This window comes from Acidovorax sp. 1608163, assembly GCF_003669015.1.
In the GTDB taxonomy this organism is placed as follows: Bacteria; Pseudomonadota; Gammaproteobacteria; order Burkholderiales; family Burkholderiaceae_C; genus Acidovorax.
Genome location: NZ_CP033069.1, coordinates 4,103,964 through 4,556,956, shown reverse-complemented (window position 1 = coordinate 4,556,956; position 452,993 = coordinate 4,103,964). Strand labels below are relative to the sequence as shown.

The 452,993-nt window shown below is 64.2% G+C and carries 413 protein-coding genes, 7 tRNA genes, 1 other RNA gene and 8 pseudogenes (2 of these 429 cut by a window edge); 262 read left to right on the top strand and 167 right to left on the bottom strand.

Annotated features, from left to right (window positions below):
* A protein-coding gene (locus tag EAG14_RS20330; protein WP_121729952.1) for a LysR family transcriptional regulator crosses the window boundary here: on the bottom strand, nt 1–80 show its 5' portion. Its footprint begins 826 nt before the window's first position; 80 of the gene's 906 nt are visible here — the first part of the coding sequence; the start codon lies at nt 78–80; the stop codon falls past the left edge of the window.
* A gap of 335 nt (nt 81–415) precedes the next feature.
* Here EAG14_RS20330 and EAG14_RS20325 point away from each other — a divergent pair, with 335 nt between their 5' ends.
* Nucleotides 416–1,426 carry a zinc-binding alcohol dehydrogenase family protein gene (locus EAG14_RS20325; protein WP_121729951.1) on the top strand — a complete coding sequence of 337 codons (1,011 nt, stop codon included), beginning with the start codon at nt 416–418 and terminating at the stop codon, nt 1,424–1,426.
* A gap of 166 nt (nt 1,427–1,592) precedes the next feature.
* Here EAG14_RS20325 and EAG14_RS20320 read toward each other — a convergent pair whose 3' ends face one another.
* Nucleotides 1,593–2,549: an IS110 family transposase gene (locus EAG14_RS20320; RefSeq protein WP_121729950.1), complete on the bottom strand. Its 957-nt coding sequence runs from the start codon at nt 2,547–2,549 to the stop codon at nt 1,593–1,595.
* 345 nt (nt 2,550–2,894) lie between these two features.
* Between EAG14_RS20320 and EAG14_RS20315 the strand changes: the two genes are divergently transcribed.
* On the top strand, nt 2,895–3,671 hold the full coding sequence (locus tag EAG14_RS20315) for a hypothetical protein (protein ID WP_099742801.1): 777 nt from the start codon (nt 2,895–2,897) through the stop codon (nt 3,669–3,671).
* 278 nt (nt 3,672–3,949) lie between these two features.
* On the opposite strand, the gene EAG14_RS20310 is transcribed toward EAG14_RS20315, so the two are convergent.
* Both EAG14_RS20310 and EAG14_RS20305 read right to left on the bottom strand, forming a co-directional pair.
* A complete protein-coding gene (locus tag EAG14_RS20310; RefSeq protein ID WP_121729949.1) occupies nt 3,950–5,398 on the bottom strand; it encodes a DUF1501 domain-containing protein in 1,449 nt (482 codons plus the stop codon).
* A gap of 31 nt (nt 5,399–5,429) precedes the next feature.
* Nucleotides 5,430–7,481, bottom strand: coding sequence for a DUF1800 family protein (locus EAG14_RS20305; protein WP_121729948.1), 2,052 nt, complete (start codon nt 7,479–7,481; stop codon nt 5,430–5,432).
* 390 nt (nt 7,482–7,871) lie between these two features.
* Between EAG14_RS20305 and EAG14_RS20300 the strand changes: the two genes are divergently transcribed.
* The 3 genes from EAG14_RS20300 (at nt 7,872) to EAG14_RS20290 (ending at nt 9,544) form a co-directional block, all read left to right on the top strand.
* Nucleotides 7,872–8,090, top strand: coding sequence for a CsbD family protein (locus EAG14_RS20300; protein WP_099657560.1), 219 nt, complete (start codon nt 7,872–7,874; stop codon nt 8,088–8,090).
* A 136-nt stretch (nt 8,091–8,226) separates the two neighbouring features.
* Nucleotides 8,227–8,823 carry a hypothetical protein gene (locus EAG14_RS20295; RefSeq protein ID WP_121729947.1) on the top strand — a complete coding sequence of 199 codons (597 nt, stop codon included), beginning with the start codon at nt 8,227–8,229 and terminating at the stop codon, nt 8,821–8,823.
* A gap of 214 nt (nt 8,824–9,037) precedes the next feature.
* On the top strand, nt 9,038–9,544 hold the full coding sequence (locus EAG14_RS20290) for a hemerythrin domain-containing protein (protein WP_121729946.1): 507 nt from the start codon (nt 9,038–9,040) through the stop codon (nt 9,542–9,544).
* A gap of 248 nt (nt 9,545–9,792) precedes the next feature.
* On the opposite strand, the gene EAG14_RS23485 is transcribed toward EAG14_RS20290, so the two are convergent.
* Nucleotides 9,793–10,155, bottom strand: coding sequence for a hypothetical protein (locus tag EAG14_RS23485; protein WP_240456855.1), 363 nt, complete (start codon nt 10,153–10,155; stop codon nt 9,793–9,795).
* Nucleotides 10,152–11,600, bottom strand: coding sequence for a cell envelope integrity protein CreD (gene creD / locus EAG14_RS20280; protein ID WP_121729945.1), 1,449 nt, complete (start codon nt 11,598–11,600; stop codon nt 10,152–10,154). Before creD ends, EAG14_RS23485 begins: the two co-directional genes overlap by 4 nt.
* Before the next feature lie 290 nt (nt 11,601–11,890).
* Between creD and EAG14_RS22970 the strand changes: the two genes are divergently transcribed.
* On the top strand, nt 11,891–12,040 hold the full coding sequence (locus tag EAG14_RS22970; RefSeq protein ID WP_162996044.1) for a hypothetical protein: 150 nt from the start codon (nt 11,891–11,893) through the stop codon (nt 12,038–12,040).
* 169 nt (nt 12,041–12,209) lie between these two features.
* Here the strand turns inward: EAG14_RS22970 and creC are convergent, their stop codons facing one another.
* The 4 genes from creC to EAG14_RS20260 form a co-directional block, all read right to left on the bottom strand.
* Complete coding sequence (gene creC / locus EAG14_RS20275; RefSeq protein ID WP_121729944.1) at nt 12,210–13,655, bottom strand: two-component system sensor histidine kinase CreC; 1,446 nt, start codon at nt 13,653–13,655, stop codon at nt 12,210–12,212.
* A 173-nt stretch (nt 13,656–13,828) separates the two neighbouring features.
* Nucleotides 13,829–14,536, bottom strand: coding sequence for a winged helix-turn-helix domain-containing protein (locus EAG14_RS20270; protein ID WP_121729943.1), 708 nt, complete (start codon nt 14,534–14,536; stop codon nt 13,829–13,831).
* Nucleotides 14,537–14,684: 148 nt separating this feature from the next.
* Nucleotides 14,685–15,320 (bottom strand): MarC family protein, encoded by a 636-nt coding sequence (locus EAG14_RS20265; protein ID WP_121729942.1) that lies wholly within the window; start codon nt 15,318–15,320, stop codon nt 14,685–14,687.
* A gap of 128 nt (nt 15,321–15,448) precedes the next feature.
* Nucleotides 15,449–16,195: an SDR family oxidoreductase gene (locus EAG14_RS20260; protein WP_121729941.1), complete on the bottom strand. Its 747-nt coding sequence runs from the start codon at nt 16,193–16,195 to the stop codon at nt 15,449–15,451.
* Between the two features lie 54 nt (nt 16,196–16,249).
* Between EAG14_RS20260 and EAG14_RS20255 the strand changes: the two genes are divergently transcribed.
* The 3 genes from EAG14_RS20255 (at nt 16,250) to EAG14_RS20245 (ending at nt 18,723) form a co-directional block, all read left to right on the top strand.
* On the top strand, nt 16,250–16,939 hold the full coding sequence (locus EAG14_RS20255) for a dienelactone hydrolase family protein (RefSeq protein ID WP_121729940.1): 690 nt from the start codon (nt 16,250–16,252) through the stop codon (nt 16,937–16,939).
* Nucleotides 16,940–17,072: 133 nt separating this feature from the next.
* Nucleotides 17,073–17,954 carry an amidohydrolase family protein gene (locus tag EAG14_RS20250; protein WP_371414431.1) on the top strand — a complete coding sequence of 294 codons (882 nt, stop codon included), beginning with the start codon at nt 17,073–17,075 and terminating at the stop codon, nt 17,952–17,954.
* Between the two features lie 172 nt (nt 17,955–18,126).
* A complete protein-coding gene (locus EAG14_RS20245) occupies nt 18,127–18,723 on the top strand; it encodes a chalcone isomerase family protein (protein WP_121729938.1) in 597 nt (198 codons plus the stop codon).
* A gap of 34 nt (nt 18,724–18,757) precedes the next feature.
* Here the strand turns inward: EAG14_RS20245 and EAG14_RS20240 are convergent, their stop codons facing one another.
* The 4 genes from EAG14_RS20240 to hemB all read right to left on the bottom strand — a co-directional run bounded on the left by EAG14_RS20240 (nt 18,758) and on the right by hemB (nt 23,607).
* Nucleotides 18,758–20,353 carry a methyl-accepting chemotaxis protein gene (locus EAG14_RS20240; RefSeq protein WP_121729937.1) on the bottom strand — a complete coding sequence of 532 codons (1,596 nt, stop codon included), beginning with the start codon at nt 20,351–20,353 and terminating at the stop codon, nt 18,758–18,760.
* Nucleotides 20,354–20,523: 170 nt separating this feature from the next.
* Nucleotides 20,524–21,294: a glutamine amidotransferase gene (locus tag EAG14_RS20235; RefSeq protein ID WP_121729936.1), complete on the bottom strand. Its 771-nt coding sequence runs from the start codon at nt 21,292–21,294 to the stop codon at nt 20,524–20,526.
* 108 nt (nt 21,295–21,402) lie between these two features.
* Entirely contained in the window at nt 21,403–22,539 is a 1,137-nt protein-coding gene (locus EAG14_RS20230; protein ID WP_121729935.1) for a magnesium transporter CorA family protein, read from the bottom strand.
* Between the two features lie 57 nt (nt 22,540–22,596).
* A complete protein-coding gene (gene hemB, locus EAG14_RS20225; RefSeq protein ID WP_121729934.1) occupies nt 22,597–23,607 on the bottom strand; it encodes a porphobilinogen synthase in 1,011 nt (336 codons plus the stop codon).
* A gap of 401 nt (nt 23,608–24,008) precedes the next feature.
* Here hemB and EAG14_RS20220 point away from each other — a divergent pair, with 401 nt between their 5' ends.
* The 21 genes from EAG14_RS20220 (at nt 24,009) to EAG14_RS20120 (ending at nt 38,783) form a co-directional block, all read left to right on the top strand.
* Nucleotides 24,009–24,437, top strand: coding sequence for a CopD family protein (locus EAG14_RS20220; RefSeq protein ID WP_121729933.1), 429 nt, complete (start codon nt 24,009–24,011; stop codon nt 24,435–24,437).
* Between the two features lie 18 nt (nt 24,438–24,455).
* On the top strand, nt 24,456–25,553 hold the full coding sequence (locus EAG14_RS20215; RefSeq protein ID WP_099742817.1) for a VanZ family protein: 1,098 nt from the start codon (nt 24,456–24,458) through the stop codon (nt 25,551–25,553).
* 9 nt (nt 25,554–25,562) lie between these two features.
* Nucleotides 25,563–25,925 (top strand): ferredoxin, encoded by a 363-nt coding sequence (locus tag EAG14_RS20210; protein ID WP_099657579.1) that lies wholly within the window; start codon nt 25,563–25,565, stop codon nt 25,923–25,925.
* A gap of 76 nt (nt 25,926–26,001) precedes the next feature.
* A complete protein-coding gene (locus tag EAG14_RS20205) occupies nt 26,002–26,655 on the top strand; it encodes an alpha/beta hydrolase (protein ID WP_121729932.1) in 654 nt (217 codons plus the stop codon).
* Nucleotides 26,656–26,817: 162 nt separating this feature from the next.
* Nucleotides 26,818–27,990, top strand: coding sequence for a D-alanyl-D-alanine carboxypeptidase family protein (locus EAG14_RS20200; protein ID WP_099657581.1), 1,173 nt, complete (start codon nt 26,818–26,820; stop codon nt 27,988–27,990).
* A gap of 164 nt (nt 27,991–28,154) precedes the next feature.
* Nucleotides 28,155–28,532, top strand: a complete 378-nt coding sequence (gene rpsL / locus EAG14_RS20195; protein WP_008905797.1) for a 30S ribosomal protein S12 — start codon at nt 28,155–28,157, stop codon at nt 28,530–28,532.
* A 173-nt stretch (nt 28,533–28,705) separates the two neighbouring features.
* The gene (gene rpsG / locus EAG14_RS20190) at nt 28,706–29,179 is read left to right on the top strand and encodes a 30S ribosomal protein S7 (RefSeq protein WP_005798541.1); all 474 of its coding nucleotides are present in this window, start codon (nt 28,706–28,708) and stop codon (nt 29,177–29,179) included.
* Nucleotides 29,180–29,329: 150 nt separating this feature from the next.
* A complete protein-coding gene (fusA, locus tag EAG14_RS20185) occupies nt 29,330–31,432 on the top strand; it encodes an elongation factor G (RefSeq protein ID WP_099657582.1) in 2,103 nt (700 codons plus the stop codon).
* A 136-nt stretch (nt 31,433–31,568) separates the two neighbouring features.
* A complete protein-coding gene (gene tuf, locus EAG14_RS20180) occupies nt 31,569–32,759 on the top strand; it encodes an elongation factor Tu (RefSeq protein ID WP_099657583.1) in 1,191 nt (396 codons plus the stop codon).
* A 23-nt stretch (nt 32,760–32,782) separates the two neighbouring features.
* Nucleotides 32,783–33,094 carry a 30S ribosomal protein S10 gene (gene rpsJ / locus EAG14_RS20175; RefSeq protein ID WP_005796953.1) on the top strand — a complete coding sequence of 104 codons (312 nt, stop codon included), beginning with the start codon at nt 32,783–32,785 and terminating at the stop codon, nt 33,092–33,094.
* A gap of 201 nt (nt 33,095–33,295) precedes the next feature.
* Nucleotides 33,296–33,970, top strand: a complete 675-nt coding sequence (gene rplC, locus EAG14_RS20170; protein ID WP_099657584.1) for a 50S ribosomal protein L3 — start codon at nt 33,296–33,298, stop codon at nt 33,968–33,970.
* Nucleotides 33,970–34,590: a 50S ribosomal protein L4 gene (rplD, locus tag EAG14_RS20165; protein ID WP_008906425.1), complete on the top strand. Its 621-nt coding sequence runs from the start codon at nt 33,970–33,972 to the stop codon at nt 34,588–34,590. Before rplC ends, rplD begins: the two co-directional genes overlap by 1 nt.
* A complete protein-coding gene (gene rplW, locus EAG14_RS20160) occupies nt 34,587–34,901 on the top strand; it encodes a 50S ribosomal protein L23 (RefSeq protein ID WP_099657585.1) in 315 nt (104 codons plus the stop codon). The genes rplD and rplW overlap by 4 nt, the downstream gene beginning before the upstream one ends.
* A gap of 2 nt (nt 34,902–34,903) precedes the next feature.
* The gene (rplB, locus tag EAG14_RS20155) at nt 34,904–35,728 is read left to right on the top strand and encodes a 50S ribosomal protein L2 (RefSeq protein ID WP_044397443.1); all 825 of its coding nucleotides are present in this window, start codon (nt 34,904–34,906) and stop codon (nt 35,726–35,728) included.
* Between the two features lie 10 nt (nt 35,729–35,738).
* The gene (gene rpsS, locus EAG14_RS20150) at nt 35,739–36,017 is read left to right on the top strand and encodes a 30S ribosomal protein S19 (RefSeq protein ID WP_005796963.1); all 279 of its coding nucleotides are present in this window, start codon (nt 35,739–35,741) and stop codon (nt 36,015–36,017) included.
* Nucleotides 36,018–36,026: 9 nt separating this feature from the next.
* Nucleotides 36,027–36,359, top strand: coding sequence for a 50S ribosomal protein L22 (rplV, locus tag EAG14_RS20145; protein ID WP_005796970.1), 333 nt, complete (start codon nt 36,027–36,029; stop codon nt 36,357–36,359).
* Nucleotides 36,360–36,373: 14 nt separating this feature from the next.
* Nucleotides 36,374–37,255: a 30S ribosomal protein S3 gene (gene rpsC, locus EAG14_RS20140; RefSeq protein WP_099657586.1), complete on the top strand. Its 882-nt coding sequence runs from the start codon at nt 36,374–36,376 to the stop codon at nt 37,253–37,255.
* A 2-nt stretch (nt 37,256–37,257) separates the two neighbouring features.
* Complete coding sequence (gene rplP, locus EAG14_RS20135; RefSeq protein ID WP_007847799.1) at nt 37,258–37,674, top strand: 50S ribosomal protein L16; 417 nt, start codon at nt 37,258–37,260, stop codon at nt 37,672–37,674.
* Nucleotides 37,675–37,690: 16 nt separating this feature from the next.
* The gene (gene rpmC / locus EAG14_RS20130) at nt 37,691–37,885 is read left to right on the top strand and encodes a 50S ribosomal protein L29 (RefSeq protein ID WP_099657587.1); all 195 of its coding nucleotides are present in this window, start codon (nt 37,691–37,693) and stop codon (nt 37,883–37,885) included.
* Nucleotides 37,886–37,894: 9 nt separating this feature from the next.
* Nucleotides 37,895–38,164, top strand: coding sequence for a 30S ribosomal protein S17 (gene rpsQ / locus EAG14_RS20125; RefSeq protein ID WP_015012192.1), 270 nt, complete (start codon nt 37,895–37,897; stop codon nt 38,162–38,164).
* A gap of 112 nt (nt 38,165–38,276) precedes the next feature.
* A complete protein-coding gene (locus EAG14_RS20120) occupies nt 38,277–38,783 on the top strand; it encodes a peroxiredoxin (protein ID WP_099742820.1) in 507 nt (168 codons plus the stop codon).
* 215 nt (nt 38,784–38,998) lie between these two features.
* Here EAG14_RS20120 and EAG14_RS20115 read toward each other — a convergent pair whose 3' ends face one another.
* Together EAG14_RS20115 and EAG14_RS20110 are read right to left on the bottom strand one after the other, a co-directional pair.
* On the bottom strand, nt 38,999–39,490 hold the full coding sequence (locus EAG14_RS20115; RefSeq protein WP_121730572.1) for a GNAT family N-acetyltransferase: 492 nt from the start codon (nt 39,488–39,490) through the stop codon (nt 38,999–39,001).
* A 114-nt stretch (nt 39,491–39,604) separates the two neighbouring features.
* Nucleotides 39,605–40,273, bottom strand: a complete 669-nt coding sequence (locus EAG14_RS20110; RefSeq protein WP_121729931.1) for a cytochrome b/b6 domain-containing protein — start codon at nt 40,271–40,273, stop codon at nt 39,605–39,607.
* Nucleotides 40,274–40,478: 205 nt separating this feature from the next.
* On the opposite strand from EAG14_RS20110, the gene EAG14_RS20105 reads away from it, so the two are divergent.
* Entirely contained in the window at nt 40,479–40,934 is a 456-nt protein-coding gene (locus EAG14_RS20105; protein WP_099657590.1) for a cytochrome c, read from the top strand.
* A 233-nt stretch (nt 40,935–41,167) separates the two neighbouring features.
* On the opposite strand, the gene EAG14_RS20100 is transcribed toward EAG14_RS20105, so the two are convergent.
* Complete coding sequence (locus EAG14_RS20100; protein WP_099742822.1) at nt 41,168–41,671, bottom strand: TlpA disulfide reductase family protein; 504 nt, start codon at nt 41,669–41,671, stop codon at nt 41,168–41,170.
* A 261-nt stretch (nt 41,672–41,932) separates the two neighbouring features.
* Here EAG14_RS20100 and EAG14_RS20095 point away from each other — a divergent pair, with 261 nt between their 5' ends.
* The 5 genes from EAG14_RS20095 (at nt 41,933) to ptsP (ending at nt 46,354) form a co-directional block, all read left to right on the top strand.
* Complete coding sequence (locus EAG14_RS20095) at nt 41,933–42,484, top strand: hypothetical protein (RefSeq protein WP_121729930.1); 552 nt, start codon at nt 41,933–41,935, stop codon at nt 42,482–42,484.
* A 68-nt stretch (nt 42,485–42,552) separates the two neighbouring features.
* Nucleotides 42,553–43,857 carry a nitrate/nitrite transporter gene (locus EAG14_RS20090; protein ID WP_371414430.1) on the top strand — a complete coding sequence of 435 codons (1,305 nt, stop codon included), beginning with the start codon at nt 42,553–42,555 and terminating at the stop codon, nt 43,855–43,857.
* Entirely contained in the window at nt 43,854–44,303 is a 450-nt protein-coding gene (locus EAG14_RS20085; protein ID WP_099657594.1) for a PTS sugar transporter subunit IIA, read from the top strand. Before EAG14_RS20090 ends, EAG14_RS20085 begins: the two co-directional genes overlap by 4 nt.
* Nucleotides 44,272–44,541, top strand: a complete 270-nt coding sequence (locus EAG14_RS20080) for an HPr family phosphocarrier protein (RefSeq protein WP_099657595.1) — start codon at nt 44,272–44,274, stop codon at nt 44,539–44,541. Before EAG14_RS20085 ends, EAG14_RS20080 begins: the two co-directional genes overlap by 32 nt.
* A 64-nt stretch (nt 44,542–44,605) precedes the next feature.
* The gene (gene ptsP, locus EAG14_RS20075) at nt 44,606–46,354 is read left to right on the top strand and encodes a phosphoenolpyruvate--protein phosphotransferase (protein ID WP_121729928.1); all 1,749 of its coding nucleotides are present in this window, start codon (nt 44,606–44,608) and stop codon (nt 46,352–46,354) included.
* Nucleotides 46,355–46,431: 77 nt separating this feature from the next.
* On the opposite strand, the gene EAG14_RS20070 is transcribed toward ptsP, so the two are convergent.
* From EAG14_RS20070 to EAG14_RS20045, 6 genes are all read right to left on the bottom strand, one after another.
* A complete protein-coding gene (locus tag EAG14_RS20070; protein ID WP_121729927.1) occupies nt 46,432–47,340 on the bottom strand; it encodes a DMT family transporter in 909 nt (302 codons plus the stop codon).
* Nucleotides 47,341–47,364: 24 nt separating this feature from the next.
* Entirely contained in the window at nt 47,365–48,237 is an 873-nt protein-coding gene (locus tag EAG14_RS20065) for a DMT family transporter (RefSeq protein ID WP_121729926.1), read from the bottom strand.
* Between the two features lie 149 nt (nt 48,238–48,386).
* Nucleotides 48,387–49,106 carry an AraC family transcriptional regulator gene (locus EAG14_RS20060; RefSeq protein ID WP_121729925.1) on the bottom strand — a complete coding sequence of 240 codons (720 nt, stop codon included), beginning with the start codon at nt 49,104–49,106 and terminating at the stop codon, nt 48,387–48,389.
* 24 nt (nt 49,107–49,130) lie between these two features.
* Nucleotides 49,131–50,111, bottom strand: coding sequence for a lipoyl synthase (gene lipA / locus EAG14_RS20055; RefSeq protein ID WP_099657600.1), 981 nt, complete (start codon nt 50,109–50,111; stop codon nt 49,131–49,133).
* A 15-nt stretch (nt 50,112–50,126) separates the two neighbouring features.
* Nucleotides 50,127–50,816 (bottom strand): lipoyl(octanoyl) transferase LipB, encoded by a 690-nt coding sequence (lipB, locus tag EAG14_RS20050; protein WP_121729924.1) that lies wholly within the window; start codon nt 50,814–50,816, stop codon nt 50,127–50,129.
* Nucleotides 50,817–50,825: 9 nt separating this feature from the next.
* Nucleotides 50,826–51,143 carry a YbeD family protein gene (locus EAG14_RS20045; protein ID WP_121729923.1) on the bottom strand — a complete coding sequence of 106 codons (318 nt, stop codon included), beginning with the start codon at nt 51,141–51,143 and terminating at the stop codon, nt 50,826–50,828.
* A 275-nt stretch (nt 51,144–51,418) separates the two neighbouring features.
* On the opposite strand from EAG14_RS20045, the gene EAG14_RS20040 reads away from it, so the two are divergent.
* From EAG14_RS20040 to EAG14_RS19985, 12 genes are all read left to right on the top strand, one after another.
* Nucleotides 51,419–51,892: an ATP synthase subunit I gene (locus tag EAG14_RS20040; protein ID WP_121729922.1), complete on the top strand. Its 474-nt coding sequence runs from the start codon at nt 51,419–51,421 to the stop codon at nt 51,890–51,892.
* A gap of 19 nt (nt 51,893–51,911) precedes the next feature.
* On the top strand, nt 51,912–52,790 hold the full coding sequence (gene atpB / locus EAG14_RS20035) for a F0F1 ATP synthase subunit A (RefSeq protein WP_121729921.1): 879 nt from the start codon (nt 51,912–51,914) through the stop codon (nt 52,788–52,790).
* Nucleotides 52,791–52,849: 59 nt separating this feature from the next.
* Nucleotides 52,850–53,119 (top strand): F0F1 ATP synthase subunit C, encoded by a 270-nt coding sequence (gene atpE, locus EAG14_RS20030; RefSeq protein ID WP_099657604.1) that lies wholly within the window; start codon nt 52,850–52,852, stop codon nt 53,117–53,119.
* Nucleotides 53,120–53,153: 34 nt separating this feature from the next.
* On the top strand, nt 53,154–53,624 hold the full coding sequence (locus tag EAG14_RS20025; RefSeq protein ID WP_099657605.1) for a F0F1 ATP synthase subunit B: 471 nt from the start codon (nt 53,154–53,156) through the stop codon (nt 53,622–53,624).
* 10 nt (nt 53,625–53,634) lie between these two features.
* A complete protein-coding gene (locus tag EAG14_RS20020; RefSeq protein ID WP_099657606.1) occupies nt 53,635–54,177 on the top strand; it encodes a F0F1 ATP synthase subunit delta in 543 nt (180 codons plus the stop codon).
* A 42-nt stretch (nt 54,178–54,219) separates the two neighbouring features.
* Complete coding sequence (gene atpA / locus EAG14_RS20015; RefSeq protein ID WP_099742831.1) at nt 54,220–55,773, top strand: F0F1 ATP synthase subunit alpha; 1,554 nt, start codon at nt 54,220–54,222, stop codon at nt 55,771–55,773.
* An 18-nt stretch (nt 55,774–55,791) separates the two neighbouring features.
* Nucleotides 55,792–56,658, top strand: coding sequence for a F0F1 ATP synthase subunit gamma (gene atpG / locus EAG14_RS20010; protein WP_099657608.1), 867 nt, complete (start codon nt 55,792–55,794; stop codon nt 56,656–56,658).
* A gap of 33 nt (nt 56,659–56,691) precedes the next feature.
* Entirely contained in the window at nt 56,692–58,098 is a 1,407-nt protein-coding gene (gene atpD / locus EAG14_RS20005; protein WP_099657609.1) for a F0F1 ATP synthase subunit beta, read from the top strand.
* 75 nt (nt 58,099–58,173) lie between these two features.
* Nucleotides 58,174–58,590, top strand: a complete 417-nt coding sequence (locus tag EAG14_RS20000) for a F0F1 ATP synthase subunit epsilon (RefSeq protein ID WP_099658963.1) — start codon at nt 58,174–58,176, stop codon at nt 58,588–58,590.
* A 269-nt stretch (nt 58,591–58,859) separates the two neighbouring features.
* Nucleotides 58,860–59,309 (top strand): nuclear transport factor 2 family protein, encoded by a 450-nt coding sequence (locus EAG14_RS19995; protein ID WP_099657610.1) that lies wholly within the window; start codon nt 58,860–58,862, stop codon nt 59,307–59,309.
* Nucleotides 59,310–59,398: 89 nt separating this feature from the next.
* A complete protein-coding gene (locus tag EAG14_RS19990; RefSeq protein ID WP_121729920.1) occupies nt 59,399–60,406 on the top strand; it encodes a YheT family hydrolase in 1,008 nt (335 codons plus the stop codon).
* Nucleotides 60,399–60,923, top strand: a complete 525-nt coding sequence (locus tag EAG14_RS19985; RefSeq protein ID WP_121729919.1) for a DUF2946 family protein — start codon at nt 60,399–60,401, stop codon at nt 60,921–60,923. The genes EAG14_RS19990 and EAG14_RS19985 overlap by 8 nt, the downstream gene beginning before the upstream one ends.
* A gap of 93 nt (nt 60,924–61,016) precedes the next feature.
* On the opposite strand, the gene EAG14_RS19980 is transcribed toward EAG14_RS19985, so the two are convergent.
* The 4 genes from EAG14_RS19980 to EAG14_RS19965 form a co-directional block, all read right to left on the bottom strand.
* The gene (locus EAG14_RS19980; RefSeq protein ID WP_099657613.1) at nt 61,017–61,553 is read right to left on the bottom strand and encodes a cytochrome c5 family protein; all 537 of its coding nucleotides are present in this window, start codon (nt 61,551–61,553) and stop codon (nt 61,017–61,019) included.
* A gap of 127 nt (nt 61,554–61,680) precedes the next feature.
* Entirely contained in the window at nt 61,681–63,090 is a 1,410-nt protein-coding gene (locus EAG14_RS19975; RefSeq protein WP_121729918.1) for an efflux transporter outer membrane subunit, read from the bottom strand.
* Nucleotides 63,083–66,238 carry an efflux RND transporter permease subunit gene (locus EAG14_RS19970; protein WP_121729917.1) on the bottom strand — a complete coding sequence of 1,052 codons (3,156 nt, stop codon included), beginning with the start codon at nt 66,236–66,238 and terminating at the stop codon, nt 63,083–63,085. Before EAG14_RS19970 ends, EAG14_RS19975 begins: the two co-directional genes overlap by 8 nt.
* An 11-nt stretch (nt 66,239–66,249) precedes the next feature.
* Nucleotides 66,250–67,506 (bottom strand): efflux RND transporter periplasmic adaptor subunit, encoded by a 1,257-nt coding sequence (locus EAG14_RS19965; RefSeq protein WP_099657616.1) that lies wholly within the window; start codon nt 67,504–67,506, stop codon nt 66,250–66,252.
* Between the two features lie 189 nt (nt 67,507–67,695).
* Between EAG14_RS19965 and EAG14_RS19960 the strand changes: the two genes are divergently transcribed.
* From EAG14_RS19960 to EAG14_RS19855, 22 genes and pseudogenes are all read left to right on the top strand, one after another.
* Entirely contained in the window at nt 67,696–68,331 is a 636-nt protein-coding gene (locus EAG14_RS19960) for a TetR family transcriptional regulator (RefSeq protein ID WP_121730571.1), read from the top strand.
* Between the two features lie 62 nt (nt 68,332–68,393).
* A tRNA-Arg gene (locus EAG14_RS19955) sits at nt 68,394–68,469 on the top strand.
* A 71-nt stretch (nt 68,470–68,540) separates the two neighbouring features.
* Nucleotides 68,541–68,626, top strand: a tRNA-Tyr gene (locus EAG14_RS19950).
* A gap of 59 nt (nt 68,627–68,685) precedes the next feature.
* Nucleotides 68,686–68,759: transfer RNA gene (locus EAG14_RS19945), tRNA-Gly, on the top strand.
* A 53-nt stretch (nt 68,760–68,812) separates the two neighbouring features.
* Nucleotides 68,813–68,887, top strand: a tRNA-Thr gene (locus EAG14_RS19940).
* A 73-nt stretch (nt 68,888–68,960) separates the two neighbouring features.
* Nucleotides 68,961–70,151, top strand: a complete 1,191-nt coding sequence (gene tuf, locus EAG14_RS19935; RefSeq protein WP_099657583.1) for an elongation factor Tu — start codon at nt 68,961–68,963, stop codon at nt 70,149–70,151.
* 13 nt (nt 70,152–70,164) lie between these two features.
* Nucleotides 70,165–70,240 (top strand) — tRNA-Trp (locus tag EAG14_RS19930).
* 89 nt (nt 70,241–70,329) lie between these two features.
* Entirely contained in the window at nt 70,330–70,716 is a 387-nt protein-coding gene (gene secE / locus EAG14_RS19925) for a preprotein translocase subunit SecE (protein ID WP_121729916.1), read from the top strand.
* A complete protein-coding gene (gene nusG / locus EAG14_RS19920) occupies nt 70,713–71,306 on the top strand; it encodes a transcription termination/antitermination protein NusG (RefSeq protein WP_099657618.1) in 594 nt (197 codons plus the stop codon). The genes secE and nusG overlap by 4 nt, the downstream gene beginning before the upstream one ends.
* A gap of 125 nt (nt 71,307–71,431) precedes the next feature.
* Nucleotides 71,432–71,863 (top strand): 50S ribosomal protein L11, encoded by a 432-nt coding sequence (rplK, locus tag EAG14_RS19915; protein ID WP_099657619.1) that lies wholly within the window; start codon nt 71,432–71,434, stop codon nt 71,861–71,863.
* A 1-nt stretch (nt 71,864) separates the two neighbouring features.
* The gene (gene rplA, locus EAG14_RS19910; RefSeq protein ID WP_099657620.1) at nt 71,865–72,560 is read left to right on the top strand and encodes a 50S ribosomal protein L1; all 696 of its coding nucleotides are present in this window, start codon (nt 71,865–71,867) and stop codon (nt 72,558–72,560) included.
* A gap of 236 nt (nt 72,561–72,796) precedes the next feature.
* Entirely contained in the window at nt 72,797–73,321 is a 525-nt protein-coding gene (rplJ, locus tag EAG14_RS19905) for a 50S ribosomal protein L10 (RefSeq protein WP_056165010.1), read from the top strand.
* 39 nt (nt 73,322–73,360) lie between these two features.
* Nucleotides 73,361–73,738 (top strand): 50S ribosomal protein L7/L12, encoded by a 378-nt coding sequence (gene rplL, locus EAG14_RS19900; RefSeq protein WP_099657622.1) that lies wholly within the window; start codon nt 73,361–73,363, stop codon nt 73,736–73,738.
* 287 nt (nt 73,739–74,025) lie between these two features.
* On the top strand, nt 74,026–78,138 hold the full coding sequence (rpoB, locus tag EAG14_RS19895; RefSeq protein ID WP_099657623.1) for a DNA-directed RNA polymerase subunit beta: 4,113 nt from the start codon (nt 74,026–74,028) through the stop codon (nt 78,136–78,138).
* A 21-nt stretch (nt 78,139–78,159) separates the two neighbouring features.
* Nucleotides 78,160–82,392 (top strand): DNA-directed RNA polymerase subunit beta', encoded by a 4,233-nt coding sequence (gene rpoC / locus EAG14_RS19890; protein WP_099657624.1) that lies wholly within the window; start codon nt 78,160–78,162, stop codon nt 82,390–82,392.
* A 419-nt stretch (nt 82,393–82,811) separates the two neighbouring features.
* Nucleotides 82,812–83,087, top strand: coding sequence for a hypothetical protein (locus tag EAG14_RS22965; protein ID WP_162996043.1), 276 nt, complete (start codon nt 82,812–82,814; stop codon nt 83,085–83,087).
* Nucleotides 83,088–83,302: 215 nt separating this feature from the next.
* Nucleotides 83,303–84,688, top strand: a complete 1,386-nt coding sequence (rsmB, locus tag EAG14_RS19880; RefSeq protein ID WP_371414429.1) for a 16S rRNA (cytosine(967)-C(5))-methyltransferase RsmB — start codon at nt 83,303–83,305, stop codon at nt 84,686–84,688.
* A 73-nt stretch (nt 84,689–84,761) separates the two neighbouring features.
* Nucleotides 84,762–85,298, top strand: coding sequence for a DUF4390 domain-containing protein (locus tag EAG14_RS19875; protein WP_099657626.1), 537 nt, complete (start codon nt 84,762–84,764; stop codon nt 85,296–85,298).
* Nucleotides 85,295–87,599, top strand: a pseudogene (locus tag EAG14_RS19870) (ATP-binding protein). Before EAG14_RS19875 ends, EAG14_RS19870 begins: the two are co-directional and overlap by 4 nt.
* A 208-nt stretch (nt 87,600–87,807) precedes the next feature.
* Nucleotides 87,808–88,488 carry a response regulator gene (locus EAG14_RS19865; protein ID WP_099657628.1) on the top strand — a complete coding sequence of 227 codons (681 nt, stop codon included), beginning with the start codon at nt 87,808–87,810 and terminating at the stop codon, nt 88,486–88,488.
* Between the two features lie 52 nt (nt 88,489–88,540).
* Nucleotides 88,541–88,616: transfer RNA gene (locus tag EAG14_RS19860), tRNA-Phe, on the top strand.
* 184 nt (nt 88,617–88,800) lie between these two features.
* Nucleotides 88,801–90,057 carry an integrase arm-type DNA-binding domain-containing protein gene (locus tag EAG14_RS19855; RefSeq protein WP_121729914.1) on the top strand — a complete coding sequence of 419 codons (1,257 nt, stop codon included), beginning with the start codon at nt 88,801–88,803 and terminating at the stop codon, nt 90,055–90,057.
* A 290-nt stretch (nt 90,058–90,347) separates the two neighbouring features.
* Here the strand turns inward: EAG14_RS19855 and EAG14_RS22960 are convergent, their stop codons facing one another.
* Nucleotides 90,348–90,680, bottom strand: coding sequence for a hypothetical protein (locus EAG14_RS22960; protein ID WP_162996042.1), 333 nt, complete (start codon nt 90,678–90,680; stop codon nt 90,348–90,350).
* A 213-nt stretch (nt 90,681–90,893) separates the two neighbouring features.
* Here EAG14_RS22960 and EAG14_RS19850 point away from each other — a divergent pair, with 213 nt between their 5' ends.
* The 8 genes from EAG14_RS19850 to EAG14_RS22955 all read left to right on the top strand — a co-directional run bounded on the left by EAG14_RS19850 (nt 90,894) and on the right by EAG14_RS22955 (nt 96,916).
* Entirely contained in the window at nt 90,894–91,235 is a 342-nt protein-coding gene (locus tag EAG14_RS19850; protein ID WP_121729913.1) for an AlpA family transcriptional regulator, read from the top strand.
* Complete coding sequence (locus tag EAG14_RS19845; RefSeq protein ID WP_121729912.1) at nt 91,235–91,522, top strand: ogr/Delta-like zinc finger family protein; 288 nt, start codon at nt 91,235–91,237, stop codon at nt 91,520–91,522. The genes EAG14_RS19850 and EAG14_RS19845 overlap by 1 nt, the downstream gene beginning before the upstream one ends.
* A 308-nt stretch (nt 91,523–91,830) precedes the next feature.
* A complete protein-coding gene (locus EAG14_RS19840) occupies nt 91,831–92,055 on the top strand; it encodes a hypothetical protein (protein ID WP_121729911.1) in 225 nt (74 codons plus the stop codon).
* A 2-nt stretch (nt 92,056–92,057) separates the two neighbouring features.
* A complete protein-coding gene (locus tag EAG14_RS19835) occupies nt 92,058–92,762 on the top strand; it encodes a hypothetical protein (RefSeq protein ID WP_121729910.1) in 705 nt (234 codons plus the stop codon).
* Nucleotides 92,759–93,478 carry a toprim domain-containing protein gene (locus EAG14_RS19830; RefSeq protein WP_121729909.1) on the top strand — a complete coding sequence of 240 codons (720 nt, stop codon included), beginning with the start codon at nt 92,759–92,761 and terminating at the stop codon, nt 93,476–93,478. Before EAG14_RS19835 ends, EAG14_RS19830 begins: the two co-directional genes overlap by 4 nt.
* 13 nt (nt 93,479–93,491) lie before the next feature.
* Nucleotides 93,492–96,317, top strand: coding sequence for a hypothetical protein (locus EAG14_RS19825; protein ID WP_121729908.1), 2,826 nt, complete (start codon nt 93,492–93,494; stop codon nt 96,315–96,317).
* A gap of 9 nt (nt 96,318–96,326) precedes the next feature.
* Entirely contained in the window at nt 96,327–96,677 is a 351-nt protein-coding gene (locus EAG14_RS19820) for a hypothetical protein (protein ID WP_121729907.1), read from the top strand.
* 26 nt (nt 96,678–96,703) lie between these two features.
* Entirely contained in the window at nt 96,704–96,916 is a 213-nt protein-coding gene (locus EAG14_RS22955; protein ID WP_162996041.1) for a hypothetical protein, read from the top strand.
* On the opposite strand, the gene EAG14_RS19815 is transcribed toward EAG14_RS22955, so the two are convergent.
* From EAG14_RS19815 to EAG14_RS19795, 4 genes are all read right to left on the bottom strand, one after another.
* On the bottom strand, nt 96,881–97,426 hold the full coding sequence (locus tag EAG14_RS19815) for an SMI1/KNR4 family protein (protein ID WP_162996040.1): 546 nt from the start codon (nt 97,424–97,426) through the stop codon (nt 96,881–96,883). The genes EAG14_RS22955 and EAG14_RS19815 overlap by 36 nt on opposite strands.
* 116 nt (nt 97,427–97,542) lie before the next feature.
* A complete protein-coding gene (locus tag EAG14_RS22950) occupies nt 97,543–97,878 on the bottom strand; it encodes a hypothetical protein (protein WP_162996039.1) in 336 nt (111 codons plus the stop codon).
* 1,488 nt (nt 97,879–99,366) lie between these two features.
* On the bottom strand, nt 99,367–99,921 hold the full coding sequence (locus tag EAG14_RS19800; protein ID WP_121729903.1) for an exonuclease: 555 nt from the start codon (nt 99,919–99,921) through the stop codon (nt 99,367–99,369).
* A gap of 47 nt (nt 99,922–99,968) precedes the next feature.
* Nucleotides 99,969–100,397: a hypothetical protein gene (locus EAG14_RS19795; RefSeq protein ID WP_162996038.1), complete on the bottom strand. Its 429-nt coding sequence runs from the start codon at nt 100,395–100,397 to the stop codon at nt 99,969–99,971.
* Between the two features lie 710 nt (nt 100,398–101,107).
* Here EAG14_RS19795 and EAG14_RS19790 point away from each other — a divergent pair.
* Nucleotides 101,108–102,361, top strand: coding sequence for an Hsp70 family protein (locus EAG14_RS19790; protein ID WP_121729901.1), 1,254 nt, complete (start codon nt 101,108–101,110; stop codon nt 102,359–102,361).
* A gap of 104 nt (nt 102,362–102,465) precedes the next feature.
* Here EAG14_RS19790 and rsmI read toward each other — a convergent pair whose 3' ends face one another.
* The gene (gene rsmI / locus EAG14_RS19785) at nt 102,466–103,398 is read right to left on the bottom strand and encodes a 16S rRNA (cytidine(1402)-2'-O)-methyltransferase (protein ID WP_121729900.1); all 933 of its coding nucleotides are present in this window, start codon (nt 103,396–103,398) and stop codon (nt 102,466–102,468) included.
* Here rsmI and EAG14_RS19780 point away from each other — a divergent pair.
* The 3 genes from EAG14_RS19780 (at nt 103,398) to EAG14_RS19770 (ending at nt 105,208) form a co-directional block, all read left to right on the top strand.
* Complete coding sequence (locus EAG14_RS19780) at nt 103,398–103,826, top strand: YraN family protein (RefSeq protein WP_121729899.1); 429 nt, start codon at nt 103,398–103,400, stop codon at nt 103,824–103,826. The genes rsmI and EAG14_RS19780 overlap by 1 nt on opposite strands.
* Nucleotides 103,827–103,952: 126 nt before the next feature.
* Nucleotides 103,953–104,555: an SIS domain-containing protein gene (locus EAG14_RS19775; protein ID WP_121729898.1), complete on the top strand. Its 603-nt coding sequence runs from the start codon at nt 103,953–103,955 to the stop codon at nt 104,553–104,555.
* Nucleotides 104,552–105,208 (top strand): BON domain-containing protein, encoded by a 657-nt coding sequence (locus EAG14_RS19770; protein WP_099657633.1) that lies wholly within the window; start codon nt 104,552–104,554, stop codon nt 105,206–105,208. The genes EAG14_RS19775 and EAG14_RS19770 overlap by 4 nt, the downstream gene beginning before the upstream one ends.
* Nucleotides 105,209–105,342: 134 nt before the next feature.
* Here the strand turns inward: EAG14_RS19770 and EAG14_RS19765 are convergent, their stop codons facing one another.
* From EAG14_RS19765 to EAG14_RS19750, 4 genes are all read right to left on the bottom strand, one after another.
* Nucleotides 105,343–106,257: an NAD(P)-dependent oxidoreductase gene (locus tag EAG14_RS19765; protein WP_121729897.1), complete on the bottom strand. Its 915-nt coding sequence runs from the start codon at nt 106,255–106,257 to the stop codon at nt 105,343–105,345.
* Nucleotides 106,258–106,394: 137 nt separating this feature from the next.
* Nucleotides 106,395–107,531, bottom strand: a complete 1,137-nt coding sequence (locus EAG14_RS19760) for a PilT/PilU family type 4a pilus ATPase (protein WP_099657635.1) — start codon at nt 107,529–107,531, stop codon at nt 106,395–106,397.
* 66 nt (nt 107,532–107,597) lie between these two features.
* Complete coding sequence (locus EAG14_RS19755; protein WP_099657636.1) at nt 107,598–108,233, bottom strand: cyclic nucleotide-binding domain-containing protein; 636 nt, start codon at nt 108,231–108,233, stop codon at nt 107,598–107,600.
* 66 nt (nt 108,234–108,299) lie between these two features.
* On the bottom strand, nt 108,300–109,343 hold the full coding sequence (locus EAG14_RS19750) for a type IV pilus twitching motility protein PilT (RefSeq protein WP_099657637.1): 1,044 nt from the start codon (nt 109,341–109,343) through the stop codon (nt 108,300–108,302).
* A 38-nt stretch (nt 109,344–109,381) separates the two neighbouring features.
* Here EAG14_RS19750 and EAG14_RS19745 point away from each other — a divergent pair, with 38 nt between their 5' ends.
* Nucleotides 109,382–110,110, top strand: a complete 729-nt coding sequence (locus EAG14_RS19745; protein WP_121729896.1) for a YggS family pyridoxal phosphate-dependent enzyme — start codon at nt 109,382–109,384, stop codon at nt 110,108–110,110.
* Nucleotides 110,111–110,131: 21 nt separating this feature from the next.
* On the opposite strand, the gene ltaE is transcribed toward EAG14_RS19745, so the two are convergent.
* On the bottom strand, nt 110,132–111,202 hold the full coding sequence (gene ltaE, locus EAG14_RS19740) for a low-specificity L-threonine aldolase (protein ID WP_121729895.1): 1,071 nt from the start codon (nt 111,200–111,202) through the stop codon (nt 110,132–110,134).
* Nucleotides 111,203–111,345: 143 nt separating this feature from the next.
* Between ltaE and EAG14_RS19735 the strand changes: the two genes are divergently transcribed.
* Entirely contained in the window at nt 111,346–112,485 is a 1,140-nt protein-coding gene (locus EAG14_RS19735) for an aminotransferase class V-fold PLP-dependent enzyme (protein ID WP_121729894.1), read from the top strand.
* 19 nt (nt 112,486–112,504) lie between these two features.
* Complete coding sequence (locus tag EAG14_RS19730; protein WP_121729893.1) at nt 112,505–113,806, top strand: DUF445 domain-containing protein; 1,302 nt, start codon at nt 112,505–112,507, stop codon at nt 113,804–113,806.
* Between the two features lie 84 nt (nt 113,807–113,890).
* Here the strand turns inward: EAG14_RS19730 and EAG14_RS19725 are convergent, their stop codons facing one another.
* The 8 genes from EAG14_RS19725 to EAG14_RS19690 all read right to left on the bottom strand — a co-directional run bounded on the left by EAG14_RS19725 (nt 113,891) and on the right by EAG14_RS19690 (nt 122,443).
* Nucleotides 113,891–114,616 (bottom strand): LrgB family protein, encoded by a 726-nt coding sequence (locus EAG14_RS19725; protein WP_099742849.1) that lies wholly within the window; start codon nt 114,614–114,616, stop codon nt 113,891–113,893.
* Nucleotides 114,600–114,959 (bottom strand): CidA/LrgA family protein, encoded by a 360-nt coding sequence (locus EAG14_RS19720; RefSeq protein ID WP_121729892.1) that lies wholly within the window; start codon nt 114,957–114,959, stop codon nt 114,600–114,602. Before EAG14_RS19720 ends, EAG14_RS19725 begins: the two co-directional genes overlap by 17 nt.
* A 5-nt stretch (nt 114,960–114,964) precedes the next feature.
* Nucleotides 114,965–116,461 carry an FAD-linked oxidase C-terminal domain-containing protein gene (locus EAG14_RS19715; protein WP_240456854.1) on the bottom strand — a complete coding sequence of 499 codons (1,497 nt, stop codon included), beginning with the start codon at nt 116,459–116,461 and terminating at the stop codon, nt 114,965–114,967.
* Nucleotides 116,462–116,518: 57 nt separating this feature from the next.
* Nucleotides 116,519–117,067, bottom strand: a complete 549-nt coding sequence (locus EAG14_RS19710; protein ID WP_121729891.1) for a type II CAAX prenyl endopeptidase Rce1 family protein — start codon at nt 117,065–117,067, stop codon at nt 116,519–116,521.
* Nucleotides 117,068–117,114: 47 nt separating this feature from the next.
* On the bottom strand, nt 117,115–119,526 hold the full coding sequence (locus EAG14_RS19705; RefSeq protein WP_121729890.1) for a choice-of-anchor X domain-containing protein: 2,412 nt from the start codon (nt 119,524–119,526) through the stop codon (nt 117,115–117,117).
* A gap of 249 nt (nt 119,527–119,775) precedes the next feature.
* Complete coding sequence (locus tag EAG14_RS19700) at nt 119,776–120,678, bottom strand: LysR substrate-binding domain-containing protein (protein WP_121729889.1); 903 nt, start codon at nt 120,676–120,678, stop codon at nt 119,776–119,778.
* Between the two features lie 30 nt (nt 120,679–120,708).
* Nucleotides 120,709–121,557, bottom strand: a complete 849-nt coding sequence (purU, locus tag EAG14_RS19695) for a formyltetrahydrofolate deformylase (RefSeq protein ID WP_099657646.1) — start codon at nt 121,555–121,557, stop codon at nt 120,709–120,711.
* 91 nt (nt 121,558–121,648) lie between these two features.
* Entirely contained in the window at nt 121,649–122,443 is a 795-nt protein-coding gene (locus tag EAG14_RS19690) for a ChaN family lipoprotein (RefSeq protein WP_240456853.1), read from the bottom strand.
* 217 nt (nt 122,444–122,660) lie between these two features.
* On the opposite strand from EAG14_RS19690, the gene EAG14_RS19685 reads away from it, so the two are divergent.
* The 17 genes and pseudogenes from EAG14_RS19685 (at nt 122,661) to EAG14_RS19610 (ending at nt 143,919) form a co-directional block, all read left to right on the top strand.
* Nucleotides 122,661–124,601 carry a type IV pili methyl-accepting chemotaxis transducer N-terminal domain-containing protein gene (locus EAG14_RS19685; RefSeq protein WP_121729887.1) on the top strand — a complete coding sequence of 647 codons (1,941 nt, stop codon included), beginning with the start codon at nt 122,661–122,663 and terminating at the stop codon, nt 124,599–124,601.
* A complete protein-coding gene (locus EAG14_RS19680) occupies nt 124,598–125,299 on the top strand; it encodes a response regulator (RefSeq protein ID WP_099742855.1) in 702 nt (233 codons plus the stop codon). Before EAG14_RS19685 ends, EAG14_RS19680 begins: the two co-directional genes overlap by 4 nt.
* Nucleotides 125,300–125,714: 415 nt before the next feature.
* On the top strand, nt 125,715–127,004 hold the full coding sequence (locus EAG14_RS19675) for a nitrate/nitrite transporter (protein ID WP_099742856.1): 1,290 nt from the start codon (nt 125,715–125,717) through the stop codon (nt 127,002–127,004).
* A 19-nt stretch (nt 127,005–127,023) separates the two neighbouring features.
* Nucleotides 127,024–128,433: a NarK family nitrate/nitrite MFS transporter gene (locus EAG14_RS19670; RefSeq protein ID WP_099742857.1), complete on the top strand. Its 1,410-nt coding sequence runs from the start codon at nt 127,024–127,026 to the stop codon at nt 128,431–128,433.
* Between the two features lie 48 nt (nt 128,434–128,481).
* Nucleotides 128,482–132,281, top strand: a pseudogene (locus EAG14_RS19665) (nitrate reductase subunit alpha).
* A 23-nt stretch (nt 132,282–132,304) separates the two neighbouring features.
* The gene (gene narH / locus EAG14_RS19660; protein WP_099742859.1) at nt 132,305–133,828 is read left to right on the top strand and encodes a nitrate reductase subunit beta; all 1,524 of its coding nucleotides are present in this window, start codon (nt 132,305–132,307) and stop codon (nt 133,826–133,828) included.
* Nucleotides 133,829–133,850: 22 nt separating this feature from the next.
* On the top strand, nt 133,851–134,552 hold the full coding sequence (gene narJ, locus EAG14_RS19655) for a nitrate reductase molybdenum cofactor assembly chaperone (RefSeq protein WP_121729886.1): 702 nt from the start codon (nt 133,851–133,853) through the stop codon (nt 134,550–134,552).
* Nucleotides 134,549–135,280 carry a respiratory nitrate reductase subunit gamma gene (narI, locus tag EAG14_RS19650; protein ID WP_121454120.1) on the top strand — a complete coding sequence of 244 codons (732 nt, stop codon included), beginning with the start codon at nt 134,549–134,551 and terminating at the stop codon, nt 135,278–135,280. The genes narJ and narI overlap by 4 nt, the downstream gene beginning before the upstream one ends.
* Before the next feature lie 25 nt (nt 135,281–135,305).
* A complete protein-coding gene (locus EAG14_RS19645) occupies nt 135,306–136,256 on the top strand; it encodes a peptidylprolyl isomerase (protein ID WP_371414376.1) in 951 nt (316 codons plus the stop codon).
* A 29-nt stretch (nt 136,257–136,285) separates the two neighbouring features.
* On the top strand, nt 136,286–136,960 hold the full coding sequence (locus EAG14_RS19640; RefSeq protein WP_099657656.1) for a carbonic anhydrase: 675 nt from the start codon (nt 136,286–136,288) through the stop codon (nt 136,958–136,960).
* 105 nt (nt 136,961–137,065) lie between these two features.
* On the top strand, nt 137,066–139,513 hold the full coding sequence (locus EAG14_RS19635; protein WP_121729884.1) for an adenosylcobalamin-dependent ribonucleoside-diphosphate reductase: 2,448 nt from the start codon (nt 137,066–137,068) through the stop codon (nt 139,511–139,513).
* Nucleotides 139,510–140,709: an NnrS family protein gene (locus tag EAG14_RS23480; RefSeq protein WP_371414375.1), complete on the top strand. Its 1,200-nt coding sequence runs from the start codon at nt 139,510–139,512 to the stop codon at nt 140,707–140,709. Before EAG14_RS19635 ends, EAG14_RS23480 begins: the two co-directional genes overlap by 4 nt.
* Nucleotides 140,595–140,855, top strand: coding sequence for an NnrS family protein (locus tag EAG14_RS23475; protein ID WP_371414374.1), 261 nt, complete (start codon nt 140,595–140,597; stop codon nt 140,853–140,855). Before EAG14_RS23480 ends, EAG14_RS23475 begins: the two co-directional genes overlap by 115 nt.
* 23 nt (nt 140,856–140,878) lie before the next feature.
* Nucleotides 140,879–141,643: a nitroreductase family protein gene (locus EAG14_RS19625; protein WP_369827663.1), complete on the top strand. Its 765-nt coding sequence runs from the start codon at nt 140,879–140,881 to the stop codon at nt 141,641–141,643.
* Nucleotides 141,644–141,672: 29 nt separating this feature from the next.
* Nucleotides 141,673–142,086 (top strand): ribonucleotide reductase subunit alpha, encoded by a 414-nt coding sequence (locus EAG14_RS19620; protein ID WP_099657660.1) that lies wholly within the window; start codon nt 141,673–141,675, stop codon nt 142,084–142,086.
* A gap of 8 nt (nt 142,087–142,094) precedes the next feature.
* A complete protein-coding gene (locus tag EAG14_RS19615) occupies nt 142,095–142,640 on the top strand; it encodes a hemerythrin domain-containing protein (RefSeq protein WP_121729883.1) in 546 nt (181 codons plus the stop codon).
* 196 nt (nt 142,641–142,836) lie between these two features.
* A complete protein-coding gene (locus EAG14_RS19610; protein WP_121729882.1) occupies nt 142,837–143,919 on the top strand; it encodes an AbrB family transcriptional regulator in 1,083 nt (360 codons plus the stop codon).
* Between the two features lie 36 nt (nt 143,920–143,955).
* Here EAG14_RS19610 and EAG14_RS19605 read toward each other — a convergent pair whose 3' ends face one another.
* From EAG14_RS19605 to EAG14_RS19595, 3 genes are all read right to left on the bottom strand, one after another.
* Nucleotides 143,956–144,252 (bottom strand): DUF3567 domain-containing protein, encoded by a 297-nt coding sequence (locus EAG14_RS19605; protein ID WP_099657663.1) that lies wholly within the window; start codon nt 144,250–144,252, stop codon nt 143,956–143,958.
* Between the two features lie 186 nt (nt 144,253–144,438).
* Nucleotides 144,439–145,635 carry a DUF3108 domain-containing protein gene (locus tag EAG14_RS19600; RefSeq protein ID WP_121729881.1) on the bottom strand — a complete coding sequence of 399 codons (1,197 nt, stop codon included), beginning with the start codon at nt 145,633–145,635 and terminating at the stop codon, nt 144,439–144,441.
* Nucleotides 145,636–145,672: 37 nt separating this feature from the next.
* Nucleotides 145,673–146,455, bottom strand: coding sequence for an IclR family transcriptional regulator (locus tag EAG14_RS19595; protein WP_121729880.1), 783 nt, complete (start codon nt 146,453–146,455; stop codon nt 145,673–145,675).
* Between the two features lie 102 nt (nt 146,456–146,557).
* Between EAG14_RS19595 and EAG14_RS19590 the strand changes: the two genes are divergently transcribed.
* Together EAG14_RS19590 and EAG14_RS19585 are read left to right on the top strand one after the other, a co-directional pair.
* Complete coding sequence (locus EAG14_RS19590; protein WP_099657666.1) at nt 146,558–147,571, top strand: fumarylacetoacetate hydrolase family protein; 1,014 nt, start codon at nt 146,558–146,560, stop codon at nt 147,569–147,571.
* 113 nt (nt 147,572–147,684) lie between these two features.
* Nucleotides 147,685–148,680: a tripartite tricarboxylate transporter substrate binding protein gene (locus EAG14_RS19585; RefSeq protein ID WP_121729879.1), complete on the top strand. Its 996-nt coding sequence runs from the start codon at nt 147,685–147,687 to the stop codon at nt 148,678–148,680.
* Between the two features lie 619 nt (nt 148,681–149,299).
* Here the strand turns inward: EAG14_RS19585 and EAG14_RS23060 are convergent.
* Nucleotides 149,300–149,509, bottom strand: coding sequence for a hypothetical protein (locus EAG14_RS23060; RefSeq protein ID WP_205603435.1), 210 nt, complete (start codon nt 149,507–149,509; stop codon nt 149,300–149,302).
* 134 nt (nt 149,510–149,643) lie between these two features.
* Between EAG14_RS23060 and EAG14_RS19580 the strand changes: the two genes are divergently transcribed.
* The 3 genes and pseudogenes from EAG14_RS19580 to EAG14_RS19570 all read left to right on the top strand — a co-directional run bounded on the left by EAG14_RS19580 (nt 149,644) and on the right by EAG14_RS19570 (nt 153,870).
* Nucleotides 149,644–151,170, top strand: a complete 1,527-nt coding sequence (locus EAG14_RS19580; protein WP_205603434.1) for a M66 family metalloprotease — start codon at nt 149,644–149,646, stop codon at nt 151,168–151,170.
* Between the two features lie 231 nt (nt 151,171–151,401).
* Nucleotides 151,402–152,564 (top strand): annotated as a pseudogene (locus EAG14_RS19575) (iron-containing alcohol dehydrogenase).
* 202 nt (nt 152,565–152,766) lie between these two features.
* Nucleotides 152,767–153,870, top strand: a complete 1,104-nt coding sequence (locus EAG14_RS19570; protein WP_240456851.1) for a hypothetical protein — start codon at nt 152,767–152,769, stop codon at nt 153,868–153,870.
* Nucleotides 153,871–153,981: 111 nt separating this feature from the next.
* On the opposite strand, the pseudogene EAG14_RS19565 reads toward EAG14_RS19570, so the two are convergent.
* Nucleotides 153,982–156,053: pseudogene (locus EAG14_RS19565) on the bottom strand (molybdopterin-dependent oxidoreductase).
* Between the two features lie 134 nt (nt 156,054–156,187).
* Here EAG14_RS19565 and EAG14_RS19560 point away from each other — a divergent pair.
* Both EAG14_RS19560 and EAG14_RS23470 read left to right on the top strand, forming a co-directional pair.
* Entirely contained in the window at nt 156,188–157,336 is a 1,149-nt protein-coding gene (locus EAG14_RS19560; protein ID WP_099742874.1) for an ABC transporter substrate-binding protein, read from the top strand.
* Between the two features lie 145 nt (nt 157,337–157,481).
* Nucleotides 157,482–163,796, top strand: a pseudogene (locus EAG14_RS23470) (beta strand repeat-containing protein); the annotation flags it as partial.
* Nucleotides 163,797–164,369: 573 nt separating this feature from the next.
* Here EAG14_RS23470 and argE read toward each other — a convergent pair.
* A complete protein-coding gene (gene argE, locus EAG14_RS23465) occupies nt 164,370–165,527 on the bottom strand; it encodes an acetylornithine deacetylase (RefSeq protein ID WP_240457077.1) in 1,158 nt (385 codons plus the stop codon).
* 140 nt (nt 165,528–165,667) lie between these two features.
* Here argE and EAG14_RS19545 point away from each other — a divergent pair, with 140 nt between their 5' ends.
* The 3 genes from EAG14_RS19545 (at nt 165,668) to EAG14_RS19535 (ending at nt 168,630) form a co-directional block, all read left to right on the top strand.
* On the top strand, nt 165,668–166,876 hold the full coding sequence (locus EAG14_RS19545) for a M20 aminoacylase family protein (protein WP_121729875.1): 1,209 nt from the start codon (nt 165,668–165,670) through the stop codon (nt 166,874–166,876).
* A gap of 134 nt (nt 166,877–167,010) precedes the next feature.
* A complete protein-coding gene (locus EAG14_RS19540) occupies nt 167,011–168,111 on the top strand; it encodes a M14 family metallopeptidase (protein WP_121729874.1) in 1,101 nt (366 codons plus the stop codon).
* 264 nt (nt 168,112–168,375) lie between these two features.
* Complete coding sequence (locus EAG14_RS19535; RefSeq protein ID WP_121729873.1) at nt 168,376–168,630, top strand: acyl-CoA-binding protein; 255 nt, start codon at nt 168,376–168,378, stop codon at nt 168,628–168,630.
* 142 nt (nt 168,631–168,772) lie between these two features.
* Here EAG14_RS19535 and EAG14_RS19530 read toward each other — a convergent pair whose 3' ends face one another.
* From EAG14_RS19530 to EAG14_RS19510, 5 genes are read right to left on the bottom strand one after another with little or no spacing between them, the layout of a single operon-like run.
* On the bottom strand, nt 168,773–171,193 hold the full coding sequence (locus EAG14_RS19530; RefSeq protein WP_121729872.1) for an ATP-dependent DNA helicase: 2,421 nt from the start codon (nt 171,191–171,193) through the stop codon (nt 168,773–168,775).
* Nucleotides 171,190–172,944, bottom strand: coding sequence for a VRR-NUC domain-containing protein (locus EAG14_RS19525; RefSeq protein ID WP_240456850.1), 1,755 nt, complete (start codon nt 172,942–172,944; stop codon nt 171,190–171,192). Before EAG14_RS19525 ends, EAG14_RS19530 begins: the two co-directional genes overlap by 4 nt.
* 17 nt (nt 172,945–172,961) lie before the next feature.
* Nucleotides 172,962–173,867: a hydroxymethylglutaryl-CoA lyase gene (locus tag EAG14_RS19520; protein ID WP_121729871.1), complete on the bottom strand. Its 906-nt coding sequence runs from the start codon at nt 173,865–173,867 to the stop codon at nt 172,962–172,964.
* Nucleotides 173,868–173,900: 33 nt separating this feature from the next.
* Nucleotides 173,901–174,212 (bottom strand): polyhydroxyalkanoic acid system family protein, encoded by a 312-nt coding sequence (locus EAG14_RS19515; RefSeq protein ID WP_099657678.1) that lies wholly within the window; start codon nt 174,210–174,212, stop codon nt 173,901–173,903.
* A complete protein-coding gene (locus EAG14_RS19510; RefSeq protein WP_121730566.1) occupies nt 174,205–175,389 on the bottom strand; it encodes an aminopeptidase in 1,185 nt (394 codons plus the stop codon). Before EAG14_RS19510 ends, EAG14_RS19515 begins: the two co-directional genes overlap by 8 nt.
* Before the next feature lie 103 nt (nt 175,390–175,492).
* On the opposite strand from EAG14_RS19510, the gene EAG14_RS19505 reads away from it, so the two are divergent.
* Complete coding sequence (locus tag EAG14_RS19505; RefSeq protein WP_121729870.1) at nt 175,493–176,188, top strand: DNA-3-methyladenine glycosylase I; 696 nt, start codon at nt 175,493–175,495, stop codon at nt 176,186–176,188.
* Between the two features lie 7 nt (nt 176,189–176,195).
* Here the strand turns inward: EAG14_RS19505 and EAG14_RS19500 are convergent, their stop codons facing one another.
* Complete coding sequence (locus tag EAG14_RS19500; protein ID WP_121729869.1) at nt 176,196–177,125, bottom strand: LysR family transcriptional regulator; 930 nt, start codon at nt 177,123–177,125, stop codon at nt 176,196–176,198.
* Between the two features lie 312 nt (nt 177,126–177,437).
* Here EAG14_RS19500 and EAG14_RS19495 point away from each other — a divergent pair, with 312 nt between their 5' ends.
* The 11 genes from EAG14_RS19495 to EAG14_RS19445 all read left to right on the top strand — a co-directional run bounded on the left by EAG14_RS19495 (nt 177,438) and on the right by EAG14_RS19445 (nt 187,206).
* Nucleotides 177,438–178,349 (top strand): transporter, encoded by a 912-nt coding sequence (locus EAG14_RS19495; RefSeq protein ID WP_233205517.1) that lies wholly within the window; start codon nt 177,438–177,440, stop codon nt 178,347–178,349.
* 28 nt (nt 178,350–178,377) lie between these two features.
* Nucleotides 178,378–178,866 carry a nuclear transport factor 2 family protein gene (locus tag EAG14_RS19490; protein ID WP_121729868.1) on the top strand — a complete coding sequence of 163 codons (489 nt, stop codon included), beginning with the start codon at nt 178,378–178,380 and terminating at the stop codon, nt 178,864–178,866.
* 9 nt (nt 178,867–178,875) lie between these two features.
* Nucleotides 178,876–180,039, top strand: a complete 1,164-nt coding sequence (locus tag EAG14_RS19485; protein WP_121729867.1) for a S9 family peptidase — start codon at nt 178,876–178,878, stop codon at nt 180,037–180,039.
* Between the two features lie 47 nt (nt 180,040–180,086).
* Nucleotides 180,087–181,028, top strand: a complete 942-nt coding sequence (locus tag EAG14_RS19480) for a VOC family protein (RefSeq protein ID WP_121729866.1) — start codon at nt 180,087–180,089, stop codon at nt 181,026–181,028.
* A 10-nt stretch (nt 181,029–181,038) separates the two neighbouring features.
* Nucleotides 181,039–181,389 carry a Rieske (2Fe-2S) protein gene (locus EAG14_RS19475; RefSeq protein WP_121729865.1) on the top strand — a complete coding sequence of 117 codons (351 nt, stop codon included), beginning with the start codon at nt 181,039–181,041 and terminating at the stop codon, nt 181,387–181,389.
* Nucleotides 181,329–182,516, top strand: coding sequence for an FAD-dependent oxidoreductase (locus tag EAG14_RS19470; RefSeq protein ID WP_371414428.1), 1,188 nt, complete (start codon nt 181,329–181,331; stop codon nt 182,514–182,516). Before EAG14_RS19475 ends, EAG14_RS19470 begins: the two co-directional genes overlap by 61 nt.
* 12 nt (nt 182,517–182,528) lie before the next feature.
* Nucleotides 182,529–183,689: an MFS transporter gene (locus EAG14_RS19465; RefSeq protein WP_121729863.1), complete on the top strand. Its 1,161-nt coding sequence runs from the start codon at nt 182,529–182,531 to the stop codon at nt 183,687–183,689.
* Between the two features lie 84 nt (nt 183,690–183,773).
* Nucleotides 183,774–184,571 (top strand): cyclase family protein, encoded by a 798-nt coding sequence (locus EAG14_RS19460; RefSeq protein ID WP_121729862.1) that lies wholly within the window; start codon nt 183,774–183,776, stop codon nt 184,569–184,571.
* Between the two features lie 11 nt (nt 184,572–184,582).
* A complete protein-coding gene (locus tag EAG14_RS19455) occupies nt 184,583–185,161 on the top strand; it encodes a cupin domain-containing protein (RefSeq protein WP_121729861.1) in 579 nt (192 codons plus the stop codon).
* 21 nt (nt 185,162–185,182) lie between these two features.
* A complete protein-coding gene (locus EAG14_RS19450; RefSeq protein ID WP_121729860.1) occupies nt 185,183–186,187 on the top strand; it encodes a fumarylacetoacetate hydrolase family protein in 1,005 nt (334 codons plus the stop codon).
* Nucleotides 186,187–187,206: an NAD-dependent epimerase/dehydratase family protein gene (locus EAG14_RS19445; protein ID WP_121729859.1), complete on the top strand. Its 1,020-nt coding sequence runs from the start codon at nt 186,187–186,189 to the stop codon at nt 187,204–187,206. The genes EAG14_RS19450 and EAG14_RS19445 overlap by 1 nt, the downstream gene beginning before the upstream one ends.
* Before the next feature lie 26 nt (nt 187,207–187,232).
* Here EAG14_RS19445 and arsC read toward each other — a convergent pair whose 3' ends face one another.
* From arsC to EAG14_RS19430, 3 genes are read right to left on the bottom strand one after another with little or no spacing between them, the layout of a single operon-like run.
* Nucleotides 187,233–187,580: an arsenate reductase (glutaredoxin) gene (gene arsC, locus EAG14_RS19440; protein WP_121729858.1), complete on the bottom strand. Its 348-nt coding sequence runs from the start codon at nt 187,578–187,580 to the stop codon at nt 187,233–187,235.
* Nucleotides 187,577–188,245, bottom strand: coding sequence for a DUF1045 domain-containing protein (locus EAG14_RS19435; RefSeq protein WP_121729857.1), 669 nt, complete (start codon nt 188,243–188,245; stop codon nt 187,577–187,579). The genes arsC and EAG14_RS19435 overlap by 4 nt, the downstream gene beginning before the upstream one ends.
* Nucleotides 188,242–188,718, bottom strand: coding sequence for an Lrp/AsnC family transcriptional regulator (locus EAG14_RS19430; RefSeq protein ID WP_099658974.1), 477 nt, complete (start codon nt 188,716–188,718; stop codon nt 188,242–188,244). The genes EAG14_RS19435 and EAG14_RS19430 overlap by 4 nt, the downstream gene beginning before the upstream one ends.
* A 97-nt stretch (nt 188,719–188,815) precedes the next feature.
* Here EAG14_RS19430 and EAG14_RS19425 point away from each other — a divergent pair, with 97 nt between their 5' ends.
* Together EAG14_RS19425 and EAG14_RS19420 are read left to right on the top strand one after the other, a co-directional pair.
* The gene (locus tag EAG14_RS19425; RefSeq protein WP_121729856.1) at nt 188,816–189,796 is read left to right on the top strand and encodes an EamA family transporter; all 981 of its coding nucleotides are present in this window, start codon (nt 188,816–188,818) and stop codon (nt 189,794–189,796) included.
* A 194-nt stretch (nt 189,797–189,990) separates the two neighbouring features.
* Nucleotides 189,991–190,323 carry a DUF1840 domain-containing protein gene (locus EAG14_RS19420; protein WP_121729855.1) on the top strand — a complete coding sequence of 111 codons (333 nt, stop codon included), beginning with the start codon at nt 189,991–189,993 and terminating at the stop codon, nt 190,321–190,323.
* A gap of 75 nt (nt 190,324–190,398) precedes the next feature.
* On the opposite strand, the gene EAG14_RS19415 is transcribed toward EAG14_RS19420, so the two are convergent.
* From EAG14_RS19415 to EAG14_RS19375, 9 genes are all read right to left on the bottom strand, one after another.
* Nucleotides 190,399–191,400, bottom strand: a complete 1,002-nt coding sequence (locus tag EAG14_RS19415; protein ID WP_371414427.1) for a Bug family tripartite tricarboxylate transporter substrate binding protein — start codon at nt 191,398–191,400, stop codon at nt 190,399–190,401.
* A gap of 301 nt (nt 191,401–191,701) precedes the next feature.
* Nucleotides 191,702–192,688, bottom strand: a complete 987-nt coding sequence (locus EAG14_RS19410; RefSeq protein ID WP_099657694.1) for a tripartite tricarboxylate transporter substrate-binding protein — start codon at nt 192,686–192,688, stop codon at nt 191,702–191,704.
* Nucleotides 192,689–192,997: 309 nt separating this feature from the next.
* Nucleotides 192,998–194,245, bottom strand: coding sequence for a phenylacetate--CoA ligase family protein (locus tag EAG14_RS19405; RefSeq protein WP_121729854.1), 1,248 nt, complete (start codon nt 194,243–194,245; stop codon nt 192,998–193,000).
* Between the two features lie 227 nt (nt 194,246–194,472).
* Nucleotides 194,473–195,282 carry an ABC transporter ATP-binding protein gene (locus EAG14_RS19400; protein WP_099743737.1) on the bottom strand — a complete coding sequence of 270 codons (810 nt, stop codon included), beginning with the start codon at nt 195,280–195,282 and terminating at the stop codon, nt 194,473–194,475.
* A gap of 247 nt (nt 195,283–195,529) precedes the next feature.
* Complete coding sequence (locus EAG14_RS19395; RefSeq protein WP_099657696.1) at nt 195,530–196,858, bottom strand: ABC transporter substrate-binding protein; 1,329 nt, start codon at nt 196,856–196,858, stop codon at nt 195,530–195,532.
* A gap of 52 nt (nt 196,859–196,910) precedes the next feature.
* Nucleotides 196,911–197,987, bottom strand: a complete 1,077-nt coding sequence (locus tag EAG14_RS19390; protein WP_121729853.1) for a branched-chain amino acid ABC transporter permease — start codon at nt 197,985–197,987, stop codon at nt 196,911–196,913.
* 31 nt (nt 197,988–198,018) lie between these two features.
* Entirely contained in the window at nt 198,019–198,948 is a 930-nt protein-coding gene (locus EAG14_RS19385; RefSeq protein WP_099742888.1) for a branched-chain amino acid ABC transporter permease, read from the bottom strand.
* 15 nt (nt 198,949–198,963) lie between these two features.
* Nucleotides 198,964–199,749: an ABC transporter ATP-binding protein gene (locus EAG14_RS19380; protein ID WP_056060064.1), complete on the bottom strand. Its 786-nt coding sequence runs from the start codon at nt 199,747–199,749 to the stop codon at nt 198,964–198,966.
* Nucleotides 199,750–199,784: 35 nt separating this feature from the next.
* Nucleotides 199,785–201,731, bottom strand: coding sequence for a long-chain fatty acid--CoA ligase (locus EAG14_RS19375; RefSeq protein WP_121729852.1), 1,947 nt, complete (start codon nt 201,729–201,731; stop codon nt 199,785–199,787).
* 242 nt (nt 201,732–201,973) lie between these two features.
* Here EAG14_RS19375 and EAG14_RS19370 point away from each other — a divergent pair, with 242 nt between their 5' ends.
* The 3 genes from EAG14_RS19370 to EAG14_RS19360 all read left to right on the top strand — a co-directional run bounded on the left by EAG14_RS19370 (nt 201,974) and on the right by EAG14_RS19360 (nt 205,427).
* Nucleotides 201,974–203,761 (top strand): ExeA family protein, encoded by a 1,788-nt coding sequence (locus EAG14_RS19370; protein WP_099657699.1) that lies wholly within the window; start codon nt 201,974–201,976, stop codon nt 203,759–203,761.
* A gap of 5 nt (nt 203,762–203,766) precedes the next feature.
* Nucleotides 203,767–204,573 carry a general secretion pathway protein GspB gene (locus tag EAG14_RS19365; protein WP_121729851.1) on the top strand — a complete coding sequence of 269 codons (807 nt, stop codon included), beginning with the start codon at nt 203,767–203,769 and terminating at the stop codon, nt 204,571–204,573.
* A gap of 110 nt (nt 204,574–204,683) precedes the next feature.
* Nucleotides 204,684–205,427: a Crp/Fnr family transcriptional regulator gene (locus EAG14_RS19360; protein ID WP_121729850.1), complete on the top strand. Its 744-nt coding sequence runs from the start codon at nt 204,684–204,686 to the stop codon at nt 205,425–205,427.
* Nucleotides 205,428–205,475: 48 nt separating this feature from the next.
* Here EAG14_RS19360 and EAG14_RS19355 read toward each other — a convergent pair whose 3' ends face one another.
* Entirely contained in the window at nt 205,476–207,152 is a 1,677-nt protein-coding gene (locus EAG14_RS19355; RefSeq protein WP_121729849.1) for a methyl-accepting chemotaxis protein, read from the bottom strand.
* A gap of 405 nt (nt 207,153–207,557) precedes the next feature.
* On the opposite strand from EAG14_RS19355, the gene EAG14_RS19350 reads away from it, so the two are divergent.
* The 7 genes from EAG14_RS19350 to htpG all read left to right on the top strand — a co-directional run bounded on the left by EAG14_RS19350 (nt 207,558) and on the right by htpG (nt 215,872).
* Nucleotides 207,558–208,463 carry a DUF4394 domain-containing protein gene (locus tag EAG14_RS19350; protein WP_121729848.1) on the top strand — a complete coding sequence of 302 codons (906 nt, stop codon included), beginning with the start codon at nt 207,558–207,560 and terminating at the stop codon, nt 208,461–208,463.
* The gene (locus tag EAG14_RS19345) at nt 208,460–209,119 is read left to right on the top strand and encodes a methylamine utilization protein (protein ID WP_233205518.1); all 660 of its coding nucleotides are present in this window, start codon (nt 208,460–208,462) and stop codon (nt 209,117–209,119) included. Before EAG14_RS19350 ends, EAG14_RS19345 begins: the two co-directional genes overlap by 4 nt.
* The gene (locus tag EAG14_RS19340; protein WP_121729847.1) at nt 209,119–211,449 is read left to right on the top strand and encodes a bifunctional diguanylate cyclase/phosphodiesterase; all 2,331 of its coding nucleotides are present in this window, start codon (nt 209,119–209,121) and stop codon (nt 211,447–211,449) included. Before EAG14_RS19345 ends, EAG14_RS19340 begins: the two co-directional genes overlap by 1 nt.
* A 108-nt stretch (nt 211,450–211,557) precedes the next feature.
* Nucleotides 211,558–211,917, top strand: coding sequence for a hypothetical protein (locus EAG14_RS19335; RefSeq protein ID WP_162996037.1), 360 nt, complete (start codon nt 211,558–211,560; stop codon nt 211,915–211,917).
* Nucleotides 211,918–211,925: 8 nt separating this feature from the next.
* On the top strand, nt 211,926–212,726 hold the full coding sequence (locus EAG14_RS19330) for a pseudouridine synthase (protein ID WP_121730564.1): 801 nt from the start codon (nt 211,926–211,928) through the stop codon (nt 212,724–212,726).
* Between the two features lie 85 nt (nt 212,727–212,811).
* The gene (locus EAG14_RS19325; RefSeq protein WP_121730563.1) at nt 212,812–213,747 is read left to right on the top strand and encodes an exopolyphosphatase; all 936 of its coding nucleotides are present in this window, start codon (nt 212,812–212,814) and stop codon (nt 213,745–213,747) included.
* Nucleotides 213,748–213,898: 151 nt separating this feature from the next.
* The gene (gene htpG / locus EAG14_RS19320) at nt 213,899–215,872 is read left to right on the top strand and encodes a molecular chaperone HtpG (RefSeq protein ID WP_121730562.1); all 1,974 of its coding nucleotides are present in this window, start codon (nt 213,899–213,901) and stop codon (nt 215,870–215,872) included.
* A 141-nt stretch (nt 215,873–216,013) separates the two neighbouring features.
* Here htpG and EAG14_RS19315 read toward each other — a convergent pair whose 3' ends face one another.
* The 3 genes from EAG14_RS19315 to EAG14_RS19300 form a co-directional block, all read right to left on the bottom strand.
* The gene (locus EAG14_RS19315; protein WP_121729845.1) at nt 216,014–216,322 is read right to left on the bottom strand and encodes a hypothetical protein; all 309 of its coding nucleotides are present in this window, start codon (nt 216,320–216,322) and stop codon (nt 216,014–216,016) included.
* Between the two features lie 292 nt (nt 216,323–216,614).
* A complete protein-coding gene (locus EAG14_RS19310) occupies nt 216,615–216,977 on the bottom strand; it encodes a hypothetical protein (RefSeq protein ID WP_121729844.1) in 363 nt (120 codons plus the stop codon).
* Between the two features lie 350 nt (nt 216,978–217,327).
* Entirely contained in the window at nt 217,328–220,273 is a 2,946-nt protein-coding gene (locus EAG14_RS19300; RefSeq protein WP_121729842.1) for an ATP-binding protein, read from the bottom strand.
* Nucleotides 220,274–220,712: 439 nt separating this feature from the next.
* Between EAG14_RS19300 and xrtH the strand changes: the two genes are divergently transcribed.
* Both xrtH and EAG14_RS19290 read left to right on the top strand, forming a co-directional pair.
* A complete protein-coding gene (gene xrtH / locus EAG14_RS19295; RefSeq protein ID WP_121454183.1) occupies nt 220,713–221,222 on the top strand; it encodes an exosortase H in 510 nt (169 codons plus the stop codon).
* 20 nt (nt 221,223–221,242) lie between these two features.
* The gene (locus tag EAG14_RS19290; protein ID WP_205603432.1) at nt 221,243–221,902 is read left to right on the top strand and encodes an exosortase H-associated membrane protein; all 660 of its coding nucleotides are present in this window, start codon (nt 221,243–221,245) and stop codon (nt 221,900–221,902) included.
* On the opposite strand, the gene EAG14_RS19285 is transcribed toward EAG14_RS19290, so the two are convergent.
* The 9 genes from EAG14_RS19285 to EAG14_RS19245 form a co-directional block, all read right to left on the bottom strand.
* Nucleotides 221,791–222,606: a response regulator transcription factor gene (locus tag EAG14_RS19285; protein WP_121729841.1), complete on the bottom strand. Its 816-nt coding sequence runs from the start codon at nt 222,604–222,606 to the stop codon at nt 221,791–221,793. The two genes, EAG14_RS19290 and EAG14_RS19285, sit on opposite strands and share 112 nt — an antisense overlap.
* Before the next feature lie 321 nt (nt 222,607–222,927).
* Complete coding sequence (locus tag EAG14_RS19280; RefSeq protein ID WP_121729840.1) at nt 222,928–223,983, bottom strand: serine/threonine protein kinase; 1,056 nt, start codon at nt 223,981–223,983, stop codon at nt 222,928–222,930.
* 77 nt (nt 223,984–224,060) lie between these two features.
* Entirely contained in the window at nt 224,061–225,152 is a 1,092-nt protein-coding gene (locus EAG14_RS19275) for a DUF2855 family protein (RefSeq protein WP_121729839.1), read from the bottom strand.
* 78 nt (nt 225,153–225,230) lie between these two features.
* The gene (locus tag EAG14_RS19270; RefSeq protein WP_121729838.1) at nt 225,231–226,661 is read right to left on the bottom strand and encodes a bifunctional serine/threonine-protein kinase/universal stress protein; all 1,431 of its coding nucleotides are present in this window, start codon (nt 226,659–226,661) and stop codon (nt 225,231–225,233) included.
* Complete coding sequence (locus EAG14_RS19265; protein WP_121729837.1) at nt 226,658–227,428, bottom strand: metallophosphoesterase; 771 nt, start codon at nt 227,426–227,428, stop codon at nt 226,658–226,660. Before EAG14_RS19265 ends, EAG14_RS19270 begins: the two co-directional genes overlap by 4 nt.
* Before the next feature lie 155 nt (nt 227,429–227,583).
* Nucleotides 227,584–228,000: an organic hydroperoxide resistance protein gene (locus tag EAG14_RS19260; RefSeq protein ID WP_099658980.1), complete on the bottom strand. Its 417-nt coding sequence runs from the start codon at nt 227,998–228,000 to the stop codon at nt 227,584–227,586.
* Between the two features lie 50 nt (nt 228,001–228,050).
* Nucleotides 228,051–228,515 (bottom strand): MarR family winged helix-turn-helix transcriptional regulator, encoded by a 465-nt coding sequence (locus EAG14_RS19255; protein ID WP_121729836.1) that lies wholly within the window; start codon nt 228,513–228,515, stop codon nt 228,051–228,053.
* Between the two features lie 271 nt (nt 228,516–228,786).
* On the bottom strand, nt 228,787–230,346 hold the full coding sequence (locus EAG14_RS19250; RefSeq protein ID WP_233195133.1) for a tripartite tricarboxylate transporter permease: 1,560 nt from the start codon (nt 230,344–230,346) through the stop codon (nt 228,787–228,789).
* A 1-nt stretch (nt 230,347) separates the two neighbouring features.
* Nucleotides 230,348–230,767, bottom strand: a complete 420-nt coding sequence (locus EAG14_RS19245) for a tripartite tricarboxylate transporter TctB family protein (protein WP_233195135.1) — start codon at nt 230,765–230,767, stop codon at nt 230,348–230,350.
* Between the two features lie 147 nt (nt 230,768–230,914).
* On the opposite strand from EAG14_RS19245, the gene EAG14_RS19240 reads away from it, so the two are divergent.
* On the top strand, nt 230,915–231,613 hold the full coding sequence (locus tag EAG14_RS19240; RefSeq protein WP_121729835.1) for a response regulator transcription factor: 699 nt from the start codon (nt 230,915–230,917) through the stop codon (nt 231,611–231,613).
* A complete protein-coding gene (locus EAG14_RS19235; protein ID WP_121729834.1) occupies nt 231,597–233,036 on the top strand; it encodes a sensor histidine kinase in 1,440 nt (479 codons plus the stop codon). The genes EAG14_RS19240 and EAG14_RS19235 overlap by 17 nt, the downstream gene beginning before the upstream one ends.
* Nucleotides 233,037–233,063: 27 nt before the next feature.
* Here EAG14_RS19235 and EAG14_RS19230 read toward each other — a convergent pair whose 3' ends face one another.
* A complete protein-coding gene (locus EAG14_RS19230) occupies nt 233,064–233,912 on the bottom strand; it encodes a 3-hydroxybutyryl-CoA dehydrogenase (RefSeq protein ID WP_121729833.1) in 849 nt (282 codons plus the stop codon).
* A 157-nt stretch (nt 233,913–234,069) separates the two neighbouring features.
* On the opposite strand from EAG14_RS19230, the gene EAG14_RS19225 reads away from it, so the two are divergent.
* The gene (locus tag EAG14_RS19225; protein WP_121729832.1) at nt 234,070–235,662 is read left to right on the top strand and encodes a GMC family oxidoreductase; all 1,593 of its coding nucleotides are present in this window, start codon (nt 234,070–234,072) and stop codon (nt 235,660–235,662) included.
* 148 nt (nt 235,663–235,810) lie between these two features.
* The gene (locus EAG14_RS19220; RefSeq protein ID WP_121729831.1) at nt 235,811–236,206 is read left to right on the top strand and encodes a hypothetical protein; all 396 of its coding nucleotides are present in this window, start codon (nt 235,811–235,813) and stop codon (nt 236,204–236,206) included.
* Between the two features lie 21 nt (nt 236,207–236,227).
* Here EAG14_RS19220 and EAG14_RS19215 read toward each other — a convergent pair whose 3' ends face one another.
* On the bottom strand, nt 236,228–237,112 hold the full coding sequence (locus EAG14_RS19215) for an ABC transporter permease (protein ID WP_240456848.1): 885 nt from the start codon (nt 237,110–237,112) through the stop codon (nt 236,228–236,230).
* Nucleotides 237,113–237,252: 140 nt separating this feature from the next.
* Here EAG14_RS19215 and purT point away from each other — a divergent pair, with 140 nt between their 5' ends.
* Nucleotides 237,253–238,455, top strand: a complete 1,203-nt coding sequence (gene purT, locus EAG14_RS19210) for a formate-dependent phosphoribosylglycinamide formyltransferase (RefSeq protein ID WP_121730560.1) — start codon at nt 237,253–237,255, stop codon at nt 238,453–238,455.
* A 110-nt stretch (nt 238,456–238,565) separates the two neighbouring features.
* Here the strand turns inward: purT and EAG14_RS19205 are convergent, their stop codons facing one another.
* The 3 genes from EAG14_RS19205 to EAG14_RS19195 all read right to left on the bottom strand — a co-directional run bounded on the left by EAG14_RS19205 (nt 238,566) and on the right by EAG14_RS19195 (nt 242,557).
* Nucleotides 238,566–239,501 carry an ATP-binding cassette domain-containing protein gene (locus tag EAG14_RS19205; protein WP_121729830.1) on the bottom strand — a complete coding sequence of 312 codons (936 nt, stop codon included), beginning with the start codon at nt 239,499–239,501 and terminating at the stop codon, nt 238,566–238,568.
* 123 nt (nt 239,502–239,624) lie between these two features.
* Nucleotides 239,625–240,770 carry a GGDEF domain-containing protein gene (locus tag EAG14_RS19200; protein ID WP_121729829.1) on the bottom strand — a complete coding sequence of 382 codons (1,146 nt, stop codon included), beginning with the start codon at nt 240,768–240,770 and terminating at the stop codon, nt 239,625–239,627.
* A 287-nt stretch (nt 240,771–241,057) separates the two neighbouring features.
* The gene (locus tag EAG14_RS19195; protein WP_099742916.1) at nt 241,058–242,557 is read right to left on the bottom strand and encodes an AMP nucleosidase; all 1,500 of its coding nucleotides are present in this window, start codon (nt 242,555–242,557) and stop codon (nt 241,058–241,060) included.
* Between the two features lie 90 nt (nt 242,558–242,647).
* Here EAG14_RS19195 and EAG14_RS19190 point away from each other — a divergent pair, with 90 nt between their 5' ends.
* The 3 genes from EAG14_RS19190 (at nt 242,648) to EAG14_RS19180 (ending at nt 246,555) form a co-directional block, all read left to right on the top strand.
* The gene (locus tag EAG14_RS19190) at nt 242,648–243,901 is read left to right on the top strand and encodes a DUF4010 domain-containing protein (protein WP_121729828.1); all 1,254 of its coding nucleotides are present in this window, start codon (nt 242,648–242,650) and stop codon (nt 243,899–243,901) included.
* 46 nt (nt 243,902–243,947) lie between these two features.
* Nucleotides 243,948–245,354 carry an ATP-dependent RNA helicase DbpA gene (gene dbpA, locus EAG14_RS19185; RefSeq protein WP_099742918.1) on the top strand — a complete coding sequence of 469 codons (1,407 nt, stop codon included), beginning with the start codon at nt 243,948–243,950 and terminating at the stop codon, nt 245,352–245,354.
* Between the two features lie 187 nt (nt 245,355–245,541).
* Complete coding sequence (locus EAG14_RS19180) at nt 245,542–246,555, top strand: tripartite tricarboxylate transporter substrate-binding protein (protein ID WP_121729827.1); 1,014 nt, start codon at nt 245,542–245,544, stop codon at nt 246,553–246,555.
* A 219-nt stretch (nt 246,556–246,774) separates the two neighbouring features.
* Here EAG14_RS19180 and EAG14_RS19175 read toward each other — a convergent pair whose 3' ends face one another.
* Nucleotides 246,775–248,319, bottom strand: a complete 1,545-nt coding sequence (locus tag EAG14_RS19175; protein ID WP_121730559.1) for a methyl-accepting chemotaxis protein — start codon at nt 248,317–248,319, stop codon at nt 246,775–246,777.
* A gap of 325 nt (nt 248,320–248,644) precedes the next feature.
* Here EAG14_RS19175 and EAG14_RS19170 point away from each other — a divergent pair, with 325 nt between their 5' ends.
* The 4 genes from EAG14_RS19170 (at nt 248,645) to dtd (ending at nt 251,946) form a co-directional block, all read left to right on the top strand.
* Entirely contained in the window at nt 248,645–249,409 is a 765-nt protein-coding gene (locus EAG14_RS19170) for a GntR family transcriptional regulator (RefSeq protein ID WP_121729826.1), read from the top strand.
* A gap of 114 nt (nt 249,410–249,523) precedes the next feature.
* On the top strand, nt 249,524–250,537 hold the full coding sequence (locus EAG14_RS19165; protein ID WP_099742922.1) for a tripartite tricarboxylate transporter substrate binding protein: 1,014 nt from the start codon (nt 249,524–249,526) through the stop codon (nt 250,535–250,537).
* Between the two features lie 3 nt (nt 250,538–250,540).
* Nucleotides 250,541–251,368 carry an amidohydrolase gene (locus tag EAG14_RS19160; RefSeq protein ID WP_121729825.1) on the top strand — a complete coding sequence of 276 codons (828 nt, stop codon included), beginning with the start codon at nt 250,541–250,543 and terminating at the stop codon, nt 251,366–251,368.
* 122 nt (nt 251,369–251,490) lie between these two features.
* A complete protein-coding gene (dtd, locus tag EAG14_RS19155) occupies nt 251,491–251,946 on the top strand; it encodes a D-aminoacyl-tRNA deacylase (RefSeq protein ID WP_121729824.1) in 456 nt (151 codons plus the stop codon).
* A gap of 77 nt (nt 251,947–252,023) precedes the next feature.
* On the opposite strand, the gene EAG14_RS19150 is transcribed toward dtd, so the two are convergent.
* The 8 genes from EAG14_RS19150 to cyoA all read right to left on the bottom strand — a co-directional run bounded on the left by EAG14_RS19150 (nt 252,024) and on the right by cyoA (nt 259,811).
* Nucleotides 252,024–252,764, bottom strand: coding sequence for a sulfite exporter TauE/SafE family protein (locus tag EAG14_RS19150; protein ID WP_121729823.1), 741 nt, complete (start codon nt 252,762–252,764; stop codon nt 252,024–252,026).
* Nucleotides 252,765–252,954: 190 nt separating this feature from the next.
* Nucleotides 252,955–253,488, bottom strand: a complete 534-nt coding sequence (locus EAG14_RS19145; protein WP_099742926.1) for a response regulator transcription factor — start codon at nt 253,486–253,488, stop codon at nt 252,955–252,957.
* Nucleotides 253,478–254,830, bottom strand: coding sequence for an ATP-binding protein (locus tag EAG14_RS19140; protein WP_121729822.1), 1,353 nt, complete (start codon nt 254,828–254,830; stop codon nt 253,478–253,480). Before EAG14_RS19140 ends, EAG14_RS19145 begins: the two co-directional genes overlap by 11 nt.
* On the bottom strand, nt 254,814–255,596 hold the full coding sequence (locus EAG14_RS19135) for an SURF1 family protein (protein WP_121729821.1): 783 nt from the start codon (nt 255,594–255,596) through the stop codon (nt 254,814–254,816). Before EAG14_RS19135 ends, EAG14_RS19140 begins: the two co-directional genes overlap by 17 nt.
* Before the next feature lie 66 nt (nt 255,597–255,662).
* On the bottom strand, nt 255,663–256,106 hold the full coding sequence (gene cyoD / locus EAG14_RS19130) for a cytochrome o ubiquinol oxidase subunit IV (protein WP_099657739.1): 444 nt from the start codon (nt 256,104–256,106) through the stop codon (nt 255,663–255,665).
* Entirely contained in the window at nt 256,107–256,739 is a 633-nt protein-coding gene (gene cyoC, locus EAG14_RS19125) for a cytochrome o ubiquinol oxidase subunit III (RefSeq protein WP_099657740.1), read from the bottom strand.
* The gene (cyoB, locus tag EAG14_RS19120) at nt 256,732–258,735 is read right to left on the bottom strand and encodes a cytochrome o ubiquinol oxidase subunit I (protein WP_099742929.1); all 2,004 of its coding nucleotides are present in this window, start codon (nt 258,733–258,735) and stop codon (nt 256,732–256,734) included. Before cyoB ends, cyoC begins: the two co-directional genes overlap by 8 nt.
* Nucleotides 258,736–258,743: 8 nt before the next feature.
* Nucleotides 258,744–259,811, bottom strand: a complete 1,068-nt coding sequence (gene cyoA / locus EAG14_RS19115; RefSeq protein WP_099742930.1) for a ubiquinol oxidase subunit II — start codon at nt 259,809–259,811, stop codon at nt 258,744–258,746.
* Between the two features lie 277 nt (nt 259,812–260,088).
* Between cyoA and EAG14_RS19110 the strand changes: the two genes are divergently transcribed.
* Complete coding sequence (locus tag EAG14_RS19110; protein ID WP_099742931.1) at nt 260,089–261,426, top strand: MFS transporter; 1,338 nt, start codon at nt 260,089–260,091, stop codon at nt 261,424–261,426.
* Nucleotides 261,427–261,527: 101 nt separating this feature from the next.
* On the opposite strand, the gene ybeY is transcribed toward EAG14_RS19110, so the two are convergent.
* Together ybeY and EAG14_RS19100 are read right to left on the bottom strand one after the other, a co-directional pair.
* On the bottom strand, nt 261,528–261,986 hold the full coding sequence (ybeY, locus tag EAG14_RS19105; RefSeq protein WP_121729820.1) for an rRNA maturation RNase YbeY: 459 nt from the start codon (nt 261,984–261,986) through the stop codon (nt 261,528–261,530).
* Nucleotides 261,987–262,046: 60 nt separating this feature from the next.
* Nucleotides 262,047–262,997, bottom strand: a complete 951-nt coding sequence (locus tag EAG14_RS19100) for a PhoH family protein (RefSeq protein WP_121729819.1) — start codon at nt 262,995–262,997, stop codon at nt 262,047–262,049.
* An 86-nt stretch (nt 262,998–263,083) separates the two neighbouring features.
* Between EAG14_RS19100 and ruvA the strand changes: the two genes are divergently transcribed.
* From ruvA to ruvB, 3 genes and pseudogenes are all read left to right on the top strand, one after another.
* Nucleotides 263,084–263,656: a Holliday junction branch migration protein RuvA gene (gene ruvA / locus EAG14_RS19095; RefSeq protein WP_121729818.1), complete on the top strand. Its 573-nt coding sequence runs from the start codon at nt 263,084–263,086 to the stop codon at nt 263,654–263,656.
* A 128-nt stretch (nt 263,657–263,784) separates the two neighbouring features.
* Nucleotides 263,785–265,698 carry a trypsin-like peptidase domain-containing protein gene (locus EAG14_RS19090; RefSeq protein WP_121729817.1) on the top strand — a complete coding sequence of 638 codons (1,914 nt, stop codon included), beginning with the start codon at nt 263,785–263,787 and terminating at the stop codon, nt 265,696–265,698.
* A 21-nt stretch (nt 265,699–265,719) separates the two neighbouring features.
* A pseudogene (ruvB, locus tag EAG14_RS19085) lies at nt 265,720–266,795 on the top strand (Holliday junction branch migration DNA helicase RuvB).
* A gap of 76 nt (nt 266,796–266,871) precedes the next feature.
* On the opposite strand, the gene EAG14_RS19080 reads toward ruvB, so the two are convergent.
* The 6 genes from EAG14_RS19080 to EAG14_RS19055 all read right to left on the bottom strand — a co-directional run bounded on the left by EAG14_RS19080 (nt 266,872) and on the right by EAG14_RS19055 (nt 271,612).
* Nucleotides 266,872–268,041: a DSD1 family PLP-dependent enzyme gene (locus tag EAG14_RS19080; protein ID WP_099742936.1), complete on the bottom strand. Its 1,170-nt coding sequence runs from the start codon at nt 268,039–268,041 to the stop codon at nt 266,872–266,874.
* Nucleotides 268,025–268,663, bottom strand: coding sequence for a histidine phosphatase family protein (locus tag EAG14_RS19075; protein ID WP_099657750.1), 639 nt, complete (start codon nt 268,661–268,663; stop codon nt 268,025–268,027). Before EAG14_RS19075 ends, EAG14_RS19080 begins: the two co-directional genes overlap by 17 nt.
* 7 nt (nt 268,664–268,670) lie before the next feature.
* Nucleotides 268,671–269,285: a DUF4136 domain-containing protein gene (locus EAG14_RS19070; RefSeq protein ID WP_121729816.1), complete on the bottom strand. Its 615-nt coding sequence runs from the start codon at nt 269,283–269,285 to the stop codon at nt 268,671–268,673.
* 142 nt (nt 269,286–269,427) lie between these two features.
* Nucleotides 269,428–270,402, bottom strand: a complete 975-nt coding sequence (ttcA, locus tag EAG14_RS19065; RefSeq protein ID WP_240456847.1) for a tRNA 2-thiocytidine(32) synthetase TtcA — start codon at nt 270,400–270,402, stop codon at nt 269,428–269,430.
* A 4-nt stretch (nt 270,403–270,406) separates the two neighbouring features.
* Complete coding sequence (locus EAG14_RS19060; RefSeq protein ID WP_199173473.1) at nt 270,407–270,790, bottom strand: dihydroneopterin aldolase; 384 nt, start codon at nt 270,788–270,790, stop codon at nt 270,407–270,409.
* 36 nt (nt 270,791–270,826) lie between these two features.
* The gene (locus EAG14_RS19055) at nt 270,827–271,612 is read right to left on the bottom strand and encodes an SDR family oxidoreductase (RefSeq protein ID WP_121729815.1); all 786 of its coding nucleotides are present in this window, start codon (nt 271,610–271,612) and stop codon (nt 270,827–270,829) included.
* Nucleotides 271,613–271,622: 10 nt separating this feature from the next.
* Here EAG14_RS19055 and EAG14_RS19050 point away from each other — a divergent pair, with 10 nt between their 5' ends.
* The 11 genes from EAG14_RS19050 (at nt 271,623) to EAG14_RS19000 (ending at nt 282,785) form a co-directional block, all read left to right on the top strand.
* Complete coding sequence (locus EAG14_RS19050) at nt 271,623–272,741, top strand: class I SAM-dependent methyltransferase (protein WP_121729814.1); 1,119 nt, start codon at nt 271,623–271,625, stop codon at nt 272,739–272,741.
* A 153-nt stretch (nt 272,742–272,894) separates the two neighbouring features.
* Complete coding sequence (locus EAG14_RS19045; protein WP_121729813.1) at nt 272,895–273,869, top strand: tripartite tricarboxylate transporter substrate binding protein; 975 nt, start codon at nt 272,895–272,897, stop codon at nt 273,867–273,869.
* Between the two features lie 13 nt (nt 273,870–273,882).
* Nucleotides 273,883–276,291, top strand: coding sequence for a hypothetical protein (locus EAG14_RS19040; protein WP_121729812.1), 2,409 nt, complete (start codon nt 273,883–273,885; stop codon nt 276,289–276,291).
* A 272-nt stretch (nt 276,292–276,563) separates the two neighbouring features.
* Entirely contained in the window at nt 276,564–277,460 is an 897-nt protein-coding gene (locus tag EAG14_RS19035) for a TauD/TfdA family dioxygenase (RefSeq protein ID WP_099657757.1), read from the top strand.
* Between the two features lie 118 nt (nt 277,461–277,578).
* Complete coding sequence (locus tag EAG14_RS19030; protein WP_099742945.1) at nt 277,579–278,625, top strand: ABC transporter substrate-binding protein; 1,047 nt, start codon at nt 277,579–277,581, stop codon at nt 278,623–278,625.
* A gap of 3 nt (nt 278,626–278,628) precedes the next feature.
* Nucleotides 278,629–279,645, top strand: a complete 1,017-nt coding sequence (locus EAG14_RS19025; protein ID WP_121729811.1) for an ABC transporter substrate-binding protein — start codon at nt 278,629–278,631, stop codon at nt 279,643–279,645.
* 1 nt (nt 279,646) lies between these two features.
* Nucleotides 279,647–280,519 carry an ABC transporter ATP-binding protein gene (locus EAG14_RS19020; protein ID WP_121729810.1) on the top strand — a complete coding sequence of 291 codons (873 nt, stop codon included), beginning with the start codon at nt 279,647–279,649 and terminating at the stop codon, nt 280,517–280,519.
* The gene (locus tag EAG14_RS19015; RefSeq protein ID WP_121729809.1) at nt 280,516–281,415 is read left to right on the top strand and encodes an ABC transporter permease; all 900 of its coding nucleotides are present in this window, start codon (nt 280,516–280,518) and stop codon (nt 281,413–281,415) included. The genes EAG14_RS19020 and EAG14_RS19015 overlap by 4 nt, the downstream gene beginning before the upstream one ends.
* Before the next feature lie 50 nt (nt 281,416–281,465).
* On the top strand, nt 281,466–281,660 hold the full coding sequence (locus EAG14_RS19010; protein ID WP_099657761.1) for a DUF2905 domain-containing protein: 195 nt from the start codon (nt 281,466–281,468) through the stop codon (nt 281,658–281,660).
* A 79-nt stretch (nt 281,661–281,739) separates the two neighbouring features.
* Nucleotides 281,740–282,174, top strand: a complete 435-nt coding sequence (gene trxC / locus EAG14_RS19005; RefSeq protein WP_099742948.1) for a thioredoxin TrxC — start codon at nt 281,740–281,742, stop codon at nt 282,172–282,174.
* 152 nt (nt 282,175–282,326) lie between these two features.
* A complete protein-coding gene (locus EAG14_RS19000; RefSeq protein WP_099742949.1) occupies nt 282,327–282,785 on the top strand; it encodes a hypothetical protein in 459 nt (152 codons plus the stop codon).
* A gap of 150 nt (nt 282,786–282,935) precedes the next feature.
* Here the strand turns inward: EAG14_RS19000 and EAG14_RS18995 are convergent, their stop codons facing one another.
* Genes EAG14_RS18995 through EAG14_RS18980 form a run of 4 tightly spaced genes read right to left on the bottom strand, consistent with a single transcriptional unit; the run spans nt 282,936 to nt 285,379 of the window.
* Complete coding sequence (locus EAG14_RS18995) at nt 282,936–283,412, bottom strand: DoxX family protein (protein WP_121729807.1); 477 nt, start codon at nt 283,410–283,412, stop codon at nt 282,936–282,938.
* An 11-nt stretch (nt 283,413–283,423) separates the two neighbouring features.
* Nucleotides 283,424–284,188 carry a DNA-binding domain-containing protein gene (locus tag EAG14_RS18990; RefSeq protein WP_121729806.1) on the bottom strand — a complete coding sequence of 255 codons (765 nt, stop codon included), beginning with the start codon at nt 284,186–284,188 and terminating at the stop codon, nt 283,424–283,426.
* Nucleotides 284,179–285,051 (bottom strand): DUF692 domain-containing protein, encoded by an 873-nt coding sequence (locus EAG14_RS18985; RefSeq protein WP_121729805.1) that lies wholly within the window; start codon nt 285,049–285,051, stop codon nt 284,179–284,181. Before EAG14_RS18985 ends, EAG14_RS18990 begins: the two co-directional genes overlap by 10 nt.
* 34 nt (nt 285,052–285,085) lie before the next feature.
* Nucleotides 285,086–285,379 carry a DUF2282 domain-containing protein gene (locus EAG14_RS18980; protein ID WP_099742953.1) on the bottom strand — a complete coding sequence of 98 codons (294 nt, stop codon included), beginning with the start codon at nt 285,377–285,379 and terminating at the stop codon, nt 285,086–285,088.
* 201 nt (nt 285,380–285,580) lie between these two features.
* On the opposite strand from EAG14_RS18980, the gene EAG14_RS18975 reads away from it, so the two are divergent.
* Together EAG14_RS18975 and EAG14_RS18970 are read left to right on the top strand one after the other, a co-directional pair.
* The gene (locus tag EAG14_RS18975) at nt 285,581–286,165 is read left to right on the top strand and encodes a sigma-70 family RNA polymerase sigma factor (RefSeq protein WP_099657768.1); all 585 of its coding nucleotides are present in this window, start codon (nt 285,581–285,583) and stop codon (nt 286,163–286,165) included.
* 60 nt (nt 286,166–286,225) lie between these two features.
* Entirely contained in the window at nt 286,226–286,867 is a 642-nt protein-coding gene (locus EAG14_RS18970) for an NrsF family protein (protein WP_121729804.1), read from the top strand.
* Nucleotides 286,868–287,009: 142 nt separating this feature from the next.
* Here EAG14_RS18970 and EAG14_RS18965 read toward each other — a convergent pair whose 3' ends face one another.
* Both EAG14_RS18965 and EAG14_RS18960 read right to left on the bottom strand, forming a co-directional pair.
* Nucleotides 287,010–287,462: a GNAT family N-acetyltransferase gene (locus tag EAG14_RS18965; protein WP_121729803.1), complete on the bottom strand. Its 453-nt coding sequence runs from the start codon at nt 287,460–287,462 to the stop codon at nt 287,010–287,012.
* Nucleotides 287,459–288,757 (bottom strand): multifunctional CCA addition/repair protein, encoded by a 1,299-nt coding sequence (locus EAG14_RS18960; protein WP_121730557.1) that lies wholly within the window; start codon nt 288,755–288,757, stop codon nt 287,459–287,461. The genes EAG14_RS18965 and EAG14_RS18960 overlap by 4 nt, the downstream gene beginning before the upstream one ends.
* A gap of 45 nt (nt 288,758–288,802) precedes the next feature.
* Here EAG14_RS18960 and EAG14_RS18955 point away from each other — a divergent pair, with 45 nt between their 5' ends.
* Complete coding sequence (locus tag EAG14_RS18955) at nt 288,803–289,264, top strand: hypothetical protein (protein ID WP_121729802.1); 462 nt, start codon at nt 288,803–288,805, stop codon at nt 289,262–289,264.
* A gap of 14 nt (nt 289,265–289,278) precedes the next feature.
* Here the strand turns inward: EAG14_RS18955 and EAG14_RS18950 are convergent, their stop codons facing one another.
* From EAG14_RS18950 to EAG14_RS18940, 3 genes are all read right to left on the bottom strand, one after another.
* The gene (locus EAG14_RS18950) at nt 289,279–289,587 is read right to left on the bottom strand and encodes an NIPSNAP family protein (RefSeq protein WP_121729801.1); all 309 of its coding nucleotides are present in this window, start codon (nt 289,585–289,587) and stop codon (nt 289,279–289,281) included.
* Nucleotides 289,588–289,591: 4 nt separating this feature from the next.
* Entirely contained in the window at nt 289,592–290,284 is a 693-nt protein-coding gene (locus tag EAG14_RS18945) for a glutathione S-transferase family protein (protein ID WP_121729800.1), read from the bottom strand.
* 152 nt (nt 290,285–290,436) lie between these two features.
* Complete coding sequence (locus EAG14_RS18940; protein ID WP_099742959.1) at nt 290,437–291,009, bottom strand: 5-formyltetrahydrofolate cyclo-ligase; 573 nt, start codon at nt 291,007–291,009, stop codon at nt 290,437–290,439.
* A 14-nt stretch (nt 291,010–291,023) separates the two neighbouring features.
* Between EAG14_RS18940 and EAG14_RS18935 the strand changes: the two genes are divergently transcribed.
* Together EAG14_RS18935 and EAG14_RS18930 are read left to right on the top strand one after the other, a co-directional pair.
* Nucleotides 291,024–293,009 carry a lytic transglycosylase domain-containing protein gene (locus EAG14_RS18935; RefSeq protein ID WP_121729799.1) on the top strand — a complete coding sequence of 662 codons (1,986 nt, stop codon included), beginning with the start codon at nt 291,024–291,026 and terminating at the stop codon, nt 293,007–293,009.
* A gap of 86 nt (nt 293,010–293,095) precedes the next feature.
* Nucleotides 293,096–293,695: a DUF4124 domain-containing protein gene (locus EAG14_RS18930; protein WP_121729798.1), complete on the top strand. Its 600-nt coding sequence runs from the start codon at nt 293,096–293,098 to the stop codon at nt 293,693–293,695.
* Between the two features lie 214 nt (nt 293,696–293,909).
* Here the strand turns inward: EAG14_RS18930 and EAG14_RS18925 are convergent.
* The 8 genes and pseudogenes from EAG14_RS18925 to EAG14_RS18890 form a co-directional block, all read right to left on the bottom strand.
* Nucleotides 293,910–294,850: pseudogene (locus EAG14_RS18925) on the bottom strand (MBL fold metallo-hydrolase).
* Nucleotides 294,851–295,160: 310 nt separating this feature from the next.
* On the bottom strand, nt 295,161–295,550 hold the full coding sequence (rbsD, locus tag EAG14_RS18920; protein ID WP_121729797.1) for a D-ribose pyranase: 390 nt from the start codon (nt 295,548–295,550) through the stop codon (nt 295,161–295,163).
* Nucleotides 295,547–296,533 (bottom strand): ribokinase, encoded by a 987-nt coding sequence (gene rbsK / locus EAG14_RS18915; RefSeq protein ID WP_121729796.1) that lies wholly within the window; start codon nt 296,531–296,533, stop codon nt 295,547–295,549. Before rbsK ends, rbsD begins: the two co-directional genes overlap by 4 nt.
* Before the next feature lie 20 nt (nt 296,534–296,553).
* Complete coding sequence (locus tag EAG14_RS18910; protein WP_099742964.1) at nt 296,554–297,564, bottom strand: LacI family DNA-binding transcriptional regulator; 1,011 nt, start codon at nt 297,562–297,564, stop codon at nt 296,554–296,556.
* 19 nt (nt 297,565–297,583) lie between these two features.
* Nucleotides 297,584–298,582, bottom strand: a complete 999-nt coding sequence (locus EAG14_RS18905) for an ABC transporter permease (protein ID WP_099657782.1) — start codon at nt 298,580–298,582, stop codon at nt 297,584–297,586.
* A gap of 73 nt (nt 298,583–298,655) precedes the next feature.
* Entirely contained in the window at nt 298,656–300,314 is a 1,659-nt protein-coding gene (locus EAG14_RS18900; protein WP_205603428.1) for a sugar ABC transporter ATP-binding protein, read from the bottom strand.
* A 70-nt stretch (nt 300,315–300,384) separates the two neighbouring features.
* Nucleotides 300,385–301,338, bottom strand: a complete 954-nt coding sequence (locus tag EAG14_RS18895; RefSeq protein WP_099742967.1) for a sugar ABC transporter substrate-binding protein — start codon at nt 301,336–301,338, stop codon at nt 300,385–300,387.
* A 451-nt stretch (nt 301,339–301,789) separates the two neighbouring features.
* Nucleotides 301,790–303,475, bottom strand: a complete 1,686-nt coding sequence (locus tag EAG14_RS18890; protein WP_121729794.1) for an AMP-binding protein — start codon at nt 303,473–303,475, stop codon at nt 301,790–301,792.
* Nucleotides 303,476–303,774: 299 nt separating this feature from the next.
* Here EAG14_RS18890 and EAG14_RS18885 point away from each other — a divergent pair, with 299 nt between their 5' ends.
* On the top strand, nt 303,775–304,671 hold the full coding sequence (locus EAG14_RS18885; protein WP_121729793.1) for a triacylglycerol lipase: 897 nt from the start codon (nt 303,775–303,777) through the stop codon (nt 304,669–304,671).
* Between the two features lie 19 nt (nt 304,672–304,690).
* On the opposite strand, the gene phhA is transcribed toward EAG14_RS18885, so the two are convergent.
* The 3 genes from phhA to hppD form a co-directional block, all read right to left on the bottom strand.
* Nucleotides 304,691–305,533, bottom strand: coding sequence for a phenylalanine 4-monooxygenase (gene phhA / locus EAG14_RS18880; protein ID WP_121730556.1), 843 nt, complete (start codon nt 305,531–305,533; stop codon nt 304,691–304,693).
* 65 nt (nt 305,534–305,598) lie between these two features.
* A complete protein-coding gene (locus EAG14_RS18875; protein WP_121729792.1) occupies nt 305,599–306,567 on the bottom strand; it encodes a tripartite tricarboxylate transporter substrate binding protein in 969 nt (322 codons plus the stop codon).
* A 61-nt stretch (nt 306,568–306,628) separates the two neighbouring features.
* A complete protein-coding gene (gene hppD, locus EAG14_RS18870; protein ID WP_121729791.1) occupies nt 306,629–307,762 on the bottom strand; it encodes a 4-hydroxyphenylpyruvate dioxygenase in 1,134 nt (377 codons plus the stop codon).
* A gap of 229 nt (nt 307,763–307,991) precedes the next feature.
* On the opposite strand from hppD, the gene EAG14_RS18865 reads away from it, so the two are divergent.
* The 9 genes from EAG14_RS18865 to fabB all read left to right on the top strand — a co-directional run bounded on the left by EAG14_RS18865 (nt 307,992) and on the right by fabB (nt 316,894).
* Nucleotides 307,992–308,474, top strand: coding sequence for an Lrp/AsnC family transcriptional regulator (locus EAG14_RS18865; RefSeq protein ID WP_099657788.1), 483 nt, complete (start codon nt 307,992–307,994; stop codon nt 308,472–308,474).
* Between the two features lie 138 nt (nt 308,475–308,612).
* Nucleotides 308,613–309,494, top strand: a complete 882-nt coding sequence (locus tag EAG14_RS18860; RefSeq protein WP_121729790.1) for an ABC transporter ATP-binding protein — start codon at nt 308,613–308,615, stop codon at nt 309,492–309,494.
* On the top strand, nt 309,491–310,321 hold the full coding sequence (locus tag EAG14_RS18855; protein ID WP_121729789.1) for a hypothetical protein: 831 nt from the start codon (nt 309,491–309,493) through the stop codon (nt 310,319–310,321). Before EAG14_RS18860 ends, EAG14_RS18855 begins: the two co-directional genes overlap by 4 nt.
* Complete coding sequence (locus EAG14_RS18850) at nt 310,321–311,262, top strand: hypothetical protein (protein WP_121729788.1); 942 nt, start codon at nt 310,321–310,323, stop codon at nt 311,260–311,262. Before EAG14_RS18855 ends, EAG14_RS18850 begins: the two co-directional genes overlap by 1 nt.
* Before the next feature lie 165 nt (nt 311,263–311,427).
* Complete coding sequence (locus tag EAG14_RS18845; protein WP_099657792.1) at nt 311,428–312,159, top strand: GNAT family N-acetyltransferase; 732 nt, start codon at nt 311,428–311,430, stop codon at nt 312,157–312,159.
* A 209-nt stretch (nt 312,160–312,368) separates the two neighbouring features.
* The gene (locus EAG14_RS18840; RefSeq protein ID WP_099742973.1) at nt 312,369–313,247 is read left to right on the top strand and encodes an HlyC/CorC family transporter; all 879 of its coding nucleotides are present in this window, start codon (nt 312,369–312,371) and stop codon (nt 313,245–313,247) included.
* The gene (gene lnt, locus EAG14_RS18835) at nt 313,247–314,917 is read left to right on the top strand and encodes an apolipoprotein N-acyltransferase (protein ID WP_121729787.1); all 1,671 of its coding nucleotides are present in this window, start codon (nt 313,247–313,249) and stop codon (nt 314,915–314,917) included. Before EAG14_RS18840 ends, lnt begins: the two co-directional genes overlap by 1 nt.
* A 238-nt stretch (nt 314,918–315,155) precedes the next feature.
* The gene (fabA, locus tag EAG14_RS18830) at nt 315,156–315,677 is read left to right on the top strand and encodes a 3-hydroxyacyl-[acyl-carrier-protein] dehydratase FabA (RefSeq protein WP_099657795.1); all 522 of its coding nucleotides are present in this window, start codon (nt 315,156–315,158) and stop codon (nt 315,675–315,677) included.
* On the top strand, nt 315,674–316,894 hold the full coding sequence (fabB, locus tag EAG14_RS18825; protein ID WP_099657796.1) for a beta-ketoacyl-ACP synthase I: 1,221 nt from the start codon (nt 315,674–315,676) through the stop codon (nt 316,892–316,894). Before fabA ends, fabB begins: the two co-directional genes overlap by 4 nt.
* Nucleotides 316,895–317,104: 210 nt before the next feature.
* On the opposite strand, the gene EAG14_RS18815 is transcribed toward fabB, so the two are convergent.
* On the bottom strand, nt 317,105–318,019 hold the full coding sequence (locus EAG14_RS18815) for a LysR family transcriptional regulator (protein WP_099657797.1): 915 nt from the start codon (nt 318,017–318,019) through the stop codon (nt 317,105–317,107).
* 208 nt (nt 318,020–318,227) lie between these two features.
* Here EAG14_RS18815 and EAG14_RS18810 point away from each other — a divergent pair, with 208 nt between their 5' ends.
* From EAG14_RS18810 to EAG14_RS18775, 8 genes are all read left to right on the top strand, one after another.
* On the top strand, nt 318,228–319,310 hold the full coding sequence (locus tag EAG14_RS18810; protein WP_099657798.1) for a type II asparaginase: 1,083 nt from the start codon (nt 318,228–318,230) through the stop codon (nt 319,308–319,310).
* A gap of 423 nt (nt 319,311–319,733) precedes the next feature.
* Nucleotides 319,734–320,648: a glycine--tRNA ligase subunit alpha gene (glyQ, locus tag EAG14_RS18805; RefSeq protein WP_099657799.1), complete on the top strand. Its 915-nt coding sequence runs from the start codon at nt 319,734–319,736 to the stop codon at nt 320,646–320,648.
* Nucleotides 320,648–320,950: an antibiotic biosynthesis monooxygenase gene (locus tag EAG14_RS18800; RefSeq protein ID WP_099658988.1), complete on the top strand. Its 303-nt coding sequence runs from the start codon at nt 320,648–320,650 to the stop codon at nt 320,948–320,950. Before glyQ ends, EAG14_RS18800 begins: the two co-directional genes overlap by 1 nt.
* Nucleotides 320,951–320,958: 8 nt before the next feature.
* A complete protein-coding gene (gene glyS / locus EAG14_RS18795; protein WP_121729786.1) occupies nt 320,959–323,112 on the top strand; it encodes a glycine--tRNA ligase subunit beta in 2,154 nt (717 codons plus the stop codon).
* A 74-nt stretch (nt 323,113–323,186) separates the two neighbouring features.
* On the top strand, nt 323,187–323,801 hold the full coding sequence (gmhB, locus tag EAG14_RS18790; protein ID WP_121729785.1) for a D-glycero-beta-D-manno-heptose 1,7-bisphosphate 7-phosphatase: 615 nt from the start codon (nt 323,187–323,189) through the stop codon (nt 323,799–323,801).
* 66 nt (nt 323,802–323,867) lie between these two features.
* Nucleotides 323,868–324,680, top strand: a complete 813-nt coding sequence (locus EAG14_RS18785) for a 1-acyl-sn-glycerol-3-phosphate acyltransferase (RefSeq protein WP_121729784.1) — start codon at nt 323,868–323,870, stop codon at nt 324,678–324,680.
* Nucleotides 324,680–325,759, top strand: a complete 1,080-nt coding sequence (locus EAG14_RS18780; protein ID WP_121729783.1) for a M48 family metallopeptidase — start codon at nt 324,680–324,682, stop codon at nt 325,757–325,759. Before EAG14_RS18785 ends, EAG14_RS18780 begins: the two co-directional genes overlap by 1 nt.
* A gap of 60 nt (nt 325,760–325,819) precedes the next feature.
* Entirely contained in the window at nt 325,820–326,239 is a 420-nt protein-coding gene (locus EAG14_RS18775) for a rhodanese-like domain-containing protein (RefSeq protein WP_121729782.1), read from the top strand.
* 137 nt (nt 326,240–326,376) lie between these two features.
* On the opposite strand, the gene lysM is transcribed toward EAG14_RS18775, so the two are convergent.
* On the bottom strand, nt 326,377–326,877 hold the full coding sequence (lysM, locus tag EAG14_RS18770) for a peptidoglycan-binding protein LysM (RefSeq protein WP_099657805.1): 501 nt from the start codon (nt 326,875–326,877) through the stop codon (nt 326,377–326,379).
* A gap of 226 nt (nt 326,878–327,103) precedes the next feature.
* On the opposite strand from lysM, the gene EAG14_RS18765 reads away from it, so the two are divergent.
* On the top strand, nt 327,104–327,880 hold the full coding sequence (locus EAG14_RS18765) for a type III pantothenate kinase (protein ID WP_121729781.1): 777 nt from the start codon (nt 327,104–327,106) through the stop codon (nt 327,878–327,880).
* A gap of 350 nt (nt 327,881–328,230) precedes the next feature.
* On the opposite strand, the gene EAG14_RS18760 is transcribed toward EAG14_RS18765, so the two are convergent.
* The 3 genes from EAG14_RS18760 to EAG14_RS18750 form a co-directional block, all read right to left on the bottom strand.
* Nucleotides 328,231–329,010: a hypothetical protein gene (locus EAG14_RS18760; RefSeq protein WP_121729780.1), complete on the bottom strand. Its 780-nt coding sequence runs from the start codon at nt 329,008–329,010 to the stop codon at nt 328,231–328,233.
* Nucleotides 329,011–329,085: 75 nt separating this feature from the next.
* Entirely contained in the window at nt 329,086–329,763 is a 678-nt protein-coding gene (locus tag EAG14_RS18755; protein ID WP_099657811.1) for a TetR/AcrR family transcriptional regulator, read from the bottom strand.
* A gap of 285 nt (nt 329,764–330,048) precedes the next feature.
* Nucleotides 330,049–330,627 (bottom strand): phasin family protein, encoded by a 579-nt coding sequence (locus EAG14_RS18750; protein ID WP_121729779.1) that lies wholly within the window; start codon nt 330,625–330,627, stop codon nt 330,049–330,051.
* A 183-nt stretch (nt 330,628–330,810) separates the two neighbouring features.
* Here EAG14_RS18750 and rfbB point away from each other — a divergent pair, with 183 nt between their 5' ends.
* The 4 genes from rfbB to rfbC all read left to right on the top strand — a co-directional run bounded on the left by rfbB (nt 330,811) and on the right by rfbC (nt 334,348).
* On the top strand, nt 330,811–331,902 hold the full coding sequence (gene rfbB, locus EAG14_RS18745; RefSeq protein ID WP_121729778.1) for a dTDP-glucose 4,6-dehydratase: 1,092 nt from the start codon (nt 330,811–330,813) through the stop codon (nt 331,900–331,902).
* Nucleotides 331,899–332,789, top strand: coding sequence for a dTDP-4-dehydrorhamnose reductase (gene rfbD, locus EAG14_RS18740; RefSeq protein ID WP_121729777.1), 891 nt, complete (start codon nt 331,899–331,901; stop codon nt 332,787–332,789). The genes rfbB and rfbD overlap by 4 nt, the downstream gene beginning before the upstream one ends.
* A 65-nt stretch (nt 332,790–332,854) precedes the next feature.
* Nucleotides 332,855–333,751, top strand: a complete 897-nt coding sequence (rfbA, locus tag EAG14_RS18735; RefSeq protein ID WP_121729776.1) for a glucose-1-phosphate thymidylyltransferase RfbA — start codon at nt 332,855–332,857, stop codon at nt 333,749–333,751.
* 48 nt (nt 333,752–333,799) lie between these two features.
* The gene (gene rfbC / locus EAG14_RS18730) at nt 333,800–334,348 is read left to right on the top strand and encodes a dTDP-4-dehydrorhamnose 3,5-epimerase (RefSeq protein ID WP_121729775.1); all 549 of its coding nucleotides are present in this window, start codon (nt 333,800–333,802) and stop codon (nt 334,346–334,348) included.
* A 40-nt stretch (nt 334,349–334,388) separates the two neighbouring features.
* On the opposite strand, the gene EAG14_RS18725 is transcribed toward rfbC, so the two are convergent.
* Nucleotides 334,389–336,359 carry a beta-galactosidase gene (locus EAG14_RS18725; protein WP_240456846.1) on the bottom strand — a complete coding sequence of 657 codons (1,971 nt, stop codon included), beginning with the start codon at nt 336,357–336,359 and terminating at the stop codon, nt 334,389–334,391.
* Nucleotides 336,360–336,646: 287 nt separating this feature from the next.
* On the opposite strand from EAG14_RS18725, the gene gspE reads away from it, so the two are divergent.
* The 18 genes and pseudogenes from gspE to EAG14_RS18640 all read left to right on the top strand — a co-directional run bounded on the left by gspE (nt 336,647) and on the right by EAG14_RS18640 (nt 355,238).
* Nucleotides 336,647–338,374 (top strand): type II secretion system ATPase GspE, encoded by a 1,728-nt coding sequence (gene gspE / locus EAG14_RS18720; RefSeq protein ID WP_121729774.1) that lies wholly within the window; start codon nt 336,647–336,649, stop codon nt 338,372–338,374.
* The gene (locus tag EAG14_RS18715; protein WP_099742999.1) at nt 338,367–339,638 is read left to right on the top strand and encodes a type II secretion system F family protein; all 1,272 of its coding nucleotides are present in this window, start codon (nt 338,367–338,369) and stop codon (nt 339,636–339,638) included. Before gspE ends, EAG14_RS18715 begins: the two co-directional genes overlap by 8 nt.
* Nucleotides 339,639–339,716: 78 nt before the next feature.
* Nucleotides 339,717–340,175: a type II secretion system major pseudopilin GspG gene (gspG, locus tag EAG14_RS18710; protein ID WP_121729773.1), complete on the top strand. Its 459-nt coding sequence runs from the start codon at nt 339,717–339,719 to the stop codon at nt 340,173–340,175.
* A 55-nt stretch (nt 340,176–340,230) separates the two neighbouring features.
* Entirely contained in the window at nt 340,231–340,716 is a 486-nt protein-coding gene (locus EAG14_RS18705; protein WP_240456845.1) for a GspH/FimT family pseudopilin, read from the top strand.
* The gene (locus EAG14_RS18700; RefSeq protein ID WP_121729771.1) at nt 340,713–341,120 is read left to right on the top strand and encodes a prepilin-type N-terminal cleavage/methylation domain-containing protein; all 408 of its coding nucleotides are present in this window, start codon (nt 340,713–340,715) and stop codon (nt 341,118–341,120) included. Before EAG14_RS18705 ends, EAG14_RS18700 begins: the two co-directional genes overlap by 4 nt.
* Before the next feature lie 29 nt (nt 341,121–341,149).
* Complete coding sequence (locus EAG14_RS18695) at nt 341,150–341,812, top strand: prepilin-type N-terminal cleavage/methylation domain-containing protein (RefSeq protein WP_240456844.1); 663 nt, start codon at nt 341,150–341,152, stop codon at nt 341,810–341,812.
* A gap of 65 nt (nt 341,813–341,877) precedes the next feature.
* Nucleotides 341,878–342,717, top strand: coding sequence for a general secretion pathway protein GspK (locus EAG14_RS18690; RefSeq protein ID WP_240456843.1), 840 nt, complete (start codon nt 341,878–341,880; stop codon nt 342,715–342,717).
* Between the two features lie 11 nt (nt 342,718–342,728).
* Nucleotides 342,729–344,084, top strand: coding sequence for a PilN domain-containing protein (locus EAG14_RS18685; protein ID WP_121729768.1), 1,356 nt, complete (start codon nt 342,729–342,731; stop codon nt 344,082–344,084).
* Nucleotides 344,081–344,641: a type II secretion system protein GspM gene (gene gspM / locus EAG14_RS18680; protein WP_099657824.1), complete on the top strand. Its 561-nt coding sequence runs from the start codon at nt 344,081–344,083 to the stop codon at nt 344,639–344,641. The genes EAG14_RS18685 and gspM overlap by 4 nt, the downstream gene beginning before the upstream one ends.
* A 23-nt stretch (nt 344,642–344,664) precedes the next feature.
* On the top strand, nt 344,665–345,288 hold the full coding sequence (locus EAG14_RS22945) for a hypothetical protein (protein ID WP_162995856.1): 624 nt from the start codon (nt 344,665–344,667) through the stop codon (nt 345,286–345,288).
* Between the two features lie 408 nt (nt 345,289–345,696).
* Complete coding sequence (gene gspD / locus EAG14_RS18675) at nt 345,697–347,697, top strand: type II secretion system secretin GspD (RefSeq protein ID WP_240456842.1); 2,001 nt, start codon at nt 345,697–345,699, stop codon at nt 347,695–347,697.
* Nucleotides 347,698–347,855: 158 nt separating this feature from the next.
* Entirely contained in the window at nt 347,856–348,278 is a 423-nt protein-coding gene (locus EAG14_RS18670; RefSeq protein ID WP_099657826.1) for a hypothetical protein, read from the top strand.
* Between the two features lie 187 nt (nt 348,279–348,465).
* Nucleotides 348,466–350,076 (top strand): cell surface protein, encoded by a 1,611-nt coding sequence (locus tag EAG14_RS18665; protein WP_121729767.1) that lies wholly within the window; start codon nt 348,466–348,468, stop codon nt 350,074–350,076.
* Between the two features lie 88 nt (nt 350,077–350,164).
* Nucleotides 350,165–351,079: a peptidylprolyl isomerase gene (locus EAG14_RS18660; RefSeq protein ID WP_121729766.1), complete on the top strand. Its 915-nt coding sequence runs from the start codon at nt 350,165–350,167 to the stop codon at nt 351,077–351,079.
* 134 nt (nt 351,080–351,213) lie between these two features.
* A pseudogene (locus EAG14_RS18655) lies at nt 351,214–352,013 on the top strand (ABC transporter permease).
* Nucleotides 352,010–353,326 (top strand): ABC transporter ATP-binding protein, encoded by a 1,317-nt coding sequence (locus EAG14_RS18650; protein ID WP_121729765.1) that lies wholly within the window; start codon nt 352,010–352,012, stop codon nt 353,324–353,326. Before EAG14_RS18655 ends, EAG14_RS18650 begins: the two are co-directional and overlap by 4 nt.
* 53 nt (nt 353,327–353,379) lie before the next feature.
* Nucleotides 353,380–354,321 carry a class I SAM-dependent methyltransferase gene (locus tag EAG14_RS18645; RefSeq protein WP_240456841.1) on the top strand — a complete coding sequence of 314 codons (942 nt, stop codon included), beginning with the start codon at nt 353,380–353,382 and terminating at the stop codon, nt 354,319–354,321.
* 56 nt (nt 354,322–354,377) lie between these two features.
* Nucleotides 354,378–355,238 (top strand): cyclopropane-fatty-acyl-phospholipid synthase family protein, encoded by an 861-nt coding sequence (locus EAG14_RS18640; protein ID WP_121729764.1) that lies wholly within the window; start codon nt 354,378–354,380, stop codon nt 355,236–355,238.
* 310 nt (nt 355,239–355,548) lie between these two features.
* On the opposite strand, the gene EAG14_RS18635 is transcribed toward EAG14_RS18640, so the two are convergent.
* On the bottom strand, nt 355,549–359,370 hold the full coding sequence (locus EAG14_RS18635) for a methyltransferase domain-containing protein (RefSeq protein ID WP_121729763.1): 3,822 nt from the start codon (nt 359,368–359,370) through the stop codon (nt 355,549–355,551).
* 875 nt (nt 359,371–360,245) lie between these two features.
* Between EAG14_RS18635 and EAG14_RS18625 the strand changes: the two genes are divergently transcribed.
* A complete protein-coding gene (locus EAG14_RS18625) occupies nt 360,246–361,349 on the top strand; it encodes a glycosyltransferase (protein WP_099657832.1) in 1,104 nt (367 codons plus the stop codon).
* Nucleotides 361,350–361,394: 45 nt separating this feature from the next.
* On the opposite strand, the gene EAG14_RS23460 is transcribed toward EAG14_RS18625, so the two are convergent.
* From EAG14_RS23460 to EAG14_RS18600, 6 genes are read right to left on the bottom strand one after another with little or no spacing between them, the layout of a single operon-like run.
* On the bottom strand, nt 361,395–362,210 hold the full coding sequence (locus tag EAG14_RS23460; protein ID WP_240456840.1) for a nitric oxide reductase activation protein NorD: 816 nt from the start codon (nt 362,208–362,210) through the stop codon (nt 361,395–361,397).
* Nucleotides 362,162–363,223, bottom strand: coding sequence for a hypothetical protein (locus EAG14_RS23455; protein ID WP_240456839.1), 1,062 nt, complete (start codon nt 363,221–363,223; stop codon nt 362,162–362,164). The genes EAG14_RS23460 and EAG14_RS23455 overlap by 49 nt, the downstream gene beginning before the upstream one ends.
* The gene (locus EAG14_RS18615) at nt 363,223–364,278 is read right to left on the bottom strand and encodes a 4Fe-4S binding protein (protein WP_240456838.1); all 1,056 of its coding nucleotides are present in this window, start codon (nt 364,276–364,278) and stop codon (nt 363,223–363,225) included. Before EAG14_RS18615 ends, EAG14_RS23455 begins: the two co-directional genes overlap by 1 nt.
* Entirely contained in the window at nt 364,220–365,071 is an 852-nt protein-coding gene (locus EAG14_RS18610) for a CbbQ/NirQ/NorQ/GpvN family protein (protein WP_099657835.1), read from the bottom strand. The genes EAG14_RS18615 and EAG14_RS18610 overlap by 59 nt, the downstream gene beginning before the upstream one ends.
* Nucleotides 365,072–365,073: 2 nt before the next feature.
* A complete protein-coding gene (locus tag EAG14_RS18605; RefSeq protein ID WP_099657836.1) occupies nt 365,074–366,504 on the bottom strand; it encodes a cbb3-type cytochrome c oxidase subunit I in 1,431 nt (476 codons plus the stop codon).
* Between the two features lie 48 nt (nt 366,505–366,552).
* Nucleotides 366,553–366,978: a cytochrome c gene (locus tag EAG14_RS18600; RefSeq protein WP_099657837.1), complete on the bottom strand. Its 426-nt coding sequence runs from the start codon at nt 366,976–366,978 to the stop codon at nt 366,553–366,555.
* Nucleotides 366,979–367,238: 260 nt separating this feature from the next.
* Here EAG14_RS18600 and EAG14_RS18595 point away from each other — a divergent pair, with 260 nt between their 5' ends.
* The 17 genes from EAG14_RS18595 (at nt 367,239) to EAG14_RS18515 (ending at nt 384,566) form a co-directional block, all read left to right on the top strand.
* Nucleotides 367,239–367,862: a cytochrome c oxidase subunit 3 gene (locus EAG14_RS18595; protein ID WP_205603426.1), complete on the top strand. Its 624-nt coding sequence runs from the start codon at nt 367,239–367,241 to the stop codon at nt 367,860–367,862.
* The gene (locus tag EAG14_RS18590; RefSeq protein WP_099657838.1) at nt 367,859–368,131 is read left to right on the top strand and encodes a cytochrome C oxidase subunit IV family protein; all 273 of its coding nucleotides are present in this window, start codon (nt 367,859–367,861) and stop codon (nt 368,129–368,131) included. The genes EAG14_RS18595 and EAG14_RS18590 overlap by 4 nt, the downstream gene beginning before the upstream one ends.
* Nucleotides 368,132–368,247: 116 nt before the next feature.
* Complete coding sequence (gene argB / locus EAG14_RS18585; RefSeq protein ID WP_121729761.1) at nt 368,248–369,138, top strand: acetylglutamate kinase; 891 nt, start codon at nt 368,248–368,250, stop codon at nt 369,136–369,138.
* 178 nt (nt 369,139–369,316) lie between these two features.
* Nucleotides 369,317–370,009 carry a response regulator transcription factor gene (locus EAG14_RS18580; RefSeq protein WP_099657840.1) on the top strand — a complete coding sequence of 231 codons (693 nt, stop codon included), beginning with the start codon at nt 369,317–369,319 and terminating at the stop codon, nt 370,007–370,009.
* 90 nt (nt 370,010–370,099) lie between these two features.
* The gene (locus tag EAG14_RS18575; RefSeq protein ID WP_121730552.1) at nt 370,100–371,563 is read left to right on the top strand and encodes a sensor histidine kinase; all 1,464 of its coding nucleotides are present in this window, start codon (nt 370,100–370,102) and stop codon (nt 371,561–371,563) included.
* A gap of 385 nt (nt 371,564–371,948) precedes the next feature.
* Nucleotides 371,949–372,614, top strand: coding sequence for a nucleoid occlusion factor SlmA (gene slmA, locus EAG14_RS18570; protein WP_099657841.1), 666 nt, complete (start codon nt 371,949–371,951; stop codon nt 372,612–372,614).
* Between the two features lie 277 nt (nt 372,615–372,891).
* Nucleotides 372,892–373,656: a TetR/AcrR family transcriptional regulator gene (locus tag EAG14_RS18565; RefSeq protein ID WP_121729760.1), complete on the top strand. Its 765-nt coding sequence runs from the start codon at nt 372,892–372,894 to the stop codon at nt 373,654–373,656.
* Between the two features lie 4 nt (nt 373,657–373,660).
* The gene (locus EAG14_RS18560; protein WP_099657843.1) at nt 373,661–375,457 is read left to right on the top strand and encodes an acyl-CoA dehydrogenase C-terminal domain-containing protein; all 1,797 of its coding nucleotides are present in this window, start codon (nt 373,661–373,663) and stop codon (nt 375,455–375,457) included.
* 53 nt (nt 375,458–375,510) lie between these two features.
* Nucleotides 375,511–375,948 (top strand): DUF2147 domain-containing protein, encoded by a 438-nt coding sequence (locus EAG14_RS18555; protein ID WP_121729759.1) that lies wholly within the window; start codon nt 375,511–375,513, stop codon nt 375,946–375,948.
* A 127-nt stretch (nt 375,949–376,075) separates the two neighbouring features.
* Nucleotides 376,076–378,499, top strand: coding sequence for a 3-hydroxyacyl-CoA dehydrogenase/enoyl-CoA hydratase family protein (locus tag EAG14_RS18550; protein WP_121729758.1), 2,424 nt, complete (start codon nt 376,076–376,078; stop codon nt 378,497–378,499).
* A gap of 11 nt (nt 378,500–378,510) precedes the next feature.
* Complete coding sequence (locus tag EAG14_RS18545) at nt 378,511–379,020, top strand: DUF4442 domain-containing protein (protein WP_099743751.1); 510 nt, start codon at nt 378,511–378,513, stop codon at nt 379,018–379,020.
* A gap of 12 nt (nt 379,021–379,032) precedes the next feature.
* Nucleotides 379,033–380,232, top strand: coding sequence for an acetyl-CoA C-acyltransferase (locus EAG14_RS18540; protein WP_121729757.1), 1,200 nt, complete (start codon nt 379,033–379,035; stop codon nt 380,230–380,232).
* 270 nt (nt 380,233–380,502) lie between these two features.
* On the top strand, nt 380,503–381,384 hold the full coding sequence (locus EAG14_RS18535) for an alpha/beta fold hydrolase (RefSeq protein WP_121729756.1): 882 nt from the start codon (nt 380,503–380,505) through the stop codon (nt 381,382–381,384).
* A 35-nt stretch (nt 381,385–381,419) separates the two neighbouring features.
* Nucleotides 381,420–382,253: an acyl-CoA thioesterase II gene (locus tag EAG14_RS18530; protein WP_121729755.1), complete on the top strand. Its 834-nt coding sequence runs from the start codon at nt 381,420–381,422 to the stop codon at nt 382,251–382,253.
* A gap of 99 nt (nt 382,254–382,352) precedes the next feature.
* A complete protein-coding gene (locus EAG14_RS18525) occupies nt 382,353–383,129 on the top strand; it encodes an enoyl-CoA hydratase (RefSeq protein WP_121729754.1) in 777 nt (258 codons plus the stop codon).
* Nucleotides 383,130–383,346: 217 nt separating this feature from the next.
* Nucleotides 383,347–383,841: a thioesterase family protein gene (locus EAG14_RS18520; protein WP_371414373.1), complete on the top strand. Its 495-nt coding sequence runs from the start codon at nt 383,347–383,349 to the stop codon at nt 383,839–383,841.
* A gap of 149 nt (nt 383,842–383,990) precedes the next feature.
* A complete protein-coding gene (locus EAG14_RS18515) occupies nt 383,991–384,566 on the top strand; it encodes a polymer-forming cytoskeletal protein (protein WP_099657851.1) in 576 nt (191 codons plus the stop codon).
* Nucleotides 384,567–384,626: 60 nt separating this feature from the next.
* Here EAG14_RS18515 and EAG14_RS18510 read toward each other — a convergent pair whose 3' ends face one another.
* Complete coding sequence (locus EAG14_RS18510) at nt 384,627–385,055, bottom strand: acyl-CoA thioesterase (protein ID WP_099658997.1); 429 nt, start codon at nt 385,053–385,055, stop codon at nt 384,627–384,629.
* A gap of 40 nt (nt 385,056–385,095) precedes the next feature.
* Here EAG14_RS18510 and EAG14_RS18505 point away from each other — a divergent pair, with 40 nt between their 5' ends.
* From EAG14_RS18505 to EAG14_RS18495, 3 genes are all read left to right on the top strand, one after another.
* Nucleotides 385,096–386,943, top strand: a complete 1,848-nt coding sequence (locus EAG14_RS18505; RefSeq protein ID WP_121729753.1) for an ABC transporter ATP-binding protein/permease — start codon at nt 385,096–385,098, stop codon at nt 386,941–386,943.
* Nucleotides 386,944–386,997: 54 nt separating this feature from the next.
* Entirely contained in the window at nt 386,998–387,930 is a 933-nt protein-coding gene (locus tag EAG14_RS18500) for a 2-hydroxyacid dehydrogenase (protein WP_121729752.1), read from the top strand.
* A gap of 106 nt (nt 387,931–388,036) precedes the next feature.
* Nucleotides 388,037–388,375 carry a nucleotide pyrophosphohydrolase gene (locus EAG14_RS18495; protein WP_121730550.1) on the top strand — a complete coding sequence of 113 codons (339 nt, stop codon included), beginning with the start codon at nt 388,037–388,039 and terminating at the stop codon, nt 388,373–388,375.
* Between the two features lie 115 nt (nt 388,376–388,490).
* Here the strand turns inward: EAG14_RS18495 and dld are convergent, their stop codons facing one another.
* From dld to EAG14_RS18460, 7 genes are all read right to left on the bottom strand, one after another.
* On the bottom strand, nt 388,491–390,266 hold the full coding sequence (gene dld / locus EAG14_RS18490) for a D-lactate dehydrogenase (protein WP_121729751.1): 1,776 nt from the start codon (nt 390,264–390,266) through the stop codon (nt 388,491–388,493).
* A complete protein-coding gene (gene lldD, locus EAG14_RS18485) occupies nt 390,263–391,402 on the bottom strand; it encodes an FMN-dependent L-lactate dehydrogenase LldD (protein ID WP_121729750.1) in 1,140 nt (379 codons plus the stop codon). The genes dld and lldD overlap by 4 nt, the downstream gene beginning before the upstream one ends.
* Before the next feature lie 13 nt (nt 391,403–391,415).
* Nucleotides 391,416–392,183 carry a transcriptional regulator LldR gene (lldR, locus tag EAG14_RS18480; RefSeq protein ID WP_121729749.1) on the bottom strand — a complete coding sequence of 256 codons (768 nt, stop codon included), beginning with the start codon at nt 392,181–392,183 and terminating at the stop codon, nt 391,416–391,418.
* A 22-nt stretch (nt 392,184–392,205) separates the two neighbouring features.
* Nucleotides 392,206–393,882: an L-lactate permease gene (lldP, locus tag EAG14_RS18475; RefSeq protein WP_099743025.1), complete on the bottom strand. Its 1,677-nt coding sequence runs from the start codon at nt 393,880–393,882 to the stop codon at nt 392,206–392,208.
* 506 nt (nt 393,883–394,388) lie between these two features.
* On the bottom strand, nt 394,389–395,423 hold the full coding sequence (locus EAG14_RS18470) for a DctP family TRAP transporter solute-binding subunit (protein ID WP_121729748.1): 1,035 nt from the start codon (nt 395,421–395,423) through the stop codon (nt 394,389–394,391).
* Nucleotides 395,424–395,496: 73 nt separating this feature from the next.
* A complete protein-coding gene (locus EAG14_RS18465) occupies nt 395,497–396,795 on the bottom strand; it encodes a TRAP transporter large permease (RefSeq protein WP_099743027.1) in 1,299 nt (432 codons plus the stop codon).
* The gene (locus tag EAG14_RS18460; protein ID WP_121729747.1) at nt 396,792–397,331 is read right to left on the bottom strand and encodes a TRAP transporter small permease; all 540 of its coding nucleotides are present in this window, start codon (nt 397,329–397,331) and stop codon (nt 396,792–396,794) included. Before EAG14_RS18460 ends, EAG14_RS18465 begins: the two co-directional genes overlap by 4 nt.
* A gap of 294 nt (nt 397,332–397,625) precedes the next feature.
* On the opposite strand from EAG14_RS18460, the gene EAG14_RS18455 reads away from it, so the two are divergent.
* The 7 genes from EAG14_RS18455 (at nt 397,626) to EAG14_RS18425 (ending at nt 404,031) form a co-directional block, all read left to right on the top strand.
* Nucleotides 397,626–398,558, top strand: a complete 933-nt coding sequence (locus EAG14_RS18455; RefSeq protein ID WP_121454330.1) for a LysR family transcriptional regulator — start codon at nt 397,626–397,628, stop codon at nt 398,556–398,558.
* A 179-nt stretch (nt 398,559–398,737) separates the two neighbouring features.
* Nucleotides 398,738–399,631 carry an amino acid ABC transporter substrate-binding protein gene (locus EAG14_RS18450; protein ID WP_121729746.1) on the top strand — a complete coding sequence of 298 codons (894 nt, stop codon included), beginning with the start codon at nt 398,738–398,740 and terminating at the stop codon, nt 399,629–399,631.
* 111 nt (nt 399,632–399,742) lie between these two features.
* Entirely contained in the window at nt 399,743–400,642 is a 900-nt protein-coding gene (locus EAG14_RS18445) for an amino acid ABC transporter substrate-binding protein (protein WP_121729745.1), read from the top strand.
* A gap of 109 nt (nt 400,643–400,751) precedes the next feature.
* Nucleotides 400,752–401,510, top strand: coding sequence for an amino acid ABC transporter permease (locus tag EAG14_RS18440; protein WP_099657865.1), 759 nt, complete (start codon nt 400,752–400,754; stop codon nt 401,508–401,510).
* 1 nt (nt 401,511) lies between these two features.
* Entirely contained in the window at nt 401,512–402,177 is a 666-nt protein-coding gene (locus EAG14_RS18435; RefSeq protein ID WP_099657866.1) for an amino acid ABC transporter permease, read from the top strand.
* 23 nt (nt 402,178–402,200) lie between these two features.
* A complete protein-coding gene (locus EAG14_RS18430; protein ID WP_099657867.1) occupies nt 402,201–402,938 on the top strand; it encodes an amino acid ABC transporter ATP-binding protein in 738 nt (245 codons plus the stop codon).
* A gap of 130 nt (nt 402,939–403,068) precedes the next feature.
* Nucleotides 403,069–404,031 carry a hypothetical protein gene (locus EAG14_RS18425; protein WP_121729744.1) on the top strand — a complete coding sequence of 321 codons (963 nt, stop codon included), beginning with the start codon at nt 403,069–403,071 and terminating at the stop codon, nt 404,029–404,031.
* A gap of 197 nt (nt 404,032–404,228) precedes the next feature.
* Here the strand turns inward: EAG14_RS18425 and EAG14_RS18420 are convergent, their stop codons facing one another.
* Nucleotides 404,229–405,149: a MurR/RpiR family transcriptional regulator gene (locus EAG14_RS18420; RefSeq protein WP_121729743.1), complete on the bottom strand. Its 921-nt coding sequence runs from the start codon at nt 405,147–405,149 to the stop codon at nt 404,229–404,231.
* 109 nt (nt 405,150–405,258) lie between these two features.
* Between EAG14_RS18420 and EAG14_RS18415 the strand changes: the two genes are divergently transcribed.
* The 5 genes from EAG14_RS18415 (at nt 405,259) to htpX (ending at nt 410,573) form a co-directional block, all read left to right on the top strand.
* Nucleotides 405,259–406,446 carry a M20 family metallopeptidase gene (locus EAG14_RS18415; RefSeq protein ID WP_121729742.1) on the top strand — a complete coding sequence of 396 codons (1,188 nt, stop codon included), beginning with the start codon at nt 405,259–405,261 and terminating at the stop codon, nt 406,444–406,446.
* Between the two features lie 42 nt (nt 406,447–406,488).
* Nucleotides 406,489–407,481 (top strand): tripartite tricarboxylate transporter substrate binding protein, encoded by a 993-nt coding sequence (locus tag EAG14_RS18410; protein WP_121729741.1) that lies wholly within the window; start codon nt 406,489–406,491, stop codon nt 407,479–407,481.
* A 158-nt stretch (nt 407,482–407,639) separates the two neighbouring features.
* Nucleotides 407,640–408,680, top strand: coding sequence for a dihydroorotase (gene pyrC / locus EAG14_RS18405; RefSeq protein ID WP_121729740.1), 1,041 nt, complete (start codon nt 407,640–407,642; stop codon nt 408,678–408,680).
* Between the two features lie 13 nt (nt 408,681–408,693).
* Nucleotides 408,694–409,515, top strand: a complete 822-nt coding sequence (locus tag EAG14_RS18400) for a DUF3025 domain-containing protein (protein WP_240456837.1) — start codon at nt 408,694–408,696, stop codon at nt 409,513–409,515.
* A gap of 170 nt (nt 409,516–409,685) precedes the next feature.
* On the top strand, nt 409,686–410,573 hold the full coding sequence (htpX, locus tag EAG14_RS18395; RefSeq protein WP_121729739.1) for a protease HtpX: 888 nt from the start codon (nt 409,686–409,688) through the stop codon (nt 410,571–410,573).
* A gap of 55 nt (nt 410,574–410,628) precedes the next feature.
* Here htpX and EAG14_RS18390 read toward each other — a convergent pair whose 3' ends face one another.
* Nucleotides 410,629–411,591 carry a LysR family transcriptional regulator gene (locus tag EAG14_RS18390; RefSeq protein WP_121729738.1) on the bottom strand — a complete coding sequence of 321 codons (963 nt, stop codon included), beginning with the start codon at nt 411,589–411,591 and terminating at the stop codon, nt 410,629–410,631.
* 181 nt (nt 411,592–411,772) lie between these two features.
* Here EAG14_RS18390 and EAG14_RS18385 point away from each other — a divergent pair, with 181 nt between their 5' ends.
* The 10 genes from EAG14_RS18385 to EAG14_RS18340 all read left to right on the top strand — a co-directional run bounded on the left by EAG14_RS18385 (nt 411,773) and on the right by EAG14_RS18340 (nt 424,586).
* A complete protein-coding gene (locus tag EAG14_RS18385; protein ID WP_121729737.1) occupies nt 411,773–413,890 on the top strand; it encodes a 3-hydroxyacyl-CoA dehydrogenase NAD-binding domain-containing protein in 2,118 nt (705 codons plus the stop codon).
* 124 nt (nt 413,891–414,014) lie between these two features.
* Nucleotides 414,015–415,190: an acetyl-CoA C-acyltransferase gene (locus EAG14_RS18380; RefSeq protein WP_121730548.1), complete on the top strand. Its 1,176-nt coding sequence runs from the start codon at nt 414,015–414,017 to the stop codon at nt 415,188–415,190.
* Nucleotides 415,191–415,233: 43 nt separating this feature from the next.
* Entirely contained in the window at nt 415,234–416,430 is a 1,197-nt protein-coding gene (locus tag EAG14_RS18375; RefSeq protein WP_121729736.1) for an acyl-CoA dehydrogenase family protein, read from the top strand.
* 10 nt (nt 416,431–416,440) lie between these two features.
* Nucleotides 416,441–417,577: an acyl-CoA dehydrogenase family protein gene (locus EAG14_RS18370; protein WP_121729735.1), complete on the top strand. Its 1,137-nt coding sequence runs from the start codon at nt 416,441–416,443 to the stop codon at nt 417,575–417,577.
* 65 nt (nt 417,578–417,642) lie between these two features.
* Nucleotides 417,643–418,878: a CaiB/BaiF CoA-transferase family protein gene (locus tag EAG14_RS18365; RefSeq protein ID WP_121729734.1), complete on the top strand. Its 1,236-nt coding sequence runs from the start codon at nt 417,643–417,645 to the stop codon at nt 418,876–418,878.
* Nucleotides 418,879–418,975: 97 nt separating this feature from the next.
* Nucleotides 418,976–419,725, top strand: a complete 750-nt coding sequence (locus EAG14_RS18360; RefSeq protein ID WP_121729049.1) for an electron transfer flavoprotein subunit beta/FixA family protein — start codon at nt 418,976–418,978, stop codon at nt 419,723–419,725.
* Entirely contained in the window at nt 419,726–420,658 is a 933-nt protein-coding gene (locus EAG14_RS18355; RefSeq protein WP_121729048.1) for an electron transfer flavoprotein subunit alpha/FixB family protein, read from the top strand.
* 79 nt (nt 420,659–420,737) lie between these two features.
* Nucleotides 420,738–421,679 (top strand): tripartite tricarboxylate transporter substrate binding protein, encoded by a 942-nt coding sequence (locus EAG14_RS18350; RefSeq protein ID WP_240457075.1) that lies wholly within the window; start codon nt 420,738–420,740, stop codon nt 421,677–421,679.
* A gap of 113 nt (nt 421,680–421,792) precedes the next feature.
* On the top strand, nt 421,793–422,782 hold the full coding sequence (locus EAG14_RS18345; protein WP_121729732.1) for a tripartite tricarboxylate transporter substrate binding protein: 990 nt from the start codon (nt 421,793–421,795) through the stop codon (nt 422,780–422,782).
* Between the two features lie 223 nt (nt 422,783–423,005).
* Nucleotides 423,006–424,586, top strand: a complete 1,581-nt coding sequence (locus tag EAG14_RS18340; protein ID WP_121729731.1) for a methyl-accepting chemotaxis protein — start codon at nt 423,006–423,008, stop codon at nt 424,584–424,586.
* A gap of 34 nt (nt 424,587–424,620) precedes the next feature.
* On the opposite strand, the gene EAG14_RS18335 is transcribed toward EAG14_RS18340, so the two are convergent.
* The 9 genes from EAG14_RS18335 to EAG14_RS18300 all read right to left on the bottom strand — a co-directional run bounded on the left by EAG14_RS18335 (nt 424,621) and on the right by EAG14_RS18300 (nt 434,156).
* Entirely contained in the window at nt 424,621–426,339 is a 1,719-nt protein-coding gene (locus EAG14_RS18335; protein WP_121729730.1) for an NAD(P)/FAD-dependent oxidoreductase, read from the bottom strand.
* Nucleotides 426,340–426,551: 212 nt separating this feature from the next.
* Nucleotides 426,552–427,469 (bottom strand): cysteine synthase A, encoded by a 918-nt coding sequence (gene cysK / locus EAG14_RS18330; RefSeq protein ID WP_099743051.1) that lies wholly within the window; start codon nt 427,467–427,469, stop codon nt 426,552–426,554.
* A gap of 119 nt (nt 427,470–427,588) precedes the next feature.
* Nucleotides 427,589–428,662 (bottom strand): RNA 3'-terminal phosphate cyclase, encoded by a 1,074-nt coding sequence (rtcA, locus tag EAG14_RS18325; protein ID WP_121729729.1) that lies wholly within the window; start codon nt 428,660–428,662, stop codon nt 427,589–427,591.
* Nucleotides 428,659–429,519: a nucleotidyltransferase domain-containing protein gene (locus EAG14_RS18320; protein WP_121729728.1), complete on the bottom strand. Its 861-nt coding sequence runs from the start codon at nt 429,517–429,519 to the stop codon at nt 428,659–428,661. The genes rtcA and EAG14_RS18320 overlap by 4 nt, the downstream gene beginning before the upstream one ends.
* Nucleotides 429,520–429,645: 126 nt before the next feature.
* On the bottom strand, nt 429,646–430,266 hold the full coding sequence (locus EAG14_RS22940) for a hypothetical protein (protein WP_162996036.1): 621 nt from the start codon (nt 430,264–430,266) through the stop codon (nt 429,646–429,648).
* A 4-nt stretch (nt 430,267–430,270) separates the two neighbouring features.
* Entirely contained in the window at nt 430,271–431,494 is a 1,224-nt protein-coding gene (locus tag EAG14_RS18315) for an RtcB family protein (protein WP_121729727.1), read from the bottom strand.
* A 54-nt stretch (nt 431,495–431,548) separates the two neighbouring features.
* A complete protein-coding gene (locus EAG14_RS18310) occupies nt 431,549–432,382 on the bottom strand; it encodes a hypothetical protein (protein ID WP_121729726.1) in 834 nt (277 codons plus the stop codon).
* A gap of 267 nt (nt 432,383–432,649) precedes the next feature.
* Complete coding sequence (locus EAG14_RS18305) at nt 432,650–433,789, bottom strand: slipin family protein (RefSeq protein WP_121729725.1); 1,140 nt, start codon at nt 433,787–433,789, stop codon at nt 432,650–432,652.
* Between the two features lie 303 nt (nt 433,790–434,092).
* Nucleotides 434,093–434,156 (bottom strand) — tRNA-OTHER (locus EAG14_RS18300).
* Between the two features lie 350 nt (nt 434,157–434,506).
* Here EAG14_RS18300 and rtcR point away from each other — a divergent pair.
* Together rtcR and rnpB are read left to right on the top strand one after the other, a co-directional pair.
* Nucleotides 434,507–436,141 (top strand): RNA repair transcriptional activator RtcR, encoded by a 1,635-nt coding sequence (gene rtcR, locus EAG14_RS18295; RefSeq protein ID WP_121729724.1) that lies wholly within the window; start codon nt 434,507–434,509, stop codon nt 436,139–436,141.
* Nucleotides 436,142–436,151: 10 nt separating this feature from the next.
* An RNA gene (gene rnpB / locus EAG14_RS18290) (RNase P RNA component class A) lies at nt 436,152–436,491 on the top strand.
* 494 nt (nt 436,492–436,985) lie between these two features.
* On the opposite strand, the gene EAG14_RS18285 is transcribed toward rnpB, so the two are convergent.
* The 5 genes from EAG14_RS18285 to EAG14_RS18265 all read right to left on the bottom strand — a co-directional run bounded on the left by EAG14_RS18285 (nt 436,986) and on the right by EAG14_RS18265 (nt 443,233).
* Complete coding sequence (locus EAG14_RS18285) at nt 436,986–437,651, bottom strand: peptidoglycan recognition family protein (protein WP_099657893.1); 666 nt, start codon at nt 437,649–437,651, stop codon at nt 436,986–436,988.
* A 333-nt stretch (nt 437,652–437,984) separates the two neighbouring features.
* Entirely contained in the window at nt 437,985–439,235 is a 1,251-nt protein-coding gene (locus EAG14_RS18280; RefSeq protein WP_121729723.1) for a M48 family metallopeptidase, read from the bottom strand.
* A 1-nt stretch (nt 439,236) separates the two neighbouring features.
* Entirely contained in the window at nt 439,237–440,505 is a 1,269-nt protein-coding gene (locus EAG14_RS18275; protein WP_099657895.1) for a YjgN family protein, read from the bottom strand.
* 193 nt (nt 440,506–440,698) lie between these two features.
* Complete coding sequence (locus EAG14_RS18270) at nt 440,699–441,511, bottom strand: rRNA pseudouridine synthase (RefSeq protein WP_121729722.1); 813 nt, start codon at nt 441,509–441,511, stop codon at nt 440,699–440,701.
* Nucleotides 441,512–441,553: 42 nt separating this feature from the next.
* Nucleotides 441,554–443,233, bottom strand: coding sequence for an MBL fold metallo-hydrolase (locus tag EAG14_RS18265; protein ID WP_121730547.1), 1,680 nt, complete (start codon nt 443,231–443,233; stop codon nt 441,554–441,556).
* 194 nt (nt 443,234–443,427) lie between these two features.
* Between EAG14_RS18265 and EAG14_RS18260 the strand changes: the two genes are divergently transcribed.
* Nucleotides 443,428–444,444 carry a Bug family tripartite tricarboxylate transporter substrate binding protein gene (locus tag EAG14_RS18260; protein WP_371414372.1) on the top strand — a complete coding sequence of 339 codons (1,017 nt, stop codon included), beginning with the start codon at nt 443,428–443,430 and terminating at the stop codon, nt 444,442–444,444.
* Nucleotides 444,445–444,599: 155 nt separating this feature from the next.
* On the opposite strand, the gene EAG14_RS18255 is transcribed toward EAG14_RS18260, so the two are convergent.
* A complete protein-coding gene (locus EAG14_RS18255; RefSeq protein ID WP_121729720.1) occupies nt 444,600–445,802 on the bottom strand; it encodes an MFS transporter in 1,203 nt (400 codons plus the stop codon).
* A 137-nt stretch (nt 445,803–445,939) separates the two neighbouring features.
* Between EAG14_RS18255 and EAG14_RS18250 the strand changes: the two genes are divergently transcribed.
* Complete coding sequence (locus tag EAG14_RS18250; RefSeq protein WP_121729719.1) at nt 445,940–446,824, top strand: LysR family transcriptional regulator; 885 nt, start codon at nt 445,940–445,942, stop codon at nt 446,822–446,824.
* Between the two features lie 16 nt (nt 446,825–446,840).
* Here EAG14_RS18250 and EAG14_RS22935 read toward each other — a convergent pair whose 3' ends face one another.
* On the bottom strand, nt 446,841–447,038 hold the full coding sequence (locus tag EAG14_RS22935) for a hypothetical protein (RefSeq protein ID WP_143226048.1): 198 nt from the start codon (nt 447,036–447,038) through the stop codon (nt 446,841–446,843).
* A gap of 126 nt (nt 447,039–447,164) precedes the next feature.
* On the bottom strand, nt 447,165–447,881 hold the full coding sequence (locus tag EAG14_RS18245; RefSeq protein WP_121729718.1) for a glutathione S-transferase N-terminal domain-containing protein: 717 nt from the start codon (nt 447,879–447,881) through the stop codon (nt 447,165–447,167).
* A 131-nt stretch (nt 447,882–448,012) separates the two neighbouring features.
* Here EAG14_RS18245 and dapF point away from each other — a divergent pair, with 131 nt between their 5' ends.
* From dapF to lepB, 4 genes are all read left to right on the top strand, one after another.
* The gene (dapF, locus tag EAG14_RS18240) at nt 448,013–448,891 is read left to right on the top strand and encodes a diaminopimelate epimerase (protein WP_099743762.1); all 879 of its coding nucleotides are present in this window, start codon (nt 448,013–448,015) and stop codon (nt 448,889–448,891) included.
* The gene (locus tag EAG14_RS18235) at nt 448,888–449,583 is read left to right on the top strand and encodes a DUF484 family protein (RefSeq protein ID WP_099657902.1); all 696 of its coding nucleotides are present in this window, start codon (nt 448,888–448,890) and stop codon (nt 449,581–449,583) included. The genes dapF and EAG14_RS18235 overlap by 4 nt, the downstream gene beginning before the upstream one ends.
* 172 nt (nt 449,584–449,755) lie before the next feature.
* Nucleotides 449,756–450,730, top strand: coding sequence for a tyrosine recombinase XerC (locus EAG14_RS18230; protein WP_121729717.1), 975 nt, complete (start codon nt 449,756–449,758; stop codon nt 450,728–450,730).
* 245 nt (nt 450,731–450,975) lie between these two features.
* A complete protein-coding gene (gene lepB / locus EAG14_RS18225; protein ID WP_199173476.1) occupies nt 450,976–451,644 on the top strand; it encodes a signal peptidase I in 669 nt (222 codons plus the stop codon).
* A gap of 18 nt (nt 451,645–451,662) precedes the next feature.
* Here the strand turns inward: lepB and EAG14_RS18220 are convergent, their stop codons facing one another.
* Both EAG14_RS18220 and EAG14_RS18215 read right to left on the bottom strand, forming a co-directional pair.
* On the bottom strand, nt 451,663–452,211 hold the full coding sequence (locus EAG14_RS18220) for a DUF2799 domain-containing protein (RefSeq protein WP_121729716.1): 549 nt from the start codon (nt 452,209–452,211) through the stop codon (nt 451,663–451,665).
* 76 nt (nt 452,212–452,287) lie between these two features.
* A protein-coding gene (locus tag EAG14_RS18215) for a methyl-accepting chemotaxis protein (protein WP_121730546.1) crosses the window boundary here: on the bottom strand, nt 452,288–452,993 show its 3' portion. The gene runs 866 nt beyond the window's last position; 706 of the gene's 1,572 nt are visible here — the last part of the coding sequence; its start codon lies beyond the right edge, outside the window — the gene reads right to left on this strand; its stop codon occupies nt 452,288–452,290.

The window sequence follows — 452,993 nt, the reverse complement described above, 5'->3', positions numbered from 1 at the left end:
GCGCGGGCGGCGGCGCTGAGGGTGCCGGTGCGTGCGGTGTGGGTGAGTACGTGCAGGTCGGCCAGGTTTTCGATTTTCATGGGCGGGCTGTGGGTCAGAGCAGGGTTTGGGCTGGGTGGATGGGGCCCTCACCCCATGCAGCCGTTCACGCAGAGCGCAGTCGACGCGCCGCGCAGGGCTTCGACGGGCTCAGCCCGAACGGATATTTCTAGTTCCGAGGTCCCGGATCGCTATTTTCAATTTTCATTTGAAATTGAATGCATTCAAAGCCGTCTTATCAATTGTGGTTTGCTTATCTACAGTGCCTGCATGGCTTGGGATGGGCCCGGCCAGTGATGAAGCGATGCAATGCCGTGTGCTCTGGGCGCCGTGTTGGCGCAGTGCGTGCCCGCAGCAATGCAATGAAAGGACTGTGATGAAAGCCGTTGGATACCGTGCAAATTGGCCTGTGGACCATGCCGAGGCGCTGTTGGATTTGGAGCTGCCTGCGCCAGTGCCGGGCGCACGCGATGTGTTGGTGCGGGTGAAGGCGGTGTCGGTGAACCCGGTGGACACCAAGGTGCGCAAGGGCTCGTTGCCGCCCGAGGGGCAGGCCAAGGTGCTGGGCTGGGACGCCGTGGGCACGGTGGAGGCGGTGGGCGCGCAGGTGTCGCGCTTCAAGGTGGGTGACCGGGTGTATTACGCGGGCTCTATCGCCCGCCCCGGGGCCAACAGCGAGCTGCATGCGGTGGACGAGCGCATTGTGGCGCTGGCCCCCCAGTCGCTGAGCGACGAGCAGGCGGCGGCTTTGCCGCTGACCAGCATCACGGCGTATGAGTTGCTGTTTGACCGCCTGGGCGTGACCAAGGGCGGCGGCGCGGGGCAGACGCTGCTGGTGGTGGGCGGTGCGGGCGGGGTGGGCTCCATCCTGATCCAGCTGGCGCGGCAGCTGACGCAGCTGCGGGTGGTGGCGACGGCCTCGCGTCCCGAAACGCGCCAGTGGTGCCTGGACCTGGGCGCGCATGTGGTGGTCGACCACTCGCGCCCGCTGGCGGCCGAGCTGAGGGCCGCTGGGGTGGAGGGCGTGGAGCTGGTGGCCAGCCTGACGCAGACGCAGCAGCACTACACGCAGCTGATCGAGGCCCTCAAGCCCCAGGGGCGTCTGGGCGTGATCGACGATATGCAGGGGCTGGATGCGATGCCGCTCAAGGGCAAGGCGCTGTCGCTGCACTGGGAGATGATGTTCACCCGCCCCATGTATGAAACGCCCGACATGGGCGAGCAGGGTGCGCTGCTGGCCGAGGTGGCTGCGCTGGTGGATGCGGGGCGCGTGCGCTCCACCGTGAGCACCAGCTTTGGCCGCATCAACGCGCACAACCTGCGCAAGGCCCATGCGCTGATCGAGACGGGCAAGGCGCACGGCAAGGTGGTGCTGGCGGGGTTCTGATCGCGCTGCCCCCCAAGGCTCCGTTGGGTGGTCTGCCTGTGCCGTGGGGCGCGGGCAGGCCGTGATGGAGCCGACCTCTTTGAACTTGAAATATCCGTTCGGGTTGCGCTTGTCGAAACCTTGTGCGGCGCTTCGACAAGCCTGTCCTGAGGTTCTATGGTTCCCGTCAAGTTCTGCCGGCGACCAGCGCGGGATCGAACAGAGCTTGCTGCTTGAACAGTGAGAAAGCCACACGCAAGAGCTTACGGGCAAGCACGACAAGCGCAGCAGTCGTGCTCAAGCCTTTGTCACGCTGAGCACAGTAATAGCCGTTCCAGGTCTTTGTGCGCGCCGCCGACATGGCCGCTGCGTACATCAAACGCCTTGTCTCCGGCCAGCCCCTCTTGGACAAGCGCCTTTGCCCCGTCTTCTTGCCAGAGTCATTGGGGCGCGGGTCAAGCCCGGTGAATGCGATCACAGCATCCGCACTGCGTGTTTGCAAACGCCCAAACAGCATTACCAGCAGCGACCCACAGATCAGGCCTAGGCCGGGCACAGACGTGATGCATTTGAACGTTTCTTGGCTTGCGGGATCGGCCTGAACGGTGCTGGCGAGTTGCTCGTCGATATGTTCGATGGCTTGCTGCAGAGCTGCCAGCACCGGCTCGTCCAGGCGCGCCAGGTCTTTGCTGTGGTTGCCCGCCTGCGCCAATGCACTGCGCTGGCGCACCAGAGTTGCCCGGTGGGCCAGGAGCTCGCGCAACACGGCTTGGCAAGCGGTGGGTGGCTGCCATTGGCGCAGTTGCGCGTGTTCACGGCAAATATAGCGTGCCAGCACGAGCGCATCCATCCGATCGGTCTTACCGCGCTGGCCAACGGACTGGGCGTAGCGGCGTGCATCCAGCGGATTGAGGACATAGACATGCAGGCCTGCGGCGTGCGCTGCCAGCGCAAGCGGCACGTGGTAGCGGCCGGTGGACTCCAGCGCCAGTACGCTTGCAGGGCGCAACGTGCGCAGCAGCAGGGCAATGCCCTGGGGTGTATTAGCAAACCGGCGCACGCTGGCCTGGCCCTGCACGGCCACGTCCAGATGGGCGCTGGCGACATCCACGCCGACAAACTCAGTAGCTTGTTGAGGGTTCATCGCTCAAAATACGAGCGCCGGGATGTGTCCTGCTGTCGGCGTGAGCTTGCAAGAATTGACGATCGGTGCTGCCAAGCGCAGCTTGCCCTCGTCAGGTTCCTTATCGACGCTCGGCGCAGGGATGGGGTAATGACTCAGTGTGTCGGTCGGTTGGGTCTGAAGCAACTGCCGATGCCTGTCGATGTCCCTGCATCCCGGCTCCTCGCCCTTTCTTACAGGTTGGTTGATGGGAGCTAAACCATACAAGCCTGTCGAAGGGCTCTGCGTGAACGGTTCTGCTCGGTTCGTGCCGGATCAATAGAATGGCCGCTCTCTAAAACCAAGATTACATGAGAGAGGGAACCGATGTTCATCGTCTGGGGGCGCAAGCTCGTCTATCGCAAGCTGGGCCATGTGGCCGATTTTTGTCCCATTTGCCGCAAGCCGCGGCCTTTTGCGTTGCAGCGCATTGGGTCTGCGGGGCATGTGTATTACGTCTCTGTGAGCCAGGGCGAGCTGGTGGGGTTTGAGCGCACCTGCCTGAAGTGCCACACCGTTTACAACGCCGAGCCCACCCATTACGCCAAGGTCGTGCCCAAGCTGCTGCCCTGGAACGACATGGTGCGCCAGACGTTTCCGAACCTGCACGAGGCCTGGGCCGATCGGCTGGCGCTGGAGCAGCAGGTGCGCGACAACCCGCACACCTTGTCGGCCCAAGACCGGCATGCGCTGATCCGCAATCCGTTTTTGCTGCTGTCGCCCAAGGTAGAGAAGCAGTTCGCCTCCACCCACATGGACAAGGAGGTGGGGTTTGCGCTGCTGGGGGCGGTGGCGTTGCTTGTCACGGTGCCTGCCATTGCGCACGTGATAGCGCCGGATGAGGGGGGCTTGGGCGTGCTGGTGGCCTTGGGCCTGGGCATTGCGCTGGTGGTGTGGCAGATGGCGATGACGGGAGGGCGCTTTATGCGCCGCCAGGTGGTGCCTGTGCTGGCCCAGTGCCTGCAGCCCTTGCAACCCACGCCCGGCGAGTTGCAGGCGGTGATGGCGGAGCTGAAAACCCTCAAGCACAAGATGGGCACCAAGTTGAAGCTGCCTGAGCTGTATGCGCAGTTGAAGATGAAGGCGCGGGGCTCTGCGGGCTGATGCCTTTGAATAGGTTCTTATTGAGTAGGCTTGAATCACCTTGAACCGTTCACGCTGAGCCTGTCGAAGCGCCGCGCAGGGCTTCGACAGGCTCAGCCCGAACGGATTTTTCAAGTTCAAAGATGCCGACCCCATAGCTCGCGCTGAGGCTGCACAGTCGCCACGCCCCAGGCACAAAAAAAGCCCGGAGCACTGGCGTGGTCCGGGCGTGGCGTCGCGGCCTTGGTGGTGTGTTGTGGTGGCAGTGAAGCCCGGCGCTTGCGCTGGGCGCTGAACCTTCAGGCCGTCATGAAGCCCAGGTCGGTGGGGTAGTCGGCCCCGCCAAAGTGGCTGAGGTTGGGCAGCACACCGGCCAGTTCGGTGTTGGCCACGCCAAACCATTTGGCCAGGGTGCCTGCGTACTGGTCGACCGAGGTGCTGGGCAGCAGGCGCCCTTGGCCCACGTGCCATTGGTCTGCGGCGTCGGTGGTGCTGTTGGTGTTGCTCACGGGCGGTGCCTTGCCATAAAGCGCCTTGCCCTTGACGGCGCCGCCCACCATGAAGTGGTGGCTGCCCCAGCCGTGGTCCGAGCCGTCGCCGTTGGAGTTCAAGGTGCGGCCAAAGTCCGAGGCGGTGAAGGCGGTGACCTTGTCGGCCACGCCCAGTTCGACGGTGGCGTCGTAGAAGGCGGTCATGGCTTCGCTCACGCGCTTCATCAGGGTGGGCTGCTGCGAGATGAGGTTGTCGTGCAGGTCAAAGCCGCCCAGCGACACCATGAACACCTGCCGCTTGCTGCCCAGGGTGCTGCGCGCACCGATGAGGCGCGCCACCATCTTGAGCTGATCGGCCAGCGAGTTGTTGGCAGGGAAGGCGGTGGCCAGTGTCACGCCCGCCAGGCCGCTGGTGATTTGCGATTCAGCGGTGACGGCGCGGGTGGTGATGCGGTTGTACTCGTTCTCCAGCACCTGGGGGCTGGTCTGCTGGATGAGCGAGGTGAGCGCCGAGCGCACGGCGGTGGAGCCGTAGACGTTGCTTTTGACCCCATTGATGGCAATGGCCCCGCCAGTGCTGACCTGGTAAGACAGGGCCGAATCGCCGGACAGAAACACCGCGTTGCCGGTGACCGAAATGCAGGTGAACAGCGAGTTGGTGTTGGACGACAGGGCCAGATCGCCCAGGTTGCCGCCCCAGCCTACGGTGGAGCCCTCGGGCGACGAGGACTGCCACACCGACTGTTGGTCGTTGTGCGAGAACAGCTTGGGCGGAATGGGGTAGAGCGCGCGGTTGCTGCTGTTGTATTGCGTGCGGGTGAGCGGCACGATGAGCGGGCCCACGTTGAGCTGTACGGCGGCCTTGCCGGTGTTGAACAGGTTGGCCATGCCCGTCATGGCGGGGTGCATGGCGTATTGGCGGCCAGCAGCCAGGGGCACGGTGGGGTTGAGCAAGGTAGCGGCAAGGTCTGCCTTGGGGATGGCTATGCCGCCGCCTGCCTGGCCGCTGCCGCCACGGATGGTGGCGTACTTGTTGTAGCTGTCGTCGTCGTAGGTGACCACGGTGTTGGCGTAGTCGTTGCCGCCGTACAGAAACACGCACACCAGGGCCTTGTAGTCGGTGGCGGTGAAGGCGGCCGCCTCGCCCATGGCGGCGAGGTTCAGGGCAAAGGGCAGGGCCGTGCCTGCCAGCCCCAGTTGGGTGGAGCGGCGCAAAAACGCCCGGCGTGTGTGGAGTTCGGGTTGGATCAGGTGCATGGGGGCCTTCTCTCTGTTCTCTTTTTTGCCGTTATTTTTGGACGAGGTACTCGGCCGAGGCCATGACCAGGAGGATGGCCGCTGCAATGCGGTTGAGCTTCACGGCCTCGGTGCTGGCCGCTGTGACGGGGGTGGCCTTGAGCGCATCGGCAATGAGCTTGATGTTGGCGGCCGAAAGCTGGCCTGCGCACATCAGCAGGTTGATGCGCGCCACCAGTGCGTCGGCGTCGGCCACGAGGGCCATCTCGTTGGGGTAGGTGGTCTTGATGTCGTAGCCGTTGTTGCCGTTGCTGGCGCTCTCGGGCACGTCGGGCGCATTGGCATAGATGCCGTTGCGAATGGCGTTTTGCATGTAGTTCAAGTAGCTGCCCACGCTGCTTTCGTTGACCAGCTGAAACTCGGGCGCCACCTGCCCGGCCGTGGCCAGGGCTGTAGAGGGCGGCACATACCCGGGGCGAAAGAAGTTGAACACCGAGGGCGAACGCAGCGGGCTTTGCGACAGGCGCGAGCCCGCGCTGCTGGTGTCGCCAATTTTCCAGTACCCGTATTGCGAGTTGACGCCAAAGGTGCGCGCCCATTGCACCAGGCGCAGCATGGGTTCGCGCAGCTTGCCAAAGCTGGGCTTGGTCAGGCCTGCGGGTTCGCGGGCTTCGTCGTCCATGAGGATGGCCATGACCACGGCCTGCAGGTCGCCGCGCACGCCTGCCCCGTTGTTGTTGAACTTGGCGGCCACGCGGCCCACATAGGCAGGCGAGGGATTGCTGGTGACCAGCCGCTGGATGAGCTGCTTGCCAATGAATGGCCCGACGTTGGCGTGGTTGAAGATGGTGTCCAGCGCCGTCTTGAGCGCGGCCGCGCCCGGTGTGCTGGCCGCAATGGTGGTGCCCAGGAACGTGGCGGCCAGGCTGGAGTGCAGCGACTCCTTGAGTGCCATGGGCAGCCGCGTGAAGTGGGTGCTGGGCACCACGCGCGAGCCACCGGGCACGGTGGCAGGCACGTTCTGCGTCTGGTCGTAGTCGTAGCCGGTAAAGACGCGGGCCAGGTTGGTGATGTCGGACTGGCTGTAGCTGTCGATGGGCTTGCCCGCGCCATCGGTTTTGGGCGTGCCGTCCTGGTTGAGTTCGGCCAGGCCGACGGACATGAGCTGCAGGATTTCTCGGGCGTAGTTCTCGTCAGGCTGGCGGCCGCTGGCGGCGTTTTCCTTCTGGTTGCCGCGCGTGTTCAGGTAGTACCCCATGGCGGGGTTCAGCGTCACGTCTTGCAGCACCTGGCGGTAGTTGCCAAAGGCGTTGGCCACCAGTTGGTCCCAATAGTGGGCCATGGCGTGGCTGCGCCAGTTGAAGTCCAGCCCGCTGAGCGAGACCACGCAGATCTCCGACAGCGCCAGGGCCACGCGCTTGCGCAGGCCGTCTGATGCCGTCATGAGCTGGCTCCAGATCATGTTGTCGGCGGGGTAGGTCTGGTCGTAGTAGTTGGTGGTGTCAGACACGGTGGCGTAGCCGCGCTGGGTGAGCCAGTCCCAGCCTTTGGTGCCCATGGGGGCTGCAAACTGCGAGTTGATCCAGGCCTCGTATCCCACGCTGCGCACGGCGGCGATTTCGGCGGGGGACGCACTGAACTGCGCTTGCAGCAAAAAGCGCGCGGCCTCCTGGTCGGTGGCGGCGGTCTTGTAGGTGTAAGGGCTGGGGGCAGGGGCCGGGCTGGGCGATGGAGACGGCGCAGGCGATGGGCTGGGGGCTGGTGTTGGCGATGGGGTGGGCGACGGAGCAGGAGTGGGCGCTGGTGTTGGCGTGGGTGTTGTGGGGCTCGGCGCTGGGGTTGGGGAGGGTGTGGGAACCGGTGACGGGGTGGGGGTGGTACTGACAGGCGGTGTCGCCGTGGTCGTACCCTCGCTACCGCCTCCGCAGGCTGCCAGCGCCACGCTGGCCATCAGTGCAGCCAGTGGTGCGCGGGGCACGGCGCTTACTTCCGGCGTTGGTGTCCCTTGCACTGCATGCGCCGCGTGTGCTGTGGCTTGGGGACGGCCCTCTGCTTCCTCTGCCGCCGTGGCGTGCAAAGGCTCCTCGTACGTTGTTGTTGTCATGGTGTGAGCAATCGTGGAAATGCTGAACAAAGTGTAAGAAGGCGGGCGGTTTTTGTGCTCGGTGAATGTGTGAGCAATGGATACGGCCGTTACGCTGGGACACATTCGAGGCGCCCTTCAGACACATCGGTGATACGTCTTTGCCCCTTGGGTGGGGGCTGGGCTGCAAAAAGCATTCCACCTGTCTGAGGCCGGCAGAGATCCCGGCGCTGTGGCCTACAGACACGCTGTGTTGTCCGGCAGCCCCGTAGGCCTGGGCCCACGCGGCCTGCGTGGCAGGGACTACGCGGGGCTGCTGCATCTGTTCGTACAGTGAATCCATCGCATCACGCAGATGTTCCGCGCATTTCGGGCGGATGGCGGAGGCGAGTTGTACGAAGGACGCAAGCCATGAACGAAGACACCATCAAGGGCAACTGGAAGCAATTCAAGGGCAAGATGGTCGAGCAGTGGGGCAAGCTCACTGACGACGATTTCGATGTGATTGCCGGCCGCCGCGAGCAACTGCTGGGCAAGCTGCAAGAGCGCCAGGGCCTGGCCCGCGAGGCGGCAGAAAAGCAGCTCAAGGACTGGCAAGCCCGCCACCCCACATTCCACTTCAACGACTGACCTGTGCCAGTCAACCCGTGCACAGCGCCCTGAGCGTGTGCACTGAGCGTATTGACAGGGCACGCAACCCCAGGGCTGCGTGCCCGCTCAGCGGCCCGGCCGCACCCCCATCCGTTGAATATTGAGGAGAAGCACCATGCAATTCAAAACCCATCTTTTGTCCCGCAACCTGATCGCCCTGTCTGCCGCCACCTTGCTGGCCACCTCTGCCATGGCCATGGGCCAGCCCGAATACAAGGCGGCCAAAGACCAGATTTCCGCCGACTACAAAGTGAACAAGCAAAAGTGCGATGCCCTCAGCGGCAACGCCAAGGACATTTGCCAAAAGGAAGCCAAGGGCATTGAAAGCGTAGCCAAGGCCGACCTGGAGGCGCAGTACAAGCCCAGCGACAAAACCGCCTACAAGGCCCGCGAGGCCCGCGCCGATGCCGACTACGCCATTGCCAAGGAAAAGTGCGATGACCTGAGCGGTAACGCCAAGGACGTGTGTGTGAAGGATGCCAAAGCCGCCCACGTGACGGCCAAGGAAAACGCCAAGGTGGCCAAGGCCGCCGCCAAGCCCGGTGAAACTGCCACCGAAAAGGCCGCCGGTGTGGCCGAGGCGCGCAAGGACGCCGCTGCCGAGAAGAACGAAGCCAACTACAAGGCCGCCAAGGAGCGCTGCGATGCCCTGGCGGGCGACCTCAAGTCCAAGTGCGTGGACGACGCCAAGCGCCAGTTTGGGCAGAGTTGATGGAAGGGCTGAGCTTGGTGCCCTCGCCCTGAGTTCGCCACGGGGCGCTTGACGTTGCAGGCCTTTGGGCTAGTGTGAACGCACCCCCCAACGGTCTGCAGCGATGGAATTTGTTACGGAATGCAAGCCTGCGTGGCCGTCCCCTGATTTGGGTCAAAACACGCCACGCCGTTGTACCTAAGCTGCCGTTTTTGTCACACACCGAGGAACAAAAATGGCTGCACTGGAATGGTCTGACGCACTGGCGCTGGATTTGCCGCTCATGGACGACACCCACCGCGAGTTCGTAGACCTGCTGGCGCAAGTCGAGCAAGCCGACGACGCCACCGTGGCGCAGCAATGGCAGGCGCTGGTGGACCACACCGAGCACCACTTTGGCCAGGAAGACGCCTGGATGGCAGCCACGCGCTTTGCCTCGGGCAACTGCCACACCACGCAGCACAAGGTGGTGCTGCAGGTGATGCGCGAGGGCATCGTGCGCGCCGAGCAGGGCGATCTTCAGCCCATCCGCATCATGACGGGCGAGCTGGCCCAGTGGTTTCCCCAGCATGCCCAGATGATGGACGCCTCGCTGGCCCTGCACCTGCGCCGCGTGGGCTTTGACCCCGTGACAGGGGTGGTGCATGCCCCCGATGCCCTGCCCGGCGAACTGATCCAGGGCTGTGGCAGCACCCACAGTTGTGCCGACCAACCTGCGGCGGCTGCAGCAGAAGCCGCCTGACGGGCGTTACCCCGTCTGCAAGAACCGCTCAAAGAGGCGGGTGCTATTGAATGCATAGCTGCTAGCGCTTTATCAAAAAGCCCTAGAGGCCAAAATGGCTTGAAGTCCTGCGGCCTTCGCATTTTCTCCACCTCCCATTCAGGCCCAGACTCTCCGTACCAGGAAGCGGACGGCCTCGGCGAGGCGGCTTGTCCGCCACCCTTACATCGCCCATCGCCCCATCGGTGCGCCAGCACCGGAGCCAATGCCTATCGCGGCAGCAGCATGCCCGCCATGCACCACGACAAATCGCGCAGCGCGCGCCGCAATGCGGCGGTGGCTGGCTCGCGGTAGGCGCTGCGCAGTACAGCCTGCTTGGCGGTTTGCAACGCCCGGCGGTCCTGCGCGCGCAGGGCCGACAGCAGTCGCTCGCGGTAACGCTCTACCCGCTGCGCCTCGGCGGCCGACAGGCCCGGGGCCGATGGCCTTGGGGGCTGCGCACTCGCTGCGCTGGCTCCCACCAAGTGCTGGCCCCAGGGGCCGTGCAAGGGGGCGGCTGCGGGTGTCTGGATGGCTGCAGCCGCTGCGCTCCGGGTTGCGCCCTTTTGGCAACCTGGGGTGGTGGGGGTCATGGGGCCTCCTTGTCGTTAGGAGCTGTTGGGCCCTTGGTGGCCTGCGCGTTTGCTTGGCGTGGCGCAGGCGTCAGGCCATACCAATTCACCTTGCGGGTCAGCACCATCACCGCCGTCAGTACCAGGAACAGCGCAATTGAGCCCACCGCCAGCGCCGTTTGCTCCAGCTGCAGCAGCACATACAGCAGGCCATACAGCAGCGCAATGCCTGCCCCCAGTGGAATGCCCCGCGCCAGGCTGCCCAGCATGTGGCTGGCGTAGTAGCCCAGCAGCAGCACGCAGGCCGTGGCGGCCGCCAGGTACGACCAGCCAAACGCCAAATGCTCCGACAAGCTCACCAGCAGCAAGAAAAAGCTGCAAATGGCCGAGCCCACCAGCAGGTACTGCACTGGGTGCACGCGCAGGCGCTTCATCAGCTCAAACAAACCCACGGCCACAAAGGTGAGGGCGATGAACAGCAGGCCGTACTTGGTGGCGCGGTCTGCCAGGGTGTAGGGGTTCACCGGGTCCACAAAGGCCACGCTGAAGCTGTCTGCGCAGTCGCGTGGCGTGGTGCTGGGCGAGCTGCCGTCGGTGGGGTACTGCACCGGGCTGTCGTCATAGCCACCCACGCAAATGCGCCGGCCATTCAAGATGTCTTGCTGCGCCGTGGTGGCCAGCGACGACAGGCGCCACTGCGCCGTGAAGCCCTCGGGGCCCCAGTCGCGCTCGGACGGCAGAAAGCGCCCGGTGAACGAGGGGTGGGGCCAGCCGCCCGTCATCTTCACTTCGGTATTGCCACCCAGCGGCACGATGGCCAGGCGCTCGGTGCCCACCAGCTCCAGGTCCAGCGCCAGCGTCATCGGCTCGGCCTGGCCGCGCACCGACTCGGGCAGCACCGCGTGCAGCCCCCGGCTGTAGGTGGGGTGGAAGGTGCCAGGCTTGAGGGCCAGCGCCTGCTCGCCGTGCAGCACCTGCGCCGTGCGGATGCCGCGCGCATCCCCCACCGCCACCATCACGATGGGCGCGCCGCACTGCAGGCGCGAGCCCTTGACGGTGCTGTGCGCCTGCAAGCTGGCCAGCGCGCCCCACTGCGCAGTGATGTGCGCCTTGAGGTTGAAGGTGTTGACCTTGTGCAGGCCCCGGGCGCGCTCTTCCATGCCCACGCTGGAGCGCACCTGCAACTGCTCGGGCATGGCGGTGAGCAGAAATTCGCGCCGCTGCTCGGTGGTGCGGCGCTCGTCGCCCTTGCCCGTTTCTACGTCCCAGCTTTCCACGCAGGCGCTGTGGATCATGGGGCCCATCAGGGTTTGCGGCCCGGCCAGGCTGTCGGCCACGCTCTGGGCTGTGAGGCTGCGGTAGCGCTGGCGGTCGCGCACCACGTCCTCAATCTGGCCCAGGCCAATGAGCAGCAAGATGGCCACGGCGCCCAGCGCCACGAGTTTGGTGATCAACGGGTGTTTCAAAAGACTCCTCCTTGTGTGTCGGTGGAGCCAGTGTTGGGCGCAGGGGTGAGGTGGCGATGAAGTTTGTGAAGCGAGCGTGAAGTGGGCCGTGTGTTCGTGGCGCGTCGGCTGAGTTGGCGCATGGCCATGCCCGGCCTTCGACAAGCTCAGCGCGAACGGGCTGCTACGCACCCACGCGCAGGGCATCGGATGGGCGTTGGCCTACAAGCAAGGGTGGCGCTGGCTGACGCCAAACCGTCACACACCCAAGTTAGCCTTTGGCTGCAACCAACCACCGCCAAAGGTGCCCCATGTTTTCCAAACTGTTCGGCTGGACCCATCTGCTTGACGCGCTGCTGGATGACCTGTTTGACGAGCGCCGCCTGGGGCTCGACCTGCCTGGGCAGGAATGCCTGGGCACCGACGAGTGGCTGGCCCTGGCCGCGCAAGACGGCGCCTGAGCCCAACGCTCCATCGCCTGAGCCTGCGGACCGCTTGGGCCTTGGAGCGGTTCACAAAATTCAGCGAAGCTAGCTCTGGCTGGGCGTTGCGCCGCAGGCAGTACCAACCGCAAGACAAGGCGGGGCAACGACGACGGGGGAGTTTGGTGAGCCGCTCTTTGAACCGATCTCAGCGCCCCAGGTCCAGCGTCACGCGCAAACCCGGGGCCGTGTTGTGCACCTGCATGTGCCCGCCGTGCAGCACCATCACCCGCTGCACAATCGCCAGCCCCAGCCCTGATCCACTGCGCTCGCCGCCCGGCCGGGCGGTGGTGAAGAACCGCTCGCCCAGGCGCGGCAGCGCGTAGTCGGGCACGCCGGGGCCTTCGTCCTGCACGGCCACGGTGGTGCCGTCCAGCTCCACCCGCACTGTGCTGCCGGGGGGCGCAAAGTCGATGGCGTTGTCCAGCAGGTTGCCAATGGCCAGGGTGATGAGTTCTGCCTCCCACGGCCCGCTGTGGCCCCTGCCGCTCAGCACCAGTGCCATGCCGCGTTGCGCCGCGCGGCCCTGGGTGTGGACGATGGCGGCGGCGGCGCAGTCGTGCAGCGCCACGGGGGCGCGGCCCTCGGCGTGCTGGCGTTGCTCCAGCTTGCTCAGCTCCAGCAGTCGGTCAATCAGCCGCTGCAGGCGTTCGCTTTGCTGCACCACCTGCGTGGCAAACGCGGCGCGGTCTGCGGCGGGTAGCTCGTCTTGCAGCAACTCGCCCGCGCCGCGGATGGCGGCCACAGGGCTCTTGAGTTCGTGCGTGAGGGCGCGCACATAGCCCTCGATGTAGTCACGCCCCTGCAGCCGCGCGCGCATGCGGTCCATGGCGCGGGCCAAGTCGCCCAGCTCGCCTGGCACCTCGGGCACCGCCAGGGGCTGGGCGGGCAGGGTGCCTTGTTCGCTGTCGGCCGGGCCTTGCACGCTCAGGGCGTAGTCGCGCAGGCGGCGCACGTTCCACACCATCCACAGCGTCACGCCCACCCCCACGGCGGCCGACAGGGCCAGCAGCAGCAGCCCGCCCATGAAGACCTTGCGCTCAGCCCGGTCGATAAAGCGCTGCACCGTGCGCGTGGGCTTGGCCACCGTCAGCACTCCGGCAATGCGCTCGTCCACGTAGATGGGCGCGGCCACATGCATCACGCCGCTGGTGTCGTCGCTCTCCACGTCGCGCGTGGAGCGGGCACCATACTCCCCGCGCAGCGTGCGCGCCACATCGCGCCACTGCGAGTAGTCGGCGCCCACAGCGTGGTTTTCAGAGTCGAACAGCACGCGGCCCGAGTGGTCCGTCACGTACACGCGAAAGTCCAGCGACTGTTTGGAAAACCCCCAAATGCCCGCATCGATGGGCCGCGTGGCGTAGTGCCGCACACGCTGGGCAAAGCGACTTTGGCTGGCATCGCGCGCCAGTTGCCCGCTGGCCAGGTCGTCGCTGGCCACCTCGGCCAACAGGTTGGCCGTGTCCACCATCATGTCCTCCATCACCTCGCGCACGCTGGGCTTGATCTCGGCCATGAACACGCGCAGCACAAAGAACGCGGCAATGCCGTTGATGAGGAAGAAGGCGAACAGCAGGCGGATGCCTAGGCGCATGGGTGACGCGGCCTTTCTGTAAAAATGATAGCTGTCAGCGCTTATTTAGTAAGCGTTAGAGGCCAATTTGATTTGAATGGCCGACATGCCCAGATGCTTCCCCCATCCGTTCGGGCTGAGCCTGTCGAAGCCAGGGCGTGGTGTGCGATTCGCTTGGGCAAGGGGTGTGGCACTCACAAGTCAAAACAGTACCCCATGCCCCGGTGCGTGCTGATGTACTCGCGGCTGGCGTCCAGCTCGCGCAGCTTGGCGCGCAGGGTTTTGATGTGGGTGTCCACCGTGCGGTCGATGCTTTCACTGTCGTCGCCCCAGGCGGCGGCCAGCAGGGCGTCGCGCGAGTGGATGCGGCCCGCACCGCGCAGCAGGTGCGACAGCAGCCGGTATTCGCGCCGCGTGAGTGGCAGGGCCAGGCCGTGAAGGGTGATGCGCTGGCCTGCCTCGTCGTCCACAAACGGGGTGGCTGCCACGGGTGCCGGTGCGGGCGCAGGCATGGCGGCGCGGCGCAGCAGGGCCTTGATGCGGGCGGCCAGCTCGCGCGGGCTGAAGGGCTTGGCCAGGTAGTCGTCGGCGCCCAGCTCCAGGCCCAGCACGCGGTCCAGCTCCTCGCCCCGGGCGCTGAGCATCAGCACGGGCGTGGCCTGGCGCAGGCGCAGCGCGGCAGCCGCTTGGCCGTGGCGCACGTCGCGCAGCAGGTCCAGCCCGCTGCCGTCGGGCAGGCCCACGTCCAGCACCAGCACATCAAACGGGTGGCGCTGCATTTGCTGGCGCGCGTCCTGCACCAGCAGGCAGTGCGTCACCTGCAGGCCATCACGCTCCAGCGCATAGGCCACGGTGCGGGCGATGGCGGGGTCGTCTTCGAGCAGGAGAAGCTTGGCGGTCATGCCTCGATCATCCGTTGCGTTGAGCGAGATCCGTGGCGCATGACACTGGCGCGAGCCCAGCCGGAAACGCCGAGCAAGGGCAGCCCCGCAGCGAGGGCGTTGTCCCCTTGGGGGAAGGCGCCGAAGGCGACTCAGGGGGGCAACCATCTCAACGCGCAACGAGTATGGGAAAGAGTTTGCCCAGGCCGTCGGCCATCACTTCCACCGCCAGGGCCGCCAGGATCAACCCCATCAGCCGCGTCATCACGTTGATGCCGGTTTTACCCAGCACGCGGGCAATCGGGTCCGCCAGCGAGAAGCACAGGGCCGTGGCCAGCGCAATCACCACGCCGTAGCCCACCAGCGAGGCGTGTTGCCAGAAGGTCTGCGCCCGGTCGGCGTAAATCACCACGGTGGACATGCTGGCCGGGCCGGTGAGCAGCGGAATGGTGAGCGGCACCACGGCGATGCTGCTACCGGCGGCGGCTTTTTCAGCGCCTTGCTCCAGCTCGTGGGTCAGGGGCTTGGCCTCGGCGGGCTGGGCGTTGAGCATGTTCATCGCGCTGATCAGCAGCAGCATGCCCCCGCCCACCTGAAAGCTCTGCAGCGAGATGTTGAAGAACTCCAGAATCTGCAGCCCCAGCAGCGCGCAGGCGGCAATCACGCAGAACGACGCAAACGCTGCCGTGCGGATGGTGCTGCGCCGCTGCGCCGCAGAAAAGCCCTGCGTGTAGTGGATGAAGAAGGGGACGATGGCCAGCGGGTTCACGATGGCCAGCAAGGTAATGAGGGGTTTCAGGTCCATATCAGTTCTCCGTTGTGCTGGGCACTATTCACTGCATTCATCACTGGCACGATCCCAGCCAGCGCCCCCGCGCAAGGGCCGCCCCGCCGCGCTGGGGGAAGGCGCGAAGCGACTCAGGGGGTGTTTCACTACCGCCCTCCCGACACGTCGATCAGCGACATGGTGGTGTAGTGTGACGCGTCGGACATCAGCCACACAATGGCCTGCGCCACCTCCTGGGCGGTGCCGCCGCGCTGCATGGGCACCTGGTGCGAGAGGTTGCGCACCCGGTCGGGCAGGCCGCCGCTGGCGTGGATGTCGGTCTCGATCAGCCCGGGGCGCACGGCGTTCACGCGGATGCCCTCGGCCGCCACCTCGCGGGCCAGGCCGATGGTGAAGCTGTCGATGGCGCCCTTGCTGGCCGCGTAGTCCACATACTGGTGGGCCGAGCCCAGGCGCGATGCGGCGCTGGAGACGTTGACGATGGAGCCGCCCGCGCCGCCGTGGCGGGTGCTCATGCGGCGCACCGCCTCGCGCGCGCAGACGATGCTGCCGATCACGTTGGTGTCGAACATGCGGCGCAGTCGCGCAACGCCCATCTCGTCCACCCGGGCCGTCACATCCACCACGCCTGCGTTGTTCACCAGCGCAGTGATGCGGCCCAGTTGCGCGTCCACAGTGGCATACATGGCCAGCACCTGGTCTTCGTGGGCCACGTCGGCCTGCACGGCCAGGGCGCGCCCGCCCTGGGCCTCGATGCTGTCCACCACCGCCTGCGCGGCGGCGGCATTGGCGTGGTAGTTCACCGCCACGGCCCAGCCCTGCTGCGCGGCGAGCAAGGCGGTGGCGGCGCCAATACCGCGGCTGGCGCCTGTGATTAAAACGATCTTGTCCATGGAACGCTGTCTCCTGCAAGAATGGCGCATTGGAACAGTTTTCAGGAGCGAAACATGGGTCAATTCGTCGATTTGAAGTCTGCCGACGGTTTTGTGCTGCCCGCCTGGGTGGCCGAGCCCGACGCGCCGCCCCGGGGCGCCGTCGTGGTGTTGCAAGAGATTTTTGGGGTCAACCACCACATCCGTGCCGTGGCCGACCGCTTTGCCGCGCGGGGCTACCTGGCCGTGGCGCCTTCGACCTTTCACCGTGTGCAGCCCGGTGTGGACCTGGGCTACACCAGCGACGACATGCAAGCGGGCATCGCCCTGAAGGCCGCTGTGGAAGGCCTGCCCGCCCCCGGTGTGATGCCCGATATCCAGGCCGCCATCGACTACGCCGCCGAGCGCAGCGGCCGCAAGGTGGGCATCGTGGGCTTTTGCTGGGGTGGGCTGCTGACCTGGCGCGCCGCGTGCACGCTCACCGGCCTGTCTGCCGCCGTGCCTTACTACGGCGGCGGCATGACCACCCCCGAAGAAGCCGCCCGCCAGCCGCAGGTGCCTGTGCTGGCCCACTTTGGCGAGCGCGACCACTGGATTCCGTTGGACAGCGTGCAGGCCTTTGACCGCGCCCAGCCCGGCGTGGAAGTGCATGTGTACCAGGCCGACCACGGCTTCAACTGCGACCAGCGCGGCAGCTACGACGAAGCCGCCGCCCTGGCCGCCCGCGACCGCACGCTGGCGTTCTTCGACAAGCATTTGGGCTGACCGCCCTGGCACGGCCCGCAGCCCCCGCGCTGCGTGGCTCTGCCGAGTGGCGCAGTGTGGGCATTGCATTCAACCTGGGGGCGCCATGGCCAACTGCATTCGAAAGTTCAAGCCTTTTAGGCCCCTAGCGCTTTTGAATAAAGCGCTGGCAGCTATATATTTGATAGCAATTGCCAGCCTGGCCCACGCTGCCGACTACACCGGCCCCCTGTTCGACGCCCACCTGCACTACAACGAAGAAGCCTGGAACGGCACCACCGGCCCCCATCCGCCCGCCGACGTGCTGGCGCGCATGCAGGCCAGCGGGGTGCGGGCCATCGTCGCCAATTCGCGGCCCAATGCGGGCTCGCTGGCGCTGGCGGCCCTGCCGCAGATGCGCGAGGCGGGCATTGCCGTGGTGCCCTTTGTGCGCCTGTACCGTACCCGTGCTGACTACACCGGCTGGCCCCGCGACGAATCCATCTACGACATGGTGCTGGCCGAGCTGGCGCGCGGCACCGCAGCGGGCCCGTACCGGGGCCTGGGCGAATTCCACCTGTACGACAGTGCCGACGCCAACGGCCCCGTGGCCCGCAAGCTGATGCAACTGGCCGAGCAGCGCCGCCTGGTGGTGCTGGCGCATGTGGACGATGTGGCGATTGACCTGCTGATGGCGCACACCCCCAGCCAGGGCCAGGCGCTGCGCCTCATCTGGGCCCACACGGGCATTGGCGGCGCCCCGGTAGCGCGGGTCGATGCGCTGCTGGCCCGCTACCCCGGCTTGGTGGGCGAGCTGTCGTACCGCCCCGGGCTGGTGTGTGCTGGTGGCCAGCTGTGCCCCGAGTGGAGCGCCCTGCTGCTCAAGTACCCCACTCGCTTTGTGATCGGCTCAGACACCTGGGTCAACCAGCGCTGGCAGCACTACGAAGCGCAGATGCAGGACTACCGCACCTGGCTGGGCGGCCTGCCTGCCGACGTGGCCCAGCGTGTGGCCTGGGGCAACGCGGCGGCGTTGTGGGGGGTGGGTGGGCGCTGAGCTGTTGGCTGCGCCCGCTGTCCGCTGCGCCGTATTAGGGTGAATCTGTAGGGGTGGCGCAAGCCCGGTGCCCTACTATTTTCAGGCTGGCCCACTCCGTTTCTGGGCGCGGAGATTTTGTTTGAGCACTTCTCTTTTTTCAACGCGTTCCCGCCTTGGCTGCGCATCGCACATGCCGAGCCTTCCCCGCCGCGATGCTCCGCTGCTGCACGCCTTTGCCGGGCTGGCGCTGGCGGCTGCGCTGGGCCTGGCGCCGCCAACCACCGCACACGCGGCCACAGCGTTTGAGCCCGCGCAGACGGTGCAGGGCACGCCGCTGGTGCTCAACGGCTCGGGCACGCGCTACCGCACGGTGTTCAAGGTGTACGACATGGCCCTGTACACCCCCCGCAAGGTCAAGACGCTGGAGGAGTTGCTGGCGCTGCCAGGACCGGTGCGGCTGAACTTTGTGGCCCAGCGCGACATCCCCGGCACGGACCTGGGGGTGTCCTTCATCAAGGGCTTGTCCAACAACTCACCGGCCGAGCAGATTCGCCGCTACACGCCTGCCAGCAACCGGCTGATCGAAATCTTCTCGGGCCGCCCCAAGCTGGCCCCCGGCGAGACCTTTGCCATGGAATATGTGCCGGGCAAGGGCACCACCTTCTACATCCAGGGCCAGCCCCAGGGCGCCCCCGTGGGCGATGCCGAGTACTTTGGCATGGTGCTGCGCATCTGGCTGGGCCCGGTGCCGGTGGACCACCAGCTCAAGGAAGCGCTGCTGCCTTGATGCAGCGGCAGCCAGCCCAGACGGCGCCGCCTTGTCAGGCTGCCGTGAGCTGGGGCTGCTGGCGCCCGGGGCGCCGCAGGGGCGCGGCGCTGTCGGCCACCTTGAAGGTGGAGGCGGCCTGGGCCAGGCGGTAGGCTTGCTCGCGCAGGCTTTGGGCGGCGGCGGCAGATTCTTCCACCAGCGCGGCGTTTTGCTGGGTGGCCTGGTCGAGCTGGGCGATGGCGTCGTTCACCAGGGCAATGCCGTCAGACTGCTCGCGGGCGCTGGAGGCAATGTGGGCGATTACCTCCGTCACCTTTTGGACCGAGCTGACGATGTTCTGCATGGCAGCCCCGGCGTTGTGCACGAGCTGGGTGCCTTCGCCCACCTTGTCCACGCTGGTGGAGATCAGGCCCTTGATTTCCTTGGCCGCTTCGGCGCTGCGCTGGGCCAGGCTGCGCACTTCGCCCGCCACCACGGCAAAGCCCCGGCCTTGCTCGCCTGCACGGGCGGCTTCTACGGCCGCGTTCAGCGCCAGGATGTTGGTCTGGAAGGCGATGCCGTCGATCACGCCAATGATGTCGGCAATGCGGCGCGAGCTGGTGTGGATGTCTTCCATGGTGTCCACCACCTGGGCCACGATGCTGCCACCTTGCGAGGCCACCTCGGCCGCCGACGAGGCCAGGCCGCTGGCCGTGCGGGCGGCTTCGGCCGACTGTTGCACGGTGGCCGTGAACTGCTCCATGGACGAGGCTGTCTGTTGAAGGTTGGCTGCGGTGTGCTCTGTGCGGGAAGAGAGGTCTTGCGTGCCGCCTGCAATCTGGTCGCTGGCGCTGGCGATCTGGTTGCCCGCATCGCGGATCTGGCCAATCATCGACGCCAGCGAGTGCTGCATGTCGCCCAGGGCGCGCAGCAGGTGCCCGGTTTCATCCTTGCGGGTGCTCATGATGCTGCTGGTCAGGTCGCCACGCGCAATGGTGTCTGCCACGGCCACGGAGTCGCTGAGCGGCAGGGTGATGCTGCGGGTGATGGTGACGGCCAGCGCCATGCCCAGGCCGCAGGTAATGGCGCCTAGCGCAATCAGCCAGTAGCGGGCCTGGTCGTTGGCGGCCTTGATGGGGGCGGCAGATTCGTCCAGTGCTTTGCGCTGCAGCTCCATCAGCGCTTCCACGCGGGCCATGTATTGCTTGGCGGCGGGCACGAAGCGGGTTTCCAGCTGCGCGTCGGCCTGCTCGTGTTGGCCGCTGCGGCGCAAATCAATCACAGCGTCGCGCGCTTCGGTGTAGTTGCGGCGCAGGTTGCTGATGTCTTTGAACAATGCACGCTCCGCATCGGTCTGCATCAGTCCTTCCACCTTGGTCTGGATGTCGGTGGTGGTGCTGGCCGACAGCTTTTGTTCGTCGGCAAAGTAGGTGGCCAGCGATACGTCGCTGCTTTTGGCTACGGCGGTGGTGCGTCGCACGGCGGTGTGGATCAGTCGGTACCAGTCGCTGATGAGCCGCTCTTTGGCCAGGGGTTGTTCAATCACGGCCTGGGTGGAGGTGGAGGCCGTTTGCAGTTGCCACACGCCCAGCAGGGTGCCCAACAGAGACAAGGCAAGCAATAACCCAAAGCCCAGGGAGAGGCGTTTTCCAATGGCGATTTGATTCATAAGACAGGTTCTTTTAAGTGCGCCATCGAGGGTATCGAGCACACCGGAAGAGGGCTTGAGGAAGGTCAAGCGCCGTTACCTTTGTTACGAATATCGCCGCGCGCCGTCGGCCGTGGGCAAATGCGCAGGGTGGGCTGCTGCTTGCTATTTGCTGTGCGCGTGCAGGTGCTTCAGTGGCGTGCGGGCCCGCACAGCTGCGCAAACCGGCCCAGCAGGCTGCAGGCTTGGGGTGTCTCTTGCACCATGGGTAGGGTGTGCCCGGCGGGCAGGGTGGCGGCCAGGTGCTGCACATAGCCCTGCATGGCCGCCAGGCTGAATTCGGGGTGGAACTGCACGCCCCAGGCGTTGGCCCCGATGCGGTAGGCCTGGTGGGGCTCGTGGGCGTTGCCAGCCAGCCGCACGGCCCCAGGGGGCAGGGCGCGCACGGACTGGGCGTGCACCACCTGGGCGTTCCACTGGCTGGGCAGGTGGGCAAAGAGGGGGTCGGCCTGGGCCTTGGGCGTGAGGGTGATGGGCACGGTGCCCAGCTCCAGCCCACCAGGGTGGTAGCCCACCTCGCCCCCCAGCGCGTGGGCCAGCAACTGGTGGCCGTAGCAAATGCCCAGCACCGGCGTGCCTTGGGCCACGAGGCGGGCAAGCCAGGGCACCAGGGCCTCGCTCCAGGCTTCGCGGTCGGACACCATGGCATGGCTGCCGGTGATGACGACCCCGGCCAGCGTTTCAGGCCCGGGCAGGGGGTTGGCGTGGCGGGCGTCCAGCACCTGTATGGACGGGGGCTGGTGTGCGTTCGCTGGGTCGGCCTTGTCGCCGGAACCCTCGCCAGCGCCTGCGATCAGTCCGGTTTCGATCCAATGCTCAAAGTCGCCAATGTTGGGGCGCAGTGTGTCGAGGGTGTCGCCGGTCTTGATGATCAGGATCGGGCGAGGGGCGGATGTGGGCATGGATGCGGTGGGCGTTGAACAGTGGGGCGGGGCCGCGCAGCCAGGTGGCCGTGCTGCTCGCGTGGGGGCGCTGGCAGGGGTGGCCCGCACCCTTTCGTTGCATGGGGCTCAGGCGTGGCCGGTGCGCGCCAGGTAGCGCTTGCGCCAGAACAGCAAGACCAGTGCCAGCGCAATGGACGCCATGGCGCCCATGGCCCACCAGAAGCCATCGGCTTTGTGGATGAGGGGGATGAACTCGAAGTTCATGCCAAAGATGCCCGCGATCAGGTTCAGCGGCAGGAACACGGCTGTGAGCGCCGTGAGGGTGCGCATGATGTCGTTGGTGCGGTTGCCTTGCACCGAAAAGTGCATCTGCACGGCGGTTTCGGTGCTTTGTTCCAGCCGGCGCACGTGGTGCACCACGCGCTCGATGTGCTCCAGCACGTCGCGGCTGCGCACCTTGAGCAGGTCCAGCTCGCGCTGCCCTGTGGGCGTGTCAGGCTGGGCCCAGGTCTCCAGCGCATCGATCCAGTCTTGCACGGCGCTGCGCTGGTCTTCGCAGATTTCATCGAGCTGGTGCAGCGACAGGCGCGCATCCAGCAGCGAGCTCCAGTTGACATGCCGGGCCCGGGGCCTGAGCAGCTCGGTCTGCCAGTGGTCGAGCTGGCGCGTCAGCTCACGGCGCAGGTCCAGGTAGCCGTCCACCATCAGGTTGACCACGCGCAGCATCAGGTCGGCAGGGCTGGCGGGCAGGCGCGAGCCGGGGATGGGGTTGGCGCGGCCTTCGCGCTGCTCTGCGGGGGCACCGGGCGCGGTGGCCAGCAGCTTGCTCGCATAGGCCTCGCGCACGGTGCAGTCGCTGGGGTGCACCGTGAGCAGCACGTGGTCAAACACCGCAAAGCCCACGGGGCTGGTGTCCAGGCGCCGCAGCACCAGCGGGCCGGTGGGCTTGCGGGGCGGTGTGGCTTGGCTGGCGTCTTCGGCATCGATGCCGGCGCTGGCCGTGGCCAGGCGGCGGAACACCAGCAGGTCGTACTGCGAGGTGTAGTCGTAGTGCGAGGGCAGTTGCGCGTTCAGCAGGTCCGACACGTGCAAGTCCACCAGCTGCAGCCCCACCAGGTTTTGCAGGGCGCTCTGGATCTCCAGCAGGCGCGCCTGAAAGGCCGGGCGGGCCACGGCAATCCACAGAAAGCCCTGGGCAGGGGCCTGGGCGGGCAGCTCGGGCAGCTCGGTCACGCCGCTGCTGTGGATGTGGAAGATGCGCATGCGGGAGTGGGTGAAGATGAAAATGGCACGCAGCGCCTATTCAATAGGCGCTGGCAGCTATTGTTTCGATAGCAATCGTGCCGCATCGCGGGCAAAGTAGGTCAGCACGCCATCGGCGCCCGCGCGCTTGAAGGCCAGCAGGCTTTCCATCATCACCGCGTCGTGGTCGAGCCAGCCGTTTTGCGCGGCGGCCTTGATCATGGCGTATTCGCCGCTGACCTGGTAGGCGAAGGTGGGCACGCGGAACTCGTCCTTCACCCGGCGCACGATGTCCAGGTACGGCATGCCGGGTTTCACCATCACCATGTCGGCGCCTTCGGCAATGTCCAGCGCCACTTCGCGCAGGGCTTCGTCGCTGTTGCCGGGGTCCATCTGGTAGACGTTCTTGTCGGCCTTGCCCAGGGCGCCGCGGGTGCCTACCGCGTCGCGGAAGGGGCCGTAGAAGGCGCTGGCGTACTTGGCGCTGTAGGCCATGATGCGGGTGTGGATGTGACCCTGCACCTCCAGCGCCTCGCGGATGGCGCCAATGCGGCCGTCCATCATGTCGCTGGGGGCGACGATGTCCACGCCCGCTTCGGCATGTGTGATGGCCTGGGCGGTGAGGATTTCGACTGTCTGGTCATTGATGATGTAGCCGGTGTCGTCCAGCACGCCGTCCTGGCCGTGGCTGGTGTAGGGGTCCAGCGCCACGTCGGTCATCACGCCCAGGTCAGGAAATTCTTTCTTCAGCGCCCGCACCACGCGCGGGATCAGGCCGTCGGGGTTGCGCGCTTCTTGCCCGTCGGGGGTCTTGAGCGACGGGTCAATGGCTGGGAAGAGTGCCATCACCGGGATGCCTAGCTTCACGCAGTCTTCGGCCACGGGCAGCAGCAGGTCCAGGCTCAGCCGGTCCACGCCGGGCATGGACGCCACGGCCTCGCGCTGCTGCGTGCCTTCGTGCACGAACACGGGGTAGATCAGGTCGTTGACCGACACCGTGTTTTCGCGCACCAGGCGGCGCGTGAAAGCGTCGCGGCGCAGGCGGCGGGGGCGGTTTTGCGGGAATGGGGCGGGGGTCTGGAGGTGCATGGGGAAAATTGTGCCCTATCTCGGCAACGCCCTGGGGGCCCTGGCCTGTCACCACGCGGCCCTGAGGGCGGGGGTGGGAGCCACAAATAACCCTACTGATTTATGCAACTAATTGCATACGCTTGTAACGGTTTGTCATTAATGATAAATTTGATCCCGGGCAGCCCTCTGCCTCCCGCTTTTTCCTCCCTGAGCGGGGCCTTCGATTGCTACGCGCAGTCAAGGCTTCTCAGCCCGGCCATGTGCCGGGCTTTTTTTTGCCCGTTGCGGTTGGCGGGTTAGTGGGGTTTCAGGGCGGGCCACTCTGCAGCGCACAGGCACCGTATCCGCTGTGGGGGCCTTTCAGGGGCTTTACCTCTGCTTTGGCGCAGGACGCTCGGTGGCGCGCTTAAACTGCGCCCATGCTCTGGGTAAAAGCCTTTCACATCGTGTTCGTGGCCAGCTGGTTTGCGGGCTTGTTCTATCTGCCGCGCATTTTTGTCAATTTGGCAATGGTGGCGCCCGGCTCGGCCGCCGAGCGTGATCGCCTCTTGTTGATGGCGCGCAAGCTTTTGCGCTTTACCACCCTGCTGGCGGTGCCCGCGTTGGCCCTGGGGCTGTGGCTGTGGCTGGGTTACGGCATCGGGCGGGGTCCTGGCAACGGCTGGATGCACGCCAAGTTGACCGTGGTGGCCTTGGTGATCGGTTACCACCACAGCTGCGCTGTGTTGCTGCGCAAGCTGGCGGATGGCAGCAGCCGCCGCAGCCATCGGTGGTTTCGCTGGTTCAACGAGGCGCCGGTGCTGCTGCTGCTGATCGCCGTGGTGTTGGTGGTGGTCAAGCCTTTCTGACGGGACGGGGCCGCCCACGTGCACAAGACCTCTGCCTGGCCTTTGGCGACCAGTTATGTCGCCTTGATCGTTTTTGCCAGCCTGTTCCCCTTCTCCGGCTGGCGTGCCCAGGGGCTGGAGCCTTGGGTGTTCCTCATGGCGCCCTTGCCGCCGCCGTACTGGACGGGGTTTGACGTCACCTCCAACCTGATCGGTTACGCCCCGCTGGGCTTTTTGCTGGCACTGGCGCTGTTGCGCACCGGCTGGGCCTGGGGTGCGGTGTGGCTGGCCTTTTTGGCGGGCACGCTGCTGTCGCTGTCCATGGAGTTTTTGCAGATTTACCTGCCTCGGCGCGTTCCCTCCAATCTGGACTTGGTGCTCAACGCTGCGGGGTCGTTGGTCGGTGCTTTGGTGGCGGCGGTGCTGGAGCGCCTGGGCGCCATTGACCGCTGGAGCCACTTTCGCGACCGATGGTTTGTGTCCGATGCGCGTGGCGCGCTGGTGCTGCTGGCCCTGTGGCCTGCGGCGCTGCTGTTCCCAGCGGGCGTGCCTTTTGGCCTGGGGCAGGTGCTGGAGCGGCTGGAGGCTGCCGTGGAGTTGGCGCTGGAGGACACCCCTTTCCTCGAATGGCTGCCCGCCCGCGAAGCCGTGCTGGAACCCCTGTCGCCCGGCGGCGAGGTGCTGTGCGTGATGCTGGGCCTGCTGGTGCCTTGCCTGCTGGGGTACTGCGTCATCCGCCATGTGGGGCGCCGGGCCGTGTTTGCCTTTGCCGCCCTGGGTGTGGGGGTGGTGGCGACGGCGCTGTCGGCCGCGCTGAGCTGGGGGCCGGTGCATGCCTGGGGCTGGCTGGACGAGCCGGTGCGCGTAGGCGTGTGGGCGGCGGCCGGGGTGGCGGTGCTGTTGCTGATGCTGCCGCGCCGCGCCAGTGCTGCCGTGTTGCTGGTGGCGCTGGTGTGGCACCTGGGGGTGCTCAACCAGGCGCCGACCAGCGTGTACTTTGCGCAAACCCTGCAGCAGTGGGAGCAGGGGCGCTTCATACGCTTTTATGGCCTGGGCCAATGGCTGGGCTGGCTCTGGCCTTACGTCACGCTGCTGTATGTGCTGGTGCGCGTCTCGCGCCGTGACACCCAAACCTAAAATACCGCCATGAGCGAACCCACCCCAACCCCTACCTCGGCTGCGCCTGGTTACTACCAGCGCCACATCTTCTTTTGCCTGAACGAGCGCACCAACGGCGAAGACAGCTGCGCGCACCACAATGCCCAGGCAGGGTTTGACCGCTGCAAGGCCCAGGTCAAGGCTGCAGGCCTGGCGGGCGCGGGCAAGGTGCGGGTGAACAAGGCGGGTTGCCTGGACCGCTGCGCCGCAGGCCCCGTGGCCGTGGTCTACCCCGAGGGAACCTGGTACACCTTTGTGGATACCAGCGACATCGATGAGATCGTGGAATCGCACCTCAAAAACGGCCAGGTGGTCGAGCGCTTGCTGGTGCCGCCCGAGCTGGGGCGTTGAGCCCTGGTCTTTGCATGAAATTGCTGCCTGGCGCTTATTAAATAAGCGCTAGAAGCTATCAAATAAATAGCACAAAGTGAACTCTCAAACCGAACGCCTGCTGCTGCAAGGCGCTGCGGGAGCCATCGAGGTGGCCCGCGACGCAGCCAGCCTGCCCGACGGCGCCGCCCCGCGCGGCGTGGCCGTCATCGCCCACCCCCATCCGCTGTTTGGCGGCACCATGGACAACAAGGTGGTGCAGACCCTGGCGCGTGCCTTTGTCCAGTGCGGCTGGACGGCGGTGCGCTTCAACTTTCGCGGCGTGGGCTCCACCGAGGGGGCGCACGACGAAGGGCGCGGCGAGCTGCAAGACCTGCTATCGGTGATTGAGCAAGTGGCGCCCGCAGGCGAGGGCGCGCAGCCCCTGGCGCTGGCAGGCTTCTCGTTTGGCGCATTTGTCACCAGCCACGCCCTGGCCACGCTGTGGCCGCAGCGCACCATCGACCGTGCCGTGCTGGTGGGCACGGCGGCCAGCCGCTTCACGGTGGCGCCGGTGCCGCCCGATGCCCACCTGCGGACGCTGGTGGTGCACGGCGAGCACGACGACACCGTGGCCCTGTCGGCCGTGATGGACTGGGCCCGCCCGCAAATACTGCCCGTCACCGTGGTGCCCGGAGGCGGTCATTTCTTTCACGGACAATTGCCGCTGCTCAAAAACCTGGTGGTTCGGCACCTGCAGTCGGCGGTGTAACAGAGGGTTCGCCTGCACGCCGCAGGTGGAACCTCTCACCCCCACACGACTCAGCCTCCCATCACTCGTCACCTTCTGCAGCGTGTGGCCCACAGCGCCGCCGCTGGGTTGGTGGTTCTGCCTTTCTTTCCATCGGCCGCTGGCCGCATCCCTGACCTTCCCATGAAACGAATCTTGCCCGCCCTGCGATCCCTGGCCTTGTTTGCCGCCGTTGCGCCCGCCGCATTTGGCGCCCTGGCGCAGCAGGCTCCCCAGCCCCCTGAAATCGCCGCGCGCACCTACTTGCTGGTGGACGTGACGGCCAACCAGGTGCTGGCCGCCAAGGACATCGACGCGCCGGTGGAGCAGGCATCGCTGACCAAGCTGATGACGGGTTACCTGGTGTTTGACGCCCTGCGCGCCAAGAAGATCACGCTCGACCAGAAGCTGCCCGTGAGCGTGCGCGCCTGGAAGATGCCCGGCTCGCGCATGTTCATCGACCCCAAGATGCAGGTTCCGGTGGAAGACCTCATCAAGGGCATGATCGTGCAGTCCGGCAACGACGCCACCATGGCCCTGGCCGAAGGCGTGGGCGGCACGGCCGAGAACTTCGTCAAGCTCATGAACGACCAGGCCCAGGCGCTGGGCATGAAGGGCACGAGCTACAAGAACCCCGAAGGCCTGACGGAGCCCGGCCACACCACCACGGCGCGCGACCTGAGCGTGCTGGCCATGCGCCTGATGAAGGACTTCCCGGAGTACATGCATTACTACTCCACCAAGCAGTACAGCTACCCCGGCACGCCTGCATCCAACGGCAGCAACCGCAACACCCTGCTGTTCCGCGACCCGACCGTGGACGGTCTGAAGACCGGTCACACCGCCGCCGCAGGCTACTGCCTGGTGGCCACGGCCAAGCGTGACTTCCCGAACGTGGGCCAGCGCCGCCTGCTGTCGATCGTGCTGGGCACCGCCAGCGAAAACGCCCGTGCCAACGAAAGCCAAAAGCTGCTGAACTGGGGCTACACCGCGTTTGACGCCGTCAAGCTCTTTGAAGCCAACGCCGCCGTGGCCACGCCCGAGGTCTGGAAGGGCAAGGAAAACCTGCTCAAAATCGGCCGCCCAGACGCCATCGTGGTCACCGTGCCTGCAGGCAGCGCCGGCAAGATCAAGACGGCCGTCTCTCGCCCAGACCCTCTGGTCGCGCCCTTTACCAAGGGGCAAGCCGTGGGCTCCCTCAAGGTGATGCTGGGTGAGCAAACCCTGGCCGAAGTGCCTCTGGTGGCGCTGGAAGGTGTTGAGCAAGCGGGCATTTTGGGTCGCGCCTGGGACGCCATCCGGCTCTGGATCAAGTGATCTTGGGTATTTGCCTTGGCGATGCAGTGTGTGAGGTTGCTGTAAATTTAAGCAATGCTTGCCTCTCGCGCTGCAGTCTGATACATTAGAAGGCTTTTCGGAATTTCCGAAGGGATTCACGTTTTCGCTTTCACGAAGCAAATTCACGTTTAGGGACGTATTTCATGCCAACCATTAATCAACTGGTCCGTCAGGGGCGCGAGGTCGAAAAGACCAAGTCCAAGAGCCCCGCGATGGAAAACTCTCCACAGCGCCGTGGCGTGTGCACCCGTGTGTACACCACGACGCCTAAGAAGCCTAACTCCGCTCTGCGTAAGGTCGCCAAGGTGCGCCTGACCAACGGTTTTGAGGTCATCTCCTACATCGGCGGTGAAGGCCACAACCTGCAAGAACACAGCGTTGTGCTGGTTCGCGGCGGTCGTGTCAAGGACTTGCCTGGTGTGCGTTACCACATCGTGCGCGGTTCGCTCGACTTGCAAGGCGTGAAAGACCGCAAGCAGTCGCGCTCCAAGTACGGCGCGAAGAAGCCAAAGGCCAAGTAAGCCCTGGCCCTTCTGGTCTGAAGAATTTTCGGTGCTGTTTTTCCGCGTGGCGCGGAAGGTGCAGCGTAGTGACCCCAAACGCAGGTGTTCTGCGCGGGTCGAGTAAGTGGGAGTTTCAATGACTCTCGCGGTGTCTGAAAAGACGCCAACTGAAGCAAAGATAGAGGTGAAAAATGCCACGTCGTCGCGAAGTCCCCAAACGTGAAATCCTGCCGGATCCTAAGTTCGGCAATGTAGAGCTGTCCAAATTCATGAACGTGATCATGGAAGGCGGCAAAAAGGCGGTTGCAGAGCGCATCATTTACGGTGCTCTGGAACTGATCGAGAAGAAGCACCCCGATAAGGACCCTCTGGAAGCTTTCACTGTTGCCATCAACAACGTGAAGCCCATGGTGGAAGTGAAGTCCCGCCGCGTGGGCGGTGCCAACTACCAAGTGCCTGTGGAAGTGCGCCCTGTCCGTCGCCTGGCTCTGTCCATGCGCTGGATCAAGGAAGCCGCCCGCAAGCGCGGTGAAAAGTCGATGGCCCAACGCCTGGCCAATGAGCTGCTCGAGGCCACCGAAGGCCGTGGCGGCGCCATGAAGAAGCGTGATGAAGTGCACCGCATGGCCGAAGCCAACAAGGCATTCAGCCACTTCCGCTTCTAAATCGACGAGTCGCTTCGTCGTCAAGCGCAAGGCTGCCGGCATTTTTGCCTGCAGCCTTGTGGCGATTGAGGCGGTCACAAAATTGACGGGATGCAGCGCCACAATGGCTGCCCTGTCCCCCGAATAACACGACCCATCCAAGGATCCACCATGGCTCGCAAGACTCCCATCGAGCGCTACCGCAATATCGGTATCTCGGCCCACATTGACGCTGGCAAGACCACGACCACCGAACGTATCCTGTTCTACACAGGCGTGAGCCACAAGATTGGTGAAGTGCACGATGGCGCTGCCACCATGGACTGGATGGAGCAGGAACAAGAGCGCGGCATCACGATCACGTCCGCTGCCACGACCTGCTTCTGGAAGGGCATGGACAACTCTTACGAAGAGCACCGCTTCAACATCATCGACACCCCCGGCCACGTGGACTTCACGATCGAAGTGGAACGTTCCATGCGCGTGCTGGACGGCGCTTGCATGGTGTACTGCGCTGTGGGTGGCGTGCAGCCCCAGTCGGAAACCGTTTGGCGCCAAGCCAACAAGTACAAGGTGCCTCGTTTGGCCTTTGTGAACAAGATGGACCGTACCGGTGCCAACTTCTTCAAGGTCTACGAGCAAATGAAGTTGCGCCTGAAGGCCAACCCTGTGCCCGTGGTGATCCCAATTGGCGCTGAAGACAAGTTCACTGGCGTGGTCGATCTGCTGAAGATGAAGGCCATCCTGTGGGACGAAGCGTCGCAAGGCATGAAGTTCAGCTACGAAGAAATCCCGGCTGACCTGCTCGAATCCGCCAAGGAATGGCGTGAAAAGATGGTGGAAGCTGCTGCTGAAGCCTCTGAAGAGCTGATGAACAAGTACCTCGAAGAGGGTGACTTGAGCGAAGCGGAAATCAAGCAAGGTCTGCGCACCCGCACGATCGCGACTGAAATCCACCCCATGCTCTGCGGCACCGCCTTCAAGAACAAGGGTGTGCAGCGCATGCTGGACGCCGTGATCGACTACCTGCCAGCACCGACGGACATTCCTGACGTGACGGGTACCGATGAAGACGAAAAGCCAGTGACCCGTAAGGCGGACGATAACGAGAAGTTCTCTGCACTGGCGTTCAAGCTGATGACCGACCCGTTTGTGGGTCAGTTGACGTTCGTGCGTGTGTATTCGGGCGTGCTCTCCAAGGGCGACACCGTCTACAACCCGATCAAGGGCAAGAAAGAGCGTATCGGCCGTATCGTGCAAATGCATGCAAACGAACGCCAGGAAGTCGAAGAAATTCGCGCCGGTGACATCGCTGCTTGCGTGGGTTTGAAGGACGTTACCACCGGTGAAACACTGAGCGACATCGATTCGCCGCTGATTCTGGAGCGCATGGTGTTCCCTGAGCCTGTGATCACACAGGCCGTGGAACCCAAGACCAAGGCTGACCAGGAAAAGATGGGTATCGCTTTGCAGCGTCTGGCTGCTGAAGATCCATCCTTCCGTGTGAAGACCGACGAAGAATCCGGTCAGACCCTGATTGCCGGGATGGGCGAGCTCCATCTGGAAATTATCGTGGACCGCATGAAGCGTGAATTCGGCGTGGAAGCCAACGTGGGCAAGCCCCAAGTGGCCTACCGCGAAACCATTCGCAAGACGGTGGAAGAAGCCGAAGGCAAGTTCGTGCGCCAGTCCGGCGGTAAGGGTCAGTACGGCCACGTCGTGCTCAAGATCGAGCCGAACGAAGCCGGCAAGGGCAACGAATTCGTGGACGCCATCAAGGGCGGTGTGGTTCCTCGAGAATTCATCCCTGCGGTGGAAAAGGGCTTCAACGAAGCCGTCACGCAAGGTGTGTTGGCTGGCTACCCCGTGGTGGACGTCAAGGTCACGCTGCACTTCGGTTCGTACCACGATGTGGACTCGAACGAATTGGCGTTCAAGATGGCTGCCATCTTTGGTTTCAAGGAAGGTTGCCGCAAGGCCAACCCCGTGATCCTGGAGCCCATGATGGCCGTGGAAGTGGAAACACCTGAAGACTACGCCGGTACCGTGATGGGTGACTTGTCCAGCCGCCGCGGCATGGTGCAGGGCATGGACGACATCCCAGGCGGTGGCAAGGCCATCCGTGCTGAAGTGCCGCTGTCCGAAATGTTCGGCTACTCGACTTCGCTGCGTTCCGCAACCCAAGGTCGCGCCACGTACTCGATGGAATTCAAGCACTACAGCGAAGCCCCTCGCAATGTGTCTGAAGCCATCATGGCTTCGCGCGCCAAGTAAGTTCTGGGCCCGGGTTCCGACCCGGGCTTTGCTTTGTCTGCGATCCGGTGCCGCCCTGTTCCCTGTGCGGGGCGAATCAGCAACCGAATGCAGACGTTAAACCACTACACAGGTATTGCTCTTTGGAGATTGCAAAATGGCAAAAGGTAAGTTTGAACGCACCAAGCCCCACGTCAACGTGGGCACCATCGGTCACGTGGACCATGGCAAGACAACCCTGACGGCTGCTATCGCTACCGTGCTGTCTGCCAAGTTTGGCGGCGAAGCCAAGAAGTACGATGAAATCGACGCAGCGCCCGAAGAAAAGGCACGCGGCATTACCATCAACACTGCCCACGTTGAATACGAAACCGCCAACCGCCACTACGCTCACGTGGACTGCCCTGGCCACGCTGACTATGTGAAGAACATGATCACCGGCGCTGCCCAAATGGATGGCGCTATCTTGGTGTGCTCCGCTGCTGACGGCCCAATGCCCCAGACCCGCGAACACATCCTGCTGGCCCGCCAAGTGGGCGTGCCTTACATCATCGTGTTCCTGAACAAGTGCGACATGGTGGACGACGAAGAACTGCTGGAACTCGTCGAAATGGAAGTTCGCGAACTCCTGGACAAATACAGCTTCCCTGGCGACGACACCCCCATCGTGCGTGGTTCCGCCAAGCTGGCTCTGGAAGGCGACAAGGGCCCTCTGGGCGAACAAGCCATCGACAAGCTGGCCGAAGCCCTGGACACCTACATCCCTACGCCTGAGCGCGCTGTGGACGGTGCCTTCCTGATGCCTGTGGAAGACGTGTTCTCGATCTCCGGTCGTGGCACCGTGGTGACGGGCCGTATCGAGCGCGGCATCATCAAGGTCGGCGAAGAAATCGAAATCGTCGGTATCCGCGACACACAAAAGACCACCTGCACCGGCGTGGAAATGTTCCGCAAGCTGCTGGACCAAGGTCAAGCTGGCGACAACGTTGGCCTGCTGCTGCGCGGCACCAAGCGCGAAGACGTCGAGCGCGGCCAAGTGCTGTGCAAGCCCAACTCGATCAAGCCACACACCCACTTCACTGCCGAAGTGTATGTGCTGAGCAAGGACGAAGGCGGCCGTCACACGCCTTTCTTCAACAACTACCGTCCTCAGTTCTACTTCCGTACGACTGACGTGACTGGCGCCATCGAGCTGCCAGCCGACAAGGAAATGGTCATGCCTGGCGACAACGTGTCGATCACTGTGAAGCTGATCAACCCCATCGCTATGGAAGAAGGCCTGCGCTTTGCTATCCGCGAAGGCGGCCGCACTGTGGGCGCCGGCGTGGTTGCCAAGATCATTGCTTAATTTTTAAGCAAAAGGAACTTGCCATGTCCAAGCAAAAAATCCGCATCCGCCTGAAGGCGTTCGATTACAAGTTGATCGATCAGTCTGCTGCTGAGATCGTTGACACAGCCAAGCGCACCGGTGCGATTGTCAAGGGCCCTGTGCCACTGCCAACCCGCATGAAGCGTTTTGACATTCTGCGTTCGCCGCACGTCAACAAGACCAGCCGTGACCAGCTTGAAATCCGTACGCACCAACGCCTGATGGACATCGTTGATCCAACAGACAAGACGGTGGACGCACTGATGAAGCTCGACCTGCCTGCTGGCGTGGACGTCGAAATCAAGCTGCAGTAATCCCCTGAAGGCGGGCTCGCCAGGGCCCGTCCGATGGTCAATAACGCGGACTTGCTTGAAAAAGCAGTCCGCGTTATACTTTAGGGCTTCGCTTTCTTTGCGTATGCAGAGGAGTGAAGTTTTATTAACCTTCTTTCACGCGCTGGCGCGCAAACGCTGAGGCCAATTGAAGTCACAGCGGTGAGAGTTTTGGAGAAACAAATGAGTCTGAGCAACTCCCTGGGGTTGCTGGGTCGCAAGGTGGGCATGATGCGTCTGTTCACTGATGATGGGGACGCAGTGCCTGTCACAGTGGTTGATGTTTCTAACAACCGTGTTACCCAGATCAAAACCCAAGAGAACGATGGCTACGTGGCCCTGCAGGTCACGTTCGGTTCGCGCAAAGCATCGCGTGTTACCAAGCCAGAAGCCGGTCACCTTGCTAAGGCAGGTGTGGAAGCCGGTGAAATCATCCAAGAATTCCGCGTGACGGCTGACACCGCTGCCCAGTACCAAGCTGGCGCATCTGTGGCTGTAACGTCCGTGTTTTCCGTGGGTCAAAAGGTCGACGTGCAAGGTACTTCGATTGGTAAGGGCTACGCCGGTACCATCAAGCGCCACAACATGGCTTCGCAACGTGCTTCGCACGGTAACAGCCGTTCGCACAACGTGCCCGGCTCGATCGGTATGGCACAAGACCCAGGTCGTGTGTTCCCCGGCAAGCGCATGACTGGCCACCTGGGCGACGTCACCAAGACCACGCAAAACCTCGATGTCATTCGCATCGATGAAGCGCGTCAACTGCTCTTGATCAAGGGCGCTATTCCGGGCTCCAAGGGTGGGTTCGTGACAGTGCGTCCCGCCGTCAAGGCCAAAGCCTCTAAAGGAGCGAACTAATGCAGCTCGAACTCCTGAATGACCAAGGCCAAGGCGCATCCAAGCTGGATGTTCCCGAAACCGTGTTCGGTCGTGAATACAACGAAGATCTGGTTCACCAGATCGTGGTGGCCTACCAGGCCAACGCCCGTCAAGGCACTCGCGCCCAGAAGGACCGCGAACAAGTTCGTCACTCGACCAAGAAGCCTTTCAAGCAAAAGGGTACGGGTAACGCACGTGCTGGTATGACTTCCTCGCCTCTGTGGCGTGGGGGTGGTCGGATTTTCCCGAACATGCCGGACGAAAACTTCACACAGAAGATCAACAAGAAGATGTACCGCGCTGGCATGTCTGCGATTTTGTCGCAGCTGGCCCGCGAAGGCCGTCTGGCTGTGGTCGACTCGCTGAAGCTGGACTCGCCCAAGACCAAGGTTTTGGCTGACAAGTTCAAGGCGATGAACCTGCAATCGGTGATGGTGATTGCCGATGAAGTGGACGAAAACCTGTACCTGGCCTCGCGCAATCTGGTGAACGTGCTCGTTGTTGAGCCACGTTACGCCGATCCCGTGTCGCTGGTGCGTTTCAAGAAAGTGCTCGTCACCAAGGGCGCTATCGACAAACTCAAGGAGATGTTCGCATGAGCACACTCAAGTTTGACGAAGGTCGTCTGATGCAAGTGCTGGTCGCTCCCATCGTGTCCGAAAAGGCCACTATGGTTGCTGAAAAGTCCAATGCTGTGACGTTCAAGGTGCTGCAAAACGCTTCCAAGCCAGAAATCAAGGCCGCTGTGGAATTGATGTTCAAGGTTGAGGTCAAGGGCGTTTCCGTGGTGAACACCAAAGGGAAGACCAAGCGTTTTGGCAAGACTGTGGGCCGCCGCGACAACGTTCGCAAGGCATACGTCACGCTGCAACCAGGTCAAGAGCTGAACCTCTCTGGGGAGGCTGCGTAATCATGGCCGTCATTAAAATGAAACCCACTTCGCCCGGCCAACGTGCTGTGGTGAAGGTTACCCGTGACCACCTGTACAAGGGTGAAGCTTACGCCCCCCTGCTGGAGCCACAATTCCAGAAGGCTGGCCGTAACAACAACGGTCACATCACGACCCGCCACAAGGGCGGTGGTCACAAGCACCACTACCGTGTCGTGGACTTCAAGCGCAACAAGGACGGCATTGCCGCCAAGGTTGAGCGCATTGAATACGATCCCAACCGTACGGCCCACATCGCTCTGGTGTGCTATGCCGACGGCGAGCGTCGTTACATCATCGCTCCCCGTGGTCTGGAAGTTGGCGCAACCCTGCACTCCGGTTCGGAAGCCCCGATCCGCGCAGGCAACACGCTGCCTATCCGCAACATCCCCGTGGGTTCGACCATCCACTGCATCGAGCTCAAGCCCGGTGCCGGTGCTCAAATCGCTCGCTCGGCAGGTGCTTCGGCAACGCTGCTGGCCCGTGAAGGCATCTACGCCCAAGTGCGTATGCGTTCCGGCGAAGTGCGCAAGATCCACATCGAATGCCGCGCCACCATTGGTGAAGTGGCTAACGAAGAACACAGCCTGCGCCAATTGGGCAAGGCCGGTGTGAAGCGTTGGATGGGTATTCGTCCTACGGTTCGTGGCGTAGCCATGAACCCTGTGGATCACCCTCACGGTGGTGGCGAAGGCCGCACCGGCGAAGGCCGTCATGCAGTCGATCCTTGGGGCAATCTGACCAAGGGTTATCGCACCCGTAACAACAAGCGCACACAAGTCATGATTGTGTCGCGTCGCAAGAAGTAAGGGGTAACAGATGACTCGCTCTCTCAAAAAGGGTCCATTTGTTGACCATCACTTGCTGGCCAAGGTTGAAAAAGCCGTTGCCACCAAGGATAAGAAGCCAGTGAAGACTTGGTCGCGTCGCTCCATGGTTCTGCCCGAGTTCATCGGTCTGACCATTGCCGTGCACAACGGTAAGCAGCACGTGCCTGTCTACGTCACCGACCAGATGGTGGGCCACAAGCTGGGCGAATTCGCCCTGACGCGCACCTTCAAGGGTCACCCCGCGGACAAAAAAGTCCAGAAGAAGTAAGGAACGACCATGTCTGAAACACGTGCAGTCCTCCGGGGCGTCCGTCTGTCGGTCGACAAAGGCCGTCTGGTTGCGGACCTGATCCGCGGCAAGAAGGTGGACCAGGCTCTGAACATCCTGACATTCACGCAGAAAAAAGCTGCTGGCATCGTCAAGAAGGTTCTGGAATCGGCAATTGCCAATGCAGAACACAACGATGGCGCTGACATCGACGAACTGAAGGTCAAGACCATCTACGTCGAACAAGGCACCACGCTCAAGCGCTTCACCGCGCGCGCCAAAGGCCGCGGCAACCGCATCAGCAAGCCCACGTGCCATGTGTACGTGACGGTTGGTAACTGAGGCCAAGGAAGACTATGGGACAAAAAATCCATCCTACTGGCTTCCGCCTTGCGGTTAGCCGCAACTGGTCCAGCCGCTGGTACGCGAGCAACCGTGACTTCGCCGGCATGCTGGCCGAAGACATCAAGGTTCGCGAATACCTGAAGGCCAAGCTGAAGAACGCCGCCGTTTCGCGCATCCTGATCGAGCGTCCTGCCAAGAACGCACGCATCACCATTTACTCGGCTCGTCCTGGTGTGGTGATCGGCAAGAAGGGCGAAGACATCGAGAACCTGAAGAAGGAACTCGCGACCCGTCTGGGCGTGCCTGTCGCAGTGAACATCGAAGAAGTGCGCAAGCCTGAAATCGATGCCAAGCTGATCGCTGACAGCATCACGCAGCAGCTCGAAAAGCGGATCATGTTCCGTCGTGCCATGAAGCGCGCCATGCAAAACGCCATGCGTCTGGGTGCCCAAGGCATCAAGATCATGTCGTCTGGTCGTCTGAACGGTATCGAAATCGCCCGTACCGAGTGGTACCGCGAAGGCCGTGTGCCACTGCACACCCTGCGCGCTGATATCGACTACGGCACCTCTGAAGCCAAGACCACCTACGGTGTGATCGGCGTCAAGGTCTGGGTCTACAAGGGTGACACACTGGGTCGCAACGATCTGCCAGCCGTGGAAACTCCACGTCCGGAAGAAGAGCGTCGCCCACGTGGCCCACGCCGTGATGGCCGCCCAGGTGGCGACCGTGCCGGTGCAGGTCGCGGTCCTCGCCGTCCCGTAGGTGCCAATGTGGCCCCTGCTGATGGCAGCGACAAGCCCGCCGGTGCCGGTGGCGCTGATGCAACCGCCGTTAAGCGCGTTCGTAAAGCTGACGCGCCCGCTACAGCAGCGGACGGCAAAGGAGAATAAAGATGCTGCAACCTGCTCGCCGCAAATACCGCAAGGAGCAAAAAGGCCGTAACACTGGCGTCGCAACTCGGGGTGCCTCCGTTGCGTTCGGTGATTTCGGTCTGAAGTGCACCGATCGTGGCCGTCTGACGGCCCGCCAGATCGAAGCTGCACGCCGTGCGATTTCCCGTCACGTCAAGCGTGGCGGCCGTATCTGGATCCGCGTGTTCCCGGACAAGCCAATCTCTACCAAGCCCGCAGAAGTGCGTATGGGTAACGGTAAGGGCAACCCCGAGTACTACGTGGCCGAAATCCAGCCCGGCAAGATCGTGTTCGAAATCGTCGGTGTGCCTGAAGAACTGGCCCGCGAAGCGTTCCGCCTGGCTGCCGCCAAGCTGCCGCTGCGCACCACGTTCGTCAGCCGTCACATTGGTTCGTAATTCAGGAGAACAAGCAATGAAGACTACTGAACTGCGCCAAAAAGACGTCGCCGGTATCGAAGCCGAAATCAAGTCCTTGCAAAAGGCCCATTTCGGTCTGCGTATGCAGAAGGCTACACAGCAGTTGGCTAACACCAACACGCTGCGTACCACCCGCCGCGACATCGCCCGTGCCAAGACCATTCTTGCTGAAAAGCAAGCCGCCAAGTAAGGAGCCCACATGACGGAACCTAAAAAATCCCTCAAGCGCACCTTGATTGGCAAGGTGGTCAGCGACAAGCGTCAAAAGACTGTGACCGTGCTGGTGGAGCGTCGTGTGAAGCACGAGCTCTACGGCAAGATCGTTGCAAAGTCGAGCAAGTACCACGCCCACGACGAAAAGGGTGAGTACAAGCTGGGCGATGTGATCGAAATCACCGAAAGCCGTCCGCTGTCCAAGACCAAGAACTGGGTTGCTACCCGCTTGGTTCAAAAGGCTGGTCTGCTGTAAGCCCTAAAGGCTCAAGGCTCCAAAGCCCTTTCAAAACGGCCCACAATGTGGGCCGTTTTGCTTTTTGGGGCCGCTTTCGAGGCCCCGGCGATTCGCTCAAGGAGAAGATGCAATGATCAAAATTGGTGACACCCTGCCTGCAACAACGCTGATGGAATACTCGGAAGTGGAAGGCGAAGGCTGCAGCATCGGCCCGAACCCCGTGCCGGTGGATAAGGCCACTGCGGGCAAGACCATTGCCTTGTTTGCCTTGCCAGGGGCATTCACCCCCACCTGCTCTGCCAAGCACGTGCCTGGTTACCTGGAAAAAGCAGAAGAGTTCAAGGCGGCTGGCGTGGATGAAATCTGGTGCCTGAGCGTGAACGACGCCTTTGTGATGGGTGCCTGGGCGCGTGACCAGAAAACCGAAGGCAAGGTGCGCATGCTGGCCGATGGCGACGCTGCCTTTGCCAAGGCCACGGGCCTCACACTGGATCTGACGGGCAAGGGCCTGGGCCTGCGCAGCAACCGCTATTCGATGCTGGTGCGCGACGGCAAGGTGGTGACCTTGAACGTGGAAGGCCCCGGCAAATTTGAGGTCAGCGACGCTGGCACTTTGCTGGCGCAGGCCAAGGCCTAAGCATGCACTCACCTCTCATGCGTCACGCTGAGAGGTCGGGTCGCCCTGCTGCAAGGTCGGGGTGGGTGCAATGCCTGCCTTGTTGACCAGGCTCTTCGGCAAAGGCCCAAGCATCAGTCTCTCGGCTGTTTGCTATCGAATATATAGCTGCTAGCGCTTGTCTATCAAGCGCTAGTGCCCATTTTCTTTCAAACCTGCCATTCCATTCCCCACCATTAGTCAATATTGACCTTGAGGTAGTGCGCCCCTGCAATGGGGTTGTGATAGTAGGGTGGGATCTCTTGAAAGCCCAGGTCTGTGTACAGCGCCCGTGCGGATTCCATCTCGTCCAGCGTGTCGAGCAGCACGCAGGCATAACCGGCACGGCGGGCGGCATCCAGGCTGGCTTCGGCCAGTTCGCGGCCCAGGCCAAAGCCCCGAAAGGCTTTGCGCACGTACAGTCGCTTCATCTCGCTGGCGTTGGGATAGTCGGTGCCGTCCACGGGGCGCAGTGCGCAGCAGCCCGCCACAGCACCGTCGACCATGGCCAACAAGAGTTGGCCCCGGGGTGGGGCATAGTCTCCAGGCAACTGGGCCAGCTCGTCTTCGAAGTTCTGGAAGCACAGATCGATGCCCAGGCTCTGGGCGTACTCTCGAAATATCTCCCGAACGGCCTCCATCTCTTGCGCGCAAGAGGGTGTGACCAGGGTCACGGTGGGCTTTTCCACAATGCTCGGCAACGGTTGTATCGGAAGGCGCAGTGTAGCGGCTCCTTCTCTGGCCGCCCTGAAGACGCGTCAAGGCTGCACTGTGCTGTGCCCAAGGTGCTTTCTGTGCCGCAGTTAGCCCCCCAGGCTGGACACCCACCATGCCAGTGCGGCACAAGCCCCCGCCAGGGCGATGGCCAGTGCGCGGGTGCCCAAGCTGTCAAGGCTCGGCGGGACGGCGTCTGGCAGTTGCTTGTCGCCCTGCACCATGGGTCGGACGATGCGCTCCTTGCGGACCAGCGCGTAAAACACAATCGCCAGCAAGTGCAGCGCCACCAGACCCAGCAGCAGGCACTGCCCTACCTCTTTGTGGTACGTGGTGAACTGCGAGACGACTTCGCCCGAGACAAAGCGCGTCAGTGGGCCTGAGAAGGCGATTTCGTCGTCGGTGAACAAGCCGCTGCTGACCTGGGCTGCGGTCACGCCCAGCAGCGCCAGCACCGACAACGCGCCGAGCGGGTTGTGTCCGGCCTTGTCTTGGGGGCGGGGGTTGCCTCGCAGGTAGTTCAGCAGCCGTGCGGGCGTGGGCACAAATGACGCAAAGCGCGACCAGCGCCCACCCACCAGGCCCCACACCAGCCGGAAGGCGACCAGCGCCAGCACCACATAGCCCAGCCGGAAATGCCAGACCATGGCGTTGCCACCGACTTTGGCGGTGATGACCAGACCCACGATGCTGCTGGCCAGCAGCCAGTGGAACAGGCGGGTGGGCAAATCCCAGATGCGGACGGTGTGCTGCGGCATGAAAACTCCGTGGGCGTTTTGGTGAGATTGGCATTGTGCGACAGGTGGGCCGCTCCGATGGGCGCTCCGGTTCTGCCAGTGTTCGGCAAAAAAAGATGGCTCAGGGCATACTGCGCCTGGGCTCCAGGGCCTGTGGGCACGCACCTCTGCCAACCCCATGGGCCGCTTCGCGGCGCCCAGCCACCCCATTACAAAGGAAGTCCCCATGAAGAAACTTGCTGCATTTGCCCTGGCCGCCGCTGCGGTCACTTTGTCGGCCCCGGCCTCGGCCGAGTTTGCCAAGGCCGAAGACGCCATCAAATACCGCCAAAGTGCTTTTGTCGTGATGGCCCAGCATTTCTCCCGCATTGGCGCCATGGCCAATGGCAAGGCGCCGTTTGACGCCAAGGCTGCGCAAGAGAGTGCAGACATCGTGGCCGTGATGTCCAAGCTGCCATGGGAAGCCTTTGGCGCAGGCACCGACAAGGGCGCTCCCACCAAGGCGCTGCCTGCCGTATGGGCGGAGCAGGCCAAGTTCAAGGATCATTCGGACAAGCTGCAGGCTGAGGCCACCAAGCTGGCGGCAGCCGCCAAAACCGGCAACCTCGACAACGTGAAGACCGCCTTTGGCGCGACGGCAGGCACCTGCAAGGCCTGCCATGACAATTTCCGCTCGAAGTAAAGACAACCCCCTGAGCGGCTTCGCCGCATCCCCTTTCTCTCGAATCGCTGAGCGATTCGGGAAGGAGGACGACGTCAGCGCGGCGGGGCGGCCCTTGCGCGGCGTCCCCCGGCTTGCGGCGTGCCTGGGCATGGATTGGTGAAGCCGTATTGCAGCCAGCCAATACCGCGGGCGGAAACGCAAAAGGCCGATTTCATTGAAATCGGCCTTTTGCGTTTCAGGGGCTGGGCTGCTCAGGTCTCTGCCAGCAATTTCTCAATCAGCTGATGCAGCGCGGGGAAGTCGGGCGCCCCCACATAGCTTTTCACGATCTCGCCGCGCTTGTTGACCAAGTAGGTGGTGGGGGTCAGGCGCACATCGCCCCAGGCTTTGGCCACCGCGCCGGTGTTGTCGATGGCAACCTTGAAGGGCAGCTTGCGCGTTTCGGCAAAGTTGACCACGTAGCTGGGCGGGTCGTAGCTCATGGCCACGGCCATGGTTTCAAAACCCTGGGTGGCGTATTTCTTGTGGGTGGCAATGATCTCGGGCATTTCGGCCACGCAGGTCGTGCAGCTGGTGGCCCAGAAGTTGACCAGCGTGACTTTGCCGCGCAGATCGGCGGTGGACTGGCGTGAGCCGTCGAGCAGCACAAACGTGCTCTCGGGGGCGGCCGAGCGGCCCGTGTCCAGGTACACATAGGCGCCGATGCCTGCAAACGCCACCACGGCCAATCCGCCCAACCAATGTTTGATACCCATGATGTCCTCGTATGCGCAAGCCCGCAGACGCTCAACGGCGGCTTCGGGCTACGGCGTGCTGCGCCGCAGCGTGCAGTTGATTGTCCTTGATTCACCCCACGGGCGTTGTTGGTGGCACCTTGAAACTTGACCCAAGGCAAGGTCGTTCCACCCACTGCTGCAGTCTGCAGCCGAAGTGGGAGTCAGCGGTTGCATAAAAGTTCTGCCGTGCGCAATGCTGGTGCTGCTGATAATGGCCCTATGAAACGACCATGGACCGCAATGAGGAATCGCGCGCGCTGGTTGGCGCTGGGGGCCGCCCTGGGGCTGCAAGCCTGCAGCCCGGCCTTGAACTGGCGCAGCGTGCCGGTGCCCGAAGCGGCGTTGCAGGCCATGCTCCCTTGTAAGCCCGAGCAGGCGACGCGCACGGTGGAGCTGGCCGGCACGCCTTTGGCGATGTCCATGCTGGGGTGTGATGCCGACGGCGCCACGTTTGCTGTGTCGTATACCCGTCTGGCCGACCCTTCGCAGGTGGGGCGGGCACTGGAGCATTGGCAGGCGGCCGCCCTGGCTCGCATGGGGGTTCCCGCTTCGGTGCCAGGTGCTGCGCCTGCCCCTCAGCCCTTTGTGCCTCCCGGTGCTCTGGCCGTGCCGCAAGCGGTGCGCACCACCGTGCTGGGGCGCAGGCCCGATGGCGCCGCCGTCGCGGCCCAGGCGGTATGGTTTGCGCGGGCGGTGGGCGGCGAGGTGCTGGTCTACCACGCCGTGGTGTTGTCGCCCAAGCCGCAGCCGGCGGTGGCCGACACCTTTTTTGCTGGCCTGGAGCTGAAGTGAGACACCCTGCAGATTCCTCCGATGCCGCGCCTGCAAGCGAGCCCAAGGCGGGCACGGCGCTGCCTTCTATCCATGTTGCCAATGTCGCCAGCGCATCCAGCAGCACGCTGGAGTGGCGCTCTGCCGTCGCCGTTTTTCTGACCTTTGCGTTTGCGTACTTTCTATCGGCCCTGGTGCGGGCCGTCACTGCCACGCTGGCCCCCACGCTGGCGCAGGAATTTGCACTGCAGGCCCGCGACCTGGGGCTGTTGGCGGGCGGCTACTTTTTGGGCTTTGCCGCCATGCAGCTGCCGCTGGGCCGGTGGCTGGACCGGCATGGTCCGCGCAAGGTGTCGCTGGGTTTTTTGGGAGTGGCGGTGCTGGGCTGCCTGGTGTTTTCGCAGGCCATGGGGTTTGCCGGGCTGCTGGCCGGGCGCGTGCTGTGCGGGGCGGGCGTCAGCGCCTGCCTGATGGCGCCCCTGACGGGCTACCGGCGCTGGCTGGAGCCCACGGCTCAGATGCGGGCCAATTCGTGGATGCTGATGACGGGCTCGCTCGGCATGGTGGCCTCGACCCTGCCCGTGCAGTGGGCGCTGCCCCTGGTGGGCTGGCGGCCCTTGTTCTGGGCCCTGGCGGGCCTGATTGCGCTGGCCATGCTGCTGATTGCACTGCGCGTGCCAGCCTGGCGCGCCGCATTGCCTGCGCAGCGCGCGGTGGGGGGCGATGCCGTTGGCGATATGGTGGGCGATGTGGCTCCCCCAGCGGGCTACCGCATGGTGTGGCGGCACCCGTACTTTCAGCGCCTGGCGCCGCTGGCGTTTTGTGTGTACGGCGGCATGGTGGCCGTGCAGACGCTGTGGGCCGGGCCCTGGATGCAGCAGGTGGCAGGCTACACGCCGCTGCAGGCGGCCACGGGGCTGTTCTGGATCAATGTCTCCATGCTCTGCACCTTTTGGTCCTGGGGCATGCTCAGTCCCTGGCTGCTGCGGCGTGGCTGGGACGCCAACCGGCTCATGCTCTGGGGGCTGCCGCTGAGCTTGCTGGTGCTGCTGTGCACGGTGCTGGCGGGCCCGCGTGCGGGCGGCGCAGCGTGGGCGCTGTTTTGCATGGCCAGCAGTTTTGTCTCGCTCTCGCAGCCTGCTCTGGCCCTGGCGTTTGTGCCCGCGCTGGCGGGGCGCGCGTTGTCGGCCTTCAACCTGGTGATTTTTGCCGGGGTGTTTGTGGTGCAGTGGGGCATTGGCCTGGCCGTGGATGCGTTTGCCGCGCTGGGCTGGGGCACGGTGGCATCGTTTCGGGCGGCCATGGCGGTGTACCTGGCTTGCAACGTGGTTGCGTACGCGTGGTTTGTGCTGCAGCCACGGCGCCATAATGCAAAGCAAACCGCCCACCCATGAGCACCAGCATCCTCATCATTGCCCACGCCCCCTTGGCCCATGCACTGCGCGAATGTGCGCTGCATGTGTTTGCCGACTGCGGCGCCGCCGTCACCGCACTGGATGTGCAGCCCCACGAGCCACCGGAGGAAACCCTGGCCCAGGCGCGCATCCTGCTTGCCAACATGGCCACCGATACGACGCTGGTGCTGACCGATGTGTTTGGCGCCACGCCTTGCAACGTGGCCCAGCGCTTGGTGGACGGCGTGCGCTCCCGCCTTGTCACGGGGGTCAACCTTCCCATGCTGCTGCGCGCTGTCAGCTACCGTGCCGAACCCTTGGATTCCGTCGTCTCCCGCGCAGTGGTGGGCGGCACGCAGGGGGTGATGCAGGTGGCCATTGCCGCACCGCAAAACCAGTCCCGACGCAATATCCATGATCAAGACCCGTACGACCATCAGCAATAAGCTGGGCCTGCACGCCCGCGCCTCTGCCAAGCTCACCAAGCTGGCGGGCAGTTTTCCGTGTGACGTTTTCATGAGCCGTGGCGACCGCCGCGTGAATGCCAAAAGCATCATGGGCGTGATGATGCTGGCCGCAGGCATTGGCTCGGAAGTGGAACTGGAAACCCATGGCGACCGCGAACAGGAAGCGATGGACGCGCTGCTGGCGCTGATTGCCGACAAGTTTGGCGAAGGGGAGTGACCGCAAGGTCTGACAACGCTTGCCGCCGCCCGTACACAGCACACAGCCCACAGGAGACTGCTGAATGACCTTTTCCGTCCATGGCCTGGCCGTTGCGCGAGGTATCGCCATTGGCCGCGCCGTGCTGGTGGCGTCCAGCCGGGTGGATGTGGCGCATTACTTTGTCCAGCCCGAGCAGGTGGCTGCTGAAATTGAACGGGTGCGCCAGGGGCGCAATGCCGTGGTGGAAGAGCTGCAGCGCCTGCAGGCCGACATGCCCACCGACGCACCGCCCGAGTTGACGGCGCTGCTGGATGTGCACCTGATGCTGCTGCAGGACGAGGCCCTGACAGGTGGCGTCAAGCACTGGATTACCGAGCGCCTGTACAACGCCGAATGGGCGCTGACCACGCAGCTTGAAGTCATCGCGCGCCAGTTTGACGAGATGGAAGACGAGTACTTGCGTGAGCGCAAGGCCGATCTGGAGCAGGTGGTCGAGCGCATCCTGCGCTACATGAAAGGCGTGGACAGCCCTGTGGCGCCGCCCATCAGCCAGCGCCGCAAAACGCAACAAGACCTGCTGCTGGACGACACCGTGGACGTGCCCCTGGTGCTGGTGGCACACGACCTGTCTCCCGCCGACATGCTGCAGTTCAAGCAAAGCGTGTTTGCCGGTTTTGTGACGGACGTGGGTGGTAAGACATCGCACACCGCCATCGTGGCGCGCAGCATGGACATTCCGGCCGTGGTGGGCGCGCGTGCCGCCAGCCAACTGGTGCGCCAGGACGACTGGGTCATCATCGACGGCGATGCGGGCGTGATGATCGTGGACCCCTCGCCCATCATCCTGGCCGAGTACGGCTTTCGCCAGCGCCAGGGCGAGCTGGAACGCGAGCGCCTGTCTCGCCTGCGGCACACGCCTGCCGTCACCATCGATGGGCAAAAGATCGAGCTGCTGGCCAACATCGAGCAGCCCGACGACGCCCCCACTGCCGTGCTGGCCGGGGCCGTGGGGGTCGGGCTGTTTCGCAGCGAATTCCTCTTCATGGGCAAAACCGGCAAATTGCCGGGCGAGGAAGCGCAGTACCTGGCTTACCGGCAGGCGCTGGACGGTATGCAGGGCTTGCCTGTCACCATCCGCACCATCGACGTGGGGGCCGATAAGCCGCTGGACAAGGGCCACAAAGACACGCACCTGAACCCCGCCCTGGGCCTGCGCGCCATCCGCTGGAGTCTGGCCGACCCGGCCATGTTCCGCACCCAGCTGCGCGCCGTGCTGCGCGCAGCGGCGCATGGCAAGGTCAAGCTGCTGTTCCCCATGCTGGCGCATGTCTCTGAGATCACCCAGACCCTGGCCCAGGTGGAGCTGGCCCGGGCCGAGCTGGACGCGCGTGGCGTGGCCTATGGCGATGTGCAACTGGGCGCAATGATCGAGATTCCAGCGGCTGCGCTGATGGTGCGCACCTTCTTCAAATACTTCGATTTCCTGTCCATCGGCACCAACGATTTGATCCAGTACACGCTGGCCATTGACCGTGCCGACGAGGCCGTGGCGCACTTGTACGACCCGTTGCACCCCGCCGTGCTGCGGCTGGTGGCCGATGTGATTGCCGAAGGGCACGCCCAGGGTAAGGTGGTGTCGGTGTGCGGAGAGACTGCGGGCGATGTGACCATGACGCGCCTGCTGCTGGGCCTGGGTTTGCGCAGCTTCTCCATGCACCCGGCGCAGATCCTGGCGGTGAAGCAGGAAGTGCTGCGCGCCGATACCCGCAAGCTCACGCCTTGGGCGCAGCAGGTGATGCTGGGCGAGATGTCGCTCACGCCTGGCAGTTGATTGGATTGTTTGCTATATATTTGATAGCTGCTAGCGCTTGTAAATAAAGCGCTAGAGGCATTTTTGCCTTTAATGCCTCAGCGCCTGGCCAGCGCCACGCCAGCCATGGCCAGCACAAAGCCCAGCAGTTGCAAGGGGGCCAGCGTTTCGCCAAAGAGGGCCCAGGCCTCCAGCGCGGCCAGCGGCGGCACGGCCAGCAGCAGCGCGGCGGTGCGGGTGGCCTCGCCCCGGCGCATCAGCCAGATCAGCAGCGTGGCACCGCCAATCGACAGCACCACCACCGCAAACGCCAACGAACCCCACAGCGCGGCCGAGCCGTCCCAGTGGGGCGTGCCCAGGGTCAGGGCCATGGCAAGCAGCACGCCCACCGCGCCCAGGTTTTGCACCGCACTGGCACTGCGCAGGTCGTCTTGCGCTAGCCAGCGCGACTTTTGCACCATGGCCCCCAGGGTGAGCGACACAATGCTCCCCGCTGCGGCCAGCACCACGGGCCATGGCAGCGCACCGGCATCGGTGGCAGCCAGGCGCGGGGCCAGCACCAGGGCCACGCCACCAAAGCCCAGCGCCAACCCGCCCCAGGTGCGCGCAGGCAGGTGTTGCCGCAGCCACAGCACGGCCACCAGGGCGGTGAACAGCGGCTGCAGCGCTCCGATCAATGCCATCACCCCGGCGGGCATGCCACGCGCCATGGCCCACCAGCTCGGCCCCAGGTAAATGCCGCTCATCAAGGCACCGGCCAGCAAGTGCAGTGCAATGCGCCGCCCCCCGCTGGGCCAGGTGGCGCGCACCCACAGTGCAGCAGCGCTGAAGGCGAGCGCTACGCAGGCAAATCGCGCAGACAGAAACCAGAAAGGGTCGGCATGGGGCGCCACGCCGCGCCCCACCAAAAATCCGGTGGACCAGATCAGCACGAATGCGCCGGGCGCCATCAGCGCAAGGGGCTTGGTCGTGGCGTGCGGGCCGGTGGAAGGGGGCGGATGGGCCATGGGCTGAGGGCGCGGGTGTGCGCTTTAGCGGGCGCGCATGCCCAGCACAGCTGCGGCCAAGATCATCCCGGTGGCCACCACGATGCTGCAGCTGAAGGGGCGCCCGCTCACCAGCACCAGCAGGGTGGTGGAGGCCAGCGGGGTGATGTAGCTCAGGATGCCAATCTGCCGTGCATCGCCCAGCTTCAGCGCCTTGTCCCACATGAAAAACGACGCGCCCAGAGGCCCCAGCCCCAGCAAGGCCAGCAGGCCCCAGTCGCGCCACTGCAGCGTGGTGCTGGGCTCCAGCAGCACATGGCACAGCAGCGACAGTGCGCCAGACACCAGGCCGAACAGGCCAATCGCCGTGGTGGGGAATGCCGCTACACGCTTGGTCAGCAGCGAGTAGCTGGCCCAGATGAACGCCGCCGCCAGCGCGGGCAGGTAGCCCCAGGCCAGGTCCCCGCTCAGCTCACGCCCACCGACGATGGCGATGGCCGCGCCACCAAAGCCCAGCAAGGCGGCCAGCACATGCGCAGTGCGCAAGCGCACCCCCGGCAAGATCACGGGCGACAGCACGACGATGAACAGCGGCCACAGGTAGTTGACGAGGTTGGCCTCTACCGCAGGCGCATGCCGCAGCGCGATGAACAGCAGGAAGTGGTAAGCAAACAAGCCATAAATGCCCAGTGCCAACGTGCGCAGGGGGATGCGCCACTGGGCGGGATCTCGCAGCACAAACGGCCACGCCGGCACGCTGCCCAGGATGAGCGCGATGCCCGTGAGCAAGAAGGGCGGCACATGCGTGAGCGATACGCCCAGCGAGGCCAGGGAGGCCCACAGGGCAATGGCGCCCAGGGCATAAGCATTGGCTTTGAGGTTGGACGCGTGAGGGTGGGGTGGCGGCGCAGAGGACATGGGCCGACTGTAGGGGGTTTGCCGCCCCGGCGGTCGTCGCGCAACGATGGAATATCGTCGCGTGCGGCGGGTGTACACGAGGGTGTGTGCACCGGTCGCGCTGGCGCAGGGCGATGGCCCGGTCTGCCAGCGCTTGCTTTGGGGGGCGGTCAGCGTGCGGCGGGCAGTGTTTTGCCTGGCGCATCGCGCCGCAGTGCGGCCGTCAGCGCCGAGGGCGAGCGGTAGCCCGTTTGGTGCGCCACCTCGGCCACCGACAGGCCGCTGTCCCGCAGCAAGCGGGCCTGGGCCAGGCGTTGGCTGCGCAGCCACTCGATGGCGCCCAGGCCCAGCTCCTCGCGGCAACGGGCGCCGAACTGGCTGGGGCTCAGGTGCACGCGCTGGGCGAGCTCGGCCACGGTGAGGGCCCTGTGCCACTCGCGGGCTGCCCACTGTGAGAGTTGCAGCCAATCGATGGACCGGCGCCGCGATGCCGCGCTGGTGGCCGATGGGGTTGCGCCCCAAGCCTCCAGCAGCAGGGCCGGGCCATGGGCCTGGGCCAGCGGGCGGCCTTGCAGCAGGGCGCTGGCCAGGTATTGCGCCAACGGGCGAGCCTGTGCGGGCAAGGGTTCGTTGCGCTGGGCATAGGCCGTCCAGCCCGCGTGGGCGCTGTCAAGCACAAGGCACAGGCTGCCCCGGCGGGACTCAAAATCGTGCCGAGCGCCGGGCTCAATCACGCAGCCGTTGCCATGGGCCACGCGCAGGCCGCGGCCTTCAATCTCCAGCTCCAGCGTCCCCTCCAGGCCCAGCAGCACCTGGAAATGGTCATGGCTGTGGCTGCCTGGCGAGGGGCCGTAGCGCCGCAGCGTGAGGGCATCGGCGGCGTTGGCCATGGCTGGGCTGTGGAGGTGCCTGGCTTACACGCCGGCGGCGTGGGCCTGCTGGTCGGCGTGGTAGCTCGACCGAACCATGGCGCCCACGGCTGCGTGGCTGAAGCCCATCTTGTATGCCTCTTCCTCGAACATCTTGAAGGTGTCGGGGTGCACGTAGCGGCGCACGGGCAGGTGGCTGTTGCTCGGGGCCAAGTATTGGCCGATGGTCAGCATGTCGATGTTGTGCGCGCGCATGTCGCGCATGACCTGCAGGATCTCTTCGTCCGTTTCGCCCAGGCCGACCATGATGCCGCTCTTGGTGGGCACATTGGGGTGCAGAGCCTTGAACTTTTTCAGCAGGTTCAGGCTGAACTGGTAGTCAGAGCCTGGGCGCGCTTCCTTGTACAGGCGGGGCGCAGTTTCCAGGTTGTGGTTCATCACGTCGGGTGGCGCGGCTTTCAGGATTTCGAGGGCGCGGTCATCGCGGCCACGGAAGTCCGGCACCAGGATTTCGATTTGCGTTTGGGGCGACAGCTCGCGGATGTTCTGGATGCATTCCACAAAGTGGCCGCTGCCGCCGTCGCGCAGGTCGTCGCGGTCCACGCTGGTGATCACCACGTACTTGAGTTTGAGCGCGGCAATGGTCTTGGCCAAGTTCAGGGGCTCGTCCTTGTCCAGCGGGTCGGGGCGGCCATGGCCTACGTCGCAGAACGGGCAACGGCGCGTGCACTTGTCGCCCATGATCATGAAGGTGGCCGTGCCCTTGCCAAAGCACTCGCCGATGTTGGGGCAGGAGGCTTCTTCACACACGGTGTGCAGCTTGTGCTCGCGCAGGATCTCCTTGATCTCGTAAAAGCGCGTGGTAGGGCTGCCCGCCTTCACCCGAATCCAGTCAGGCTTCTTGAGCACTTCGCCATGCTCCACCTTGATCGGAATGCGCGACAGCTTGGCTGCCGCTTTTTGCTTGGCCAGCGGGTTATAGGCTTCGGTGGATTGCGCTTCGCGGACGACTTCAGGGGTGCTCATGGCTGTAGGCGGAGTTCAGGGCGCCAACCGGATGCTGAGCTGCTGGCCCAGCACCTGCGCGGCTTCTTCCCAGGTGGTGTGGACCCCGATTGTAGAAAGGTCCACGGTTTGCAAACCTGCGTAACCGCAAGGGTTGATGCGCGCAAAGGGCTCCAGGTCCATTGCCACGTTCAGCGCCACGCCGTGGTAGGTGCAGTGGCGGCTGACCTTGATGCCCAGCGCAGCTATCTTGCCCAGGCCTTCAAAATCCGGCACCGGCGCAGCCGCCCCCTCGCGCTTTTGCGGGCGCTGCGGCAGCAGGGCGTGGCTGTGCGGGTCGTCCAGCCGCACGTAGATGCCCGGCGCACCTGCCACGCGGTGCCCGGTCACGCCAAAGTGGTCCAGTGTGCGGATCACCGCCTCTTCGACGCGGTACACGTACTCCTTGACGTAGTAACCGGCACGGTGCAAATCAATGAGTGGGTAGGCCACCACCTGCCCCGGGCCGTGGAAGGTGACCTGCCCGCCCCGGTTGGTCGCCACCACAGGGATGTCGCCGGGGTTTAGGAGGTGATCTATTTTGCCTGCAAGGCCTTGTGTATAAAGCGGTAGATGCTCACAAATCAGGAGCATGTCGGGACTGTCTGGCGTGCGCGCAGCGGTGTAGTCTTGCATCGACTGCACCGTGTGTGCGTAGTCCACGCGGCCCAGCTGGCGCAGTTCCATGGACATCGTTCAGAGCGCGTATTTCACCAGCGGATGGGCGGTAAGTGCCCTGTAAAAATTGTCCAGCTGATCGCGGCTGGTGGCCGTGATGGTGATGGTGAGGCTGATGTACTTGCCCCCTGCGCTGTCACGCTGGGCGATGGTGGCGGCGTCCAGAAACGGGTCATGCTGCTTGGCCAGGGCGGTCATTTGCAGCACAAAATCGTCTGTCTTGGCGCCCATCACTTTGACCGGGAACAGGCAGGGGTATTCGATCAGCGAGTCTTTGCTCGGGTCCGGCGTGGCTGCGTCGGTGCCGTGGGGGGAGGGGGGCGCAGAGGATGTCATGGTCAAGGGTGCTTCTCTTTTGGTAGCTTTCAGCGCTTTGCTGGTAAGCCTTCTGGGCCTGTGCAATCGCTGGCATTGTGCTGCAAATACCCGTTATCAGTCCGCAACTTTGTGCCGGCCTTCGGTGTGTACGGCGTTGGCGTGTCACCACAAAGGGGCACGCGCGCGCACCGCATTTGTGCCCGCCATGTGGAATTTTCCTGGCGTCACGGGTTTTTACTTATAATTAGAGGCTTTGTAAAAGTTGCGGTCTGTAACGCGGACGTCATTCAATAATGAAAACAATCGCGCCAGAGACTGAAACTGAGGCTGAAGATTCTGACTTCAAGCCCCTGACCGCCCAAGAGGCGCAGCAGTGGCGCAGTCGCAATCCTCCCATTTCGGTGTGGAAGGTGGTGGCGGGTCAGGCACTGGTTGGAATGCTGGTGGCCCTGGTGGCCTGGGTTCTGACGGGCAGGGCATCGGTGGGCTGGTCTGCAGCCTATGGTGCCCTGGCGGTAGTGGTCCCGGCAGCTTTGTTTGCCCGGGGGGTGTTGCGTCACAAGGCGTCATCCAATCCGCGTGCCGCCATGCTGGGGTTCTTTGGTTGGGAAATCGCCAAAATCGTGTTGACGGTGGCGCTGCTGGCAGCGGCACCCCGGCTGGTGGTGGGCTTGAGCTGGATCGCCCTGCTGGTTGGCATGGTGGTCACAATGAAAACGTACTGGGTTGCGCTGTGGGTGCGGCCTGGTGTCCGAAAAACCGATTGATAGAGAGAAGAGTTGTCCGATGGCCGCAGAAGCGCACGCTCCGACTGCAAGTGAATACATCGTTCACCACCTGCAGCATCTTCAAAACATCAACCAGACCAAGATTGTTGACTTCACTGTCATCAACTATGACTCCATCATCGTGGGTTTGGTTCTGGGTGTCCTCACGCTTTTGATTCTCTGGTCGGCTGCCCGCAAGGCGACCTCCGGCGTGCCCGGTCGCTTCCAGGCGGCCGTGGAAATGCTGGTCGAGATGGTGGACAACCAGGCCAAGGCCAACATCCACAACGCCGAAAGCCGCAAGTTCATTGCCCCCCTGGGTCTCACGGTGTTTGTCTGGATCTTCCTGATGAACTTCATGGACATGTTGCCCGTGGACCTGCTGCCCGCCATCTGGGCGCAGATTTATGGCGCTGCCGGCCACGATCCGCACCACGCCTACCTGCGCGTTGTGCCTACAGCCGATCTCTCGACCACCCTGGGCTTGGCATTCGCCATCCTGATCCTGCGTTTCTGGTACAGCGTCAAGATCAAGGGCGCTGGCGGCTGGGCGCATGAGCTTGTGTCGGCCCCGTTCGGCACCAGCAAGAATCCCATCTTCGCCCTGATTTTGGGCGTAGTGAACCTGTTGATGCAGGTGATCGAATATGTCGCCAACACCGTGTCCCATGGCATGCGGTTGTTTGGCAACATGTACGCTGGCGAACTGGTGTTCATGCTGATTGCCCTGATGGGTGGTGCGGCTGCACTGTCGCTGTCGGGTGTGCTGCTGCCTGTGGGCCACGTCATCGCTGGCACCATCTGGACGCTGTTCCACATTTTGGTGATCTCGCTGCAAGCCTTCATTTTCATGATGCTTGCGCTGATTTACCTCGGTCAGGCGCACAACGCGCACTAAACGGTTCCCTTTCGTTTCTCTTTCCTTTTCAACTTTTCTTTTTTAACTCAGGAGTCATCATGGAAAACATTCTCGGTCTCGTCGCTCTGGCTTGTGGTCTGATCGTTGGTCTGGGCGCTATCGGCGCTTCCATCGGTATCGCACTGATGGGTGGCAAGTTCCTCGAATCGTCGGCACGTCAGCCTGAACTGATCAACGAACTGCAAACCAAGATGTTCATCTTGGCCGGTCTGATCGACGCTGCCTTCCTGATCGGCGTGGCTATCGCTCTGTTGTTCGCTTTCGCCAACCCCTTCGTCTCCACGTTCTTGGTCAACCTGCCCAAGTAATTCCCGTTCAACGCCACTCTAGAAAGGTGTTGCCGTGAGTATCAACGCGACCCTGTTCATTCAGGCCATCGTCTTCTTGATCCTGGTATGGTTCACGATGAAATTCGTGTGGCCTCCGATCGCGAAGGCGTTGGATGAACGAGCCCAGAAAATCGCCGAAGGCCTCGCTGCTGCCGATCGTGCCAAGTCCGAACTGACCGCTGCCAACCAGCGCGTCGAAAAGGAACTGTCACAGGCACGCAACGAAACGGCCTCGCGTCTTGCGGACGCCGACCGCCGTGCCCAGGCCATCGTCGAAGAAGCCAAGGCACGCGCTACGGAGGAAGGCAACAAGATCGTTGCATCCGCACGTGCAGAAGCCGAACAGCAAACGGTGCAAGCCCGCGAAGCCCTGCGTGAGCAGGTGGCCGCGCTGGCCGTCAAAGGTGCAGAGCAGATTCTCCGCAAGGAAGTCAATGCCGGCGTTCACGCCGACCTGCTCAACCGCCTGAAGACCGAGCTGTAAGGGGACACACATGGCTGAACTCGCCACCATTGCCCGCCCTTACGCCGAAGCCCTGTTCAAGGCCGCTACTGCGGGTGCGGGCATGGACCTGGCCAGCACTGCTGACTGGGTCGATGAACTGGCGGCCATTGCCGCCAACCCCCAGTTGCGCCAGCTGGCCGACAACCCCAAGGTGACGGCAGACCAGGTGTTTGCTGTCGTCACGGGTGTTGCGCGTTCGGCGCTGTCCGATGCGGCCAAGAACTTCCTGCGCACGGTCATCGACAACGGGCGCCTTGAAGCGCTGCCTGAAGTCGCCGTGCAATTCCGTGCCCTCGTGAATGGCCGCACAGGCTCTTCGGATGCTGTGGTACACAGCGCTTTCCCAATGGATGCTGCAGCCCTGGCCGATGTCAGCGCAGCCCTGGAAAAGCGCTTTGGCCGCAAGCTCAACCTCACCGCTCAGCTGGATGCGTCCCTGATCGGTGGCATTCGCGTAGTGGTGGGTGACGAGGTGCTGGACACTTCGGTCAAGGCCCGTCTTGAACAAATGAAAGCGGCCCTCACCGCGTAACGCGCGGCGAGGACAGCGAACCAAAGAAAGAAGGAAAGAGTCATGCAACTCAATCCCGCAGAAATTTCTGAACTCATCAAGAGCCGCATCGAAGGTCTGGCCGCCAGCAGCGATATCCGCAACCAGGGTACCGTGGTGTCCGTGTCCGACGGTATCGTGCGCGTGCACGGCCTGTCGGACGTGATGGCCGGTGAAATGCTTGAGTTCCCCGCCACCAAGGACGGCCAGCCCTCCTTCGGCCTGGCCCTGAACCTCGAGCGCGACTCCGTCGGCGCCGTGATTTTGGGTGAGTACGAGCACATCTCCGAAGGCGACACCGTCAAGTGCACGGGCCGCATTCTGGAAGTGCCCGTCGGCCCCGAGCTGATTGGCCGCGTGGTGAACGCCCTGGGCCAGCCTATCGACGGCAAGGGTCCCATCAACGCCAAGCTCACCGACGTGATCGAAAAGGTCGCTCCGGGCGTGATCGCCCGTAAATCGGTGGACCAACCCCTGCAGACGGGTCTGAAGTCCATCGACTCGATGGTGCCCGTGGGCCGTGGTCAGCGCGAGCTGATCATCGGTGACCGCCAGACCGGCAAGACCGCTGTGGCTATCGACGCCATCATTGCCCAGAAGGGCCAAGGCGTGTCCTGCATCTACGTCGCCATCGGTCAGAAGGCTTCGTCGATCAAGAACGTGGTGCGCGCGCTGGAACAAGCTGGTGCCATGGAGTACACGATTGTGGTGGCCGCATCGGCTTCCGAATCGGCCGCCATGCAGTACGTGTCGGCCTACTCGGGTTGCACGATGGGCGAATACTTCCGCGATCGTGGCCAAGACGCCCTGATCGTGTATGACGATCTGTCCAAGCAAGCGGTTGCTTACCGTCAAGTGTCGCTGCTGTTGCGCCGCCCACCAGGCCGCGAAGCCTACCCTGGCGACGTGTTCTATCTCCACAGCCGTCTGCTCGAACGCGCAGCCCGCGTGAACGCCGACTACGTCGAAGCCTTCACCAAGGGTGAAGTCAAGGGCAAGACCGGTTCGCTGACTGCACTGCCGATCATCGAAACGCAAGCTGGCGACGTGTCCGCTTTCGTGCCAACCAACGTGATCTCGATCACGGACGGCCAGATCTTCCTGGAAACCAGCCTGTTCAACGCCGGTATTCGCCCCGCCATCAACGCCGGTATCTCGGTGTCGCGCGTCGGTGGTGCTGCCCAGACCAAGCTGGTGAAGAACCTGTCCGGCGGTATCCGTACCGACTTGGCCCAGTACCGTGAACTGGCTGCGTTTGCGCAGTTCGCTTCCGACCTGGACGAAGCCACCCGCAAGCAGCTGGACCGCGGTGCCCGCGTGACCGAACTGCTCAAGCAGGCACAGTACAGCCCCCTGTCCATCTCGCTGATGGGCGCGACGCTGTTCGCTGTGAACAAGGGCTTCATGGACGACATCGATGTCAAGAAGGTTCTTGATTTCGAACACGGCCTGCACCAGTTCCTGAAGACCAGCCACGCCGCACTGCTGGCCAAGCTGGAACAGGCCAAGGCCATGGACAAGGAAGCTGAAGCCGAATTGACCGCTGCTGTCGCCGCGTTCAAGAAGTCGTTCGCTTAAACCGGACGAGGAGCCATCATGGCAGCAGGCAAGGAAATACGGGGCAAGATCAAATCGGTGGAAAACACCAAGAAGATCACCAAAGCCATGGAGATGGTGGCTGCATCCAAAATGCGCAAGGCGCAGGAGCGGATGCGGGCAGCCCGTCCCTATAGCGAGAAGATCCGCAATATTGCAGCCAACCTCGGCCACGCCAATCCAGAGTACGTGCATCCGTTCATGAAAGTGAACGATGCAAAGACCGCTGGTGTCATTGTCATCACCACAGACAAGGGTCTGTGCGGTGGCATGAACACCAACGTGTTGCGTGCCGTGACAACCAAGCTGCGTGAGCTGCAAGGTGCCGGTGTCTCGACTGAAGCGGTGGCGATTGGTAACAAGGGTCTGGGTTTCTTGAACCGTGTGGGTGCCAAGGTGGTTTCACACGTGACAGGCCTGGGCGATACGCCCCATCTGGACAAGCTGATTGGCCCGGTGAAGGTGCTGCTTGACGCATATGCCGAAGGCAAGATCAATGCGGTGTACCTGAGCTACACCAAGTTCATCAACACCATGAAGCAGGAGTCAGTGGTGGAGCAATTGCTTCCTCTGTCCTCCGAACAAATGCAGGCTGAGAAGACGGAACACGGCTGGGACTACATCTACGAGCCCGATGCGCAAAGCGTCATCGACGAGTTGCTGGTCCGCTATGTCGAGTCCCTGATCTACCAAGCCGTTGCAGAAAACATGGCGTCAGAGCAATCGGCGCGGATGGTGGCCATGAAGGCCGCAACAGACAACGCCGGCAGCGTCATTGGTGAGTTGAAGCTGGTCTACAACAAGACGCGTCAGGCAGCGATCACGAAAGAACTTTCGGAAATCGTGGCCGGCGCCGCCGCTGTGTAAGCAGCTCAACATACAACATTATTGGAGCGAAAAATGGCTCAAGTGCAAGGCAAGATTGTTCAATGTATCGGCGCTGTGGTGGACGTTGAGTTCCCACGCGACCAGATGCCCAAGATTTACGACGCTCTGAAGCTCGAAGGTTCCAACCTGACGCTGGAAGTGCAGCAGCAGTTGGGCGACGGCGTGGTGCGTACCATTGCGCTGGGTTCGTCCGACGGCCTGCGCCGCGGCCTCATGGTGACCAACACCGGCAACGCTATCACCGTGCCCGTGGGCAAGGCAACGCTGGGCCGCATCATGGACGTGCTGGGCGCGCCCATCGACGAACGTGGTCCCGTCAGCCAAGACCTGACTGCCTCTATCCACCGCAAGGCCCCTGCGTACGACGAACTGTCGCCTTCGCAAGAGCTGCTGGAAACGGGTATCAAGGTGATCGACTTGGTCTGCCCGTTCGCCAAGGGCGGCAAGGTGGGCCTGTTCGGTGGCGCCGGCGTGGGCAAGACCGTGAACATGATGGAACTCATCAACAACATTGCCAAGGCCCACTCGGGTCTGTCGGTGTTCGCTGGTGTGGGCGAGCGTACCCGCGAAGGGAACGACTTCTACCATGAAATGGCCGATTCCGGCGTGGTGAACCTGGAGAAGCTCGAAGAGTCCAAGGTTGCCATGGTTTACGGCCAGATGAACGAGCCCCCAGGCAACCGTCTGCGCGTGGCGCTGACTGGCCTGACCATTGCCGAGTCGTTCCGCGATGAAGGCCGTGACGTGCTGTTCTTCGTGGACAACATCTACCGCTACACACTGGCCGGTACCGAAGTGTCCGCTCTGCTGGGCCGTATGCCTTCCGCCGTGGGCTACCAGCCTACGCTGGCCGAGGAAATGGGCCGCCTGCAAGAGCGTATTACCTCCACCAAGGTTGGTTCGATCACCTCCATCCAGGCCGTTTACGTGCCAGCGGATGACTTGACCGACCCATCGCCTGCCACAACGTTCGCTCACTTGGATTCCACCGTGGTGCTGTCCCGTGACATCGCTTCGCTGGGTATCTACCCTGCTGTGGATCCTCTGGACTCCACCAGCCGCCAGCTGGACCCGAACGTCGTGGGCGAAGACCACTACGCCACGGCCCGCGCGGTGCAAGGTACGCTGCAACGCTACAAGGAACTGCGCGACATCATCGCCATTCTGGGCATGGACGAACTGGCTCCTGACGACAAGCTGGCCGTGGCCCGCGCTCGCAAGATCCAGCGTTTCCTGTCGCAGCCGTTCCACGTGGCCGAAGTGTTCACGGGCTCTCCAGGCAAGTACGTTCCGCTGTCGGAAACCATCCGTGGTTTCAAGATGATCGTGAACGGCGAGTGTGACCACCTGCCAGAACAAGCGTTCTACATGGTCGGTACCATCGACGAAGCCTTCGAGAAGGCCAAGAAGGTGGCCTGATCTCAGATGGGCTGAACACCGTCCGGTGGTTCAGCCCTCTGTAGTCAAGTCCCCCTCTTTTTCTTAGGAGCCATGATGAACACTATCCACGTTGATGTGGTCAGCGCCGAAGAGTCCATCTTCTCTGGCGAGGCGCGTTTTGTCGCTCTGCCTGGCGAATCCGGCGAGTTGGGCATTTACCCTCGCCACACCCCGCTGATCACCCGTATCAAGCCCGGTTCGGTGCGCATCGAAACGGCAGACGGTGGCGAAGAGTTTGTCTTCGTTGCGGGCGGTATTCTGGAAGTCCAGCCCAACTGCGTCACGGTTCTGTCTGATACCGCCATCCGTGGCAAGGACCTGGACGACGAGAAGGCCAATGCTGCCAAGGCGGCAGCCCAGGAAGCGCTCAAGAACGCCAAGAGCGATCTCGATCTGGCCAAGGCACAGTCTGAATTGGCTGTGATGGCTGCGCAGATTGCGGCTTTGCGCAAGTACCGCCAAAAGAAGTGAGCTGCACGCAGCGTCCACCTCTTCCAAGAAAACCCGGCATGTCCGGGTTTTTTATGGCTGTTCACCGGTCGCTGGCGCCATCAAGAGATTGGAGAGGCATTGAGCGTGTGCCCGACTTTTCCTTGCACATGGCAAAGAGGAGCTTGCGTCGACGCAGATCCGTTTTGTCGGGATATCTAGGGCCGCGCTGTCTGCTATCCCCGCGCTAGGGCCTTGGCTCCCTCACAATCCAGGGTCCAGAAGCCCATTTGCGGTTGCAATCCATTCCTATGCCACGCACCAAACACCCTGCCCAGTCGTTGGGCGGATCGCCTGATGACACGGAAGCTCTGTTCTACGAGGCTTTGCAGAAAGGCGACATCGATTTGTTGATGTCTTGCTGGGCGGACGAGGAAGACATCCTGTGTGTCCACCCGGGCGGCTCGCGCTTGGTGGGCGCGGCGGCCATACGGGCGGCCTTTGATGGGATGTTCTCGCAGGGAAGCATTCGGCTCACGGTTTCCCAGGTGCACCGTGTTCAGTCGGTTTCCAGTGCCGTGCACAGTGTGGCCGAGCGTGTGGAGATCATGTTGCCAGATGGGCTGCACGCTGCTTTTTTGCTGGCCACCAATGTGTACCACCGCACACCGGAGGGTTGGCGCCTGGTGGCGCACCATGCCAGCACGGGCGGATCTCCCGATAGCTTGCCCGGGCCTGAGGTGCCACAGGTATTGCACTGACGGGTGCAAGCGCTGTCTCTGTTGAACTGCGAAGGTTGTGTTTTGAATCAAATAGGCCTCTAGCGCTTATTCAATAAGCGCAAGCAGCTATGAAATATGTAGCGCCTAACTGGCTCCCCGGCGGACAACTGCAGACCCTTTGGCCTGCCTTGTTTTCGCGTCGAACCCATGGTTCGGCCCCGGTCTATCGGCGCGAGCGGTGGACCACCCCGGATGCCGATTTTGTGGATGTGGATTTCTTGGCCGACGCCCCAACGGCTGTGGCCTCTGAGACCCCCATGCTGGTGGTCTTTCACGGTCTGGAGGGCTCGTCGCGCAGCCACTATTGCGAGGCTTTTGCCGAGGTGGCGCGCGAGAGGGGATGGGCCTGCGCATTGCCCCACTTTCGCGGTTGCAGTGGCGAGATCAACCATGCCCCCCGCGCCTACCACTCTGGCGACCACGAAGAAATCGGCTGGATACTGGGCCAACTGCAAGCCGCGCACCCAGGGCCGCTGGTGGCGGTGGGGGTTTCATTGGGCGGCAACGCTTTGATGCGCTGGGCTGCTGAAGCGCAAGGCCTGGCGGCCCGGAGTGTGAGAGCCGTAGCCGCCGTGTGTGCGCCGCTTGATTTGGCGGCGGGAGGCCTTGCCATCGGAAAAGGCCTCAATCGACAGATTTACACGCGCATGTTCTTGCGGACCATGGTGCCCAAGGCGTTGCAAAAGTGGCAACAGCACCCGGGCTTGTTTGATAAGGATGCACTCTTGGCCGCACGGGATTTGTATGCCTTCGACAACGTGTTTACCGCCCCCTTGCATGGGTTTCAGGACACGGCGGACTATTGGCACCGTGCGTCTTCCAAGCCCCTGTTGCCCCTGATTCAGGTGCCTGCATTGGTCGTGAATGCGCTGAACGACCCCTTTGTTCCTGCGGACAGTTTGCCGGGGGCCTGTGACGTTGGGCCCTGTGTGACGTTGTGGCAGCCGGAGCACGGTGGGCATGTCGGCTTTGCCCAAGGGCGTTGGCCGGGGCATGTGCGCGCCATGCCCGATGCGGTCAGCGATTGGCTGGCCTGTGCCGCCGCATTGCCGCAGGCACAATCAGCCCATGGATGACATCGTCAAACAAGCGTTGGTGAAGTGGCCCCATGTGCCCGATTGCTACGGCTGGCTGGGCTTGGATGCACGTGGGCGCTGGTTCATGCGCGATGCTGCTGTGCAGGCGGCCGGCGATTTTGCCAGCAGCCGTGGGTCGTGGCTGCAGCATGCCAAGCTGATCGAGTTCATCGGGCGCAACTACGAGTGCGATGCCCAGGGGCTGTGGTTTTTCCAGAATGGCCCGCAGCGGGTCTATGTGGAGTTGGAGGCCGCCCCTTGGGTCTGGCGGGTATTGCCAGACTTTCGTTTGCAGTCGCACACCGGCCACCTGGCGGACGCGCAGGACTGCTGCGTGGATGAACAAGGGCGCTTGTATATCGCCTCGGCCTTGGGTTTGGGTGTAGTGCATACCCAAGACATGGTGTACGCCGCCGAAGCGGTGGAGCAAGGGCTGTGGGTGCCGCGTGACGTTTTATCGACCCAATTGCCGCAGGAGTTTCAGTTCGTTTTGAGTCCGGCTGCACAGGCGAAGTAGAGGCAAAGTAGCGACCGCAGGACGCGCAATAAAAAAGCCGATGCATGCATCGGCTTTTTTGATGGACTGGCCGCTGTGTGCAGCCGCCTTGGGTTACTGCGCTGCAGAGGCTCCGGCCTCTGGGGCGGCAGCGCCTGGCGCTGCAGGCTCAGCAAACTTGGCACCGCCGGCATTGGCCATGAACACCACGGCCCGGGCAATTTCGGTGTCGTTGAAGTCACCACCACCCTGGGGCGCCATGGCGCCCTTGCCCTTGAGGGCGGACTGGACCAGCGCTTCAAAGCCGGTCTTGATGCGAGGGCCCCAGGCTGCAGCGTCGGCCAGCTTGGGTGCCCCTGCTGCGCCGGTGGCGTGGCAAGCGGCGCATTGGCCCTTGAACACTTCTTCGCCTGCGCGCAGAGGGCGATTGGCATCGCGCACTTCCACCATGCCCACTTTTTGGATGCGCTCGGCCAGTGCCTTTTCAGGGTTGGCGGCACCAGCGGCAGGCTTGTTGCTGGAGGTCACGTAGAGAACCAGGCCGATGATGGCAAAGATAGGCACCACGAACGAGAAAAATCCCGCGATCAGTAGTTGCTTGGGGGTTTTGATCGGGCCTGTATGCGCTTCTTCGTGGTGGTTGTCGCTCATGACGTCCTCTGGAGTGGCGGGGTCTTTGATGGAATAACCCTAAATTATATCTGTGGGGTAGGCCTGTGATAGATGGTCACTGACCAGACCCCGCAAGATATTCGTCGGTATCCCACGAGGGGCTTTCTCAGGGCGCTTTGCTGGCTTGGCCTGTTTCCGCATCCCAGCCGCCGCCCAGCGCCTTGAACAGCGTGACTTGATTTTGCAACTGCCCCAGGCGCACCTGCACCACGCCTTGCTGCGTGCTGAACAGTGAGCGCTGTGCGTCCAGCAAATCGAGGTAGCTGGCCACCCCGTTTTTGTAGCGCAGATCCGCCAGGTTCAGGCGTATGGCCTCAGCCTCGGCTTGCTTGGTTTGCGCGTCCAGTTGCTCTGTCAGGGTGCTTTGGCTGGCCAGCGCGTCAGACACCTCCCGGAATGCCGTTTGGATGGCCTTCTCATACTGCGCTACGGCAAGTTTGCGGCCCACCTGTGCACTATCGAGGTTCGCTTGGTTGGCGCCCGCATCGAACAGAGGCAGCAGCAGCGATGGGGCCAAGGTGAAGCCCCAGGAGCCGTTTTTGAACAGGCCTGAAAGCTCGCCACTGGCGGTTCCGGCCTGCGCCGTCAAGGCAATGCGCGGAAAGAATGCGGCACGCGCGGCTCCAATGTTGGCATTGGCCGCCACCAGTTGCTGCTCTGCCTGTCGAATGTCTGGCCGCTGTGCCAGCAGATCTGAGGGCAAGCCTGTAGGAACTGTCTGCATGCTGGGGGCGGCCCGCAAATCGCTGCGGGTCAAGCTGGCTCGAATGTCCTCAGGCAACGGTTGGCCCAGCAGCAGGGCCAGGGCATTCTCGTCGAGGGCTCTTTGGCGCTGCTGCTGGGCCAGCGTCGCCCGTGCGGCCTGGGTCAGTGATTCCGCTTGCCGATAGTCAAGTTCTGACGCTGCCCCGGAGTCCAGCCGCAGCTTGGTCAGCCGCACGGACTCTTCGCGGGTGGTCAAGGTCCGGCGTGAAAGCTCCAGCAACTGCTCGTCGGCCAGCAGCGTCAGCCAGGCATTGGCCACTGCGCTGATCAGGCTGACCTGGGCGGCATTGCGCCCTTCTTCGCTTGCAAGGTACTGTGCCAGTGCCTGCTCCTTGAGGCTGGCGACGCGGCCAAAAAAGTCCAGCTCCCAGGCGGTGACAGCAAGGCCCACGCTGAAGCTGTTGGTCAGGTCGCCAGAGCCCGAGGCGGGCGCGCGGGAGGCATTGGCGGCCAGCCCCACTGCAGGGTACTGCGCCGCTCTGCGCACCTGAAACTGTGCGCGCGCTTGCTCGACATTGAGGCTGGCGATGCGCAGGTCACGGTTGTGGTCCAGCGCGATCTCAATGAGCTGTTGCAGGCGTAGCTCGGAGAAGTAGCTGCGCCAGGAGGGGAGCGGAGCGCCGGGCTGCGTCGACGCTGCGGTGTAGCCCGTGGGCACTGGGGCTGCAGGGCGCTCGTATGCCGGAATCATGGAGCAGCCAGCCAGCAGGGCCACCATCGCCAGGCTCAGGGGGGCGAGTTTCTTAGTCATGGTTTCCAATTCCTGCTTCTTCGGCATGGCGGCGGTTCATTTCTTGTTGGCGTGCGCTGCCCTTGAAGAGCCCGCGCACGACCACGAAAAAGACGGGGACAAAGAACACCGCCAAGACGGTGCCCGTGAACATACCCCCCAGCACACCAGTGCCGATGGCGCGTTGGCTGGCAGACCCGGCGCCGCTGGCAATGGCCAGTGGCACCACGCCCAGGCCAAACGCCATGGAGGTCATGATGATGGGCCTGAAGCGCAAATGCGCTGCTTCCAGGGCCGACTCAATGACACCCTTGCCTTGGGCTTGCAGGTCTTTGGCGAACTCAATGATCAAAATCGCATTCTTGGCAGACAGCCCAATGATGGTGATCAGCCCCACCTGGAAGTAGACGTCGTTGGCGTATCCCCGCATCAGCGTGGCGAGTAACACCCCCAGCACGCCCAGCGGCACCACCAGCACCACGGCCAACGGAATGGACCAGCTTTCATACAGTGCAGCCAGGCAGAGGAACACTGCCAGGATGGCGAAGCTGTACAGAATCAAGGACTGTGAGCCTGCGAGTTTTTCTTCACGCGACTGTCCGGTCCATTCAAAGCCAAAGCCTGCCGGCAACTGGCCGGCCAGCTTCTCCATCTCCGCCATGGCCGCACCAGTGCTCAGACCTGGCGCAGGGCTGCCAGAGATGCGCATCGCGGGATAGCCGTTGTAGCGCACCGTCTGTTGTGCGCCCTTGACCCACTTGGTGGTTGCAAAGGCCGAGAGTGGCACCGGCTTGCCTTGGCTGTTGCTTGCGTTCAATTTCATCAGATCATCAGGCTGCATGCGGGCAGGGGCATCTGCCTGCACCACGACACGCTGTAGTCGCCCTTGGTTCGGGAAGTCGTTGACATAGCTGGACCCCAGGGCGGTGGACAGCGTGGAGTTGATGGCATCGAACGTCACGCCCAGTGCATTGGCTTTGTCGCGGTCAATGTCAATTTGCAGTTGCGGGGCGTCTTCCAGTCCGTCTGGGCGCACTTGCGTGAGCACCTTGCTCTGGGACGCCATGCCCAGCAGTTGATTGCGGGCATTGACCAACGCTTCGTGCCCCGCACCGCTGCGGTCTTGCAAGCGGAACGTGAACCCGCTGGCGTTGCCCAGCTCGGGGATGGGCGGTGGGCTGAGCGGGAAGATGAATGCATCGCGAATGCCCATTAGCCCACCAAAGGCTCGGTTGGCCACGTCTTGCGCCGACTGGCCTGGACCATGGCGCTCGCTCCAGTCCTTGAGCGTCACAAAGGCCAATGCTGCGTTCTGTCCTTGGCCAGAAAAGCTGAAACCGAGAACCCCCACCATGCTTTGCACTTCGGGCTGCTTGAGGATGAAGCTTTCCACTTGCTCCATGACGGCCAGCGTCCGCTCCTGCGTCGCGCCCGGCGGCAACTGCACGTTCACGATGATGTTGCCTTGGTCCTCGCTGGGCAAAAAGGAGGTTGGCAGGCGCATGTAGACGACTGCCACGGCACCAACGATGGCCGCGTAAATGACCAAATATCGCGCTGCGCGCTTGAGCATGCGAGCGACCCAGCCTTCATAGCCTTTGGCGGCAACGGTGAAGCGCCGGTTGAACCAGCCGAAAAAGCCCGTCTTTTCGTGGTGGTGGCCTGCTTCCACTGGCTTGAGCAAGGTGGCGCACAGCGCTGGCGTCAACGACAAGGCCATGAAGGCCGAGAACCCGATAGACGCCACCATGACCGCCGAGAATTGGCGGTAGATATTGCCGGTAGAGCCTGCGAAGAACGCCAGAGGCACAAACACGGAGATCAGCACCACGGTCACGCCAATGATGGCGCCCGAAATCTGGCGCATGGCTTTGCGTGTGGCTTCCAGCGGCGAGAGACCTTCTTCGCTCATGATGCGCTCGACGTTCTCGACCACCACGATGGCATCGTCCACGACGATACCGATCACCAGCACCATGCCGAACATGGTAAGCACGTTGATGGAGAAGCCCAGCGCCAGCAACGTCGCAAAAGTGCCCAGCAACGCAATCGGCACCACGATGGTGGGAATGACGGTGTAGCGCCAGTTCTGCAGAAACAGGAACATCACCAGGAACACCAGGGCGACGGCTTCCAGCAGCGTTTTGGCCACTTGGGTGATGGAGATGTCCACAAAGCGCGAGCTGTCGTAGGGAATGCTCCAGCTCATGCCTTGAGGAAAGTACCGGGACAGCTCGTCCATCTTGGTGCGCACGGCTTTGGCTGCCTCCAGCGCGTTGCCGCTAGGAGACAACTGGACACCAATGCCAATGGCCGGTTTGCCGTTGAGTCGGGCAGCGGTGGCGTAGGCCTGGCCGCCCAGTTCCACGCGCGCCACATCTTTGATCCGAACGGTAGAGCCGTCTGCATTGGCCCGCAGGATGATGTTGGAGAACTGCTCTACGCTGGACAACTGGCCTGTCACCACCACGGTTGCGGAAATGCCCTGGCCCGCCAAGTTGGGCAAATCGCCAATGGTGCCGCTGGCCACTTGTGCATTTTGGGCGCGGATGGCTGCACTCACTTCGGCCGCAGAGACGTTGAAGCTCTCCATCTTGGCGGGGTCGATCCAGATGCGCATCGCCCTTTCGGTGCCGAAGAGCTGGGCCTGGCCGATGCCGCTCAGCCGCTGCAGTTCAGGCACCACGTTGCGAGATGCATAGTCACCCAGCGCCACGGTGTCTGTTTTCGGGTCGCTGGAGGACAACATCGTGAACAGCAAGAAGTTGGACCTCGATTTGTCCACGCGCACGCCTTGCTGCGTGACGGTTGACGGCAGCCGTGGAGTGGCTCTGGACAGCCGGTTTTGTACGTCCACCTGCGCCAGGTCTGCGTTGGTGCCGGGCTGGAAACTCAGCGTGATGCTGCCGGAGCCGTCTGCTTGTGCAACGGACTCCATATAGATCAACCCCGGGGAGCCATTCATCTCGCGCTCAATCACCGACAGCACACTGTCTTCCAGCGTCTGTGCAGAAGCGCCTGGGTACGAGGTATTGATGACGATGGACGGCGGAGCGACGGGGGGGTACTGCGAGATGGGCAGCTGGGTGATTGCCACGCCCCCCATGACCATGATGAACAGTGCGATGACCCACGCAAAGATGGGTCGGTCAATAAAGAACTTGGCCATGTGCGTGCCTCTCAGGGCTTGGCTGCAGATGCATCGGCTGCCGGGGCCGGAGCGGGCGTTGCAGCCTGTCCGGGCGCCTGCCATGGCACGGCTTTAACGGGAGTGCCTGGGGGCAGCATCTGCAGTTTCTGAAAGCCATCCACCATGACCTTTTCGCCCGCTTGCAGGCCTTCACGCACGACCCAGCGGTTGTTTTGTGCCGCACTGATCTTGACGGTGCGCTGGCTGATCTTTCCGTCATCACCCACCACGCTGACTGTGTCCCCTTGCTGCGTGCGCGTGACCGCTTGTTGAGGCAGCGTGATGGCATTGCTGGCCTGTGCCTGTTCCAGTCGCACACGCAGATACAGGCCTGGCAACAACTCGCCCTTGGGGTTGGGGACTTCTGCGCGCAAGGTCACCTGACCCGTGCTCGCGTCCACGGACAAATCAGAAAAAAGCAGCTTGCCTGCTTGGGCGTATTCAGTGCCATCGCTCAGGATCAAGCGAACGCTGGCGGCCTCCTTGCCGTCTGCGCGCTTGAACTGCCCGTTGGCCATGGCTTTGCGCAATTGCAAGATGTCGTTCGCAGACTGGGTGAAGTTCACGTACACCGGGTCAATCTGTTGAATCACCGCCAAAGGGGTTGCTTCCCCTTGGCCGACCAAGGCGCCCTCGGTTACCAAGGCACGCCCAATGCGCCCGGAAATGGGGGCCGAGACGCTGGCGTAACCCAGGTTGATGCCTGCCGTGCGCACGGCCGCCTTGGCCGAGGCCACATCGGCTTGAGATTGCTTGAGCGCCGCTTCGGCGTTCACATAGTCTTGCTTGCTGATGGCGTTGGCTTCGACGAGCGGGCGATAACGCTCCAGTTGGGCTTGGGTCTGCGCCAGGTTGGCTTCGGCTTTGGCCTGGCTGGCTTTGGCGCTGTCCAGGGCTGCTGCATATGGGGCCTCGTCGATTTTGAACAAAGACTGCCCAGCCTTGACATCGCTGCCCTCCTTGAAGGTTCGCTGCTGCAAGATCCCTGCAGCCCGAGCCCTCACTTGTGCAACGCGAGAGGCCTCTACACGCCCTGGCAGTTCGGTCACCAGCCCAATGTCGCCGGGCGTCGCTGTCACTGTTCCGACCTCTACTGCAGGCTTTTGGCCGCCTGCTCCAGCTGGTGCCGACGCCTCTTTGCCGCAAGCGGCTAGCAATAGGCTGGTTGCGACAAGGCTCCCGAGAAGCAGGTGCTGTGTTCTGTTGGATGTTTGTTGAACGGGTTGTTCATCATGCAAGCGAAGCATGGAAATCCTTTGGTGATGAGGCGAGAGGAGGGCTGATGTGCCCGTAGCCTGAAACAAGATGGCCACAAAAGATGGCAGGGGCGCGAAAACCCGACATGGCTGCTGAGAGATTATACATACAGTCATGAATGTATAATGAATTTGCAGCACGTGCTGGCGATGGCGGTGCTTGTAGAAATGGATGGCGAAATGGTTCGCAGAACAAAAGAAGATGCGGCGGCTACGCGCAATGGCCTGATTGATGCGGCCGAGCGTGTGTTTTGTGAGAAGGGCGTGTCGCGTGCGTCTTTAAGTGACATTGCCAGCGCTGCGGGGGCTACCCGCGGCGCGATCTACTGGCATTTCAAGGACAAGGTGGATCTGTTCAATGCCATGATGGATCGGGTGACTTTGCCGCTGGAGCAAGGGTGTGCTCAGTTTTCGTGTGTGGCGGGCGGAGATCCCGTAGGGCGCTTGCGCGCGGTCATGGCGTTTGTGCTTCATGCGGTGGCGTCCAATGCGCAGGCTCGGCGGGTTTTTGAGATTGCCATGTACAAGGTGGAGTACGTGGATGAAATGGCTGCGGTGCGGGATCGGCACATTGCCGCGTCGGGTAATTTCACTGCCCAGCTGGCTCGCGACTTTGCGCTGGCTGTGGAGGGGGGGCGATTGAGCATGCCCTTGTCTCCGCATGAGGCGGCTGTGTCATTGCATGCGCTGTTCGACGGGTTGATTCAAAACTGGATTCTTGGGCAGGGCGGGTTTGATCTGGTGAGTGTGGGGGGGCGTGCGACGGATGCTTTTTTGCAGGGGGTGGGGCTTTGCTGGCCCGTTGCTGACACGTAGTGCAAGGTGATCGCCTGGAGCGTTGCTCCGTGCGATAATCCATGGCTAACATGTGAATTCGTGCGGCTGTAGCTCAGTGGATAGAGTATTGGCCTCCGAAGCCAAGGGTCGTGGGTTCGATCCCCGCCAGCCGCACCAGATAAATATGTTGCTTGAATTTCGGGTTTTGTTCGGGTTTGCAAAAACCGTGCTAGAATTCAAGGCTGATCGGAGGGGTGCCCGAGTGGCTAAAGGGGGCAGACTGTAAATCTGTTGGCTTACGCCTACACTGGTTCGAATCCAGTCCCCTCCACCAAAATTTAGTGTGAGTTTGTCTGTTGGGTTGTGCAGGCTTCGCAGGAGTCGTTGGCTTGTGCGGGAGTAGTTCAATGGTAGAACCCTAGCCTTCCAAGCTAATGACGCGGGTTCGATTCCCGTCTCCCGCTCCACATTGTTTTGGTTTTGTAGTTTCGTCTGACATCATTGATGTGATGCTTGGATTGCCCATGTGGCTCAGTGGTAGAGCACTCCCTTGGTAAGGGAGAGGTCGCGGGTCCGATTCCCGCCATGGGCACCACTTTCGGGTGCGTCCGGTTCTGGTTGCGCCAAGATCCTGTTTTTTGAAATAGATATTTTTCGGAGTCGGAAAAATGGCAAAAGGAAAATTCGAACGCACCAAGCCCCACGTCAACGTGGGCACCATCGGTCACGTGGACCATGGCAAGACAACCCTGACGGCTGCTATCGCTACCGTGCTGTCTGCCAAGTTTGGCGGCGAAGCCAAGAAGTACGATGAAATCGACGCAGCGCCCGAAGAAAAGGCACGCGGCATTACCATCAACACTGCCCACGTTGAATACGAAACCGCCAACCGCCACTACGCTCACGTGGACTGCCCTGGCCACGCTGACTATGTGAAGAACATGATCACCGGCGCTGCCCAAATGGACGGCGCTATCTTGGTGTGCTCCGCTGCTGACGGCCCAATGCCCCAGACCCGCGAACACATCCTGCTGGCCCGCCAAGTGGGCGTGCCTTACATCATCGTGTTCCTGAACAAGTGCGACATGGTGGACGACGAAGAACTGCTGGAACTCGTCGAAATGGAAGTTCGCGAACTCCTGGACAAATACAGCTTCCCTGGCGACGACACCCCCATCGTGCGTGGTTCCGCCAAGCTGGCTCTGGAAGGCGACAAGGGCCCTCTGGGCGAACAAGCCATCGACAAGCTGGCCGAAGCCCTGGACACCTACATCCCTACGCCTGAGCGCGCTGTGGACGGTGCCTTCCTGATGCCTGTGGAAGACGTGTTCTCGATCTCCGGTCGTGGCACCGTGGTGACGGGCCGTATCGAGCGCGGCATCATCAAGGTCGGCGAAGAAATCGAAATCGTCGGTATCCGCGACACACAAAAGACCACCTGCACCGGCGTGGAAATGTTCCGCAAGCTGCTGGACCAAGGTCAAGCTGGCGACAACGTTGGCCTGCTGCTGCGCGGCACCAAGCGCGAAGACGTCGAGCGCGGCCAAGTGCTGTGCAAGCCCAACTCGATCAAGCCACACACCCACTTCACTGCCGAAGTGTATGTGCTGAGCAAGGACGAAGGCGGCCGTCACACGCCTTTCTTCAACAACTACCGTCCTCAGTTCTACTTCCGTACGACTGACGTGACTGGCGCCATCGAGCTGCCAGCCGACAAGGAAATGGTCATGCCTGGCGACAACGTGTCGATCACTGTGAAGCTGATCAACCCCATCGCTATGGAAGAAGGCCTGCGCTTTGCTATCCGCGAAGGCGGCCGCACTGTGGGCGCCGGCGTGGTTGCCAAGATCATTGCTTAATTAGTTTGTGTATAGGGGTATAGCTCAATTGGCAGAGCGTCGGTCTCCAAAACCGAAGGTTGTAGGTTCGATTCCTACTGCCCCTGCCACTTAAAGTGGCTCAATCAAAGCCCGCCAGGATCTGGCGGGCTTCGGTGTCTTGTGTGATGCCGTGTGAAATGAAGTGAAAGTATCAAACATGGCTGCCTCACAGGTTGAAACCGTAAGTTCCGGTGCGGACAAAGCAAAGCTCGCTGCTGCTGTTGCTTTGGTGCTAGCTGCTATTGCTGGTTTTTATTTGCTTGGAAAGCAAGGTGTATACGCTCAGTGGGCGGCCCTGATTGTCGGACTGTTGGCTGCTGTGGGCGTTTTCTTGGTTTCTGAGTCGGGCCGCCAGTTTGTTGCATTTGCGCGTGATGCTTGGCGCGAAGTCAAAAAAGTGGTTTGGCCAACCCGAAAAGAAACACTGCAAATAACGGCTTACGTTTTTGCCTTTGTGGTCATCATGGCCTTGTTTCTGTGGTTCACGGATAAAACGCTGGAATGGGTCTTTTACGACCTCATTTTGGGATGGAGAAAGTCATGACAACCGATGCAGTGGTGGCCGATGGCGGTGCGCCCGTTTCATCTACGCCCTCTAATCCTGATTTGCGTTGGTACATCGTTCATGCCTATTCGGGCATGGAAAAGGCGGTTGAGCGCAACATTGTCGAGCGCATCGGCCGCGCTGGCATGCAAGACAAATTTGGCCGAATTCTCGTCCCCACTGAAGAAGTGGTTGAGATGAAAAATGGCCAGAAGAAGACGACCGAGCGGCGTCTTTTTCCTGGGTATGTCTTTGTTGAAATGGTGATGGACGACGACACTTGGCACTTGGTGAAGCACACCAACAAAGTGACGGGTTTCGTTGGTGGGGTCAAGAATCGGCCTGCGCCCATCTCGGAAGACGAGGTGCAAAAGATCGTCAGCCAGATGCAGGAAGGCACTGACAAGCCACGCCACAAGGTCGAATTTATGGTGGGTGAGTTGGTGCGGGTCAAGGAGGGCCCATTCACTGACTTCAATGGCTCGGTCGAAGAAGTCAACTACGAAAAGAATCGTCTGCGCGTTTCTGTGATGATTTTTGGCCGGTCTACACCCGTCGAATTGGAATTTGGACAGGTTGAAAAAACCTGAGCCTAGTGGAATAAATACCTCGCATTTTTCGACTCGGTGCGAGAGGTTTTGTGAGTCGTTAACCCCCGGGGAGCCTGCTAGTGCATGTTGCATAGGCAGGCGTTACAACCCGCAAGGAGCAAAGCATGGCGAAGAAAATCGTCGGTTTTATCAAGCTGCAAGTCCCAGCAGGTAAGGCCAACCCATCCCCACCAATCGGCCCCGCACTGGGTCAGCGTGGCCTCAACATCATGGAGTTCTGCAAGGCATTCAATGCGCAGACCCAGGGCGTCGAGCCAGGCCTGCCATTGCCCGTGGTCATCACGGCTTTTGCGGACAAGAGCTTCACCTTCATCATCAAGACGCCGCCTGCGACGACTCTGATCAAGAAGGCCATCAAGCTCGAGAAGGGTTCTTCCAACCCTTTGAAGACCAAGGTCGGCAAGATCACTCGCGCACAGCTTGAAGAGATCGCGAAGACCAAGCTGAAGGATATGAACGCTGCCAACGTCGACGCCGCTGTGCGCACGCTGGCTGGCTCTGCACGCTCCATGGGCGTGACGGTGGAGGGTTTGTAAAATGGCCAAGCTGACAAAGAAGCAAAAAGCCCTGCAAGGCAAGGTCGACAGCACCAAGCTGTACGCTTTCGCTGAAGCAGTTGCAATCGTGAAAGAAGCTGCTACCGCCAAGTTTGATGAATCCATCGATGTGGCCGTTCAACTTGGCATTGATGCCAAGAAGTCGGACCAAGTGGTGCGTGGTGCTGTGGTGCTGCCTAACGGTACCGGCAAGACGACTCGCGTGGCCGTGTTCGCCCAAGGCGCCAAGGCTGAAGAAGCCAAGGCTGCAGGTGCCGACATCGTGGGTATGGACGACTTGGCCGCCATGGTCAAGGCCGGCGACATGCCTTTCGACGTGGTGATTGCTGCCCCTGACGCCATGCGCGTTGTGGGTACGCTGGGCCAGATCCTGGGTCCACGTGGCCTGATGCCTAATCCCAAGGTGGGTACCGTGACGCCTGACGTCGCTACGGCTGTGAAGAATGCCAAGGCGGGTCAAGTGCAATTCCGCGTCGACAAGGCTGGTATCGTGCACAGCACGATCGGTCGCCGTTCGTTCGACAACGAAAAGCTGCAAGGCAACCTGGCTGCGCTGATTGAAGCCCTGAACAAGGCCAAGCCAGCTACCAGCAAGGGTCTGTACCTGCGCAAGGTGGCTGTGTCCTCCACGATGGGCTTGGGTGTCCGCGTGGATACGCAAACCATCGCAGCATAATTGCAAAAAATCTTCAATCTTGCCTTCGGGCGAGATTGATGTGGTGGGCTGAGGCTACCTCGGTAGCTTCAGGCCATCCAAGACCGTTGGTGTGTGAGTTACTCGCGCTTAAAGCCAGAGATGGTGCCAACGCAGATGGCGATCCCGCTGCAGATGGAAATTTTCCAAAACAGTTGGTCGCTGCAACAAGAGCGCGCACAAGGCCATCGCCGAGTGCGCATTTTAAGGAGTAGACCTTGAGTCTTAATCGCAGTGAGAAAGAAGCGGTCATCAGTGAAGTGACCAGCCTCGCCGCTAAAGCTCAAACGCTCGTGATCGCGGAATACCGTGGCATCACGGTCGCCGACATGACCAAACTGCGCGTTGATGCACGCAGCAAGGGCGTCACCCTGAGTGTTCTGAAGAACACCCTGGCTCGCCGTGCTGTGGCTGGTAGCGCATTTGACGTTGTGGCCGACCAGATGACCGGTCCGCTGATCTATGGCTTCTCCGAAGACGCTGTGGCTGCCGCTAAGGTGGTGGCCGATTTCGCGAAAACCAACGACAAGTTGGTGATTCGCGGTGGCGCTTTCGGTGGCAAAGCCCTGGATGTCAACGGCGTTAAGCAACTGGCCAACATTCCTTCCAAGGAAGTTTTGCTGGCTCAGATTTGTGGCTTGCTTATGTCCCCCATGTCGCGTACAGCAGTTGTGCTGGGCGCGCTGGCGGCGAAAAAAGGCGAAGGCGCAGCCGAAACGGCCGCCGAACCTGTTGCGGCTTGATAGCCCGGCAGACAACCAACTAATTGTTAGGAAATAAAAATGGCATTCGATAAAGACGCATTTTTGACCGCTCTGGACAGCATGACGGTTCTGGAACTCAATGACCTGGTGAAGGCCATTGAAGAGAAGTTTGGCGTGAGCGCTGCAGCCATGGCTGCTCCTGCTGCCGCTGGTGGTGGCGCTGGCGCTGCTGCTGCTGAAGAAAAGACAGAATTCAATGTGGTGCTGACTGACGCTGGCGCCAACAAGGTTTCCGTCATCAAGGCAGTGCGCGAAATCACCGGCCTGGGCCTCAAGGAAGCCAAGGATCTGGTGGACGGCGCTCCAAAGAACGTCAAGGAAGCTATTGCCAAGGCTGACGCTGAAGCCGCAGTCAAGAAGCTGGTGGAAGCCGGTGCCAAGGCTGAACTGAAGTAATTCGGTCTCTTTCAAGGGCTGGAGTGCTCCTCAAGGGCCTCCAGCCTTTGGCGCTTTCAGAGCGCACCCGAAAAGTGACTTGATGCAGGGCGTTACGAGTCTGCAATGAGTTGAGTTTCGAGTGTCTTCTGACAACCCCGACAGCAGAAGATACCTTGGTTCGGGTGATGTGCAATGCATCGCCGTCCGCCATGGTTGGTAGTGGCCAACCGCCAAGCCCGCAAAGGAAAGCACCTTGCGGGTCAGTCGTCGAAGACCCAGGACTCATGTCTTTGCCCGGAGATCTCATGGCCTATTCCTATACCGAACGCAAGCGAATTCGCAAAAGTTTCGGCAGCCGCGACAGCGTGCTGGAAGTTCCTTATCTGCTGCAGATGCAGAAGGACGCATACACCGCCTTCCTGCAGGCAGATAAAGCACCTCAAAAGAGGACCATAGAAGGTTTGCAGGCTGCTTTTGATGCAGCCTTCCCTATCGTCTCGCACAATGGTTTTGTCGAGATGAAGTTCATTGAGTACAACTTGGCCAAGCCCGCGTTTGACGTGCGTGAGTGCCAGACTCGGGGCTTGACCTTTGCTTCGGCCGTGCGCGCCAAAGTGCAGCTGATCATCTATGACCGCGAGTCTTCGACTTCGCAGTCCAAGGTGGTGAAGGAAGTGAAAGAGCAAGAGGTCTACATGGGCGAAGTGCCCCTGATGACTGACAAGGGCTCGTTCATCATCAACGGCACTGAGCGCGTGATCGTGTCTCAGCTGCATCGCTCGCCTGGCGTGTTTTTTGAGCACGACAAGGGCAAGACCCACAGTTCCGGCAAGCTTCTGTTCTCGGCTCGCATCATTCCGTACCGCGGCTCGTGGCTGGATTTCGAGTTCGACCCCAAGGACATCTTGTACTTCCGTGTGGACCGCCGTCGCAAGATGCCGGTTACGACGCTGCTCAAGGCCATTGGCCTGAACCCTGAATCCATCCTGGCGAACTTCTTCGTCAATGACAATTTCCGTCTGATGGACAGCGGCGCACAAATGGAATTTGTGTCCGAGCGTTTGCGTGGCGAAGTGGCACGTTTCGACATCACCGACAAGTCCGGCAAGGTCGTTGTGGCCAAGGACAAGCGCGTCACGGCCCGTCACACCCGTGAACTGGAACAATCGGGTACTACGCACATCAGCGTGCCCGAAGACTTCCTGATTGGTCGCGTCGTTGCCCGCAACATCGTTGATGCCGATACCGGCGAAATCATCGCCAAGGCCAATGAAGAGTTGACCGAAGCGTTGCTCAAGAAGCTGCGCTCTGCCGGCGTGCAGGACCTCCAGGTCATCTATACCAATGAACTGGACCAAGGCGCCTACATCTCGCAGACTCTGCGCATCGATGAAACCGTGGACGAGTTTGCCGCCCGCGTGGCCATCTACCGCATGATGCGCCCAGGCGAGCCACCCACCGAAGACGCAGTGCAGGCCCTGTTCCAGCGCCTGTTCTACAACCCCGACACGTACGACCTGTCGCGCGTGGGCCGCATGAAGTTCAACGCCAAGATTGGCCGCGACGAATCCACCGGCCCCATGGTGCTGTCCAACGAAGACATCTTGGCCGTGGTCAAGATCTTGGTGGACCTGCGCAACGGCAACGGCGAAGTCGATGACATTGATCACTTGGGCAACCGCCGCGTGCGTTGCGTGGGCGAACTGGCCGAAAACCAGTACCGCACAGGCTTGGCACGTATTGAGAAAGCCGTGAAGGAGCGTCTGGGCCAGGCCGAGCAAGAGCCTCTGATGCCCCATGACCTGATCAACAGCAAGCCGATTTCGGCTGCTCTGAAGGAATTCTTCGGCGCATCTCAGCTGTCGCAGTTCATGGACCAGACCAACCCGCTGGCCGAAATCACGCACAAGCGCCGTGTGTCCGCTCTGGGCCCAGGCGGTTTGACCCGTGAGCGCGCAGGCTTTGAAGTGCGTGACGTGCACGTGACCCACTACGGTCGCGTTTGCCCAATCGAAACGCCTGAAGGTCCAAACATTGGTCTGATCAACTCGCTGGCTTTGTACGCCCGCTTGAACGAGTACGGCTTCATCGAGACGCCTTACCGCCGCGTTGTGGATGGCAAGATCACCAACGAAATCGACTACCTGTCGGCCATTGAAGAAGGCAAGTACGTGATCGCTCAGGCGAACGCGCAGCTCGACAAGGATGGTCGCCTCACCGGTGATCTGGTGTCTGCTCGTGAAAAGGGTGAATCCATCTTGTGCGGCGCGGACCGAGTGCAGTACATGGACGTGTCGCCCGCGCAGATCGTGTCGGTGGCTGCCTCGCTGGTGCCATTCCTGGAGCACGATGACGCGAACCGCGCGTTGATGGGCGCCAACATGTCGCGCCAGGCTGTACCTGTGCTGCGTCCTGAGAAACCACTGGTGGGTACCGGTATCGAGCGCGTGGCCGCTGTGGATTCGGGCACTGTGGTCACGGCCACCCGTGGTGGTGTGGTGGACTACGTCGATGCGACCCGCATTGTGGTGCGCGTGAACGACGACGAAGCTGTGGCCGGTGAAGTGGGTGTGGACATCTACAACCTCATCAAGTACCAGCGTTCCAACCAGAACACCAACATCCACCAGCGTCCCATCGTGAAGAAGGGTGACAAGCTGGTCAAGGGTGACGTGGTGGCCGACGGCGCATCGACGGACTTTGGCGAAATCGCCATCGGCCAGAACATGTTGATCGCCTTCATGCCCTGGAACGGCTACAACTTCGAAGATTCGATCCTGATCTCCGAGCGTGTGGTGTCGGAAGACCGCTACACCTCGATCCACATCGAAGAACTGGTTGTGATGGCCCGTGACACGAAGCTGGGTGCGGAAGAAATCACGCGCGACATTCCGAACCTGTCGGAACAGCAACTCAACCGTCTGGACGAGTCCGGCATCATCTACGTGGGTGCAGAAGTGCAACCCGGCGACACGCTGGTGGGCAAGGTTACGCCCAAGGGCGAGACCACCCTCACGCCCGAAGAGAAGCTGCTGCGCGCCATCTTCGGTGAGAAGGCATCTGACGTGAAGGACACCTCGCTGCGCGTGGACCAAGGTTCCTCCGGCACCGTGATCGATGTGCAAGTGTTCACCCGCGAAGGCATCCAGCGCGACAAGCGCGCCCAGCAGATCATCGACGATGAACTCAAGCGCTTCCGTCTGGACCTGAACGACCAGCTGCGTATCGTGGAAGCCGACGCTTTCGACCGTATCGAGAAGCTGCTGACCGGCCGCGTGGCCAACGGTGGCCCACAAAAGCTGGCCAAGGGCACCAAGCTCGACAAGGCGTACCTGTCGTCGGTGGAAAAATTCCACTGGTTCGACATCCGTCCTGCCGAAGACGAAGTCGCCACCCAGCTCGAATCCATCAAGAACGCGCTGGAGCAAACCCGCCACAGCTTCGACCTGGCTTTTGAAGAAAAGCGCAAGAAGCTCACGCAAGGTGACGAGCTGCCTGCTGGCGTGCTGAAGATGGTCAAGGTGTACCTGGCCGTCAAGCGCCGCCTGCAGCCTGGCGACAAGATGGCCGGCCGCCACGGTAACAAGGGTGTGGTCTCCAAGATCGTGCCCGTTGAAGACATGCCTTACATGGCCGACGGCACGCCTGCCGACATCGTTTTGAACCCGCTGGGCGTGCCTTCGCGGATGAACATTGGTCAGGTGCTGGAAGTTCACTTGGGCTGGGCTGGCAAGGGCATTGGCCAACGCCTGGGCGACATGCTGCAGGAAGAGGCCAAGGCTTCTGAGCTGCGCACCTTCCTGGAAGAGGTCTACAACTCCCGTGGCCGCAAGGAAGACCTGTCGCAGCTGTCTGACGACGAGCTGGTGGCCATGGCGCAGAACCTGACTTCGGGCGTGCCTTACGCAACCCCCGTGTTCGACGGTGCTTCGGAAGAAGAAATCAAGGACATGCTGAAGATTGCATACCCTGATGACATCGCCGCACGCAAGGGCCTGACACCGACACGCACGCAGGCATACCTGCACGATGGCCGCACGGGTGACCGCTTTGAGCGCCCCACCACCATCGGCTACATGCACTACCTGAAGCTGCACCACTTGGTGGACGACAAGATGCACGCCCGCTCGACCGGCCCGTACTCGCTCGTCACGCAACAGCCGCTGGGCGGCAAGGCCCAGTTCGGTGGCCAGCGTTTCGGGGAAATGGAAGTGTGGGCGCTGGAAGCTTACGGCGCCGCCTACGTGCTGCAGGAGATGCTGACCGTGAAGTCCGACGACGTGGTGGGCCGTACCAAGGTGTACGAATCCATCGTCAAGGGCGAACACGCCATCGAAGCCGGCATGCCGGAATCGTTCAACGTGCTGGTCAAGGAAATCCGTTCGCTGGGCCTGGACATCGAGCTGGAACGCTCCTAAGCAGAAAAGGAAAGAGTCACTATGAAATCGCTACTCGACCTGTTCAAGCAATTCACGCCGGACGAGCATTTCGATGCCATCCGCATCGGCATGGCTTCGCCCGAAAAGATCCGTTCGTGGTCTTTCGGCGAAGTGAAGAAGCCTGAAACCATCAACTACCGCACGTTCAAGCCCGAGCGCGACGGTTTGTTCTGCGCCAAGATCTTCGGCCCCATCAAGGACTACGAATGCCTGTGCGGCAAGTACAAGCGTTTGAAGCACCGCGGCGTGATCTGCGAGAAGTGCGGCGTTGAAGTCACACAGACCAAAGTGCGCCGCGAGCGCATGGGTCACATCGATCTGGCCGCGCCTTGCGCCCACATCTGGTTCCTGAAGTCGCTGCCATCGCGTCTGGGCCTGGTGCTCGACATGACGCTGCGCGACATCGAACGCGTGCTGTACTTCGAAGCCTACGTGGTGACCGACCCTGGCATGACGCCGCTGAAGAAGTTCAGCATCATGTCCGAGGACGACTATGACGCCAAGCGCAAGGAATACGGCGACGAGTTCATCGCCAAGATGGGCGCCGAAGGCATCAAGGACCTGCTGGAATCCATCGACATTGACCTGTCGATCGAACGCCTGCGCGGTGACCTGACCGGCTCCGAAGTCAAGGTCAAGAAGAACGCCAAGCGCTTGAAGGTGCTCGAGGCCTTCAAGAAGTCGGGCATCAAGCCCGAGTGGATGGTGCTCGAAGTGCTGCCCGTGCTGCCACCCGACCTGCGTCCGCTGGTGCCGCTCGATGGCGGCCGCTTCGCGACCTCCGACCTGAACGATCTGTACCGCCGCGTCATCAACCGCAACTCGCGTCTGCGCCGCCTGCTGGAGCTGAAGGCCCCTGAAATCATCGCCCGCAACGAAAAGCGGATGCTGCAGGAAGCCGTCGACTCGCTGCTGGACAACGGCCGCCGTGGCAAGGCCATGACGGGCGCCAACAAGCGTGCCCTGAAGTCGCTGGCCGACATGATCAAGGGCAAGTCGGGCCGTTTCCGTCAGAACTTGCTGGGCAAGCGCGTGGACTACTCCGGTCGTTCCGTGATTACCGTGGGCCCAACGCTCAAGCTGCACCAGTGCGGTCTGCCCAAGCTGATGGCTCTGGAGCTGTTCAAGCCTTTCATCTTCTCGCGCCTGGAAGCCATGGGCATCGCGACGACGATCAAGGCCGCCAAGAAGGAAGTCGAATCCGGCACCCCCGTGGTGTGGGACATCCTGGAAGAGGTCATCAAAGAGCACCCCGTGATGCTGAACCGTGCGCCTACGCTGCACCGTTTGGGCATCCAGGCCTTTGAGCCCATCCTGATCGAAGGCAAGGCCATCCAGCTGCACCCCCTCGTCTGCGCGGCCTTCAACGCCGACTTCGACGGTGACCAGATGGCTGTCCACGTCCCGCTGTCGGTGGAAGCGCAGATGGAAGCTCGCACTCTGATGCTGGCCTCCAATAACGTGCTGTTCCCCGCCTCGGGCGAGCCTTCCATCGTTCCTTCGCAGGACGTGGTGCTGGGCCTGTACTACGCCACCCGTGACCGTATCAACGGCAAGGGCGAAGGCCTGGTGTTCGCTGACACCGGTGAAGTGCAGCGTGCCCTGGACGCTGGCCAGGTCGAGCTGGCTGCCAAGATCACGGTGCGCATGACCGAGTGGACCAAGGACAAGGCCACGGGCGAATTTGTGCCCTCGACCTCGTTGGTGGAAACCACTGTGGGCCGCGCACTGCTGTCCGAGATCCTGCCAAAGGGCCTGCCGTTCTCCAACATGAACAAGGCGCTCAAGAAGAAGGAAATCTCGCGCCTGATCAACGTGTCCTTCCGCAAGTGTGGTTTGAAGGAAACGGTGGTGTTTGCCGACAAGCTGCTGCAAAACGGTTTCCGTCTGGCCACCCGCGCTGGTATCTCCATCTGTATCGATGACATGTTGGTGCCTCCACAAAAGGCCGGCATCATTGAGCGCTCCGAAAAGGAAGTGAAAGAGATCGAGCAGCAGTACGTCTCCGGTCTGGTCACCTCTGGCGAGCGCTACAACAAGGTGGTGGACATCTGGGGCAAGGCCGGCGACGACGTGTCCAAGGTGATGATGGCCCAGCTCTCGAAGCAAAAGGTGATGGACCGTCACGGCAACGAGGTGGACCAGGAATCCTTCAACTCCATCTACATGATGGCCGACTCCGGCGCCCGTGGCTCTGCAGCCCAGATCCGTCAGGTGGCCGGTATGCGGGGTCTGATGGCCAAGCCAGACGGCTCGATCATTGAAACGCCTATCACCGCGAATTTCCGCGAAGGTCTGAACGTGTTGGAGTACTTCATCTCCACCCACGGTGCCCGTAAGGGTCTGGCCGACACGGCGCTGAAGACGGCCAACTCCGGTTACCTGACCCGCCGCTTGGTGGACGTGACGCAGGACTTGGTAGTGACCGAAGAGGATTGCGGCACTTCCAATGGCTCGCTGATGCGCGCCATCGTTGAAGGTGGTGAAGTGATCGAATCGCTGCGCGACCGTATCCTCGGCCGCACGGCAGCGGAAGATGTGCTGCACCCCGAAAACCGCTCGGTCCTGATCCCTGCAGGCACGATGCTGGAAGAAGACCTGATCGAAGAGATCGAGGCTGTGGGCGTGGACGAAGTGAAGGTGCGCACGGCCCTGACCTGCGAAACACGCTTTGGCCTGTGCGCCAAGTGCTATGGTCGCGACTTGGGCCGTGGCGGTTTGATCAACCTCGGCGAAGCCGTGGGTGTGATCGCTGCCCAGTCCATCGGCGAGCCCGGCACGCAGCTGACCATGCGTACGTTCCACATCGGTGGTGCTGCTTCGCGTGCCGCCATCGCTTCGAGCGTGGAAGCCAAGTCCAACGGCGTGATCGGCTTCAACGCCACGATGCGCTACGTGAGCAACACCAAGGGCGAGCTGGTGGTGATTGCGCGTTCGGGTGAAATCATCATCCACGACGAGCATGGCCGCGAGCGTGAACGCCACAAGGTGCCTTACGGTGCAACCCTGACGGTGAAGGCCGACCAGACCATCAAGGCTGGCACCATCCTCGCCAACTGGGATCCGCTGACGCGCCCCATCATCACCGAGTTCGCCGGTCAGACCAAGTTCGAAAACGTCGAAGAAGGCCTCACCGTTGCCAAGCAGGTTGATGAAGTGACCGGCTTGTCCACTCTGGTGGTGATCGACCCCAAGCGCCGTGGCGCTGCCAAGGTCGTCCGCCCCCAAGTGAAGCTGATCGACGCCCAAGGCCAAGAAGTGAAGATCCCTGGCACCGACCACTCGGTGACCATCGGCTTCCAGGTGGGTGCGCTGATCCAGGTGCGCGATGGCCAGGACGTGGGCCCCGGCGAAGTGCTGGCCCGTATCCCGGTCGAAGGTCAGAAGACCCGCGACATTACCGGCGGTCTGCCCCGTGTGGCCGAACTGTTCGAAGCCCGCACTCCGAAGGACAAGGGCACGCTGGCAGAAATGACCGGCACCATTTCGTTCGGTAAGGAAACCAAGGGCAAGGTCCGCTTGCAGATCACCGACCCTGAAGGCAAGGTGTGGGAAGAGCTCGTGCCCAAGGAAAAGAACATCCTGGTGCACGAAGGCCAAGTGGTCAACAAGGGCGAATCGATTGTGGACGGCCCCGCCGACCCACAAGACATCCTGCGCCTGTTGGGCATCGAAGAGCTGTCGCGCTACATCGTGGACGAAGTGCAGGACGTGTATCGCTTGCAAGGCGTGAAGATCAACGACAAGCACATTGAAGTGATTGTTCGCCAGATGCTGCGCCGTGTGGTGGTCGAGAACGTCGGTGAGTCCAACTACATCAGCGGTGAACAGGTCGAGCGCTCCGAGATCCTGAACACCAACGATGCACTGCAGTCCGAAGGCAAGATCACTGCGACCTACAGCAACTTGCTGCTGGGTATCACGAAGGCTTCGCTGTCCACCGACTCGTTCATCTCGGCCGCTTCCTTCCAGGAAACCACCCGCGTGCTGACCGAAGCCGCGATCATGGGCAAGAAGGACGAGCTGCGCGGTCTGAAGGAAAACGTGATCGTGGGCCGCCTGATCCCTGCCGGTACCGGCATGGCTTACCACCAGGCACGCAAGGCCAAGGACGCCATGGACGACGCCGAGCGCCGCGCCATCGCCGAAGCCGAAGCGGCTGAAATGGCTGCCTCTGCGGACGAGCCAGAATCAGAAAGCAGCGTGTCTGCCTCTGACGCCGCTGCAGACTAAGCCTTTGGGCGCCGTCTAAAACGCTCCCGTCCTGCCTCTCGGCGGGCCGGGAGCGTTTTTCATGGGCGCGCCGCTTTGTCTGTCTGCCCTCTTTACCTTTTTATTTGCTTGTCACGCGTCGCGCCTGAAGGGGTGGTGCCAAGCTCTGGTGTATGTGGTCGTCCCCCCTGTTCTGGATATTGGTTGCTGTCTTGGTGTTTTGGTCACTGGGGGCCTATAACCGTCTGGTTCGCCTGAAGTCCGCCGCGCAAGCCGCTGGTGTGCACTTGCGCGGGCTGCAAAAGCGGTGCGCGCAGTTGCCGCGCGATTGGGTGGCCGCTGGACCCACGCCAGCTTTGCCTGTGTCCCAAGAGTCTGGCGGTGTTCCTGAGGCACACACTGAGGCCTTGTTGGCTGCGAGCGACCTATTGGACAAAGCCTTGTCGCCAGCCAATGCCCCCTTGCCACCACAAGAGCCGCATGCCAGTGCCCAAGAAGCCAGTCTGGTGCTGCAAAATGCGTGGGCCGATGCCATGCAGGCTGCTGCAGTCTCTGAGTGGGATGTGGCCGCATGGCAGGCGCGCTGGGCCGAGTTGCAAGCGCTGCTGGTGCCAGCGCAGCGGGGCTATGAAGAGGCTTCGCAGGCGTACCTTTGTGCCATCCGCCAGTTTCCCGCCAGCGTGCTGGCCCGTGTGGTGGGATTCAGACCGTTGTAGGTGGGTATCGATGGGCGCCGCTGGGTGTGCCCCGGCGACTCTCCGTTTGAACCCATTTTGTGCGTGCCTGCATGTTGTGTGCGGACGTGTGCAAGGCTCCTTTTTTCCTGCGGTGGTGCGCCCTGCTGTGCCGCTTTGTTTTCCTCCAATCCATGAACTCACCCACCCCACGCCCTGCGCGTCCTGCCCGCCCCGCCGCTGCACCCAAGGCCGATCTGCCTAAAGCCCCCGCTTTGTCCGCACAAGGAGGGGCCTCTGGCGCAAGCGTGCCTGTGCCTCTGTGGCAGCAGCTGACGGCCGTGGCCCAGGCGCTGCAGGCCATACGCGGTGGGCAATCGGGAACGGCGGCGGTGGATGCGGTGGAGCCCCGTCTGCGCCCCGGCGTGCAGGCGCTGCTGTTTCAGGTGCTGCGCCAGTTGGGGCGGGCCGATGCCCTGCGCAGCCAACTGGTGGCCCGCAAGCCCCCACCGGCCGCCGATGCGCTGCTGTGCACCGCCTTGGCCCTGGCCTGGGACCCGCAGGCGGCACCGTACGAGCCTTTCACCCTGGTCAACCAAGCGGTAGAGTCTGCCAAGCGTGGGCAGGCCACGCGGGGCCAGGCTTCGTTCATCAACGCCTGCCTGCGCCGCTTTCTGCGCGAGCGCGATGCCCTGGTGGCCGCCACCGATGCCGATCCCGCGGCCCGTTGGAATCACCCGGCTTGGTGGATTCGGCGGGTGCAGCAGGATTACCCCAGCGACTGGGAACGCATCCTGCAAGCCAACAATGCCCACGCACCCATGGCTTTGCGCGTTAATCAACAAAAATGCACGCTAGCGCAGTATCAAAAAGCGCTAGCAGCTATTAATTTGGTAGCAAGCGAGGTGGGCGGCTATGGGCTGGAGCTGGCCCAGCCGATGCCTGTGCAGGCTTTGCCGGGCTTTGCCGACGGCTGGGTGTCTGTGCAAGATACAGCCGCACAGCAGGCGGCGCCTTTACTGCTGCAGGGGCTGGATTTGACGCAGCCCCTGCGGGTGCTGGACGCTTGCGCCGCACCGGGAGGTAAAACCGCGCATTTGCTTGAGCAGGCCCCTGCCGGTGCTGCTCTGCAGGTCACGGCGCTGGAGGTGGATGCCGCCCGCAGCGAGCGCATCCATGGCACGCTGGCCCGTTTGGGGTTGTCGGCCCAGGTGCTGGTGGCCGACGCGGCCCGGCCGCAGGACTGGTGGGCGTCGCAGTGCGGTGGGCAGCCCTTTGATGCCATCTTGCTGGATGCGCCGTGCACCGCCTCGGGCATTGTGCGCCGCCACCCGGATGTACGCTGGCTGCGCCGCGAGTCGGATGTGGCCCAGTTGGCGCAGTTGCAGGCACGCATCCTGGCCGCGCTGTGGCCCCTGCTCAAGCCCGGTGGGCGCCTGTTGTACTGCACCTGTTCGGTCTTCAAGACCGAGGGCGATGTGCAGATGCAAACGTTTCTTACACACAACACCGACGCACGATTGCTACCCTCACCGGGTCATTTAATTCCCCGAATCGGGGACAAGGCTGGGGCTGTCCCGGACAATCCATTGGGTGATCACGACGGATTTTTTTACGCTCTGTTGCAAAAATCAGCACAATGAGTCTCCCTTGGCTCGTTGGCTGCGCCTTTTCCTGTGCTGCTGGGCGCTGTGGTTTGCCCTGCCTGCAGCGGTCATGGCGCAGTCCGATGCACCGGAGGCCCCTGGCCTGCGCGTAGAGCGCGCCGATGACGCGCTGTATTTGGCCGCGTCCTTGAACTTCAGTTTGCCGGACTTGGCCGAGGACGCCCTGAACAAAGGGATTCCCATGTTCTTCGTGATGGAGGCCCAGGTGCTGCGCGACCGTTGGTACTGGTCAGACCGCGTGGTGGCTGAAGCCACACGCTACATGCGCCTCACTTACCAGCCGCTCACCCGCCGCTGGCGCCTGAACACCTCGACGGTGCCCTTCACCAACAGCGGCCTGGGGGTGGTGCTGGGGCAGAATTTTGATGATCTGGACGAGGCCCTCTCTGCCATGCGCCGGGTTTCGCGCTGGCGCATTGGCAATGCCGATGCGATCGACCCTGATGCCGCGCACACCGTACAGCTGCGCTTTCGGCTCGACATGTCTCAGCTGCCCCGCCCCCTGCAGATTGGGGCCGTGGGCCGCTCAGACTGGAATCTGCTGGTGTCCCGTAACCAGCGCATCGCGCCCCACGCTCTGCCATGAGCCAGCCTTCGTCCGCATCGGGCGGCATCCCCGCTCCGTCAGCCTCTGCGGAGACCGCCGCCCGCGCCTCCAAGGCCGTGCGCTGGGCTGTGGGGGTGGGGGCCGCCACCATGGTGGCCATCGGCATGGTGCTGCTCTTCTTGCTGACGCTGGCCACCAACAACCGCGCCCTGTACGAACGCAACTACGCCTGGCTGTTTGGCGTGAACGTGCTGGTGGCCCTGCTGCTGCTGGGGGTGCTGCTGTGGATTGCCGTGCGGCTGGCCCTGCGGCTGCGCAAGGGCCGTTTTGGCAGCCGTTTGCTGGTCAAGCTGGCTGCCATCTTCGGTCTGGTGGGGCTGCTGCCTGGGGTGCTGATTTATGTGGTGTCGTACCAGTTCGTCACGCGGTCCATCGAAAGCTGGTTCGATGTGAAAGTGGAGGGGGCCCTGGTGGCTGGGGTCAACCTGGCACGGGTGTCGCTGGAATCGCAGGCCGCCGACATGGTCGCCAAGACCCGGACCGCCAGCGCGCAGGTGGCGCAGGTGTCCAGCACTTCCGCCGGGCTGATGCTGGAGCGGGTGCGCGATCAACTGGGTGCCACCGATGTGGTGCTTTGGAACGTCGCGGGCCAGCCCATCGGCAGCGCAGGGCAATCTCGCTTCAACCTGAACCCGGAGCGCCCCAGCAGCAGCTTGCTGCGCACGGTGCGCGACCAACGCTCTGTCAGCCAAATCGAAGGGCTGGATGACCTGACGGATCCGGCCGCGCTGCAGATGGCCCGCGTCAAGGTACTGGTGCTGGTCACCAGCCCCGGCTTGGGTTTACTGACCGAGCCGCGCTTTTTGCAGGCCACCCTGCCGCTGCCGCCGGCATTGGTGTCCAACGCCATTGACGTCCAGGAAGCCAACCGCGAATACCAGGAGCGCGCCCTGGCGCGCGGGGGGTTGCGGCGCATGTACGTGGGCACGCTCACGCTCAGTTTGTTTCTGGCCGTGTTTGGGGCCGTGCTGCTGGCCGTGTTGCTGGGCAATCAATTGGCACGGCCGCTGCTGGTGTTGGCCGAAGGCGTGCGCGAGGTGGCCGCAGGCAATCTCAGCCCCAAGGCCGCATTGCAAGGCAAAGACGAGTTGGGGGGGCTCACCCGCTCGTTTGCCCTGATGACGCAGCAACTGGCCGACGCCAGAACGGCGGTGGAGCAGAGCATGGTCAAGGTGGACGCCTCGCGCTCCAAGCTGCAGACCATTTTGGACAACCTCACGGCAGGCGTCATCGTGCTGGGTGAGCGTGGCTTGATCCGCTCGTCCAACCCCGGGGCCACCCGCATTTTGCGGGCCCCCATGGCCGCCTACGAAGGGCGACCACTGTCTGAGGTGCCCGGGCTGGCCGAATTTGCTGCAGCGGTGGAGCGCCACTTTGCCGCATTTTTGGGCGACCGGGACCACCACGGGCTGGACCATTGGCAGCAGCCGTTTGAGCTGCACGCGTCGTCTTCCGGTGCTGGGCAGCACGCGACCAGCTTGGTTGCGCGGGGGCGGAGCTGCCCGATGGCACCCAACTGTTGGTTTTTGACGACATTTCGGAGATTGTTTCAGCCCAGCGTGCGCAGGCTTGGGGCGAGGTCGCGCGGCGTCTGGCCCATGAAATCAAGAACCCCCTGACGCCCATCCAGTTGTCGGCTGAGCGGCTGGAAATGAAGCTCTCGGGCAAGGTTCCGCCCCCGAACAGGCCATCCTCACCAAGTCGGTCAAGACCATCGTGGACCAGGTGGATGCGATGAAGCGGTTGGTCAACGAGTTCCGTGATTACGCCAGGCTGCCAGCCGCCGAGTTGCAGTCGCTCGACCTCAATGCGCTGGTCGCCGATGTCCTACATTTGTATGGGGAGGAAAACGCGTCCGTCCCCGTGAAGGCCGAGCTGGACCCGCGTTGCCCGAGGATTGCAGGCGATGCGCAGCAACTGCGCCAAGTGGTGCACAACCTGCTGCAAAACGCCCAGGATGCCACCGAGCAGGCGCGCGCGGAAGGCCGGTCGGACGAGTTTTTTGTGCGCATTTCTACCCGTGTGAGTGAGACATCGGGGCGGGTGCGGCTGACCATTTCTGACAGCGGAACGGGCTTTCCGGCGCACATTTTGCAGCGCGCTTTCGAGCCTTACGTCACCACCAAAGCCCGGGGCACGGGGCTCGGTTTGGCTGTCGTCAAAAAGATCGCCGACGAGCACGGCGCCCGCATCGACCTGTCCAATCGCATGGACGGCGATGTGTTGCGTGGTGCGCAAGTGTCGTTATCATTCGCCCCTGAACCCGCGGTGGCGTCTTAGGAAGCCTCCGCACAACTCCTGCGGGCTGTGTTAGTGCACACCTCGGGCAGTCAGGTGTGTCGCTTTGCCATCATTGGCCCCGCCGTCGGAGCAGGGGTCAGTCACAGCCCAAGCCGCACCGTCTGCCGGGCCCGCTGCTGGCTTCCAGTTGTGCAGAGCGTCCTCCGCGACACCGTACCGCAGCATTCCTTGGCGCTTCAAAATACACATGGCAAATATTCTGGTGGTCGACGACGAGCTTGGTATTCGCGACCTGTTGTCCGAAATCCTGAACGATGAAGGCCACAGCGTGGACCTGGCGGAAAACGCCACCCAAGCCCGCGCTGCCCGTTTGGCCAACCAGTACGATCTGGTGCTGCTGGACATCTGGATGCCCGACACCGATGGCGTCTCGCTGCTCAAGGAGTGGGCTGCCGCAGGCGTGCTGACCATGCCCGTCATCATGATGAGCGGGCATGCCACCATCGACACGGCCGTGGAGGCCACGCGCATCGGGGCGTTCTCCTTCCTGGAAAAGCCCATCACCATGCAAAAGCTGCTCAAGGCCGTGGAGCAGGGCCTGGCCCGCAACAGCGCGCGCCATGCAGCACCTGCAGCGGTGGCTTCGGTGTCGCTACAGTCCGTGGTGGACGTTGCGCAGGTGCCCATGGCGGCGATCGTGGTGGCCTCTGCGGGCGACAGTGGGCCCCATGCCCACCAGGGCTTTGATCTGGACCGCCCTTTGCGCGAAGCGCGCGATGGTTTCGAGAAGGCGTATTTTGAATTTCACCTCGCACGCGAAGGCGGCTCCATGACGCGCGTGGCAGAGAAAACCGGCCTGGAGCGTACCCACCTTTACCGCAAGCTGCGCCAGTTGGGCGTAGACCTCGGACGCGGAAAACGCAATTAATTTTGAAATTTGCCGTTTGGGGGCAAATTCTCTGGCTATAATTTGAGGCTCAGGCCCGGTAGCTCAGTCGGTAGAGCAGAGGATTGAAAATCCTTGTGTCGGCGGTTCGATTCCGTCCCAGGCCACCAACCACCTATCCGCAGACGTCCACAGGCGTCTAGCGGATGTAAAAATCCCTAAGCAAATCAACCGCTTAGGGATTTTTTTTGTCCATACGAGTCCATGGTTGTCCATGCCAAGCCAGCCACATGTGGGGGCAACTTTGGGGGCAACTGCTAGATTCGGGTCAGCTGCCCCCAAAAGTTGCCCCCAATGCCTCTGACAGACACCGCAATTCGCCGCGCCATTCCTGGCCCCAAAACCCAAAAATTGACCGATGGCCAGGGCATGTACCTGGAAGTTGCCCCCAGCGGTGGGAAATGGTGGCGCCTCAAGTACCGGATTGCGGGCGTAGAGAAGCGGCTGTCACTGGGCACCTACCCCGATACATCCTTGAAAGCGGCCCGCGAGAAGCGCGACGAGGCCCGCGCGTTGATCCTGCAGGGCATCGACCCCAGCGACCTGCGCAAAGCCTCCAAGGTGCAATCCCTGGCCGATGAGGCCGACGCTGCGCGCGAGGCAGCCGGGTTGCCCCCGCCCAACAGCTTTGAGCAGATCGCGCGGGAGTGGTACGAAACCCGCCGCGACGACTGGTCGCCCACCTATGGGCAAAAGATCATGCGGCGCCTGGAGGTGGATGTTTTCCCCTGGCTGGGCTCCAAGCCCATCACCAGCATCACCCCGCCCATGGTGCTGGCTGTGCTGCGCCGGGTCGAAGGGCGGGGCGTGGTCGAGACGGCACATCGAGCGCTGGAGAACTGCGGCCAAGTGTTCCGCTATGCCGTGGCCACGGGACAGATAGACAGCAACCCAGCCCGCGACCTGAAAGACGCACTGCGTCGGCCGATGGTGAAGCACTTCCCAGCCATCACCTCGCCGGAGCGCCTGGGCACCTTGCTGCGTGCAATTCACTCGTACCGTGGCACCCCAGTGGTGAATGCTGCGCTCAAGCTGCTGCCTATGCTCTTGCTGCGGCCTGGAGAGCTGCGGCAAGGCGAATGGCCTGAGATCGACTTGGCGGGCGCCATGTGGTCAGTGCCTGCCGCCCGGATGAAGCGCGAGAAGGCAGGGAAGCTGTACGGCAAACCGCACCTTGTGCCGCTGGCGCGTCAGGCCGTGGCCATCTTGGAAGAGCTGCAGCCAATCACCGGCCGAGGCCCCATGGTGTTCCGGGGCGAGCGCACCCACTCGCGCCCAATGAGCGACGCGGCCATCAATGCCGCCCTGCGCGCCATGGGCTTCAGTGCCGATGAGGTCACAGGCCATGGCTTCCGCGCCACCGCCCGCACGATGCTGGTCGAGCGCCTGGGCATAGCTGAATCGGCCGTAGAGGCGCAATTGGCCCACTCAGTGAAGGACAGCCTGGGGCGCGCGTACAACCGCACCGAGTTCATCGCAGAGCGGGTGGCCATGATGCAGCGCTGGGCCGACTACCTGGACGAGCTGCGGGCCGACGTGCCCGCTCAGTGACCCGCGCGCCTGGCGCGGCCTGCAGAGCCGGGTAGGGCGCCCCCTGGGGGGCCAAGACCGTCATAACCGTTGGCGCGCTGTCGAGACCCCGCCGCGCCCGCTCGCTTCACGTGTTGATTTTGTCGAGGGTGCCGACCAGGGGCGCAGCTAAGCCTGATGCGGGCTTGCGGGGCGATGCAGGGCCGTTTTCACTGTCGGGAATCGTCGGCGTTTTGAGGTCGAGGGTCGGGAGCGCTGGGAGCCTGTGACGTAACGGAAAGAGTGTTTTTTCAAACTAGAAATACTTGGAATCAACTACCTACAAACCCACCAATGAAGACTAGTTTGTAGGCTTTGTAGGTAGTTCTTTTCGGGTATCTCAAATTTGAATTGATATGGGTTCCGGTGGGGTGCATGTCGGTGGCTTGGGCAAAACACTTGCTCGCGCTTCGACGGTCGGTAAACCCTTCAAAGCCTACAAACCCCACCAATGTCTGGCCGAAAGGAGCCATTGATCCCGGCTCCAAAAACACTTGCTCGCGTTTCGTCCAAAAATAACCCTTCAAAACCCACCAAACCCTACAAACCGCACCAGCCAAAAAATCGCGCTTTGCTATCTGCCGTATGACCGCATTCATCGTCATCGTGGCTGCCGTCGGCTGAGGTGCATGAGGTGTGCCCATAGCGCACCGCTGCGCACGCTCTCACATCCTCTGACTCTCTAAACCGCTCCGCGCCACGCGGAGCCACGGCGCGCCCGTCGTTTTTGCACCCACTTCCCCCACCACTAACTGTGGCTAGTGCAGCCACAGCATAGGTTTCTTGGCTTTCAGCAGTCCACACAAGACCATAGGGACATGCAAAGAACAGCCACGCAAACCACAACCATCCAAGCCAGTCCCGGCCCGTCCGATGTGCGCCCGTACCGCGAGCGCTTGCTACGTATTGACGATGTGTGCTTTATGACGGGCCTCGGCCGCAGCACCATCTACGCCAAGGTCAAAGCCGCAGACTTCCCCGGCCCGGTGCAACTGCACGGTGCCAGCGTCGCATGGCGAGAAACCGAGGTGGACGCCTGGATCGCCACACGCCCTGCGGTGGGCGCAGTGCAGCCAGTTCCCCCAGCCCAGCCCGCCAAGCCAGGCCGCGCACCCCGCGTGCCCCGGCCCACACGTGCCGCAGCCATGGGAGCGATCTGATGGCCACGCGCATGATGTTCCTGTGCCCCCACTGCAAGGGCAAGACCAAGACCCGCACCAGCCGGGGCCTGTCTCCCACGCTGCGCGAGCTGATCTATCAATGCGAAGACCCGGAATGCAGCTACAGCTTTGTCGTGCAGGCCGAAGCCGTGCGCACCCTCTCGCCGTCCGGCAAGCCCGACCCATCCATCAACCTGCCGCAGTCCCCGCAAGCGCTGGTGAATGCGCATGCGCGATCGACGGAACACCAGCGCAGCGGCGCCGGGCAATTGAGCGCCCAACCGTGAGGAACTTCACGATGACAACCCTTGCCCCACAGGCCCCCCGCACGCTACACTGCCGCGTCACGTCAAAAAAAGGCGTGATCGGGTTTGGCGACCCGACGAACCACTGCGACGCAAGCCGCAGTCACTCCCGCAGAGTACCTGCGGCTTATTCGTTCGCGCTTCCTGTTTATGGCGGCTCGAATGGGAGGCCCGCGAGGGCCTGCCGGTTCACGCAAGTGGTTCCCGGTTCGCCAACCCGTTCGAGCTGCCGCCCTTCGTTTGGCGACGAAGGCGGTGGTTTACCAAACCGAACCACTAGGAGGCCATTCATGGCTGACCGCATCCCCGCACGCGCATTGATCGCGCGCACTCCCTCGCCCACCACGGGCACCCCCGACCCTATCCAACTGCACGCCGCAGCGCACAACGCGCTGGGCACTGCGCTGCACCACCTGCGCCAGCCGCATGTGGACGCTGCCCGCGCACGCCGCAAGGTGATGCAAGCCCTGGCCGCACTGCGCGGCCTGGACATGGCCCTGAGCCTGGAGGGGTAAGCATGCACACGACCACCCAAAACGCTGCCCACAAGGCAGTGCAGGCGAAGCCTTGCCAAAACTGCCGCGACAACTTCCCGTTGCCCGAGGCCAAAGACGTATTCGACCAGCACGTGGTGCACGGCTATCTGGTGCGCCGCAGCGCCTGTACCGCATGCCCTGGCGCCGCCAAGCCTTGCTTGGTCAAAGAGGCCCCACAGCCGCAGGGCCTGCCCACCTTGCCGCAACTGGTGCTCGAAGCCCAGGACTTCACCGAATCCCTGCGCACCGTGCTGCGCGCCTGCCATGCCATCGCATCGCTGGCCGCAGGCGCAAGCCGCCCGCAGGCCGTCATCAACATGGACGGCCTGGGCGAGCTGCTGCACCTGCACAGCGACGCCATGGAACAGCGCCTGGAGGCCATCGGGCAGCGCATCGACGCCGTACGCAAGGCGACCGGCCCCCGCGATACCAGCGACCGCGCCCGGCATCTGGCCATAGACGCCAGCGACCAGCACACCCACATGTGCCAAGCCCAGCTCGCATTCGAGGCCGTGGCCGACATGGTGCCCAGCGCAGCCAACACCCTCACAGGCGAGAACCTTGCCGCCGCGCTGCGCCTGCTGGCCGATGCGATGGCCGAGCGCACCGCAGCGATGGATGAAATGCTGGATGCACTGCACGCAGCGCTGACCGAAGCGCCACTGCACAAAGGTTCGCCAGCATGAGCGCAGCAGGCGCAAGGCATGCCTACGAAGTGAACCGGGCGCGCATCGCCAGCCTGTGGGCGCAGGCGCGGCCGGTGGCGGCGGGTGATGCGGCCAGCCGCTACCTCGCGCGCAGCGGCGTGGCACACGGTACATCGCCAGCGGCTTTGCGCCTGCATCCCGCGCTCGACTACTGGCACATGCAGGCCGACCGCAAGCCGGTGTGCCTGGGCCAGTTCCCGGCGCTGCTGGCGCTGTTCGAAGTGGACACCTACCCGCAGGGCTTGCAGGGCGCGCCCGTGCCCCAGGCCGTCGCGCTGCAGCGTATCTACCTTGCGGCCGATGGATCGCTGGCCCCGGTGCCTGCGCCCATCAAACTGACCGGCAAGGCAGGCCCCGCGCTGGGCGCGTGCGCCCGGCTGGCCCCTGCAGACAGCACCAGCCGCGTGATGGGCATGGCCGTGGGCATCGCCACCGCGCTTCGCATCGCCCAGGCCGCGCGCATGCCGGTGTGGGCCGTGCCCGATGCCGCGCTGCTCGCGCATGCCCGCTGGCCCCGTGGCCTGCGGCACCTGCATGTGTTCGTGGACACCCGCGACCCCGACCAATGGCGCAGCGCCGCCGAGCTGGCGCGCAAGGCCAGCGCCTGCGGCCTGCAGGCCTTCCCGATGGTGGCCGACATGGCCCACGCCGCAGGCGTCCACACCGTCCCCCGATTCACCGCCACCCGGCTTTAGAAAACACCACACCATGGCTACAAAGAAGGCCAGCGCACCCAGATCGGACGCTGCAAAACCCACCCCATCTGCGCCACCCGCTGGCGCCCTGCAATTCACCGTCTTCACAGCGACTGTTCCCGACCGCCTCACGAAGGTGCTGACCCTGGCCCCCGATGGCACGCTGCACAAGGAAAGCGCCGCCAACATGATGCGCGGCAGCGCGGTGCGCTCTGTGGCGCACGGCCTGGAGGAACTGGCGCAGTTGCTCGAATCGCTGGACCCCGCGCAGGCCACAAGCTGGGGCGTATGCGATAGCAGCGTGGGCAAGCCTGTGCCCATCGTGCCCGAGCGTGAGGTGGCAGAAACCCCCGGCGCCATCTCCCGCACGCGCCGCCACTTCGCCTACCCCGTAGGCCCCGGCGTGCTGATGCTCGACCATGACGGCGCACCCGATGGCGAGCTGTCGGCCGATGTGTTCCGCCAGCGTTTGATAGAAGCCTGCCCGGCCCTGGCCGATGCCCCCATGCTCTGGCGTCCGAGCTGTTCGGCCGGTGTGTGCACTGCTGACGGCCGCGAGCTGTCGGCGCTGACCCGGCATCGTTTGTATATCCCCGTGCGCGACGCTTCGCGCATTCCTGAGGCGGGTAGGGCGCTGGTGCAGCTTCTTTGGGCCGCTGGCCATGGCTGGTTCGACGTAGGCCGCGCCGGGCAGGCGCTGGAACGCACCCTGATCGATGCCAGCGTCTGGCAGCCCGAGCGCCTGGACTTCTGCGCGCCGCCGCTCCTGGGCAAGAGCCTGCAGCGGCCGCACGCTGCACCGCGCATCTTTGGCGACCCGCTGGCCCTGTTTGACCTCGCGCTGATTCCGCACGATGCCGATACGCACAAGCAGGCCCAGGCGCTCAAGAAAGCGGCCCGCACCCAGCTCGCAGGCCAGTGCGCAGCCCAGCGCGAACGCTGGGTGGCCACCCACGCCCCGGCCCTGGCCAAGCGCCGGGGCATCCCCGTGGACAAGGCCCGCGACGTGCTGCAGCGGGCCAGCGCCCAGCGGGTGCTGATGGGTGACTTCGTATTGATGGCAGAGCAGGGCAAGCCGGTATCTGTCGGAGAAATCCTCGACCTCCCGGAGCGCTGGCACAACGCCCAGTTTGCAGACCCGCTGGACCCGGACACCGACACCCGCGTGGCGGTGGTCAACCTCAAGAGCGGCCAGCGCCCGTACCTGTTCACCCACCGCCACGGCGGTATGCGCTTCGAGCTGCTGCGCCAGAGCGCCCGCATTCAGGTGGGGCGCGGCATGCGCGTGGCCACGACCGATGCCGTCCTGGCGGTACTGCAGGAAAGGGGCGAGCTGTTCGACTACGGCGAGGGCGCGGTGGCCTATGTGAGCGACGGCAAGGCCCGGCCGGTGACACCCGACTGGCTGACTGACCACATGGGCCGGGTGTGTGAGTTCTATTCGATGCGCCATCGCAGAAAAGCCGATGGCGAAGAAGCGCCCGAAGAAGGCCCGGAAGATGCGCCCCTGTCGGTCGCCCGCGCCATCCTGGCCAAGCATGGCGAGCGCGGCTTTAAAAAGCTGGTGGCGGTCGTCACCGCCCCTACGCTGCGCATTGACGGCAGCATTCTGGATCGCCCTGGCCACGACGAAGCATCGGGCCTGCTGTTCTACTGCGAACACCCGAACCCGCCCCGCGTGCCTGTGCGGCCGAGCGTGGCTGACGCCCTGGCAGCCTTGCGCTTTCTGTGGGCGCCCCTGGCCCTGTTCCCTCTGGTCGATGCGGTGGCCAACGGCGTGGCCCTGCACGGCCTGCTGTCGGCCGCGCTGCGGGCGAGCCTTCCCACTGCACCCGGCGTGGGCTTCGACGCCCCGGCCGCAGGCAGCGGCAAGACCTTGCTGGCGCGCTGCATCGGCATCCTGGCCATGGGCTCGGAGCCTTCGATTCTTCCCCCGGCCGACACCGACGAGGAAACGCGCAAGCGCCTGTTTGCGGTGCTGCGCGAAGGCCAGCGCGTGGTCCTTTGGGACAACGTGCGCGAGCCCTTGGGCTCTGCCTCGCTCGATGCCTTCCTCACGGCCCCCACGTTTGCCGACCGGGTGCTGGGCAGCAGCGAAACCATCACCTTGCCAAATCGCGCGCTGTTCATCGCCACGGGCAACAACCTGCGCATGACGTCGGACACCTGCCGAAGGGTGCTCACGGCGCGCATCGATGCGCAGAGCGAGACACCGTACACGCGGGACTTCTCGTTTGATCCGGCGCAGATGGTGCAGACCGACCGCCTCGCCTACGTGGTGGCGGCGCTGACGATTGTTCGGGCCTACATCACTGCAGGGCGGCCCAAGATGGCCAAGGGGCGCACGGCCAGCTTCGAGCATTGGGACGATCTGGTGCGCCAGCCCATCTGCTGGCTGGCGCAGCAGGTGGCCACCCTGGCAGGAACGCCCGAAGCACAGGGCCTGCCCGTGCTGGCCGACCCCATGGAAGCAGCCGCCCGCGCCTTCGAGCAAGACCCGGAAACCACCAAGCTGCGCGCGTTGGTCGAAGCATGGTTCGCAGCGTTTGGGCCGGATCAAACGACCGTTGGCGGGGCCATCCGGCGCAGCGATACCGATGCGCTGCTGGCCATGGCCATGGATGACATTGCAGGGCAGGCGGGCAAGATCAATTCGCGCATGCTGGGCCGCTGGATCGAGCGCATGCAGGGGCGCATCGTGGATGGAAAGCGGTTTGTGCGCATCGGGCACCGGGCAGGGTTGCTGCACTGGGCGGTGCACCAATCGGCGGCGCTGCGGCCGATGCCTTCGGCCGACGCTATGGCCATGCCTGCGGCCGACGATGTGGCCACGTTCTGAGGGCAGGGCATGAGCGACAACCAAACCGCTGCCCGATTGCTGGAACGCCTGCGCCACAAGGGCCTGCATCTGTCTGCCACGGCCGAAGGCAACCTGCAGGTGTGGCCCGCCGTGTGGCTGGATGAAGCCACCAGCGAGGCCATCAAGGCGCACAAACCCGGTCTGCTGGCGCTGCTGTCAGCCCCGGCCGTGGATGTGCTGGAAGACGACCGCCACCGCTGCCGCGACTGCTACCACCTGCAGCGCAAGGGCAATTGCGCGATGGCTGCTCAGGGGCGCTTGCCGGGCGTGCCCGAGTGGTACACGCCGCATAAGGATGTGCTGCAGCGCTGCCACCGGTTCTGCGCGTTGCCGTACTGACGATGGCCACTAGCAAACCAACCCCGATGACGGATGCCGAGCGGCAGCGCAAGCACCGGCTCAAGCGCCAGCGCGAGCTGCAGGCGCTGCGCGCGGTTGTGCCCGCAACGCCGCAAGAGCGCGAGAGCGTGGCCCAGGTGCAGCGCCTTGCGGTCCAGCTCGACAAGGCCACCGCAAATGAAAGCGGCCGTTCAACACCTGAATTAAGCCGACCCGCGAAGCGGGTTCGGCTTGAATGAATTGTTAGGCCCTTCATTGCAAAGTCCCAGTTGTTGAAGCTTTGCTAGCCATGCCTCCCCCATGAATCGATCTGCTTGAGCGCCGAACAGGTAATCGCTCACAAACTCATTGATGCTGGAGGCTAGCAGCGTGATCTCTCCTCCGTCGTGGTCAGATGACCAAACTTGGCCGTTTGTGCTCTGGAAATAGAGGAACCCGCTGGGGTCTATAGCGAAAGCAACGTTGCCGTTCTCTGCAGGAACCCAGTCCTGAGCAGATGAGATGGATTGAATGCGCTCTTGGTTATCTGTTGCTGCCAAGATCTTCACTACGTCGAGACTGAGGCCATTCCATGTCGTTAGGAGCTCACGATGCTCGGGAAGTAGGGGCCTAGGGAGAGTTGCTTCTAGCTCGGCGATGCTCTCCGCCGTTGCGCCGAGTTCTGGAATGAACGTCATATTCTTTATCAGCAGGCCAGACTCCATTACCGTAGGACTCAGGATTAGACGAAGCTTTTCTGTCGCGGTCATTTGGGATATCCAGAACGGGGACTAACGTTTGATATGAGATGCTCGACTCGACTCGACTCGACTCGACTCGACTCGACTCGACTCGGCTTGTCGAGGCGAGTCCTTCGATAGAAGGGTTAGGCGCCATCGCTGAAGCCCGCTTCTCTAAGAAGTGCGTCTACATCGACAAGTGCTTCTTCTGCGATGACCTTTTTCCACGGTGGAATTGGGCAGCCAGGTTCTTGGATACAAAGATAGAGGCGACCTTCTGTGACATGCCAATCAACAAGGAAGCCTTCTGCGAGGCAACCTGAGATTTGTTGCTCTACTTCGTGGGTTGGGACGCCAATTGAATTGGGTTTGCCTACGCCGATGTAATGAACAAGCCTGCAGGTCGTGAACGGATCTTCCGCAACGAACTGACGGAACGCCTGGAGTTTCTGGCTCAACTTCGCGGAGAACTCTGGTGTCATGGCGTCTTACGTAATTTAGACCGCAAAACCTGCAGGATAAACTGGAGCAGGCGGGATATTCTGAACAATGACGACTGTTGAAAATAGCATGCAGGCTGGGCTTGCGGTCAGTGCTCTGTTCAAAAGCACAGGCTTAAATTTTTTGACAAACCCGGCAAGCATCAACTCAGCAAACTATAGCTTGCAAATGAGCAGGCACCGGAGGCTTAACCAGCGCGGTTTGGACAGCCGGCTAGCGGCTAGTGAATCAACGGCAGCTTTGGGGTAATTTGGTCCACCGGCTGCTTCGGGCCCATAGCTGCCGCTCAGTCCGCCCCGAATGCACGTGCGCGTGCAGCTTTGAGCCACGCATCATCTGGCGGCCCATTGAACCCGACTACTGCATCAATGCCACATTTTGGGCCAAGGGCTGTCTGGCCTTGATTGTCCCCATCACACCAGTCCTTGATAGCGCGTGGAGCATAACTTTCCAGGCAGTAGTAGCACCCAGCTATCTCGCTGGCGAGTAGGTCGTGGCGATGCAGTGTTGACCCGCAAGTTCTACCCATAGTTAATGTCTCCGTTAGCTGCCTAGGCGCTAAACATTCACGAGGCTACAACGCCAAGAAAGGAAATCCGCAAATGGCCACTCCACAAGACTGGCGGCTCACCAATCAAGAGTTGTACCTCAAGGAAGCCGTGCTTTCACGGTGCGGTTACGCGCCTTCAACTATCCAAAACGACCACGATCACTGCGAATTTTGCGGTGTCAAATTCTCCGTAAACGGTGAAGTGGGCACTTTGTCAGAGGGCTATTCAACGTCCGACCGGTACAGATGGATTTGCGACCAGTGTTTCAGCGACTTCGCGTCCGAGTTCCGCTGGCGCGTAGAACCCAATCCCTAGCCCATGCGGCGATCTGCCAAACGCCCCAAGGGGGGAACCTGGAGCAGCACACCTTCAGAGGCTGCTGCTGGCCGGATTCAGCCCCGCAGCGAGGGACCGTAGCGGACCTACTCCGAGACTGGGCTTACTTCCAAATACCACGTAAGAAAGTCGTAGAAAGATGCCCAGGCGGGGGTCCCTTTCCCACTGACGAAGTCGTCCCGGTCTGCCAAACTGAAATCCCAGACCGCCTCAGTAGAAACGTCGTACAGGTATGCGCCCTCTCCTTGCACAGAGGTCAAACAGATGAAGTTCTGAGGCAGTTCCCAAACCTCTTGGACAAACCGCGTTCCCAAGGCTATCTCTGGCGACGGGTCCGCGATGTCGCACAGTTGTTCATCCGAGACGACGCTACGGAACAGAGTAACGCGGTAGCGGCGGAAGAACTCAGCAAACTGTCCATCTGCTCCGACTCCCAAAGCCGCAAGCTCAACGTCAACCCTTGCTGGGTTGTCACGATGTACTTGTCCAGGCTGAGCTTCGATGAGCTGTTGAAGTATGGGCGGCACGTATTACTCGCATGAATGTCTGCTTCTGGCCGATCAATGACTTTTGACCGATCACCTACCTGCGGTTGTTCTCAGCGAGCATATTGCAGAACATCGCGCCCTGTTCGATTGCGTCGTCAAGCGCAACATGAGTGTGTGGAAGGTCATCGAACCAATGCTTTGGCATATTCCGCTTGCTACTGTTGCGGTACTCACTTTTCAGCATGGCCATCGCGAATGACTTCACATCAAGGGCAGAGTGACTGAACGGGCTCTCCCCTGCAAAGTGCATGAGATACCAGTAAACGAAAAGGAAATCAAAGCCGGCTGGATATGCAACGAACACTGGCTTTCCTGGCAGTGTTTCTATCCATTTGACGTAGGCCCGCATGGCAACTGTCGGAGACAAGAGGTTAGACCTACATGCAGCCCAAGCTTCAGGTTGCGTTGACCACCATTCCGCTGTCTTTGCGTCAGGGATGGCATCGGGCAATGTCTCAAGATTTGCGCTGAATGTGGAAAGGAGTTGCTTATCTGCAGTGTAAGCCGCTGAAGCAAAACTGAGCATTGAATTGGGTCCGGGTATTGGCCCATCGGACTCCACATCCGTGCTGACATAGATTTCAGGCATAAATTTTCTTGTTCACTTCGAATGTCGGCTGCTGGCCGACTGTGGCCTCAACCCATACGTGCGCCGGCTTCGGCGCTTGGGTAGACGACCGAGAAATCGGCAATACACTCCGTCTCATCGAGCTGGGAAGTCCCCACTTTGGCCGAATCGGCCAGCCGGTTTTCGTAGATCATTTCTTTCTCTAGGAGTTCGATCACGAATGGGAGTGCTATGTCTAGGTTGTCGGTGGACATGTAAATGAGCATTGCATCAGTTCCCTCTTCGTAGTCGAAGCCGCTGTCCGTCAGAATTCCGCTCGAAACCTCCGCCAAGCGACAGGGTACGACGTACCTAAGATCGGTATCTGGGTTCTCCATGCGGCGGGGATCAAGACGAATTAATACTGACGGCATATTCCATCCTTGAATTTGGGATGACTGGTTTGTGGCGAACCCTGCCCCGTATGTGAACTTCCGCTGCTGGCCGGTTGCGGCCATATTAACAACGCCTGCCCCCGTATTCCGTCGGCCGTCCCCGTGCTTGAAGCATGCGCCATGCGCTTTCGCCGCGCCATCAGGCCGTGGGGCTTGGTAGGGTTTGGTGGGTTTTGAAGGGTTTTTTTCCGACGAAACGCGAGCCAGTGAAAAAGCAGCGGGGAAGTTTGGAGGCCTACAGGCCGGGCGGGTTGGTGGGGTTTGTAGGCTTTGGAGGGTTTACCGACCGTCGAAGCGCGAGCAAGTGAAAAGGCGGAGGCCCGGTTTTGCCCTCCACACGCCAGGGCTGAATGGTGGGGTTTGTAGGCTTTGAAGGGTTTGCCGACCGTCCAAGCGCGAGCCTGTATGTAGAATCACGCCTCCCCAACAAGGGCTTATGAAAAATAGCTGGGGGCAACTCTGGGGGCAACTCCCGTTCCGTGAAAGTCGAAAAATCAATTGCGACAACGGTTTACGGTGAACCTTCGGTAGAGTCCCAGCCACCAAATCAAAAAGCCCTTGATCCAAAAGATCAGGGGCTTTTTACATTACACAGGCCTTTGCGGCCGGCTGGCCGTGCTCCGCGGTGCAGGCTTGTGGTCCCGTCCCCCTCGGTGTCGATGCTGGTCTTGCCCATTGAGGCGTCCGCGTGGCCCGGGCGTTGGGTGCGTTGGCTTTCTCTCTATCTTGGGCGGCGCCTTGCGCGCCTTGCCCTGCTACAGCAACGGTTCAAGATGGCTCTCCTGCAGGATGTCACGCTCGGTATCGACTTTGGTACCTCCAACTCGGCCATGTCGGTACGCCAAGGCAGCGGCCCCGCGCGCATGATTTCGCTCGAAGGCGATGCGCGCACCTTGCCCACGGCCTTGTTTTTCAACACCGAGGAGCAGCGCACGCACTTTGGACGCGATGCGATTGCGCAGTACCTAGAGGGCACGGAGGGGCGCTTGATGCGTTCGCTCAAGAGCCTGCTGGGCAGCGCGCTGCTGCAGGACAAAACGGCGGTGCACAACCAGCTGATCAGCTACCAGGACGTGATCAGCCTCTTTTTGCGCATGCTGGCGCAAAAGGCGCAGGCGGAGCTGGGCGGCATGCCCGGGCGCGTGCTGATGGGGCGCCCGGTGCACTTTGTGGACGACGACCCCACCCGCGACCAGCAGGCCGAGGATGCGCTGCGGCAAGCGGCCTTGGATGCCGGGTTTGAGAACGTGTCGTTTCAGCTGGAGCCCATTGCGGCGGCGCTGGACTATGAGCAGCGCATTGACCACGAAGCCGTGGTGTTGGTGGTGGACATTGGCGGCGGTACCTCGGACTTCACGGTGGTGCGACTGGGGCCTGGGCGCATGCAGCGGGCTGATCGCCTCAGTGATGTGCTGGCCACCACCGGGGTGCATGTGGGCGGCACGGACTTTGACCGCCGCTTGAGCCTGGAGCTGTTGATGCCATTGCTGGGCTTCAGGCACCTGGGGACCAGTGGGCGAGAGGTGCCCAGCCGGGTGTTTTTTGACCTCTCAACCTGGCACTTGATCCAGTGGCTGTACTCGCCCAAAGCGCTGCGCGATGCGCAGAACCTGCGCACCGACTACGCCAACCAGCAACTGCATGCACGCTTGATGACGGTGTTGAACGAGCGCTTGGGCCACAAGCTGGCCAATGCCATGGAGCAGGCCAAGATTGCCGCGTCGGTGAGCGATGCCATGGCCCCGGTGGCACTGGACTGGATCGAGCCAGCGCTGGCCTCCGGCGTCAGCCCTGAGGGGCTTGCGCAGCATTTGACGTCTCCGCTGGCCCAGGTGGTGCAATGTGCCCAGCAGTGCCTGCAACTGGCGGGGCTGCAGGCCAGTGACTTGCAGGCCATCTACCTCACTGGGGGCTCGTCCGCGTTGCGCCCGTTGCGCCATGCGCTGCGGGTGGCTTTTCCCGACACCGCGCAGGTGGAGGGGGATCTGTTTGGCGGCGTGGCCTTGGGATTGGCCGTTGCGCCGTAACTGAAATTTGCTATTAAAAATATAGCTTCTAGCGCTTATTAATCAAGCGCTAGAAGCTATTTTGGCTTGTTTTTTGAGCCCCTGCGCGTTGGGGGGCTCCACGCTCAGGGCGTTTCGTCGTCCGTCTCGCGCTTCCAGCCCAGGGCCGTGTCGTACAGCACGTTGCGCGATGCCCCGGTCACTTCGGCCGCCAGGCGCACAGCGGTTTTCAGGGGCAGTTCCTGCAGCAGCAGGCGCAGCACGCGCAGGCTTTCGCCGTTGTTGTCGCTGGCCACGGGCACGGGGTGCAGCAGCACCACAAATTCGCCGCGGGAGCGCTGGGCGCCGCCTTCCAGCCATGCCGTCAAGGCGTGGGCGGGCTGGGTGGTGATTTCTTCGAACTGTTTGGTCAGCTCGCGTGCCAGCGTCACCGGGCGCTCGCCCAGCGGCGCCAGCGCGGCGGCCAGTTCTTGAATGCGGTGGGGGGCTTCCAGCAACACCACGCAGCGGGGCTCTGCGGCCAGCACTTGCACGGCGGCGGCGCGTTCGGCCTGTTTGACGGGCAAGAACCCCGCGAACACAAAGCCGCCTTGCTCTGCACTGTGGGCCACCGCGCCTGCTGCGCTGAGCGCCGTGGTGATGCTGCTGGCGCCGGGCAGGGGGACGGATCGCAGGCCTGCTTCGCGCACCGCTTGCGCCAGGCGGGCGCCGGGGTCGCTCACGCCCGGCGTGCCTGCGTCGCTCACATAGGCCACACGCTGGCCTTGCTGCAAGCGCTGCACCACGTTCAGCGCAGCTTCAGCCTCGTTGTGCTGGTGCACGGCCAGCAACTGGTGCGTGCTTTTGTCGATGCCGTAGGCGCGCAGCAGGGCTTGGGTGTGGCGTGTGTCTTCACAGGCCACGGTGTCGGCCAGCTGCAGCACATGCAGCGCACGCAGGGTGATGTCGGCCAGGTTGCCGATGGGTGTGGCCACGACGTACAGCGCGCCCTGCGGATAATGCTGCGCAGCGGCCGCATCGTGTGCGGCGGTCAGGGCTGTTGCGAAAGATGCGCTCAATGAAATTCCTTGGAAAAAAGCCTGTGAAGCCTGCTCTGGCGGGCGTTGCTGCGGTGGCGTCTGGCCCTGCAGCGGGCACTACGCGCCAGCGCGGCAATGCGGCCGAAGACCGGGCACTGGCCTATTTGCAGGCGCAGGGCTTGCAGCTGCTGGAGCGCAATTATCGGACGCCCGGGCGCGGCGGTGGTGAGATCGACTTGGTCATGCGCGAACGCGATGGCACCGTGGTCTTTGTGGAGGTGCGCAGCCGCAGCAGCGGGGCGTTTGGTGGGGCGGCGTCCAGCATTGGCGCTGCCAAGCAGCAGCGCGTGGTGTACGCCGCGCGCCACTACCTGCTGCGCTATGCATCGCCCCCACCATGCCGGTTTGATGCGGTGCTGCTCGAAGACTCGGTGCAGTGGCTCAAAGCGGCCTTTGATGCGCAGTGAGGTGCATGCCCGCCTGTTGGGGTTTGCGGGTGGGCGCGCACTGCTTCGCACCGGGGCTGAATGCCCTACCCGTGGCAACCCTTTGCTACAAAAGATGTAACACCCGCCGAGTATCATCGGGCCCTCATGCTTGAGCAACGCATCCAACAACACTTCATCGACAGCGCCGACCTGAAATACCAGGCCGCGCAAGTCTTGAGCCAACCCATCGCCTCGGCCGTTCAGGCCATTTTGGCGTGCGTCACCAGCGGGGGCAAAGTGCTGGCCTGTGGCAACGGCCCATCGGCCGCCGAAGCGCAACAGTTTGCCGCCTTGTGCGTTGCGGGCTTTGAGCGCGACCGGCCCGAGCTGGCGGCTCTCGCCCTCACGACCGACAGCACCTTGCTCACCGCGTCGGCCAGCGCCCCTGACATGTCGTCGCAGCAGTTTGCGCGCCAAGTGCGAGCCCTGGGCCAGGCTGGCGATGTGTTGTTGGCGCTGTCGGTGTCGGGCAACGATGCCAACCTGCTGTCGGCCACCGAGGCCGCGCACGAACGTGACATGACCGTCATCGTGCTGACAGGCCGCACCGGGGGGCGCTTGGCCACCGTGCTGCGCGAAACGGACGTATCGATCTGTGTGCCCCATGACCGCGCTGCGCGCGTGCGTGAGGTGCATGCCTTGGTGCTGCACTGCCTGAGTGACGGTGTGGACGCCCAACTACTTGGTGACCAGGAGACTCCTCTATGAAGCAAACCTTGAACCGCACTCTTTGCGCCGTGCTGGCCGCTACCGCGCTGGCCGCAGGCCTGTCGGCATGCGCACCCCTGGTGGTGGGCGGTGCCGTGATGGGCACCATGATGGCGGTGGACCGTCGCACAACGGGCACCCAAGTCGAAGACGAGGGCATTGAGCTGCGCTCGGCCAATCGCCTCAATGAGGCCCTGGGTGACCGTGGTCATGTCAACGTGACCAGCTTCAATCGCCAGGTGCTGCTGACGGGTGAAGTGCCCAGCGCACAAGACCGCCAGCGGGTGGAGCAGATCGTTCTGGGGGTGGAGAACGTGCGCTCTGTCGTCAATGACCTGGCCGTCATGCCCACCACCAGCCTGGGCCAGCGCTCCAACGACACCTTCATCACCGGCAAGGTGCGCGCCAGCTTGGTGGACGCCAAAGACCTGTCTGCCAACGCCTTCAAGGTGGTGACGGAGCGCAACATCGTCTACATGATGGGCCGTGTCACCCCGCGCGAAGCGCAGCGCGCCACCGAAATTGCACGCGGCGTGAGCGGTGTGAACAAGGTGGTGCGTGTGTTTGAAACACTCACCGAGGACGAGCTGCGCAACATCGCCCCGGCACCCGTGATTCAGGACGCGCCAGCGCCCTCGTACCCTCGCAACTGACGCAGCGGTTTTATTAAGCCCACAGGCCCCGCGCCTTGTGGGTGGCCTGAACGCTGGGCTGCCGAGCCAGCGCAGGCCTGCGGGGCGTGTTGCCCGCACCGCATGGTGCGCTCTGGCAGCACACCGGGGGGTGTTTATTTCAGGCGCTTGATCAGGCTGGAGGTGTCCCAGCGCTGGCCCCCCATTTTTTGCACATCGGCATAGAACTGGTCCACCAAGGCAGTGACGGGCAGACGTGAGCCATTGCGCTTGGCCTCATCCAGCACCAGCCCCAGATCCTTGCGCATCCAGTCCACCGCAAAGCCGAAGTCGAACTTGTCGTCCACCATGGTCTTGCCACGGTTGTCCATTTGCCAGCTTTGCGCGGCGCCCTTGCCAATGACGTCCAGCACCTGCTTCATGTCCAGCCCCGCGTTTTGACCAAAGGCCACGGCCTCGGACAGACCTTGCACCAAGCCCGCGATGCAGATCTGGTTGACCATCTTGGCCAGTTGCCCCGCGCCGCTGGCGCCCAGCAGGGTGAATGCGCGCGAGAACGCCATGGCCGTGGGTTGCACGGCCTCAAAGGCCGCTGTATCGCCACCGCACATCACCGTGAGCAGGCCGTTTTGCGCACCGGCTTGGCCGCCGGACACGGGGGCATCGACAAAAGCCAGGCCTAGTGCCTGGGCTGCCGCATACAGCTCGCGCGCCACTTCAGCAGATGCCGTGGTGTGGTCCACAAAAATGGCACCAGGCTGCATGCCTGCAAAGGCGCCATCCGCACCCAGCGTGACGGAGCGCAGGTCATTGTCGTTACCCACGCAGCAGAACACGATGTCGGCATCCGCCGCAGCCTCGCGCGGGGTTGCTGCATGTTTTGGGGCCTTGGCGCCTGCGTATTCAGCGCACCAAGCTATGGATTTTGTAGCGGTACGGTTGTAAACCGTCACCTCATGCCCCGCCAGCGCAAGGTGGCCAGCCATGGGGTAGCCCATCACCCCCAAGCCCAGGAAGGCGACTTTGCGGGAAGGGGTGGCGTCGTAGTTGCGGGGATTGGTGCTTGGCATGGCAATAAAGGAAGATGGATCAAAAAGAAAAGTCCGCATTGGGCGCGCACTTGCCAGTGCCACCGTGGAGCGGGCTTTGCCCGGCCACCGGTGGCGTCCCCCTCGGGGAAGGCGCCGCAGGCGACTCAGGGGGGCTTTCAAACTATGGCGAAATGCTCGGTGCCCGAGGCCAAGTCGGGTGACTTGGCGCGTTGGCTGTTGAGCTTGATTTGCAAGCGCAGGTCGTTCAAGGAGTCTGCGTTGCGCAACGCGTCTTCATAGCTGATGACGTTCGCTTCATACAGATCGAAGAGCGACTGGTCGAAGGTCTGCATGCCCAGGTTGCGGCTCTTCTTCATGATTTCCTTGATCTCAGAGACATCGCCCTTGAAGATCAGGTCAGAAATCAGCGGGGTGTTGAGCATGATTTCCACCGCCGCAGCACGGCCCTTGCCGTCTTGCTTGGGAATCAGCCGCTGTGACACCATGCCGCGCAAGTTCAGCGACAAGTCCATCAGCAATTGGGCGCGGCGCTCTTCTGGGAAGAAGTTGATGATCCGGTCCAGTGCCTGGTTGGCGCTGTTGGCGTGCAATGTGGCCAGGCACAAGTGCCCGGTTTCAGCGAAGGCCACGGCATGCTCCATGGTTTCGCGGTCGCGGATTTCGCCCATCAGGATCACATCGGGCGCTTGGCGCAGGGTGTTCTTGAGGGCGGCTTCCCAGCTGTCGGTGTCCAGGCCCACTTCGCGCTGCGTCACTACGCAGTTCTTGTGGGGGTGCACGAATTCGACCGGGTCTTCCACCGTGATGATGTGGCCAAAAGAGTGCTCGTTGCGCCAGTCCACCATCGCGGCCAGCGTGGTGGACTTGCCGGAGCCGGTAGCGCCCACCATGATGCACAAGCCGCGCTTGGCCATCGTCACTTCCTTGAGCACCTGGGGCACCCCCAGACCGTCAATGGTGGGCAGTGTCAGCGGAATGGTCCGCAGCACCATGCCGACCCGGCCTTGCTGCACAAAGGCATTCACCCGGAAGCGACCAATGCCCGCAGGCGAAATGGCGAAGTTGCATTCCTTGGTGCGTTCAAAGTCGGCCACCTGCTTGTCGCTCATGATGGCGCGGGCCAAGGTCAGGGTGTGCGTGGGCGTCAAAGGCTGGGGCGATACCTTGGTCACCTTGCCATCGACCTTGATGGCCGGTGGAAACTCCGCTGTGATGAACAAGTCGCTGCCGTTGCGGCTGACCATCAACTTGAGCAGGTCATTGATAAATTTACTGGCCTGATCGCGTTCCATCAGAAATCCTCTCTGGCGTCATTGTCAGCCGGGCGGCTGTCTTTGTTCTGCGCTGTTTACGTGCGGTTACTTTTGGTTGTCGCTCAAGCGGGCACTGACCACGCGCAAGCGCAACGACAGTTTACGCGCCAACAGCGCCACCAAGCTGGCGGCCAACTGGGGGTCTTGGGACATCATGTCGTCCATGGCTTCGGCGCTCAGCACCGCGATTTCACAGTCGGTGAGCGTGGTGCAGGCCGAAAAACGGATGCCGCTATCGAGCAGCGACATCTCGCCCAGGATGTCGCCTGGGCGGGTTTCCGCCAGACGCAATTGCTCACCCCAGGGTTGCACGCGGTCCACGGCAATGGTGCCAGTCAACAGCACCACCATGAAGTTGCCGTATTCGTCCTGGCGGATTACGTCGCGGTTGGACGGAATGGCGGCAAATTCAAAAAAGCGCTCCATGCGTTCCACGGCATCCTTGTCCAGGTGCGCCATGTACTTGTCCTTGGACCACAGGCCTTGCAGCAGCTTGCCCCCACGGCTGGTGGGCAGGCGCTTGGCGCCTACCTCTACAGCACGTGCTTCCCAAGGGACGAGCATGGAGTCATCCACGCCCTGGCCCGCAAAGGCGGTGGAGAACAGCACGGAATCGGTGTTGTCGTCCTTGGGCTTGTTGCCTATGGTTTTTGAACGCAGAAGGCCAAGAATGCCTTTCATAAGATGCTCCGGTCTACAGCACAACGGTGCTGCGATATGTGTCTATGGGGGCGTGTGTGACGCCGATCAGCCAGGGAAGTTCTCGGGGATCTTGGCCTTGGCGCGCGCTTCTGCAGGGCTGATGATGTTGCGGCGCACCAGATCCGTGAGGTTCTGGTCCAGTGTCTGCATGCCCACGCTGTTGCTGGTCTGGATGGTGGAGTACATCTGCGCCACCTTGGCCTCGCGGATCAGGTTGCGGATGGCGCTGGTGCCCAGCATGATTTCGTGCGCAGCCACGCGGCCCGAGCCGTCCTTGGTTTTGCACAGCGTCTGCGAGATCACGGCCTGCAGCGATTCGGACAACATCGCGCGGACCATTTCCTTTTCTTCGGCCGGGAACACGTCAATGATCCGGTCGATGGTCTTGGCGGCGCTGGACGTGTGCAGCGTGCCGAACACCAAGTGGCCTGTTTCAGCGGCCGTCATGGCCAGGCGGATGGTTTCCAGGTCGCGCATTTCGCCCACCAGGATCGCGTCCGGGTCTTCGCGCAGTGCGGATTTGAGCGCAGCGGCGAACGACAGCGTCATCGGGCCGACTTCGCGCTGGTTGATCAGGCACTTCTTGGATTCGTGCACGAACTCGATCGGGTCTTCCACCGTGAGGATGTGGCCGTACTCGGTTTCGTTCAGGTAGTTGACCATGGCGGCCAGCGTGGTGGACTTGCCCGAGCCCGTAGGGCCGGTCACCAGCACCAGGCCCCGTGGCTTGAGGGCCAGGTCGCCAAAAATCTTGGGGGCGTTCAGTTGCTCCAGCGTCAGGATCTTGCTCGGAATCGTCCGGAACACGGCCGCTGCGCCACGGTTCTGGTTGAATGCGTTGACACGGAAACGGGCCAAGCCTTCGATCTCAAACGAGAAGTCAACCTCCAGGAATTCCTCATATTGCTTGCGCTGGGAATCGCTCATGATGTCGTACACCATGGCGTGCACGGTCTTGTGGTCCAGCGCCTCGACGTTGATGCGCCGCACATCGCCGTGCACCCGGATCATGGGCGGAAGCCCCGCCGACAAGTGCAAGTCGGAGGCCTTGTTCTTGACGCTGAATGCCAGCAATTGGGTAATGTCCACGGGGTTCCCTCTATCGTTTGGTACGCTTGGCGGCCATTATGACCACGATTGCTAACAACCTCCAACAGGTGAACGACCGCATTTCCGAGGCGTGCCGGGCAGCTGGCCGGGCGCGGGAGGAGGTGGCTTTGTTGGCTGTCTCCAAGACCTTCGGCGCCGAGGCAGTGGCCGAGGCCGCCGCTACCGGGCAGCGGGCTTTCGGCGAAAACTACATCCAGGAGGGCGTGGACAAGATCCTGGCACTTCGCCAGCAATTGCCATTTGCGCTGCAATGGCACTGCATCGGGCCTGTGCAGAGCAACAAGACCCGGCTGGTGGCTGAGCACTTTGACTGGGTCCACACGGTGGACCGGCTCAAGATCGCCCAGCGTTTGTCTGACCAGCGGCCCCGGGACCTGCCTGCTTTGAATGTGTGCATCCAGGTGAACGTGGACGGTGGCGAGACCAAAGCCGGGGTTGCGCCCCAGGACGCGCTGGAGTTGGCCTTGGCTGTGGCAAAACTGCCACGCCTGCGGCTGCGCGGGCTGATGAGCATCCCCGATGCCAGTCCTGACTTCGCCGCCCAGAAAGCGGTGCACAGTGCGGCCCGCGCGTTGTTTGACCAAATCCGCAAGGCCCTTGTGGAGGCCGGCATCCCTGGGGCGGAGGGGTTTGACACCTTGTCATTGGGCATGACGGCCGACCTGGATGCCGCGATCCAGGCAGGCAGCACCCTGGTGCGTGTCGGCACCGGGGTGTTTGGTGGGCGTACCTACCCCCCTGCTTGACGGGCAGTGGCTACCCCCGCTTCAGCCGGGCAGGGCAAAGCGCGCAACGCAGTCCAGGGCCGCTTGCACATCGGCCTGGCTCACATCCAGATGCGTCACCCAGCGCAGGCGGGTCTGGCCTGCATACAAGCCACTGGTCACCCGCACCTGGTGCTGGGCGAGCCAGGCCGTGAAGGCCGGGGCAATGTCTGGGTGGATGTCGGTGAACAGGATATTGGTTTGCCAGGGCTGCACCGTGATGCGGCCCTGTAGCGCCGGGTGGCTGCGGCCCATCTCCTGCAGCCCCTGGGCCAACTGGTTCAAGTGGGCATGGTCATCCGCCAGGCGGCGGATGTGGTGCTGCAGCGCATAGTGCCCCGCTGCCGCCAGCACACCGGCCTGGCGCATGCCGCCACCCAGAATCTTGCGGGTACGGCGTGCCTGGCGGATGAACGCAGCGCTGCCCAGCACCAGTGAGCCCACGGGCGCGCCCAGGCCCTTGCTCAGGCACAGCGACACCGAATCAAAATGGCTGCACAGCGTGCGCGCTTCGTCGTACACATCGGTGCCATGGCGCGCAGCGTTGGCCGTGGCGGCGTTGAACAAGCGCGCGCCGTCCAGGTGCATCGCCAGCCCCCGGCTGCGGGCCAGTTGGGCCACCTCGGCGATGTAGTCGGGCGGCAGCACCTGGCCGCCGGTCGTGTTCTCCAGTACCACCAGGCGTGTGCGTGCAAAGTGTGGGTCGTCGGGCTTGATGGCGGCGGTGATGTCGGCCAGTCGCAGCGTGCCATCGGGCTGGGTCTCGACGGGCTGGGGCTGGATGGAGCCCAGCACCGCCATGCCGCCCGCCTCCCAGCGGTAGGTGTGCCAGCTCTGGCCCACGATGGCTTCATCGCCCCGCTGGCAGTGGCCCCACAGCGCAATCAGGTTGGTTTGCGTGCCCGAGGGGGCGAACAGCGCGGCCTCAAATCCCAGCAACTGCGCTGCATGCTCCTGCAGTGCGTTGACCGAGGGGTCATCGGCAAACACATCGTCGCCCAGCGGGGCTTTGAACATCGCCTCGCGCATAGCGGGCGTGGGTTGGGTGACGGTGTCGCTGCGAAAGTCGGGCATGGCAATCCTGCGGGTAAAAAGGGCATCGTAGCGGCCCGTGGCCAACGCTGTGCGGGCGGGTCTTTTGGCCCAGCCTGCATGCTAAGCTGGCCTGCTCGGCCTACCCCGCACCGGGGTGGCGTTCCTGTTGACGGAGAACTTTCATGCCCGGACTGCTGCCCGATATCGACCCCGATGGCTTGCTTGAATTTTCGGTGGTCTACACCGACCGCGCGCTCAACCACATGTCCAAGCGCTTCACCGGCGTGGTGCAGGACATTCTGGGCACGCTCAAAGAGGTCTACCACGCCCACACCGCCGTGCTGGTGCCCGGCAGCGGCACCTTCGGCATGGAAGCCGTGGCCCGCCAGTTCGCGAACCGCGAGAAGGTGCTCATCGTGCGCAATGGCTGGTTCAGCTACCGCTGGACGCAGATCTTCGACGCCGACAAGGGCCTAGGCGGCGGCTCTGTGGTGTGCAAGGCGCGCCAGCAGGGCAGTGGCCCGCAGGCCCCCTGGGCACCATGCCCGGCTGAGGAGGTGGCGGCCACCATCCGCGCCGAAAAACCCAAGGTGGTGTTCGCCCCCCATGTGGAGACGGCCAGCGGCATCATCCTGTCCGACGACTACATCCGCACCGTGACGGCTGCGGCCCACGATGTGGGCGCGCTGTTCGTGCTGGACTGCGTGGCATCCGGCGCCATGTGGGTGGACATGCAGGCCACGGGCGTGGATGTGCTCATCAGCGCGCCGCAAAAGGGCTGGAGCGGCTCGCCCTGCTGCGCCATGGTGATGTTGAGTGAACGCGCGCGACAAGCCATCGACGGCACCACCAGCAGCAGCTTCTCGTGCGACCTCAAAAAGTGGATGCAGATCGCCGAGGGCTACGAAAAGGGCCAGCACGCGTACCACACCACCATGCCCACCGACGCGCTGGTGCGCCTGTCCGAAGTGATGGCCGAGACGCGCGCCTACGGCTTTGCCAAGGTGCGCGAGGAGCAGATTGAGCTGGGCACCAAGGTGCGCGCGCTGCTTGAATCGCGCGGCTTCCCCAGCGTGGCGGCCGACGGCTTCAAGGCGCCCGGCGTGGTGGTGAGCTACACCACCGACCCCGGCATCCAGAACGGCAAGAAGTTCATGGAAGTGGGCTTGCAGACCGCTGCGGGTGTGCCGCTGCAGTGCGACGAAGGCCCGGACTTCAAGACCTTTCGCATCGGTCTGTTTGGCCTGGAGAAGTGGCACAACGTGGACCGCACCGTGGGCCACCTTGCCAAGGCGCTGGACCAGATCGCCGTGGCGGCCTGAGGCGCTGCAGCAAACCCGGATGACCACCGCGCTGGCCCCTGACACCGCAGCGCTGGCCCTGCGCCGCGCCAAGCGGCAAGCGCTGGGCCTGCTGGGGCTGGTGACCGCCGTTTTTATTGCCACCAGCGTGGTCGAGCGGGATTTGCTGCTTAACTGCATCAAAGCCATGGCCGAGGCCGCCATGGTGGGCGCGCTGGCCGACTGGTTCGCGGTGGTGGCGCTGTTCCGCCGCCCGCTGGGGCTGCCCATTCCGCACACCGCGGTCGTCGCGCGCAACCAGGCGCGCATCGGCCGCAACCTGGCCACCTTTGTGCGCGACAAATTTTTGGACGTGCCCTCGCTGGTGGCACTGATCCGCCAGCACGACCCCGCCGAGCGGCTGGCGCAGTGGCTGACGGCACCGGGCAACGCCGCGCTGCTGGGGCACCAGGCCACGCGTTTGGCCTCGGCCGCGTTGGAAACGGTGCAGGACGCGCAGGTGGAGCGCTTCATCCAGAAGGCGGCGCGTGCGTTGATCGGACAAGTGGACATGTCGCGCGCCCTGGCGGCGGTGCTCGACACCCTCACGCACAACGGCCGCCACCAGGCGCTGCTGGACGAGGTGCTGGAGAAACTCATCGAATTGCTGCAGAACGAGCCAACCCGTGCCTGGGTGGCGCAGACCATCGTGGCCTGGCTAAAGAAGGACCACCCGCGCACCGAAAAGTTATTGCCCAGCGATTGGCTGGGCGACAAGGGCTCGGCCCTGCTGGCCCGCGCGCTGGAGAGCGTGATGGCCGATGTCGCCACCAACCCGCAGCACGCCCTGCGCGCGCAGTTCGATGCGGCGGTGCAGCGTTTCATCGAGCGCCTGCGGACCGACCCCGACTGGGCACGCAAGGGCGAAGAGATCCGCACCTGGTTGCAGACCGATGCCACGGTGGCGGGCTATGTGCAGACCTTGTGGCAGGACCTGCGCGGGGCGCTGCAGCGCGATCTGGCCGATGCCGATTCGGTGCTGGCGCGGCAGGTGGGCAAGCTGGGATTGTGGTTCGGTGAGTCGTTGGCGGGCGATGCGGCGTTGCGGCAGTCGTTCAATGACCGCCTGGAGCGGTGGGTAGAGGGGCTGGCGCCAGATGTGTCGGCCTTCATCGCCCAGCACATTGAAGACACGGTGCGCCGCTGGGACACCGAAGAGATGACGCAGCTGATCGAGCTGAACATTGGCAAGGACCTGCAGTACATCCGCATCAACGGCACCGTGGTCGGCGGGTTGATCGGGTTGGTGTTGTTCGGGGTGTCGCACGCCAGGGAGGTTTGGGCGGCGGTGTCAGGGGCATGAAAATGCTATTAAAAATATAGCTGCTAGCGCAATTAATACGAGCGCTATCGGCCAAAATGGCTTAAAGGTAGGCGGCAAAAACCCTCACAACCACCGAAACACCAACGGCATCAACACCGCCGCCAGCACCACCTGCAGCCCTAACGCCAGCCCCGCATACGCCCCTGCTTCGGCATGCACCTGCAGCGCGTGCGCCGCACCAATGCCGTGCGACGCGGTGCCCAGCGCAAACCCCCGCAGAGCCATGCCCTCCGCGTCGCTCGGCAAACGCATCCACCCAAACAGCCAGCGGGCCGACAGCGCACCCACCATGCCCGTCAGTGCGGCAAACACTGCCGCCAGCGCGGGTACGCCGCCGATTTGCGCAGCCACACCCATTGCGACCGGTGCCGTGACGGATTTGGGCGCCAGCGACAGCAGCACATCCCCCGGCAGACCCAGCGCCCAGCCCAGCCCCACGGCACTGGCCGCTGCGGCGCTGCCACCGGCCAGTGATGCCAGCACCAGGCGAGCCCAGCGCGCGCGCAGCGCTGCACGGCGCTGCCACAGGGGCCAGCCCAGTGCCACCACCGCAGGCCCCAGCAAAAAGTGGATGAACTGCGCACCCGCAAAGTAGGTGGGGTAGGCGGTGCCTGTGGCCAGCATGAGTGTTGCCAGCGCGGCCACCGACAACATCACAGGGTTGGCCCAGGGCGCGTACCCCGCGCGCACCGACAGTGCCTGGGCCAGTACATACACGGACAGGGTTGCCGTCAGCCCAAACAGCGGGGCCGAGGCCAGGTACACCCACAGTTCAACGAAGTTCGGCATGGATCGCCTTGGGTTGCAGCAGGCGCAGCACCAGTGCCGTCACGGCCATGCCGATCCAGGTGGACAGCACGATCACCGCCACCAGCCGCAAGCCGTACTCGCTCAGCAAGGCCAGGTGTGTCATCACCCCCACGCCCACCGGGATGAACAACAGCGACAGGTGGCTGAGCAGGAAGCTCGCAGCCGGGGCCACTGCCGCCTGCACGGGGCCCCAGCGCAAGGCCAACACCAACAGCACCATGCCCACCACGGGACCGGGCATTGGCAGCTTCAAAAAATGCGAGAGCGCTTCACCCGCTGACTGCATGAGCAGCAGGAAGGCCAAACCTTGCAAGGGTTTCATCGGCTTCAAAAACGCGGCAGCTCGGGGTGTTTGATTTGCCCCCCGCGCACCAGCATCTTCCCGTACTCCGCACACCGGTGCAGCGTCGGAATCACCTTGCCCGGGTTCAGCAACCCTGCCGGATCGAACGCATGCTTGAGCCCGAACATCTGCGCGTTTTCCTCGCCAGAGAACTGCACGCACATGCTGCTCAGCTTCTCGATGCCCACGCCATGCTCGCCTGTCACCGTGCCGCCCATGGCTACGCTGGTTTCCAGGATGTCGGCGCCAAACAGCTCGCAGCGGCGCAGCTGGTCCGGGTCGTTTGCGTCGAACAGGATCAGCGGGTGCAGGTTGCCATCGCCCGCGTGGAACACGTTAGCGCAGCGCAGCTGGTATTTCTTTTCCATCTCGGCAATGGCGAGCAGGATGTCGGCCAGGCGCTTGCGCGGGATGGTCGAGTCCATGCACATGTAATCGGGGCTGATGCGGCCGCTGGCGGGGAAGGCATTCTTGCGACCACTCCAAAAGCGCAGGCGCTCTGCCTCGTCCTGGCTGACGGAGATGGCCGTGGCGCCTGCGGCGCGCAGCACCTCGCTCATGCGGCCAACTTCTTCCTCCACCTCTTCGGGCGTGCCGTCGCTCTCGCACAGCAAGATGGCTTCGGCTGTGAGGTCGTAGCCTGCGTGCACAAAGTCTTCCACGGCAGCGGTCATGGGCTTGTCCATCATCTCCAGCCCGGCGGGGATGATGCCGGCCGCGATCACGGCGGCGACGGCGTCGCCCGCTTTGCGCACGTCGTCAAAGCTGGCCATGATGCAACGCGCCAGCTGCGGCTTGGGGATGAGCTTGACCGTCACTTCGGTGGTCACGGCCAGCATGCCTTCGCTGCCGATCACGGCGGCCAGCAGGTCGTAGCCAGGGGTGTCCAGCGCTTCGCTGCCAAATTCGACGTGCTCGCCTTCCACCGTGAAGCCCTTCACCTTGAGCACGTTGTGCACCGTCAGGCCGTATTTCAGGCAGTGCACGCCACCGGAGTTCTCGGCCACATTGCCGCCGATGGTGCAGGCGATCTGGCTGCTGGGGTCGGGCGCGTAATACAAGCCGTAGGGCGCGGCGGCCTCGCTGATCGCCAGGTTGCGCACGCCACACTGCACTACGGCCGTGCGGCTTTCGGGGTTCACGCTCAGGATGCGGTTGAACTTGGCCAGCGACAGCGTGACGCCCGTGGCATGGGGCATGGCCCCGCCCGACAGACCTGTGCCTGCACCGCGCGCCACCACCGGCACCTGCAGCGCATGGCAGGTTTTCAACACGGCGGCCACTTGCTCGTACGTTTCGGGCAGGCACACCACCAGAGGGCGCTGTCGGTAGGCGGTCAGGCCATCGCACTCGTAGGGGGTGGTGTCTTCGTTGTGCCAGAGCAGGGCGTGCTGTGGAACCACAGCAGAAAGGGCCTGCACCACGCGGTGCTGCAGGGCCTTGCGCTCTTCAGGGGTGATGGGGGAGGTTTCGGTTATCACCGCCGCACTGTAACGCCCTCGGGGCAATTTGGGGGCCGCGGACTGGTTGAAGTTTCGTCACAGCCCGCGTGACAAAAGCGCCAGGCTCAAGTTAAACCACGCATGGGTGGCAATGCAGGCACAAAGGCTGCCGCTGCGGTGCCACACCTCGGCCAGCGCCAAGCCTGGCAGCAGCCACCACAGGCAGTGCCAGCCATGGGCTGGGGCGTGGGCGGCGGCAAACGCTATTGTTGTCAGCACGGTGGCGCCATGCTCCGCAGCCCAGCGCCGCACCACTGCCTGCACTGCGGCAGGGCGGGGCCAGAATCTGCTGCGCAGTGGAGGGCGCCACCGCTGCAGCCCCTCGTGCAGGCTGCTCTGCACCAGTGGTCGAAAAACAGACTCTTCCAGCACGGGCGCACCCAGCAGAACCCATAGCCATGCCCCCGCACCCGCAGGGCGCAGCCCCATGCCCAGCCAGTGCTGCGCGATCCATGCCACGGCCACCGCAGCAACCCACAACCCCGCCAGAAAGGCCAGCAGTCGGGTGGGGTGAGTGCGTGCTTGTCGCCCGGCGCGCAGGGGCTGCTGCAAGGCGTTCAGGGGGCGCAGGTGAGTCAGGCTCATGGCATTCCAGGTCGCGCTTCTGGTCGGGGCGGGGCTCTCAGTGAATGTCAGCCGCGATCTACCTTGCGCAGACGGCGGCGCAGGGCGGCTCCGGCCAGGGCCAGGCCCAGCAGCGCCAGCAACGATGCGTCGCGTCCGTCAGGGTTGACTGTGCAGCCACCGCCACCGCTGTCACCACTGCCTGGGGTGGGCGTTGGCGTGGGGGTGGGTGTCGGTGTGCTGTCTGTGCCCAGCACGCCTGTGGCTGTGGCCTCCAGCGTGAACGAGACCTCCGCTTCGCGCTGGAACGCCTCTACGGGCGTCTCTTCCGCGCGGGCGCCCTTGACCAGGGCCCCCAGGCTGGCAATCACGGCGGAGCCGTCGTTGTTGGCTTCCACAATGGCGTAGTACTCGCCTGCCTTGAGCTTGTCTTTGAGCGATACGGCGTATTCCCCGTCGCCCGCACGCAGGTCAGGGGCCACCCCGTCATCGCGCATCACCAGGTTTTCGAGAACGGCCTGGCCATCCTCGTTGTACACGGTGGCGCGCACCGTAGCGCCCTTGATGCGTTTGTCAGAGGCCAGCGTGGCCCGCAGGGTCGGGGCCGTGTTGACGGTGGCCAGCACGCCACCGGTGACTTCGCTATTGAGTGCCAGGCGCGATGCGCTGCTCACGTCCACGCTCAGGCCGTCCACCATGGCGGCGTTGCTGGTCGCCTTCAGCGCCCACACACCATTGCGGCCCGACACCTCAGTGCCGATCGTGACCAGGAACACACCTTCTGCCGCGTCCAGTTCCATGTCAATGCCAGCAGGGGCATTGGCGGGGGTAAAGACGCGGCCATCGGGCGCGGTCAGGCTGAAGCTCAGTTTCTTGGCATCGGCTGGGTCAAAGTAGCTTTCGATGTCCACCGCGCCGTCCAGCGCAGCGCTGGCGATGCGGAACTGGGTGCTGAAGCTGCCATTGGCTGCGAGCGCATCCGAGCCATCCAGGCGCACGGAGGCGACGGCCTTGGCATGCACTTCGTTCAGTGCGCGGGTGACATCCTTGGCAGCTTCCGCGCCGTTGCGGGCAGAGTTGTAAGCACCGCCTGTGAACTGGGCCAGTTGCGTCAGGTTCACCGAAGCACCAGCCTTGGACTGGAGCACGGCCGCCTTGGCGCGCATGGCGCGGGCTTCTGCGCTACCCCCCGTCAAGCCCAATGGGCTGACAGCGATGCGGGCAGTTTTGGCGGTGGATGCCGCTTCTGCAGGCACCTGGGCTTCGGAGCCAGTGAGCAGGTGCAGGGTGGCCGGGTCGCCCGCTTGGCGCGCTGCGCCAATCAGTTCGTAGGCCTTGGTAAAGGCTGTCAGCGCGTTGAATGTGCCTGCGGTGTCGGCCTGAATCGCATCCAGGGCCGCCGTCAGGGTCTGCTTGCCCGCTGCGTCCGCAGTGGTGAATGCCGCGACGGGTTCGCTGCCCGTGGCGGGGGACGCCACGATGGCGAACTGGGTGTTGGCTACAGCTTGGCCAATCAGGGTCTTGGCCGCTTGCATCAGGTCAGCCAGGCGGGCTGCGGGCAGCGTGCGGTCCACCACGATCACGTCACGGAACACCGGCGCTGGCGCAAAAATCAGCTTCAGGTCTGCATCAAATCCGGTGGTGGGGCGTGTCAGGTTCAGGGTCTTTGGATCAACGCCACGGAAGGCCTCGAAGAACGTGCGTCCCTGGCCACGGGCGACCTCAGGGTCCTGCTCGGGTGGTCTGGTCAGCATCTCCCAGGCGCTGCCGCCAGTACCATCACTTTGTGTGGCCATCATGCGGGCTTGGGCGGTTTTGCGCTCAGCTGGGTTGGTGTAGTCGGCGGGGGTCGATAGCGACACGAACTCCAGGTGGTTGTTCATGGCCGTGTTCTTGGGCGTGTCTTCGCCAGAGGGGCTGCCCGGGTCGCTGGGTTTGAGGGCTGCACCGGCCTCCACATACTCGTCGTACAGGCCGTAGGTGTAGTGGCCCAGCTCGTGGTTGATCACCTTGCCCAGGGCATCCACGCTTTCAAAAGCGCCGCTGTAGGCCAGGTAGTTATAGGAAGTCTGGCCCCGAGTGCCCCAGCCGGAGATGTTGGCGGCAGAGCGGTCGGACTTGTTGATCATCCGGATGTCGACGTTGTTGCCGAACTGTCCATTCTTGTAGATGAACACGTTGCCCAGGCGGTGTCGGCCTTCCGTGGCCGTGAACTTGCTGCGGGCGACGGTACGGATCACCTGGGTGATGTAGGCACGGTCCAGCAACTGTCCTGGGTTGTCTTGCTGTGTGGGCGGGTTGTCGTAGTCCCAGTCCACGTTCACCACGTAATCGATGATGTTCACATCACGCACAGCGGTGAGCGGGTGGTTGGCCGCCTGGGCGGCCATGTGAGGCTGAATGGCCAGGGCGGCAGCCAGCGCTGCGGCCATGACGCGCTTCAGTGTGGGGCGCGGCAGGCCCGGGGTCTTGCTTTTCATCTTCGAACTCCTTGCGGTCAATACACGGAAGGAGGGCGCGGCAGAGCAGCGTGTGTGTCAACGCCTGGTGTCTGCGGCTGTGCCTTTTGGCAATTTGATTTCCCTCTCCAGCGCGGAGTATCTGCAGGCGAAAAGCAAAGGCAACAAAAAAGTGCGCAGGTGCACACAAGCCCTTTTTCTGTGCTGGAACAAAGAGCTATGTCCCACGGCGAAGCGGGTTGATCCGAGGCGACGCAGGGTGCCGCAGGGTCAGAGAGTGCCCTTGAGCCACTGCGCAAAGGCGGCGCATTCCCAGCGCTCCATGGCGCCGGCGCGCCAGCACAGGTAGTGGGCGTGGGGGCTGTGGGCTTCGATGGGAAACAGCCGCACCAGCGTGCCATGCTCCAGCCAAGGCGCGCCCAGTTTCAGGCGCACCAGGGCCACGCCCATGCCGGCTGCGGCGGCATCGCACATGAGGCCAATGTCGTTGAATTGCGAGCCCTCGTTGGGCTCGGCCCAGTCAAGCTGGCTCACGGCAAACCAGGTACGCCAGGGCTCCAGGGGGCTGCGCAGCAGGGGCAGACCTTCCAGGTCTTCTGGGCGTTCAAACGGGCCGTGTTCGCGCACGAATGTGGGGGACGCCAAGGGCGTCACCACATCCCGCGCCAGCTCGACATGCTCCACATCGGCGTAGTGGCCGGGGCCAAAGCGCACCATCAGGTCAGCATCCTCGGCCACCACATCCAGCAGCGGGATGGACACCTGCAGGGCCAGGTCGATTTCCGGGTAGGCCTCGGTGAACTGTCGCAGGCGTGGGATGAGAATGGTGCGCGCAAAAGTGGGCGTGACGGCCAGCTTCAGGCGCCTGCGCCCGGGGGCTGTGGCTTCACCTGGAAAACGCTGTAGTGCCCCCAGCCCTTCGCGCACATGGGCCAGGTAGGCGCTGCCCTCGGTGGTGAGCGAAAAGTCCGCTCGCCCAAAGAGGCACACGCCCAGCATCTGCTCCAGCTGCTTGACGCGGTGGCTCACGGCGCTGGGCGTGACGCACAGCTCATCGGCAGTCTGCGTCACGCTGCGCAGCCGAGCCAGGGCCTCAAACGTCAGCAGGCACTGGATGGGTGGAATGCGCCTTGCGGCGCTGTTGAGCAAGGAGACCGCAGCGGTGGTAGCCACTTCAATGCACCCATCAAGCCCGCAAAGGCTTTATCGGAACACCACCGTCTTGTGGCCGTTGAGCAGCACGCGGTGCTCGCTGTGCCACTTCACGGCGCGTGCCAGCACCTGGCTTTCGGTGTCGCGGCCACGCGATGTGAGGTCTTCCACGGTGTCGGTGTGGTCGGCACGGGCCACGTCCTGCTCGATGATGGGGCCTTCGTCCAGGTCGGCCGTCACATAGTGGGCCGTGGCGCCAATCAGCTTCACACCCCGGTCATGGGCCTGGTAGTAAGGCTTGGCACCCTTGAAGCTGGGCAGGAAGCTGTGGTGGATGTTGATGGCGCGGCCTGCCAGTTTGCGGCACAGGTCATCGCTGAGCACCTGCATGTAGCGCGCCAGCACCACCAGCTCAGCGCCTTCGGCTTCGATGATCTCGAATTGCTTGGCTTCGGCCTGGGCCTTGGTGGCTGCTGTGACGGGAATGTGGTGGAACGGCACGTTGTAGCTGGCCGCCAATTGATAGAACTCGCGGTGGTTGCTGATGATGGCGCGGATGTCCACCGGCAGCAGGCCGGACTTCCAGCGGAACAGCAGGTCGTTGAGGCAATGGCCTTCTTTGCTGACCAGCAGCACGGTCTTCATGGGCTCGGCCGTGGTGTGCAGGCTCCAGCGCATCTCGAAGGGCTCGGCAAAGGTGGCCAGGCGCGCCTTCAGCGTGGCGTGGTCATGCTGGTCGCAGGCGAACTGCACGCGCATGAAAAACAGGCCCGTGGCGTTGTCGTTGTACTGGGCAGCTTCTTCAATGTTGCCGCCGTGCTCCATCAGAAAACCGGAGACAGCGTGCACCAGCCCCAGTCGGTCGGGGCAAGACAGGGTGAGGATATAGGCTTGGGTCATAGGCGCCACATTGTCGCAGCACCGGCGGTGGCTTGGCGCTGCGGGGCTACTTGTGGCGGGTTCTTGGACCTGGGCGTGGGGCCCAGAGCGCTTATTCCAGTTGCTTGCGCAATGCTTCGCAGTGGTCGGGCGCATCCCGCCAGGGCGATGTCCACACCAGGTCTGCGTCGGCCGGAACGAGGCGGCCCACGGCGTCGGCTGTGGCTTGTTGGCTGTGGGAGGGCTGGGCGGTCTGGGTTTCGCTGGACGCTCCTTCGGGCGTGGGGGCTTTTTGCTGCAGCGCCACCACGATGCGAACAGTCAGGTCTTTGGGCAAATGCACGGGCACCCCAGCGGTGCGCAGGGTATGGCCTGCTCCAGTGATCAGCAAGGCGGTGGTACCTGGGCTGCGGTGGGCTTCTGCCAGGGTCTGGGCCATGGCCTTGTCGCGCGCGATCTGGATGCGTGCCATGCCCGGTACCTGGGCTTGTGCCAGCAGGTGGCAATGCCCCTCGCGGATGGCTTCGCGCTGCCGCTCCAGGGCTTCGGGGCGCAAGGCCTGGTCCAGGCCCTGGTCGCGCATGGCGCTGCGGGCCTGGGTGCGCGGCAGATTGCCCCCCAGCACGGGCACACCTGCGCGCACGGCTTCCATGATGGCGGGGCTGTACTGCGCCCAGGGCCAAGCCGCCTCTTGCCACTGCAGTGCGCTTTGTACCTGGGCTGGTGTGGCTGATGTGGGCAGTGCGGCTGTGCTGGTGCCGCGTTCGGCCATTTCCAGCACCACCGCGCCCAGCTGGTTGCGGATGGCCAGCCATTTCACGGCTTCGTGCTGCATGCGCTGGTGCTCCGGGTCGTCATGCTGCTCGCCCAGGAGCAGCACATCGGCAGGCAGCACGGTGCGCAGCACCAGGGGCCATTGCGTGCCGGTGGCGCTGGGGGGCGGTGGGCGCAGCCTGCCAAAGCGGCACCTATCACCACGGCACCCAGGGCGCGGCGCAGCAGAGGGCGGGCAGACGAAGAATGGGGGCGTGAGCGGGAAAACAGTGAACGCATGCGCAAATGCTACGCGGTTGTTTCTTGACTTGGGTCAAGAGTCCCCAAGGGGGCATGTTTACACTGCGGCGATGCGAACCTCTCCATCCTTGACCGCAAAGCTGCTGGCGCTGGGGGCCGGCTTCTTGCTGGTGGCCCTGGGCTCCATAGGCCTGACCCTGTGGGTGACCTGGAAGCTGGAGGGCGGGGCCGCTGCGGTGAACGAGGCGGGGCGCCTGCGCATGAACATGCTGCGCATGGTGCTGGTGCTGCAGACGGAACCCGTGCAAGCCGTGCAACAGCGCGCCAAAGAGTTTGACGCCAGCCTGGAGCTGCTGCGCACCGGTGACCCGGCCCGCCCTTTGTTTGTGCCCTGGGGCGACGAGACGCGCCCCCGGTTTGAGGCCATCCGCGCGGAATGGACCGCCCTGCACCGCCAGTGGACGCAGGAGCCCCGCCCGGACCGGGTGCAGGCGCTGGCGCAGGCCGACCACTTTGTGGAGCAGGTGGACCAGTTTGTGGAGACCATCGAGGTGCAGATTGCCGGGTGGACGGCCGCGCTGCACCTGTTTCAGCTGTGCATGATGGCGCTGGCGATTGCGGCGGCCGTGACTTTCATGGCGGTGAGTTACCTGCTGGTGATCAACCCGGTAGCGCGGCTGCAAAATGCCCAAGCCCGCTTGCGCCAGGGCGACTTGGGCACCCGGCTGCCCATCGAGACTGATGACGAGTTTGGCCAGCTGTCTGCGGGGTTCAACCTCATGGCCCACGCGTTGCAGGCCTCGCATGAGGGGCTGGAGCAAAAAGTGCAGGAGAAGACCGCCAGCATTGCCGTGCAAAACCAGCGGCTGGCGGCGCTCTACGAGGTCAGCGGACTGGCCTCGGATGCGGGCAGCCTGCAGGCGTTGGCCAACGGCTTTGTGCGCCAGATCCGGCGCGTGGCCGGGGCCGATGCGGTGGCCGTGCGCTGGTCGGACGAAGCCAACGAGCGCTATGTGCTGCTGGCCAACGATGGGCTGCCCAAAGCCATGGCCGAGCAAGAGCACTGTCTGCACACTGGCGCTTGCCACTGCGGCCAGCCGCAGGAAAAAGCGCGCACCCGCGTCATCCCCATCACGCCCACATCGGCCGTCGCTTTGCCCCACTGCCGCGAGGCCGGGTTTGAGACCATGGTCACCATCCCCGTGCAAATGCAGCAGCGTGTCCTGGGCGAGGTGGACCTGTTCTTTCGCTCCCCTGTGGTGCTGAACGACGAGCTGCGCGAACTGCTGGAGGCCATGACGCGCCACCTGGCCAGCGCCATGGAAGGCCTGCGTGCCACGGCCCTGGAGCGCGAGGCCGCCGTGGCGCAAGAGCGCAGCATGATTGCGCGCGAACTGCACGACTCCATCGCCCAGTCGCTGGCGTTCCTGAAAATCCAGACCCAGCTGCTGCGCGATGCGGTGACCAAGGGTGACACCGCCAAGCGCGACCGCAGCATTGACGAGCTGGATGTGGGTGTGCGCGAGTGCTACAGCGATGTGCGCGAGTTGCTGGTGCACTTTCGCACCCGCACCAGCGAGGAAGACATCGAAACCGCGCTGCGCGCCACGCTGTCCAAGTTTGAGCACCAGACGGGCATGGCCGCCACGCTCGCCATGTCGGGCCACGGCCTGCCGCTGCCGCCCGATGTGCAGATCCAGGTGCTGCACATGGTGCAGGAAGCCTTGTCCAACGTGCGCAAGCATGCCAACGCCAGCCGGGTGGCGTTGCGCGTGGAGCGCCACCCCCGTTGGCGCTTTGAAGTGCAGGACGACGGCATCGGCTTTGAAGCCGCGCAGGTGCCGCCCGATTCGGTGCATGTGGGGCTTGGCATCATGCGCGAGCGCGCACAGCGCATCGGTGCCGTGGTGCAAGTACATTCACAGGCAGGCCAGGGCACGCGCGTGTGCATTGAGCTGCCCAGCAGCCCGCGCCCACCGGCCCCAGCGGCGACGCCTGCCCCGGCGCCGGTGCCCGCTGCTCCCGCTGTACACCAGGAACTTTTGACGTGACCCTTGCCGCTGCTGTCCGCCCCTTGACCCTGCTTGTGGTGGACGACCACACCCTGTTTCGCCGGGGCCTGATCGCCTTGTTGGGGCAGGATGCGGGGCTGGAGGTGGTGGGGGAAGCGGGCGATGCGGCCGAAGCCCTGCGCCTGGTGCCACGCCTGCAGCCCGACGTGATCCTGCTGGACAACCACTTGCCTGGCGTGATGGGCGTGGACGCCATTCGCGGCCTGCGCGAGGTGTCTCCACACTCGCGGGTGCTCATGCTCACCGTCAGCGAGGATTCGCAGGACCTCGCCGCCGCCCTGCGCAACGGCGCGCAAGGCTATCTGCTCAAGACCATCGATGGCGACCTGCTGGCCCAGGCCATCCGCCGCGCGGCGCGCGGCGAGCCCGTGGTCAGTCCTGAGCTCATGGGCAAGCTGGTGGCTGCGTTTCAGGCCCAGGGCGGCCCGCCCGAGCCCGTGCCTGCGGGGGTTGTGGCCGCGCCAGCCCCTGAAGACGAGGTGTCTCCGCTGTCACCGCGCGAAGAAGACGTGCTGCGTGAAATTGCTCGCGGCCTGAGCAACAAAGAGATCGCCCGCACACTCGATATTGCCGAGACCACCGTCAAGATCCATGTGCAACACATCCTGCGCAAACTGGGGCTCACCTCGCGCGTGCAGGCCGCGGTCTACGCGTCAGACCGTCAGCGCATCGAATAGCTCTGGGGCCATCGGCCCCATGCCGCCACGCAGCTCGCAGCGGGTGTGCCGCTCAGTGCGGGCCGATCTGCTGGACCTCTCCCTCCAAGATTTGAATGCTCTCAAAATGAGAGCTGTTTGCGCTTGTTTTACGGGCGATGGAAGCTACTTCTTATTGAAGAGTGGCGCCTCATAGGCGTGAGGTGCTCCTGAATTTGCAGTGTCTTGATGTTGTCAAGATAGTTCGCTATAAACCGCCCTGTTGATCTTCCGTGTGCTTCGCGGCTGCTCTTGCCAAAGGCCATAGTTCTTTCGAACGATGGTGCTCCCCGTGTGACTACTCCCTCTGCCGTGCCAGACACGTTCTAGCGAAGGATGGGCAAGCTCCCCGATAAGAGGGACGATGCCTGTCATCCAATACGAGAGGACTAGCGCCATGGCACAAACCACTTTGCCCTCGGGCAACAGCCCACAGCGCACCCGTCAGGCTTGGTCGGTACTGATCGTCAGTACTTTCGCCTTCACGGTCTGCTTTATGGTCTGGATGATGTTCGGCGTCATCGGGATCCCCATCAAAAAGATGCTCAACCTGAACTCCACGCAGTTCGGGTTGCTCATGTCCATGCCCGTGCTTACGGGCTCGCTGGTGCGGGTGCCGCTGGGCATCTGGACCGACAAGTTCGGCGGCCGCATCGTGATGGCCGCTGTGATGGCCACCACCGTGCCTGCCATCTGGATGATGAGCTACGCCACCGAATACTGGCACTTCCTCACCATCGGCCTGTTCGTGGGTTTGGCGGGGGGCTCGTTCTCGGTGGGCACGCCGTATGTGGCGCGCTGGTTCCCTAGGGAGCGTCAGGGCACAGCCATGGGCGTGTACGGCGCAGGCAACTCGGGTGCGGCCGTCAACAAGTTCGTGGCGCCTGTGATCCTGGTGGCCTTTGGCTGGACCATGGTGCCGCAGGTGTACGCCGCGATCATGCTGGGCACGCTGGTGCTGTTCTGGTTCTTTAGCCACAGCGATCCTTCCCACCTGGTGGCCAGCAACGTCAAGTTCACCGACCAGCTCAAGGCGCTCAAGGACCCCAAGGTGCTCAAGTACTGCCAGTACTACAGCATCGTGTTCGGCGGCTACGTGGCGCTGTCGCTGTGGATGGTGCAGTACTACGTGGGCGAGTTCGGCCTGGACATCCGCGTCGCTGCCCTGCTCGCTGCCTGCTTCTCGCTGCCTGGCGGTGTGCTGCGCGCCATCGGCGGCGTGCTGTCTGACAAGTACGGCGCCCACAGCGTGACCTGGTGGGTGATGTGGGTGAGCTGGATCTGCCTGTTCCTGCTGAGCTATCCGCAGACCGACTTCACCATCCTCACCGTCAACGGCGCCAAGACCTTCCACCTGGGCCTGAACGTGTATGTCTTCACCGGCCTCATGTTCCTGCTGGGCATCTGCTGGGCCTTTGGTAAGGCCAGCGTCTTCAAGTACATCAGCAACGACTACCCCCAGAACATCGGAACGATCAGCGGCATCGTCGGGCTGGCTGGCGGCATGGGTGGCTTCATCCTGCCCATTCTGTTTGGCCTGCTGATGGACCTCACCGGCATCCGCTCCAGCGCCTTCATGTTGATGTACGGCGTGGTGTGGGTCTCGCTCATCTGGATGTACTTCACCGAAGTGCGCAACACCCGCGTCATGGGTGCACAAGGTACCGCCCCAGCCGGTAACCGCTGATTTTTCTAGGAACCTCACCATGTCTGCCACCACCACCAGCGGGCGCCAGGGGCGTCTGCTCACCCTCTGGACACCAGAGGACAAGAATTTCTGGGAGCGCGAAGGCGAAGCCGTCGCCAAGCTCAACCTGTGGATCTCGGTGCCCGCGCTGTTTCTGGCCTTTGCCATCTGGCAGGTCTGGAGCGTGGTCGCTGTGAGCCTGCCGGGCCTCGGGTTCAAGTATTCGACCAACCAGCTGTTCTGGCTGGCCGCAGCGCCAGCGCTCTCGGGCGCCACGCTGCGCATCTTCTATTCGTTCATGGTGCCGCTGGTCGGTGGCCGCCGCTGGACGGCGATCTCCACCGCCTCGCTGCTGATCCCCGCCATCGGCATCGGCTTTGCGGTGCAGGACAACACCACGGCCTACCCCACCATGCTCATCCTGGCGCTGCTGTGCGGCTTGGGCGGCGGCAACTTCAGCTCCAGCATGGCCAACATCAGCTTCTTCTTTCCGAAGGAACGCAAGGGCTCGGCGCTGGGCGTGAATGCCGGCCTGGGCAACCTGGGCGTGTCGGTGGTGCAGTTCCTGAGCCCGCTGGTCGTCACAGCCGGCATCTTCGGCATCTTTGGTGGCGAAGGCCAGACCATCGTGAAGAATGGCCAGACCGTGCAGGTCTGGACGCAAAACGCGGCCTTCATCTGGGTGCCATGGATTGCCGTCACGGCCCTGGCCGCATGGTTCGGCATGAACGACATTGCCGACGCCCGCGCCTCGTTTGCTGCGCAGGCCGCCATCTTCCGCCGCAAGCACAACTGGCTGATGTGCGTGCTGTACCTGGGCACCTTCGGCTCGTTCATCGGCTATGCAGCAGGCTTCCCGCTGCTCATCAAGAGCCAGTTTCCCAACATCAACCCACTGGCCTACGCCTGGTTGGGCCCGCTGGTGGGCGCTGTGATCCGCCCCTTTGGCGGCTGGCTGGCTGACAAGCTCGGCGGCGCGCGCGTCACGCTGTGGAACTTCATCGTCATGGCCATCGCCGTGATGGGCGTTACGGTGTTCTTGCCCTCCGCAGGCAACGAAGGGCAGTTCTCTGGCTTCTTCGTGTGCTTCCTGGTGCTGTTCCTCACCACCGGCATTGGCAACGGTTCCACCTTCCGCATGATCCCTGTGATCTTCCTGACCGAGGCCCTGCGTGGCGTGGACAAGCACGACCCTGCTGCCGTGGCCCAGGCCAACAAGGAAGGCAACACCCTGGGTGCCGCCACGCTCGGCTTCACGGCCGCCATGGCTGCCTACGGCGGGTTCTTCATTCCCAAGAGCTATGGCAGCTCCATCGCCCTGACGGGCACCCCCAATGCCGCGCTGTGGTGCTTTGCAGTCTTCTATGCCGTCTGCATCGTCGTCACCTGGTGGTACTACGCGCGCAAGAACGCCGAGATGCCTTGCTGATGGCCGCCTGAGCTGTCCGCACACCCCCTATAGAACAAGGAGCCCCCGATGAGCCATTTTCTGGATCGCCTCACGTACTTCTCGCAGCCCCGCGAGACCTTCGCCCAAGGCCACGGCGAAACCAACGGCGAAGACCGTACCTGGGAAGACGCCTACCGCGACCGTTGGGCGCACGACAAGATCGTGCGCTCCACCCACGGCGTGAACTGCACGGGCTCCTGCTCGTGGAAGATTTACGTCAAGGGCGGCATCGTGACCTGGGAAACCCAGCAGACCGACTACCCCCGCACCCGTCCCGACCTGCCCAACCACGAACCCCGTGGCTGCGCACGCGGCGCCAGCTACAGCTGGTACCTGTACAGCGCCAACCGCGTGAAGTACCCCATGGTGCGCGGCCGCCTGCTCAAACACTGGCGCGCCGCCATTGCCCTGGCCAAGAGCCCCGTGGACGCCTGGGCCAGCATTGTCGAAAACGATGCCTCCAAGCGCGAATGGCAAAAGCAGCGCGGCCTGGGCGGCTTTGTGCGCAGCACCTGGGACGAAGTCAACCAGATGATCGCTGCGGCCAATGTCTACACGATCAAGAAGCACGGCCCTGACCGCATCATCGGCTTCTCGCCCATCCCGGCGATGTCGATGATTTCGTATGCCGCAGGCTCGCGCTACCTGAGCCTGATCGGTGGCGTGTGCATGAGCTTCTACGACTGGTACTGCGACCTGCCTCCCTCCAGCCCGCAGGTGTGGGGCGAGCAGACCGACGTGCCCGAGTCGGCCGACTGGTACAACAGCTCGTACATCATTGCCTGGGGTTCCAACGTGCCCCAGACACGCACGCCCGATGCGCACTTTTTGACCGAGGTGCGCTACAAGGGCACCAAGGTCGTGTCCATCACACCCGACTATTCCGAAGTGGCCAAGCTGGGCGATCTGTGGATGCACCCCAAGCAGGGCACCGACGCTGCCGTGGCCATGGCCATGGGCCATGTGATCCTGAAAGAGTTTTACTTCAAGGACGGTGGCAAGGGCCGCAGCACCTACTTCGACGACTACGCACGCCGCTACACCGACCTGCCGCTCTTGGTGGTGCTCAAGGAAAAGACGCTGCCCGATGGCAGCAAGGCCATGGTGCCCGACCGCTATGTGCGTGCCAGCGATTTCCCAGGCCAGCTTGACCAGTCGAACAACCCCGACTGGAAGACCGTGGGCTACGACGAACTGGGCCAAGTCACGCTGCCCAACGGCTCCATTGGTTTTCGCTGGGGCGCCGATGGCCGCGCCGACCAGGGCCTGTGGAACCTGGAGAACAAGGAAGCCCGCACGGGCAACACCGTCAAGCTCAAGCTGTCGGTGATCGAAGACGGCGCACAGACGCACGAAGTGGCCAAGGTGGCCTTCCCGTACTTCGGCGGCGTGCAGTCGCCCAACTTCACGGCCAACGAGCAAGGCAGCGACGTGATGGTGCGCCCCGTGCCCGTGACGCACCTGGAGCTGTCCGGCCACGAAGCCCAAGGCCGCGTGATGGTCGCCACGGTGTTCGACCTGCTGGCCGCCAACTACGGCATCGACCGGGGCCTGCCCGGTGAAGAGCCCGGCGGCAGCTACGACGCCGACCGCCCTTACACCCCTGCCTGGCAGGAAAAGATCACGGGCGTGCCGCGCGACCAGATCATTACCGTGGCGCGCCAGTTCGCCGACAACGCCGACAAGACGCATGGCAAATCCATGGTGATCATCGGCGCGGCGATGAACCACTGGTACCACTGCGACATGAACTACCGCGGCATCATCAACATGCTGATGCTGTGCGGCTGTATTGGCCAGAGCGGTGGCGGCTGGGCCCACTATGTGGGCCAGGAAAAGCTGCGGCCCCAGACCGGCTGGACCGCTCTGGCCTTTGCGCTGGACTGGATCCGCCCCCCCGCCAGATGAACAGCACGAGCTTCTTCTACGCCCACACCGACCAGTGGCGCTACGAGAAGCTGGGCATGGAAGAAATCCTCTCGCCCCTGGCCGACGCCAGCGCCTACCACGGCGCCCAGATCGACTACAACGTGCGCGCCGAGCGCATGGGCTGGCTGCCTTCGGCGCCCCAGCTCAAGACCAACCCGATGCAGGTGGCCAAGGATGCTGCGGCGAAGGGCATGGACGCCAAAGACTACGTGGTGGAGTCGCTCAAGAACGGCAGCCTCACGATGAGCTGCGAGGACCCGGACCATCCCGACAACTGGCCGCGCAACATGTTCGTGTGGCGCTCCAACATCCTGGGCTCGTCGGGCAAGGGGCATGAATACTTCCTCAAGCACCTGCTGGGCACCACCCACGGCGTGCAGGGCAAGGACCTGGGCAAGGACGAAGCCAAGCCCGAGGAAGTGCAGTGGCACGCCAATGCGCCCGAAGGCAAGCTGGACCTGCTGGTCACGCTCGACTTCCGCATGAGCACCACCTGCCTGTACTCCGACATCGTGCTGCCCACGGCCACCTGGTATGAGAAGAACGATCTCAACACCAGCGACATGCACCCCTTCATCCATCCGCTGTCCACAGCGGTAGACCCTGCCTGGCAGGCCAAGAGCGACTGGGAGATCTACAAGGGTTTCGCCAAGGCCGTGAGCGAGGTCAGCGTGGGCCATCTGGGCGTCGAGAAGGACGTGGTGCTCACGCCCATCATGCACGACACCCCCGGTGAAATGGCCCAGCCTTATGGCGTGCGCGACTGGAAGAAGGGCGAGTGCGAACTCATCCCCGGCAAGACCGCGCCGCAGGTCACCGTGGTCGAGCGCGACTACCCCAACCTGTACAAGCGCTTCACCGCCCTGGGCCCCTTGATGGACAAGGCCGGCAACGGCGGCAAGGGCATCGGCTGGAACACGCAGACCGAAGTCGGCCAGCTGGGCGACCTGAACGGCCGTGTGAAGGAAGAGGGCGTGACGCAGGGCATGCCCCGCATCGTGACCGACATCGACGCCACCGAAGTGGTGATGATGCTGGCGCCTGAGACCAACGGCCATGTGGCCTGCAAGGCCTGGGAGGCCCTGGGCAAGCAGACCGGGCGCGACCACGTGCACCTGGCGCTGCACCGCGAGGACGAGAAGATCCGCTTCCGCGACATCCAGGCGCAGCCGCGCAAGATCATCAGCTCGCCCACCTGGTCGGGCCTGGAAAGCGAGAAGGTCAGCTACAACGCGGGCTACACCAATGTGCACGAGTACATCCCATGGCGCACGCTCACGGGCCGCCAGCAGTTCTACCAGGACCACCCGTGGATGCGTGACTTCGGCGAAGGCTTTGTGAGCTACCGCCCACCGGTGCACCTGAAGACGCTGCACGAAGTCGAAGGCAAGAAGCCCAACGGCAACAAAGAGATCCAGCTGAACTTCATCACGCCGCACCAGAAGTGGGGCATCCACAGCACGTACAGCGACAACCTGATGATGCTTACCCTGAATCGGGGCGGCTCGGTGGTGTGGCTGAGCGAAGACGACGCCAAGGTTGCTGGCATCGTGGACAACGACTGGGTCGAGCTCTTCAACTCCAACGGCGCCATTGCGGCCCGCGCGGTGGTGAGCCAGCGTGTGAACCCCGGCATGGTGATGATGTACCACTCGCAAGAGAAGATCATCAACACCCCCGGCTCCGAGATCACCGGCACCCGTGGCGGTATCCACAACTCGGTCACGCGCATCGTGCTCAAGCCCACCCACATGATTGGTGGCTACGCACAGTACAGCTACGGCTTCAACTACTACGGAACCATCGGCACCAACCGCGACGAGTTCGTGCTGGTGCGCAAGATGGACCGCGTGGACTGGCTCGACGACGAAGCCCCCGCATCGGCCCACCACGCCTGAAGCCGAAGACAAGGAGAAACACGATGAAAATTCGCGCACAAATCGGCATGGTGCTGAACCTGGACAAGTGCATTGGTTGCCACACCTGTTCCGTCACCTGCAAGAACGTCTGGACCAGCCGCCCCGGGGTGGAATACGCCTGGTTCAACAACGTCGAAACCAAGCCCGGCATTGGCTACCCCAAGGAATGGGAAAACCAGGACCGCTGGAACGGTGGCTGGGTACGCAACCCTGACGGCTCCATCGCGCCCCGCCAGGGCGGCAAGTGGAAGCTGCTCATGCGCATCTTTGCCAACCCCAACCTGCCGCAGATCGACGACTACTACGAGCCCTTCACGTTCGACTACGACCACCTGCAGTCCGCCCCTGAAACCAAGGCCGCACCCACGGCCCGCCCGCGCAGCCTGATCACCGGCAAGCGCATGGAGAAGATCGAGTGGGGCCCGAACTGGGAAGAAATCCTGGGCGGCGAGTTCAGCAAGCGCAGCAAGGACAAGAACTTCGACGATGTGCAAAAGGACATCTACGGCCAGTTCGAGAACACCTTCATGATGTACCTGCCGCGCTTGTGCGAGCACTGCCTGAACCCGGCGTGCGTGGCATCGTGCCCCAGCGGCTCGATCTACAAGCGCGAGGAAGATGGCATCGTGCTGATCGACCAGGACAAGTGCCGTGGCTGGCGCATGTGCGTCTCGGGCTGCCCCTACAAGAAGATCTACTACAACTGGCAATCAGGCAAGGCCGAGAAGTGCATCTTCTGCTATCCCCGCATCGAAGCGGGCCAGCCGACCGTGTGCTCCGAGACCTGCGTGGGCCGTATCCGCTACCTGGGTGTGCTGCTGTACGACGCAGACCGCATCCAGGAAGCCGCCAGCGTGGAGCGTGACCGCGACCTGTACCAGGCCCAGCTCGACATCTTCCTGGACCCGAACGACCCGGACGTGATCAAGCAGGCCCGCATCGACGGCATCCCGGACAGCTGGATGGACGCTGCCCGCAACAGCCCCGTCTACAAGATGGCCGTGCAATGGAAGGTGGCCCTGCCGCTGCACCCCGAGTACCGCACGCTGCCCATGGTCTGGTATGTGCCACCGCTGTCGCCCATCACGGCTGCCGCCAACGCGGGCCATGTGGGCGTGAATGGCGACATCCCCGATGTGTCGCAGCTGCGCATCCCTGTGCAGTACCTGGCCAACCTGCTCACCGCCGGTGACACCGGCCCCGTGGTGCGGGCGCTGGAGCGCATGCTGGCCATGCGCACCTACCAGCGCGACAAGCATGTGGAGCAGCGCCAGAACCTGGCCGTTCTCAAGCAGGCGGGCCTGTCGATGGCCGAGGTCGAGGAGATGTACCACGTGATGGCGATTGCCAATTACGAGGACCGCTTTGTCATCCCATCGGCCCATCGCGAATACGCCGAGAACGCGTTCGACATCCGGGGCGGCTGCGGCTTCTCGTTTGGCAACGGCTGCTCGGACGGCGCCAGCGAGGTCAGCATGTTCGGTGGCAAGAAGCCCCGCACGATCCCGATCAAGGCCACGGTCTGATCGCACACAGGAAGGAATCACCATGTTCAAGAAGAACCCGACCTCTGTGCGCCTGACCCTGCGCGCCCTGGGCTACCTGCTGAGCTACCCCGATGCGCAGCTGCGCAGCGTGATGTCGCAGCTCATCGACGCGCTGCAGGTAGAGCAGGCTCTGACCACCGAACGCATGGCCGAGCTCGAAGCCGTGTGCCAGCACCTTGCTGCACTCGACCCGATGGAAGCCGAAGCCCGCTACGTGGACAACTTCGACCGGGGTCGCCAGACCTCGCTGCACATGTTCGAGCATGTGCACGGCGACTCGCGCGACCGCGGACCGGCGCTCATCGACCTGATGCAGACCTATGAAAAGGCCGGCCTGCAATTCCAGGCCGACGAGCTGCCCGACCACCTGCCGGTGGTGCTGGAGTTCGCCTCCACCCAGCCGCCCGAAGTGGCCAAGGAGTTTCTGGGCGAAATGGCCCACATCCTCAACGCACTGTTCAGCGCCCTCGTGGCGCGCAACAGCCCCTACGCCAGCGTGATCGCTGCCGTGCTCGAAGTGTCGGGCCAGCGTGTGCAGTCGGTGGCGCTCACCCCCGAGCCCGAGATGGACGAGGTGTGGGCCGAGCCCGAAGCGTTTGGGGGTTGCAGCACCCAGGGCCAGGCCAAGCCTGACCAGCCGCAGCCCATGCATTTTGTTCGTACCCCCCGCGCCGAGCGGGCACCAGAAGGAGTCTCAGCATGACCACCTGGCTCGATACCCTGTTGTTTGGCATCTATCCCTACATTTGCCTGGCCGTTTTCTTCATTGGCAGCTGGGCGCGGTTTGACCGCGACCAGTACACCTGGAAGAGCGACTCGTCGCAACTGCTACGCACCGGCAGCTTGCGCTGGGGCAGCAACCTGTTCCACATCGGCGTGCTGTTCCTGTTCTTCGGCCACACCGTGGGCATGCTCACGCCGCACTTTCTGTATGAGCATTTCATGAGTGCGGGTGCCAAGCAGCTCATGGCCATGGTCTCAGGGGGGATTGCGGGCACGCTGGGCTTCATCGGCCTGTCCATCCTGCTGCACCGCCGCCTGTCGGATGAGCGCATCCGCGCCACGTCCAAGGTCAGCGACATCCTGATCCTGGTGCTGCTGTGGCTGCAACTGGCGCTGGGCCTGGCCACCATCCCGCTGTCGGCCCAGCATCTGGACGGCTCCATGATGATGAAGCTGGCCGAGTGGGGCCAACGCGTGGTGACCTTCCGCAGTGGGGGTGTGGAGCTGCTGGCCGAAGCCGGCTGGATCTTCAAGGCCCACATGTTCCTGGGCATGAGCATTTTCCTGATCTTCCCGTTCACCCGTCTGGTGCACGTGTGGAGCGGCTTTGGCACGCTGGCCTATGTGCTGCGCCCCTACCAGGTGGTGCGTGCGCGCCGCTTGAACCTGCCCGCAGGCCATATGCAGTCGCAAGACCGCCGCGCCTGAAGCCCACCCATCTAAGGAGCACACCATGAGCGGATGTGGAACCGGGAGCTGCGGCTGCAGCTCCTCCGAGAACAGCGCTGCGGCCACGGCCAGCACACTGACCCCTACGCAGACAGCGGCCTACGAGGCCCTGGTGGCAACGATGGCCGATGCGCCCCAGCAAGCCACCCAGGCACCACAAGCTGGCGCCACGGGGGGCATGGGCTCCGTGGTGGCCGAAGTTGCACGCGTCAATGGCGTGGCCCTCAACGCCCCGCACGAGTTGCTGGACGAAGAGGCCCTGCGCCAGCGTGCATGTACCGAGCTGCTGCGCCAGGCTGCGCAGCAGGCGGGCCTGCTGCCCGCGAGCGATGTGCCGGGTGTTGAGGGGGCCATCAGCGTCCAGGCCTCCAATGCCATTGAGCAGTTGCTGGAGCGCGAGCTGGACCTCCCTGATCCTTCAGAAGAAGCCTGCCGCCGCTACCACGACGCCCACCCTGCGGCACACGCCCAGGGGGAGCGTGCGCAGCTGCGCCATGTGCTCTTTGCCGTGACGCCGGGCGTGGATGTGAAGCAGCTGCGCCTGCGGGCCGAGGCCTTGCTGATCGAGCTGCGCTGCGCGGACGATGGCGGTGCCCAGTTTGCCAAGGCAGCTGCCCAGTGGTCCAACTGCCCCAGCGGCCAGCAGGGCGGCGACCTGGGCTGGCTCACCCGCGCCGATTGCGCTCCCGAATTTGCCCGCGAGGTGTTTGGCGGCGCCGAGATCGGTGTGCTGGCGCGCCTGGTGCACAGCCGCTTTGGCCTGCATGTGGTGGAGGTGGTGGCCCGCGACCCTGGGCAGCAGCCCTCGTTCGAGGAAGTACGCCAGGCCATCGCGCTCACCCTGCGCCAACAGGCCTGGGTGAACGCGCTACGCCAATACCTGCAACTGCTGGCAGGCGCTGCTGCGGTCGAAGGGGTGGCGCTCGACGCTGCCGAATCGCCGCTGGTGCAATAGCGGCACTGCATTTTTTCGATTGCCACCTTATGCCTGACGAACTGCTGGACCGCCTGCGCCGTTTTCACAACGACGCATTTCCCCAGTACCGCGAGCAGTTCCAGACCCTGGTGGATGAGGGGCAGCACCCCACCACTTTGTTTGTCGGCTGTTCTGACTCGCGCCTGGTGCCCTACCTGTTGACCGGTGCGGGGCCGGGCGAGCTGTTTCTGGTGCGCAATGTGGGGGCCTTCATTCCTCCGTATGACGGCTCCCACGGCCACCATGGCACCACGGCCGCCATCGAGTTTGCGGTGCTCAATCTGCAGGTGCGCCGCATCATCGTGTGCGGCCACAGTCACTGTGGGGCTATCAAGGCCATGTATGGTGAGGTCTCGCCCGAGGCCCCCAACCTCAACCGTTGGCTGGACCTGGGGCGCGAGGCCTTGCTGCCCGTGCAGCCGGGCCCCGAGGCGCTGCGCCGCACGGAGCAGCGTGCCGTGGTGCTTCAGCTCGAACGCCTGATGGAGTACCCCATGGTGCGCAGCCGTGTGCAGAGTGGCCAGATCAGCCTGCACGGCTGGCACTACGTGATCGAAGACGGTGAAGTCCACGTCTTTGATGTGCAGACGGGTGGTTTCGTGCCGGCATCACGGGCTGACAACAGCGGCACTGGGCCCTATCACCCCTACGTGGAGCACGATGGTCAGGTGCTGCTGGACTAGGGATTGCCGTCTTCGCAGGTTGCGCAGAAAGGCAGGTCTCTGCTTTGATGCCTTCTTGACGGAGCGCAAGACCACCGGGAAGGTAACCCTGAATCATTCCGAGCCATGAAGCGCGAAACACCCCCCTCCATTCCCTCCCCCCTGTCTGCGTTGCAACCCATCAGCCTGGATGTGTTGCGCGAGAAATACCTCAAGCCCGGCGAGACCGGTGTGGAAGACCTGTACCGCCGTGTGGCGCGTGCGCTGGCCTCGGTCGAGGCCCCCGAGCTGCGCGAAAAGTACGAGGCCCTGTTCCTCGCCAATCTGCATGCGGGCGCCATCGGCGCGGGCCGCATCATGAGTGCGGCGGGCACCGACATCCAGGCCACGCTCATCAACTGCTTTGTGCAGCCCGTGGGCGACTGCATCCAGGGTGTGGACGATGAAGGCTACCCCGGCATTTACGAAGCCCTGCGCGAAGCCGCAGAAACCATGCGCCGTGGTGGTGGCGTGGGTTATGACTTCTCTCGCATCCGCCCACGGGGCGCGGAAGTCAAGGGCACGCACTCCATGGCGTCTGGCCCCTGCAGCTACATCAATGTGTTCGACCAGTCGTGCTCAACGGTCGAGAGCGCAGGCTCGCGGCGCGGTGCACAGATGGGTGTGCTGCGCATCGACCACCCCGATGTGAAGGAGTTCATCACGGCCAAGCGCACGCCGGGCCGCTGGAATAACTTCAACGTGTCGGTGGGCGTGTCGGACGCGTTCATCGAGGCCGTGCAGGCCAACGCCCCCTGGGAACTGGTGCACCGGGCCCGCCCCGGCGCAGCCCTGCAAGCTCAGGGTGCGCACCAGCGCGCCGATGGCCAGTGGGTCTACGCCACCGTGCCAGCCCGCGAGCTGTGGGACACGATCATGAAATCGGCCTACGACTTTGCCGAGCCGGGCATCCTGTTTTTGGGTCGCATCAACGAAGACAACAACCTGCATTACTGCGAAGAGATCGCTGCGACGAATCCTTGCGGCGAGCAACCATTGCCCTCCTACGGTTGCTGCGACCTCGGGCCCATCATCCTCACGCGCTTTGTGCGCCACCCGTTTGGGCGTGGCGGTGTGGCGGCGTTTGATTTTGAGTCGTTTGAGCAGGCCGTGGCGCTGCAGGTGCGGGCGCTCGACAACGTGTTGGATGTGACGTTTTGGCCCTTGCCGCAGCAGCGCGATGAGGCCATGGCCAAGCGCCGCATTGGCGTGGGCTTTACCGGCATGGGCAACACCCTTGCCATGCTGTGCCAGCGCTACGACGCGCCCGAGGGGCGCGCCCTGGCGGCCCGCATTGCCGAGCGCATGCGGGATGCTGCGTACGAGGCCTCGGTGGCACTGGCGCAAGAGAAGGGCGCCTTTCCCCAATTCAATGCCGAGGGCTACTTGGCCTCGGGCACCTTTGCCAGCCGCTTGCCTGCGGCCTTGCAAAAGAGCATTCGCAAGCACGGCATCCGCAACAGCCACCTGTTGTCCATTGCGCCCACGGGCACGGTGAGCCTGGCGTTTGCCGACAATGCCTCGAACGGCATCGAGCCACCGTTCTCGTGGATGTACAAGCGCAAGAAGCGCGAGGCCGATGGCAGCACCAGCGAATACGCGGTGGAAGACCACGCCTGGCGCCTGTACCGCGACGGTGGTGGAGATGTGAACGCGCTCCCCGACTACTTCGTGTCGGCCCTGGCCATGTCTGCGCAGGACCACATTGCCATGATGGAGGCAGTGCAGCCCTTTGTGGACACTGCCATTTCCAAGACTGTGAACATCCCGGCGGACTACCCTTACGAGGACTTCAAGGACCTGTACCTGCAGGCCTGGCGCGCGCGGCTCAAGGGCCTGGCCACCTACCGGCCCAACGCCATCTTGGGCTCGGTGCTCGAGGTGACGACCCCTGCGCCAGCACCCGTCGCAGCACCCGCGCCAGCAGCGGTGTCCGCCCCGCCGGTCGACCCCATGCGCACTGTGATTGAGAGCCGCCCCAAGGGGGGGCTCTCGGCCGTGGCCGAAAAGGTGGAGTACTGGACGCAAGAGGGCCACAAAACGCTGTACATCATCGTGTCCTTCTTGCCCGTGCCCACGGGTATCGGCAACCGCACGGTGGACCGCGCCATCGAGTTCTTCATGCCTGTGGGCCAAAGCGGTGAGTCGCAGCAGTGGATCACCTCCAGCATGCGGCTGCTCTCGCTGGCTGCGCGCGGTGGTTTTCTGGAGCGGGCTTTGTCCGACATGCGCAAGGTCGCGTGGGACCGGGGCCCTGTGCGCCTGGGCACCCATCAGCGTGCGGACGGCGCCATGGTGCCCATGTGGCATGACTCGGAAGTGGCTGCCATTGCCTTTGCGGTGCAAAACATCCTGGCGCGCCGCGTGGCCGAGCCGCAGCAGCAATCGCTGCCGCTGGACGAGCCCGAAGCCCCTCTGGGCATGCCCCCCGCTATGGCAGGCAAAAAATGCAGCGAGTGCGGTGCCCACGCGGTGATCCGCAAGGACGGCTGCGACTACTGCACGCAGTGCGGTCACCTGGGGAGCTGTGGATGAACACGCCCCGCCCCACCATTGCGCTGAAGGTGGCCTCGGGCAAGCCATCGCCTGAGGTGCTGGCCCAGCTCGACAAGCGCTGGCGCTGGCAGTACCTCATGCTGGCGCCGCACCGGCTCAGCTTCTTTTTGGCGATGGTGGTGCTGGTGGCTTCGGCGGTTTGGTGGCTGGCGGTGCAGGTCGACCGCGCCACCGGCTGGTGGGGGCTGGGGTACGCGCAGGCCCTGGCCTTGTCGCCCACGCTGGTGCATTCCACGGTGATGGTGCTGGGCTTCATTCCGTTGTACTTTGCGGGCTTTCTCTTCACGGCAGGCCCCAAGTGGCTGGGGGTAGACCCCTTGCCCGTGTCTGCTTTGCGCCCCGTGTTGTTTTTGCAGGCGGGTGGGTGGCTGCTGTGGCTGGCGGGGGCACACCTGGGGGCGCCGTTGGCCTTGGCGGGGCTGGTGCTGGCCTGTGTGGGGCTGGGCTGGATGACGGCACAGTTCTGGGGCCGTGTGCGCCTGAGCCAGGCTGAAGACCAACTGCACGCCCGCGCCATTGCCACGGCCTGTGTGGTGGGCAGCCTGAGTGCGGCTGGGGTGGCACTCGCGATGGTGTGGGATTCGCATGCGCTGGCCCGTGTCTGCGTGTTCACCGCGCTGTGGGGCTTTGTGGTGGTGGTCTACGTCTCGGTGGCGCACCGCATGATTCCGTTTTTCACCTCCAGCGCCATGCCCATGGTGCAGGCGTGGCGCCCCTTCTGGGTGCTGTGGCTCATGCTGGCGGCAGCGGCCATGCAGGTGCTGGCGGCCTGGCTGGAGTTTGCCGGGGTGTCCGCCAGCGCTGCGGGCCCGGCGTGGGCCTGGGTGCACGGTGGCTTGCAGGTGGCTGTGGGCTGCGTGCTGGTCTGGCTGGCCTGGGTGTGGGGGCTGGTGCAAAGCCTCAAGAACAAGTTGCTGGCCATGCTGCACATTGGCTTTTTGTGGCTGGGCGTGGCGTTTGTCCTGGGCGGCGCGGCGCAGTGGCTGGCGGTGGCTGGGGGCTGGGTGGTTTGGGTCTGGGGGCGTTGCATGCGCTGTCCATGGGGTGCTTGGCATCGCTCATGCTGGCCATGGTCACACGGGTGTCTTGCGGCCACAGTGGCCGCGCGCTGGTGGCTGATCGCATTGCGTGGTCGCTGTTTTGGTTGTTGCAGGCGGCCACGCTGCTGCGCATAGGGGCCACGGTGCCCGGCCTGCCTGGCGTGTGGTTGCCCTGGGTGTTGTTGGCCAGTGCCTGCACCTGGGCGGCCACCATGGGGGCCTGGGGTGTGCGGCTGGCGCGCTGGTATGGGCGCCTGCGTCCCGATGGCCGCCCTGGCTGAAATGATGTAGCGGAGGATCTTGCATGTCTGTCATCCCTTGGCCCCTGAAGCCGATGCCGCCCCACACGCCGTCTGGGCGCGCACACGGTAGTGCACGCGGCGGTGCCGTTGCATCCGCATCTGCCGCCCCTGCAGACCGCAGTGGGCGAGGCTGCGCCGCGCCAGCGGCCGCTGCCGGCCCGGACGACACGGCTGCGATGGCGGCTGCGCTGATCCAGTCGCGGCAAACCATCTTGCCCAAGCGCCTGGGCGCGCCTGGCCCCAACGTGGCCGAGCTGGCCGCCATCCTGGAGGCCGCAGCCCACGCGCCTGACCATGGGCAACTGCAGCCCTGGCGCTTTGTGCTGGTGCCCGACACGGCCCGAACCCTGCTGGCCGACGTGTTTGCTTTGGCATTGCAGGAGCGCGACGCAGAGGCCACGCCCGAACAAATCGAACAGGCCCGCGAAAAGGCCTACCGCTCGCCCGTGCTGCTGCTGGCGGTGGTGGACGCTGCGCGTGGCGACGCCGACATCGACCTGGCCGAGCGCCTGGTGTCGGCAGGCTGCGCCATCCAGAACATGCTGCTCATGGCCACGGCGCAGGGCTTTGGCTCGGCGCTCACCAGCGGCAAGGCGCTCAAGGCGGCCAGCCTGCGCGCGCTGTTCCGCTTGGGGTGCGATGAGCAGGCCCTGTGCTTTGTGAGCATCGGCACCGTGGTCTCGCGCAAGGCCGCCCGCGTGCGGCCCGCAGCCAGCAGCTATGTGAGCACGCTCGATGAGCACCGAGGTATCCTGCCCGGGTTTTGATGTGACCGACGGATTTTGAAGAGACCCCCATGAATATTGCCTCCTTTGACGACTTGCTGGTGGCTGCGCGCCAGCAGCCCGAGCCCCAGCGCCTGCTGTTTGTGTTTGCCGGTGTGGAGCTGCCAGACGACGCCACCGAAGCCCAGCGCGCCCGCTTTGAACAAGGGCAGGGCGGGGCCCTGGTGCCGCGGATGTGCGTGGACAAGACCCCGCAGGAGCTGCCCTCGTTCGCCGCCTTGGTCGCCGAGGCCCAGCAGTTCACGGCCCCCGGGCACGATTGGGTCATGGTGTTTGCGGCCGCCATGTCCGGCACGCTGAACCAGGCGCCCACCAGTGCCGATGCCGAGGCCCCCCTGCAGCGCATGGTCGATGCCATCAAGCGCGGCGCCATGGAGGGGTTCATCCCCTTCGACCGCCAGGGCCAGCCTGTGCGCTTAGGCTAGGGGCTGGCATGGCAACGTCTGCAGGCCTGCCCGGTTTCAACACCCCCGCCGTGGGGTTTGAACAACCCTTTGCGATGCTGGAGGCTTGCCACGAGCGCGTGGAGCGCACGCTGACCCTGTTGCAGCGGCTGCGCGCGTATGTGCGCGAGCAAGCCGCTGACGAGGCCGCCCGCCAGGCCGCGCGCGATGTGCTGCGTTACTTTGACATCGCTGCGCCCCTGCACCACCAGGACGAGGAGCTGCATGTGTTCCCGTTGCTGCTGGCGCAGGGCGCGCCGTCGGTGGTGGCGGTGGTGCAGCAGCTGCAGCACGACCACGTCTGCATGGCCGCCGATTGGGCTGCTGCCCGGGGCGCGCTGCAGGCCCTGGCCGAGGGCGCGGCCGCAGGCTTTAGGTCCGAGGACGAGGCCCGGCTCGACCAGTTCGCCCAGCGCTACCAGCAGCACATCCAGGCCGAAGAGGGCACCGCCTACCCCTGTGCCCAGGCCTTGTTGGCCCAGGGCGACCTGCATGCCATGGGCTTGGAGATGGCCGCCCGCCGTCGCGTGGGTTGATGCTATTGAATGTATAGCTTCTAGCGCTTATTGGATAAGCGCTAGGGGTGGATTTGATTGTGAATGGGTGTGCGCATTGCAGCGCAGGCCGTACCGCATGGCGATGGCAGCCCTGGCGGGTGGGCATTCCCTCCAGGCCCATGGCGGACTGGGTGGGCGCGATACTCGACGGGCTCTTTGGCCCCCGTCGCGTTCCATGTCTGTTCGATTTTTTCTCCACACCCTGTTGACCCTGCTGCTGGCCTGGGCCGCAGCCGCCACCTGCGTGGCCCTGCACACCCCGCTGCCGTGGATGCTGGGGCCGCTGGTGGCCACCTCGTTGCTGTCGATTGGCGGCGCACCCACCGAAAGCTGGGGGCCGCTGCGCAATGCCGGGCAGTGGACCATTGGCGCCACGCTGGGCCTGTATTTCACGCCCGAGGTCACGGCCCTGGTAGGCAGCCTGTGGTGGGCGATTGCCCTGGGCATTGGGTGGGCGCTGCTGCTAGGCTGGGGCTTTGGTGCCTGGCTGTACCGGTTGCACGCACCGCGCATGCACGGTGTGCCCGCGCCCATGCTGCGCGCCACCAGCTACTTTGCCGGGGCCATCGGCGCTGCATCAGAGATGACGCTGCTGGCCGAGCGCGAAAACGCCCGCACCGATCTGGTGGCCGCCAGCCACAGCCTGCGGCTGCTCATCGTCACCCTCACCATTCCGTTTGCCCTGCAGTGGAGTGGATTGCATGGCCTGGACGTGCTGGCGCCCCCGGTGCGCGTGGTGGACTGGCAGGGGCTGGTGCTGCTGGGCGCCCTCACCGGCGCTGGCGCGCTGCTGATGGACCGGCTGGGCCGCGCCAACCCCTGGTTCATGGGCGCCATGCTGGTCTCCATGGGGCTCACCATGGCCAGCATCACCTTGTCAGCTGTGCCGCAAGGCCTGGTCAATGCGGCGCAGCTGGTAATTGGGGTGAGTTTGGGCGTGCGGTTTCGGGCCGATTTCTTGCGCGCCGCCCCGCGCTGGCTGGCCACGGTGGCGGTCGGTACGCTGGGGTTGATGGCCGTGTGCGCCGCTTTTGCCGCCCTGCTGGCCTGGGGCACGGGCCTGCCCTGGGCCACGCTGGTGCTGGGCACCTCGCCCGGCGGCATTGCCGAAATGTCGATCACCGCCAAGGTGCTGCAACTCGGCGTGCCAGTGGTCACGGCTTTTCAGGTGTGCCGGTTGATGGCGGTGTTGATGCTGGTGGCGCCGCTGTACCGGCGGATTTACCCGCCAGAGGCGTCAGCAGGCGCAGCGGACTGAAGGCAGGCGAGCCGCCCAGGCCGGGCGCTGCGCTGCTCAGTGCACGATCACCGGGTTCTGCGCCAGCCCGGCGTAGCGGTCCAGCGCGTCTTCCACTTCTTCCTGCGTAGGGGTGTCGCGCTGCCAGGCCAGGATTTGCTCCTGGAACATTTCGGCCCAGGAGCCATCCAGGTACACCTCTTTGCCCGAGCGCTTGTCCACGATTTCAAAGCCGTGGCGGGCCAGTTGGGGTTTGGGGGGCGCGGTGTCGTTGAGCGCCTGGGTCGATTTCTCCACGGCGTCAGGCAGCATGTGGACCACCACAAAGGATTCAGAGTCGTAGAGCATTTGCATGGTGTTCCCCCAGTCGATACAAAAGTCAGATGACAGCGGGTGGGCAGAGTTCAAGGGCCTGGCCCCTGAAACCGCATTCGCAGGCTCGCAACCAGTATTCCATGAATCCGCAACGCATTCAGGCTGGCGGTGCTTTTTTGCTGTTCCGCTGCGCTTTTGCACAACAGGTGGTGGGCGCACAGCGGTTCAGGGCGGGCCGCTGGCGCGCAGGCGCAGGTCGGCAAAGTCGCCGTTGGCCTGGGTGATCTTGATGCGCACGGGCAGGTAACCCATGCTGGGGGCCAGCCACAGCTCGGCCTTTTGGTCGTAGTCGCGCCGGGGCAGGCGCTGCAGCTTGAGGGTGGGCAGGGTGCCTGCGGGCAGGGTCAGGGTTTCCGGGGCTTCCACGGTGAAGGTCCAGCGGTCGGCGCTGGTGGCGCTCACGGTGGTCAGCGTCAGCTGGGTGCCGGGCACAAAGCGCTCAGGGGTTGCGGCCAGCAGGCCCGCGAGCTGGATGAAAACGCTCAGGCGGTCCTGGGCGCCAGGGCCCACGGCGGCCTCGGGGGTGTTGGCGCTGAAGGTGACACGGCCCCGGGCGTAGTCGAAGTGGGCGGCGCGTTCGCTGCGGTTGCGGTCGCCAAAGCGCTCGGGTTGCAGGCCCTGGGGCGTGACCATGCCGGTGCTGCGCTGGGTGCGCGAGCCCACCAAAAAGGCGCTGATCTCTTGGCGGGCCTCGTAGCGTGCGCCGTCGTGCTGCCACACCAGCTCGGCGCGGGCCTGGTAGTCAAACTTCTTGGCTTGCCCGGCCACATCAAAGGCCAGCTTGACGGGCGCAGGCAAGCGCACGGGGGGCGCGGCGGTGCTGGCGCTCTCTCCAGGCTGGCCGCCTGGCGGGGTGATGTCTACGCCGGAGCCTTCCGCACTGGCCTGGGCCGGTGGCGCGCTGGCGGCGGGCTGGGGGGCTGAGGCCGCAGGGGCGGCCATGTCCGGGGCGGCTGCGGAGGCTGGCGTGCCTGGAGCGTTTGCGCCACCAGCCCATAGTTCTGCGTTGGCTGCAGGGTCGGCCGCCGCAGGTCCATCGCCAGCGGTGTCTGTGGCCAGCGTGGCGTCAGCCGGCTCGGGGGGCTGCCCCGAGGGCGTTGGAGCCTTGTGGGCTGGAGGCCGTTTGGGAGGCGCAGGGCGCGGCTTGGCTGCCTGGGGCGCCGCCGCAGGGGTTGCGGCTGGGCTGGCTTGGCTGGGTGGGGGCAGGGCCGCGGCTGGCGGGGGCGCGGCCACGCTGCGGGTGCTGAACACCTTGCCCGCAGGGGTGGTGGGGCCTTCCCACGCGAGGGGAATGCCGTGCAGCACCAGCCAGTGCAGGGCCAGTACCAGCGCCGTCAGGGCCAGCAGCGTGCGCCGTGGCATCAGCGCCTCAGGGGGCGGGGCTGTGGCGCCACGGGCTTCACGCGCAGCCCGCGCCCAGGTCGGCCGACAACTGGGCCGCTGCGGTGCGCAGCGGTGCCTCTACGGCGCCGCCCCATTCGGGGTCGAACGTGGCAAGGGAGCCCAGCGTGGTGATGCCCAGCGCCAGGTGGCCGTCGGCATCGAACACCGGGGCGCAAAAGGCGACGATGCCGGGCAGCAGCGTGTCCACCACCCGGGCCATGCCGCGCTCGCGCACCTCGGCCAGCATGGCCTGGGCCTCGGTCAGGGTGGCAGGCAGATCGGTGCGGCGCAGCTTGGCGGCCTGGGCCAGCTCGTGCTGCAGCAGCGGGGCCACGGCATCAGGCGGCATGTAGGCCGCAAAGCAGCGCCCAGTGGCGGACGACAGCAGCGGCATCACGTCGCCCAGGCGCAGGTTGGCGGTGACGGCCTGGGGCGATTCCTCCCAGTGCACGATGGTGGGGCCGTGGTTGCCCCACACCGCCAGAGCCAGGGTGTGCTCTATCGCTTCCATCCAGGCGGGCACGCGCTCGCGCGCCAGCCGCATGGCATCGAGCCGGGCGAGCGACGCCAGGCCCAGCTTGAGCGCGGCCGGGCCCAGGTCGTAGCGGGCGGTGCGGCTGTCTTGGGTGACCAGCCCCAGGCGCTGAAAGCTCACCAGATAGCGGTGCGCCTTGGCCGCGCTCATGCCTGCAGCAGCGGCCACGTCCTTGAGCATCAAAGGACCGCGCGCGCGGGTCAGCCCCTCCAGCAGGGCAAACCCGACCTCGACCGATTGAATTCCTGCACGTTCTTTGTCCATGTGCACTAAAATTTGCGAGTTTTGTTTAGTTAAATCAATTTACCCAAGCGTAATTCGTGCTGGGTGAAGCCTTCAACCCCTTGAGACAAAGGTCCTGCCACCATGAAACTCGCTACGTACAAAGACGGCTCGCGCGACGGCCAACTGGTTGTGGTCTCCCGTGATCTGGGCACGGCCCATTATGCGACCGGCATTGCCAGCAAGCTGCAGCAGGTGCTGGACGACTGGGGCTTCCTCTCGCCCCAGTTGCAAGACCTGTACGACCAGCTGAGCAGCGGCCGCGCGCGCCACGCCTTCCCGTTTGACCCGGCCCAGTGCATGGCCCCGCTGCCCCGCGCCTACCAGTGGGCCGATGGCTCCGCCTACATCAACCACGTCGAACTGGTGCGAAAAGCGCGCAACTCCGAGGTGCCAGAGAGTTTCTACACCGACCCGCTCATGTACCAGGGCGGCAGCGACGACTTTATCGGCCCCTGCGACCCCGTGGTGGTGCCCAGCGAGGCCATGGGCATCGACTTTGAGGCGGAAATCGCCGTCGTCACCGGTGATGTGAAGATGGGCGCCACGCCCGAACAGGCGCTGGACGGCATCCGCCTGGTGATGATTGCCAACGATGTGAGCCTGCGCAACCTGATCCCGGCCGAGCTGGCCAAGGGCTTTGGCTTCTTCCAAAGCAAGCCCGCCACCGCGTTTGGCCCCGTGGCCGTGACGCTGGACGAACTGGGCGACGCCTGGGACAAGGGCCGCTTGAACCTCACCGTGCAGTCCACCTGGAACGGCCGCAAGGTCGGCATGTGCGACGCAGGCCCCGAGATGACCTTCCACTTTGGCCAGCTGATTGCCCACATTGCCAAGACGCGCAACGTGCGCGCGGGCTCCATCGTGGGCAGCGGCACCGTGAGCAACAAGGGCGTGGAGCAAAAAGGGCGCATGGAATGGCCCAAGGGCTACAGCTGCATTGCCGAAAAGCGCTGCATCGAGACCATCCAGGACGGCAAGCCCAGCACCGATTTCATGAAGTTTGGCGACACCATTCGCATCGAGGTCAAGGGCAAGGACGGCTCCAGCATTTTTGGCGCCATCGACCAAGAGATTGCGTCGCCCGAAGCGGTTTGACCCCACCCCCGGGGATGGGCCGCATATCGGCCTGGATATAGACAGAAAATGGCGTTAACGCTTACTGGGTAAGCGCTGGCAGCTATCAAAAATAAAGCAAACGGAGACAAGCCATGCAACGCAGAACCCTTCTTTCAGCCCTTCCCGCTCTGGCCGCCACAGGCGCGGCCCTGTCGGCCCTCTCTACTCCCTCGGCGCGCGCCCAAGCCGCCTGGCCTGACCAGCCCTTGCGCTGGGTGGTGCCGTACCCCGCAGGTGGCGGCACCGACGTGCTGGCCCGCACCGTGGCCGAGGCCATGCGCCAGACGCTGGGCCAGCAGATCGTCGTGGACAACCGCCCCGGCGCCTCCACCAACATCGGCGCGCAGATGGTGGCCACGGCCAAGCCCGACGGCAACACCTTCATGTCGGCCGACAACGCCGTGCTGGCCTACAACGAGCATCTCTTCACCAAGCTGCCCTTCAACCCCGAAAAGGACTTCACCTACGTGGGCGGTATCAGCCGCTTTCCGCTGGCGCTGGTGGTGAACCCGGCGTTTGAAGCCAAGACGGTGAAGGAATTCCTGGCCTACGCACGCGCCAACCCTGGCAAGCTCAACTACGCATCGCCCGGCAACGGCTCGCCACACCACTTGGCGATGGAGATGTTCAAGCACCGCACCAAGACCTTCCTCACGCACATCCCCTACCGCGGCGCCGCGCCTGCGCTGCAGGACGTGATGGGCGGGCAGGTGCCCTGCATGTTCCTGGACCTGGCGGCGGGCCTGCCCGTCATCACCTCGGGCAAGGTGCGGGCGCTGGCCATCGGCTCGGCCCAACGGGTGGCGGCTTTGCCGGATGTGCCCACGCTGGCCGAAGCCGGTGTCCCCAATACAGAAGTGTTTGCCTTCCAGGGCCTGTTGGGCCCCGCTGGCCTGCCTGCTGCCATTACGGCCCGCCTCAATGCGGATCTGAACAAAGCCTTGTCCAACCCCGCCGTGGTCAAACGCATGCAGGACTTTGGCATGGAAGCCTTGCCCGGCACGCCCGAGCAGTTCCGCGCCATGGCGCGGGCCGAGTCCAAGCGGTGGGGCGAAATCATCAAGGCTGCAGGCGTGCGCCTGGACTGACCTCTTGCGCAGCCTGGGCTGCCTGCTCCCCTGCACTGCGGGCGCTGCTGCGCAGCAAACCATTCGCAAACATTCGCAAATGGCAGCATGTAACAGATGCTTACCGGCATTTGCATACTGTTAGCTAAAATTTTGTTCTCGGCGAAGAGCCTGTTCAGCCCCTAAAAAAGGGTTGAACAGGCTCTTTGCATTTTTCACCGCATAAAGCGGGCCGTTGCAGGGTGTTTGACCGGTGTTTGAGCGCAACAGGCCCCAGTTCACGACGAGAGAGGGAAAGCCATGGTTTCAAAGCCCGTTGCCATTCGGGAAGGTGTTGTCGCGCCCGCCGCTGCTGCCCAAGGCGCCCAGGTACCTGAGGGGCAGGTGTGGGCACCCCGTGCCACCACGGCGAGCCGTGCCAGCCTGCGGGCCATCGCCGCCTTCACCACCCTGGTGGCGCTGACCGCCTGCGGGGGCGGCAACGACGATGGCAGCACGGTCTCGACGCCCGAGCCCCCAACGGCCGTCCCCACCACCCCGGCGCCGACCCCTGTGGCCGAGCCGAATCCTGTGCCGACCCCGGCACCTGCGCCGGTGCCAACACCGGTCCCGGCTCCCACACCGACTCCCGCGCCAACGCCTACTCCGGCCCCCGCACCGGCTCCGGCGCCAACGCCCAGTCCGACTCCAGTTCCAGTTCCGGCCCCAGCGCCCACTCCAGCCCCAGCTCCCACGCCTGCGCCTGCTCCGGCCCCAGTGCCTGCACCCGCACCCGCACCTGCACCGGCTCCCGCACCTGCACCTGCACCTGCACCGGCTCCTGCACCGGCTCCCACGCCAGCGCCTGCACCTACTCCGGCCCCCGCGCCAGCCCCAGCGCCTGCGCCCACTCCGGCCCCCGCACCTTCGCCAACGCCCGCACCGGCTCCCGCGCCTGCACCGACGTCCTCCGCCCGCATTGCCAGCGTCGAGCTGGCGCAGACCATGGTCTACCCGGTCACGGATGCCGAGCTGGTGCTGGTCAAGAACAAAAACGTTCTGCTGCTGGCCAAGGTCACCACCACCAACGCCGCAGAGGCCAAGCCCACGGGCAGTCTGCGTGTGGAAAACAGCAGCGGCCAGTTGCTGCAGACCATTGCAATGACGGCACCCACAGGCGCCATCCCCACCACGGCGCCCGCCTCGCCCAGCTTGGCCACGGCGTACTCCGCCACCATTCCGGCCGCGCTGATCAACAGTGGCATCGTGCTGAAGGTCAGCTTGGCCAATGGCCAGACACCCACCACCGTCACGCCGCGCGTGGGGGCAGAAAACGCCATCACGCTCATGGCGGTGCCGGTCAAAATCGGGTCCACCACCGTCGACATGCCTGCCGGCATGGCCGCCTATTTCCAGCCCAAGGTACCGGTGGGCAAGGTGACGGAGCAAATCCACGCTACCTTCACCTCCACGGCCGTTCCCACCTTCCCAGCGGACGAGGCGGAATGGTCCACCGCGATGGGCAAGGTCCTGGGTGAGATGGCGGCCCTGCGCACCAGCGAAAGCGGCAGCAGCCGCACGTACTACTACGGCTTTCTGCCGAAAATCACCTATGGGCTTGTGGGGCTAGGCTATGTGCCCGGCAATGCGGCGGTGGGGGTGGGTAAATTTGGCTCCAATATGGGCGTTGCGCTGGACACCATGGTCCATGAACTGGGTCACAACCTGAGCCTGAGCCACGCCCCCTGCGGCGTGACCAACGGCGACCCGCAGTACCCCTACGCGGGTGGCACTCTGGGCGGTAGCGGTCGTTACATCTGGGGCTACAACCTCAGCACGGCAACGTTCATTGACGCCACCGACACCAGCAAGCACGACGCCATGAGCTACTGCGGCGGCAGCAGCTTCTCGGACTACAGCTACCGCAAGATGCAAAAGCACTTGACCCCTGCGGACGCCCTGTACGTCACCGAGACCAAGGCGGCCGAGCTGCCGCAAGAGCTGCTGCTCATCAGCGGCCAGCTCGATGCCTCTGGCGTCAAGGTCAACCCGCTCAAGGCCTTCCAGGGCCTGCTGCAAGCGCCTGCGCCCGGCCCTTACACCCTGCGCATCACCACCACCGCGGGCACGGTGCAATATCCGTTTGCCACCGATACGCTGGACCACCGCTCAGACTTGGCCTTGTTCAGCTTCTCGGTGCCCAACCCGGGGCAGGTGTTATCGGTGGCCATCCTGCGCGGCGACCAGGTGCTGTACAGCAGCCAGGCCGTGGCCAAGAACGGCATCTACACCAAAGCCAGTGCGCCGCAGATGTCTGCGGTGGAGCAGGGCGGGGTGCTGACCGTGCAGTGGGATGCGCAGACCTACCCTTACCTCATGGTCACCCATGTGGGCGACAAGCGCTCCACCCTCATCGTGGACGCCAAGGGCGGCAAGTTGCAGCTGCCCATCCAGGGTGTGCCAGCGGGTGGCCGTTATGAGTTGAGCTTCTCGGATGGCCTGAACGCCGTGCGCATCGAGCAAAAGCGCTGACGCCACCAGGCTGCGGCGGCATTACACCCAAGGGGGCTTTACGCCCCCTTTTTTGTGGCCGAAAGTGCCCGCCTCGGCGGACGCCCTGCGCATAGGCTGCACGCCAGGCAGGGTTGTCGCCAAGGTGGCGTGCCGCCGCTGCGCCGCAGCGTTAACCTTCGTGGCTGCAAACAAGCAGGTGCCGCAGGTTTGTCTCTGCAGGCCCGCCTCTCCACACCAAGGAACCCACGCATGCTGAACTTCGACTTCCACAACCCCACCCGCATCGCCTTTGGCCAGGGCCGCATTGCCGACTTGGACAAACTGGTGCCCGCCGCCGCCAAGGTGCTGATCCTGGTGGGTGGCGCCAGTGCTGAGAAGACCGGCACCCTGGCCGAGGTGCGCACCGCGCTGGGCAGCCGCCAGCACGCCACCTTCACGGGCATTGAGCCCAACCCCAGCTACGAAACTTCCATGAACGCCGTGGCGCAGATCCGCGAAGGCGGTTTTGATTTCTTGCTGGCCGTGGGTGGGGGCTCGGTCATTGACGCCACCAAATTCATCGCTGCTGCGGTGCTGTTCGAGGGGGCGACCCCTGGGCGATTCTGGAAAAATTTGGCCGCAACGTGCAGCGCGCGCTGCCGTTTGGCGCTGTGCTCACCTTGCCCGCCACGGGCTCGGAGATGAACAACGGCAGCGTCATCACCCACCGCGCCAAGGGCGCCAAGCTGCCCTTCAACAGCGAGCACACTTACCCCGTCTTCTCGGTGCTGGACCCCACCAAGACCTACACCCTGCCGCCCCAGCAACTGGCCAACGGCGTGGTCGACGCCTTTGTGCACACGGTAGAGCAGTACCTGACCTACCCCGTGAACGCCCCCGTGCAAGACCGCTTTGCCGAAGGCATCCTGCACACGCTGATCGAGGTGGGCCCGCGCTTGCTCACGGCCCCCGAACCCGTGTACGACGACCGTGCCAACCTGATGTGGGCCGCCACCATGGCGCTCAACGGCCTGATTGGCGCGGGCGTTCCGCAAGACTGGGCCACGCACATGATCGGCCATGAGCTGACAGCCCTGCACGGCATCGACCACGCCCGCACGTTGGCCATCGTGCTGCCCGCGCTGCTCAACGAACGCCGGGGCCCCAAGCGCGCCAAGCTGCTGCAGTACGCCGAACGCGTGTGGGGCCTCACCACCGGCAGCGAAGACGAACGCATCACTGCCGCCATCGAGCGCACCCGTGATTTCTTCGAAAGCATGGGCATCCGCACCCGCCTGTCCGGCTACGGCCTCGGTGCGGAAGTGATCGACACCGTCATCACCCAGCTGGAAGCCCACGGCATGGTCAAGCTGGGCGAGCAGCGCGAGATCACGCCTGCGGTGAGCCGCCGGATTCTGGAAGCGGCGCTTTAAGCCTTTCGCCGCGGCATTGCAGGCGCGGGTGGTGCAGCCCGCGCCTGCATGCTGTGGTTTCGCGCCGGTGCGGCGCGCTTCGTCGCAGACCGCTGGAATGCCGGGCGCGTCTTTTCTACAGTGCCCCCATGCCGCCGCACTGGCGGCCTTCCTTGAAAGGCGCACTGTGATCTCCTCCTCCCGCTCTGGCTTTTTTCCCTTCGTGGCTCGCACTCTTCCCGGCGCATGGCGCGGGGTCATCGCCGGTGCGTTGGCAACGGTCGCCCTGGCGGTTCCTGCGCACGCTCAGGTGCAAGCGCCGGTACAAGGTCCGGTGCAGCAGGCGGGCCTGCGCACCATGACGGTGGCAGGCGACGAGCCTGTGACCGTGGCTCTGTTCTACCCCACACCCGCCCAGGCACGTCCCATTCCCATGGGGCCTTGGAGCCCGGTGGTGGCTCCGGGGGCTCCGGTGTCTGCTGCGGCGCTCAAGGGCTTGATCCTGTTGTCCCATGGCACTGGCGGCAGTGAGTTTGGGCAGCATCACCTGGCTACGCGCTTGGCGGAGGATGGGTACCTGGTGGCGGCTCTGCGCCACCCAGGGGACAACTGGCAAGACCGGTCCATGGTCACCTCTGGCAGCTATTTCGGTGAGCGCCCGCGCCAGGGCAGTCGTGTGCTGGACGCTTTACTGGCCAGCCCTGAATGGGCGCCACGCATTCCTGCCGGGCGCATTGGCGCGGTAGGACATTCCGCTGGCGGCTACACGGTGCTGGCGCTGGCCGGGGCGCAGGCTGAGCCCGCACGTGCCGGGCAGCATTGCCGCACAGTGCAGGATGACGCGGGCTTTTGCGGCCTGGCCAAGGGCTCCAACGGCGCAGAGGGGGCATCCACAGCCGCTGCGGCCCCAGCACCCATGGCAAGCAGTGCAGGCAGCGCCTCCACTGTGGTGCGGCCGCTGGATGGCGCACGGGTGTCGGCGCCTGATCCGCGCATCCGCGCCGTCGTCGCGCTTGCTCCCATGGCCGTGGTCTTTACCCCCGAAAGCTTGGCCGCTGTGCGTGTGCCGGTGCGGCTGATCCTTGCCGAACACGATCAGGTGCTCAACGGCCAGTACCACGGCAGCTACGTCGCAGCCCATGTGCCGGGTGCGGACGCCAGCACGGTGCCTGGGGCGGGCCACTTTGCTTTCATGACGCAGCCCTCCATGAGCCTGCCCTCCGCGGCGGGGGACGCTGCCGCCAACCCCGCAGGCTTTGACCGTGTGGCCTTTCAGCCGCAACTGGACGCCCAGGTGCTGCAGTTCTTTGCGCGGCAGTGGCAGTGAGCAGGGGTTTGAAGAAAAAAGGCCTCTAGCGCTTATTGGATAAGCGCTAGAAGCTATTAATTCAATAGCAATGTTTCGAGGAAAGACCTTTCGGAGGAATCGTGCGCAGCATCACGCTGCGCAAGCCTCCACCTCCACCAGGCAGTCATAAAACGTGGGCGCGCGGCCCAGGTCGGTCAGGGCCTGGCTGGTCAACTCGTTCACGTTGGTGCCGTTCAGCCCCAGCTTGCGCCACCAAATGCCCAGGCCGTTCACCACGCCTGGGCGGGCGCGGGCTGACACCTCGGCGTGGCATTGGTAGCTGCCCCGGTCGTTGAACACGCGCACGGTGCTGCCATCGGCAATGCCGCGTGCGGCGGCGTCGTCGGGGTGCATCTCTAGCAGCGGGCGGCCTTCGATGGTGCGCAGGCTCTTGACGTTGACGAAGGTGGAGTTGAGGAAGTTGCGTGCGGGCGGCGAGATCATCGCCAGCGGGTAGCGGGCGCTGGTGCCCTGCAGCTCGTGGTTGGGCAGGTGGTCGGGCAGGCCGTCCAGCCCCTGCGCAGCCAGCCGGGCGCTGAAGAATTCGCATTGACCCGATGGCGTGGGAAAACCGCCCTCGGCAAACGGAGCATCTGGCCCCGCCAGCGTGGCAAAGCCCTGCGATTCCAGCAGCGTGTAGTCCACCGCCTTGCCAAAGGCTTGGCGGCACAGGGCCTCGTCGCTGTCGGCAAAGCAGGGGTCGGTCAGGCCCATGCGGGCGGCCAGGTCGCGGAAGATCTGGGCGTTGCTGCGTGCCTCGCCCACGGGGGCGATGGCGGGGCGGTTGAGCATCACATCGGTGTGCCCATAGGCCAGGTGCACATCCCAGTGCTCGAGCTGCGTGGTGGCGGGCAGGATGTAGTCGGCGTAGTCGGCCGTGTCGGTGTGAAAGTGCTCCAGCACCACGGTGAACAGGTCTTCGCGGGCAAAGCCTTGCACCACCTTGCCTGAATCAGGCGCCACGGCCACGGGGTTGCTGTTGTAGACCACCACCGCTTCGACCTTGGGGCCGAAGGCGGGCAAGGCCTCACGCAGCAGGTCGTCGCCAATCGTGGACATGTTGATGGTGCGCGGCGTGCGCCCGGCCAGCAGGTCGGGGCGGTGTAGCGCCGCGCGCTGCACCGGAAACTGCCCGGAGCTGGACAGCAGCAGCCCCCCGCACGGTGCCGCCACGCGCCGGTGAGTGCGGGAAGGCAGGCCACGGCGCGCACCGCATTGCCGCCGCCGCGTACGCGCTGCATGCCGTAGTTCAGGCGGATGGCGGCAGGCGTTGTGGTGCCGTAGTCCTTGGCCAGCTGGCGGATTTGTTCGACCGGGATACCGCAGACTTCGGCCGCACGCTCGGGTGGCCATTGCAGGGCGCGCTCGCGCAATTGAGCCCAGCCCAGCGTGTGCTGGGCGATGTAGTCGTGGTCCAGCCAGTCATTGGCAATCAACTCGTGCATCAGCGCCAGCGCCAGGGCGGCGTCGGTGCCGGGCAGCAGGGCGATGTGCTCGTGGCACTTGTCGGCGGTTTCGCTCTTGCGCGGGTCGATGCACACCAGCTTGGCGCCGTTGCGCTTGGCCTGCTGGGCGTAGCGCCAGAAGTGCAGGTTGCTGCCAATCGAATTGCTGCCCCAGATAAGGATGAGCTTGGATTCGGTAAAGAACTCCACCTTCATGCCTACCTTGCCGCCCAAGGTCTGCACCAGCCCCTCGCCTCCGGCGGACGCGCAGATGGTGCGGTCCAGCAGCGAGGCGCCCAGGTGGTGAAAGAAGCGGCGGTCCATGCTCTCGCCCTGTACCAGGCCCATGGTGCCTGCGTAGCTGTAGGGCAGGATGGCCTCGGGCGCGCGCGCTGCAATGCTGGACAGGCGCTGCGCAATGTCAGCCAGCGCCTCGTCCCAGGTCACGGGGGTGAATTGGCCGCTCCCCTTGGGGCCGCTGCGCTTGAGCGGCGTGAGGATGCGCTCCGGGTGGTAAGTGCGTTCGGTGTACTTGCTCACCTTGGCGCACAGCACGCCATCGGTGTGCGGGTGGTCGGGGTTGCCTTGCACGCGGGTGGCCACGCCGTTGTCCACCGTGGTGATCAGGCCACAGGTGTCGGGGCAGTCGTGCGGGCAGGCGCCACGAATGTTCAATACCGGCGATGGTGTGGGGTTTACGCTAATAGATACAGACATTTTTTCGTGGTCATCTGAGAATTCGAATGTAATGAATTGTGTGCACTCGCTACGGCTGCGTGGCAGCTTAGGGCACCATCTCCAGGGCAACGGTTATACGTTCCCCTCCCTCCAAAACCAACAATGAGCCTGCCATGAATCCATCCGTTTTAAGTCGCAGACAATTTTCCGTGGGTGTCGGTGCTGCTGCCCTGGGCGGTTTTGGGCTGGCCCGTGCGCAGAGCGAGGGGCGCATCGTGTTGGGGCAATCTGCCGCATTCTCCGGCCCCGCGGCCCAATTGGGCATCCAGTTCAACCAGGGCGCCAAGCTGTTTTTTGACCAGCTTAACGCCGCTGGTGGCATCGGCAAGCGCACGGTGGAAATCCGCACCCTGGACGATGGGTATGAGCCCGACCGCTGCGCCGAAAACACCCGCAAGTTGATCGCCGACGAGGTGTTTGCCCTGTTTGGCTACGTGGGCACGCCCACCAGCATGGCGGCGCTGCCCCTGTTCACCCAGGCCAAGGTGCCGTTCTTTGCGCCGTTCACGGGGGCCGAATCGCTGCGCCAGCCGTTCAACCGCCTTGTGTTCCATGTGCGCGCCTCGTACTACGACGAAACCGCGCTCATCGTGCGCCAGCTGGTCAACCTGGGGCTCAAGAAAATTGCTGTCTTTCACCAAAACGATGCCTATGGCAAAGCTGGGCTGGACGGCGTGAACAAGGCGCTGGGCGAGCAGAAGCTGGCCCTGGTGGCCGCTGCCACGGTGGAGCGCAATTCGGTCGATGTCGCCGCTGCCGTGGAAAAACTGGTGGCTGCCAAGCCCGATGCCGTGGTTCAGATCGCAGCCTACGGTGCCAGCGCTGCCTTTGTGCGTGCAGCGCGCAAGGCCGGTTTTGGCGGCACGTTCTATAACGTGTCGTTTGTGGGCACACAGGCCCTGGCCGACGAGCTGGGCAAAGACGGTGCCGGGGTCGTGGTGTCGCAGGTCGTTCCCTCGCCCTACCAGCCCTCGCGCCAGATAACGCGCGAGTTTCTGGAGGCCATCAAAAAAGGCGGCGACAAGGTGCAGGCCAACTATTCCAGCATGGAGGGCTTTGTGGCAGCGCGCATCTTCACCGAGGGGCTGCGCCAGGCCCAGGGCAGCGGCAAGATCACCCGCGACAGCCTGATTTCCGGCCTGGAGGGCATCGGCACCCAGGTCATCTCGGGCTACCCGGTGTCGTTTGGCCCCAACGACCACTCTGCGTCGCATTTTGTGGAGATGTCTATGCTCACCGGGGATGGCAGGGTTCGCACTTAAATCATTTTTCTATTTAAATTGGTAATTTTTGCCCAAAGATATTTTCATTTATTGAGGAAAATAATAAAATTGATGATCTGGGATCATCTTCTTGTTCCTGGGAGTGGCCGGTGGGGCCGAATTTCCGAGGCGAAGGAACAAGATCATGGTGCAGTGGTTCAAGCGTGCGCAGCTGTGGGTTGCGGCAGGGCTGACGGTGTTGGCGGGGGCGGTGGTTGCCGATCCGTACCCTCCCACCCTTGCCAATGGCGCCGCGCATTTTCCTGCGGTTGCCTGGCCCAGCGAGCCCGCCAACCCGCTGCAATGTGGGCCCCAATGCGGAGACTGGCAGCCATACACGCGGTTCCAGTCTGGGGTGGCTGACCCCCGGACCCAAGACCCTTCCAACGGCGGGACGGCCCCTCAGAACTACGTCAACATCTCATCGTCCTGCGTGGACAAGAACTACCCCAGCGTCTATTACGCGCTGCGGCAGGGCGCGGCGCCAGACGGTAGCCAGGACGTCATCATGTTCCGCTGGCGTGTGGAGCAAATTGCCAATACGTATGCCACCGGCCCAAGCGCTGGGGCCTATGGCGCGTCAGACCCCTGGAGCTCTGCGCTGTGGAGCGTGTTGTTTGATGTAGACGGCGATGGATACCTGGACCTGGCCGCCCATCTGGACGGATCGTCGGGCGCCCCGGCCGCGGCCATTGACAGGATTGCGGGCATCTGGAGCAAACGCCCTACGCAGTCGCTGGACTACCTGGGCGACCCCACCAACGTCAAGCTGCTGGCCCACAACCCGACGGCATTTGTGGACACGGCTTCGGGCAAGCTGTTGAACTTTGGTGTGCGCAACGCACAAAACGAGCCGCAGGCCAGCTGGCCCAATGGCAGCGCCGAAACCGCCTGGGATTACGGCACCACCCGGGCCAAGCGTGTAAGCACCAGCCCTTGCAACGAGTATTTCATCGACTACCAGATCCCTGTGCAGATGCTGGATGCCAGCAGCCAGGGTGGGCCCAAGATCACACGCAGCACACCGCTGTCGATGGTGTTTTGCACGGCCAACAGCCTGAACAACCCCTTCCAGAAGGATTGCGCGATCAATGCCAGTTGGACGGGGTCGTCGGCCCGCCCCGCACCTTTTGGCGACTACATCTCGTTCAATCAGGCTGCAGCCTACGCCCAGCCCATCGTTTCAAAGGTGGTGGCCACGCCACCCAACACCTGCCCAGGCAACTACACACTCAGCGCCACAGTGCAAGACACACTGGCCGTGGTCAATGGCGCAGTGGTGCCGTCGGTGCAGTCCGTGCGCTTCTTTTATTACCACGATGCCAATGGCAACGGCATTGCCGACGACAACACCAACTGGACCTTTGCGGCCGATGCCACGCTGCGCCCCGGCACCTTGAACACCTGGACCGCGCAGTGGAGCGGTGTGGGCCTGCCCAAGGGCAGCTACCTGATTGGTGTGCAGGCACTGGACGACAACACCCAGGTCGATCTGGGGGTGACCCCTTCCGGCGTGAACAACCGCACGTTCTCGTACGTGGCGGGCGACGCGCAGAACCGCATTGAAATGGGCGGCACCACCTATGCCCCGGTGCCTTTGCACAGCCCCGTGATGCCGGCGCCAGGCGCTGGCGAAAGCTGGTGGGGCAATCCCTCAGTGACGGGCAGCCAGGTGGCGCTGGTCGGTCTGGCGCTCAACCAATGCGGGGTTGCGCCCACCATCACCAAAACCGTCAGCCAACCCAGCCTTGCCACAGGCGGCAACGCAACATTCACCGTCACGATTGCCAACGCCACAGGTTCGGCGATCACTCTCAGCCGCATCGATGACCCGCTGCCCACCGGGTTTTCGTACCAATCGACCACCACATTCACCAATGGGGGGGTGGTCGTTGCGGGCTACACCGCACCCACGGCCAGCGCCACGGGCACGGTATCGTGGATTCCCTCGGCACCCCTGACCGTGGCAAACAACGCGGTGGTGGTCGTGGGCTTTGTTGCCCAGGCCAGCACAGTGGCGGGCAACTACAACAACACTGCATCGGCAGAAACCAGCTATGGCACGCTCACCAGCAGCCCGGTCGCACTGCAGGTGGACGCAGCCCGCCTGTCGTTGACCAAGACACCCAGCCGCTACAACATCAATCCCGATGGCACCACGCAGCTCACGTACACCCTGCGTTATGCCAACGACTCCGCCGTCACGGTAACTGCAGCCGCCATCAGCGACGCGTTGCCTGTGGGTGTGACCTACGTGGGTTGCACTGGCGGTACTGCGTGCAGCAACGCCAGCGGCACGGTGGGATGGTCTCTGGGAAGCCTCGCTGGCGGTGCCTCGGGCGACGTCACGGTGACCGTCACGGTGAACACCAGCTACGCCAGCACTTCGTTGGTCAATAGCGCCACGGTGTCGGCCACGGCGCCAGACGGATCTCCCGTGTCGGCCAGCGGCTCGACCACCGTGGCCGTCAATGCCCCCGCTCCAGCCTTCACCTTGAGCAAGTCTGCCAATGCTGTGCGGGTGGCGCCTGGGGGCTCTATCACCTGGACGCTGAGCTACCGCAACTACGGCACGGGGCCCGCGTCTGGCGTGGTCGTGACCGACACGCTGCCTGCCGGGACGACGTTCTCGTCGTGCACGGGCGGCTGTACCCAGTCCGCAGGTGTGGCAACTTGGAACCTGGGCACTGTGGCGGCAGGGGCCAGTGCGTCCCTGACCATGACCACGGCCGTGAGTTCTTCGACGCCTTTCACTTTTCCCAATCCGGTGCACAACAGCGCCAAATTGGTCTGGTCGGGCAATGCGACGGGAGTGAGTGCCGCTGCCGATGTCGGCATCACGGGGGCCTCATGCAGTGCCGTGTACTACTTCCATGGCCCCACCACCAGCCGCACGGCCACGCTCACGCCGCCCGCCAGTGGCGACGCCAACATCAGCGAGCAACCGGGAACGACCACGTTGGTGTTCCCAGGCGTTGCGCCTGCCGGAGGCATCAATGCCGCAGGCAAGACGCTGACCATCAGCTTCTTCATGGCCTCCAGTACCGGCAATGCCACGTTCCAGGTCACTCTCTATAACGTGACACGCAGCCAGTCTATTGCCAGCAGCGCGGCGCAGGGGGTTTCCAACAGCAGTGGCAGCCCGGTGCTCCAGACGTTCACGGTCACCGTGCCGGCTGGCACCACGATCGCTGCGGGTGACCAGCTCGAATGGCGTTTCACGTTGGGCGGCTCAGGCCAGTTGCCCACCTTCTGGTACAACAGCCCGACCTACAACTCGCGCTCTTCCATCTGCGACGCGTCGGCCCCTGCCAACATCACGCTCTCCAAGGTGGTGGACCAGCCCAACGTCTCGTCCGTTCCTTCCAATGTGCAGTACACGCTGGTGTTCACCAACACCGGTGGCACCGATGCCAGCGCCGTGACGCTGCAAGACGCATTGCCCGCCAACGTCACGATGACGGGGGCCACACTCAACAATGCGGCCGTCAATCTGGGCAGCACTCCGTATGGCAATCCCTACACGTTCAGCGTGAACTCCACCACTGGCACCAGCGGCGTGGTCAAGGCGGGTGAGTCGGGTACGCTGGTCATCCAGGCCGCGCTGAGCGGGGCGGCCTCTGGCACCGTTACCAACAACGCCTCGGTGGCGGCGGGGGGCAGCACGGTAGCCAATGCGTCCGCATCCACTGTGGTGGGCAGCCTCACGGCAGGCGGCTCCCCTGCGCTCAGTTTGAGCAAGGCGGCGGACAAGACGTCCATCATTGCGGGTGGCGCGGTCACCTACACGCTCACACTGGTCAACACCGGCCAGGCAGCCGCCACCAGTGTTGCCGTGAGCGATATGCTGCCGGTGCGGCCGTACTTTGCCTATGGCAGTTGCACGGCATCGGTGGGTTCCTGTGCGCAGTCGGGCGGGACCGTGACCTGGACGGTGGGCACCCTTGCCGCCGGGGCCGCCGCAACGGCCACGATCACCATGAATGCCGCTACCAGTGGCGTGCCGGCGGGGTCTACCCTGTTGAACAACCTGGCCACGGCCACCGATGCCAGCTACTGCACGGGGGGCAATCCCCCCGCCAGCTGCACCAGCAACACGGTGGCTGTGTCTCTGAGCGGCAACCCCATCCTGGCCCTGACCAAGGCCGCTTCGCCAACCACCGCCGAGCCCGGCGATATGGTGACTTACACGCTGGTGGTGACCAACAGTGGATCTTCTGCTGCCAGCGCCGTGGTAGTGGAGGACCCTGTGCCTGCGAACATGGCCTTCGCACAGGTCACAGGGGCAGGCTCTGGCAGCGCCAGCTTTGATGCCTTGGGCAACCGCGTGGTCTTCCAGGTGGGCTCGCTGGCTGCGGGCGCTTCTGCCACGTTGAGCTTCCAGGCCAAGGTGCAGGCGCTGGCTGCAGGCAACACCTCCATCGTCAACACCGCCAGCGTAACGGCACAGAACGCGCCCAGTCGCACGGCCAGTGCCACGGTGTCTGCCTCTGCGCAGCCCCAGCTCACGCTCACCAAGCAGGCGCCCGCTCAGGTGGGCTACCCTGCGGCCACGCTCACGCAATCGGCCGCCAACGCCACACAGCTGCGGGTGAACGACAGCAGCCAGATCGCATTGGGCCAGTATGTCTCGGTCGGCGGATCGGTGGTGCGGGTGGTTGGGCTTTCTCCAACCACCTTGACCCTGGCATCGCCGGTGACCGCTGCAACCGGTGCCTTGGTGCAGGCCGCCATCAGTTACACGCTGACTTACCAAAACACTGGCAAAGCCACTGCTGCCAATGTGACGCTCACGGACACTCTGCCCTCGGGCATGGTGCCCGTGGCATCAGAGCCCACGGGGTCGGTGTCAGGCGCTACCGTGAGCTGGAGCCTGGGCAGTCTTGACCCCGGTGCCAGTGGCTCGGTGCAACTGGTGGCCTTGCCCCAGGCCGCTGGTAGCTATGTCAACCAGGCCAGTGTCCAGTGCGGCACCTGTGGCGCTGCCGTGCAGGCCAGCGCCACCACGTCGGTGGGTGGACTGGTGGTGACCAAGCGCACCACCACGCCCACGGTGGCCGCGGGCAGTCTGGCCGAATACGTGATTGAGGTGCGCAACACCGCAGCCACCGCCATCGCATCGATGACGGTCACGGATGTGCTGTCTTCCGGGTTCCAGTACGAATCCACTGCCGCGGTGCTCAACAATGGCAGTCCCGTTGCGCCGTCTGCAGCTCCGGTCGTGGGCGACTCCAGCCTGTCCTGGGGCAGCTTCACTGTGCAACCCGGGCAGACCTTGTCGGTGCGCTTTGCTGCCCGGGTGTCGGCCAATGCGGGCACTGCCACTTACCAAAACGATGCGGGTGCCACACCGGTGAACCGAACGGTGGCCTATGACTTTCTGGGATCGACCGCCGAAGACGTTGTGGTGCTGGGGGCAGACTCCGGCCTCATCGCCGGGGTGGTGTTTCATGACACAGACAACAGCAGCAGCTTCGATGCTGCAGTGGATTGGCCGCTGTCTGGCGTGACGGTGCGCTTGTACGACAGCACCAACACGCTGGTGTACGAAGAGGTGACCGACGCCGCTGGCCGCTACGCACGTGTCGTGCCCGTGGGCACTTGGTCGGTGCAAGCGGTGACCGGTGGCATTCCGGCCGGGTTGAGCCTGGGCGGCAGCTACGCCAATCCAGCCTCGGTCACGGTGGGTGCGGCACAGAGCGCGCAGGCCGACATGGGCTTTGTGAACCCTTCGGCGCTCCCCGATCTGGTGCTGGCCAAATCGCACACCGGCAATTTCAGCCAGGGCCAGACGGGGGCGGAGTACCGGCTGGTGGTCGCCAACCAGGGTGCTGGCGCGACCTCTGGCCAGGTGGTGGTGACAGACACACTGCCCGCAGGCCTCACGGCCACCGCCCTCAGTGGTGCGGGCTGGACTTGCACCTTGGCCACGTTGACCTGTACGCGGTCTGACGTGCTGGCTGCCGGGGCGTCGTTCCCCACCGTCACGCTCACGGTCTCTGTGGCTGGCAATGCTGCCGCTCAGGTGACGAACCAGGCGGCTGTGAGCGGCGGCGGAGAAACCAATACCGCCAACAACAGCGCCACCGACCCGACCACGATCACCACCGTGTCCCTCGTGCCGGACCTGGCAATGGCCAAGGCGCACACGGGCAACTTCACCCAGGGCCAAACCGGTGCGGTGTACACCCTCACGGTGCGCAACGTGGGCGCTGGCCCCAGCAGTGGTGTGGTGACGGTGACGGACACCTTGCCAGCAGGTCTCACGGCCACCGCTATCGCCGGTTCGGGCTGGACTTGTGTGCTGGGCAGCCTGACCTGCACCCGCAGCGATGCACTTGCTGCGGGTTCCAGCTGGCCGGTGATTCAGGTCACTGTGACGGTGGGCACCAGCGCTCCCGCTTCGGTGACCAATACCGCTGTGGTGTCGGGCGGTGGCGATGCCACGCCGGGCAACAACACCGCCAGCGATGTGACCGTGATTGGCCTGTGTGGCTGCACCATCGCTGGCCATGTGTTCAAGGACTTGAACCGCAATGGCATCGAAGACCCGGGTGAGCAGCCATTTGCGAACGTGCAGATCACCTTGCAGCAAGTGACGCAGGGCACGCCCTTGTCCCTGCAGGCGCGCAGCCGCCAACAAGCCAAAGTGGCTGCGGCGACCTGGACGGCCACCACCGATGCCAATGGCAACTTCAGTGTGCAACTGCCAGGGGTGACCACGGTGAAGCTGTTTGTGACGCCCCCCACGGGATACACCGAAACCACCGGCACCGACGGGCAGACCGTGACCGTGGGGCAGGTGCTGGCCACGGCCTTGCCGGTGGGTCTGGTGCCTGCTGCCCCTTTGGCCGCCACGGCCATTCCGGTGTTTGGCCCGTGGATGTGGGCGCTGCTGACCCTGCTGTTGGGGGGCTTGGGCTGGGGGCGCAACGGCGGTGGGAGTGAGCCCGTGCGACTGGGACGGCAGCGCAAGCATCGGTTCAAAGCCTCCCCGGGGGCTTTTCGGGACTGGCCCGCCGGGCCCTCTGGCTTAGCCGAAGTCGGACACGGCTGCCAGCCCCTGCAAAAACGCCTCGCAGCGTGCCAACTGCTCCAGGCTCACAAACTCGTCGGGCTGGTGGGCCTGCTGGATGCTGCCGGGTCCGCACACCACGGTGGGGATGCCCGCGTTTTTGAACAGCCCGGCTTCGGTGCCAAACGCCACCAGCGTGGTGCTGCGCTCACCACTGAGCTGCTGGGCCAGGCGGGTGACGGGGTCGTCCTTGCTGCCCAGAAAGCTGGGGATTTCGCAGATCGTCTCAAAGCCAAAGCCCGCATCTGGGGCCACCTTCTTCATCGCGGGCTCCAGCGACTTGGCGTAGGCCAGCACCTCGGCCTGCATCTGCGCCGCGTTGGCGGTGGGCAGGTCGCGAAATTCGTAGCGGAACTCGGCGTCGCGTGGCACCACGTTGTCGGCAATGCCGCCGTGGAATTGGCCCACGCTGGCGGTGGAAAAGGGCACGTCAAAGCCTTCGAAGCGGGGCTCGTGCTGCTCAAAACCCTCGGCCATGTCGCGCACGCGGCCCACCACGCGGGCGGCCATTTCAATGGCGTTGACGGAGCTTGGTGTCAGCGACGAGTGCGCTTCCTTGCCTCGCACGCAGCACTTGTAGCGGTACACCCCCTTGTGGGCAATGGCGGGCACCATGAGCGTGGGCTCACCCACAATGCAGGCCAAGGGCTTGATGTCTGCGTTGCGCAAGTCGGCAATCAGCTCCTTCACACCAAAGCAACCCACCTCCTCGTCGTAGCTGAACGCAAAGTGCACCGCGAACGGGGCCTGGCTGTTCAAGAAGGCTTCTGCATGCGCCAGCGCCAGGGCGATGAAGGCTTTCATGTCGGCACTGCCGCGGCCGTAGAGCTTGCCGTCCTGCACCAGCGCACTCAAGGGGTCCATGCTCCAGTTTTGCCCCGTCCAGGGCACGGTGTCGGTGTGGCCTGACAGGATGATGCCGCTGGGCTTGCCCTCGCCCAGGGTGGCAAACAGGTTGGCCTTGGTCTTGTCGGCGTTGTACGTGAGGCGGCTGGCCACGCCCAGCTTGGCGAGGGTGTCGCGCACAAAGTGGATCAGCTCCAGGTTGGAGTTCTGGCTGACGGTGTTCATGCGCACCAGGGTTTGCGCAAGTTCAAGGGCTTGGGGGGAGAGCATGGGTTCTCGCTTTGAGCAGGTTATGACGGCGGGCGGGGATGACCGAAATACCCGTCTCGCAACAGGTGGTCTGCCACAGGGGTGATGGCATGGGTGTTGCTGGCGGGCTAGACTGTGCCATCGTAAGGATACATACCATCATGAACGTTATCGACTCCATCGTGACCCAGGCTGCTGGTATTGCAGCGGTGCGCCGGGACATTCACGCCCACCCCGAGCTGTGCTTTGAAGAAGTGCGCACCGCCGATGTGGTGGCGGGCAAGCTCACCGAGTGGGGCATTCCGGTGCACCGGGGTTTGGGCAAGACGGGGGTGGTGGGTATCGTGCAAGGCCGTGATGGCGGGGCCTGCGGCCATGCCATTGGCCTGCGGGCCGACATGGACGCGCTGCCCATGCAGGAGTTCAACACCTTCGCCCATGCCAGCCGGCACGCGGGCAAGATGCATGCCTGTGGCCATGACGGCCACACCGCCATGCTGCTGGCCGCCGCCCAGCACCTGGCCCAGCACCGCGATTTTGACGGCACCGTGTACCTCATCTTCCAGCCTGCAGAAGAGGGCGGTGGCGGTGCCCGCGTGATGATCGAAGACGGCCTGTTCGAAAAATTCCCCATGCAGGCCGTGTACGGCATGCACAACTGGCCGGGCATGCCCGCAGGCACCATGGCCGCCAGCGCTGGGCCGGTGATGGCGTCCACCAGCGAGTTCAAGATCACCGTGCGCGGCAAGGGCGGCCACGCCGCTATGCCCCACATGGGGGTGGACCCGGTGCCCATCGCCTGCCAGATGGTGCAGGCCTTCCAGACCATCATCAGCCGCAACAAAAAGCCGGTGGATGCGGGCGTGATCTCGGTCACCATGATCCACACGGGCGAGGCCACCAACGTGGTGCCCGACAGCTGCGAGCTGCAGGGCACGGTGCGCACCTTCTCGTTCGAGGTGCTCGACCTCATTGAAAAGCGCATGCGCCAGGTGGCCGAACACACCTGCGCTGCACACGACGCGGTGTGCGACTTCGAATTTGTGCGCAACTACCCGCCCACCATCAACACCCCGGCCGAGGCGCTGTTTGCCCGCCAGGTCATGGCCAGCATCGTGGGCGAAGCCAACGCGCTGGACCAGGAGCCCAGCATGGGCGCGGAGGACTTTGCCTACATGCTGCAGGCCAAGCCAGGGGCCTACCTCTTCATTGCCAACGGCGATGGCAGCCACCGCGAGATGGGCCACGGCGGTGGCCCCTGCACGCTGCACAACCCCAGCTACGACTTCAATGACGACCTGATCCCCCTGGGGGCCACCTTCTGGGTGCGCTTGGCGCAGGAGTGGCTGGCCGCAGCCAAGGCGGGCTGATCTGCGGGGACTGGCGGGGCGCCCGGTGGCCGATCGGCTTGCACCACGCCCCCACTTCCCCTTTTTGCCTCTGTCATCGTCTTGGCCCACAGGGCGCGTAGCCTTCGTTTTTCACTCCGGAAAGAAACCCCTCCATGATCGGTATCTCCCAAGCGTTCTCGCCTACCTACGCGGTGGCCCGCAAGCAGTTTCTGGAAGCCGCAGCAGCGGCCGGACTGACTGTGGAGTCGCACACCCACCCCCTGGCGGGGCGTGAGGGCGAGGTGCTGGCCATGGACGTGGCGCTGGACGGCCCCGCAGATGCCAAGCAACTGCTCATCGTGAGCAGCGCCTGCCACGGCGTGGAGGGCTACTGCGGCAGCGGTGTGCAGGTGTTTGCCCTGCACGATGCCGAGTGGCGCGCCAAGGCCCGTGATGCGGGTGTGGCCGTGCTCTACATCCACGCGCTCAACCCCTACGGCTTCTCGCACATCCGCCGTGCCACGCACGAGAACGTGGACCTGAACCGCAACTTCCACACCTTCCAGGCGAGCCTGCCCGAGAACACCGCCTACCGCGAAGTCGCGCCTTTGCTGCTGCCCAATGTGTGGCCGCCCAATGCTGCCAACGTGCAGGCCGTACAGGCCTTTTTGGCAGAGCGTGGCGAGGCCGCCTGGCAGGCCGCCATCACCCGGGGGCAGCACGAGTTTGCGCAGGGCTTGTTCTATGGCGGCACCGCGCCCACCTGGAGCAACCAGACCCTGCGCCAGGTGCTGCGCGAGCATGGCAGCCGTGCGCAGCGCCTGGCCTGGATCGATCTGCACACGGGCCTGGGCCCCAGCGGCCTGGGCGAGCGCATCTACGCAGGCAAAGACGATGCCGCCGCCGTGCAGCGCGCCCGCCAGTGGTGGGATGGCGGTGGCGCCACGCCCGTCACCTCCATCTACGACGGCTCGTCCACCTCGGCCTTCCTCACGGGGCTGATGTGGACCGCCATCTACGACGAATGCCCGCAGGCCGAGTACACCGGCATTGCCATGGAGTACGGCACCGTGCCGGTCACCGAAGTCATCCAGGCCCTGCGGGCCGAGCACTGGCTCAACATCCACCCCGAAGCCCCCGCCGAGCTGGCCGCACAGATCAAGGCCCAGATGCTGGCGGCCTTCTACACCGACACCGATGCATGGAAGGGCCAGATCATCAGCCAGGCGCGGCAGTCGCTGTTCCAGGCGGTGGATGGATTGGCAAGGGTTTAAGGGGAATGGGCTGCTAGCGCTTTATTTATAAGCGCTATATGCTATAAAATTAATAGCAAGCGATGGCTGGTGATGGCTGCTGATCGCTGTGGTAACCCGATGAAAGCGCGGGGCGGTGGCCGCATGCGGGCTGCGCAGTGTCGTCTTGGCGTCGCTCGCCCTCTGGGGGTGTACGCGCTGGCTGTTGGCAGGCCGTAAGATCGCTGCGGCCTGTTTTTTACGTCTTTTTCGCGCCCCTTTTCATACCGATACGGAGACACCCGCATGTCTGACCTGAACGCCACTTTTGAAGCTGCCGTAGCCAACTCCAAGAACCTGGCCGAGCGCCCTGACAACCCTACGCTGCTCAAGATCTACGCCCTGTACAAGCAGGCCACCACCGGTGACAACGCCGAGAAGAAGCCCAGCTTCTCCGACGTGGTGGGCCGCGCCAAGTGGGAAGCGTGGGAAAAGCTCAAGGGCACCGAAGCCGATGCCGCCAAGCAGCTGTACATCGACCTGATCACCGAGCTGAGCTGAGCACTGCCTCAGCTTCTTCTTCGCGACGAGCGGCCTGTGGGCCGCTTTGTTTTGACGGGTCTTGTGTGCCTGTTCGCACGCATGCAAAAACAAGCGCGTTCACGCTGAGCCTGTCGACGCGCCGCGCAAGGCTTCGACAGGCTCAGCCCGAACGGCTTGGGTGGCGTCGAGGTGGGTTCCCATCACTCCCCGCTTGCGCTGGCAGCGCCCCATCCAGCGCCCACCATGCGGGCAGCAGGGCCCGCACCGGGGCGCGGCGGTAGCGGTCGTCGATCAGAAACACCACGCCCTCGTCCTGCTCGGTGCGAATCACCCTTCCTGCCGCCTGCACCACCTTGCGCAGGCCCGGGAAGAGGTAGGTGTAGTCATACCCCTTGCCCGCGCCAAAGTGCCGGTCCATCGCGCGGCGCATTTCTTCGTTCACCGGGTTGACCTGCGGCAGCCCCAGCGTGGCGATGAAGGCGCCAATCAGCCGGTGGCCGGGCAGGTCCACCCCTTCTGAAAACGCACCGCCCAGCACGGCAAAGCCAATGCCCTGGCCGCCCTCCTGAAAACGGTCCAAAAAACCCTGGCGGGCCGCGTCGTCCATGCCCGCGGTTTGCTGCCACTGGGGTACCTCGGGGTGGGCCTGCTGCAGCTGGGCCGCAATGCGCTGCAGGTAGTCAAAGCTGCTGGCAAAGCACAGGTAGTTGCCCGGCAGGCGCGCAAACTGCTCGGCCATCAGCGTTGCCATGGGCGCCAGCGACTGCGCGCGGTCGGCAAAGCGGGTCGACAGGTGCCCCACCGTGTGCACCGCCAGCTGCCCGCTGTGAAAGGGCGACTCCACATCCACCCAGCCCGTCTCGGGCGGCAGGCCCAGCAGGTCGCGGTAGAACGCTGGCGGCGTGAGCGTGCCCGAAAACAGCACGCTACTGTGCGCCGCCGCGTGGCGCGCCGCCAGGTGCGGGGCGGGCACCACGTTGCGAATGCACAGCGTGCTGAATGTGCCGCGCCGCCCATGGCGGTGGGCGTCCAGCGTCACGTCCAGCAGCGCGTGGCTGCCGAACTGCTCGGCCATGGCGGCAAAGTGCAGGGCGTCCAGGTACAGCGCCAGCACCGGGTCGCCGGGCAGCAGGGGCGTATCGGTCTGCGCCTCGGCCACCGCGCCAATGGCGCGCTGCAGTGCTTGCACAAAGGCCTCGGGCAGCGCTGTGTGTGCACAGTACGTGTCCACTTGGTCGCGGTGGATGGCGTTCCACTGCCGTTGCAGCGCGTCCAGCGCCTTGCGCACGGGGCCGGTGGCGGCAGCGCGGGCGTCGGCCAGCGTGCCCTGGTGCAGCTCGGCGGTGTACATGCGGCGGGCGCGGTCGGGCAGGTTGTGGGCCTCGTCCACCAGCAGGCCCACCTTCCAGCCATGCGCCACCGTCAGCGCATACAGCATGGCGGCGCTGTCGTAGAAGTAGTGGTAGTCGGCCACCGCCACATCGCACCAGTGCGCCATCTCCTGCGCCAGGTAGTAGGGGCAGATGTCGTGCGCCAGCGCAGTGGTGCGCACGGCCGGGCCGTCCCATAGGCTGGTGTGCTGCGCCAGGGCCTGGCGTGCGGCGGGCAGTCGGTCGTAAAAGCCCTGGGCCAGCGGGCAGGATTCGCCGTGGCAGGCCTTGTCGGGGTGCTCGCAGACCTTGTCGCGTGCCAGCACGTCCAGCACGCGCAGGGGTGGTATCTGTGCAGTGGGCTGCGCTATGGGCTGTGTGGGCTGGCTCAGTTGCTCGTGCACACGGGCCAAGGCATCAAGCGCCAGCGCGTGGCCGGTGCCCTTGGCCGTGAGGAAGAACAGCTTGTCCAGCCCCTTGCGGGCGCTGGCCTGCAGCAGCGGGAACAGCGTGCCCAGCGTTTTGCCAATGCCCGTGGGGGCCTGGGCCAGCAGGCATCGGCCGCCGTCTTCATTGCCATCTTGGCCAGGCCCCACGTTGCGGTACACCGCCACGGCCAGCTCGCGTTGCCCGGCGCGAAAGCTGCCATGCGGAAAGGCCAGCGCTGCCAGGGCCCCATCCCGCGCCTGGCGGTGCTGCTGCTCGCTGTGCGCCCAGGCCAGGTAGCGCGTGCACAGCGCTTCAAAGTGCGCTTGCAGATCGGCGGCGGTGTGGGTTTCGACCAGCTCGGTCTCTTGCCCCGTGCCGGTTTGCACATAGACCAGTGCCACGTGCAGCCGCTCCATCCCCCGCGCCTGGCACATGAGGTGGCCGTACACGCGGGCCTGGGCCCAGTGCAATGCACGTTGGTGGGGGCGCACGCCATCCAGCTGGCCCCGGTAGGTCTTGATCTCTTCCAGCTGCTGGCGCGGTGCGTCAAACCCGTCGGCCCGCCCGCGCACCGTGAGCTGCTGGAACAGGCCACTCAGCGCCACCTCGGCCTCATAGCCATCGCCCCGGCGGCCCTGCACCAGGCGGTGGCTTTCCATGCCCTCCAGCGCGCTGGGCGCGGGCGTAAAGCGCAGGTCCAGGTCGCCCGTGCGGGCGGTGAAGGCACACAGAGCGCGCACCGAGACCGCGAGCGGGGCGGGCGTGGTGTTCGCGGCGTTCATGCGGCCATCGCGTCGTTGGGGCGCTCCATGCCCGGCCCATCCAGCCAGCGCACATGGCACACGCTGGCGGGCAGGCCGTGGGCGTGGCAATACTGCAGCCAGCGGATCTGGTTGTCCTGCAGCTTGTCGCCCGGGCCTTTGACTTCGACCAGCTCGTAGCGTTGACCGGCCGGGCGTGTGGGCCAAAACCGCACCAGGTCAGGCAGGCCGCTGCGGTGGGCCACCGGGGCTTGCAGCAGGCGCTCAAACAGCAGGCGCAAGTGTGCAGCGGGCATGCATTCCAAGGCCAACTGCAGCAGCGGCTCGCTCAGGCCCCCCCAAAACACATAGGGCGACTGGCGCCCTTGCTTGCTGGCAAAGCGCTCCAGGATGAGGGCGCGGTAACGGCCATCCTCCAGCCCGCGCAGGCATTCGGCAAAGAGGTCGGCGCGGCGCTCCACAAAGTCGGGCGCATTCAGATCGGCAGGGGCGCTTTGGAAGGGGTGAAAGAACGCCCCCGGCAGCGGCGCGAACACAGCAGGCCAGCACAGCAGCCCGAACAGGCTGTTGATGAGCGCGTTCTCGGTGTAGAACACGGGGGCCTCGTCGGTGTGCCAGTGGTGGCGCAGTGCCCACTCCACCGAGGTGGTTGGGCCGGGGTGGGGCAGTGCCAGCTCCAGCGGCGGGGGCAAGTGACGGGACAGGGGGGTGGGGGCTGCCCGGTGCTGGGCTTTGGCATGGGGTGGAGCGGGACTGGCAAGCGGCCCGGCGGCCCGTTGCAGGCGCGGCAGCATGCGTGCCAGTCGCTGGCTTTCTTCGTCGCTCTCCGGTGCGGCCTGGGCCAGCAGGGCCAGGGCCAACGCGTCGGCGTGGCAGCCCAGGTGTTCGTGCACGCGGATGCGCCGGTGTCGCGCGCCGGGGTGCGTGCAGTGGGCGTAGGCCTGCTCGGCCAGCGCCCAGTCGGCGGCCTTCTCGCAGGCCTGGCCGATGCGCATCAGCAGCTTGGCGCGGCGGCGCTGCAGCCAGGGGTTGGGGCTGGTGGCTTGCAGTGCGGCGGCCAGCAGGGGCGCGCGCTCGGCCCCCTCGTCCAGCGCCTGGCGCAGGGCGTGCAGGGCCAGATAGTGATCCACATCGGCGCGGCATTGAAACGCCCGCGACTGCGCATCAAACGGCACCACTTCGTACTGGAACAGGCCCAGGTCGGCCAGCACGAATTCCGACCAGTCCTGGTGCAAGTTGCCAAAGAACATGAGCCGCAGCCGCGTGCACAGCGCGATGACGTGTTCTGCCACGCGCCACACCGCCTCGGTGCTGGCGGGGTGCCATTGGCGGTAGGGCTGGGCGGCGGTGTGGTGCGGCAGCAGGGCTTGCAGCAGCACGGCCTTGGTCAGCGACTTGGGTTGCGCCGGGTGTGGGCCGGGGGTGGCAAACAGGGCCGCCACCTCGCGGTGGGTGTGCAGTGCAAACAGCTCGGCCAGCGCCATGGGGGCAGCGGCATCGAGCCAGTCCAGGGCCAGCAGGGGCGCGGCGGCGGCGTCGATGTCGCCAATTTCTTCATACGCCAGCTTGCCCGCGCGAAACCACGGCCCGCGCCGCATCACCAGCCGCACCAGCAGCGCTTGCGCGGGCTCGGGCAGTTGTGCAAAGCGGGCGATGAAGTCTTGCTCGGGCGGGGCCAGCAGGTCGGCATAGCGCGCGCGCACCCACTGCAGCGCCTGCACAAAGTTGTGCAGGTAGTACAGGCGGTGTGGGGGCAGGGCGGTGGGGCCCAAGGGCGGTCTCCGTGGGGTCAGGCCGCGGGCTGCCAGCCCTTGGGCAGGCCAGCCAGCGGGGTCATGCCGTACAGGGGCTCGTTGGGCAGGCCGGCCTGCAGCGCTTGCCGTGCGGCCAGCAGGCGCTCGTAGTCCACCCCCGTGGCAATGCCCATGGCCTCGAACATGAAGACCAGGTCTTCGGTGACGACGTTGCCCGAGGCGCCGGGCGCATAAGGGCAGCCGCCCAGCCCGCCTTGTGAGGCGTCGAACGTGCGTACCCCCACGTCGTAGGCGGCCAGGCAGTTGGCGAGACCCAGGCCGCGCGTGTTGTGCATGTGGGCCGCGCCCGCCTTGGGGCCCAGCTCGGCACGCAGGCGGGTGAACAGGCGGCGCACCTGGGCCGGGTTGGCCATGCCGGTGGTGTCCGACAGGCCCACCTCGTCCACACCCGCCTCGGCGCATTGCACGGCCAGGCGGATCACGTCGTCCTCGGGCACCTCGCCCTGCAGCGTGCAGCCAAAGGCGGTTGATAAGCCCACTTCAATGAGTGCCTGCGGTGCGGTGGCGGCGCGCAGCTGCACCACGGCCAGCAGCTCTTGCACCATGGCGGCGGGTGTCTTGCGCACATTGGCCAGCGAATGCGCCGCGCTGGCCGACACGGGCAGCGTCACCTTGTGCGCCCCGGCCTGCAGTGCGGCCTCGGCCCCGCGCAGGTTGGGGGCCAGCGCCATCACGGTGATGTGCGGGTGCCGGGCTACGGCGTGGCGCACTACCTCGGCCACATCGGCCATTTGCGGCAGCAGCTTGGCGGGCACGAAGGAGCCGACCTCGATCTCCCTCAGGCCAGCGGCCACCAGCGCATCCACCCAGCGCAGCTTGTGCGCGGTGGGCATGGTGGTGGCGATGGACTGCAGCCCGTCGCGTGGGCCGACTTCGCTGATGAGGACTCTGGGGGCGTGGCCATGCTGCGCGCCTCAGGCCAGCGAGGTGGTGCTGGGCGTGCCCAGCAGCGCGTCCAGCTGGCCGCCAATCTCGGCTTCGATGCGGTCTTTGAAGGCGGTGAACAGGAAGCCGAGCTTGGCCGTCATGTCGAACTGCTGGGCGTCCACCACCAGGGTGCCGCTCACGCCTGCGCGGGTGAAGGTCAGGGTGTCCTGCGTGTCGCCTTCTTCGTAGCTGCATTCCATGTCGAATTTTTCCTCGGCCTTGCGGGCCCAGGCACGCGCCACCTCGCGGGCTTGGGGCAGGCCCAGTTGGTGGTCGCGTTGGATGTGAAGGTCAGACACCAGGTTTCTCCTTGGGTTGGGTCAGAGGCTGAGGGTTTTTTGCCAGTGCCCGCAGCGCGGCGTGGCGCTCGGATTGGGGCAATTGGGTGAGTTGTCGCACGGCATCATAAAACCGGGGCCAGTCGCGGCCCTCGCGCTCGAACAGGGCTTCAAACGCGGGCACCAGTTCGTCATAGGCCGCCTGGGCCGCAAAGCTGGCGTTGTTGGCCTTGGCCACCCAGCGGTCGTAGCCCGCCAGCTGGGTGCTGGCGGCATTGGCTGTGGGGGGCGCGGCCGCCAGCCACTGCGCGCGCAGCTGCGCGTAGCCCGCACGAAAGCGCTGCATTGCTTCGTTTTTGATAGCTGCTAGCGCTTGTGTATCTTGCCCTGGGGCCTTATTTTGTTCATAAATGGCTTGCAGCTCGGCGCGGGTGGTGCGGGTCAGGGCGCGCCACTGGGCGCGGCGCTGCTCGCTGGTGGCCAGGGCGGCGCGGGCCTCGGGGGTGCTGTGCTCGGCCATCCAGCGGGCGCTGCCCAGGCGCTCTACCGCCGTGGCAAACGATTCGTTGAAGACCGTATCGCCCTGCGCATACACCACCTGGTGCGCCAACTCGTGGAACAGCAGGCGCACAAAGTCGCCCTCGGGCCAGCCCACAAAGGTGCTCAGCAGCGGGTCGCCCCCGGCCCAGTTCATGTAGCCCAGCGTGGAGTAGGCGGGCACGCCGTACACATCCACCTCCAGCCCCTGGGCCGCCAGCCGGTCGGCCTCGGCCTGTGCATCGGCCTGGGCAAAGTAGCCCCGGTAGCCAATGCAGCCCGTCACCGGAAAGCACCAGGTGTGCAGCCTGAGCGCATCGGGCGGCGCGGCCACCACGTTCCACACCGCGGCGGGGCGCTTCAGGTCGGCATAGCGGCGGTAGCTGGCGTTGTCGGGCAGGTGCAGCTCGGCCACCGCAAAGGCGCGGGCGCGCTGGGCCAGTTGCAGGCGCGTGCGCAGGGCGGGCGGGGTGTCGGGCTCGGCAATCCAGTCGTCCAGCGGCCGGGCGGCGCCCATCAACTGGGCGTGGCCGTGCGCCGACTGCCAGTAGTAGCCCAGGGCATCGCGCGTTTGGGCGCATCCCAGCAACAGGGCGGGCAGCACCAGCGCGCCAATCAAGGCGATACGGCGGGGGCGGGAAAAACGAAAACGCGTGCGCATGGGGCAAGGGTACGACATGGCGTGGCCGCTGGCATGGGCGGGGTCGCGGTGGCCAGGCATCCCCTGTCAGCAGCATGGCGCGGCGCGTTCCTAGAATGGTGACATGACCGAACCCACCACCACCACCGAGATCCCCGCCGGTGCATCGGCGCTGCCCGCAGGCCTGGTGGCCGATGCGGCCCATGATGCCGACGGCACCGCCCGAGCGCGCTGTGCGTGGTGCAAGGCCAGCCCCTTGTACCGCCACTACCACGACCACGAGTGGGGCTTCCCGGTTATGGATGACCGGCGTTTGTTTGAAAAAATCTGCCTGGAGGGCTTCCAATCGGGCCTGAGCTGGCTGACCATCCTGAACAAGCGCGAGGGCTTTCGCGCGGCCTTTGCCCAGTTCAACGCCGAGCAGGTGGCCGCCTTCGATCAGGCCGATGTGGAGCGCTTGGTGCAGGACGCCGCCATCGTGCGCCACCGGGGCAAGATCGAGTCCACCATCAACAACGCCCGCCGCGTGCTGGAGCTGCGCCAAGAGTTTGGCTCGCTGGCCCGCTACGTGTGGCAGTACGAGCCCGGCGCAGCCGACCGGCCTGCCGTGCTGACGCTCGAAGCCGCGCGCACTCTCACGTCCACCGCAGCGTCGGTGGCCCTGTCCAAAGACCTCAAAAAACGCGGCTGGAGCTTTGTGGGCCCCACCACGGTGTACGCCTTCATGCAGGCCATGGGCCTGGTCAACGACCACCTGGAGGGCTGCCACTCGCGGCCTGCGGCGCTGAAGGCGCGGGCCGCGCTGGTGCTGCCGGGCTGAGCGCTGCTCAACCCGCCTCGGTGGGGGGCTGCGCGCTGTCCATCGCCGTGACGGCCTCGCGCAGCAACGCGCGCAGCCACACCAGGCCGGGGTCTGCCGTGCGGTGTTGGTGCCATTGCACCACTTGCTGCATGTGCGGAATGGGCACCGGCAAGTCGCGGATGGCAATGGGCAAAAAGCGGGTGGCCAGCAGCGCCAGGCGACGGTGCATGGTGGCGATGCGGTGTGTGCCCACCACCAGGCTGGCTTGCGATAGGAAACTGAAAGTGCTGGTCTCTGCCTGGCGCTTGATGGCCGACTGCTGCATGAACCAGTCCGTCAGGGCGATGCCGTCGCCGGGCTGCACCACCACATGGCCTGCGCTCATGTAGCGGTCTTCGGTCAAGGTGCCAGAGGCCAGATGGCTTTCGCTCCACAGGACGCTGCAGAACGTCTCCTCAAACAGCAATTCCGAGGGGTGGCTGGTAGAGCAGAAGTCTTTCGGAATGATCAACAGATCCGCCTCACCGCGCTCCAGTGCGCGTTGAGGCTGGGTGGCCTGCGGGCGCAGGTCAAACCGCACGCCAGGCGCCTGCTTGTAGGCCAGCCGTTGCAGGTGCGGGCCCAAGGTCATCAAGGTGTAGTCCGAGATCAGCAGGCGAAACAGCCGGGTGGACTGCGCCGGGATGAACTGCGGCTGCGCCGTGACGCTGGCTTCCACCCGCACCAGGATGTCGCGCACCGGGTCTTTGAGCGACTGCGCACGCGGAGTGGGCTCCATCTTGCGGCCCACTTGCACCAGCAACTCGTCCTCAAAATATTCGCGCAGCCTGGCGAGTGCGTTGCTCATGGCGGACTGGCTCAGGTGGGTCTTCTCGGCCGCGCGGCTGATGCTTTGCTCGGTCAGCAGCGCATCCAAGGCGACCAGCAGGTTCAGATCAAGCTTGTTGAAACGCATGGGCGTTGTTGTCTCCGGTGGGGCTCTTTTTGGCCTGACACGGTACAGCGAATGAGGCCCCTGGCGCCAGCGCAGGTATCAGGGTTTGTACTTGATCTATTCGCGGGATCAATACACCAAATGGAATCAATCCATTTGATCTAGGTAAAGGCAAATCTTAATCTAGCCCCCGTTCCAACACACAGACGCCAACCGCGCAATGTGCTGGATGCACCAGGGGCATGGGTTGCGCACGGCGCAGTCTGCGCCCCTACCTCACCCCACAAAAAGAACGCCCAGTTTGCGCTGGCAGCGTTGAATCAGGAGACAAAGATGAAAACCGCTTTTTCCCGCGTCGGCAAGGCCGCGGGCTGCATGTTGCTGAGCCTGGTGGGTGCCCACAGTGCCCACGCTTTTGAGGGTGGCGTCTCGCCTTTTCCGGTGGGCTCTACAGGTGAATATGTGGCGGGCGTTCCGCCGATGGCCGGGCTGTTTGTGCTGGAACAGCTGCACTACACCTCCTCCAAGGGCCTGTACGACAACCAGGGGGACAAGCGGCCGATTCCTTTCAAGATGGGCACGTTCTCGGCCACCACGCGCTTGCTGGCGGGTTATGACACCACCGTGCTGGGGGCGCGCCTGTATTCGCAACTGGTGATTCCGGCGGTGTCGCTGCACACCGATGTGGCGGGCCACAGTGAGCGGCACAACGGGGTGGCGAACATCACGGTGTCGCCTGCCGTGTTGCGCTGGGCGGTGTCGGATCGCTCGTACGCGGTCGCCGGTCTGGACATTGCTTTGTCCAATGGCTCCTACAACCCCACCCGGCCCAGCGTCTCCACGGGCTACACCTCGTTCCAGCCGGTGCTGGGCTTTCGCCATAACGACCCGAACGGTTTGGACATTGGCGTCATCAACCGCCTGCTGATCAACCGCGAAAACAGCACCACCCACTACCGCTCAGGCCGTGGCTATGTAGGCGAATTCACGGCGGGCTGGAACACTGGGCCCTGGAAGATGGGCGTGGTTGGCTCGTACCTCAACCAGTTCAGCGACGACCAGCAGGGCGGCAGCACCATCCAGGGCAACCGGGCGCGCAGCTTTGCGTTGGGGCCATCGCTGAACTACAACGCGGGCCGCTACAGCGTGAGCCTGAACTACCAGCGCGGCGTGTACGCGACCAACACCACCAAGAACAACATCTTGGGCGTGGGGGTGACGATTCCCCTGTGGGTCAAGCACTGAGAGGGCCTCGCAGCCAGGTACTGTCACCATGAAAGTCCCACATCTCCTTGCCCCAGCGCTGCTGGCGGTCTGTGCTTTGGCCCAGGCGCAGCAGCCCACCGATCCGGTGGCCGTTTTCAACCGCTACGTGCAGGCCGTGCACGCGGCCGATCTGCCCGCGGTGCGTGCCCTCATTGCTGCCGACGTCGAGCGCTCGGATTACCCCGCCTGCACCGCACAGATGGACAACGCGGCGTGCCTGGCCTTCTACATCGATCAGACCGTGGTCAAGCCCCAGGCACAGATCAACGTGGTTGCTATCGAGACCCGGGGCGATGAGCTCACAGCCAGGCTGGAGGTGCGGAGTGCGCTGTACCAAAAGGCCGGGGCAGAGCGCATCGTCGGCAGCGATGTTCTGCGCATTGCAGACGGAAAGATCCGCGCCTTTCGCTTTGTGCCCGACTTCAAGGACCCGGCCACGGCCAGCTTCTTCGCCAGCATCGGCATCACGCCGCGTCCCCGCAATTCCCAACCCTGACTTTTGAAGATGTTCAAGTACTTCCCCACCAACTACGTCTGGAACCTGTCCGTCGATCTCGCCATCGAGATGGGTGCCCGCATCGGCGAAATCGAGGAAATGTGCGCCCCGTTGCAAGAGGCTGCCAAGGCCCCTGACACTGCGGGCACCCAAGCCTTCCGCGAGACCTGGGTTCGCATGGCCGACAAGCTCTGTGGGCTGGCGCAGGAGGACGAGGCGCGCGGCTGGCAGTACTCGGCGGGCGAGAAATACCGCCGTGCCTCCAGCTACCTCATCACCGCCGAGCGCCTGCAGGCGCACAACGCCCCGGGGCGGCTGGCCATCTACCAGCGGGAGCTGGAACTGTTCCTCAAGGGGGCGCGCCTGCTGGGCGATCGGGTGCAGCGGGTGGAGATTCCCTACGAAGGATCGCACCTGTCAGCGCTGTACTACCCGGCCCACGGCCTGAAGCCGGGCGAGCGTGCGCCCTTGCTGGTCCAGCTCAACGGATTGGATTCCACGAAGGAAATGAAATACCTCGTCGGCCTGCCCGCATGGCTGGCACAGCGCGGAGTGTCGTCCTTGGTGGTAGACCAACCGGGCACTGGCGAGGCGCTGCGGCTGCAAGGCCTGACGGCCCGCTATGACACCGAACACTGGGCCAGCCGGGTGGTGGACTGGCTGGAGCAGCACCCCGAAGTGGACCCCCAGCGGATCGGTTGCGAAGGCGTCTCGTTGGGTGGCTACTACTGCCCGCGCGCCGTGGCCATGGAGCCGCGCTTTGCCTGCGGCGTGGCCTGGGGAGCGAACCACGACTGGCGCGACGTGCAAAAACGCCGCATGGAAAAGGAGGGCGACTTCCCGGTGCCGCACTACTGGGCCCATGTCTGCTGGGTCTGGGGCGCCAAGGATGTGGACGATTTCATGCGCATCGCCGAAGACGTGCACCTGGATGGCGTGGTCGAGAAGATCCGCGTGCCTTTCCTGGTCACGCATGGCGAGCGGGATTCGCAGATCCCGCTGAAGTGGGCGCACCGCACTTATGAGCAGCTGGTCAACAGCCCTCGGCGCGAGCTGAAGGTGTTCACCGACCGCGAAGGCGGATCGCAGCACGCGAGCTTTGACAACAGCATCAACGCCGGCCACTACATCGCTGATTGGGTAGCCCAGACCCTCGGTGGCCGCACTGCCTGAGTGGCCTAGCGCCTGCCCCAAAAAACGACACCACAAAGGATTGAGAGATGAACATCATTGGACCCGACGCCCTGGTTTTTGGCGTGGACGACGTGGCCGCCTGCGCCCAATACCTGACGGACTACGGACTCACCCCGGTGGGTGTTACCGCCGCAGGAGGGCGGTTTGAGGCCCTGGACGGCACGGCCGTGGAGATCCGTGCCAAAGACGACCCCGCCCTGCCACCCTCGCTGGGCACGGCCAGCATGTTGCGCGAAACGGTCTATGGGGTGGCGGATGTGGCCACGCTCGACGCCATCGAAGCCGAGTTGGCGCGCGACCGCGCCGTGGTGCGCCAGGGCAGTGTGCTGCGCACCACCGACGACCTGGGTTTTGCCCTGGCTTTCCAGGTCACGGTGCGCAAGCCGCTGGCACTGCCTGCCGAGGCTGTGAACGCCCCTGGCGCTGCGCCGCAGCGTGGCCCCAACACCCTGGGTTTGTCACCCGACATGCCCGCGCGACCGCGCTCGCTGTCGCATGTGGTGTATTTCGTGCCCGATGCCGCCAAGGCAGAGGCCTTCTACGCCCGCCTGGGGTTTGTGTGCACCGACCGCTTCACCGGCGTGGGCCCGTTCTTGCGCCCCGCTGGCACCCTGGACCACCACACCCTTTTCATGATCCAGACACCCCCGTTCATGAAGGGTTGTGAGCATTTCACCTTCCACATGGGCGGCCCCACCGACTTGCTGCTGGCAGGCACCCGCTTGGTCGAGAAGGGCTATCAGAGCTTCTGGGGGCCGGGGCGCCACAAGTTTGGCAGCAACTGGTTCTGGTACTTCAACTCGCCCCTGGGTTGCCATGTCGAATACGACGCCGACATGGACCTGCACGACAGCACGTGGGCTGCACGCGAGGTGCCGATGAGTGCGGACGCCTCTCAGTTGTTCCTGTTCCAGCACCGCGAAAAGTGGGCACCTTCCGGCCCGCCACCTGCTGGCGTGGCGCACTGAGGGCCGTGCCATGAAGCTGTGCCACTGGAAGGATCTGCCCGATGGCCAATCGCGCGGCTTTGACCCCGCAGGCCGGGGGCAGGACGCGGTGCTGGTGGTGCGCCAAGGCCCGCAACTCTTTGCGTACGCCGACGCTTGCCCTCACCACAACACCCCCATGGCATGGCGCAAAGACCAATACCTGAACGCAGCGGGGGACCGCATTGTGTGTGCGGCCCACGGTGCGTTGTTTGACATCCCCACCGGGCGGTGCACCCTGGGACCATGCCTGGGCGAGACGCTCACGCCCGTGCCATTGACATTACAAGCGAACGGCGAGATCCACATCGCCGACGCAACCTACCAGGAGACAAATCCATGAACCTTTCTTCCCAACGCATTCTGGTCATCGGCGGTGGCTTTTCCGGCATGGCTGCGGCCATTGAGCTGCGCAAGCAGGGCGCCCAGGTGGACTTGGTCGAAATTGACCCGGGCTGGCGCAGCTATGGCGCGGGCATCAGCCTGGGGGGCGCCACGCTGCGGGCGTTTCGTCGCTTGGGCATCCTGGACGCCTTCCTGGCCCAGGGCAACGCCTCGGACGGCGTGAACCTGCACCTGCCCCATGGTCCCCAAGTCGCAACCATTCCCACGCCGCGTATCGCGGGCGCGGACGTTCCCGGCGGGGGCGCCATCATGCGCCCCGTACTGGCCCGCATCCTGGCCGAGGCCACCCGCGCGGCGGGTGCCCGTGTCCGCCTGGGTTGCACCTTCACGGCCATTGAGCAGGAGGCCGATGGCGTGCAGGTCCGCTTCACCGACGGCCAGAGCCAGCGCTACGACCTCGTGATCGGCGCCGATGGGCTGTATTCCAAGGTGCGCGAAACCGTGTTTGAAAACGCCCCCAAGCCGCGCTACAGCGGCCAGGCGGTGTGGCGTGCAGTGCTGCCCCGTCCCCCCGAAATCGACACAGCCACCATGTGGATGGGCCCGCAGATCAAGCCCGGTGTGAACCCGGTCTCCAAGACCGAGATGTACCTCTTCGTCACCGAGCCGCGACCCACCAACGACCATGTCGACCCAGCCACCTTTGCCGACCGGTTGCGTGCGTTGCTCGACGGGTTTACCGCGCCCACGCTGCAGGCAATCCGCAGTCAGATCGGGCCTGACTCGCAGATTGTGTACCGCCCCTTGGAAGGCATGCTCATGCCGCGCCCCTGGTCACAAGGCCGGGTGGTGCTGATTGGCGACACGGTGCACGCCACCACGCCCCATCTCGCCTCTGGCGCCTGCATTGGCATCGAAGACGCGCTGGTGCTGGCCGACGAGCTGGCCAGCGCGGGCGACGTGCCCAGCGCCTTGGCCTCCTTCGAAGCCCGCCGCTGGGAACGCTGCCGCATGGTGGTGGAGAACTCGGCCCGCCTGGGCGAGATTGAGGTCGAAGGCGGCGACAAGGACGAGCATTCGCGCATCATGCGCGAGTCCCTCATGGCCCTGGCCCAGCCTATCTGAGGTGCGGCGGCCATGATCACTACCAATTCGCTGCGGGGCCGTGTGGCCCTGATGGTGGGCCACTGCGCAGGCATGGTCGACTTGGTGGCCTTGCCTGTTTGGGTGGGCACATTGATATCGGTGTACCGATTCGATCCACAACAGGCGGGATTGCTGGCGACGCTCTTTTTGGCAGGCGCTGTGCTCGCCAGCTTGGTGTTGGCGCCGTTCTTTCAAGTGTTGCCGGGCCGCGTATTGGCTACCGCGGGGTTTGCCGCTGCGGCCGTGGGTTTTGCGGTGGCCTCCACCACCCCCCAGTTTGCGCTGCTGGCCTTGCTGCATGCCGCCTCCGGGGTGGCTGCGGGTGCTGCCTTGAGCGTGACGCATGGCACCATCGCCCGCAGCCACAACCCCCACCGCATGTTTGCGCTGGTGGGCATGGCGCTGGGGGTGTTTGCCATCGTGTTTCTGGGGGGCACTCCGGTGCTGGTGGCGCAGCAGGGCGGTGCGGTGCTGTTTCAGGTGTTCGCTGGCGTCATGGCGGTGGGGGCCCTGGCGGCAGCGCTGGCCTTCCCGCAGCCTGATACACCGACAGAATCCGGGCCTTCACGCGGTTCTTCTGCGCCATTGCCGGTCGCTGTCTGGTGGGGCATGCTGGGCATTGCGGCCCTGGGGCTGGTGCAGTCCATGACCTTCAGCTTTCTGGAGCGTGTGGGCAGTGACCGGGGTTACGGACTGCAGGCCGTCACTGGCGTGCTTATTGCCTTGGGTGTGGTGAACCTCTTTCCTGCCGCGTTGGCTGCGGTTCTGGAAAAGCGCTGGTCTGCCCGCAGCGTTTTGCTGGCGGGGCCTGCACTGCAGGCCTTGCTGGTGGTGGTGATCATGAACTCCCCCGTGTTCGCCCCTTATGCCGCCGCAGCGGCCGTGTTTGCGGCGGTGATGATCTTCACGCACACCTTTGCTTTTGGCGTGTTGGCCCGGTTGGACCCCAGTGGCCGGGCCTTGGCGGCCACCCCCGCCATGCTCATGTTTGGCGCAGCCATTGGGCCCATCCTGGGGGGCACGCTGGTCAAAGCCTGGGGCTATGGCAGCCTGGGTGTGGCCGCCCTGTTGATCGATGGGCTGGCCATGTATGCGTTTGCACGCATTCATCGCTCTCCCGCCCATGCCAAGCCTCTGCCCGGGGTGGCGTAACCGTCAACGCACTGCCCGCTCTACTCCTTGTTCTGTCTGGGCGCACCTGTCGCGGGTGCGCACTGAGCCCTTCCCTATCTCTGTATGACCAAACCCCAACGCCGCTTTGTGGACCTGTCCATCTACCTGGAGAACGATGTGCTCTCCGACCCACCGCCCTTGGCGCCCAAGATCACCTACCAGAAGCACGCCGATACGTTGCCCGAGTTCATGGCCATGATCCCCGGCACCCGACCCGAGGACTACCCCGATGGCGAGGCCGCCGCAGCCGAATGGGTGACGTTGACCACGCACAACGGCACCCACCTGGATGCCCCCTGGCACTTCCACTCCACGCAGGATGCCAAGAATGGAGGAGCTCGCCCCTCCATCACGATTGATGAAGTGCCGCTGGAATGGTGCTTCCAGCCCGGCGTGAAACTGGATTTCCGTCACCTGCCCGATGGCTATGTGGCCACTGCGGCAGATGTGGCGGCTGAACTGGCCCGTATAGGCCACACGCTGCAGCCGCTCGACATTGTGGTGGTCAACACCCGGGCCGGTTCGCGCTACGGGCACAAGGACTACCTGGGCGCAGGCTGCGGCATGGGCTATGAAGCCACCATGTACCTGCTCGAGCGGGGAGTGCGCCTGACGGGGACCGATGCCTGGAGCTGGGATGCCCCGTTTTCGTACACCGCCCAGCGTGTGGCTGAGACCGGCAACAAGGCCCTGATCTGGGAAGGCCACAAGGCGGGCCGCGATATCGGCTACTGCCACCTGGAGAAGCTACACAACCTGGAGGCGTTGCCGCCCACGGGTTTCACGATCAGCTGCTTCCCCCACAAGATCCGTGGCGCCTCGGCAGGCTGGACGCGCGCGGTCGCCATTTTTGAAGATTGAGGAGTCGGTTCATGGCTTTCCCATCCATCCATCGCGTGGTCACTGGCCACAACAGCCGAGGTCGGGCCGTGGTCGCTAGCGAAGGGCCGCTGCCCACTGTGGTCGAGATTGCGGCCATCCCCGGCACAGTGTTCCACGAGGTCTGGAGCACGGCCCAGTCGCCTGCTGTGGCCGACAACGGCCCCGACCCCACCGTGGGTGCTCTGGTGCTGCCCCCACCCCCTGGCGGAACGCGCCTGCGTTTTGTGGACATTCCGCCGGATACCCCCGAGTTCCTGGCCCACGGTGCCCAGCGCATGCATGCAGCCTTCAGCCAGGTGGGCGACGCATCTGCGTCCACCGTGTGTTCGGATTCTCCCCACCCGTTGATGCACCGCACCGAATCGGTGGACTATGGCGTGGTGATCGAAGGCGAATTGACGCTGGTGCTCGACGAGGGCGAGGTGCAGTTGCGCCCCGGCAGCGTGGTGGTGCAACGTGGCACCAACCATGCCTGGGCCAACCGGTCCGGTGCGCCTTGCCGCATGTTGTTCGTGCTGGTGGACGGGCAGTTTGCCCCGTCCGTGGTTCAGCCCACAGCGCAGTCGTGATGGTGTGAAACGGAGTCTTTGATGCGATTTGCAACCCTGAAGAACGGTACGCTGGATGGCCGCTTGGTGCTCGTGTCGTCCTGCAGCCAGCGCGCTGTGGACGTTGCGCCCTTGGCCCCCAGCCTGGTGGCTGCCTTGCAGCAGTGGGATGCGTTGGAGCCGGCCCTGCGCGTGCTGGCCGCAGCGCTGGAGACCGGCACAGCGCCTGGGGCGTTCCCTTTCGATCCCGCCTTGTGTAGCGCTCCTTTGCCGCGCAGCCCGCAGTGGCTGGATGCCTCGGCCTTTCTCAACCATGGGCGGTTGATGGAGCGTGCGTTCAACACCCCGCCCATCCCGCATTTCGACACCATCCCGGTCATGTACCAGGGCGCGAGCGACGACTTTCTGGGGCCCTGCGACGATGTACCCATGCCCAGCGAGGCCGATGGCATCGACTTCGAAGGCGAGTTCGGCGTCGTCTGCGGGCCTGTGCCGATGGGCGTGACGCCAGAGGCCGCCTTGGCCAGCGTGCGGCTGATCGTGCAGATCAACGACTGGAGCCTGCGTGCGCTGGGCCCGCACGAGATGAAAACGGGTTTTGGCTTCTTGCAGGCCAAGCCTTCCACCAGCTTTGCCCCACTGGCCGTGACGCCCGATGAGCTGGGCGATGCTTGGCAGGGTGGGCGGGTCCATTTGCGTCTGCATGTGGAGTCCAACGGCCAATGGTTTGGCCACCCCCATGGCGGTGAAATGAACTTTGGCTTTGGGCAACTGATTGCACACGCAGCCCGCACGCGGCGGTTGACGGCGGGCACCATCGTTGGCTCAGGCACCGTGTCCAACCATTCGCGCGATGCGGGCTCTGCCTGCCTGGCCGAGCGGCGCGTGATTGAGATCCTGGACGAGGGCGCCGCCAAAACGCCCTTCATGCGCTACGGTGACGCCGTGCGCATGCAGGCCCGGTGGCCCGACGGGCGTGAAGGCCCGTTTGGCGCAGTGCACCAGCGCGTGGTGGCGGCTGGTGCTGACGTTGCAGAGGGGCGCTGATGCAGCACGTGGTCATCACGGGGGCGGGGGGCTTTGTCGGGGCTGCGCTGGTGCAGCGCCTGCGTGCGCACCCGCAGAGTCTGGGGCAAGCAGGCCCGCTACGGCTCACGTTGGTCGATCGTGCTGCTGCGTCAGCGCCCGCCTCGCACACGGTGCCTTCGGCACCAGCGCAGGCCAGCCTGCGCTGGCACCTGGGCAGCTTTGCAGACCCCGCCTTGCTGCAAGCCCTGCGCGATGATCCGCCGGGCGTTGTGTTCCACCTTGCCAGTGTGCCGGGGGCGCTGGCCGAGCGCGAGCCCGCGTTGGGGGTGCAGGCCAATCTGCTCGATACCGTGGCCTTGCTGGAAGGGCTGGCCCAGCCCGTGCGGGCGGGCAAGGCCCCCGCGCCGCGCGTGGTGTTCGCCAGCTCGGTGGCGGTGTATGGGGCCTTGGGGATGCACCCCATGAACGAGGCGCAAGTGCCGCAGCCCACACTGAGCTACGGCACCCACAAATGGACGACCGAGCTGCTGCTGGCCGACTACAGCCGCCGTGCTGAGCTGGATGCCTGCAGCCTGCGCCTGCCCGGTGTGGTGGCTCGCCCCCCGGCCGAGACGGGCCATGGCTCAGCCTTCATGAGCCAGATCTTTCATGCCTTGCATGGGCGGCAGGCCTACACCTGCCCGGTCTCGTCCCAGGCCACGGCCTGGTGGATGTCGCTGGAGCGTTGTCTGGACAACTTGCTGCATGCCGCGCGCATGCCCATGGAGGCGATGACGCCTGCCCGTTGCTGGCAGCCGCCGGTGCTGCATGCCTCGGTGGCCCAGGTGGTGGAGGCGGCGGCGCACGCCCTGGGCTGCAGCGCGCAGGACTGGATTGGCTACGCACCCGACCCGCGCATCGAGGCAGTGTTTGGTCGCCAGCCCCTGCTGCACACACCGCATGCCCAGGCGGCGGGCTTTGTGCACGACGATGGCGTGGACGCCTTGGTGGCGCGGGTGCTTGGGCCGCTGGGGCCGCCCGCCTGGCCTGGCGCGTGACGCGGACCTGAGGCGGTTCAGCGCTTTTACAAAATCTCCAACACCGCCTCAATAGGCCGCCCCACGCGCGTGCCACGGGGGCTGCTGGCCACGGGGCGGTTGAGCAGCACGGGGTGCGCGGCCAGGGCGTCCAGCAACTGGTCGTCTGTGACACCAGGGGCGTCCAGGAGCAGCTCTTTGAACAGCGGCTCTTTGGTGCGCACCAGGTACAGCGCGCCTTGGCCGCTGCTGGCGACCAGGGCTTGCAGCGTGGCGCGGCTGGGTGGGTGCTTGAGGTAGTCCACCACCGTGGGCTCTACGCCGCGCTCGCGGACCAGGGCCAGGGCGTTGCGCGAGGTGCTGCACTTGGGGTTGTGAAAAAAGGTGACGCTCATAACGGAGTAGGAGTGGGGATGGGCGCGTTGGCCAGCTCAAAGTGGTCCAGCAGCACGAAGTCGTCTTGCGGGTGTTTTTGTGAAAACAGCGCCAGGCTGTCGATGTGTTGCGGCGGCAGGTCGGCAAAGAACTGCTGGGCCACGTCTTCCACGACGTCCTGCAGCGGCGGCTGCACCAGGTGCAGCGGGCCGGTCAGTGGCAGGTGAAAGGTCCAGGGCGCTTCAGGCGCTGCCGCACCGTCCGGCTGCGGCGCAGCAATCGCCTGCAGGGCTTGCTGGCATTGGGCGGCCCAGGCATTCAGGGCCGCATGGGTGCGGTGGCCTGGCGCGGGGGCCAAGGCCAGCGCGCCTGCGTGGCGCACCACCTGCAGCGGGGGCAGGGCCATGGGCTGCCACTGGGTGGCCAGCCGGTGCACGGTGGCTTGCAGGGTGAGCCAGTCCGTGCCCTCGGCCAGGGCAAAGCTGGGCGCCCAGGCGGCGCGCCAGCCCCATTGGCGGGGGCTGGCCGTGAGCAGGTGCAGCACCTCGGGCGGCACTTCAGCAATGTCGAGCTGGGGCAGGGGGCGCAATTGCGCGGCGCAGCGGCCCAGCCAGTGGCTGCCCGCCAGCCAGCCCAGCGTGCCGGGCTGGGGCGCCCAGGCCAGGGTGTAGCGGGGTGCGGTCATGTGCCGGTCTGCGCCGGGGCCTTGCCGGGCAGCCGCTTGCCCAAGTCCAGAGGCCGGTCTTCAAAGGCGGTGCTCAGCACCACGGTGCTGGTGGTGCGGGCCACGCCCTCAATGGCCTTGATCTGGTAGATGACGTCTTCCAGGGCGCGGGCGTGGGTGGTGCGGATCTTGGCCAGAAAGTCGTATTCGCCCGCCACGCTGTGCAGCTCTTGCACCTCGGGCATGGCGCGCAGGCGCGGGGCCACTTCGCGGCAGTGGATGCCGCCGTCGTTGCGGATCGCCACAAAGGCGGTGAAGCTCAGCCCCACGCGGTCGGGGTCCACGCTGATGGAAAAGCGGCGGATCACGCCCTTGTCCAGCAGCTTCTTGACCCGTTCGTGCACGGCCGCCGTAGACAGCCCGACCTCGGCCCCGACATCGGCATAAGAACGACGGCCATCTTCACCAAGCGCCGAAATAATTCTGGCGTCCATGTCGTCTGTCTGAATATTTGCTTGCATAAGGGCTGTGATTCGGTAAAAATTCCTGAAACCGCTGGTTTTCCATAAATTATTCGGTCAGGTGAAGAATATGCCGACATTTTTCAATGTGCAAGCGCCCAAGTGGGGGCTGGGGCGCTCTGGGGCGCTGGTGCTGGCCTTGTTGCTGGTGTATGTGGTGTGGGGCACCACGTATTTCGCCATTGGCATTGCGCTGCAAAGCATGCCGCCCCTGTGGATGAACGCCATCCGCTTTTTGTGCGCGGGTGGTGTGATGTTGCTGGTGGCGTTGTGGCAGGGGCATGCCCTGCCCACGGCCGTGCAGTGGCGCAATGCCGCGCTGGTGGGCGCGCTCATGGTGTTTTTTGCGATGAACTGCATTGGTTTTGCGCAAAAGCTGGGCATTGGCTCGGGCCTGATGGCCACGGTGGTCACCACCATGCCCATGTGGCTGGCGCTGTGGACGCGCTGGGGCGGCGAGCGCGTGCCGTTGACCAGTTGGGTGGGGCTGGCGCTAGGCGTGGTGGGCGCGCTGCTGCTGGCGCTGGAGGGCGACTTCTCGGCCACCTGGCAGGGCGCCTTGCTGGCGTTTGGTGCACCGCTGTGCTGGAGCGTGGGCTCGTACGCGTCGCGCAAGCTCACGCTGCCGGCGCCCGCCATGGCCTCTGCCGCGCAGTGGCTTGTGGGTGGTGCCCTCAGCCTGGTGGTGGCTGCCTGGGTGGAGCCTGTGGGCCGGTTGGCCGACGTCACTGCCAAGTCGTGGGCCGCTTGGGTGTATTTGCTGGTGTTTGGCACGCTGATTGCGCTGAACGCCTACCTGTGGCTGCTGCAAAACGCCTCGGCCGCGCTGGCGGGCAGCTACTCATTCGTGAACCCTGCCGTGGCCCTGCTGGTGGGCGTGGCGCTGGGGGGCGAGCTGCTCACCGGCTGGGTGTTTGCCGCGCTGCCGCTGATTGCCGGGGCGCTGGTGTGCATTTTGTATGGGCCCCTGGTGCTGGGCCTGTGGCAGCGCAATGTGGCGCCCCGGCTGCGCGCTGCATGGACCCCTGGCAGTCGTCAGCGGCAGATGTAGCGCTATTAAAAACATAGCTGCTAGCGCTTTGAGAATAAGCGCTAGCAGCCTTTTTTATTCAAATTGATGCAGGCAGTCCATTCTCCGGCCTGCCTGGCATCTGTCGGCATGCGCTGACATGCACTGGCAAGAAGGCGGTTAGGCTTGGGCTTTGATTGCCCTGCCGCCCAAACTTAGCCCTGGAGTGCTTTGCCATGCTCTACAAATTCAAATCCCGCGCTGCCGCCGACCTGATCTTGCTGGAACCCCAGGGGCGGCAGATTCTGCAAATCATTGGCAAAGCGCCAGCGTCCACCGGCATCGTGACTGCCGCGCAAATCCCCGCCGCGCTGGCTGCCCTGGAGGCTGCCGTGGCCGCAGACGAAGCCCGCCTGCGCGAGGCTGCGCAACAGGCCGCAGAGGCGGACCCGAACGCGCCGGAAGACGAGCCCCGCGACACGGTGCGCTTGCGTCAACGGGCGGCGCCCTTCATCGATCTTTTGCGCCGCAGCCTGCAAGAAGACTGCGATGTGGTCTGGGGTGTGTAGCGCAAGCCAGGCGCCGCGGTAGGGCGCACTGCAGGGGCGCGCTGTATGGCCACTGCCATGTGCGACCGTGCGCTCTCAATCCACCTTGGCCCCTGACACCTTCACCACCCCCGCCCATTTCTTGTGTTCTTGCTCAATGTGGCGCGCAAACTCGGCCGGGGTGTTGCCGCCCGGGATGGCGCCTTGGGCGGTGAGCCGCTCTTTCACCGCCGGGCTGGCCAGTGACTTGGCGACCTCTTGCTGGATGCGGTTGACGATGTCCGGGGCGGTGCCCGCTGGGGCCAGCAGGCCGAACCAGGAGCTGGCCTCGTAGCCCTTGAGGGCCGGGCCGCCAGCCTGCTCCACCGTGGGCACGTCGGGCAGCGCGGCAGAGCGCTGGCTGCTCGTCACGGCCAGGGCCACCAGCTTGCCAGCCTTGATCTGCGCCATGGACGAAGGCAGGTTGTCAAACATCACATCGGCGTTGCCCGCCACCATGTCCATCAGCGCCGGGCCCGATCCGCGGTAGGGCAGGTGCAGCATGTAGGTGCCGGTCATGCTCTTGAACAGCTCGCCCGCCAGGTGGATGGAGGTGCCGTTGCCGCTGGACGCCATGTTCAGTTTGCCCGGGTTGGCCTTGGCGGCCTTGATGAAATCCTGCACGTTGGCGACACCCAGGGCTTTGGCCTTGTCGGGGTTCATCACCATCACGTTGGGCACGGCGGCCACCAGGGTGATGGGCACAAAGTCCTTGATGGGGTCGTAGGGTAGCTTGGCGTACAGCGCGCGGTTGATGCCGTGCGTGCCCACCGTGCCCATGAGCAGGGTGTAGCCGTCGTTGGCAGACTTGGCCACGGCCTCGGCGCCCACGTTGCCGCCCGCACCAGCACGGTTTTCCACAATGAAGGGCTGCCCGAAGGCGCGGCCCAGCTCAGGCGCCATGGCGCGCGCCAGGATGTCGGTGGTGCCACCGGGGGCAAAGGGCACGATGATGCGCACGGGCTTGGTTGGCCAGCCAGCGGTTGCGGGTGCCGTCTGCGCGTGTGCCTTGCCTGGTGCCAGCAAAGAGGCTGCAGCGGTCAGCGCCAAGGCGCCCATGGCCGTCAGGGTGAGCGCGAGGGCCACGGCCTTGCGGCGGCTGCGTGCCTGGCTGCGGGCCTGGATTTGTGCACTGGAGCGGGCGGGGGGTGGACGCGGTGCAGCGATGTCATGGGGCCATTCCTTTTCGAATCGATAGACATTGCAGGTGCCGTGACCTGCATGCTTGTGTTCTACGCGGGTGCGTGCGCAAAGGGCAGATGGGATTACCCGAACAGTGGGATCGCAGCGATAAAAAAGCCACCGGGCCCGGAAGGCGCGGTGGCTTGTGCTGCACTGGCGTTGCCGCCAGCGGCAGGGATCAGTCGGCGTAAGTGCCCGCGGCCTTGATGACGGCGCCCCACTTGTCGATCTCGGACTGCACAAACTTCTTGTGCTCGGCAGGCTCGATGCGCTTGTCGGTGGCCACCACGGCGCCCAGGCCTTCTTGCTTCTTGATGAACTCAGGGTCCTTCAGGGCGACCTTGATGGCTTCGTTGAGCTTCTTGAGCACGTCGGCAGGGGTGCCCTTGGGCGCGTACACGCCGTGCCAGATCGTCACGTTGAAGTCCTTCACACCCGACTCGGCCAGTGTGGGCAGGTCTTTGAGGGCTGGCGTGGTGAGGCGCTTGGTGGTGGTCACGGCGTAGGCCTTGACCTTCTTGCCTTCGATCTGCGACGTGGTGTTGGTGGTCTGGTCGCACAGCAGGTCGATCTGGCCGCCGATCAGGTCGGTGATGGCGGGGGCGGTGCCCTTGTAGGGCACAGGGGTCATGTCCACCTGCAGCGCGCTTTGGAACATCAGGCCGCACAGGTGCGATGCCGAGCCCTGGCCCGCATTGCCCAGGTTGATCTTGCCCTTGTTCTGGTTGATCCAGGCCGACAGCTCCTTGTAGTTGTTGGCGGCCATGCTGGGCTTGGCGATCAGCGTCATGGGTACGTCGTTGACGATGCCCAGGTACTCAAAATCGTTGGCCACGTTGAACGACAGCTTGCGGTACATCGTGGGCATGGTGGACATGCTGATGTGGTTGAGCAGCAGTGTGTAGCCATCGGGGGTGGCGCGGGCCGCCTTGGCGGTACCGATGGTGCTGCCAGCACCGGCCGTGTTGTCCACCACCACGCTCACACCCAGGGGCTTGCGCAGGGCTTCGGCCAGGTCGCGGGCCACGCGGTCGGTGGGGCCGCCCGCTGCGTAAGGAACCACCAGCGTGATCGTCTTGTCTTTGGACGGGAACTCTTGCGCTTGTACGCCGAAGGCGGTGACCACTGCGGCGGCGGCCAGCGAGAGTTTCAGCAGATTTTTCATGGATGCTCCTTTGATTGACGGGGCCATGATAGCGATGGCGTTTTCGCAGGGTAATACGGGTTGTCCGTAGCCTGTGCGCTGTGGTGTTTTAAATCAAAACAAGCTGCAGGTCTGATATATAGAGCGCTGAAAGCTATCTATTTGATAGCAAATGCAAGGGTTAACCCTGACGCTGTGGGGCGTGCAAAGCCCTTCCGTCAGGGGTGCAGATTGCCTTGTTTTTGTGACAAATCAACAGCACCCGCACGGCCCGCGCAAGGGGTGTGCTGGCGCTCTGGGTGGTCTCACGCCATCCCGTTTGCCGCGCTGTCAGCGGTAGCTGCGCGCATCTTCGATCACCCGGCCGTCGTTGGGCAGCGTGCCAGGCGGCACCATCTGCACCTCGCCGCGTAGCTTGGTGACCTCGCGGATGGCGTCCGAGAGCTGGTGGGCCAGGCCCTCGGCGGTCTCGGTGGTCTCGACCTGCAGCACCATCTGGTCGTTGGCCATCTCACCGCTGACCACGAGGCGCGCTCGCAACACTTGCGGAAAACGCTTGGCGATCTGCGCCACCTGCCCCGGGTGCACAAACATGCCGCGCACCTTGGTGGTCTGGTCGGCCCGGCCCATCCAGCCCTTGATGCGCTTGCCGGTGCGGCCTGTGGGGCAGGTGCCGGGCAGCACGGCCGACAGGTCGCCCGTGCCAAAGCGGATCAGGGGGTAGTCGGGGTTGAGCGTGGTGATGACCAGCTCGCCCACCTCGCCCTCGGGCACGGGGTCGCCAGTGCCAGGGCGCACGATCTCGACGATCACGCCTTCGTCCAGCACCAGGCCTTCGCGCGCACTGGTCTCGTAGGCAATCAAGCCCAGGTCGGCCGTGGCGTAGCACTGGTAGCCCGTAATGCCGCGCTCGGCAAACCAGTCGCGCAGCGAGGGCGGAAAGGCCTCGCCCGACACCAGCGCCTTGGTCACCGTGGGCAGGGCCACGCCCATCTCGGCGGCCTTCTCGACAATGATCTTGAGGAAGCTGGGCGTGCCGATGTAGCCCGCAGGCTGCAGCTCGGCCATGGCTTGTACCTGCTGCTCGGTCTGGCCCGTGCCGCCGGGGAACACGGTGCAGCCCAGCGCATGCGCGCCGGTCTCCATCATCGAGCCCGCAGGCACGAAGTGGTAGCTGAAGCTGTTGTGGATCAGCTCACCGCGCCGAAAGCCCGCCGCGTAAATGGCCCGCGCCATGCGCCAGTAGTCGGGCCGCGTGCCCTCGGGCTCGTAGATGGTGCCGGGGCTGGCAAACACGCGCGTCATGCCCGGCCCAAAACCCAGCGCGCTGAAGCCGCCAAACACGTTGCTGGCCCGGCCCGCCTGCTGGCGCTCCAGCAGCTCGTACTTGCGCGTGACAGGCAACTGCGCCAGCGCCGCGCGGCTGGTGACCGAGGCTGCATCCACCCCCGCCAGAATGCTGGCAAACGCAGTCGATGCCTGCTGCGCATGCGCCACCTGCTGAGGCAGCGCCGCCATCAGCGCCGCTTCACGCTCCGCAGGGCTGCGGGTTTCCAAGGCGTCATAAAACGTGCTCATGCCTGGGTTCCTTTGGGTAGGTTTGAATCAAAAAGGCCTCTTGCGCTTATCTATCCATCGCAAGAAGCTATCAAATTGAGAGTGAAAACGTTTTGAACTGAGATCGATAAAAGGCGCAGCCTTGAACCCTGGCGCGGCCACCGCCAGCGCACCCGTGGAACTGGCTTTGCCAGGCCACCGGGTGCGTCCCCCTGAGGGGGAAGGCGCGCAGCGCCGCAGGGGGCTCGTCAAGCCAGCCAGCGCTTGCGCCGCTTGTAGCTTTTGACATCCTTGAAACTCTTGCGCTCGCCGCCGCCCACGCCCAGGTAAAACTCCTTCACGTCCTCGTTGCTGGCCAGGTCGCTGGCGGCGCCGTCCATCACCACGCGGCCGCTTTCCATGATGTAGCCGTAGTCCGCGTACTTCAGCGCCATGTTGGTGTTCTGCTCGGCCAGCAAGAAGGTGACCTTCTCCTTGGTGTTCAGGTCCTTCACGATGTTGAACACCTCTTCCACGATCTGCGGTGCCAGGCCCATGGAGGGCTCGTCCAGCAGCACCATGCTGGGGTTGGCCATCAGCGCGCGGCCAATGGCGCACATCTGCTGCTCACCCCCCGAGGTGTAGGCCGCCTGCGAGGTGCGGCGTGTTTTGAGGCGCGGAAAGTAGTTGTAGACCTTCTCCAGATTGGCCTCGATCTCGCCCTTGCTGGTGCGGGTGTAGCTGCCCGTCATCAGGTTCTCTTCGATCGTCAAGTGGGCAAAGCAATGCCGCCCCTCCATCACCTGCACCACGCCGCGCTTGACGAGGTCGGCAGGCGAGAGGTTTTCAATGCGCTCGCCGCGCAGCTCAATGCTGCCCTTGGTCACCTCGCCGCGCTCACCCTTGAGCAGGTTGGAGATAGCCCGCAGCGTGGTCGTCTTGCCCGCCCCGTTGCCCCCCAGAATGGCCACGATCGAGCCCTCCTGCACCTGCAACGAGACGCCCTTGAGCACCAGGATCACATGGTTGTAAATGACTTCGATGCCGTTGACGTTGAGAACAATGTTTTTAGAGTCCATGGTGTTGCCTTCGCTGTGCCAATCGAAAGGGCTGCGGTACATCGCAATCCTTTCGATTGGCGGCTGCCGGGGAATGCTGCCGCTTCGTCATCAGCCGTTGAGACGGTCGCAGCCTGAAATATCAGGGCCACCGCGCAAGGGCCTACGCCGGCCGCGCCGCCCCGCCGCACCGGTGGTGTCCCCCTTCCCGAATCGCGCAGCGATTCGAGAGAAGGGGGAAGCGGCAAAGCCGCTCAGGGGGATGCACTTAGCTACTGCAATCAGCAGGGTCCCGCCGCGTCATCTTCTTGTCGCCCAGGTACTTGTCCGCACCGGCCTTCACCATGGGCTTGAGGATCTGCTCGTCCGCCTGGTACCAGTCGGACGAGAAGTTCCACTTCTTGCCGTCCCAGGTGTGCACGCGCGACCAGGTCGAGCCCATGTGGTCGGCGCAGCTGGTGGACAGGGGGCGCATCACATCGTTGAAGCCCAGGGCGTCCAGCTTCTTCTGGTCCAGCGCCAGGTTTTCCATGCCCCAGCGCACTTGCTCGCCGGTCATGACCTTGCCCTTGCCAAAGCGCTCTTGCGCGCGGCGCACCGACTCCACTGCCAGCATCTGGATGATCACGCCGCGCGTGTACAGCACCGATCCCACTTCGTCCTTGGGCCCTGTGCCCTGGCCCTTGTCGTGCACGTGCTTCAGGATGTCCTGGATCACCTTGCTTTGCTGGCCGTAGCCGTTCAGCGCCAGCGCGTTGTAGCCCTTGGCGCCTTCGCCCACGTCGCGCACATCGGGCTCGGCACCGGCCCACCACACGCCATACATCTTGTCTCGGGGGTAGCCCGTGGCCTGGGCTTCCTTCAGAGCGGTGGAGTTCATCACGCCCCAGCCCCACAGCAGCACGTAGTCGGGGCGGCTTTGGCGCACCTGCAGCCAGGTGGCTTTTTGCTCCACACCGGGGGCCGTCACGGGCAGCATCTGCAGCTCAAAGCCGTGCATCTTGGCGCGCTCTTGCAGCACCGGGATGGGCTCTTTGCCAAACGGACTGTCGTGGTAGACCAAGGCAATCTTCTTGCCCTTGAGCTTGTCCAGCCCGCCATTGGCCTTGCCCAGGTGCTGGATCAGGATGTCGGCGCCCGTCCAGTAGCTGCCCATGAAGGGGAAGTTCCACTTGAACGCCTGCCCGTCCTGCGCCACCGACAGGCCATAGCCCAGCGTCATCAGCGGGATCTTGTCCACGGGCGCTTTCTCGGTCAGCGCAAACGTGATGCCGGTGGCCTGCGGGTCGAACAGCGACACGCCGGGCTTGCCCTTGAGGCGCTCGTAGCACTCCACGCCCCGGTCGGTGGCGTAGCCGGTTTCGCATTCTTCAAACGTGAGCTTCACACCGTTGATGCCGCCATCGCGGGCGTTGATCATCTTGATGTAGTCCTGCTTGCCATTGGCCCATGGCACACCGTTGGGTGCGTACGGCCCCGTGCGGTACGACAGCAGCGGGAAGAACTGCTCCTTCGCTTGCGCCATCGCGCTGGTCGCCAGCGAGGACGCTCCAGCGGCAACCACCGCTGCGGCAATCACGATTTTGGAAAGCTTCATGGATGTCTCCTTTGGATGAATGTGTTGAAGCACGGGGAAAACTGGCAGTGGATCAATGGGGGAAGGGCCAGAGGCGGAGTTTTTGCTTGGCGGTGGACCACAGCTTGGCCAGGCCATGCGGCTCCACGATCAGGAACCACACGATCAGTGCGCCAAAAATCATCAGCTCGGCGTGCGAGACGCCTGCCGTGGAAATCTCGATACCGAACAGACCCACGAGCGCGGGCAGGAACTGGTTGAGCACGATGGGCAGCACCACGATGAAGGCGGCGCCAAAGAACGCGCCCATCACCGAGCCCAGTCCGCCGATGATCACCATGAACAAGAGGCGGAACGAGATTTCGACCGAGAAGGCCGCAGGCTCCCACGCGCCCAGGTGCACAAAGGCCCACAGCGCACCGGCCATGCCCACGATGAAGGAGCTCACGGCAAACGCGCTGAGCTTGGCGTACATGGGGCGGATGCCGATCACTGCGGCGGCCACGTCCATGTCGCGAATCGCCATCCACTCGCGGCCAATCGCGCCGCGCACCAGGTTCTTGGCCAGCAGGGCCACCACCACCAAAATGGCCAGGCAAAAGAGGTATTTGCTGGTGGCGCTTTCAATCGGCATGCCAAGCACCTGCAGGCCGTTGACCGACACCGAGCCAGAGTCGGAGTTGTTGGTGAACCACTTGATGCGCAGGAACATCCAGTCGCTGAAGAACTGTGCCGCCAGCGTCGCCACGGCCAGGTACAAGCCCTTCACGCGCAGGCTGGGCAGCCCGAACAGGATGCCGAAGAACGTGGCGCACAGCCCGCCCAGGATCAGCGCCGGGATCAGCGGCATGCCTGGAAAGCGCACAAAGAAGTTGTACGCCCCGTAGGCCCCCACGGCCATGAAGGCGCCCGAGCCCAGCGAGATCTGCCCGCAGTAGCCCACCAGAATGTTCACCCCCAGGGCCGCCAGCGCCATGATGACGAAGGGGATCAGGATGGCGCGGAAGATGTAGTCGCTGGCAAATGCAGGCACCACCAGAAAGGCCACCGCCAGGATGAGCCCGATGGCAATGCGGTCCTGCGCGATGGGGAAAATCTGCTGGTCGGAGCGGTAGCTGGTCTTGAACTGGCCGTTTTCGCGGTAGAGCATGGTGTGTCTCCTGGGTTCTTGTTGTTATGGCTTACACGCGGTCAATGATCTTCTCTCCGAACAAACCTTGCGGTCTGAACAAGAGAAACACCAGCGCCAGCACATACGCAAACCAGATCTCGATGCCCCCGCCCACGAACGGGCCCAGGTACACCTCCGACAGCTTCTCGCCCACGCCGATGATCAGCCCGCCGATGATGGCGCCGGGCACCGAAGTGAGGCCACCCAGGATCACCACTGGCAGCGCCCGCAGGGCCACCGTGGTGAGCGAGAACTGCACACCCAGCTTGCTGCCCCAGATCATCCCGGCCACCAGGGCCACGACACCGGCCACGCACCACACGATCACCCAGATGCGGTTGAGCGGGATGCCAATGGACTGGGCGGCCTGGTGGTCGTCGGCCACGGCGCGCAGGGCGCGGCCGGTGGAGGTCTTTTGGAAGAACACCGACAGCAGGGCCACCAGCGCGGCGGCAATGGCGGCGGCAATCACATCTTCCTTGTTGATCAGGATGCCGCCCTGGAACATGGACTCCAGCGCAAAGATCGGCTCCTTGGGCATGCCCACGTCGATCTTGTAGATGTCGCTGCCAAACAGCGTCTGGCCTAGCCCTTCGAGGAAGTAGGTGATGCCCAGCGTGGCCATCAGCAGCGTGGCTCCTTCCTGGTTCACCAGGTGGCGCAGCACCAGCTTTTCAATCAGCCAGGCCACCACGAACATGATGGCGCCCGCAATCACGAAGGCGGCCAGGTTGGCCACGATGGGGTTGTCGATGCCGGTCCACTTCGGAATCCACTCGGCAAAGCGCGCCATGGCCAGGGCTGCAAACAGCACCATGGCGCCCTGCGCAAAGTTGAACACGCCCGAGGCCTTGTAGATCAGCACAAAGCCCAGCGCCACCAGCGAATACAGCATGCCGGCCATGAGGCCGCCGATCAGTGTTTCGAGAAAGAATGCCATGTTGTCTTCTCCTGATCAGTGCGAGGTGCCGAGATAGGCACTGATCACGTCTTCGTTGCTGCGCACTTCGTCGGGGCTGCCGTCGCCGATCTTCTTGCCGTAGTCCAGCACCACCACGCGGTCGCTGATGTCCATCACCACGCCCATGTCGTGCTCGATCAGCACGATGGTGGTGCCGAACTCGTCGTTCACGTCCAGGATGAAGCGGCACATGTCCTGCTTTTCTTCCACGTTCATGCCAGCCATGGGCTCGTCCAGCAGCAGCACCTGCGGCTCCATGGCCAGGGCGCGGCCCAGGTCCACGCGCTTTTGCAGGCCGTAGGGCAGCTGGCCCACGGGTGTCTTGCGGTAGGCCTGGATTTCCAGGAAGTCGATGATGTGCTCGACGTATTCGCGGTGGCGGATTTCCTCGCGCTCGGCCGGGCCGATGCGCAGCGCCTGCATCAGCAGGTTGCTTTTGATCTTGAGGTTGCGGCCGGTCATGATGTTGTCAATCACGCTCATGCCCTTGAACAGCGCCAGGTTCTGGAACGTGCGCGCCACGCCCATCTCGGCCACCTGGCGCGAATTCATGTGGTCAAACGTCTTGCCCCGGAAGGTGATGGAGCCCTCGGATGGCGTGTACACGCCGTTGATGCAGTTGAGCATGGAGCTCTTGCCCGCGCCGTTGGGGCCGATGATGGCGCGGATCTCATGCTCCTTGACATTGAAGGAGATGTCGGTGAGCGCCTTCACGCCGCCAAACCGGAGGCTGATGTTCTTGACGTCGAGGATGACGTCGCCGATCTTCTTGGTGGTCATGGTGGGGGGCTTCTCCAGCGGGTAGAGCGCGGGCTTCATGCGGCACTCTTCACAGGTGCAAAGGTCTTGGTGTCCGACAGCTTGAGCGTGGCGCTCACGCTGCCTGTGCGGCCGTCTTCAAACTTCACCTGGGTCTCGATGTACTGCTCGGTGCGGCCTGCGTACAGCGCATCCACCAGCACGCCGTATTTCTCGGCAATGAAGCCCCGGCGGACCTTGTTGGTGCGGGTGAGTTCGCCGTCGTCGGCGTCCAGCTCCTTGTGCAGCACCAGGAAGCGGCTCACCTGGCTGCCCGCCAGCAGGGCATCGGTGGCCAGGTCGGCGTTGACTTTCTCGATGCACTCGCGGATCAGTTCGTACACCTCGGGTTTTTGGGCCAGGTCGGTGTAGCCAGCGTAGGGCAGGTTGCGGCGCTCGGCCCAGTTGCCCACGGCGTCGAAGTCGATGTTGACCATCACGCAGACCTTCTCGCGCTTGTCGCCCAGGGCTACCACTTCCTTGATGTGCGGGAAGAACTTGAGCTTGTTCTCCACGTACTTGGGCGCAAACATGGCACCGTCGTTGGAGCCACCCTGGATGCGGCCCACGTCTTTCACGCGGTCAATGATCTTGAGGTGGCCGTGGGCGTCCAGAAAGCCCGCATCACTGGTGTGGTACCAGCCGTCGGCCGTCAGCACTTCGGCCGTGGCGGCCGGGTTCTTGTAGTACTCCTTGAGTAACCCGGCCGACTTGACCAGGATCTCGCCGTTGTCGGCCACCTTGATTTCCACACCGCGAATCGGCACGCCCACCGTGTCGGCGCGCGCCTGGTTGTCGGGCTGCAGACAGACAAAGACGGCGGTCTCGGTGGAGCCGTACAGCTGCTTGAGGTTGATGCCAATGGAGCGGTAGAAGGTGAACAGGTCGGGGCCAATGGCCTCGCCCGCCGTGTAGGCCACGCGCACGCGGCTGAAGCCCAGGTTGTTGCGCAGCGGGCCGTACACCAGCAGGTTGCCCAGCGCGTATTTGATGCGGTCCAGTGTGCCCACCGGCTCGCCGTCCATCTGGGCTGGGCCCACGCGTTTGGCCACAGCCATGCAGGCCTCGAACATCTTGCGCTTGAGGGCGCCTGCGTCTTCCATGCGGATCATCACGCTGGTGAGCAGACCTTCAAAGATGCGCGGTGGCGCAAAGTAGTACGTGGGGCCGACTTCCTTCAGATCGATGGTCACCGTGCTGGCCGACTCGGGGCAGTTGACCACGTAGCCGCAGGCCAGCCACTGGGCATAGCTGAAGATGTTCTGCCCGATCCAGGCGGGCGGCAGGTAGGCCAGCACTTCCTCGTTGCTGGTGAGCTTGTCGAACTCGGCGCCCGCGCTGGCGCGGTCCAGCAGCGTGCTGTGGGTGTGCACCACGCCCTTGGGGTTGCCGGTGGTGCCTGAGGTGAAGAACATGGCAGCCACATCGTCGGGGCGGGCCTGCGCCACTTCGGCCTGGAACCAGCCTGGGTTTTGCGCCACAAAGGCGGTGCCCGATTCGATCAGCGCATCCAGCGAGTCCAGGCCTTGCTCGTTGTAGTTGCGAAGGCCCCGTGGGTCGTCATAGAAGATGCGGGTGATCTGCGGGCATTGCTCGCGGATCTCCAGCATCTTGTCGACCTGCTCCTGGTCTTCCACCAGGCAAAACCGCACCTCGGCGTTGTTGAGTGGGTAGATGCATTCGGCCGCCACGGCGTCCTGGTACAGCGGTACGGGGATGGCGCCCAGCGACTGGGCGGCCAGCATGGTGGCGTACAGGCGGGGGCGGTTGGCGCCAATCACCACCATGTGCTCGTGGCGTTGCAACCCGGCTTGGCGCAGCCCCGCAGCCACAGTCTCCACCAGCCGGGCCAGGTCTGCCCAGCTGTGGGTCTGCCAGATGCCGTATTCCTTTTCACGCAGCGCCGGTGCTGTGGGGCGCTCGGCGGCGTGCTTGAGCAGCAGTTGCGGGAACGTGGTCAACATTGCAGGTTCCTAGAAGGTGAGGGCTGTCAGCCTGGGGACATTCTGAGGCGCCGCCCAAGGGCCGCGCTTTTGCCTATGGAGGGAATGCTAGGACCGACTTTGACGTTATCTTGTCTTGCCGACGACAATTTACGGGAAACTACTCCTCGGGTGAAACCCTCCTCTCTTGTGAAAGCCTCGTGAAAGTCTGATGACTTCGGGCTGGGCCGTGCGCGGTGGATGGGGGCGTTATCCTTGCCAGCATGTACGCCCCGTTCTTCGGTCTCCAGCACCCGCCGTTTTCGATTGCCCCTGACCCGCGCTATCTTTTCATGAGCGAGCGGCACAGAGAGGCCCTGGCCCACCTGCTCTATGGGCTGGATGCAGGCGGCGGCTTCGTGTTGCTGACAGGCGAGGTGGGCGCGGGCAAGACCACGGTGTGCCGCTGCTTTCTGGAGCAAATCCCGGAGCACTGCAACGTGGCCTACATCTTCAACCCCAAGCTCACCGTGGGGGAGCTGCTGCGCTCCATCTGCGACGAGTTTGGCGTGCCCCACAAGCCCAATGTGCCGGGGGTGGAAACCGTCAAGGACTACATCGACCCCCTGAATGCCTCGCTGCTGGCGGCGCATGCGGCCGGGCGCAACACGGTGCTCATCATTGACGAGGCGCAGAACCTGGAAGCCGACGTGCTGGAGCAGTTGCGCCTGCTCACCAACCTGGAAACCAACGAGCGCAAGCTGCTGCAGATCATCCTGATTGGCCAGCCAGAGCTGCGCACGATGGTGGCGCGCCCTTCGCTGGAGCAATTGGCGCAGCGCGTGATTGCGCGCTTTCACCTCGACGCACTGAGCCCGCAGGAAACCCAGCAGTACATTGCGCACCGCTTGGCCGTGGCCGGGCTGCGCGGCCCGGTGCCGTTCAGCCGCCGGGCACTGCGGCGCGTGCATGTGCTGTCGCGCGGCATCCCGCGGCGCATCAACCTGCTGTGTGACCGCGCCCTGCTCGGTGCCTATGCGGCCGGGCAGCATGCGGTCAGCAAGGCCATCATCGAGCGGGCCGCGCGCGAGGTGTTTGGCACCCAGCCGCCAACCAGGGTTGCGAGCGGCGCACGCTCGCCCCTGCCACGGTGGGCGGTTGCGGGCATGGGCCTGGTGGCGGGGGCGGCCATGGTGGCTGCGGCTGGCTGGGCGTTGGGTGTTCGCCCAGCGCTGAAGGCGCCAGGCGCTGCGCAGGCTGTGGGGGCTGGCGTTGCCGGGCCGCTGGGCACTGCGTCCAGCGCACCGGCGAAGCTGCCGCAGACCAAGGCCCCAGCGCCTGCAAGCGCTGCCGCGTCAGCACCAGGCCAGTCTGCGTCCACCGCGCCCTCCACGGCGCTTGCCGCGTCCGCTGCGCCCGCCACAGCGGCCACAGCGGTCCTAGGGCCTGCTTCCGGGTTGCAGCAGTTCCTGCAAGCGCAGTCACCTGGCGATGCTTCGGCTTGGCAGGCGCTGGCCTTGGCCTGGGGCGTGGCATTGCCCGAGGGGGCAGATGCGTGCGCCACGCTGGCGCGCGACGGGTTGCGCTGCTACCGCAACCGGCGTGCGGGCCTGAACCTGATCCGGCAGATCGATCGGCCGACGTTGCTCATGTTGTCCCCATCGAGTGAGGGAGACGCGACAGTGCCTGCCGTTCTGCGTGGCCTGGACGAGGATGTGGCCACACTGCAAAGTGGTGGCCGCACGCTGCATGTGCCCGTGGCCGACCTGGCCCAGGTGTGGCGCGGGGACATGGTCACCTTGTGGCGCGCGCCGCCCGGCATGCCTGACAAGGGGGAAATCACGGACGGCGCCGCTGGCACTGCCTGGCTGGACGCGCGCTTGGCATCCAAGGCCGCCGGCGGGGCTGGTCCCAGCGCCCGTCCGGTGACGCCAGCGCTGCGCCAGGCCCGCATCCACCGCTTTCAGCTGGCCCAGGGGGTGACGCCCGACGGCCGGGCCGGGCCTCTGACCCTCATGCTGCTCAACCGCGCCACTGGCGTCAAAGAACCTCGTTTGCGCAACGGCGCCTGATTTTTATGTCCTACATCCTTGATGCACTGCGGCGCGCAGAAGCCGAGCGAGGCCGGGGCGCTGTGCCCGGTCTCCATACGCAGGCCGTGTCGGCCCCGCGTGCTGACTCCCCCAGCCCGGGCCACTGGCTGCTGTGGGGGGGCGCCGTGGTGGCCGTGGCAGGCCTTGCGGCGGGGGGCACTTGGTGGGCCATGCAGCGCGGCGCGCCAGCGGCTGTCCCTGCCGTGGCGGTTCCTCCTGCGGCCCCCGTGGCCCCGGTGGCCGTGGCCACTGCGCCCGCAGTCCCCGTGGCTCCCGCACCGGCACCGGCACCTGTGCCTGTGCCTGTGCCTATGTCCGACCCCAGCCCACTTCTCCCGCCCGCCCCGGTCACGCTGGAGCCACGCCCCGTGGCACCCAAGCGCGTGGCCGAGCCCGTGCGTGAAAAGCCTGCCGCTGCGCCCGCGCCTGCGCAGGCGCGTGTTCGCGAAACTCCCTTGCCGCAGCCCGCTCCCGCCACCCGCTCGCAACCCCCCGCGCCGGTAACTCCACCTGCTGCCGCGCCTGCAGCAGCCCCGCCTGGGGCCACGCCGCCCAATGGCCCGGTGTTTGCGCAGAGCGACTTGCCGCCTTCGGTGCGGGAGCAGTTGCCCGCGCTGACAGTGACGGGGGCGACCTACTCCAGCAATCCTGCGCACCGCATGGCCATCGTCAACGGGCAGGTGCTGCAGGAGGGTGACCAGGCTGCGCCAGGGCTCAAGCTCGAACGCATCGAGCAAAGCCGCACCGTCTGGTCGTTTCATGGCTATCGCTACGCAGTGCGCTTGCAGTAGGGGCGGCATGCCCTGCGCTGCCAATTGGCAATAAATAGTGGGTTGGGCGACAATTTGGCCTGCGATGTTCCGCGCCAATGCGGCCCCATTCCCCATGCCCGGTGAGCTTCATGAACCAGGACCTGTCATTGCACCAGCGCCGCCGCCCGCCCACGGCGGCCGAGATGGCCAATATCCCGTGGCTGCAGAGGCTGCCGTCCCCCGAGCGCGAGCGCGCCGAGGCGGCGCTGTTGGTGGGAGATGCAGCGCCAGGGGATTTTGTGTGCCGCGTGGGGCGGCCGGTGACCTACTGGTTTGGGGTGGTGGAAGGCTTGCTCAAGATGAGCAGCGACAACGCCCAGGGGCAGACGATGACGTTCACCGGCGTGCCGCCGGGCGGCTGGTTTGGCGAGGGCACCGCCATGAAGCGCGAGCCCTACCGCTACAACATCCAGGCGCTGCGCAAAAGCGTGGTGGCGGGGCTGCCGATTGATACCTTTCACTGGCTGCTGGACCATTCCATTGGCTTCAATCGCTTTGTCATGCACCAGCTCAATGAGCGGCTGGGCCAGTTCATCGCAGCGCGCGAGATCGACCGGCTGACCAACCCCGACGTGCGCGTGGCGCGCAGCCTGGCATCGTTGTTCAACCCGGTGCTGTACCCCGGGGTGGGCGAAGTGCTGCGAATCACCCAGCAAGAGTTGGCCTACCTGGTGGGCTTGTCGCGCCAGCGGGTCAATGAGGCGTTGACAGCACTGCAGGCGCAGGGCGCCATTCGGGTGGAGTATGGCGGCGTGCGCGTGCTCGACCTGGGGGCGTTGCAGTCCAGCGTGTTTGCCCACAGGTCCGTCGTGGCGCATTCCACCACCGGTTGAAAGAACCCTTGCACTGGTGCGGTTGCGACCGCACCAGCCGCCCTGCCATCAGCCCCGAGGCAGTGCGATGCGTTGCGCGGGCCGCGCAACAGCGGGGGCGGGGGAGGGGGCTGCTGTGGCAGGCACTTCCCAGTTGCGGTCGTTGGCGTTGTCCCGCGTCAGGCGGAAGGTGTGCACCACCTGCGTCAGGCGGCCCGCCTGGTCCTTGAGGCTTTCGGCCGCTGCCGCGCCTTCTTCCACCAGGGCCGCGTTTTGCTGGGTCATTTCTTCCAGCGACCCCACCGAATGGCTGACGTCGGTGATGCGCTGGCTTTGCTCCTGGGTGGCGGCCGTGATCTCGGCCATGATGTCCGACACCTGGCGGACGGACTGCACCAGCTGCGCGATGCTGGCGCCCGCGTGGTTGACCAGGGTGCTGCCTTCTTGCACCTGCTGGGCGCTGTCGTTGATGAGGGTCTTGATCTCGCGCGCAGCATTGGCCGCCCGGCCTGCCAGGCCACGCACCTCGCTGGCCACCACGGCAAAGCCCCGGCCTTGCTCACCGGCGCGGGCGGCTTCCACGGCCGCGTTCAGCGCCAGGATGTTGGTCTGGAAGGCAATCGAATCGATCACCCCGGTGATGTCGGAAATCTTGCGCGAGCTGGCGCTGATGGCGTCCATGGTGCGCACCACTTGCGAGACCACCTCGCCGCCCTGCGTGGCCGCGCTGGACGCCTTGGAGGCCAGTCCGTTGGCCTGGTGGGCCGATTCCGCACTTTGTGCCACGGTGCCCGTCAGGTCGGCCAGGGCGTGCGATGCGCCTTGCAGGTTGTGCGAGGTTTGCTCGGTGCGCTGGCTCAGGTCCTGGTTGCCCGATGCCACTTCCGAGCTGGCCACCAGGATGGAGTCGGCCGTCTGCCCGATCTCGCCGACCAGACTGCGCAGCCGCTCTTGCATGGCCGCAATGGCTTCCAGCAGTCGCCCGGTTTCGTCGTTGATGCGCACCTCCACCTGCGAGGTCAGGTCGCCGCGCGCAATGCGCTCGGCCACCACCACGGCGCGGCCAATGGGCTGGGTGATGCTGGCGGTGATGCGCCAGGCAATCAGCACGCCCAGGCCCATGGCCATGGCCACCAGCAGCCCGCCGCTCCAGCGGGCGCGGCTTTGGGTGACTTCGGCAGAGGCCGTGGTTTCATCGTTCAAGCTGTTTTGCAGCGCAATCAGCTCGGCCAGGCGCTGGCGCCACAGGGCTTCGGCGGGGGCCGCGCGCGTCATCAGGTTCAGGCTGGCGGCCACGGTGTCGCCATCGTCTGCCGACTGCATGGCGCCTTCGATTTCAGGGCGCGCTTTTTTGCTGGCCTCTTGCACTTGCTGCAGCAGGGTCGTTTCAGCCGCCGTGGCTGTTGCGGGGGTGATGAGCTCGGCCAGCTGGGTTTCTTGCTTGGCGTAGTCCTGCAGCGTCTTGCGCACCGCCTGGATTTGCACCTGGGCTTGCTTGGGGTCGATTTCGTTGAGCATGGCGCTGGAGCGGCTTTGGATGCCCAGCGACCCTACGCTTTCGAGCATGCCGTTGACCAGCTTGGATTTCGCAGCCCCCGTGCCGGTGATGTCGCGCATCTGCTCGTGCACCTTGTTCAGCGACAGTTGGCCCACCGTCGCCACGGCAATCAACAGCACCAGCAGACAGCCGAACCCCAGCCCCAGGCGGGTGGAGATGGACAGGGATTTGAAGCGCGAGGGGGTCATGGTTTCCTTGGGGGCACTTGGTTGAAGTGGTCTGCGCAAACGAAGCAAGAAGAGGGCCTGCCTTGGCTGGTGCGGGTTGGAGCGGGGGCAGGCTGCGGCAACAGGGGTGAAGGGCGAAAGTTTAGAGAGAACAACGCATTTGCGTGATGAAGCTTTTGGATGACGTCATGCCGCTGTGGCATGACGAATTTGTTACAAATGAAGAGGTGTGATGCATCCGGTGCAAAGTTCATCCGTTGGCACTCAAGTGGTGCAGAGATGTGACGGAGATGCCTTGCAACGCGTTATATAGTGGACTTGTTGCTATCAAATTTATATTCTCAATTCCCCTCTTCTGTGTATGTGAAGACGGTGCAACAATGGCTTGCTGTGCCCCTATTTGTTACAACTGCAGGAGCTTGTTCTATGCCTTCCCGTTCCTCACTCCAGTCCCCGCGTCTGGCTTGGCGCGTTTCGTTGGTGGCGGCTGCTGCGCTCTCTTGGGGGTGCGCCCAAACGGTGGCCGACGGGGGCGCCTTGCGCGAGCAGGTGGTGGCCGTGACGGCCAGCCATGAGCTCATCACCTTCAATGCAGGGCGGCCTGACAACATCCTGCAGCGCAAGCCGGTGGTGGGCTTGCCCGCAGGCGACAAGCTGGTGGGCATCGACTTTCGTGTGGCGCGGGGCGTGCTGTATGCCTTGTCGCAGGCGGGGCGTTTGTACACGCTGGACCTGGGCAGCGGTGCGTTGACGGCTGTGGGCCCGGCGCCCTCGGCCATCGCTCTCAAAGGCACGGCCTTTGGCGTGGATTTCAATCCCGCAGCGGACCGGTTGCGCGTGGTCTCCAACCTCGGGCAAAACCTGCGCCTGCACCCTGACACCGGTGCGGCTGTGGATGGCGACCCCCTGCAGCCTGGCGTGCAGGCCGACCCCTACCTGCGCTATGCCTGGAGCGATGTGAACCACGCCCGCTCACCCGACATCGTTGCGGCGGCCTACACCTACAACCCCACCAACAGCAAGATCACCACCAACTACGCCATCGACCGCACCTTGGGGGTGTTGGTGATGCAAGGCTCACGCGAGGGGGAGACCCCGGTGGTGTCGCCCAACCTGGGCCAGCTGCGCACCGTTGGGTCGCTGGGCCTGGGTGCGCTGGCGGACGCTTCGCTGGACATCTCGGATGTGAACAACACCGCACTGGCCGCAGTGCGCACGGCCAGTGACCCCAAGACCCGCCTGCATCTGGTGGACTTGAACACCGGCAAGGCCACTCCGCTGGGCGTGGTGGGCGATGGCAGCCCGCTGGTGGGCATGGCGATTGAGCCATGACGCAACGCCGAACGCGATGGACTGGGTGGCTGGCCGCTGGGCTGGCATGCAGCGCTTGGAGCACGCAGGCGGCGACGGTGCAGGTGGACGTGGTGGACGACGCGGGGCGGCCTGTGGCAGGTGCCGTGGTGTTTCTGGAGTCGCCCGCCGCGCGGGCGCTGGTCAAGCCCTTGCCCCAGGCCGAGGTGGCGCAGGAAAAAAAGCAGTTTTTGCCCGGGGTGCTGGTGGTGCCCGTGGGCACGCAGGTGCACTTCCCCAACCGCGATAGCGTGCGCCACCACGTCTATTCGTTCTCACCCGCCAAGAAGTTTGAACTCAAGCTCTACGCCGGAACCCCCGCCAACCCAGTGTTGTTTGACCAGCCCGGCGTGGTCTCGTTGGGCTGCAACATCCACGACCGCATGGTGGGGTGGATTTTGGTGGTCGACACACCCTACTACGCACAGGCGCCAGAGGGTGGCCCTGGCGAAGGGGGCGCAGCCAGCGCCAGCAGCCCCGGCCGGGCACTGCTGCAAAGCGTGCCGCCCGGCAACTACAAGCTGCGCGTGTGGCACCCCAGGCTGGCGCCGGGGGCTGCGGCCCATGAGCAGGCGCTGGTGGTGCCTTCCACGGGCAATGCGCAGGCGGCCGTGAAGATGGCGGGGTTGGCCCCCTGATGTGGCAAACCCTCTGGCGTAGCCTGATCCTGCGCTTGGTCGGGGTTTCCTTGCTGCTGCTGTTGGTGGTGCAGCTGGCAGGCTTTGCTGTGGTGCGGGCCAGCATTGAGCGCAACGCCCGGGGCCAGATTGCGCGGCAGCTGGATGTGGACGAAAACGTGTGGCGGCGCCTGCTGGAGCAGAACGCCGAGCGCTTGCGCCAGGGCTCGGCCCTGTTAGCCGCGGACTACGGGTTTCGCTCGGCCGTGCATTCGGGTGAAGAAGAAACCATCCAGTCGGTGCTGGAGAACCATGGCGAGCGCATTGGCGCTGCTGTGACGGCGCTGCTGGGCACCGATATGGCGCTGCGCGCCATCAGCGCCCCGGTGCCTGCGCAGGCACTGGTGCCCACGCTGGCGCTGCTGGCGCCCCAGCTGGCCAGCAGCCCGCAGGGCAGCCAGGTGGCGGTGGTGGAGGGCGTGCCCTACCAGTTTGTGATGGTGCCCATGCGGGCTCCGGTGGTCATCGGCTGGGTGCTGATGGGGTTCCCCCTGGGGCAGCCCCTGGCCGATGAAATGCGCCAGTTGCTGTCGGTGAATGTGGCTCTGGTGGTGCAAGGCACGCAGGGGCCTGCCGCCGTGCATGTCAGCACGCTGCCCGCGCCGCTGCATGGCCCGGTGCTGGCCATGGGCGCTGACGGGGGGGAACTGGCATCGGCCGACGGCTTGTTGCTGGCGCGCTCCAGTCCACTGCCCAGCCTGAATGGGCAGGTGCATGCGGTGCTGCTGCGCTCGGTCGATGCGGTGGTCGCCCCTTACCGCCAACTGCAAGTGTTGTTGTCCATCATCACCGCCGGAGGGCTGTTGTTGTTTGCCCTGGGCAGCGGCGTGATGGCGCAGCGCGTGATCAGCCCGCTGCGTTCGCTGATGCGGGCCACCCAGCGCCTGTCGCGCGGTGAGTACGACACGCCCATGGAGCACACCGGGCGACGGGATGAAATCGGGCAGTTGTCGCGCTCGTTTGACCGCATGCGGCTGGACATCGGTGCGCAGCAACGCGAGATCAAACACCTGGCGTACTGGGACCGCCTGACGGGCCTGCCCAACCGCGAACGGTTTCGGGACGCTGTGGTGCAGGCCATGGCGCAAAGCCCTGGCGAGGTCCGGCCACTGTGCGTGCTGACCCTGGACTTGGACCGCTTCAAGCATGTGAACGACGTGATGGGCTACGCCTTTGGCGACCGGTTGCTGCAGGCGGTGGCGGGGCGGCTGCAGGCCCTGGTGACCTTGCCTGGCGATATGGTGGCGCGCCTGGGCGGCAACGAGTTTGCCGTGCTGCTGCAAGGGGCGGGCGCTGCCGCGGCCCACACGGTGGCGCAGCAAATTTTGGCGTCGTTTGAGGCGCCTTTGGCGCTGGAAGAGCAAACCGTGGACCTGAGCGCTGGCATTGGCATTGCCTGCTGGCCTGCCGATGCAGAGGACGCCGATACGCTGCTGAGCCGCTCGGAGATTGCCATGTACGCAGCCAAGCGCAAGCTCAGTGGGGCGGTGCGCTACGACGCATCGATTGATTCAAGCAGCGCGCAAACCCTGTCGCTGCTGACCGAGCTGCGCCATGCGGTAGAGCACAACGAACTGCGGCTGTACCTGCAACCCAAGGTGCCCCTGCACGGCCAAAGCGGGTGGGCTGCCGAGGCCCTGGTGCGCTGGCAGCACCCGCAGCGCGGGCTGGTGCCGCCCATGGAGTTCATTCCGTTTGCCGAGCAAACTGGCTTTGTGCGCCAACTGACGCTGTGGATGTTTGAGGAGGTGGCCCACTTTCTGGCGCTGCTGCCGGCCACGGCGGGCGCGTTGCGCGTGTCGGTCAACCTGTCCACGCGCGACTTGCTTGACCCCGAGTTGAGCCAGCGCCTGGGCGACATCCTGGCGCGGCATGGGGTGGCCGCCAGCGCGTTTTGCCTGGAGATCACCGAAAGCGCCATCATGGACGACCCCCAGCGCGCCGAGGCCATGCTCAACCGGCTGTCGGAGCAGGGCTTCAAGCTGTCGATCGACGATTTTGGCACCGGCTACTCGTCACTGGCTTACCTCAAGCGCCTGCCGGTGGATGAGCTCAAAATCGACAAATCCTTTGTGATGGGCATGGAGGCGGGTGAGGACGACGCCATGATCGTGCGCTCCACCATCGACCTGGCACACAACCTGGGCCTCACGGTGGTAGCCGAAGGGGTGGAGACCGCTGCCATTCTGGAGCGTCTGCGCGCCCTGGCCTGCGATGAGGCGCAGGGTTACCACATCAGCCGCCCCGTGCCTGCGCAAGAATTTCTGGCGTGGCAGCAACGGCAGGGGTAATCTTCCACACGCTGGCTATTGGCCCCCGGTCGCCCCCTGTGACCAGCCCGTCGGCACATTTGTCTGTTCGTATGCCCGCCCGCCGGTTCGCCAGCGACAATACGCCCAATGTCTTCATCCAGCTCCCGCCCACCCCAACGTCCCGCCCCCACGGCTGCGCCTGCCGACGACGCTCCTGCGCGGCCTGTGCTGCGCCGCCCCACCTTGTCGGCCAAGCCAGCCCCTGCCCCCCCACGCCGTCCAGGGCCCCCGCAAGGCCTGCAGCCGCAGCGGGCGCGCGGCCTGCTGCTGCGCGGTCCGAGCGCACCATCGGCCCCACGTCGACCCGCACTTGGTCTGCTGATGCAGGCGGGCGGCCTGCGCCAGCGCAGCCACAGCGGCCCCCGGCAGCACGTTCTGCTGCTCCCCGGCCCGCTGCAGGGCCTGTGGCCCGGCCCGCGCCGGGTGGTGGCGACACCTCGCGCTTGAACAAGCGCATGGCCGAGTTGGGCCTGTGCTCGCGCCGCGAAGCCGATGACTGGATTGCCCAAGGCTGGGTCAAGGTCAATGGCGAAGTCGCGCCCATGGGATTGCAGGTCACTGCCGCAGACCGCATTGAGGTGGACAAGATTGCCCAGGGTTTCCAGGAGCAGCGTGTCACCATCCTGCTGAACAAGCCCATTGGTTATGTGAGCGGCCAAGCCGAGGACGGCCATACGCCCGCCGTGGCACTGATCAATCCCCGCACCCACTGGCGCGATGACGCCAGCCGCAACCGCTTCTCCCCGCCGCAGCTGCGGGGCCTGGCGCCTTGCGGGCGGCTCGATATCGACTCGGTGGGCCTTTTGGTGCTGACCCAGGACGGCCGCGTGGCCCGGCAGATCATTGGCGAAGACTCCGAGATGGAAAAGGAGTACCTGGTGCGCGTGGTCTACCAGGCACCCGGCCAGGCGGTGCCACGCCACCCCGGTGAGCGCTCTGCGCCGCTGCAGGAAATCGACGAGCGTGACCCTGTCAGCACCAATGTGCAGGCGGTGTTTCCCAAAGAATTGCTGGAACGCCTGCGCCATGGCCTGAGCCTGGACGGCGAGCCGCTCAAGCCCGCCAAGGTCGATTGGCAAAACCCCGAGCAGCTGCGGTTTGTGCTCACCGAGGGCAAAAAGCGCCAGATTCGCCGCATGTGCGAGCTGGTGGGGCTAAAGGTGGTGGGCCTCAAGCGCATACGCATCGGCCGGGTGACCCTGGGCAACCTGCCTGTGGGCCAGTGGCGCTACCTGGGGCCGCACGAGCGGTTTTGATGGGATTTTTAGCGACAGCAAGGTGTGCTGCCCACGGGGCGTTGCTACCATGGCTGCACCCGCATGTTCAAACGAGGAGATGTCTGTGAGTGAAGAAAAATTCCGGTTGGTCACCCGCAGTGACTTTGATGGCCTGGTGTGTGCGGTGCTGCTCAACGAGCTGGAACTGATCGACGAGATCACCTTCGTCCACCCCAAGGACATGCAGGACGGCAAAGTGGCCATCACCAGCCGCGACATCACCACCAACCTGCCTTACGTGCCTGGCGCACATTTGGTGTTTGACCACCACGAGTCTGAAACCGTGCGCAATGCGGGGCGCCGCGATGTCAATCACATCATTGAAGCTCACGCCCCCTCGGCCGCCCGCGTGGTCTACAACCACTACGGTGGCAAGGCAACCTTCCCCCGCATCACCGACGAGATGATGGCAGCGGTGGACCAGGCCGATTCGGCCCAGTATTCGCGCGAAGACATCCTGAACCCCGAGGGCTGGGTGCTGCTGAACTACCTGATGGACTCGCGCACGGGTCTGGGCCGGTTCCGTGATTTCCGCATCAGCAACTATGCGCTGATGATGGACCTGATCAAGTACTGCCGCGACCACACCATTGAGCAAATCCTGGCCCTGCCCGATGTGCAAGAGCGCGTGGTGCTGTACCGCGAACACGCCATCAAGGCCAAGGAGCAGCTGGAGCGTTGCGCCATCGTGCTGGGCAACCTGGTCGTGCTGGACTTGCGCAGCGAGGACACCATCTGGGCTACCAACCGGTTCATGATTTATGCGCTGTTCCCGCAGACCAATATTTCTATCCACGTGATGTGGGGCCTGCAAAAGCAGAACACCGTGTTTGCCACCGGCAAATCCATTCTGGACCGTGGCAGCAAAACCCATGTGGGCAACCTGATGCTGGAGTTTGGTGGTGGCGGCCACGCCGCCGCAGGCACCTGCCAGGTGGCGAACGACAAGGCCGATGCGGTGCTGAAGACGCTGGTGACGCGCATCAACGCCGACGGCTGATCGGGAGACGCTCAAGGGCGCGGTGAAGTGCCCCCTTGAAACCCCTTCCCGTTGCCCATAAATCACGCCTGCCGGTCTGGCATGCGTGATTTTCTTTTTTGCCAGCCCCTTTGCATATTCCATTGAATCTACCGAGAGAGAGAACCCACCCATGAGCAAGCAAACCCTGTCGTTCCAGGCCGAAGTGGCTCAGCTGCTGCACCTGGTCACCCATTCGCTGTACTCCAACCAGGAAATTTTCCTGCGCGAGCTGATCTCCAACGCTTCAGACGCATGCGACAAGCTGCGTTTTGAAGGCCTGAACAACTCCGCGCTGTTTGAAGACGCCCCCAACCTCGAAGTGCGCGTGAGCTTCGACAAAGATGCCAAGACGCTGACCATCACCGACAACGGCATCGGCATGAGCCAGCAAGAGGCCATTGATCACCTGGGCACGATTGCCAAGAGCGGCACCAAGGACTTCATGGGCAAGCTCAGCGGCGACCAGAAGCAAGACGCCCAGCTCATCGGCCAGTTCGGCGTGGGGTTCTACTCCGGCTTCATCGTGGCCGACAAGATCTCCGTGGAATCGCGCCGTGCGGGCCTCCAGGCCGACGAAGGCGTGCGCTGGATCAGCGGCGGCACGGGCGACTTCGAGGTCGAAACCATCACCCGCGCTGCACGCGGCACCAGCATCATCCTGCACCTGCGCGACGACGCCGAGGAATACCTCAACGCCTGGAAGCTCAAGCAGGTCATCGCCAAATACTCCGACCACATCAGCCTGCCCATCCTGATGGAAAAGGAAGAGTGGAAAGACGGCGAGCTGATCAATCCATCGGACGAAAACGGCGGCCGTCAGCCCGGTGGCATGGTCAAGACCGGTGAGTGGGAAACCATCAACAAGGCCAGCGCCCTGTGGACGCGCCCCAAGAAGGACATCACCGAAGAGCAGTACGCCGACTTCTACAAAACCATCAGCCACGACCACGAGGCCCCGCTGACCTGGGCGCACAACCGCGTGGAAGGCAACACCGAGTACACGCAGCTGCTGTACATCCCTGCCAAGGCGCCGTTCGATTTGTGGAACCGCGACAAGAAGGCGGGCGTGAAGCTGTACGTCAAGCGCGTCTTCATCATGGACGACGCCGAGGCGCTGATGCCCACCTACCTGCGCTTCGTCAAGGGCGTGATCGACTCGGCCGACCTGCCGCTGAACGTGAGCCGCGAGCTGCTGCAGGAAAGCCGCGACGGGCGCTCCATCCGCGAAGGCTCCACCAAGCGCGTGCTGAGCATGCTGGAAGACTTGGCCAAACACGACAAGCACGACACCACGGCAGGTGCCGATGGCGTGACCGATGTGGTCGATGCCGACGACAAGGCCAAGGAAGGCAAGTACACCGCGTTCTACGCCGAGTTTGGCGCCGTGCTGAAGGAAGGCCTGGGCGAAGACTTTGGCAACCGCGAGCGCCTGGCCAAGCTGCTGCGCTTTGCATCCACCACCAGCGACGCTGTGACGGTGGGCTTTGCCGACTACAAGGCCCGCATGAAGGAAGGCCAGGAGGCGATTTACTACATCACCGCCGACACCCTGGCCGCCGCCAAGAACAGCCCTCAGCTCGAAGTCTTCAAGAAGAAGGGCATCGAAGTGCTGCTCATGACCGACCGCGTGGACGAGTGGGCGCTGAACTACCTGCAGGAGTTTGACGGCACCCCGCTGCAAAGCGTGGCCAAGGGCGCTGTGGACCTGGGCAAGCTGCAAGACGAGGCCGAAAAGAAGGCCGCCGAAGAGGCTGCCGAAGCCTTCAAGCCCGTGCTGGCCAAGCTGAAAGAAGCCCTGAAGGACAAGGCCGAAGACGTGCGCGTGACCACCCGCCTGGTCGACTCGCCCGCTTGCCTGGTGGTGCAGGACGATGGCATGAGCACCCAGCTGGCCCGCATGCTCAAGCAGGCCGGCCAGCAGGCGCCCGAGACCAAACCTGTGCTGGAAGTGAATGCCGAGCATGCGCTGGTCAAAAAGCTCGACGGCAGCGTGCACTTCCACGACCTGGCCCACATCCTGTTCGACCAGGCCCTGCTGGCCGAGGGCGGTTTGCCCGAAGACCCCGCTGCGTACGTCAAGCGCGTGAATGCCTTGCTGGCGTAGTTTTGATGCCAAATAGGCTGCTAGCGATTATGGAATAAGCGCTAGCAGCTATAAAAATAATAGTAAACCCCGGTGTGCTTGCGCGCATCCGGGGTTTTTTGTGGGGCAGCGGGAGCCACCGGGGGGCGGGGCGCTATAGGTCTATGCGTCTGCCTTGCTCTGCGCCAGCACACGCGCATGCGCTTGGTTGCGCTGCGCCGGGTCTGCATCCAGCAGCTCTTTGAGCGCGGCATCGGGTAGCCATTGGTAGCTGCGCCGGTCATTCTTCACCGGCACATTGCGCCAGCCCGAGAGCACCAGCCAATCCCACAGCTCAAGCGGCACGGGGTGGGTGACTTTCATCTTGACCGTGCCACGGATGAGGGCCGCCCCCACCTGCGGCAAGGGCCCCACGGGCGCGGTCTTGCGCTTTTGGCGGATGGACAACAGATTGCGGATCAGGTCTTTCATGGCGGTGGGCGATGAGCGTTGGGTGCAAGGGCCTGTGAACCGGGCGTTGGAAATGCTTGCCGGGGCGGGGAGGCGCATCCAGCGCAGTTGTGCGCCGGGTGATCGTCAGTGCGCAGCATAACGGGGTGGTGTTGCCGTATCGGGTCGGGGCCTGTTGTGGCTGTTAACGTGGTGGTTCTGAGTTTGCGTGAGAAGGGGGCTTTGGGTCCGTAGCGGACACTTGTAAGACACGCTCTTACGACGACAGCACTTGATCAAGTGCTCGAAGCATGTCTAAAAGGAGCAGCCGTCTTCAGCTGGCTCGACCTAGGCGCAAAACTGCCCAGAACACAAGCGCCTCAGCCGCGCCCGCGCCTGCTCCGAATAACGCCGCGTGCGCGGTCGCCTGCGTCACCGTACACAAAGCCATCCCAACAGCAGCACCGCTCAACAGGGCAGACCACCACGTTATCTGCCCCCAGCGTCGAACGACAAGGTAAAGGGGAATTCCTAAAGCGCCCGTGATAATCAAAGTGAACTGGTAGAAAACTATGACCCACGTGCCCGTCACTTTCCAACTGCCATTGGTGAGGTCAGGACTTGTCAGCGAAAGCAGGGTCGCAGGGACCAGGGGGGCAAGCAAAAAGCCAAGAATTGTCGCGTGGACCTGCTTCATCCGAGATCCCCAGATTTGGTCATTTGCATAACGGGAGGTATCTTTGGGAGACTGCTGCTGGCCGATAGGCGAAATGTTAGCGCCACACAATGCACCAGCCAGTCTCTTGCAAGAACTTTGACACGGCCAATTCGTTATCGACCCAAGAATCGAAAGCGCCGTTGACGTTCGGGCCGGTTGAGCCTTCCCACCACTCAAGTATCAGGAAACCACCGGAGTTCGCGCTGTCGTCATCAATCCGAACCATGTGACCGGGCTTGGTACTGTTCTGAATTGCCCCAATAGCGCAGCAAGAAAAATCCCTCATAGCGACTGTCCGCTCCTGGCCGATAGCCACATTCTCCATCCCCTCACGCTGATGCCCCCTGCCCACGCTGTCCCTGATGCGGCGTCTGCAGTGCGCGCACATGGGCTCCCAATTGCGTCAGGCCTTGGCGGGCCAGGTGTTGCAGTTCGGGCAGGCAGCGGTCGATGGTGGCGGCGTCCTGGGCCTTGGCGGCGGCTTCCAGGGGGCGGGTCAGCTCGCCCAGGGGGCTCAGGCCAAAGCTGCCTGCGGTGCCGCCCAGGTCGTGGGCTTCGCGGCGCAGGGTTTCCCATTGGCGGCTGTGCGCGGCCTGGGTGATGCGTTCTACCCGGCGCTCGCAGTCCTGGATGAACTGGTCGATGAGGGGCAGCAGTCGCGCGGTGGGGATGGTGTCTTGCAGGTCTTGCAGCAGCGATGCGTCGAACACGGTGGTGGTGGTGCTGGCGGCTGTCGATGCCTGCGGAATCTCAACGGCGGCGACGGGGGCCGGGGCGGTGCTGATGGAGGGCTGCGTTGCCGGTGCCGTGATCGGCTGCGGGCTGGGCGCGCGGGTGCTGCGGGCGTTGGCCAGCCAGCGCGAGAGGGTGTGCCACAGTGGTGCTTCCAGCAGGGGTTTGGCGATGTGGTCGTTCATGCCGCAAGCGCGGGTGCGCTCCACATCGGCGGTGCTGGCGTTGGCCGTCATGGCGATGATGGGCAGGGCCTCGAAGCGGGGCAGGGCGCGCAGGGCGCGTGTGGCGCTGAGCCCATCCATCACGGGCATTTGCATGTCCATCAGCACGGCGGCATAGGTGTTGTCGCTGGCCTGGGTGAGTGTTTCCACAGCCTGGGCTCCGTCGTGGGCCATGTCCACGACCAGGCCTCCGGCTTCGAGCAGGCCTTTGGCCACTTGCCGGTTCAGGTCGTTGTCGTCTACCACCAGAACGCGCAGCCCCGCTGTGTGGGCGGGGGCCAGGGCCGTGGTTTGCAGGGGCTGGGTGAGCACGTCGCGCGCCCAGTCTGTGGCAGGGGCGCGCTGCAAGCGTGCGGTGAACCAGAAGGTGCTGCCTTGCCCGGGCTGGCTTTGCACCCCGGTGTCGCCCCCCATGGCCCGGGCCAGCTGGCGCGAGATGACGAGCCCCAGCCCCGTGCCGCCAAAGCGGCGCGTGATGGAGCTATCGCCCTGCCTGAAGGGCTCAAACAGCCCCTGCATCTGCTCGGGCGTGAGGCCTATGCCTGTGTCTTGCACGGCGCCATGCAGCAGCAGGCTGTTGTTGTCTTGCTGGGCCACGCTCAGGCGCACCAGCACTTCGCCCTGGTGGGTGAACTTGATGGCGTTGTGCACGTAGTTGATGAGGATTTGGGACAGGCGCTGGCTGTCGCCCATCAGCTGTTCGGGCACCTCGTCGGCCACTTCCAGGCGCAGTTGCAGCGCTTTGGCGTGGGCTTTGGGGCTGAGCAGGTCGACCAGCGTGGCCAGTACGGGCGACAGGGCAAAGGCCTTGTTCTCCAGCACCAGGTGGCCGCCGTCGATTTTGGAGAAGTCCAGGATGTCGCTCAGGATGCCCAGCAGGTGCCGGCCTGCGCGGTGCATTTGCTCGATGCGCTCGCGCTGGGGCGGGGGCAGCTCTTCTTTCAGTGCAAGCTGGGCCATGCCCAGGATGGCGTTGAGTGGGGTGCGGATCTCGTGGCTCATCACGGCCAGGAAGCGGGCCCGCTCTTGCGCGGCGCGCTCGGCCGCTTCCTTGGCGGTGGCCATGGCGCGGGTCTGGCTCTTGCGCTCGGTCACGTCCATCCATACGCCATGAAAGAGCACGCTGCCGTCTTCCAGCCGCCGTGCGGTGGCCGAGGTCTGCAGCCACCGGGATGTGCCTTCGTGCAGCACTTCGGTGTCAAAGTCGAGTGGGGCCTGGGTGTGCAGCCGTTCCATGAAGCGTGCTTGCACGCGCTGCTGCACGCTTTGCGGAACCGAATACGCCTCGCCCACCGAGCCGCCGCTGCGCAGCAGGACCAGCACCTGCAGGCCCGGCATTTCCGCAGCCTTGTCGCTCACGAACAAAAAGCGGCAGGTGCCGTTGGGCTGCAGGTGCAGCTGAAATACCACGCCAGGGATGGCACTGGTCAGGTCCACCAGCTGTTCAGACAGTTTGCGGGCTTCTTCGCTGCGTTGCACCTGTGCGGTGAGCTTGTCGGCGCGCTGCATGGTGTTCTTGAAGACCTGCAGCGCCCGGGCCATGGTGCCCACCTCGTCGCGGCGGCGGGTGGCGGGGATGGCGCCGCCATACTGCTGCGAGGCCAGGCGATTCATGATGCGTGCCAGATCGGTGATGGGGCGCGAGATTTGCGTCACCGCCACGTACACCGACAGCACCAGCACCAGCGCCAGCGCGGCCACGACAGCCGCAGCCATGGACCACAGGGTGTCGCTGGTGGCGTCGTTTTGCTGCTCTACCAGCGCCTCGAACTCGGCGTGCGAGCGGCTGCGCAGGCTCTCCAGCCCTTGCTTGAGCTGCACCATCGCAGGCTCGAAGTCCTGGTATAGGTGGTTGCTGGCGTGGGTGTTGATGCCTGGGCGGGCGGGGGCTGCTTCTGCTGCGTTGAGGACTTGCTGGCCTGCATCGAACACCTCTTGCGAGCGCAGCCGCAGTGCCATCAGATCCCGCCCCTTGTGGGGCATGCGCTGTGCAATGTCGTTCAGCGTCATTTCAAAATCACGCTGCACCGCGCGCAGCCGCTGTGTGGGCTTGGCCGCTGCGGCCTGCACAGGGCTGCGGGGGGTGTTGGCCATGCCAGACACGAGGCCGTGGGTCTCGCTGAGCAGCACGCTCGCGTCGCCAAAGCTGTGGGTCAGCTCGGACTCCAGCGCGATCAAGGCGCGGTACTGCGTGTCCATCTGCCGCATGCTGACCATGGCGTAGCCAATGATGGCCATCGACACCAGGCCCATCAGCCCGACCAGCAGGCTGATTTTGGCTGCCAGGGGCAGGTGGGAGAAAAAACGTTCGCGGCGCATGGGGCTCGGTGATGGCGTTCACACCCTGTCAGCAGGCGGACAGGACGGGCTGGTGGGTGAATGGACGGGGTGGGCTGATGGATTGTTGCGGCACTGTGCGCCCAGTTTCTGGGGATCGCAAGGGGAATATGACCCGGGTCAAGTGGGCTGTAAGCCCCCAGTAGAGGTGGCTATAACGCCCCTGGGTCGGCGCAGTGTAGAAGGCTGTGGCGCGCGCTCCCAGGGCCCCAAAGGTTAACGATGTTGAACGCATCGGCGTGGCTGGGCCCGGTGGCCTTGTGGTGGGCTGCGGCACACCCGCACGGGATGCCAAGTTTTTGGTGCCATTCGCGGCAGATCGCTTGATAATTCGCACGCCCAACCGGCCGCCGGGCTGGGGTGGCCTGCTGGCCCCGTTTGCGCCCGGCTTCTTTCCCTTCTTTCTCGCTCCAGGTGGTTCATGGCCCGTTTCTTTCTCACATTTTTGGCACTGCAGCTGTCGCTGTTCGGCATCAACATGCTGGGCGTGGTGCAGCAGCATGTGGTGCTGCCCTGGACGATGCTGCTGGCCCGCATGTGCGCAGGGCTGGTGACCTGGTTTGACAGCAGTGCGGCGGCGGCAGGCAAGGTGCTGTGGAACACGGTGACCGGCTTTGGCGTGTCGATCGAGCCCGGCTGCAACGGCATTGAGGCGTGCATTGTGTTGTTTGCGGCGGTGGTGGCGTTCCCCTCGTCGTGGAGGCACAAGCTCATCGGCTTGGCGGCGGGGTTTGTGGCGGTGCAGGGGCTCAACATGGTGCGGGTCATCAGCCTGTTTTACCTGGGGCAGTGGAATACGCAGGTGTTCAACTTTGCGCACGAGTACCTGTGGCAGGCGCTCATCATGCTGGATGTGCTGATCGTGTGGCTGCTGTGGGTGCGCGCCGGCAACAAGGCCGCAGCGGCCCCCGCTGAAGCGGCTGCAGCTTGATGAGTGAGGGCTTGAAGACCATGCGCCGTCCTTCTCCGTTTGCAATTTTTGTCCTGTCCGCCTTTGGCTGGATGTTGGCGCTCACCGTGCTGTGGACGCAGATTTCTCCGTGGACTTCGTACCCCGTGGGCGTGCTGTCCAGCGTGACGCTGGAGCAGACGGCGCCCATGTGGGTGCGCGAAGTGCACCTGCGCCCAGGCGTGATGGACGTGGACACCCGGGTGGCCATTCCGGTGCCGTCGGCCGGTGGCCGCAAGGCCGAGGTCACCATTGACGTAAACCCCGCGCGCTACGCCTATGGCCTGCCCATTTTCTTGGCGTTGCTGCTGGCAGCCCGGGGTCCTAAGCGCTGGCTGCGTGCGCTGGTGGGCTACCTGGTGCTGCTGCCCGCGCAGGCTTTCAGCCTGACGATGTATGCGCTGATGCAGGTGGTGCTGACCACCCAGGTGGATGCCCGGCTGCTGCGCATTGCGCAGTGGCAGCTGGAGGCCATCGTGTACGGCTACCAGGTGGGCTCGTTGGTGGTGCCTACCTTGGCGCCTATCCTGGTGTGGCTGTGGCTGGATCGTCAGTTCGTGGCCAAGGTGGTGGTGCCGGTCTGGCGGCCCTCACCGGCGGCTGTGGCTGCCACACCCGTTGCTCCCGCGGCTCCTGCGCCCTCGGAGCCCGGGGCGTCCTGAGGACTGTGGTGCGCTGTGTTGGGGTCTACCGCATCCAGCCGGTAGCCCATGCCGTAGATGGCGCTGACCACATAGCCGTTAGCAGGGTTCAGGTCGAGCTTGCTGCGCAGGCGTGAGACATGGGTGTCCAGTGAGCGCGAGGGGGCCTCGCTGGTTTCGCCCCACACCACTTCGCGCAAGTGGGCGCGCGACAGCAGCCGCCCGGCGTTGCGGAACATGAACAGGGCCAGCTCGTATTCGCGGTTTTTCAGGTCCACTTCCACTTCATTGAGCAGCAGCGAGCGCTTGTCGGGGTCAAACCGGTAGGGGCCAAACGCCAGGTTGTTGCCCATGGCTTGGGGGTATGCACGGCGCAACAGGGCTGTGGCGCGGGCCACCAGTTCGCCCATGCGCAGGGGCTTGGTCATGAAGTCGTCCGCGCCGCAAGACAGCGCTTCGATCACGTCCTGCTCTTCGCGGCGGCGGGTGACAAACAAGATGGGCAGTTGCCTCCCCGTCATCTGGCGCACCGCTGTCACCACCTCCGGGCCATCCATGTCGGGCAAATGCCAGTCCACGATCAGCAGGTCAAACGTTTCGTGGCGGATGTCGCGCAGCAATTGCGCGCCCGTGGGGTAGGTGTGGCAGATATGCCCGTGGTGCTCGGTGGTCGCTTTGATCAGCTCCAGCAAGATCGGGTCGTCGTCGAGGGCGGCTATTCGCATGGCTTGTGGTCAGCGCTTGAGCGCACTTTTCATAAAACAACAAAGGGGTCTTTGGGATGGTGCCCTAGAAGCGGAAGCCCGGTCCTTGTGCTGACAATCGTTTGCAATCCGCGAGCGACGGTGTGGCCAACACATCGGAAACCACCAAAGTATCATTTGCGTGTCATTGTAAACACTTTATGGGAAATTGGAAATCATTTTTGCCACAAGTGATATTTGTGCGAATTTTCACCATGCCATGGGAGATGGCCGCAGAAGGCGGATGGCATGGCTCCAGGCCTGCGTGTGGGGCAAGTGCCGCTTGCAGCTTGCGTTAGGCGGTCAGGCGTACAGCGGCTCTTCGCCCATGGCTTCGATCTGTTCGTGCAGCATGTCCACCTGGCCGCGCCAGTAGTCGCTGCTGCCAAACCATGGGAAGTTGACGGGGAACACCGGGTCTTGCCAGCGCCGCGCCAGCCAGGCGCTGTAGTGGATGAGGCGCAGCGTGCGCAGGGGCTCGATCAGCGCCAACTCGCGGCGGTCGAAGCTGCGAAATTGCTCGTAGCCCTCCAACAAGGCGCTGAGCTGCTGCGTGCGCTGGCTGCGGTCGCCCGACAGCAGCATCCACAGGTCCTGCACAGCGGGGCCGGTGCGGGCGTCGTCCAGGTCCACAAAGTGGGGCCCTCCGCTGGGCTGGTCGGTGGGCGTCCAGAGGATGTTGCCAGGGTGGCAGTCGCCGTGCAGGCGTATCTGGCGTGCCTGGTTTAAGTCAAATTGGCCTCCATCGCCCATTGATAAAGCGCTGCTAGCTATCAATTTAAGAGCATTTTCGCAGGCGCCTTGCCAGGCCGACTGCATGTCCAGAGGGATGATCTCGTGGGCCAGCAGCCAGTCGCGTGGTTCGGTGCCAAAGGTCTGCACGTTGAGCGCCGGGCGGTGCGCAAAGGGCTGCGCCGCTCCCACGGTGTGGATGCGCGCAAGAAACCGGCCAATCCACTCCAGCACCTCAAAGTCGTCCAGCTCTGGCCCCCGGCCTCCGCGCCAGGGGCTGACCGAAAACGCAAAACCACCATGGGTGTGCAGCGTGGTGCCGTTCAATTCCAGCGGGCCCACAGCGGGCACCTCGGCGGCGGTCAGCTCGGCGGCAAAGGCGTGTTCTTCCAGAATCTGCGCGTGGCTCCAACGCTCAGGGCGGTAAAACTTGGCCACCACGCGCTGGCCGTCTTCCAGCGACACCTGGTACACCCGGTTTTCATAAGACGACAGCGCCATGAGCCGCCCGTCGCCGTACAGTCCCACACTGGCGAGTGCATCCAGCACGGCGTCGGGTGTCAGTGTGGCAAAAGGGTGTTGGGCGCTGGTGGCTGCGTCCGGCGGGTTGTCATGGTGTGGGTGCATGCAGCGATTGTCGTCGCTGGCATGCTTTGCAAGGGGGTTGTGCGACCGGTGACCTGCGGGCGGTGGCAGACGGATGATTACGCCAGCAGGCTCGCCATATGCCCCAGGCGCGGGCTGCCCTGGCCGCCCAGCACCTGCAGATACACCGCCTGCGTGGCGGCGCGGCCTTGGTGGTGCTGCACCACCAACCAGGGCTGCGGCGGGGCCTGCACCGCTGCGCTGAACTGCTGCCATGCCTGGACCAGGCGCTCGTTCAGGCCCTGGGCTCCCCAGTCTGCGTTGCGCTTTTTGACCTGTGCCGGGGCGAAGAACATGGTGGGGCGGGGGCCGGGCAGGTCGCCCGCGCCGCCCAGGTCTTGTACATGGCTGGCCCCTACGGCGCAGCTGTAGGCCAGCCCTGTCAAATGCCGGTGGATGCGCCCGCGCAGCGCCACGCTGCCCGCAAAGTCCACGTACACGCTGGCAGGCTTGGCGGGCAGCTGTTCCAGGTCTTCATAAGCCAATACCCGGTGGTAGCAGCCCAGGCTTTCGCAAAACGCCCGGTTGGTGGCTGAGGTCAGCCCCACCACCTGGATGCCTGGGCGTTTGGCCAGCTCGAACGCCGTGCCGTAGGCCGTCTTGCTGGACGCGCTGGACAGCAACACGGTGCCCGCGCCAAAGAACTGCTGGTCGGCCAGAAAGTCGTCGATGAGCCACGAGGTGACAAACAGCGGCCGCAGCAGGGCCTGGATGTCTTCGTTGAAGGGCTGGTAGAACGGGTCGGTGCTGGTGCGCAGGTAGTGGTTGTAGACCGCATGCAGCCCCGCGCGGTGCGCAGCGCCGTCGCTGAATCCCGTGCTGCTCACGCGGTGCGGGGCCAGCACCGCATGGGTGGCCATGGGCCAGTAGCCGTAGAGGTGCTCGCCCACCGGAATGTCGGGGTGCCGCGAGGCCTGCACCGTGCCAAACCCCCACACCGGAATGATCCCCCAGCCCGCCTCGCCCGAGGGGAAGAACTGCCAGTACTGCAGCATGTCGCCCATGGCCGCGTAGGTGATGTTGTTGCTGGTGAGGGCAAACCGGTCCACCTGGACGCGGATCTCTCCCTCCTGCAGCGCTGAATCGGCCGTGGTGCGCACAGCGGTGTCGGCCAGTTGGTTCTGGCGCACGAGGAGGGTGGTGGTGCTCATGCCGCTACGCTAATGCAAAGGGCGTGTGGGCTCAATAGCCAAGGGCCGCGTGGGTGACAGTTCTCTATCACTTGCTGGCTAAGCCGTCCCGGCCAGGCGCGCAAACGGTAGGGCCTGCTTGACCAGGATGACGGTGCACGGTGCGTCGCGGGCCACGCGCATCGGCACGGTGGCAATGAAGCGCTGGGTTTGCAGCCCGTGGGTGGCCGCGCCCAGAATCATCATGTTGACGTGGTTGCCCTCGGCATAGCGCACCAGGGCGTGGGCCACATCACTGGATTCAAGCACGTGGTAGCTCACGGGGTGTTCGGTCAGGTCCAGCGGCTGGGCCCATTGGCGCAGGCGGGCGTGGTGCTGGCGGTGCAGCGCGGTTTCGCTGCGGGCGCTGTCGCTGGTGCTGCTTGCCGACGGGGACAGCACCGTGACGCACGCCAGCCGCGCCCCGGGCCGGATGCCCAGCGAGCGGGCCACCGCTTCGCGCAGCGAGTACAGCGTGGCGTCCGTCACATCGCTGTGCGGCACGGCCACCATCACGATGGGGGTTTCTTCGATCTGCTGCGAGGGCAAGGGGCTGGGCTGGTAGTGCATGCCCGCAGCCCGCAGCCAGCGTTTGAGGTGCGCGAGGAACGGAGTGCCCTGGGTGCGCCGCCCCCGCTCGGTAATGCGCACCTGGGTGGGGTTGGCCAAGTCCAGGGCCAGGTGGGCGGCCGAGGGGTAGCGCTGCGCGGCCTCGGGCTCCAGGCAGCGCAAGATGATTTCTTGCAGCCAGGGGGCCAGGTCGGGGCGGTGCTTGCGCGGCGGTGCGGGCACCATCCACAGCCGCTGGCGCAGGCCGCCATCGGTGGTGGGGGCGCCAAAAGGCAGCTCGCCCGTGGCCAGTTCGTACAGCATCACGCCAATGGCGAAGAGGTCGCTGCGCGGGTCACCCCGCACGCCCACCACTTGCTCGGGCGCCATCCAGGCGGGCGAGCCCACAGCCTTGCGCTGCTCTTCGGCCAGCAGATCCGGGAAGTGCGCGTGGCACGACAGGCCAAAGTCCAGCAGCACGGCGTGGTCCTCGTGCGTGAAGAGCACGTTGCCGGGCTTGAGGTCGAGGTGGCAGGCGTTTTGCTGGTGCAGGCTGTGCACGGCGTGGGCCAGGGCCGCACCCAGGCGGGCGATCTGTGCATCGTCTGGGCGCTCGCCAGCGTCCAGCCAGTGCTGCAGGGTGTGGCCCTGCAGGTATTCCATGGTGATGTAGGGCAGCCGGTGCAAGTCGCCAGCGGCCACAAAGCGCGGCACATGCGGGCCGGTAAGAGCAGGCAGGATTTGCAGCTCTACCTCAAACCCCACGATGTTCTCCGCCCCATCACCCACCGTCATGCGCGGGATCTTCATGGCCATGGGAAAGCCGGGGTCTGGCGCGCCGCTGGCGTATTCGACCCGGTAAATGTGGGCCATGCCCCCTGCGTGGATGCATTCGCGCACCACAAAGCCGTCCACCACGGCGCCGGGCTCCAGCAGTTTCATCGTCCCGCCTCCAGCCGGTGGGCAAAGGTGGCGGGCAGGGCCCCCCGCGTGGCCAAAATGGCGGCAGCAGCCTCGCTCACTGCGTAGGGCACGCGCTCAAATCTGAGCTGCCAGTGGTCGGTGTCCAGCAGGGCGTACATGGCGCGCGGGTCTCCATCACGCGGCTGGCCGACCGAGCCCACTGTGGCCACCCATTGCCGGTGCGGTGGCACGGGCACCGCGACCCCCGCCATGGGCGTAAAGCGCATCAGTCCTCGCCCGGCCCCCCGGTAGTACAGGGTCTGCAAGTGCACATGGCCGCAAAACACATGCTGCACTCCGGGGTGCTGGGTCGCAGCCTCCAGGCACTGGGCTGCCACCACTTCGTTGTCCACATAGCGCCAGCTTTCGGGGGCATCGGCGCTGGCGTGCACCAGCAGCACGCCGCCCACCTCGGCGGTCAGGGGCAACTGGGCCAGAAAATCACGCTGCTGCGGGGTGAGTTGCTCGTGCGTCCATACCGCGCCCTGGGCGGCGATGCTGGTGGCGCCTTTGTCGGCCCCCACCGGGGGGTGCACGGCAAAGGCGTCGTGGTTGCCGCCGATCACGCTGTGCCCGGCTGCGGCCAGTTCCATGGCCTGCAGCACCACATAGGCGGGGTCGGCCCCGTAGCCCACCAGGTCGCCCAGCAGGGCAAAGTGCTCCGCCCCCTGGTCACGGGCGTGCTGCAGGCAGGCGTCCAGTGCCTGGCGGTTGGAATGGATGTCTGACAAGAGGGCCAGTTTCATGGTGATCTCCCCATGCCTGCATCATGCCCCACGGTGGAGGCCACGGGCCTACGGTTTTCTCCGGGGACGTGCGGCCCCAAAGCACACCGCCGGTGAGCTCTGACGAGGGCACCGGCGGTTGTGGGCAAGCTGGGCGCAACTGGTGCGCGCGGGCCTTACACCAGCGTGATGGTCACGTCGATGTTGCCGCGTGTGGCGTTGGAGTAGGGGCACACCTGGTGGGCTGCGTCCACCAGCTTCTGGGCCGTGGCTTTGTCCAGGCCGGGCAGGCTGATGGCCAGGCGGGCGGCGATGCCGTAGGCGTTAGGGATGGGGCCCAGGTCCACTTCGGCGTCGATGGAAACGTCCTGCGGCACGGGGATGCCGATCTTGCCGCCCACGGCCTTCATGGCGCCGATGAAGCAGGCGGCGTAGCCGGAGGCAAACAGCTGCTCTGGGTTGGTGCCGGTGCCGGAGGTGCCGGGTGAGGAGAGCTTGACGTCCAGGCGGCCGTCGTCGGTCTTGGCTGCGCCATCACGGCCGCCGGTCACGTGGGACTTGGCTGTGTACAGGACTTTTTCGAGTGTCGTCATGGTGTCTTCCTTGCAGTGTTTGCCCAAAGGCGGGCGGTGGAGGGAATCGTTCAGCGCTGACCCAATCGGTCACGCAGTTGTTTGAGTTCGGTGGTCAGGGCCACCAGTTCTGGCAGGGTGCACTGGCTGCTTTCCAGCACGCAGGGCGGAATGGCTTCGGCCTTGTCCCGCAGTGCAAGCCCTTGGTCCGTGAGGCTGATGCGCACGCGTCGCTCATCCTCGGCATCGCGCAGGCGGCGGATGTTGCCACCCGACTCCAGCCGCTTGAGCAGCGGCGTCAGCGTGCCCGAATCCAGGTACAGGCGCTCGCCCAGTTCAGACACGGTGAGCCCATCTTGCTCCCACAGCACCAACATCACCAGGTACTGCGGGTACGTCAGTTCAATGGCTTCCAGCAGCGGCTTGTACAGCTTGGTCATGGCCAGCGATGCGGAGTAGAGCGCGAAGCAGACCTGGTTGTCCAGCCGCAACGACGGCGGCGTGGGTGTGGTGGGAGTGCTTGGGCGGGTGGGCATGGGTTGAATTGTTGCTGGCAATTAAATTGCGCACAATGCAATTGGGTAAATATCAGTGCCGGTGACGTGGTTAATAAGCCAAGGCCATCGGGCGGGGGCTGTGCTGTGGTGCCCAAAAACGAAGCCACCCGCACGGAGTCCTCCGTGCGGGTGGCTTCAGGCACCGGTTCAAGCACCGGGGGCGCGCGGACCCGGTGCGGTCACAGGTTTTGAACTGGCTTGGGAGTCTGTTGGCGACGCTCTGCAGGGTCGTCAACAGGGCTCTGAACCCTCAGGCGCCGTGCTGCGGGACTGCCGGGGTGCCAGGCGCCACGGCTTGGTGGTCGGCATGCGCCGCATCCGCTAACGCCGGGGTTTTGCCCCTTTGGCGGAAGAAGCTCACCATCTGCCACAACACAAACACTGCAATCAGTCCGAGCAAGGTGCCACTGATGGGGCGGTTCACGAACACCTCAAAGCTGCCCCGGCTGAGCAGCATGCTGCGGCGGAAGTTTTCTTCCAGCATGGGGCCAAGGATGAAGCCCAGCATCAGCGGCGAGGGGTCCATCTCCAGCCGCATGAACAGGTAGCCCAGCAGGCCGAACACCACGGTGATGAACACATCGTCGAGGTTGTTGTTGATGCTGTAGGTGCCAATGCAGCAGAAGAACAGGATGGCCGGGAACAGCACGTTGTAGGGCACCTTGAAGACCGACAGCCAGTAGCGCACCAGGGGCACGTTCAGTGTCAGCAAGAAGCAGTTGCCAATCCACATGCTGGCGACCAGTCCCCAGAACAGCTCGGGGTGCCCGGCAATCATGTTGGGGCCGGGCTGGATGCCCTTGATGATGAAGGCCGCCATCATCAGCGCCATGACGGCGTTCTCAGGGATGCCAATGCTCATGAGCGGGATGAAGCTGGTGCGCGCAGCGGCTTCGTCGGCGGCGGCTTGGCCGGCCACGCCTTCGATGCAGCCAGAGCCGATCTCATGGCGGTATTTGCTGACCTTCTTGTCCAGGGCGTAAGCCGCAAACTGCGCAATCACCGGGCCGCCGCCTGGCAGGATGCCCAGGAGGGAGCCGACCACGCTGCCGCGCAATGCGCTGGGGATGATGCGCTTGAACTCAGGCCAGGTCGGGATGAGCTTGATCTTGCCGTTGAAGGGCGAGCGCTCCTCGCGCGAGTCTAGGTTCTTGGTGATCTCGGCAATGCCGAAGCAGCCCAGCGCAATGCTGACAATGCCCACGCCGTCGGCCAGGAAGGGCAGGTCGAAGGTGAAGCGCGCGGTGCCGCTGTTCACGTCGGTGCCTACCGAGCCCAGCAACACGCCCACCAGGCACATGGCCAGGCCATTGATGAGGCTGCCGGTGGTCACAAAGCTCACGCACACAAAGCCCACCAACATGAGTGCGCAGTAGTCCGCCGGGCCAAACAGGAAGGCCACCTCGCCCAGGCTGGGGGCCAGGAAGGTCAGCACCACGATGGCCACCGTGCCACCGATGAAGCTGGAAAACCCCGCAGTGAACAGCGCCAGCCCGGTCTGCCCCTTGAGCGTCATCGCATACCCGTCAATACAGGCCACGATGCTGCTTGCGTGCGGAATTTTCATGGTGATGGCGCTCACGCTATCTCCGTATTGCGCGCCGTAGTAAATGCCGGCGAGCATGATCAGCGCGCCCGTGGTGTCGATTGAGTAGGTCAGCGGCAGCAGCAGGCTGATGGTGGCCAGGGGGCCCAGGCCGGGCAACAAGCCCACCAAGGTGCCTACTGTGCAGCCGATGGCACAGTACATCAGGTTGTGCAGCGTGAGTGCGTGGCTGAAGCCGAACGCCAGGTTGTTGAGGACTTCCATGTCAGTACAGCGGCAGGTTCACGCCAAGAAGTTTCTGGAAGGCCAGTGCAATGAGCACCAGCACGGCGGCGATCTTCAGGTTGCGCGCGACCGAATAGGTGGTGCTGGCAAACCCGGAGCAGAACACCATGAACACGATGCCAACGATCATGTTGAGGTAGTGCGACAGCAAGGCAAAGCCGCACAGGCTGCCCAGGATGATGCTGATGTTGCGCACCTGGAAATTCAGTGGCACCGGCTTGACCAGGCGCGCACGCACCACGGTGATCACGCCGATCACAAACAGCATGCAGCTCACGATGAAGGGAAACATCCCCGGCCCCGCCCTGCCCAGGGAGCCCAGTGAGTAGTTCACTGACGGCAGGCCAAAGCCCACCGCCAATGCCATGAGGACAAAGCCCCGTATGAGGTTGCGATCCATTGTCAAAATATGTCTCCTGTAGTGTTCGGCGAAGGGCCTCTGGCCTGCCAAAATCGCGCCGATGGCTGGGGTATGCTGGCCGTTGCACTATTCCCATCGAACCTGATCGCGGGCTGACCTGGCCCATGCGTAATTCCACGTAAACCGATGCGCATCCTCTTGGTAGAAGACGACCCCGTGCTCGGCCGCACCATGGCCCAGGGGCTGGAAAAAGCGGGCCACCGGGTGGAGCTGGCCCGCACGGTGGAAGAGGCCCAGCACTGGTGGGCCGTGCAGGGCTTTGATGCCGTGCTGCTGGACTTGAACCTGCCCCACGCTGCCAGCACCCGCAGCGGCCTGGGCAGTGGACTGACCGCGCTGCGGGGTGCCCGGGCCCGGGGTGATCGCACCCCCGTGCTGATCCTCAGCGCCCGCGACAGCACCGAAGAGCGCATTGCCGGCCTGGATGCCGGGGCTGATGACTACCTGGGCAAACCTTACGAGCTCAAAGAGGTGGAGGCGCGCTTGCGAGCGCTGGTGCGCCGCGCCAGCGGCACTGCCGATATGGTCACCGTGGGCCAGCTGCTGCTGGACCGGCTGGCACGCCGTTGCAGCCTGGGCGGCCAGCCGCTGGAACTGCCCGCCCGGGAGTTTGAACTGCTGTGGGAGCTGATGACACCACCTGGTAGGGTGCTGAGCAAGAGCGAGTTGTCGCAGCGGTTGTCCGACACCAGCGAAGCCCTGGGTGACAACGCGCTGGAGTCCTTCGTCTCACGCCTGCGGCGCAAGCTGCAGGGCAGCGGCGCGGCCATTCGCACGCTGCGCGGGCTGGGCTATGTGCTGGAGGAAGATGCCAGTCCCTCGTAGCCCTGGCGGGTGGGCGCAACGCCTGCCGTTGCCTGCACTGCGCCAACGCATCGGGCGCCATGTGCTGGTGTCGCTGGTGTTGGTCTGGGGGCTGGGCAGCGCCGTCATTTTGGCGGTGGGCAACCACTTTGTGGCCGAGGCCTTTGACCGGGCTCTGCTGGACGATGCGCACGGACTGGCAGCCCATGTGCGAGGTGGTGTGGGCGGCGTGCCGCTGGAGTTGGGCCTCACGCAGCGGGAGGTGGGCATCTTGTTGCTCGACCAAAGTGCCGCAGCCCCTTTTGCGGTGTATGGACCCGATGGAGCGCTGGTGGCGGGTGACCCTGAACTGGCCGCCGATGCCATGCCCCGGGGCCGAATGCAGGCCTTCTCAACGATGGAGCGCGAGGGACGCGAGTGGCGCCGTGTGAGCTTGCACGTGGCTGGCCCGCCGTCTTTCACCGTGGTCATGGCCGAGGCCACCGAGAGCCGCACCCAGCTGCTGCACCGCTTGCTCATCTACTCGGGCCTGGCCCAGCTGTGGCTGCTGGTGGTGCTGGGATCGCGCCTGTTGGGCGGTATCGAAAAGCACTTGCGCCCCTTGGCTGCTTTGCAAGATGCCGTGCAGCAGCGAGATGCGGCCGACCTGCAACCGCTGCCCCCAGCGCTCACCGAGCAGGCCACCACCCTGGATGTGCAGCGCCTGGGCGAGGCGCTGGACGGGCTGCTGGCCCGTGTGCGCGAGGGCCTGCATGCCCAGCGCGAGTTTGCTGGCAATGTGGCACATGAGCTGCGCACGCCGCTGGCAGGCATCCGCGCCCAGGCCGCGCATGCGCTGGCGCAGGATGATCCAGCCGTCTGGCGCAGCGAGCTGGAGGGCATTGCCCAGGCAGAGCAGCGCGCCAGCCGCACGGTAGACCAGTTGCTGGCCCTGGCGCGGGCGGCCGAGGGCGGCATTGCGCTGTCGGTGCAGACCGTGGCGCTGGACGCCGTGGTGCGCGATGTGGTGTTGCGGTGCCTGCCCCGTGCCGATGCTTTGGGGGTCGACCTGGGCGCGCAGGGCCTGGAGCCTGGCACCCAGGTGCGGGGGAACACAGGTTTGATCGAAGGCATCTTGCACAACCTGCTGGACAACGCCCTGCGTTACGGCCGGGGCCATCCGCCCCAAATCACTGTGGCCTTGCATTGCGAGCCGCCCTATGCCGTGCTACAAGTGCTGGACAACGGCCCCGGCGTGGACGCCGAGCTGGCCCGCCATGTCCAGCAGCGCTGGTCGCAAGGCGCGCCGGGGTTGGCGCTGGGGCAGGGGGCGGGCCTGGGGCTCTCCATCGTCGCGCGTTATGCCCAGTTGATGGGCGGTCGCTTGGCCCTGGAGGGCGCAGCCCAAGGGCCGGGGCTGGTGGCCAGTGTGTGGCTGCCGCTGGCGGACCCCGCCGCCCCTTGACGCGGGGGCTGCCGCACCCCCGTCGCTTCAGTAGGTGTAAACGCCCTGACCCGTCTTGCGACCCAGGCGGCCAGCGGCCACCATTTCCTTGAGCAGCGGGCAGGGGCGGTACTTGCTGTCGCCAAACTCGGTGAGGTACACGTCCATCACCGCCAGGCACACGTCCAGGCCAATCATGTCAGCCAGTGCCAGCGGGCCAATGGGCTGGTTGCAGCCCAGCTTCATGCCCGCGTCGATGTCTTCGGGCGTGGCCAGACCCTCAGCCAGCACAAAGAAGGCTTCGTTGATCATGGGCACCAGGATGCGGTTGACCACAAAGCCTGGCGCATTCTTCACGGTGATGGGGCTCTTGCCCAGCGCCTCGGCCAGTGCCTTGACGGCGTCGTGCGTGGCATCGCTGGTCTGCAGGCCGCGGATGATCTCCACCAGTGCCATCATGGGCACGGGGTTGAAGAAGTGCATGCCGATAAAGCGGTCGGCACGGCCGGTGGCGGCGGCCAGCTTGGTGATGGAGATGGAGGAGGTGTTGGAGGCCACGATCACCTCGGGGGCGACCAAGGCGTCGACTTGCTTCAAGATCTTGAGCTTGAGCTCGTAATTCTCGGTGGCGGCCTCGATCACCAGCTGCGCGGCTTTCAGCGCGTCGTAACTGGTGGAGGTCTGGATGCGCGCCAGGGCAGCCGCCTTGTCGGCCTCGGTGATCTTCTCTTTCTTGATCAGGCGGTCCAGGCTGCCGGCCACGGAGGCCAGGCCTTTTTGCACGGCCGCGTCAGAAATATCCACCATCACCACGTTGATGCCCGACACCGCGCAAGCCTGCGCAATGCCGTTGCCCATGGTGCCCGCGCCGATGATGCCAACGGTTTGAATCGTCATAAAAAAGAGCCTTCTTCCAAGTGAAACAGACGCCCGCATGGTACGTGACAAGAGTTACTTGGCCCTGTCGCCCCCGGGTAAGTTCCTGAGTAAAAAGCACGGGCGTTCGGTTAAGGTGCTCGCGGGGCTGCTGTGCACAGCCCGGGAGGAGGCGGCCATGTTCGATTACATCGTGGTGGGAGGGGGCTCGGCGGGGTCTGTGCTGGCGGGTCGCTTGTCAGAGGACCCGGCTGTGCGCGTGTGCCTGCTGGAGGCTGGTGCGGCCGATACCAGCGTGTTCATCCACTGCCCTGCGGGCCTGGCGGCCATGGCGCGGCTGCAGTCGCACAGCTGGCACCAGAGCACCGTGCCGCAGCCTGGGCTGAACGGGCGCAGGGGCTACCAGCCGCGCGGCAAAGTGCTGGGGGGCTCCAGTTCGGTCAACGCCATGGTCTACGTGCGTGGGCAGGCTGCCGACTACGACCACTGGGCCGCGCAAGGCAACCCAGGGTGGGCCTGGGCCGATGTGCTGCCCTACTTTGTGCGTGCCGAGCACAACGAGCGCATCACCGATGCACTGCATGGCCAAGGTGGCCCCTTCAACGTGGCCGACCTGCGCTCGCCCCACCGCGTGAGCCAGCGCTTTGTGCAGGCGGGCGAGGAGGCGGGCTACCCCCACAACACCGATTTCAACGGCCCCACGCAAGAGGGGGTGGGCCTGTACCAGGTCACCCACAAAAACGGCGAGCGCCACAGCGCCGCCAAGGCCTACCTGACCCCGCACCTGGGGCGCGCCAACCTGCAGGTCATCACCGAGGTGCATGCCACGCGCATCCTCATGGACGGGCGGCGCGCCGTGGGCGTGGAGTACCGCCAGGGCGGGCAACTCAAGCAGGTGCGCGCGGCGCGCGAAGTGCTGCTGAGCGCCGGGGCTTTGCTGTCGCCGCAGCTGTTGATGCTCTCGGGCATTGGCCCGGCCGCGCAACTGCAGCAGCACGGCATTGCCGTAGTGCATGCGCTGCCCGGCGTGGGAGAGCACCTGCACGACCACCCCGATGTGGTGCTGCTGTACGACGCGCCGCACCTCAAGGACCTGTTTGGCGTGTCGGCAGCGGGGCTGCTGCGGGTGGTGCAGGGCATGGCCCAGTGGCGCAAGGAGCGCCGGGGCATGCTCACCACCAACTTTGCCGAGGCCGGGGGCTTTATCTGCAGCAGCGCGGCCGAGCCCGCGCCCGATCTGCAACTGCACTTTGTGATTGGCAAGCTGGTGGACCATGGGCGCCAGACCGCGCTGGGCCACGGCTACTCGTCGCATGTGTGCCTGCTGCAGCCGCGCAGCCGGGGGCGTGTGCGCCTGGCCAGCGCCGATGCCATGGCGCTGCCGCTGGTGGACCCGAACTTTCTGGCCGATGCGGACGACCTGCGGCGCATGGTGCTGGGCGTGCGCCGCATGCGCTCCATCCTGTCGCAGCCCGCGCTGGCCGACCTGGGCGCACGCGAGCTGCCTGCATCGGCCGCCGCGCACACCGATGCCGACATTGCCGCCTTCATCCGAAACCATGCCGACACCATCTACCACCCGGTGGGCTCGTGCCGCATGGGGCCCGGGCCCATGGATGTGGTGGACGCGCAGCTGCGTGTGCACGGTGTGCAGGGCTTGCGGGTGGTGGATGCCTCGGTCATGCCACGCATCGTCAGTGGCAACACCAACGCCCCCACGGTGATGATTGCCGAGAAGGCGGTGGACCTGCTGCGGGCCAGCGCTGCCTGAGTTTCTTGATCTGCATCAGGTGTCAGGTCCGTGGTGGGCCTGGAATGGGGAGGGTGCTGGGCGGCGTCCCTCAGAATGGAGTCTAGGGTTTACCCTTGGTTCTTGCCGCTGGCAAGAGACGCCGCCGCACCGCCGGCCCTGGAGCACCATGCAGACCGAAGCCGCACAACAGGCCCTGACCCAATACGCCCTGCGCCTGGAAGGCAGGCTGGAAAAACTGGACGAACGCATCGCCGCCCTGTCCCACTTGCTGGACGCCCGATTGGAGCAGCATGGGCAATTGCAGCAGTGGCTCCACCAGCAGCCCGCCACTCCCCAAAGCGGCCCCCACCAAAGCACCCGCGAAAGCCGCCTGCGCAGCGAGCTGCGGGGCCTGCTGGTACTGCGCTACCAGGTCATCACCCGCTATTGCAATGAACTGGGCGCCCCGCTGGCTTTGCAGCTGGTGTGCTACGCCGAAGAGCGCCTGCAAGCCAAGGGCTGGGCACCCGGGGCGGACGGGCTGGATGTGCAGGCCCTCAAGCACCTGAATGGGGCCCACTGAGCCGCTGCAGCGGCGTGCCCTTCAGCCGCGAAAGCGCCGCCGCGTCAGCGCCAGCGCCAGCCAGAAGGCCACCACGGTGGTGGCCACCAGCACCAGGCCGTGGCGCAAAGGCTGCAGTGGCCACTGGTCCATGAACAGCGGGCGCACCAGCTCCACCGCATTCGTCAGCGGCAGCCAGTCCGATATCGCACGCACCAGCGGCGGTAGCTGCTCGCGCGGGAAGAATACCCCCGACAAGAACATCATGGGCGTGAGCACCAGCGTGAAGTAGTACGTGAAAAAGTCATACCCCTTGGCCAGTGCATTGAAGATGAGCGCAATGCTGGAGAACATGATGCCCACCCCCAGCAGCACCGGCCACGCCACCAGCAACTTGGGGCTGTGGCTGATGCCCAGGGCCAGCATCACCCCCAGGATGGCCGTGACGGTGAACAGCGCCTTGAACGCCGCCCACAGCATCTCGGCCAGCACCACATCGTCGAGCATGACGGGCGCATTCATGATGCCGTCCCACGTCTTTTGCACATGCATGCGCGAGAAGGCCGAGTAGAGCGCCTCAAAGCTGGCCGCGTTCATGGCGCTCATGCAGATCGAGCCGCTGGCCAGGAACAGGATGTAGGGCACCTTGGCATCCCCGCCTGCGGCGCCCACGCTCACCTGCCCCACCAGGGCACCCATGCCGTAGCCAAAGGCCACCAGCCACATCAGCGGCTCGGCAATGTTGCCCACCAGGCTGGGGATGGCCAGCTTGCGCCACACCAGCAGGTTGCGCAAAAACACAGGCCACCAGCGGGCCGACAGCGCAGGCGGGCGCCAGACCGAAACTGGCGCGGGCGGGCGGGGCCGCAAGGTGCTGGGTGGGGCTGCGTCGGTGGCCTGGGGCTGCAAGCTGGGCGTGGTACTCATGGGGGCTATTGTGCGGGGCTCCAGGAATCCCCGGCGCGGTGATTCGCGCAGAGGGTTCCCAGGCTTTGCGCAGCAGGCAAAATCCTGGCCGACCCTCTTCTATCCTCTTTCCCCCCAATCACCGTTTGAAGGCCCTTGCCATGACCACCCTCGGAACCCCTTTATCCCCCCACGCCACCAAAGTCATGCTCTTGGGCTCGGGAGAGCTGGGCAAGGAAGTGCTGATCGCGCTGCAGCGCCTGGGCGTGGAGACCATTGCGGTCGACCGCTACGAGAACGCCCCCGGCCAGCAGGTGGCCCACCACGCACGCACCATTACCATGAGCGACCCGGCCCAGCTCAAGGCCCTGATCGAGGCTGAGCGCCCGCACCTGGTCGTGCCCGAGATCGAAGCCATCGCCACCCCCATGCTCGAAGAGCTGGAAGCCGCCGGTGTGGTGCGCGTCATCCCCACCGCTCGCGCCGCGCGCCTGACCATGGACCGTGAAGGCATCCGCGTGCTGGCCGCCGAAACGCTGGGCCTGCCCACCAGTCCTTACAAGTTCTGCAACTCGCTCGAAGAACTGCAGGCAGCGATTGATGCAGGCATCGGCTACCCCTGCATCGTCAAGCCCGTGATGAGCAGCTCCGGCAAGGGCCAAAGCAAGATCGACGGCCCGGCCGATGTACCAAAAGCCTGGGACTACGCCATGGCCGGTGGCCGCGTGAGCCACGGCCGCGTCATCGTCGAAGGCTTCATTGACTTTGACTACGAAATCACCCAGCTCACGGTGCGCTCGGTCGGTGCCGACGGCCAGATCGCCACCAGCTTTTGCGACCCCATCGGTCACGTGCAGGTCAGCGGCGACTATGTGGAAAGCTGGCAGCCGCACCCCATGCACCCCGCAGCGCTGGAAAAATCGCGTCAGATTGCCAAGGCCGTCACCGACAACCTGGGCGGCCAGGGATTGTTCGGTGTGGAGCTGTTCGTGAAGGGCCAGGACGTCTGGTTCAGCGAAGTCAGCCCCCGCCCGCACGACACGGGCCTGGTCACGCTGTGCACCCAGCACCAGAGCGAGTTCGAACTGCACGCCCGCGCCATCCTGGGCCTGCCCGTGGACACCAGCCTGCGCAACCCCGGCGCCAGTGCCGTGATCTATGGCGGCATGGAAGCCCAAGGCATTGTGTTTGACGGCGTGGATGAAGCCCTGCGCGTGCCCGGCACCGACCTGCGCCTGTTCGGCAAGCCCGAGAGCTTTGCCAAGCGCCGCATGGGCGTGGCCCTGGCGCGTGCGGCCGACGTGGATGCGGCCCGCACCAACGCCAAGCTGGCGGCCAGCAAGGTCAAGCCACGCAAGGCTTGATGCTGCGTTTTAAGTGAAATTGGCCGCTAGCGCTTATTCAGAAAGCGCTGGCAGCTATCATTTTGGGTATGACGGGTGGGCGCAGCGTCACCCGACGCCACGCTTCAGCCCTACTCCCGAATCTGCCGCCCCGTCAGCTTCAGGAACAAGTCCTCCAGGTTGGCGGGCCGGTGCAGCGTGCGCAGGTGCCCGTGCTGCCCCAGCGCTTGCAACAGCGGCTGTGCGTTCTGCGTGTAGAAGAACACCGTCTCGCCGCTGATCTCCACGCGGGCAGCCAGGGCACGCAGGTTCGCATCCTCGGCCAGCGCCACGGCGCCCACACCAAAGACTTCCACCACATCGCTTTCCAGGTGCTGGGCGATCAGCTCGCGCGGCTTGCCTTCGGCGATTTTCTTGCCATGGTCCAGCACCAGCAGACGCGAGCACAGGCGCTCGGCCTCGTCCATGAAGTGGGTGGTCAGCAAGATGGAGGTGCCTTGCTGCAGCAGCAGTTGCAGGCGCTCCCACATCAGGTGACGGGCCTGCGGGTCGAGGCCTGTGGTGGGCTCGTCCAGCAGCAGCAGGCGCGGGCGGTTGACGAGGGCACGGGCCAGCGACAGGCGCCGCTTCATCCCGCCCGAGAGTTCACCCGGCTTGGCGTCTGCTTTGTGCGTGAGCGCGGCAAACTCCAGCAGTTGCGGCACGCGCTCGTCCATGGTGTGGCCCTGGATGCCAAAGTAGCGGCCAAACACGCGCAGGTTTTCGGCGCAGGTGAAATCCGGGTCCAGCGTGTCGAACTGCGTGACCACGCCGAGCTGCGCCTTGATGGCGAGTGCGTCGCGCGGCATGTACAGCGGCTCGGTCGCGCCCTCGGGGTAGAACAGCACGTCGCCACTGTCGGGCGCCGTGAGGCCCAGGCACATGCGGATGGTGGTGGTCTTGCCCGCCCCGTTGGGGCCGATGACGCCAAGGCATTCGCCGGGTGCGATGGCAAAAGACACATCGTTCACCACCGTGGCATCGCCATAGTGCTTGTACAGGTTCTGGACGGCAAAGAGTTCGCTCATGCCGCCATTGTGGCGGCATTGGGGCAGCGGGGGCTCAGAGCTTGAAGCGAAATTGGCCTCTAGCACTTATTTGATAAGCGCTGGAAGCTATCGAAAATATAGCGTTTTGGATAGCGCGACTGCTCAGCGGGCCGCCAGCAGCTGCCCCCGGCCTGCGGCTTTGGCGGCATACAGAGCGGTATCGGCCCGGGCCATGAGCGGGGTCAGTGCGTCGTCCTGGGGCGTCAGCACGGCCATGCCAGCGCTGTAGTTGAGCGCAAAGCCCAGCTCCGGCACGCTGCACTCGGCCAGCCGCTTGCGCAGGCGCCGGTCAAACGAGGTGCCTGCCGGGGCGCTGTTGTGCAGCAGCAGCACGCCAAACTCTTCACCGCCCAGGCGGCCCACCATGTCGCCGCTGCGGTGGCACTCTTGAAGCAGGCGACCAAACAGTTGCAGGGCGCGGTCACCGGTTTCGTGGCCCAGGGTGTCGTTGATTTGCTTGAAGTGGTCGATGTCCAGCATCAGCGCCGTCAGGGGCAGGCGGTGGCGCTGTGCGTGCGAGATCATGGCGGCCCCTTGCGCGGCAAACGAGCGGCGGTTGGCCAGCCCGGTCAGCCCGTCGGTCATGGCCAGGTCGCGCAGCTTGCGCTCGGCCTCGGCATGCCAGGCCACCAGGATGGCGACGGTGCCCAGCACCAGGCTGATGTTGGTGGCCACGGCGGCCCCCAGGTTGACGGGGTGGGGCGTGCGAAAGCTGGGGTACTGGTCGGTGAACGCGCCCAGCACGCCTCGCGCCAGCGTGAAGCCCGCCGAAGTGAGCAGGCACAGCATGAGCAGGCGGCGCCAGCGCGCATCGGCCGGCGTGGTGGGTGCTGCCGGGTAGAGCGTGGCACGGGCCACGATGAGCAAAATTGCAGCCATCAAAAAGTTGGCCCAGCCCACGCGAAAGGCGTAGTGCCCAAAGCCGAGGGCATAGCCCAGCGGCATCAGGCACACCAGCGCCAGCAGCGTGCGCTTGAAGGGGCGCGCGCCCAGCCATTCGCGCAGCGCCCGGTACAGCAGCCACTGTGCCCAGGCGTTGCAGGCCATCGACAGGGTGGACAGGGCTTGGTCCCACAGGGTGGACGAGGCAATGATGGCGGCCCACGCCAGGGCCTGCAGCAGCATGCTGGCCTGCACGTTGCGCGCAGCCTGGCTCACGTCGCGGCCCATGACGAGCGGCAGCGCCGCCGAGATGGCGAACAGGTTGGCCGCCATCACGGCCATCAGCGTGAGAAAGTCCAGGGTCATTGAAAAGTCAGCAGGCCCGCCACCTAGGAGCCTGTTGGACTTGGAAATCGTCGGCTGCAAATCGACCGCAGCGGTCCATTTTTCACCGTCTTTTTGCCCCATAGCTCGGCTATGGGACTGCAAATTCGGCAAAAACTGTCCTCGCTGGGGCCGATTTTGATGAAACCCACGGTTTTCGCTATCGACGCTCCAAGTCCAACAGGCTCCTAGGCGTTGTGGGCCCGTGGGCAGTGGTCAAAACCGCCAGCGCGGAGTGGCGCGTGCGGCTTTTTGAAACGGGGCAGAGCTTACTGGAAAGCCACTTCCGCAAAGCTGCGCAGCTTGCGGCTGTGCAGGCGGGCCATGCCTTCGGCGCGCAGTGTCTCCAGTGCGCGGATGCCGATGCGCAGGTGCTGGTCTACGCGCTCACGGTAGAAGTGGTTGGCCATGCCGGGCAGCTTGATTTCGCCGTGCAGGGGCTTGTCGCTCACGCACAGCAGGGTGCCGTAGGGCACGCGAAAACGGAAGCCGTTGGCGGCGATGGTGGCGCTTTCCATGTCCAGCGCCACGGCGCGGCTTTGGCTGAAGCGGCGTTGGGGCTGGTTGTCGGGCAGCAGCTCCCAGTTGCGGTTGTCGGTGCTGGCGACGGTGCCGGTGCGCATGATGCGCTTGAGGTCGGCGCCGGTCACACCGGTCACGTCTTCCACCGCGGATTCAAGGGCGAGCTGGATCTCGGCCAGGGCGGGGATGGGCACCCACAGCGGCAGTTCTTCGTCCAGCACGTGGTCTTCGCGCACATAGCCGTGGGCCAGCACGTAGTCGCCCAGCTGCTGGCTGTTGCGCAGGCCTGCGCAGTGGCCCAGCATGATCCAGGCGTGCGGGCGCAGCACGGCGATGTGGTCGGTGATGTTCTTGGCGTTGGCCGGGCCCACGCCGATGTTGACCATGGTGATGCCGCTGTGGTCGGCGCGCACCAGGTGGTAGGCGGGCATTTGCGGCAGGCGTGGGGGCGGGGCGCCCAGCTCGTCACCGGGCTCGGCGGCCAGGCCGGTGCGGCGGGTAACCACGTTGCCGGGCTCGATGAAGGCGATGTATTCGCTATCGGGCTTGGCCATCTCTTCATGGCCCAGGCGCACGAATTCGTCGATGTAGAACTGGTAGTTGGTGAACAGCACAAAGTTCTGGAAGGCGCGCGGCGAGGTGCCGGTGTAGTGGCGCAGGCGGTGCAGCGAGTAGTCCACGCGCGGCGCGGTGAACAGCGACAGGGGCTGCGCCTCGCCGGGCTTGGGCTCCCAGGTGCCGTTGGCAATACCGTCGTCCATGGCGGCCAGGTCGGGCAGGTCGAACACGTCGCGCATCAGGGTGCGGCGCTCGGCGCTCATCTGGCCTTCGACATGGTCGTGCTCGCTGAACGAGAAGTGCACGGGGATGGGCTGGTGGCTGGTGCCCACTTCCAACTCCACGCCATGGTTTTGCAGCAGCAGCTGGAATTGCTCCAGGTAGTACTCGTGGTACAGGTCGGGGCGGGTCAGCGTGGTCTCAAAGCGGCCGGGGCCGGCCACAAAGCCGTAGGCCAGGTGGGCGATGTCAGGGTTGGGCTTGGCGCGCGAGACGGTGTCGGTCTGGATGCGCACATAGGGGTAGCAGGCGCGCACGTGGCCGGGCAGGGTCTCGCCCGCGACAAAGCGCTGCATGCTGGCGCGCAGCAGGTCGATCTGGTGGTTGTAGATGTGGTGCACCTGCGCCAGAGCCGAGGCGGCCGTCGTGTGGCGGGTGGGGGCGATGAAGTCGGAGGATGTGGGGGCCATGGCGCTATTGTCCACAAGTCCGCTGGCGCGGGGCCGGGCTGGAGTATCGTGCCTGTCATGGGGTGTCCAAGGAAGGGTGTGGTCGTGGGGATGCAGGATTTACAAGGCTTTTATGCCGCACTGGCGGTGCTGGCCAGCGCGCTGGGGTGTGGCTTGCTGATGGGCATTGAGCGTGAGCGCCGCAAGGGCAGCGGGCCGCACCGGGCGCTGGCGGGGGTGCGCTCGTTCACGCTGGTCAGTCTGGCCGGGGCGGTGGCGGCGCTGTCGGGCTCGGTGGTGCTGCTGGGGGTGGGCGCCACCTTTGTGGCGGCGCTGGGCGTGGTGGCCTATGTGCGCGATCGCTCGGAAGACCCCGGTGTGGCCACCGAGATTGCCTTGCTGATGGCCTACCTGATTGGCGTGCTGTGCGCCAGCAACCGCTTGCTGGGGGCCGCGCTGGCCGTGACGGTGACGGGGATCTTGGCGCTGCGCGGGCCGCTGCATGAGTTTTCAAACCACTGGCTGCAGCCCGGCGAGGTGCGCAGCGGCCTGGTGCTGGCGGCGCTGGCGCTGCTGGTGTTTCCGCTGGTGCCCAACCAGCCGCTGCTGCAGGACCTGCTCAATCCGCAGGTGGTGCTGCGGCTGGTGATCGTGCTGTTGCTCATCCAGTCGCTGGCCCATGTGGCGCGGCGGCTGATGCAGGCACGCCAGGCCGTGGCGCTGTCGGCGCTGGCGTCGGGCTTTGTCTCCAGCACCGCCACTATTGCCAGCCTGGGCATGGAGGTGCGCGCAGGCAAGTCCAGCGCCCGTGCACAGGCCAGCGGCGCGGTGCTGTCGTGCGTGGCCACCATGCTGCATGTGCTGGTGGTGGCCGCCACGGTGCAGCCGCAGTGGCTGCCGCGCCTGGCGCTGCCAGCGCTGGCCGGGGGCTTGGTGGCTGGTGCCTGGGGGCTGTGGCTGCTGCGGGGGGCGGGCGAGCAGACGGCCCCCTCTGCCGCCCTGGCCGCCGACGCTCCCATGTTCAAACTGCGCGATGTGGTGCTGATCACCTTGCTGCTGACGGGCATCCAGGTGGGCGTGCGCTGGCTGGACCGCACCCAGGGCGATGCAGGCATGCTGGCCGGAGCCCTGCTGGCCGGGCTGGCCGATGTGCACGCGGCCGCCGCGGCAGTGCTGATGCATGCCTTGCCGGGGCAGCCTGCTGCCCTGGGCGTGGAGCACGCCCTGATGGCCGCGCTGCTGGTGCATGCCGTGAGCAAAAGCGGGGTTGCCTGGGTGAGCGGTGGGGGCGCTTATGCCGCCACCGTGGCCCCGGGTGTGCTGGCCAACACGGTGGCATTTATCGGCGTGCTGGCGTTGCTCTGAACACGTTAGAAAGGTTCTTGGAGGCACGGGCCGGATAATCCATCCCATGACCTCCAAAGAAAACCAAGCCAGCACGGACTTCAGCACGCTGGCGCTGAGCCCCACGACGCTGGCCAACCTGCAGCAGCTGGGCTACACCACGATGACCCCCATCCAGGCGGCCAGCCTGCCGCCCGCGCTGCTGGGCAAAGACCTGATCGCCCAGGCCAGCACGGGCAGCGGCAAGACCGCCGCGTTTGCCCTGGCCCTGCTGGCCAACCTCAACCCCCGCCGCTTTGCCGTGCAGGCCCTGGTGCTGTGCCCTACGCGCGAGCTGGCCGACCAGGTGACCACCGAAATCCGCCGCCTGGCGCGGGCCGAAGAAAACATCAAGGTCGTAACCCTGTGCGGCGGCGTGCCGCTGCGCGGGCAGATGCTGAGCCTGGAGCACGGCGCGCACATCGTGGTGGGCACGCCCGGCCGCGTGATGGATCACCTGGAGCGCCAGCACCTGACCCTGGAAGCCCTGAACACCTTGGTGCTGGACGAAGCTGACCGCATGCTGGACATGGGCTTCTTCGACGACATCGTGACCGTGGCGCGCCAGTGCCCCAAAGAGCGGCAAACCCTGCTGTTCTCGGCCACCTACCCCGAAGGCATTGCCAAGCTCAGCGCCCAGTTCATGAAGCAGCCCGTGCAGATCACGGTGCAGGCCCAGCATGCCGAGGGCAAGATCGAGCAGCGCTGGTACGAGGTGAAGAACAGCGAGCGGCTGCATGTGGTGTCGCAGTTGCTCAACCACTTCCGTCCCGAATCATCGATTGCGTTTTGCAACACCAAGCAGCAGTGCCGCGACCTGGTGGGCGTGCTGCAAGCCCAGGGCTTCAGCGCGCTGGCGCTGTACGGCGAGCTGGAACAGCGCGAGCGCGACCAGGTGTTGGTGCAGTTTGCCAACCGCAGCTGCTCGGTGCTGGTGGCCACCGATGTGGCCGCACGGGGCCTCGATATTGCCAACCTGGCTGCCGTCATCAATGTGGACGTGACGCCCGACCCCGAAGTCCACATCCACCGCATTGGCCGCACCGGCCGGGGCGATGCCCAGGGCCTGGCGCTGAACCTGTCGAGCATGGATGAGATGGGTTATGTGGGCAAGATCGAGGTGCTGCAAGGCCGCGAATCCACCTGGTTTGCACTGGCCGACCTCAAGCCCACAGGCGACGGCCCGTTGCAGCCGCCCATGGCCACCATCCAGATCGTGGGTGGCCGCAAGGAAAAGATCCGCGCGGGTGATGTGCTGGGCGCGCTGACCGGCGACCTGGGCTACACCCGCGAGCAGGTGGGCAAGATCAACGTGAATGACTTTTCTACCTACGTGGCGGTGGACCGGGCGATTGCCGCCCAAGTGGCCGCGCGCTTGAACAGCGGACGGGTCAAGGGCAAGAGCGTGAAGGCGCGGTTGATCGAAGACTGCTGATTGGCCTGCGTTGGGGCCGGGTAGGCGTGGCGTGCCTTGGGAGGGCGTCGCATGCATACGACAGGTTACGGTTTTTGCGGCTTGTGGTCTTTGCCGGTGGTGTCTAGAGTGCGTGAAATTTCGGGTTAACAATGATTGACATTCGCAAGAATGTGTATCGTCGACCTTTTCGCCTATTTCCATCGCCATGAACACCTTGCCTTCTGCCGTGCCATTTGCTGCGCCCGTTTCCCATCCGCGCCGTGTGTTTTTATCGCGAGGGCTGGTGGGGGCCGCTGCGGTGGCCGCTCCGGTGTTGGGGCAGGCCCAAAATGGCCCGGTGCGGCTGGTGGTGTCTTACCCGGCGGGCGGTGGTGCCGACCTGATGGCACGCCTCATTGCCCCCCACTTTTCAGCGGCCCTGGGCAGCACGGTCGAGGTGGAGAACATGCCCGGCGACAGCGGGCAAAAGGCGGCACTGCACGTGGCCAAGGCGGCACCCAACGGTCGCACCTTGCTGCTCGATGCGTCGTCCTTCTCGGTCAATCCATCGCTGTTTGCCCAGCTGCCTTACGACTCTGATACGGCTTTCTCGGTGTTGGGCGTGTTGGCGGTGTTCCCCAACGTGCTGGTGTGCCACCCGGCCTTTGAAGCCAAAACCGTGGCCGATCTGGTCCGCATGGCCAAGACCAAGCCTGACCAGATTGCATTTGCCTCGTCGGGCAATGGCTCGGCCCAGCACTTGGCTGGCGCGCTGTTTGAAGACCTGACGCAGATTTCCCTGAAACATGTGCCCTACAAGGGCGGTGGCCCGGCCATGGCCGATGTGGCTGCGGGAAAGGTGCCGCTGTTTTTTGCCAATGTGGCCTCATCGCGCGAGCAGCTGCAGTCGGGCAAGCTGCGGGCGCTGGCTGTCACATCGCGCCGCCGCACCAAGGTGCTGCCGCAGGTGCCGTCCATGGCGGAAGCGGGTGTGCCCAATTACGAAGTGCAGGAATGGAACCCTGTGCTGGCGCAGGCGGGTTTGCCCAAGGAAGAACGCCAGCGCTTGTTCGATGCGCTGAACAAGGCCTTGAAGGTGCCCGAGGTGGTATCGAAGGTGCAGGCCCTTGGGGGTGAGGTGTTTCCGAACGCCACCGATGGTTTGGCGGCGGGCTTCATCAAGACACAGCAAGTGCAGTGGCGCCGGGTGATCACGGCCCGCAAGATCCAAGCGGGGTGAGTGCTTTAGGAACCCTCTGCTCGAATCGAGCGGAAAGTGTGCGCCGCAGACCGCCCGAGACCGCAGATGCACACGGCACGGCGATTTGTGCGGAGGTTCCCTGGGCATTGCGAGGGCTGTTTTGGGCTGCGGTGCCCGGGCAGATGTCGAATGGATGCCGTGGGGGGCTGGCCAGGGGGGCTTGCGGCGTGACCAAGCCTGCGGCGAGGTAGAGGCGACTTACTGGAGTCGGAAGCGTGCCACCACTGCGATGAGCCGCCCCGCCTGATCGCGCAGTGACTCTGACGCCGCAGCGGATTGCTCCACCAGCGCTGCGTTTTGCTGCGTCATGCCATCGAGCTGCGAGATGGCGGTGTTGACCTCGCCCACGCTTTGGCTTTGCTCTTTGATGGTGCTGGCGATCTCGCCGATCAGGTGGCTGACCCGCTGCACCGAGTCCACCACCTTGTCCATGGTCTGGCCCGCCTCGCCCACGAGCCGGGCTCCGCCCTCGACCTCGTCCACCGAACTCACGATCAATTGCTTGATCTCGCGGGCTGCTTGCGCGCTGCGTTGCGCCAACGTGCGCACCTCGGTGGCCACCACCGCAAAGCCACGGCCTTGTTCGCCCGCCCGTGCGGCTTCCACCGCCGCGTTGAGAGCCAGGATGTTGGTCTGGAAGGCAATGCTGTCGATGACGCCGATGATGTCGCCGATCTTGCGCGAAGAGGTCTGAATGCCGTCCATGGTGTGGATCACTCGCGCAACCACTTGGCCGCCCGCCAATGCCACGTCGGACGCTGCCGATGCCAGCTGGTGTGCTTGTTGTGCGGATGCCGAGCTCTGGCGCACGGTATCGGTCACCTGTTGCAAAGCAGCCGAGGTTTGTTCGATGCTGGCTGCGGCAGCTTCGGTGCGCACCGATAGATCCTGGCCACCACTGCTGACTTCCTGGCTAGCGATGGAAATGCTGTCAGCACTGCGCCTTACGTCGCTGACGGAGGCATGAAGGGCCCCTTGCATGCGTCCCAGTGCGCGCAGCAAATCGCCCAGCTCATCCCCTCTCGCGGAGCGAAGTTCGCCTGTCAGGTCACCGTCTGCAATGCGGTCCGCGGTTTTCGCCGCAAAGCCCAGGGGCACAGTCAGCGAGCGCGTGAGAAACCAGCCCACGGCAGCCCCCGTGGCCAGCATCCCCGCCATCATGAGCCATATGCCCCAAAGCACCGTGCGGTAGCTTTGCTCTCCTGCCACATTGGCCTCCCGCGCCCCTTCATCGTTCACAGCACTGAGCTTGCCGATGGCGTCGGTGGTCGCGCGAAAGGCTACACGCGAGTCACCGCGCAGGTAGGCGGTAGCCTCATCCGTCTTGGCATCGCGCAGCAGGGCCAGCAGCTTGCTCTGCGTTTCCTTGTACCGATCCACGGTGACTTTGAACACGTTGAAGAGCTGCTTCTCCTCCCCTTCGGAGAGGGTGTCGGCATAGGCTTCGAGCAGTTTGGGCACCAGGGTCCACTGCTTGTCGATGCGCGCGCTTTCGTCCTGGATGGTCTTGGCGTCGCCCCCCAGAATCATTTGCAGTTCGGCCCGCCGCATCTGGTTCAGTGCCTCGTTCAGGCCCGCGAGCTGTTGGGTGCTTGGCAGCCAGTTCGTGGCCAGATCGACCACCGTCCCATGCACACGGTTGACTCTGTGCACCGCAAACAATCCCATGGCCAACACCAGTAACAGCAAGAGGCCAAAGCCCAGGCCCAGACGCAAACCGACTCGCAGATTCGACAGAGACATCGTCATCTCCTCTAGGGGTGAGCTGAGGCATGGGGATGCCCTGGATGGGCCCATCGCCGCGTTGCTGTTGCAAATGGTAACGCAGAGGCAGCGAATCAGGGCCTCTGTTTTCTTCAGGCAGCCTGGAAGACGGGGCACTTACCCAGGGCCGGGCGATCGCCGCGTGACGCTGCGAGATCGTCAACAGCCTTCTTGGAGGGGGTTCTTCGCATCGCACGCCAAGCCGTGCACTGGGAAATGTGAACAGATATTCACATTTTTGCCATGCATTGGACACGCCAAGGCCTTACACTGAAAGTCCTCTATAGGACTATATCTTTCAGCCATGCCGACACTCCCCACCATGCCCACGCAGGGCTTGGCCCGCTATGCCGCCCTGGCCGATGTGCTGCGCCAGCGCATCGTGCGGGGCGAATGGCAGCCCGGCACGGCCTTGCCTGCCGAGCAAGTGCTGGCGCACGACCATTCGGTGGCGCTAGGCACCATTCGCCGCGCGTTGCAGCTGTTGACTGAGCAGAGCCTGATCGAGCGGGTGCACGGGCGCGGCACGTTTGTGCGCTCGGGCATCCCGGGCGCTTCCATGCTCCGCTTCTTTCGGTTTGGCGACGAGTGGGATACTGCCGTCCCTGCATCGGCCGCCTCTGCAGGGCAAGCCCCGCAGTCGCGCATCCTGTCCAAGCAGCGTGTGGCGGCCCCCGCCGAGGTGTCCCGCGCGCTGGGTCTGTCCGCCGGGGCGCCTGTGCTGCGGCTGGAGCGCCTGCGGTTGCTTGCGCAGCAGCCGCGCTTGCTGGAGCACATCTGGCTGCCATGCGAGTTGTTTGCGGCGCTGGAGCATGACGATGCGGGCCAGTGGGAGCCCTTGCTGTACCCCCTGTTTGCCCAGCGCTGCGATGTGCACGTGCACCGCGCTTCTGACGACATCGGCTTTGGCGCCTTGCCCACCGATGTGGCGGCCCACCTGGCGCTGCCGCCGGGCTACCCCTGCGCCGTGGTGCGCCGCAAAGCCTTCAACCTGGCGGGGCGCTGCGTGGAGTGGCGCACCACCTGGGGCGATGCCAACGCCTTTCACTACACCGTGCACCTGACTTGACCCGGCCTGAGCACGCAGCGCCGGCCCCGGCTGGGGTGGCCTGCTGCCGGGGTTGTGCCCAGGTCCTGTGCCGGGCATCTCCTGATTTTTACTGAGCGAAAGAGAGGACCTCTCATGACACAAGCAACCCGCCTGTCCGCGCGCACGCCGCTGTCGCGCCGCACCCTGTTGGTGGCGTCGGCCGCTGCCGCCGTGGCAGTCCCCTGGCGCCTTGCCACGGCAGCCCCCATTGCCGGTGGCAAGACGATCACCCTGGTGGTGTCGTACCCCGCTGGCGGCGGTGCCGACCTGATGGCCCGCATCATCGCCCCCCGCCTGGGCGAGGCGCTGGGCCAGAACGTGGTGGTGGACAACAAGCCCGGCGCCAGTGGCCAACTGGCCGCATCGGCCGTGGCACGCGCCACCCCGGATGGCGCCACGCTGCTGCTGGACGCGTCCTCGTTTGCCGTCAACCCATCGCTGTACCCCAAGCTGCCTTACGACAGCAACAAAGCCTTTGTGCCGCTGGCCGTGCTGGCCACCTTCCCCAACGTGCTGGTGTGCCACCCCGGGTTTGGCGTCACCTCGGTCAAAGAGGTGATTGCCCGCGCCAAGGCCAAGCCGGACGACGTGGCCTACGCCTCGTCGGGCAATGGCTCGGCGCAGCACCTGGCGGGGGCGTTGTTTGAAGAGCGCACCGGCGTGCGGCTGTCGCACATCCCCTACCGTGGCGGCGGCCCGGCCATGAACGACGTGATGGGCGGGCAGGTGCCACTGTTCTTCGCCAACGTGGCGTCGTCGCTGGGCCACATCCAGTCGGGCAAGCTGCGGGCCTTGGCGGTCACGGCGCCGGTGCGTGCGCGCTCGCTGCCCGATGTGCCCACCATGGCCGAAGCCGGGGTGCCCAACTACGAGGTGCTGGAGTGGAACCCGGTGCTGGCGCCCGCAGGCATTGCAGCAGACACCCGCGCCCAACTGGTGGCCGCCATCCGCAAGGCGCTGGCCGATCCGGAAGTGCTGGGCCGCATCCGCGCCTTGGGGGGCGATGCCTTTGCCGACCCCACCCAGGCCAGCGCGGGCAAGTTCATCCTGGCCCAGCAGGCGCAGTGGGGCAAGGTCATCCGCGAACGCAAGATCGTGGTGGGCTGACCGATGTCTCAGTTGCAAGCGTCTCAGACTTCATCTTCCGCCTTGTCGGCCGATGCAGGCTGGGACTGCCATGTGCATGTGTTTGATGCCAGCGCGCCAGTGCAGGGCGGCCACTACCAGCCCGCCCACCAGCCTCTGGAGCGCATAGAGGCGCAGGCCCATGCCCTGGGTGTTGGCCATCTGGTGCTGGTGCAGCCCAGCGTGTACGGCACCGACAACGGCGTGTTGCTGCAAGCGCTGGCGCGCGAGAGCGGCCGCCACCGGGGAGTGGTGGTGGTCGATGTGGACGTGACCGATGCCGAGCTGCAAACCATGCACGCCCTGGGTGTGCGGGGGGTGCGCTTTAACCTCGTCTCGCCCGTGGGCAATGGACCCGAGGCCCTGCGCGCGCTCGGCCCCCGGTTGCGGGCGCTGGGCTGGCATGTGCAGTGGTACGCGGGGCCGCAGCATTTGGCCCAGATTGCCGCCCTGCAGGCCGAATGCGCGCTGCCCTGCGTGCTGGACCACCTGGCGGGCATGCATGCGCAGTTGCCCGTGCACGACGCTGCCTGGCAAGACCTGGCGCGGCTGGCCGATGCGGGGGCGTGGATCAAGCTGTCTGGCTGGTACCGGCTGCAGGCCACGGCGCCTTACGACACGCTGCACGCGGCCACAGAGCGCGTGGCTGGGCTGTTTGGCCCGCGCATGGTGTTGGGCTCTGATTGGCCGCACACCTCTTTTGCGCCGGACGACATGCCCGCTTATGCCTCGGTGTGGACGCCGGTAGCGGCGGCGCTGGGTGCAGCGCGCGCGCAGCAGGTGTTGCAAGCGGGCGCGCAGCTTTACGCCTGACAGCACAAAGCACAGACGTGTAGACGTGTGCGTTTGGGAAAACCGTTCACGCTGAGCCCCTCGGCGGGGCTGTGTGAACGGCACAATGGCGCGGTTTTGATCTTCAAGGAAAGAGGCCGCTTTTGATCGCAGTATTGCAACGCGTGCGCGAGGCCCGCGTCGAAGTCGACAGCCAAGTGGTGGGCGCCATTGGCCCTGGCCTGCTGGTGTTGGTGTGCGCCGAACGCGGCGACACCGATGCCGAGGCCGACAAGCTGCTGGCCAAGGTGCTCAAGCTGCGCATCTTCAGCGACGCTGCGGGCAAAATGAACCAGAGCGTGCAAGACACAGCGGGTGGCCTGCTGCTGGTCAGCCAGTTCACCCTGGCGGCCGACACCACCGGCGGCAACCGCCCCAGCTTCACCCAGGCAGCCGCACCCGACGAGGGGCGCAGGCTGTATGACTACCTGGTGGCCCAGGCCCGCAAGGTGCACCCCGATGTCGCCACCGGCCAGTTCGCCGCCGACATGCAGGTGCATCTGGTCAACGATGGGCCGGTGACGATACCGATGCGGATGGCGCCAACGGTAGCTGTCTAGAGGTGTTTGGTATCAAATTGATAGCTGCTAGCGCTTGTTGGATAAGCGCTAGGGCCTGATTTGGTATGAAGAAAAGGCTATTGCCGCCAGAAAAACAACCCTGCCATCACCAGCCCGGTGATCACAATGCCCGCGCGCAGCCAGGGCGCCGGAATGCGCCGCGCCACGCGGGCGCCGCCCCAGCCGCCTGCGGTGGCCGCGGCCATCATCATCAGCGCCTGCGGCCACTGCACCACGCCGCCTGCGGCATAAATGGCCACGGCAATGGCGGTGAGCAGGGCAGATACCCAGTTTTTGAGGCCATTCATCGCGTTGAGCTGGGTTTGCCCCAGCAGTCCAAACAGAGCCAGCAGCAAAATGCCCAGGCCCCCGTTGAAGTAGCCGCCGTACAGCGCCACGGTCAGCACACCCACGGTGGCTTTGGTGGTCGACGGGTGCCCCCCGGCCAGCCGGGCGCGCAGCCGGGGGCCAAAGGCAAACAGCGCCGTGGCGGCCAGCAGCAGCCAGGGCACGACGCTGCGAAAGGTGGTGTCGGGGGTAACGAGCAACAAGGCGGCACCGGCGGCACCGCCGATGAGCGAAAGCACCACCAGCAGGCGCATGGACAGCCCCGGTGGCGGCGCGGTGTCCTCCCTGAATCCCCAGGCCCCGGCGATGTAGCCGGGCAGCAGGGCCACCGTGCCCGTGGCGTTGGCCATGACGGGCGGAACGCCGGTGAACACCAAGGCGGGCAGGGTCAAAAAGCTGCCGCCCCCGGCCACGGCATTGAGGGCCCCGGCCACAAAGGCTGCGGCCAGCAGCAAAGCGCTGTCGAACATGTCTCCTCCAGATTCAGGATGTGCAGCCGCTGCTTTGGCGGCTTGCTTCGATCTTAGGAGGACTGCGGGGGCTTCTGCTGCTGGCCCTGCGCTGGGCGAAGTTAAGGTGCTTTGCTTAAAAGTCGCAAATAGCTCTGGGTGGCCCTGGATGACCCAGGCGCGGCGAGCTCAAGGCCAGGTGGGATGCGCTTTACACGCGCTGCTTGCCCAGTTTGCGGCTGAGGGTGCGCCGGTGCATGCCCAGGCGGCGCGCGGCTTCGGAGATGTTGAAGTCGCTCTCGGCCAGCACTTCGTGGATGCGCTCCCACTCCAGCGTTTTGATGGAGCTGGAGCGGTTGGTGAGTTCGACCTCGGGGTTGCCCTCTTGCAGGGCAAAGGCGGCCTCGATGTCGTCGGTGTTGGAGGGCTTGGCCAGGTAGTGGCCCGCGCCGAGCTTGATCGCCTCGACCGCCGTGGCAATGCTGGCGAAGCCGGTGAGCACGACGATGCGCATCTTGGCGCTGTGCTCGTGCAGCTTGCGCACACAGGCCAGGCCCGTGGCTTCGCCTTTGAGTTTGAGGTCCACCACGGCGTACTGGGGCACATGCTCGGTCAGCAGCTCTTCCATCCGCGCCATGCCATCGGCGTGCAGCACCCGGTAGCCGCGCCGCTCAAACGAGCGTGCCAGGGTGCGTGCGAAGGCGTCGTCGTCTTCCACGATCAGCAGCAAGCGTTCAGTGTCCATGGTCCTCGGGGGCGGTGGCTTGCAGGGTGATGGCGGGCAGCGATAGCGTGATGGTGACCTCGGCGCCGCCGCCTGGCCGGTTGTGTGCCACCACACTGCCGCCCAGCGTGCGCGCCACGTTCATCGACAGGAACAGGCCCAAGCCGCCACCGGGGCGCCCTTTGGTGGACTGGTAGGGCGTTCCGAGGTGCGTGAGCACGTCGGTGGTGAAGCCCGGACCCCGGTCGGTGACCACGATTCGCAACGCATCGGCATCGCGCTGTGCCTGCAAGCTCACCCAGTGCGGCGATGCGTCTCGCGCATTGTCCAGCACATTGAAGACCATTTGCTCGAGCGTGACATCGGCCACCATGGGGCTGTCGTCTTCGATGAGGTTGTCGTACACGAACTCTTGCACCGACCGGGTGGTGCGCCAGTCCTGCACCAGGGTGTCCAGAAACTGGCGCACGGTGGTCTGGCTGGAGAGCTCGCCCCGTGTCTCGCCCGCTGAAAGCAGGATGCCGCTGACGATGGTTTTACAGCGTTTGACCTGGGCTTCCATCTCCGCAATGTCTTCTTGCAGCGTAGCGTCGGAGGCCAGTGCGGGGACGCGTTTCCAGTCGCCCAGGATCACGGCCAGGGTGGCCAGGGGCGTGCCCAATTCGTGCGCGGCGCCAGAGGCGAGCAGCCCCATGCGCACGATGTGTTCTTCTTCCGCCGCACGCTGGCGCACGGCGGCCAGCCGCGCATCGCGTCGGCGCAGGTTGTGGCTGATGCGGGTGATGAAGATCACGACCAGGATGGCGTTGAGCATGAAGCACACCAGCAGGCCCAGTACATAGGGGCTGGCCCAGCCGTCGTGCACATTGGTGGCCAGCGGCAGGGGTTGGCTGTGCTGTGAAAGCAGCATGACGCAGGCCGATGCCACGACCACGATGGACCAGATGTAGCCCCCGCGCAGCAGCATGGCCCCCACGGCAATCTGCAGCAGGTACAGGAAGACAAACGGGTTGCCGATGCCGCCGCTCAGGTACAGCTGGGCGGTGAGCGCGCCCACGTCCACCAGCAGGGCAATGAACAGCTCCACGTCGTGCACGCTGCGCCGGGTGCGCCAGCGCAGCAGGCTGAGCACGTTGAACACCACCATGCCCGCCACGATGGACAGCATGGCCTGCAAGGGCAGGGGCATGCCCAGGCTGTAGTAGGTGGCCTCGATGGTGAGCAACTGGCCCACCACCGCAATCCAGCGCAGTTGGATGAGCTGGTGCAGGTTTCTCAGCCCTGCGGAGGCGTTGGCCGAACGGGCCTTGCTCTGGGGCTGCGCGTGTGGCGGTGTGTGGGGGGCGTTAGTGCTGCTGGTCATGGGCGGGGTTGGGTGCGTGGGCCGCGCGCAGCCGACGCTCGTAGCGTGCCACAACCACGGCCGCCCCCACCACCATGAGTGCCAATCCAAACCAGGTCAGCGCATACACCAGGTGGCTGTTGGGGAAGCGCACCACCGTGAGGCCGGGGCGTGGCCAGGGGCCTGCCATGTCGGCGGGCAGGTCGGCCGCTGTAGATCCCAGGCGTGAAGGCAGACCGGCATCGACAAAGAAGGGGGCCGCCTGACCAAGCTGCTGCGCTTGGGCAATGGCAGCCACATCGCGCGAGTGCCAGCGTTGCTGGGCAGGGTCGTTGCTGCGCAAGAAGCCGCCGCCGGGCTCGCTCAGGCGCAGCAGCCCCACCACCGTGGCAGGGGGCTCGTCGGTGGTTGCAGCAGGGGATGCCTGCGGGGCTTGCCACTGCGCGCGCTGGTCTTGCGGCACAAACCCGCGGTTGACCAGCACTTGCACCCCGTCGGCCATCTGCAAAGGGGTCAGCACCCAGTAACCCGCTCCCAGGGCGGTGGTGGCCTGGGTCAGCACCGTTTTGTGGGCCAGCCACTGGCCTTGCAGGCGCACGGCCTGGTATTCGTGGCTGGCGGCGTTCAGCTGCGGCCACTGGTCGGGGGACGGCAGGGCGCCGGGCGGGGCCTGGATGCGCGCGCTCACGCGTTCGATGAGGTTGAGCTTCCAGGCGCGGCGCTGCACCTGCCACACCCCCAGGGAAATGAAGCCCACAAAAAGGGCGATGCCCACCAAAGTGAGCATCGCCAGGGTCGCATGGGAATGCGGGCGCTTGCGGCCCGCTGCGGGTGTGTGCACGGCTGGTGCCGGTCAGGGCGCTGTGCTGTGCGCGCCACCGTGCTCGGCGGCGGGCTGCTGCTGGCCTGCGGCAGGCACTTGTGGGTGCTCGGGCATCATGTTCGCATTCATGTGGAACATGACCCACAGGGTGCCGGTGATGGCAATGGCCACGAACACCACCGTGAAGATGGTGGACAGCAGCGTCCAGCCGCCTTCGACCTTGCCGTTCATGTGCAGGAAGCACACCATGTGCACCAGAATCTGCACCACGGCAAAGCCGCCCAGTACCAGCACGGCGGTGTTGCGGTCGGCAATCACCTTGGACATGACCAGCCAGAAGGGAATGGCGGTGAGGATGATGGACAGCACAAACCCGACCATGTAACCGGAGAAGGTGCTGTGGGGGCCCGCGTCATGGTGGTGATCGTCGTGCCCGTGCGCATCGTGCGCGTGCGTTGCGTGTTGTGCGCTCATTTACAGCACCCCCATCAGGTACACAAAGGTGAATACGCCGATCCAGACCACGTCCAAGAAGTGCCAGAACATGGACAGGCACATCAGGCGGCGGTTGTTCTCGGGGATCAGGCCGTGCTTGTTGATCTGCAGCATCAGCACCACCAGCCAGACCAGGCCGAAGGTGACGTGCAAGCCGTGGGTGCCTACCAGCGTGAAGAAGGCCGACAGGAAGGCGCTGCGCTGAGGGCCAGCGCCCTGGTGGATCAGATGCTGGAACTCGTACAGCTCCAGCCCCAGGAAGCACAGGCCAAACAGGCCCGTGATGCCCAGCCACAGCAGCGTGCCTTTGACGTCGCCCAACTGCTTGCGCAGCATGGCAAAGCCGAAGGTGATGGACGACAGCAGCAGGAAGGCCGTGTTGATGGCCACCAAAGGCAGGTCAAACAGCTGGGCGCCGGTGGGGCCTGCCGCATAGCTGCGGCCCAGCACGCCGTAGGTGGCAAACAGGGCGGCAAAGATGAGGCAGTCGCTCATCAGGTACAGCCAGAAGCCCAGGGCTGTGCCGTTTTCAGGATGGGGCTCGTGCGCGAGGTGGTACTCGCGCGGGGCCAGGGCGCCCGCGGCGCCCGCTTGGATGCGGATATCAGACATGGCGTGCGAGTTGGAGTGTGCGGGCTTCTTCGGTGGCCACCACTTCGGAGGCCGGGATGTAGAAGTCACGCTTGTAGTTGAACGTGTGGATGATCGAAGCCAGCACCACGGCTGCGAACGACACCGCAGCCAGCAGCCACATGTGCCAGATCAGCGCAAAGCCGAACACCAGCGAGAGGCCCGAGATGACCACGCCAGCCCCTGTATTGGCAGGCATGTGGATGGACTGGAAGCCGCTGAGCGGGCGTTGGTAGCCGTGCTTCTTCATGTCCCACCAGGCGTCGATCTCATGCACCACGGGGGTGAAGGCAAAGTTGTAGTTGGGTGGAGGAGACGATGTGGCCCACTCCAGCGTGCGGCCACCCCAGGGGTCGCCCGTCCAGTCGCGCAGTTGCTCGCGCTTGAGGTAGCTCACCACCAGCTGGATCAGGAAACAGCCAATGCCTGCCGCGATCATGGCGGCGCCCAGCGCAGCGATCACGAACCAGATTTGCAGCGACTGGTCTTCAAAGTGGTTGGCGCGGCGGGTGACGCCCATCAGGCCCAGCACATACAGCGGCGTGAACGCCACCCAGAAGCCCACCAGCCACAGCCAGAAGGAGTACACGCCCCAGGTGCGGTCCAGCTTGTAGCCAAACGCCTTGGGGAACCAGTAGTTGATGCCTGCAAACATGGCAAACACCACGCCGCCAATGATCACGTTGTGGAAGTGGGCGATCAGGAACAGGCTGTTGTGCAGCACGAAGTCGGCCGGGGGCACGGCCAGCAGCACGCCGGTCATACCACCGATGGCGAACGTCACCATGAAGGCCACGGTCCACATCATGGGTAGCTCAAAGCGGATGCGGCCCTTGTACATGGTGAACAGCCAGTTGAAGATCTTCGCGCCCGTGGGGATCGAGATGATCATCGTGGTGATGCCGAAGAAGGTGTTCACACTCGCGCCCGAGCCCATGGTGAAGAAGTGGTGCAGCCACACCAGGTACGACAAGATGGTGATACACACCGTGGCGTACACCATGGAGGTGTAGCCAAACAGGCGCTTCTTGCTGAAGGTGGCGACCACTTCGGAGAACACACCGAAGGCGGGCAGCACCAGGATGTACACCTCAGGGTGGCCCCAGATCCAGATCAGGTTCACGTAGAGCATGGGGTTGCCACCCAGCTCGTTGGTGAAGAAGTTGGTGCCGACATAGCGGTCCAGCGACATGAGGACCAGTGCGGCCGTCAGCACCGGGAAGGAGGCCACGATCAGCGCGTTGGTGCACAGGGCGGTCCAGGTGAAGACGGGCATCTTCATCAGGCTCATGCCGGGGGCGCGCATCTTGACGATGGTGACGATCAGGTTGATACCCGAGAGCGTGGTACCCACCCCGGCAATCTGCAGTGCCCAGATGTAGTAGTCCAGCCCCGTGCTGGCGCTTTGCGAGCCCAGGTTGGACAGTGCCAGCCAGCCGGAGGTGGAGAACTCACCCAGGAACAGCGACACCATCACCAGCACGGCGCCAGCGGTGGTCATCCAGAAGCTGAAGTTGTTGAGGAACGGGAAGGACACGTCGCGCGCACCAATCTGCAGCGGCACGAGGTAGTTCATCAGGCCCGTGACCAGCGGCATCGCCACGAAGAAGATCATGATCACGCCGTGGGCGGTGAAGATCTGGTCGTAGTGGTGTGGCGGCAGGTAGCCCATGTTGTCGCCAAAGGCCATGGCCTGTTGCAGGCGCATCATCACGGCGTCGGCAAAGCCGCGCAGCAGCATCACCAGGCCCAGGATCATGTACATGATCCCGATCTTTTTGTGGTCAATGCTGCAGATCCAGTCGCGCCACAGCGGGCCCCACAGGCGGAACTTGGTGATGCCTGCCAGGACGACCAGGCCGCCCAGCACAACGGCAATGAAGGTGGCCAGCACGATAGGCTCGTGCGCCATGGGCACAACGTCCCAGCTCAGGCGGCCCAGCGCCCAGTGGGCGGGAGTTACGGTTTCGGAGGTCATAGCGAGGCTCATTGGCGGATGCTGGCGCCGGAGGTTTGTGCCGGTGCGTTGCGGGTTTCAAGCGCTGCCACCACTTGGGCTGCGTTTTGTGCGTTGCACACGTCCTGGGGCAGGTTCAGGCCTGCTGCGCGCACATAGGCGTCGCCGCCCTGGGCGTCGATGGCCATCATGTGGTGCATGCACATCTTTCCGTCTTCCACGCAGCGGTTGAGCACCTTGTCGTACAGGCCGTCTTCCACCGACGCAAAGCGCTGCACGGGGTCGCGTTCGCTGGGCTTGACGAGGTTCAGGTAGGAGCCCTTGTCCAGGGGCTTGCCCTCGGTCTTGGCTTTTTGCACCCACTGGGCAAAGTCATCGTTGCTCAGGCCGTGGAACTTGAAGGTCATGCCCGAGAAGCCTGCGCCGCTGTAGTGCGACGACATGCCGTTGAACACGCCAGGCTTGTTGATGACGGCGTTCAGCTCGGTCTGCATGCCGGGCATGGCGTAGATCATGCCGGCCAGGTCAGGCACGTAGAACGCGTTCATGGTCGATGTCGCGGTCAGCTTGAACAGGATGGGGCGGTCCACCGGGGCGGCCAGCTCGTTCACGGTGGCAATGCCTTGCTCGGGGTAGAAAAACAGCCATTTCCAGTCCATTGCCACCACTTGCACTTCCAGGGGCTTGACGTTGGCGTCCAGGGGGCGCTGGGCGTCGATGCGGTCCAGGGGACGGTACGGATCAAGCTTGTGGGTGCCGATCCAGGTCAGGGCGCCCAGGGCAATGATGATGAGCAGCGGCACCGTCCAGATCACCAGCTCCAGCGTGGTGGAGTGGTGCCATTCGGGGTCGTAGTCGGCCTCGGTGTTGGCGGTGTTCGACTGGCGGTACTTCCAGGCGAAGAACAGGGTCAGGGCGATCACCGGCACGATGATGATGAGCATCAACAACGTGGCAGTAATGACCATCTGGCCCTGTTGGGCGGCAATATCGCCGGCCGGGTTGAGTACGACGGCCTTGCTGCAACCGGCCAGGCCGGTGGTCAGGGCGATCGCGGCAAGCCAGGCGGGCCTGCGAGATTCTTTGTTTTTGAGCATGCTAGGGGCGCGACAAAGGGGCGCTTAGGTGTAAACACGAATGGCTGAGGTGTCGAAATGTAGTCTCGCTACCGATTTTGTCGATTGGACATTTTGTCCAACATCAAATGCCAGCCAGTGTTTTTTGGCTCTTTGGTCTGGGTTTGATCTGTCGCAGGCGGGTTTGGCGGGCTGGCAATCAGGGTTTTCCTACGCGCTGGGCTAGCGAAAGCTCACTTGTGAGGGCCCTCCTAGGGGTGTAGAACGGAGTTGTGTCAGTTTCTTGAGGAGCGTCAATATGTACAGCCCAGGTTCTGCAGCCCTGCCCGTCCCAGGCTTTGATAGTTCGGTGTCTTTGGCCAACGCCCACACCGATGAGGATGTGACCCCCGGTGAGATCGCTGTGGGGGTGATCATTGGGCGGTCTTCCGAATACTTTGACTTCTTTGTGTTCGGCATTGCCAGCGTGCTGGTCTTCCCGTCGTTGCTGTTTCCGTTCTTGTCACGGCTGGATGGGACTTTGATGGCGTTTGCCATATTTGCCCTGGCTTTTGTGGCCCGCCCGGTGGGTACCGCCCTCTCCATGGCGGTGCAGCGGCGCTGGGGGCGGGGCACCAAGCTGACGCTGTCGCTGTTTTTGCTGGGGGCCTGCACGGCGGGCATGGCGTTTTTGCCCAGCTACGCGTCGGTGGGCTCCAAGGCGATTGCGGCCCTGATCATTTTGCGCATTGGCCAGGGGCTGGCGCTGGGGGGCACCTGGGACGGTTTGCCCTCCCTGTTGGCGATGAGCGCCCCCAAGGAGCGGCGCGGCTGGTTTGCCATGATCGGGCAACTGGGTGCGCCTGTGGGTTTTGTGCTGGCGGCCAGCCTGTTTGCCTATTTGTATAGCAGCCTGAGCGTGGCTGAGTTCCTGGACTGGGGCTGGCGCTATCCCTTCTTCGTGGCCTTTGCCATCAACGTGGTGGCCTTGTTTGCCCGTTTGCGCCTGGTGGTGGGGCAGTCGTATGCCGAATTGCTGCAGCAGCGCGAGTTGCAGCCGGTGAGCGTGGCCCAGGTCATGCGCGATGAGGGGGGCAATGTGCTGCTGGGGGCCTTTGCCGCCTTGGCCAGCTTTGCGCTGTTCCATATCGCCACCGTGTTCCCGCTGTCGTGGATTGCGATGTATTCAGAGCAGTCCATCACCGAGGTGCTTTCGGTGCAGATCGTGGGTGCCTTCCTGGCGGCGGCGGCCATCATGCTGTCGGGCTGGCTGGCCGACCGGGTGGGGCGGCGCAATCTGCTGGGCTCCATGGCGGTGTTGATTGGGCTGTTCAGCTTCACGGCGCCGTGGTTGCTGGGGGCCGGGTCGACGGGCAACAACGTGTTCTTGCTGGTGGGCTTTGTGCTGCTGGGCTTGTCGTACGGGCAGGCGTCGGGCACCGTCACGGCCAATTTCTCGGCCCAGTACCGCTACACCGGCGCAGCGCTGTCGGCCGACTTGGCATGGCTGCTGGGGGCGGGGTTTGCCCCGCTGGTGGCCTTGGGGCTGTCGGCCAAGTTTGGGCTGGGGGCCGTGTCGCTGTACCTGCTGTCGGGCGTGGTGTGCACCCTGGTGGCTTTGCGTATCAACCGGCTGATTGAGCGCAAAGAGGCTTGAAGGTGGGGGCTGGGCGGGGGCTGCCGCACTTATGCGGAGCCCCTGAACTCTGAACCCCTTGGCCCCACGAGGGGCTCTGCGCCGGGGTTGGGTGTTGGTCTTTATTTAGCGTAAGGGTCGGCAAACCCCAGCTCTTGCAGGATGGCCGTTTCATAGGCCTCCATTTCATCGGCGTCCTCGGCGCTGGTCTCGTGGTCCCAGCCCTGGGCGTGCAGGGCGCCGTGCACCAGCAGGTGCGCGTAATGCTCTTCCAGGCTTTTGTTTTGCTCTTGGGCCTCGCGCTCCACCACGGGTGCGCACAGCACCAGGTCGGCGGTGACGATGGGCTCCATCGTGTAGTCAAACGTGAGCACGTTGGTGGCGTAGTCTTTTTTGCGGTACTCGCGGTTGAGCTGTTGGCCTTCTTCCGCGCCCACGATGCGCACCGTGATTTCCGCATCGGTAGACAAGGCGTGCCGAATCCAGCGTGTGACCTTGTGGCGGGGCAGGGTGGCGCGGTGTTCTGCCAGGTTGTCAAACTTGCCAAACTGCAAGGACAGGGAGAGTTGGTTGAGTGTCATTTTGGCCTCTAGCGCTTAATATATAAGCGCAAGCAGCTATAAAAATAATAGTAATTCGGTTCAACCACGTGCCGCTTGGGCACGGCGTGGCGCGTCGTAGGCATCCACAATGCGCGCCACCAGGGGGTGGCGCACCACGTCGGCACTGGTAAAGCGTGTGATGGCAATGCCCTTGACCCGCTTGAGCACCCGCTCAGCGTCGACCAGCCCGCTCATGGCCCCCTTGGGCAGGTCGATCTGGCTCACATCGCCCGTGACCACGGCACGTGCGCCAAAGCCGATGCGGGTGAGGAACATCTTCATCTGCTCCGGGGTGGTGTTTTGCGCCTCGTCCAGGATCACAAAAGCGTTGTTCAGTGTGCGTCCGCGCATGAAGGCCAGCGGGGCGATTTCAATGGCGTTGCGCTCAAACGCCTTTTGCACCTTGTCGTGGCCCATCAGCTCGTACAGGGCGTCGTACAGCGGGCGCAGGTAGGGGTCGACCTTTTGGGCGAGGTCGCCGGGCAAAAAGCCCAGGCGCTCACCCGCCTCGACCGCAGGGCGGGTCAGCACAATGCGCTGCACGGCGCTGCGTTCCAGGGCATCTACCGCGCAGGCCACGGCCAAGTAGGTTTTGCCTGTGCCCGCAGGGCCAATGCCAAAGGTGATGTCGTGCGAAGCAATGTTCTGCAGATACAGGCTTTGGGTGGGGGTGCGGCCACGCAGGTCCGCGCGGCGGGTGTTGAGCACGATGGCGCCCTCAGGCGCTTCAATCAGCCCAGAATCGCCCGCCAGCATGATTTGCAGCGTGTCTTCAGGGATAGGCCGCTCGGCCATCTCGTACAGCGCCTGCAACAACTCCATGGCCTGGGTGGCTTTGGCCTTGGGGCCGTCCACCTTGAACTGTTCGTGCCGATGGGCGATGCTTACCTCCAGGGCCACTTCGATGGTGCGCAGGTGCGCGTCCGCCGGGCCGCACAGGTGGGTGAGCCGCGTGTTGTTGTGTGGGGTGAAGGTGTGGCGCAGGATCACGCTGATAATTCCAGTCGGCAAAAGCCAATGACGACAAAAAAGAGCGCGCCGCCTGCCTACGCATGCTGCGGCGCCAAAGGACACCAATGATAGGCAAATTGACCGGCACCCTGCTGGAGAAGAATCCCCCCGAGGTGCTGCTGGACTGCCACGGTGTGGGCTACGAGGTGAATGTGCCTATGAGCACCTTCTACAACCTGCCCGCAGTGGGCGAGCAGGTCAGCCTGCTCACGCAATTCATTGTGCGTGAGGATGCGCAGTTGCTGTACGGCTTTGGCACGGTGCAAGAGCGCCAGGCGTTTCGGGAGCTGATCAAGATTTCAGGCGTAGGCCCGCGCACGGCACTGTCCATCCTTTCTGGCATGGGCGTGGCCGACCTGGCACAGGCCATCACGCTGCAAGAGGCCGGTCGCCTGGTCAAGGTGCCCGGCATTGGCAAGAAGACAGCCGAGCGCTTGTTGCTGGAGCTCAAGGGCAAGATGGGCGCAGACATTGGCGCCCCCGCCCACGCCGCCAGCGATGCCCAGGCGGACATCCTGCAGGCGCTGTTGGCCCTGGGCTACAACGACAAGGAAGCGGCAGCCGCCCTCAAAGCGCTGCCGCCAGACGTGGGTGTAAGCGACGGTATCAAGCTGGCGCTCAAGGCCCTTGCCCGCTGATAATCCCCCGACGCGCCGCCGGGAGGTCGCTGCGTGGGCGCACGAAGTGAGCTAGAAGGCTGCTTGGTGCCCGCCAGCGAGTGGTGTCGCTAGAAATCATTGGTCTTTGCTGAACAAAGGAACCCAAAATGACAGGAATTTCCATCAGGCGTTGGGCTGGTGCCCTGACGGCCGTTGCCGCCATGTTGGCGGGGTGTGGCGGGGGCAGCGGTGATGTTGCCAAGACTACACAGCCGACTTCGTTTGTCACGGCAGTGGACGGGCGCACGCAGCCTAACGATGCTGACCAGGGTGTACCCAGTGTGAAATCACGCTCTGCTGCCGCTTCGGTGCCCACGCCCGCGAAGATAAGCCTGGGGTTGTTGGCCGCAGAGAAAACGCAGTCGTTATCCGCTGTCGCGGGGAGGCTACAAATCGGTGTGGCTCGCGATGTCGCTGGAACGAAAAGCTCGGCTCAAATGCAGCAACAGTTGCAGTGGAAAACCAGTGCCAGTGGCAGTCAAGTGGCAGCGATCAGCTTTTCTTCTGAAGGCGCCTATGGTTTGAGATTGGGTGTCTTGATTGAGAAGATTGCGGGGAGTGCTCAAGTCCGTATCTACCGGCAGGCTGACGTAGGCACTGTGTTCCAAGTCTCGGGTCAGGAACTGCTTCAGCATATTGCTCGGAACGTTGCCGCAGGGGACGCCACCGTGGACGGTAAGACTTGGTGGAGTCCAGACATGGGTGGTGACGAAGCCACTCTGGAAATCGAACTGCCTGCGGGCACGCCAGTCAGTACGGTTGCGATTTCTGTTCCACGCGTATCTCATGTTTTTGAAGACCTGTCGATTCGCACTGAAGAAGTATCGGAAAAGATCAATGAGTCTTCGGCTTGCAATTTGGATGCAACGTGCTACGACGCGTATGCAAACCAACGCAACGCCGTAGCGCGCATGTCCTTTGTTTCCGGTGGCTTGGGTTATTTGTGCACTGGCACGCTGCTCAATGATTCGCAATCCTCAGGTATTCCTTACTTCTTGACGGCAAATCACTGTATCTCGACGCAAAGTGAAGCCAGTAGCCTTCAGACAGACTGGTTTTATCGCTCTCCGACATGCAATAGCCGTACGCTCTCATCGAGCACGGCACGCCGTGTCAGTGGCGCGCAACTGCTGTATGCCAGCAGTGCGAATGACATGACGCTGCTGCGCCTTAACGATACCCCGCCTGCTGGCGCTTTCTTTGCTGGATGGGATGCCACCGGGCAAACTTCTGGCCAGTCGATCGTGGGGTTGCATCACCCTGCGGGTGACATGCTTAAGGCCAGCTTTGGAACCTTGACGGGCCAGGCAACTTGCAGCGTGCAATCTAACGGGATCTCCTGCAGCAGCGGTTCTGGAAACTATTACCAAGTCAATTGGAGTCAAGGTACGACCCAAGGCGGGAGCAGCGGATCAGCCCTTTTCAAGAACAATGGCACACAGGTAATTGGAACCCTTTATGCCGGTAGCGCCAGCTGTACAACCACCAGCTCTCCTGATTTTTATGGGCGCTTCGATATCGGGTTTAGTGCCGCGCTGAAGAATTGGTTGTCGCCAACAACGACAAGTGGTGCTCGTACTGCCGTTTACCGTTTCTTCAATGCAAAAACGGGCGCTCACTTTTACACGGCCAATGCAGCTGAGCGAGACTTCGTTATCCGCACCTACCCTGAGTTTTCATACGAAAACGTGGCCTTCTATGCCTATCCAGATTCCAGTACCGGCAAGGACCCAGTTTTCCGTTTCTTCAACTCGACGTCTGGCGCCCACTTCTATTCGGGTACTACTGCAGAGCGAGATTACGTGATTGCAAACTTCCCGCAATTCAAATACGAGACGATCAGCTGGTATGCGCAAAGTGCTGCGGGTAACGGAGCCTCGCCGATGTACCGCTTCTACAACTCGAAATCAGGCGCGCACTTTTACACCATCAATGCGGCAGAGCGGGATTTCGTGATCCAGACATACAAGGACTTCCAGTACGAAGGCGCCATGTACTACGCTTGGACCGCCGCCCAGTAAGCGTTCCTTTTCGCTCTTTGCATGACCATCCAGACCGACGACTTCGCCCCAGTTCCTGCCAAACGCGTGGTTTCCGCCGCGCCTACCTCCCCTCAAGAGGAGGCGCTGGAGAGGGCGCTGCGCCCCAAGCTGCTGCAGGAGTACGTCGGCCAGGCCAAGGCGCGCGAGCAACTGGAGATCTTCATCGGTGCCGCCCGCAAGCGTGGTGAGGCGCTGGACCATGTGCTCTTGTTCGGCCCGCCTGGGCTGGGCAAGACCACGCTCAGCCACATCATTGCGGCGGAGCTGGGTGTGAATCTGCGCCAGACCAGTGGTCCGGTGTTGGAAAAGCCGAAAGATCTGGCGGCACTGCTCACCAATCTGGAAAAGAATGACGTTCTCTTCATCGACGAGATCCACCGCCTGTCGCCCGTGGTGGAGGAAATCCTCTACCCTGCGCTGGAGGACTACCAGATCGACATCATGATCGGCGAGGGCCCTGCGGCGCGCAGTATCAAGCTCGACCTGCAGCCTTTTACCTTGGTGGGGGCCACCACGCGGGCGGGCATGCTCACCAATCCGTTGCGTGACCGCTTTGGCATCGTGGCGCGGCTGGAGTTTTATACCCCGAGGAATTGGCGCGCATCGTCAAGCGCAGCGCCGGGCTGCTCGGCGCGCCCATGGACGATGAGGGTGGCTTTGAGATCGCCCGCCGCTCACGTGGCACGCCACGGATTGCCAACCGGCTGTTGCGCCGCGTTCGGGACTACGCCGAGGTCAAGGGCGATGGCCGCATCACCGTCGATATTGCCAACCGTGCCCTGGCCATGCTGGACGTGGACCCACAGGGCTTCGATGTGATGGACCGCAAGCTGCTGGAGGCGGTGATTCACCGCTTCGATGGCGGGCCTGTGGGGCTCGACAACATCGCGGCGAGCATTGGCGAAGAGGCTGGCACCATCGAAGACGTGATTGAACCTTACCTCATCCAACAAGGCTATTTGCAGCGCACGCCCCGCGGGCGCATTGCCACACTGGCGGCTTTTCGGCATCTGGGGGTTTCGCCTCCAGCGTCAGGGGGTTATGGGCTGTTTGATGGGGCACCGGGCGCTGCCTGACAACGTTGGGCCTGAGGCAGTCGCCCAGGAGGCCGCGCGGAGCCTTCCATTCTGAACGGGCAAGGCCAAGCGCCTTTCAGGTCAGCGCACCCCGCGCATCCACACGGATGATGCGCTCCACCGTTCCCAGCCCCAACCCACCCCGCACCCCGATCATGAAATCGTACAGATTCACCGTGGGGTCGCAGTGTCCGGGGATCAGCCACAGCATGCGGCCCAGGGCGGGTAGGCGGGCTTTGTCACCTTCTGCATACAGCAGGCCGTGCTCGTCACCGCCATTGGCGTAGCGCAGCGCACGGCCGGTCGATAGTTGGCCCACGGTGGGCAGGCCTGAGTCGATGGCGTGGCTCTTGTGGCCTGCGTCGCACACGGCGTGGCTGTCTCGCGCCGAAATCACCTGGGTCTTGACGAACAGGGCGTGCTCAAACGCGGGTTGGGCGGGCTCGCGTTCGTTGCGGGCGTAGTCGGCGTCCATGAAGAGGAACGACCCCGCCTGCAGTTCGCCATACACGCCGCTGGCCGCTTCGTGTACCAGGGTGCCGGTGCCAGAGCCCGTGACCAGCGGAACGGGCAGCCCCGCTGCGACGATCAGGTCGCGCGTGTGGGCTGCCTGTTGCACCACCTGGGCGATGGCTTCGCGCCGCTCTGCGGCGGTGGCCAGGTGTTGGGCGCGGCCGTGGTAGGCCTGCAGGCCAGCGAAGCGCAGCCTTGGGTGCCGGGCCACGGCCAAAGCCAGGGCCACGGCGCTTTCACCGGGGGGTACGCCGCAGCGGCCCTGGCCCACATCGATTTCAACCAGCACGTCCATGCCTGCCTCGCTGCCCGAAAGGGCGATGGCCTCTGCCAGACGCTCAATGCCTTCGGTGCTGTCCACACACACGGCCAGGCGCCCACCACGGCTGGCCAGTGCTGCGGCCAGCCGCGCTGCGCGGTGCAGCTTGGGCATGGCAATCACTTCGTTGGTGATGGTGATGTCCAGCACGCCTCCGGCCGCCATGGCTTCGGCCTCCGACACCTTTTGCACACACACGCCCTGCGCACCGGCCTGTTGCATCAACAAGGCCAGCTCGGCGCTTTTGTGCATCTTGGCGTGGGGCCGCCAGCGCACCTGGTGCTTGCGGGCAAACTCGGCCATGCGCTGGATGTTGCGGTCCATCGCGTCCAGGTCAATGACGAGTGCTGGGGTGTCGATCTGGTCGACACGCTGGCCGATGAGAGAGGTCAGGGCTTCAGGTGTGGCTTTCATCGCGTGCAGCTTGGTCCAGGTGCTGTGTGTCGGCCCAGCCCACCAGGCTGAGGCCGTCGGGCGTCCACAGCAGGCGGTTGATGGCGGCGTTGCCCAGCAGCCAGGTGCGTGGGGCTTGGATGTCTTGGCGGGTGGCGGCGCGGTACAGCACGTCCAGCACACCGCCGTGCGCTACCAGCACGATCTGCCCGCCCAGGTGCTGGGCGGCGATCTCGTGCGTGGTGGCTGTGATGCGTTCGCGCAGGGCGATCAGCGATTCGCCATCCTGCGGGGCAAAGTCTGGGTCGCGCTTGCGCCAGCGGTGGGCTTGCTCTGGGGCCTTGGCCTCCAGCTCTGCAAACGTGTGGCCTTGCAGCACGCCAAAGCTGCGCTCGCGCAGCCCCTGGTGGGCGGTGAGGGGGGCCCGGGTGGTCTCTGCAATGGCGCTGGCGGTGACCCAGGCGCGCTGCAGGTCGCTGCTGTAGATGGCGTCGATGGGCTCATCGGCCAGCGCCAGGGCGGCCTGGCGCGCCTGCCACAGGCCGGTGTCGTTGAGCGGGATGTCCAGGTGCCCTTGCAAGCGGGTGTCCACGTTCCAGGCGGTTTCCCCGTGGCGGATGGCGATGATGCGGGTGGCTTCCATGCAAAGGTCAGGGTTGGGTCGGGAGGGGAATGCGCACTTGGCGCGGGCCTTGGGGGGGCTGCGGAAACCCATTGAGCGCTGCGTCAAACAGCACGCCGTACACGGCCGGGTCAGACACCCACACATCTTCGTGCACGGCAGAGGTTTCATACACCACGGCCTGGGTGCTGGCGTCGCGCATCACAATGCTCACGGCGCGGCGGTGCAGGGGAGAGGGCTCGCCCAGGTTCCACATGCCGCGCATGCCCCAGCCGCCACGGCCGCCGTACCAGCCCCAGCCGCCAAACGCCCAGCCGGGGCCGTCATAAAAAGGATCACGGCGGGGGGTGAAGCCGGCCTGTGCGCCCAGCTGCACCACCCACTGCCCACCGGCGTCGTCACGCGCCAAGCCCGCGCGCGCCAGGGCCTGCTCGGCCAGCGCAAGAATGGGGTCAAATGACGCATCTTGCTGTGATGGCAGGCGCTCCAGCCGGTACGTCATGGGTTGCTGTGCGCTGGCGGTGGCGGGCAGCTGCGAGAAGCTGCGCACATCGCCCTCCACCACGCGGTGGGTGGCGCACCCTCCCAGCAAGGTCGCCATGCCCAGCAGCACGGCGTATTTTTTCCAAGACGAAGCGGTCATGTGAAGTCTCCTGAAACGTTGGCAGTGGACGGCTGCAGTGCAGCGCGTTGGCTGGGGTGGCCTTCAGGTTGGAGTGGGCTGCCTGGCTGGGGTTCAAAAGGGGTGGGGCGGGGCGCGTTGCAGGCGGATCGTCCGGGAGGACTCAGCCGATGTGCACCACCTGCAACCCCGGCAGCGCTGGGGGTGCAGAAAACTCTTCCTTGTCAAACGCCTTGTCGCCGTCTTCGTTGGCAATGCCCGTGGCCTTGGCGTTCTTGAAGTCGTAGAGGCTGCCGTCCAGCAGGTGCGAGGGCACCACATTCTGCAGGGCATTGAACATGTTCTCGACCCGGCCAGGGAAGCGTTTTTCCCACTCGCGCAGCATCTCGCCCACCTGCTTGCGCTGCAGGTTTTCCTGGCTGCCGCACAGGTTGCACGGGATGATGGGGAAGTTGCGGTGCGCGGCCCAGCGGGTGGTGTCCTTTTCGGCCACGTAGGCCAGCGGGCGGATCACCACATGCTTGCCGTCGTCGCTGACCAGCTTGGGCGGCATGCTCTTCATCTTGCCGCCAAAGAACATGTTGAGCAGCAGCGTCTGCAGGATGTCATCGCGGTGGTGGCCCAGGGCGATCTTGGTGGCACCCAGCTCGTCGGCCACACGGTACAGAATGCCTCGGCGCAAGCGGCTGCACAGGCTGCAGGTGGTCTTGCCCTCGGGGATCAGCTTCTTGACGATGCTGTAGGTGTCTTCGTTCTCGATGTGGAACGGCACACCGGTGCTGGCCAGGTACTCGGGCAGCACATGCTCGGGGAAGCCGGGCTGCTTCTGGTCCAGGTTCACCGCCACCAAGTCAAAGTGGATGGGCGCGCGGGCCTTGAGCTTGAGCAGGATGTCCAGCAGCGCGTAGCTGTCCTTGCCGCCCGACATGCACACCATGACCTTGTCGCCTTCTTCAATCATGTTGAAGTCGACGATGGCCTTGCCGACCTCGCGGCACAGGCGCTTTTCGAGCTTGTGGGTTTCGCGTTCGATTTTCAGCCGGGCCGCGTTGGCCGTGGGCTCTTGGGGGGCTTCGACCTCGTCGGTCCAGCCGCTGTGGGTAGAGGAGGGGTTGGGGTTGTTGATCACTGCGTTCATAGGTTTACCACTGCCCCGTTTCCATGCGAATCGCCACTTCGCAGTCGTCAAAAATTTCCAGCTTGGCGATCTTCACGCGCACGCCCAGCACGCCGGGCAGTTGCATCAGGCGGTTGGCCAGCTTGCCGATCAGGCTCTCGAGCAGGTTCACGTGCTCAGCGGTGCACTCGTCAATGATGATCTGGCGCACACGCCGGTAGTCCAGCACATGGCCAATGTCATCGTCGCGCGGGGCCAGGGGCTGCACGCCCAGGCTGAGTTCGGCGTCGACCTGGATGGGTTGCGGGTCGGTTTTCTCGTGGTCGAGGATGCCCAGGTTGGCATCAAAGCGCAAACCGGTGAGCGTCAGGATTTGCGTGCCTGTCATCTGGGAGGGGGCTTGTGTCATGGTGGGGGCTCGTTCTTTCTGTGTGCGGGCAGGGGCTCACATCAGGGAGAAGTCGCGTTCAAATTTCATCAGGTGCTGGCCACCGTCCACCAGCAGCGTGGTGCCGGTGATGGAGCGGTTCTCCAGCGCAAACTTCACCGTGGCGGCGACGTCTTCGGGGGTGGACGAGCGGCCCAGCGGGCTCAAGGCATGCAACTGGGCAAACTTATCGTCGCTGAGCATGTGGCTGGTCAGCGTGAGGCCCGGGGCCACGCCCACCACGCGCACGCGCGGGGCCAGCGCCATCGCCAGCATGGTGCCCGCCGCCTCCAGCGCCGCTTTCGAGAGCGTGTAGCTCATGAAGTCGGGGTTCTGGTTCCACAGCTTTTGGTCCAGCAGGTTGACCACGGCGCCTTGCGCGTCGGCGTCTCCTGCCGCGGCGCGGTCGGCCACATGCTGGTGCAGGGCCTGGGCCAGCAGCACGGGCGTGGCGGTGTTGCTGCGCAGGTGCTTTTCCAGCGTGGCAAAGCCCAGGGTGTGGACGGTGTCGTGCTCGAACAGCGATGCGCTGTTGACCACGGCGTCCAGTTGGCCAAAGTGGGCGATCACCCGGGGCACCAGGCCGCGCACGGCAGCCTCGTCTTCAAAATTTGCATCAAAATGGGCGCTGGCGCCCGTCAAATCAGCGCAAGCAGCTACGGTATCGATAGCGTCCTGCGCCGAGGTGCGGTAGTGCACCGCCACCTGCCAGCCGCCCGCCGCCAGCGCCAGGGCAATGCTGCGGCCCAGACGCTTGGCAGCGCCGGTGACCAGAACGGTGCGTGGACGGGAGGTGGGGGACATGTGGTGGACAATGCGGGCCGTGACCCAAAGACCCGACAGTTTAACGACCGCCCTGCACCAGCACATCACCCAGGCCATTGCCGCCGAGGGTGGGTGGCTGGGTTTTGACCGCTTCATGCAGCTCGCCTTGTACACGCCCGGCCTGGGCTACTACGCCAACGATTCCACCAAATTCGGCGCCATGCCCGAGTCGGGCAGCGACTTTGTGACCGCCCCTGAGCTCACGCCCCTGTTCGGCCAGACGCTGGCCATGCAGGTGGGCGAGGCCCTCGCGCAAACCGGCACCGACGAAGTCTGGGAGTTTGGCGCAGGCTCTGGCGCCCTGGCGCTGCAGTTGCTGGATGCGCTGGGCGACCAGGTGCAGCGCTACACCATCGTCGATCTGTCAGGCAGCCTGCGCGCGCGCCAGCAGGCCAAGCTGGTGGCGCATGCCCACAAGCTGCGCTGGGTGGATGCCTTGCCCGACCAATTCAGCGGCGTGGTGGTGGGCAACGAAGTGCTGGACGCCATGCCCGTGCAACTGCTGGCGCGACACGGCGGTCAGCAAAGTGGGGTGTGGCACGAGCGCGGCGTGGCGGTGGCCGAGGACGGCCGCTTCGCCTGGGCCGACCGCCCCACCGACCTGCGCCCGCCCATAGCCATCGAAGGTCCGCAAGACTACCTGACCGAAATCCACGCCCAGGGCGAAGGCTTCATCCGCATGCTGGCCGATCGGCTCACGCGCGGCGCCGCGTTCTTGCTGGACTACGGCTTTGGCGAAGACGAGTACTACCACCCCCAGCGCCACATGGGCACGGTGATGTGCCACCAGGGCCATCTGGCCGACGGCGACCCGCTGGTGGAAGTGGGCCGCAAGGACATCACCGCCCACGTCAACTTCACCGCCATGGCGCTGGCCGCACAAGAGGCAGGGCTGCACGTGCTGGGCTACACCACGCAGGCGCACTTCCTCATCAACTGCGGATTGCTATCAAAAATGGAGCTGCTTGCGCAAGCGGAACGTGCCACAGCGGCCAAATTGATCATGGAACATGAGATGGGCGAGCTGTTCAAGGTGCTCGCCCTGGGCGCGGGCGACGCATGGGAGCCCGTGGGGTTTGTGCACGGGGATCGGTCACACCGATTGTAGGCAAAGCGCCCGCTGGGGCGCTGGACTGGGGCGCCGTTCATATCTGCCCAGCGCATAAGGTTCTGCGAGAAGCTTCGTTGCCGGGCCATCGGGTGGTGCCTAGCCTTGAGGGCTTCTTGCTCTCACGGCCGGGGTGCTCTCCTCGGTGTTGCCATGCGCGTTTTGCTCCACCCCTTTCTTTCGCTGTGCCTGCTGGCCAGTGCGGCCCTGGCGCCTTTGGCCCACGCCGAAAGCTATCCGAACAAGCCCGTCCGCGTGGTGGTGCACAACACCCCCGGCAGCGCGCTCGACATCGTGGCGCGGCGCGTGGGTGCCCGCCTGGCCGACCAGTGGGGCCAGCCCGTGGTGGTGGACAACCGCGCAGGGGCGGGCGGCGTGATTGCCACTGACGCCGTGGCCAAGGCAGCACCCGATGGCTACACGCTGCTGGCCGGGGCCGACGGCCCCATCACGATCCTGCCCACGCTGGCCGCCAGCCTGCCCTATGACCCCCGCCGTGATCTGGTGCCGGTGGTGTCCTTGGGTGAGACAGACTTCCTGCTCGTGGCCCACCCCAAGACCGGCTTCAAGACGGTGGCCGACTTTGTGCGCGCGGCCAAGACCCGCCCGGGGCAATACAACTACGCCTCGGCTGGCAACGGCAGCCCCCAGCACTTTGCGGCAGAGCTGCTCAAGCAGCAGGCGGGCATCTACGTCACCCACATTCCGTACCGGGGCGGCCCGGTGGGCCTGGCCGATGTGGTGGCGGGGCAGGTGGATGTGATGTTCATTGCCGTGGGCCCCGCTTTGGCCCATGTGCAGGCCGGGCGCCTGGTGGCCCTGGCCAGCGGTGGCGAGGCGCGCCACCCGTTGCTGCCCCATGTGCCGACCCTGTCCGAGACCTATCCTGGCCTGCGCGCAGGCACCTGGTTTGGCCTGTTTGCCCCGGCCGCCACCCCGCCCGGCGTGCTGGAGGCCTTGGGTGCCGAGGTCGCCAAGGTGCTGGCCGATCCCCGCGTGCGCAGCGACCTGGCCGCGCAAGGCATCCGGGCCACCGGCTACCCGCAAGGCCGCTTCACAGCGTTTGTGAGCCAGGAATCGGGCAAGTACGCCACCCTGGTCAAGTCCGCCGGTATCCGGGCCGAGTGAGCAGGGCTGCGCAATGACTACCCCCGTCTTTCCCCCGCTGCAACACGACCCTGCCATTGCCGCCGCAGGCGCGCACTACGCCCCCGCCGGGCTGTACGCATACAGCAAATCCCTGCCGTTCATTGGCCGCGTCACCTGCAACGTGACCGAGATCGAAGCGGGTAGCTGGCAGGAAATCGTCCTGGACTACGAGGTGGGCGCCTCGGGGGTTGCGGACGGCGCCTGGATCAAGGCCACCTTCAAGTTCTACTCGGACTGGGCCCTGTTCCAGACCTCCGACCCCACGGGCGCAAACTTCATCAGCGCCGAATACCAGGCGGGGCCGCTGTTGCCGGGGCAAAGCCCGGCATCGGTGCAGTCCCTGGCCGTGCGGTTTGACCAGAAAGGGCACGAGCGGCCCTACCAGAAGGCCGTCATCGTGGACGTGGTGGATGGCTACCTGAACGCGGGTGACCACATCATCATCCGCCTGGGGGACCGCCGCCGGGGCGGGCCGGGCACGCGGGTGCAGACCTTTGTGGAAGACGCCTTCCACGTGCGGTTCTATGTGGACCCGCTGGGCACGTCGCGCTTTGTGGCGGTGCCGGAGGACGTGGTGATCCGCGTCTCGCACGGCCCGGCGTCACAGCTCTTTGTGAATGCGCCGCGCTATGCGCAACCCGGTGCGCCCCTGCCGCTGCGCATTTCGGCGCTGGACCGCTGGGGCAACATCGTGCGCCACTGGGCACAGCCCTTGGTGCTGCGGGTATTGAAGGAAGGCGCTTTGGTGCAAGAGCTGCCGTTGGCCTTTGACGCTGACCGTTGGGCCAGCACCGGCCTGGCGGGCGACCAGGCATTGCGCCTGCCCGAGGGCCGCTACGAGCTGCAAGCGCACCTGCCCGGCGCACCGCAGGTGCCTGTGGCGCAGTTCACGGTGGATGTGTCTGCCGCCTTCCCGACAGCCCGGCCCTTGTATGCCGACCTGCATGTGCACGCCCACGACACCGTCGGCACCAACAGCCCGGCCTACAACGCCGCCTATGCCCGCGAGATCGGCGGGGTGGACATCTTTGGCTACACCGCCAACGATTTCCAGATCACCGACGCGAACTGGCAAACCGGCCTGCAGGCCGTGCAAGCCGCCAACCAGCCCGGCGAATTTGTGGCCTACGCGGTGCAAGAGTGGTGCGGCAGCTCCACCGCGGGCGGGGACCACAACGTGGTGTTTTTGGGCGAGGAGCGCCCCGGCTTTCCGCACAACGCCGAGGGCGAGCACAACCGCACCTTTGTGTGGAACGAAGACATGAAGGGCACGGGCGTGCACCTGGGCCGCTGGCCCGTGCAAGAGCTGTGGGCCGCGTACGCGGACGATGCGGAAAACCATCTGGTCATGCCCCACGTGGGTGGGCGCCGCTACATCCCTGACTGGCACCACCCGCAGCTGGAGCGGCTGGTAGAGATTGCCTCCACCTGGGGGCACTTTGGCTGGCTGTACCAGGACGTGATCCGGCGCGGCTACCAACTGGGCGTGGCCGCCAGCAGCGACGAGCACCGGGGCCGCCCCGGCGGCGGAGCGCCCGGTGTGCAGGTGTTTGGCGTGCATGGCGGGCTGACCGGCGTGCTGGCCGATCAGCTGGACCGCGCCAGCGTGGGCCGCGCCCTGCGCGCACGCCACACCTGGGCCACAACCGGCGAGCATGCGGCCGCCATCACCCGTGTGGGCGAACACCGCCAGGGCGACGCCTTTGACTGGCAGGGCGAGGCGCCCGTGCACTACCAGTTCCTGGGGCAAAGCGGGTGGGAGTATCTGGCGGCCTACGACCACACGGGCCGCATCTGGGAGCGCGATCTGCACCGCGAACTGGGCTACTCCGAGCGGCGCATTCGCCTGCGCTGGGGCGGCGCCCGCATCCCTGACCGCTACCGCTGGGCCGCCTGGCAAGGCCGCATCCAGGTTTTGGGCGGCACGGTGCTGGGCTTTCGCAGCCATGGCTTTGAGCATGCCGAAGAATCTGCCTGGCGCGCCGGCCCCACCGAGCTGGGCTTTCGCAGCGACACCTATGGCGATGCCGATGGCATCGAGATCGAAGTCAGCCGCCTGGCAGACCTGCGCATCGTTGTCAGCGGCACCATCGACAGCTTCGTCAAGGTGGGCGATCCGCTGCAGCCCAACCCATTCGTGCACCGCCCGGACTTTCACTGGGAAGTCTCAGGCGCTGATCTGCTGCAGGCCGGGCGCTTGCAACTGGACCTGGGCGGCACCGAGCTGTTCGTGGCCCTGGAGCGCCTGACCGATGCGCCCTTGCCCCAGTCTGTGGAGGGCGTGGTTGCGGTGGCGCCGCAGAACGCGCCCTTTGGCTTCAGGCCTGTGTACTTCCACGGGCGCCAGCGCAACGACAGCAAGGCCTGGTCTTCCGCGCATTTCATCCGTTTCAAAGAGTGAGCGCATCTCAAAAAACTCCCCTGGCGTTGTTGTCCCGTCTTGTCGTACCGCTTGTACTGCCTGCGACGGAACGCCTAGCCAGGGCCGCTTCGCTGAGTTTTTTGAGCCGCTTTCAGCGCGGCACGGGCGTGGCGCTCGGATGATTTGGTTTTAAACAACCAAATATTTATTCGTTTTGGTTATGGCGATCGCTCCGTACAGTAAAGGTCAGTCCCGTTTCATTGGTTCATCCACGGCGCCCCACCGGTTCGCCGATTTCCAGGTTTTGATGTATGTCCGCTGTCCTGACCCCCACCGCTGCGCCATCTCGCTCCACCTCGCCCATCACCATCGCTCCGCTGGGCGATGTGCTGGGCGCCGAAGTCATTGGGCTGGACCTGTCCCGCCCGCTGGCGGCTGAAGACTTTGCCCGCATCCACCGCGCGCACCTGGAGCACCACGTGCTGGTGTTCCGCGACCAGCACATCACGCCAGCCCAGCAGGTCGATTTCAGCCGCCGCTTTGGTCCGCTGCAAATCCATGTGCTGAGCCAGTTTGCGCTGGCCGGGCACCCCGAGATCCTCATCATCTCCAACATCAAAGAGCACGGCCAGCCCATCGGCCTGGGCGACGCCGGGCACTTCTGGCACTCGGACCTTTCGTACGTGGAAAAGCCCAGCCTGGGCTCCATGCTGCATGCGCAGGAGCTGCCCGCCGAGGGCGGCGACACGCTGTTTGCCAATCAGCACCTGGCCTGGGACAGGCTGCCCGAGCACCTCAAGACTGCTGTGCAGGGTCTGCGCGCCGAGCACACCTACCTGGCCCGCTACGAAGAGCTGCGTGCCCGCAACCCGTGGCGCCCCGCGCTCACGCAAGAGCAGATCGACAAGGTCCGGCCCGTGGTGCACCCCGTGGTGCGCACCCACCCTGAAAACGGCCGCAAGGCGCTGTTTGTGAGCGAGCATTTCACCACCCGCATCGTCGGCATCCCCGAGGACGAAAGCCGTGACCTGCTGGGCCAGTTGTTTGCCCACAGCACGCAGCCCGCGCTGCAGTACCGCCATGCCTGGCAGCCGGGGGACATGGTGTTCTGGGACAACCGCTCCGTCACCCACCTGGCTGCAGGCACGCCCGAGCACCTGCGCCGCAAGCTCTACCGCACCACCATCGAAGGCTCTGTGCCTTATTGACCCACACAGTTGCCCGTTGACGCGCCCGCCGATGTGGCAGGCGCCCCCATGTGATCAACCCCGCCGTTGTGCCTGGCAGAGCCCAGGCGAGCCGCTGCATTTTTTGGAGAAACCCACCATGACCTTTGCCTTCCTCCCCTCCCGCCGCCGCTGGGCGCGTCGCACCACCGCTTTGCTGGCCGGGGCCAGTCTGCTGGCTGCGGGCCTGTCCTTCTCTGCCGCCGCACGGGCCGAGGGGCAGCTGCGCATTGCCGAGCAGTTCGGCATCGTGTACCTGCTGCTCAACGTGGCCCAAGAACAAAAGCTCATCGAAAAGCATGGCCGGGAAGCGGGGGTGGACGTGAAGGTGGACTGGGTCAAGCTCTCGGGCGGCTCGGCCGTCAACGATGCGCTGCTGTCCGGCTCCATCGACATCGCCGGGGCGGGCGTGGGGCCGCTGCTCACGCTGTGGGACCGCACCCATGGCAAGCAGAACGTGCGCGGCGTGGCCTCGCTGGGCAACTTTCCGTATTACCTGGTCAGCAACAACCCCAACGTGAAGTCGATCGCTGACTTCACCGACAAAGACCGCATTGCACTGCCTGCCGTGGGCGTGTCGGTGCAGTCGCGTGTGCTGCAGCTCGCATCGGCCAAGCTGTGGGGCGACAAGGAGTTTGCGCGCCTGGACAAGATCAGCGTGGCCGTGCCGCACCCCGAAGCGGCGGCGGCCATCATCAAGGGCGGCACCGAAATCACCGGCCACTTTGGCAACCCGCCGTTCCAGGAGCAGGAGCTGGCAGGCAACCCCAACGCGCGCATCGTGCTCAAGTCCTACGACGTGCTGGGCGGCCCGGCATCGGCCACCGTGCTCTACGCCACCGAGAAATTCCGCAAAGAGAACCCCAAGACCTACAAAGCCTTCATCGGCGCCTTGACCGAGGCCGCGCAGTTCACCGCCGCCAACCCCGAGAAGGCGGCCGACATCTACATCAAGGTGGCCAACGCCAAGATCGACCGGGACTTCCTCGTCAAGATCATCAAGAACCCCGAAGTGCAGTTCAAGATCGCCCCGCAAAACACTTTTGCATTGGCCGACTTCATGCACCGCGTAGGGGCCATCAAAAACAAGCCTGCGTCGTTCAAGGATTACTTTTTTGACGATGCGCATGTCGCCTCTGGGAGCTGATCCATGGCGCAGTCTTTGAACCGTTGGGTGCGCCGTGGCCTGTGGGCCTGCGTGGCGGCCCTGGCCGCGACAGCGACCGTCGCCCAGGCGGAAGGCCGTATCCGCGTGGCGCAGCAATTTGGCATTGGCTACCTGCTGCTCGATGTGGTGCGCGAGCAGCAGCTCATCGAAAAGCAAGGCAAGCAACTGGGGGTGGAGGTGCAGGTCGAATGGGCGCAGCTCTCAGGCGCCACGGTCATGAACGAAGCCTTGCTGGCCGGATCGCTCGACATCGTCTCTGCGGGCATCCCCCCGGCCCTGGTGCTGTGGGACCGCACACGCGGCAAGCAAAACGTGAAGGTGGTGGCGTCGCTGGGTTCGTTGCCCAATTACCTGCTCACCAACAACCCCAACGTGCGCAGCCTCAAGGACTTGAGCGACAAGGACCGCATTGCCGTGCCCGCAGCGGGTGTGGGTTTTCAGTCGCGCACCCTGCAGATTGAAACCGCCCGCCAGTTTGGCGCTGCCGACTTCAAGCGCTTTGACACCATCTCGGTCAGCTTGCCGCACCCCGATGCCACTGCGGCGCTCATCAAGGGTGGCTCCGAGGTCAACACCCATTTCTCGAGCGCGCCGTTTTACTACCAGGCGCTGGAGAACAAGCAGGTGCGCAAGGTGCTGAGCTCGTACGACATTCTGGGCGGACCGGCCACGTTTAATGTGCTCTACACCACCCAGAAGTTCCACGACGAGAACCCCAAGACCTACAAGGCGTTCTACAACGCGCTGGTCGAGGCCGAGCAGTTCGTCAAGGCCAACAAAGCCAAGGCGGCCGAGGTGTTCATCCGTGTGCAACAGTCCAAGCTATCCCCAGACTTGGTGCGCCGCATTGTGGAAGACCCTGAAAACGACTTCACGGTGACTCCACAGCGCACTTTCGTTTACGCCGACGAGCTGCAGAAGCTGGGCGTCATCAAGAACCGCGCCACTTCATGGAAAGACTATTTCTTTGAAGAGGCGCATGCATCGCCAGGGAGCTGACATGGCCACCATCACCCATTTGCCCGGTGTCACCACTGCCCAGTCTGCGCCGCCAGGGCCTGCCAACCCACTGCTGCAGGTGGACAACGTGAGCCTGGAGTACCGCACGCCGCAATCGGTGGTGCGCGCCACGCACCGCGTGAGCTTTGATGTGTACCAGGCCGACCGCTTCGTGTTGCTGGGTGCATCGGGCTGCGGCAAGTCCACGCTGCTCAAGTCGGTGGCGGGGTTCATTGCCCCGGCTGAGGGCGAGATCCGCCTGGGCGGCCAGGTGGTGCGGGGCCCGGGGCCGGACCGCATCGTGGTGTTCCAGGAGTTCGATCAGTTGCCCCCGTGGAAGACGGTGGTGCAGAACGTGGTGTTTCCGCTGCTCGCCTCGCGCACCCTGGGGCGGGCCGAGGCCCGCGAGCGTGCCTTGCACTACCTGGACAAGGTGGGCCTGGCGAAGTTTGCCGATGCCTATCCGCATCAGCTCTCGGGTGGCATGAAGCAGCGCGTGGCCATTGCCCGCGCCCTGGCCATGCAGCCCCAGGTGCTGCTGATGGACGAGCCCTTTGCTGCGCTCGACGCCCTGACCCGCCGCAAGATGCAAGAGGAATTGCTGGCGCTGTGGGAGGAGGTACGCTTCACGCTGCTGTTCGTCACCCACTCCATCGAAGAGGCCCTGGTGGTGGGCAACCGCATCGGTCTGCTCTCGCCCCACCCAGGGCGGGTGCGGGCCGAGATCAACAGCCACGCCTTTGGCCTGCACAGCGCGGGCAGCCCCGAGTTTCAGGCGGCGGCGCAGCGCATCCACCATTTGCTGTTTGAGGGGGATACCCCGGCTGTGGCGCCTGCCGCAGCCCCGGCCGAGCCCTGGAGGAAATCTGCATGAGCGCCGCCCCAGGAAATGCAGCCCTCATCGGCGGCCTGCAGCCGCCGGTGCGGCCTGAATACGAACGCCCGCTGGAGCCCCTGACCGGCGTGGCACCGCAGCGCCCGCTGCCCTGGGCGGTGCGCCTGTGGCAACAGGGCTGGCTGCGCAAGACGGCCATCTTGTTGGTGTTGGCCCTGGTGTGGGAGCTGCTCGCGCGCTGGCAGGACAACGACCTGCTGCTGCCCACCTTCATGGCCACGGCCCGTGCGTTTGTCGATGGCATCGCCACAGGCGAACTGCTGGGCAAGGCGGCGCTGTCGCTGGGTGTGCTGCTGCAGGGCTACTTGGCGGGCATCGTGGCAGCCTTTGTGCTCACGACGCTGGCCGTGTCCACCCAGATCGGGCGCGACCTTTTGGCCACGCTCACGGCCATGTTCAACCCCTTGCCAGCCATTGCCTTGCTGCCACTGGCGCTGCTGTGGTTTGGCCTGGGCCAGGGCAGCCTGGTGTTTGTGCTGGTCCATTCGGTGCTGTGGCCGCTGGCGCTCAACACCTATGCAGGGTTTCAGGCCGTGCCTGAGACTTTGCGCATGGCCGGGCGCAACTATGGCCTGCGGGGTGTACCGTATGTGCTGCAAATTCTCGTGCCTGCCGCGCTGCCGTCCATCCTGTCGGGGCTCAAGATTGGCTGGGCATTTGCCTGGCGCACGCTGATTGCGGCCGAGCTGGTGTTTGGCGCATCTTCGGGCAAGGGCGGGCTCGGTTGGTACATCTTCCAGAACCGCAACGAGCTGTACACCGACAAGGTGTTTGCAGGCCTGGCCACGGTGATTGCCATTGGCCTGCTGGTGGAGAACCTGGGCTTTCATGCGCTGGAGCGGGTGACGGTGCGCCGCTGGGGCGTGCAGCGCTGAGAGTCTGTCCGACGTGGTGACGCAAGGCGGCGCAGCCCTACACTCGCACCATGCTCCGTTGGCTTATCGTTGTCTTTCTCGCCCTGGTGTTGATCAATGGCTTCTCGCCCTGGTTGCAGCGCATGGGGCTGGGCCGCTTGCCGGGCGACTGGCGGTTTCGGCTCTTTGGGCGTGACTGGTACATCCCGTTGGCCAGCACCTTGCTGCTCAGTTTTGTGGCCAGCCTGATTGCCAAGTGGGTGTGAACTGTTGGGTGGGGTTGGTTGAATCGCAAGGGTGTGTCCCCAACTGCGAAGTCAATGCTCTGAGCCCCACGAGAACCCCATGACCGAAGCCCTGCACATCGTCTGCCCCCACTGCCACACCACCAACCGCGTGCAGGCCGCCCAACTGGGCAGCGCGCCCGATTGCGGCAGCTGCCATCGCCCCCTGTTTGCTGGCGCCCCGCTGGAGCTGGATGCCACCAGCTTTGACAAGCATGTGGCGCGCAGCCACATCCCGGTGGTGGTGGACTTCTGGGCCCCCTGGTGCGGCCCCTGCCGCCAAATGGCCCCGGCCTTTGCCCAGGCCGCGCGCGAGCTGGAGCCGCGCGTGCGCCTGGCCAAGCTCAACACCGAAGACCAGCAGGCCATTGCTGCGCGCTATGCCATCCGCAGCATTCCCACCATGGTGATTTTCAAGGGCGGGGCCGAGGTGGCACGCATCTCGGGCGCCTTGGGCGCGGCGGACATTGCCCGTTGGGTGCGCACAGCGGTGTGACATAAATCGCGTTTGGCGAAGGTTTGATGGCGGCGGGTGGCGCAGCGGTGGCTTTGCAGCCCGGCGGCGCCTCTGCCGCCCGTAAGATGGCGCGCTTTGAGTGGCCACTGCGCTGTGGACTGCTCTGCGTCACCCTATCGGACCCATCGACCATGACCCTCTTTCGCACCTTGTTCACCTGGCTGGCCGCTGCGGCACTGGCCGTCATCACGGCCATGTCCCCGGCCTACGCGCAAACGGACAAACCCATCGTCAACCCCTACGGCCAGTTTCTGGCGGGGGACGGACTGAAGCTGGAAATTGCCACCTACCTGGAGAAAAACCAGCACGGCATGAACGACATGCTGGTCAAGATCACCGGCGCGGCCGCTTACGAGGCAGGCATTGATGGCAAGACCTTGCGCTACTCCGCCGAGCCTGCGGGCACGGGCTACAACCTCAAGCGCGATGGGCGCAACCTGATGAGCGTGCGTTCGCCCTACGGCCGTTGGCAGCAGATCGAGGTGTACCTGGCGGGCCGCACCTACCAAGTCACCCCGCGCGAAGAGATGGCCGAGCGTGTGATGCCGTTGCACCTGTTGACGGACTACCGGCAAAACGGCGGCAAGTAAGAGCGGCTAACAAAACCCCCCTGGCGTCGTTGTTCCGTCTTGTCGCACCCCTGTACTGCCTGCGACGGAACGCCTACCCAGGGCCGTTTCGCTGAGTCGTTTTAGCCGCTCTCAATACGTCGCTCTTCATCGGTGGCCACCTTCCGCCCTTCACCGCCGATGCAGTACCCGGGCCAGCGCATGGTCCAGCGCCAGCCACCCACCACCGCGCCCGACCAGGTAGAGCATCAGCCCCGCCCATGACAGGTGTGTAGGCCAAGCGTTGGGGTACACAAAGAGCTGAATCACCAGCGTCATGCCCAGCAGCGCCAGGGCCGACAGGCGCGTGCACAGGCCCAGCAGCAGCAAGGCTGCAAACAAATGCTCTGACACCGTGGCCAGCTGCGCTGCCAGCTCGGGCGGCAGTATCGGCAGCCGGTACTCCTCGCGGAACAGGGCATAGGCCCCGTCGCTGATGGTGAACCAGCCATCGACCTTGGTGCGGGCCGATGCCCAGAAAATGCCCGCCAGCGCCGCACGGGCCACCAGCGCCAGCAGGCTGTGGGGTGTCAGGCGCTGCGCCAATGCCGCCAGGCGGTGGAGCCCGTGTGGCTCGCCGGGCTTTGTCGAGGTGGTGGTGGGGCTCATGGTTTTTCCATTCAATGTGAAGGGGTGGCCAGCGCGCCTGCGTGCAGCAGCAGGGCCATCAGGACGCTCAGGTCGGCGCCGGGCTCGGCGGCCAGGGCCGCGAGGGCCGCGGTCTCCAGCCGGTCGCCGCGTGCGCAGGCGTTCAGGAATGCCGTCCCGGCCGCGGGCAAGGCCGTCCATTGCACAGCGCCCTGCGGGCGCGTGAGCAAACCGCCATCGCCCTGCCACGCAATGTCTGCAGGCAGCGCCAGCCCATTGCGGTGGGCCTGCCACAGCGCAAACGCGGGGTGGGCGGGGCTGTGGTGCCAGCGGGCGGCGGGGTGCGGCCGCAGCGCCATGGTTGCCAAGGTGGATGCGTCTTGTGCTGCCAGCCAGGTGGCATCCAAAGCGTCGGCATCGGCAGCCAGGTGGCTGTCGGTCCAGCAGCGGTCCAGCTGTGCCACATCGGCCAGGTAAGGCAACTCTGCCGCTGGCCCAAAGTGCTCCAAAAAAGTGGCAAAGCCCTCGCCGTAGTGGGTCAGCCGCGCATCCTGCGGCGGGTGGGCCTGGGCGTAGTGGTGCGCGGCAGCGCGAAACCAAGCCTCCCCCACCAGCGCGCACACCGTGGGGTAGTTGGCCTGCAGTGCATCGATGCAGCCTTTGGTGACGGTGTTGCGGTACACCGCAAAGGCAGGGTGCTGCACGACATCAGGCAGTGCCGCACCGCTGTGGGCGCTGGGCGAAGGCGTGTGCCACAGCGCGGCAGCGAATGCGTCTTGAAAGTGGCTCAAACGCATGGGATGGCCTCGGCCGTGGACGCGCCCCGCGTCTGGGGTTTGCGGGCCACCTCGGTCAACATGCCATGTGCGCGGTCGCGCTCGGCCAGCAGTTCGGCCAAGGCGGGCACATGCTCATCCCGCTCAATGAGGGTGGGGCGTGGGCCGGTGCGCGCCAGCACCTGCTGGTACAGCACCCACACGGGCTCGGCCACGGGGGTGTCGTGGCCATCAATCAACAGGTTGGCGCCCAAGGCGGGGTCAGCATGGTGGCCTGCCAGGTGGATCTCGACCACGGCGTGCAGTGGATAGGCGTCCAAATCGCAGGGTTCGCCCAGGTTGTGCGCGCCCAGGTACAGGTTGTTCACATCCAGCAGCAGGCTGCAGCCCGTGCGGCGCACCAGCTCGGCCAGAAAGTCGGGCTCGCTCCAGTCGTGGCCAGGCAGGGGCAGGTAGTGCGTGGGGTTTTCGATGGCAATGGCGCGCCGCAGGGCATCCTGCGTGCGGCCAATGTTGTCGGCCACGCGGGCCAGGGCCTCGTGGGTGCGCGGAAACGGAAGTAAATCAGGGTGGTAGGTGCCGCGCCAGGCCGACCAGGCCAGGTGCTCTGACACCAGCACCGGCTCGATGCGCTGCACCAGGGCGGCCAGCCGCGCCAGGTGCGCTGCGTCGGGCGGTGCATCGGCCGCCAGCGACAGCGACACGCCGTGCAGCGAGATGGGGTGGCGGGCCCGGATGGCCTGCAGCCAGGCCAGGCGTGGGCCGCCGTCGGCCAGGTAGTTCTCGGGGTGCACCTCCCACCACAGGCCGGGGGCGGCGCACTGCAGTGCTTCATCAAAGTGCTGGGGCTTGAGGGACAAGCCCGCCGTCAGTGCGCGTGCCATGGCGTGGGTGAGGTTGGCGGTGCGAGGGGGCTGGTCAGGACTTCATGGGCATGAGCGAGCCCATGCCCTTGGGCGTCTTGATGCTGGCGCAGGTGCCTGCTGGCACAAACTTCCAGGCGTTGGCCTGGTAGTCCACCTTGGAGGTGCCTGCGCAGGTGGTACCAGGGCCGGCGGCGCAGTCGTTCTTGCCAGCCATCGACACGCCGTAGCACTTCTCCATGGCGGGCTTGGCGCCATCCATGGGGGCTGCGGTGTTTTGGGCCAAGGCGGCGCCAGAGACCAGGGCGGTGAGGGCCAGTGCGCCCAGGGTGATGTTGCGAGATGTCATGGTGATGGCTCCTGAAGGTGGGTTGAAAAAATCCAGACCGTTTGCCGCATGCCGTGACAGCATGTGGGCGTCGATCTGCGTTGTAATTCGCGCTGTGGCGGCGCCGGGTTACACCAGCGGCCATAAAAAACCGGAAGGTATTTTTTCGACCTGCTGTAACCGGCGGGGCTGCGGCTGCGAATACCCCGTCATGGAGAACGCATGGAGATAGAAGAACAGCTTCGAACGCTGCTGCTGCTCGGGTTGGCGGCCGATGCGGCGGCGTACCAGCGGTTTTTGAAACAGCTGAGTGCGCACCTGCGGGCGTTTTTGCGCCGCCGCCTGGCCCAGCGCCCTGACGAGGTGGAGGACCTGGTGCAAGAAACCTTGCTGGCCATACACAACCAGCGCCACACCTACCGCCCCGAGATGCCGGTGACGGCCTGGGCGCACGCGATTGCGCGCTACAAGCTCATCGACTGGCTGCGCTCGCACCGCGTGAAAGAGGCGCTGAACGACCCGCTGGACGATGCCAGCGAGTTGTTTGCCAGCACCGACAGCGAGGCCGCACTGGCCAAGCGCGACCTGGGCCAATTGCTGCAGACGCTGCCCGACCGCCAGCGCCTGCCCATCGTGCATGTGAAGCTGGAGGGGCTGTCGGTGGTTGAAACCGCGCAGCTCACCGGCATGTCGGAGTCCGCAGTGAAAGTCGGCGTGCACCGGGGGCTCAAGGCCCTGGCCGCCAAGATTAGAAACATGGCTTACGCCAACCAGGGCACCAGCCCATCGTTGGGTGCCGCAGACTGACTGTCGCAGCGCCTGGCCAGCACGGGCACTCTGATTTGCACAAGTCCCAAGGGGAATGACATGAAGACCGATGAATGGATTGAGATGCTGGCCGCGGGTGCCGCCCCCGTGCCAGCGCACGCGCTGGAGCGACGCTTTGGCAGCGCCGTGGTTGCGGGCCTGGGGGGCGCCGTGGTGTTGATGCTGCTGGTGTTTGGCCTGCGGCCCGACCTGGCGCAGACGGCGGCGCTGCCCATGTTCTGGGGCAAGCTGGCGTTTGCTGCGGCCCTGGCGGTGCCCGGTGTGTGGGCGCTGCAGCGCTTGGCGCGCCCCGGCGCGCGGTGGGTGGGCCTGGCGTGGACGTTGGCCTTGCCCGTGGCCCTGCTGTGGGCCATGGCCGCCTGGGCCTTGTTGCACCAGGCCCCGGCAGACCGCTGGGCCCTGGTGCTGGGCAGCACTTGGCGCACCTGCCCGTTCAACATTGCGTTGCTGTCGGTGCCTGCGTTCATTGCCAGCTTTTGGGCCCTGCGCGGGGCCGCGCCCACGCAGCTGGCCTGGGCTGGCGCGGGGGCGGGCCTGCTGGCGGGGGCCTTGGGGGCGCTGGTGTATGCGCTGCACTGCCCCGAAATGGCCACGCCGTTTTTAGCGGTGTGGTACGTGGCGGGTATGGCCATGCCGACCGCGCTGGGCGCAGTGTTGGGGCCGCGTTTGCTGCGCTGGTAACCACGGGGCTGGGCGTTTAGAGCGGCTCACAAAACTCAGCAAAGCGGCCCTAGCTAAGGCTCTGGCTAAGCGTTTCGCCGCAGGCTTTACAGGCGCACGACAAGGCGAGACAACGACGCCAGGGGAGTTTGGTGAGTCGCTCTCAGCCCACCCGGCGGGTGTAGGCCCGAAACACCGTGTCCAGCTCCCAGCCCATGGCCTCGTACAGCGCCTGCGCGGCGTGGTTGGTGTGCGCCGTGGTCAGGTCCATGCGCACACGCCCTTGCCTGCGGGCATGGTCTTCGGCGGCCAGCAGCAGGAAGCGCCCGGCGCCCTGGCCCCGGGCCGAAGGCGCCACAAACAGGTCGTACAGCACATAGATGGGCGCGGCCTCCACCGAGCAAAAGCTGGGGTACAGCTGGCAAAAGCCCACAGCGGCACCCGCGTCGTCCTGCGCGATCAGGATGACGGATTCGTTGCGCTCCAGGCGCTCGTGGACGAAGCGCTGGGCGGCCGCCAGGTCGGCGAGCTGTTCGTAAAACTGGCGGTAGGCGTCAAACAGCGGTGCAATGGCCGGGGCGTCGGCCAGCGTGGCGGGGCGGATGTGCAGGCTCATGGCTGGGCAGGTGTTTCGGGGGCTTCTGATGTCGGGGTTGGTGGGGTCGGGGCTGGTGTGGCGCGCAGCCACTGCGCTACGGCTTCCACCCGGGCCTGGTGGATCAAATCGCCCACCTGGGGGCCGGTCACGCCTTTGGCCGCCGCCTTGGCCGCAATCTCGCGGGTAATGACGCTTTGCACGGCCGCCAGCACGGCCAGCAGGCGCGGGCGCTGCGGGTAGGCGGCTTCGTCAAAGCCCAGGCGGCCCCGGGCATCGCACTCGCAGGCCAGCAGCACTTCGGCAAAACGCCCGGGCTTGCGGATGGCGTCGCAGCGCTCGAGCAGGCGCACCAGCGGCCCGGCACCCAGGTCGCCGCTGCGGTGGATGTGGCCGTGTTCGCGCGCCACCACCTCGGCGGTCTCGCGGCAGTCCACGGGCACGCGCAGGCGCTCGGCCACGCCTTGCAGCAGCTCGGCACTGCGCTCTTCGTGCCCAATGTGGCGCGGCAGGATGTCGGCGGGCGTGGTGCCTTTGCCCAGGTCGTGCGCCAGGCAGGCAAACCGCACCGTGAGCGGGGCCTGCAGCCGTGCGGCCATGTCCAGCACCATCATCAGGTGCACGCCCGTGTCCACCTCGGGGTGGTGCAGCGGGGGCTGGGGCACGCCCCACAGGCAGGCCACTTCGGGCAGCAGCACCTGCAGTGCGCCGCATGCGCGCAGCACCTCGAACATGCGCGAGGGCTTGTCTTCCATCAGCCCGCGCGCCAGCTCTTGCCACACGCGCTCGGGCACCAGGTGGTCCACCTCGCCCTCGGCCACCATCTCGCGCATCAGCTGCAGGGTCTCAGGCGCCACGGTGAAGTCGTGGTAGCGCGCCGCAAAGCGCGCCACACGCAGGATGCGCACCGGGTCTTCGCGAAAGGCATCGGTCACGTGGCGCAGCACCTTGGCCTGCAGGTCTTGCACGCCGTGGTATGGATCAAATAGCTCGCTAGCGCTTGATGAATAAGCGCTGGCAGCTATTGAATTGATAGTAAGGTCGCGCCGTGACAGGTCTTCGGCCAGCGTCACGTCGGGCGAGCTTTGCACCACAAAGCCCCGGTAGCCGCGCCCGCTCTTGCGCTCGGTCCGTGCCAGGGCGTATTCCTCGCGCGTTTGGGGGTGCAGAAACACCGGAAAATCCCGCCCCACCGGCAGGTAGCCCAGCTCCAGCATCTGCTCGGGCGTGGCCCCCACCACCACCCAGTCGTGGTCATTCACCGGGCGGCCCAGCAGCTTGTCGCGGACGGCGCCGCCTACCATGTAGATTTGCATGGGCATAGTTTAGGGTGGGCCCTCGGTCGTATATTCCAACCCACCATGTCCCTAGCCTCCGACCTCACCATCGCCCAACTCAACCCCGACGGCAGCGTGCCCGTGCCTGCGGCGCCTGACGCTGCAGCCAATGCCGCCGCCGAGGCCCTGCAGCGCGAGGCGCAGTTCGAGGCCCTGCAGGCCAAGGTCGAGGGGTTGCAAGAAATCCTGGCGAAGCCGCTGGCCGACATCCTGGCCGAGCACGACAAATTCAAGGAGGTGGCGGCCGCGTGGGATTCGTTTGGCGCGATGTGGATGCTGTCGCAGCGCGCCATGCGCCGCGTGGCGATGGACCTGGCGGCCCCACAGGGCGTGAGCGAAGAAGAGGTGGTGGCCCGCGCCATGGCCTATGCCAACCAGGTGCTCAATGTCGAAGACGAAGACCTGCGCGGCAGCGTGGCCCCGGCGCAGCTCGCGCACATTGCGCGGCACAAGGCGTTTTTACGCAAGCAGTTTCGCCAGCGCTGACCGCGCGTCCGCTGTCAGGCAAACACCGGCCTGAAAAAGCTCCGTTCGTAGCTCACGATGCAACCGGTTTCCTCGGCGTACCGAAACGCCGCCTGGCAGTCCGCGTCTTGCATGGACCGCTCGCGGTACACCTCGTAGGCCGCGAGGCTGTCAAACGTGAACAGGGCCAGCGCAATGTTGTTGGCGCCTTCGCTGGGCATGAAGTAGCCGTGGTGCTGGCCGCCGAATTTCTCGACCAGGGGAATCCACAGTTTGCCGTAGTGCTCAAACTCTTTCAGTTTGGTGGTATTGAGCACGTAGCGCAGGTAGATGGTGACCGCCATCGGATCACTCCTGGCCAGGGTTCAGGCGGTAGGGTTCCTCGAAGTCGAGAAAGTCCTTCTCGGCCAGGGCCTCGTCGATCCAGGCTTTCACGCCGGGTAGCTCGCGCACACGCTGCACATAGGCGGCGATGGGGGCGGGCAGGGGCAGTGCGTAGGTGTGCAGGCGCATGCACACAGGGGCAAAGTAGGCATCGGCCACCGAGAACGCTCCAAACAGCATGGGGCCGCCGTGTTCTTCCAGCAGCGCGCCCCACATGCCCACCAGGCGGGCCACATCGGCGCGCACGGCGGGCTGGTCGCGCCAGATCAGGGCGCCGGTGTCGGCCAGGTCGGCCTCGATGTTCATGGGGCAGTGGCTGCGCAGGGCGGTGAAGCCGCTGTGCATCTCGGCGCAGATGCTGCGGGCACGTGCGCGGGCCTTGGGTTGGGCGGGCCAGAGTTGCTTGTCGGCCCAGGTCTCGGCCACGTATTCGGCAATGGCCAGGGTGTCCCACACCACCAGGTCACCATCGACCAGCACGGGCACCTTGCCGGTGGGGCTCACGGGGCCCATGGTGCGCTTGAACTCTGAGTCGGCCTCGAAGCTGTCAAAGCGCACGTGCACTTCGTCAAACGCAATGCCCGCCTGCTTGAGCAGCACCCAGGGGCGCATGGACCAGGACGAGTAGTTCTTGTTGCCGATGTAGAGCTTGAGCATGGGGCACCTGCCGATGGAAATCAGGGAAAAGAAAGTCGGACCGCCATGCTAGCGGCAGTGGCGCGCGCCAGCGATGCGAAAAAGCGGCCTGAATGATGCGCAGCGCGCATCACAGGCCATCGTGCTGTTCTGGGCAGGCCTGGGCGAGGGGGTCAGACCGGCCAGACCACGCCGTTGTCGTTCAGGATGGCATCGAGCGGCAGGTCAAACTCCTCGGGCTCGAAGTCGTCCAGGTAGCCGTTGGTGAAACCCAGGCCCACGGTGAAGGGCTTGGGCTGCAGTGTGGCCAGCGTGCGGTCGTAAAAGCCGCCGCCATAGCCCAGCCGGTAGCCACCCGGTGCGTAGCCCACACAGGGCACAAACAGCAGCGTGGGCACGATGACCTCGGTGTCCTTGGGCTTGGGGATGCCGTAGGCGTCCTCTTCCATGGGGCAGCCGGGGTACCAGGCGTGGAAGGTGAGCGTTTTGTGCTGCTTGTTGACCACCGGCAGGCCGATGCGCCGGCGCAGGGGCTCGTCCAGCAGCTCGCCGTCTTCCTTCCAGCGGTGCAGGGCGGGCAGGGGGTCAAACTCGCCCTTGATGGGCCAATAGGCGCCAATCACGGTGTCGGGCCGGTTGACCAGCCAAATGCGCATGACCTGCTGTAACAGGTCGGCCCGTTGTAGGCGATCAGGCAGGTTGAGACGTTCTTCAATCAATGCGCGCCGAAGGGCTGCTTTGTCCATCAGATAATTCCCCCATGCAATTGCTCAGAGCGATTTTGACACCCCTTGTGGCCGCCGCAGTGCTGGCCACCGCTGCGCCCCTTGTCCAGGCGCAAAACCGTGGCGACGATGCCCTGCTGGAGATGGGCCAGGCCTTTCGCAAAGGCGACCGTAAAAAGCTGGACCAGCTGCTGCCCACCGTGCGTGGCCATGCGCTGGAGCCCTGGGCCGCCTACTGGGAGTTGAAGCTGCGCCTGGGCGAGGCGTTGCCCCAGGAGATCCAGGGCTTTTTGCAGAAATACGCTGGCACCTACCAGGAAGACCGGCTGCGCAACGACTGGCTGCTGCTGCTGGGCCAGCGCCGCGACTGGGCACAGTTTGCCGAGCAGCACCCGAGCTACCGCATGTCGGACGACAAGGAAGTGCGCTGCTACGCCCTGCTGATCGACACCTTGAAGGGCACGGCCCCCGCCACGGCGGCCGATGAGGTGCGCCGCAACTGGTATGCCCAGCGCGACAACGACGACGGCTGCACCCACGCGGCGGGCGAGCTGTATGGCTACAAAAAGCTCACGGCCCAGGACGTGTGGCGCAAGGCCCGCCTGGCGGTGGAGGCCAACCGCGTGCGCGCAGCGCGCAGCGCCGTAGAAATCGTCTCGCCTGAATCCTCTGCCCAGGTCAAGGAACTGATGGACTCGGCTGCCAAGTACCTGCACAGCCGCGCCACGGCCCGTGGCAAGGCGCGCCAGGAGCTGGTGGCGCTGGCCCTCATCAAGCTGGCGCAGGGCGATGTGGACAACGCCGCCGCCCAGCTCGACAGCAAATGGGGCGTGCACTTGTCGCCCGAAGAGCGCAACTGGGTGTGGGGCGTGATTGGCAAGCAGGCCGCACAGCGCCTGTCGAACGACGCCATGACCTACTTTGGCAACGTGACCAAAGATGCCGACCTGAACGACGACCTGCTGGGCTGGAAGGTGCGCGCCGCCCTGCGCGCAGGCCAGTGGAAGGTGGTGCGCAAGGCCGTGGAGGCCATGAGCGACGAAGCCCGCAGCGACAGCACCTGGGTGTACTGGCGTGCCAAGGCTGTGCTGGCCGAAAAGCCCAGCGAGGCCGAACGCACCGAAGCCCGCCAGTGGCTGCAGGGCATTGCCAGCACCCGGGGCTTTTACGAGCAACTGGCGCTGGAAGAGCTGGGCCAGCGCGTGGCCGTGCCGCCCGCGCCAGCGCCCCTCACGGCCGAAGAAAAGGCTGCGGCCCGCGCCAACCCGGCGCTCAACCGCGCGCTCTACGCCATCATGCTGGGCCTGCGCAGCGAAGGCGTGCGCGAGTGGAACTACGCCACCAACCTGCACAACCCCGGCGGCATGGCCGAGCGCGATTTGCTGGCCGCTGCCGACTTTGCCTGCCAGCGCGAGGTGTGGGACCGCTGCATCAACACCAGCGAGCGCACCAAGACCGTCATCGACACCACGCAGCGCTTTCCCACGCCGTTTCGCGCCACCGTGGTGGAGCGCGCCCAGGGCATTGGCCTGGACCCGGCCTATGTGTACGGCCTGATCCGGCAGGAAAGCCGCTTTGTGATGGACGCCCGCTCGCACGTTGGGGCCTCGGGCCTGATGCAGGTGATGCCTGCGACGGCCCGCTGGACGGCCAAGAAGATTGGCCTCACCAACTTCACCCCGGACCAGATCTCGGACCGCGACACCAACATCACCATCGGCACGGCCTACCTCAAGCTGGCGCTGGACGATTTTGCGGGCTCCATGCCCATGGCCGCCGCCGCCTACAACGCAGGCCCCGGCCGTCCGCGCAATTGGCGCAACGGCCCCGTGCTGGACGCCGCCATCTGGGCCGAAAACGTACCCTTTGCAGAAACGCGTGACTACGTGAAGAAGGTGCTGGCCAACACCACCAATTACGCGGCCATGCTCACCGGCCAGCCGCAGTCGCTGCGCAGCCGCCTGGGCACCGTGGGCCCGCGCGATGCGGCCGCCCCGGCAGTGAATACCGATCTGCCGTGAGAGGTGCAGGGGCCGCTATCAAAAAAGAAGCTGCTAGCGCTTGATAGGTAAGCGCTAGCGGCCTATTTCATTCAAAAGAGGGTGCTATGGTGCAATGGAAGGCAGCGGCGATGGCCGCCATGGTGGTGTGGGCAATGGGCGTGCAGGCGCAGCCGGTGTACAAGTGGGTGGATGCGAACGGCAAGACGCACTACGGCTCGCAGCCCCCGGCCAGCAAGGACGATGTGGAGCCCATGAAGCTGCAGAGCACCAATGGCACGACCACCGGCAGCGACACAGGATCGGGGGGCGCGGAGGGCCGCAAGAGCGCCTCGGGCAAGGGCGCCACCGAGTACAACGCCGACGGCACCAAGAAGGTTTCCAAGGACGTGCAGGAGTTTGGCGAGGGCCTTAAAAAGGCCCTGGGCACGGTCGACAAAAAGGAAGTGCCGATGAACTGCGCGGTGGCGGTGAGCAACATCCACTACCAGGCCGATCTGATGCTGGAGGTGGGCCAGAAGAACGTGCGCGACGGCTACATGACCCAGGCGGCTTTTGACGCCACGGCCCCGAAGATCAAGGAGGCCAAGGGCAAGTACAGCGTGGGCGATTGCCAGATTGCCAGCGGCAACAAGAAATCGTTCTACCAATGCATGTCCAGCAGCAACAACCACGTGACGGGATGCGATAGCCAGTTCAAACACTGAGCGGTTGCATGGGACCTGACAGCTTGGCTGCAGGCCTGTGGGCACCGCCGTGTAGGTCGGGTTAGCGCAGCGTAACCCGACATCAACACTGCGTGCCCTGCGGGCGTCGGGTGATGCCCTTGCGGGCTAACCCGACCTACGAGGTCTGCGGATGCAGAAGAAGCCCGCTACACGCGGGCTTTTTTACGGGGGCGTGAGGGCGGCAGTGGTTGGCTCAGCCATTGAACAGCGCCTCGCCCTGGCGCACCGCTGCGCCCGAGCGTTCCAGGTCGGCCACCAGGCTGTGCAGCCAGGCGGCCTGCGGCTGGTCGGCAAAGTGGGCGCGGTGCAGCATGCCAAAGTAGGGCGTGCCCTCGGCCCACTGCTGCAGGGCGGGCACGGTGGTGTGCTGCAGCTCCAGCAGTTTGTACTTGAGGAGCACTTTGGCGGCATACAGCGCGTGCTTGCGCGGGGCGGCCACAAAGCCCTGCAGCCGCTGGCGTGCGGCGGCAATGGCGCGCGGCGCATCGGTAAAAACGGGGCCGTGGCCGGGGATGACGGTGCGCGGGGCCAGGCGCTCGATCACATCCAGCGTGGCGGCCACTTCGTCGAAAGCGGCGGTGCCTTCCAGCTCTGGAAAGACGACGCCAAAGCCGTTCTCCCACAGCGCGTCGGCCGAGATGAGCGTGGCGCTTTGCGGCTCAAACAGCACCACCGAATGCGGGTCGTGCCCCGGTGCGGCGTGCACCTGCCAGTCGCGCCCGGCCAGGCGCGCGGTGGTGCCGGGCTGCAAGGCGGCGTCGGCCTTGAAGCGCGGGCAGTCCTGGCCCGTGGGGGTGTAGCTCAGGGCGTAGGCGTCCCATTGAGTGACCTGTGCCATTTGGCCGGGGGGATGTGGGTGGCGGCACCGGGCCAGGCCGCCTGCAGCGCGGCATTGCCGCCGCAGTGGTCGCTGTGCAGGTGGGTGTTGAGGATGCGCTGCAGCGGCTGCGCGCCCAGCGCGCTTTGCACCAAGGCCACGGTCTGGTCGCTGTGGGTGCAGTAGCCGGTGTCCACCACGGCCGCGCCTTCGGGCCCGATGCACACCACGTTATTGGCCGAGAGCCAGCCGCGCTCCAGCACGGTGATGCCGGGCGGCAGGGATGCGGTCAACGGGGCGGTCGAGGGTGCGGGCATGGCGTGAGGGGCAGTGGCTGCGGCAGAGCCTGCAGCGTAGCGCACCGCACGGGCGCACAGCCTCTCCAAAACCCCGAGAGGGCCTGCGCAGGGAGGGAGCGGGCACTGCCGCTGCCCGTTTGGGGCTTAGCCCGAGCGGTGGAGGTGTCGCTCTGGTGCTGGCAGTCGTGTAGGTCGGGTTAGCGCAGCGTAACCCGACGATAGTGCCGCGCTAGCCCCAGGGTGTCGGGTGATGCCCTTGCGGGCTAACCCGACCTACGGGGGCGGGGGCTGGCTTCGAGATCTTCCGCCCAAACGGTGGTGCGCCCGATCAGAACGTGACGCCAGCCACCAGGATCACGTTGGCATACGGCGTGCACTCACCCGTGCGCACCACCACGCGGGCGCGCTCGGTCAGGCGCTTGAATTCATCGTGGCTGACGGTTTGCGGTGTGACGGGCAGCTGGCACCAGCTGGGCAGCAGGCCCTGGGCGCGCTCCACGGCTTCGGTGGCGATCACGGCTTTTTCCACCTGCAGCTCGGTCAGCACCACGCGCAGCACGTCGGCCACGGCGGGGATGCCGGGCGTCAGCGCCAGGTCGATGCGGCGTGGGCCGTTCGGGATGGGCAGGCCCACGTCGCCAATCACCAGCATGTCGCCGTGGCCCATGGAGGCAATGGCGTGGGAGAGTTCGGCATGCATCAAGGCGGTGCGTTTCACAGGGGGCTCCAGTCAGGGGGCAGGGGGCTTTGCGCCACGGCGGCGCGGGTGGGGATGGAGGGTTGGGCGCCCGCCTGCGTCACGCACAGGGCCGAGGCGCGGATGCCTTCGCGCACCGCCAGGCCGAGCGATTGGCCCTCGGCCAGCGCCACGGTGAGGGCACCCAAAAAGGTGTCGCCTGCCGCGGTGGTGTCCACCGCCTGTACCTTGCGGCCGGGGTGGTAGCGGCTGCCTGCAGCATCGGCCGCCACCGCACCGGCGGCGCCCAGCGTGACCACGACTTGCGATGGCCCCATGGTGCGCAAGGCTTGCGCTGCCTGGGCCGCCTGGGCAGGGGTTTCCACAGCCGTGCCTGCCAGCGCGGCGGCTTCCACCTCATTGACCACCAGCACATCGACCAGCGGCAGCAGCGCTTCGGGCAAGGGTTGGATGGGGGAGGGGTTGAACACCACACGCCGCCCGGCTTTGTGGGCGCACTGCGCGGCCGCCAGCACTTCGGGCATGGGGCTTTCCAGCTGCATGACCAGTGCGCTGGCGCGGGTCAGCAGGGATTGCAGGGCCGGTGTATCGAGCGTGAAGCGGGCATTGGCGCCGGGCACGACCACGATGCGGTTCTGGCCCGAGGCCTCCACCGTGATGGCGGCCAGCCCTGTGGGGGCTTCGGCGTCGGTGAGCACGGCGCTGTGGTCGATGCCGTCACGTTCCAGTTCAGCGCGCAGCGTGGCGCCGTTGGCGTCGTTGCCCACACGGCCCAGCAGGTGCACCTGCGCGCCCTGGCGGGCGCAGGCCACGGCTTGGTTGCCGCCTTTGCCACCGGGCACATAGTGCAGGCCCTGGGCCAACACGGTCTCACCTGCGCCGGGGGCGTGCTGCACCTGCAGCACCAGGTCCATGTTCAGGCTGCCCAGCACGGCGATGCAGGGCGCCGATGAGTGCGTCGATGAAGGCGTTGAGGGGGCAGGGGTTGAAGGGGGCGTCGTCATGCTTTGGTTTTTTTGGAGTTTTATTGGGGGCGGGGCGCGGTCGATGCGCGCACGCGTAGCTCGGGCTGCAGCATCACCTTGCGGGCGTCCTGGCGCTTGCCGTCGATGCGTTCGAGCAGCATGTCCACGGCCAGCGCGCCGATGCGCTGCTTGGGCTGGGCCACGGTGGTCAGCGGCGGGCTGGTGAAGGCGGTGAGTTCAATGTCGTCAAAGCCCACCATCGACAAGGCCTCGGGCAGGCGCAGGCCGCGCTCGTGCGCAGCGCACAGGGCGCCCATGGCCATCAGGTCGTTGCAAACGAACACGGCAGTGGGCGGCGTGGCCGCGCGCAGCAGTGCGTGCATGGCCTCGTAGCCGCCCTGGCTGGTGAAGTTGCCGTGCCACAGCAGGCCATCGCCCTGGCCCAGGCCTGCAGCGGCCAGGGCGCTGCGCCAGCCGGCAATGCGCTGCTCGCTGGGGGCCAGGCCCGTGGGGCCGCCAATGCAGGCAATGCGCTGGTGGCCCAGTTGCAGCAGGTGCTGCGTGGCCAGCAGGCCGCCTTGCATGTGGGCGGTTTCCACCAGGTCGCAAGGCTGCTCGGCAATTTCGATTTCGCGGTCCACCAGCACGGTGGGAATGCCCAGGCCCGCCAGCTGGTTAGGTAGGGTGGCGTCGTGCCCGGTGGAGACGACGATCAGTCCGTCAATGCGCCGCTCGGCCAGCACCTGCAAATAGGTGCCCTGGCGGTGGGCCTCGTCGTTGGTGTTGCACAGGATGAGGTTGTAGCCCGCGCCAAAGCAGCGGTCTTCCACCGCGTGCACGATTTCCGCAAAGTAGGGGTTGGAGCTGTTGGGGATCAGCATGCCCAGCGTGCGCGTGTTGTTGCTCTTGAGGCTGCGCGCAATGGCGCTGGGCACATAGCCCAGGGCGCGGATGGCGGTCTCTACGCGCGCACGGCTTTCGGGGCTGACATGGCGGGTGCCATTGACCACGTGCGAGACGGTGGTGACCGATACGTCGGCGTGGCGGGCAACGTCCTTGATGGTGGCCATGGGCGGCTCCCGTGCGGGCTCAGGCCTTGGCCGCGCGGCGCTGGCGCAGCGTGTCCACGATCACGGCGGCCACGATCACGATGCCGGTGATGATGCGCTTGCTGGGCTCGCTGGCGCCCACCTGGGCCAGGCCTGCTTCCAGCACGGCAATGATGAGCACGCCAAACGCGGTGTTCACCACCGAGCCGCGCCCGCCCATCAGGCTGGTGCCGCCAATCACCACAGCGGCAATCACCTGCAGCTCCATGCCGGTGCCTGCGTTGGGGTCGGCGGCTTCCAGGCGGGCCGATTGCATCAGGCCCGCCAGCCCGGCCAGCAGCCCGGTCACAGCGAACACGATGATGCGGATGGGGCGCGGGTCCACGCCTGCCAGGCGCATGGCTTCCTCGTTGGTGCCAATGCCCACCACGCTGCGGCCAAAAACGGTGCGCGACAGCACCAGTTGTGCCACCACCACCAGCACCACGGCCAGCAAGAAGGCGAACGAGATGCCGCCAAAGAACGGAGCCGACAGCCACGAGATCGCATCGCCCACGTACTGCGTGCGCGAGTCGGTCACCACGTAGGCGCTGCCGCGCACGGCTTCGAGCATGCCCAGCGAGACGATGAACGAGGGCAGGCGCCACGCCACCGAGATGGTGCCGGTGATGGTGCCGCACACCAGGCCGGTGGCCAGGGCCAGCGCGGCGGCGGCGGGCACCGTCCAGCCCCACTGCAGGATGGCGGCGGCCGAGGTGGCGGCGGCCAGCGCCATCACCGAGCCCACCGACAAATCGATGCCCGCGATGATGAGCACAAAGGTCATGCCCACGGCCATCACGGCCAGGGCCGGGATTTCGTTGGCGATGGTGATGAAGGTCTCGGCGCTCCAGAAATACTCGGACAGCGACGAGAACAGCGCCACCATGCCCGCCAGCACGGCGATCAGCCCTAGGTAGGTGCCCAGCTGGCTGCGCCAGGCGGAGGGGGTGCGCGGTGCAGGGGCCGCTGCCGTGGGGGTGGAGGTGGGGGCGTTCATGCGAAGGGCTCGGTCAGGAAAAGGGTCAAAACAGGGCGGTGGAACAGGGCGGTGGTTGGGAGGTGCGTGGGGGCTATGCAGCCGCTGGTTGCTCGGCGGGCGCATGGCTTTGCTCCGAGAAGGCGGCGGCCAGCAGCGATTGCTGCGTCCACTCGCCGCGCTCGAACACGGCCACCATGCGGCCACCGCTCATCACGCCAATGCGGTCGGCCATGGCCATCAGCTCGCGCAGGTCGGACGACACCATCAGCAGGGCGCGGCCTTGGTCGGCCATGCGGTCCAGCTCGCTGTAAATCTCGGCGCGTGCGCCCACGTCCACGCCACGGGTGGGCTCGTCCAGCAGCAGCACCTTGCAGGGGCGGTGCAGCCAGCGGGCAAACACCACCTTTTGCTGGTTGCCGCCCGAGAGCTGGCCCACGGGCTGCTCGCCGCCCCGGCAGCGGATGCGCAGGGTCTGGATGAAGCCCTGCACCAGCCGGTTCTCCAGCCCGCGCTGCAACCAGCCCCCGCGCGATACGGCGCCCAGGTCGGACAGCGTGGCGTTGATGCGGATGGGCTGCGCGAGCAGCAGGCCTTGCGATTTGCGGTCTTCCGTCACCAGGCCCACCCCGGCGGCAATGGCCTGCAGCGGCGTGGCAAAGCCCCGCGCCAGGGTGCGCAGCACGGGGGGGCGGGGGGTGGACGGAGTGGAATTAGGGTTTGCTATTGAATTGGTAGCTGCTTGCGCTTGATGGTCGGGCGCTGGAGGCACTTTTTGATCAAAATTTTCGTACAGAGTCACGTTGCCCCGGTCGGCACGGTCCGCACCAAAGAGCAGGCGCAGCAGCTCGGTGCGGCCCGAGCCCACCAGCCCGGCAATGCCGAACACTTCGCCCGCGCGCAGCTCCAGGCTCACGTCCTGCACCGCAGTGCCCCGGCCAATGCCTTGCACGCCCATGACCACTGGGCCTGCGGTGCGGCGGGGGCGGTCTTCCAGGTCGTTGACCGAGCGACCGACCATGCGCTGCACCAGCGCGTCTTCCGTCAGGCCCGCCATGGGCAACACGTCCACCAGGCGGCCGTCGCGCAGCACGGCGGCGCGGTCGGCAATGCGGCGCAGCTCTTCGAGGCGGTGCGACACGTAAATGATGGCCACGCCGCGTGCGGTGAGGTGGGCAATCTGGTCAAACAGGTAATTCGTCTCACGCGGGGTGAGCATGGCGGTGGGCTCGTCCAGCACCAGGATGCGCGTGTCGTCGTGCAGGTTGCGCGCAATCTCCACCATCTGCTGCTGGCCAATGCCCAGGGCCGACACGGGCGTGGCCGGGTCGATGTGGGTCAGGCCAATCTTGGCCAGCTGCTGGCTGGCTGCGGCGAGCAGTGCATCGCGGCGCAGCCAGCCGGCTCGGTGGGGAAGGCGGCCCATCAGCAGGTTCTCGGCTACCGACAGGGTGGGGATCAGCCCCAGCTCTTGCATCACCATGCGCACGCCGTGCTGCTCGGCATCGCGGCGCGAGGTGGGGGTGTAGGTCTGCCCACCCAGGCGCATGCCGCCCCGCGTGGCCGATTCCAGCCCGCAGATGATCTTGGACAGCGTGCTCTTGCCCGCGCCGTTCTCGCCCGTGAGGGCCAGCACCTCGCCCGCGTTCAGGGCCAGCGTCACGTTGTCGAGCACGGTGGCGGTGTAGTCCTTGCCCACGGCGTCAATGGACAGCAGCGGCGAAGGGGGCGTGGCGGATGTGTGGGGCGTCATGGCAGAGGCAATGCCTTCAAAAACAAAAAAGGCGCGTAGCCGTTACGCCACGCGCCTGAGGTCGCATGGCTTACTTGCTGTCTTTGGTCACCAGCACCACGTCGGTCTTCACGGCGGCAGGCAGTTGGGCCTGGGGCGTCTTGGCGGCCAGGGCCTTCTGGGCCAGCTCAATGCCGAACACGGCTTGCTTGGCGGCAAACTGGTCGGCCGTGGCCAGCACGCGGCCGTCGGCCAGCATGGGCTTGATGGCGGCGATGTTGTCGTAGCCCACCACTTGCACCTTGCCGGTCTTGCCAGCGGCCTTCACGGCGGCCACGATGCCCAGCGCCATGCTGTCGTTGCCCGCCAGCAGGGCCACCAGGTCAGGGTGCTCGCGCATCATGCCGGCGGCCACGGTGTTGCCCTTTTCGATTTCCCAGTTGCCGGACTGCACGCCCACCACGGTGATGCCTGCGGCCTTCATGGCGTCCTGGTAGCCCAGGGTGCGTTGCTGGGCATTGAAGGTGGTGGACACACCTTCGATGATGCCGACCTTGTCGCCCGCCTTCAGCGTCTTGGCCAGGTGGTCGCCCACCAGCTTGGCGCCCACCCGGTTGTCAGGGCCGACGAAGGGCACGGTGATGTTCTTCTCTTTGAGGGCGGCGGCGTCGAGCTGGTTGTCGATGTTCACCACGATGATGCCCTTGTCGATGGCGTTCTTCACCACGGGCACCAGGGCCTTGGAGTCGGCCGGGGCCAGCACGATGGCGCTGACCTTTTGCGCCACGGCCTGCTCGATCATCTTGATCTGCGCGGCGGTGTCGGTCTCGTTCTTGATGCCGTTGGCGATCAGTGTGTACTCGCTGGCGTGGGCCTTTTGGTGGGCCTTGGCGCCGTCTTCCATGGTGCGGAAGAACTCATTGGCCAGCGACTTCATCACCAGGGCGATCTTGGGCTTGTCTTGCGCCCAGGCGGGGCTGGCCAGCAAGCCGCCCAAAACGGCGATGGCGGCAGCGGTTTGAACGGAACGGCGGGTGAACTGCATGGTGTCTCCAGTTGGGATTGGGGGGCTTCAAAGCGCCGAAAGGCGCCCACAAAAACGCTTCGGGCGACCCGCCAAAGCGATGCCGCGGCGCGAATCATAGCGAAAGCAAACGTTTGCGCAAACGTTTGCTTACTGGGAAAAACCCTGAGGTTGTGTCAGGTAGTTGGACGGGAGAGGTTGGAAAACGGCTTTGCCACTATGCCGCGCAGGTAGGGCTAAGGAGGTGAGCATGCAGTGGACGTACCTGCATCAAACTCTGGATCCTCGATGCCGGGCATTGCCTGGGCATGAGGCGTGGCAGAGGGCGCGATGCATTGGCATGCAAAAGCGCTGGAAGCAGGCGCGCTGCCTTATGCCAGAAACACCGCGCAAGGGCCGCCCCGCCGCGCTGGTGTTGTCCCCCTTCCCGAGCGCGAAGCGCGCAGAGAGAAGGGGGAAGCGGCAAAGCCGCTCAGGGGGATGTTCTCAATTCCCGCCGCAGGATCTTGCCGACGTTGCTCTTGGGCAGCTCGTCGCGGAACTCGATGTACTTGGGGCGCTTGTAGCCGGTGAGGTTCTCGTGGCAGAACGCCGCCACATCGTCCTCGGTCAGGGCGGGGTCGTTCTTGATGATGAACACCTTGATGGCCTCGCCCTGCTTCTCGTCGGGTACCCCAATGGCCGCGCACTCCACCACGCCGGGGCACAGGCTGATGACCTGTTCCAGCTCGTTGGGGAAGACGTTGAAGCCGCTCACCAAAATCATGTCCTTTTTTCGGTCGATGATGCGGGTGTAGCCCTGGGCGTCCATGATGCCGATGTCGCCCGTGCGCATGAAGCCGTCGGGGGTGAAGGCTTTGGCGTTCTCTTCAGGCTGGTTGTAGTAGCCGGTCATCACGTTGGGGCCACGGATGCAGATCTCGCCCGAGGCGCCCTGGGGCAGGCTGTTGCCCGCATCGTCCTTGATGGCAATGTCGATGCCCGGCAGGGGCAGGCCGATGGAGCCCGAGAACTCGGTATTGGTCACCGGGTTGTTGGTGCCGATGGCGCAGGTCTCGCTCATGCCCCAGCCTTCGATCATGGTGCTGCCCGTGACCTTTTGCCATTGCTTCGCCGTGCCCTCCGATGCCGCCATGCCCCCGGCCTGCGACACGCACAGGTGTGAAAAATCGAGCGCGCGGAACTGCGGGTTTTGCAGTAGCGCGTTGAACAAGGTGTTGACGGCGGGCAGCATGTGGAAGGGTCGCTTTTTCAGCTCGGCCACAAACTTGGGGATGTCGCGCGGGTTGGGGATGAGTGTGAGGCTGGAGCCCTGGCGGATGGCCAGCAGGCACAGCGTGAGCGCGAAGATGTGGTACAGCGGCAGCGCGGCAATGCTGTTGGCTTTGGTCACATCGCCAATCTTGGACAGCGCGGGGGTGAACCACGCCTCGGCCTGCAAGGTGGCGGCCACGATGTTGCGGTGCGTGAGCACGGCGCCCTTGGACAAGCCCGTGGTGCCGCCCGTGTACTGCAAAAAGGCAATCGAGTCGAGCGTGGCGGGGCTGGGGCTCAGGGTGCGGTGCTCGCCCAGGGCCAGTGCCTTTTTGAAGGTGACCACCTTGCGCCCGTTGGTCAGTGGCAGGTCATACGCGGGCACCATCTTGGCCAGGTGGCGCACGGCAAAGGTGATCCATTTGCCAAACCAGAAACCCAGCAGGTCACCCATCGATGCCATCACCACATGCTGGATGCCGGTGTGGTCCACCACCTCGGCCAGGGTATGGGCAAAGTTTTCGAGAATGACGATGGTGGTGGCGCCGGAGTCTTTGAGCTGGTGCTCCAGCTCGCGCGCGGTGTAGAGCGGGTTGACGTTGACGCAGGTATAGCCCGCGAGCAGCACGGCCGCCATGGTCACGCCAAACTGGGGAATGTTGGGCAGCATGATGGCCACGCGCGAGCCGGGCTGCAGCCCCAGCCCCTGCAGGTAGGCGCCCAGGGCGCCCGACAGGCGCTCGAGGTCGCCGTAGTTCATCCAGCGGTCCATGCAGACGGAGAACGGGCTGCTGGCGTGCTTGCGAAACGACTCTTCCAGCAGGTGGGCCACAGAGCGGTATTGCTCGGGTTGCACGTCGTGCGGTACGCCCGGGGGGTAGCTCTTGAGCCAGATCTTTTCCATGCGAATTCCTTGTGCTCGCCAATGAGGGCCTGAGGCGCAATGGCGGGTTTGGCGGGTTGATAAACCGAGTGGCCGCTGGGATAAACGGCTTGCATTCCCATTCTGGGAGCACGCGGGGCAGCGCGGTTATCGGGCTTGTCCTAGGGTGGATGCGTTCTACGTCTCGCAGGCGACAGAATCCGCGGGAAATTGCGGGGCGGCGCCCGTAGCCGGGCGCCCCTGGCCGGGCTGGTGCACACTGCCCGCCAACGTGCTCTGGCCTTGCCGGGCCCTCACATTTCCCTACCGCGCCACCGCCCATGCTTGCCCGTTCTCAGAAGGTGTTTTTGTTGTCGTTGCTCTTGTACGCCGTGGGGTGTCTGGTGTGGTGGTGGCCTGAGCGGCCGTGGCTGGCCTGCGGGGCGGTGTTGTTGCCGCTGCTGGTGTTTGTGGCCGTCATGGGCCTGGAGTTCATGGCCATGCAGCGCCTCAATCGGCGCGATGCCGTGCCCGTGGCCTCGGTGCCCCAATTGCTGCGGGCCTGGTGGTGCGAGCTGGGGGTCGCCTTGCTCGTGTTTTGCTGGCGCCAGCCTTTTTTTGCCCATACCGAACCCGATTGGCTGCCTGCCCAGCCCAATGGGGCGCGGGGAGTGGTGCTGGTGCATGGCTTCATGTGCAACCGGGGCGTGTGGCTGCATTGGCTGCCCCGCTTGCGGGCTGCGGGCCATGCCCATGTGGCGGTCAATCTGGAGCCCGTCATCGGCTCCATCGATGCGTATATCGATGCCATTGAGCAGGCCGTGCAGCGTGTCACGGCAGCGACCGGCCAGCCCCCGGTGCTGCTGTGCCACAGCATGGGCGGGCTGGCCGCCCGGGCGTGGCTGCGGGCCGCGGAGGGAGATGCGCGCGTGCACCGCGTGTTGACCTTGGGTACGCCCCACGCAGGCACCTGGCTGGGCCGCTTCAGCCATGCTGAAAATGGCCGCCAGATGCGGCTGGACAGCCCCTGGCTGCAAGCCTTGGCGGGGCAAGAGTCACCCGAGCGGCGCAGCTTGTTCGTGTGTTGGTACTCGCCTTGCGACAACATTGTCTTTCCCGCCTCCACCGCTGCCTTGCCGGGGGCACAGCACCGCCTCATCAGCGATGTGGCCCACCTGCAAATGGCATTGCATCCGTTGGTAGTGCAAGCGTGTCTGGACGAAATCGCCAGGCCCTGACGCCGATTTCAGGCAGGTTTCAGGCTGGCACTGCGGCTTCGCGCTCGTCGGCCGCAAACTCCGGCAAGCCGCGCAATTGCTCGTACAGGGGGGTGAAGTCTGCAGCGGTCATGTCAAACAGCTGCTCAAAGCTGTCGATCACGAAGTAGGTCTGCTGGTAGGTGTCGATCTTGTAGCGCGTGCGCATGGTGCGCTGCAGCTGTAGCGGCAGGCGCTGTGGCTCAGGGCTTTGCACGGCATAGGGCAGCTCGCCCGATGAGCTGAGAATGCCCGCACCGTAGGCCCGCAGGCCGTTGGCCTGACGGATCAGCCCGAACTCGATCGTGTACCAGTACAGGCGGCTGAGCATCTCGCACGCCCCCAGCCCCTGGGCCTTGAGCCCGCCCTGGCCGTAGCGTTGCACGTAGTCGGCAAACACGGGGTTGAAGAGCAAGGGCACATGGCCGAACAGGTCGTGGAAGATGTCGGGCTCGACGATGTAGTCAAACTCTTCGGGCTTGCGAATCCAGTCGGTGACGGGGAACTTGCGGTTGGCCAGCAGCGTGAAGAAGGGCACCTCAGGGATCAACCCCGGCACGGCCACAATCTCCCAGCGTGTGGCGCGGTACAGGCGGTCGTTGATTTCTTCAAAGCGCGGAATGTGGTCCTTCACGCCCAGCGAGGGCAGGGCCTCTATGAAGGCATCGCTGGCCAGGCTGGGCAACAGGGCGCATTGGCGCTCGTAAAGGCGCCGGTAGGTGTCGTGGTTGGCAGCGGTGTAGGCCGCGTGGTTTTGCGCGCAGGTGTAGCCCTCGTCTGCGCGAGAGTAGTCGCCACGGGGTGGGCGGGTGGATTGGCCGTAGACGACAGGGGGTTGTCCCATGGTTTGCTCCTGTGCCGCCCAGGCCCTGTTCACTCTGCGGGCCGCATGCGCCCGACCTTTGGCGGCTAATTGATTTTGATTTTTGCGGCCTTGATCAAGAACTCGTACTTGTTGTACTCAGACTTCACGAACTGCGAAAAACCGTCCAGGCTCAGCTCTTCTGGCGAAATCCCCATCTTTTGCAGGCCTGCCTTGCCCGGCGCCGACTGCATCACTGCAGTGAATGCGTTGGCATAACGGCGAGCGTCGGCGTCAGGCAGACTGGCGGGTGCAAACAGCCCAAACCAGGTCGACACATTGAAGCCTTGCACCGAGTCGTTGATGCTGGGCACGTCCGGCAGCGCCTTGTCGCGGCTGAGGGTGGTGACCCCCAGGGCCTTGAACTTGCCCGATTGGATGTGGGGCAGGGCCGATGCCAGGTTGTCAAACACCAGGCCCACCTGCCCCGAAGTCAGCGCCGCCAAGGCGGGGGCAGACCCTTGGTAAGGGGTGTGGCCCATCTTGGTGTTGGTCAGCGACTTGAACATTTCTGCCGCAATGTGGCCGATGCTGCCGTTGCCACCCGAGCCGTACTTGAGCTGGTCCGGGTTCTTCTTGAGGTACTGCACCAGATCGGCAGTGGTGTTGATGCCGAGTTTTTTGGCTTGCTCTGCATTCATCACCAGCACATTGGGTGTGCGCGCCACGAGCACCAGCGGCTTGAAGTCCTTGATCGGGTTGTAGGGAAAGCTTTTGTACAGCCAGGGATTGACGGCATGGGTGGCCACGGCGCCCATGAGCAGCTGGTTGCTGCCCTTGGGTGACTTGGCCACCAGCTCGGCGCCGGTGTTGCCACCTGCGCCGGGCTTGTTCTCCACCGCAATGGCGCCCAGTTGGGCTTTGGCACCGTCTGCCAGCAGGCGGGCAGCGGTGTCCAGCGGGCCTCCTGCGGGGTAAGGCACCACAATGGTCAGCGGTGCGCCGGGATTTTGTGCCAACGCAAGCGTGGCACCGCCGCACAGCAGTGCGCCAAAGAAGAGGGAACGAAGCAGCATGTGGGTTTCTCCGGATGCGAATGCTGCTCAGTATAGGTAACGGTCTGTTTCCGCAGGCGTGCTATTTGGTCAGCACACCCCTGCGCATTTGGTCCAGCTCGATGGACTCGAACAGCGCCTTGAAATTGCCGTTGCCAAAACCGTCGTCCCCCTTGCGCTGGATGAACTCGAAGAAGATCGGGCCCAACTGGTTCTCACTGAAGATTTGCAGCAGCAATTTGCCGGCCACGCCATCCACCAGGATCTTGCGGTCCTTGAGGGCCTGCAGCGGCTCGCCGTGGCCGGGGATGCGCTTGTCCACCAGCTCGTAGTACGTGTCGATGGTGTCGAGCAGGCGCACGCCGCTGGTGCGCAGGGCGTCCACGGTGCCATACAGGTCGTCCGATCCCATGGCGATGTGCTGGATGCCTTCGCCCTTGTACATGTCCAGGTATTCCTGGATCTGGCCGGCCTTTTCCTTGCCTTCCTCATTGATCGGGATGCGGATCTTGCCGCACGGGCTGGTCATGGCCTTGCTCTTGACGCCGGTGACCTGGCCTTCGATGTCGAAGTATTTGATCTCGCGGAAGTTGAACACGCGCTCGTAAAAGTCGGCCCACTCGGTCATGCGGCCCCGGTGCACGTTGTGCGTGAGGTGGTCGATGTAGGTCAGGCCGTGGCCCTTGGGGTTCAGTGCCTCGTCGGCCGAGACGCCAGGCAGGGGCTCGAAGTCCACGTCAAAAAAGCCGATGTTGCCAATGTCGCCCGGCTTGGCGCCGTTCTTGCCGCGCCAGCGGTCCACCAGATAGATCAGGCTGTCACCTACGCCTTTGATGGCGGGGATGTTTAGCTCGCCCGGACCTGCGGTGCCAGCGTAGCCCCAGGCCCCCAGGCCCAGTGCGCGTTCGTAGGCGGCTTTGGCATCGTGCACGCGGAACGCAATGGCGCAGACGCTGGGGCCATGCAGGCGCGCAAAGCGCTGGGCAAAGCTGTCGGGCTCGGCATTGATGATGAAGTTGATCTCGCCCTGGCGGTACAGGGTGACCGCCTTGTGGCGGTGCCGGGCCACGGGCTTGAAGCCCATGCCCTCAAACACCTTGCCCATGGCTTGGGGATCGGGGGCGGCGAATTCGATGAATTCAAAGCCGTCGGTGCCCATGGGGTTCTCCCAGGCGGCGGTGGCCTGGGCGGCCTGTTGGGGCAATGCTGCGTTCATGGTTGGGGCTCCGTTGTGAGGGACTTGTGGCCAGTTGCCACGGTGGAGTCCACTTTAGAAGCCACCCAGATCAATAAAACAGCGTTTGGAGAAAGTGCCCCGAGTGAGTTGCAGGAAAAATCCGTGTTTTTGCATTGGGCGCAGGTTTTGTGCGCATTCAGGGTTAACCATGATGTTTGTGTGCTGGTTTGCGCTGTGGCGTCGATCCACCGCTTTCATAATCCCGGGCATGACTGCTGCACACACGCTGGATCGCTTGGACAGTGCTGTCCTTCGCATCCTTCAAATCAATGGGCGCGCCACTTACGACGACATTGGCGCCCAGATTGGCCTCTCTCCCAGCGCGGTGCTGCGCCGCGTCAAGCGGCTGGAAGAGGCTGGGGTGATTGACCGCTACGTAGCCCTGGTCAAGCCCGAGGCGGTGGGGCTGGGGCTGATCGCCTACCTGAATGTGCGCCTGGAAAAGCACACCGAGAGCCACAAGCGCAACCCCATGGACCTGTTTCGCGCCAGCGTGCAGACCTGGCCCGAGGTGGTGGAGTGCTCTTCGCTGACCGGGGAGATGGACTATTTGCTGCGGGTGGTGGTGCAGGACATGGCGCACTACAGCCGCTTCATCATGGACACCCTGCTCAAGCACCCCAGCGTACAAGACTGCAAGACCAGTTTTGTGCTGGACAGCGTGAAGGCCACGACCGCTGTGCCTGTCTAGACGCAGGTCCTGACGCTGCATGCTTTGAGCAGAGCGTGACCAAAGTCACGGCAGCCGCGTTAGCTGAGGCGCAAGAGCAAGAGGGCCCCTGGTGCGCAGACATAATCCGCCAGCCCGCAGGACGGGCGGGAGGCGGACATGATCCAGATAGAAGGCCTGCACTACGGCTATGGCCGGGCAGCGCTGTATGCCGATTTTTCAGCCCAGATTGGGCAGCCGGGTATTTATGGTGTGTTTGGCCGCAACGGCAGCGGCAAGTCCACCTTGTTGCGGCTGCTGTGTGGCTTGCTCACGCCCTGGCAGGGGCGTGTACGGGTGCTGGGTTTTCAGCCCCGGCAACGCGCGGCGGAGTTTCTGGCCTCGATCTACATCGTGCCCGAGGAGTTTCATCTGCCCAACCTGACTGCCGCCCAGCTGGCGCGCACCCACGGCAGCTTTTACCCCCGGTTTTCGCACGCTCTGTTCAGCGATTATTTGCAGGTGCTGGAGGTGCCGGTGGACAGCCGGTTTGAGGCCATGAGCCTGGGCCAGAAGAAGAAGGCCGCCATTGCCTTTGCCTTGGCCACCCAGACCCCGTTGCTGTTGATGGACGAACCGACCAACGGTCTGGACATCGTGGGCCGGGGGCAGTTTCGTGAGTTGATGCGGCGGCCTGAGCAGGCACAGCGCGTGGTCATGATCAGCACCCACCAGGCGCACGACCTCGAGAGCATCCTGAGCCATATCTGGTTCATCGACCAGGGGCGGCTGGCCCTGGCCGCCCGCATGGACGAATTGGCTGAGCGCCTGACCATGGGGGTGGCGGCCACTGCGCAGGCCTTGCCGACGGACGGCCTTTTGTACCAGGAGGCCTTGGGCGCACAGGTGGCCTATGTGGCCCGGCGCGTGGCTGGGGTGCCAGAGGAAGGTGCCTTGCAACTGGAGCTTTTGTACAAAGCCTTGAGTTTGAACCGGGATGCCATGCTGCAAGCCCTGGCCACGGCGGACGGTGCACCCACCGCAGAAGGAGCCCTCGCATGAGCCAAGACACACCGTCGACACCGCCATCCACGCAGGCGTGGAACTGGCCGCGTTTTGAATGCCTGGCGCTGGCCCATTGGGCAGAGCAGCGCCGCCACTACCTGGGCTATCTGCTGGTGCTGGCCATTTTGTATGCGGTGCTGCTGCTGTTGACGCTGGGTGTGTCCAGCTTCAAGGCCTTCGATGCAGAAGTCCAGGCCGCGTTTTATTTTTCAGGGCTTTTCCTGACGGGCTATGTGTTTGCAGGCCGGTACTTTGATGGCATTGCGCAGCGCGAGTCGGCCTTGCTCATCCTGATGCGGCCGGCATCGGTGCTGGAGAAGTGGGCCTTGTGCGTGCTGGTGGTGGCGGTGTTTTACCCGCTGGCCTACAGCGCCCTGTTTTTGCTGATGTCCTGGCCCGTGCTGCAACTGGTGGTGTTTGTGCGGCCCCTGCTCAGCGAAGGGGTGGTGTCGCTGGACAAGTACTTTTTGTTTGTGCCGTGGTGGCCGCACGGTGGAGAGCATGCTGTGATCTCGCTGCGCGCCCAGATGGGGTTGTGGATGGCACTGTGGGCGAGTCAGGCGTTTGTCTTGGCGGGCACGCTGTACTTTCGCAAGGCGGGCATGCTCAAGGCCCTGGTGGTGGGGTTTGCGCTGTTTGTGCTGACGGTGCTATGGACGGTGGTGACGGGGGCCCGCACGGAATCCTTGTCCGTATGGTGGAGCTTGGAAGCCGAGGTGTTCACGCCCTGGCTGCATGGGCTCAATGCTTTGGTGTGGATCGTGGTGCCGGGCCTGCTGTGGGGCCTGGTGTATGTCAACCTGCAAGAGAAAGAGCTGCTGTGATGGCCTTCACCACGGCACAGGGCCGTCGCCGCCGAGGCCCCTGGATTTTCATGGCCGCCTTGCTGCTCTTTTGGGGTGGTTTGGGGTTGACGGGCCTCAAGGTGCTCAAGCCACGCTATCGGTCAGACCCCGCCTTTGTGCTGGATGCCCAGGACATTGCAGGCCTGACCCGCTTGCAGATTGTGCAGGGCGCCGATGCCGGAGGCTACCGGCGTTCGGTTGATGTCCTGGTTGGGACGGGGCAAGGTATTGAGGCACGCACCTATCCCTTGGGGCAAACGGCCACTGACGCGGACGATGGTGCGCATCGGCTGGGAGTGTTCCGTGAGGGCAACACCCTGGTGATCATTGCGGCCCAGGAGCCCGCCGCGCAGTCTCCTGGGCACCGCAGGCGCTGGTCACGGCTGCATTCCGTCACGGTGCCAGCGCAGTTTCGCCATCTGGTGGTGACCGAGGCTGACATCCATGCCGTGGAGCCGGTCGCTGAGCTGCGGGTGGATGGCGTCGCTGTGCGGGTCAGTGGCAATGTGGCGTCGCTCGATTTGCGTGCGGCCCAGGCGGACTGCAGCGACTGTAGCACGTCAAAAGGTGGTCGCAATGGGCCCGAAATGCCAGTCTGCGATCCTGCCCGGCCATCAGAGAGCAAGGTAGCGCTGCGTGTAGATGCCTCAGCCATGCGGGAGGTGGTCATGAGCGCCGACACGGGCAGCGTGGCGCTGACCCATTCGGCGGGGCTGCAACGCCTGAGCCTGCTCATAGGGCATGAGGTGGGGGTGTCTGTGGACCGTGCCCACGTCTTGCTGCCCGGTGCCAAGCCGGTGCTGGAGGCCGGGGCTCGGCCCTTGCTGGGGGACTCCGCATGCGTTTCGCCCCTGTCGGGCGCATTGGAGCAGTCCAAGCCACCAGCTCGGCAGGCGCTGTACTGGAAACCCCTGTCTTGAAAGCCTGGATGCCCCCGGGTAAGGTGATTTGGCTGCGTTGGCAGCGACCATGAGGCAGTTTGGGTGCACTTGGCAGGTGCCGGAGGTCTGGGGTGGTGGCTCTATTTTGCTGCGTTGCAGCAAAACTGCTGGAAAAAATCAGGGAAAACCCTTAAAGTTCACCCCATGATCGCAACCAAAGCCCTGCTCAAGGCATCCTGGCACGCCAGCACCGGCATGCTGCGCACCCGAAACAGTCATTCTTCCAAGGAGGCAGGCATGCCTTCCACGCCCTTGATGGTTCCTATCCGCTCGCTGGGCCCTTCGTACCGCGAGCGCATTACCGCCCACTTGCTCAAGCTGGAGCCCGCAGACCGTTACCTGCGTTTTGGCTACGCCGCCAATGACGAGCAAATCCGCCGCTACGCCGAGCAACTCGACTTCAGCCGCGACGAAATTTTTGGCATCTACAACCGCCGCCTGGAGCTGGTGGCCATGGCCCACTTGGCTTTCTCCGAGCATCCCCAGCACAAGCACTGCGCAGAGTTCGGTGTTTCCGTACTCAAGCAGGCCCGTGGCCGGGGCTTTGGTGCCCGCCTGTTCGAGCGTGCCGTCATGCACGCCCGCAACGAAGGCGTGAACATGGTGTTCATCCACGCCCTGTCTGAAAACACGGCCATGCTCAAGATCGCCCGCAAAGCCGGTGCCACCGTGCAGCGCGATGGCTCTGAATCCGAGGCCTACCTGCACATCCAGCCTGCCAGCTTTGACACCCGCGTGGCCGAGATGGTGGAGCAGCAGTTTGCCGAGGTGGACTATCAGTTCAAAAAGCAAGCCAAGCAGTTCTGGGATTTTCTGTCCGGCGTGCAGGAAGTGCGCCGGGGTGTGCAGCACGCACGCCACCAGTCGGCTGAGTAAGCACTGACACGGGCAGGGCTTTCGGCCAAATGGGCCGCACTGCCCTGCGATTTCCTGGGCGCCGCGCACCTGCTGCGCAATAGCGCGCCCACCCAGCGCCCCTGAGTCTTGTATGAGCAGCCGCCCTGCGCTGCGTCGTTGCCTTGTCAACGCAATCCGCTATCCTTGGGCTCTGTTCACCACTACTGCAAGTCCTGCAATCCACGACAGTGTCTGACCCGCACCCTGGGCGTTTGCCCGAAAAGGAAGACAAGCGCACTTTTCTGCAAAAGGTGGCCGAGTTCATACACCCCGGCCCCGACTCTGCAGAAGAACTCATCGAGACCCTGGCGGAGGCCGAGGACAACCAGGTCATCGGCGCCGACTCGCGTGTGATGATTGAGCGAGTGATTCGCATGGCCGACATGACCGCCAGCGATGTCATGGTGGCCTCACCCCGCATGGACATGGTCGATATCGATGAGCCGCCCGATGTGCTGCTGCGCTCGGTGATCGACACGGCCCACTCGCGCTTTCCGGTGTTCCAGGGTGGGCGGGAGAACATCATTGGCATCCTCATGGCCAAAGACCTGCTGAAGCTGCAGCGGGCGCCAGAACTCAATATCCGCGCCTTGCTGCGGCCCGCCGTGTTTGTGCCCGAGAGCAAGGGCCTGAACGACCTGCTGCGCGAGTTTCGCGGCAACCGCAACCACTTGGCCATCGTGATCGACGAGTTTGGTCGCGTGGCCGGGCTGGTCACCATTGAAGATGTGCTTGAACAGATTGTGGGCGAGATTGAGGATGAATTCGACATTGCCGAAGACTCGGGCGACATCTTTGGCCTGGCCGACAAGACCTACCGCGTCAGCGGCGACACCCCCATCGAGCGGGTGTCTGAAGCCTTTGGCGTTCACATCCAGGGCAGCGAGCCCGTGGACGCGTTTGACACCATTGGCGGCCTGATCGCCCACGAAATGGGCCGCGTGCCCAAGCGCGGCGAACACCTGCAGCTGTGCGGGCTGCATTTTGTGGTGCTGCACACCAAGGGCGGCGCGGTGCGCTGGTTCAAGGTGTCGCGGGTGGAAGCGCCTGGCGCTGCCGAACATTGATGGCCCGGGCGTTGATGTCGCGCAGCCGCCCTGCGATGGTGGCTGCCACGGGGCTGTCTGCCTTGGCCGGTCTGGCCCAGGCAGCATCGCTCGCCTGGCCCGGCACGGGCCAGCCTGTGTGGTGGCTGCAGTGGCTGTCGATGCTGGTGTTGGCAGGGTTGCTGCACCACCTGCGCCCCAGCGGGCGGCAGGGGGCCTGGCTGGGTTTTTCGTTTGCCCTGGCCTGGTTGTGCGGCACCTTCTGGTGGCTGTTCATTTCCTTGCACACCTATGGCGGGCTGGCTGCGCCGCTGGCCGTGGCCGCTGTGCTGGCCTTGGCGGCGTTCCTGGCGCTGTACTATGCGGCGGCTTTATGGTCTTTTTGCACGCTAGCGCCCGCCAATAAAGCGCTGGCAGCTATGCTTTTTGCAGCGCTTTGGCTGCTGGCGGAGCTGGTGCGTGGCACCTGGTTCACGGGCTTTCCGTGGGGCGCAGGGGGCTATGCCCATGTGCAGGGGCCGCTGGCGTCGCTGCCCCGCTGGGTGGGGGTGTATGGGGTGGGGGCGGTGTCCGCAGGGCTGGCCATGGCGTGCGTGCAGTGCCGCGGGTCGGATCTGCGCCGTTGGTCCACCTGGGTGGCCGTCTTGGCTGTGGTGGCGGTTGGCGGCTGGGCGGCCTTGCAGCGCCACTGTGCGGTAGAGCTGTGCTACACCCCGTCGCGGGCCCCGGCCCCACCGCTGTCACTGGCCCTGCTGCAGGGCAATATCCCGCAAGATGAAAAATTTGAGGAAGGCAGCGGTGTGCCGCTGGCGCTGCAGTGGTACGCGCAGCAGTTGCGCAGCGAGACGGCCACGCTGGTCGTGGCCCCTGAGACGGCGATACCGCTGCTGCCGCAGCAGCTGATTCCGGGCTATCTGGAAGGGTTGCAGGCCCGGTACACCGAGGGCGCGCAGGCCGCTTTGGTGGGCATACCCCTGGGCAATGCCCGTGCGGGCTACACCAACTCGGTGCTGGGCTGGCGCCCGTCCAGCACGCCCGGCATGCCCAGTGGCGGCGCGGCCGAGCCCGTCTACACCTACAGCAAGCACCACCTGGTGCCCTTTGGTGAATTCATTCCGCCGCTGTTCAAGTGGTTCACGGCCATGCTCAACATACCCCTGGGGGATTTCAACCGGGGCACGGTGGGCCAGGCGTCATTCGAGTGGGTGGGGCAGCGCATTGCCCCCAACATTTGCTACGAAGACTTGTTTGGCGAAGAGCTGGCCGCGCGCTTTGCCGACCCAGCCCAGGCACCCACGGTGATGGTCAACTTCAGCAACATTGGCTGGTTTGGCAACACGCTGGCCATTGACCAGCACCTGCAGATCAGCCGCATGCGCACCCTGGAACTGGAGCGCCCCATGGTGCGCGCCACCAACACCGGCGCCACGGCCATCATTGACCACCGGGGCGTGGTCACCCACCAGCTGGAGCGTCACACCCGTGGGGTGCTGCGCGCCGAGGTACAGGGACGTGGGCAGGGCGTGTCGGCCGATGGCGGCGTCACCCCCTTTGCATGGTGGGCGTCGCGCTGGGGGCTGTGGCCCCTGTGGTGCGCGGGCCTGCTGGTGGTGTGTGTGGCGTGGGTGGCACGTCGGCGCGGCCCGGCGCCTGGGGCGTATTCCAGGCACCTGCCGTTTGGTATGGAGTGAGCCGCCGACCGACTTTGGCCTGAAGCGGGCGGTGCTGAAACCTCCCCACGGGCCGTGCCTTGGGCGTGCGCTGGCTTGATCCAGGTCATGTTGCGAAAGGGAGCCCCGAGCGCAATCAGGGTGTATCCCGTCCGGCGGACATGCCAAGCCTTGATAATAGAGGCCCGCAACCAGGGGTGAAGGTTGCACGAACGATGATTTGAGGCGGCCAAGCCGCCGTTCTGGAGCACGACTGAACATGGCAGATTCCTTTTCCTACGAACAACTGATCGCCTCGGGCGAGGGCCGGCTGTTCGGCGCTGACAGCGGGCGCCTGCCGCTGCCACCCATGCTGATGTTTGATCGCATCACGCACATCGACAGCGATGGGGGCGCGCACGGTTTGGGAAAGATCCGCGCGGAACTGGACGTCAAGCCCGACCTGTGGTTTTTCGCCTGCCACTTTCAGGGTGACCCTGTCATGCCCGGCTGCCTGGGCCTGGATGCCATGTGGCAACTCATCGGTTTTTACCTGACCTGGCTGCAACTGCCCGGCCGTGGCCGCGCATTGGGTGCGGGCGAGGTCAAGTTCACCGGCGAAGTGGGCCCAGACGTGAAGCTGGTCACCTACGAAATCGACATCAAGCGCGTCATCAAGCGCAAGCTGGTCATGGCCATTGGCGATGCCCGTTTGCTGGCCGATGGCAAGGAAATTTATGTAGCCAACGACCTGCGTGTGGGCTTGTTCAAGCGCGAGGAAGAAGGCAAGGACGCAGCATGACCAAAAAGCGCGTAGTCATCACCGGCGCGGGCATCGTCTCGTGCATTGGTAACGACCTGGCCACGGTAGAAGCTTCGCTGCGTGCGGGCAAGAGCGGCATCAAGGCCGTGGAAAAGTTCAAGGAACTGGGCCTGCGCAGCCAGGTGGGCGGCGCGCCGGAGATCGACATCGAAGCGCGCATTGACCGCAAGCAACTGCGCTTCATGGGCGATGCGGCGGCCTACGCTCAGATCGCCCTGGAAGACGCGATCCAACAAGCGGGCCTGACGCCCGAGCAGGTCAGCCACCCTCGCACCGGCCTCATCATGGGCTCGGGCGGCGGCTCGCCTGCCAACCAGATCGAAGCGGCCGACACGCTGCGCGAAAAAGGCATCCGCCGCGTGGGGCCGTACCAGGTCACGCGCTGCATGAGCTCCACCGTGTCCGCCTGCCTGGCCACCAACTTCAAGGTCAAGGGCATCAACTACTCCATCACCTCGGCGTGTTCCACATCGGCGCACTGCATCGGCGCTGCGGCGCAGCAGATCGCCTGGGGCGTGCAGGACGTGATGTTTGCCGGTGGTGGTGAAGAACTGTCCTGGGGCATGTCGCTGCTGTTTGACGGCATGGGCGCCATGTCCAGCAAGTACAACGAGACGCCCGAGCAAGCCTCGCGCGCCTACGACGCGAACCGCGATGGTTTTGTGATCGCAGGCGGCGGCGGCGCCGTGGTGCTGGAAAGCCTGGAGCACGCTCTGGCCCGCGGCGCCAACATCCTGGCCGAAGTGGTGGGCTTTGGTGCCACCAGCGACGGCGAAGACATGGTGGCCCCCTCGGGCGACGGTGCCATTGCCTGCATGCAGCAAGCCATGGAAGGGCTGAACGCCCCCATCGACTACATCAACACCCACGGTACCTCCACCCCGGTGGGTGACATGCAGGAAGTGCGCGCCATGCGTGCCCTGTTTGGCGACAAGGTGCCCCCGTTCTCGTCCACCAAGTCGCTCACCGGCCACTCGCTGGGCGCCACGGGCGTGCAAGAGGCGATTTACTGCGTGATCATGCTGAACCAGGGTTTCATCGCCGGTTCGGCCAATGTGGAAACGCCCGACCCCGCCCTGGGCGACATGCCCCTGGTGACGCAAACGCGCGATGCGCAGCTGACCACTGTGCTGTCCAACAGCTTCGGCTTTGGCGGCACCAACGCCAGCCTGGTGCTGCGCCGCTGGGGAGATTGAGCGATCCCCCTGAGGCGCTTCGCGCCTTCCCCCTTCTCTCGAATTGCTGTGCAATTCGGGAAGGGGGACGCAGCCAGTGCTGCGGGGCGGCCCTTGCACGGCTGCCCTCGTCTGGGTCCTGCGATTGCACAGGCTGCAAACGATAACTGACGAGCGCGCAAGAGGCTCTCGAAACAAGCCGTCTTCTCGGCGAGCGGGTGCTGGGTTAATTCATGCACGCGGCCCCTGCTGTCCTGAGAGCGTTTGATGCAGCAGCACCGGCAGCATGGCCAGCATGCGGGTGGCTGGTAGGCTGGGCGGGGACGACCTGGCGTGGTAGCTGTACAGCGACATGGGGGCCAGCTCGTGCAACTCCAGTGCCACCATCTGCGCGGGGTCCAGCCCCGTGGCGGTCAAAAAGTCCACCACCGTCCAGCCCATGCCCCGGCGCACCAGCTCCAGCGCCAGGCGCGAGGTCTGCACCTGGATGCCCGGCCCGGCCGGGGAGCCCAGCCGCTGCGCAATCTCGTCAATGGACTGGCGCATGGGGTCGTCGCCCACCAGCCGGATCACCGGCACCTGGGCCAGCCGGGCGCCGGGGCTGGCGGTGCGCGGGGCCTGCCCCCACACCGTGGCGGCCACGGCCAGGTACAGCCGCCCACTCACCAGCAGGTCGCTGGCCACCTGTGGGTGCGGGTGTTTGTAGAACCCCAGCCCAAAGTCGACGCTGCGCGTGAGCAAAGCCTGCGTCATCTGGTCCTGGTGCAGTGTGCGCACCTCCACGCCGACCTGGGGGTGCTGCTGGGCGTGGTGTTGCAGCAGGCGTGGCAAGAATTCGTGCGTGATGGAGGGGATTGCGGCCAGCCGCACATCGCCCGAGTCGCTGGCGGCCAGGTTGCGCGCGGTGCGTTTGAGCGCGTCCAACTGGCGGTAGATGCCCGTGGACTCGGTCGCCAGCACCTGCGCTTCAGGGGTGGGCGTGAGGCCCGATGGCGTGCGCAGAAACAGCCGGTAGCCCAGCTGCAGCTCGGTGTGCGCCACGGCCTTGCTGACAGCCGACGGGGTGATGCACAGCAGGCGGGCGGCCGCGCTCATGTTGCCGGTTTGTAAAACGGCTTGAAAGACTTCCAGCTGTCGCAGGTTCATGGCGCGCTTGGTGCGGTGGGCCTGCCGCCATCTTAGGTATGGCGTGCGGCAGGCGTCTTGATGGGTGTGAATTCAACTCACAGGGTTGGGTTAATTATTCCACTTCACTGTGTGTGGGTTTCTCATAGGATGCGGCACCGTTCTACAAGACGGGCAAGGGGCCGAAGCCGCAACCGGCGGGCCCCGCAAAATTATCTGGAGACTTTTCATGCACATTTCTTCTTCGTCCTCGTCCATCACCCGCCGCTGGTTTGCGGGTGTGGTGCTCTCGGCCCTGTCTGCAGCCGCCATGGCCCAGGCAGCCCAGCCCCATGTGGTGGTGCTGGCCACGGGCGGCACCATTGCGGGTGCAGGCGCCTCGGCCGCCAACAGCGCGACCTACGCCGCCGCCAAGGTGCCGGTGGACAAGCTGCTGGCAGGCCTGCCAGAGCTGGCCAACGTGGCCAAGGTGTCGGGCGAGCAAGTGTTCCAGATCGCCTCCGAAAGCTTCACCAACGAGCACCTGCTCAAGCTGGGCCAGCGCGTCTCGGCCCTGGCCAAGCAGGCCGATGTGGACGGCATCGTCATCACCCACGGCACCGACACGCTGGAAGAGACCGCGTACTTCTTGAACCTGGTGGTGCGCACCACCAAGCCCATCGTGGTGGTGGGCTCCATGCGCCCTGGCACGGCCCTGTCGGCCGACGGCACGCTGAACCTGTACGACGCTGTGAGCGTGGCGGCCAGCAAGGACGCCGCTGGCAAGGGCGTGCTCGTCACCATGAACGACGAAATCCAGAGCGGCCGCGATGTGAGCAAAACCATCAACATCAAGACCGAAGCCTTCAAGAGCCAATGGGGCCCGCTGGGCATGGTGGTGGAGGGCAAGAACTACTGGTTCCGTGCCCCCGTCAAGCGCCACACCGCGCAGTCTGAATTCAACATCGACGACATCAAGGCCTTGCCCGCCGTGGACATCGTGTACGGCTACGGCAACATGAACACCACGGGTATCGAGGCTTACGGCAAGGCTGGCGTCAAGGCGCTGATCCACGCTGGCACAGGCAACGGCTCGGTGGCGGCCCAGGCCGTGGAATCGCTCAAGACCCTGCGTGGCCAGGGCGTGCAAATCATCCGCTCGGCCCGCGTGCCCGATGGCTTTGTGCTGCGCAATGCTGAGCAGCCTGACGACAAGTACGACTGGGTGGTGGCCCACGACCTGCGCCCCCAAAAGGCCCGCATCCTGGCCATGGTCGCATTGACCAAGACCAACGACAGCAAGGAACTGCAGCGCATTTTCTGGGAGTATTGATCCCCCTGAGTCGCCTTCGGCGCCTTCCCCCCGGAGGGGGACGCCCCCAGCGCGGCGGGGCGGCCCTTGCGCGGGGGCGCTCGCTTGGTTCGCGCCAGTTTTGACGGGTGGTGAACTGTGCAGCGGTGGGTATTTCATATGAGACTTGGCGCACAACAGGTGCGCCGACGGGCTGCCTGAAACGGTAGTCACTGGTGCGCAACGGCTTACTGCTTGCGTGACTGGTTGGGAAGGCTGGGGCTCCAAAAGGGCTCTGGCCTTTTTTCATGGGGGCACGTCCCTCGGCGGCTGTGCTGGCTGCGCCGTAAAATCAGGGGTTGCACCGGCGGCCTGGGTGCTCTGCTTGTGTGCAGTGCGCTGGCCGACCCGCCTTTTCATTCTTTCTTATTGCCCGGCCCTGGCTCTGTCAGGGCCCCACACCTCATGTTGACCTTCCAGCAAATCATTCTGAAGCTGCAGTCCTATTGGGACGCGCAGGGTTGCGCCCTTTTGCAACCCTATGACATGGAAGTGGGCGCTGGCACCTCGCACACCGCCACCTTCCTGCGAGCCATTGGCCCCGAGCCGTGGAAGGCCGCCTACGTGCAGCCCAGCCGCCGCCCCAAGGACGGCCGCTACGGCGAGAACCCCAACCGCCTGCAGCACTACTACCAGTACCAGGTGGTGCTCAAGCCCGCACCGGCCAACATCCTGGAGCTGTACCTGGGCTCGCTCGAAGCTCTGGGCTTTGACCTGAAGAAGAACGACATCCGCTTCGTCGAAGACGACTGGGAGAACCCCACCCTGGGCGCCTGGGGCCTGGGTTGGGAGGTGTGGCTCAACGGCATGGAAGTCACGCAGTTCACCTACTTCCAGCAAGTGGGCGGCATCGACTGCAAGCCTGCCACTGGCGAAATCACCTACGGCCTGGAGCGCCTGGCCATGTACCTGCAGGGCGTGGACAACGTCTACAACCTGAAGTGGACCGACACCCTGAGTTACGGCGACGTGTACAAGCAAAACGAGGTGGAGCAGTCCACCTACAACTTCGAGCACAGCGACGCCGACTTTTTGTTCACCGCCTTCAACGCGCACGAAAAGCAGGCCAAGTACCTGATGGAGCAGCAGCTGGCGCTGCCCGCGTACGAGCAAGTGCTCAAGGCCGCGCACAGCTTCAACCTGCTGGACGCCCGTGGCGCCATCAGCGTGACCGAGCGCGCTGCATACATCGGCCGCATCCGCAACCTGGCCCGCGCTGTGGCGCAAAGCTACTACGAGAGCCGCGAACGCCTGGGCTTCCCCATGGCGCCGCGCGAGTGGGTGGAGCAGATGGCACCCACGGCCAAGAAGGCCGCCTGATGGTTCTGGAGATTGCCACCCTGCAGATCAAGCCCGGCCAGACGGCCGCGTTTGAGCAGGCCTTTGCCCAGGCGCAGCGCATCATTGCGTCCATGCCCGGGTACCAAGGGCATGAGCTGCAGCACTGCGTGGAAGATGACCACCAGTACGTGCTGCTGGTGCGTTGGGCTACGCTGCAAGACCACACCGAGGGCTTTCGTGGCTCTCTCCAATACCAGGAATGGCGCACGCTGCTGCACCATTTCTACGACCCCTTTCCTACCGTGCTGCACTACAACGCGGTCACGCCGTCTTTGAGCTGATTGATCCCATGACCACCCAAAATCTCCTCGTCGAACTGTTTGTGGAAGAGCTGCCCCCCAAGGCGCTGCAGAAGCTGGGCGATGCCTTCGCCAGCGTGCTGGCAGACCAGCTCAAAGCGCAAGGTTTGGCCACAGCGGCATCTGCCGTCACGCCATTCGCCTCACCTCGCCGCCTGGCCGCGCATGTGACCGCCGTGGCTGACAAGGCCGCTGACAAGGCCGTGCAGCAAAAGCTGATGCCTGTGACCGTGGGCCTTCAAGCGGACGGCAACGCCACGCCTGCGCTGCTCAAAAAGCTGCAGGCGCTGGGCGCTGATGTGTCCGACCCCGCAGCCGCCGTGGCGGCCTTGAAGCGCGCACAGGATGGCAAGGCCGAGGCCCTGTTCTATGACAGCGTGGTGCCCGGTGCAACGCTGACTGCTGGCTTGCAAAAGGCCATCGATGAAGCCATCGCCAAGCTGCCCATCCCCAAGGTGATGAGCTACCAGCTCGAAACCGACTGCGAGCTGCCCGGCTGGAGCAGTGTGAACTTTGTGCGCCCTGCACATGGCCTGGTGGCGCTGCATGGCAGCGCCGTGGTGCCGGTGAAGGCGCTGGGCCTGACAGCAGGCAACAGCACCCAAGGCCACCGCTTTGAAGCGGCCGTGTCGCCCGTGGTGCTTGCAGACGCCGACAGCTACGCCGCCACGCTGAAAAAAGACGGCGCCGTGATCGCATCGTTTGCCGAGCGCAAGGCCGAGATCGCCCGCCAGCTCGCTGCTGCCGCTGCCAAAGTGGGCAACGGTGCCCGCCCCATTGAAGACGAAGCCCTGCTGGACGAAGTGACCGCGCTGGTCGAGCGGCCCAATGTAGTCATCTGCCAGTTTGAAGAGCAGTTCCTGGGCGTGCCGCAAGAGTGCCTCATCCTCACGATGAAGGCCAACCAGAAGTACTTCCCGCTGCTGGACGCCGCAGGCAAGCTGACCAACAAGTTCCTGGTGGTCAGCAACATCAGCCCCGAAGACACCAGCTTTGTGACTGGCGGCAACGAGCGCGTGGTGCGCCCGCGCCTGGCCGATGCGAAGTTCTTCTTTGACCAAGACCGCAAGAAGACGCTGGCCTCGCGCGTTGACGGCCTGGGCAAGGTGGTCTATCACAACAAGCTGGGCACGCAGGGTGAACGCGTGGAGCGCGTGCGCGCCATCTCCAAAGAGTTGGCCAAGGCGATTGCATCCCAGCTGGGCGATGCGCAACTGGTGCAAGACGCCGATTTGGCCGCGCAACTGGCCAAGACCGACCTCGTGACCGACATGGTGGGCGAATTCCCTGAGTTGCAAGGCATCATGGGCGGCTACTACGCCCTGAACGACGGCCTGGGCGAGACCGTGGCCCACGCCATTGAAGACCACTACAAGCCCCGCTTTGCGGGCGATGCACTGCCCCGCAACACGGCGGGCGTGGTGGTGGCCCTGGCCGACAAGCTCGAAACCCTGGTCGGCATGTTCGGCATTGGCAACCTGCCCACGGGCGACCGGGACCCGTTCGCACTGCGCCGCCACGCACTGGGTGTGATCCGCATGCTGGTCGAGAAGGACCTGCCACTGGACTTGAGCGCCCTGCTGGCCGGTGCTGTGCCCGCCTTTGGCGACAAGATCACCGACGCATCGGCACAGCTCGCCGACTTCATCTACGACCGCCTCGCAGGCAGCCTGCGCGAGCAGGGCTACCGGGCGCAGGAAGTCGACGCCGTCATGGCCCTGCGCCCACAGCGACTGGCCCTGGTCGAAAAGCAACTCGCCGCCGTGCGCGCCTTTGCGGCCTTGCCCGAAGCCCCAGCGCTCGCAGCCGCCAACAAGCGCGTGGGCAACATCCTGAAAAAGGCCGAGGTCGAAGGCCCGGTGGATGCGCATGTGAACCCCGCCTTGCTGCAAGAGCAGGCCGAGAAAGACCTGTTTGCCGCCCTGCAGCGCTTTGTGCCCGAGGCCAACGCGCAGTTTGACGCGGGCGACTACACCGCCAGCTTGCAAACCCTGGCCGTGCTGCGCGCGCCGGTGGATGCGTTCTTTGACGACGTGATGGTGAACGCCGAGCAACTGGACCTGCGCCTGAACCGCCAGGGCCTGCTCAAAAGCCTGCACGAGGCGATGAACCGCGTGGCCGACTTGTCGCGCCTCGCCGCTTGAGGCGCTGCGGGCGAATGTGCGCTTGGCGCCTCTGGTAGGCTGGTGCTGGTGACCCCCTTCAACGGAAGCAACCCATGAAACTCGCCATCCTGGACCGTGACGGCCTGCTCAATGCCTTGGGCGATGACTACATCACCTCGGCAGACGACTGGGTGCCCGTGCCTGGCGCGCTGGAGGCCATTGCCCGGCTGAACCATGCAGGCTGGCATGTGGTGGTGGCCACCAACCAGCCTGGGCTGGGGCGGGGGTTGCTGGACGTGGTGGCGCTCAATGCCATCCACGCCAAGCTGCACCGCCAGGTGGCCGCTGTGGGCGGGCGCATTGACGCAGTCTTCTACTGCCCCCATGCGGCCGACGAAGAGTGCACTTGCCGCAAGCCCGCACCGGGCCTGCTGGAGCAGATTTGCGACCGCTATGGCGTGGAGTCGCACGATGTGCTGGTGGTGGGCAATTGCTTGGCGCACCTGCAGGCCGGGGCCGCCCTGGGCGCGCAGCTGCATGTGGTGTGCACCGGGCACGCCGCCGCGCTGGTGCCCGGGCAGCCCTTGCCCGCTGTGTGGCCGCAAGGCACGCAGGTGCATGCCAGCCTGGCGCAGTGGGTGGAGCAATTGCTGCCTGCCACGGTTCAGGCATCGCCCCCACCTGCGCCACCCTCGACGCCCCCTGCAGTGCCTGGCGTGGCGGCTTGATACTATAAAAACAATAGCTGCCAGCGCTTATTTATCAAGCGCTAGCGGCCTGAAAGACTCATAACTATGGCGTTGATCCGATCCATCATCCACATGCTGTGGATGGCCATCACCGTGGTGCCCTACACGCTCGCCATTTTGCTGGCGTCGCTGCTGGGCCTGCGCGGTGCGCCGGTTTACCGCATTGCGCGCGCCTGGTTGGCGCTGAGCGTGAACAGCGCACGCCCGCTGCTGGGCATTCACTACCGCATCACTGGTGCGGAGCATTTGCCCAAGGATGCGCAGGGCGGTGCGGTGCTGCTGGTCAAGCACCAGTCCACCTATGAGACGTTTTTGATGCCCGCCATCATGCCGCGCCCGCTGGCCTACGTGTTCAAGAAAGAGCTGCTGTACGTGCCGTTCTTCGGCTGGTCCATTGGGCGGCTGGACATGATCCACATCGACCGCAGCGCCCGCGCCCGGGCTTTTCACAAAGTGGTGCAGCAGGGCAAGGCGCTGCTAGCCAAAGGCACCTGGGTCATCATGTTCCCTGAAGGCACGCGGGTGGAGCGGGGCGAGAAGGGTCAGTACAAAAACGGCGGCACGCGCCTGGCCATCGATGCGGGCGCGCCAGTGATCCCGGTCGCCGTGACCTCGGCCAAGGTGTGGCCGCGCAAGGCCTTCATCAAGCGCCCGGGCGTGGTGGACGTGTCCATTGGCCAGCCCATCCCCACGGCGGGCCGCCAGGCCGATGAGCTGATGCGCGAGGTGGAGGCCTGGATCGAAGCCGAAATGCGCCGCCTGGACCCCGAGGCTTACCGCGATGCCCCCGCGCTGGCATCCACCCCAGACGCAGCGGCGCAGCCGCCAGCGCCCACCGACCTCAGCGACGGCCTGTGATGGAGCGACTGGTGCAACTGGCGCTGGACCTGTTTGACCCGCAGGGCGTGCAGCGCAGCGTGGCGCCCGCCCCGGGGGCTGCGCCCGTGCCCTCGCCCAACCAGGCCAAGGCACCGAGGGGCCGCACCCCACCCGCGCCGCCTGGGCGCCAGCGGGCGGCACAGGTGCCGCAGGGTTTGAAGCAAAAAAGGCCGCTAGCGCCCATTAATAAAGCGCTGACAGCTCCTGAAGTCATAGCAATGCAGCCTTTGCGCAGCGCTCCGCCTGCGCCCATCGCATCCTTGCTGCCCCCCACCGAATTCCGCCACCCCCAGGCCAACCGCGAGGTGCTGCTGGGCGATGCGTTGGTGGCTTACTCGCTGCACCGCTCGCGGCGCAGCACCATTGGCTTCACCGTGGGAGCCGATGGCCTGGCCGTGCGCGCCCCGACCTGGGTGGCCTTGTCGGCCGTGGATGGCGTGCTGCGCGAGCGCAGCGCCTGGGTGATGACCAAGCTGGTGCAGGCGCGCGAGCGCCAGCAGCGGCTGGAGGGCGGGCGCATTTGCTGGGCCGATGGCGTGGTGCTGCCCTACATGGGCCACCCCCTGCAAGTGGTGTTGGACCCGACCCAAAGCCGCAGCGGGCGGGGCGGGGCGCTGGTGGCTGCAGAGCCTGCCCAGGCTGCCGACGCACAGACCACAAGCACCCCTGCACAACTCTTCGTTGGCTTGCCCGCCGACGCCAGCGCCGCCCAAATCCGCGACGCCGTGCTGGCCTGGCTGATGCGCGATGCGCGCCGCTACTTCATCGAGCGGCTGGACCACTTTGCCCCGCTGCTGGGCGTGCAGTGGACGAGCCTGCGCCTGTCCAGCGCCGAAACCCGCTGGGGCAGCGCCAAGGCCGATGGCTCGATCCGCCTGAACTGGCGGCTGGTGCACTACCGCCCGGCCGTCATCGACTACGTGGTGGCCCACGAACTGGCCCACCTGCAGGTGATGGACCACAGCCCCCGCTTTTGGAACACCGTGGCCACCGTGGTGCCTGACTACGCCGAATTGCGCAACCATCTGCGCGAAGAGCCTGCGCCGCTGCTGGATTAGCCACGACCGGCACCCGCTGCCCCATCTGCCCAACCTCCCAGAGTCACAAGGAAACCGCCCATGATCTCCCCCCAAGCCATCGCTCCGGCCGCAGGCTACGCCGGTGACATCACCCCCCAGCAAGCCTGGCAGTGGGTGCAAGACGGCACCGCCGTGCTGGTGGACGTGCGCAGCAGCGCCGAGCTGGAATGGGTGGGCCGCGTGCCCAACGCCGCCGCTGTGCCGTGGAAGCAATGGCCCGGGATGGCCATGAACCCTGACTTTGATGCCCAGCTGCGCGCCGCTGTGCCCCAAGGCCAGAGCGTGGTGCTGCTGTGCCGCAGCGGCGTGCGCTCCATCGCCGCCGCCAAGCGAGCGACCGAGCTGGGGCTCACGGCCTACAACATCCTCGAAGGCTTTGAAGGCGACCCCGACGACAACGGCCAGCGCGGGCGCAAGGGCGGCTGGCGCTTTCACGGCCTGCCCTGGCGGCAGGGCTGAGCGCTCACCCTGAGACCGCCTCTGCGGGGGCTTTTCATTCAGGCGCGGGCCAGGGATGAAATGGGTGCTCCTAAAAAAAGAGCTGCCAGCGCTTATCTATCAAGCGCTGGCAGCTCTTTTTGCTTAAAGACTGCAGCTCACTGGGCCAGTGGCGGAATGCGCAGTTTCTGGCCGGGGTAGATCTTGTCGGGGTGGCTGAGCATGGGCTTGTTCGCCTCGAAAATCACGGGGTACTTGTTGGCATCACCGTAGAACTTCTTGGCAATGGCCGACAGGGTGTCGCCGCGCACCACGTCGTGGTACTGGGCTTCGGGCGCAGGGGCCGACACGGCCATCAGGTTGTCCACGTCTTTCACACTGGCCACGTTGCCGCAGCACAGGGTGACTTTCTCCTTGGCCTCCTGCGTGGGGGCCTGGCCTTGCACCACCACCTTGCCGCTGGTGCCGTCAAACGCCACCTGCACGCCTTGTACGCCCAGGTTTTGTGAGGCGATATAGGCCTCGATGGCGCGTGCGGCCTTGTCGTTCAGGTCTTGCAAGGGAGCGGGGTTGCTGCCCGCCTGGGCCGCAGCGGCCTCCACCTCTTTGCCGCCAAACAGTTTTTCGCCCGCCTCTTTGATGAAACTGAAAAGACCCATGAGATACCTCCTAGTGGTGCCAATGTTGGGAGGCCCACTGTAGAGCGAATGTGCGACAAAAGGGTGTAGGCCAAGCGCGCATGAAAATTTTTGACAATTGCGCGGGATTGCATGCAGAGTGCTTGGGCATGCCGTGGCGGCCAGTCCGTCCGGCAGGTGACAGTGCTTGTATCTTTGTGTATCCCCCGTTTCGGGGGGCTTGGCAAAACTCGGGATAATCCGCGCCATGACATTTCTGGCCATCGACGTCGGCAACACCCGTCTCAAATGGGCGTTGTACGACGCTCACCGCCCCGGCGCAGCGCTCATCGCGCACGGTGCCGAGTTTCTCGACCACATCGACCGCTTGGCCGAAAGCAGCTGGGCCCAGTTGCCCGCACCTGCGCACATGCTGGGCTGCGTGGTGGCTGGGGACGCCGCCAAGCGCCGGGTGCAAGAGCAGATGGAGCAAATGGTGCGCTGGGACGTGGCGCCGCAGTGGGTGGTGTCGTCGGCCGAAGAGGCGGGACTCACCAACGGCTACGACTACCCCTCGCGCCTGGGATCGGACCGCTGGGTGGCCATGGTGGGGGCACGCCACCACGTGCTGGCCCAAGGGCCTGCGCGGCCGCTGGTGGTGGTGATGGTGGGTACGGCGGTAACGGTGGAGTGCATCGACGCCGAGGGCAAGTTTCTGGGCGGGCTCATCCTGCCGGGCCACGGCATCATGCTGCGCGCGCTGGAGACCGGCACCGCCGGGCTGCATGTGCCCACGGGTGAGGTGCAGACCTTTCCGACCAACACCAGCGATGCCCTGACCAGCGGCGGCACCTATGCCATTGCCGGGGCGGTGGAGCGCATGTACCAGCACTTGCTGCAGCACAGTGGGCAAGAGCCCGCCTGCATCATGACCGGCGGCGCTGGCTGGAAGATGGCGCCCAGCATGACCCGGCCGTTTGAGCTGGTGGACAACCTGATTTTTGACGGCCTCTTGGAGATTGCGGCACGCCGCTTTGGAGGTTGATGGAGGCGGTTTGATGGGGTAGGCGGGATCATCCCCATTTGCCCCACGTCTCTTGCGCCGCATCGCTATCCTTCCTCGCCACTAGGTGTGATCCCCTCACCGTTCGGGCTGAGCTTGTCGAAGCCTGGGCGCAGGCCGCGCCAGCCCTTCGACAGGCTCAGGGTGAACGGGTCGGGGGTGTGCTATTTAGACGCCTATCCGTCTCCTCAGCACAACCCAACCCAACTCAACGCGCCCAAACCGTTCGGGCTGAGCTTGTCGAAGCCGGGGCACAGGCCGCGCCAGCCCTTCAACGGGCCCAGGGTGAACGGGCTCAGTCGCACAGTATTTTTACCAGCCGCATCAGCCCATCAACCCTCTTCGTGCAGCTCGGTGCGGGCCATGGCCACGTGCAGTTCTTCCATCGCATCCAGCGGCTCGCAGGCGGCGGCCCGCTCGTACAGCGCCGTTGCTTCGTCCATGCGGGCCTCGCCTTCGAGCATGACCAGGGCGTTGGCGTAGTCCACCAGGCCAATGGCCGAGCCGGGGTGCAGTGCCAGCGCTTCTTCAAACAGCTGCAACCCCGCCTCTTTCTTGGCGCCGTAGGTCATGCCGCCAATCAAGGCGCCCACCTTGTCGATCACCTCGGCGTGAAAGGTGCCCAAGGCGATGCGCGCCTCGACATGCCGGGGCGACAAGGCGATGGCTTTTTCCAGTGACTCCTTGATTTGCTGCCCCAGCCCTTGTGCCAGAGCCTTGGCCACGCTGATGCCCTGGCAATACCGGCCCAGGGCATAGGCGTTCCAGTACCAGGCGTTGGCTTGCTGTGGGTCTGCAGCAGCCTGAGTCTGGGCACGTTCTGCCATCTGCATGAACAGGTCGAGCCGGGTCTTTTCGCGCGGCTCCAGGTAGGTGGCGTACACCGCCGTGGCTTTGTTGGCCGCCGTGATGCCTGCGCCGCCCGCCGCCAGCCCGGCGGCCACGGCCTGCTCGAACTCGCCGTTATGGAACAGCACCCAGGCCTGCAGCGCAGCGGGGTCTTGCGGGCAAGGTTCGGCATCGCCCAGGTGCAGCCGGGCCCATTGTTGTTGCACACGGATGGCGTCCCAGGCGTAGTCGCTGGTGTGGGGGAAGGGGGTCCAGTGGGCCATGGTGTGTCTCCTTGGTGTTGTTGTGGGCTGGGTGGCTGGTGATGGGTGGAGTAGCGTGCTGGCGGCCTTGGGCGGTCAGGGGGCTGTGCCTTCGGCCTGGGGCGGGGCATAGGCCCCCGTCAGCGCTTGCAGGTGGCTGCGCTGCGCAGCGTCCAGGTAGGGCAGCAGCAGGCTCAGCACATGCTGGGCGCCCCGCAGCAGGGCCTGCTGGGCATTGGCGGGCTCCAGCGCATGGCGCGGGTCGCGCACGTATTCGTAGCTGAGCCAGTAGGTCAGCACCACCACCATGCTGGTGGCGGTGGTGTGCTGGGTGGGGGCGTCCATGTGCAGTGCCTGGGCCGCGCACATGCCTTGCAGCAGGGTTTGCACGGCGTGCTCCTTGCGCTGCAGTACGGCTTGCAGGTGGGTTTCGAGTCTGCGGTTTTTGGACAGCAGGTCGTTCAGGTCGCGGTACAAAAACCGGTACTGCCAGATCAGCTCAAACAGGGTGTGCAGAAAGAACCATGCGTCTTCCACGTTGTGCACGCTGTCGCTGGCCTGCAGCAGCTCGTTCAGCGCGGCTTCGTACTGATCGAACAGCGTGTTGATCAGCGCGTCTTTGGCGGGGTAGTGGTAGTAAAGGTTGCCGGGGCTGATGCGCAGCTCGGCAGAGATCAGGGTGGTGGAGACATTGGGCTCGCCGAACCGGTTGAACAGGTCCAGCGTCACTTCCAGAATGCGTTGTGCCGTGCGGCGCGGCGCTTTCTTGGCCATGGGTGTCGCCCCCTTTTGCGGTGTTGTAGGTGTCTCCGGGGCGCTGCTGTCACATCGCGTTGCCAAAGGCCACCGAGATACACGGCGCCGCGACTCGCTTAGAAGCTCCCTGGCGCTTACTCTAACCCAGCCAAAAATGCTGCAGTGCGGCATACCCCCGTGAATTTCCTAGGGATTTCCCATGCCGCGGTACGGCAGCACCGCAGGCTGGGGGCACCATGCCCTGCCACCAGCGGCCTGGGGCGACCCGTGCTGGCCGCTGGCCAGGTTACGCCGTGCAGGCGGTTACTTGGCCGCTGGCTTGCGTGCGCGGGGCGCGGCCTTTTTGGTGGGGGTGGGGTGGGCTGCCTTGCCTGCGGTTTTTCCGGCAGTGGTGCTGGTGGCCTTGCCTGCCGTTCTGCCTGCGGTTTTGGCAGGTGCTTTGGCGGTGCGTGGTGCGCTGGTTTTGCGGGCCTGGGCCAGTTCGGCAGTCAGGGCGTCAATGCGGTCGTGCAGGGCTTGCAGGTCCCGTGCGGTGGGGATGCCCAGCCGCCCCAGGGCCTTGGCCACGCGGTCTTCAAAAATGGTCTCCAGCTTGTCCCACTGGCCTGCGGCGCGCGAGCCCATCTCGTTGGCTGCGCTGGCCATGCGTTGCGTGGCCTCGGTGATTTTTTCCTCGGCCACGGTCTGGGTCTTGCGCTGCAGGGTGGTGCCTTCCTTCACCAGCGCTTCAAACACCTTGCCGCCTTCTGCCTGGGCCTTGGAGAACGCGCCCAGCCCCGCCAGCCAAATCTGCTGCGCCGATTCCTTGACCGCATCGCTCAACGGCACGCCGCCCAAGGGGTTGCCGTCTGTGCCGAAGGGAAAAGATTTCTTGCTTGCCATTGAGAGCCTCCTGTCAGGGATAGTGAATACACATAACAAGCACTGTACGGTGCGCGCTGGTCTATGGGCTAGGTGAGGCTGTCTAGACCCATCCGGGCTGGCGGTAAATCCCGTTACATGCCTGTGCCGGTGGGTGGGATAATCCCCAGCTTCGCCTGCAGGCGTATCAACACTGCCCTTCCTATGATTTTGGTAACTGGCGGCGCCGGCTTCATTGGCGCCAACTTTGTGCTCGACTGGATTGCCAACGGCGACGAGCCCGTGGTCAACCTCGACAAACTCACCTACGCAGGCAACCTGCACAACCTCGCTAGCGTGCAGGGCAACCCCCGCCACGTCTTTGTGCAGGGCGACATTGGCGACACCGCCTTGCTCGCGCGCCTGCTGGCCGAGCACCAGCCCCGTGCCATCGTCAACTTTGCAGCCGAATCGCATGTGGACCGCTCCATCCACGGCCCCGAAGACTTCATCCAGACCAACGTCGTCGGCACCTTCAGGCTTTTGGAGGCTGCAAGGCAATACTGGCAAGCGCTGCCAGCTATCAAAAAAGAAGCGTTCCGCTTCCTGCACGTCTCTACCGACGAGGTCTACGGCACCCTCTCGGCCACCGACCCGGCCTTCACCGAAGACAACACCTACGAGCCCAACAGCCCGTACTCGGCCAGCAAGGCCGCCAGCGACCACCTAGTGCGCGCCTGGCACCACACCTACGGCCTGCCGGTGCTCACCACCAACTGCAGCAACAACTACGGCCCGCTGCACTTCCCCGAAAAGCTCATCCCCCTCATGATCGTCAACGCCCTGGCAGGCAAAAACCTGCCCGTGTACGGCGACGGCATGCAGGTGCGCGACTGGCTGTACGTGCGTGACCACTGCAGCGCCATCCGCCGCGTGCTCGAAGCCGGCCGCCTGGGCGAGACCTACAACGTGGGCGGCTGGAACGAAAAGCCCAACATCGACATCGTCAACACCGTGTGCGCCCTGCTCGACGAGCTGCGCCCCCGCGCTGACGGCCAGAGCTACCGCACCCAGATCACCTACGTCACCGACCGCCCCGGCCACGACCGCCGCTACGCCATCGACGCCCGCAAGATCGAGCGTGAGCTGGGCTGGAAGCCTGCCGAGACGTTTGACACCGGTATCCGCAAGACCGTGCAGTGGTACCTGGACAACCCCGAGTGGGTGGCGCAGGTGCAATCGGGTGCCTACCGCGAGTGGGTGCAAAAGCAATACCAAGCCAGCCCAGCGTCCGAGGCGGCAGGGGCGGTGGCATGAACATCCTGCTTTTTGGCAAGGGCGGGCAGGTCGGCTGGGAGCTGCAGCGCAGCCTGGCCGTGCTGGGCCAAGTCACGGCCCTGGACCATGACAGCACCGACCACTGCGGCGACTTCGCCAACCCCGAAGGCATCGCCGCCACCGTGCGTGCCCTCCGGCCTGATGTCATCGTCAATGCTGCAGCCCACACCGCCGTAGACAAGGCCGAGAGCGAACCCGAACTGGCCCGCCTGCTCAACGCCACCACCCCCGGCGTGCTGGCCCGCGAGGCTGCCGCCCTGGGCGCCTGGCTGGTGCACTACAGCACCGACTACGTGTTTGATGGCAGCGGCACCCGTCCCTGGGTTGAGAGCGACACCCCCGCGCCCCTGAGCGTGTACGGCCGCACCAAGCTCGAAGGCGAGCAGCTCATCCAGCAATCGGGCGCCAAGCACCTCATCCTGCGCACCAGCTGGGTGTATGCCGCGCGCGGCGGCAACTTTGCCAAGACCATGCTGCGCCTGGCGCAAGAGCGGGAACGCCTCACCGTCATCGACGACCAGTGGGGCGCCCCCACGGGTGCCGAGCTGCTGGCCGATGTGACGGCCCACGCCATCCGCCACCTACAGCAGCGCCCGCAAGACGCGGGCCTGTACCACTTGGTGGCAGGCGGCGAAGTGACCTGGAATGGCTATGCAAAATTTGTGATTGAGCACGCCAATAAAGCGCAATCAGCTATCAAAATAGTAGCGAATGAAATTGCACCCGTGCCTACCAGCGCCTTCCCCACCCCCGCCGTGCGCCCCCACAACTCGCGCTTGGACACCTCCAAGCTGCAAACCACCTTCGGCCTGACCTTGCCGCACTGGCAAGCAGGGGTTGAGCGCATGCTGACCGAAATCCTGTAAGCACTCGACTGCGGCGCCCCGTGCGCCTGCACGTACTTCCAAGCCCCTTTACGTACCCGCCCCACATGACCCCATCCACCCTCCAGCGCAAAGGCATCATCCTGGCCGGCGGCTCTGGCACGCGCCTGCACCCGGCCACGCTGGCCATCAGCAAGCAACTGCTGCCGGTGTACGACAAGCCCATGATCTACTACCCGCTGAGCACCCTGATGCTGGCGGGCATCCGCGACATCCTGGTCATCAGCACCCCGCAAGACACGCCACGCTTTGAGCAACTGCTGGGCGACGGCAGCCAATGGGGCCTGAACCTGCAATACGCCGTGCAAGCCAGCCCCGACGGCCTGGCGCAAGCCTTTGTGATTGGCGAGCAATTCGTCGGCAACGCCCCCTCGGCCCTGGTGCTGGGCGACAACATCTTCCACGGCCACGACTTCCATGAACTGCTGGGCAGCGCCAGCGCCCGCACCGAGGGCGCCAGCGTCTTCGCCTACCACGTGCACGACCCCGAGCGCTACGGCGTTGCCGAATTCGACGCCCAAGGCCGGGTCCTGTCCTTGGAAGAAAAACCCAAGGCCCCCAAGTCCAACTACGCCGTCACGGGCCTGTACTTCTACGACAACCAGGTCGTCGACCTGGCCAAGGGCCTCAAGCCCTCCGCCCGGGGCGAATACGAAATCACCGACCTGAACCGCCTGTACCTGGAGCAAGGCCAGCTCAACGTCGAAATCATGGGCCGAGGCTACGCCTGGCTGGACACCGGCACCCACGAAAGCCTGCTCGAAGCCGGCCAATTCATCGCCACCCTGGAACACCGCCAGGGCCTCAAGATCGCCTGCCTGGAAGAAATCGCCTGGCGCCAACGCTGGATCGACGACGCCCAGCTAGAACGCCTGGCCCAGCCGCTCACCAAGAGCGGGTATGGGCAGTACCTGATGCGGGTGCTCAAAGAGAAGATTTACTAAATTGCCGCTGCCGCTGCCTACCGTTATTTGCATCCAACGCCATTGCCCATGAAAGCCACCCGCCTCGCCATTCCCGACGTTGTGTTGATCGAACCCAAAGTGTTCGGAGACGCCCGTGGTTTTTTCTTTGAAAGCTTCAACCAAAAAGCCTTCAACGAAGCCACGGGAACCCAGCACGAATTTGTGCAAGACAACCACAGCCGCAGCGCCAAGGGGGTGCTGCGCGGCTTGCACTACCAGATCCAGCAACCCCAAGGCAAGCTGGTGCGCGTGGTGCGCGGGGCCGTGTTGGATGTGGCGGTGGACATTCGCAAAAGCTCGCCCACCTTTGGCCAATGGGTGGCAGAGGAGCTGAGCGAAGACAACCACCGCCAACTGTGGGTGCCACCGGGCTTTGCGCACGGGTTTGTGGTGCTCAGCGAGATGGCGGAGTTTCTGTACAAGACCACGGACTACTACGCGCCGCAGTTTGAGCGCTGCATTGCGTGGAACGATCCCGCGCTGGCCATTGACTGGCGCCTACAGGGTGCGCAGCCGCTGCTATCGGCCAAGGATGCGCAGGGGCTGGCTTTGAGCCTGGCGGAGGTGTTTGACTGAGTTGCCGATCGGCTTGGTCGGCTGTATCGGCTTGGCCGGTTTAGCGACTGCCTGGGTTACCGGGCGCGGAGTGCTCCAGCGTTTGCTGTGCAGCCCGGTACAGGGCGTCTGACCGAAACTGCTGGTTCTCCGGGTCGATGGAGAAGATGTTGTGACCGCGCTCCACCCGCTGGCCTTCCCAGCGGGGCTCCATGAAGAACGACAGGAATGCAGCGCCGCGCCGCTGGTGGGCTTGCAGTGTCTTGTTCCACTCGGTGGCATCCATGCCCTTGAGCGGGTGGAACTCTGTCACGCCATAGGCCTCTGGGCCTGAGCGGGGGGCTCGCAAGCGTTGGCGCTGGGCGTACCACGCGCCGAATGAGTCCCCGTAGCTGGCTTCTCCGTACAGGCTTACACCGAGACGGATGTTGTGCAGACCCGCCAGTGATTCCTCGACAGCAAATTTCTGTGCATCCCAACCGGGGTTGGAGAACGGCACGATCTGGTGCGTGTAGGTGGGCACATTGTGTAGGCAGGATGGCTGCACCACTGCTTTGCCAAACGCTTCGATGTACCGCGCCACTTGCTTGGCCCTGAAGGTGTGCCAAAGGGGCACCAAAGGGTTGTAGTAGTAGGAGCTGAGCTGGGCAGGGCTGTCGATATGCGCCTGCCAGGCCGCAACGGCTGGTGCCGCTTGGGTTGCGGTTTGCGGCAGCTGGCCTGCCAAGGGCTGCTCCAACGGGGTGGCTTGTTGTCGGTCCATGATCGCCACCTGACGGGTTCCCAGTGGGGCCAGGGGACGCATATCTTCTTGCAGATAAAAGTCCAGCCGGTGTAGCCCAGCGGGCCAGTGGCGAAAGTCCAGGTCCACCCGCCAGCCTGTGTTGGCTTCGCCAAACTCTGGTTTGGCCTGCAGCACATCCTGGCGGCTCAGGCTGATGGGAGCACGTCCCGCCAATTCGCCATTGCGATAGACCAGCACTTGGGCGTGGCTGCCTGGTGCGCGGCCTGCCCGAAACGCCCAGCCTGATACGGGCAGCACCCCTTGGGCATAGGAGTCGATGTGTTCATTGAAGTGGGCAAGGGGCTCTGTGCGGATGTCCTTGGACGGGGGGGTGATCGCCTCCCATGAGGCAAAGCTGCCACCCACGGCCCTGTTGAGCGCCTCGATCGTGCCGAATTGGGTGCGCAGAAAGTCCTGAAAGCCTGCTTGCGATGCCGGGCTGTAGTCGGTGACGCGGTAGGGCCCGCCAAAGCCCATGCCCTGCTCGAAGTCCGGAAAGTAGTGGTGTACCTCGCCCAGCAGCGTGACCGCGCGGATCTTGCTGCGGTGGCGGGGCTCCAGCGCGCACAAGGCGCCCACCATGGCAGCAGCAGCCTCTCTGCGCCGCAGATTGACGGGGGCTTCGGGGTCGGCAATGTTCCAGTAGTACACCGGCTCGCCGTAGTACTTGCCAGCAGGCATGGGGCCGTCGCGGGTTTGCGCCAGGTTGCGTGGATCGGCAGCCAGAGCCTGTTCCAACGGGGCGTGGGACGCGAAGTGGGTTGCAAACAGGTACACCACCACGGGGCGCTCACTGTCGCGCACAGTGCGCGCCAGTTTGTCCACCAGCGGTTGGTCAATCTGCCAGCCCCCTGCTTGTTCTTTGAAGAGTTGCAGCAGCGGTACGGGCAAGGTGTAGCCCAGCTCCCAGCCCTCCCGCACAGCCGAGTGGCTTACTCCAGCGGTTGTGCGGGTGGATGCGAGTTCCTGCAGGGTGGCCTCTACCAGCGCAGCTGCCGAGCCCTGTGCGTTGCTGCACTGTGTTTGCAGTGAGTCCGGTTGCGGTGCGTTGCTGGCGGGCAGGATGCAGGGTTCGATCACCCCAATCATGGGCGCCAGCACCGTGGGCTGCTGGCGGGGCAGTGGGCCGTCAGGTTGGGTGAGATGGGAGTGCAGCCTCCATCCCTCCGCGCCCAGTGCTCCCGCCAAGCTGGCTGCCAGCGCACTGAGCCACCAGCCAGAGCGCAGAAGAGAGGGAGAGGTGTTCATGGGCACGTGCGGGCAAAGGTAAAGTTTTGAAATTATGCCCAAATTGGCTTCTGGCGCTTTATTTAAAAGCGTTAGAAGCTATAAAAATAATAGCGTTTATGCGTGTGCTTGCGCCCGGTACGCCTTGTCGCTTAGAGATTGCAAGACCTGGCACAGCCAGCGCATGCAGCCCTGACGATGCGGCGCAGCTACACTCTGGCCCTTCCACGCTGTTGGTGCCTGCCTGAATTTCCCGCTCCCGGGAAGCGCAGGTGCTAAAAAACCACGGCACGTGATCCTTGATCCGCATGACCCTCACAGAACCCACCTTTGCAAATCCTTTGTCACAGCCCGCGCCTGAGCGTGAGCGACTGGGCGAAATGCTGGTTAAAGCCGGCAAGCTGTCGGCCCGCGACTTGGAGCGCGCCCTTTCTGCGCAGCAGGAGCTGGGCAATCTGCTGGGGCAGGTGCTGGTCCAGTTGGGGGTGGTGTCTGAGCTGGATGTAGCGCATGCGCTGGCCCGTCAGCTCAATATCCCGTTCCTTGCTGTGGATGCGTTTCCGGCAGAGCCACCCGAGGTGCCTGGGCTGCTGTCGGAGTTCCTGCATACCAATGCGGTGTATCCGCTCTCGGTGACGGATGGTGAGCTGGCCGTGGCCATGGCACGTCCGCAAGATGCGTTTGTGCTCAAGGCGCTGCGCCTGTCCACCGGGCTCGCCATCCGCCCTCACCTGGCGCTGGAAGCCGACATTGAAAAAGCCCTGTCCGAGCCGGTGAGCGAGGAGGTGCAGGAAGAGTCCGACGATTTCGACACCGGCAATGATGCGGGCGACTTTGTCGAGCACCTCAAGGATCTGGCCAGCGAAGCGCCGGTGATCCGCCTAGTGAACGCCATCGTCAGCCGTGTGATCGATATGCGGGCCTCGGACATCCATCTGGAACCCTTCGATGACGGCTTGCATGTGCGGTATCGCGTGGATGGTGTCATCCACAACGCCGATGTGGTTCCCCCTCGACTGAGTGCCGCCGTCAACTCGCGGGTGAAGCTGCTGGCGCACCTGGACATTGCAGAGCGCCGACTTCCGCAGGACGGGCGCATCAAGATGCGTGTGAAGGGCCGCGAGTTGGACCTGCGTGTTTCTACCGTACCTACGGTGCACGGTGAAAGCGTGGTGATGCGGGTTCTTGACCGTGCCAGCGTGCGCTTGGATCTGGAAAAGATGGGGTTTGAATCCGATCTGCTGGTGCGCTTCAACGCACTGTTGGCCAAGCCGCACGGCATCCTGCTCGTCACGGGGCCCACGGGCTCTGGCAAGACCACTACGCTCTATGCCGCGCTGGCCAAGCTTGATTCGGCCACGCAGAAAATTATCACCGTCGAAGACCCGGTGGAATACCAGCTCGAAGGCATCAACCAGATCCAGGTGCACGCGCAGATCAATCTGACGTTTGCCAATGCCTTGCGCTCTATCCTGCGCCAAGACCCTGACATCATCATGATCGGGGAAATGCGCGACGGCGAGACCGCTCAAATTGCGGTGCAGTCCGCGCTCACCGGCCACTTGGTGCTTTCCACACTGCACACCAACACCGCAGCGGGGGCGATCATCCGCATGCAGGACATGGGAGTGGAACGCTATCTGATCACCTCCGCAGTCAACGGCGTGTTGGCCCAGCGCCTGGTGCGCACGCTGTGCGAACACTGCAAGGAGCCCTACACCATGGAGCCTGCTCTGATGCAGGGCTCGGGTCTGGAGCGCTTTTGCAAACCCGGCACGCAGGTCTACCGCCCTGTCGGGTGTGAAGAGTGCCGCGGCTCTGGCTACAAGGGGCGCACCGGTATCCACGAACTGCTGGTGCTGGACGAACCCATGCGCCGTGCCGTGCTGGACGGGCGCGACGCCAGCGTGCTGCATGGCATTGCCCTGCAGTCGGGCATGTTGAGCCTGCACGAAGATGGCCTGCGCAAAGTGGCTGCAGGCGTGACCACCTTGGACGAATTGGCCCGAGTGACGCAGGACCAGTCCGATGCCTGATTTTTTCTGGCGAGCCGCTGCCGCAGACGGCAATGTAGCCACTGGGCGGCTGAGTGCTGCCAACGAAGTCGCGGCTATCCGCCAGTTGCGCAGCCAAGGCCTGACCCCTTTGGCCGTTCAGGATGCGGAGCAGGCTGCGCGCACGGGTATGGCACAGGCCGTACAGTCGGCTGCCCCCGTGGCTGGCGAGGGAGGCTTTCGACCTGCCAAGGTGCGAGTCGACAAAAGCCCCGTCAAGGCCAAGGACGTGTTGGCCTTCACTTCTGAGCTGGCCATCATGCTGCGCGCCGGGCTAGCGCTGGACAACGCTTTGCGCGTGCTGATCGAGATGAGCTACAAGCCCGCAGTGGGGGCCTTGCTGCAGGGTGTTTTGGAGGCCGTCAAGGGTGGTACTCCACTCAGCCGTGCCTTACAAGCCCATCGCGACCTGTTTGGTGACTTCTATATCAACATGGTCCGCTCTGGCGAGGCCAGTGGCCAGATGTCTGGCGTGTTGGACCGGTTGGTGGAGCATCTGGAGCGCCAGCGCGCGCTGCGCGAGAGTGTTGTCTCCGCCACCATCTACCCCGCCATTCTGGTCACGGTGGCCATCATTTCGTTAGTGGTCATGCTGGGCTTTGTGGTGCCCCAGTTTGAAAAACTGTTTGCCGAGATGGGCGATGCCTTGCCCATGCCTACGCGCATCGTGATGGGGCTTGGTAAGGCCTTCACTCAGTACGGTTTGGTCATCGGCATTGCGGTGGTGGGGCTGGGCGGGCTGGTTGGCCGCTGGCTGCGCTCCCCTGGTGGGCGCAGCTGGTGGCAGTCGCGCCTGTTGCGTTTGCCACTGGTGGGTGGTATCGCGCTGAAATACCAGCTCACACTTTTCTCGCGCTCGTTGGGAACCCTGCTCGGCAATGGTGTTCCCATGCTCACGGCTCTGCACATCGCTACCGATACGGTGGGCAATGTCGTGTTGCAACAATCGTTGGTGCGGGTCGCCCCCATCGTCAAGGAAGGGGGGCGGGTCGTGCAGGCCCTTCAGTCCACAGGCATTTTTGAGCCCCTGGCCATCAATCTGGTCCGCGTGGGCGAAGAAACGGGCCGCGTGGGCCCCATGATGCTGGAGCTGGCGGCTATTTTGAACCGCGAGGTGGAGACCGGCATCAAACGCCTGCTGACCCTGGTCGAGCCCGTGCTGATTTTGGTGCTGGGGGTGCTGATTGCCGCCATCATCGTGTCCATCCTGATGGGGATTCTCTCGGTCAACGATCTGGCGGTGTAGCCCGCGCAGGTTTCCCATCGCATCTCAGTCTTGTCCGTCTTTCATCTGTTTTCACTATTTCGTGCAAGGAGCCTCTTCATGGCAATTTCCCTCATTCAACGCATTCTTGGCAAAACGCCCCGTGCTACGGTGCGTCGCTCCAAGGGCTTCACCCTGATCGAATTGCTGGTGGTGTTGGCCATTCTCACCATGCTGGCAGGTTTGGTCGGGCCTAGGGTGCTGAGCCAGTTGGGTGGCGCTAAGTCCAAAACGGCCAGTGTCCAGATTTCCGATCTCGACAAATCGATGGAGCTGTTCAAGCTGGACGTGGGCCGCTATCCCACGACGGAAGAGGGGCTGGAGGCGCTGATGAAGCGCCCAGGCTCCGTCAATGGCTGGAACGGCCCCTATCTCAAGGGCGAACTGCCCAAAGACCCTTGGGGCAATGCCTACCGTTATGCAAACCCTGGTAACGGTAACTTTGAAATCGTCTCGCTTGGCTCTGATGGCGCCCCCGGGGGCGAGGGCGAAGCTGCAGACATCCGCAACAAGCCCTGAGGCCTGAGTCATTTGCATGGAGCGGCCCGGTGGGTGCCGTGCAACAGGAGCCGTCGTGTACGCAGCCGCAGCTTTTTCTGACCGGCGCAGGGGCTTGCAACGCCCGGGCGGCTTCACCTTGGTGGAGCTGCTGGTGGTGTTCGCCATCATGGCGATGCTGGCCGCGCTGACGCCCTTGGCATATGACCGCTTCAAAGCCTCATCCGAATACCGGGACACCGTGCGAACCATGATGGGGCAGATGCGGGCAGCCCGGCAAAAGGCGCTGACCGAGGGGCGTGAAGTACGCTTCTCGCTGGACATGCGCCAGCGCCTGTATCGGGTGGATGGTGCCGCGCCCAAAGTGCTGCCAACCTCATTGGATGTCAAAGCCACGGTGGCGAGCACCGAGACCACCCAGAACGTAGCCGCCATCCGCTTCCTGCCCCAAGGTGGGGCCACTGGCGGGAGTATTGAGATTCTGCGGGCCACAGGTGCAGGCACTCGGCTGCGCGTGGACTGGCTGTCAGGGCGTGTCACACAGGAGGCACTCCTGCCGTGACATCGTCTGCGCGCCGTCAACGTGGCTTCACCATTTTGGAATTGCTGGTGGCATTTGCCATCATGGCCATTTCCTTGGGCATGCTCTATCGCGCATCGGGCGGCAGCGTCCGGGCTGTCGGAGACATGGAGCACTATCAGCGTGCCACCGTGCTGGCGGAGTCGATCTTGGCCATGCGCGATGCAATCCCTGAAGAGGGTTGGGCCGAAGCGGGGCAGGTGGCGGGGTTTGACTGGCGTGTGGCCAGTGCTCCTTATCCCACGGAAGTCAACAGCCCTACCGCCACGCCCCTGCACGAAATCCGCGTGGTGGTTTCTTGGCCGCAGGGGGGGCGCATTCGGCAACTGGAATTGGTAACCCTGCGCCCGCAAAAGAAACCCGCCCAAGGAGGTGCAAGGCTATGAGACGCGGTGCTTCCTCCTGGCGGCCTCAGGTGCAACTTCGCAGTTCAGGCGGTTTCACCCTGGTGGAAATGCTCGTGGCCATGACCTTGCTGTCGTTGCTGGTGCTTGCCATGGGCTCAGCGCTGCGCGCTACGGCCCAGACGGAGGAGCGTGTGGACCAACGCCTCGCCCGCAACGACGAACTTCGGGTGACATCAGGCTTTTTGCAGTCTGTGCTGGGCCGCGTTTCCGGCCAGCGGCGCGCGGGCATCACGTCGGTGGATGAAAGTCCCTTTCTCTTTCGCGCCGATTCCAAGGAGTTGGTCTGGGTCGGTGTCATGCCTGCCCGCTACGGTGCTGCGGGTCGCCAGTTTTTCCGATTGAGTCAGGCGAACTCTGGTAACTCTGGGGCTCTGCTCCTTCAGTTCATGCCCATGGATGAGCCTGTACTACCTGCCAATTGGGACAGTGCAACCACCGAGGTGCTGGTGCGTGATCTGACGGATTTCTCTTTGCAATACCAGGATGCTGGGCTGGACAAATCTGAGTGGCAAGCCGCATGGGAGTCCAAAGAGCGCGTGCCCACCCATGTTCTGGTGTCGCTTGCCACCCGCAATGGTGGAGTGTGGCCTCCCCTGGTGGTGGCCATGCGCCCCTTGATTGGGAGCGATCCATTTGCCGCAGGCATGGCCACATTTGGTGGGTCGCGTTGAGCATGTTGTCTGTGTCGCAATCGTCTGTTGCCTCTCGCTCAACCCGTCGTGCGGTTGGCGGGCGGGTGATCCACCGCCGTGGTGTGGTCTTGGTTGCCGTGCTGTGGATTGTCATGGCGCTTTCCATCATCGTCACCGGCTTGAGCCGTTCCGTGCGCGACGAGGCTCGCATGTTGTCATTGGCGAGGCAAGGTGCCCAGGCCAGTGCTTTGGGGGATGCCGCGATCCAGCTGGTGCTGCAGCAGATGGGCGCGGAGCCGAAGCCGGTAGATCGCATGACCACGGTACAAGTCCAATATATGGGCCAAGAGATTGGCGTGCAGGTCATGCCTCTCAATGGGTTGGTGGACATCAACAGTGCCCAGATTCCTTTGCTTGTGCGTTTGCTGACGGTCGCAGGCGGTTTGGCCGAAGGCGCTGCGACACCGGTGGCTCAGGCCATCGTGGATTACCGTGAACAGCGTTCGGCGCAAGGTGTTCCCCGACGGTTTGAGGCGGTGGAAGATCTCATGCGCGTGCCTGGGGTCAATTACGACCTCTATGCTAGACTTTCTGGCCTCGTTACGGCCGACATACGCAGCAGTGGCATGGTGAACCCCCTGGCCGCGCCGCCTGCGGTCTTGCAGGTGCTGGCAGGGGGCAATGCCGAGTTGGTCAGCCAGATCGACGCTCGTCGTCAGTCGGGCCAGCCGGGGATTGACATGACCGGACTGGATGCTGCCTTTGTTGGTTCAGGAACCGTCCGGCGCTATCGGCTGCAGGCCCGTGTTTCTGCAGCAGACGGCGGCGCCTACTTCGTCACGCGCTACGTGGATATCAACCCTCGTTCTCGCGATGGATTTCCCTGGACCACCTTTCATATGCAGCGCGAGGTTGAGCCCATTTCGCTTCGCTCAAGTCCCTGACAGAAAGATTCATGTCTCTCATATCCTCTGATGCCCGGTTTTTGGGCGTTGATCTTGCCTTGCTGTGGCGTGACATGCGCGAGCCTTGGCGCAATGTGCACCAATGGCCAGTGTTTGCGTGGCTCACCCCTCAACCTGCAGTACTTTTGCACCAGGCCGACGGCCAGCAGTCGATCTGGGAGGGGGGGCAAAAAACCAGCGCCCGAATTGCTCCGCAATTCTCGGCGGTGGAGTTGCCTGACGAGTATGTTCTTCGCAGATCCTTGCGGCTGCCTGCTATGGCGCATGAAGACGCGATAGCCGCCATGACCCTTGAGGCGCGCAGTGCCAGTCCATTTGATTCTGCTGATTTGGTTTGGGGATACAGCAGTCAGGGCCGAGGTCTTTCCGGAGGGGGGCTGTTGGAGCTCGTCATCGCCTCGCGTAAGCAGGTCGCAGAGTATCTGGCTGCCCTGCCTGCGGGTGTTTCGGCCGCGTTGGCCAAGGCTGCGCCCGAAGTCTGGGTGCTTGGTGGCGCCGGGGCGCCGGCAATACTTTCTGGTTACGGCGAGACTGCCCGCGAAGCCTTTTGCGCGCGCCGCCGACGCTGGGGCTTCATGCTGCTGGCCGGACTGGCACTAGGGGCCGCGGTGATTGCAGTCACGCCCTCCATTCAGTTGCGTGCTCGTGCGATGGACGCTGCTGCCGCCTATGAAGATATCGCTGCGAAGTCGGCCTCGGCCGTTCGGCAGCGAGAGCAGCTCATGGCTTCGGTCGATTCATTGGGTGCGCTGGCAGAGTTGACCAATGGACGCATCGAGCCTTTGTTGGTGCTTGACAAGCTGACGCAAGTGCTGCCTGACGATGTCGCGCTACAAAGTTTCAAGCTCCAAGGAAATAAGCTTTCTTTCGGTGGGCAGACGGGCAATGCTTCTGCACTGATGCAACTGCTGGGAGAAGTGCCGGGCTTTAAAGAGGTGCACGCGCCCACGGCGGCAACCCGTTTTGGAATCACCGGGAAAGAGGTGTTTTCCGTGGAGTTGGTGCTGGATCCGGAGGTGTTCGGTATCAAGACGGTGCCCTTGGCAGCACCTGCGGGATTGGGTAGCGCAGTGGCGCCATCGCCAGATACCAGTGCGTCAGCGCCTGTGGAGGCCGCCTCTGCACCCGTGCAACCTGCGTCGGCAGCATCGCTTGCTGCCAGCAATCCTCAGGCTGCAGCCGGTGTACAGCCGCCTGTACCTGTGCCTAGTGGCTCAACGGGGGGCAGTGGGGGAGCCACTTTTGGTGGAGGTGCTACTTTTGGTGGTCGGGCTACAGTCGCTGCGCCGACACCGGCGGCCTCGTCTCCTGCGACGGCGCCCGCACGCAAAGGGGGGCAGCCATGAACATGCAGAAAAACCGCCGCCAGCTCGCCTTATTGGTCAGTCTGCTGCTCGTTTTGGCGCCGCTGGTGGCGCTTGGGCTCTATGTCTATGAAAAGCACCAAGGCGCCAGTGCCCGTTTGGAGCAATTGGAGCCACGTTACGCGCGTCTGAAGGGGCTTGCTGCCCAAGAGTCCGATATTGCTCTTTTGCTGGAGCATGTCCGCAAGGCGGGCGATCAGTACGTGTACCCAGCTTCTCAGGATGCGGCGCAGGCTGGAAATGCTGCGCAGCAGCGCATCCGCGAGATCCTTACGGCCGCAGGTCTGCAGATCAGCAGCAGCCAAGTCTTGCCACCCAAGCCTGAGAAAGGTTTTGAGCGCATTCCTCTGTCTTTTCGTGCAGAAGGTGAGCTGTTGGCCCTTGAAAGCGCCTTGGCGGTGCTCTCCACTCAGTTGCCCCTCATCTTGATCCAGGACATGGAGGTTCAGCCGATAGGGGGGCTGCAAACCCTTCCTGCCGGGGTATCGCCGCGTTTGGCTGTGCAGTTCAGTTTCAGTATTTTGCGGGGGCAAAAATGAGGCGTAACGCACTTGCACTGCTTGTGGTGCTGAACCTGTTGCTGCTGGGCGCTATCTGCTGGATGTGGATCACGCCTGGGGGAGAGCTGCGCAACATGCAGTGGCAACCCCCTTCGTCTGTCAAAGTAGACCTGCATGCGCTGCTTCCGTCTTTGCCGGGACCCGGCCAGAGTGACACCAGCCAGTTCTTGCGTATGCTTGAGCGACCGCTTTTTTCTGTGACCCGGCGGCCTCCCCCGCCTCCACCACCGCCCAAAGTGGAGTCCCCCGAACCCGTCAACTGGTTTGCTCAGGCAAAGCTCACCGGTGTGTATGAGGGGCAGGCGGGAGGCGGCATCATCATCTTCTACGAAGGCAAAGATCGCAGGGTTGCACTCAATGGTTATTTGGATGGCTGGAAGCTGCAGTCCGTCAGTGGTGCACAGGCCTCCTTTGAAAAGAGCGGCCAGACCCGTGTAGTTCCGTTGCAGAGAGCCGCCCTTGCCACCTACTCGGGCTTGCCGCAAGTGCGGCCAGCTGCTACTCCACCCAGAGAGGGCGCAGGGCGAGATGCGGCGGCACAGCAGCCACCTGCACCGCCACCGGCAGCGGGCTCCAATGCCGCTCCCGAGAATCGTTCTCGTGCCGTTTTTGGTGGGTCACGCTGAGTGCGTTGCCCACATTCAACCCGTTTTTTACGATGAACTCTTCACGCTACGTACTTGCTGCTTCTGTCCTTGCCGCCTGTCAATTGGCTCAGGCGCAGCCCGTGCCCACTACCCCTGCGGTCAGTGCTCAGCCTGCACCGCAGTCTTCCTCTGCCCCCAGCCGACATCGCAAACGCCGCCCGAAAAGCTGCGCGTTGCTGGGGAAAAGGCCGCGGTAGATGGAAAGCCTGCTCCTGAGTCCCTTCCAGAGGCGGAGCCACGCATCATCAGAGGGAGCGGCCAAGTCATTGCCGCTCCCAAAGCCGTCGCTGCGGTGAGTGGCGCACCCGTCTCCTTTCGTTTTGAGGAGGCTCCAGTCGCTGAGGTCATCCGCACTGTGTTGGGTGACATTCTGGGGTGGACTATGTGATGCACCCACCGCTGCAAGGCACGGTGACTTTGGCAACACGCAACCCCATCGCCCCAGACCAAGCGGTGTTTTTGCTGGAGAGTGCGCTCCAGGCCAATGGCTTGGCACTGGTGCGTGATGCGCGTGGAACCTTTCATGCGGGCCGAGCCGATGCGCTCAAAGGAATATCGGGTTCTGTGAGGCAGATGGGGGGCAGCAGCCCTGTGATTGCGCCCGGCTATGGCGCCGTCATTATTCCGTTGCAGTACATCGGTGCCGCGGAAATGGCCTCCATCTTGCGCCCCATGGTGTCTGCGGATGCCTTGGTGCGGGTGGATTCCGTGCGCAATCTCCTCGTGATGATGGGGACGCGTACCCAGGCGGAAGGCTGGATGGAACTGGTTAATACCTTCGATGTGGATCTGCTAAAGGGCATGTCGGTCGGGGTGTTTCCCCTGAAGTACGCATCCGTCAAGGAGGTTGAGGCGGCCTTGCGCTTGGTAAGCGGTGGTGGAGCTGCTTCTGCACCAGCCACAGCCACTGGGGTATCTGCCGCTGGTGGCGCTCTCTCTGCCGCAGGTGGAGGTACGGCTGCGTTGGGGGAGGGTAACCCGCTATTTGGTGCGTTGCGCATCATGCCCATTGAGCGGATCAACAGCATCCTCGTCGTGACGCCGCGTGCGTCTTATCTTGAAGAGGCCAAGCGCTGGATTGACAAATTGGATAAGCCCAGTGACGGTGGGTCCGAACCTCAGTTGTATATCTATCAAGTGCAAAACGGAAATGCGCGTCATCTGGCGGGTGTGCTGGCCGGTTTGTTTGGTGGCTCCGGTTCGGGTGCAGGCTCTGCCAATAGTGGCGTTGCTCCGGGCTTGGGAGCCACTGCGTCCAATACGTTCGGACAGAGTGGGGTGAGCAATGCATTCGGCGGCAATACCTTCGGGAGCGCCGCTGGAAGCGCCAGCAGCACTCGGCTTGGATCGGGCAATTCAGGCTCCGTCGGCTTGAACAGTTCGAACACTCGCAATACCCAAGGGGCCTCCGGGCAAGCTTCAGTGTCGGCCACGCTTGGCACGATTCGTGTTGTGGCGGACGAACTCAATAACTCCGTTCTAATATGGGGCACGCGCGCCGAGTTCAACAAAATCGAAGCTGCACTCAAGCGGCTCGATTTGCCACTGACGCAGGTCCTGATAGACGCCAGCATTATTGAGGTCACACTCAATGACGACCTGCAGTACGGGTTGAAGTGGGCATTCAGCGGTGACGCTCAGTCGGGATACAGTGGCAGCGGCACGGTCGGCTCTATCCCGGCTCTCGCGCAAGGGTTTACCTACACATTGAAGAATGCCGCAGGCGTGACGAAGGCCACATTGTCCGCGTTGGCTGAGAAGTCACTCGTCAAGATGTTGTCAAACCCCTCATTGATGGTGCTGGACAACCACACTGCAACCATTACGGTCGGTGACCAAATCCCGGTGGCAACCAGCTCCACTGCTACGCCGACCACCGGTAGCACCACCACAACCACCACGATCCAGTACAAGGATACGGGCGTCAATTTGTCCGTCACGCCATCGGTAACGGCAGGCAATATTGTGGCCATGCAAATTGACCAAACAGTAACGGATGCCGGCTCACCGGACACTAAAACCACTGCAGGCGGCGGCGAGCGGCCATTTTTGCAGCGGCAGATCTCCAGCAAGGTGGCCGTACGCTCCGGCGAGTCGATTGTGTTGGGTGGCCTTATCAAGAACAACCAAACCAACAAGAAAAGCGGTGTTCCGCTGCTGCAAGATATTCCGTTGGTAGGGAACCTGTTCACGGAGAAGGTGTCAACTGGCGTGCGCACGGAATTGTTGGTCATCATCACCCCTCGCGTGGTTCGCTCGGACGTGGACATTCGTGAGGTCAGTGAAGACTTGCGGGAGCGCTTGCGAGGGCTCAAAGACATTTCCAGCAACAAAGAGGCAAACCGGCCTCAAGCTGCGGAGCCTTTTGTTCCTGCAACTGCAAACTAATTGTGCAAAAAAGGGCAACCCGCTGGCGCAGTGGCTGCGGGCTCTTGGCGTCGCCTGGAATGGGGTTGCCGCTCCTTTGTATGACACCTCTGTGCTCGTCTCTCGCACTGGGCTTGTGCGAACTTTAATCAATTTGATCAACGTGGAGCTTTTATCCTATGAGTAGTAAGTACCCTCACTATCGTCGCCTTGCTCTGCTTGCCTTGGCCGCTGGGGTTGTTGGGCTGGCTGGCTGCGCATCTATTGGCACGCAGACGCCAGAGCAGGTCGTAGAAAAGCGCGCTACGGACTATTGGAAGGCGCGAATGAGTGCGAAGTACGAGGTCGCGTACCAGTTTTCTACGCCGGGCTACCGCAAGGTACGCACGGCTGAGCAGTACAAGCTGCAGTTTGGTGCTGGCGTATCTGTGGTGGATGCATCTGTGTCAAAAGTCGTGTGCGAGCCAGAAAAATGCGAGGTGCAGATGAAATTGGGTGTGAAACCCGCTATCCTCATGCTCAAGCTCGACAAGGTGGAAACCTACATGAACGAGACATGGCTGCTGGAAGACGGTCAGTGGTGGCACTATCAAGACCTTTGAGAGTGCTGGTCCGTACGCTAGTCGAGCAAGGCAACTGCTGCGCATCAACTAGTGTTGCATTTCTTCAACAAGAGGGGTTTTTTGGATGCCTTGTGCTGGACATGCCTCTCGCGCGCTGTGCTACCATACCTTAGCGTAATCAATCGTGGTAGTTGCGCTTACCAACTTTTTAACTGGAGTTCTTGATATGAGAAAAAATGTTCTGGCCCTGAGCATTGCTGCCATGATTGGTGGCCTGGGCTTTGCCGGCGTCGCTTCTGCTGATGTGGTTCCTGGCACTGGCGTGTTCAACGGCACATCGACAATGACCACGACTGACGCCACTTCGCTGCAAGTGTCGCAAGGCGGTATCGGTCACTCGCTGATCGTTCCTTACTTCAACGCTCAAAACGGCAACATGACCGTTCTGCACGTTGTGAACACTGACACAACAAACGGTAAGGCTGTGAAGGTTCGCTTCCGCGGCGCCTTGAACTCTGACGACATTCTTGACTTCCAAGTCTTCATGTCGCCTGGCGACGTGTGGACTGCTGCTGTGTCGGCTGGTGCCGATGGCGTGGCTACCCTGACAACTGGCGACGCAACTTGCACATTGCCTACTCTGGCTAAGGGCGTTGCTCAAGCTTTCGTTCAAGACCGTCTGAACTCTGTTCTGACCGCTGCTGACAAGGCTAACAACACACGTGAAGGCTACGTTGAAATCTTCAACATGGCTGACATTCCTGTGAACAATGCAACAGGCTCTCTGTACACGGCTATCAAGCACGTGAACGGCGTGGCACCTTGCACAGGTTCCGTGTTGAATGCAACCCTGGTGAACCACACAACTGAAGCTTCCGCAGCAGCTGCTGGTTTCAACACGCCTACAACAGGTCTGTACGGTGACTGGTACATCATCAACGTTGCCCAAACAACAACGTTCTCCGGTGGTGCTACCGCTATCACTGCAATGAACGGTGCTAACGCTGGTCGTGGTAACTTTGTGCACTTCCCACAAAATGCTAACGCCAATGGCAGCCCCATCAACTTCTCGGCAGACCCTCTGTTCCGTACTGACTCCAAGGACGCTGCTGGCGTTACTGTGAGCGGTGCCAAGATTGCTGCTGCGAACTATGACCTGCCTGACTTGTCCACACCTTACACGGTTCTGGCTGGCCTGAGCGCTACCCCAGCTCTGCGCCCTCTGGCACAAGCTACCAATCTGACGAACGCGATCAAGGTGACTTCCATCACCAACCAGTACGCTAACGATGCATCCATCTCTGCTAAGACAGACTGGGTGTTCTCTATGCCTACACGTCGCTACAACGTGGCTGCGAACTACGCAGCTACCAGCAACGGTGCTTTCAGCACTTCTGCTAGCGACTACCGCCTGTTCTCGGACTTGGCAGCTGTTGGTTTCGGCGACGAAATGTTCACTGCAGCCAACACGACTGCTCTGGCAACCAACGGTGCTATCTGCGTGAACGCTGATGCTCAGACATTCTATGACCGTGAAGAAACCACCAAGACCAGCGGTGCCGTGTTCTCTCCAGGTACAGTGTCTGCTACTCGCTTCTGCGGCGAAACCAGCGTTCTGAGCTTCGCTGATTCCGGCGTGTCGGTGTTGGGTGGTGCTGTTGCACGTCAAAACGTGTCCGGCGTGTACACCAACGGCTGGGCTGTTCTGTCCACCAACAACAGCGGCAAGGGTCTGCCAATCTTGGGTTCTTCTTTCATCAAGCTGTCTAACCCAAGCGCAACTGCCAACACATCTGGTACCTACGGTATCACTTGGGATCACCGCTTCACACGTTAATTCGTGGGCACTTAATCACAGCAATGTGATCTGAAAAGGCGGGGGGCTTCCCCCGCCTTTTTTTTTAACTGCTTGGAACGTACTGTCGATGTCTCAAACACTGAAAAGCTTGAATTCACCCTTCTTGTCACGCGCTGTATTGGTTGCTGCCGCTGTGTTGTGTGCTCCCGTCTGGGCCGCTGATGACGCCTTGGTCGAAGGTGAAAAAATAAAAATTACGGTGCAAGACATGCATGCCGATGCGTTGCGTATGCCTGCTGAGATGCGGCCGCAAGTGTTGGGTAAGCCGCAGACAGTGACGCAAATCGCCTCCAACTTGTACGCACGCAGAGCCATGGCGTTGCGTGCAGAGAGTGATGGCCTTGAAAAAGATCCCGCTGTAGTTGCGGCACTGCGCATTGCCCGCGACAAAGTACTGTCTGATGCGTACTTGGAAAAATTGGACAAAGCGGCAGCCCCTACCGATGAGGCTGCCGAAAAAATGGCACAAACCGTTTACAAAGCGAAGTCAGATCGCTTCAAGGTAGACGAGCAGATTCGGGTCCGTCACATTCTGATCAGTCCCACAACTCCCAATGCCCGCGAGAAAATTGACGAGGTCGTGAAAAAATTGGCATCGGGTGCTGAGTTTGCGGCCCTGGCCAAAGAAGTCTCTGCAGACCCGGGCAGTGCCGCCAAGGGAGGCGATTTAGGCTTCTTTGCAAAAGGCAGAATGCTGCCAGAGTTTGAAACAGCGGCGTTTGCTTTGAAGAAAAAAGGCGATCTCAGCGGTGTTGTCGAAACAAAGTTTGGCTTTCACGTACTGCAGCTGGAAGAAAAGCGTCCCGCTGGCATTCGACCATTTGAAGACGTTCGAGATGAGTTGATCAAGGAAGTCAAAAGCTCTGTGGTTCAAGAGGCGCGGGTAGCTGAAGCGCAAAAATTGCAACAAGGTGCAAAAATCAATGCACCTGCAGTATCTGCATTCGCAGCAGAATACTCAAACACACCCACGCAAAAATAATTAAATTGCTTTTCGCTAGGCCAATTAAATAGCAATACCTATTGGCTTGGTATGAGCTAAACCAAACCCGCCCGGTAGGCGGGTTTGGTGTTTTTGCTGGAATATATATTTGCTACTGTGAGTGGCGTGACCTTATGATGATTTTGATGGATGAAGCTCGAACCTTGTGGCGCTCCCGCACTCTGGTTTGGGGACTTACACGTCGAGAGGTATCAGCCCGTCATAGTGGTACCGTGTTGGGCGTACTATGGCCTTACCTGCAGCCTTTGCTTACGGTTGCTGCTTATTATTTGGTATTTGACGTTGTGTTCTCTATGCGCCTGGGTGATGGTGCCCCAACGCATGCGGTCGGTGCATTTCTTATCGTCGGCGCGCTGCCGTGGATGGCGTTCTGTGACGCAATATCCCGTGGCATGAACAGTTTGCTAGATGCTGGCGGGCTGCTTCAAAAAAATCCGCTACCGCCTGTTCTGTTTGTTACCCGGACTGTCTTGGCAAGCCTCATTGTTTATGTGCCCTTGCTGCTCGTTGTTGCAATTCTGTATGCGCCATCACATCGCTTCAATATTGCAGTGTTGGCCTTCCCTGTATTTTTAGCCTTGCAAGTGCTTTTGAGTCTGCTGCTGGGTTTTATATTGGCCATATTGGCTGCCGCATTGCGTGACACTGTGCAGCTGGTTGGCTTCTTATTGTCTGTTGGAATTTATCTCTCACCGGTCCTTTTTCCACTTACCATGTTTCCAGAAAAATGGAGGTGGGTTTTGTGGCTCAATCCTATGACTTCGCTGGTGCAGGGCTACCAAGAGATTCTTCTTCGCGGCGTATGGCCCCTTTGAGCGCATGGTTGGTAACTTTGGGTTGGCTGGGGTTGGCCGCAGTTTTGCTGTCGGTGCTGGTAAGTCGCAGTAGGGACCAGTTGGTAGACTGGTTATGACAGTGCAAGCTCCGCAATATTCCATCGCCGCGAATCCCGTACTTAGGGTTCGATCGGTTAGCAAAGAGTACAAGCTATACCCCTCACCACGGTCGCGCTTGCGCGCGTTACTGACTGGCAGGGCAACGCATCGCAGCCATTGGGCGTTACGAGATGTCTCGTTCGAACTTCAGCGCGGCGAATGTATTGGAGTCATTGGCGACAATGGTGCAGGGAAAAGCTCGTTGCTTAAATTGTTGGCGGGGACCATGCAGCCAAGCCAAGGCTCTATTGAGCGCGTAGGGCGAGTTACCGCCATTTTGGAGTTGGGCGCAGGCTTTCACCCCGATTTCAGCGGGCGTGACAACCTGTACTTCGGTGGCAGCTTGATTGGCATCAACCGCGAAGAAATGGAGCGGCTGGAGCCAGAGATCATCGAATTTTGCGAATTGGGCGAGGCATTAGACAGGCCGGTGAAGACGTATTCATCAGGCATGACGGTGCGTTTGGCGTTCGCATTGGTCACGGCGGTGCAGCCCGATGTGCTGATCATTGACGAGGCATTGGCAGTGGGCGATCAGCATTTCCAGAAGAAGTGCGTGGAGCGCATTACAGCCTTTCGCAACAGCGGGTGCACCATTTTGTTTTGCTCTCACAGCCCGTACCACATCCGGCATTTGTGTGACCGGGCCCTGTGGCTCAAGGCCGGGCAGGTGGCACAGTTTGGTGGCACCGAAGAGGTGTTGGCGGCCTACGACGTGTACACCCGCCAGCGAGAAGCGGGCGATTTGGCAGAGGCAGCGCAGCCCATAGCCTCCGCTTTGCCTGTAGGCTCCGAATCTGCGGGTTCATGTGGGGCCGCAGTGTCTGCTGTTGTGGAGCCCGCTCCATCGCCTGCTGCCTCCGTCGCTACCGCCGACGGTGGTGGTGCCTGCATTTTGTCCGTGGATGTTTCAAACCTGGCAGAGCCTCAGAACGGGCAGCCTGCTGTACTGCAAGGCCAGGATTTGGTGGTCACGATCAAGGCGCGCGGACGGGGTGCAGAGCGCCCGCACATTGGGTTCATGATTGAGCAGTCCAAAGGGGTGGGCATCACCTCGCTGGCAACCCATGAGGATGGCGCGCACCCGGTGCAGCAGCCCGATGGGACATGGTGCTCGGTGCTTACGTTCCCTGACCTTCCGCTGCACAGCGGCGACTACGTGATCAGCGCGTTTTTGTTCGACGAGACAGGGCTGGCGGTGTACGACGAGTGGTTTCAGTTCATGCACTTTCGGTTTATTTTTCCCAAGCCCCTGCCGGGCTTGGTGCGTTTGCCCCACCACTGGAGTTGATGGGCTGGGGCACTTTGGCCCTATAGACAGTGACAGACATTGCAGAGAAGAAGATGAACGATGAACAAGGCCGCATGGACGGCAATGCACATGCGCCCGCTTTGGGTTGCAAGCCAGACCAGCCCCCCAGTGCAGGCCAGCAGCTATTGCAAGAGGGGCTTCTTTTGTTGGGCCAGGGTGACCGCACGGGTGCCGCCCAGGTGCTTGCGCGCGCCCGCAGCGAGCGCGACACGCTGTTGCAAGCCCACGCGCTGATCGAGTCCAACGACTTGGTAGGCTCGTTTCGCAACATCATGGGGTTGGACTGCACCATTTCCCCGCAAGACGATATTTTTGGCTTCTTTGCCGGGCACGCGTCCAGCACCAACCCCTTGCGCGACTACCTGGCAGACGGGTGGCGCACGTTGTCGGAGTTGATGCTGTTGCTGGAGGCTGTGGGTCAGCCTTTGCTGCAGACACCCAGCGTGCTGGAGTTTGCCAGCGGCCACGGGCGATTCACCCGCCACCTGGTGAAGGTGCTGGGGCCGAGCCGGGTCACGGTGTCTGACGTGGTGCCCGATGCCGTTGGCTTTGCAACGCAAACCTTTGGCGTGCAAGGCTTCATGTCTGCCAGTGTGCCTGAGCAGGTGCAATGGCCCCGGCGCTATGGGCTGGTGTTTGTACTGTCGTTGTTCAGCCACCTACCGCGCAGCACCTGGTCACGCTGGCTCAAGGTGTTGTGGGATGCGGTGGAGCCCGGTGGTTTGCTGGTGTTCACCACCCACGGGATCAAGGCGGCAAACTTTGACCATGTCACGCTTGATGAGGAAGGCTATTTCTTCGCTCCCTCGAGCGAGTCCAACGCCATCGACGGCCAGGAATACGGCACGGCCTTCACTGCCGAGCCCTTTGTGCTGGCGCGCATTGCTGAGACGGTGGGAGCTGGGAGTTTGGTGCACAAGTCCTTGGTGCATTTCTGGAACCACCAAGACGCCTACGTGCTGCGCAAGCAGTAAAACACAACGGAGCGCGCTGGGGATTGCGGTGGCGCGGCATCCATAGGAGGTTATTCATGGGTTTGATCGCGCGCCTGCAAGAGCGGCTTCTGGGGGTCGCGCCCTGGGATGCTGGGCAAATCACCGACGAATGGTTTCGAGCCCATTTTGAGTACGCCGCCGATGTGGTGAACCACTGGGTGGGCAGCGTTTTGGACATACCCAAGTCGCAGTTTTTGAACTTTGGCTGTGGTGATGGCATTACCGATCTGTCGCTGGCGCTGCGCTATGGCGCCACCTCCATCCATGGGGTGGACGTGCGGCGCGAGTACCAAAAGCTGCCACGCATTGCACGTGAGCAATTGGGCATGCAGCGTGTGCCCGTGGCGCTCACGTTTGAAACCATCCAGTCGGGCGATGCTTTGGCCCAGGCGGGTGTGCAATACGACGGCATTATGAGTTGGTCCACCTTCGAGCATGTGCGGCGTGACCAGTTGGCAACCATCCTGGCCGATTTGCACGCTTGCTTGCGTCCGGGAGGCTATTTCTTCATCCAGATCGAGCCGCTGTATTTCTCCCCGTATGGCTCGCACCTGCGCCGCTACGACGACACACCCTGGCACCATTTGCTGGCGACGGAAGATGAGTTGTGGAAGGTGATCGAAAACCACCAGGGGCCGATCGACCCGGCCGAAGTAGATTTTGGCTTTGCTGATTTTGGTGTGGATGGCTACAAGCGGTTTGTCTTCAATGAATACAAGGCGCTGAACCGGCTGACAGCGGACGAATTGGTGCAATTCGCCAAGGGTGCAGGCTTTAGCGTTGCCCGGGAAGAGCGGCGCACCGTGGACCTTGAGGTGCCCGAAGGTTTGCTGTCGCAGTACCCTCGCGACTGGTTGGTGAACAACGAGATTTTCCTGCTGCTACGCAAGGACTGAGCCCCTGAGGTCGCGACAGGCCCGATCACGCGATGGTGCCCACACTACGGATCACATCGTAAAAGGCTAGATGCTCTTAAATTTATAGCTGCTAGCGCTTATTCCGTAAGCGCTAGGTGGCTAAAGCACTGCGTAGATATGCCGATGGTGCTGTGAAGCCGTGGTGGTGCGAGTCTGTGTTGCGATTTACCGCAGTTTGTTTCTGAATTGCTCATATATTGATAGCTGCTAGCGCTTATAAAATAAGCGCTAGCAGCTACAAAGCGGTAGGCCAGTGGCTGCGGCGCCACCGGGCGGCGCTGCCAGCATGCTAAGCGCGAAGCCAGTTTTTCACCTGAGTTTGCCAGTGCCGTGGAATGCACCGGGCCACGCCGCGCAAAGGAGGCAGAGAACGCAGCCACACGAGGGTTTGCAGCGCTTTGGAGCGGGTTTCTTGTGCGGGCGTTAGTGTTGGCATGTGTGCCCGGAAAAAGTCCAGCGACACTTCGGCAGGCGCCAGCGGGGTGGTGGCCATGCTGCGCATGTAATCCGTGGTGTATGCCCATGCTGTGGTTGCAGGCTCTGCCGTGTGATGGCGTGCAGCGGTTGCGTGCTCTACCGGTTTGGGTGAGTGTTGGGGCACAAAATTCACTTGCCGGATGTGCGTGAAAAACGCCAGCCAATCGGCAGGAGTCTGGTTCCAGTGTTCGACCCAGCTCCATTCACGGCCTTCCAGCCGCTCGGCAAATGCCCCAATGTCGGGTGCCACAATGGCAAGCCCTGCTTGCAGCGCAGCACTGAGCGTGTAGCTGTAGGTTTCTGGCCACTGTGCGGGGAACCACACCAGATCTGCGTTCAACCACTCCAAAAGCTGCGGAAGCTCTTCCTCTTCATACCCTCCGTGCACCGTGAGGTGTGCTTTGGGCTGGGTCTGTAAATGGCGATACCCATACCCAAGCAAGTGGAAGTCGATGGGTGCTTTTTGCTTGGCAGCCAGTTGGGCTACGGCTTCTAGTACATCGGCACCCTTGATTGTGCTGAGTGCCCCAAGCACCACTACTTTGAGGCGTTCGCCGGAGGCAATGCCTTTGACTGAAACGGGTGGAATGGCCGATTTCAGATCTGTATGTGGTATGGCCATTACGTTGGCATCGGGGGCGAAGGCCGCTATTCTTCGCGCCGTGTCTATGCTGGGTGCAATGACATTCCGAGCGCACTGTAGAAAGCTTTGATTGGCTGCCCGCCATTGGGCCATGGTGCCCCCATCGGGTGCTGCACTGTGGTCTGGGCAGCACCCGCATTTACCGGGTGCTGGCTCTGGTGCGTAGCGATTACTGTTATCAGTGAGTGAAATGCGTGCACAGTAGCTGTAAAAATCATGTGCCGTAAAGTCATATGCAACGCCGAGCAATGCCGGAATATCACGCACTATGGCTTGATGTCCAAGCAAGTGGTGGTAATGAACATGGCTAACACGCAAGGCTCGCAAGGCTAAAAGTAGCTCATCCAATTGAGACGGCAGCGAAAACTGCAATGCCATCGCTTCCTCTTCTGCAGCCATGCAAAGCTTCACTGCTTGCCCGGGCAATGGTGTCAATGTGAGGGTATTGACCTGGTCTTGCAGATGTTTGGCAAGCTCCCGTACATGCCTGACAGTACCACCGGCACGATCATGCAGTATTGCCAAAACGGTTGGGCGTTGAGAAGCTTGGATGCGGGCAAAATCCAATGCTGTTCGGTAGGGGCGTGCGGGGTCGGCTTGCACAAAAGCCATGACGTCGGCCTCGTAGCTTGGGTGTAGCCGACGCAAAATTTCCATTGCGGCTTGTTCGCGAGGGCTTTTGCTGGCGCCGAAACTTACACCCCCGGTGTGTAGAACGAAGGTGTCCAGCAAATGTAGATTTCTCCAGCCGGCGGAGTGCGCTCGTTGGCAGAAGTCATTTTCTTCGCCGTAGCCTTTGCCAAAATTGGCAACGTCGAAAAGCCCCACCCCTGTGAGGCAGTCTCGACGTATATACATACAAAACCCTACCCCCGTGGGGACATCCACCACGGCTCCAGGGTTGGTTGCTGCACACAGCAGATCCAAGGTGCGAGTGGTGTGGCCTTGAGGCAATTCATTGTCTTTGCAGAAATTCGGATAACTGCAAATCGTGGCATTGTTCGACAGGGGCGTGACGGACCCTACTCTTGCGTCACTGTACGCGGCTCGGCGAATGCGATCCAGCCAATCATTGGCCACTTCTGTATCACTGTTCAGTAGCAGGACGTCATTGTCTTTGCTGAAGGCCATTCCTCGATTGACCGTCCCCACAAATCCCAGATTTGCCTCGTTTTCCAGAAGGACAATCCGATGGTCGTCGGCAGCTTTAGCGCGCAGCCATTCAGTCACCTCTGTTTCGGGGCTTGCATCATTGATCACGATCAGACGATATGGCGTCTTGTTATCGCTGGCCAATACCGTGTTGATGCATAGCTGAGTGTCTGCCAAACCGCGATAGACCGGAACGATAATGTCAACGGGGTGATTTGGCTGCGCGATAGGGGTTGCTGGCCTCTCGCTAATTGCTGGATTGGATTTTGATGGTGTCCGTCCCAACCATTGATCCAATTTCATTTTGATGTTAACCAGTGGACGCGTTGCTCGGAAAACTGTGGAATTCTCTATCGACTTCAGATAAGAGGCCAAAGCATCAAATTCCTTGGACAGTTTTTGGTGCTCATAGATCAGGATTTGTCGGTGGGCAACCAGCTCTTGCTTTTCTTTTTGCATCGCAAGCTGAGATCCCTCTTTCTTTTGGAGCTCGATCGTCAGGTTTTTGAGTTGGGACTGTGTATCCCCAAGCTGGGACGCAATGTCGTCAGCGCGTTGTCGAGTTTGATCCGCAAGTTTTTTTAACCCGCTGTTTTCAATTTGTAGTGGCAATACCTGGCTTGAAAGTGCGAGGTAATCCGCAGACATTGGCCAACCCATTTCGACATCAAGTGCTATGTGGGGTGAATTTTGCGTTGCTGTCGCAAGTATTTCGCTAGGAATTGATATCTGGAACCAAGGGTCATCACCCGTCAGCAGAACCAATACGGCTCCGCTAGCAGCTGGAAGCAGTGTTTGCCAGACGATTTGTTGATGCGCCTCCACGTCTGTGGGTGTGGGTAGACCATTTGTGGGGGTCCAGCGCCATAACACTTGGTTTTGATCGCCTCGCAAGGTCAGCGCGTAAAGATGCGCGAACCCCGGACGATCTGCTGGGTCCAGCCGCAGATGTGTTACTGGGGGGGTATTCAAATCTCTACCAGGGAGCTCAAATGTCAGTGTCTGACGTCCCTCGCCCATGACGCCAGTGGCCGTGAGTTTCTTGTCTTCTGCATATTCACCATTGGTGCCAAGGTAAAGCTGGCTTGTGAACAGTGCTTTGGCCGTAGGCAACGGTGTTTCGCTGGGAGGCGAGATGCCGGTGTCGCTTATGGGGCGTGCAACGCCAATGAACTGGTAGGTCAGTGCATCGGGTGTTCCCAGCATGTGCCTGGCCACTGCCGGCGGCAGATTGTCAAATCGAGTTTGAAACTCGGAATCAGGCAATTCGCGAGTCACCACGTCCAACGCATTGAGTGACCAATTCTGCTCATTCAGGAATCTGGTGAGCGATCGCCGTGTGAAAAATCGCAGATGGGTCTTGTCCAGCAAACCCTCTTCGCGATAACGAAACTCGCCTTGCAGTAGTTCTGCGATCAGGCCGCAATAGGCCGCGTTAGGCACTGAGATCAGCAACTTGCCGTCCGTGCTCAGCAGTTGCCTGCAGGCTTGCAAAATCCGTTCGGGCTTGCGCAAGTGCTCCAGTACATCTGCGCAGATGATGTAGTCGTATCGTTGACCAGAAAACATCTCCAGGAGATCGCAGGTCTCCAAATCGCTGACCTCGACCCTGCGGTAGTGAGGGCGGGCATGCTCTGCTTCGGCATCACTCAGCGTGAGTCCGTCCATGGTGCAGCTGCGGTGCTCTTTCAAATACTGCCCGAGGGCACCACTGCCACAACCTAGATCCAGTACCACGGCTTCCGGATGCACCAGACTGGCCAGTACCGATAGCGATGTGCGTTCATCTGCCTTGATGCTGCGAAGATAAACGTGCAAGTCCTCAATTGAATGCGTCATTCTTTGATTATCGCCGCCGTGTCTGTGCTGCCGGGGCGGGATGCGTTCGATGATTGGAGTCTCATTGCGCAAAGCTGTAACAATGACGGACTTATGGCGCATGAAACATGGGCATCTACAGGGCTGGTGCTATCTCTGGTAAGCCACGGACATCGGGAGCTGGTGCAGGCGTTGCTGCAGGATTTGGCGCGCTTGTGCTCAATGTCTGTTACGCGGGTCGTGCTCACTCTGAATGTGCCGGAGCCGCCGCCCATTCCGCCAGCGGGGGGCTGGCCTTTTCAGTTGGATGTCCGCATGAACCAACATCCAATGGGCTTTGGTGCCAACCACAATCGTGCCCTTGAGGGGGCTTCTGAACGATTTGTCGGGGTTTTGAATCCTGACGTTGGTCTGCGTGGGCAAGATCCCTTCGTGGAAATGGTAGCCCTGGCCGGAGAACTGGGTGTTGGTTGTGTCTATCCCCAACAGGTGGATGGACTTGGGCGTTTACAGGCGGGGGAGAGGCAATTGCCCACTCCTTGGTCTTTATTACTCCGTAGGGCTTGGAGCCGAGTGGAGACCCGTGTGGACTGGGTTAATGCTGCATGTCTGGTGCTGCCTCAACACACTTGGCAGACGTTGGGTGGCTTTGATGAGTCGTATTTCATGTATTGCGAGGATGTTGATTTGAGCCTTCGCTTGCGTCTTTCGGGCAAGACTTTGGTTTGTGCACAGGCCAAGATAGAGCATGTCGGTCAGCGGGCTAGTGGGCGAAGCTTGAGGCATCTCTCGTGGCATATCCGAAGCCTTTTGAGGCTCTGGTGCTCTCCCGTGTTTTGGCAGGCGCGCCAATTGTTACAGTCAGATGTAACAAGCGGGGGTAGGATCAGCCCCCCATGATTTGGCTGTCCTTTTTTGGTTTTTTGATCTCCGCTATCGTTGCTGCCGGGGTGGTGCGCTGGGCGCACGACCATGCAGAGCATTACGGCGAAGGCATGCCCCAGCGGTTTCATCTGGGGCATGTGCCGCGCCTGGGCGGGCTGGCGGTTTTGCTGGGGGTGGGGGGCAGTTGGCTTTTGGGGGTGGCGCAGTCCGTATGGGGTGATCCAGGGTCTTTGCGCCTGGGGTCTGGTCTGGTGCTGTGGTGGCTGGCAGTGTTGTTGCCTGCGGCACTGGGGGGCATTGCGGAAGACATGACCCAGCGTCTTCGCGTCAGCTATCGGTTGTTTTTGACGGGGCTCTCTGGCTCGGTTGCAGTTTGGGGGCTAGGGTTGACATTGCCTCGGCTGGGACTGCCCTGGCTGGATGCCTTATTGGCATTTGCCCCGTGGATTGGCGTGGGCATTGTTTTGCTTGCCGTGGCGGGGTTGCCGCATGCTTTCAACATCATCGACGGCTACAACGGCTTGGCGGGCATGGTGGCCTTGATCGTCTGCCTGGCGCTGGCCCATGTGGCTTTGCAGGTGGGGGACCGGGCGCTGGCGGCGCTGTTGGTGACCACGGCTGCGGCTACCGGGGGGTTTTTGATCTGGAACTATCCGCGCGGCATGTTGTTTGCCGGGGATGGGGGGGCGTACATCTGGGGGGTGGTGATCGCTCTGGCCAGCATCTCGTTGGTGCAGCGCAATGCCGACGTGTCGCCCTGGTTTCCGATGCTGCTGTTAATTTACCCGGTGTGGGAAACCATTTTTTCGATCTACCGCAAGGCGGTTCGGGGCATCTCGCCGGGCGTGGCGGATGCGCTGCATTTTCACCAACTGATTTATCGCCGCATCGTGCGGGGGGTCTTCCATGACGATGAATCCCGCCGGGTGCTGATGCGCAACAACCGCACTTCGCCGTACCTCTGGGGCTTTACCTTGCTCACCGTCGTGCCGGCGGTGCTGTTTTGGAACAACACATGGCTGCTGATGGGTTTTTGCTGCCTGTTTGTGATCAGCTATGTGTCAGCTTACTTGGCCATTGTTCGGTTCAAGGTGCCGTCCTGGTTGCGCCATTGAGCGCGTGGGTGGCGGCATTGCCACCATAAACCAGGACGGGGCCCGTTAGCGGGCCAGGGTGGTCCAGGCTTGCGTCAGGTGCTTGACGAGGTCTTGGGGGCGACGCACCAGCGCATACCCTTGTGCGCCGAACAGCAGAGGCAGGTACTGGTGGGCTTCGTGGTCAATGGTCACGCAAAAAGGGCTGAGGCCTTGGGCGCGTGCCTCCTGGATGGCGTGGCGCGTGTCCTCCAGTCCGTAGCGTCCTTCGTAAATATCAATGTCGTTGGGCTTGCCGTCCGTCAGCACCAGCAGCAGGCGTTGGCGTTCGGGGCGCTCTGCCAGCCGCCGCGTTGCGTCGCGTATGGCAGCGCCCATGCGGGTGTAAAAACCAGGCTTCAATGCGCCGATGCGGGTGTGCACTGCGTCGTTCCAGGGCTCGGTGAAGCCTTTGATGTGCTGGATGCGCACATGCTGCCGACGCACTGAGCTGAAGCCCAGAATCTCGAAGGCGTCTCCCGATCCTGACAGCGCCGAGCCGAACACGTAAAGCGCCTCGCGGATGACATCTATCACGCGGGCCTGCGATGTGGCATAGGCGTCGGTCGAGAGTGAGAGGTCGGCCAGCAGCAGGGTGGCCAGGCTGCGTTCGGTGAGTTGGCGTTGGGCATACACCGGGGGGGCTTCGCTGTGTTGGGCGCTGCCGCAGGATTCGCTTTGGAAGCGCACCCAGGCGTCGATGTCGATTTCGTCACCCGAGGCCTGGGCCTTGTGCCAACGTGGGGCCGCTTGCAGGATTTCCAGGCGCCTGCGCACCTTGCGCGCGGTGGCTTTCAGGTGGGCAGGGGGCAGTAGGGAGCGCCAGCCCGGGCCACGACGCATTGAACGGCGCAGTGGTCGGGCTGAAGCCGGTTGCGCCGCCAGTCCCATTCCGGGGTCTTGGTTCCAGGCCCCAAGGGCAGGTCGTCGGCGCTGGCGCTGGGCAGGTCAAGGTCAAAGCGCACGCGCGATGCGGTGGTTTGCTCCGACCGGACGAGTGACAGCGTGTCCATGTCGTTGGCGGCCATGGCGGCATTGGGGTCTGGTTCATCGTCGGTGCCGCGGTCCAGGCGCACCAGCTCGCTCCAGCTGGTCAGTGAATCTGTCTTGGCCGCCAGCAGCATGCTGTTGCGCGATGGCTTGTGCTCTGTTTTGCGGGCGCGGCGGCGGTGGGCGTCTGTGTCCAGCGGCGTGTCCTGGGGGTTGGCGGGCGTTTGCGCTGCCGCGCCAGGTGCCGAATTCTCTGCGCTGAACGTGTCCGTGGCGTTGAGCCACAGCCACACGGGCGCTACCTGCCGGGGTGTCACAAACAGGGGCGTGTGCTCTTCGCCCCGCAAGGCTGCTTGCACCGCCGCCTCCCAGGGCACGTCTTTGCCGCGCAGGCTGTGCAGGGCCGGGCGCTGGGCCAGGTGGGCGGTGACCAAGCGGTGGTGGCGCTCGCGCAGGCCGGCAAAGCGCTGCAGTGCGCGGGCCGTGGCGGCCCGGTTGTCGGCGATCCAGTCGCCCGTAGGCTCGAATACCGCAGCCAGGGCGGCCAGCCACAGGTACAGGTCGCGATTGAGCTCGGTGCGATCGAACACGCCGATGTGCGGGGGCAGTGCCAGCGTCTGGGCGTCCAGCTCGGGCAGGGCGCTGCGCAGGCCGCTACCGGCCACCTTTTGCAACCAGCGGCGGGGGCCGCCGTGGCTGCTGGCTGCCACGGGCGCTACGCGCACGGCGGCATCCCCGCCGCCCGCACGAAAGAGCAGCGTGATGCTGCGTTGCATGTCTTGCAGTGCCACCTGGGCTTCTGTGCGTTGCGGCTCTGCCAGGTGGGTGATGGCACGGTGCCACCATTGGCCAATCCACTCTTCCATCAGGGGGCTCCATCGCGCCGTTGGCGCAGGGTCTCTCGAACGGCATCCAGCCCAATCTGCCATTGCAGCGTGGGGGTACGCCCTTGTTTCGTTTGGGTTGTGTCGCAAGCGCTCAGGCATTGGCCGCATTGCACGCACGAAAACATCATGCGTTTGATGTTGCGCGGGTGCAGGCGCATGGGGCACGCGTGGTCACAGGCGCTGCCGCGTGGGCTGTCGCAGGTTTTGCATTCGCGTGCGCGCTCTCGCGCAAAGGCCACGACCATGCCTTTGGGGTTGGCCATCCAGGCCAGGCTTTGGAACAGCCCCACCGCGCAGCCAAAGCGGCAAAACAGATGCCGGGCCAGTGTGAACTCCAGCGTAAACAGCAGTGTGCCAATGCCAATGAAGCGGGCCTGGTTGGCGGTGAGCGTGCCCGCGTACAGGTTGCCCCAGATCTCCGTGGGCGGTAAAAGGTAGGTCAATAGCGTGATAGCCCACACCAAGCCGCAGCCCAGGCAGGTGGCCAGAAACACGGGCCACCACCTTGCGTTGGGGGTGCGTGTGGGATGCGGTGTGCGTGAGGTGTCCCACAGACTGAGCTTGCCGGTGGCGCGGTGCAGCAGGCCGTTGAGGGTCTCAACGATGGAGAAGTGTGGGCACAGCCAGCCGCAGTACACCCGCCCATACTTGTAGGCGATGCCCAGAAACACGGCCACCAGGCCCAGTGCGGGTAAAAAGCCGCGCCACAAAATGGCCCAGCCGGTTTGCATGGCACTGGCTTCGCCACGCTGAAAGGCGCCGATGCCCAAAGACCAGCGCATGCCCAGCACCCACAACTGGGTTTCGTTCAAATCAAAGCGAAAGAGATTCAGGGATGGCGCGAGCAGGAACAAAGCCATGAAAGCGCCTTGCAGCCAGCGGCGGCGCTGCTGCAAGGGCATGGCGCGCCAAAAGTTGCGGCCACGGCCCTGCGCGCCAAGGTGCACGAGGCCGTGGTCAGCGGGGGGCTCGGTCTCAGTCTTCATCACCCACCACGGCGCGCACGACTTCGTCGAGCGCCAGGACGGTGTCATGGTCGTCGCTCAGCGCATCGACCACGGCGGCACGGCAGGCTTGCCGCAGGCCCATACCTGCAGAAGCCAGGCGGGCGGCCATGACCAGCAGACGGGTGCTGGCGGTTTCTTCCAGATCATGGTCGGTGAGCCGGCGCAATGCCTGCGCCAATTGCACCAGCCTGGCCGCGATGGCGGGCGAGGCGCGCCCCTCGGTTTCCAGAATGCGACGCTCTACAGCAGGGGCAGGGTAGTCCAGCGTCAGCGCGGTAAAGCGCTGGCGCGTGCTGGGCTTGAGCCCTTTGAGCAGGTTCTGGTAGCCGGGGTTGTACGAAATCACCAGCATGAAATCTGCCGGGGCCTTGAGCTGCTCGCCTGTGCGTTCGATGGGCAGAATGCGCCGGTCGTCCGCCAGCGGGTGCAGCACCACTGTGGTGTCTTTGCGTGCCTCCACCACCTCGTCCAGGTAGACGATGGCGCCCTCGCGCACTGCGCGGGTGAGTGGGCCGTCTGCCCACACGGTGCTGCCCTGTCCGATCAGGTGCCGCCCCACCAGGTCGGCGGCACTCAGGTCGTCGTGGCAGGACACGGTGATCAAAGGCCGCCCCAGACGGGCCGCCATGTGCTCCACAAACCGTGTTTTTCCGCAGCCGGTGGGGCCCTTGATAAGCAGCGGCAGTTGCTGCGCGTGGCACTGCGCGAACAGAGCGCATTCGCTGCCCTGTTCTGCGTAGAACGGCAGCCCGGGCTGGGCTGGGCTGCTGCCGGTGCCGGCAGCAGCCACCTGGCGCTCTTGGGCGTAGGTGGCAGCCATGGTCAGGCCCGTTGCAGACGGGTACCGATGCCGACGGCCATGCCTTCTTCATCGGCCGCAGGGCCGACAAAGAAGCTGCTCAGGTAGGTCAGCAGACCCAGCAAGAACATCACGCCGCCAGCCACGCGCACCCAGTAGAAGAACACCAGCTGGTCTTGCGTGGCCATGAAGGGCATGGCGCCCGTGGTGGGCATGCGTTGCAGCCACACTTGCAGGATACCTGCGCCGCTCAGGGCCAGCACCATGACGGCCATGCCGATGCTCATGATCCAGAAGCTCCACATCTCGACGCGCTGCGCCCGCAGGGGGTTGGCCTCACGCCCGCGCAGGATGGGCATGGCGTAGCTGATGATGGCCAGCACCACCAGCACATAGGCGCCATAGAACGCCAAGTGCCCGTGTGCAGCGGTGACTTGCGAGCCGTGGGTGTAGTAGTTGACGGTGCTGAGGGTGTGGATGAAGCCCCACACGCCAGCGCCCAGGAACCCGATCACGGCGGTGCCCACAGCCCACAACACAGCGGCCTGGTTGGGGTGTTCGCGGCGGCGGCGTTGCACCATGTTGAAGGCGAACAGCGTCATCATGAAGAAGGGGATGGGCTCCATGGCAGAGAACACGCTACCCACCCAGTGCCAGTAGCCTGGCAGGCCGATGAAGTAGAAGTGGTGGCCTGTGCCCAGAATGCCGGTGATCAGTGCGAAGGCCACGATCATGTACATCCACTTGTCGATCACTTCGCGGTCCACGCCGGTGGTCTTGACCAGCACGAACGCCAGCAGCGACGCCATGATCAGTTCCCATGTGCCTTCCACCCACAGGTGCACCACAAACCACCAGTACATCTTGTCGCGCACCAGGTTGCTGGGGTTCACAAAGCTGAACAGGAACATCAGCGCCAAGCCCCACAGGCCCATCAGCAGCACCATCGAGATGGCGGTCTTGCGGCCTTTGAGCACGGTCATGCTGATGTTGAAGAGAAAGCCCAGGGCCACGATCACGATGCCGACCTTGGTGGGCAAGGGTTGCTCCAGGAACTCCCGCCCCATCGTGGCCAGGAAGTCATTGCCGGTCATTTCTGCCAGCTTGGCATAGGGCACCAGCAAATAGCCGAGGATGGTGGCCGCACCTGCTGCCAGGAAGATCCAGAACAGGACCTTGGCAAACAAGGGGCTGTACAGCTCGGTCTCGGCCTCTTCGGGCACCATGTAATAGGCGGCGCCCATGAAGCCGAAGAGCAGCCACACAATCAGCAGATTGGTGTGGACCATGCGGGCGATGTTGAACGGGATCGCCGGGAAGAACAGGTCACCGATGACGTACTGCAGGCCCAGCGAAAGGCCGAAGACGATCTGTCCGGTGAACAGGCCCAGTGCCGCAATGAAGTAGAGCTTGGCTACCGCCTGCGACTGGTATTTAAGGGTTGCGGGTTGCATATGAGGGTCCTGAAGGGATGGATAGGACATCACGGGGAGCGCGGGCGCTCAACCTTCGATGTTGGGTGGCCACTTCTCGGTGTTGATGCCGTTCGACCAGCGCAGGAACTCCACCAGATCGTTGAGCTGATCATCAGTGAAGTTGAACTGGGGCATCTGGCGGCGGCCCGGTGTGTTGGTGGGCATTGCCTTGATCCAGCCCTTGATGAAATCGGGGCCACGGCGCTCGTACACATTGCCCAGCTCGGGGGCAAAGTAGGCGCCTTCACCCAGCAGCGTGTGGCAGCCGATGCAATTGCGCGTTTCCCAAAGGTGCTTGCCGCGCACCACGGCGGGGGTCAACTCTGCGGCTTTGGACCGCTCGGGAATCTTGGTTTCGGTGTGGAAGATCAGCGCTGCAAACAGCAAGACGAAGAACGTGGTGCCTCCGTAGAAGATGTTGCGCGCCATCTGGCTGGTAAAGCCTTGGCTCATGGTGGGATACCTCTCTGTAGTGGGATGAGGGATACGGTACCGATCCCCCGCCGGTGGGTCGTTGATCTCTCTCAATAAGATTCATATTGTTTGAATCTTTGATTATCATACCCACACTTGCTTCGGCAATCCAGCCTTCAGGCGCATCGACAAAGCGGTTTTTGGCTATTGCTTTTGGGGCTTGGGCGTTGGCCGCTGTGGCCCCCGGGTTGCGCCCGCGTGTGCCGGATTTCGTCTGCTTTTTTTGGGGAGGTCTCACTGTGTCTTCAACATCAGCATCTGGCTTGCCGCTACCGGCGCTGCGCTTGCGGGGTGACCTGGGGGTGTGGTTGATCATCCTGGCGGAGTTGCTGACCTTTGGCATCCTGTTCGTGTCGTATGCCTTTGCCCGTGCGCGGGATGTGGCCGCGTTCAACGCCGCGCAGGCCACGCTGGACTTGCACTCCGGTGCGCTCAATACGGTGCTGCTGATCACCGGCAGCTGGTGTGTGGCCCGTGCCGTGCAGGCGGTGCGCAGCGACGCGCGGCAGCCCGGTTTGCACTGGCTGTTGGCGGCCATGTTGTGCGGCGCAGGGTTTGTGGGCGTCAAGCTGGCCGAATACGCAGCCAAGCTGCGCGAGGGGATTGACCTCACCTCCAACACCTTCTACACGCTGTACCTCATGCTGACGGCATTCCACTTTCTGCACGTGGTGGTGGCCATGCTGGCCCTGGGCTACTTGGCGGTGCGCCTGCGCGGGGGGCTTATGGCCGCCAGGATTTTCATGCGATGGAAACGGGCGCCGCGTTTTGGCACATGGTCGATCTGCTGTGGATCGTGCTGTTTCCGCTGGTCTACGTGTTGCGCTGAGGTCGTTGAGATGGCATGCAAGGAGCTTTCATGAAAGAAACACGGGTGCTGAATGCCGCCTGGTGGTTGCTGTTGGGTGCCACAGCGGTCACTTATGTGCTGGGTGAGATGGGCCTGGTGGCTGCGGGCAGCGGCTGGGCATTGGCAGGTCTGTGGGCATTGACCTCTATCAAGGGCGTGGTGGTGACCCAGGTGTTTCTGGAAATGCGCCATGCGCCCCTGTTGTGGCGCTGGCTGCTGCTGGGCTGGCTGGGCTTGGTGCTTGCCTTGATTGCCGTGGCCTATGCGGTGGGAAGAGGGTAGGACGACAAGTTCTGAGGGTGGAACTGTGAAAAGAACGTGAATCGCGGCTTGGCCGGACGGCAGCGCGAATGCGGCACAATTTGCGCCTCATTGTTTTCACCGGATGGCACGCCTCCATGACCGACCTTCTTACGATTGCACCCCGCGACAAGGCAGAAATTCTGGCCCAGGCGCTGCCTTACATCCGCAAGTTCCATGGCAAGACCATGGTCATCAAGTACGGCGGCAACGCCATGACCGACCCCGCCTTGCAGGCCGACTTTGCCGAAGACGTGGTGCTGCTCAAGCTGGTGGGCATGAACCCCGTGGTGGTGCACGGCGGCGGCCCGCAGATCGAGACCGCCTTGAACCGCCTGGGCAAGAAGGGCCAGTTCATCCAGGGCATGCGCGTGACCGATGCCGAGACCATGGAAGTGGTGGAGTGGGTGCTGGCCGGTGAGGTGCAGCAAGACATCGTGGGCCTGATCAATCAGGCCGGTGGCAAGGCGGTGGGCCTGACCGGGCGCGACGGCGGCATGATCCGCGCACGCAAGCTCAAGATGGTGGACAGCAAGGACCCCAGCGTGGAGCACGACGTGGGCCAGGTGGGCGATATCGTCTCCATCGACCCCAGCGTGGTGAAGGCGCTGCAGGACGATGCCTTCATCCCCGTCATCAGCCCCATTGGCTTTGGCGAGAACAACGAGAGCTACAACATCAACGCCGACGTGGTGGCCAGCAAGCTGGCCGAAGTGCTCAAGGCCGAGAAGCTCATGCTGCTGACCAACACCCCCGGCGTGCTGGACAAGGCGGGCAACCTGCTGACCGACCTGACAGCCCGCCGCATTGATGAGCTGTTTGCCGACGGCACCATCTCGGGCGGCATGCTGCCCAAGATTGCGGGCGCGCTGGACGCCGCCAAGGCCGGTGTCAACGCCGTGCACATCATTGATGGCCGCGTGCCGCACGCCATGTTGCTGGAAATCCTGACCGATCAGGCTTATGGCACCATGATCCGTAGTCACTGAAGAGAGGCTCCCCCTGAGTCGCTTCGCGCCTTCCCCCCCTCTCGCTGCGCGGGAGGGGGAGGCAGCCAGCGCGGCGGGGCGGCGCGGCCGGCGTAGGCCCTTGCGCGGCTGCCTCTGCCCCAGGTCCCGACCATGGCAGACGCCATGGGTCGTATCCGTTGCACAAGGTCACTGAAAGATGCGCCTCCTCCTGGTCGAAGACGATGTGATGGTGGCCAGCGGCGTCAAGCTGGGGCTGGCCGATGCGGGTTATGCGGTGGACTGGGTGGGCAGCGGCGAGCGGGCGGAGGATGTGCTGCGTACCGAGTCGTTTGATGCGGCCATCATCGACATTGGCCTGCCTGGCATGGACGGGCTGGAGTTGACCCGGCGCCTGCGCCGCCCTGAAATGCCCAGCCGCAGCATGCCGGTGTTGATTCTGACGGCGCGCGATGCGCTGCATGACCGGGTGCAAGGGCTGGACCTGGGGGCTGACGACTACATGGTCAAGCCCTACGAATTGCCCGAGCTGCTGGCGCGCCTGCGTGCGCTGCTGCGCCGCTCGCAAGCCGCCAGCACGGCCGTGCTGAGCTTTGGCCCGCTGGAGCTGGACACTGCCGGGCGCCGCGCCTGTGCACGGGTGGGTGATGTAGAGCACCCCATCGAGCTGGGGCCACGCGAGTGGACGGTGCTGGAATACCTGCTCATCCACGCCCCCAAGCCCGCCAGCAAAGACAAGCTGCTGCAAGCGCTCACCGGGTGGGACAAGGAAATCACCCCCAATGCTGTCGAGGTGTATGTCTCGCGCCTGCGGGGCAAGTTGGAGCCCCATGGCGTGGCCCTGCGATCCATCCGGGGCTTTGGCTACCGGCTCGAACTGGCGCCGCTCTGAGATGCGTTGGCACGGGCCTGCTCCATGGATGCGGGCAGCATGAGCCCGCCCGCCTCTGCACACAAGGCCCAGCGCCCTGGGCTGCGCGGCATGACCTCTGATTTGCGCAACCGGCTGTTGCTGTTGCTGGTGCTGCCGCTGTGCCTGTTGGCTGTGGTGGGCGTGTGGATGGACTACCGATCGGCCGACGACGCCGCCAGCCGCCACGACCAGCGCCTGCTGCGCCTGCTGCCCGCACTGGCCGACTCGGTGGTGGCCCCCTCCATCCACGACCACCAGCCGCCGCTGCTCTTGTTGGCCCCCCCGGTCGAAGATTTTTTGCGCCAGAACGCCGGTTTTTCAGGCTACAGCGTGCGCGACAGCGAGGGCCAGTTGCTGCTGGGCGATGCCTGGGTGGATGGCGCGGTGCCCGCCACGGCCCAGCCAGAGTTCCACAGCCTCGAATACGGCGGCGTGACCTACCGCGTGGCCGTGCAGCGGGGGCGCACCGGTGCGGGCGAGTTGGTGGTGTCCATTGCCGATGGATCGGACCCGCGCCAGCAGTGGGCCCAGCAACTGCTGCTGCGCGTGCTGCTGCCCAACCTGGTGTTGGTGGCGGCGGCGGCCCTGGCCATCCACTGGGCTGTGGGCCGGGCCTTCAAGCCGCTGGTGGATTTGGCCGAGGCGGTGGAATACCGCTCGCCGCGCGATCTGAGCCCCATTGACGAAGCCGCTTCGCCCAGCGAAGTGCGCCCGCTCGTGCATTCTTTGAACCACCTGTTTGCCCTGGTGAATGCGCAGGCCGAGGGGCAGCGCCGCTTCGTGGCCGATGCGGCCCACCAGCTGCGCACGCCGCTGGCGGGCCTGCAAGCGCAGGTAGAGGCCTGGGCGCTGATGGCCAAGGCCGCGAGCGCAGACCCCCATCCAGCCCCGTCGGACGGGGGCGATTCACATCAAAATAGGCCTCTAGGGCGCAAAGGACAAGCGCAAGGCGCTATTGTTTTAGGAGTGGATCAGATCGAAAAGCTGCGCAACGCCACGCGCCGCACCTCGCAGCTGGCGCACCAGTTGCTGGCCCTCTCGCGGGCCGATGCCCGCAGCCTGGACGCGCAACCCCCCCAGCGGGTGGATTTGAAAGACCTGTGCGAGGCACTGCTGGAGAGCTTTCTGGATGCCGCCACCGCCAAGGGGCTGGACCTGGGACTGGAAGTGCAGCCCGTGCACGTCACCGGCCACGGCTGGCTGCTGCGCGAGCTGATGTCCAACCTGGTGGACAACGCCATCAAATACACGCCCGCAGGCGGTGTGGTGACCATGCGCTGCGGCATGCGCCAAGGCCCCTTGGGCCCGCCCCGGGTGTACCTGGAAGTGGAAGATGACGGCCCCGGCGTGCCCGAGGGCGAGCGCGGCCGCGTCATGCAGCGCTTTTACCGTGTGCCTGGCTCGGCGGGGGAGGGCACGGGCCTGGGGTTGGCCATTGCCGACGAGATCAGCCGTGTGCACCGCGCCTCGCTCACCCTGGAGACTGGCGCCCAGGGGCGTGGCTTGCGGGTGGCGGTTCTTTTCCCGAATTAGCTTTGCTATGTGAGTGCCTGCTTTGGATGGGGGCGCTGAAGTCATTGAGTTTGCGTAGGGGTTTGCTGTGCCCTTGTGGGGCTGTGGCCATGCCCCTGTAGGGTGGTCGGCAACCCCTGGCGTGGCCCGGCAGCGTGCGGTTACGATGCCGCCGCGCCCCCGTGCCTGGGAACGGGCCCGATGCAGGGTTTGCAAACCATTTGCAAACCGCATCCGAACGGGTGTGCGAGAATCATTTGCATACAGGATTTACGCCCTGCCGCACGTCCCCCGCTGTAGCCCCCTTTTTAGCCGTCTCTTGGCATGCTGGGCGCAGGGCTGTGAGGCCTCCACAGGGTGCTGGTGCACCCATCCCCTTGTTGGTTTTTCTTTGCTTGGTTTGCGCATGTCTGATACCTCGTCCCTGATTGAATCTGCCGATACCGTTGACGCCGAAGATGCGCCGGTGGCCCGCAAGCGGCCCAAGCCGGGCGAGCGGCGCGTGCAGATCCTGCAAGCACTGGCCTCCATGCTGGAGCAACCTGGGGCCGAGCGCATCACCACCGCTGCGCTGGCCGCGCGCCTGTCGGTGAGCGAGGCCGCGCTGTACCGCCACTTCGCCAGCAAGGCGCAGATGTTTGAGGGGCTCATCGATTTCATCGAGCAGTCCATCTTCACGCTGGTGACGCAAATCACCGGGCGCGACGTGCCGCCGCCTGACCAGGCCGCCGAAGTGGGCCAACGCCAGGCTGGCCGCATCATTGCGCTGCTGCTGCAGTTTGGCGAACGCAACCCCGGCATGGTGCGGGTGATGGTGGGCGATGCGCTGGTGTTTGAGCACGAGCGCCTGCAGCAGCGCATGAACCAGTTTTTTGACCGCATCGAGTCCACCCTGCGCCAGTGCCTGCGCACCAGCGCCAGTGGCTCGGACACCCCCACCGTGCACGCGCAGGTGCAAGCCAGCGTGCTGACGTCGTTTGCGCTGGGGCGCCTGCAGCGGTTTGCCCGCTCGGGTTTTCGCCGCAACCCCACAGAGCATCTGGACGCCAGCCTGGCGTTGATGCTGCACTGATCCCCCGCCGCTGACCGGCCATAAAAGGCCCCGCACCCTTGTTGGGTGCGGGGCCTTTTGCTTTGGGCCGCGTTTACCCTGCTGCACGCCGGGGTGTGCCTCGGTACACTGTTTTGACAGGGTGGCGCCCCAGGCTTGGCGCCACCCTGGCAGGCACTGTCCCGCAGGTGGCAGCGCTGCAACAGCTTTTGGGTGTTATCTCTTTTTTTTGCGGGGGCTTTCGCCGCAGATCAAAAATGTTGCAAAATAGAACGAACGTTCGTTTTTATTTGCACGCATGCCCGCCACCCCTCAGCCCCCCACACCGCGCGCCCCCAGAACCCGTGCCACCTCCGGCCGGGCTATGCAAAAAGGCCAGCAGACCAAGGCCGCCATTGTCGAGGCCGCCCTGGGCCTGGCCACCCACATCGGGCTGGAGGGGCTGTCGATTGGCGCCCTGGCCGACATCACTGGTATGAGCAAGTCGGGCGTGTTCGCCCATTTTGGCTCGCGCGAAGAACTGCAGATCTCGGTCATCCGCGAGTACCACGCGCGGTTTGAGCAAGAAGTTTTCTACCCCGCCATGTCGTCTCCCCGGGGCATTGCGCGCCTGCGCGCCATGTTCGACAACTGGATGAAGCGCACCTCCATCGAAATCGACTCCGGCTGCATCTACATCAGCGGCGCGGTGGAGTTTGACGACCGCACCGGCCCCGTGCGCGATGCGCTGGCCAGCTCGGTCATGACGTGGCACGCCGCCATGCGCCGCGCCATTGAGCAGTGCAAGGACTGCGGCGAGTTGCGCGCGGACACCAATGAAGAGCAGATGCTGTTCGAGATCCACGGCCTCATCCTCGCGTTGCACTACGAAGCCCGCTTTCTGCAAAACCTGGGCTCCATCGAACGGGCCGTTATGGGGTTTCAAAACATCCTCGCGCGCTACAGCGCTGCGGGTGCCGCCGCCGTGGTGGCCGCGCCTGCCAAAGCCACCCCGGCGGCCCACCGCCCCGCCGCCGCGCGGCGCAAAGTTTCCGTTTCAACGACCACCACCTCCAAGGAGTAAACCGATGCCTACCTACACGCCGCCCCTGCGCGACATGCAATTCGTCATGCACGAAGTCTTCAAGGTCACCGACGAGTTCAAGGCCATGCCCCAGCATGCCGAGGTGGATGTGGACACGATCAACGCCGTCATCGAAGAGGCGGGCAAATTCGCGTCGGAGGTGATCTTCCCGCTGAACATCAGCGGCGACACCGAAGGCTGCGTGCTCGACAAAGCCACGCACGAGGTCAAGACCCCCACCGGCTTCAAAGAGGCCTACGACAAGTACGTGGAAGGTGGCTGGGCGGCGCTGAGCTGCGACCCCGCCTACAGCGGCCAGGGCCTGCCCTTCGTGCTGAACCAGTGCCTGTACGAGATGATGAACTCGGCCAACCAGGCCTGGACCATGTACCCCGGCCTGAGCCACGGCGCCTATGAAGCCCTGCACGCGCACGGCACCGACGAGCAAAAAGCCCTGTATCTGCCCAAGCTGACCAGTGGCGAGTGGACCGGCACCATGTGCCTGACCGAACCCCATTGCGGCACCGACCTGGGCCTGCTGCGCACCAAGGCCGAACCCCAGGGCGACGGCACCTACAAGATCACCGGCAACAAGATTTTCATCAGCGCGGGCGAGCACGGCATGGCCGCCAACATCGTGCACCTGGTGCTGGCCCGTCTGCCCGATGCGCCTAAGGGCAGCAAAGGCATCAGCCTGTTTGTGGTGCCCAAGTTCAATATCAAGGCCGACGGCAGCCTGGGTGACCGCAACCCCATCTACTGCACGGGCCTGGAACACAAGATGGGCATCCACGGCAACGCCACGGCGCAGATTGCCATCGACGGCGCCATCGGCACCCTGGTGGGCCAGCCGCACAAGGGCCTGGCTGCGATGTTCGTGATGATGAACGCCGCCCGTCTGGGCGTGGGCAACCAGTCGTTGGGCCTGACCGAAGTGGCTTACCAAAACGCGCTGGCCTATGCCAAGGACCGCATCCAGATGCGCAGCCTGTCGGGCACCAAGGCCAAGGATAAGGACGCCGATCCGATCATCGTGCACCCCGATGTGCGCAAGATGCTGCTCACCGCCAAGGCCTACGCCGAAGGCGCCCGCGCCCTGCAGATCTACTGCACGCTGCTGCTGGACAAGGTGCACAGCCACCCCGACGAGAAAGTGCGCGCCGAGTCTGAAGAACTCGTGGCCCTGCTCACGCCCATCGTCAAGGCCTTCATCACCGACAACGGGCACACCGCTACCAACGCCTGCATGCAGGTCTTCGGCGGCCATGGCTTCATCAAGGAATGGGGCATGGAGCAGTACGTGCGCGACAACCGCATCAACATGATCTACGAAGGCACCAACACCATCCAGTCGCTGGACCTGCTGGGCCGCAAGATCCTGGGCAACAACGGCGCCACGCTGAAAAAGCTGGGCAAGCTGATTGGCAAGTTGGTGGAAGAAGAAGGCGTCAACGAAAAGATGGCCGAGTTCATCAACCCCGTGGCCTACCTGGGCGACCAGATGACCAAGTTCACCACCGAGATCGGCTTCAAGGGCCTGCAAAACCCCGACGAAGTGGGCGCCGCTGCGGTGGACTACCTGCGCGTGGCAGGCCACCTGGTGTTCGGCTACCTGTTTGCCCGCATGGCCCAGGTGGCCCTGCGCGAGATTGCTGCGGGCAACACCGACCCGTTCTATGGCGCCAAGCTGCAAACCGCCCGCTTCTACTTCGCCAAGCTGTTCCCTGAAACCGCCACGCTGATGCGCACGGCCCGTGCTGGCAGCAAGGTGCTGATGGACACGGACCTGGCCCTGGCCTGATCCCGGACCCGCCATGCACGGTGCATTTCAAGCTTTTTTGCCACGGAGCGCTCATGTTTAAAGCGGTAGCAGCTATTTTTTTTGTAGCAATCGGGGCTCCGGCCTGGGCCCAGATGACCCCCGAGGGCCTGTGGCGCAACGTGGATGACAAGACGGGCGAGGCCAAGGCCGAAATCCGCATCCGCGACACGGGTGCGGGTGGGCTGCTCGGGGTGCTGGAAAAGCGCCTGTCCAAGGACGCCAAGCCGGACGATGTGTGCAAGGAATGCTCCGACGACCGCAAGGACAAACCCGTGCTGGGGCTGGAAATCATCCGTGGCGCCAAGAAGGCCGAGGACAAAGATGTGTGGGAGGGCGGCAAGATTCTCGATCCCGAGAACGGCCGCAACTACACCCTGCGCCTCACCCCTATCGACGGCGGAAAGAAGCTGGAAGTGCGTGGCTCCATCGGCCCCTTTGGCCGCACGCAAACGTGGATTCGCCTGCAGTAAGCCACGCAGTCCACTGCGCCTGGCCACTGCGGCAGCGCACCCCTAACCGCCGCGCAACCCACCCCGGTTGCGCCTGCCATTCAACAGGTCTGCCTCCGGGCAGACCTTCTTCCCGGAGGAAGAACCCATGTCTCGATTCCAAGTGAAAAAAGTCGCCGTGCTCGGTGCAGGCGTGATGGGCGCGCAGATCGCCGCCCACCTCGTCAATGTGAAAGTGCCGGTGGTGCTGTTTGACCTGCCCGCCAAGGAAGGCCCCAAGAACGGCATCGTCATCAAGGCCGTCGAAGGCCTGAAAAAGCTCAAGCCCGCCCCGCTGGGCGTGGCCGACGATGCAGCGCTGATCCAGCAGGCCAACTACGAAGAGCACATGCACCTGCTCAAGGAGTGCGACCTCATCATCGAGGCCATTGCCGAGCGCATGGACTGGAAGCTGGACCTGTACACCAAAATCGCCCCCCATGTGGCCAAGCACGCCATCGTGGCGTCCAACACCTCGGGCCTGTCGATCACCAAGCTCAGCGAAGCGCTGCCCGAGAGCATCAAGCCGCGTTTTTGCGGCATCCACTTCTTCAACCCCCCGCGCTACATGACGCTGGTGGAGTTGATCAACACCCCCACCACCGCCCCCGAGGTGCTCGACCAGCTCGAAGCCTTTGTCACCAGCGGCCTGGGCAAGGGCGTGGTGCGCGCACACGACACGCCCAACTTCGTCGCCAACCGCGTGGGCATCGCGGGCATGCTGTCCACGATGAAAGAGGTCGAGAACTTTGGCCTGACCTTTGATGTGGTGGACGACCTCACGGGCAAGAAGCTGGGCCGTGCATCGAGCGGCACCTTCCGCACCGCCGATGTGGTGGGCCTGGACACCATGGCCCACGTCATCAAGACGCTGCAGGACAACCTCGACGAGAAGAGCGACCCTTTCTACGGCAGCTTTGAAACGCCCGCCGTGCTGAAAAAGCTGCTGGAGCTCGGCAACCTGGGCCAGAAGACCAAGGCAGGCTTTTACAAGAAGGTCGGCCGCGATGTGCTGCGCTTTGACCTAGACGCCGAAGAGTACGTGCCCGGCGGCCAGAAGGCCGACGAGGTGTATGGCCGCATGCTCAAGAAGCCTGCCGCACAGCGCCTGAAGCTGCTGCGCAACGCCGAAGGTGCACAGGGCCAGTTCCTGTGGGCTATTTTGCGCAACAGCTTCCACTACGCGGCTGTGCACCTTTCAACCATAGCCGACAACGCCCGCGACGTGGACCAGGCCATGCGCTGGGGCTTCGGCATGAAGCAAGGCCCCTTTGAGCTGTGGCAAGAAGCGGGCTGGCTGGAAGTGGCCCAGATGATCCAGGAGGACATCGACGCCGGCAAGGCATTGAGCCGCGCGCCGCTGCCCGAGTGGGTGTTCAAGGGCCCCGTGGCCGAAGCCGGTGGCGTGCACACTGCGCAAGGTTCGTGGAGTGCATCTGCTCAGAAATTTGTAGCGCGTCGCGCTTTGCCCGTCTACGCCAAGCAGCATTTCCCTGAGAAGCTGCTGGGCGAATCGTTGCCCGACTACCAGACGGCTGGCAAGACGCTGCACGAGGACGACAGCATTCGCCTGTGGACGCTGGATGACAGCGAAGATCGCCCCTCCGGTAGCGGGATCGTGATTGCCAGCATCAAGACCAAGATGCACGCCATCAGCCCCGATGTGGCCGAAGGCCTGGCCATGGCGGTGGACATGGCCGAGAAAGACTACGCCGGTGTTGTGATCTGGTCGGGCGACGAGCCCTTCAGCGCCGGTGCCGACCTGCAGGCCATGCTGCCCGCCTTCATGGTGGCTGGCGTCAGCGCTATCGAAGGGGCCGAGCAAGAGCTGCAGAACACCATGCTGCGCATCCGCTACGCCAATGTGCCCGTGGTCTCGGCCGTGCGCGGCCTGGCGCTGGGCGGTGGGTGTGAGCTGGCCGTGCACTCGGCCCGCCGCGTGGTGCACATGGAAAGCTACATCGGCCTCGTCGAAGTGGGCGTGGGCCTGGTGCCCGGTGCCGGTGGCCTGACCTACATCGCCCGCCGTGCGGCCGAGAACGCCGCCACCTCCACAGGCAAGGACCTCCTGCCCTTCTTGACCGAAGGCTTCACCGCCGCCGCCATGGCCAAGGTGGGCACCAGCGCGCTCGAATCGCGCAAGCTGGGCTACCTGCTGGAGTCCGACGTCATCGTGCCCCACAAGGATGAGCTGCTGTACGTGGCCATCAACGAAGCCAAGGCCATGGCCAACGGCGGCTGGCGTGCCCCGCACAAGCGCCTGTTCCCCGTGGCGGGCCGCAGCGGCATTGCCACCATCAAGGGCTCGCTGGTCAACATGAAAGACGGCGGCTTCATCAGCCAGCACGACTTCCATATTGCCAGCCTGATCGCGGAGGTGGTGTGTGGCGGCGACGTGGACGCAGGCACGCTGGTGAGCGAGGAGTACCTGATGACGCTGGAGCGCAAGGCGTTCTGCGCGCTCATCGAGCACCCCAAGACGCAAGAGCGCATCCTGGGCATGCTCTCTACGGGCAAACCGGTGCGTAACTGATGGCTTCAGTCATGACGGACCGCGCCCCCAACAAACTGCAGCGCTCGCTGATGCGCCTGGACGAGGCCCCCGCCTTCATGCGGGGCTTTGTGCAGAACATCATCTTGCGCCGTGCGGTGCCCTTCACCGGCACGGCCGGGGTCCGGTTTGTGTCGCTGACGCCCGAGCGGGTCGAAGTGCACCTGGCCAATGAGCACCGCGTGCAGAACCACATTGGCGGCGTGCACGCCTCGGCCATGAACCTGCTGGCCGAAACGGCCACCGGCATGGTCGTGGGCATGAACGTGCGCGACGACTGCACCCCGCTGGCCAAAGAGCTGAGCATGGCGTTCAAGAAGCGCGCCACGGGCGGTCTCAAGGCCGTGGCCACGCTCACGCCAGAGCAGTGCGCCGCCATGCAGGCCAGCGACAAGGGCGAGGTTCAGGTCACCGTCACCGTGACCGACGAAGCCGGTGTGGAGCCGGTCGAATGTGTATTTACGTGGGCCTGGGTTCCAGCCAGCCGCCCCGCCAAGAATTGAAGGAGTTATCCCATGGCCAAACAAGTCCAGGAAGCCTACATCGTTGCCGCCACGCGCACGCCCATCGGGCGCTCGCACCGCGGGTTCTTTCGCAACATGCGCCCTGACGACCTGCTGGCGACCACGCTGAAGGCCGCGCTGGCCGCAGCGCCCGGGCTCGACCCCGCCGCCATCGAAGACATCATCTGCGGCTGCGCGATCCCCGAGGCGCAGCAGGGCCTGAACGTGGCGCGCATTGGCGCCGTGTTGGCGGGCCTGCCCACCAGCGTGGGCGGTATCACCGTCAACCGCTTTTGCGCATCGGGCCTGTCGGCCGTACAGATGGCGGCCGACCGCATCCGCGTGGGTGAGGCCGAGGTGATGATCGCTGCCGGTGTGGAGAGCATGAGCATGGTGCCCATGATGGGCAACAGCCCCAGCCTGTCGCCCAGCATCTTTGAGCGTGACGGCGACGTGGGCATTGCCTACGGTATGGGCCTCACGGCCGAGAAGGTCGCTCAGCAGTGGAAGGTGGGTCGCGATGCACAGGATGCGTTTGCCCTGGCCTCGCACCAAAAGGCCCTGGCCGCGCAGCAAGCCGGTTACTTTGCCGACGAGATCACGCCCATCGAAGTGACCGACCGCACGGCCAACCTGGAAACGGGCGAAACCATTGCCAAGACCCGTACCGTGAGCATGGACGAAGGCGCACGCCCCGACACCAGCCTGGAAGGTCTGGCCAAGCTCAAGACGGTGTTCGCGGCGCGCGGCAGCGTGACGGCGGGCAACAGCTCGCAGACCAGCGACGGTGCAGGCGCGCTGATCCTGGCCAGCGAGTCGGCGGTGAAGCGCTTTGGCCTCACACCCCTGGCGCGTTTCGTGAGCTACGCCGCCAAGGGCGTGCCGCCGCACATCATGGGCATTGGCCCCATCGAGGCGATTCCGGCGGCACTGCGCTACGCGGGCCTGAACCAGCAAGACATCGACTGGTTTGAGCTGAACGAAGCGTTTGCGGCGCAGTCGCTGGCGGTGATGAACACGCTGGGCATGGACCCGAGCAAGGTCAACCCGATGGGTGGTGCGATTGCGCTGGGGCATCCGCTGGGGGCCACGGGGGCGATTCGCTCGGCCACGGTGGTGCATGCGTTGAAGCGCAACAAGCTCAAATATGGGATGGTCACCATGTGTGTAGGCATGGGACAAGGCGCCGCCGGCATCTTCGAGTCAGTGTGAGGCTACTGCGCGGCCTTCATGCGTCGTTGGGCGGTGCTCGCAATCCTCACGTACAGGAAGTACGTTCCGGTTGCTGTGCTCCGTCCGCCTAGCCTGAAAGCCGCTCGCTACGCCCTTGAGGGCGGGATGTGAAGGCCCGGGAACCGGGGCAGGGGCGTTGTCTCTCCCCACCCGTTCGGGCTGAGCTTGTCGAAGCCAGGGCACGAGCCTTCAGCGATAGTTTCTTTTCTTCAAGCCGGCGCAGATCGGTTTCGAAACAAGGAGACAGACATGGACAAGCAAACCTTGCAGGTCAACGGCGCAGTGTCTTTGGCGCTGCGCGTTTATGCGCCCGAAGGCGATGCATGCGCCAGCGTGGTGATTGGCGGGGCCATGGGGGTGCGGCAGTCGTTTTATGAGGCCTTTGCGCTGTGGTTGGCGCAGCAGGGGTTTCGGGTCACCACCTTTGACTACCGGGGGCATGGCGATTCGCTGCAGGGTGCGATGCGCGATGTGAAGGCCGATTTGTTTGACTGGGCGCAGGACTACGAGGCGGTCATCACGGCGGCCAAGGCGGCGTTGCCAGCGCAGCCCTTGTACCTGCTGGGGCACAGCCTGGGCGCGCAGCTGCCCGGCCTGCTCACGCGGCCTGAGCAGGTCGATGGTCTGCTCAGCGTGGCGGCGGGCAGCGGTTACTGGCGCGACAACGCTCCCAAGCTCAAACGCATCGTTCCCTACTTCTGGTGGGTGTTGGTGCCGCTGGCCACGCGGCTGTGCGGGTACTTTCCGGGGCGTGCGCTCAAGAAGGTGGGCGACCTGCCTGCGGGCGTGATCTTGCAGTGGCGCCGCTGGTGCCTGCACCCGGCCTACAGCGTGGGCGCCGAAGGGCCTGCGGTGGCGCAAAGCTATGGCGCGGTGCGCTTTCCGGTGCTGGCGCTGTCGATGGCCGACGATGAGCTGATGACGCTGCGCGGCACGCACAACCTCGTCAACCTGTACACCCACACCGAGCGCCGCGTGGAGCGCATCACGCCTGCCGAACTGCAGGTGCGGCGCATTGGGCACTTCGGGTTCTTTCGCGACCAGTTTCGCCAAAGCCTGTGGCCGCGTGCGGCCGCCGCACTGGCGGGCCTGGGGGCAGAGAGCCCAGGCGTGCGCCAGTCACCGGCATGACGCTTGCCCCCTTCAATCCACGGCACACTTACGGCATGACTTCCTCCTTGCATCCCTTGGACGAGGCGCTTGCGCTGACGTCTTCTTCGCCCGGTGCGTACACGGGCCAGACCCATCCCGGTTACTGGAACATGGTGGGGCCGTTTGGCGGCGTGACGGCGGCCACGCTGCTGCAGGCCGTCATGCTGCACCCCGACCGGCTGGGCGATCCGCTGTCGCTCACCGTCAACTACGCGGGGGCTTTGACGGCCGGGCCGTTCACCGTGCAGGCCACGCCGGTGCGCACCAACCGCTCCACCCAGCACTGGACGCTGTCCATCCTGCAGGCCGATGCCGACGGTGCCCCGGTGGTGACCACGACCGCCACGGCCGTCACCGCCGTGCGCCGCGACACCTGGAGCGCGGGCGATGTGCCGATGCCCATGGTGCCTGCCCCGGCAGACTGCGCCATCAGGCCTTTGGAAGCAGGGGCCATGGCGTGGCTGCACCGCTACGAGATGCGCCCCATCTCGGGTGGGCTGCCTGCGCAGTGGAACGGCCAGTTGGGCGACCACAGCCTGTCGCAGCTGTGGATGCGTGACGCGCCCGCTCGGCCGCTGGACTTCTGCGCGCTGGCGGCGCTGGCCGATTTGTTCTTCCCCCGCGTGTGGCTGCGCCGGGCGCACCTGGTGCCTGCGGGCACGGTGTCGATCACGGTGTACTTCCATGCCAGCAGCGAGCAACTGGCGCAGACCGGCACGGGCTACCTGCTGGGCCAGGCCCGTGGGCAAGAGTTTCGCCACGGGTTTTTTGACCAGACCGTGCAGCTGTGGAACGAAGCCGGCACCATGCTGGCCACGAGCCACCAGATCGTTTACTACAAAGAGTAGGCGCGCCACACGGCGCTACCCAGCGCTACCCAGCGCTACCCAGCGCCAACGCGGCCCAGTACGCGCCATCACTTCACCTCTTCATACCCCCTTACCACCATGACCGACACCACCAAAGACATCCTCGTGCACACCGAAGCGGGTGTGACCAGCATCACCTTCAACCGGGTGGACAAGAAGAACTCCATCACCACCACCATGTACGCGGCCATGGCCGATGCGCTGGCCGCCGCAGAGCAGGACGCGAGCGTGCGCGTGGTGGTGTTCCAGGGCGATGTGGCCATCTTCAGCGCAGGCAATGACATTGGCGACTTTCTGCAGCAGCCCCCGGCTGGGCAGGACTCGCCCGTGTTCCGCTTCCTGCACCGCCTGGCAGCGTTCCCCAAGCCCGTGATCGCCTCGGTGTGCGGCCCGGCCGTGGGCATTGGCACCACCATGCTGTTCCATTGCGATTTGGTCTATGCGGGCGACAACGCGGCGTTCTCCATGCCCTTCGTCAACCTGGGCCTGTGCCCCGAGGCCGCGTCGAGCCTGCTCGTGCCGCAAATGCTGGGCTACCACCGTGCCGCAGAAGCCCTGCTGCTGGGCGAACCCTTCCTGGCCGAAGCTGCCCTGGAAGTAGGCTTGGTCAACCGCGTGGTGCCCCCCACCGAATGCAACGGCGTGGCCCAGGCCCAAGCCAAAAAGCTGGCGGCCAAGCCCTTGTCTTCGCTCATCGAAACCAAGCGCTTGATGAAGAAGCACCAGCTGCCCCAGATCGCCGCCGTGATGGCCGAAGAGGGTGCCAGCTTTGGCCGCATGCTGCGCGAGCCCGCCGCCCGCGAAGCGTTTGGCGCGTTTATGGAGAAAAGACATCCAGACTTCAGCAAAGTCTGAGGTCTGGAGCTGGCGCAGCCAGCGCGCACTGCGCAGCAGGGCGGAAGTGTTTCGCTAAAAGACATCCTGATTTCAGCAAGGTCTGAAATCAGGTGTCGCAGGCGCTGATGCCATCGCTGGTGCATTGAGTTAAATAGGCCGCTAGCGCTTGATTTATAAGCGCTGGCAGCTATCAAAGTAATAGTGTTTTGGCGGATGGCCCGCCGCCGCTCCAAGGATGTCCATGTCCGCTCCGTCTGCCCCTTCCACCGCCATCGCGTTCGAGCCCGAGTTCCTCGCGGGGCTCACCGCCATCTTTGAAGAGAAGATCGTCTTCAACCAGCTGCTGGGGCTCAAGGTGGTCAGCATCGCGCCGCAGCGGGCGGTGGCGCGCATCGACATGCGGCCCGATCTGGTGGGCCACTATGCCTACAACCGCATCCACGGCGGCGTGATCAGCGCGGGGCTGGATGCGATGGGCGGGCTGGCGGTGATGGCCGCGATCGGTGCCAAGCACATGGACGATCCGCCCGAGCAGCGCCTGCACCGCTTTGCCAAGCTGGGCACCATTGACCTGCGCATTGACTACCTGCGCCCCGGCATTGGCAGCCACTTTGAGCTGCGCGCCGAGGTGCTGCGCCTGGGCTCGCGCGTGGCCACCACGCGCATGGAGTTTTTGGGCCCCGATGGCCAGCTCATGTCGGCCGGGGCGGCCGCTTACATCGTTTCGTAAGTTGTGCTGCGGCCAGCGCGCAGGGCGTGTGCTGCTGCAAGCCTTGCAAGTGCATGCTACGGTCGAACCGTTTGGTTACCGTTCTTGCGTAACGATGGCATCTTTTGACAGCATGAAAACCTAGGATGCATCCTTTTCAAGGAGATCCGATGGCCGTGCAAAACCCCTTCTTTGGCAAGCGTGAACCCGATTCGTTCCAGCGCAATGCCGCCACCAACCCCTCCGTCAATGGCTTGAACAGCCTGAACTCAGGTGCCGCGTCATCGGTGGGTCCATCGGGTGGTGGCCTCACGGGCAACAAGCCCGTGGCGGCCTCGGGCAGCGACAGCTCGGGCAGCAAGCTCACCGTGGGCCCCAACATCAAGCTCAAGGGCGTGGAGATCACCGATTGCGACACGCTGGTGGTCGAAGGCACGGTGGAAGCCACGATGGATTCGCGCGTGATCCAGATCTCCGAGAACGGGGCCTTCAAGGGCTCGGCTGAAATCGACATTGCCGAGATCCATGGCGAATTCAATGGCACCCTCACCGTGCGCCAGAAGCTCGTCATCTACAGCACGGGCAAGGTGAACGGCAAGATCCGCTACGGCAAGCTGGTGGTGGAAGAGGGCGGGCAACTGGCCGGCGAGATCGAGGCCGGTTTCAACAGCGCCAGCGCGGCCACGCGCCCCGCCATTGCGGCGCCTGCGGTGGTGCGCGCAGAGCCTGCCATTCTGGCGGCCTGAGGGAATCGCTTGTTCTGACAGTCTGTGGGCGATCTCCCTTATGAGATCGTCCACGGGTTCTTAGCCTTGGGCAGGCGCCTGTGGCTTGGGCAGCGGCCGTGGGCGGCCGTTGGCGTCGATCGCCACATAGGTCAGCGTGGCCTCGGTCACCTTCACGTAGCGGCCCTGGTCTGAAAAGCGTTCGGCATACACCTCGACCTGCACGGTCACCGAGGTGTTGCCCACGCGGTTGATGTGCGAGAAGAACGACAGGATGTCGCCCACGCGCACCGGTTGCTTGAACACAAACTCATTGACGGCCACGGTGGCCATGCGGCCCTGCACGTAGCGCGCGGGCAGCACCGATCCGGCCAGGTCCACCTGCGCCATCACCCAGCCCCCAAAAATATCGCCATTGGCATTGCAGTCGCCCGGCATGGGGATGACTTTGAGCACCAGTTCGTGGTCGCAGGGCAATGCAGCGGGTGGTGGGCTGAAGGAAGCAGACATGGGCACAATCACTAGATAACAACAATCAGGATTGTCCCCCATGCGCCAACGCGGCGACTCCGCCCCCCCACATTCCCCTCCAAACCCCTCTGCGGCTGCAGTTGCTCCGGCCACCGCACCGCACCAGCCCACAGACTGGGTCACCATCCGGCGCCTGCTGCCCTACCTGTGGCAGTACAAGTGGCGCGTGGTGGCCGCCATCGTGTTCATGGTGGGGGCCAAGCTGGCCAACGTCGGCGTGCCCGTGCTGCTCAAAACGCTGGTGGACGCCATGGACATCTCCGCCAGCAGCCCCACCGCGCTGCTGGTGGTGCCCGTGGGGCTGCTGCTGGCCTATGGGGCGCTGCGGCTGTCCACTTCGCTGTTCTCAGAGTTGCGCGAACTGGTGTTTGCCAAGGCCACGCAGGGCGCCGCGCGGGCCATTGCGCTGCAGACCTTCGAGCACCTGCACCAGCTGAGCTTGCGCTTTCACCTGGAGCGGCAGACGGGCGGCATGACGCGCGACATCGAGCGCGGCGTGCGGGGCATCGAGTCGCTCATCTCCTACACCCTGTTCAACGTGGTGGCCACGCTGATCGAGGTGGCGCTGGTGCTCACGGTGCTGGCGCTCAAGTTCGACGTGTGGTTTGCCTGGATCACCATCACCGCGCTGGTGGTCTATATCGCCTTCACGGTGTGGGTGACGGAGTGGCGCACGCGCTTTCGCCGCGAAGCCAACGAGTTCGATTCGGCCGCACACACCAAGGCGGTGGATTCGCTGCTGAACTACGAAACCGTCAAATATTTCAACAACGAGGCCTTTGAAGCCCGCCGCTACGACGAGAGCCTGGAGCGCCTGCGGCTGGCGCGGCTCAAGAGCCAGACCACGCTGTCCATGCTCAATGCGGGCCAGCAGTTCATCATTGCCATCGGGCTGGTGGCCATGCTGTGGCGCGCCACCCAGGGCGTGGTCGATGGGCGCATGACGCTGGGCGACTTGGTCATGGTCAACGCGTTCATGATCCAGCTCTACATCCCGCTCAACTTCCTGGGCGTGATCTACCGCGAGATCAAGCAGAGCCTCACGGACCTGGACAAGATGTTCGTGCTGATGGACAAGGAGCGTGAGGTGGCCGATGCGCCCGGTGCGCAGCAGCTGCAAGGGCTGGCACAGCCCACGGTGCGGTTTGACGACGTGCACTTTGCCTATGACCCAGAACGGCCTATTTTGCAAGGCGTGAGCTTTGAGATCCCTGCAGGCAAAACGGTGGCGGTGGTCGGGCCCTCGGGCTCGGGCAAGTCCACGCTGGCGCGGCTGCTGTTTCGGTTCTACGACATCCAGCAAGGTCGCATCACCATCGCCGGGCAAGAGATTCGCAGCGTGACGCAGGCCAGCGTGCGCCAGGCGATTGGCATCGTGCCGCAGGACACCGTGCTCTTCAACGACACCGTGGCCTACAACATTGCCTACGGCCGCACGGGCGCCACGCAGCAAGAGGTGGAGGCCGCAGCCAGCGCAGCGCGCATCCACGGCTTCATCGCCAGCACACCCAAGGGCTACGCAACACAAGTGGGCGAGCGGGGGCTCAAGCTCTCGGGTGGCGAAAAGCAGCGCGTGGCCATTGCCCGCACGCTGCTCAAGAACCCGCCCATCCTCATCTTTGACGAAGCCACCAGCGCGCTGGACTCGGCCAACGAACGCGCCATCCAGGCCGAGCTGCAAAGCGCGGCGCAGAACAAGACCACGCTGCTCATTGCCCACCGCCTCTCCACGGTGGTGGACGCGCACGAGATTCTGGTCATGGATGCGGGCCGCATCATCGAGCGCGGCACGCATGCGCAACTGCTCGCCCTCAATGGTCGCTACGCCAGCATGTGGGCATTGCAACAAAGCGATGGCGCTGCCTGAAGCGCCCCTTGCTGCGGCCCTGTTTGAACACCTTGTCCTACTAACGTTGAACCCATGAAGCCTGTCCTGCTTACCCTCACTTTCCTGTCGGAAGAACACCGCGCCCAGATGGCCGAGGTGTTTGAAGTCCTCTACGCCGCCGATGCCGCATCGGCTGCGGCGGCCATTGCCGAGCATGGCCCCCGCGTGCGGGTGGCGCTCACCATCGGCGCCATCGGCTTGTCGCCCGCGCAGATCGATGCGCTGCCCGCCCTCACGCTGATTTGCGTGCTGGGCGCGGGCTACGAGAACGTGGCGGTAGACCATGCCAAGGCGCGCGGCATTGTGGTGGCCACGGGCGCGGGCACCAACGACGACTGTGTGGCCGACCACACCTGGGGCCTGCTGATTGCCGCGCAGCGCCGCATCCTGCCGCTGGACAAGGCCACGCGCGCAGGCATCTGGCGCACGGCCTTGCCGCTGCCGCCCAACGTGTCGCACAAGCGCCTGGGCATCATCGGCCTGGGCACCATTGGCAAGAAGATCGCGCAGCGTGCCCTGGGCTTCGAGATCGAGGTGGGCTACCACAACCGCAGCGCACGCACCGATGTGCCTTACCGCTACTTTGCCGACGTGACGGCACTGGCCGAGTGGGCGGACTTTCTCGTCATCGCCACGCCCGGTGGTGCTGCTACCCGGCACCTGGTCAACGCTGCGGTGCTGAACGCGCTGGGCTTGCGCGGCGTGGTGGTCAATATCGCACGCGGTAGCGTGATTGACACCACCGCCTTGGCCGTTGCGCTGCGCGAGGGCCGCATTGCCGCAGCGGGCCTGGACGTGTACGAGAGCGAGCCCGCGCCCCCGGCCGAGTTGCTGGACCTGGACAACGTGGTGCTCACGCCCCATGTGGCGGGCTGGTCGCCCGAAGCGGTGCAGAACTCGGTGGACCGCTTCATGGAAAACGCCCGCCGCCACCTCGCGGGCGAAGCACCTGTGACGCCGTTATGAGCATCAAAATGGCCGCTAGCGCTTATGGGATAAGCGCTGCAAGCTATCAAATGTGTAGCAATTGCGGTAGATGTGGCTTTGGCTGCGCCAGGGGCGTGGCATGACGCTGGACCTGGCCGACCTGCAGCAACGCCTGCGCGCTTTTGCCGCTGCCCGCCAATGGCAGCCGTACCACACGCCCAAGAACCTGGCCATGGCGCTGATGGTGGAGGCGGCCGAGCTGCAGGAGCTGTTCCAGTGGCTCACGCCCGAGGAGTCGCAACAGCTCACCGCCGACCCTGCGCGCAAAGAGCGCGTGGGTGAAGAGATGGCCGATGTGTTGCTCTACCTGCTGCAACTGGCCGACCACACCGGTGTGGACCTGCGCGAGGCGGTAGAGCGCAAGCTGGTGAAGAACGCGATCAAGCACCCGGTGCCGCCCGTTGGTACGGCTTCGGTGGATTGACCCCGGAGGCCGCTCCCCCCATCCGTTCACGCTGAGCCTGTCGAAGCGCCGTGCAAGGCTTCGAGAGGGTCAGCCCGAACGGTTTTGATTGTGATGAGGACCGCGCGAATCCGCGTCACGCGCCCTCTGAATACCCCTTGGGCCAGCCGCCGCTGGCATGGTTGCACTCTTGCCAGTCGCGCCCGCGCGGGGTGTGGCCGATGCCGGGGTTGAAGGTGTTGGTCGGGTCCAGCGACTGGTAGAAGCCTGCCAGCGCGGGCTTGGCCACGTAGAGGTGGCCCACGTTGTGCTCGGCGGGGTACTCGGCGCGGCGCTCGTCCAGCAGCTCCCACATGCGGTGCTCCATGGCCAGCGGGTCCACGCCCTTCTTCACGATGTAGTCCTGGTGGAAAACATGGCAGAAGAAGTGGCCGTAGTACAGCTTGTGCACCACATCGCGCTCCACGTCCTGGGGCAGTTGCTCCACCCATTCGCGGTCGTTGCGGCGCAGCGCAATGTCGAGCGCCACGATGTCTTCGACCTCGCTGCGGTGCACCTCGCGGTAGCGGATGGCCGCGCCTGCGATCGCAAAGCGGTGCAGGAAGGCTTTGCGCCCTTCGTCGGCATCGCATTCAAACCAGCCGCCTGCGGTGTGCGCGGGCGCAAAGTGCTCGGCCAGGAAGGCGCGCGTGGCCTCCACCTGGTCGTTCGATACGCGCACCAGTAGGTGGTGCTCGTACAGGTCGCGCCACTGTCGCACGCGCCGGGGCAGGTGGCTGGGCAGCAGGCGGGTCACGGCCTGGATGGCGTGGTCCACAAAACCGCGCATCCCGAGGCGTTCAAAGAAACCGTCCCACTTGCTCTTGAGCGCAAAGGCTGCAGGCACCCGGGCCGTGCCAAAGCGGTCGATGAGCAGGAAGGTGTCCTTGCCGTACTTCTCGCCAATGTCGAACGCGGTGCGGTGGATGTATTCACCGGCAATGGGCGGGCGCGGCAGTGCGGTGAGCAGGTGGCGGCGCACGGCGGTGAGGTCTTCGGGCGCGTTGCTGCCGATGTAGAACACCGTGCTGGGTTCTTTGGGAAAGGTATCGAGCCGCACGGCAAACAGGCACACCTTGCCTGCGGAGCCCGAGGCCTCGAACAGGCGCGACGGGTCGGCATTGAAGCGGGCGGGGCTGTCGGCGTCCACGGCGCGCACGTCCTGGGCGTAGCGGGCGTCGGATGCGGCGCGCTCAGGCTCGTGGCGCACGTCGGCTTCGGTGTAGCTGCCGCTTTGCAGGCGGGTCAGGATGTCTTCGGGCGTCTGGCCCAGCTCGATGCCCAGGTGGTTCACCAGCTCCAGCGTGCCGTCACCCTTCACGCGGGCGTACAGCGCCAGCTCGGTGTAGGCGGGGCCCCGGCGCACCAGCGCGCCGCCCGAGTTGTTGCAGATGCCGCCCAGCACCGAGGCGCCGATGCACGACGAGCCAATGACCGAGTGCGGTTCGCGGTTGAAGGGGATCAGCGTCTGCTCCAGCCGGTCGAGTGTGGCGCCGGGCAGGCACACCACCTGTTCACCACCGCGCACCACCTGCACACCGGTGATGCGCAGCGTGTTCATGAGGATGATCTCGCGGTCGTACTGGTTGCCGTCGGGGGTGGAGCCTCCGGTCAGCCCGGTGTTGGCCGCCTGCATGATGACGATGCGGTCCGCCGCCACGGCGGCCTGCAGCACCTTCCACTGCTCCAGCAAGGTGGCGGGCCGCACCACGGCCAGCACCGGGCCTTCGCCGGTGCGGTGGCCTTTGCGAAAGCGGCGGGTGGCCTGGTCGTCGGTCAGGACGTGGGCGGCGCCCACGGCATCACGCAGTTGGGCCAGCAGGGCCTCACGGGAGACGGGGGAGACAGGGGAGATGGGGGCGGCGGCGTTCATGCTTCGCGCACCAGCAAGTCAGCGGAGATGTCGGCCACCTTGGCCACGCTGGTCAGGGTCATGGCCACGCGCATTTCTTTCTCCAGCAGCTCCAGCAGGTGCTTCACACCGGCCTCGCCGCCTGCGGCCAGTGCGTAGATGTAGGCGCGGCCAATCATGGCGCAGTCGGCGCCCAAGGCCAGGGCGCGCACCACGTCCAGCCCGTTGCGGATGCCCGAGTCGGCCAGGATCTTGATCTGGCCCTTCACCGCGTCGGCAATGGCGGGCAGCGCGCGGGCCGACGACAGCACGCCATCCAACTGGCGGCCGCCGTGGTTGGAGACGATGATGCCGTCCGCGCCAAAGCGCACGGCGTCCTTGGCGTCTTCGGGGTCGAGGATGCCCTTGATGACCATCGGGCCCTTCCAGAAGGCGCGAATCCACTCCAGGTCTTTCCAGGAGATGGACGGGTCGAAGTTGGCGCTGAGGTAGCCCATGTAGTCCTGCAGGCCCGTGGGGCTGCCCCGGTAGGCCGAGATGTTGCCCAGGTCATGCGGGCGGCCCAGCAGACCTACGTCCACGGCCCAGTGCGGGTGCGTCATCGCCTGCCAGTAGCGGCGCAGCGCTGCGTTGGGGCCGCTCATGCCCGAATGCGCGTCGCGATAGCGTGCGCCCGGCACGGGCATGTCTACCGTAAACACCAGGGTGGTGCAGCCTGCGGCCTGCGCACGCTCCAGCGCGTTTTGCATGAAGCCACGGTCTTTGAGTACGTAGAGCTGGAACCACATGGGGCGTTTGATCATGGGCGCCACCTCTTCGATGGGGCAGACCGATACGCTGGACATGGTGAACGGAATGCCGTGCCTGCTGGCCGCGCGGGCGGCCTGCACCTCGCCGCGGCGGCGGTACATGCCCGTCAGGCCCACTGGCGAGAGGGCGACAGGGATGCTGAGCTTTTCGCCAAACAGCTCGATGCTGGTGTCGAGCTGGCTCATGTCCTTGAGCACGCGCTGGCGCAATGCCACGGCGGCAAAGTCATCCACATTGCGGCGCAGTGTCTGCTCGGCATACGAGCCACCGTCGATGTAGTGGAACAGGAAGGGCGGTAGAAACTTTTGCGCCACCGTGCGGTAGTCGGCGCTGGAGGAGATGATCATGGTGGTGGCTGTCTCAGGTCTTGGGGGCTAGATCCAGGGGCAGGCGCATGGAGCGTTCGCGCCGTGCGCGGTCTTCGTCCATGCGCTGGATGGTGGTGCGCACATGCTCCAGGTGCTCGCCGATGCAGGCGCGTGCGCGCTGTGGGTCGCCGTCCAGAATGGCCTGCATCAGCGCCTGGTGCTGCGCCGTGAGCGCCTGCAGCGTGACGGGGGCACTCAGGCGGAACATGTCGTGGCGGTTGCGCTCCACGGTGGAGAGCACCACGGTGAACAGGCTGTGCATCACCTGCACCAGCACCAGGTTGTGCGAGGCTTCGGCAATGGCCAGGTGGAACTGCGCGTCGGCGCGTGCTGCCAGCTCGGCGTGGCCGCCTTGCTGGTGCTGCAGCATCACTTCAAAGCAACGCTGGATGTGCGCCTTGTCCTGCGCGGTGGCGCGCTGCGCGGCCAGCCAGGCGGTGCTGGTTTCGAGCGCGTGGCGCGTTTCCAGCACGTCGTAGCGGTAGTGGGGGTCCGATTCGATCAGGCCCGCCAGCGGCACCATGGCTTCCTGCAGCCACTCGGCAGGTTTGTTCGATTGCTGCACGTAGGTGCCGTCGCCGCGCCGGGCCGAGAGCACGCCCTGGCTGGTGAGCTTCTGGATGGCTTCGCGCACTGAGGTGCGCGACACCCCCAGCTCCTCGGCCAGTTGCCGTTCGGCGGGCAGCTTTTGTCCGGGCTGCAGTCCGCGGTCTTGCACCAGGGCAAGCAGTTTTTCGACAACGTGATCGGCTAGGCGCATGGGGGCTCTCAGATTCAGGGTTTCAATGACCCGGAATCATCCACGTAAACACATAGGCCTGCAGCGTGCAGATGATGCCGATGATGGCGGCGAACACCAGGCTGTGCTTGACGGTGAAGCGGAACAGGTCCGATTCCTTGCCCGCCAGGCCTACGGCCGCGCAGGCAATGGCAATGGACTGGGGCGAAATCATCTTGCCGGTGACGCCGCCGGTGGTGTTGGCCGCCACGGTGAGCACGGGCGACAGGCCCAACTGGTTGGCCGTGGTGGCCTGCAGCGCGCCAAACAGGGCGTTGGCCGAGGTGTCCGAGCCCGTGAGGAACACGCCAATCCAGCCCAGGAAGGGCGAGAAGAACGTGAACGCCTTGCCCGTATGGGCCAGCGCCAGGGCCAGCGTGGCCGACAGGCCGGAGTAGTTGGCCACGAAGGCAAAGGCCAGCACCATGCCGATGGAGTAGATCGGGATGACCAGCTCGCGCACCGTCTCGCCCAGCGTGGCCACGGCCTTGGCGGGGGAGAAACGGGCGAAGGCGATGGTCAGGATGGCCGCAATCAGGATGGCGGTGCCGGTGGCGGCCAGCCAGTTGAAGGTGTACACCGCGCCATATGGCGTGGCCTGTGCGACCACGGGCGGCATCTTGGCGACCAGCTTGTCCAGCATGGGCACGGGGATGTTGATGATGGTGGAGGCCAGCGGGCCGCCTGCGGCGAACAGCGCCTTGAAGGGCTTGATGCTCCAGATCGTGACCATGCCCGTCAGGATGATGAAGGGCGACCAGGCCTTGATGATGGCGCCTGCGGTGAGGGGCGCAGTGCTGGCGGCCACTGGCTTGGCAGCGGACGTTGCCGTGCTGTCGCTGGTGTCAAAGCGGAAGATGCGCTTGGGCTGCCACACCTTGAGGAAGGCCGTGAGGGCAATCAGCGAGACGATGGCCGAGGTGATGTCAGGCAGCTCAGGGCCAATGTAGTTGGCGGTGAGGAACTGCACCACGGCGAACGAGCCGCCACCCACCAGCACGGCAGGCCAGGTCTCCTTCACGCCGCGCCAGCCGTCCATGATGGCCATGATCCAGAACAGCACCAGGATGGTCATGAAGGGCAGCTGGCGTCCGGCCATCTGACCGATGAGGAAGGGGTCAATGCCCGACACCTGGCCCGCCACGATGACCGGAATGCCCATGGCGCCAAACGCCACGGGGGCGGTGTTGGCGATCAGGCACAGGCCGGCGGCGTACAGCGGCTTGAAGCCCAGGCCCACCAGCAGCGCAGCGGTGATGGCCACGGGGGCGCCAAAGCCAGCTGCGCCTTCCAAAAACGCACCGAAGCAGAAACCCACCAGGATGAGCTGCAGGCGCTGGTCGTGCGTGACGGATAGGATGGAGCTGCGGATCACATCAAACTGCCCGGTCTTGACCGACAGCTTGTACAGAAACACCGCCGCCACAATGATCCAGGCGATGGGCCACAGGCCATAGAAGAAGCCATACACGGCCGAGGCCAGCGCGGCGCTCACGGGCATCTTGTAGAACAGCAGCGCTACGCCCAGCGCCAGCAGCACCGTCACGGTGCCCGCCTGGTAGCCCTTAAGCCGCAGCTTGGTCAGCGCCAGAAAGAAAAAGACGATGGGGATGAGGGCTACGAGCGCGGAGAGCCAGATGTTCCCGGCCGGGTCATAGTTTTGTTGCCAGAGGGTTTGCATAACGGTAAGTGAGGCATTGAAACGCAGACAAAGGCCAGGGGCCCATGGCTTTCTTCACCGCAGTGGATGCGCCGCCTTGGGGGGCAGCGTTGTCTCCGGCCACTGGCCCCACAGGCCGGGGGGCTGAGGGGTGGGCTGGCATGAAGGCAGGCTGTGCGCTTGTCCCTCATTGGCAGACGTTGAGTTAAATTGGTATGACCAAAAATAACCAATCCGTGCGAATTGGTCGTATTTTGGGCGGTGTGATAGGGTGATATTTATAGGGTAAATACCGAGTTATGGTCATTTGCCTGGATTTTGGTTTGTTGGTCGTACCAATTTAACGTGATTAGCCAGACCGCCTGAGTGTGGTTGTGCGGTGTGGTCTTGGGCGATTCCAGTGCGGGATGGGTGGGCCATCGGCAGGCACCGCGCGCTGTGCATGCTAGGCCGTTTGGGGCATAAAAAAAGCTTCTAGCGCTTGCTGATCAAGCGCTAAAAGCTATGGTTTTAGGAGCGTTTGGGGCTTACTTGCCTGCCGCAATCGCCTTTTCAGCGGCGGTCACCAGGTCGGCGCCGATCTGGCTCTTCCACTTGTCGTACACAGGGCGCGTGGCCTTCACGAAGGCGTCGCGTTCAGTGGCGGAGAGCTGCGTCACGGTCACGCCATTGGCGGCGATTTCCTTGAGCAGGGGCTTGTCGGCTTCGACCATGCCTTTGCGGGCGATGGCGATTTCTTCCTTGCCAGCGTCGATGGCGGCCTGCTTGACGATCTCGCGGTCGGCGGGCGTCCAGCTGTTCCAGATGTCCTTGTTCACCACAAACACCAGCGGGTCGTTCACGTAGCCCCACATGGTGATGTGCTTTTGGGCCACGGTGTGCAGCTTGGCGGCCTGATAGACGGCAATCGGGTTCTCTTGCCCATCCACGGCGCCGCTGGCAAAGGCGGGCTGCGCGTCGGCCCAGCTCATTTGCGTGGGGTTGGCGCCCAGGGCGGTGAAGGTGTCGAGGAACAGGGGCGAGCCCACGACGCGGATCTTCAGGCCCTTGAGGTCGGCAGGGCTCTTGATGGCCAGCTTGGAGTTGGAGATTTCGCGGTAGCCGTTCTCACCCCAGGCCAGGGGCATCACGCCTGCCTTGTCCAGCGTGGCGAAGATCTGCTTGCCGACATCACCCTGCGTCACGGCGTCGACGGCGGCGTAGTTGGGGAACAGGAAGGGCAGCGAGAACAGGTTCAGGGCCTTGACCTGGGGCGACCAGTTGATGGTGGAGCCGACGGCCATGTCGATCACGCCCTGGCGCAGCGCGCTGAACTCGCGCGTCTGATCGCCCTGGATCAGCGAGACGCCGGGGTACAGCTTGATGTTGATGCGGCCCTGGGTGCGCTCACGGACCTTGTTGGCCCACAGCTCGCCGCCCTTGCCCCAGGGGAAGGCGGTGCCCAGCACCAGCGACATGCGGTACTCGCTCTTGTACGCGGTCTGTGCGATGGCGGCAGGCGCGGTGAAGGCCAGGGCGGCCGCAGCGGCCACGGCCGAGGTCAGGAAGGTACGCAGTTTCATAAAGTCTCCTTGCTATAAAAAACGTAGCTTTCTGCGCTTTATAGATAAGCGCTAGAAGGCATTTTTGTCACATTCAATAACCCATCTGGGCGGGCAGCCACAGGGCGAGCTGCGGGAAGGCGATCACCAGCACCATCACGAGGAACATGGCGAACAGCATCCAGCCCACCCAGCGCACGGTCGATTCCATGCGCACACCGGCAATGCGGCAAGACACCATCAGGTTCACGGCCAGCGGGGGGGTGAACTGGCCCAGAGCGACCTTCAGGGTCAGGATCACGCCGAACCAGACCGGGTCCCATTTGTAGTGCTGCATGATGGGCAAGAGCAGCGGTACGAAGATCAGGAAGATCGAGATGCCGTCGAGGAACATGCCCACGGTGATCAGCAGCACGATGAGCAGTGCCAGCACGCCGTACTCGCCCAGGCCCGAGTTCACGATGGCGTTGGCCACCGGGTCGATCACGCCCAGTGTGGACAGCGAGTAGGCAAAGATGCCCGCGAGCGAGACCACGATGAGGATCACCGCCGACAGCTCGCCCGATTCGCGCAGGATGGGGAACAGGTCACGCACCTTGATCGTGCGGTGGATCACCATGCCCACGAAGAGGCCGTAGAACACCGCGACCACGGCGGCTTCCGTCGGCGTGAACCAACCTGCGCGCATGCCGCCCAAAATCAGCACCGGTGCGGCCAGGCCCCAAGTGGCCTCGCGCAGGCTCTTCCAGAATGGGGGGCGGGGCATGGTGGCTTCGAGCGCGCCCATCTTGTGCTTGCGCGCCATCCACACGGCGGGCACGATGAGCGCCACACCGGCCAGGATGCCGGGGATCATGCCGGCCGCAAACAGCGCGGGCACCGAGGCGCCCGGCACCAGCACCGAGTAGATGATGAAGGCGACGGACGGCGGGATCAGGATGTCGGTGGCGGCCGCGGCCCCCACCACGCTGGCCGAGAACGAAGGCGGATAGCCCGCGCGCGACATGGCCGCGATCATCACGCCGCCCACAGCCGCCGCATTGGCCGGGCCCGAGCCAGAGATGCCGCCCAGGAACATGGCCACGGCAATCGCCACCAGCGGCAGCATGCCGGGGCCGCGCCCGACGATGGCCACGGCAAAGTTGACCAGCCGCAGCGCCACGCCCGAGCGGTCGAAGATGGAGCCGACCAGCACGAACATCGGGATGGCCAGCAGCGGGTATTTGCCCAGCCCGGCGTAGAAGTTCTGCGGCACGGCCAAGAGGCCAAACCACTGGCTGTCGGCATTGGCCAGCGCGATGGCGGTGGCACCGGCCAGGCCCAGCGCGGCGCCAATTGGCACGCCCACGAACATCAGGCCCAGGAAGGCCACAAACAGCAGGGTGGCGATCATGCTTGGGCGTCCTTCGCGGCTTCAGCGCTGTCGTCGGCCGTGCTGCGGCTGCGGCGGATGAACAGGCCCACGGCGCGCGCCGTGATGAGCGCCGAGAACACGGGCAGCCAGACCGAATACCACCACTGCGGCACGCCAATGCCGGGCGAGGTCTCGCCAAAGCGGTAGTCGTCCCACACCACGCGCACGCTCAGCACGGCAATCACACCAAACAGCAGGGCCACGGTGGCCGCGCCCAGCATGGACAGGCGCTTGCTGCGCAAGGCAGAGCCGCCCTCGGCAAAGTACTCGATGCGGATGTGCTGGTCGCGTGCGACGGCGGCAGAGCCTGCGATGAGGGCCAGCGCGATCATCAGGAACACGGAGATTTCTTCGGTCCAGGCGAACGAGGAGTTGGTGAAGTAGCGCACCAGCACGTTGGCAAAGGTGATGAGCGCGAGGGCCGCCATGACGATGACGGTGAGCCAGTCTTCAAGGCGCAAAGAGCGGGGCTCGGCCTCTGGCTCAGACGGGCTGGGGGTGGGATTGGAGGACATGGGAGAGCAGGTGCGAAAAACGGTAAGACTTGCGCAAATAGGGTTGCAGCCGCCGCCTTTGCCGTGAGGCGGGCTGCTTGCCTGAGCCCTGTTTTGCACAAGCCATGAACAGAAGGGTTCTGAAAAGTCGCTGCCCCGTGGATGTTGTGCAACCCGGAACAGGACGCGGGCGCGCGATGAAAGCCCCCGTTACATTATGCGACGCATCGATAAGCACCCATAGCATTCGGATGGGGTGTAAACCCTCACCCGCGCCGCACGCCACAGCGTGGGCAGACGCGGATAATGCGGCCGATGGAAACCAAGTGGTTAGAAGATTTCGTCAGCCTCGCGGAAACGCGCAGCTTCAGCCGATCGGCCCAATTGCGGCATGTGACCCAGCCCGCCTTCTCGCGGCGCATCCAGGCCCTGGAAGCCTGGGCGGGCACCGATCTGGTAGACCGCAGTTCGTACCCCACGCGCCTCACGCCTGCAGGCAAGACGCTGTACGACCAAGCCCTGGAAATGCTGCAGGCCCTGCAAAACACCCGTGCCATGCTGCGCGCGCACACCAGTGCGGGCAAAGACATGATCGAGTTCGCGGTGCCGCACACGCTGGCGTTCACGTTCTTTCCGGCCTGGGTGTCGAGCCTGCATGACAAGTTCGGCCCCTTCAAAAGCCGCCTGATTGCGCTGAATGTGCACGACGCCGTGATGCGGCTGGTGGAAGGGGGCTGTGACCTGCTCATTGCCTACCACCACTCCTCGCAACCCTTTCAGCTCGATGCAGACCGCTACGAGATGGTGAGCCTGGGCCAGGAGGTGCTTTCGCCCTACAGCAAGCCCGATGCGGATGGCGAGCCGCTGTTCCGGCTGCCTGGCCGTGCGGGGCAACCGCTGCCTTACCTGGGCTATGCGCCGGGGGCTTATCTGGGGCGGGTGACGGAGCTGATCCTCAAGGAGTCCGCCACGCCCATCCACCTGGAGCGGGTGTACGAGACCGACATGGCCGAGGGCCTGAAGGCCATGGCGCTGGAGGGGCATGGCGTGGCCTTTCTTCCGCACAGCGCGGTCAAGAAAGAACTGCGTGCCAAGCGGCTGGTCAGCGCCGCCCCATCGGACACGGATGGGCTGCAAATGCTCATGGATGTGCGCGCCTACCGCGAGAAGCCAGCGGGCAAAGAGGCCCCCAAGGGCACTGCCCAGGCCCTGTGGGCCTACCTGCAAACGCAAGCCAACCCATGCTAAGGGTAAATACCGACATAAATATTTTGCATAGTTGGGCGCGCAAACGGCATTGGAATTTCACAGGGGCGACACGTAAAGTTCGCGCCGTGCGCTTCGGGGCTCCGCCATACGCCGCAGTGGCTGCGTGATGGCACGAAGATTGCAAACACCTGTTTTCAGTTTATTCACCGAGAGGCCGCATGAAACATCAGCATTGGGGATTGGCATGGTGCCTTGCGGCCCTGTGCTGCGCATCTGCCGCCTCGGCCGCCACCGTGCTGGAGCGCATCAGCGCGGGTGGCAAGCTGGTGATTGCCCACCGCGAGTCGGCCGTGCCGTTCTCGTATGTCGATGCCGCCTCGGGCAAGCCCATAGGCTATGCGATGGATTTGTGCCTGCGTCTGGCCGAGGTGGTGCGCAAGAAGGCGGGCGCCAAAAACATGGACGTGGAGTTCGTGATGGTGTCGCCCTCCAACCGCATGGAAATGATTGAGCAGGGCAAGGCCGACCTGGAGTGCGGCTCCACCACCAACAACGCCGAGCGGCGCCAGAAGGTGGCCTTCACGGTGCCGCATTTCATCACCGGTGCGCGCCTGCTGGTCAAGGCCGCCAGCCCCATCGACCGCCTGGAAGACTTGCAGGGCAAAACCCTGGCGTCCACCAAGGGCACTACGCCGCTCAAGGCCGTGGTGCAGGCTAACCGTGAGCGTCTGATGGGCATTCAGATCGTGGAAGCCCCTGACCATGCCCGGGGCGTTGAGATGGTGGAAAAGGGCGAGGCCGATGCCTTTTTGATGGACGATGTGCTGCTGTACGGTCTGGCTGCATCGCGCCCCGACCCTAAGGCACTGAAGGTGGTGGGGCGGTTTGTCACCACCGAGCCGCTGGCCATCATGCTGCCCAAGAACGACCCGGACTTCAAAAAACTGGTGGACGATGAAATGCGCCGCCTGGTCACCAGCCGCGAGATCTATCCCATCTACGACAAGTGGTTTGCCCAACCCATTCCGCCCCACAACAAGCCGCTGAACATCCCGGTCAGCTACCTGTTGAGGGACTTTTGGAAGTACCCTACCGACCAGGTTCCGTTCTGAATAAGATCGCTGGTAGCGTAGTTTCATCTGGAAGCATTTGCTTGGCTTGCAAGACAGGCCGGGCAGCGCGCTCAACCCCTCCCTTTTCGATAACCCCCTAAGGAGATACTCATGAAAAAACATTTGCTGGCAATTGCCGTGACCGCTCTGGCCGCAGGCAGTGCGTTTGCCCAAGCCACCGACACCCTGGCCAAGATCAAGGCCTCCGGCAGCGTGACTCTGGGGGTGCGTGAGTCCTCTGGCCTGTCCTACACATTGGGCAATGGCAAGTACGTGGGCTTCCATACCGAAATGGGTGAAATCGTTCTGCACGATATCCAGAAGCAACTGGGTTTGGCCAAGCTGGACATCAAATACCAGCCCGTGACATCGCAAAACCGCGTGCCTTTGGTCACCAACGGCACGGTGGACCTGGAGTGCGGCTCCACCACCAACAACGCTACGCGCCAAAAGGATGTGGCGTTTGCTGTGACCACCTACGTGGAAGAAGTGCGCATGGTGGTGAAGGCCAACTCCAACATCACCTCCATCAAGGACCTGAACGGCAAGAGCGTGGCGACCACCACAGGCACCACTTCGGTGCAAACCCTGCGCAAGCATGAGCGCGCTGGCGGCATCGACTTCAAGGAAGTGTTCGGCAAGGACCACGCCGACAGCTTCCTGCTGTTGGAAACGGGCCGTGCAGACGCCTTTGTGATGGACGGCTCCATCCTGGCTGCCAACGTCTCCAAGGCCAAGAACCCTGCCGACTACAAGATCGTGGGCGAAGTGCTGAGCGTGGAACCCATCGCCTGCATGCTGCCCAAGGACGACGCTGGCTTCAAGAAGGCCGTGGACGACTCCATCAAGCGCCAGATCAAGGACGGTTCGCTGGCCAAGCTGTACGACAAGTGGTTCATGCAACCCGTGCCACCGACCAACACCAAGATTGGCCTGCCCATGTCGGATGCTACCAAGGCGGCTTGGGCGAACCCCAACGACAAGCCCATGGAAGACTACGCCAAGAAGTAATTCTTGAATGACTGCTGCCCCTTCGAACAGCGGGTTTGAAGGGGCTTTTTTGTTGGGCCGGCACAAGGTTGTGCCCAATGCAATATCAAGACATTAAAGGGGTGATCCTATGAGTTGGGATTGGCAGGTGTTCTGCCAGGACACCATGGAGCGGGAGGTGGTGCAGGGCTGCTTTGGCAAGGGCGGCGACATCACGTACCTGGACTGGATGCTGTCGGCCTGGGGCTGGACGGTTTCTGTTTCGCTGCTCGCGTTGTTGCTGGCCTTGGTGATTGGCGCGGTGATTGGCACCTTGCGCACGTTGCCCAACAGTCCGATGGTGGTGCGCCTGGGCAATGCGTGGGTGGAGCTGTTTCGCAACATACCTTTGCTGGTGCAGATTTTCTTGTGGTACCACGTGCTGCCCACCCTGATTCCGGCCATGAAGAGTGTGCCGGGCTTTGTGCTGGTGGTGTTTGCGCTGGGCTTTTTCACTTCGGCCCGGATTGCCGAGCAGGTGCGCTCGGGCATTCAGACCTTGCCACGCGGCCAGCGTTACGCTGGTTTGGCTGTGGGTTTCACCACGTTCCAGACCTACCGCTATGTGCTGCTGCCCATGGCGTTTCGCATCATCATCCCGCCGCTGACCAGCGAGACGATGAACATCTTCAAGAACTCGTCGGTGGCGTTTGCCGTGTCGGTGGCCGAACTCACGATGTTCGCCATGCAGGCGCAGGAAGAGACCTCGCGCGGCATTGAGGTGTACCTCGGGGTGACGGGGCTTTACATCATCTCGGCCTTTGCCATCAACCGCATCATGGCGTTCATCGAAAAGCGTGTGCGGATTCCTGGCGTGGTGATTGCCGGTGCCTCGGGCGGAGGCCATTGATATGAATCTCGACTTTTCGTTTTACAACTGGGACCTGATCTCCAACTTCGTGCTCAAGGGGCTGTATTTCAGCCTGATGCTCACGGTGGTGGCCACGATTGGCGGTGTGGTGTTTGGCACGCTGCTGGCGCTCATGCGCCTGTCGGGCCGCAAGTGGCTGGATGTGCCGGCCACCATCTATGTCAACGGCATGCGCTCCATTCCGCTGGTGATGGTGATTCTGTGGTTCTTCCTGCTCATGCCCGCCATCATTGGCCGCCCCATCGGGGCGGAAGTGTCGGCGGTGGTGACGTTCATCGCTTTCGAGGCGGCGTATTTCAGTGAGATCATGCGCGCGGGCATCCAGTCCATTCCCCGTGGCCAGGTGTACGCAGGCCAGGCCCTGGGCATGACCTACGGCCAGAACATGAAGCTCGTGGTGCTGCCCCAGGCGTTTCGCAACATGCTGCCGGTGCTGCTCACGCAGACCATCATCTTGTTCCAGGACACCTCGCTGGTGTACGCCATCGGTGCGTATGACATGCTCAAGGGCTTTGAAGTCGCTGGCAAGAACTTTGGTCGCCCGATTGAGGCCTACCTGGCCGCAGCGGCGCTGTATTTTGTGATGTGCTATGCCTTGTCCTGGATGGTCAAGCGCTTGCACCAGAAGATCGCCATCATCCGGTGATCCGAGAGATTGAGGAATAAACAATGATCGAACTCAAGAACGTATCCAAGTGGTATGGGCCCGTGCAGGTGCTCAACGAGTGCTCGGCCACCATCCAAAAAGGCGAAGTGGTGGTGGTGTGCGGCCCTTCAGGCTCCGGCAAGTCCACGCTGATCAAGACCATCAACGCGCTGGAGCCCTTTCAAAAGGGTGAAATCTCGGTGGATGGTGTGAAGCTGCACGACCCCAGCACCAACTTGCCCAAGCTGCGCAGCCGCGTGGGCATGGTGTTCCAGCACTTCGAGCTGTTCCCTCACCTGTCGGTGACGGACAACCTGACGATCGCGCAGATCAAGGTGCTGGGCCGCAGCGCGGACGACGCCAAGAAGCGCGGCCTGAAGATGCTGGAGCGCGTGGGCCTGATCGCCCACAAGGACAAGTTCCCCGGGCAGCTCTCGGGCGGCCAGCAGCAGCGCGTGGCCATTGCCCGTGCGCTGAGCATGGACCCCATCGTGATGCTGTTCGACGAACCCACTTCGGCGCTTGACCCCGAAATGGTCGGCGAAGTGCTGGATGTGATGGTGGGCCTAGCCAACGAAGGCATGACCATGATGTGCGTGACCCACGAAATGGGCTTTGCCCGCAAGGTGAGCAACCGCGTGATCTTCATGGACGTGGGTGGCAAGATCCTGGAAGACTGCTCCAAGGACGACTTCTTCAACAACCCCGATGCACGCCAGCCGCGCACCAAGGATTTCCTCAACAAGATCCTGCAGCACTGAACTGTTCTCACGGTTTGCGAAAAAAGGCACCTTCGGGTGCCTTTTTGTTGGCCGTTGCGCTGGTGAACGTGCCGCGGTGGGGCGCTTTGTACCCTTTAATCGGACACCTTCCTTTGCACGCCAACCGCCCATGACTGCCATCCTCCGATTTCTGCTGCGCGCGAAGTGCCTGCCCCGCAACGCCAGCTTGGCGCCAGCGGCAAGGCTTATGGGCGCCACCCTGCTGTGCTGCCTGCCTTGGCTGGCATCGGCCAATCCACAGTCTCCTCAGGCGCAGGCCTGTGCATTGCTCAAAGCCGTGGCCCAGACCGCGCAACTGGCGGGCGAGGGGCTTGCCACGGGGCGCTATGGTTGCCAGTCGCCGCACGAAACCGCCGATGGCTGGGTGTTTGCGCTGCAATACTTGGAGCCGTCGAAATCCTCGGGAGAACCCCGGCGGCTGGGGCATTTTCTGGTGGATTTGGACGCTGAGACCGTCACCCCCTGGGCCCCGCCATCGCGCACGCTGTCTTCTACAGAGGCACGCCCCAGCGGTGCTGCGGAGGGGGCCGTTCCTGTGCGGGCTTGCGGTGTGGCGTTTGATCTGCCTTCCCAGTACCGCATCACCCGGCCTGTCCGGTCTGTCTCGCGGCAAGGGGTGCGCATGTGTGCATTCGATGTGGTGCCCGCGCAGCCCACGCCCAAGCAGCTGGAGTGCAAGGATGAGGCGGAAGGTGGGAGCCCTCCCTACCCATTGTGTGACTGGGACATCAGTGCCGGCCTAGATTGGCCCACGGTGCAGGTGGCCCGCACGCGATTGGATGCAGACCACTTGCCCCTGGACCCCTTCAACTTTGAGCGGGGGGCTTGGCGCACGCCCAATGCCCATGCGCCAGCGCAGCCCTCCACCAAGGTGTCTTTCTTCGGTCGACAGGCCCGGTATGGCGAAGTGCTCATGCGCGCTTCATGGCACCGCACCAAGGCCCAGCCTGCCGTGAGCATGCATGCCGGCACCAGCAGTGCGGATGCCTATCTGTTGCAGCTCACGCCACAACTGGCGGTGGTGCTGGTATCGCCCCCTTGGACTCCGCTGCGCACAAGAGTGAGGGGGTAGGTGGGTGCCACACTTTTTGCCGTAGCCTGCGCGCAGCTGGTCGGCCCAGTGAAGAGCCCTGATGCAAAGTGCTGCAGACGCAGCGGGCGTTCATAAAGGGCGGTGCAGCGCAGTGGCTGCGCAGCCGCTCTCCAGAAGACAAAAGCGCTTTGGGGCGTGTTGCTTGCGCGGCGCTTCTTCTGCACCCGCTCGAGCGGCTAGCGCTTGCCCCGCCGTCCCGCAGGGGCGTGGCTGTCCACGATGAGCTGCGCCTCCACATCCTTCCAAAGGCCATCGCGGCGCTGGAGGGTTTCGGGCACCGCTGCATGCCGCAACTGGGCCACGGCCGACACCAGGGCGTTGCACAGGAAGAAGGCGGCGGTGTACGAGTCGAACGGTGAAGCATTGGACGTGCGCACCAGCACGCGTTGGTGGGCCAGGGCCGCCAAGGGCGCGGCACTGCTGTCGGTGATGCTGAAGACCTGCGCGCCAGCATCCCGAAACCGCTGCGCCACCTTCACCGGGCCACTGGCGTAGCGGCGGATGCTGAAGGCCAGCAGCACATCCTCGGGCTGCACCCACAGCAATTGATCGGTGGTGTCTATGGCCCCGGCGCCTAGCTCTTGCACGCCGGGGCGGCACATGTTCAGGTGCAGGGCCAGCCAGGCGGCCACGGGGGCGCTGTTGATCTGCGCCAGCACATACACCCGGCCGGTGCCCTCGGCCAGGCGGGTGGTGATGGCCTCAAAGGCCGCCATGTCCAGCCCGTCGCGTGTGGCGTTCAGGTTGTGCTGGTCGTGCAGCAGGGCGTCGTCCACGCACTGCTGCAGGCTGCGCTCGGTGCCGATGGTGACGGGCGCGCGCTGCCCCGCCGTCTGCAGCAGCGCCGTGACTTCGGCACGGGCCTCGCGCTGGGCTTCGGCATAGCTGGCGTAGCCCAGTTTGGCAAACAGCCGTACCACGGTCGAGGCACTGGTGCCGTGGCGCGTTGCCAGGGCGGTGGCCGATTCCAGCAGCGCATGGGGGTAGTCACGCTCCAGGCCTTCGGCCAAGGCGCGCTCGCTGCTGGTGAGTGTGGCGCTTTGGCGGGCCAGGCGTTCGGTCAGCAAGGCGATGGGTGTTTGCAATGTAGATTTCATTGAATGGTGTTAATGAAAAAAGTATTGCAAACACCGGCAGCGCATGCAACACTTATCTGCAGATTTTGACCCCGCTGACGGGGCGCTACCCCATCGACGCAAGGAAACCATGCAAGACACTGCCGCAGCCCTCTCCACCGCCCTGACCATTGAGCCCGCCGTGCGCACCCAGGTGCTGGACTGGCTGGCCAGCCAGCAGCAAGCCATGCAGGACCTGCTGCAAAAAGTGGTCAACATCGACAGCGGCAGCCGCGATGAAGCGGGCGTGACGGCCGTGGCCCATGCCCTGGCCGAACGTTTGCAGGCTGCGGGCGTGCCTGTGCAGTTCGAACCCGTGCCTGGCTATGGCGTGTTGCTGCATGCGCAGGTCAACGCTGCAGGGGCCGGGGCGCCCATCATCCTCATGGGGCACATGGACACGGTGTACCCCGCAGGCACGGTGGCCAAGCGCCCCTACCGCGAAGAAGCGGGCCGGGCCTACGGCCCCGGCGTGGCCGACATGAAGTCGGGCCTGGTGCTCAACGTGTTTGTGGCCGAGGCATTTGCGCGCTGCGGCGGCCTGCAGGCACCGTTGCACCTGTTCTTTTCGTGCGATGAAGAGATTGGCTCGCCCGCCACGCGCGACCTCATCACTGCCCGCGCGCGTGGGGCACGGGCGGTGCTCAATGCCGAGCCCGGCCGCGTCAGCGGCAACCTGGTCACCAGCCGCAAGGGCTCGATGGTGGTGGAGTTTGAGGTGCAAGGCGTGGCCGCCCACGCAGGCATCAACCACGCCGCAGGCGCCAGCGCCATCGACGCGCTGGCCCGCAAGACGCTGGCGCTGCACGCGCTGACCGACCCCGCCACCGGCATCACCGCCAACGTGGGCGTGGTGCAAGGCGGCATCGTGCCCAACATGGTGGCGCCCCACGCCAAGGCCGAGGTGGACCTGCGCTTTACCGCCGACACCGACCCCGATGCCTTGCTGGAGCGCGTGCGCGCCATCGTCGAAGAAGAATCCGTGCCCCGCACCCAGGGCCGCATCACCGTGGCCCGCCGCACCATGCCGATGAAGACCACGCCCGAGTACCTGCTGGCGCTGTACCAGCAGGGCGCACGGTCGCTGGGCTTTGAGGTGCAGGGCGAATTCACGGGCGGCGCGGCCGATAGCGGCCTCACCGCCTCGGTGGGTGTGCCCACGCTGTGCGCCACGGGCCCCGTGGGCGGCCACCCGCACACCGAGCGCGAATACTGCGAGCTGACCACCTTTGTGCCACGCGCACAGGCCGTGGCGCTGGCCGTGCTGGGCCACCCTTGATCTGCCTTGTTGAAACTTTCTCCTGATTTTTTGAGCTTACCGATGGCCATGAACACACCTTCCCGCCGCAGCCTTCTCTCCACCGGCCTGGGCCTTGCAGGCCTTGCCGCGCTGCCCGCCTTGGCACAAGACAAATTTCCTTCGCGCCCCATCACTCTGGTGGTGCCGTTCCCACCCGGTGGGTCGGTGGACATCATGGCGCGCCAATATTCCGAGCCGCTGTCGCGCGCTTTGGGCGTGCCCGTCATTGTCGAAAACCGCGCAGGGGCGGGCGGCTCGGTCGGTGCCTTGTATGTGGCGCGCGCCAAGCCCGATGGCTACACACTCGTGGTCTCGTCCCAAAGCAGCCACCTGGCCAACCCGCTCACGCAGCCCAAGGTGGGCTACGACGCGGTCAAAGACTTCGAAAACATCGCCATTCTGGGCCGCCAGCCCAACGCCCTGGTGGTGCACAGCAGCTTGCCGTTCAAGACCTTCAAGGAATTCATCGACTACGCCAAGAAGAACCCCGGCAAGCTCAACTACGGCAGCGGCGGCGTGGGCAGCATGGGCCAGCTCAATGTGGAAATGCTCAAAGTCTCCACGGGCGTGTTCACCACGCACATCCCTTACCGGGGCGGCACGCCGCTCATCACCGGCGTGCTGGCCAACGAGGTGCAGTTCATCCTCGACAACCTGGTCATCATGCTGCCCCACATCCAGGCGGGCAAAGTGCGCGCCCTGGCCGTGGCGGCCGACCAGCGCCTGCCCCAGCTGCCCGACGTGCCCACCCTGGCCGAAGTGGGCTACCCCGAGCTGAACCTCACCTCCTGGACCGGCCTGGCCGCCCCTGCCGGAACGCCCGAGGCCGTGGTGCAGACCCTGTACAAGGCCGTGCGCCAGGTGGCCACATCGCCCGCCATGATTGCCAACCTCAAGGACCGCGGTGTCATCCCGCCCGAAGAAATGGCCCCGGCCGCCTTTGAAAAGATGATGGCCGATCGCCTGGTGAAGTTTGGCGCCGTGGTCAAGCGCGCAGGCATCACTGCCGAGTGATCGAGATTTGAAGCCATTTAGCGGCCTAGCGCTTGATGAATAAGCGCTGGCAGCTATTGATTTTGTAGCGATTGGCGGGCTGCCGCCGGGCGCTGTGCCCCCGTGTCGGGCGTGCCTGGCGCCCGGTGCCGCGAGGGTTGGTGGGACAATATCGCCCCATGACTGCAGCACTCCAAACCCTCACCATCACCCGCCCCGACGACTGGCACCTGCATGTGCGCGACGGCGAACCTCTGCACACCGTGGTGCCCCACACCGCCGCCCAGTTTGGCCGGGCCATCATCATGCCCAACCTGCGCCCGCCCGTGACCACGGCCGATCAGGCCCTGGCCTACAAACAGCGCATCCTGGCCGCCGTGCCCGCAGGCGTGAGCTTCGAGCCGCTGATGACGCTGTACCTCACCGACAACCTGCCGCCCGAAGAAATCGTGCGCGCCAAGGCTGCTGGTGTGGTCGCCTGCAAGCTCTACCCCGCTGGCGCCACCACCAACAGCGATGCGGGCGTGACCGACCTGCGCAAGACCTACAAGACGCTCGAAGCCATGCAGAAGGCGGGCATGCTGCTGCTGGTGCACGGCGAAGTGACCAGCAGCGACATCGACCTGTTCGACCGCGAGGCCGTGTTCATCGAGCAGCAGCTCATCCCGCTGCGCCGCGACTTTCCTGAGCTGAAGATCGTCTTCGAGCACATCACCACCAAGGACGCCGCCGACTACGTGATGCAGGCCGACGGCTTCACCGCTGCCACCATCACCGCGCACCACCTGCTGTACAACCGCAACGCCATCTTTGTGGGCGGCGTGCGCCCCCACTACTACTGCCTGCCCGTGCTCAAGCGCGAAACGCACCGCGTGGCCCTGGTGCAAGCCGCCACCAGCGGCAGCAGCAAGTTCTTTCTGGGCACCGATAGCGCACCCCACCCCGCACACCTCAAAGAGCACGCCAGCGGCTGCGCAGGCTGCTATACGGCCCATGCGGCCATGGAGATGTATGCCGAGGCGTTCGACAACGCCGGTGCGCTGGACAAGCTCGAAGGCTTTGCCAGCTTCCACGGCCCCGACTTCTACAACCTGCCGCGCAACACCGGCACCATCACCCTGCGCCGCGAATCGTGGACGCCGCCCGAGAGCTTCGTTTTTGGCGAAGCCAACCTCAAGCCCCTGCGCGCCGGTGAAGCGTTGCCGTGGCGCCTGGTGTAGGAGCCTGTCGGATTTGCAGCCCACGATTTCCAAGTCTGACAGGCTCCTGGCGCGCATTGACTGGGCGGCCCCCTGGCTGCAGCCCTGGCGCGCGGTGGGCGAGCCGCTGGCTGCGCGCATAGCGGCCGCCACGGCAGACATGGCTGCGGCGCCAGCCGATGAAACAGAGCCGGGCCTGCCCGTGCATGCCGCCTTGTCTGCGGCCCCGGGCGCCCCCCTGCGCTTTGTGCCCCAGTCGGATTTGCCCGAAGGTACCACCTACGAGCAGCACATCTTTGACACCCGCTGCGTGCCCACGCGCGACAACCTGCACGACTTCTTCAACGGCCTGGTGTGGCTGCACTGGCCGCAGGCCAAGCGCCGCATGAACCAGCTGCAGGCCCAGGCCATTGCCGCCCAGGGCGTGGGCGCGGTGCGCGGGCCCTTGCGCGATGCGCTCACGGTGTTCGACGAAAACGGCGCCCTGCTGCAGGCGCCCGAACCCCTGTGGGCCGCGCTGCATGCACGCGACTGGCAGCGCCTGTTTGTTGACCTGCGCCCGCTGTGGGGGCAAGCCCGCTTGCTGCTGCTGGGCCATGCGCTGATGGAAAAGCTGGTGACACCCAGAAAACCCATGGTAGCGCACGTCTATAAAGCGCCACTAGCTATTGAATCCATAGCAAATCTGGACGCCTGGCTGGCCCAGGCCCTGCAGCCCGAACCCTGGGCGACCAAGCCCTTTGCGCCGCTGCCGGTGCTGGGCGTGCCCGGCTGGTGGCCGGCCAACCAAAGCGTATCGTTTTACGACGACGCTCAGGTGTTCAGGCCCGCCCGGGGCGGGGCAGCGCAGCGCTAATTCCCGCCGGGGCCTGGGGATTCGTGCCGTTTTGGGGTTTCGCCCTAACATCGGGCCATTCAAAGGGGCACATGGGGCGTGCCGTGGGTTGCAGCCAGCGATGGTCTTGATTCACGGCAGTCATCCCCCACTTAAATGCCCTGTGTCCTTGTTTCACCCACGGAGAAGCCATGAAACGGATCTTGTTATTTGTATTGACCAACCTGGCCGTTGTGCTGGTGCTGGGGGTAGTGGCCAGCCTGCTGGGCGTGAACCGCTACCTCACCGCCAACGGCCTGAACCTGAGCGCCTTGCTGGGTTTCGCGCTCATCATGGGTTTTGGCGGCGCGATCATTTCGCTGCTCATCAGCAAGCCGGTGGCCAAGTGGTCGTCTGGCGTGCGTGTGATTGACGGCAGCGGCTCGGCCGACGAGCGCTGGATTGTCGAGACCGTGCGCAAGTTTGCCAACGAAGCCAAGATCGGCATGCCTGAAGTGGGTATTTTTGAAGGCGACCCCAATGCGTTTGCCACGGGCGCGTTCAAGAACTCGGCGCTGGTGGCCGTGTCCACCGGTCTGCTGCAAGGCATGACGCGCGAAGAAGTCGAGGCCGTGATTGGCCACGAAGTCGCCCACATCGCCAACGGCGACATGGTGACCATGACGCTGATCCAGGGTGTGATGAACACGTTCGTGGTGTTCCTGTCGCGCGTCATCGGCTACGCGGTGGACAGCTTCCTGCGCAAGAACGACGAGGAAAGCTCGGGCCCCGGCATCGGCTACTACGTGACCACCATCGTGCTCGACATCGTGCTGGGCTTTGTGGCTGCCATGATCGTGGCCTGGTTCAGCCGCCAGCGCGAGTTCCGTGCCGACGCAGGTGCCGCCCAGCTGATGGGTCGCCGCCAGCCCATGATCAACGCCCTGGCCCGCCTGGGTGGCATGCACCCCGGCGAGCTGCCAAAGAGCGTGGCCGCTATGGGCATTGCCGGTGGCATTGGCAAGCTGTTCAGCACCCATCCGCCGATCGAAGAGCGCATTGCTGCCCTGCAAAACGCATCGGCTGCACAAAACTCTTGATCCGGAATCCCTGACCCTGCAGCCATCGCTGCAGAGCCAGTCAAGCCCCTCGGCCTCAGGTGGAGGGGCTTTTTTTATGGGCCGGCTTTTCTGCGGCGTCTTCCAGCACGGGCGCCTCGCTGCCGTTGGTTTCGGGGGGCCTTGTCTTGGCCAGAATGAAGTCGATGCAGGTGCGCACGGCGCGCGTCTGGTGGCGGTTGGGCAGGTACAGCAGGTACATCTGCGTGCCGAAGATGCTCAGCCGGTACTCGTCCAGTGTGGTGACAAGCTCGCCGCTGTCCAGCTTGTCCTGCACCACGTAGTCGGGCACCAGGCCCACGCCCAGCCCCGCCACGATGCCCTGGCGCAAGAACGGAAAGTGCTCTGAAATCATCGTGGGCTCCAGCAGCACCTCGTACCGCTCGGCACCCTGGTAGGCGGCCAGGCGCAGGTGCCGCCCCGTCACGCCTGCGGTGATGACCGGGCTGTTGCGCAGCTCGTGCAGGGTGCGGGGCAGCCCGTGCTGCAGGGCGTATTCGCGTGATGCGCAGGCCAGGTAGCGCACATTGCCCAGGCTTCGGGCCACCATGGACAGCGGGGGCTCGGGCACCACGCGCACGGCAATGTCCACCTCGTCACGCAGGATGTCGGCGCGGTTTTCAAACAGCACATCCAGCACGATGCCTGGGTACAGGCGCTTGAACTCGATCAGCCAGTCGCTCATCACGATCTGCCCATAGCCGCTGGGTACGCTGATGCCCACCCGCCCCTGCAGGCCGCGTCCTAGCGAGGTCACTGCCTCGCGCGCCGCCAGGATTTCGTTGTGGATGGCCCGGCCATGCTGATACAGACGCATGCCGATCTCGGTGGGCTCCACCCGCCGGGTGGAGCGCTGCACCAGTTGCACCCCCACGTCTTTTTCGAGCTTGGTGAGGTGATAGCTCACGTTGGCGCGCGTCATCTTGAGCTTGCGGGCCGCCTGGCTCAGGTTACCGCTGTCAATGATTTCAACCAGCAGGTTCAGGGCTTGGGAGTCCATGGGGGCTTCAGCGGGGGTTAAAAGGGTTCAATTGGATAAATTTATTTGACAGTATGTCAATGAATGATGGGATTGTCATAAACCATTGTCGCCATAAGAATGAGGACAAGCCCATCGGGCTGGCTCGGCGCTAGATCGAGCCCAGCCTGTCTGGAACAAGAACAAGCAAGGAGACAAGTGCATGGCCCATGACGCCACAGCGTCCGTCGTTCAATGGCGGGTGCAGGACGAGGTGCAGATCGTCACCATCGACAACCCCCCGGTCAACGCCCTGGGCGCAGCCGTTCGGCAAGGCCTGGTTGCGGCCATGGACCACGCCGCGCAGCAGCCCGGCGTCAAGGCAGTGCTGCTGGTAGGCGCCGGCAAGGCCTTCATCGCGGGCGCTGACATCCGCGAATTTGGCAAGCCACCCGTCTCTCCCATCCTGCCCGAGGTCTGCCGCGCCATCGAAAACCTGAACAAGCCCGTGGTCGCCGTGCTGCACGGTGCAGCCTTGGGCGGCGGGCTGGAGGTGGCGCTGTCGGCCCACTACCGGTTGGCCCTGCCCGCCGCCACGCTGGGCCTGCCCGAGGTGAACCTGGGCCTGCTGCCCGGCTCGGGCGGCACGCAGCGTGCCCCGCGCCTGATGGGCGTGCAGGCTGCGACCACCCTCATGCTCAGTGGTCAACCCCTCAAGGCACAGGCCGCGCTGCAAGCCGGGCTGGTGGACAAGCTGGTGGAAGGCACCGACCCGCAGGCCGCAGGCCTGGCCTATGTGCGCGAGCTGCTGGCTGCCCAGGCCCCCGTGCGCCGCACGCGCGACCTGGCCATTGCCGAGCCGCAAGCCGCGCCGGCCTGGCTGGAGGCGCAGAAGACCGAGACCGCCCAAAAGTCGCGCGGCCTGTTCTCCCCCCTCAAGATCATCGAATGCGTGCAGGCCGCGCTGCAACTGCCGTTTGACGAAGGCATGGCCCGCGAGCGTGCGCTGTTCATGGAGTGCCTGGACAGCCCGCAGCGCGCCGGTCTCATCCACGCCTTTTTTGCCGAACGCGAGGTCGTCAAGGTGCCCGAAGCACAGGCCGCACAGCCGCGCCCCGTGGCCAGCATTGCCGTCATCGGCGGCGGCACCATGGGCGCGGGCATTGCAGTGGCAGCCCTCGATGCCGGCTTGCCGGTGGCCATGATCGAGCGCGATGCCGAGTCCATTGCCCGGGGCCGCGCCAATGTCGAAAAGGTCTACAACGCCCTGGTGGCCAAGGGCCGCATGACCGATGCCGCCCAGGCCGCCGTGATGGCGCGCTACACCGGCAGCACCGACTATGCCGACATCGCCCAGGTGGACCTGGTGATCGAGGCCGTGTTTGAAGATATCGAAGTGAAGAAGGCCGTGTTCCGCGAGTTGGACCGCGTGTGCAAACCCGGCGCCGTGCTGGCCACCAATACCTCCTACCTCGACATCGACGCTATCGCCGCCGCCACCAGCCGTCCGCAGGATGTGGTGGGCCTGCACTTCTTCAGTCCCGCCAACATCATGAAGCTGCTGGAGATCGTGGTGCCCGCCAAGGTGGCGCCCGACGTGGTGGCCACGGCATTCGAGCTGGCCCGCAAGCTGAAAAAGGTGCCTGTGCGCGCGGGCGTGTGCGACGGCTTCATCGGCAACCGCATCCTGGCCGTGTACAAGCAGGCCGCTGACTACCTGCTGGAAGACGGCGCAAGCCCCTACGAGATCGACGCTGCCGTGCGCGGCTTTGGTTTTGCCATGGGCCCGTTCCAGGTGACAGACCTGGCCGGTGGCGACATTGGCTGGGCCACGCGCAAGCGCCGCGCTGCCACGCGCGACCCCAAGGCCCGGTACGTGGAGATTGCCGACCGCATCTGCGAACGCGGCTGGTTTGGTCAGAAGACCGGGCGCGGGTTCTACCTGTACCCCGACGGTGCCCGCACGGGCCAGCCCGACCCGGAAGTGCTGGCCATAGTGGATGCCGAGCGCGCCAAGAAAGGCATCACGCCCCGCAGCTTCAGCGCCGACGAGATCATGCGCCGCTACATGGCCGCCATGGTCAACGAAGGCGCCAAAGTGGTGGCCGAAGGCATTGCCCTGCGCCCGCTGGATGTGGACGTGACCTTTGTCGCGGGCTACGGCTTTCCGCGCCACCGGGGCGGCCCGATGAAGTGGGCCGACATGACGGGGCTGGACAAGGTGCTGGCCGATATCCGCGAGTTCGCCCAGGAAGGCCCGCTGTTCTGGCAGCCAGCACCGCTGCTGGAAAAGCTGGTAGCTGAGGGGCGCAATTTCGACAGCCTGAACAAGGCTGCATAGCGCAGAGTCTGCCAGACCTGCATTGCACGCGAAGCGTTTTCCATCAGTCCCACCGTATTCGAGTCATATTGGCCTCTAGCGCTTTATGAATAAGCGCAAAAAGCTATCAAATCAGGAGCAAATCATGCGTGAAGCCGTCATCGTTTCCACCGCCCGCACCCCATTGACCAAGTCGCACCGGGGCGAATTCAATGCCACACCCGGCCCGCAGCTGGCGGCCTTTTCCGTCAAGGCAGCGGTCGAGCGCTCGGGCATCGACCCCGAGCTGATCGAAGACCTGGTGATGGGCTGCGGCTACCCCGAGGGCATCACCGGCAAGAACATTGGCCGCCAGACCGCGCTGCGCGCGGGCCTGCCCCTTTCGGTGGCGGGCATGGTGGCCAGCCGGTTTTGCGCATCGGGTCTGCAGTCAGTGGTGATTGCCGCAGGCCGCATCGTGGCCGAAGGCGTGCCCGCCATGGTGGCGGGTGGGGTGGAGAGCATCTCGGCCATCCGCGCAGGCAACCCGGCAGACATCGACCCCTGGCTGCAAGAGCACAAGCCCGACCTCTACATGGCCATGATCGACACCGCCGACATCGTGGCCCACCGCTACGGCATCAGCCGCGAAGACCAGGATGCGTTCTCGCTGCTAAGCCAGCAACGCACCGCCGCCGCACAGCAGGCCGGCGTGTTCGCTGACGAGATCGTGCCCTGCACCACGCGCATGATGGAAAAGAACAAGGAAACCGGCGAGGTCACCTACCGCGAAGTGACGGCCACGCACGACAACTGCAACCGCGCCAGCACCACGCTCGAAGGCCTTGCCAAGCTGGAGCCGGTGAAAGGTCCGGGCCAGTTCATCACCGCAGGCAACGCCTCGCAGCTGTCCGACGGCTCCAGCGCCTGCGTGCTCATGGAAGCGAAAGAAGCCGAGCGCCGTGGCCTGCAGCCCCTGGGCGCGTTCCGTGGCTTTGCGGTGGCCGGTTGCGGGCCCGACGAAATGGGCATTGGCCCCGTGTTTGCCGTGCCCAAGCTGCTGGCGCGCCACGGCCTCACGGTGCAGGACATTGACCTGTGGGAGATGAACGAAGCCTTTGCCTCGCAGGCCCTGTACTGCCAGCGCTGCCTGGGCATTCCGTCCGAGCGGCTGAACGTGAACGGCGGGGCCATTGCCATTGGCCACCCCTTCGGCATGACCGGCGCACGCCTGGTGGGCCACCTGCTGCTCGAAGGCCGCCGCCGCAAGGCCAAGTACGGCGTGGTGACGATGTGCATTGCCGGTGGCATGGGCGCTGCAGGCCTGTTTGAAATCTTCTGACCCTGCGCCACACCACCGAACTCTGAACTGCAAGCGACCCGATATGGACCTGAATTTCACCCCCCAAGAGGAAGCCTTCCGCGCCGAGGTGCAGGCTTTCTTGAAAGCCAAGCTGCCCGAACGCATCGCCACCAAGGTCAAGGCCGGGCAGCGCCTGTCCAAGGCGGACCAGGATGAGTGGCACGCCATCCTGAACGAGCGCGGCTGGCTGGCCAACCACTGGCCCAAGGCCTACGGCGGCCCCGGCTGGGGTGCGGTGGAAAAGTTCATCTTTGACACCGAGTGCGCCTTGGCCGGTGGCCCGCGCATCGTGCCCTTTGGTGTGAGCATGCTGGGCCCGGTGCTCATCAAGTTTGGCAACGAGGCACAGAAAAAATACTGGCTGCCGCGCATCCTGAGCGGCGAGGACTGGTGGTGCCAGGGCTACTCCGAACCCGGCGCGGGCTCGGACCTGGCCTCCGTGAAGACCACGGCAGTACGCCAGGGTGACCACTACATCGTCAACGGCCAGAAGACCTGGACCACCCAGGGCCAGCACGCCAACATGATCTTCTGCCTGGTGCGCACCGACCGCGAAGCCAAGGCCCAGTCGGGCATCAGCTTCTTGCTGGTGGACATGCAATCGCCCGGCGTGGAGCTGCGCCCCATCCGCACGCTCGATGGCGACAAGGAAGTCAACGAAGTGTTCTTCACCGACGTGAAGGTGCCGGTAGAAAACCTGGTGGGCGAGGAGAACAAGGGCTGGACCTACGCCAAGTACCTGCTGACCTATGAGCGCACGGGCATTGCAGGCGTGGGCTTTTGCATTGCCGCACTGGCCAAGCTCAAGGTGATTGCCGCCAAGGTCATCAAAAACGGCAAGCCTCTGGACCAGGACCCGCTGTTTGCCGCCCGCATGGCCCAGGTCGAGATTGATCTGGAGAACATGAAGACCACCAACCTGCGCGTGATTGCCGCCGTGGCCGGTGGCGGTGTGCCGGGGGCCGAAAGCTCCATGCTCAAGATCCGCGGCACCGAGATCCGCCAGGAGATCCTCTCGCTCATCCGCCGTGCGATGGGCCCGTATGCGCTGCCCTTCATTGAGGAAGCCCAGTACGAAGGCTACGCCGACGAACCCGTGGGGCCGAAGGAGGCAGCGACGGCTGCTGCGAATTACTTCAACTACCGCAAGCTGTCGATCTTTGGCGGCTCCAATGAAATTCAGAAGAACATCATTTCCAAAATGATCCTTGGTTTGTGAGGCTGCCGCGATGAACTTTGAACACACCGAAGACCGCCGCATGCTGGCGGACACCTTGAACCGTTTTGTGGCCGAGCAGTACGGGATCGAGACGCGCAACCACATCGCCTACGGCGACACCGGCACGGACCCGGCGCTGTGGGCCCGCTTTGCCGAACTGGGCGTGATTGGCGCCCTGTTCCCCGAAGCCGACGGGGGCTTTGGCGGCGCGGGCTTTGACGTAGCCGTGGTGTTTGAAGCCCTGGGCGCAGGCCTGGTGGTGGAGCCGTTTGTGGCCGCGCTGGTAGTGGGCCGTGCGCTGGGCCTGGCGGGTAGCGCTGCGCAAAAGGAACACCTCGCCAGCATCATCGACGGCAGCACGGTGGCCACGCTGGCGCATGAGGAGCCCGGCGCGCACTATGCATTGAACCGTGTGACCACCCGCGCTGTGCGCCATGGCGACGGCTGGCAGCTCACCGGCCACAAGGCCGTGGTGCTGCACGGTGACCAGGCCCAGCTGCTGCTGGTCAGCGCCCGCACCTCGGGCGTGGAAGATGCTGACGACGGCATCTCGCTGTTTCTGGTGCCTGCCGATGCTGCTGGCCTGCATCGCCGTGGCATGGGCCGCGTCGATGGGGGCCGTGTGGCCGAAGTCACGCTGCAAAACGTGCAAGTGGGGGCCGGTGCGCTGCTGGGCGCCGAAGGGCAGGGCTTTGCCACCCTGGAGCATGCCGTGGGCTGGGGCATTTTGGCCGTGTGCGCCGAGGCCCTGGGCGCGATGGACGTGGCCAAGAAGCACACGCTGGAATACCTGCAAACGCGCAAGCAATTTGGCGTGCCCATTGGCAGCTTCCAGGCCCTGCAGCACCGCATGGCCGACTTGCTGCTGGAAGTGGAGCAGGCGCGCTCTGCGGTCATCAACGCGGCGGCGGCGATGGAGGGCACCGGCCGCACCGAACGCGAGCGCGCGCTCTCAGCCGCCAAGGTCACCATGGGCCGCATTGGCGCGCTGGTGGCCGAGGAAAGCATCCAGCTGCACGGGGGCATTGGCATGACGTGGGAGCTGCCCCTGTCGCACTACGCCAAGCGCCTGGTCATGGTGGATCACCAGTTTGGCGATGAAGATCACCACCTGGCACGCTTCATCGCCCTGGGGCAGCAGCGCTGAGCTGCGTGCCCCGATGCGCCTGCGCATCCGAAGTGCAGGCGCATCCATCCAAGGAGACAAAGACTGTGAACGAACAAGAAGTATCTGGCGACCTCGATCTCCCTCTGCAAGGGGTGCGCGTGCTCGACCTGTCGCGCGTGTTTGCCGGGCCTCTGTGCGCGCAGGTGCTGGCCGATTTTGGCGCCGAGGTCATCAAGGTCGAGCACCCGGGCCGGGGCGATGACACCCGCGACTGGGGCATGCGCATTGGCAAGACAGAGACCACCTACTACAACAGCATGAACCGCAACAAGCGGTCCATCACGCTCGACCTTCAAACCGCCGAAGGCCTGAAGATCGTTCACGATCTGCTGCCCCAGTTCGACGTGGTGGTTCACAACTTCAAGACCGGTGGCGCAGAGAAGCTGGGCCTGGGCTACGCGCAACTCAAGGCCATCAAGCCCGATCTGATCTACTGCGCCGTGGCGGGCTATGACAGCAGCGGCCCCGAGGCCAAGCGCCCAGGGTATGACCTGGTCATCCAGGGCGAAGCGGGGTTGATGGCCTTGAATGGAGAGGCCTCGCAGCCGCCGCTGAAGTTTGGCGTTGCAGTGGTGGACCTGATGACCGGCATGTACGCGGCGCAAGCGGTGCTGGCGGCGCTGTTCCGGCGCGAGCGCACGGGCAAAGGGCGGCTCATCGAGATGGCGCTGTACGACTGCGGCATCATGGTCACCGGCTACTACGGCCTGGACGCCATGCTGCTGGGGCGCGACCCGGAGCGCTATGGCAATGCGCACCCCTCCATCGTGCCCTACGGCATGTACGACGCAGCCGATGGCCCGCTCATCATCGCGGTGGGCAACAACGGACAGTTCGACAAGTTCTGCAGACAGGTGCTGCAGCGGCCCGACATCGTGGAAGACCTGCGCTTTGCCACCAACGTCAACCGTACCAAGCATCGTCTGGAGCTGGCACCGCTGCTCAAGGATTTGATTCGCACCCATCCCCGCGACCTGCTGATCGAGCGCATGCAGGCTGTGGGCATTCCGTGCGGCAAGGTGGCGGGCCTGCACGAGGCGCTGACCAGCGAGCGCACTCAGCGCTCCGGCCTGTTGCGCGACATGCCGCACCCTGTGGCGGGCACCACGGCGGTGTTTGCGCCGCCGTATCGCCTGGATGGGCAGCGCCTGCCGTTGCGCAACGCCCCGCCCACGCTGGGTGAGGGCACGCGTGAAGTGCTGCAACGCCTTTTGTCCATGAGCGACGAGCAGCTTCAGCAATTGCAACAGCAGGGCGTGCTGACCTTGCCTTCTGCCTGATCCCTGTCGTTTGCCTCTGGTGGTTGTCGAACCGCTCAGGTACTGATTTTCTGGCGTGTCATTCGCCTGTGTTTTTCTCTCAAGAAAGTGTGTGGTTATGAAAGTTCTGGTCCCTGTCAAGCGCGTGGTGGACTACAACGTGAAGGTCCGAGTGAAGTCGGACAACACGGGTGTGGACATCGCCAACGTGAAGATGAGCATGAACCCCTTTGACGAAATCGCCGTTGAAGAGGCAGTGCGCCTGAAAGAAAAAGGCCTGGTGACCGAAGTCATCGCAGTCTCCTGCGGCGTAGCCCAGTGCCAGGAAACCCTGCGCACGGCCATGGCGATTGGTGCAGACCGCGCCATCCTGGTCGAGACCGATGTCGAACTGCAACCCCTGGCCGTGGCCAAGCTGCTCAAGGCCCTGGTGGACAAAGAGCAACCTGCGCTCATCATCCTGGGCAAACAAGCCATCGACGACGACGCCAACCAGACCGGCCAGATGCTGGCGGCCCTGGCCGACTTGCCCCAGGCCACCAACGCCAGCAAGGTGGAATTGGCCGCTGACAAGGTCAATGTGACCCGCGAAATCGACGGCGGCCTGGAAACCCTGGCCCTGACGCTGCCCGCCGTCATCACCACCGACCTGCGCCTGAACGAACCCCGCTACGTCACCTTGCCCAACATCATGAAGGCCAAGAAAAAGCAGTTGGACACCGTCAAGCCCGAAGACCTCGGCGTGGACGTGGCCCCTCGCCTCAAGACCCTGAAGGTGACCGAGCCCGCCAAGCGCGGCGCGGGTGTGAAGGTGGCCGACGTGGCGGCCCTCGTTGAAAAACTCAAGAACGAAGCGAAGGTGATCTAAATGTCGGTACTCGTTATTGCTGAACACGACAACGCCAGCATCAAAGGCGCCACCCTGAACACCGTCACGGCCGCTGTGGCCTGCGGTGGCGACGTGCACGTGCTGGTGGCTGGCCACAACGCCGGCGCTGCCGCCCAAGCAGCAGCCCAGATCGCTGGTGTGAGCAAGGTGATCCACGCCGACGCAGCAAGCCTGGCCCACGGCCTGGCCGAGAACGTGGCAGCCCAGGTACTGGCCATCGCCAGCAACTACAGCCACATCCTGTTCCCTGCCACCGCAGGTGGCAAAAACGTGGCCCCCCGCGTGGCCGCCAAGCTCGACGTGGCGCAGATCAGCGACATCACCAAGGTGGTGAGCCAAGACACCTTCGAGCGCCCCATCTACGCAGGCAACGCCATTGCCACCGTGCAAAGCGCCGACAGCGTCAAAGTCATCACCGTGCGCACCACCGGCTTTGATGCCGCAGCTGCCACGGGTGGCAGCGCCGCGGTCGAAACCGCCGCTGCGACCGCCGATGCAGGCAAGAGCAGCTACGTGGGCAGCGAAATCGCCAAGAACGACCGCCCTGAACTCACCGCCGCCAAGATCATCGTCTCCGGTGGCCGTGCGCTGGGCAGTGCAGAGAAGTTCAACGAAGTCATCACCCCGCTGGCCGACAAGCTGGGCGCCGCCATCGGCGCCAGCCGCGCTGCGGTGGATGCAGGCTACGCCCCGAACGACCTGCAAGTGGGCCAGACCGGCAAGATCGTGGCACCGCAGCTGTACATCGCGGCCGGCATCTCGGGTGCCATCCAGCACTTGGCGGGCATGAAGGACTCCAAGGTGATCGTGGCGATCAACAAGGACCCTGAGGCGCCGATCTTCAGCGTGGCCGACTATGGGCTGGAGGCCGATCTGTTCACGGCTGTGCCTGAATTGGTCAAGGCGCTCTGAGTCCAGTGGCTGTCATATCCGTTCATAACTACAGGAGACAAACATGACCCACTTCTCAAGCCGCCGCAGCCTGCTATCGATGGGGCTGACAATGCTGGCCGGTGCCTGCATGGGCAGTGCACAGGCGCAGGAGTTCCCCACCAAGCCCATCACCCTGATCGTGCCTTTCCCGGCAGGTGGCCCAACCGACCGCCACATGCGCACCCTGGCCGATCTGGCGGGCAAGCAGCTAGGGCAGTCCATCATCGTGGAGAACAAGCCGGGTGCTGGCGGCACCCTGGGCCCCGGTGTCATGGCCCGCACCGCCAAGCCCGATGGCTACACCATCACGCAGTTCCCCATGTCCATGCTGCGCATGGCGCACATGCAAAAAACGGCCTGGAATCCGCTGACCGATTTCACCTACATCATCGGTCTGTCGGGCTACACCTTCGGCTTCACCGTGCGCTCGGATTCGCCCTACAAGACGTTCCACGAGTACATCGCCGCAGCGCGTAAGAGTCCCGGTAAGGTCGAATACGGTTCAACAGGCATCGGTTCGTCCCCCCATCTGCTGGTGGAAGAGCTGGCCATCAACGCCAAGGTCACGCTCAACCATGTGCCGTTCAAAGGGAATGCGGATTTGCAGCAGGCCCTGCTCGGCGGCCATGTGACGGCATCCAGCGATGCCTCGGGCTGGGACACCTATGTGGAGGCAGGTCAAATGCGCTTGCTGCTGACCTTTGGCGAAAAGCGCTCTGCCCGCTGGCCTGACGTGCCCACGGCCAAGGAGCTGGGCTATGGAGTGGTCTCCACTTCGCCCTACGGCCTGGTGGGTCCCAAGGGCATGGACCCTGCCATCGCGGCCAAGCTGCACAACGCCTTCAAGAAGGCCATGGACGATCCTCGCCATGCAGAGGTGCTCAAGCAGCTCAACCAAGAGTCCTGGTACCGCTCGGGGGCGGACTATGCCCAGTGGGCCAAGGACACCTTTGCCAAGGACAAGGTGTTGATTGATCGCCTGGGCCTGGCCGCGCAGTGACATCGACTGTGACAGTGCGGATGCCCTGGCGTCGTTGAGCATGGCTCGGAAGCCCCTGGGCATTGGCAAAGGCTCGTAAACAAACTCTTCACTCTTACCCCCAGGAGACTCCCATGCCATTGAATACCCGCCGTGCTTTCATCCGCTGCGGCACAGGCCTTGCCGCTGGCGCCGTGCTATCCCCGGCGTCCTGGGCGCAAAGTGCCTGGCCCAGCAAGCCCATACGCATCGTCGTGCCCTACACGGCCGGTGGCTTTACCGACCAGATGGCGCGCCTGCTGCAGGTGGGCTTGCAGCAGCGCCTGGGGCAGCCTGTGGTGGTGGACAACAAGCCAGGGGCCAACAGCATCATCGGGGTGGACGCCGTGGCCAAGGCAGCCCCTGACGGGCATACCTTTGCGGTGGTCATTGCGGCCTACGCGGCCAACACCACGCTCTACCCCAAGCTGCCCTACGACCCTCGCAAAGATCTGGTAGGGGTATCGCTCATGGGCGTATCGCCACTGGTGGCTGCGGTGGCTGCCAACGCGCCTTTCAAGACCACGGCGGAGCTGGTGGCTTACGCGCGGGCCAATCCGGGCAAGCTGAGCTTCGCCTCTTCGGGCAATGGATCGGCCGCACACCTGACGTCCGAGCTGATGCGGCTGGTCACCAAGACCGATATGGTGCACGTGCCGTACAAAGGTGCCGCACCGGCACTGACCGATCTGCTGGGCGGGCAGATTCCCCTGTTTCTGGACCCTCCACCCAATCTGATCCAGCCGGCCAAGGCGGGCAGGATTCGCCTCATTGGCGTCGCCAGCGACAAACGTTTGCCTGCCTTGCCCGACGTCCCGACCTTTGCAGAGCAGGGCTATCCCGATCTGGTGGGCAGTACCTGGGCCGCCATGCTCGCTCCTGCCGGGGTGCCCCGTGAGATCGTGCAGCGCATGTCTGAAGAGGTGGCCCGCATCATTCGCAGCCCCGCCGTCACCCAGCGCCTGGAGTCCGACATGGGCACCTTTGCCGAGGGCTCCAGTCCGCAGGAATGCGATGCATTCATCCAGGCAGAAACTGCCAAATGGGCCCGGGTCATTCAGGCTGCCGGGGTCAAGCTCGACTGAGGTGACTTCTGGCTCGCAGGGTGGGCACTGTGAAAAGATCGTTAACCGGATCGAAGTCCGGGGTCGGTGGCTGTGGTGAGATTCTTACGCGGGCATGGGCGTGTGAAATCCCTCTTACAAATTGACAAACTGTGTCGATACACTGAGGGGGCATCGGCCTTGCGCCGGTGTGACTCCAGTTCGTTTCAGAGCGTTTTCCACCCCTTCGATTGAGGGACTTCTCATGTCCATTTCCCATCTGCGCGTTGCTGTTCGCCTGGCGCTGGCCTTCGGTATTGTTTGCCTGGTCACATCCTTGTCTGCGGCGGTGGGCATCTGGCGATTGTCTGGTTTGCAGCAAATTGCCGATGAACTGGGCGGCCCAGCCTCAGAGCGCGCCGTGCTCGCGCGTGAGCTGCATTCCATTGTGGTGCTCAGCTCGGTGCGCGCCGAGACTCTGCTGGAGATCGACAACCCCGCCTACGCTGCCCGCATCGATGCCGACCGCAAGGCGACATCGGCCCGCTCGGCGGAAGTGCGCAAGCGCCTGGATGTGCTGGCCGACGATGCCAAATCGCAGGCGCTGTTCGATGCGATCGACAAGGCGGGCAACACCTTCCGTTCGGTGCGTGACGATCTGGTCAAGCGCCGCAAAGCGGGTGAGGCGCTGGCCGCCGATGCCGTGGGCAAACAGCTGCGCCCTGCGGCGGATGCCTATGCCGATGCCGTCGACAAACTCGCAGCGTTCCAACAGCAACTGGTGGCTGAGGACCGCGAAGCCGCGGCCCGCAGTGCCAGCCAGGGCATCTTCTTGCTGGCCGCAGGCTCGGCGTTGGGGCTTGCGCTCAGCCTGCTGTGCGCCTGGGTGCTGTCGCGCTCCATCCTGCACCCCCTGGCCCATGCGGCCAACGTCACAGACCGCATTGCCGAGGGCGACTTGACCTCCGCCGTACCCGCATCTGCCGCAGGCAGCCGTGATGAGTTGCAAGCCTTGCTGGCGCGCCTGGGCGGCATGCAGTCGCGCCTGGGTGAGTTGGTCGTGGGCATGCGCCAGGCCAGCACCTCGGTGGCGGGCGCCAGCAGTGAAATTGCCGCAGGCAACAGCGACTTGTCGGCCCGCACCGAGCAGACTGCCTCCAACCTCGAAGAAATTGCCGCCAGCATGGAAGAGCTGCTGGCCACCGTGCGCCACAGCGCCGATGCCGCCGCGCAGGCCAGCCAGCTGGCTGGTGGCGCCAGCGACGTGGCCCGGCGCGGGCGCGAGGCGGTGGACCGCGTGGTGGGCACCATGGACGGTATCTCCCAGTCCTCGCGCCGCATTGCCGACATCACCAGCGTGATCGATGGCATCGCCTTCCAGACCAACATCCTGGCGCTGAACGCCGCTGTGGAAGCCGCCCGCGCAGGCGAGCAAGGCCGGGGCTTTGCCGTGGTGGCCAGCGAGGTCCGCAGCCTGGCCCAGCGCTCGGCCACGGCCGCCAAAGAGATTGGGGGGCTGATCAGCGAGAGCGTGCGCCAGGTGGATGAAGGCACGCAGCTGGTGCACGCCGCAGGCGGCACTATGGGCGAGATCGTGAACTCGGTGCAGCAGGTCGCCACCATCATTGGCGAGATCAGCACCGCCACGCGCGAGCAGACCACGGGCCTGAGCCAGGTGGGCGAGGCTGTGTCGCAGCTCGATCAGATGACGCAGCAAAACGCCGCGCTGGTGGAAGAGTCCTCCGCCGCCGCGCACGGCCTGCGGGTGCAGGCCCAGCAACTGGCCGAGTTGGTCGAGGCCTTCCGCTTGCCCGCAGCGCAAGGCCAATACAAGGCGCTGCGCTGAGGCGTTTGGGTCAGGGCACTGGGAGCGTGGGCGCTCAGCCCTGCACGCCCAACAGGCTGCGTGCCACGGCCTCACCCACTTTGATGCCGTCCACCCCCGCCGACAAAATGCCGCCCGCGTAGCTGGCGCCTTCGCCCGCCGGGTACAGGCCGGGGGTGTTCAGGCTTTGCAGGTTGTCGCCGCGCCCGATCTTCAGGGGCGATGAGGTGCGCGTTTCCACGCCCGTCAGCACCGCATCGTGCATGTCAAAGCCCTTGATCTTGCGGCCGAACGCGGGCAGGGCCTCGCGCAGCGCCTCGATGGCGTAGCCGGGCAGGGCGGCGTGCAGGTCGCCCAGGGCCACGCCGGGCTTGTACGAGGGCTCCACATCGCCGAGTTGCTTGGACGGCGTGCCCCGTATGAAGTCGCCCACCAGTTGCCCAGGCGCGCTGTAGTCGCGCCCGCCCAGCACAAAGGCGTTGGATTCAAGCTGGCGCTGCAGCACGCTGCCCGCCAGGGGGTGAAACTGCCCGGCAGGCAGTGCCTCCACGCCATAGGTTTGGCCCAGCTGGGCCTCAAACGCAGCGGGGTCGCTGGGGTAGTCGCTTGGATCAATGCCCACCACCATGCCCGCGTTGGCGTTGCGTTCGTTGCGCGAATACTGGCTCATGCCGTTGGTCACCACGCGGTTCGGTTCGCTGGTGGCGGCCACCACGGTGCCTCCGGGGCACATGCAAAAGCTGTAGACCGCGCGGCCGTTGGCAGCGTGGTGCACCAGCTTGTAGTCGGCCGCGCCCAGCAGCGGGTGGCCCGCGTGGCGGCCCCAGCGCGCGCGGTCGATCACGCCCTGCGGGTGCTCGATGCGAAAGCCGATGGAAAAGGGCTTGGCCTCCATGGCCACGCCGCGCTGGTACAGCATGGCAAAGGTGTCGCGCGAGCTGTGGCCCAGCGCCATCACCACGTGGTCGGCCCGCAGCTCGGTGGTCTCGCCCGTGGCCTGGTTCAGCACCTTCAGGCCGCGCAGGTGGCGGGCTTCACCGGTGCCTTCAATGATCACGTCCGTCACGCGCTGCTCAAAGCGGATCTCGCCGCCCAGCGCAATGATCTGCTCGCGCAGGTTCTCCACCACCTTCACCAGCTTGAAGGTGCCGATGTGCGGGTGGGCGACGTACAGGATTTCTTCGGGCGCACCGGCCTTGACGAACTCGTTCATCACCTTGCGGCCCAGGTGGCGCGGGTCCTTGATCTGGCTGTAGAGCTTGCCGTCGCTGAAGGTGCCTGCGCCGCCTTCGCCAAACTGCACGTTGCTTTCGGCATGCAGCTCGCGCTTGCGCCACAGGCCCCAGGTGTCTTTGGTGCGCTCGCGCACGGTCTTGCCGCGCTCCAGCACGATGGGCTTGAAGCCCATCTGCGCCAGCACCAGCGCCGCAAAAATGCCGCAGGGCCCAAAGCCCACCACCACGGGGCGCAAGGGCAGGTCGGCAGGCGCCTGGCCCACGGGGTGCCAGGCCATGTCGGGTGTGGGCTGGATGTGCGGGTTGCCAGCAAACTGGGCCAGCAGCGCGGCCTCGCGCTCGGGCTGGGCCAGTGTCACGTCCACGATGTAGACCGCCAGCAGGTCGGCCTTGCGGGCGTCAAAGCTGCGCTTGAAGATGTGGATGTGGGCAATGTCGTCCGGTGCCAGGCCCAGCAGGGGCGGGACGGCGGCGCGCAGCGGCGCCTCGGGGGCTTCGGCCACGGTGAAGGGCAGCCGGATTTCGGAGAGTCGGATCATGGTCTTGCGGGCCCGTGTCGATCGGGCGGCTTGCAAAGTCGTGGGGCCGTGATTTTACCGGCGCGCACCGCGCAGAGCCTGTCCAAAGCAAAGAGGCCCGCCATGTGGCGGGCCCGGTGGCAGCGCAGTGGCTGCCTGTTGCGCTATCTATTTAATAGCTGCTTGCGCTTATTTATAAAGCGCTAGAGGCCAATTTTGCTCGTATTCCTGTCTCAGGCGGGCAAGAAGCCTTCGACCGACAGATAGCGCTCGCCCGTGTCGTAGTTGAAACCCAGCACCTTGGCACCAGCAGGCAAATCGGGCAGTTTTTGGGCGATGGCCGCCAGGGTGGCGCCCGACGAAATGCCCACCAGCATGCCTTCTTCGCGCGCGCAGCGGCGGGCGTATTCGCGGGCCGGTTCGGCATCGACCTGGATCACGCCGTCGAGCAGGCTGGTGTCCAGGTTCTTGGGGATGAACCCCGCGCCAATGCCCTGGATGGGGTGGGGCGCCGGTGCGCCGCCCGAGATCACGGGCGAGGCCGTGGGCTCGACCGCAAACACCTTGAGTTGTGGGAATTTGGCCTTGAGCACACGGGCCGTGCCCGAGAGGTGGCCGCCCGTGCCCACCCCGGTGATGATGGCGTCCAGCCCATCGGGAAAGTCCGCCAGGATTTCCTGCGCCGTGGTGCGCACGTGGATGTCGATGTTGGCGGGGTTTTCAAACTGCTGCGGAATCCACGCGCCCGGCGTCTGCGCCTGCAGCTCTTGTGCGCGGGCAATCGCGCCCTTCATGCCCTTCTCGCGCGGGGTCAGGTCAAACTGCGCGCCATAGGCCAGCATCAGGCGACGGCGCTCAATGCTCATGCTGTCGGGCATCACCAAAATCAGGCGGTAGCCCTTCACGGCCGCCACCAGCGCCAGGCCAATGCCTGTGTTGCCGCTGGTGGGCTCGATGATGGTGCCGCCGGGCTGCAGCGCGCCCGATTTTTCTGCGTCTTCCACCATGGCCAGCGCAATGCGGTCTTTGATGGAGCCGCCGGGGTTGCTGCGCTCGGACTTCACCCACACGTTGGCGCCCGGGCCAAACAGGCGGTTGATGCGCACGTGGGGCGTGTTGCCGATGGTTTGCAGAATGTTGTCAACTTTCATGGCGTCTCCTGTGAGGTGTCGGATTGGGTTGGAGGGATGTGACGCGCATTCTGAACCACTTGTTGTGCTGTCTGGGTGATATGGATATGCCGCACTGCGGCATCAGCATCGGCTACGGATTACGCGGGTGCAATCTCGACATGCATGGCCCGCTCTGCGGGGGTGATCTGCACGCGCACCGGCAGCCCCAGCGCAATCGTCTGCGCATTGGTAGCCGTGTGCTGTGTCACCTCGCTGCAGGTGTAGCTGGCCGCCTGGCCACTGCGCCACACAGCCAAAGCCAGCGGCAGCATCCACTGGTCGGCCAGGTGCAGCCCCAGAGCGCCCGCGCTGCGCTGGTAGGCGCGCACCTCGTCCACCAGCCGCTTGGCCACCTGCTCGGCCGACAGGCTGCGCTCGCCCAGCTGGCAAAACACCTCGGTGATGTGCGCATGCTCCAGCGTGGCGATGAGCGCATTGCCGGGCCCCTCGTTCTGCCGTGTGGGCGGCTGGCGCAGTTGGCCTGACTCCTGTGTCCAGCCCATGCGCTGGCCCAGGGTCTGCAGCTCGCGCACCGCCACCCCGCGCGAGATGCCGGGCGTCAGTGCCTCGCCCCAGGCGCTTTGCAGCGGGCCGCGTGTCAGCACATCCACGGGCACCAGCGGCTGCTGGGTGGATGCCGTGGGCGTGATGCGCGCCACCAGCTCGCCGCCGCCCGCAGGAAAGAAGCCACGGCGCTTGAGCTCCAGCTCCAGCCCCACGCCCAGGCGCCGCACCAACGGCGCAAAGGCGCGCTCCAAAAAATCAAACGGCGGTGCCATCGGGTTGTGCGTGCCGCCCATCAGTTCGACCTTGCTGGGGGCATCGGCCAGCATCAGCGCGGGCAGTACCGTCTGCAGCACCAGTAGGCAACTGCCTGCAGTGGCGATCTGAAAACGGTAGTCGCCCGCACGCACCACGCCGGGTGTGAACACCAGCGTTTGCGAGTTCAGCTCAGCACCCTCGGCCTGCCCGCCGCACACGGCCACCGCCGCTTGCACGCAGGCCAGGTGCTGGCGCATCAGCCCCGGCTTGGGCCGCCCGGCGCGGATGCGCGTGATGTGCAGCGGCCGGCCCGTGACCATGGAAAGGGCCAGGCCTGTGCGCAGGATTTGCCCGCCGCCCTCGCCGGTGGCGCCGTCGAGGGTGAGGGGGGTGACAGCGAGTTCTGTCATAGCGATGCCTCCGCCGCACCCTTGGGGCGCTTGCTGAACCGCAGCACGGTGTCATGCAACAGCGTATCCAGCGCGGCATGCCCAGGCACGGGCAGCGGCTGCACTGGCTCTGCCGCATTGCGCGCCAGTTCGGCCTCGATGAACGCATGGATGCCGGGCCAGCGCGGGCTGGTGGCGGTTTCGCCTGCGCGCATCTTCACCTCCAGCAGGGCGTTGATCTCGGCGACCAGTGCTGCATCCTGCACGGGGTGCAGCGTGTGCTGGGCCAGTTCGGCAAAGCGCATGGGTGGCACGCCGGGCTGCGTGCGTATCCACCGCGCGGCCAGCAGGGGGCGCAACACGTACAGGTACTTCTTGTAGCGCACCTCGTCGGCCTGCAGGTGCTCTCGAAAGTTCTTCTTGGCCATCGATGCGTAGTGGTGCCAGCCCTTGGCGTTGGAGAACACTTGCGCCGCCAGGGCGCGGAACTGCGCCATGGTGTCTGCTTCTTCGCGGTAGACGATGGGTGAGCCCAGCCATTCGAGCAGCGTGGGGTTGGACTCGCGCAGCAGGCCCAGGGCCTTGCGCAGGTCCCAGCCGTTCACATCCAGGTCGCCGCTGATTGGCAGCTCGATCACGTCACGCCCGGGCGTGACGGTCAGGTACCAAGGCAGACGGTTCACGTAGATAAAGCGCACGTCGTAGTCGCTGTCCGGCGAAGCAAAGCCCCAGCCCCGGCTGCCGGATTCGCAGGCGAAGAGCACCGTCACATCATGCCGGGCCTCGATGTCGCGCAAGGCGTCCAGCACCTGCGTGCGCATGTGGGGCTCCACCGGGTGGGCGGAGCGCAGCATTTCTTTTTGTTCTGTTTTATGCATAAAAATAGGCTGTAGCGCTTGATGGATAAGCGTGAGCAGCTATCAAAAATGTAGTTATCTGAATTGAAGGTGGAGCGCTCTGCGTTGCTAGTGCAGCACTGGCTACCTCAGTCGCATTACCTCGATCTACACGTTTTGCGGTGTGGAGTTAAGACTGCAGAGCGAGCGATCAAGCGCCCTTAGGTCCCGCTCCAATTGCGATCGAGAATGGTCCGCCTCATCGCTTCGCCACCACGGAAAGAACTGACTCTCGCTTAGTGCTTTGACTGTTTTTGATGCGGCTTGAGCTACGCTTACGACGTGCTGCTTGAGGATCAAAAGACGACCTGTCTGGAAGTGGATGAGGCTATTGCGCAACTGGTTCAACTCGTGCAGCCGATCTTCCATATCCCCGCATAGGGATGAAGTGACGCAGCCATCCCGCTTCGTGAGTGCAGTTGCTTTGACGTCTGCATAAAGTTTCATGAAGTAGTTCAAGCGCACATCGGGATAGCCTTGAAATGGCGTTGATTCAGTTTGCTGTATCTCATGTGCTTTTTGCCATTCCTCCCTATCTTCCTTGCGCAAAGCGGCTAATCCATTGCCCTGATGTAAGTAGCAGGTCATAGCGGCTTGTGCTGCGGAGTGCGCTGCCACGACAAGCCATTTGGGCGAACAAGTTCCTGTCTCTAGGCAATGTGCTTGTTCTGCCGCGTGGGCGGTAGAGTCGATTAAGTCGTCCAACCTGCTTAGTTCGTAGTGACTCATCTCTTTACCCCTTGACACAAACCACCTGCTTGAGCGTGTACACCACCTCCACCAGATCCTCCTGCGCCGCCATCACCGCGTCGATGTCCTTGTAAGCCATCGGAATCTCGTCGATCACATCCGCATCCTTTCGGCATTCCACGCCCTCGGTTGCCTTGATCTGGTCTTCCACGGTGAACAGCTTCTTCGCCTTGGTGCGGCTCATGGTGCGCCCTGCGCCGTGGCTGCAGCTGTTGAAGCTCTCGGGGTTGCCTTTTCCGCGCACGATGAAGCTCTTGGCCCCCATGCTCCCCGGGATGATCCCCAGTTTGCCTTGCTCGGCACTCACCGCGCCCTTGCGGGTCACGAACACGTCTTGCCCGAAGTGCGTTTCGCGTTGCACGTAGTTGTGGTGGCAGTTCACCGCCTCAATGTGCGTCTCGAACGGCTTGGTGATGACTTTTCGCAGCGCGGCAATCACGCGGCCCATCATCACCTCGCGGTTGGCGGCGGCGAACTTCTGCGCCCACCCCACGGCCTTCACGTAATCACCGAAGTACTGCGCGCCTTCCTCGAAGTACGCGAGGTCTTTATCGGGCAGGTTGCGCTGGTTCATCTCCGCGTCCTTCTTGGCCAGTTCGATGAAGTGGGTGCCGATGGCGTTCCCCACCCCGCGCGATCCAGAGTGCAGCATCACCCACACAGACTGGTGTTCGTCCAGGCAGATCTCGATGAAGTGGTTACCCGTTCCCAGCGTTCCCAGGTGCTTGTAGTTGTTGGTGTTCTTGATGCGCGGGTGCGCTTCGCAAATTTCCTCGAACTCATCCACCAGACCCGCCCAGGCGCGGTCGGTTTCGGAGGGCGGCGTATCCCAGCTTCCCTTATCGCGGCCAAAGCGCTTGGGCGTCATCCCCACCGGCACGGCACGCTCGATGGCAGCGCGCACGCCGGAGAGGTTGTCGGGCAGGTCGCTGGCCGTCAGCGTGGTCTTGCACGCCATCATTCCGCACCCCAGGTCTACCCCCACCGCAGCAGGGATGATGGCCTTGAGGGTGGGCACCACCGAGCCGATGGTCGCGCCGATTCCCAGGTGCACGTCGGGCATCACCGCCACGTGCTTGAACACGATGGGCAGGCGCGCGATGTTGCGCAGCTGGTTCTTCGCGTCTTCCTCCACAGGCACGCCGTTCGTCCACATCTTCACGGGCACACCGTTCGGGATTTCGAGTTGTTCGTAGTTATTGGTCATGGTTCTTTTCTCGTTGTTTCTTTGTTGTGTTGTTTATTTTTAGGGCGACGGGCGTTATGCGGTCATCGCGTCAAAAACTGCGCTGATCCGCTCCGGGAGTGGGTAGCGCTGATGGTCCACGGCCCCCGCTGGCAGCCAGGAACTGGTGGGGCCTGCATCCACCAGGCGCATGAGCTTTTCCGCCCAACGTGCCTTGGTGGCGGGCCTGTTCAGCCATTCCTCCATGGTGCGTTTGTATTCGGCCTGGTCGGCGGCAAACGCATTGCCCATCTGGTTGGCATTCCACACATAGTCCCAATAGCACGCGTCCACAAAGTTCAGGGTCGATGCGTCGCTGCCGCTATCGATCCAGTGCTGTAGCAATGGCTCCAGCGGCACGCGGGCATAGGCCCACATGAGCAAGATGGTGAAGGCGTTATCCCCCTGGAAAAGCGAATCGCTGGCTGCGGGCCATTGCTCCAACCCCTGTACAAAGTACGCCAGCGCAAAGCCCTGCAGCGCAGCCTGTTCTGTTGCTGAAAAGGAGCCGGGCTCGCAGCGGCCCAACCGGTCCAAGTACAGCTCGGTGGAGTGGTGCAACCGGGCGCCTTCGGCCAGCAGTTCCAGCAGCCGTGGGGCCAGGTATTTGATTTCATCCGCAGGCTGCACCTGGCTCTTGGCCGAATCGTTGTATTGGTAGAAGTGCTTCTCGGTCAGTTGGGGCAGCGGCAGGTGCCGCATCTCGCGCTCCAGCTCGGCATTCATGCAGCAGGCGGTGCAAACGTCCAGCAGTCCATGCGGTGCCTGGTAGTTCGCAAAGGCCTTGTAGGCCGCCTGCGTGGCGGCCTCCAGCGCATTGCTTGAATCGCTCACAAGTGCTGCATGGGTTTCGGTTTTCTTCTTTTTCATGACAGTTCTCTTTCTGGTGGACGCGACGGGATTCGAACCCGCATCAATACAGCGACCAGGGTGTTTGAGTCCGTTGGCCCAGTGAACGGTTGGAAACGCGCGCCAGTGGCAGACCCGTCATCGGAGCCAGCACCTGCATCCTCAACCTTGCCCGTTCACCGACTCTCCCGCTGTACTCGGTGTTACCCGAGCTGCCGGCAATAACAACATTTTTGGCAGTGGCGCTCCCTTCTATGCCAGCGCGCCCCTATTCTTTTCACTCCTGGCTCAACGCATCTTCACCAGGCCGTTCAGCACCTGGTCCAGGCCGCCGAACACCGAGATTTTGTCGATGCGCTCAGCCACCCGTTCCAGTGTCTCCAGCTCCTTCATGCGCAGGGCGACGGGGTTGTCCTCCATCACCTTGGCGGTGTTGAGCAGCGAGCGCGTGGCGGCGGTTTCCTCGCGGCGGCGGATCACGTTGGCCTCGGCCTGCTTCTGGGCCTGCACCACCTGGGTCAGGATGGTCTTCATCTCGCCTGGCAGCACGATGTCCTTCACGCCCACGCTTTCCAGCTGCATGCCGTAGGGCAGCAGCTTGGCGGCCATGTGTGCGGTCACCACTTCGTCGATCACCGTCTTGTTCTCCAGCAGCTCGTCAAGCGTGCGGGTGCCCACGGCGGCGCGCAGCGCAAATTGCAGTTCGCGGTACAGGTGGTCGGCAGGCTTTTGCAACTGGGAAAAGGCGCGCAGCACATCGGTGTAGCGGTAGGTGGCGCACAGGTTCAGGCGCAGGCCCACCTTGTCACGGGTCATGATGTCCTGGCCCGAGACCTCCACGGCTTGCAGGCGCAAATCCACCAGTTCCACCGCCACGGTGCGGCCGTACTTCCAGAAGGCGTAGGTGCCCGCCGTCAACAGGCGCTCGACCTTGCCGTCCACCGTCAATAGTGCGCACTGGCTCTCGGGCACCTGCACCTGCAGCACACCGGCCAAGCCGGTCACGCTGCGCTGGCGCAGCTGGGTTTGCGTCAATCGCGCCACCAGTGCGGCGGGCAGTTCTGCGCCTGCTTGCAGGTCCACCACTTGCACGCTCACATCCACCAAACCTTTCCAATAAAGGCGGCGGGTGCCAGGCGGCAAGATCTCGACCAGCACGCCGTTTTCGCTGCGCAGGCCCACTTCGGTTTCCGACAGGCTCACCTGCACAAACTCGGCGGCCACTACGGCGGGTTCTTGCGCCATCAGGTAGTCGGCCAGGCCGTGGGTGAAGGCGGGTTGTTCGAGGGCGAAGGTCTCCACGCGCAACTGGTCCATGCCCGCAAACAGCCAGTGGGTGCCGCTGCGCAGCACGCGGTCAAAACTGCCGTTGCGCAGCAGCAGGGCGCGTTCGTTTTTCTTCACTGTGGCGCGTTGGATCTTCAGCATTTTTATTTCCTCTCTATCGTTCTTCGTTGTCGTCACTCGTCACATATCGGGTTGCCGTTACAGCAGCAGCGGGGCCCCAGGGGGCGCAGCCTGGGCCGTGCAGTGCGCCGTGGTTGCCAACCCAGCCCCAAGTGGGGAGGGCGGCAGCGCGGCTGGCTGCGGGCGCGGGCTGTGCCGGGTGCTGGCACAAACCGCCACCGGCTGACGGGGTGAAACCCTGGCGGTTGCGGCGCAACCTGGGGCCTCTCCCCGCGTTCGGCGGGTGGTCTTTCGACCGGTACAAAGTTCCGGCCTTGCGGCCGGAGTAATGGGCAGGAGTCGAACCTGCTACAGACCTCTTGCGAGGTTGCTCTACCAATGAGCTACCAGTGGTGGCACGCCTGGAGTCGAACCAGACACGTCCTTTCGGAGTGGTCACCACGACCGTGTCGTTACCCAGCGTTTGCGATGTGCGGCATGCAGAACATCAATAGAACCCGAAGGCTCCGGATGCCCGGCACCGGCGGGGCGAACGTTAGTCCTAACCCCGGCCTGTCAGCGGTCACCGTTTGCGCTGGATGCTCTATCTATTGCCAGATGCATGCCAGGTGGCTGGTATAGGTGTAAAAACCTTTTAACCTATTGATTTGATTGAATAAAGTTTTTTCTCTGTTGGGGTCGCCCAAATGCCTTATGAATAATTACTAGAATGAAAGCTAGTTAATTAGATAAATAGATATGCGAAAAAACAAGGTGGTGATTGGCTTCTTGGGCACGCAACTCGACTCCGGCCGGGGCGCGGGGCGGTGGGAGAAGTGGCGCCCCACGGTGTCGTTGGTGCAGCACGAAGACGTGGTGATCGAGCGGCTGGAACTGCTCTACACCCCCGCGCACAAAGACCTGGCCCAGCTGGTGCAGGCCGACATGGCCGTCGCTTCGCCCGAGACCACGGTGAACCTTGTGCCCCTGCCCATGGCCGACCCGTGGGACTTTGGCGAGGTGTATGCCCAGCTGTTTGACTGGGTGCAGTCCTACCGCTTTGACACCGAACGCGAGGAGTACTGGACGCACATCACCACCGGCACCCACGTGGCGCAGATCTGCCTGTTTTTGCTGGTGGAGTCGCGCCGCATTCCGGGCGTGTTGGTGCAAACCTCGCCGCCCAAGCGCCAGCAGGCGGGCAACCCAGGCAGTTATGCGCTGATCGACCTCGACCTGTCGCGCTACGACGTGATCGCCCAGCGTTTTGGCGCAGAGCAGCGCGATGCGGTCGATTTCCTCAAGAGCGGCATTGCCACGCGCAACGCGCGCTTCAACGCACTGATCGACGAGGTGGAGCGCGTGGCGGTGCGCTCGCGTGCGCCCATCCTGTTCACCGGGCCCACGGGCGCGGGCAAGTCGCACCTGGCGCGGCGCATGTTTGAACTGAAGAAGGCGCGCCACCAGGTGCAGGGCGTATTTGTGGAAGTGAACTGCGCCACCCTGCGCGGAGATGGTGCCGCATCCACTTTGTTTGGCCACAAAAAGGGCGCCTTCACGGGGGCTGCGGCAGACCGGCCCGGCCTGCTGCGCGCGGCGCACGAGGGCGTACTGTTCTTGGACGAGATTGGCGAGCTGGGCCTGGACGAGCAGGCCATGCTGCTCAAGGCGGTGGAAGAAAAGCGCTTTTATCCCATGGGCAGTGACCGTGAGGTAGAAAGCGACTTTCAGCTGGTGGCAGGCACCAACCGCGACCTGCGCACCGAGGTGGCTGCAGGGCGCTTTCGCGAAGACCTGTTTGCGCGCATCAACCTCTGGAGCTATGTGCTGCCTGGCCTGGCGCAGCGGCCTGAGGACATAGAGCCCAACGTGGAGCACCTGCTGGTGCGCGCGGGCGAAGAGCTGGGCCGCAGCGTGCGCCTGTCGAACGAGGCCCGCACCGCCTACCTGCGCTACGCCCAATCGCCCGAGGCGCTGTGGACGGGCAATTTCCGCGACCTGTCAGCCAGTGTGACGCGCCTGGCGACCTTGGCCGACAGTGGCCGCATTGGCCTGCCCCTGGTGGAGGCCGAGATGGCCCGCCTGCGCTGGCTATGGCAACCTGCCAGCGATGCGCGCAACGGCATCGCGTCCGCCCCAGGTACTTTGGGCCGTGACGATCTGGCGGAGTTGCTGGGCAGGGATGCCGTGGAGTCCATGGACCTGTTCGACCAGCTTCAACTTGCCGCTGTGCTGCAGGTCTGCCGCCAGGCGCGCACCTTGTCGGATGCGGGGCGAATGCTGTTCCAGGCCTCGCGCGCGCAGCGAACGGTGGTCAACGATGCGGACCGGCTGCGCAAGTACCTTGCGCGGTTTGGGCTGGATTGGGAGCGCATCGCTGCCGCTGGGCGATAATCCACGCCGTGAAGCGCGCCAGACCGCCGCTGGTGCAATCTGGGAAACCAGGCACTGGAGGAACGTCCGGACTGCACAGGACAGCGTAGCAGCTAACGGCTGCCCACCGTGAGGTGAGGATTAGAGCAACAGAGACGAGTCCCGGGGGAGTGCCGCAAGGTAGACCACTGGGGGTGAAACGGGCAATCTCTACGCGCAGCAATACCAAGTAGGCCAACGTTGATGTGGTTCCGCAGAGTTGGCGGGTAGGTAGCACCGAGCCGTGGTGGCGACACCCGGCCCAGATTAATGGCGGTCACACTGCGGGCAACCGTGGTGCACAGAATCCGGCTTATCGGCGCGCTTCACACTTTATTGAAAAGGGCTGGTGCATACAGGTGCACCAGCCCTTTATCTTGGCTGTGTGCTCGATCACTTCGCTGCTTACGCGTTGACTGCTGCCCGCACATTGGTCGTGGGGAGGCGCTAAGGCAGGCAGCAGGCGGTGAGCGGGACATGCCTTACTGCTCGCGCGCGAAGTGACGGACTCGGCCATCTGCCCACGTGATGGTCCCTGTCCCCAACACGTCGAGCTGCCAGCGTAGCTGGCGTCTACCTCGGGCGTCTATCGCGAAGCCTTCTGCATAGCAACCGGCCCAGTCACGTTGCGCGAAACCTTCTTCAGGTACCCGCTGGGCTTCGCGCAAAAAATACGCTCTCAACTCGGCTTCGCTAAAGCGGGGCGCGTCACAGTGGTTGCGCGCGCTTTCTTTCACTGCAAAACTTTGTACCCAGTGTAGCTTTGGTGGTTGCGCCATTGCTGATACACAGGCCGCACAAGACAAGAGGGCGACCAGTAGCGCCCTCATTGAAACACCAAACTCTTAGCCTCATCGGCCTGTTTGTAAGAGATATCGGAGTGACGGTAAACGTCCGTTTGTAAGTCCAGCTGGTAGTGATGGCTCAGTGCTTGAGTGAGCCATTGCAGTGATTCGGTTTGCTCCGCTGTGGGGCGTTCGAACAGCTTTGTTTTGGAGTCGAATTTTCCGACCACTTCAATGGCCACCGAGTCACCGTTGGTCGGATATCGATCGGGGTAGGCCTTGGCCTGCTCACGGTTGTTGAGCGTTTTGACTTTAGCGCCGTAACTCGCATGGGATTGCATGAGCGTATCGATCGCTGTCTGTTCTTCTTTGCCGCAGGTCTGACTGTCATCGCATCGGGATCGAATTTTGCCGACGCTGTAGACGCTTTGGTCTAGGCGTGCAGTCTGGTAGATGGTGCCATCTTTCTCAATGTAAAAGTGCGCACCGATTCCATCGGCTTTGGCGTGGTCTAGGTTCATGGTGCTGCTGTCGGTTTGGTGCAGGACGATGGCATCGACCTTGGTCATCGCGCCGTGTTCCAGTGCCGCCACGCGTTTGTCCACCACGCGCGGATCGGCGATAAAGCCGTCTTTGATGATCAAACCTTCGCTTGCCGCGTTGCCCCCCGGCACTGTTCCCGAACTGGTAAGCGCATTCACGTTCATTGGTGATCCTCCTGAAGTTTATGGGGGCAAAAGTCAGGTGGCAGTGTGCCTATTGAGGGCGCGTGAGGCTATATGTGCGATTACTAGTGGGGCGTTTGTACTGCTGTTGACAGTGTTTTGTGGGGCCGCATTTCTCGCGCCATTGGGTACGCCGCTATTGCTTGGCCTATTCACGTTCCTAAACGAATGAGAGGTGAGCAGCGCAGGGAGGTGTTTGATGCTGGCCTACCGATGCGCACCGGGTGCTGTATGGGGGTGGGCAGCATAACCCCTACGAGACGGCGCTACAGCAGGCCGCAGGACGCGCGGCAGCCCATCTTTAAAGTCCGTGCTTTACCGCGGGCAATGCGGCGCGTGCCCTTGCTCCAGTTCGGTGGCGCGTTGCACGGTGTCGGGGTGGCTGCTCAGCAAAGACCACACCGGATGCGCTTGTGCCTTGGCTTGGGTCGGGGCCTTGGGGGCAGGCTGTGGTGCACTGGCGGGCGCGCTACCCGCTTCGGCGGGTTGGGGCGCGGGGGATGGGTTCTGATTGGCCGATGCTGTGGTTTCACCGGGCTTTTGCTTTTTGTCCTCGGCTTCGTCCTCGCGTGCAATCGCCAGCAGCAGCTTGCCCATGGGGGCGGTGGGCAAGGCTGCGTGCCCCATCAGGGCGATGGCATAGCAGTCGGCCTCGCGCTCGTGGTTGCGGCTGTAGGCGCGGCCGGTCAGCACTGTGGCGCCGGTGGACACCACTGCGGACACGTCGCCCAGCGCCAGCCCCAGGCCCATGTTCAGCACGCCTTGCTCCACCACCATGCGCATGCCGTGGCGGTGTACCACGTGGCCGATTTCGTGGGCCAGCACGCCCACCAGCGCGTCGTCGCTGATGCCTTTGTCGGCCGCCACTTTGACGATGTCGTCCGTCATCACCACTTTGCCGCCGGGCAGGGCAAAGGCGTTGGCCGGCATGCCCGAGCGGAACTCCAGCTTCAGTTGCGGCTGGTACCCCGGATAGCGCCGCAACCCGGCTGGGGTTTGCTGCACCAGGGCGTCAAAGCGTGCCGTGAGCTGCGCCTGGCGCTCTGCAGGCAGTTTGCTGGGTTTGAGGTATCCGCCGTCCATGCGCTGCAGCACGTTGTCAGACAGGCGGGTTTCCCAGCCCAGCGGTACAAAGCGTGTCAGCTGCGTGGCCGCCCACGGGGTGCCATAGCGGTAAAACAGCCCCAGGCCGATGGCCGAGGCAGCCATCACCCCTAGCAGCAGGGGCCAGCGCGTTTGCATGCGCTGGGCCACGCCGGGGCGGGCGCCAGCGGCGGCCAGGGCCGCGTACCACTGGGTGACGGCGTCCACTTCCAGGCTGCCGCGCTCGCGCAGGTCCACCACCACGCGGGGCTGGGGGCGGCGCTCGCTCCAGGCTTCGGGCCAGTCGACCTGGTCGTGGGTGAACACCGCGGCGGGCGCCCCGGGCTCTGACAGCAGATGCAGCGCCAGCGAGGGGCCCTTGGTGCCGGGTTGCACCGCCACCGTGACGGGGCGTGGCTTGCTGCTCAGGCCGTCAAACCAGCGGCCCGCCAGCAGGGTGGACGCACGCAGGGGTTTGTCCATGTCAGCCGATCAGGTCCAGCCCGGCGGCATCGGCCAGGGCATCGCCCAGCCCGCCTTCTTGCTGGCGCACCAGCGCGCCTGCCACTTGGTCGGCGCCGCCCTTGATGTGCAGCGTGACCGATTCCAGCTTCATGCGGTATTCGCTGACCCGCGCAAAGGGTCGGTAAAAGCCCAGCGTCAGCAACGTCAGCACCATGTTTTTGAGGCGCAGGCGCACAAAGCGGCCTGCGCGCAGGTTGCACTTGAAGCGGGCAATCTGGCTCACGCCGATGTTGTTCCACAGCAGCTGGAACATGCGGGCCTCGCGGTAGGCGCGGGCGGGGGCCGATGCAAGCAGCAGCAGGAAGAAGAATGCGATGACGCCCACGATGGCAATCAGGATGATCCACAGGATGTTGCCCTTGCTGCCCTGGCCCATCATCAGCATGGCGATGGAGCCGCCCATCAGCGCTGCCGTGACGGCCCAGACAAGCAATGCACACAGAATGAACACGGCCACCGTGGCCAGCCACACCTTCACAAAATCCATGTACACCGGCTTCCAGCGGCCATGCTCGGCGCCCAGGCGGGCGCGCAGCACCAGCAGGCTTTTGTAGTTGTATTCCAGCCGGATGAAGCACAGGATGGACAGGATCAAGCCCAGCACCAGCAAGCCGCCCATGGCGGGCGTGAATTCCGGGCGAATCTTGGGGCTGCCTTTGACGGCCGGTTCGTCCAGCATCTGGGCCAGCTCGGGCGACAGCATCTGCATGCCAAAGAACACGCCAAACCACACCAGTGCCAGGGCAAACACGGGCCAGCTGGCCAGGTACACCTCTTTCCAGCTGGCGGAAAACTGCAGCCGCAGGCCGCGCCAGCGCGTAGCGCCCAGGCGAAAGCGCATGGCACTGGCCCAGATGTAGGGGGCCAGCACTGCGCCGCCCAGCAACATCAACGCCACGGCCAGGTCCTGGCCTGTGTTGGCCGCCAGCTTGTAGGCGATGGACAAGAGCACCAGCAGCACAAAACCCATGACCATCTTGCGCTGCTGCGCAGTGAATTCGAGCGGGCTGTTGGCCACCATGCTGTGGCCATAGAAATACATGGCGGTGCGGCGGCGCGCCCACGGTGTGTAAAAGCCCAGCGTGACGATGCCCAGCAGCACGTTCACGATCCAGACGCGGAAGTACTCACCGCCGCTGCCCGTGAACTCCATCGGGTAGGCCTCAATGTTCTGAGACATAAAGACAGACGGCTGCTCTTGCGCAGCATCTTTGGGGTTCTGGTTCATTCGCTCCCTCCTATGGTCGGCGCAGTTTAGCAGCGGCCGGGGGCGGGCGAATATTCAGAAAAAATGGCCTCTAGCGCGCATTCAATCAGCGCGAAAAGCTATGCATTTAATAGCGTTCGGACTGGTCGATGGGGCGCCTGCGCGGGTTTCATGGGCTCGGTCTCGCCCCATCGCTGGCTGGCGCACGGTGCGTTTAGAACTTCTCCCACGGCTGCAGGTAGCGCCACTGGCCCTCGGGCACCTTGGCCAGTGGCACGCGGCCGATGCGGATGCGCTTGAGGGCCACCACGCGCAGGCCCACAGCCTCGCACATGGCCGGAATCTGCCCAGGGCGGATGCCCTTCAGGGCAAAGCGCAGCTTGGTCTCGTTTTGCCAGCTCACCTTGATGGGCGGCAGCGGGCGGCCGTTGAACGACAGTCCGTGGCACAGGCGCTGCAGGCCATTGGCAGCGATCTCGCCAGCCACTTCGACGATGCATTCCTGCTCCAGCGATTCGATGTCTTCGGCCAGCTTGCGCGCAATGCGCTTGTCTTGCGTGTACACCACCAGCCCGCTGGCCTCGGTGGGCAGGGGGGTAAAGCACTCGAGTTGCTTGAAGTGGCGCTGCAGCACGCGGATGCCGCTGGCGTCTTCGCTCAGGTGCGAGGCACTGCCCAGCAGCGTTGCGGCGGGCGTGGCGCCCTGGCTGCGGCTGCCGGTGCTGCTGCGCGCGGGCGCGCCTGGTGCGGGCCCGCTTTGCGCCGCTTGGCCCAGGCCCGCTTCATAGCCCGCAGGCTTGTGCAGCAGCAGCGTCACGGGGGTCAACTCCAGCAGGCTGGCGTCTGGGGCCACCGCCACGGTCTGGTCGGGGCGCACGCGGGCGCCGGGGGCTTCTTCCACCTGGCCATCCACGCTCACAAAGCCGCCTTCGATGAACTGTTCTGCCGTGCTGCGCGAGCAATTGATTTGCTCGGCCACGCGTTTGGCCAGGCGGATGTGGGTGGGATCAGGGTTGTGTGCGGTCATGAAAGCAAGGCTCGTTGTTCTTGTGAAGGGGGCAAAAGTCGGTCAGTGGTTGCCCGGTGGCAGGGTGCGGATGCGCTCGACATGGGCGAGCAGCGAGCGCTGGGCCACGGGCCACATGCGCGGGGGCACATCGCTGTAGGCATGGCGCACCCAGTCTTCGGGTGTGCCATCGGGCAGTGCCTGCATGGCAGCCAGCACCTTGGCTTCTCGGGCCAGGCGGTGGGCGCGCAGGTGGGCGATGGCACCCCGCGCATTGTCCAGCACATAGCCGTGGGCGGGCAGGATGAATTCAACGCCGTGCTCGGCGCACAGGGCATCGAGCCGGTCGAGCGAATCGAGATAGTCGGCCATGTTGCCGTCAGGCGGGTCAATCACCGTGGTGCTGCCGTTGAGGATGTGGTCGCCGCTGAACAGCAGGCCGTCTTCCACCAGCAGCAGGCACACATGGTTGGCGGCATGGCCCGGGGTGTGCACCACTTGCAGGGTATGGGTGATTTGGCCTTCTAGCGCTTGTCCAGTAAGCGTGAGCAGCTCATTATTTTGTAGCGGCCTGTCGGGCGCGAACTGGCTGGCCACCCGTGCGGTGGGGGCCGATGGCAGGCCCAGGATGGGCGGCTTGCGGCGGCCTGCGCGCTCGCACAGGGCCTGCAGCGGGGCCGCGCCGGGCGAGTGGTCGGGGTGCGAATGGGTGCACACGATCATGCGGATATCGCCACTGGCTGCGCGCCAGAGTTTTTCCAGGTGCTCCGGGTCGGCCGGTCCGGGGTCGATGGCGATGAAGCCGGTGCCCGGCTCGCCCACCAGGTAGCTGTTGGTGCCGGGCCCGGTCATCACGCCCGAGTTGGGGGCGGTCAGGCGCTGCACGTTGTTGAGCAGCGGCACCGGGCGCTCGGTTTGCCAGTCCAGCGGGTGCACCACCTGGCCGTCGGGGCAGACCAGGGCGAGTTCGCCAAAGGGGGCATCGCCCTCCATGTAGCGCGCCTCTTTGCCAGCCAGCAAGCCCGCACGGGGGCAACTCGTCCACAGCGGTTGCTCGTGCACCAGCGCGGCCAGCACGGCGTGGGTATTGGCAAAGCGGGCCAGCCGTTGCAGTGTGCGGATCGTAGGGAAGATCATGAAGAACTGCCCCGCCTCGTGCCGTGCCAGCGCGTCGGCCGGGCGCACCCACACGGGCTCAAACTGCTCGGCCTCGTCGGCCACGGGCTCTTGCCCCTCGGGCATGCGGGCCACCAGGAAGGGCACGGCAAAGCGCTTGGGCAGGTCACGGTCGGCCGTCCAGTGGGCCAGCTGGAACACGCTGTCGGCCGCCAGCCGCAGGCCGCGCGCGGCGCACTGCGCGGCAAACGGGGCGTGGCGGTCCAGCGCGGCAATGTCTTGCGCATCGGCCATCTGGCCTTTGCGGGGGCCGTCGGCATGGCGGGCCAGCAATACGCCCAGCTCTTCAAAGCTCTCGCGGATGGCGGCGATGGCCTGGGTCAGGTGCTCGTCGCTTTGCGTGGGGCGGCGGTCGGCGGCGGTGTGCGATTGCGCATCCAGTGGGTCGATGCCCCCGCCCGGAAACACATAGGCCCCGGGTGCAAAGCTGGCCTTGCCAGAGCGGCGGGTCATCAGGACTTCCAGGTCGCCGCCGGGTGACGCATCGCGCAGCAGCAGCACGGTGGCGGCATGCAGGGGGCGCACGGGTTCGCGGTGGGGATGCAGGTGTTGGCTGGTGCGGGGCATGGGGCCATTATCGGCACTTGGGCTGCGTGGCCCTGGATCGTTGGCGAGTGTGGTGGCGAGCCCTTTGGCCGTGCGGCAAGGGTGGCGCATGGAGGTGGCATTGAGATGTTTTGGCAATAAACACAAGCGCCCTGCGTCTGAGTGAAATTCGACAATGGCCCGCTTGTCTCTTTTGCCCGGAAATGGTGCTCTCTATGTCTCTCTCATCCACTGCCCGCCGCACGCTCTGTGGGGCTGCAGCCCTCTGGTCGCTGGCCCTGTTGTCACCTGCACTGCACGCCCAGGCGCCTGCCAAGGCCGATTGGCCCACCCAGCCCGTCACGCTCATCATGGGCTTCCCTGCGGGCTCGGGCATTGACGTGGTGGGCCGCGCCATCCAGGAGCCTCTGGCCAAGCTGCTGGGCCAGCCGGTGGTGATCGATTACAAGAGCGGCGCGGCGGGCAACATTGCGAGTGAATACGTCGCCCGCGCCAAGCCCGATGGGTACACGCTGGTGTTTGGCACGGCCGCTACCCATGGCAGCAACGCGGCGCTGTACAAAAAGCTGTCCTTTGATGTGGAGACCGACTTTGTGCCCGTGGCGCCCATCATCGACGTGTCGAATGTGCTGATGGTGAACCCCGATGTGGTGCCCGCCAAAAACATCCGTGAGTTTGTGGAGCTGGTGAAGGCGAACCCCGGTAAATACGCCTTTGCCTCCACCGGCCACGGCGCAGGCACGCACATGGCGTTTGCCGAATTCAATGCCCGCACGGGGCTGGACATGCTGCACGTGCCGTACAAAGGGGGGCCAGAAGCCATCACCTCGGTGCTGCGCGGCGAGACCTGCTGCATCATGAACCAGGTGCAAACCGCCCTGGCCCACTACAAGGCAGGCAAGGTGCGCTTGCTGGGGGTGACCACCGCCCAGCGCGTGCCCGCCGTGAGCGAGGTGCCCACCATTGCCGACAGCGGCGTGCCCGGCACCAAGGGGTTTGACAGCTCCATCTGGTTTGGCGTGTTTGCCCCCAAGGGCACCGACGCCCGCGTGGTCGGGCGTTTGAACAGCGCCTTGCGCACCGTGCTGGAAACCCCCGAGGTCAAGGCACGGCTGGAATCTGCAGGCAATGCCGTGCGCGTGGAGTCCCTCGAGCAGTTCAAGGCCACCGTGCACGCCAACCGCCTGAAGTGGGCCGAGGTGGTGAAGGCGGCCAATATCTCCATCGAGTAGGCCGCCCGAAGCCGCAGGGGCGCATGGTGCGGCGAATTGCGCAGGGGGCGCCCGGAAGGGGCGGGGCTGTAAAGCGAGAAGTTGCAGGGCGCTGGTTTCGCTTGGGTCGCAAGGCCTGCAAAGGGGCCTGACCGTGGGCGTGGTGAGGTCGGTCGTCAATGCCCCACAGCCACCGCCCCACCACCCCGCACCGGTATCCCACTGCGCGTGTCCAGCACCCCGCTGTAATGCGTCAACCCCAGCGACACCAACACCACCACCGCCCCAATCCACGGCGTATGCATCAACCCCAGATGCGTCACGATCAACCCCCCGCCCCACGCCGCCCCCGCAATCCCCAGATTGAACGCCGCAATGTTCAACCCCGACGCCACATCCACAGCCTGCGGCGTGAAGCGCTCCGCCTGCTTGACCACATAGACCTGCAACCCCGGCACATTGCCGAACGCCACGGCGCCCCACAGCAGCACGGTGGCCAGCGCCAGCCAGGGGTGTGGCGCCGTGAACTGCAGCAACAACAACACCGCAGCCAGCAGCGCAAAGATGATGCGCAGCGCCGGGATGGGCCCCAGCCGGTCGGCCAGGCGGCCGCCCCAGAGGTTGCCCACGGCCACCGACACGCCGTACACCAGCATCACCCAGCCCACGGCGCCCGCGCTGAAGCCCGAGATGTCCGTGAGGATGGGCGCGAGAAAAGTAAAGGGGATGAAGGTGCCGCCATAGCCGACGGCCGTCTTGGCGTACACCAGCAGCAGACGGGGCTCGGCCAGCACGCGGGCCTGCTGCAGCAGTGACGCGGGCGGCGTGTGCGCAATGCCGCGCGGCACGAACCGCGCGCTGCCGATGAAGGCCACCACGCCCAGCGCCGCCACGGACAGGAAGGTCTCGCGCCAGCCGAAATGCTGGCCGATGAAGGTGCCCAGCGGCACGCCGGTGACCAGCGCCACGGTGAGGCCGGTGAACATGATGGCGATGGCGCTGGCAGCCTTCTCGCGCGGCACGAGGCCTGTGGTGATGGTCGAGCCGATCGAGAAGAACACGCCGTGCGCCAGGCCGGTGAGGATGCGCGCGGCCACCAGCGTCTCGTAGCTCGGGGCCTGCCAGGCCAGCAGGTTGCCGGCGGTGAACAGCGCCATCAGCGACAGCAGCAGCGCCTTGCGCGGCACGCGGCCGGTGAGCGCGGTGAGCACGGGCGCGCCCACCGCCACGCCCAGGGCGTACAGGCTGACCAGCAGGCCCGCAGACGGGATGCTGATCGCCAAGTCGGCTGCCACGGTGGGTAGCAGGCCCACGATCACGAACTCGGTCGTGCCGATGGCGAATGCGCTGAGCGTCAGCGCGAGCAAGGCAATGGGCATGGAAGAACACTCCTGGTAGGCAATGGGTGAATGCCTGGAGTGTGGGCGCTTGTCCTTTGCAGAAAAAGACGGTGATCGGCAGAAGATACTTGCCGCCGAATCAATAATTGCGGGTTGTCTGAACCGAGGCGCATTCCATGAAAAGCACGCTCGAAGAGCTGCAGGCCTTTGTCGCCGTAGTGGACGGCGGTTCCATCACCGCCGCCGCCGACCGCCAGGACCAGACGGTCTCGGGCATCAGCCGGGCGCTGGCGCGGCTGGAGAAAAAGCTCGACACCACGCTGCTGCGACGCACCACCCGCCGCATAGAGCTGACGGAGGAGGGCCAGGCCCTCCTGCAGCGAACGCGCGCCATCCTCGCGTCCATCGAAGACGCCGAAGAGCACATGGCCGCGCGCCGCCAGCAGCCCGCGGGGCGGCTGCGCGTGAATGCGGCCACGCCGTTCATGCTGCATGCGGTCGTGCCGCTGGTGCCGGAGTTTCGCAGTGCCTACCCGCAGATCACACTGGAGCTCGACACGGACGAGGGTTATATCGACCTGCTGGAGCGGCGCACCGACGTGGCGATCCGCATCGGCCAGCTGCAGGACTCGACCCTGCACGCGCGCCCCCTGTGCACCACCCGCCTGCGGGTGCTGGCCAGCCCCGAGTACCTGGCGCGCGCGGGCAAGCCCAAGACCGTGGCGGATCTGGCGGGGCACACGCTGCTGGGCTTCAACCAGCCCGAGTCGCTCAACCGATGGCCGCTGCGGAGTGCGCATGGGGACCAGTGGCCCATCGTGCCCAGCCTCACCGCGTCGAGCGGCGAAACGCTGCGCCAGCTGGCGCTCTCGCATGTGGGGCTGGTGTGCCTGTCGGACTTCATGACCGCAGGCGACCGCGACGGCGGCCGCCTGGTGCAGGTGCTGGCGCGCGACACGGTGGAGGTGCGCCAGCCCATCAACGCGGTGTACTACCGCAACACGCAGCTGGCCGCGCGCATCGCGTGTTTTCTCGACTTCTTGCAGGAGCGCATGGGCTGAGGCCCCCGCTGAGCCATCAACGCAGCGCGCGCAATTGCTGCAGGCGCTGCAGCACGGCGTCGATCACCGTGTTGGCGCCTTCCAGGTCGCAGCTCCACAGCATTTCCAGCAGCTCAATCAACGCAATGGCGTTGTTTTCCACCAAGGCCGCCTGGGCTGCGGCCTGGAGGTTGCGTGCCTCCAGATCATTCAAAACTTCGACCGTTAAACCCATGGGGCACTCCCTTTGTTATGTGGGTTTGATGGTAGGCGCTGGTATTGATGCTGGTCACGGCGCGGGCATGATCGAGATCAAAGGCGCGCCAGAAACTGCGGCCCTTGGGCGGTTGCAGACAGGTGCTCAGCCCCGGGGCGGAACGTTCAGCCCCTTGACCACCGCTGGACGCGCGACGAAGGCGGCCAGCACGCGCTGTACTTCGGGGAAGGCGTCAAACCCCACCAGTTCGCCCGCTTCGTAAAAGCCCACCAGGTTGCGCACCCAGGGCCATATCGCGATGTCGGCGATGGTGTAGGTGTCGCCCATGATCCACTGGCGAGCGGCCATGCGCTGGTTGAGCACGCCCAGCAGGCGCCTGGATTCGTTCACGTAGCGGTCGCGTGGGCGCTTGTCTTCGTAGTCCTTGCCCGCAAACTTGTGGAAGAACCCGAGCTGCCCAAACATAGGGCCCACGCCGCCCATCTGGAACATGACCCACTGCAGGGTGTCGTAGCGTCCGGCGGCGTCGGCGGGCAGCAGCTGGCCCGTCTTTTCGGCCAGGTACACAAGGATGGCGCCGGACTCGAACAGCGCCAGGGGCTGGCCGCTGGGGCCGTTCGGGTCGAGGATGGCGGGGATTTTGTTGTTCGGGTTCAGCGACAGGAACTCGGGTGACATCTGGTCATTGGTCTCGAAGCTCACCAGGTGCGCTTCGTACGGCAGACCCAGCTCTTCCAGGGCGATGGACACCTTCACGCCGTTGGGCGTGGGCAGCGAGTACAGCTGCAGGCGGTCAGGGTGCTGGGCGGGCCACTTGCGGGTGATGGGGAAGCGAGACAGGGCGCTGGCGTGGTCGGGCATGGTGCTCCTTGGGGGTGTGAACGGTTGAAACACCCGCCAGCCTAAACCGCCGTACACATCGTTGCGCCATCAGGGTTTTGTGACCTTGATGGCCTGCTGCAGTGCTGGCGGGCAGCGACGATAATCCGCAGATGCAGATTCGCTTTACCAAAATGCAGGGCGCTGGCAACGACTTTGTCGTGCTGGACGAAACCCAGGGCCGACTGGGGCTCACGGCCACGCAATACCGCTACCTGGCCGACCGCCACTTTGGCGTGGGGGCCGATCAAATCCTCACCGTGCGGCCCTCGCCCGCAGAGGGCATCGACTTTGAATACGTGATCCACAACGCCGACGGCGGCGAGGTGGAGCAGTGCGGCAATGGCTCGCGCTGCTTTGCCCGCTATGTGCGCGACAAGGGCCTGACGGACAAGGACACCATCCGCGTGCAAACGCTCAGCGGCGTCATCGCCCCCCGCCTCACGCCCGATGGCCGCGTCACCGTGGACATGGGCCGCCCGGTGCTGGAGCCCGCCCGCGTGCCCTTTGACACTGCTGGCCTGCAGCCGGTGGCGCAAGGTTCAGGGCAAAAATGGCCTCTAGCGCTTGATGTACCAGCGCAACCAGCTACTGTTTTGGTAGCGGTTGTGTCCATGGGCAATCCGCATGCGGTGCAGCTGGTCGATGATGTGGACACCGCCCCCGTGGCCATCTGGGGCCCGCTGGTCGAGCGGCATGTGCGCTTTCCGCAGCGCGTGAACGCGGGCTTTTTGCAGGTGGTGAGCCGCACCCATGTGCGCCTGCGCGTGTTTGAGCGTGGCACGGGCGAGACGCTGGCCTGCGGCACCGGCGCCTGCGCGGCCGTGGCCGCGGGCATTCGCCTGGGGCTGCTCGACAACGAAGTGCATGTGGACATGCGCGGCGGCCGCCTCACCATCGCCTGGAGCGGCCAGGAGACGGACACCCTTTACATGACGGGCCCGGCCACCACCGTGTTCGAAGGCCAGATCGATATTCCTGACACCCTATGAGCAGCACCCACATCCCCCCGATCACCGAAGAAGACATCGCCAACTTCCTGACCAACACGCCTGGCTTCTTTGAACGCCATGCCGAAGTGTTGGCCAGCGTGCAGATCACCAGCCCCCACGGCCAGCGCGCCGTGAGCCTGCAAGAGCGCCAGGCCGAGATGCTGCGCGAGAAGATCAAGGGGCTGGAGCACCGCATCATGGACATGGTGCGCAACAGCAACGACAACACCGCCATTGCCACCAAGGTGCACCAGTGGACCAGCGCCTTGCTGCGCGTGAAGGACCCGTTTGACCTGCCCGAGGCGGTGGTCAGCGGCATCCGCACCCTGTTCGATGTGCCCCAGGCCACGGTGCGTGTCTGGACGGTGGCAGGCCCGTACATCGACGCCGACTTCACCCAAGGCGCCAGCGAGGACGCACGGGCGTTTGCCTCGTCGCTGACCATGCCGTTTTGCGGCCCCAACCTGGGCTTTGAGCCTGCGGGGTGGCTGGCGCAGGACGCGGGCGGTGAGCCCGCCCAGTCCCTGGCCTTGCTGCCGCTGCGCGAAGGCGCCATCGACAGCGCCACCCCTGCGTTTGGCCTGCTGGTGCTGGGCTCGCAAGACCCGCAGCGCTTTGATGCCACCATGGGCACGGAATTCCTCTCGCGCATTGCGGAGCTGGCCAGCGCGGCGCTGGTGCGGTTGAAGTGAAGCCCCCCCTGAGCCGCTTCGCGTCTTCCCCCCCGAGGGGGGGACGCCACCCCTGGACCGGCAAAGCCGGCTCCACGGTGGCACTGGCCTGTGGCCGCGCCGGTTGCGTACGCTGTGCCCCAGTGGGGGCTCGGACACGCCGGGGTCTGCGCGCAGGTTCTGCTAGAGCTTCATGTCCGACGCCGTGGTCGCATCACTCCCCACCGATCCCCAGGTTCTGCGCTACCTGGAGCATGTGCGGGTGGAAAAGCGGCTGGCGGCGCGCACGCTCACGCTGTACACACTGGACCTGGAAAAGCTCGCGCAGTTTGCGGTGGGGGTGAAGACGCCGCTGCTGCAGCTGACCAGTGCGCACATCCGCCGGTTTGTGGCGCAGATGCACAGCGGTGGGCGCAGCGGGCGGGGCATTGCGCTCATCCTCTCGGGTTGGCGTGGGTTTTACACCTGGGCGGGGCGCCAGGGGCTGGTGGCGCACAACCCCGTGCAGGACGTGCGGGCACCCAAAGCCCCCAAGCCGCTGCCCAAGGCCTTGGGCGTGGACGACGCGGTGCGCCTGGCCGACTACGAAAACACCGGGGCCGACCCGTGGCTGGAAGCGCGCGATGCCGCCATGGTTGAGCTGCTGTACGGCTGTGGCCTGCGTGTGGGCGAGCTTGTGGGGCTGGACGCTGTGGCCAGCCCGCAAGCCCAGCGCGAAGGCCGTGGCTGGGTCGATTTGCAGGCGGGCGAAGCCCATGTGTTTGGCAAAGGCAGCAAGCGCCGCAGCGTGCCCGTGGGGCGGGCCGCGGTGCAGGCCTTGCAGGCCTGGCTGGCCCTGCGGGCGCAGCCGTTTGTGGCCTCCTCAGCCCGGCTCGATGGGGCCTTGTTCGTGGGCCAGCGCGGCAAGCGGCTCACAGCCCAATCCGTGTGGCTGCGGCTGCGCCAGCGCAGCCAGCTGGCGGGGCTCACCACCCCGGTGCACCCGCACATGCTGCGCCACTCGTTTGCCAGCCATGTGTTGCAGTCCAGCAGCGACTTGCGGGCGGTTCAGGAGCTGCTGGGGCACGCCAACATCACCACCACGCAGGTGTACACGCGGCTGGATTTTCAGCACCTTGCCAAGGTGTATGACGCGGCCCATCCCCGGGCCAAAAAGAAATCCCCCTGAGCGGCTGCGCCGCTTCCCCCAAGGGGACGCACCTGGTGGCCTGGCGGAGCCAGTTCCACGGGTGCACTGGTTTGGCCGCGCGCGCTGCTGCCCATGCGCCCATATGCCTGGCTGATGGCTCTGATATGACGGCCGTGGGACGGTGTTGAGCGATGTTTCCAAATAGCCCAGGCACGGGAACCAAGAGGCAAGCCAATGCATCCGAGCAGAGGGGCGCCCGCTGTGGGGGCCGTGGAGCTGTTGACATGCTGCGGAACTGGATCAAGTCAAACCGTGGGTTCCTCGTGCTGTTGTTGTGCTTTGGCATCTTTCGCACCGCAGTGGCCGACTGGAACCCTATCCCCTCGGGCTCTATGCGGCCGACGTTGCTGGAGGGCGATGTGGTGTTCGTGAATCGGCTGGCGTATGACGTCAAGCTGCCGCTGACGGATGTGGTGCTGCTGCCGCTGGGTGAGCCGCAGCGTGGCGATGTGGTGACCTTTACGTCGCCGCAAGACGGCACGCGCCTGATCAAGCGCATTGCCGCTGTGCCGGGCGACCGCGTGGAGATGCGCAACGAGGTGCTTTACATCAACGGCCAGGCCGCCCAATACGACGCACCCGAGGTGGTGCAAGAGGCCGTGGGTGTGGGCGCTACGGTGCAGGCCACGCGCTGGACGGAGCGCTTGGGCGGGCACGAGCGGCGCGTGCAGTGGTTGCATGGCGTGCCCGCACGCAGCACGTTTGATGCCATTGAGGTGCCTGCAGGCCAATACCTCATGCTGGGCGATAACCGAGACGACAGCGTGGATTCACGCTACATCGGCCTGGTCCCGCGCCACCTGCTGATTGGGCAGGCACGCCGCGTGCTGGTGTCGGCAGACATCCTGGGGCATTGGGCGCCCCGGCTGCAGCGCATTGGCCTGCCGTTGTAGCGCACTGCGCGGCTGTGCTCAGCGCGGTGCCATGCGTTCTTGGTCGGCCAGCAGGCGGCGCAGGCGCGATTGTTCAAAGTCCAGGTAGCGCAGGCGGTCACGGGTCTCGCCGCGCTGTTTGTCGCTCAGGTTTTTGTCCTGCAAACGCTTTTCCAGCCGCCGAATCTCGCTGTCGTTGCTGTTGAGTGATTGCTGGGTGCGGTGCACCTGCAGCCCCGAGCCCAAAGCCATGGCAAAGGCCCCTTCGCCCGGGCGCCCGCGGCAGGCGTCTTGTTTGCTGGTGTTGCCTTGGGTGCCTTCACGCCAGCCGCTGTAAGGCGTGCAAAAGCGCGGAATCCCCGCTTCCCAGCCCGCCCTGTAGCGCTCGGCATCGGGGCGCACGCCCACTTCGGCGCAGTCTTTGGCGTAGTCGGCCAGCTGGCTGCGCGGGGGCTCGCCGTGGCTGCCGTCCTCCAGCCCCACCTGGTACCAGTCGGCCACTTTGCATTGCTCGGGGGTCATGCTGGTGCAGCCCGCCAGCGCGGCGGCGACCGCACTGGCGGCGAGGGTCGGTAGGATTTTTTTCATGGTCAAAATCCTATCGACCACCTTATCTGCCCGCCAGTGAAATTTGGCGCGCGGGGCTGTGCGCCCCGCCTTCTGTTCAGTGCGCCCCGATCAGGGCGTGGTTTGCGCTGGGGAGCTTGAAGCTCGACACCGTCTCCACCAGGCCCCGTGCCTGGGCATTGAGCCCCGCGGCGGCTGCGGCCATTTGTTCGACCAGGGCCGCGTTTTGCTGGGTGGCCTGGTCCATCTGGGTGACGGCTTCATTGACCTGGTCCACACCCTGGCTCTGTTCGGAACTGGCAGCGCTGATCTCGCCCACGATGTCGGTGACCCTTTTGATCGCGCCCACCACCTCGCCCATGGTTTGACCGGCACGGTCTACCAGCGCTGTGCCAGCCTCCACGCGCTCCACGCTGGTGCCGATCAGGCTTTTGATTTCGCGGGCAGCTTCTGCGGATCGCCCCGCCAGGTTGCGGACTTCACTCGCCACCACGGCAAAGCCGCGCCCTTGTTCCCCCGCGCGGGCGGCTTCCACCGCTGCATTCAAGGCCAGGATGTTGGTCTGGAAGGCAATGGAATCGATAACCCCAATGATGTCGCTGATCTTCTTGCTGCTCTCGTTGATGCCCTTCATCGTTTTAACGACCTCGGCCACCACGTCACCCCCCTGGACTGCCACTGCCGATGCACTTTGCGCCATCTGGTTGGCCTGGCGCGAGTTGTCTGCGTTCATGCGGACGGTGGAGTTCAGCTCTTCCATTGATGCCGCTGTTTCCTCCAGGGCGCTGGCCTGCCGCTCGGTG

Excerpts from the sequence above, each read along its gene's own strand:
- EAG14_RS19990 (WP_121729920.1), top strand. The coding sequence starts at position 59,399 with ATGAAATATGTAGCGCCTAACTGGCTCCCCGGCGGACAACTGCAGACC.
- EAG14_RS19290 (WP_205603432.1), top strand. The coding sequence starts at position 221,243 with ATGCGCCGTCCTTCTCCGTTTGCAATTTTTGTCCTGTCCGCCTTTGGC.
- EAG14_RS18445 (WP_121729745.1), top strand. The coding sequence starts at position 399,743 with ATGAAAAAACATTTGCTGGCAATTGCCGTGACCGCTCTGGCCGCAGGC.
- EAG14_RS19580 (WP_205603434.1), top strand. The coding sequence starts at position 149,644 with ATGGTCTACCCGGTCACGGATGCCGAGCTGGTGCTGGTCAAGAACAAA.
- EAG14_RS20065 (WP_121729926.1), bottom strand. The coding sequence starts at position 48,237 with ATGTCCTCTGCGCCGCCACCCCACCCTCACGCGTCCAACCTCAAAGCC.
- EAG14_RS18810 (WP_099657798.1), top strand. The coding sequence starts at position 318,228 with ATGCACATTTCTTCTTCGTCCTCGTCCATCACCCGCCGCTGGTTTGCG.
- EAG14_RS19140 (WP_121729822.1), bottom strand. The coding sequence starts at position 254,830 with ATGACCAGCAGCACTAACGCCCCCCACACACCGCCACACGCGCAGCCC.
- EAG14_RS19485 (WP_121729867.1), top strand. The coding sequence starts at position 178,876 with ATGTTCAAGTACTTCCCCACCAACTACGTCTGGAACCTGTCCGTCGAT.
- EAG14_RS20100 (WP_099742822.1), bottom strand. The coding sequence starts at position 41,671 with ATGGGTATCAAACATTGGTTGGGCGGATTGGCCGTGGTGGCGTTTGCA.
- EAG14_RS18230 (WP_121729717.1), top strand. The coding sequence starts at position 449,756 with ATGTCCGACGCCGTGGTCGCATCACTCCCCACCGATCCCCAGGTTCTG.
- rfbB (WP_121729778.1), top strand. The coding sequence starts at position 330,811 with ATGATTTTGGTAACTGGCGGCGCCGGCTTCATTGGCGCCAACTTTGTG.
- EAG14_RS19190 (WP_121729828.1), top strand. The coding sequence starts at position 242,648 with ATGCAGGATTTACAAGGCTTTTATGCCGCACTGGCGGTGCTGGCCAGC.
- EAG14_RS20245 (WP_121729938.1), top strand. The coding sequence starts at position 18,127 with ATGCCGAGCCTTCCCCGCCGCGATGCTCCGCTGCTGCACGCCTTTGCC.
- EAG14_RS19795 (WP_162996038.1), bottom strand. The coding sequence starts at position 100,397 with ATGGCCGCAACCGGCCAGCAGCGGAAGTTCACATACGGGGCAGGGTTC.
- EAG14_RS19460 (WP_121729862.1), top strand. The coding sequence starts at position 183,774 with ATGACCAAACCCCAACGCCGCTTTGTGGACCTGTCCATCTACCTGGAG.
- EAG14_RS18220 (WP_121729716.1), bottom strand. The coding sequence starts at position 452,211 with ATGAAAAAAATCCTACCGACCCTCGCCGCCAGTGCGGTCGCCGCCGCG.
- EAG14_RS19745 (WP_121729896.1), top strand. The coding sequence starts at position 109,382 with ATGACCACGATTGCTAACAACCTCCAACAGGTGAACGACCGCATTTCC.
- EAG14_RS20070 (WP_121729927.1), bottom strand. The coding sequence starts at position 47,340 with ATGGCCCATCCGCCCCCTTCCACCGGCCCGCACGCCACGACCAAGCCC.
- EAG14_RS18305 (WP_121729725.1), bottom strand. The coding sequence starts at position 433,789 with ATGCTGAAGATCCAACGCGCCACAGTGAAGAAAAACGAACGCGCCCTG.
- EAG14_RS20320 (WP_121729950.1), bottom strand. The coding sequence starts at position 2,549 with ATGAACCCTCAACAAGCTACTGAGTTTGTCGGCGTGGATGTCGCCAGC.
- EAG14_RS18425 (WP_121729744.1), top strand. The coding sequence starts at position 403,069 with ATGACTGCCATCCTCCGATTTCTGCTGCGCGCGAAGTGCCTGCCCCGC.
- rfbD (WP_121729777.1), top strand. The coding sequence starts at position 331,899 with ATGAACATCCTGCTTTTTGGCAAGGGCGGGCAGGTCGGCTGGGAGCTG.
- EAG14_RS18515 (WP_099657851.1), top strand. The coding sequence starts at position 383,991 with ATGGCCGTGCAAAACCCCTTCTTTGGCAAGCGTGAACCCGATTCGTTC.
- EAG14_RS18385 (WP_121729737.1), top strand. The coding sequence starts at position 411,773 with ATGGCCCATGACGCCACAGCGTCCGTCGTTCAATGGCGGGTGCAGGAC.
- EAG14_RS18600 (WP_099657837.1), bottom strand. The coding sequence starts at position 366,978 with ATGAGCCAAGGCTTTACCAGCCAGATGGCGCGCAACATCTTCTACGGA.
- EAG14_RS18895 (WP_099742967.1), bottom strand. The coding sequence starts at position 301,338 with ATGCAGTTCACCCGCCGTTCCGTTCAAACCGCTGCCGCCATCGCCGTT.
- EAG14_RS19970 (WP_121729917.1), bottom strand. The coding sequence starts at position 66,238 with ATGGCCAAGTTCTTTATTGACCGACCCATCTTTGCGTGGGTCATCGCA.
- EAG14_RS19160 (WP_121729825.1), top strand. The coding sequence starts at position 250,541 with ATGTCTCAGTTGCAAGCGTCTCAGACTTCATCTTCCGCCTTGTCGGCC.
- EAG14_RS19595 (WP_121729880.1), bottom strand. The coding sequence starts at position 146,455 with ATGGACAAAGAACGTGCAGGAATTCAATCGGTCGAGGTCGGGTTTGCC.
- EAG14_RS18415 (WP_121729742.1), top strand. The coding sequence starts at position 405,259 with ATGCAAGACACTGCCGCAGCCCTCTCCACCGCCCTGACCATTGAGCCC.
- EAG14_RS19705 (WP_121729890.1), bottom strand. The coding sequence starts at position 119,526 with ATGAAAAGCAAGACCCCGGGCCTGCCGCGCCCCACACTGAAGCGCGTC.
- EAG14_RS18440 (WP_099657865.1), top strand. The coding sequence starts at position 400,752 with ATGAGTTGGGATTGGCAGGTGTTCTGCCAGGACACCATGGAGCGGGAG.
- EAG14_RS19585 (WP_121729879.1), top strand. The coding sequence starts at position 147,685 with ATGCAACGCAGAACCCTTCTTTCAGCCCTTCCCGCTCTGGCCGCCACA.
- EAG14_RS19855 (WP_121729914.1), top strand. The coding sequence starts at position 88,801 with ATGCCTCTGACAGACACCGCAATTCGCCGCGCCATTCCTGGCCCCAAA.
- lepB (WP_199173476.1), top strand. The coding sequence starts at position 450,976 with ATGCTGCGGAACTGGATCAAGTCAAACCGTGGGTTCCTCGTGCTGTTG.
- EAG14_RS18350 (WP_240457075.1), top strand. The coding sequence starts at position 420,738 with ATGGGGCTGACAATGCTGGCCGGTGCCTGCATGGGCAGTGCACAGGCG.
- EAG14_RS19055 (WP_121729815.1), bottom strand. The coding sequence starts at position 271,612 with ATGTCCCCCACCTCCCGTCCACGCACCGTTCTGGTCACCGGCGCTGCC.
- EAG14_RS22950 (WP_162996039.1), bottom strand. The coding sequence starts at position 97,878 with ATGACACCAGAGTTCTCCGCGAAGTTGAGCCAGAAACTCCAGGCGTTC.
- EAG14_RS18285 (WP_099657893.1), bottom strand. The coding sequence starts at position 437,651 with ATGAACGTGAATGCGCTTACCAGTTCGGGAACAGTGCCGGGGGGCAAC.
- EAG14_RS19475 (WP_121729865.1), top strand. The coding sequence starts at position 181,039 with ATGAAGCTGTGCCACTGGAAGGATCTGCCCGATGGCCAATCGCGCGGC.
- EAG14_RS20060 (WP_121729925.1), bottom strand. The coding sequence starts at position 49,106 with ATGGCCAACGCCGCCGATGCCCTCACGCTGCGGCGCTACGGCCCCTCG.
- EAG14_RS20240 (WP_121729937.1), bottom strand. The coding sequence starts at position 20,353 with ATGAATCAAATCGCCATTGGAAAACGCCTCTCCCTGGGCTTTGGGTTA.
- EAG14_RS22970 (WP_162996044.1), top strand. The coding sequence starts at position 11,891 with ATGTTTTCCAAACTGTTCGGCTGGACCCATCTGCTTGACGCGCTGCTG.
- EAG14_RS20295 (WP_121729947.1), top strand. The coding sequence starts at position 8,227 with ATGCAATTCAAAACCCATCTTTTGTCCCGCAACCTGATCGCCCTGTCT.
- glyS (WP_121729786.1), top strand. The coding sequence starts at position 320,959 with ATGACCACCCAAAATCTCCTCGTCGAACTGTTTGTGGAAGAGCTGCCC.
- rfbC (WP_121729775.1), top strand. The coding sequence starts at position 333,800 with ATGAAAGCCACCCGCCTCGCCATTCCCGACGTTGTGTTGATCGAACCC.
- EAG14_RS19285 (WP_121729841.1), bottom strand. The coding sequence starts at position 222,606 with ATGCGAATAGCCGCCCTCGACGACGACCCGATCTTGCTGGAGCTGATC.
- EAG14_RS22960 (WP_162996042.1), bottom strand. The coding sequence starts at position 90,680 with ATGACGATGAATGCGGTCATACGGCAGATAGCAAAGCGCGATTTTTTG.
- fabA (WP_099657795.1), top strand. The coding sequence starts at position 315,156 with ATGGCAGATTCCTTTTCCTACGAACAACTGATCGCCTCGGGCGAGGGC.
- phhA (WP_121730556.1), bottom strand. The coding sequence starts at position 305,533 with ATGGGACAACCCCCTGTCGTCTACGGCCAATCCACCCGCCCACCCCGT.
- rpsL (WP_008905797.1), top strand. The coding sequence starts at position 28,155 with ATGCCAACCATTAATCAACTGGTCCGTCAGGGGCGCGAGGTCGAAAAG.
- EAG14_RS19365 (WP_121729851.1), top strand. The coding sequence starts at position 203,767 with ATGTCCTACATCCTTGATGCACTGCGGCGCGCAGAAGCCGAGCGAGGC.
- EAG14_RS18470 (WP_121729748.1), bottom strand. The coding sequence starts at position 395,423 with ATGAAACTGCGTACCTTCCTGACCTCGGCCGTGGCCGCTGCGGCCGCC.
- htpG (WP_121730562.1), top strand. The coding sequence starts at position 213,899 with ATGAGCAAGCAAACCCTGTCGTTCCAGGCCGAAGTGGCTCAGCTGCTG.
- EAG14_RS19540 (WP_121729874.1), top strand. The coding sequence starts at position 167,011 with ATGATCGGTATCTCCCAAGCGTTCTCGCCTACCTACGCGGTGGCCCGC.
- EAG14_RS20220 (WP_121729933.1), top strand. The coding sequence starts at position 24,009 with ATGCTCTGGGTAAAAGCCTTTCACATCGTGTTCGTGGCCAGCTGGTTT.
- EAG14_RS19505 (WP_121729870.1), top strand. The coding sequence starts at position 175,493 with ATGACCGAACCCACCACCACCACCGAGATCCCCGCCGGTGCATCGGCG.
- EAG14_RS19240 (WP_121729835.1), top strand. The coding sequence starts at position 230,915 with ATGCGCATCCTCTTGGTAGAAGACGACCCCGTGCTCGGCCGCACCATG.
- arsC (WP_121729858.1), bottom strand. The coding sequence starts at position 187,580 with ATGAGCGTCACCTTTTTTCACAACCCCAAGTGCAGCACCTCGCGCAAC.
- purT (WP_121730560.1), top strand. The coding sequence starts at position 237,253 with ATGACCACCCTCGGAACCCCTTTATCCCCCCACGCCACCAAAGTCATG.
- EAG14_RS19875 (WP_099657626.1), top strand. The coding sequence starts at position 84,762 with ATGGCGCAGTCCGATGCACCGGAGGCCCCTGGCCTGCGCGTAGAGCGC.
- EAG14_RS19835 (WP_121729910.1), top strand. The coding sequence starts at position 92,058 with ATGCACACGACCACCCAAAACGCTGCCCACAAGGCAGTGCAGGCGAAG.
- EAG14_RS20325 (WP_121729951.1), top strand. The coding sequence starts at position 416 with ATGAAAGCCGTTGGATACCGTGCAAATTGGCCTGTGGACCATGCCGAG.
- EAG14_RS23475 (WP_371414374.1), top strand. The coding sequence starts at position 140,595 with ATGCTGGCCATGGTCACACGGGTGTCTTGCGGCCACAGTGGCCGCGCG.
- rplW (WP_099657585.1), top strand. The coding sequence starts at position 34,587 with ATGAGCACACTCAAGTTTGACGAAGGTCGTCTGATGCAAGTGCTGGTC.
- EAG14_RS18565 (WP_121729760.1), top strand. The coding sequence starts at position 372,892 with ATGCCCGCCACCCCTCAGCCCCCCACACCGCGCGCCCCCAGAACCCGT.
- EAG14_RS20110 (WP_121729931.1), bottom strand. The coding sequence starts at position 40,273 with ATGCCGCAGCACACCGTCCGCATCTGGGATTTGCCCACCCGCCTGTTC.
- EAG14_RS23460 (WP_240456840.1), bottom strand. The coding sequence starts at position 362,210 with ATGCGTCGTGGCCCGGGCTGGCGCTCCCTACTGCCCCCTGCCCACCTG.
- ttcA (WP_240456847.1), bottom strand. The coding sequence starts at position 270,402 with ATGAACGCAGTGATCAACAACCCCAACCCCTCCTCTACCCACAGCGGC.
- EAG14_RS18875 (WP_121729792.1), bottom strand. The coding sequence starts at position 306,567 with ATGCTGCTTCGTTCCCTCTTCTTTGGCGCACTGCTGTGCGGCGGTGCC.
- EAG14_RS23480 (WP_371414375.1), top strand. The coding sequence starts at position 139,510 with ATGAACACGCCCCGCCCCACCATTGCGCTGAAGGTGGCCTCGGGCAAG.
- EAG14_RS19330 (WP_121730564.1), top strand. The coding sequence starts at position 211,926 with ATGGCCGAGTTGGGCCTGTGCTCGCGCCGCGAAGCCGATGACTGGATT.
- creC (WP_121729944.1), bottom strand. The coding sequence starts at position 13,655 with ATGCGCCTAGGCATCCGCCTGCTGTTCGCCTTCTTCCTCATCAACGGC.
- EAG14_RS19535 (WP_121729873.1), top strand. The coding sequence starts at position 168,376 with ATGTCTGACCTGAACGCCACTTTTGAAGCTGCCGTAGCCAACTCCAAG.
- EAG14_RS19710 (WP_121729891.1), bottom strand. The coding sequence starts at position 117,067 with ATGAGCCTGACTCACCTGCGCCCCCTGAACGCCTTGCAGCAGCCCCTG.
- EAG14_RS18245 (WP_121729718.1), bottom strand. The coding sequence starts at position 447,881 with ATGCCCGACCACGCCAGCGCCCTGTCTCGCTTCCCCATCACCCGCAAG.
- EAG14_RS18640 (WP_121729764.1), top strand. The coding sequence starts at position 354,378 with ATGGGTTTGATCGCGCGCCTGCAAGAGCGGCTTCTGGGGGTCGCGCCC.
- EAG14_RS19965 (WP_099657616.1), bottom strand. The coding sequence starts at position 67,506 with ATGCTTCGCTTGCATGATGAACAACCCGTTCAACAAACATCCAACAGA.
- EAG14_RS20305 (WP_121729948.1), bottom strand. The coding sequence starts at position 7,481 with ATGACAACAACAACGTACGAGGAGCCTTTGCACGCCACGGCGGCAGAG.
- atpG (WP_099657608.1), top strand. The coding sequence starts at position 55,792 with ATGGCAGCAGGCAAGGAAATACGGGGCAAGATCAAATCGGTGGAAAAC.
- EAG14_RS19825 (WP_121729908.1), top strand. The coding sequence starts at position 93,492 with ATGGCTACAAAGAAGGCCAGCGCACCCAGATCGGACGCTGCAAAACCC.
- EAG14_RS18275 (WP_099657895.1), bottom strand. The coding sequence starts at position 440,505 with ATGAACCAGAACCCCAAAGATGCTGCGCAAGAGCAGCCGTCTGTCTTT.
- lipB (WP_121729924.1), bottom strand. The coding sequence starts at position 50,816 with ATGGAACTGCGCCAGCTGGGCCGCGTGGACTACGCACACACGGTGCAG.
- gmhB (WP_121729785.1), top strand. The coding sequence starts at position 323,187 with ATGAAACTCGCCATCCTGGACCGTGACGGCCTGCTCAATGCCTTGGGC.
- EAG14_RS18815 (WP_099657797.1), bottom strand. The coding sequence starts at position 318,019 with ATGAACCTGCGACAGCTGGAAGTCTTTCAAGCCGTTTTACAAACCGGC.
- cyoC (WP_099657740.1), bottom strand. The coding sequence starts at position 256,739 with ATGTCTGATATCCGCATCCAAGCGGGCGCCGCGGGCGCCCTGGCCCCG.
- EAG14_RS18460 (WP_121729747.1), bottom strand. The coding sequence starts at position 397,331 with ATGTCCTCCAATCCCACCCCCAGCCCGTCTGAGCCAGAGGCCGAGCCC.
- EAG14_RS18320 (WP_121729728.1), bottom strand. The coding sequence starts at position 429,519 with ATGCATAAAACAGAACAAAAAGAAATGCTGCGCTCCGCCCACCCGGTG.
- EAG14_RS18885 (WP_121729793.1), top strand. The coding sequence starts at position 303,775 with ATGCTTGCCCGTTCTCAGAAGGTGTTTTTGTTGTCGTTGCTCTTGTAC.
- lnt (WP_121729787.1), top strand. The coding sequence starts at position 313,247 with ATGGCCCGGGCGTTGATGTCGCGCAGCCGCCCTGCGATGGTGGCTGCC.
- EAG14_RS19670 (WP_099742857.1), top strand. The coding sequence starts at position 127,024 with ATGTCTGCCACCACCACCAGCGGGCGCCAGGGGCGTCTGCTCACCCTC.
- EAG14_RS19755 (WP_099657636.1), bottom strand. The coding sequence starts at position 108,233 with ATGAAAGGCATTCTTGGCCTTCTGCGTTCAAAAACCATAGGCAACAAG.
- hemB (WP_121729934.1), bottom strand. The coding sequence starts at position 23,607 with ATGCACCTCCAGACCCCCGCCCCATTCCCGCAAAACCGCCCCCGCCGC.
- EAG14_RS19610 (WP_121729882.1), top strand. The coding sequence starts at position 142,837 with ATGTCTGTTCGATTTTTTCTCCACACCCTGTTGACCCTGCTGCTGGCC.
- EAG14_RS19820 (WP_121729907.1), top strand. The coding sequence starts at position 96,327 with ATGAGCGACAACCAAACCGCTGCCCGATTGCTGGAACGCCTGCGCCAC.
- EAG14_RS18780 (WP_121729783.1), top strand. The coding sequence starts at position 324,680 with ATGGAGCGACTGGTGCAACTGGCGCTGGACCTGTTTGACCCGCAGGGC.
- EAG14_RS19270 (WP_121729838.1), bottom strand. The coding sequence starts at position 226,661 with ATGAAACTGCTGGAGCCCGGCGCCGTGGTGGACGGCTTTGTGGTGCGC.
- EAG14_RS19730 (WP_121729893.1), top strand. The coding sequence starts at position 112,505 with ATGACCACCGCGCTGGCCCCTGACACCGCAGCGCTGGCCCTGCGCCGC.
- EAG14_RS19675 (WP_099742856.1), top strand. The coding sequence starts at position 125,715 with ATGGCACAAACCACTTTGCCCTCGGGCAACAGCCCACAGCGCACCCGT.
- EAG14_RS19355 (WP_121729849.1), bottom strand. The coding sequence starts at position 207,152 with ATGACCCCCTCGCGCTTCAAATCCCTGTCCATCTCCACCCGCCTGGGG.
- EAG14_RS19645 (WP_371414376.1), top strand. The coding sequence starts at position 135,306 with ATGAGCGGATGTGGAACCGGGAGCTGCGGCTGCAGCTCCTCCGAGAAC.
- EAG14_RS19255 (WP_121729836.1), bottom strand. The coding sequence starts at position 228,515 with ATGCCCACCCGCCCAAGCACTCCCACCACACCCACGCCGCCGTCGTTG.
- rpsG (WP_005798541.1), top strand. The coding sequence starts at position 28,706 with ATGCCACGTCGTCGCGAAGTCCCCAAACGTGAAATCCTGCCGGATCCT.
- EAG14_RS18235 (WP_099657902.1), top strand. The coding sequence starts at position 448,888 with ATGAGCAGCACCCACATCCCCCCGATCACCGAAGAAGACATCGCCAAC.
- lldR (WP_121729749.1), bottom strand. The coding sequence starts at position 392,183 with ATGCGCCTAGCCGATCACGTTGTCGAAAAACTGCTTGCCCTGGTGCAA.
- EAG14_RS19480 (WP_121729866.1), top strand. The coding sequence starts at position 180,087 with ATGAACATCATTGGACCCGACGCCCTGGTTTTTGGCGTGGACGACGTG.
- EAG14_RS22955 (WP_162996041.1), top strand. The coding sequence starts at position 96,704 with ATGACGGATGCCGAGCGGCAGCGCAAGCACCGGCTCAAGCGCCAGCGC.
- EAG14_RS18505 (WP_121729753.1), top strand. The coding sequence starts at position 385,096 with ATGCGCCAACGCGGCGACTCCGCCCCCCCACATTCCCCTCCAAACCCC.
- EAG14_RS18950 (WP_121729801.1), bottom strand. The coding sequence starts at position 289,587 with ATGGCGGTCACCATCTACCTGCGCTACGTGCTCAATACCACCAAACTG.
- EAG14_RS18375 (WP_121729736.1), top strand. The coding sequence starts at position 415,234 with ATGGACCTGAATTTCACCCCCCAAGAGGAAGCCTTCCGCGCCGAGGTG.
- EAG14_RS19015 (WP_121729809.1), top strand. The coding sequence starts at position 280,516 with ATGAGCGCCGCCCCAGGAAATGCAGCCCTCATCGGCGGCCTGCAGCCG.
- argB (WP_121729761.1), top strand. The coding sequence starts at position 368,248 with ATGACCGACCTTCTTACGATTGCACCCCGCGACAAGGCAGAAATTCTG.
- EAG14_RS18995 (WP_121729807.1), bottom strand. The coding sequence starts at position 283,412 with ATGAGCCCCACCACCACCTCGACAAAGCCCGGCGAGCCACACGGGCTC.
- lipA (WP_099657600.1), bottom strand. The coding sequence starts at position 50,111 with ATGAGCACCCCTGAAGTCGTCCGCGAAGCGCAATCCACCGAAGCCTAT.
- EAG14_RS19350 (WP_121729848.1), top strand. The coding sequence starts at position 207,558 with ATGCCTTCCCGTTCCTCACTCCAGTCCCCGCGTCTGGCTTGGCGCGTT.
- EAG14_RS19250 (WP_233195133.1), bottom strand. The coding sequence starts at position 230,346 with ATGGAAGTCCTCAACAACCTGGCGTTCGGCTTCAGCCACGCACTCACG.
- EAG14_RS18800 (WP_099658988.1), top strand. The coding sequence starts at position 320,648 with ATGGTTCTGGAGATTGCCACCCTGCAGATCAAGCCCGGCCAGACGGCC.
- EAG14_RS18370 (WP_121729735.1), top strand. The coding sequence starts at position 416,441 with ATGAACTTTGAACACACCGAAGACCGCCGCATGCTGGCGGACACCTTG.
- EAG14_RS18935 (WP_121729799.1), top strand. The coding sequence starts at position 291,024 with ATGCAATTGCTCAGAGCGATTTTGACACCCCTTGTGGCCGCCGCAGTG.
- rtcR (WP_121729724.1), top strand. The coding sequence starts at position 434,507 with ATGCGAAAAAACAAGGTGGTGATTGGCTTCTTGGGCACGCAACTCGAC.
- EAG14_RS18545 (WP_099743751.1), top strand. The coding sequence starts at position 378,511 with ATGACGGACCGCGCCCCCAACAAACTGCAGCGCTCGCTGATGCGCCTG.
- rpsS (WP_005796963.1), top strand. The coding sequence starts at position 35,739 with ATGACTCGCTCTCTCAAAAAGGGTCCATTTGTTGACCATCACTTGCTG.
- EAG14_RS19205 (WP_121729830.1), bottom strand. The coding sequence starts at position 239,501 with ATGAGCGAACTCTTTGCCGTCCAGAACCTGTACAAGCACTATGGCGAT.
- EAG14_RS19045 (WP_121729813.1), top strand. The coding sequence starts at position 272,895 with ATGCGCGTTTTGCTCCACCCCTTTCTTTCGCTGTGCCTGCTGGCCAGT.
- EAG14_RS18435 (WP_099657866.1), top strand. The coding sequence starts at position 401,512 with ATGAATCTCGACTTTTCGTTTTACAACTGGGACCTGATCTCCAACTTC.
- EAG14_RS20260 (WP_121729941.1), bottom strand. The coding sequence starts at position 16,195 with ATGGACAAGATCGTTTTAATCACAGGCGCCAGCCGCGGTATTGGCGCC.
- gspG (WP_121729773.1), top strand. The coding sequence starts at position 339,717 with ATGGCAATTTCCCTCATTCAACGCATTCTTGGCAAAACGCCCCGTGCT.
- EAG14_RS19455 (WP_121729861.1), top strand. The coding sequence starts at position 184,583 with ATGGCTTTCCCATCCATCCATCGCGTGGTCACTGGCCACAACAGCCGA.
- rplB (WP_044397443.1), top strand. The coding sequence starts at position 34,904 with ATGGCCGTCATTAAAATGAAACCCACTTCGCCCGGCCAACGTGCTGTG.
- EAG14_RS19975 (WP_121729918.1), bottom strand. The coding sequence starts at position 63,090 with ATGACTAAGAAACTCGCCCCCCTGAGCCTGGCGATGGTGGCCCTGCTG.
- EAG14_RS19495 (WP_233205517.1), top strand. The coding sequence starts at position 177,438 with ATGAAAACCGCTTTTTCCCGCGTCGGCAAGGCCGCGGGCTGCATGTTG.
- EAG14_RS18420 (WP_121729743.1), bottom strand. The coding sequence starts at position 405,149 with ATGAAATCTACATTGCAAACACCCATCGCCTTGCTGACCGAACGCCTG.
- EAG14_RS19235 (WP_121729834.1), top strand. The coding sequence starts at position 231,597 with ATGCCAGTCCCTCGTAGCCCTGGCGGGTGGGCGCAACGCCTGCCGTTG.
- EAG14_RS18855 (WP_121729789.1), top strand. The coding sequence starts at position 309,491 with ATGAGCCAAGACACACCGTCGACACCGCCATCCACGCAGGCGTGGAAC.
- EAG14_RS19770 (WP_099657633.1), top strand. The coding sequence starts at position 104,552 with ATGAAGCAAACCTTGAACCGCACTCTTTGCGCCGTGCTGGCCGCTACC.
- EAG14_RS18955 (WP_121729802.1), top strand. The coding sequence starts at position 288,803 with ATGTCCCTAGCCTCCGACCTCACCATCGCCCAACTCAACCCCGACGGC.
- EAG14_RS19010 (WP_099657761.1), top strand. The coding sequence starts at position 281,466 with ATGCTCCGTTGGCTTATCGTTGTCTTTCTCGCCCTGGTGTTGATCAAT.
- EAG14_RS20315 (WP_099742801.1), top strand. The coding sequence starts at position 2,895 with ATGTTCATCGTCTGGGGGCGCAAGCTCGTCTATCGCAAGCTGGGCCAT.
- EAG14_RS19335 (WP_162996037.1), top strand. The coding sequence starts at position 211,558 with ATGTCTTCATCCAGCTCCCGCCCACCCCAACGTCCCGCCCCCACGGCT.
- EAG14_RS23455 (WP_240456839.1), bottom strand. The coding sequence starts at position 363,223 with ATGGAAGAGTGGATTGGCCAATGGTGGCACCGTGCCATCACCCACCTG.
- secE (WP_121729916.1), top strand. The coding sequence starts at position 70,330 with ATGGCTGCCTCACAGGTTGAAACCGTAAGTTCCGGTGCGGACAAAGCA.
- atpD (WP_099657609.1), top strand. The coding sequence starts at position 56,692 with ATGGCTCAAGTGCAAGGCAAGATTGTTCAATGTATCGGCGCTGTGGTG.
- EAG14_RS19280 (WP_121729840.1), bottom strand. The coding sequence starts at position 223,983 with ATGCACCCACACCATGACAACCCGCCGGACGCAGCCACCAGCGCCCAA.
- rplD (WP_008906425.1), top strand. The coding sequence starts at position 33,970 with ATGCAGCTCGAACTCCTGAATGACCAAGGCCAAGGCGCATCCAAGCTG.
- EAG14_RS20080 (WP_099657595.1), top strand. The coding sequence starts at position 44,272 with ATGATCAAGACCCGTACGACCATCAGCAATAAGCTGGGCCTGCACGCC.
- fusA (WP_099657582.1), top strand. The coding sequence starts at position 29,330 with ATGGCTCGCAAGACTCCCATCGAGCGCTACCGCAATATCGGTATCTCG.
- EAG14_RS18335 (WP_121729730.1), bottom strand. The coding sequence starts at position 426,339 with ATGATCCGACTCTCCGAAATCCGGCTGCCCTTCACCGTGGCCGAAGCC.
- EAG14_RS19615 (WP_121729883.1), top strand. The coding sequence starts at position 142,095 with ATGGCAACGTCTGCAGGCCTGCCCGGTTTCAACACCCCCGCCGTGGGG.
- EAG14_RS18255 (WP_121729720.1), bottom strand. The coding sequence starts at position 445,802 with ATGCCCATTGCCTTGCTCGCGCTGACGCTCAGCGCATTCGCCATCGGC.
- EAG14_RS18775 (WP_121729782.1), top strand. The coding sequence starts at position 325,820 with ATGATCTCCCCCCAAGCCATCGCTCCGGCCGCAGGCTACGCCGGTGAC.
- EAG14_RS18315 (WP_121729727.1), bottom strand. The coding sequence starts at position 431,494 with ATGACCAATAACTACGAACAACTCGAAATCCCGAACGGTGTGCCCGTG.
- EAG14_RS19405 (WP_121729854.1), bottom strand. The coding sequence starts at position 194,245 with ATGAGCACGTTTTATGACGCCTTGGAAACCCGCAGCCCTGCGGAGCGT.
- rplA (WP_099657620.1), top strand. The coding sequence starts at position 71,865 with ATGGCCAAGCTGACAAAGAAGCAAAAAGCCCTGCAAGGCAAGGTCGAC.
- EAG14_RS18660 (WP_121729766.1), top strand. The coding sequence starts at position 350,165 with ATGTCTCAAACACTGAAAAGCTTGAATTCACCCTTCTTGTCACGCGCT.
- EAG14_RS18520 (WP_371414373.1), top strand. The coding sequence starts at position 383,347 with ATGTCCATGTCCGCTCCGTCTGCCCCTTCCACCGCCATCGCGTTCGAG.
- EAG14_RS19980 (WP_099657613.1), bottom strand. The coding sequence starts at position 61,553 with ATGAGCGACAACCACCACGAAGAAGCGCATACAGGCCCGATCAAAACC.
- EAG14_RS18890 (WP_121729794.1), bottom strand. The coding sequence starts at position 303,475 with ATGGAAAAGATCTGGCTCAAGAGCTACCCCCCGGGCGTACCGCACGAC.
- EAG14_RS20105 (WP_099657590.1), top strand. The coding sequence starts at position 40,479 with ATGAAGAAACTTGCTGCATTTGCCCTGGCCGCCGCTGCGGTCACTTTG.
- EAG14_RS20085 (WP_099657594.1), top strand. The coding sequence starts at position 43,854 with ATGAGCACCAGCATCCTCATCATTGCCCACGCCCCCTTGGCCCATGCA.
- EAG14_RS19060 (WP_199173473.1), bottom strand. The coding sequence starts at position 270,790 with ATGACACAAGCCCCCTCCCAGATGACAGGCACGCAAATCCTGACGCTC.
- EAG14_RS19075 (WP_099657750.1), bottom strand. The coding sequence starts at position 268,663 with ATGGAAGCCACCCGCATCATCGCCATCCGCCACGGGGAAACCGCCTGG.
- EAG14_RS19960 (WP_121730571.1), top strand. The coding sequence starts at position 67,696 with ATGGTTCGCAGAACAAAAGAAGATGCGGCGGCTACGCGCAATGGCCTG.
- EAG14_RS19725 (WP_099742849.1), bottom strand. The coding sequence starts at position 114,616 with ATGCCGAACTTCGTTGAACTGTGGGTGTACCTGGCCTCGGCCCCGCTG.
- glyQ (WP_099657799.1), top strand. The coding sequence starts at position 319,734 with ATGTTGACCTTCCAGCAAATCATTCTGAAGCTGCAGTCCTATTGGGAC.
- EAG14_RS20210 (WP_099657579.1), top strand. The coding sequence starts at position 25,563 with ATGAGCGAACCCACCCCAACCCCTACCTCGGCTGCGCCTGGTTACTAC.
- EAG14_RS18580 (WP_099657840.1), top strand. The coding sequence starts at position 369,317 with ATGCGCCTCCTCCTGGTCGAAGACGATGTGATGGTGGCCAGCGGCGTC.
- EAG14_RS20235 (WP_121729936.1), bottom strand. The coding sequence starts at position 21,294 with ATGCCCACATCCGCCCCTCGCCCGATCCTGATCATCAAGACCGGCGAC.
- EAG14_RS19775 (WP_121729898.1), top strand. The coding sequence starts at position 103,953 with ATGCTTGAGCAACGCATCCAACAACACTTCATCGACAGCGCCGACCTG.
- EAG14_RS18260 (WP_371414372.1), top strand. The coding sequence starts at position 443,428 with ATGTCTCTCTCATCCACTGCCCGCCGCACGCTCTGTGGGGCTGCAGCC.
- EAG14_RS18965 (WP_121729803.1), bottom strand. The coding sequence starts at position 287,462 with ATGAGCCTGCACATCCGCCCCGCCACGCTGGCCGACGCCCCGGCCATT.
- EAG14_RS19635 (WP_121729884.1), top strand. The coding sequence starts at position 137,066 with ATGAAGCGCGAAACACCCCCCTCCATTCCCTCCCCCCTGTCTGCGTTG.
- EAG14_RS18500 (WP_121729752.1), top strand. The coding sequence starts at position 386,998 with ATGAAGCCTGTCCTGCTTACCCTCACTTTCCTGTCGGAAGAACACCGC.
- EAG14_RS18635 (WP_121729763.1), bottom strand. The coding sequence starts at position 359,370 with ATGACGCATTCAATTGAGGACTTGCACGTTTATCTTCGCAGCATCAAG.
- rpsC (WP_099657586.1), top strand. The coding sequence starts at position 36,374 with ATGGGACAAAAAATCCATCCTACTGGCTTCCGCCTTGCGGTTAGCCGC.
- EAG14_RS18990 (WP_121729806.1), bottom strand. The coding sequence starts at position 284,188 with ATGCGTTTGAGCCACTTTCAAGACGCATTCGCTGCCGCGCTGTGGCAC.
- EAG14_RS19025 (WP_121729811.1), top strand. The coding sequence starts at position 278,629 with ATGGCGCAGTCTTTGAACCGTTGGGTGCGCCGTGGCCTGTGGGCCTGC.
- EAG14_RS19370 (WP_099657699.1), top strand. The coding sequence starts at position 201,974 with ATGTACGCCCCGTTCTTCGGTCTCCAGCACCCGCCGTTTTCGATTGCC.
- EAG14_RS19225 (WP_121729832.1), top strand. The coding sequence starts at position 234,070 with ATGTTCGATTACATCGTGGTGGGAGGGGGCTCGGCGGGGTCTGTGCTG.
- EAG14_RS18360 (WP_121729049.1), top strand. The coding sequence starts at position 418,976 with ATGAAAGTTCTGGTCCCTGTCAAGCGCGTGGTGGACTACAACGTGAAG.
- gspM (WP_099657824.1), top strand. The coding sequence starts at position 344,081 with ATGAACATGCAGAAAAACCGCCGCCAGCTCGCCTTATTGGTCAGTCTG.
- EAG14_RS19600 (WP_121729881.1), bottom strand. The coding sequence starts at position 145,635 with ATGCCACGGCGCACGCTGCTGGCCCTGACGGCGCTGGTACTGGCCCTG.
- EAG14_RS18900 (WP_205603428.1), bottom strand. The coding sequence starts at position 300,314 with ATGACGCCCCACACATCCGCCACGCCCCCTTCGCCGCTGCTGTCCATT.
- trxC (WP_099742948.1), top strand. The coding sequence starts at position 281,740 with ATGACCGAAGCCCTGCACATCGTCTGCCCCCACTGCCACACCACCAAC.
- rtcA (WP_121729729.1), bottom strand. The coding sequence starts at position 428,662 with ATGACAGAACTCGCTGTCACCCCCCTCACCCTCGACGGCGCCACCGGC.
- narI (WP_121454120.1), top strand. The coding sequence starts at position 134,549 with ATGACCACCTGGCTCGATACCCTGTTGTTTGGCATCTATCCCTACATT.
- EAG14_RS19490 (WP_121729868.1), top strand. The coding sequence starts at position 178,378 with ATGAAAGTCCCACATCTCCTTGCCCCAGCGCTGCTGGCGGTCTGTGCT.
- rpsJ (WP_005796953.1), top strand. The coding sequence starts at position 32,783 with ATGTCCAAGCAAAAAATCCGCATCCGCCTGAAGGCGTTCGATTACAAG.
- EAG14_RS18530 (WP_121729755.1), top strand. The coding sequence starts at position 381,420 with ATGACTTCCTCCTTGCATCCCTTGGACGAGGCGCTTGCGCTGACGTCT.
- EAG14_RS18575 (WP_121730552.1), top strand. The coding sequence starts at position 370,100 with ATGACCTCTGATTTGCGCAACCGGCTGTTGCTGTTGCTGGTGCTGCCG.
- EAG14_RS18430 (WP_099657867.1), top strand. The coding sequence starts at position 402,201 with ATGATCGAACTCAAGAACGTATCCAAGTGGTATGGGCCCGTGCAGGTG.
- lldP (WP_099743025.1), bottom strand. The coding sequence starts at position 393,882 with ATGCAAACCCTCTGGCAACAAAACTATGACCCGGCCGGGAACATCTGG.
- lldD (WP_121729750.1), bottom strand. The coding sequence starts at position 391,402 with ATGATCATCTCCTCCAGCGCCGACTACCGCACGGTGGCGCAAAAGTTT.
- EAG14_RS19275 (WP_121729839.1), bottom strand. The coding sequence starts at position 225,152 with ATGAGCACCACCACCCTCCTCGTGCGCCAGAACCAACTGGCCGACACC.
- EAG14_RS19040 (WP_121729812.1), top strand. The coding sequence starts at position 273,883 with ATGACTACCCCCGTCTTTCCCCCGCTGCAACACGACCCTGCCATTGCC.
- rplK (WP_099657619.1), top strand. The coding sequence starts at position 71,432 with ATGGCGAAGAAAATCGTCGGTTTTATCAAGCTGCAAGTCCCAGCAGGT.
- EAG14_RS19395 (WP_099657696.1), bottom strand. The coding sequence starts at position 196,858 with ATGAAGCTTTCCAAAATCGTGATTGCCGCAGCGGTGGTTGCCGCTGGA.
- EAG14_RS19340 (WP_121729847.1), top strand. The coding sequence starts at position 209,119 with ATGTGGCAAACCCTCTGGCGTAGCCTGATCCTGCGCTTGGTCGGGGTT.
- EAG14_RS19425 (WP_121729856.1), top strand. The coding sequence starts at position 188,816 with ATGCCGACATTTTTCAATGTGCAAGCGCCCAAGTGGGGGCTGGGGCGC.
- EAG14_RS19545 (WP_121729875.1), top strand. The coding sequence starts at position 165,668 with ATGAACGTTATCGACTCCATCGTGACCCAGGCTGCTGGTATTGCAGCG.
- EAG14_RS19720 (WP_121729892.1), bottom strand. The coding sequence starts at position 114,959 with ATGAAACCCTTGCAAGGTTTGGCCTTCCTGCTGCTCATGCAGTCAGCG.
- EAG14_RS18510 (WP_099658997.1), bottom strand. The coding sequence starts at position 385,055 with ATGTCTGCTTCCTTCAGCCCACCACCCGCTGCATTGCCCTGCGACCAC.
- EAG14_RS19265 (WP_121729837.1), bottom strand. The coding sequence starts at position 227,428 with ATGAAACTGGCCCTCTTGTCAGACATCCATTCCAACCGCCAGGCACTG.
- EAG14_RS23485 (WP_240456855.1), bottom strand. The coding sequence starts at position 10,155 with ATGACCCCCACCACCCCAGGTTGCCAAAAGGGCGCAACCCGGAGCGCA.
- EAG14_RS18665 (WP_121729767.1), top strand. The coding sequence starts at position 348,466 with ATGAGAAAAAATGTTCTGGCCCTGAGCATTGCTGCCATGATTGGTGGC.
- EAG14_RS19415 (WP_371414427.1), bottom strand. The coding sequence starts at position 191,400 with ATGGGCGCCTTGGCGCTGACCGCTGCAGCCTCTTTGCTGGCACCAGGC.
- EAG14_RS18610 (WP_099657835.1), bottom strand. The coding sequence starts at position 365,071 with ATGGCTGCCACCTACGCCCAAGAGCGCCAGGTGGCTGCTGCCGGCACC.
- EAG14_RS19685 (WP_121729887.1), top strand. The coding sequence starts at position 122,661 with ATGCGAACCTCTCCATCCTTGACCGCAAAGCTGCTGGCGCTGGGGGCC.
- hppD (WP_121729791.1), bottom strand. The coding sequence starts at position 307,762 with ATGAACGCAGCATTGCCCCAACAGGCCGCCCAGGCCACCGCCGCCTGG.
- narH (WP_099742859.1), top strand. The coding sequence starts at position 132,305 with ATGAAAATTCGCGCACAAATCGGCATGGTGCTGAACCTGGACAAGTGC.
- EAG14_RS19070 (WP_121729816.1), bottom strand. The coding sequence starts at position 269,285 with ATGACCGCTTCGTCTTGGAAAAAATACGCCGTGCTGCTGGGCATGGCG.
- EAG14_RS18280 (WP_121729723.1), bottom strand. The coding sequence starts at position 439,235 with ATGGACAAACCCCTGCGTGCGTCCACCCTGCTGGCGGGCCGCTGGTTT.
- purU (WP_099657646.1), bottom strand. The coding sequence starts at position 121,557 with ATGACCCAAGCCTATATCCTCACCCTGTCTTGCCCCGACCGACTGGGG.
- EAG14_RS19215 (WP_240456848.1), bottom strand. The coding sequence starts at position 237,112 with ATGAGTACCACGCCCAGCTTGCAGCCCCAGGCCACCGACGCAGCCCCA.
- EAG14_RS18390 (WP_121729738.1), bottom strand. The coding sequence starts at position 411,591 with ATGGACTCCCAAGCCCTGAACCTGCTGGTTGAAATCATTGACAGCGGT.
- EAG14_RS19000 (WP_099742949.1), top strand. The coding sequence starts at position 282,327 with ATGACCCTCTTTCGCACCTTGTTCACCTGGCTGGCCGCTGCGGCACTG.
- argE (WP_240457077.1), bottom strand. The coding sequence starts at position 165,527 with ATGCTCTCCCCCCAAGCCCTTGAACTTGCGCAAACCCTGGTGCGCATG.
- cyoA (WP_099742930.1), bottom strand. The coding sequence starts at position 259,811 with ATGCTCAAAAACAAAGAATCTCGCAGGCCCGCCTGGCTTGCCGCGATC.
- EAG14_RS19345 (WP_233205518.1), top strand. The coding sequence starts at position 208,460 with ATGACGCAACGCCGAACGCGATGGACTGGGTGGCTGGCCGCTGGGCTG.
- EAG14_RS18615 (WP_240456838.1), bottom strand. The coding sequence starts at position 364,278 with ATGACACCGTCCTGGCGCTCGACGAAGTCGTGCGCGCCGTGGTGGGTG.
- pyrC (WP_121729740.1), top strand. The coding sequence starts at position 407,640 with ATGACTGCAGCACTCCAAACCCTCACCATCACCCGCCCCGACGACTGG.
- EAG14_RS18345 (WP_121729732.1), top strand. The coding sequence starts at position 421,793 with ATGCCATTGAATACCCGCCGTGCTTTCATCCGCTGCGGCACAGGCCTT.
- EAG14_RS19620 (WP_099657660.1), top strand. The coding sequence starts at position 141,673 with ATGAATATTGCCTCCTTTGACGACTTGCTGGTGGCTGCGCGCCAGCAG.
- EAG14_RS19090 (WP_121729817.1), top strand. The coding sequence starts at position 263,785 with ATGACAGGAATTTCCATCAGGCGTTGGGCTGGTGCCCTGACGGCCGTT.
- EAG14_RS19195 (WP_099742916.1), bottom strand. The coding sequence starts at position 242,557 with ATGGCCCCCACATCCTCCGACTTCATCGCCCCCACCCGCCACACGACG.
- EAG14_RS19590 (WP_099657666.1), top strand. The coding sequence starts at position 146,558 with ATGAAACTCGCTACGTACAAAGACGGCTCGCGCGACGGCCAACTGGTT.
- EAG14_RS19465 (WP_121729863.1), top strand. The coding sequence starts at position 182,529 with ATGATCACTACCAATTCGCTGCGGGGCCGTGTGGCCCTGATGGTGGGC.
- EAG14_RS18945 (WP_121729800.1), bottom strand. The coding sequence starts at position 290,284 with ATGCTCAAGCTCTACATCGGCAACAAGAACTACTCGTCCTGGTCCATG.
- EAG14_RS19510 (WP_121730566.1), bottom strand. The coding sequence starts at position 175,389 with ATGCGCACGCGTTTTCGTTTTTCCCGCCCCCGCCGTATCGCCTTGATT.
- EAG14_RS19150 (WP_121729823.1), bottom strand. The coding sequence starts at position 252,764 with ATGTTCGACAGCGCTTTGCTGCTGGCCGCAGCCTTTGTGGCCGGGGCC.
- EAG14_RS19165 (WP_099742922.1), top strand. The coding sequence starts at position 249,524 with ATGACACAAGCAACCCGCCTGTCCGCGCGCACGCCGCTGTCGCGCCGC.
- ptsP (WP_121729928.1), top strand. The coding sequence starts at position 44,606 with ATGACCTTTTCCGTCCATGGCCTGGCCGTTGCGCGAGGTATCGCCATT.
- EAG14_RS18755 (WP_099657811.1), bottom strand. The coding sequence starts at position 329,763 with ATGGCCAAGAAAGCGCCGCGCCGCACGGCACAACGCATTCTGGAAGTG.
- atpB (WP_121729921.1), top strand. The coding sequence starts at position 51,912 with ATGGCCGCAGAAGCGCACGCTCCGACTGCAAGTGAATACATCGTTCAC.
- cysK (WP_099743051.1), bottom strand. The coding sequence starts at position 427,469 with ATGAAAGTTGACAACATTCTGCAAACCATCGGCAACACGCCCCACGTG.
- rplC (WP_099657584.1), top strand. The coding sequence starts at position 33,296 with ATGAGTCTGAGCAACTCCCTGGGGTTGCTGGGTCGCAAGGTGGGCATG.
- EAG14_RS19260 (WP_099658980.1), bottom strand. The coding sequence starts at position 228,000 with ATGACGACACTCGAAAAAGTCCTGTACACAGCCAAGTCCCACGTGACC.
- EAG14_RS19830 (WP_121729909.1), top strand. The coding sequence starts at position 92,759 with ATGAGCGCAGCAGGCGCAAGGCATGCCTACGAAGTGAACCGGGCGCGC.
- htpX (WP_121729739.1), top strand. The coding sequence starts at position 409,686 with ATGAAACGGATCTTGTTATTTGTATTGACCAACCTGGCCGTTGTGCTG.
- EAG14_RS19850 (WP_121729913.1), top strand. The coding sequence starts at position 90,894 with ATGCAAAGAACAGCCACGCAAACCACAACCATCCAAGCCAGTCCCGGC.
- EAG14_RS18860 (WP_121729790.1), top strand. The coding sequence starts at position 308,613 with ATGATCCAGATAGAAGGCCTGCACTACGGCTATGGCCGGGCAGCGCTG.
- slmA (WP_099657841.1), top strand. The coding sequence starts at position 371,949 with ATGTCTGATACCTCGTCCCTGATTGAATCTGCCGATACCGTTGACGCC.
- EAG14_RS19385 (WP_099742888.1), bottom strand. The coding sequence starts at position 198,948 with ATGGCATTCTTTCTCGAAACACTGATCGGCGGCCTCATGGCCGGCATG.
- EAG14_RS18525 (WP_121729754.1), top strand. The coding sequence starts at position 382,353 with ATGACCGACACCACCAAAGACATCCTCGTGCACACCGAAGCGGGTGTG.
- EAG14_RS19780 (WP_121729899.1), top strand. The coding sequence starts at position 103,398 with ATGAAATTCCTTGGAAAAAAGCCTGTGAAGCCTGCTCTGGCGGGCGTT.
- cyoD (WP_099657739.1), bottom strand. The coding sequence starts at position 256,106 with ATGAGCGCACAACACGCAACGCACGCGCACGATGCGCACGGGCACGAC.
- EAG14_RS18910 (WP_099742964.1), bottom strand. The coding sequence starts at position 297,564 with ATGGCCACCATCAAGGACGTTGCCCGCCACGCCGACGTATCGGTCACC.
- fabB (WP_099657796.1), top strand. The coding sequence starts at position 315,674 with ATGACCAAAAAGCGCGTAGTCATCACCGGCGCGGGCATCGTCTCGTGC.
- EAG14_RS19310 (WP_121729844.1), bottom strand. The coding sequence starts at position 216,977 with ATGAAGCAGGTCCACGCGACAATTCTTGGCTTTTTGCTTGCCCCCCTG.
- atpA (WP_099742831.1), top strand. The coding sequence starts at position 54,220 with ATGCAACTCAATCCCGCAGAAATTTCTGAACTCATCAAGAGCCGCATC.
- EAG14_RS18930 (WP_121729798.1), top strand. The coding sequence starts at position 293,096 with ATGGTGCAATGGAAGGCAGCGGCGATGGCCGCCATGGTGGTGTGGGCA.
- rpoB (WP_099657623.1), top strand. The coding sequence starts at position 74,026 with ATGGCCTATTCCTATACCGAACGCAAGCGAATTCGCAAAAGTTTCGGC.
- EAG14_RS18455 (WP_121454330.1), top strand. The coding sequence starts at position 397,626 with ATGGAAACCAAGTGGTTAGAAGATTTCGTCAGCCTCGCGGAAACGCGC.
- EAG14_RS18310 (WP_121729726.1), bottom strand. The coding sequence starts at position 432,382 with ATGAAAAAGAAGAAAACCGAAACCCATGCAGCACTTGTGAGCGATTCA.
- narJ (WP_121729886.1), top strand. The coding sequence starts at position 133,851 with ATGTTCAAGAAGAACCCGACCTCTGTGCGCCTGACCCTGCGCGCCCTG.
- EAG14_RS19435 (WP_121729857.1), bottom strand. The coding sequence starts at position 188,245 with ATGACCGCACCCCGCTACACCCTGGCCTGGGCGCCCCAGCCCGGCACG.
- EAG14_RS20265 (WP_121729942.1), bottom strand. The coding sequence starts at position 15,320 with ATGGACCTGAAACCCCTCATTACCTTGCTGGCCATCGTGAACCCGCTG.
- EAG14_RS20300 (WP_099657560.1), top strand. The coding sequence starts at position 7,872 with ATGAACGAAGACACCATCAAGGGCAACTGGAAGCAATTCAAGGGCAAG.
- rpsQ (WP_015012192.1), top strand. The coding sequence starts at position 37,895 with ATGACGGAACCTAAAAAATCCCTCAAGCGCACCTTGATTGGCAAGGTG.
- EAG14_RS19220 (WP_121729831.1), top strand. The coding sequence starts at position 235,811 with ATGCAGACCGAAGCCGCACAACAGGCCCTGACCCAATACGCCCTGCGC.
- EAG14_RS19035 (WP_099657757.1), top strand. The coding sequence starts at position 276,564 with ATGTCCGCTGTCCTGACCCCCACCGCTGCGCCATCTCGCTCCACCTCG.
- EAG14_RS18410 (WP_121729741.1), top strand. The coding sequence starts at position 406,489 with ATGGCCATGAACACACCTTCCCGCCGCAGCCTTCTCTCCACCGGCCTG.
- EAG14_RS19985 (WP_121729919.1), top strand. The coding sequence starts at position 60,399 with ATGGATGACATCGTCAAACAAGCGTTGGTGAAGTGGCCCCATGTGCCC.
- ybeY (WP_121729820.1), bottom strand. The coding sequence starts at position 261,986 with ATGACACTCAACCAACTCTCCCTGTCCTTGCAGTTTGGCAAGTTTGAC.
- tuf (WP_099657583.1), top strand. The coding sequence starts at position 31,569 with ATGGCAAAAGGTAAGTTTGAACGCACCAAGCCCCACGTCAACGTGGGC.
- EAG14_RS20290 (WP_121729946.1), top strand. The coding sequence starts at position 9,038 with ATGGCTGCACTGGAATGGTCTGACGCACTGGCGCTGGATTTGCCGCTC.
- ruvA (WP_121729818.1), top strand. The coding sequence starts at position 263,084 with ATGATAGGCAAATTGACCGGCACCCTGCTGGAGAAGAATCCCCCCGAG.
- EAG14_RS19380 (WP_056060064.1), bottom strand. The coding sequence starts at position 199,749 with ATGACCACCAAGAAGATCGGCGACGTCATCCTCGACGTCAAGAACATC.
- EAG14_RS20310 (WP_121729949.1), bottom strand. The coding sequence starts at position 5,398 with ATGCACCTGATCCAACCCGAACTCCACACACGCCGGGCGTTTTTGCGC.
- dbpA (WP_099742918.1), top strand. The coding sequence starts at position 243,948 with ATGACCTCCAAAGAAAACCAAGCCAGCACGGACTTCAGCACGCTGGCG.
- rpoC (WP_099657624.1), top strand. The coding sequence starts at position 78,160 with ATGAAATCGCTACTCGACCTGTTCAAGCAATTCACGCCGGACGAGCAT.
- EAG14_RS20230 (WP_121729935.1), bottom strand. The coding sequence starts at position 22,539 with ATGCGCATCTTCCACATCCACAGCAGCGGCGTGACCGAGCTGCCCGAG.
- EAG14_RS19360 (WP_121729850.1), top strand. The coding sequence starts at position 204,684 with ATGAACCAGGACCTGTCATTGCACCAGCGCCGCCGCCCGCCCACGGCG.
- EAG14_RS18960 (WP_121730557.1), bottom strand. The coding sequence starts at position 288,757 with ATGCAAATCTACATGGTAGGCGGCGCCGTCCGCGACAAGCTGCTGGGC.
- cyoB (WP_099742929.1), bottom strand. The coding sequence starts at position 258,735 with ATGACCTCCGAAACCGTAACTCCCGCCCACTGGGCGCTGGGCCGCCTG.
- EAG14_RS20270 (WP_121729943.1), bottom strand. The coding sequence starts at position 14,536 with ATGACCGCCAAGCTTCTCCTGCTCGAAGACGACCCCGCCATCGCCCGC.
- EAG14_RS18765 (WP_121729781.1), top strand. The coding sequence starts at position 327,104 with ATGACATTTCTGGCCATCGACGTCGGCAACACCCGTCTCAAATGGGCG.
- EAG14_RS19815 (WP_162996040.1), bottom strand. The coding sequence starts at position 97,426 with ATGACCGCGACAGAAAAGCTTCGTCTAATCCTGAGTCCTACGGTAATG.
- tuf (WP_099657583.1), top strand. The coding sequence starts at position 68,961 with ATGGCAAAAGGAAAATTCGAACGCACCAAGCCCCACGTCAACGTGGGC.
- EAG14_RS19135 (WP_121729821.1), bottom strand. The coding sequence starts at position 255,596 with ATGCTCACTTTGGTGGGCATCGCCCTTTTTGTGGGCTTCATTTCCCTG.
- EAG14_RS19390 (WP_121729853.1), bottom strand. The coding sequence starts at position 197,987 with ATGCTCTACCGCGAAAACGGCCAGTTCAAGACCAGCTACCGCTCCGAC.
- EAG14_RS19840 (WP_121729911.1), top strand. The coding sequence starts at position 91,831 with ATGGCTGACCGCATCCCCGCACGCGCATTGATCGCGCGCACTCCCTCG.
- EAG14_RS18535 (WP_121729756.1), top strand. The coding sequence starts at position 380,503 with ATGGACAAGCAAACCTTGCAGGTCAACGGCGCAGTGTCTTTGGCGCTG.
- EAG14_RS19790 (WP_121729901.1), top strand. The coding sequence starts at position 101,108 with ATGGCTCTCCTGCAGGATGTCACGCTCGGTATCGACTTTGGTACCTCC.
- EAG14_RS18590 (WP_099657838.1), top strand. The coding sequence starts at position 367,859 with ATGAAAGAAACACGGGTGCTGAATGCCGCCTGGTGGTTGCTGTTGGGT.
- EAG14_RS18265 (WP_121730547.1), bottom strand. The coding sequence starts at position 443,233 with ATGCCCCGCACCAGCCAACACCTGCATCCCCACCGCGAACCCGTGCGC.
- EAG14_RS18555 (WP_121729759.1), top strand. The coding sequence starts at position 375,511 with ATGTTTAAAGCGGTAGCAGCTATTTTTTTTGTAGCAATCGGGGCTCCG.
- rplV (WP_005796970.1), top strand. The coding sequence starts at position 36,027 with ATGTCTGAAACACGTGCAGTCCTCCGGGGCGTCCGTCTGTCGGTCGAC.
- EAG14_RS19800 (WP_121729903.1), bottom strand. The coding sequence starts at position 99,921 with ATGCCTGAAATCTATGTCAGCACGGATGTGGAGTCCGATGGGCCAATA.
- xrtH (WP_121454183.1), top strand. The coding sequence starts at position 220,713 with ATGGCCCGTTTCTTTCTCACATTTTTGGCACTGCAGCTGTCGCTGTTC.
- EAG14_RS19375 (WP_121729852.1), bottom strand. The coding sequence starts at position 201,731 with ATGTTGACCACGTTCCCGCAACTGCTGCTCAAGCACGCCGCCGAGCGC.
- EAG14_RS19445 (WP_121729859.1), top strand. The coding sequence starts at position 186,187 with ATGCAGCACGTGGTCATCACGGGGGCGGGGGGCTTTGTCGGGGCTGCG.
- EAG14_RS18540 (WP_121729757.1), top strand. The coding sequence starts at position 379,033 with ATGGCCAAACAAGTCCAGGAAGCCTACATCGTTGCCGCCACGCGCACG.
- EAG14_RS19200 (WP_121729829.1), bottom strand. The coding sequence starts at position 240,770 with ATGACCCTGGACTTTCTCACGCTGATGGCCGTGATGGCGGCCAACCTG.
- EAG14_RS19020 (WP_121729810.1), top strand. The coding sequence starts at position 279,647 with ATGGCCACCATCACCCATTTGCCCGGTGTCACCACTGCCCAGTCTGCG.
- EAG14_RS20000 (WP_099658963.1), top strand. The coding sequence starts at position 58,174 with ATGAACACTATCCACGTTGATGTGGTCAGCGCCGAAGAGTCCATCTTC.
- EAG14_RS19410 (WP_099657694.1), bottom strand. The coding sequence starts at position 192,688 with ATGAAAAATCTGCTGAAACTCTCGCTGGCCGCCGCCGCAGTGGTCACC.
- EAG14_RS19765 (WP_121729897.1), bottom strand. The coding sequence starts at position 106,257 with ATGCCAAGCACCAATCCCCGCAACTACGACGCCACCCCTTCCCGCAAA.
- EAG14_RS20120 (WP_099742820.1), top strand. The coding sequence starts at position 38,277 with ATGATCAAAATTGGTGACACCCTGCCTGCAACAACGCTGATGGAATAC.
- EAG14_RS18685 (WP_121729768.1), top strand. The coding sequence starts at position 342,729 with ATGTCTCTCATATCCTCTGATGCCCGGTTTTTGGGCGTTGATCTTGCC.
- EAG14_RS18970 (WP_121729804.1), top strand. The coding sequence starts at position 286,226 with ATGAAGACCGATGAATGGATTGAGATGCTGGCCGCGGGTGCCGCCCCC.
- rpmC (WP_099657587.1), top strand. The coding sequence starts at position 37,691 with ATGAAGACTACTGAACTGCGCCAAAAAGACGTCGCCGGTATCGAAGCC.
- rplP (WP_007847799.1), top strand. The coding sequence starts at position 37,258 with ATGCTGCAACCTGCTCGCCGCAAATACCGCAAGGAGCAAAAAGGCCGT.
- EAG14_RS19605 (WP_099657663.1), bottom strand. The coding sequence starts at position 144,252 with ATGCAAATGCTCTACGACTCTGAATCCTTTGTGGTGGTCCACATGCTG.
- dld (WP_121729751.1), bottom strand. The coding sequence starts at position 390,266 with ATGAACGCCGCCGCCCCCATCTCCCCTGTCTCCCCCGTCTCCCGTGAG.
- EAG14_RS18250 (WP_121729719.1), top strand. The coding sequence starts at position 445,940 with ATGAAAAGCACGCTCGAAGAGCTGCAGGCCTTTGTCGCCGTAGTGGAC.
- EAG14_RS18850 (WP_121729788.1), top strand. The coding sequence starts at position 310,321 with ATGGCCTTCACCACGGCACAGGGCCGTCGCCGCCGAGGCCCCTGGATT.
- rbsK (WP_121729796.1), bottom strand. The coding sequence starts at position 296,533 with ATGACGACGCCCCCTTCAACCCCTGCCCCCTCAACGCCTTCATCGACG.
- EAG14_RS18940 (WP_099742959.1), bottom strand. The coding sequence starts at position 291,009 with ATGGACAAAGCAGCCCTTCGGCGCGCATTGATTGAAGAACGTCTCAAC.
- EAG14_RS19760 (WP_099657635.1), bottom strand. The coding sequence starts at position 107,531 with ATGGAACGCGATCAGGCCAGTAAATTTATCAATGACCTGCTCAAGTTG.
- EAG14_RS18270 (WP_121729722.1), bottom strand. The coding sequence starts at position 441,511 with ATGACCGCACACAACCCTGATCCCACCCACATCCGCCTGGCCAAACGC.
- EAG14_RS18625 (WP_099657832.1), top strand. The coding sequence starts at position 360,246 with ATGATTTGGCTGTCCTTTTTTGGTTTTTTGATCTCCGCTATCGTTGCT.
- dapF (WP_099743762.1), top strand. The coding sequence starts at position 448,013 with ATGCAGATTCGCTTTACCAAAATGCAGGGCGCTGGCAACGACTTTGTC.
- EAG14_RS18715 (WP_099742999.1), top strand. The coding sequence starts at position 338,367 with ATGCCTGATTTTTTCTGGCGAGCCGCTGCCGCAGACGGCAATGTAGCC.
- EAG14_RS18985 (WP_121729805.1), bottom strand. The coding sequence starts at position 285,051 with ATGGCACGCGCACTGACGGCGGGCTTGTCCCTCAAGCCCCAGCACTTT.
- EAG14_RS20040 (WP_121729922.1), top strand. The coding sequence starts at position 51,419 with ATGAAAACAATCGCGCCAGAGACTGAAACTGAGGCTGAAGATTCTGAC.
- EAG14_RS18980 (WP_099742953.1), bottom strand. The coding sequence starts at position 285,379 with ATGACATCTCGCAACATCACCCTGGGCGCACTGGCCCTCACCGCCCTG.
- EAG14_RS19110 (WP_099742931.1), top strand. The coding sequence starts at position 260,089 with ATGTACAGCCCAGGTTCTGCAGCCCTGCCCGTCCCAGGCTTTGATAGT.
- EAG14_RS18380 (WP_121730548.1), top strand. The coding sequence starts at position 414,015 with ATGCGTGAAGCCGTCATCGTTTCCACCGCCCGCACCCCATTGACCAAG.
- EAG14_RS22940 (WP_162996036.1), bottom strand. The coding sequence starts at position 430,266 with ATGAGTCACTACGAACTAAGCAGGTTGGACGACTTAATCGACTCTACC.
- EAG14_RS18760 (WP_121729780.1), bottom strand. The coding sequence starts at position 329,010 with ATGGCCCACTGGACCCCCTTCCCCCACACCAGCGACTACGCCTGGGAC.
- EAG14_RS19865 (WP_099657628.1), top strand. The coding sequence starts at position 87,808 with ATGGCAAATATTCTGGTGGTCGACGACGAGCTTGGTATTCGCGACCTG.
- EAG14_RS19230 (WP_121729833.1), bottom strand. The coding sequence starts at position 233,912 with ATGACGATTCAAACCGTTGGCATCATCGGCGCGGGCACCATGGGCAAC.
- nusG (WP_099657618.1), top strand. The coding sequence starts at position 70,713 with ATGACAACCGATGCAGTGGTGGCCGATGGCGGTGCGCCCGTTTCATCT.
- EAG14_RS18845 (WP_099657792.1), top strand. The coding sequence starts at position 311,428 with ATGATCGCAACCAAAGCCCTGCTCAAGGCATCCTGGCACGCCAGCACC.
- EAG14_RS18785 (WP_121729784.1), top strand. The coding sequence starts at position 323,868 with ATGGCGTTGATCCGATCCATCATCCACATGCTGTGGATGGCCATCACC.
- EAG14_RS20045 (WP_121729923.1), bottom strand. The coding sequence starts at position 51,143 with ATGACATCCTCTGCGCCCCCCTCCCCCCACGGCACCGACGCAGCCACG.
- EAG14_RS18560 (WP_099657843.1), top strand. The coding sequence starts at position 373,661 with ATGCCTACCTACACGCCGCCCCTGCGCGACATGCAATTCGTCATGCAC.
- EAG14_RS19430 (WP_099658974.1), bottom strand. The coding sequence starts at position 188,718 with ATGGACGCCAGAATTATTTCGGCGCTTGGTGAAGATGGCCGTCGTTCT.
- EAG14_RS20020 (WP_099657606.1), top strand. The coding sequence starts at position 53,635 with ATGGCTGAACTCGCCACCATTGCCCGCCCTTACGCCGAAGCCCTGTTC.
- EAG14_RS19315 (WP_121729845.1), bottom strand. The coding sequence starts at position 216,322 with ATGAAAGACCTGATCCGCAATCTGTTGTCCATCCGCCAAAAGCGCAAG.
- lysM (WP_099657805.1), bottom strand. The coding sequence starts at position 326,877 with ATGGGTCTTTTCAGTTTCATCAAAGAGGCGGGCGAAAAACTGTTTGGC.
- atpE (WP_099657604.1), top strand. The coding sequence starts at position 52,850 with ATGGAAAACATTCTCGGTCTCGTCGCTCTGGCTTGTGGTCTGATCGTT.
- ltaE (WP_121729895.1), bottom strand. The coding sequence starts at position 111,202 with ATGCCCGACTTTCGCAGCGACACCGTCACCCAACCCACGCCCGCTATG.
- EAG14_RS19420 (WP_121729855.1), top strand. The coding sequence starts at position 189,991 with ATGCTCTACAAATTCAAATCCCGCGCTGCCGCCGACCTGATCTTGCTG.
- EAG14_RS19560 (WP_099742874.1), top strand. The coding sequence starts at position 156,188 with ATGAATCCATCCGTTTTAAGTCGCAGACAATTTTCCGTGGGTGTCGGT.
- EAG14_RS19735 (WP_121729894.1), top strand. The coding sequence starts at position 111,346 with ATGCCCGGACTGCTGCCCGATATCGACCCCGATGGCTTGCTTGAATTT.
- EAG14_RS18355 (WP_121729048.1), top strand. The coding sequence starts at position 419,726 with ATGTCGGTACTCGTTATTGCTGAACACGACAACGCCAGCATCAAAGGC.
- gspE (WP_121729774.1), top strand. The coding sequence starts at position 336,647 with ATGACCCTCACAGAACCCACCTTTGCAAATCCTTTGTCACAGCCCGCG.
- EAG14_RS18340 (WP_121729731.1), top strand. The coding sequence starts at position 423,006 with ATGTCCATTTCCCATCTGCGCGTTGCTGTTCGCCTGGCGCTGGCCTTC.
- EAG14_RS18450 (WP_121729746.1), top strand. The coding sequence starts at position 398,738 with ATGAAACATCAGCATTGGGGATTGGCATGGTGCCTTGCGGCCCTGTGC.
- EAG14_RS19050 (WP_121729814.1), top strand. The coding sequence starts at position 271,623 with ATGCGGGCCGTGACCCAAAGACCCGACAGTTTAACGACCGCCCTGCAC.
- EAG14_RS18975 (WP_099657768.1), top strand. The coding sequence starts at position 285,581 with ATGGAGATAGAAGAACAGCTTCGAACGCTGCTGCTGCTCGGGTTGGCG.
- EAG14_RS18905 (WP_099657782.1), bottom strand. The coding sequence starts at position 298,582 with ATGAACGCCCCCACCTCCACCCCCACGGCAGCGGCCCCTGCACCGCGC.
- EAG14_RS19400 (WP_099743737.1), bottom strand. The coding sequence starts at position 195,282 with ATGGACTCTAAAAACATTGTTCTCAACGTCAACGGCATCGAAGTCATT.
- EAG14_RS19845 (WP_121729912.1), top strand. The coding sequence starts at position 91,235 with ATGGCCACGCGCATGATGTTCCTGTGCCCCCACTGCAAGGGCAAGACC.
- rfbA (WP_121729776.1), top strand. The coding sequence starts at position 332,855 with ATGACCCCATCCACCCTCCAGCGCAAAGGCATCATCCTGGCCGGCGGC.
- gspD (WP_240456842.1), top strand. The coding sequence starts at position 345,697 with ATGCACCCACCGCTGCAAGGCACGGTGACTTTGGCAACACGCAACCCC.
- EAG14_RS18465 (WP_099743027.1), bottom strand. The coding sequence starts at position 396,795 with ATGATCGCCACCCTGCTGTTTGTGGCCTTCCTGGGCCTGATGTTCGTG.
- EAG14_RS19500 (WP_121729869.1), bottom strand. The coding sequence starts at position 177,125 with ATGCGTTTCAACAAGCTTGATCTGAACCTGCTGGTCGCCTTGGATGCG.
- EAG14_RS19030 (WP_099742945.1), top strand. The coding sequence starts at position 277,579 with ATGACCTTTGCCTTCCTCCCCTCCCGCCGCCGCTGGGCGCGTCGCACC.
- EAG14_RS19170 (WP_121729826.1), top strand. The coding sequence starts at position 248,645 with ATGCCGACACTCCCCACCATGCCCACGCAGGGCTTGGCCCGCTATGCC.
- EAG14_RS18605 (WP_099657836.1), bottom strand. The coding sequence starts at position 366,504 with ATGCAACCCGCAACCCTTAAATACCAGTCGCAGGCGGTAGCCAAGCTC.
- EAG14_RS20095 (WP_121729930.1), top strand. The coding sequence starts at position 41,933 with ATGAGGAATCGCGCGCGCTGGTTGGCGCTGGGGGCCGCCCTGGGGCTG.
- EAG14_RS19625 (WP_369827663.1), top strand. The coding sequence starts at position 140,879 with ATGTCTGTCATCCCTTGGCCCCTGAAGCCGATGCCGCCCCACACGCCG.
- EAG14_RS19175 (WP_121730559.1), bottom strand. The coding sequence starts at position 248,319 with ATGTCTCTGTCGAATCTGCGAGTCGGTTTGCGTCTGGGCCTGGGCTTT.
- EAG14_RS18670 (WP_099657826.1), top strand. The coding sequence starts at position 347,856 with ATGAGTAGTAAGTACCCTCACTATCGTCGCCTTGCTCTGCTTGCCTTG.
- EAG14_RS18750 (WP_121729779.1), bottom strand. The coding sequence starts at position 330,627 with ATGGCAAGCAAGAAATCTTTTCCCTTCGGCACAGACGGCAACCCCTTG.
- rplL (WP_099657622.1), top strand. The coding sequence starts at position 73,361 with ATGGCATTCGATAAAGACGCATTTTTGACCGCTCTGGACAGCATGACG.
- EAG14_RS18725 (WP_240456846.1), bottom strand. The coding sequence starts at position 336,359 with ATGAACACCTCTCCCTCTCTTCTGCGCTCTGGCTGGTGGCTCAGTGCG.
- EAG14_RS19080 (WP_099742936.1), bottom strand. The coding sequence starts at position 268,041 with ATGAAAGCCACACCTGAAGCCCTGACCTCTCTCATCGGCCAGCGTGTC.
- EAG14_RS20200 (WP_099657581.1), top strand. The coding sequence starts at position 26,818 with ATGAAACGAATCTTGCCCGCCCTGCGATCCCTGGCCTTGTTTGCCGCC.
- EAG14_RS19180 (WP_121729827.1), top strand. The coding sequence starts at position 245,542 with ATGAACACCTTGCCTTCTGCCGTGCCATTTGCTGCGCCCGTTTCCCAT.
- EAG14_RS22935 (WP_143226048.1), bottom strand. The coding sequence starts at position 447,038 with ATGGGTTTAACGGTCGAAGTTTTGAATGATCTGGAGGCACGCAACCTC.
- EAG14_RS18865 (WP_099657788.1), top strand. The coding sequence starts at position 307,992 with ATGACTGCTGCACACACGCTGGATCGCTTGGACAGTGCTGTCCTTCGC.
- EAG14_RS19640 (WP_099657656.1), top strand. The coding sequence starts at position 136,286 with ATGCCTGACGAACTGCTGGACCGCCTGCGCCGTTTTCACAACGACGCA.
- EAG14_RS18645 (WP_240456841.1), top strand. The coding sequence starts at position 353,380 with ATGAACGATGAACAAGGCCGCATGGACGGCAATGCACATGCGCCCGCT.
- EAG14_RS18550 (WP_121729758.1), top strand. The coding sequence starts at position 376,076 with ATGTCTCGATTCCAAGTGAAAAAAGTCGCCGTGCTCGGTGCAGGCGTG.
- EAG14_RS20255 (WP_121729940.1), top strand. The coding sequence starts at position 16,250 with ATGGGTCAATTCGTCGATTTGAAGTCTGCCGACGGTTTTGTGCTGCCC.
- EAG14_RS19145 (WP_099742926.1), bottom strand. The coding sequence starts at position 253,488 with ATGGACACTGAACGCTTGCTGCTGATCGTGGAAGACGACGACGCCTTC.
- EAG14_RS18650 (WP_121729765.1), top strand. The coding sequence starts at position 352,010 with ATGACAGTGCAAGCTCCGCAATATTCCATCGCCGCGAATCCCGTACTT.
- EAG14_RS19530 (WP_121729872.1), bottom strand. The coding sequence starts at position 171,193 with ATGAACGCCGCGAACACCACGCCCGCCCCGCTCGCGGTCTCGGTGCGC.
- EAG14_RS19245 (WP_233195135.1), bottom strand. The coding sequence starts at position 230,767 with ATGGATCGCAACCTCATACGGGGCTTTGTCCTCATGGCATTGGCGGTG.
- EAG14_RS19300 (WP_121729842.1), bottom strand. The coding sequence starts at position 220,273 with ATGCGCCGCGAACGTTTTTTCTCCCACCTGCCCCTGGCAGCCAAAATC.
- EAG14_RS19450 (WP_121729860.1), top strand. The coding sequence starts at position 185,183 with ATGCGATTTGCAACCCTGAAGAACGGTACGCTGGATGGCCGCTTGGTG.
- EAG14_RS19995 (WP_099657610.1), top strand. The coding sequence starts at position 58,860 with ATGCCACGCACCAAACACCCTGCCCAGTCGTTGGGCGGATCGCCTGAT.